Here is a 460,431-nt window from a genome sequence, read left to right on the forward strand (position 1 = left end):
ACGGAGTCTGCCCGGTCGATCTTGCGGACGAAGTCACCCAGAGACACGGCGTAATTCGAGAATTCGTTGCCCGTATTGAGCATTTGCATCATGACGTTCCGGATGATGCGAAGCAGGGTATTCTGCGCCTTGCTCATTTCCTTGATTGCGCCGTTGAGCAGGTGCGTATCGAAAATCTCCTGAGCACGATCGGCTGTGAGGCCACCCTCACTGTTTAGCGCATCGTCCAGATCCTTGTTGAGACTGGCATCGCGTTTGAGTGCACGTTCGTACAGCAGGGTGAAAAAAATGGGATTCGGGGGCAGATTCAGGCTATTAAGCTCGACAAGTACCAGACGAAGTATTTCTTGAGACTGAGCATGTTCATGCGTGTAGTCGAACATTCCTTAACATTTCCTTTACAAGCAATCTGCCTTTGCATGTGGGCGTCGGGTCACTCGTCGTGATAAAGCTCTAGCATTTCGCGCTCGATCAATCGTTCGTCGGCAAGATTGGCCGTGAGCAGTTCGCGAAGTGCGATCAAATCATCGAGGTCGATTTTTTGCCAGGTGGCTCCGATGCAGTTGCCGCCAACCCGAACAACGACAACGTCCAATTCTATCAAAGGAATTAATTCTGGATCAGATAAAATTTGTACATGAGCGAGACGATCGAGCCAGTCTTGATCGGGCTGGGGATCGTCGCATTCGATGAGTACGCCTTTCAGGGAAATATCTCGAATCCATACTTGACTGGCGGCCGGGCCGATATGCAGGCGGGCCGGCAGTGAGAGCCGTTGTCTGACATGATGACGCTGTTCTTGCATGGTTGTTCCCACCTTGCGAAATTTCCCTGCGATCCTTACAGATTGTAAAGGCAAAATGTGAAGGGTTTGTATCGATCTGTCAAACAATTGGAGCCGACTTCGGTATTTCGTTTAAGAATTCCGGTCATCATGAGGAGTATTTTTTGAATTCGCAGGGCGAACAGCCGCTATTGGCGCGTGCAGAATTGACGTGGACCGCCGACGGCGAGGCATTCAACGATCGTTATGGTGACATCTATTTTTCCTGCGCGGGGGGATTGGCGGAAAAGTTTCACGTGTTCGTCGCCGGAAACGGGTTGCCGGAACGGTTTGCGCAAGGTTTGACGACTCATGTGCTCGAATTCGGCTTCGGTTCCGGGCTCAGTTTCTTCGCGACGGCGCATTGTCTGATGCAAACGGCGCCTTCCGGCGTGGCACCGTCAGCGCCACAGCTTCATTTCTACTCGATCGAGAAGCATCCGTTGACACCGGATGAAATGCGCCGCCTGCTCGCACCCTGGCCCGAATTGATGCCCCTGGCCAATGAGTTGATCGATCAATGGCCGGATCGCGTGCCCGGTTTTCATCGGCGTTTTCTCGTAGGCGGGCGTATCGCCCTGACCCTGGTATTCGGGGACGTCGCCCAGGTTCTGCCGGAAATCGATGGTCGTTTCGACGCCTTCTTCCTTGATGGATTCAGCCCTCGTCGTAACGCGGATATGTGGACCGAGGCCGTCTTGCGTCATTTGCCGCGTCTGGGGGCGACCGGCGCGCGCGTCGCCACCTATTCCGCCGCACGTGCAGTGGTCGACGGACTGACCGCCGTCGGGTTTTCCGTGAATCGTGTGCCCGGTTTCGGGGCGAAGAAACATATGGTGTGCGGCCGGCTGGATGCGCCATCCGCCCGACCCATCCTTGCGGCCCGGCGCTCGCGGTTAGATGATCCCGTCGTCATTATCGGGGCCGGGGTGGCAGGTCTGACAGTGGCGCGGGCTCTGGCTCGGCGCGGCAGATCGGTTCGGGTATTCGATGCGGCTTCGACTTTGGGTGCAGGCGGGTCTGGGAATGCGGCGGGTATCGTCGCGCCCGTGATGAGCCGGGACTGGAATACCCGCTCGTCATTGACGGCCACGGGCCTGGGGTTCATGCGGGCGGACTGGCAAGCGCTGGCGCGGTTGGGCCGCTGTCCGCAGGGCGGTTTCTCCGGGGTGATTCAGCTTGCCCGCCACGACCGGTATGTCGTGCGTCAGTCCGACATTGCCGAGGACCTCGGATTTGATCCGACCTTCGCGGAGTGGTTGTCGGCCGATGCGCTCTCGGAACTGGCCGGCGTCCCCGTCCCGATGCCCGGCTGGTTTTTCCCCGGCGGCGGCTGGCTGGCACCGACCGACTACTTGCGTGCCCTGGCCGATGATCCGTTGGTCGAGCTTGTTTTCGATGGCGCGATTCATGCCATCGAGCCGGAGGGGGCGGTCTGGCAGGGGCGGGATGGGCATGGCCAGGTGATCTTCAGTGCGACGGATCTTGTTCTGGCCAATGCCGATGCGCTCGGCACCTTGCGGGCCGACCTGGGCGCGTTCGTCACGCCGTGCCGCGGCCAGGTGTCTACGGCGTTGCGGCGGACGGACGTCCCTGGCGCTACCCTGTTGCGTCCGCTGATGCGCGAAGGGTATGCCGTGGAACTTCCGGATGGGCGTCGCGTGTTCGGTGCCAGTTTCAAGGCGGGCGATGCGACACGCATGGTGCGGAATGAGGAGCAGCAGGAAAATGCCGCCCGGTTGGCGGCCCTCAGCCCGCTATTGAGTCAAGTCCTGCCATCGATCGATAGCTGGCAGGCGCGGGTGTCCCTGCGTGCGACGACACCGGATCGACTGCCGATGGTCGGACGTGTGGGGCTCGAGTCGGAGGATCAGGCAACCGGGGCGGTGCCGGCCCTCTATGTGACGGCGGGGCATGGTTCCCGAGGCTTTACCTGGTGTGCTTTGCTGGCGGAATCGCTGGTTGCGGAGATGCTGGGCGAGCCTGCGCCCTTGCCCGTATCGTTGCGAGCTGCATTGGCACCGCAGCGGTTCGCCCGTCGGGCGGCCCGCCGGGCCGGTGTGTCCGTCGTTTAACGCCGGGCTGAAGCCGGCAACGGCTCAGTGATGGTGGTGACCGTCCGGGCCATGGGCATGGCCATGGGCGACTTCATCCTCGGTCGCGGGGCGAATGTCGCGGACCGTGACGTCGAAGTGCAGGGTTTGGCCAGCCAGCTCATGGTTGGCGTCCAGATGCACCTGATCGCCCTCCACGGCCAGAACCGTGACCACGCTGAGGCCGTGCTCGGCCTGCGCATGGAATTTCATGCCCGGGACGATCTCGTCGACACCCTGGAACTGGTGGCGCGGCACGATCTGGGTCATGCTTTCGTCACGGACGCCATAGGCTTCTTCCGGCGGAATGCTGACGGTGAAACTGTCGCCGACACTTTTGCCGGTCAGCGCGTTTTCCAGACCGGAAATGATGTTGTGGTGGCCATGCAGATAGGCCAGCGGTTCGCCTTGCGCGGAGCTGTCCAGAACTTCGCCTTGATCGTTTTTCAGGGTGTAGTCGATGGAAACGACTTGGTTTTCAGATACCTGCATGCGCAATGTTCCTCGGGGTGATGCCGTGTTCAGCGACGGCTCAGATGATAGAAATGGTTGGTGGCTGCAACGAAACCCGAGGGGCTGCCGCAGTCGAATCGCTGTCCTTTGAAACGATAGGCTATGACTTTGCCTTGTTCTGCCTGGGTGCGCAAGGCATCCGTCAGCTGGATTTCCCCGCCGGCACCGGCTTCGGTGGTCTCGAGAATCTCGAAAATATCCGGGGTCAGAATATAGCGGCCGATGATGGCAAAGTTGCTGGGCGCCTCGTTGGCCGGTGGTTTTTCCACCATGGTTGATACCTGCATGAGATCGTCGTCGATCATGGTTCCGGCGACGACCCCGTATTTATGGACCTCCGTCATCGGGACTTCCTCGACGGCCACGATGCTGCATTGGTGCTGTTGGTATATTTCGACCATCTGCGCCAGAACGCCGCGATCATAGCCGACGCACAAGTCGTCAGCCAGTACGACGCCGAAAGGCTCATTGCCGATTAACGTCTCGCCGGTCAGGATCGCGTGGCCCAGGCCGCGCATGGCAATCTGCCGGGTGTAAGAGAAGGTGCAATTGTCGATCAGTCGATCGATGCTGCTCAAGAGGCTGGCTTTGGGGGTGCCGCGTATCTGGTGTTCCAGTTCGTAGTTGACGTCGAAGTGGTCTGCCAACGCTCGTTTTCCGCGACCTGTCACGATAGCGATGTTGTTCATGCCGGCATCGAGGGCTTCTTCCACCCCATATTGAATCAGTGGGCGGTCAAGAATCGGCAGCATTTCCTTGGGCATGACCTTGGTGGCCGGGAGAAAGCGGGTGCCGTAGCCGGCGGCGGGAAACAGACACTTGCGAATCATGGAGGGCACCTTTGTGGGTAGAGTGAAACGTCAGGGAGTCGGCGATTACTTATGTTTTGAATCGATTGGCTCTAGCTTATCACGAGGTTCGGTCAGGTTGCGGCTGCCCCGCCGCGAACGCTGCCGAAGGAGTATGCCTTGTGCCCAGGCGGCACAGAATCCCGTGATGGCCAGCACGACGATCATCAAGTTGAAGGTGCGATCCGCCGCCAGGCTCCAGGCATCGGTGCTGGCCACCAGGAGATAGAGCAGGTCGGCCAGTGCCGCCCAGACGAACGCGGCATAACGGTGTGCCAGCATCCCGGGCAGCACGGCCAGCGCAGGCAGGATCAGCAGCACCAGCCAAAGGCCTTGGGGCCGCGCCGGCGAGGCGCCCCAGACGGACATGAGGATGTAGATGAGTGCGATCAGGGGTTGTGCCCAGAAGATGATCCGGCGCAACCAGAGTATGTCCGAGGGGGGGCGGGGCGTTGTTGGACCGGACATGGTGTCGTCCCGTCAATCGGCTGCCGAGGTGGCGAGTCGCTTCGCCGTCTGTGCGACCCTTTGCCCCAGCGCTTGTGTGAGTTGACGTTCTTCCTGACTCAGGGGGCGGTTATGCCCGGCCGTGTGACTTGCGCCGTAGGGCGTTCCCCCCGTTTGCGTGTGCGCCAGGGCGGATTCCGCATAGGGTATGCCGACGATCAGCATGCCATGGTGCAGCAGGGGAACGATCATCGATAGCAGCACGGTTTCCTGACCGCCGTGCATCGAGCCCGTCGACGTGAACACAGCGGCCGGCTTGCCTGTCAGCGTCCCGTTGAACCATTGCTTGCTCGTGTCATCCAGGAGGTATTTGACGTCTGCGGCCATGCCGCCGAAGTAGGTCGGACTGCCGAGCAGCAGGCCGGCGCAGGCGGCAAAGTCTTCCGGGGTGACGTAGGGCGGTGCATCGGGAGCTTCCTCGATGCGGCTTTCGTCGATTGGCCGGATCCGGCGAATGCGGGCCTGCATCCCGGGGACCTGTTCCACGCCACGCGCGGCCTGATGCGCCAGACGGGCGGTAGCGCCGTAGCGGCTGTAATAGAGTACGAGTATTTCGCTCATGCGTTGAGAACGGTTCCGATAAATGTATGAATGATGCGCCGGATAAATTTGATGACCAAAATTCGGCCCCTGATTTAGGCTATAGCACGTCCGCGCGGGCAGATCGCTGTTCATGGCCGGTCATCCATGATAGCCAAAATGCCGATTCATTTTCGTTTCGTGGCAAAAAATCGCGCTGCAATCGCCAGCAGCCTGATGGCCACATGGCCTACGTCTGCATGGGCGCGGGTGGCTGATGCCACGGTTTTTGTGTTGCTGAGTTATTTTGAGGGGTTTATGCGTACAGGATCTGTAAACGGTTTTTTCGGGTGGCAACGGATTCTGGCTGGTGGTTTTTTCGGGCTCTTGCTGATCGGGGCGGGGATGGGCCCCTCGCTGGCTGCGCCCATCGAATTTTCCGCAACGGATGTCAATGGCAAGGTTCATCAGCTGAGCGAGGAACGCGGCAAGTGGGTGTTCATCAACATCTGGGCGACGTGGTGTCCACCCTGTCGCAAGGAATTGCCGGAACTGGCCGCGTTTGCTCGGGCGCATCGCAACGATCCGATCCGGATCTGGGGCCTGAGCGTGGATACCGAGCAGTCACCGGACGAGATTGCCCTGTTCGCGCAGTCCTTCGATTTGTCCTATCCGATTTTCAAGGTCGATCCGACATCCTTACGGATCTTCGGCAATATCCCCGGAATTCCGACGACCTTCCTGATCAATCCCTCCGGTGAAATTGTCGCCCGTCATGTCGGTGGCGTCACCGGCGCGGATCTGATGCGAATGATCCAGCGAAACCAGTCCAACAAATAAATGATCGGCACCATGTCGAGGAGAACCAGGAAATGACACGGATTCGAAGCTTAGACGTCGGTTCATGGTGGCGCTGGACACGTTTTGGCGTTCTGCTGCTGATGCTTTCTGCCGGATTGTGGGCGACGCAAGCCCGCGCGGACGGTTTTTGGGACGACTCGTTTTTCGATATGCCTGCCGATCTCAAGCAGGTCAAAGCAGAAGGGAAAACCGGTGTCTTTCTCTTCTTCCAGATGGCCGACTGTCCGTTCTGCCACCGGATGGAAACCACCGTATTCACGGACCCCAAGGTGGTGGCCTACATGAAACAGCATTTCATTACGGCATCCATCGATATCGAGGGTGACGTCATGATGACGGACTTCCAGGGAAAGCAGGTCAGTCAGAAGGATTTTGCGTTCAAGCAGTTTCGCGTACGGGCAACGCCGGTGATGGCGTTCATCCAGCCCGATGGTCAGGTTGCGACCGTATATACGGGGCCCACCCGTTCCAGCGAGGAGTTCCTGGCACTGGCTTCCTACGTGGTCAGTGGCGCCTACAAGGAACCCGGTATGAACTTCTTCAAATACCGCAAGGCGCACGGCGGTTGAACCTGTTCGTGTCCACACTGCCGCTTTGGTTTGGGGGCGATCGTTCGGATTGACGTCTTGCCCGTTCGGATCGGCGGGCGTAAAGAAGGAACACATGAATAAAGACAGATGCTTGGACCTAAGGGAGTACGGTGTTCGTCTCCTGGTGGTGGCCGGCCTGATTGCGTGCAGCGTATCGGTCGGCATGGCGGCGGAAGATGGCGGTACGCCGTTGACCCTCGATGCGGCGCTTTCCGTACCTTTGAGCGGCCAGTACGGTGTGATGGCTGCCGAAGCCGGGTTGGCTGCGGCGCGTGCCGATCAGGCCGAGGTGGCGAGTTGGTCGGATCCGATGATCTCCCTTCATGGACAGTTGCGCTACATTCGGCCCAGCAATGTCGCACCGGATCCTAATAACCGGCATGACAATGCCCTTGGCATCACTGCGCGACGTCAGCTCTTTGATTTCGGGCGGCAGGACCTGCGGTTCGATGCCGCGGAAGAGCAGGTGTCCGGGGCGAAGCTGTCGGTGCTCGGTCGCGAGCAGCAGCAACGGCTGGCGATTCTCCGGGCTTTTTTTTCCGTGCTGATGGCCGACCAGCAATACACGGTTCTGAATGAGCGGATGGCCGTCGTGTACGTGCGTTACGACAAGGCGAAGGATCGCAAGGAACTGGGCATGACTTCCGATTACGAACTGGCCCAACTGCGTCGGGATTACGAGGATGTGCTTCTCGCTCGTGCTAAGGCCGATGCCAATCGACGTATCAGCCGGCGTCATCTGGCGGAACTGATGGGAACGCCGGACCAGATTCCCGCCAAATTGGAAAAGCCGAAGTTTACGCATCTGTTCGATCGGAAACCGCCCGAACTCGACGACACCCTGAAGAAGATGATGCAGGGCGATCCCGAACTCCAGGCGCTGCGCGCCGAATATGCCGGTTCGGAGCATCTGCTCCAGGCGGCGCGCGATCACAATGCACCGACCATCTACGCGGAAGTGAACGGCGATTACTACCAGAGGGAATTGGGCTCCCGGGATCCGTTTCGCGCCGGCGTGTATATCGAATTTCCCTTGTATGACGGCGGATTGCGCGATGCCCGGATCGGTCGTGCCCAGGCGGCCCGGATGGGACTCCAGGCGCGCATCGCGGCCCGTGAGGCCGCACTTCGCGAGTATGCGACGACCCTGGTCGACATGATCGATGTCCAGCGTAAAGCCGCCCTGAGTCGGGTTCAGGCGCTGGAAAACTATTCCGATCTGAATTTTACGCGCAAGCAGACCCTGTATCAGATGGAGAAGGCGACGGATCTGGGCGATGCGATGGTCGAAGAGTCTGCGGCCCAGCTGGAGCGGATGCGAGCAACGTTTACCCTGGCCACTTATTGGGCCGAACTGGCCGTGCTCGAAGGGGCGCCGATCATGACGGCATTTTCGGCACCCGCTTCCTCGCCCCAGCCTGTCCCGGCAGGGGGTCCCACTGTCGTCAAATCAACCAAGGAGCCCAAGTCATGAGGTTCGTTCGTCCTGGTCAACTGCACGGAGTGCAGTCGTCGTCTCTTGTCGCGTTGCTCATCTGTGCCACTTTGACTGGCGGATTTGCAGCCGGTGGCGTCCATGCGGCGGAACCTGCCGAAACCCTCAGCTCGGGTCATACCGTTAACGGCTTTCTGACCTGGTCGGACGAGGTTCGCCTGTCAACGCCCGTGTCCGGGGTCCTGGTATCGATTCCCGTTCAGGCGGGTCAGACCGTCGATAAGGGGCAGACGCTCTTCAAGCTGGATCGCACGCCATTCAACGACCGCCTTGCTGCGGCGGTGGCCCGGCAGCGCGGTCTGGTGCGCGCCGCCAGCGAGGCGAAACGGGATGCGGAGCGTGCCCAACAGCTGTATGACCGGACGGTCGCTTCCGATTCCGAGCGTCAGGATGCTCTGATCAAGCAGGAGCAGGCCGAAGCCCGCCTCAAGGAGGCCCAGGCGACGGTCGATCTCCGACAGTGGCTAAAGGGTCATGCCGAAGTGGTTGCGCCATTTCCCGCACGTATTCTGAGTGTCGACGCGCAGGTTGGCGAAACGGTTTCCTCCGAATTGCAGCCTCCTGTGGTGATGCGCATTGCCCGGACCGATCGCATTCTGGCCCGTGCCATGCTCGACGTGGCGGCGGCAAGTCGGATCCGGTGGGGGCAATCGGTATCGGTGACGGTTCAGGGAACGACCCAGCAGGGCAAGGTGGTCGCGATTACCAGCGTGCCGGGGAGCGAACGCAGTGGTCAGGCCTACGAGATGGATGTGCTGTTGGCCGCGAAGCCAGAGTGGCTGGCCGGCTTGCCCGTGCGCATCGAACTGCCCGGCGGTAATTGAGCCGACCCTTCGTCGCGCATACCCGGCCTAAATCGTCGGGTTGGCGCTGAAATCCCCAAGAAGATAGCCGGGGCAGTGGGCATTGCAGGCCATCACGTGGGTGATGGCTTCGCGATCGTAGTGATCACCGGAACGGTAGGTGTCGAAGTAGGCATGGAGCCGTTCGACCCGTTCGGGCATGGCCCCGACGGCTTGCAATCCGATCGAGATGCCATAGTTGGTGAAGGCGAACCTGAGGTGATCCAGGCCGGGTTCCCGACAGAAATAACCGGATTCGACCCACAGGTGATCCAGCATCACGAGGCATCGCGCCTGCTGGCTTTGTGCCCACGCTTCATCGGGATGAAAATGACTCATCCAGAGCATCATGCCGACCCCCAGATCCTGGGTGATCATGAGGTTGGGTTCCATCTGGTCGATCAGTGACCGCATCTCCCCGATTTCCCGCGCGAGCTGCCGTTCATCCAGCATGCGATACGAGACGTATCCATCGAAGGCGTCCAGCGCGCCATAGCCACAGCCCGGGTAGGATTGGGCGAGATCCTCCGTCATCTTCCAGAGTACACCCTGGCCCGGCTGGACGAAGGCTTCATGAATTGCGTGCGCGCGGTCGATACCGGTCTGTCGATAATCGGGTATGTAACGGGCAAGCGTTGCCAGGGCATACAGCCACATCGCGATGTAGTGGAAATATTGGCCGTCGCGGTCGGGCGCTTCGCCGATGCGCCATCCTCTTGGTCGCCCCAGTACGCGGTCGACCTGTTCGACGACCCATTCCGCCTCGTCCAGAAAGCGGGTTTTCCCGGTCAGCGCGTGGAGGGAAACGAGCAGGACGACGCCCAGCGCGTCGGTCCAGAGATAGCGCAGGCCATTGGGCCAGATTCGTTCCCGCTTCATCCAGTGCAGCCGGTCTTCGACGAATGGTAGATTCATGTCTTGGGTCCTCCGTTTCGGGATGCTCCGTCAGATTCCGAAGGGATACGTATCCGGTAGACTCTTGAGCATTTCGGTCGCGAGTGGCTTGATCGCCGTCGTCCGGTCGAACCAGATGAATTCATCGAACTGTTGTGGCAGTTTGGCCGTGAAGTAATGGCTCTGCCGTTCGCTTTCCGGGCGATAGATGACACCGATGGCGCGCTGGAGGCGTGCCTGGTTGAGCCCCTGGATCAGGCCGGGATCCCGAGCCGTTCGCAGGGGCAGCAGGAAACGGTCGATCCCGGAATCGTGGCAAAGCCATTCATAGCTATTTTCCAGAGCAGGGCGGACCGTCATGATTTCCATCGGTGAATCCCAGTTCTCCGCAGCAGCCACCGTGCCCGTATCGGTTCCGAGCCCGATGGCATAGGCATTTTCTCCGAACTGCCGACGGCAGAGATGACCGATGTTGAATTCGCCCCGTTGGGACATCTCCGTGGCGGCCGAGTCGCCGACATGGGAATTGTGCGCCCAGATGACCGCCTTGCTCTCTGGTCCGTGATGGGCGAGGAGTGCTACCAGCGTGTCGAACATGTGGCTGTCGCGCAGATTCCAGGAACTGCGTGAGCCGTAGTACATGGTGCGGTAATACCGTTCGGCATTGGTGACCAGTCGGGCGTTTTGTACGGCATCCAAAAACCGTTCGCCATCATGCTCGGCGTAGGCCTGTCGTTTTGTCAGCAGCTCTTTGAGCATGGTGACGACTTCCTGTTCGCAATCCTGGTATTGGCGCGTCAGTGCGGCGTGTCCGTAAGCGGCCGGATCCGACTGCCAGGGCGTGAGGCATCCGTAGCGTTGGCGCGCGACTTCGGCAGTGGCGGGATCAACGGATTGCAGGTAATCCAGGATCGAGCGGATCGAGTTGTAGAGGCTGTACAGATCCAGACCATGGAAGGCGATCCGTTCGTTGCTCGACCGGTCGGCGTTATAGGCGCGTAACCAGTCAACGAAATGCCGGACTTCCTCGTTTCGCCACATCCAGGTCGGGAAGCGCGCGAACGCCGTCCACTCGGACGGCGGGTATTCGGCATGGCGCACGTAATGATCGATGCGGGCGGCGTCCGGCCAGTCGCCCTCGATGGCGACGAAACTGAAACCCTTGCTCTCGATCAGTTCCCGCGTGATGCGGGCGCGTAGGCGGTAGAACTCCGAGGTGCCGTGCGAGGACTCGCCCAGCAGCACGATCCGCGCGTCTCCGATTCGTTTCATCAAGGGAGCAAGATCGACGTATTCGATATCGGTGAAGGATTCGCAACGATCGGCGATGAGGGCGGCGAGCTTGATCTCGGCCACGGGAGGGGGCGCAGGCTGGCGCCGTTCGGTTGCCTCGAAGCGCTCTTGTTTCCAGCCTTCCTCGCCCAGCAGAGGGACGAAACGAACATCGGCCAGGTCCTCCGTCTTGAACTCGTGCTCGCCGATGCGCGTGACCCGAATCAGTTCTTGCGAAAGTTGATCGAAACCGACCGGGATGATCAGTCGGCCGCCGATCTTGAGTTGGTTCTTCAGCGATTCGGGAACCATGGGGCCGCCGGCGGCAACGATGATCGCGTCATAGGGGGCGTGTTCCGGCCAGCCGCGCGTGCCATCGCCCTGCAGGACATGAATATTGTTGAATCCATGGGCCTGGAATACGGCCTTGGCGTCTTCGGCCAGTTGGACGATCCGCTCGACGCTGTACACCCGGGCGGCAATGCATGATAGAACGGCTGCTGCGTAGCCCGATCCGGTGCCGATGTCGAGGACGGTTTCCCCGCCCTTGAGATCGAGGGCATCGATCATCATCGCCACGATATATGGCTGGGAGATGGTCTGGTTGCCGGCGATCGGCAGCGGTGCATCCTCATAGGCGAATTCATGCAGCGCCGCCGGGAGGAACAGTTCACGGGGAACCGTTCGCATCGCTTCGAGCACGCGGCGTGATTTGACGCCCCGCGCTTCGATTTGGTGTTTCACCATCCAGTCCCGTTGTTGTGATTGGTCGATTATCGCGTGCATGTTCGTCCCCTGTTTGCGCTGGCGTTGCATGGCTCGAATCCAGTCCACGGCAGCACGAGCAGTTATTCGATCATGCGCGCGGGGGCATCGGCGATCCGTGGCCAGCAACGGAATCGCCGTATGACCGCTCTGGATGCTACGCTCAAGCGGCTGTTTGTAAAGGGGTTGATCGTGTAACGAAACCGATACAGACGGTGTGGCAGCGGCTGGCCCCGGATGGCCCCAGATGTCCGGTGAGCGATGGGGGTGGAAGGTCGTGCCGACCGTGCCGGGTGTTCCGGTGGTCGGCGGGGCCAGTCTTATTTCGGTACGGTACCGGCGGGCGGCGTATTCGCCGGATTGCCCAGCTGCTTGCCGTCGATGGTTTGACCGTAATAGTCGTACTTCGTATTCGGGTGGAATTTGGCCCGGGTTTCTTCCACGGAGCCGGTGAAACGCGGATCCTGGGGCCTCGGACGACTGTTGATGTAGGCAGCCACGTCCCAGGCCTGTTGCTCGGTCAGGGTCTTGGGCATGCCGAATGGCATGTTGGCATGGATGAAGCTCGCGGCAGTACTGACAGAGTGCATGCCGGCGCCCCAGTTGTAGGAGTTCTTGCCCCAGAGCGGCGGGAAGACGACCTGACCATTCACCGTGCGTCCCTGTCCGTCACTACCGTGGCAAAGTGCGCAACTGGCCTCATAGACCTTCTGTCCGCGCGTCAGATCGGGAGACTCGGCGGGGGCTGCCAATTTGGGAAATCCACGACCCGCCATCTTCTCGTCGCCCACGGGCGCACCCTTGGCAAGGAAATAGCTATAGCTTTCCAGGGCGAGCAACACGTCGCTGTTCAAGGGGGGCGCCTTGCCGTTCATGGAGTACATGAAGCAGCCCTGCAGCCGTTCCTGATAGCTGTTTACCTTCTTGTTCTTGCTGCGATAGGCGGGGTAGGCCGGGTAGGCGGCCCAGAGCGGTGCGCTGTCCGCCAGACGACCGGCATCGAGGTGGCAGTTGGCACAGCTCAGACTGTTGCCGACGTATTTCGGTGCGTATTTCGGGGTATGGTTGAAGATCTTCTGACCGAGTTTGATCATGTCGCCGAAGGGGCCTTCGGGGATGGCGCTGTCCGGCGGGGGGACGAAGTGGGCCACAGCGGTATCCGGAGCCGCCTGCACCGACTGCCCGGCCAGGAGCAATACGAGGGACGCGATGAGTCGATATGTGATCATGGGAACCAGCTCCTGAATTATTGGACGGAGATTTTTGCCAGATAGCCGGCAACCGCCGTGATTTCCGCAGGGGTGAGTCGCTTGGCGACGGCGGCCATCAGTCCGCCGGCACCCGGGGCGCGGTGATCCTGTTGCCAGGCCTTCAGCTGTTCCTCCGTATAGGTGGCGGATTGACCGACCAGCGCCGGGAAACTTGGTTTGACGCCAACCCCCATGGGGCCGTGGCAGGCAAAACAGGCCGGAATGCCGCGTGACCAATCACCTTGGGTTAGCAGGTTCTGCGCCAGCTTGTCCTGATCGGAGCTTGCGGCGGGGAGTGCCGATACCTTCGGTGCAGGCAGACTGGCGTAGTAGGCCGCGACCGCCTTCATCTGCGCCGGCGTCAGCTGCTTGGCGAAGGGGGACATGATGGGATTGCTGCGTGTACCGTCCGCATAGTCCGTGAGTTGTTCGCTCAGGTAGGCGGCACCCATGCCGGCCAGACGGGGAAAGTTGGCGAGCGGATTCCCTTGGCCCTGGGTGCCGTGACAGGTGGCACAGGCCGGAACGCTCCCGATGCCATGGGCGGCGATCTGTGCGCCGGTCAGGTCTGCAGCCTGAACGTTCAATGCGGCCGACAGGCCGGCACCGAGCCCCAGAAGCACGCCGATCATTCGCGCCCGCGGGGTGCGGGCAGTCTTGGGTGATGTCACGTTCCAATCCTCCTCGAGGTTGTTAGACGAGGGGTGCGCGCCGAAGCACGGGCCCTCCGGTCGGGCATTAGCATGCATCGCCGCAAATTCGCGAACCGCCGGCCATTGCCGACAGGGGCGCCCGCAACACGCGGATGGACATGCGTGGTTTGAATGTAGTTGATGTTTTTTACTCTCGCGCTCATGGGCATCCGTGATTTTTTTTGGGCGAGTGAAAACGGGATTTATGGTCAGAGGTGCGCCATCATTCAGGTTCGCCGAACCGGTTCTCGATCAGTTCGCGTAGCGCCGTCATTGCTTCGTTTTCATCGGCACCTTCCGTGGCGATCCGAATCTCGGTGCCCCGGGCGGCGGCCAGCATCATGAGTCCCATGATGGATTTGCCGTTCACGACCTTGCCGTGACAGATCACGCTGATCTTGCAGCTGAACTGCGAGGCCGTCGTGGAGAATTTGGCGGCCGCGCGGGCATGGAGCCCCAGTCGGTTGATGATTTCGATATTTTGCTCGGGCATGCGCTATTCCCTTTCGGTCGTCCTGAGACGATGGATTCCCGCGGTGACGGACAGGGATTAAATCCCATCCCCTTCGATGATGCCTTCACGACCGCCCGTCGCGACCCGCTCGGTCATCTGGGGGAGGTTCAGCTGCGGGTAGTTCATGGCGCGGACCACCATGGGCAGATTGACCCCGGAGATGACCCGGACACGGTTCTTGTCTTTTAGTCGATGGGCGATGTTGGAGGGTGTGGAGCCGTACATGTCGGTGAGGACCAGTACGCCGTCCCCTTCGTCCAGATCCGCAATACGACGACGCGCGCGGTTGAGCAGGTCGATGGGGTCGTCATCCTGATGGACGGAGAGCTCGCCGGCGGGCATGGGAATCTTTTCCAGCATGTCGGTGGCGGTTTCGAGTAACTGCTCGCCAATTTTGTTATGACAAATCAATAGGATGCCAACAGTCATTATCGCTCCGTTTCTAAATCACGATGTCGGATGAGGATATTGGGAAAGGCGGTCTTCAGATCCGTATAGAGATGCTCGACCATGTAGACCGACCGATGCTTGCCGCCGGTGCAACCGACGGAACAGGTGACGTAACTTCGATCGGTCTGCGTGATGGCGGCAAGCGTGTCGCCCAGAAATCGTGCGAGATTCGCGCGCGTTTCGTGGGTGATGGGGTGCTGCTCGAGGTATTCGATGACCTGGGTCGTCTTGCCGCCATGGGGCCTGAGATCCGGTAGCCAGTGCGGGTTGGGCAGGTGGCGGATATCGAACAGGAAGTCGCTGTCCAGCGGAATGCCGTTCTTGAAGCCGAAGGATTGCAGCAGGATCAGCGGACCGCGCCGGGCGCCTTCGAGGATCCGGTTGCGGATATCCTCACGGAACTGGTGGATGCTCGTATGGCTCGTGTCGATGATCAGGTCGGCCTGATGGCGCATCGGGGCCAGCAGTTCGGCCTCCCGCTGAATGGCTTCGAGCAGATGTTCGACCTTCGGGGAAAGCGGGTGGCGTCGTCGCGTCTCGCTGAATCGGGCAACGAGGCGCGCTTCGCTGGCTTCTAGGAAGAGACTCTGTATCTTCAGGTTTTCATAGGTTTTCCGAAGACTCTGGATTCGTGCCGGCAGGGCATTCAGTGCGGCTTCAGGCGAGCGTGCATCGATACTGATGGCGATCCCGCGCGCATTGATCTCGCCCTGCCTGAAGAGCAACAGGAGATTGTCCAGCAGTTCGGGGGGCAAGTTGTCGATGCAGTAGAAACCTGCATCCTCCAGGGCTGCCAGGGCAATAGATTTCCCGGAGCCCGATTGTCCGGTGACAATCAGTACGGTTTCGGGGATGGCGAGCATGTGTTGCATTGGCGCTAGTGTATCTGTATCCGGACCCGGTGCCGACTATTACGTCGACATTGTGCCGGATAGCGGGATCTGACCACCAGCGCGCCGCTCATTTTTCCGGGTAGGGGTGCCACTGGGCGGCATACGGCTGGCCCAGCAGGCGCTCACCGGTCGTCGATCGTTCCAGATTATGTTGACGGACCACGGTTTCGACGAAGACGGCGATGTTTCGACCCGGAGCCACGGGTAATCGGAACAATGGGAGCTCTTCACCGCAAATGCTCACCTTGCTCCGTTCGCCATGAAGCCGGGACTCGGCGCGCATCGACCGATGGTCCGCCGCATACAACTCGATGATCAGGCGGAGGTTTTTTCGCTTTTTCAGGGCGTTGTCGCCAAACAGGGCGCGGACATCGATGATCCCGAGGCCGCGGACTTCCAGATGGTCGCGGATGGTTTCCGGGCAGCTTCCCTCGATGCCCTGATTGCCGCGCACGAAGCACGGCGCGTCGTCCGCGATCAGACGGTGGCCGCGGGAAAGCAGTTCCAGGGCCAATTCGCTCTTGCCGATACCCGATTCCCCCGTGATCAGTACACCTGATCCGGCAACCTCCATGAAGACGCCATGCTGCCAATGTTGCGTGGCGCTCTGCCGATGGGTCCTGAGCCATTCGGAGATTTCGTCCACGGTCATCGTGCAGTGGAGGATGTTGGCGGCCGTACGGGCTTGCGTGGCAACCCAGGTCGGAACCTCCTCGGGGGTGATGTCGCAGAGAATCCAGATTTCGGCATAGGTCGGAACCGGATCATTACGCTCGCTCAGGGCGCGCCGTAACGGTGCGTCGATCAGGGCGATCGGTTTCGGATCGAGGGGGTTCAGGCGATCGAAGGCGGACTCTGGGTCGAAGAGACGGCGATAGACCGGGTCCCGGGTATCCGTCGGGTGTTTGGCGTCCAGAGGCTGAATGACGGGGACGGCGCGGTGCATCGGGTGGCTCAATGCGGATATCGCGACAGGAACCGACGCTTATTCGGCATCGGCGGCTGGCGGATCGTGCAGCCATTCGATGAGCAGGTTGCGCACGCGCTCGGGGCTTTGCGCCTGCATGATGGCGTCACGGTCATCCGGGCTGGACAGGTGCTCTGCCAGGGAGCCCAATACCATCAGGTGTGCTTCGGGGCATTCTTCCGGGACGATGAACCCGATAATCAGATTGACCGGCTCGTTGTCCGACGCACCGAAATCGATCCCTTCGGTCAGGCGGATCAGCGCGCCGCGCGGACGCAGCGTTTCGCTATCCCGGCCATGGGGAATCGCGATGCCATGGCCGATTGCGGTACAACCCAGCCGTTCGCGTTCGATCAGGATTTCGTAGATGTGGGTCGCGCTTTGGCCGCCCAGTTGGTCATCGGCCAGCAGGCCGGCGAGAACTTCGAGAACCCGTTTGCGGCTTTGATAGACCTCATCGATCAGAATGTGCTGCAAGGGGAACAGTTCAGCGATGTTCATGAAGCACCTGTTCGCAGGTTGGAATGCTGTGGGTGAGCGGGACGGGACCGGTAAAAATCGAGCAAGAGGATACTCCAAAAAGTCAGTCGGGGCACGCAAGTGAATGCGATACCCCGATTAATTGGCTCATGGTTGTGCGTTTATCGAGCGTAAGATCGTGTCTCGATCAGCGGTGCTCGGTCATTTTTTCCTTGTGCTTGACGATCTGGCGGTCCAGCTTGTCGACCATGGCGTCCACGGAGGCGTACATGTCCTCGGAGGATGCGTCGGCGTGGACATCGTTGCCGCTCATGTGCAGTGTGGCTTCTGCTTTCTGGATCTTCTTTTCCACCGTCAGAATGACATGAACGTTGATCACCTTGTCGAAATGTCGCTTGAGCCGCTCGAACTTGTTTTCCACATGGTCCCTGAGCGCATCGGTGATGTCGACATGATGTCCGGTGATTTCAATTTGCATGGTGAGCTCCTTTAGGCCTTAGATCAGGCGCTTTCGGTCGGTGGACGAGGCGATGCCCATCGCCTCGCGGTACTTGGCAATCGTGCGCCGAGCGACATCGATGCCTTGTTCGGTAAGCAGGTCGGCGATCTTGGCGTCCGACAAGGGCTTGCGGGGGTTTTCCTCATTCACCAGCTTCTTGATCATGGCGCGAATGGCCGTGGCCGAACATTCGCCGCCGTCGCTGGTGCCGACATGACTGGAGAAGAAGTACTTGAATTCGAAGGTGCCGCGCGGGGTCAGCATGAACTTCTGGGTGGTGACCCGACTGACCGTCGACTCGTGGAGGGAGAGTTCGTCGGCGATTTCCCGGAGGACGAGGGGCTTCATCGCCACTTCGCCCTGTTCGAGAAATTCTGTCTGATGGGCGACGATGGCCCGGGCCACGTTGAGCAGGGTTTCATTCCGGCTGCGCAGACTCTTGATGAACCAGCGCGCTTCCTGCAGATGGCTGCGGATGTAGCTGGCGTCCTCACCGCGCGAGCTGCGGTTGATCATGCGGGCATAGGTCTGGTTGACCCGAAGTTTCGGCGCGATTTCCGGGTTCAGGTCCACATGCCAGGCATTGTTCCGGAAACTGACCAGCACGTCCGGAATCAGGTAATCCGCTGCGACGGAACCGACACTGGATCCCGGTCGGGGATCGAGGCCCTGCAGAATCATCAGGGCGCCTTCAAGCGCGGTCTGATCCACGCCGAGGGCCCGTTGTGCCTGTTGGTACTCGCGCTGGGCAATGGTTTCGATGAGGTTCTGTTCGCAGATCCGCATGGCGACGTCGCGATAGGGCAGATCTTTCGGTTTGTGCTGCAGCTGCAGGCAGAGGCATTCGTTGAGATCTCGGGCGCCTACGCCAATCGGGTCGAGAGACTGGATGAGATGTAGGACGGTCGTGATGTCCTCGATCTGGAGGTTCGGCCAATCTTCGATCAGCATGGCGTGAATTTCTTCCAGGCTGTCCGCGAGGTACCCCATGTTGTCGATCGACTCGATCAGGGCGGCGGCGATGGCCGTATCGCGCTGCGTCAGATGGGTCAGGTGGATCTGACTCAGCAGATGATCCCGGAGGCTTTCGACGCCGCTGGAGGTCGTCGCGTAGGGATCGAATTCGTCGTGATTGTTTTCCGGCGCGCTGAATGAGGTGCTGCCGTCGGATTCGTAGTAGTCCTCCCACTGCGAATCCACGGTGAACGGATCCTCCGGCGTGGTTTCGTCCGTGCCCGAGAGCAGGGCTTCGCCGGCAAGCGCATTGGGGTCTTCCTGATAGTCCGAATCGACCGTCTCGCTGCCCTCGGCCAGTTCGGACGAGGGACCCTCGCCTTCAGAGAAGTCGTCAGTGTCGGCAATTTCCAGCAGCGGGTTGGTTTCGACTGCCTGCTGAATCTCCAGTGCGAGTTCCAGTGTGGAGAGCTGCAGCAATCGAATCGACTGCTGCAATTGCGGCGTCATCGAGAGGCTTTGCCCCAGGCGAAGTTCCAGGCCGGCTTTCATGACTGGGCGAGCCCGGCGTGATCTTGGGGCAAATGAATCTTGTCTGATGTTCCGTCGGCATCAGAGGTGGCTGGGTAGGGGATTGTCGATCGCAGGATTATGAACATGTGAGTTAGTTTAACTGAAAAACACGGTCCGCCAATATGGGATTGCATCTGCGCCAACGCATCGAATTGTCCCCGAGTGAATCGCCGCGAGCGGGCGTGATCAGAGGGTGAAATGCTGTCCGAGATACACCGCACGGACTTGCTCGTTGGCGAGAATCGCCTGGGGCGTGCCTTCGGCCAGGATCTGCCCATCGGAAACGATATAGGCACGCTCGCAGACGCCGAGGGTCTCGCGGACGTTGTGATCCGTGATCAAAACGGCGATGCCGCGCTCGCTCAGATGCGTGACGATCCGCTGGATGTCGATGACGGATATCGGGTCGACGCCAGCGAACGGTTCGTCCAGCAGAATGACGCTGGGGTTAGCGGCCAGTGCCCGAGCAATTTCAACCCGCCGACGTTCGCCCCCGGAAAGGGCCTGCCCGAGATTGCGACGGATGGAGCGGATATGCAGTTCGCCCAGCAGGCTTTCCAGTGTCGTCTGTCGTTGAACTGGGCTGAGATCGCGCCTCAGCTCTAGCACGCCCATGATGTTCTGCTCGACGGTGAGCTTGCGGAACACCGATGCCTCCTGCGGGAGGTAGCCGAGTCCCAGGTGGGCTCTTTCGTCCACCGGCAGCAGGGTGATGTCCTGCCCGTTCAACCAGATCTGCCCCTGATCGGCGGCAACGAGGCCGACGATCATGTAGAAACTGGTCGTCTTGCCGGCGCCGTTCGGCCCGAGAAGGCCGACGACTTCCCCCGCCTGCACTTCCAGCGAGACGCCTTGGACGACGGCACGCGCGCCGTAGTGCTTGACGAGGGACTCCACGAACAATACGGGTGGCTGCTTCATGTTCTGGTCTTGCATTACGGTTTGACGGATTGCGTCGAGGTATTTCCGGATGGTGTGTCATCCGTGGATGACGGGTTTTCCTTCTTGTTCCGCGGCTGGATGGTGACATGCACGCGGCCACCGTTATCGGGGCCTCCGGCCTGAACGACTTCATCCTTCATGTTGTAGGTGATGCGCTGGGCGGCGAGACGATCGCCCTGACGGTTCAGTTGGGCATTTCCGGTCAGGACGATTTTCTGTTCGGTCGCCAGGTAGGTGGCGTGGGTGGCGGAACCCTTCACCAGCTGGTTTTTTTCATCCAGTTCCTGAAAGGTGGCGGGCTTCCCGTCCAGTTCGGCGCGAACCAGTTGACCGTTCTTGACGTACAGCGTGGCCTTGTCGCCGGTGGCATGCAGGCTACCCTGATCGATGACGACCTGACCGGTATAGACGCTGGTGCCATTCTTGTAGTCGGTGATTTTTTCGTTGGCCGACACCTCGATCGGCTTGCTCCGGTCGGCCTTGGCGGCAAACGCGTTCGGGCTTGCCAGTGCCAGGGCTGCCAGCGTCAGGGCGATCAGCGACGTCCCCGTTCGTGATGTCGGGTACTCCTGCAGTGCGGGCGTGTGGAATGGGTTCTGTATCATGGCTGCGCTCCGAGGGCGGTCTGGTCCTGGGAAGAAGGGGAATCGTCTGGTTGACGTGTCGCGGGGGTTGGTGTCTGTACTGTTGCGGCGGGACGATAGCTGTCCTGAACTTGGGACTGTTCGAGTCGCTGTTCCCGGTAGTTCAGACGGAAGCTTGTGGCGTCGCTGGACCAGACCGGGTTGCCCTGGTCATCGAGTTCCGCGAACCGGCTCTTGTCGTCACTGCGTGCGGTGTCCGTTCTGGGCGAGATGTCGAGCGTCTCGCTGCGGAAACGGAGTGGACCCTGCCGATTGTACGCGGCGCGTTGCCCGATTACCCCGCCGCTCAAGCGGATGTCGGTCAGCGCCTCGTCGGCCGTGCCGATCGGTGCGGCGAGTCGCCATGGCGGCCCGGCGTGCTGGCGGTCCGAGACGATGAGTTCGGGGGCTGACATCGCATACCCACGATCGCCCGTATCGTGCTGTACGGTTTTGCCATGGAGCGTCCACTGGAGCTGGCCGGATGCCCCGAACTGTCTGGCGACAAATCCGGTGAAACGCTGGTCGGTTTCTGCTGCATGTCCTGTTTGCGGGCCCGCATGTTCCAGATTGTTGCGCCAAAGCAGGAACCCGAGCACCACGAACAGCAGTGTCGCGAGCGTGATCTGACTGATGACGTTCTGGGGCACGGTTGACGTCGTTCCTACTGATGATCGGCGATGACGGTCGACCAGGCGTCGCGGGCATCGATAAGTAGATCGATGAACTCGCGGACGGCACCCTGTCCACCGCCCAGGGTCGTCACCCAGTCCACCCGGGCGCGGATGGCGGCGGGCGCATCGGCCACGGTTGCGGAAACACCGGCGCGGTTGAGCATGGGGAGATCAATCACGTCGTCGCCCATCACGGCAATGGCCTGGAGCTCGACGTCCAGGGTTCGAGCCAGCTCCTCCAGGGCCGGCCCCTTGTCCTTGATGCCGATCATGCAGTGCCGGATGCCGAGATTCTCGGCCCGATGGCGCAGCGCGGGGGACGCCCGGCCGGAAATGATCGACACCTCGATGCCGATCTTTTGTGCAAGTTTGATGCCGTGACCATCCCGGGAATGAAACACCTTGTGTTCCTCCCCCTGCTCCGTGAAATGGAGGCGTCCATCCGTCAGGACACCGTCCACGTCGAGCACCAGTGCCCGGATCTGTTTCAGGCGGGTCAACAAATCGGTTTGACTCATGTACGTATCCCTCAGGCAACGCCAGCGCGAAGCAGGTCGTGCATGTTCAATGCGCCGATGACGGTCCGGTTGTCGTCGAGCACGAGCAATCCATTGATCTTGTCGCGCTCCATGATGGCCATGGCTTCGGCCGCCAGGATGTCTTCGCTGCAGGTTCTGGGGTTGCGGGTCATCACTTTTTCGATTGGCAGATTGAGATCGAATTCGGTCTGGTCCAGGATGCGGCGCAAATCCCCGTCGGTGAACAAACCCAGCAATTTCTCGTCGTCATCGATGACGGCGGCCATCCCCAGTCCGCCGGAGGAGATGGTGATCAGGGTCTGCTTGATCGTCTGGTTGTACTGGACCTTGGGAATGCGTTCCCCGGTATGCATCACGTCGCGCACCCGCAGCAGCAGGCGACGGCCCAGTGCCCCACCAGGGTGCGACAGGGCGAAATCCTCGGGCTGGAAGGCACGCGCGTCGAGCAGCGCGACGGCCAGAGCGTCGCCCATCACGAGGGCGGCGGTTGTGCTGGCGGTCGGTGCCAGATTCAGCGGGCAGGCTTCCCGGGCTACGGATGTATTTAGATGTGCATCAGCAGCCTGTGCCAGAGTCGATTGCGGTTTGCCGGTCATCGCGATCAGGGGGCTCCCCAGGCGCTTGATCACCGGAAGGATGGCCAGTACTTCGGCGGTTTCTCCCGAGTTGGACAGGGCGAGCACGACATCCTTGCGGGTGATCATCCCGAGGTCGCCATGACTGGCCTCGCCGGGGTGGACAAAGAAGGCCGGTGTGCCGGTGCTGGCCAGCGTGGCGGCGATCTTGCCCCCGATGTGGCCTGATTTTCCCATGCCCGTCACGATCACCCGACCTTCGCAGCGGAGCATCAGTTCGCAGGCGTTGACGAAGGCCTCGTCGATTCGCTCGCTCAGGGCCAGACAGGCTTGGGTTTCGATATCAATGACTTGCTTAGCCATTGCCAGAAGGTTATTGGGATTCATAGATATTCGATATGATGATGCACACAAAAAAGGCAAGGCAGTATAGCAGCCGACGCCGTCCCGCCCTCAATCCGGTTGATTTCTATAGGCGGCATGGGCGGCGCAGCGGGCGATGCCCCCGGAATTTGCGAGGCAGGATTGTGCGGCAAGGCGTTACAAATTTGCACAGCAGGCGGGACAAATAAATGTTAGTCTCGCTATTATTTCGCATGCGAACAACCTGGTGTTTTATCGGGTCGTGGCCAGGGTTGCGATGCGGAGTCACAGACTTGCCGATGTGGTGTACAAGGGCGTTGTGTCGATTAGGGGGGAGGGGTTTCGGTGGGAGCAGTGTCCGTGAAACGGGAATCGGAATTTCTGGCTGATGCGACGGTTCGTCAACAGGCGGCCGCCCAGGCATTGGGCTGCGCGCCTCATTTTGCCGATACGTTGCGTGATGGCAGCCCCGCTCCGACGGTTGCCGTGATTCCTCCGGGGTCGTTCTGGATGGGCGCCCGGCAGGGTGAGTACCAGGTCCAGCCGGTTGAGATGCCGCGACACGAGGTGCACTTTCCCCGAGCATTCGCCTTGACGACGGGCGCCATTCGCCGTCGCGAGTACAACCAGTTCCTGATGGCGACGGGGCATCGTCGGCCGCGCGCCTACTCATGGCATGATCTGGACTTTCCGATCTACAACGTCTCGTTTCATGATGCAGTGGCCTACGCGGACTGGCTTTCCCGGGAAACCGGCCAGCGGTACCGTCTACCCACCGAGTCCGAATGGGAATATGCCGCGCGGGCGGGTACCGACACCATGTTCTATTTCGGAGACAAGATCCGGCGCGAAGAAGTCAATTGCGCCGGCGGCCTGCACTGCACCCGAGGGCTGTTCCTCTGCGGGATCGGACGGCCCGTGCCGGTCGGTAGCCTGCCGCCCAATGCCTGGGGGCTGCACGAGGTGCATGGCAATATGCAGGAACTGACCCTGGATCATTGGCGCAGCGGCTATCGACTGAATGCCCGGGTCGGTGATCAGCCCTTCCAGAGTCCGGACAAGCATGATCGTCGTTTCCGCGTCGTGCGCGGTGGCTCCTGGTTCGACGGGCCCGGCGCCTGCCGGAGCGCCTCACGTGCCCAGCGTTTCGAGCATGAATTCGATTTGAACCTGAGTTTCAGGCTGCTTCGGGAGTTGCCTGCGTGAATTCCTCGAGACGATCGATCTGGGTCGGGTTCCGACAGCGTCTGGCGACCTCGCTGATCCAGGACTTCTACCCGGAAGGCATGCCGGACGACTGGCGCAACAATTACCTTGTGATGATGACGAGTGCCGTATGGATCGCCGATACGGATGCCGATGCGGCCGACGCCCTGGCCGCCGTGGCCGATGCGCCGAAACCGGTGCTCGCCGTCCTTGAGCGGGGGGCAGGTGCCGCCCAGTCGCCGTTTACCGACTGGCTGGTCGACCATGCCGATCTCCCCGTGATTCGGCTTGCTCCAGACGAGGCACTCTGGCGCCCGGACGCGGCCGCCAGTGGGTGCCGGGTTGGCCTGATCCCGGCACAGGATCAGCCGAAACTGCTCCGTACATGGATCGAGTCGTTCATCGCGCAGGCGCCTGAAGTGCCCTGTGCCTTGTTTGTCGACGGCGATCAACCTTCCGTACCGACGATGGAGCGCTTGCAAACGCTCGTAGAGCTCATGGGGCTATGATGGAACCCTATATCCAATTCGAACGGGTTTCCTTTTCCCGCGGCCGGCGAGTGATTCTCGACTCGGTGGATCTGTCGATCCCCCGCGGCAAGATCACGGCGATCATGGGGCCATCCGGTACCGGAAAGACCACGCTGCTGCGGCTTATCGGCGGGCAGATCAAGGCGAGGTCCGGCAAGGTGATGGTCAATGGCCTGAATATGGGGCGGGCCGGTCGGAACGATCTGTTGGCCATGCGTCGCCGGCTCGGCATGCTGTTTCAGAACGGTGCACTGTTCACGGATCTGACGGCGCGGGAAAATGTAGCCTTCCCGTTGCGGGAGCATTCGCATCTGCCTGAAGCACTCATTCAGCGGATCGTCGCGTTGAAGCTACAGGCCGTCGGGCTGCTGGCTGCCGCCGATCAGATGCCAGCAGAGCTGTCCGGGGGCATGGCGCGACGTGTCGCACTGGCGCGGGCGCTTGCCCTGGACCCCGAGCTCATGCTTTACGATGAGCCCTTCACGGGACAGGATCCGATCAATCTCGGGGTGCTTCTGCGATTGATCGCTTCCTTGAATAGCGCGCTGGGGCTGACCAGCGTGCTGGTGTCGCATGACGTGTCCGAAGCCCTGTCCATTGCCGATCAGGTTTATGTGATCAATGAAGGGCGCGTGGTCGGGGCGGGAACGCCGGAAGATTTGATGGCTCAGAAGGCGCAGTCGCCGTTTCTGCGCCAGTTCCTGGATGCGGACCCCGATGCGGCCACGGGGCAATCCGACTCCGGGCAGCGGCTGCTTGCGGATGCGCTCGGTTTGTCGAGTCTCACCCATTTCGATCAGGAGTCCAGATAGTGCAGGCATGGGTCAACACGCTGGGTGACTTTCTGGCGCTATTGGGGCGCTGGGTGTTGTCGGCGGCGCAGCACACCGGTCGGATGGCCTTTTTTACCGGTGCTGTCTTCCTCCGATTGATTCCGGCCTGGACGCGGCCGCGCCTGATTGTCCAGGAGGTTTATGCCATCGGTGTCCTCTCGCTGGTGATTATCCTGATCTCCGGCGCGTTCGTCGGTCTGGTGCTGGGGCTGCAGGGGTACAATATCCTGTCTAAATTCAATGCAACCGAATCGCTCGGCGTGATGGTGGCGCTCTCCCTGGTCCGTGAGCTGGGGCCTGTCGTGACGGCCCTGTTGTTCGCGGGCCGTGCCGGCTCGGCAATCACGGCGGAAATTGCCCTGATGAAGACTACTGAGCAGTTGTCCGCCATGGAAATGATGGCGGTCGATCCGTTGCGCCGGGTTGTGGCGCCACGGTTCTGGGGCGCGCTGTTTGCCATGCCGCTGCTGGCGGCACTGTTCTCCCTGGTGGGCATTCTTGGTGGTTATCTGATCGGTGTCGTGGTGCTCGGTGTAGATGCCGCGTCCTACTGGGGACAGATCCAGCAGCAGATGGCACCGGTTGAAGATGTACTCAACGGCGTGATCAAAAGCTTGGCGTTCGGTTTCGTGATCGGCCTGATTGCCGTCTTCGAGGGGTATGATGCCGAGCCGACCTCCCTGGGGATTTCCCGGGCGACGACGCGTACCGTGGTGTTGAGTTCCCTGACCGTGCTGGGGCTGGATTTTGTTTTGACTGCCTGGATGTTTGGGGCTTAAGTAATGAATACACAACGTGGCATTGAAATCGTGGTGGGCGCCTTTGTTCTGGCGGGGATCGTCGCCATGCTGCTGCTGACCCTGAAGTGGAGCAACTTCGGCAGCACGTCCATCCATGGCTATACGCTGACGGCGGAGTTCGACAATGTCGGCGGTCTGACCGACCGTTCTCCGGTAAAGCTGGCCGGGATGACCATCGGCCGGGTCGAGCGGATTACCGTCGATCCCAAGACGTTCGAAGCGGTCGTCACGATGGTGATTGGCAACCAGTACAACAACCTGCCCAAGGATTCCTTTGCCAGCATCTACACCGCCGGCCTGCTCGGCGCCCAGTACATCGAGATTTCACCCGGTGGGGATACCAAGGTGTTGAAAAACGGAGATCGGATTGCCATGACGCAGTCGGCGGTCATTCTGGAAAAAGTGATATCCAAGTTTCTTTTCAATAAGGCAGCGGAAAAATGAGACACGTCCAGCATTTGCTATGGGCCTTGAGTCTGGTCAGTGCGGTTGCCCAGGCCCAGACCGTCAATCTGCAACAGGCCACGGAAATGGCGCTGAATGCCGATCCGCGGATCGAGGAGCAGCGCGCCAATGTGGCGGCGGCTCAGGCCCTGATTCATCGTGTTGAGGGGGAGGGCGGCATTCGGGCCAGCGTGAACTTGTATGCGGCCCTGGCGCCACGGGCCAAGGACGGCATCTTCACCAACGGAACGAATACCTGTCCGGCCGGGCAGAGCTGTACGCTTCGTGCGGGCGGCAACACGATTGACGACGGGATCACGGTCACATCCGGCATCATGGCCTCGATCATCAAGCCGCTGTACACCTTCGGCAAGCTCGAGAATTACAAGACGGCTGCCCAGTACAACAAGCAGGTCAAGGCGGATCAGGTCGCCCTGGCCAAGGGTGAGACCTGGCTGACCGTACGGCGTGCCTACTATGGTTACCTCACGGCACGCGACACCCGGCAATTCCTGACCGGGGTCCGCAATCAGCTGGCCGAGTCTGAAAAACCGCTGCAGAAGAAGGCCGATGCCGGACAGGGATCGCTGCGTGATGTCTATGCGCTGGAAAATGGCCTGGGGCAGCTCGATCGCTATATTGCCGAAGCGGAAGGCGTCGAAAAAATTGCGCTGGACGGGCTGAAAACCATCATTGGCGTGCCGATTCACGATTCCCTGACCGTGGCCGACGACCATGTCGAGCCGGTCACGGTTCCTGAAGGCAGTTTGGAAAAATTTGCCAACCAGGCGCTGCTTGATCGTCCGGAAATGCACATGGCCGAATCAGGTCTCAGCGCGATGCGCGCCTATGTGCAGGCGCGCAAATCCGAGCGCTATCCGAATATCTACGCCGGTGTCGTGGCGTCTGCGGAATTCACCCCGGGGCGCGATCAGATCAACAATCCCTATATTTATGACCCGTTGAATCAGGCGTTGGTCACGCCGGTGCTGGGCATCAAGTGGGATTTCAATCCCGGTGTGATTGCGGCCAATGTCAGTGATGCGGAGGCCGAGATGCGTGGCGTCGTTGCCAAGGCGCAGCTGGCGCAGGTTGGTATCCCGTACCAGGTGGCAGAGGCCTATCACTCGGTCCATGCGCTGAAGACCGAGATAGCGGCACTGGACAAGGCACGGGTCGCCGCCAAGCGCTGGATGATTTCGAGCTTCCTGGATTTCCAGGCTGGCCTGATCGATGGCGGCAAACTCGCCGAGGCCGTTAAGGCCAATACGGTGACGCAGGTGGATTATCTGCGCGCCGTGAACGACTTCAACATGCAAGTGGCCCAACTGAAAATCGCGACAGGAGACTATCCGCAATGATTCACCATGCTATGGCGCGAACGACCTTGAGTCGTCAATTTTTCTGGGGGCTGATTGGCTGGCTGATGGCCGGCATGCTGACGACCGCTGTCGCTGCCAAACCAACGCCGGAGATGGCTGTCAAGACGGCGCAGAGTACCGCGGATCAGATCATCAAGGAGATCGCGAGTCACCAGGATGAGGTCAACAAGGATCCCAAGGCATTGCTGACGATCGTCCGCCAGGTACTGCTGCCGCATATCGATTCGGAGCGCATGAGCCGATTGGTGCTGGGACGGTACTGGCGCACGGCGACGCCGGCGCAGAAAACCGCGTTTACGGATCAGTTCGAGCAGCTGCTGGTGCGTACCTATGCCGGGCCCTTGTCCAAACTGGGCAACCAGAAGATCGAGGTGACCGGTACGAAGCCGGGTGCCGAAGCGGACGAGATCGTGGTTCAGTCCATGTTGAGTGGCGGGGATCTGGGGCGGGTGCCCGTGGAGTATCGGATGGTCCAGGACGGCGATGCGTGGAAGGCCTACGACGTCATCATCGATGGCATCAGTCTCGTCAACAATTATCGGGGCAGCTTTGCTCAGGTCATCCAGCAGAAAGGGCTGGGCAGCCTGATCGATACGCTGAAAAGCCAGAACAATGGATGAGCAGTCGATGTCCGAGTCGATCACCCTGGTGACCGAACCGGGCAAGATCATGCTGCGCGGTGCGCTTGTCCGCTCGCAGATCGAGCGGCTTGCTTCTTTCGATCTACCCGAACTCGACGGTCAGGTGCCCGGTACGCGTATGGAGGTCGCCCTCGGTCAGGTGCGGGCCATCGACACGGCCGGTCTCGCCTTTTTGCTGTGCTGGCAGTCTCAAGCGGCAGCGCGTTCCGTCTCTGTGCGTTACACTCACCCCCCTAAGGCGCTTCAGCCGATGATGACGGTCTACGGTCTCAAGGATTTACTGGCGGTAGACGGTTTATAGCGTGCCCAGCCGTGGCCGCCCCCGGTGCCCTGCGCAGCGTCGCGGGGTTCACGATAACTAAGCGAAATCAATGAACAAGTTAATGATTCGGGGTGGAAAACCCCTGACGGGCGACGTGCGGATCTCCGGTGCCAAGAACGCCGTACTGCCCATCATGGCCGCGGGCCTCCTCTGCGAAACGCCCTGCGTGATCGAAAACGTACCCCACCTTCAGGACGTGACCACAATGATGGAACTCCTCGGCGGGATGGGTGCCACGCTGACGATTTCCGACAAGATGAGCGTCGAGATCGACGCCAGTACCGTGAACAAGCTGATCGCGCCCTATGATCTCGTCTGCACCATGCGGGCATCCATTCTCGTGCTGGGCCCCATGCTGGCGCGCTTCGGTCGTGCCCAGGTGTCCCTGCCCGGCGGCTGCGCGATCGGTTCCCGGCCCGTGGATATCCACCTGCACGGGCTCATGTCACTGGGCGCCGACGTCAAGGTCGAAAACGGCTACATCACGGCAGAGGCCAAGGAGTTGGTCGGCGCACGCATTGTCATGGAACAGGCCACGGTCACGGGCACCGAGAACCTGATGATGGCGGCGGTGCTCGCCCGGGGCGAAACCGTGCTCGAGAATGCGGCGCGGGAGCCCGAGGTGGTCGATCTGGCGCAGTTTCTCATCCAGATGGGCGCCGATATCCGGGGAGCCGGGACGGATGTCATTACCATTCGCGGCGTCAAATCCCTGCGCGGCGTGCAATATCGCGTGTTGCCCGACCGGATCGAGACCGGCACCTATCTGGTCGCTGCGGCCATGACTGGTGGCAAGATCCGCGTGCGGGATACGAATCCCCGGTTGCTCGATGCCGTTCTGGCCAAGCTGCGCGAGGCGGGGGCCAGTCTCACCCTCGGCGAGGACTGGATCGAACTGGACATGACCGGGCGGCGCCCGCTGGCCGTGAATATTCGTACTGCCCCCCACCCGGGTTTTCCGACGGACATGCAGGCCCAGTTCCTCGCGATGAATTGCATTGCCGAGGGCACGGCCACGGTGGTCGAGACCATTTTCGAAAATCGTTTCATGCATGTGCATGAACTGATGCGCATCGGTGCCGATATCCATGTCGAGGGTAATACTGCCGTCGTGCGCGGCTTGCCCGAACTCAAGGGTGCACAGATGATGGCGACGGACCTGCGGGCGTCTGCAAGCCTTGTGCTGGCAGGCCTGGTCGCCGATGGCGAGACCGTCATCAACCGGATTTACCATATCGACCGCGGTTATGAGTCCATCGAGGAAAAACTTTCCAAACTGGGTGCGAACATTCAGCGAATAACCCAATAAAATACCTGGAACACCCCTGTTTACCGGAATCGGCATGAGTCAGAAAAACATCATTATCGCCCTGTCCAAGGGACGCATCTTCAAAGATACCCTCCCCCTGCTGGCGCACGTGGGCATTCATCCGCAGGATGACCCCGAATCGACCCGAAAACTGATCCTCGATACCAACCATCCCCATATCAAGCTGTTGATTCTTCGTGCTTCCGACGTGCCGACCTATGTGCAGTACGGCGCAGCGGACCTCGGGGTCGCCGGCAAGGACGTCCTGATGGAGCAGGGCGGCGATGGCTTGTTCGAGCTGCTGGACCTGAATATCGCCTGCTGTCGGTTGATGGTCGCGGGGCGTCCGGGATGTCTGGACAAGCCGGGGCGCCTGCGGGTGGCGACCAAATACACCCATTCGGCAGAATGCTATTTTGCCGAGCAGGGTCGCCAGATCGAATTGATCAAGCTGTACGGCTCCATGGAGTTGGCGCCGCTCGTCGATCTGGCCGATTGCATCGTGGACGTGGTCGACACGGGCAATACGCTGCGTGCGAATGGACTGGAACCGCTGCTGCATATCGCGGACATCTCCTCCCGTCTGATCGTGAATCGGGCGGCGCAGAAGTTGAAACATGCGGAGATTTCCGAGTTGGTCTCCAGTCTTGAACAATATCTTCAGGGTGGTGCGCGATGAACATCATCAATCGATTGAACGCGGCAGATCCGGGGTTCCGGTCTGCCTTGAAGAAGCTGCTGGATTGGACGAGCGTCGCCGATACGGGTGTGCAAACTACGGTTGATACCGTCATTCAGGCCATCCGCGAGCGTGGCGATGAAGCATTGCTCGAATTTACGGCCAAGTTCGATCGCCTGGCTCTGCCCTCCGCCGAGGCGCTGGCATTCACGGAAGCGGAGATCGATGCGGCCGTTGCGCGCACGCCGGACAACCTCCTGGCGGCGCTCGAGGCGGCAGCAGTACGAATCAGTGCCTATGCCGAACGGCAGAAGATGCAGTCCTGGTCCTATACCGAGGCGGATGGCACGGTCCTCGGTCAGCAGATCACGCCGCTGGATCGGGTCGGCTTGTATGTGCCCGGCGGCAAGGCGGCCTATCCGTCATCGGTGCTGATGAACGCGATTCCCGCCCGAGTGGCTGGCGTGCGCGAGTTGGTGATGGTCGTGCCGACCCCCGATGGCGTGGCGAACGATACCGTGCTGGCGGCGGCCCGTGTCGCCGGCGTCGATCGCATATTCCGTATCGGCGGTGCGCAGGCGGTTGCCGCGCTGGCTTATGGCACCGCAACCGTGCCGGCGGTCGACAAGATCGTCGGGCCGGGCAATATCTACGTCGCGGCGGCCAAGCGCGCGGTGTTCGGCAAGGTCGGTATCGACATGATCGCCGGTCCCTCGGAAATCCTGATCGTCAGCGATGGTCTGACGGATCCGGACTGGATCGCCATGGATCTCTTCTCCCAGGCCGAACACGACCAGCAGGCGCAGGCCATCCTGATCTCTCCGGATGCGCAGTTCCTGGACCGCGTGGCCGAATCCGTCACCCGACTGGTCGAATCCCAGCCGCGCGCCGACATCATTCGCACCGCGCTGGCCGATCGGGGGGCCTTGATCGCCGTGAAGAATCTGGACGAGGCCATCGCCCTGGCCAACGAGATTGCGCCGGAGCACCTGGAGCTGTCCTTTGCGGGGGCCGAGAATCGGCTGTCCGAGATCCGCCATGCCGGTGCCATCTTCGTAGGCAAGTACACCGCGGAAGCCCTGGGCGATTACTGCGCTGGCCCGAACCACGTCCTGCCGACATCCGGTACGGCGCGTTTCTCTTCGCCCCTGGGTGTCTATGATTTCCAGAAGCGTTCCAGCATCATCCAGTGTTCCGCAGCGGGCAGTGTGGCGCTGGGCGAGCTGGCGGTGGTGCTTGCCGAGTCCGAAGGGCTGTATGCCCATGCCCAGTCAGCCCGCTATCGGGTGGAAGGGAATCGCTGAGGCGGTTTCGCGTCATTTGCAACCTTGAAGGCTGGATATGAGTCAATCGTTTTGGTCGCCGATCGTTCATGAACTGACCCCCTATGTGCCGGGCGAACAGCCCAAGGGCATGGGGCTGGTCAAGCTCAATACCAACGAGAACCCCTACGGTCCGTCGCCCAAGGTGTTGGCGGCCATCTCATCCGTCTTGAACGATACTTTGCGGCTCTATCCCGATCCGACGGCGTCGGAATTGCGACAGACCATTGCCGAATATTACGCACTGAGCCCGAATCAGGTCTTCGTCGGCAACGGTTCGGATGAGGTTCTGGCCTTTGTGTTCCAGTCGCTGCTGGCCCACGGTCGGCCGGTTCTGTTCCCGGACATCAGCTACAGCTTCTATCCCGTGTACTGTCAGCTCTACGGCATCGAATACCGCGCCATCCCGATCGACGACCAGATGGCGATCGTGCCCAAGGACTACTTCGGTGCCGAGGCGACCGGGATCGGGGGCATTGTGTTTCCGAACCCCAATGCGCCGACCGGTCGTCTGATGTCATTGCTGGATATCGAACGACTGGTGGCCGGACATCCGGGTGTCGTGGTCGTGGTCGATGAGGCCTACATCGATTTCGGTGGGCAGTCGGCGGTCACCCTGATCGACCGCTACCCGAATCTGCTGGTGACCCAGTCACTCTCCAAATCGCGTTCGTTGGCCGGTTTGCGGGTGGGGTTGGCGCTGGGGCATCCGGATCTGATCGAGGCCCTGGTGCGGGTCAAGGACAGCTTCAACTCCTATCCGCTCGATCGCCTTGCCTTGGTGGGTGCCCAGGCGGCTTTCCTGGATACGGCGTATTTCGAAGAAACCCGGCAGCGCATCATGGATGATCGGGACGGGCTGACGGCGGCCCTGAAGGCTCGGGGATTCGAGGTCATTCCCTCGGCCGCCAATTTCGTGTTTGCCCGCCATCCGCAATACAGCGGCGCGGAACTCTATCAGGGATTGCGGGCGCAATCGGTGATCGTCCGTCATTTCAACAAACCGCGGATTGCGGATTTTTTGCGGATTACCGTGGGCACGACGGCGCAGAATCAGGCACTGCTGACGGCGCTGGATCGGCTGGTGGCGCCCTGAGTGCCGGGTTTCGCGCCGGGAGGAGGGCAGGGGCGATCATGACGGAACCGTGGAATTTGTGTTATAGTCTACCTCCGTTTTCCGCAGGGAAAATGGTATCTATGGTGTCTCGTATTCGTCCCTTCGCGACAATGCGCCGTGAACCCCGCCAGGCCCGGAAGGGAGCAACGGTAACGGTTGCCTTGGGTGCCGGAGATCGGCGGGTGCGGGATACCACCCAAACTGGAATTCACTCGATGTTCCTGGCATTCCTACGATGAGCTATCTGGTCCTCGCGCGCAAATGGCGCCCCAAAAGCTTCGAGGAAATGGTTGGCCAGGGGCATGTCCTTCAGGCGCTGACCAATGCGCTGAACCAATCGCGTCTGCATCACGCCTATCTGTTTACCGGCACTCGGGGTGTCGGCAAGACGACGGTGGCTCGGATCTTCGCCAAGGCCCTGAACTGCGAGCAGGGTATATCCAGTAACCCGTGCGGGGTCTGCAGCGCCTGTACGGAGATCGATCAGGGACGCTTCGTCGATCTCATCGAGGTGGATGCCGCCTCGCGTACCGGTGTCGACGATACCCGCGAGTTGCTGGAAAACGTGGCCTATGCACCGGTGCGCGGGCGCTTCAAGATCTATCTGATCGACGAAGTGCACATGTTCTCCAAGTCCAGCTTCAATGCCCTGCTGAAAACGCTGGAAGAACCGCCGGAACATGTGAAGTTCCTGCTGGCGACCACGGATCCGCAGAAGCTGCCGGTCACCGTACTTTCCCGATGCCTGCAGTTCAACCTGCGGGCCTTGCCGCAGGCGCAGATTCAACGGCATCTGCTCGATATCGTCCAGCGGGAGTCCCTCTCGGCGGATGACGCAGCGATGGGGTTGATTGCCGAGGCTGCACAGGGTTCGATGCGCGATGCGCTGAGCCTGCTCGATCAGGCCATCGCTTATACCGGCGGCGAACTGTCCTCCGTGCATGTCAGTCAGATGCTGGGTCTCAGCGATCAGCAGATGATCGTCGACGTGCTTGTGGCGCTGGCCGAGAACGATGCCGCCCGTCTTTTCACGCTGCTTGACGAGGCGCTGGGTCGGGGAATCGAACCTGCCACGTTCCTGGATCAGATTCTGGAAAAGACCCACCAGTTGGCATTGGCCCAATGGGTGCCGGACGCGCGCGTGGCGCCGGATCCCGACGCGCTCGTTGCCGTGGACGCCGGCCGCCTCCAATTGTGGTACCAGATCGCCGGTACCGGGCGTCGTGATCTGGTGTGGGCGCCGAATGCCCGGATCGGTCTGGAAATGACTCTGTTGCGGATGCTGGCATTCAGTCTCGAGACGCCTCAGGGTACAGTCGGTGTCGTTCCGGGAACCGCGCCATCTGCCGTCACTGGTCCCGAGTCGGCGCCGGCTGCGCGGCCTTCCGTCCGTCCGTCCGGTTCCAAAACGCCCGCGCCCCGTTCTGAGCCTCCGGCGCAGGCCAGCAATCGGGTGGCAGAACCCCCACCGTCGTCGGCCCGTCCGGACACGACGAATAGCGTATCTCGTGAACTGCTCAGTACATTGACGGATGAACAGTGGCATGACCTCGTTGCCCAGGTCAATCAGCCTGCGCGTGCACTGGCCGAACGCTGTCATGTTCATATGCAGGGAGACCGGATCGTCTTGACGGTAGCCCCGGGCTTTGCTGCCATGGCCAGCCCCAAATCGCGGGAAAGCCTGCTGAGGCAGCTTTCTCAGTGGGTCGATGTCGATCGTGTGCGAATCGAGATGGCCGCGGACACGCCCTCCGCGAGTGCGCGCGTCTCATCCGACAGTCCACCGCAAACGCCGGCCGAGCGCCGGGCGCTTCAGGAGCGGCAGGCTCAGGCGGAACGCATTCAATCGATCGACGATCACCCGGCGGTTCGGGCGCTCAAGGAACGTGCCGGTGCGGAAATCATCCCGGAAACCATTCAGCCCTTGGCGCCGACGACCGGGCCGGCTGAATAATGTCCCCCATTGATCCGATAAAAAGAGGTATACCCAAATGATGAAAGGCGGAATCGGCAATATCATGAAGCAGGCGCAGCAGATGCAGGAAAAGATGCAGCGCATGCAGGAAGAGGTCGCCAAGCTCGAAGTGACTGGCGAGTCCGGCGGCGGGCTCGTGAAAATTACGATGACAGGCAAGCATGAGGTTCGTCGTGTGAGTATCGACGACAGCCTGATGTCCGATGACAAGGAAATGCTCGAGGATCTGATCGCGGCGGCCATGAACGATGCCGTCCGTCGGATCGAGGCCGACCAGCAGGCGAAAATGGCGGGCATCACCGCCGGCATGAATCTGCCCGCCGGGTTCAAGATGCCCTTCTGATCCGCATTGCGCCCATGATGCTCTCTCCGAAATTCAGTGAACTGGTGCGCGCCCTGCGCTGCCTTCCTTCCGTCGGGGCCAAGACGGCTCAGCGGATGGCGCTGCAATTGATCGAGCGGGATCGACAGGGTGCCGAATTGATCGTATCGACCCTCACTGCCGCCCTGAGCGATATCGGTCGATGCGAGCGCTGTCAGGCGCTTTCCGAAACCCCGGTTTGTCCGATCTGTGCAGACGAACAACGGGATCACGCCCAGCTATGCATCGTCGAGTCACTGACGGACTGGCTGGCCATCGAGCAGTCAGGGGCATTTCAGGGGTATTACTTTCTGCTGTCCGGGCGATTGTCCCCGCTGGATGGCATCGGGCCTCGGGAAATCGGTGTCGATCGACTCATGGTCCGGTTGGATGATCCGGCCATCGAGGAAGTTATCCTGGCAACGAGTGCGACGATCGAAGGTGAGGCCACGGCCAGTTATCTCCAGTCGATGATGGCTGGTAGCCGCTATCGGGTGTCCCGATTGGCCCAAGGTGTCCCGATGGGCGGCGAACTGGAATATTTGGACGGCCATACGCTGGCCTTGGCACTACGATCCAGACGTCCGATCACGGACGACTGAATCTTTCTTCAAGCGATGAACAATGCCCGCCAGTCATGGAAGTCGGGGTTGTTCTTCTCGTATCTGAGTTCCACGCCCAACTGAAATTTCTCACGCGCATCGCCATTTTGCATGGGACTGGTGCGCGCCACGATACCCGTGACGAAAAAATGCTCGTTGTGGTCTTGCAATTTGACTGCCAATTGAATTTCGGTACCGATGTCGATGGCCTCATCCAGGGTGATATTGACACCGCTGGCGCTCACGTCGACCAACTTGGCGTCGTGAATCGTCCCGGGGGGCGTTTTCACGCGCAGCAGCACATTGCCGGGCGTTCGCATCCGGTTGAAATCGCGCCGATCGTTCGGTTCTTGGGCTTGACCAGCCTGCGCTGGGGGGGCTTCTTCGGTGCGCTTGATGTTGTCCATGGTTTTATATTTCCATCTTATCGAGTTCATGGATCAGTTTTTCGCGTGCGCGGTTGAATTGCGCATTGTCGAATACCGGGTGGCTGCGGCTTTCGATGATATCTCTGAATACCTGTGCTAGCGGGAGGAAGAGGGTCAGTTCGCCATTGCGATTGGAGAAGTTGACGACGCCGAGTTCGTAGTTGATCGAGCTGACCTTGAGCCGTCGCAGGGCGGCCCCCTCGGTCGTGAATATCTGGAACCATTCGTCGCTGAGTACATGATGGTTGAAAAAGTCGATGACGGCCGGCCGTTTCACTGCCGAATGGTATTTGGCATCCAGCGAGTCGGTCGTTGATGCGTCCGGTTCGTTCTCGTCCTCTGCTTCGATGGCGTCGTGCCTCTCGTTTGATGACCGGGGTTCGACGGTCTCTTCCTGAATCGCCGAGGCTTTTTCCGGGGGTGCATCATGCGATTCGTCCCTGAGTTCGGTGGCTTCCTGACCGAGCTCGTTGCGCGCCGTGATCGTTGACGATGAATCTGCCTGGGGAGGTAGGCCGGCTTCGGGGATCGCTTTCCGGTCCGTTGCCTGTGCAGCGACTGCCTCCGGTTCGGGTTCGTCCGGAATGGCGTTGATCGCCGCCTCGAGATGCCGCCGGTAGTTCTCGATGGCGGGAATGCTGTTCCCTTTGCTTTCGAGCTGGAAACGCTTGTTCTGACTGTGTCGCAACAGTTCCTTGATATGACTGTCCAGTTCGATCAACGATTTGGGGCTATCCGGCAGGCACTTTTCCAGGCGGATGACCCGGTCCAGTACCGAGTTCGCTTCATGCCATTCGTCGCATTGACGTCCATGGGTCATCAGGATTTGAACCATGAACGGCGCCCATATTTCCTCGATAAACGCCTGAGCGGGCGGATTCATGACGGTGTCCTGAGCCTTTTCGCGGATGATGGCAGCGATCCGGTTGCGACAACGCGCCAATACTTCGGGGTGACGGTTTTGAATCGCATTGAGGGCGAGTTCGTCGTTTTTGGCGGCGCGTCCGTCGATACGATAGAGCGCGCGCAATGCTTGGGCGAACGAGAAATTCAGATTGGTGGCATCGGTAATGATCTCGCCGACGAGCTTTTCGATCTGGCTGATTTTGTCGATATCGAGACTGGGGTCAGATCCAATGACGGCCAACTCGTTGATGGTCGTGCGCGCGGGGTTGTTGATCTGACTGAAAAAATTGGGGTCGTCAAAGGCCGTATACAAAAGGACGGTCTGCAGCAGGTGGATCTGCTTCTTGATGACCGGGTTAATCTGGGGATCATTAATGATATCGGCGATGACCGCGCCCACCAGACGCAGTATCTCCTTGTCCTTGCTGGCAATGGCAGGTTTGACGGTCGCATTCTTATGCTGTTTGTCGATCTCGGCCGCAAGAGCGTCCGTGAAGTCGTCTGGCTGGATGTCCGATGCCTTGCGGAGAATGAGTTTCTTGCGCTTGAGCAGATCCTGAAGAATCTCGAGCGGTACGACGTGGTTTTCAACGGCAGTGCCTGTTTCCAAGCCCATGAGCGCGTGTTCACGGTCGAAGAGATCGTTGAACAGGCTGTCGATGGCACTGAGTTCGGTTTCGCGAACGGATTTGATCTGAGGAAGCACGCCGAGTTGGACGAGATGATCGTTCATCAGCATGTACATCGGTTCGAGCTTGATCAGTACCTGGTTGCCCAGTACCCGGATGATGTCCTTCTTGAGCGGTTTCTTGAAGTGCTTGAGATTGATCAGAAAGGCCGTGACGATACCGGGCAGCGTGAGGTACTGATCACCGATGATGGTTGGATAGGACTGGCTCAGCAGCTTGATTCGGGACTCGTATTGAGCATGCTCCATCCCGTAGCGGGCCTTGGCATGGGCGACCATGTCCTCGATAAGCAGACTGAGCGTCCGATCGTGGATCAGGTCCACCCAGGTCTTGGGAATGCGTTCACCGAGGTCATTGCGGGAGACCGTCGCGAAGAAATCGTCCTCAAAGGGCTGGAGGTGCGTTTTCAGGGATTCGATCAGCTCGAAGAACTCTGCCTTGTCTTCCTGGTGGATCGTGTGCTCCGCCCGGGAAAATAGCTTTTTCTCGATATCGTTGAACAGGCTTTTGAACGCACTCGACAACGCAGCATGGGCGAGATTGCCGAGGTCGTCTCGGATTTGTTCCGCGTTGACGTTTATCCGGTTCATCATCTGTTTATCCCTTCAAGATCTCCGCGTAGATATCCCCATAGGCCTGTGCGCTCACAATCCAATCGTGATTTTCCGACATGCCCTGTTTCTGGATTTCCGTGAAAATGTCCTTGTTTTCGTAGATCGAAATGAAGTAGTCGAGTGCCCACTTGATGGCGTTGATATCGAGATAATCGATCACGATGCCTGTTGCGGTATGGTCCTCGATGCTGTTGGGGTGTACGTGCTTGACCGTGTCCGCCAGGCCGCCGACCCGATGCACGATGGGCAGCGCGCCGTACCGCAGGCTGTAGAGCTGGTTCAGGCCGCAGGGCTCGAAGCGGCTGGGCATGGCAAAGGCATCCGCAGCCGCCTCGAGCCGGTGTGCCAGTCGTTCGTCGTATCCGATGTGGACGGCCACCTGCTCCGGGCGCTTGTGCGCAATGGATTGGAGCGCATTCTCGAAACGCTTTTCTCCGGTACCGAGGATGGCGAACTGTACCCGGCGGTCGCCCAGTTCCTTGATGGCCTGGATCAGGAGATCGATGCCTTTCTGTTCGACGAGTCGGCCGATATGGACGACCAGAGGGATCGTTCCATCCACGGGAAGCCCAAGTGCCGCCTGCAGTTCGGTCTTGTTGACGACCTTGTCCTGGAGGCTGTCCAGCGAGTAATTCTTGTGGATGAACGGGTCGGTCTCCGGGTTCCAGTCATCGCCGATGCCATTGAGAATGCCGCGGACCCGATCTTTCTTGTGGCTGAGCAGACCGTCCAGCCCATAACCGAAGGCCGGTGTCTGGATTTCTTCCGCATAAGTCGGGCTGACCGTGGTGATGAAGTCGGAAAACACGACGCCGCCCTTGAGGAACGACATGTTCCCCCAGTACTCGAGCGCTTCCGGCTTCCAGAGCGACCAGGGCAGGCCGAGGCGTTCGAACGTATTGCGGTCGTAGACCCCTTGATAAGCCAGATTGTGGATGGTGAACACGGTTTTCGGCGATGGGCTTTCGGAAAGCAACGCCGGGATGAGCCCCGTTTGCCAGTCGTTGCAGTGGATGACGTCCGGCACCCAGCCATCGTCCAGGGGGTTGGTTGCCAGGGAAACCACGGCCCGGCAAAAGAGGGCGAATCGCTCCGGGTTGTCGTGCCAGGGGTTGCCGTCCGGTCCCATATAGGGGTTGCCCTGACGGGCTGAAAATACCGGATGATCGATGAGGTACACGGGCACATCGCTATCCGGCAGGCAGGTCTGGGCAACGTCGATGGGCTGACCGAGGACTGTCAGTGCACCGACCTTCTCGGTGGGGTTGGCGTCAGCGATGTTCAGGCTGGCGTAACGTGGGGTGATCACCCGCACGTCGACCCCCAGTTGGGCGAGTGCCTTGGGCAAGGCTCCGGAGACGTCCGCCAATCCACCTGTCTTGATCAGGGGGTATATCTCGCTGGTCGCAAACAATATTTTCATGGACGTGTTCCTGATCGGCCTCACCTGATCTTGATGATAATCGCGCTGAGCGCGGGGAGATTGATATCGATGCTGCTTGCTTTCCCGTGCGAGGGTATCTGGTTGTTGTGCCTCAATGCAATGTCGTGACCGCTCCCGCCGAAAGTTTCGTCATCCGTGTTGACGATCAGTTCCATGCGGCTGGCCATGGGGATGCCGATCCGATAGTCCTGGCGGACGACGGGGGTGAAGTTGAGGATGGTGAGGAGGGTGCTTTCCTCGCTGTGCCTCAAGTAGCTGATGATCGAGTTCTGCCGGTCGTTGCAGTCGTTCCACTCGAAGCCGCTTCCCTCGAAGTCCCGCTCGTGGAGGGCGCTTTCGTTCCGGTAGCAATGGCTGAGGGTCGTGGTCAGACGATCAATGCCCTGATGGAAGGCATACTGACAGACCCACCAGTCCAGGGGGCGTTCGTGGCTCCATTCGTTGCCCTGACCGAATTCGTTCCCCATGAACAGGAGCTTCTTTCCGGGATAGGTGTACTGATAGGCGAGGAGGAGGCGAAGGTTGGCGAATCGCTGCCACTCGTCCCCCGGCATCTTGTTCAGCAGGGAGCCCTTGCCGTGCACGACCTCGTCATGCGACAAGGGCAGGATGAAGTTTTCCGTGAAGCAGTACAGCAGGCCGAACGTGAGATTGTTATGGTGGTACTGCCGGTTGATCGGGTCTTCCTGAAAGTACCGCAGCGTATCGTTCATCCAGCCCATGTTCCACTTCAGGGAGAACCCGAGTCCGCCCACTTCGGGGGGGCGGGATACCAGGGGCCATGCCGTCGATTCCTCTGCCATGACGAGGGCGCCGGGATTGCGCGACTGGGTGACGTGGTTGAGTTGACGCAGAAAGTCGATGGCCTCCAGGTTCTCGCGGCCGCCATAGGCGTTCGGTAGCCAGTCCCCGTGGTTGCGTGAATAGTCGAGGTAGAGCATGGAGGCGACGGCATCGACGCGAAGTCCATCCAGATGCATTTCCTCGATCCAGTACAGGGCAGAGGCGATCAGGAAGTTTCGGACCTCATTGCGCCCGTAGTTGAAGATCAGGGTGCCCCAGTCGCGGTGTTCCCCGCGGCGGGGATCCTCATGCTCGTACAGGGCCGTGCCATCGAATTTGGCCAGCGCGAATTCGTCGCGGGGAAAGTGGGCGGGAACCCAGTCCAGAATGATGCCGATCCCGGCTTCATGGGCACGATTCACGAAATAGCGGAATTCATCCGGGGTGCCGAAGCGGGATGTGGGGGCGAAATAGCCAGTCGTCTGGTAACCCCAGGAGCCGTCGAAGGGGTGTTCGGTGATCGGGAGCAGTTCGATATGGGTGAATCCCCGTTCCTGGACGTAGGGAATCAACTGGTCAGCGGCTTCGGTGTAGGAGAGAAAGCGGCCTTCCTGCATGCGCCAGGAGCCCAGATGAACTTCATAGATGTTCATGGGTGCCGTGAACCAGTTTCGATGGGTGCGTGCTGACAACCAGGCTTCGTCGGTCCACGGGAACGCGCTGGGCGGCGTGACTTTGGCCGCAGTTTTCGGACGGTGCTCGAAGTGGCGCCCCATCGGGTCGGTTCGTACGGAAATCGAGCCGTTGGCGCGGTTGCGGATCTCGAACTTGTATAGATCCTCGCCCTTCAGGCCCGGGATGAACAGTTCCCAGACGCCGCTGCTGCCCCGTACGCGCATGGGGTGGCGCCGGCCATCCCAGTTGTTGAAGTCGCCGACCACGCTCACGCGTTCGGCGTTGGGCGCCCAGACGGCAAAACGAACGCCATCGATCTGGTCGATCGTCGCCGGGTGCGCGCCCATCATTTTCCAGAGTTCGTAATGCTTGCCCTCGCCGAACAGGTAAAGATCCATGTCGCCCAGCGTTGGCGCGAAGCTATAGGGATCGACGATCTCGTAGGTGGCGCCGGACCGAGGTTCGATGCGCAGGGTGGGGTGATCCGGCAAGCCATCCAGCGGGAACTCGCCGTGAAACACCCCAGGGAACCGAACATCGGGGCTTAGCGGCGTCGCTTGGCCATCGGCCATCAGAAGCCAGACCTGCCGGGCTTGTGGCTGAAACGTGTGAAAACGTCCCTGTTTCTGGCTGATGGGATGTCGGCCCAGGAGGGCGAAGGGGTCGTGAAGTCTCGCTTCGAGAAGGGCTTGCAGGTCGAGGGTCATCAGCGGGCTTCCTAGAATTCAGAGACAAGTCGTCATTTTTCAATATATCGGATCATTATCACCCATCAAGCAGCTTTGCCGAACATGAGATTTCGGCCACATTCACAATCGACATGTTGGCGGTGTTTTCGACTTTTCGGGCTGGAATGTGTGCGTGGGGTCGATTTCACCAGATGACAGACCGCAAGCAGCTTTGCATGCTTCGTTGTGCCCCATTGCTGATCTATTCTGGGGGTATGGATATTCATTTTGTAAACGAATAGTTTAGACGGCTTTTCATAAAATAGAACCAAGGGCCTCATGCTTTTTTTATGATGATGAATCCTGACGCTTTACCCTGTCTTATGTCACGCCAAATTCATGAAAAATGGCGATCCTTGATGTGGTGAATATCCGGCCTAACATCTTTTCTTGACGCCGCCAAGGCTAGGGGACGATTATGCAAGTGGCGGGTGTTCCTTCTTGCCCGGTTGTGTAAAGCACGTACTGTTATTATGGGAAATAGATATGCGCATTGATAGCCCCAAGCGGTTGGTTAGTCGAATTACACGCGATACGTTGGCGCTCGTCCTTTCCGGAGGGCGGGGCTCTCGGTTGAAGCAACTGACCGACTGGCGCGCGAAGCCGGCCGTACCGTTTGGCGGTAAATTCCGCATCATCGACTTCCCCCTGTCGAATTGCGTGAATTCGGGTATCCGCCGCGTCGCCGTTCTGACCCAGTACAAGGCGCATTCGCTGATCAAGCATATCCAGTTGGCCTGGGGTGCCAACCACATGGCGCGGGACGAGTTTGTCGAGCTGCTGCCGGCGCAGCAGCGGATCAATGAGAAATCCTGGTATAGCGGTACTGCCGATGCCGTTTATCAAAATATCGATATTTTGCGGACGCATAATGCCGAATATATTCTGATATTAGCGGGCGATCATATTTATAAAATGGATTATGGTCCCATGATTGCCTACCATGTGGAAAATGATGCGGATTTAACCATTGGCTGTATAGAAGTCCCTGTCGAGGACGCCAGTGCATTCGGTGTCATGGGTATCGATTCCCGTGGTCGTGTAAATATGTTTGTCGAAAAGCCGGAAAATCCACCGCGAATGCCCAATTCGGAGAATTATTCTCTGGCCTCGATGGGGATTTATGTTTTCAACACGAAATTCCTGTTCGAACAACTGATTCGCGATGCGGATGATCCGACGTCGGATCACGATTTCGGTAAAAACATCATTCCGCGTGTGATCAAGAACTATCAGGTTTTTGCCTATCCGTTCCGGGAAATGCAGTCCGGAAATCAGGCGTATTGGCGCGATGTCGGTACGATCGACTCCTATTGGGCGGCAAACCTCGAGTTGATCGGCGTGACGCCCGATCTCAACCTCTACGATACGGAGTGGCCGATTTGGACGCATCAGCAACAGTTACCCCCTGCGAAGTTCGTTTTTGATGAAGAGGGCCGCCGAGGCATGGCCGTGGATTCCATGGTTTCCGGTGGCTGCATTATCTCCGGTGCCGTCGTTCGACATTCTCTCCTGTTTTCGAATGTGGTGGTCCGCGAACAGGCCTCGGTGACCGATTCGGTGATTTTGCCCAATGTCGTCATTGGCGAGCGTGCAAAAATACAGAAGGCAGTTATCGACAAAGGCTGCATCATCCCCGAAGATATGGAAATCGGGTTCGATCCGGTCGCAGACAAGGCGCGGTTCGAGGTCAGCCCGAATGGGGTCGTGCTCGTCACGCCGGACATGATTGGGCAACAATTGCACATGGTGCGGTGAATGAAGCGTAAAAAATTACCTGTCGTTCTATGCTGGCACATGCACCAGCCCGAATACCGCGACCCTCGGGACAAGGTCTATCAGCAGCCGTGGACCTACCTGCATGCCATCAAGGATTATGTGGACATGGTGGCACATCTCGAGCGTTATCCGGATGCCTGTGCGGTCGTGAATTTCGTGCCGATCCTGCTCGAACAGCTGGATGACTATGCCAAGCAGGTTGATGCGTACTCGGTCAGCAAGGATATCGATCAGGTTCGCGATCCGATTCTGCAATCCCTGGTCCAGCCCTCCGCCCTTGTCGACCCGGCATTGCGCATGCGTGTCGTGCGTGCGCTCATGCGCGCGAATGAGTCACGTCTGATCCGGCGCTTCGAGCCGTTCAACGATTTGGTCGATCTGGCCCGTTCGATTTCCGCCACGACGACGGATGGGCGCTATCTGAGTGATGCCTTCATCGGCGATCTCTCTGTCTGGTATCACCTGGCCTGGTTGGGTGAGACCGTGCGGCAGAACAATCAGCTGGTGCAACGGCTGATGACCAAGGCAACGAATTTCGACGAACAGGATCGCCTGCAGTTGTTTTTGCTGCTCGGTTCCCTGATTGCAAGCATTTTCCCGCGCTATCGAACCCTGGCCGAGCAGGGACGTGTCGAATTGTCCATGACGCCCTATGCCCATCCGATCATGCCGTTACTGCTCGACATGCAGGCCGGCAAGCAGGCGAATCCGCATGACCCGCAGCCCCAGCATGTCGTCTATCCGGATGGTCCTGAGCGGGTTCAGTGGCATCTGGTGCACGGGCTGGAGGTCTTTCAGCGCTATTTCGGACTCCACCCCAGTGGTTGCTGGCCTTCGGAAGGGGCCATTTCCGAGCCGACCGTGCAGGCGCTGGCCGAGGCGGGCTTCAGTTGGTTGGCCAGTGGCGATCAGGTTCTGGCGAATTCGCGTGCCCGCCATGGTCATGTGGATAACAGCTGTCGGCACCGGGTCTGGCAGTTCGATCATCTCTCACCGGCTATTTTCTTCCGTGACGACGGATTATCCGATCTGATCGGTTTCGATTACCAGAACTGGCATGCCGACGATGCGGTGACAAACTTCATCAATCATCTCGAGAGTATCCATGACGCCTGCGACAGCGAGGATGCGGTGGTCTCGATCATCCTGGATGGCGAAAACGCCTGGGAGTTCTATCCCGACAACGGGTTCTGGTTTCTTGATACGTTGTACAAGCGGCTCAGCAATCACCCGAAGCTGTCGCTGACGACCTTTTCCGGTGTCGTCGGGCAAAGCCTCAAGCGGCGAAGTCTCCAGCATGTGGTCGCGGGGAGTTGGGTGCATGGCAACCTGGCCACCTGGATTGGCAGTGCCGCCAAGAATCGCGCATGGGACATGTTGGTGGATGCACGCATGGCCTTCAAGAAGGCGCAAGCGTCCGGGAAATGGAATAGCGAAACGCTGGCGGCCAACCTGCAGCAACTGGCCATCTGCGAAGGATCGGACTGGTTCTGGTGGTTTGGCGACTATAACCCCGGGGATGCGGTGCGGGATTTCGATCAACTGTACCGGCTGCAATTGTCCCGCCTCTACGAGTTGATCGGCCAGCCGGCCCCACATAATCTTTCCGAACCGTTGTGTGTCGGCTCTCATGCACCCGATGCCAGTGTCGAGGCGGGTGGCGTGATGCGGCGAGGCCAATGAGTCTGTTTCACAGGGCGCAACGGCAGGTTCCGATCCGGGAAATGCCCTGCGCCCGGCGGCGAGCCGGGGTGTTGGCACCGATCTTCAGCCTACCTTCGGGAGATTTCGGCGAATCTGCGCTGGCCTTTATCGATTTCCTGGCGCGCAGCGGCATCACGGTCTGGCAGGTATTGCCCTTGGGGCCGCCGTTGTTGGATGGATCGCCGTATCAGTGCGCCTCTTCGTTCGCGATCAATCCAGGATTCCTTTCGCGGGCGCATCTGTTGGCCGATGCGGGTTTTAGCAAGCGGGCCGACCTTCAGGATCGTCTGAAGGGACGTCATCAGACCCGGGAGATGAAGTCCGCGTTCAAGCGCTTTGAGGAAAAGAACCGACACTGGTTGTCGGATTACGCCCTGTTCGTGGCGATCAAGCATCAGCTGGGCGGGGCTTCCTGGATGGCGTGGCCCCATTCCTTGCGGGATCGTGATTCCGCTGCGCTGGAAACGTTCGAAAAGATCCATGCCGATTTGATTCAGGATATCGCCTTCGAGCAATTTCTGCTGGATCGTCAATGGCAGGCAATCGTCGATGCCGCCCATGAGCGCGGCATTCTGATCTACGGCGATCTGCCGATTTTCGTGGCCGGTGATTCCGCGGATGTCTGGGCCAATCGCGACCAGTTTTTCCTTGATGAGCACGGGCAACCGACCGTCGTGGCCGGCGTGCCGCCGGATTATTTTTCCGAAACGGGACAGCGTTGGGGTAATCCCCTGTTCGATTGGGATCGGATGGCCGCCGATGGGTTTTCGTGGTGGCGCGCCCGGTTCCGGCGCCATGTCGCCCTGTTCGACTGGGTGCGCATCGATCATTTTCGCGGTCTGGCTGCCTACTGGTCGATTCCCGCTGCCTGCGACACGGCAATGGATGGCCAATGGGTGCCCGCGCCGGGGGATGCCTTGCTGTCAGCCTTGCGTGATGAGATGGATGGTCATTTGCCGGTGATCGCCGAGGATCTCGGGGTGATTACCGAAGATGTGGTTGCCCTGCGCAAGACTTTCGGCTTGCCGGGCATGAAGATCCTGCAGTTTGCCTTCGATAGTGACGAAGAAAATCCCTATCTGCCGGAAAACCATGAACTGGATTCGGTTGTCTGTACCGGGACGCACGACAACGACACCACGCTGGGCTGGTGGCAGAGTCTGGATACCCCGGCACGTGCGCGCGTATGGTCAGTGCTGAAGAAGCTGGGCGTGCCGGATACGGAGCCCATGCCGGATGCGCTGATTCATACCGCCTACATGTCGATTGCCCAGCTCGTGGTGGTACCGATTGCCGATTGGCTCGGCTGTGACACGTCGGGGCGGATCAATACCCCCGGCACGACGGTGGACAATTGGCGCTGGTCATTTTCCGAAAGCGATCTGACCGACGAGTTGGCGGCACGCATGACGGCATTGGCCAAGACCTATCGCCGCTAGGGCGTTGCAGGCTCGCTCCATAACGGTTTTCGATTTGAGCAGTAGCCCGGGTCAAGGAGCCGATCGGCCCCCCGCGGATTGCGTTTGGGTCAGCCTGTATTGCGCATGCCCGCGGCGATCGCATTGATCGATCGCAACAGGGCAGGCAGCCACTTCTGGCGATCCGCTTCCGGCTCGCTTTCGTCCCGATACCGGCGCAGCAACACGATCTGGATGTGGTTCAGCACATCCAGATAAGGATTGCGGCGCATCATGGACGTGCCGATGTATTCATCGATTTCGACCAGGGATTCTGCTTCGGCAACCTTCAGCACTTCTTCCAGCGTACGGAAATACTCCTCCCGAATCATGCCATACACCTGGCGTGCCTGTTCCTGATCGGTGACCAGGCTGGCGTACTCCCCGGCAATGGTCATCTCGCCCTTGGTCAGGGAAAGCTGGGTATTGCGGAGCATGCTGTGGAAGAACGGCCAGTGCTTGAACAGATGGGTGAGGAGTTCCTGCTGATCGCCGTGTTTTTCCCGCCAGGTCTGGAGGGCCGATCCGAAGCCATACCAGGCCGGCAGGGTATGCCGGGATTCCGACCAGCCGAACACCCAGGGAATGGCGCGTACGGAGGCCTTGGAGAGGTCACCTACCTTCCGTGAGGCCGGCCGTGAGCCGATGTTGAGCAGCCCCAGTTCCCGCACGGGGGTGGCCTCGAAGAAGTAGTTGAAGAAGAACGGGGTTTCATCGGTGAGTTTGCGGTAGGCGCGTTCGCCGTATTCGGCGAGTTCGGCCACCACCTGTTCGTGTGCCTCCGGAATCGGATCCCGGGGCAGAACCAGATGGGCGGATGCCTTCATCAGGCCCGTGGCGCCCATGGTGATTTCGTAGATGGCGGTTTCTGTATTGCTGTACTTGGAGGAAAGCACTTCGCCCTGTTCGGTGAATTTGATCTGGCCTTCCACCGTGCCATAGGGCAGGGACAGGATCGATTCGTGGGTCGGCCCGCCGCCCCGCGCCACCGTCCCGCCGCGACCGTGGAACAGGCGGCTTTCGATGCCATGCTTCTGGGTGATGTTCAGAACACGCTTCTGAGCGTTGTACAGACTCCAGGTCGACGCCAGGGATCCGCCATCTTTGCAGGAGTCCGAATAACCGAGCATCACTTCCTGCAGGTCGCCGGAGACACGCAGCAATTCGCGGTACACGGGGTTTTCGAACAGCGTGCCAAGCACGCTCTCGATCTGCTGAAGATCCTCGATGGTTTCGAACAGCGGGGACACTTGGATGTCACAGAACCACTGGTTCTTGCGCTTGCCGACCAGCCCGGCCAGCTGGGCCAGGAACATGACTTCCATCACATGGCTGGCCGCGTGCGTCATGGAAATGACGTAAGTGCCGAAACAGTCGCGGCTGATGGTGTCGATCAGTTCCCGCTTCGCCTTGAAGACCGTCAGCGTCTCCGCGGCTTCCTCGGATAGGGCCGTCATGTCGATGGCCTTGTGCTTGGTCTTGCCGAGTAGGGCGGTCAGTGTGGCCAGCCGCTCGGATTCGCCAAGCGCTTCGTAATCGGTTTTGGGCTGAAGCTGCTTGAGGATCTCGCCGACGGTGCGTGTGTGGCGGGTGGATTCCTGACGGATGTCGAGCTTGAGCAGATGCCAGCCGAAGGTTTCTGCGAGTCGGATCACATCCTTGATGTCGCCGTCGGCCAGCAGTTGGTCGCCGGTGGCGATCAACGTGTCGCGGATGCGGTAGAGATCGGCCAGGAAGAGGTCCTTGTTGGCGTAGGCCTCCGGTGCCAGCGGGATCGGTTGCTTGTTGAGCAAGCCACGAACATAGGCGAGATTATGCTGAAGGCGCTGCCCGATGACGCGAAGCTTGAGGCGATAGGGTTCTTCCGTGAAGAAGGTATCGCCCGTATTTTCCAACGGGCTGAGGTTGAGGTCCACGGCATCCTGGTCGAGGCCCAGCGCGGCCATGTTGATTTCCGGGCACAGGCGACTGGAATGCGTGAGCACGCGATCCATGGCGGAAAGGCGCTCCAGGTACTCTTCCAGAATCGTCTGGGTGGCCGAGCACACGGCGAAGGTCGTCACTTCGTGCGTCACGTAGGGATTGCCGTCGCGGTCCCCGCCGATCCAGGAACCGAAGCGGAACATGCTGGGTACGGTGACCGGGGTTTCCGGGTGCTTTTCGTTGAAGTTGACGTCCACGGCCCGCTCCAGATACCGATAGGCCAGCGGTACGGCATCGAAGATCGAGGTGCGGAAGTAATACAGGCCCAGGCGGATTTCGTCGTGCACTTCGGGGCGGGTGGTGCGGACTTCGTTCGTCTTCAGGAGCGACAGGATCACGGCCTTGACCTGGCGGTGGATCCGGTCGCGTTCGATGCCCATGACGTCCGGACGGTCCATTTCGGCACAGAGCAGGAAGATCCGGCGTTGCAGATCCATGACCGTGCGGCGCTTGGCTTCCGTGGGGTGTGCCGTGAACACCGGCATGTAGATGAGGCGATCGAGCAGGGTTTGCAGCTGTTCCGGCGTCATTTTCTGCTTGGAGAATTCGCGGATGGTGTCGTAGAAGGAGCCGGACCAGAGTCGCAGGCCGAGACGCACTTGGCGACGGCGGCACTGGTGCATGAAGTCCTCTTCGGCGATGTTCACCAGGCTGAAGTACAGACCATAGGCCCGGACGACGAAGTTCAGGGTATCCGGGTCGAGGGTGCGCACCAGAGTCATCAGGCGTGCGTGGAGTTTCGGATTGTGCTTCTGGCGCAAGCGGATGAAACCCCGGCGCAGGGTTTCCACTGTATCGAAGATATGTTCGCCGGTCTGTTCCTTGAGCACCTCGCCCAGCAGGTTGCCGAATAGCCGGACCCGGGCACGAAGAATTTTATCGTTATTTTTGGCTTGTTTTTTCATGACGGCACTCAAAATAAGAACAGGCGATGATTCGGGGCATTGGTTAACGCTGAACACCACACCGGCGGCGCTTCGATGACCTGGTTTGTCATCAAGCGGTCAGATTTTGTGCGTCAGTATACCGGTTCAGCCGTGCTTTCTGGCAGTGATTTGCCCTGTGACGCCGAGAATTGGCACCAGGCGCATAAATAATGCCGCACATTGCCGCGTTTCGTTTAATCTCGATGGTGTCGATACGTTTAATGTGCTATCCCCATGGCGTAGGGTGCAACCCGTCGACCGCGTCCGGCTTCGCTCGATGATCGAAGCAGGCGCCTCTGATCCCTCGGCCGGCCGGCGGATCGAGAATAGGCGGTCCCTGTGCCTCCGTGCCAGAAATCGTTGAGGAGAGACTTATGAAATTGGGTATCTATGGCTTGGGTCGCATGGGCGCCAACATGGCGCGTCGTCTGTCACGTGGCGGGATCGAGGTCGTGGCGCACAATCGCAGTGCGGGCCCCATCGACGAACTGGTCGCCGAAGAGGCGAACATCACCGCCGCCTACGATCTTGAGCAGTTCATTGCCGCGTTGCCCGCACCCCGGATCGTGTGGCTGATGTTGCCGGCCGGTGCGGTGACGGGGGAGGCCATCGAGCAGATTCTGCCGAAACTTTCTCCGGGCGATCTGCTGATCGACGGCGGCAACAGTTTCTACCAGGATACGCTGGCACGGGCAGTCCAGGTCCAGGAGGCCGAGGTTCACTATATGGACGTCGGCACCTCGGGGGGCGTCTGGGGGCTGAAAAACGGTTATAGCCTGATGGTCGGGGGCTCTAAGGAAGCGTTTGCCCTGATCGAACCGGCCATCCGCGTCTTGGCGCCCTCCGCCGATCACGGATGGGGGCACGTTGGGCCGGTCGGGTCCGGGCATTACGTCAAGATGGTCCACAACGGGATCGAGTACGGCATGATGCAGGCTTTGGCCGAGGGGTTGGCCGTGCTGCGCGCCAAGAAGGCGTTCGATCTCGATCTCGCCCAGATCACGGAATTGTGGCGAGACGGCTCCGTCGTGCAAAGCTGGCTGTTGGACCTCACTGCCGAGGCCCTGGCCGCCCAGGGGCAGGAGTTGCAGCATATCGCCCCCGTGGTAGCGGATTCGGGTGAAGGACGCTGGACGGCCAAGGAGGCGATCGATCTGGGCGTGTCCGCACCGGTCATGACGCTGGCCTTGCAGATGCGCTTTGCCAGTCAGGATGCGGAAGGGTATGGCAACCGGTTGTTGTCGCTGATGCGCAATGCCTTCGGTGGTCATGCCATCACCCGCAAGTAATCCGGTGCAATCCGGGCCGCATTGCGGCCGTGCCAGTCATCATGCCGTCCCCTTCGGGGAAGGCTTCGGACACAAGGAGTACGAGGATGTCTCAAGCAAAGACCGCGACGGGCCGCAACCCAGTTCGCCACGAGGCCGTGACCATCGTCATTTTCGGCGCGACCGGCAATCTGGCGCACAAGAAGCTGATTCCCGCCCTCTATCAGTTGGAGCAGGCCGGGGAGTTGGCACCGTCCACACGTATCATCGGGTTTGGCCGACGGGACTGGACGGATGATCACTGGCGCGACGAGGTGCGTGTCCTGCTCAGCGACGACGAGCAGGCGGAGAATGCCGTCCTCGATCACCTGCTCCAGCGGCTGTACTTCCAGAGCGGCGACTATGAAACGCCGGAATCGTTCACGTCCCTGTCCGATCGACTGGCAATGCCGGAGTTTCCGGCCTGCGTCCTCTTCTATTTTGCCGTCCCGCCCGAGGCGTTCGGGCCCATCTGTCACCATCTGGCGGCGGCCAAGCTGGTGGATGAATCGCGCGGGTGCCGCCGACTCGTCATCGAGAAACCCTTCGGGCACGATATCGAAAGTGCCCACGCCCTCGACTCATTGCTGCACAAGCATTTTTCCGAGCAGCAGATCTACCGGATCGATCACTATCTGGGGAAGGGAACGGTCCAGAACATCATGGTGATGCGATTCGCCAACCTGCTGCTCGAACCGCTCTGGAACCGCAACTATATCGACCATATCCAGATTTCCCATGCCGAGACGCTGGGTATCGGCTCCCGGGCGGGGTATTACGAGTCGGCCGGCGCTCTGCGGGACATGGTTCAGAGCCACCTGATGCAGATGCTGGCGCTGATTGCCATGGAGCCGCCGCCATCCATGGATGCCGAAGCGGTGCGCGACGAAAAGGTCAAGGTGTTGCGCAGTATCCGCCCGATCCCTCATCGCGCCGTTCATGCGCAGGCGTTTCGCGCCCAGTACCAGCGGGGTGTCGTCTGCGGTGAAAACGAGATCGGCTATCTGGACGAATCCGGCGTGGCGCCCGATTCGATCACCGAGACCTATGCCGCCGTCAAGCTGTATATCGACAACTGGCGCTGGCGGGGCGTGCCCTTCTATCTGCGCACCGGAAAGCGCATGGCGCAGACGCATTCCCAGATTTCCGTCCGTTTCCGCGATCCGCCTCAGCAGCTTTTTCGGGAAACGGCGCTCGTCAAGACGGATCCGAACTGGTTGCTCATCGGCATCCAGCCTCAGGAGAACGTTCGGTTCGAGTTGCAGATCAAGACCGATGGTCTTGAAATGCGGACGCGGACCGTGCAGATGGATGCCAGCTACACGGCGCCGGAACGCGTCAAGCTGGATGCCTACGCCGCGTTGCTGATCGATGTGATGCGCGGTGATCAAACCCTGTTTCTGCGATACGATGAAGTGGCCTGGGCGTGGCGTGTCGTCGATCCCATTCTCAAGACCTGGTCCATCGAGCGGGATTACATCCATAGTTATGCGGCAGGCACCTGGGGGCCACCCGAAGCCGACCGCCTGTTCGACGACGACAGTCACCATTGGCGTGACGATCTGAGCATTCCGTGATCGGGATGCCAATCGCAGTCTTCAACGTGTTTGAGCAAAGAATACCAGTCCGCAGGGAGTCGTTTTGATGAGCCGATTGATTGAATCCGAGGCCTGGCGCGCACTGATGGCGCATGCCGAATCTCTGAAGTCGTTGCGTCTGGAAAACCTGTTCGCGGATGATGCGCATCGAGCGGAAACCTTCAGTGCATCGGTGGCCGGCCTGCTGGTGGATTACAGCAAGCAGCGGGTCACGACGGAAACCCTGGATCTGTTGCGCGACCTGGCGGATACGCAAGGGGTTCTGGCCCGACGTGATGCCATGTTTGCCGGCGAACGGATCAACACGACCGAGAATCGGTCCGTGCTGCACGTGGCGCTGCGCAACCGCAGCAATCGCCCCATTCTGGTCGATGGTCAGGACGTGATGCCGGCGGTGAACGACGTGCTGCGCCGGATGCGTCGCTTTACCGACGCCGTCCACGAAGGCCGCTGGCTGGGTTACAGCGGGGAACGCATCACCGATGTGGTGAATATCGGCATCGGGGGGTCCGACCTGGGGCCACGGATGATCTGCGATGCCTTGGCCTCACAGGCGCAATATGGCATGCGGGCCCATTTCGTTGCCAATATCGCCCCCAGCGAGATCGCGAGCCTGCTCAAGACCCTCGATCCGGCCCGAACCCTGTTCGTGGTTGCATCCAAGACGTTCACGACCCAGGAGACCCTGGCGAACGCTCATACGGCACGTCGCTGGTTCGTCGAACATGCCGGATCGGCGGAAGCAGTGGCGAAGCATTTCGTGGCCGTCTCCACCAATCGCGACGAAGTGGCGGCGTTCGGGATCGATGTGGACAACATGTTCGGCTTCTGGGACTGGGTTGGCGGCCGTTATTCCCTGTGGTCGGCCATCGGCCTGCCGATTGCCCTGTATATCGGCATGGACGGGTTCGAGCGTCTGCTGGAGGGCGCCCATGCGATGGACGAGCATTTCCGGACAGCTCCGATGGTGGAGAACCTGCCGTTGACCCTTGGGTTGATCGACGTCTGGAACAGCAGCTTCCTGGGCGCCGAGACGCTGGCTGTTCTGCCGTACGGCACGCGTCTCGGGCGTCTGCCGGCTTATCTGCAGCAGGCCAGCATGGAATCCAATGGAAAATCCGTTGATCTCGATGGTCATCGCGTGGATTATGCGACCGGCCCGGTCGTCTGGGGCGGAGCGGGAACCAACGGCCAGCATGCGTTCTATCAGCTGCTGCACCAGGGCACACGGTTGATTCCCAGTGACTTCATTGCCGCAATCCGGACGCATACGCCGGTAGGCGAGCAGCAGGCCATGTTGCTGGCCAACCTGTTGGCGCAGACGCGCGCATTGATGCTCGGTCGTCCCCTGGAGACCGTGATGGCCGAAATGCGCGCGGCGGGGGTGGATGCGGAGACGGTGACGCGGATCGCACCCCATCGGGTCTGTCCGGGCAATCAGCCGAGCACCACGATTCTCTTTCCGCAGATGACCCCGGAAGCGGTGGGGGCCCTGGTTGCTCTCTATGAGCACCGGATCTTCGTCGCCGGTGCCATTTGGCATATCGATTCCTATGATCAGTGGGGCGTGGAACTCGGCAAGCAGATGGCGGGCGAGCTTCTTCCGGCAGTCGGACATGCGGCCCCGGGCAACTTCGATGCGTCGACCGAGTCCCTCCTGGGCATCATTCACCGCCATTGGGTGTAGCTTTTTCTAATCCAACGAAATTATCGAACGGTTCTGTGTTGAATATTCTGTACATCGATTCGGCCACCGAGGCCTGTACGGCGGCCGTGTGCAATCATGGCCGCGTGCTTTCCGCCTTCGAGATCTCCCCGCGCGGTCATGCGCGCGACTTGCTGCCCATGGCGGAGTCCCTGCTGGCCGAGGCCGGGCTTTCCTATGCACAATTGGATCTGATCGGTTTTGGCCGCGGGCCGGGTTCGTTTACCGGTGTTCGCATCGCAACGGCCTGCGCCCAGGGCATCGCTCTGGCCCAGGATTTGCCGATGGTCGGCGTATCCTCGCTGGCGACCTTGGCGCAAGGGCAGCTGGATCGCTGGCTGGCCCAGGGCAAGGCCGGCACCATTCATGCGGCGATCGATGCGCGCATGGGTGAGGTTTACTACGGCGCCTTCCTGCCCGGCGAGGGCGGTGTCGTTTTCGCCAGCGAACCCGAACGGGTTCTACCGCCGGCGCAGCTGCTTCAGCGGACGGATTGGGTGGGGGGTGTTGCGGCCGGCACAGGGTTCGGTCGTTATCCCGAACTGACGGAGCAGGGGGATTGGGCGCATGTCGCGCCGGATGCGTTGCCCCATGCCCGCGATGCCATCCCGCTCGTGGCGGCAGTGCCCCGGACCGATTGGCTGGATCCGGCGCAGGCCAGCCCGATCTACCTTCGGGATAATGTTGCCACCGTGCGCGCTTCGGCTTAATTCAGCCCGTTGGGGTTTCCAGCAGGTGAAGCTGCCAGTTGCGGCTTCTCGATTTTTTCTCGTTCTTGGCCCGGTAAAGCGCCCGATCGGCCATGCGCATGAGTTCGTCCGCCGTCTTGATTTCCGGGTAGGTGGCGATCCCGATACTGGCATGCACCTGAACATGGATACCGTCCTGAAGCACGAAGGGTCGCGCGATTTCGTCCGAAATTCGCTCCATGATCACGTTCAGGGTGCTGATATTCTCCACGCCTTCCAGTACGAGAACGAATTCGTCGCCGCCGAGTCGTGCGAGGAACTCTTCCATCCGCAGGGTGCCCGAAAGGCGTTTGGCAAGTGCGTTGAGTAGCTGATCGCCGACTTCATGACCGTACCGGTCGTTCACCGGTTTGAATTCGTCCAGGTCGATCACGCAGACCGCCAGGATACCCTTGTGCCGTTCGGCGCGTCCCAGAGCAAAGTTGAGATAGGCCTCAAGGGCGGCCCGATTGGGCAGGGTGGTCAAGGGGTCGCTCAGGGCCTTTCTGTTCAATCGGCGATTGGCGCGCATCAACCAGACCCGGTTTCTCAGCAGCTCGTGCTGGATTCGCACGTAATGGTAGAAGATTACGTAGAAGATCAGTGTCACGGCGATGAGGTTGTTGAGCTTGGAAATATACAGACCCACGCTGAACAGCTTGCCGCCGACGATGAACAGGATGATGTCGACGAACACTGCTGCGGCGACGACGGCCATCCAGATCGACAGGACGGTTTTCCGTCGGTTCCGGACCAGACAGATCCAGGCGACCGATATGAGAATCATCTGGATAACGTTGACCCAGATATCCGCCGGGGTGGCGTAGTTCGTATCCTGGAGGATGAGGGGCAGTTCGAAGGGCCTGAATACGATGTACCCGCCAAGCAGGGTGACGAACCCGATACCGATGGCGACGAAGGCTTTTACCCGTTGGCGGAATCGACGTCGTGCCAAAAGCGGCTCGGGGCAGGACTGAAGCAGAGCGTAGCCCAGGATTGCGAGCACGAATACGCTGTGCCAGATACGGAAAACCCACAGTTGCAACGCCGTGTCATGAACGAGGACGACGTTGCTGGCAACGACGAGCCCACCGGTCAGATAGCCGACGGAGAGAATGAGTACGGAATCGTTACGCAGAATGAGCGCCTGGGTCAAAAGCAGTACGCCCGTGGCTATCTGTGCAAATGCGGAAATGCCGGCCAGGGAATACAACAGGTTCGAGGCTGGCCACTGAATATGGGCGATGGGCAAGACCAGAACAAGAGCCGCCATCAGTCCGCCGATCAGCACCCAAGTGAGCCGCATTTCTGCACGGGTTGGCCGTGCGTCGAGCAGGTTGGTGTTTGGCGTCAGCAGATTCGATTCGGAATTCCGGGCCCTGACCGCTCCGTTCATACGCGCATCCACGGTGGGATAACCTCTGGCCTGTTCAGGCAATCGAATGCGGGATTCCAGTTGGCCTGCCCGACGTTCAGGTATTCGTCTTTGGCCGAGAAAGGTAGCAAATGCCGAAACACCTGGCGAGCAGTCGCCGAGGAAGGCGGACGGCTTTCATGTGAAAACCCTGTATTCTCAATGGGTTCGGATCGGCTCGGTCGGGGAGGCGTTGGATGTTGATCCATCAGGGCTCGCTAATTTATTAATATATAAGCGTTATTATTGTCAGGGAAACGTTATACGATCCCGTGAAAAAAGAAAAGGCGGTGCATTGGGGGGCTGCTTTCGTTCGAGGCGATCTAGCTGGGGGTGTGTCCAGAATCGATCTGAATTCACGGGCCGCCTGGGTTAGACTTTACCTCTTGACCCTTCTCCACAGTCCCCCGAGTTGAGCGATTGAATCCATGACCGACACAGCCCACCATCCCGCGTTTACCTTCCTCCGTTCACAGCCCATTGCGGCGCTGAACCTGACCGTGGATGAGTATCGGCACGATGCCACCGGCGCACGCCATTACCATCTGGCCAGCGAGGACGATCAGAACGTGTTCCTGGTCGGTCTGCGTACCGTTCCGGAAGATTCCACCGGCGTCGCGCACATTCTGGAGCACACGGTGCTCTGCGGTTCGGAGCGGTTCCCCGTGCGCGACCCGTTCTTCATGATGATCCGCCGTTCGTTGAATACCTTCATGAACGCGTTCACGGCCAGCGACTGGACGGCGTATCCGTTCGCATCGCGCAACGTGAAGGACTTCTACAACCTGCTCGACGTGTATCTGGACGCCGTGTTCTTTTCGCGGATCGACGAGCGGGATTTCCGGCAGGAAGGGCACCGGGTCGAATTCGAGACGATGGACGACCCGAGCACGCCACTGACGTTCAAGGGGGTCGTGTTCAACGAGATGAAAGGGGCGATGAGTAACCCGGCCTCCGTGTTGTGGCAGACACTCACCGCCGAACTCTTCCCGACGACGACTTATCACTTCAACTCCGGCGGCGAACCGGTCGATATCCCAAACCTTAGCTACGAACAGCTCAGGGCGTTCTACCAGCGCTTCTATCACCCGTCGAACGCGGTGTTCATGACCTATGGCAACCTGCCGGTGGCCGATCTTCAGGCCCAGTTCCAGGACAAGGCCCTGGCGCGTTTCTCGCGGATCGACCCCCGCTCAGCCGTGCCGCTGGAAAAGCCATTGTCCGCACCGCAGGCTATCGAGTCCGCCTATGCGCTGGATGAAGACGATGCCAGTGAAAAGACCCATGTGGTTCTTGGCTGGCTGTTGGGCGAAAGCACCGATCTGGATGCGGCCCTGGAAGCACAGGTGTTGGAGGGCGTGTTGCTGGAAAACAGTGCTTCACCTCTGATGCGTGCCCTGGAAACCACCGATCTCGGCGGATCGCCATCCCCGATCCTGGGATTGGAAGACTCCCAGCGACAGATGGTTTTCGTGGCCGGTGTCGAGGGCGCCGAGCCGGATCGCGCCGACGCGGTCGAGGCGCTGGTGCTGGATACCTTGCGCGCCGTCGCCGAGCAAGGCGTGCCGGCGGAAATGATCGAGTCGGTCTTGCATCAGATCGAACTTTCCCAGCGTGAGGTCACCGGCGATGGCTTCCCCTACGGTCTGCAGCTGATCCTTCATGGCCTGCCGGCGGCGATCCACGATGGCGATCCGATCGCCGTGCTGGATCTGGAACCGGCCCTGGCCCGTTTGCGCACCAAGGCGGCCGATCCTGAGTTCATTCCCGGACTCATCCGGAAGCTGCTGCTCGACAACCCGCATCGGGTACGGGTCGTGCTCAAGCCGGATACGGGACTCACGGCCGTCAAGCAAGCGGCGGAAGCTGCACGTCTCGCCGAGATGAAGGCGGCGTTGAGCGACGACGAGAAAGCCGCCATCGTCGCTCAGGCCAAGGCCCTGGCCGAACGTCAGGCGGAAGTGGACGACATCAGCATCCTGCCGACCGTGACGCGCGAGGATATTCCGGATCATATCGATCTGCCGACCCCGGAGCGCACCCTCGCGCAACCGGTGGCCCAGACCTGGTACAACCGCAGCACCAACGGCCTCGCGTATCTTCAGGTGGCGCTGGATCTCCCGCATCTGGGCCATGACGAGCTGGACCTGCTGCCGATCTACAGCGGTATCCTGACCGAGCTCGGCGCCGGGGATCGCGATTACTTGCAGATGGCCGAAGCCGTCGCCGCGCGGACAGGCGGGTTCAGTGCTCGTACGTCCATCCGTCCGGCCCTGGACGATGCCGAACACCTGACGTCCTATTTCATGCTCGGGGGCAAGGCACTGGTTCGTCATGCCGACGATCTGGTCGATCTCTTCCACACGGTGCTCGAAGCGGCCCGTTTCGACGAAACCGCACGCATTCGGGATCTCATCAGTCAGATCCGCTTCCGCAGCGAGCAGGGCATCGCCGGTTCCGGGCATGTGCATGCCATGAATCTCGCGTCCAGCGGCATGTCCGCTCGGGCAGCTTTGACCCACCGCTCTGGCGGCGTGGCCGGTGTCCGGCGGATCAAGGCGATGGACGACGCGCTGGATGAACCGAAGGCGCTGGCCGACATCGCCGAGCGACTGGGACGGCTGCATGCGAAGATCAAGGGCGGGCTGCGCCGCTACAACATCATTGCCGAACAGCGGCATTTCGATGCCATCGCCGAGCCCCTGGCGAAAAGGATGCATCATGGCGATCCGGTCAAGCCGTTTGCGCTCAATCCCGTCCATCAGACCGTTCGCGAGGCTTGGCTTGGCAATCTGGCCGTCAACTATTGCGCCAAGGCGCACACGGCGGTCCCGCCGCTCCATGAGGATGCGGCGGCGCTGGCCGTGTTGGGCGGGTTCCTGCGGAATGGGTTCCTGCACCGCACGATCCGCGAACAGGGCGGCGCCTACGGCGGTGGGGCGGGTTACGATGCCGAATCGGCGAGTTTCCGGTTCTATTCCTATCGCGATCCGCGTCTGACCGAGACGCTGAACGATTTCGACCGAGCCATCGACTGGATGCTCGACACCGCCCACGAGGGCCGAACCGTCGATGAGGCGATCTTCGGCGTGATCTCATCCATCGACAAGCCTGGTTCCCCGGCCGGCGAAGCGAAGAAAGCCTTCCTCGACCAGTTGCACGGACGCTCGCCCGAGCAGTTGCGTCTCATGCGGGCCCGAGTGCTGGGCGTGACCGAGGCGGATCTCAAGCGCGTGGCGGAACGCTATCTGAAGCCGGAAACCGCCTCGATCGGCGTGCTCGCCGGGCCCACGCGGGAAGAGGAGCTGCGCGGCCTTGGACTGCATATCGAGCGCATCTGATCCGCGGATCTCGGCGGCACGCCAAGCCGGCAGAAGTTCTTAGACACAAGCATGGCCCGGACCTGGCGCCTGTCCCTCACCGGGGCAGGCGTTTTTTATCGCGTCGCGTCGCGCGCCTTTGCTGGTAATATCGCCCGGCAAGAGGTCTTACGGATGTTTGAGAGGAGTACGGGATGCGTTGGATAGCCCTGGCTGCACTGGCCTTGACGGTCTACGTGGTATACCGGCTTGCGCCGATCCTGACGCCGTTTCTGGCCGGTGCGGTCCTGGCCTATCTGTTCGATCCGGTGGTGACCCGGCTTTCCGCCTGGAAAATCAACCGGAGCATCGGCACCACGCTGGTCTTCTTCGTTGTCATTCTGGTCATGTCGCTGGCCCTGCTGGCCTTGGTTCCGGTGGTCATCGACCAGTCGATCAAGCTCATCAATGTCGTTCCCAAGGTCATGGGCAACATCCAGACCGAGCTCGTGCCTTATCTGAATCAGCGATTCGGACTGAACATCAATATCTCGAACGTGAGTCAGTTGATGGTCAGTCATGCCCGGGAAATCAGTTCGGTGCTCGCCACCAGTGCCGGCGTGATTCTCGGCAATGGGTCCGCCGTGATTCTCTCCATGATGAATCTTGTGCTGATTCCGGTCGTGGGGTTCTATCTCCTGCGCGACTGGCCGAATATCATGGGTCGCATTCGCGATCTGCTGCCGCGTCGGCAGGAGCCCCACTGGGTCGATCTGGCCCAGGAGTCCAATGTCATGATGGGCGCGTTCCTGCGCGGTCAGCTCTCCGTCATGTTGGCCAACGGCATTACCTATTCGATCGGGCTGACGCTTGTGGGGCTGGAAACCGGGGTCGTCATCGGCATGGCGGCGGGCATGCTGAGTTTCGTGCCCTATCTTGGCAATATCATCGGTATTTCCATGGCCCTGATCGCCATGTACATCCAGACGGGCGAAATGACGCCGCTGATCTGGGTGTTGATCGTTTTCGGCGTGGGGCAGACGTTGGAGAGCATTTTGTGGCAACCACGATTCGTCGGTGGGCGGATCGGCATGCACCCGGTCGCCGTGATTTTCGCTGTGATGGCCGGAGGGGCCCTGTTCGGCTTCTTCGGCGTACTGCTGGCCTTGCCGGTATCGGCCATCGGTGTCGTGTTGGGGCGTCATGCCCTGCAGCGATACCGGCGTAGCCGCTTCTATCGGGATGCCGATCTGTCGGCGCTCAGGATTACCTCGGATCGTCCCGATCCCAATCAGTCTTGAGCGTATCGCGTGGGTAAGTCACAAACGTCCTTCAAGCAGCTGCCGCTGGCGCTGGACCTGAATCCGCCGCAATCCCTGGAAGGGTTCATCGGCAATGACAACCTGTTGTTGCGCGCCCTGATCATGCAACAGATCGAGGGGAACGGCGAACTGCAGTTGTTCGTGCATGGGCCGTTGGGCGTGGGCAAGACGCATCTGGCCCAGGCGGCCTGTTTCCATGCGGGCGGGCAGGGTCGGCGCGCGGCCTATCTCCCCTTGGCGCTCGATCATGGGCGGCGGGGCCTGAACCGGGTCAACCCCCAGGAAATCGATCTCCTGGTGCTGGATGACGTCGGGAGCGTGGCGGGCGACCGTGCGCTCGAATTCGCGGTGTTCGACGTATTGAACCGCCTGCGAGAACAGGAGGTACCCGTGCTGCTGACCGCCGCCCGCCCGCCGGCGGATCTGCCAATCATCCTGCCGGATCTGGCCTCCCGTCTTGGTTGGGGACTGACGATTTCGGTCGCGGAACCCAGCGATGCGGAGAAGATCGAGTTGTTGACCGTGAAGGCCCACGAGCGCGGGCTGGTGATGCCGTTCGAGACGGCGGCCTATCTGCTGCAGCGACTGCCGCGGGATACCGGAAAGTTGCTCGAGGTTCTCGACGAACTCGATCAGGCCTCACTGAGCGCCCAGCGCAAGCTGAGCGTTCCCTTCGTGCGTACCGTGCTGTTCGAGGGGGGGTGACTCAGTTGGTGCGCAGGATGCGCTGCTTGTCGCGTGCCCAATCCCGCTCTTTGAGCGTCGCACGCTTGTCGTGCTCCTTCTTGCCCTGGGCCAGGGCGATTTCCAGCTTGGCTCGACCGTTCTTCCAGTACAGCGCCGTGGGTACGACCGTGTACCCCTTGCGCTCCACGGCGCCCACCAGCTGATCGATTTCCCGGCGGTTGAGCAGGAGCTTGCGGATCCGGGTGTTGTCCGGGCGGATGTGGGTGGAGGCCTGGATCAGCGGACTGATCTGTCCGCCGATCATGAATGCCTCGCCGTTCTTCAGCAGGATGTGTGCGTCGGTCAGCTGTGCCTTGCCGGCCCGCAAGGCCTTGACTTCCCAGCCTTCCAGCACCAGGCCGGCCTCGTACCGGTCGGTGAGGAAGTAATCGAACTTGGCCTTCTTGTTGAGGGCGATCGTGCTTTGACCGCTGCTCTGGTTCTTCTTCGACATGTCTGTTCCAAATTGCGCGTATCGTCTGGGTCGTAAGTGTGGCAGTTTTTGCCGGTGGTCGCATGAGGGATTTTCGTACGCGCGGGTAGCCTGGCCCGGGTACCACGAGGTTTGACCGGGTATGACGGACGGCGTGAAATCCTGGCGGCAGATGAAGTACTATCATGAACTCTTCCCCGACCGCCGTTGTGGTCGGGTCGCGAACCGTATTTTATCCGCAAGCAGGTCATGACGAATATCAGTCGACAGGTCCAGGTATCCTACAGCGCGCTGCAGATGTATGCGCTGGTCAACGATGTGGCGGCGTATCCGGATTTTCTGCCCTGGTGCGATGCGGCGCGCGTCCTCAAGGTCAATGGCAACGAAATGGATGCCAGCATCACCCTGAAGGTCGGCGCTCTGCGCAAGACTTTTGCCACCCGCAATGTGAACGAGCCCGGCAATCGCATCCAGGTCAGCCTGCTGAGCGGACCGTTCAAGTCGCTGAACGGATACTGGTCGTTCCACGATCTGGAATCCGGGGGGGCCGTCGTTCGATTGGATATGTCCTTCGAGTTCGCCAATCGTCTGGTCGACATGGCGATCGGTCCGGTGTTCCGGGAGATCGTCCGCAATCTCGTTACGGCCTTTCAGCAGCGTGCAGTCAGCGTGTATGGACATTCGGCCGAGCCGCCACCGGGTCCGGACACCGATACGGATGGTCGGGCATCATGAGCAATTCGAAAATCAGCGTTGATGACCGTTCTCCGACCATGTTGGTCGAAGTCGCCTATGCCCGCCCCGATCAGCAGGTGATTCTGCCGGTTCAGGTGTCGGTCGAGGCGACGGCAGAGCAGGCCATCGTCGCCAGCGGCGTGCTGAACCAGTTCCCCGAAATCGACCTCCAGCAGCAGAAGATCGGGATCTTTTCGAAGGTGGTTCCCCTGAGCCAAATCCTGCAGCCCCGGGATCGCGTGGAAATCTACCGCCCCCTGATCGCCGACCCCAAGGCGGCGCGACGCGAGCGTGCCGCAAAGGCCGGTTAGGGCGCGTTCACGCGCGGCTCCTCGGGATCTCCTCGCGCCTAGTCGGCGATCGGAAGCCGAATCTCCAGACACAATCCCGGTCGATGGTCGGATAGGTCAATGTCTCCGTGATGCGCCTTGACGGTGGCCAGTACCTGAGCCAATCCCAGTCCGTTGCCGGGCTGGTTGCGTGCGGCATCCAGCCGGACGAATCGCTGGAAGATGTGGTCGTACTGATCGCTGGGGACGCCGATCCCGGTATCGCAGATCTGAATGCTGGCCTGTTTGCCCGCGCTTCGTGCCTGAATCGTGATCGACCCGCCAACCGGCGTGTACTTGATGGCGTTGTCGAGGATGTTGCTCAGCGCCTGTGCCAGCAGGTCGCGGTTGCCGCGTACGCACAATGATTCGTGGGCAGAGACCGCAAGCGTCAGGCCGGCTTCTTCGGCACTGGCTTCGTACAGTTCCCCCAGATCCCGGCAGAGCGCCCCGATGTCGAGCGGGGTGAAGGGGAGTCGCTGAATGCCGGCTTCGGCTTGCGAGATCGAGAGCAGGGTATTGAAGGTGGACAGGATCCCCTGCAAGTCCTCGATGCTTTCGAGCAGCAGTTGCTGGCAGGGCGCGGTGTGTTGCGATTCGATCAGGGCGACTTCCAGGCGGCTGCGCAGGCGGTTGAGCGGGCTGCGCAGGTCGTGCGCCACGTTGTCCGTGACCTCCCGCATTCCTTTCACGAGGGCGTTGATGCGATCGAGCGTGTTGTTGAGTTCGGTGGCGATTTCGTCGAATTCGTTACGGCGTCGCGGATGGACGGGCAGTCGTTCCGTCAGGTCGCCGCTGGCGATCCGTCGCGCGGCCCGGCTGATCTGATCGATCTGCTTCAGGGCGGCCCGGCCCATCATGACGCCACCGAAGACGGCGCCGAGACTGATGAGCGTGAGGGCGATCAGGAACAGGGTGCCGATATATTCGCTCAGATCTTCCTCATCGGCCAGCTGTTGGCCCACCAGGATCCTGTTACCATTCGGCAGGGCCTTGACCTGCACCAGCACGTCGAAATCGTCCTTGCGTTGGCGAAGGGGGGGAGGGATGGACATGTCGTGGATGTCGACTGTGAAAACGCCGGGCGCCAGGGGTACGGCTTTTGGCCATTGGAGCAGATTGCCCGCCAGTAGATGACCGTTCCGGTCGGCCAGCGCGATGATGCCGCCCCGGCTGTGATCGAAGTGCCGTAGATCATGGATGCGCTCCATCAGATCGGCGGTGTGCAGCGGCGGGTGGTCGTCGTCCGGTTCGAGCAGGGTGGCCAGGTCGGTCTGCAACGTGTCGATCACGCGCTGGTTCAGATAACTCTGGGTCGAGAAGAACACGCCCCCCAGCACGAGACCGGTCAGCAGGCTGAATCCCGCGGCGTATATCAACGAGAGCCGAAATACCGTGGTGCGCAGCAGTCGGGGAATCTGCAGGTGTCGCGACCGCATGCCTACTCCCCGGGCAGGATGCCCAGCCGATAGCCCGCGCCGCGGATCGTATGCAGCAGGGGGGGATTGAATTCCCGATCGATCTTGCGCCGCAGGCGCGAGATGTGCACCTCGATGACGTTGGTCTGAGGATCGAAATGGTAGTCCCAGACCTGTTCCAGGAGCATGGTTCGGGTCACGACTTGGTCTGCGTGGCGCATCAGGTATTCCAGCAGACGAAACTCGCGGGGCTGCAGCAGAATGCGCTGGCCGGCCCGCGTGACCCGGTGCTTGCTGCGGTCGATTTCGAGGTCTGCCACCTGCAGGATGTCCGTGCTGGCGGCGGGTTGCGCCCGGCGGGTGAGGGCCGTGATCCGGGCCAGCAATTCACCGAAGGCATAAGGTTTCACGAGGTAGTCGTCGCCGCCCGCCCGCAGGCCGTGGATCCGGTCGTCCACCTCGCCCAGGGCGGAAAGAATCATGACCGGGGCATGTTTTCCCGCGGCGCGGTAGGCGGCCACCAAGGCCAGACCGTCGAGTTTCGGCAGCATGCGGTCGACAATGAGCACGTCGTACTGACCGCTGATTGCCAGGTGCAGCCCGGTTTCCCCGTCCTCGGCCACGTCGCAGAGGTAACCGGATTCGGTCAGCCCCTTGCTCAGGTAGTGGGCGGCTTGGGTATCGTCTTCGACTATGAGGATTTTCATGCCTCTCATCATAGCGCGCGCGTCCACGGCAGCGGATGACCATCTGGTTAGATTTGCGGTTGCGCGGGGCGAATCATCGAAATGGTCGGGGTTGCGTGTATTCTGACGCCCTGAACTGGCTTCTGGACTGAATGAGCATGAACGAACATCCGGTGAGTATTTCCTGTGTGGTGCCGGCCTACAACGAGGCGGCGAACCTGCCGCGGCTGATCGCGCAGTTGACCGAGCAGCTGTCCGCGCTCAGTACGGCTTGGGAAATCATTCTGGTCGACGACGGCAGTTCGGACGATACCCGTGCGGTGCTGGCCGGCTATCAGACCCACCCCGGCCTCGTGGTGCTGCATTTTTCCCGGAATTTCGGCAAAGAGGCGGCCCTGAGTGCGGGGCTGGATCGCGCCCGGGGCGACGTCTGTTTTTTGCTGGATGCCGACCTGCAACATCCGGTCGCGCTGATGCCCCGGATGTTCCAGGCCTGGCAGGAAGGGGCGCAGATGGTCTATCTCGTGCGGGAGAACCGGGATGACGAACCCGTGTGGAAACGCTGGGGCTCGTTGCTGCTCTATCGTCTGATCAATTTCGGTTCGCCCGTGCAGGTGCCCGAGGATGCCAGCGATTTTCGTCTGCTGGACCGTCGGGTCGTCCGCGCCCTGCAGGCTCTGCCGGAGCGCAACCGCTTCATGAAGGGGCTGTATGCCTGGGTGGGCTTCCGGACGCTGGCCTTGCCCTATACCCCGGCTGCCCGGCTGCATGGCAAGAGCCATTTTTCCGGGCGACGGCTGATGAACCTGGCGCTGACCGGACTTACGGCCTTCTCGAACATGCCCTTGCGCCTCTGGAGCATTTTTGGCTTTCTATTGGCGGCCTTGGCCATTGGTTACGGCGCCTATGTGACGCTGGCCTATTTCATCGACCAGCGACCCGTGGCCGGCTGGACGACCATCGTGGCCGGCCTGATGCTCTTCAGCGGTATCCAGCTGATTTCCGTGGGCATCCTGGGAGAATATCTGGGCCGCGTCTACGACGAGGTCAAGCAACGTCCGCGCTACATCGTCGACGAGCAGATCGACAACAGCAGCGTGGCGCGACGGCCGGACCGCGACATCGACATCAACCATGGCGCCTGAACGCGTTCTGGGTCTCCTGCGTACCGGACAGTCGCTGTTTTTCTTCGGTCTGGTCGGCCTGACTGCGGCGGGGGTTCATTTGGCCGTCGTGTGGGTTCTGGTGAGTCAGACGGGCATGGCGGCGCTGCTGGCCAACCCCGCCGGGTTTTTCGTGGCGTTCTGGGTCAGCTTTTTCGGTCATCGGCACGCGAGCTTCGCCCGGGAAGAACCTCACCCGATCCGGCAGGCTCTGCCGCGCTTCGCGCTGGTGGCGGTGCTGGCCTTCCTGGCCAACGAATTCCTCTATGCGCTGCTGTTGGCGTTCACGCCGCTGCCCTATACCGTCGCCCTGTTCCTGGTGATTCTTGTGGTAGCCGTCGGTACCTATCTCGCCAGCCGCCTTTGGGCGTTTCCGCTGGATTGATGTGCCGACTTAGGGGTTGGGCGCCGCAGCTGGGGTGCAGCCGAAGCAATACACATTCACCCGCTTGTCCTGCGCGCGTGGCTGTACCTGGGCCAGTAGCGGCGCGTTGGCCGCGTCGTTGCGGTTGGCATAGACCCAGACCGGCGGGCGGGCGCCAGCCCTGGCCTGCGCGATCATCGTGGCCAGATCGTCGGTGGAAATCAGGATTTTTGCCGCAGCCTTGGGATCGAACTGCGCGGAGGTGTACAGCTCTGTATTGGAGCCGTCGGTCTTGAAGTTGGCCGGATCATGCCATTCGCCGGTGACGAGTGCCGGTTCCGGTCGATCCAGGTAGAACGGCACGCTGAAGAAATAGTAGTTGTAGAACACCACGCTGGCGTCCGGTGCGATCTCCGAGCGGATCGATTCGGTCACCGCCTTGTGGGATTTGTGATCGATCAGGCTGAAGGTGATCACCGAGACGAGGCCGAGACTCCCGCCGATCAGGGCCAGCAGGGCGATCCGCCGATACCAGGCGTGGATCTGCACGGGGTTCTGTGCATTGCGGGCCAGCACCTGATCGAAGAGCAGGGCCATGAGCAGGGCGAAACCGGGCACGGTGGGCAGGATGTAGCCGATCAGCTTCGAGGTGGGGATGGAGAAGAACATCAGGATCGCGGCCACCCAGATCACGCCGAGACTGACGATGGTGTGCTTGCCGGCCGGCAGCAGTGCCTGACGCCAGCCGGGGAGGATGCGCATCAGCAGGATGCCGACGATCCAGGGCAGCAGGCCGCCGAACAGCACCATGAAGTAGAAGTAGAAGGGCTGGGGATTGTTGAAGGTGCTGTCGAGATAGCGGTCGAACTGCTGGTAGATGAAGGTGTAGTAGAGAAAGCCCGGGAACTTCAGCTCCATCAGCAGGAACCAGGGCGCGGCGATCAGCAGGAACACCACGATGCCCGGCAGCGAGATCAACCGATAGAGGTGCGTGTAGCGGCGCAGCCAGAGCAGCCAGAAGGTGACCACCATGCCCGGCAGCACGAACCCGATCATCCCCTTCGTCAGCATGCCGAGCGCCGCCGTGGCATAGGCCAGGATCAGGATCTTCGGGGCCGTCGCGCCTGCCTTCATCCGTTCGCTGACATGCGCGAGCAGGAGGATCGTGATCGCGATCAGCGAGGCGACCAGCATGTCCATGCTGGCGAACTGCGAACCATCGAAGAACAGGGGAAACGTGCCCAGCAATAGCAGCGACAGCCCGGCGGCCCGGCGGCTCGCGTGGGTGTCCAGAAACCAGAACAGGGTAGCGCCGGTGAAAAACGCGCCGAGGAACGGTGCCAGTCGTGCGGCCCATTCGTGCACGCCGAACAGGGACATCGACGTGGCCGTGACCCAATAGAACAGTGGCGGCTTGTGGAAGAAGGGCAGCCCGTCGAGCCGGGGCACGAGCCAATCGTGGGATTGCAGCATGGCGAGCGCGACGCCGACGTAGCGACCCTCGTCGGGGACGAAGAGCGGACGCATCCATTGCGTGGCGGCCAGCCAGAAGGCGAAGGCGGCCAGCAGCCAGACGGGGTGGGCCAGCAGCCACTGGCCGATGCGGGCGGGGCGGGTGCCGATCGGGGAAGGCGTCACGGTCATGGTCAGCGTCACTCGGTAAATGGGGCATCAATTGAAGCGTCGAAGGTCGGCATGGTACCGGATATCCGACGGTTGTGGGTTTCATCCGCCATTGGGTTCACGACAACCGAATCCGTTGGCTGGCCATTCGGCGGAAAGAGGCGCTAGGATGAGCGCATGAGCGAACCACGAATCCAGCAGGTCCAGCAGATTCTCGATCACGCGGCGCGGTCGGTGTCGACGAGTCGTTCCTTTGGGCCTGTGACGGCAGTGCAGCCGGTGTCCGGCGGCTGCATCAACCGCACCGAACGGATCAGCACGGATCGGGGCCCGTTATTGTTTCTCAAAACGCTGGATGTCCGACGCGGCGATCCCGCTGCCGAACGGCGTTTCGCCGCGGAAGCGGCCGGTCTCGCTGCCCTCGCTGCGCATATCCGGGTGCCGGAACCGCTGGCCTGGGGCGAGGCTGCCGGGCAGGGGTATTTGCTGCTCGAATGGCTGGAGCTAGGCGGGCGGGGCGACGACGCCCGTCTGGGCGAACAGCTCGCGGCGCTGCACGGCGCGGCGCAGCCGCACTTCGGATTTGTCGCGGACAACTTCATCGGTACGACCCCGCAGCGGAATGCGCCGTCGTCGGACTGGATCGATTTCTACGGCCGTCATCGGTTGCAGCCGCAGCTCGAATGGGCCGGCGAACGCGGGTTGCCCCGGCGCGACGTCGAACGCGGATTCCGGCTGATTGCCGCATTGCCGGCATTTTTCACCAGCTACATGCCCACACCCTCGCTGATCCACGGCGATCTCTGGGGGGGCAACTATGGTTTTACCCGGGATGGCGCGCCGGTACTCTACGATCCGGCCGCCTACTGCGCCGACCGGGAGGCGGAGCTGGCAATGACCGAGCTGTTCGGCGGGTTCTCCCCGCGCTTCTACGACGCCTATCGGGCGAGTGCACCGCTTGATGCGGGCTATGGTCTGCGCAAGACCCTCTACAACCTGTATCACATCCTGAATCATTTCAATCTGTTCGGCGGTGGCTACGGGCATCAGGCGGCCGGGATGATCCAGCGATTGCTGGACGAAGTCGGGGAATGAGGTTTTGCTGATTCCGAGGGCGTCGACAGGCTACAATAGCGGATTGTCCGATAGAGTCGATGAGTAGATAGCCATGAAAGCGCCGGAGTTGTTGTCACCAGCGGGTACGCTGAAATCCATGCGGTATGCGTTTGCCTACGGCGCGGATGCGGTTTATGCCGGTCTGCCGCGCTACAGCCTGCGCGCGCGCAACAACGATTTTCTGGAGGACAACCTGCGCATCGGCATCGACGAGGCCCATGCCGCCGGCAAGCAGTTCTTCATGGCGGTGAACATCTCCCCGCACAACAGCAAGCTCCGAACCTTCATCAAGGACATGACGCCCCTGGTCGAGATGCAGCCCGATGCCTTCATCATGGCCGATCCGGGCCTGATCATGATGGTACGCGAACAGTGGCCGGACATGCCGATCCATCTCTCCGTGCAGGCCAACACCGTGAATTACGCCACGGTGCAGTTCTGGAAATCCGTCGGGGTGTCCCGCGTGATTCTCTCCCGTGAACTTTCCCTGGACGAAATCGCCGAGATCCGCGATCGCTGCCCGGACATGGAACTGGAAGTCTTCGTACATGGCGCGCTGTGCATTGCCTATTCCGGGCGCTGCCTGCTCTCGGGCTACTTCAATCACCGCGATCCCAATCAGGGGACCTGCACCAACGCCTGCCGCTGGGAATACAAGACCCATGGTGCCGAGGAGGATATTTCCGGCGTCGTCCACCCCGATCAGGCCGAAGTCATCTCGATGGCCGATCTGAATGCCAGCAACAAGATCGCCGGCGAGCGGATCGAGGGGCTGGATCTTTCCGGGGGGCTGGCCCACGAGACCTTCGGGCCGACCGGCGGTGCGCGACATCCCCTGGCCGACCGGGTCTATCTCCTCGAAGAGCTCAATCGACCGGGCGAACTGATGCCCATCGAGGAGGACGAACACGGCACCTACATCATGAACTCCCGCGATCTGCGTGCCGTGGAGCACGTGCAGGCCCTGACGCGCATCGGCGTGGACTGCCTGAAGATCGAGGGGCGGACCAAGAGCCACTACTACGTCGCGCGGACGGCTCAGGTCTACCGGCGGGCGATCGACGACGCCGTGGCCGGCAAGCCGTTCGACCCCGAACTGCTGGTCGAGCTCGACAATCTGGCGCACCGCGGCTACACGGACGGCTTCTTCGAGCGTCATCACACCAAGGAATACCAGAACTACATCGAGGGCGTCTCGAAGAATCGCGAACAGCAGTTCGTGGGCGAGATTTCCGGCATCAAGGGCGACTGGGCCGAGGTGGAAATCAAGAACAAGCTGCAGGTCGGCGATGCCGTGACCTTCCTGCTGCCGGACGGCAACCGGGTCGAGCAGGTCGCGGAAATGCAGGCCATGGACGGCTCGGCCATGATCGAGGCGCCCGGCGGCGGTCATCGGGTGCGTCTGCGTCTGCCCGCGGGTGCCGCGCAATATGGGGACCGGCTGAAGTACGGTCTGATCGCCAAGCACCTCAAGTCGTGAGCCGATGTCGATCCTGACGCGCTACTTCCTGCGCGAATCCGGTGTCGCCACGCTGGGCGTGGGTGCGACGGTTTTGCTGATCATGCTGGCCAATCTCCTGGCCAAGGCCCTGGGCATGACGGCGGAAGGCGCGCTGCCGGCCCACCTGATCCCGGCCATCATGGCGTTCAATGCCGTGAACCTGCTCATGTACGTCCTGCCGGTCGGCCTGTTCATCGGGTTGATGCTGGCGCTGGGGCGTCTGAATCGCGATTCCGAATTGTCCGTGATGCGCGCCTGCGGCTACGGCCCGAGTCATCTCACCCGTGCCGTGCTGTGGCTCGCCATTCCGGTCACGCTGTTGGCTGCTTTCATCACGCTCGTCGGCTGGCCCTACCTCGATCAGGTTCGGACACAGATGATCGATACGGCCCGAAGCCAGAAGTTGCTTGAACAACTGCCGGTCGGGCGCTTCATCGAGGATCCCAGTGGCAAGCTGGTGCTGTATGTCGGTGGCAAGGCCAAGGGCGGTTACACGGATATCTTCGCCTTCAATCAACCGTTGAACAGCGGCAGCGCCAATCGGAAATCCGGTATCGAAATGGCGCCGACCGGGCATCTGATCGCCGATGATGACGGCAATCGCTACATGGTTCTGGCCGATGGTCGGCGCATCCAGGGCGATCCGGGTCAGGCCGACTGGACCGTGGTCGACTATCGGACGCACGAAATCCTCATCCCGGGTGCATCGTCGGCCATCACGGGCCAGAGTACCCAGAAGAGTTCCTGGGCCCTGTTGTTTTCGAAGGTGCCGGACGATCAGGCCCAGATCTTCTACCGGATCTCGCAGGCGCTGAGTGCCCTGGTCCTGGCCTTGATCGCCGTGCCGCTCGCCCAGTCCCGCCCGCGTTCCGGTCGCTATGGGCGCTTGTTTTGGGCGTTCCTGCTCTATGCGCTCTACTTCAATCTGATTGCCCTGATCGACAACGCGATCAAGCATCAGGAACTGTCCCTGCTGGCGGGCATGGCGGTTACGCACGGCAGCTTCATCCTGCTCTGGCTGGGACTGCTGTGGTGGTCCGGCAACGGCGTGCGGCGTTTGCGGCAACGATGGCTCAGGTGGCGTCATGGGTACGCTTGATCGGTATCTGATCCGGACGGTGGTGCTGGGGGGGCTGGCTTCCACGGCGGCCTTCGCGCTCCTGATCGTGATTTTCGGCGCTATCGACGAACTGCCCAAGGTGTCGAGCCAGTACAGCATGTGGCAGGCGATCTCCTTCGTCCTGCTGACGACGCCGGGCTATCTTTACGATTTCTATCCGGCGGCCGTTCTGGTCGGCGGCCTGCTGGCGCTGGGCAATCTTGCGGTCCATTCTGAACTCACGGTGATGCGGGCATCGGGTATGTCCGTGTTGCGTCTGGCCAGACCGGTGTTGACCGCCGGGGTCATTCTGGCTGCCTTGGGCATGGCAATGGGCGAGACCATTGGCGCCTGGGGGCAGGAGCAGGCCAACCAGATGCGGGCCGAGGCGCGGGGTAGCGGCGTCAGCGTGAATCTCAAGTCCGGGTTGTGGCTCCGGGACGGGCAGCGGTTCATCAATGTGGGGCAGGCGCTGGTCGGCGGGCGACTGAACGGCGTGCGGGTGTTCGAGATCAATGCCCAGGGCCGACCTTATCGGGAGCTGGTGGCCGCCTATGCCCTGACGGAAGGCGGCGACCGCTGGAAACTGTTCGACGTGCATGAATCGACGATCGAGGAAGGTCCCTCGGGGCCGCATGTGGTCGTGCGTCAGGAACCGCAGCGGGAGCATGTCCGGCTGTTTTCCCAGAAGATCCTGAACATCGCCGTGCTGAATCCCCGGCACATGAATATCCTCCAGCTCAATGCCTACGTGCGTTACCTTGCGAAGAACCAGCTGGACGATTCCGCCTATGCCGGGGCGATGTGGGCGCGGGTCTTCGCGCCGATCTCGGTGCTGGTGATGCTGCTTGTGACCCTGCCGTTCGTGTTCACCCATCAGCGGAGTGGCGGGGCGGGGCGCTGGCTGTTCATCGCCATCGTGCTCGGCGTCGTCTATCTCACCCTCGTCCAGATCGTTTCGGCATTCGCCCCGGTCTACGGCAGTGGCTACCCCTTCGTGCCCTTCCTGAGCGCGGCATTACCACCGGCGCTCTTCGGTTTGCTAGGATTCTTCCGTTTGCGACGCATGAATCCGGCAGCCCGCAGGGCGCTCTCGTGATGTGTCACCTTCTTCGGAAGGCTACCCCTGTGGGGCGGGCCCATGATTTGCGCGGTGCCACTGTTGATCCTTTTGTGACCTGAACCAGGAAGTTCCCAGTACCATGAGTCTCGTTTCCGCCAACAGCACCGATGGTTTTGAACGGCAGTCGATTGCCGCCTTTTCCGAGCAGGCCTACCTCAATTACGCGATGTACGTCATCCTCGACCGGGCGCTGCCGAACGTCTGCGACGGGTTGAAGCCCGTCCAGCGGCGGATCATCTATGCGATGAGCGAGCTCGGTCTGAATGCCGGCGCGAAACACAAGAAATCCGCCCGTACCGTGGGGGACGTGATCGGCAAGTTCCATCCCCACGGCGATTCGGCTTGCTACGAGGCCATGGTGCTCATGGCTCAGCCGTTCTCATACCGCTATCCGCTGATCGATGGTCAGGGCAACTTCGGTTCGCCGGACGATCCGAAATCGTTCGCGGCCATGCGGTACACGGAATCGCGTCTCACCGCCTACGCGCAAAGCCTGCTGTCCGAGGCGGGGCAGGGCACGGTCGACTGGCAGCCGAACTTCGACGGCACGCTGGAAGAGCCGGTCCTGCTGCCGGCGCGCCTGCCGAACGTCCTGCTGAACGGCGGGATGGGGATCGCCGTGGGCCTGTCGACGGACATTCCGCCGCATAATCTGCGCGAAGTGGTCAATGCGACCATCGCCCTGATCGACAACCCGGAGTCGACCGTCGACGAGCTCTGCCAGCACGTGCGCGGTCCGGATTTCCCCACCGAAGGCGAGATCACCACGCCGCCGGACGAGATCCTGCAGATGTACCGCACGGGCACCGGCAACGTGCGCCAGCGCGCCCGCTACGAGGTGGAGCAGGGCGAGATCGTCATTTCCGCCCTGCCGTTCCAGGTCTCCGGCAGCAAGGTTCTGGAACAGATCGCCGCCCAGATGAATGCGAAGAAGCTGCCGCTGGTTACCGACCTGCGCGACGAGTCTGACCACGAGGCGCCGACCCGGCTCGTCATCGTGCCGCGCAGCCGCCAGGTGGATACCGAAGCGCTGATGGCGCACCTGTTTGCCACCACGGATCTCGAGAAAAGCTATCGCGTCAACATGAACGTGATCGCGCTGGACGGTCGGCCCCGGGTAATGAATCTCAGGGAGCTGCTGTCCGAGTGGCTGGTTTTCCGTCAGCAGACCCTGACGCGCCGATTGACCTGGCGGCTGGCGAAGGTGGATCTGCGTCTGGAGATCCTGGCCGGTCTGATGATCGCCTTCCTGAATATCGACGAGGTCATCGCCGTGATTCGCGAGGCCGACGAACCCAAGGCGGAATTGATCGCGCGCTTCGATCTCACCGAGCGCCAGGCCGAGGCGATTCTGGAAATCCGCTTGCGCCAGCTGGCCAAGCTCGAGGAAATCGCCCTGCGCAAGGAGCAGGATGCGCTGTCCGCCGAAGCGGCTCAGTTGCGTGCGCTCCTGGCCGACGAGTCCGCGCTGCGTGGTCTGATGCGCGACGAACTGAAGGCCGACGCCCAGACCTACGGCGATGCCCGTCGCTCCCGTCTGGTCACGCGGGGCGCCGCGCAGGCATTGGCCGAAACGGATCTGATGTCCGCCGAACCCGTCACGGTGGTGCTGAGCAAGAACGGCTGGATCCGGGCGGCGAAGGGGCATGACGTCGATGCCCATGCCTTGTCCTACAAGGCCGGCGACGAATGCCTGGCATTCGATCACGGCAAGTCGACCCAGTCCGTCGTGGTCTTCGACGACACCGGCCGCGCCTACAGCTTGTCGGCCCATAGCCTGCCGTCGGCACGTGGGCAGGGCGAGCCGCTCACCGGTCGTCTCAGTCCACCCACTGGTGCACAGTTCACCGCTCTGGTCCTGGCCGAGGAGTCGGATCATGTCCTGCTCTGGCAGAACACGAGCTATGGCTTCATCGCGCCCTACACCGAGCTGCTGGGCCGCCAGCGGGCGGGCAAGGTCGTGGTGAGCCTCGGGGACGGTGCGCGGCTGGGCACGCCGCTGAAACTGAGCGACAAGCATGTCCGCATCGCCGTGGCCGGCAGCAACGGTCATGTCCTGATTATCGACCGCAGCGAGATTCCCGTGCTTGGCAAGGGCAAGGGCAACAAACTGCTGAGCGGCAAGGCCGGCATCGAGATCGTCGCCGTGTGTGCCCTGAAGGACGGCGAGTGGCTGAAGGTGCAGTCCGGCGCCCGCTCGGTGACCCTGCGCGGTACGGACTTCGACAACTATCGCGGCGCACGGGCTTCCCGCGGCCGGCTACTGCCGCGCGGATTCCAGAGGGTCGACGGTCTGCTCGCCACCGAGGAATAAGGCCCGCCACTGATCCGTCCAGGTCTGCAACAGCGCTGCCGGATCGCCGCCGGCCCCGGTCGTGTCCAGGCCCAGTGCCTGCGCCGCAGCGACGAGATTATCCCGGGCGATTCGGGGGTCCAGTGGCGGGGCGAGGTTCGTCTTGCTGAGCTTGCGCCCTTCGGCGTCGTAGAGCACCGGCAGGTGCAGGTAGCGGGGCGGCGGTCGATCAGGATAGAGGCTGCGGTGAATGGCCACGTGAAGCGGGGTCAATGGGGCGAGATCCGCGCCGCGCACCACATCCGTGATGCCTTCCTCCGCATTGTCGACGACTTCGGCCAGATGGTAGGCGAACACGCCGTCCGAACGCTGGAGCAGGGGATCGCCCACGGTCTCGATCACTCGCTGTCGCAGATGGCCCAGGCGGCGATCCGGCACATCGATCTCCTCCTCGGGTACCGAAAATCGCCAACCGGCCTGGGTATCCGCACTCGGGGGATCCCGTCGGCAGGTTCCGGGATAGATTGGTCCGGCCAGTCCCTCGGCAATGCGCCCGGAATCCACGCCCGCCCGCAGCGTGTTCCGTCGGCAACAGCAGCGATAGATGGCGTCCTGTTGCTGCAATGCCCTCAGGGCTGTCCGATACTGTGTGCAGCGATCCGCCTGCCGGATGATCGGTCCGTCGTGATGCAATCCATGGGCGGCGAGTTGCTCGATGATGGTGGATTCCGTGTCGGTTCGGCAGCGCTGGGGGTCAAGATTGTCCATTCTCAGCCGCCATAGTCCGTCATGAGCCTTGGCGTCGAGATAACTCCCAAGTGCCGCGACCAGCGATCCCTGATGCAGGGGGCCGGAGGGCGTGGGGGCGAAGCGACCCACATACGGCCTGGCGTGCCGGGTTTCGGTGGAAAGATCAGAGGAGCATTTCACGGGCTGGGTCATCTGGGTATTATGACAGGGTGCTCAAACTCCGGGAATTCATGTGGTTATTGGTATGCGTGCAAGCGGATCATTTCTGAAACAGGTCATGGGTCGACGGCGGCTGTGGCCGGCGTCGTTGCTCATCGGTGCGATGCTGGCCGTGAGCGGATTGCCGGTTCGTGGCGATGAGCCTTCGGCCGGGTCGGCGCCAACCGGTTCCCAGTCGGTGTCGCCTGTCGTGCGCATTGACTGGTCGGTCCCGGATGCGTTTACACAAGGTCTGGCGGCCATCGCTCAGGGGGACAATGCGGCCGTGGCGGGCGCCGTGTCGACGCTGGGTGTTAACCCGCTGGCCACCTATCTGCAATTCCGCTGGTTGATGGACACCGTCAATCAGAATCCCGATCGGGTCGAGGACTTCCTGAAGGCCCATCCGTCCTATCCCTTCAGCAAGGATCTGAAGGCTGCCCTGTTGCGTAGCCTGGCCAGGCAGAACGCCTGGGCTTCGTACCTTGCGGCGGTTGACTTGCCGCCGACCCTCAAGCCTACCCGGGTCCGGACCTGTCAGATGCTGCAGGCGGCCATTGAAACCAACGCCATGGATGCGCAGCGCATCGAATTGGCTGAGCGTGTCTGGGCAGTCGGTCATAGCCAGCCCGACGAGTGTGATCCTGTCTTCACCTGGCTGCATGATCATGATCGGCTCACCCCCGCGCTTTATCATAAGCGCATCCGGGCGGCGGTGTTGGCCGGGAACATCAGTCTGGGCAAATACCTTGTCAAGACTGGCAGTGTCCAGAAGATCCGTGGTCTCGATGCCTATCTGGCCGGTTGGTCCAAGGTGGAACAGGCGCCGGAGCAGGTCGTCCGCGATGATCTTGCCCAGCGGGCAGATCATGTTTTGGGTGCAGAGGAGCGTGCGCAGCTGATACAGGCTTTGACAATCCTGTCCCGGCTCGATCCCGCCGCGACCCACGATTATTTGGGAAAACTCCCCACGATATGGGCCGTACCACAGGCGGATCGGGATGACATCGCACGGCGCGTCGCCCTGAAGGCCGCTTATACCCGCATGCCCGAGGCCTACGACTGGCTGAAAGCGTTACCAAGCAGCGTTCAGGACGAGGAAACCCGGACCTGGCTGGCGCGTGCCGCGTTAAGGGCTGAGGACTGGCCGCGATTGAAGGCGGCTATCTCGGCCATGCCCGAGGATCTCGCGCAGCAGTCGGAATGGCAGTACTGGCTGGCCCGCGCCGATGACGCGCTGGGCGACGAAGCGTCGGCCAAGGCACGATGGCGGGCGCTGCTCCCCGAACCCGATTACTACGGATTTCTGGCGGCAGACCGACTCGGCATGGCCTACCCCTGGCCCAAACTGCCGCCACTGCCCAGAGTCTCCGTCGAGCAGGTGGCCCGCCTGCCGGCCGTTCAACTCGCTTTCTATCTTCGGGCCGTGAATCTGACGGACGACGCGCGTCGTGCCTTCAGTTATGCGCTGGATGAAATTCCTGCCGATCAGCTGCCGGCGTTGACGCTTCTTGCCGAACAGAGCCAATGGTACGACCGGGTATCGATTGCCATTGCCCGGATGGGCAAGCAAAACGATCCCAGCTGGTTTGCCGCGCGTTTTCCCACACCCTGGCACGGCGAGGTGAATCAGCAGGCAGCCCAGCAGGGTGTCGATCCCAACTGGCTCTATGCGATGATTCGACGCGAGAGTCTGTTCATGAGCGATGTGGGTTCCGGTGTCGGGGCACAGGGGCTGATGCAGCTCATGCCGCGAACGGCTTCGTGGATCAATCGAAAGGCGGGGCTTGGTTTGAACGATCCGGATTTGCACGATCCCCAGACCAGCATCACGCTCGGCGCCGCCTATCTTTCCTATCTCAACCAGCGATTTTCCGGCCAATTACCGCTGGCGGTTGCCGCCTACAACGCCGGGCCTGGCCGCGTTCGGCAGTGGCTGCCCGAATCGCGAACGCTGCCCGGCGATGTGTGGGTGGACACCATCCTGTTTGATGAAACCCGGCATTACGTGCGCGCGGTTCTGGCCGCGACGGTGATCTATGCGTGGCGCGATCGAAAAGTAGACGGGCAGAAAGCTGGGCAGAAAGCCGACGACCGACCAGCGCCGGAAACCCTGATGGCCTTGCTGACGCCAATACAACCGCTGAATCCCCCGTCGGAGGATCAGGGAGATACGGCCGCTGTTTCGCCCGCAGCGGGCGCATCTTCACCGATTGCTGCCGTATCTTCGCATCAGACAGTACCGGGCCGGTGAGTTTCCTTTTTTACGATTTCGAAACCACGGGTGCCGATCCGCGATGCGATCGGCCTGTGCAGTTTGCGGCCATCCGGACCGATGAGGCGCTGAACGTGATCGACGATCCCGTCACGTTTTACGCGACGCTCTCCGCCGAGGTGCTGCCTCATCCCCAGGCGATCCTGGTCACCGGAATTCTCCCGGAGGATCTTGCGGCGGCCGGGGGAACCTGTGAAGCCGTCTTTGCGGCGCGAATCCACGAGCAGATGAGTCGCCCGGGCACCTGTGCCGTCGGGTTCAACAGCCTCCGTTTCGACGCCGAGATGCTGCGCTTCATGTTCTGGCGCAATCTGCGCGATCCCTACGCCCATGAATGGAAGAACGGCAACAGTCGCTGGGATGTCCTTGATGCCGCACGCGCCGTTCGCCTGTTGCGGCCCGAGGGGATTGAATGGCCCAGGGACGATGCCGGTCAACCCACCTTGCGGTTGGAGGCGCTGACGGCCGCCAACGGCATCGCCCATGCCCATGCCCACGATGCGCTCGGGGACGTCGAAGCGACGATCGATCTGGCCCGGTTGCTGAAGCGGAACGCGCCCAAGTTGTTCGATTACCTGCTGCGCCTGCGCAGCAAGCATGTCGCGGCGGATTTCGTCGATGATCCTGATCGTTCGGCCTTCGTCCATGTTTCCGGCCGGATTTCCGCCGAGCAGGGCAGCGCCTCGCTTTTTGCGAATCTCGGGCAGGCCGGTGGCGTCGGCACTCAGCGCCTGCTGTGGGATCTGCGTTTCGATCCGACCGAAGTGCTCGATTCGTCCGTCGACGAATTGACGGCGCGTCGTTTCCTGAGCCAGGCCGAGGTGACGGAGACGCAAACGCGCCTGCCGATCAAGCTGTTGCACCTGAATCGGGCACCCGTGGTCGTGAGTGCCGCCATTCTGCAGGAAGATGCCGTGGCCCAACGCATGCAGCTTGACCGCGACCGTGTTCGCGGGCACCTGGCGGTGATGGACCGCCACAAGCCGGCGATTGCCGAAAAGCTGCAATCGGTATTGGCAGCGCAGAGGGACTACGCGCCTCAGGATGTCGAGTGTGCCCTCTATGACGGTTTCATGCCCACGGGCGATCGGGCGGCCCTTGAGGCCTTTAATCGCAGGCTGGATCGGGCCTTGAGCCACGATAGTCCGCTGACGGACCCCGGGGTCGAAGCCGGCTTGATCGACCTGATTCGTCACGATTGGCAGGATGCGCGACTGCCGGAACTGTGCTTCCGGTTCGTCGCCCGAACCCGGCCGGATCTCCTGCCCGAGGTCGATCGGGTGAAGTGGCAAGACTGGCAGCGGGATCGGCTGGTCGGTACGCCATCAGGGGAGGTCAATAACGGCATGAGTTATGCATGTTTTTTCGCGACGATCGAGGCATTATTGACGCAAACGCCCGAGGTTACCCCGGAGGCGCAGCAGCTTCTGGTGCGCCTGCGCGCCTGGGGCCGACAGCATGAGATTGATCAGGGTGTGACAGGTTGGGCTGAAGCATGAGTTTTATCTTGTTCGGTGCGGGCATGAACGATCATCTGACCCTGGATCAGGCCTTGATTCGGCAGGTTCGGGGTGAACCGTCTGCCCTCGATCCCGTCCATCGGTCGCGTCGGGTGGAAGATACGGACGATCAGTCCCCCGAGCAGTCCCCGGGCCAGTACCGGCCACGGGGCCGATTCTCGCCGCAGAGCGGGGCGGCCCTGGGCACCTATGAAGCCGTCAAGAAGCAGACCTTGCGCGAGGTCGGGCCGGTTCAGTTCGCCGCCCAGATCATGACCGAGCCGGTTCGTACCCTGGCGCCGAATGCGCCAATCCGGGATCTCCGTGCGTTGTTCGAGAGGTATGGCATCGGCTCGGTGCCGCTGGTGGATGCGCAGAAGAACCTCGTCGGTATCGCCACGAAAGGCGATCTGACCAGCAAACGCATCCGCTATACCGATCTGGCGCCGCGGCCGGTGTCCAGCATTGCCACGGCGAACGTCCTGTCGGCGACCACCAACACCAATATCCGTGAGTTGGCGCGTGTGCTGCTTGCCCAGGATATCCGCGGCATTCCGATCGTGGACGACGAGCGTCACGTAGTCGGCATCGTCACGCGCGGCGATATCCTGAAATCCCTGGTGAATTACGCGCCGCTGGAACTGTGGTTGTAGCCTGGGCAGCCGGGGGATTGTCCTCGCTTCATCAGTCTCTTCTCAATAGATGCTTGATTTCCAGGCCCATGCGTTGCACGCAGTGCCCGCCTTCCTGTATGGCTTCGTCCGCCCGGTAAAATTCAAGGAGCCCGATATGGGCGATCTTCGGTGACAGGATCACGTCGGGCGGGTCGCCGGCCATGCGACTGCGCGTGATCCGATCTTGAGTGATGTTCACCGCGCCCGCGATGGCGTCGAACAGACTGGGAGGTTGCTCTTTTTCCGCTTTACTGTTGTTCGGGAAAAGCGCAGTCGTGTATTCCCGCACGACGTCGGAAATCCGACCCACGATCCCGCTGCTTTCGCTTCTGGCTTCGCCGATCACGTCGTCGGACGACCCCCCGTTCGTTTCGAAGGGCTTGCCGACGATATGGCTGTTCAGATTGACGGCAATGACGAGATCGGCGCCCAGCGCCCGGCAGACGGATACGGGCACGGGATTGACGACGCCGCCGTCGATCAGCCAGCGGTCCTGATTGCGGATAGCCGGGAACAGGCCGGGCAGCGAGATGGAGGCCCATACGGCTTCCAGCAACGACCCCTGGTTGAGCCAGATCTCCTTGCCTGTTTCCAGCTCCGTCGCCACGGCGGCATATCGATGTGCTTCGATGTGTTCGATGAGTACGTCTTCTTGCGCCACGTATTCATTCAGGAACCGATGCAACTTGTCGCGATTCACGAACCCGTTCAACGACATGTTGATGTTGAAGAATTTCGCGGTTTCGAGCTTGCCGAGCGAGCACACCCAGCTTTCCAGCCGGTCGAGATTGCCCGAGACATAGGCAGCACCGACGAGGGAGCCGATGGACGTGCCCGTGATGATGTCCGGTTCGATGCCCAATCGCGCCAGTTCGCGGATTACGCCGATGTGCGCCCAACCCCGCGCGGCGCCGCTGCCCAATGCCAAGCCGATTTTCATGCTGTGCTACCTATTGGCCGAATGAATCGCCTTAAACCCGATCAGCACGCCCGCGTGATCGGGTTTTCAGTCTGACATAGTTGGCTTGAATCATGACGACCTGATGGCAGAGGGCGTACCGTTGATCACACATGAGTCGAAGACGGTCTTCTAAAGGTGAACTTTTGGTTTATTCGTCCCAGAGGTTTTCCTGAGTGTAGGGGCTGCCTTCCGGTGACCAGAAATCGCCGCTGACGTATCGACGGTGGCGATCCAGTGCCGCAATGGCCGCCATGTCGTCGGCGCTCAGAGGCAGCGACGCGGCTGCCAGATTTTCCTTCATGCGTGCCGCATGGACGGATTTCGGAATCACGACCGTATCCCGATGGATGGCCCAGCTGAGCAGCACCTGGGCCGGGGTGGCCTTCAGTCGTGCTGCGATTTCCAGAATCACCGGATCTTCCAGCAGGATGGGTTCGTCCTTCGCCTTGAGCGTGTCGGGACGGTCCTTGGAGCCGAGTGGCGAGTAGGCAGTCACGGCAATACCCTGATCCCGGCAATAGGCCAGCAATGCCGGCTGCTGCAGATAGGGATGCAGTTCGACCTGATTCATTTCTGGCTTGATGCGCGCCGTCGTCAGCAATGATTCGAGTTTGGCGATACTGAAGTTGGATACGCCGATATGCCGCGTCAGCCCCTTGTCCACCAAGGGCTCCATCGCACCCCAGGTCTTGGCAATGGGCTGATCGTCCAGACTGACGAGCTCGCTGCCGGACTCGGGGAACACCACGCCTTTGGCAAGGGCGACGGGCCAGTGGATGAGATACAGGTCCAGATAGTCCAGCTGCAGGTCATCAAGGGTTTTTTCCAATGCAGGCTGTACGTCTTCCGGCGCGTGGGCGTTGTTCCACAGCTTCGAGGTGATCCAGAGTTCCTTGCGGCGGACCACCCCAGCCTCGATACTTTCGCTCAGGGCCTGACCGATTTCGGGTTCGTTGCCATAAATCGCGGCACAGTCGATATGCCGGTAGCCGAGTTCCAGTGCCGTCTTGACCGCTTCGTAGACTTCGCCGGGCTCGGATTTCCACGTCCCCAGGCCCAAAATCGGCATCTGATCGCCCTGACTGAGTTGCTGCATCTTCATCGTCAAACCTCCCGGGATTGAATCGTTCAAGGTGAATGGTTTCGGCTGAATGTGCGTGTGTTCATGGGTGCCCTGATTCGGCACCGACCTCCTAATATGTAGTTCTGAATCCTATGGCATGCAACTAATTAGCTATCAAATGAATGGATGAAGCCCGTCGGATCTTTCTGTTTGGACGGCGCCGTGCGGTACCTGCCAGCGGGCGCGGGCAGGCGGATAGGGGGGGCGCTCAGGGGCAGGGATCAGTCGAAGCCTTCGAGCACGATTTTCCCGCGCGTCGTGGCGCTTTCGATCTGGGCATGGGCCCGTCGCAGGTTGGCGGCGTTGATACGGCCGAAATGCGCATTGACCGTGGTGCGGATCAGGCCGGCATCGACGAGGTCGGCCACTTCGTTCAGGAGGTGATGTTGCGCGATCATGTCGGTGGTCTCGTACAGGGCGCGCGTGAACATCAGTTCCCAATGCAGGGAAAGGCTCTTGCGCTTGAGTTGCAGTACGTCGATCTCGCTGGGGTCTGGATCATCGATCAGGGCGAATTTACCCTGGGGCGCGAGCACCTCGACGAGTTCCGCAAAATGCTGTCCCGTATGCGTCAGGCTGGCCACATGGGTCACCTGCTTCAGGCCGGCCTTTTCCAGCTCCGCGCTCAAGGGCCTGGTGTGGTCGAGGACATGGTGCGCGCCGAGGTCCCGGATCCAGTCTGCCGTTTCGGGGCGCGATGCGGTGCCGATGACGGTGAGTCCCGTCAGTCGGCGAGCGAGCTGGATCAGGATCGAACCGACGCCGCCGGCACCGCCTACTACGAGCAGGCTCTGATCTGTCTGCGGCTTGCCGGGCACTATGCCCAGGCGATCGAACAGGAGTTCCCAGGCCGTGATGCTGGTCAGGGGGAGGGCAGCGGCCTGGGCAAAATCCAGCGATTCGGGTTTCCGGCCGACGATGCGCTCGTCGACGAGATGCAGTTCGGCATTGGTGCCGGTCCGGGCGATCGAGCCGGCGTACCAGACCGCGTCACCGGGCTTGAACAGGCTAACCTCCGGCCCGACGGCCTCGACTACGCCGCAGGCATCCCAGCCGAGAATCTTGGCTTCGCCCGCCGGGGGCGCCGTCTTGCGGCGGATCTTGGTGTCCACGGGGTTGACCGATACCGCCTTGACGCGGACCCGCAGATCCCGGCCTTCCGGCTGGGGGGCGGGCAGTTCCAGGTCGATGAGGGCGTGTTCGTCGGTGATCGGCAGGGGGGTGTAATAGCCAACGGCTTTCATGGGTGTCCTCGATGATTCGTTTGTGAGTGATCGTGCAGTCGATGCCGGGTGTTTCGGGCAAGCTTAGATCATCGCCGGCGTTTTTTAAGCGCCGGTGCGCAGGGCGTTCGGCCGGGCCGGTTCTGAAGGAGGGCGGGTCAGGAGCGACGGACTTTCTGATCCTCGCTCTTCACCTCCGCCATGGCTTCGGGCTCCAGTTCCTCGGCATAGCGGTTGAGCCGGATGAAGACGCCCCAGGCGGCCAGAAGCACGCCGACACCGGCGATCAGGGCTGCGGCGTAAGGGAGTTGGTCGGGGGCCTCGTGAATGGCCTTGAAGCTCGCGACCAACCCTTCGATGGCCAGGGCGACGATGATGACCACGAAAAACCGCGAAAGGAACCGCCGCACGCGGGTGGGGGCGCTGATGTCCGCATCGCGGATCACTTCCTCTTCGGTGATGGTCTCGGCGATTTGCAGCGCCACCACGGCGGAGGACAACAGGCCGATGGCTTCGATGATCTGCTGGGCGGCGGCGGTGTCGACCCCTGACGAGAGGGCGAGGAGTCCGGTTCGGGCGGCAATGAAGACAAGCATGATCGCCGCACAGGCGAAGAACAGCGCAATCAGGGCGTGCAACAGTTGAAAAATGCGTGAAACGGTTTTCATCGTTCAGCCTCCCTTGATCTTGTTTGAATGGTTTTGTTAGCCGGATTGCTTTGGCCCTTAGGCATGGGTAAAGGTGTGCCAGGGCGATCGTGCCGGGGCGATCGTGCCGGGGCGTTTGTGTCAGGGTTCGTCTGTGAAAGGTCGGGTGTTCGTTTGCAGATTGAACTAGGCTACCCACATCGGCTCTGACGAGTCTAGACCATCGAAACTCACCACTTCGGCAATACCCATCGGTTCCGACCCAGGGTTTGTCGCTGACTGCTCAGGAGAATCTCTCATGTCGGATCGACCGAACAAGGTGGCACTGATTACCGGCGGGTCTCGCGGTATTGGTGCTGCGATTGCGGAACGCCTCGCCCGGGACGGGTTCACCGTCGTCATCAATTACGCCCGTCGGGGAGACGCGGCCGAGGCCCTGCTGGAGAAGATCCGTGAGTCGGGCGGACAGGGCATGGCTCTGCAGGCCGACGTTGCGGACCCGGCGGCCTTTGCGCGTCTCTTCGATACCGTGGAGGCCGAGTATGGCGGTCTGGATGTACTGGTGAACAATGCGGGGATGATCCACTACGCCAATCTCGTGGATTTCGACGACGCCACCTTCGACCGTTTGATGGCCGTCAATCTGAAAGGCACCTTCAACGGCATGCGTGAGGCCGCCCGACGGTTGCGCGATGGTGGTCGGATCGTGAACCTCTCCACGAGCGTCTTGGGCATGAAACTGCCCACCTATTCGGTTTATGCCGCGAGCAAGGCGGCGGTCGAGGCCATGACCAGCGTGCTGTCCAAGGAATTGCGTGGCCGGAATATCACCGTGAACGCCGTTTCGCCCGGACCGACGGCCACCGATCTCTTTCTGGAGGGCAAGTCGCAGGAGGTCGTCGACCGGCTCGCGATGATGTCCCCCCTGGAGCGGCTTGGTGCGCCGGAGGACATTGCGCGGGTCGTGTCCTTCCTCGCGGGGCCGGAAGGCGGTTGGATCAATGGACAGGTGGTGCGAGCCAATGGTGGGATTGTGTAGCCGGGATCGTCTTGGCGGGATCGGAACGGTGGGATCGGCTAGGCGAGCCCGTCTCGATGTGGCAGTGACAGGATGGGTTCCAGGCCATGAATGCCATGGGTGGGGCGGAGGAAATGAGTGGGCGCGTCAGGCGCGAGGCGGGGGCGCTGGGCCGGGCACCGCCCCGGAGAATCGGCGCGGTGCTTTAAGGTCAGGATGTCAACCTGGAATCAGATTGCGCCGAGCGGGGCGACTTCGCGCTTGAACATTTCGTTCCAGATCTGGCCCATGGCGGCATACATGGCAGAAAGACCACAGACGATACCGACATAACCAGCATAGGTCGCGATGGCCGCATGGCCGGTCAGCTCGGCGGCGGCCAGCATGAAGAACAGGATGACCAGGGTGGCGAACACCACCTGCAATGCCCGGCTGATGCGCAGCGTCGGTACGAACAGGATGGCTGTGAACACGCCCCACAGAGCCAGATAGGCACCGAGTGCATGGCCGTCGGTAGGCGCCACGCCGACATTCATCTTCGGCATCACGATCAGGCCGACCAGGGTCAACCAGAAGAAGCCGTAGGAAATGAACGCCACGGTGCCGAAGGTGTTGTGCTTCTTCCACTCCATGATGCCGGCGATGATCTGGGCGATGCCGCCGTAGAAAATGCCCATGGCGAGAATCATGGTATCCATGGCGATGAAGCCGGCATTGTGCAGGTTCAGCAGTACCGTGGTCATGCCGAAGGCCATGAGGCCGAGGGGGGCAGGATTCGCCGTGGTGTCGGCGATCTTGATGGTGTCTTGCCGGATCGTGTCTTGAGTTTGCATCGTACGGTTTCCTCTCTGTTGTGTTGATGCTTCGGCTTTCTATGAGCCGAAGTCATGACTAGCAATGCTAACAGCCAGTTCGGAGCGGCATTGTCCAGCCTTTTCCGACAAAGTCTAGTTTTTGAAACACCGATTACCGGACGCTGTCCCATCCTCGGAATCCGGGTGGTGCGTTTGTCCTGCTCACCACAAGTTGGGTGGGTTTTGTCGTGTTTGTGACAGGGAGAATCTGCTGAATCAATGGCTTACGCGGGCTTGATTCTTGCTTTTCCTCAGTTCGGCAAAAAGAACCATGGTGCGGATCATGGGACTCGAAAGAATGACGAATGCGGGGGGAGGTACGAATGAGCGGGTTTTTCATGGATTGGGACGGCAATTTGCGGAGCGTGGAAGATCCGGGCGGGGGCTATGTGTGCGAGGTGGATGTACCGGCGCGTTACGTGGCCGTCATGAAGGGGCCGATCCTGGCCCACGAGGCCACGCTGTACAAGACGCGGGCGGATGTCGAGAAGGCCGGCATCAAGGCCGAGCTGGTGCCGGGTACCCATCCCTGGGGCAGCAAGCGCGACGGTTTCTGAGTCCGCGGCTGCCCTGGTCGCCAGCGGCGATCAGGGGTAGTCCTGGCGCGTGGGCCGGACCATGATTTCGCTGACATGCACGTGCGGCGGTTGGTCCACCACGAACTGCACGGCGTTGGCGATGTCCTCGCCGTAGAGCAGGGGCCCCCAGTTGTCCTCGAACTTGCCGACCATGTCGTCGGCATAACCGGCGACGGCCTGGAAACCACTGATGACGATGCCCGGTTCGACCAGCGTCACGCGCACGCCCTTGGGGCCGATCTCGCGGCGCAATCCCTCGGCCAGCGAATGCACCGCGAACTTGGTGGAGCCGTACACGGCGCTGAACGGGGAGATGTGCTTGCCCACCACCGAACCGATCACCACGATGTCCGCCGGTTTCTGGGGGTAGTCGGTCGCCTGCTTCTCCACCATCACACGGGCTGCCTGCTGCATCAGGTTCAGGGCGCCGGAGAGGTTGATGCGCAGCACGTCCTCGAACTGGCCCAGATCGGCGTCCTTCACGGAACCGCCGAGGCCCCGGCCGGCATTGACGACCACGATGTCGGCCGACCGTCCGAAGGCATCCGCCGCGGTTTCGAACAGACGCTCGATGAGGGCGGCATCCCCCGCATCTCCGGCCACCCCGCGGAAGGTGGCGCCCAGTTCCCGTTCCAGTTCGGTCAGCTTGTCGGCGCTTCGGCCATTGCCGACGACGGCAATACCCTGCGCAACGAAGCTGCGGGCGATGGCTTCGCCGATGCCGGACGTGGCGCCGGTGACGATGGCGACGCGGGGATACGAAGGGGCTTGGCTGGCAGTGGGATCAGACATGGTGGTGCTCCTGGCGCGGTGGGGTGCGAGGGGGAGGGACATCATCGAACAGACCGGTCGGTTCCCGCGAGTGTGCAGGCCGCACGAACGTCAGTGACCGGCAGGAAGCCGCCTGGGTAGATCCGCCGTGACATCGATTGTCCATGACAATAGTAACGATTAGCCAGCTAATCAAGTCTGGCCGGAAGGTAGCACCCGTCCTCCGGTGCGTGACGGCTTGCTGTTCCGGCAACTCGAGTGGTTGCTGGCTTGTCCCCAGCTGGTAGCCGGGGGCGAGGCTCGGATCAGATGGCGATCATGCGCCCCTGTTCCGTGTACTGCATCACGTGGGTCTCGTTTTCCGCGTTCAGGATTTCGGCCCGTTTCAGGTTGCCGTTGTCGTGGTAATGGTACCGATGTTCCAGTTCGATTTCGCCGTACACGACCTTCTGGCAGAGGGTGACCCGACCCGCGTCGTCGTATTCGGCCAGAAAATAGGTGTTGCGGTTGGAAATGGCCCCGGGTTCCAGTTCATTGACGAGCTTCAGGGGTAGCTGGATACCGGTGTAGGTCATGTAGTAACGGCAGTTTTCCGGTGTGATCGGGCGCGTGGCGGTCGGCGGATTGGTCATGGGCGCGGGTCTCGTTGTCATGATGGCAGGGAATGGAACGGGGTTTAGCAGCGCGCGGTCGCTTCGATATCGGGGGACGGCTGGATCCGGGCACGCAGGATCTGGTTGGCATTCAGGGCGAATTCCCGCCAGGCCGCGATCAGATCCCGGTTGATGACCGCGAGATAATCCGCGTCCGGATCGTGTTCATCGCCGAAATTCGACAGGGCGCAGGAGCCCCGGTTGAATTCGACGGCCTCGGAGATCAGGTGGCGATTGAATCCGTCGAAGGCGGCCAGAATCACGGGCGTCAGTGCGGTGCGTCCGCGTTCGATGGCGATGCCGTTCATGTCGAGCGGGAGCGCGCTCAAACGGTCGAGCGCGGCGCTATAGCACTGTTCCACCGTGTCCAGCAGGGCACGCTGGGTCAGTTGATCCCGCTGCTGTTCCGACAGGTACCGGTTCAGATGTTGTCGGTAGTGCACCAGCGCGCCATCGCGCTGGGCCGCCACCCATGCCGAAAACGCCGCCAGAGCGTTTGCGTTGGATGCCGTCAGCAATGGGGCGGCTGCCGGACGGGTTTTGGCCAGAGTCCGCTGCACGCGGGCGGCAGCGTCCAGGGCGCCTTCCAGGTAGCCACCCCCATAGGCTGCGGTTTCGGAGCCGCCGAAATGCAGCTTGCCTTGCCACAGCTGCTGGCGAAGTCGCTGGTCGCCATACGCCGGGTGACTGTCGATCGGTGTGCGATCGGCGGCACTGCAGGTGAACGGTTCGCTGGCCCAGTCCTGAATGCAGGGGGTGCCCGAAGGTGTCCTGTCGCCGAAGATCTGGGTCAGCTGGCTCGACACGAGCATGTTCAGGCTGCTGACCGGGACGGATCGGCGAAACTCGGGCGTCAGGGCGAAAAAGCCGCTCAGGGCGGCCTGCGCGCCTGTGGCGTCACAGGCATCGTGCACTTCCCGCAGCGTCACGTGATCGTGGCTCACGAACGCATTGCCGGAATGGCCATCTGCGCGCCAGAAGGCCGAATCGAAAGCGATCACCACCTTGGCCTGATCCGCCATCCAGGTCGGGGTGTGCTGCATACAGGCGACGAGGTCCGGGTCGAGCGTGGGCGTGAATTGCGTCCGCTCGGCGAGCAACCGGGGCGGAATGGTCAGTACGACGCGCCGGGCCTGAATCCGGATCACGTCGTTATCGTGGCGGAAATGCAGGGCAACGTGATCGTCGCAGTCCTGAACGGCGATGAGTTCGTGTCCGAGATGAAGCGCGTCGTTCGGCAGCGATGCGGCCAGTGCACCGACGAGTGCGCCCATCCCGCCGACGAGCCGTTGGGCCCCGCCGTGCAATCGGCCCATGACAACGGTTTCCGCCGGTTTGTCGACTTCCTTGAGATGAAGCACGGTGCCATCGTCGTGTTGGGGAAAACTGGCCAGTGTGAGGTCGGCCACGAGTCGCGTCATGCGCGGCTGGATGTCCGGCCAGAACCAGGTGGGCCCCAGGTCGACGGCATGGCCGCCCTCGACACCGGCTTCCGTGACATTGGCATCCCCGGGGCAGGGGACCGACAGAATGCGGCCACCCAGCCGATCCCGAGCTTCATAGAGCGCAACATCCACACCCTGTTCCCTCAGGCCCCGGGTGAGTACCAGTCCGGAGAGTCCGCCGCCAACGATGGCCGTATCCAGCATGTGCCGTTCCTCGCATCTCGATAAGCAAATCCTTGGAAACGAAGCAAACACCGTGCCGTTCGCCCCGATTACCGGTCAAATCGTGGTTGTTTGGCGCGAAATGGGGTCTGGTGGGTTTTGCGGCCGGGCAGCATGTCCGGAACCGCACGGAATTTGTTGTCATCTTTGCGACAAATGCGTCGACTTGCCGGTTGTTTTGCGTGGCAAATCGCGACATGGCTCGGTTTGCGAGCGTTTGGCATGCCGATTGCTTCATCGATCGTCAAGCGGGGTAATCCACCGTTATTGATCCTCGAATCGGGAATTCGAACATGCGCCATGCCGTATCGTCCACCTCAAACACCGTCGTGTCCGTATCCGGGCTGTTGGCCCAGATCGAGCAGTCCTGCGAAGGGGTGATGATTCTCAGCGAGGGGTTGGTACGGGATGATTTGCTCCGCTCCCGGCTGACCCGTGCTGAAGTGGTTCGACAGGTCCGGCTGGCGGCCGACAGTGCCGCGCGGTTGTCGCAACAGACCCGAAAGGATCTGGCCGAACCGGACTGGAGCGGCTGGGCGTTGACGGCGCGACGGCTGGACGACACCGCCGCGTTGGCCGACGACGCCCTGTGGTTTGCCGTCACGGCCCTCGCGCCGGCGACGCTGATGTGGTTTCGGGTGTACCGGCAGAGTCAGCCACGGCTGTTTCTGTGCGAACCGGGCGGTGCCGGCTAGCCTGGTGCCATTGAAGGTTCGCAACAAGGGTTTCGCGGAGAGAATCCGATTCATGTCATCAATCGAACATCAATCGAAATGGAGCGTAACATGCTGATTACACTGACGCTGATGGGTAAAGACGCGCACCTGGTGGATGAAGAGGAGTTCGAGGATGGCCTGAAGGCTGCCATGAACGTGTTTGCCCGCCATAACGCCGATGCCAAGGCCTGTGCCGACGCGAACGACAAGTTGTTGCGCGACGAATTGCTGACCCGGGAAGAGGCGATGATGTGCGTCATCTGGGACGAGGCGGACACGGCCGCCTTCCAGGCCTCGACGCTGGGCTGGCTGCGTCGTGACGTCGATATCTATCTCGGTATCGAAGACTGAGCACAACGTCGGGTCCGGCAGGCGCAATGGCATGCGCAATGGGCGGTCGCGCGAAATCCCACGAAATCCCGCGAAACCCCTTGCGCCCAGCCGTCAATGAACTAGGGTTGTGAGCATGAACGACTGCGAAACAGCCCCGATGGCCGACATGATGACCGACCCCATAATCGACCGCATGACGTTTTCGACGAATGCGGATGCCGAAGCGAGGGCGCGCCCCCCGGCGCAGCACCCCGCCGACGTGCCGCTGGCGCCTCGCTATGCTGCGCTGGGCGGTGCCTATCACGTGACGGTGGCGCCGACGCCGCTGCCGTCGCCGACCCTGGTACATTTCAATGCGGGCCTCGCTGACGAATTGGGCCTTTCCGCCACGCAGGCATCGGATCTGACGGATATCCTGTCCGGCAACGCGTCCTGGCCGAACTACGCGCCACTGGCTTCCGTGTATGCCGGGCATCAGTTCGGCAACTGGAATCCGCAGCTGGGCGATGGCCGTGCCCTGATGATCGCCGAAATCCGGCGGCCCGACGGTACTCGCGCGGAGCTTCAGCTCAAGGGGGCCGGCCCGACGCCCTTCTCGCGCGGGGCGGACGGACGTGCCGTATTGCGTTCGTCCATCCGCGAGTACCTGTGCTCCGAGGCCATGCATGCGCTTGGCGTGCCGACCACGCGTTGCCTGAGTCTCGTGACCTCGCCGCAACCGGTGTTCCGCGAAACCGTGGAGCCCGCGGCCATCGTCTGCCGGGTGGCACCGAGTTTCGTTCGCTTCGGTCATTTCGAATGGTTCTACTCGCGGGGGCAGCACGATGCCCTGGCGCCGCTGGCGGATCACGTCATCGAGACGCATTTTCCCCATCTGGTCGGTCTGCCGGATCGTCATGCCGCCTGGCTGGGGGAAGTGATCGAGCGCACCGCACGGCTGATCGCCCATTGGCAGACCGTCGGCTTCTGCCATGGCGTGATGAACACGGACAATTTCTCGGCCCTCGGACTGACGCTGGATTACGGCCCCTTCGGCTTCATGGATGCCTTCCGGCAGCACCACGTCTGCAACCAGTCCGATTTCGAGGGGCGATACGCCTACGGCGCGCAGCCGGAAATCGGCCAGTGGAACTGTTCGCGCCTGTTGCAGGCCACCTTGCCCCTGCTTGGCGAAACCGAGGAAGAGGTCGGTGCGCGGGCCACCGAGCTTTATGGGCGGTACAGCGAGACGTTCTCCGTCACGGTGATGCGGCGCTGGGCCGACAAGCTCGGCCTGCGGGAAATCCGTCCCGGCGATGCGGATCTCGTGATTCGTCTGCTCACCCTGATGCAGCGCGGCAAGAGCGACTTCACCCGCAGCTTCCGCCATCTGGCACGGGTGCAGACAGACACGGACGGGCCCGCCATCGGCGTGCGCGAGGAGATGGCCGACCTCGCGGCCTTCGACGCCTGGGTCGCCGATTACCGGTCGCGCTTGCGGGCAGAGGGCAACACGAACGATGCCGAACGGGCGGAGCGGATGAACCGGGTCAATCCCAAATACATCCTGCGCAACCACCTGGCCCAGATGGCGATCGAGCGGGCGGAAGAGGGCGACTTCAGCGAAGTCGAACGGTTGATGACCGTGCTGGCGCGGCCCTTCGACGCACAACCCGAATTCGAGGGCTATGCTGCCGAACCCCCGCCCGATCAGCGCCGGATCGAGGTCAGTTGCTCGTCCTGACAGTTAACCGATTCCGGCGTGTGCCTGCCGCCGGGGTGAAACGGATGGAGGTCCGTCTTTCATGGCAAACGATGTGATCACGAACGACGAGTCGCAGACTTTCGTCATCGCCGAGATGAATACGGCGCGCTTCATGTTCCGCGGGGCGGGGCGCGATCGGGCTGCGGCGCGAGCGGCCGTGCTCAGGGCCTGGCAAACCCATCGGAACGTGCTGCTGTCGCTGTACCCGGATCGGACCGACAGCATCCCCGACGAAACGCAGATGGAGCAACACTTCACGATTTACTATCAGGAGTACGCCCTGGATGGCGGGTATCGTGACGGCCAGCGCCTGATCTGACCGCCATCCCGCACCTCATTCATTCCGAGCCCATGCCATTGTCCATTTCTGAACTGGAGAGAACCCATCCATGGATTACGCGTTTGCGCCTGCCCCTGTCGTCACCCTCGAAGCCATGTCGACACGCCCGTTCCCGGTCCGCCGGATCTTCTGCATCGGCCTGAACTATGCCGAGCACGTCCGGGAAATGGGCGGCGATCCAGGCAAGCAGGAACCCGTGTTCTTCATGAAGCCGGCCAACGCCATCATGCAGAACCATTCGATCCTGCCGTATCCGCCGCATACCCGGGATTTCCAGCCCGAGGTGGAGATGGTGGTGGCCCTGCACAAGGGCGGGCGCAACATTCCGGCCGATCGCGTCGATTACGACTACGTGTTCGGCTATGCCGTGGGGCTCGACATGACCCGGCGCGATCTGCAGCGGGTGGCGCGAGACACGCGGGGCCCCTGGGAAATGGCCAAGGCCTTCGACCATTCCGCCCCGTGCACGGCCATTACGCCGGAGTGCTTCTGCGGCAACATCGCGCGCGGCAAGATCGAACTCAAGGTGAACGGCGAAGTGCGCCAGAGCGGTGACATCAGCGACATGATCATGAGCGTGCCCGAGATCGTCAGCCACCTCTCCACCTACGTCGAACTGTTCCCCGGCGACCTCATCTTCACGGGCACGCCGCCCGGTGTCGGCCCGGTCGAAATCGGCGACGTGCTGGAAGCGACCGTGGCCGGCCTAGAACCCCTGATCGTGACTATCGGTTCGCCGGCCTGATCCGCCCATCACGCCCTGGTTAATCACTTCCCGGTTCATCACGCTCTGACTCATCACACTTTGACTCATCACGCTATGGCCCATCTTCCAATGCCCCCGCAGCGTCGAGTGCCATCCACCATCACCATCCACCACCATCCACGATCACTCAGGAACCCGCCAACTCATGAACGACACCACCATCCTCGAACGCAACCGCGTGATCCTGAGCCATTTCGACAGCTACAGCGCCAATCTCGTCTTTGCGCGCATCGACAGCAGCATCCTCTTGCCGGAAGCGCTGCCGGACGGTGCCAGTCCGGCCGACGCGCCGGCAGCTATCGATGAGATCCACGAACCCGCTGCGGTCATGAATGCCCTCACGGCCCGGCTGGGGCTCGATCCCGCGTTGATTGCCGGTGGAAAGCTTGCCGTAGATAGCGAATTCGGTGCCTGGATGGCGGGGACGGATGGTCCCATCCGAATCCATCTGGCCCGTTTCAGCACGCCCGATGCGCCACGCGATCTGGTGGAATCCCTGGGCGGCGTATTCATGCCGATCAGTACCCTGCGCGGCCTGCCCATGACCGAACTCAATCTGCTGCGACAGGTGTTCAACCTCATGCTGGGCAGCTGAGGCGCCCGTTCATCGCTTATCCCCGGAGGAGACATCATGGCATTTGAAACCGTCTGCAAGGCATCGTTGCTGTATGAAGGGGAACTCGTTCCCTGCATGGTCGGCGACAAGGAAATCGTCATCATGTGGGCCGATGGCGGCAAGCCCAAGGCCTACGAGGCCCGCTGCCCGCACGAGGATGTCTCGCTTGGCCGGGGCGACTTCAACGGCCGCATCCTCTACTGCATCGCCCATGGCTGGGTATTCGACGGCCGAACCGGCCAGGGCCTTCAGCCGACCGGCTGCGCCATGAAGGAATACCCCATGCGCATCGAGAACGGCATGGTACTGGTGGACGTCGCGGCCTGAATCAACGCCAGTGCCCCCAATCCACGCAGGCGGCTAGGGCACCTGCACCGGGGCGGGAATCGTCCGGAGGAACACCAGTTCGAATCCGGCAATATCGTCCCGGCGCTTGGCCGGTTCGATCTTGTTCACGATGCCCGTGAGGGAGGTGTCGCTGAACGCGACCAGAATGTCGTCGCCGATTTCCAGGCCGGTGTGCCCCGCCGGCCCCATCAGCAGCAGGAACTGGTGTCGCACCAGGGTATTGCTGGCAAAAGTGCGCTTGGCATCGCGCCGGTAAATGTGGATCCATTGCTTCTCCAAGATCTCCTGGCGATTGTCCAGGCTCATGTCGGCCATGCCCATGGATTCCAGCGCATCGGCGGCCATTTTTCGCTGGGCAGTGCCGATACCGGCCCATCGCAGAATATCTTCGGATTTTTCGGCAAAAATAATCATCTCGCGCCTCCTGTGCTGCCTGTTTTCAGGTCTAGGTTGTCGTGACCGGCATTTCCCGTGGGGCCTGCGGATACCAGGTCCAAGTCAGGGGGTATGCCCGGGGGATGCCCAGGTGTAAGCCCAGGTGTATGTCAGGGGTCATGCCTGCGACCAAGGATAACGAAGCCGCATCTCGAGCTATCTACGGTCGAATACCTACGGGCAAACACGTACGCCGTCGCAATACGCCGGAACGGGACGATCGAACAGGAGGATCGAATGCGGGTTAGAGCAAGGGGGCCGTAGAAAACGGCGAGTCAGGCCGCGTTAAGCGGGATTCAATCGAATAGGACGTCCGGGTTGAGTTCCTCGGGCGTCTGCCAGTCGATACCGAATCGTTCCTTCAGAATCTGCTTCTTGGCGGACCAGAACGGATAGCAATAGCCCATTCCGAACGAGATGCCGATGCTCGAAAGTTCGGCTTCCGCCGCCTGTTCGGCCTCGGCAATGATCGCGGCATAGCGGGGGTCGTCGTCGATGGGGTCGGCACGCAGGTCCATGGCGTGAAACTTTATGGTTTTATTCAGGAAACAATAGCATGTAAGATTTGGTTGTGTTGATTCGATCAGCACTTTCACGGGAAGAAAGTGCTGCACTGCAATACCGCAAGTCCCCAATGAGGGGCAGCTATCGGTGTTTCGCTCGGACTGAATAAATGGAGTTATTTATGAGCCGATATCTATGGGCTTTGTTGAGCCTGTTCCTTTTTGCCCCCTTGGTTGTCGCGAAGCCAGTTGCTGATGTCGGCAAGTCCCCCCATGGCGATGTGGCCATCGCAGTGTCCCTGTCGGTACCGGAGTGCCGAATGTCTGGCGCGGATTTGCCAGTTGATCGGCCGCCAGTGGGTTATGAACGGGTTCGGACTGATCGGGTCGATTGGAATGGGGATGGCTGGTGCGATCTTGCCTATTTTTTCGCGCCGAAGGATCTTTCTGCCCGGCGACACCTGGGCGGATTCGCTGTCGATTTTTTCACGTTTACGCCTCCCGCCGCGTGGCAGCGCGTCACGCGAATGATTAACGCCAGTGGCTCCGTCGAAAATTACGATCCCCGCACGCCATTTCCCACGCCGGATTCCCTGTTTTCGCGTGCGGGCGGTGTGCCCTGGAGTCATTTTCTGATTGGCAGCGTCGAGTGGGTCGATAACCCTCTTCATGGGCTACTCATGGTGGCGGATGACAATATCTATCAGTGGCAAAAGGGGCAAAATGCGACGGAGGGAGCTTCCTTCTCCGAGTTGGCAGACGCAAGTGCCGACGTGATGCGTTTGAATCTGGTCGCTGCCCACCAATTACGGATTCTGGATGAGTTGCTGCGGACTCCAGATTACCGGACGCTCAATCAATTGGATTTTTCAGGTTTCGCTGATAGCCCGGATCTACGCATCATACGGGTGGCTCGGGTGCTTTGTTTGATGCGGGGGGATCTTGCTTGTCTGTCCGAAGCGGTGAAATCCGCCGCCTTGCACCCCGGCGTGCAGTGGCTGGATATTGGCGCATTGCAACAGGCCATGATTTTGCAGGCTGAATTCCACGAAGTCGTTGGTCAGGATTTGGCTCTGGCGGCGCTCAATAAGTATGAATCCCATTGGTCGGATAGTACTGCCACTTGGCGAAACTGGTATGAACAGGGGCGGCATCATGCGCTCGATGCGCCGTTGCCTCAAACTGCACTGGATTCGATTCGCAACCTGTTGGCGTTACCTGTTTTATGGCCGAAAGCGGACAAGTCGCTTTTTCAGGCATTGAATGACTATTTCGTATTGCAGCATTTTCTGCCTTGGAAGCATGGCCGTTTGGCGGATGGGCGAGATTGGCAAATAGGTTTCGCGGATGGCGCGCTCATGATGCAGCTTGATGGTCACTGGCGCCGATTAACCGAACTTCCCTGGGTCGGTTATCAGATGCCAATGCCCGAGCCGGGGGATCAGGACGATTGCATGCGGGCGTTCTGTGGTCCCAACTCGCCATATCCGGCGCGATTGCTGCCCAGCGACGCGCTTAAGGTCAAGGGGACGGGAGAAAGCCGCGACTTTACGGCGAGTACGCCCTGGACGGGATACGGCGGAAGCGATATCGAGGGCGAGTGTCATCTGGTTGAGCACCCTGCCTATTTTCAGATGGATTGCGGTATCGGTTACGACGGTGGGGCTCATCCCGATGAATGGTATGGATCGTATTTCTTTTCGAAAAATCCGGCGATTTTCGGTCTGGCGGTTCCAGATAGTCGGGATACCTGCATGGGGGCGAAATACGACGAGGCGGCTTTCGATCATGCCTGGAACGACCTGCTGGCCAGCTGTGCCTATGAAATGGATACCGAAAAGGAGGGTATGCCGGACAAGGCACACTACGCACACTGGTTGAAGGCTGGGCAGGAAATAGTAGGTGAGGGGCTACCCTCCTGTGCGCAGGTTGAGATGGATTCATCCACAAACAAGCTGAGCGTATTTGCCAACACTGGGATGATTGGCAGGGAAGCGCGCAGTACCGCCTGTGATCAGGCCTCGGTCGGCGTGCCGTTGGAAAATCCCGAGCAGTACATTCATTTGCATTTGACGAGCCCACTCGTGGTCAGCCTGTTGACACGACCCGAAGATACGGCTGCCCATTGGCCGCTGGGCAATACCCACGCCGAGCGGATGTTGCTGGATCGGGACTATGTGCAACTGGACCGGCAATTGAATCGTCAGTATCAGGCCCTGCTCAAGGCGACCCCACCGGAAAAACGTCCCACGCTCATCGAAGCGGAGCGGGCCTGGCTCAGGCAAAGGGATCGTTTGCTAGCTGGAAAATCGATCCAGATCAAGGACACCTGTGCGATGGATGGGTGTTCTGGCACTGTCCAGAGAGCGATTCCCGTACATGCGTTCCTGGATGAACGGATCGATCAGCTGAAACGGCAAAGGGAGCGGGTGAAAAAGCAGAAGGAATTGGCGCAGATCAATTTCTATGGCCGTTTCCCCAAGTGCGTTACGCCACTGGCCGAAAATCAGTGTGATGTACCGATTCTGGTTACGTGGTGCTGGGATACGGAAGGAAAACTCGCGCAGTGGCAGGATACTGAGATGGTCTGCGCACGTGTGGGGCGTGTCACCAGCATGATCGAACCGGGTCAGGTGCTCTATGCGCCGATGCCCCATTCGAACGATCCCTTGAGCGCTCAGATCAAGGTTTATCACAGCTGTGTGGCGGACGATCGCACCCGGAGCTGCGTGAAAAATTGAAATAACTGCTGGAACATGAGGCGCGTCGTCAGGGCATTCAGTGACCGCCTCGGCACTCGCTATGGTATGTCCGGCCATGCGTCCGTAAATACCCTCGAAGGTCATTGAATCCGAACGAAGCCCCTAGAGCACCGTGGATTCCACTGTATGCAGCGGGGCGGGGAGGGTCCGCAGCCAGACGATTTCGGAACCCGGTTCGTCGTCGCTTCGGTGTGTGGGCTCAATCTTTTCCACCGTGCCGATCAGCGTCGTATTTTCGAACGAGATCTCGATATCCTCGCCCAGCATCAGGCCCGTATGGCCGATGGGCCCGATCAGCAGTAGCTGATGATCTTCCAGAACGGTGTGCGTGCGGAGGGTGTGCTTTCCATCATGGCGGCGGATGGTCACGAGGTTGGGCTGCATGCTGTCCATGCGGTTATCGAGACTCATGCCGCCCAAACCCATCGATTCGAGGGCATCGGCCGCATGCTGGCGTTGTTCGTGGTTGAGTCCGGCCCAGCGCAGGACGGAATCGGTATCGTCGGGTTTTTCGGACATAACGTGCGCTCCTTCGGGAAATGTCTCGGGTACATATGTACAGGGCCCATCGGAATTTGCAAGGGGCCGGTGTCGAGATCCGGTACCCTTGCGTTACACAGATCGCATTTGATCGCATGGGGTGGTCGAAACATTTACCAACCGGGCGGGGTTTTTCGCTCTGTAAAAATATATTTTCATTGCGCCCCTTCAAACGTAAAACAAACGCCGAAATCCCTGCTCTAATAGCGGTTGGCGGAGCATTCGTTTCGTCGCGTTCCCCGTTCTTGGGGCATTTTCCCGTGTGTATTGTCAGGAGTCTGGTTATGTGTCGCGCCGCGCGTCTTGGTGTGTCCCTGTTGGTTCTGTTGTTTGCGTTCGTTGGCCAGGCCTCGGCCGGTTCGGTCAAGGTGGGTTATGTGAATTCCGTTGCCCTCATGGAGCAGGCGCCGCAGGCGGATATGGCCAAGCAGGCGCTGGAACAGGAATTCTCCCCGCGCGAGCAGGAAATCAACGACCTGCAACAGCAGGTACAGGGGCTGCAAAACAAGCTGGACAAGGACGGCGCGAGCATGAGCGATGCCGAGCGCACCAAGCTGCACCAGCAGATCGATCAGAAAATGCTCCGCATCCAGCAGAAGCAGAACGACTTTCAGGACGACCTGAATCTGAAAAAGAGCGAGGCCCTCGGCAAGCTGCAACAGACCGTATTGCAGGCCATCAAGGAAGTTGCCGCCAAGAACGGCTATGAACTCGTCGTATCCGACGGCGTCGTCTACGCCGCGCCGACGGTGAACATCACCAATCTGGTCGCCGAGCGGCTGAAGGAAATGGTCAAGGCCAAGAAGTAATTCGGCTCAGCTGCGTTTCTCAGATTGTTGGGGTGCGTTCCTTACCCCAACCTACCCGTATGCCGCGCATTGCCACCGTTGCGCCACGTTCTTGCCGCAACGGCAGGACACAAGCTGGATAACCGCAGCGCGTCAAGGCTACCGGGGATTCATGTCGCTCAAGGAACAGACTTCCACCCCGTTCTGCTCGGCGCGCACACCATGAATCGCCGGGTTCGCCCTCAGCGTATCGACCACCTTGTTGTAGGTGCTCGACGAGACGCTATCCGCAAACTTGATCACGACGGAGCCATCCGGGTGCACATGGTATGAGGCCGTTTGATCGAGATTATTCTCAAACAGGATACCGGCCACCGCCGCATCAGCCTTGTTTTGCGTTTGAATTTCCGCTTGCGTGAGGGACTGCTGCGCGGCGCAGCCTGCCAATTGCATGGCCAGCAAGGCGACAACCAGAACTAATAATTTCCGCATGGCATTGGGTCCTTCGGTGATGTGTACGGGTCGGGGATCGGGCAACAAGCAGGTTCAGAGCAGACAGGCCAAGATGATGACCCAAGATGATGATCAATAGCGCCCCGCGTTGATTGGCTGGGGCTACGCCGTCAATGAAGGCTAGCGGATGGCGGGGTAATGCCGCATACCCCGATTGGGTGATGGGACGAAAAATTCTCGGATCGAATCATCCGTCCGTTTATTGACCCGTCGAGACTACGCCGACCGTTGGCGCAGCCTCGCTATGATCGATTCGCGTACAGGCTTCCTGCGGTGAAAAATCCGGGTCGATGAATCGGTGGTGGCCAACTGTATGCTCGATGATCGGCAAACCGGGTTGGCGCTTAACAGTCAGCTGCACAATAAACAGTTAGCGCTTAACCGCCTCTCGCGCTGCTTCCAAAAAAGGCCTTACAAAAGCCTCGAGTTAATACGTACGTTCCGTAGTTTCTCCCTATGTTGTGGGGGCCGGACGAGGGCTTCGTCATCGTGAGGTCTAACACTGCCTTATTACCATTTACTTTGAACGTCCCTTTGCCATGATCATTCCAACCATCCACGAACTTGAAGGTCAATTCGCCATTGCGCTCATGCACAACAGGGAGCTGATCTCCGGCAAGCAACTGGTTGGCGTCCGTCATCAGGACGTAAAACGAAAGTTTTGGGTGGTGCTCATGACTTGAAATGACCACGCATGCGTATAAATACCCGGTCACACCGGGTGCGGCCAAAAAAGGCTCCGCAAGATAGTACTGCGCATCACTCGACGCTGACCACCCTACAGAAGGCTGTAGAAATGCCGCCGCAAGTACAGCAAAAGCTATTTGGATTTTGTATCGATGTCTGCGCATATGATTTCTAACGGCTAAGCTAACCCGTAGTCGGAGCGCGACGAGGGGAGTGAACCCACCGGTGAGGTAATTTTACTCTGACCCCAATTATCACCGTTGAATGAAGGGTTAGGCGACATTGTCTTGAGCTCTTTTGCGGCGCAACAGCCAAAGGACAACAGCTGGAAAAAACAAAGCCGAGAACGCGGCGAACGAACGCTCCCCTGAAAGTGCAAGAGCTGCATTCCCAGCCACACTTTCGGTTGGTGAGGCACTCAAGTATGTCACTGGGATGTTCCGACCAGGGGCAAGTTCATCGCACGATAGCCCCCCCTCTGAAGATTTTCCATACCCGACTTCGCGTCGGCCTTGGGCAATGTACTCATAAGTGAAGGAGCCGTGATTACCGCAAGTGGTGGATATGACTGTGCCACTAGTTTGTACGCCCGACGACAGTAGCAACTCGTACCGCCCAATATGATTTGTGAAGCGAATGGTAAACCAAATCGCAACGGCTAAAACAACGTAGGTGAGCACGTTTCGCACTTGTTGCCTAACGTTAAGGTTGTGGGGCGCTCGCGCGATAGCGCGAAGCGTCCCACACGAACCGCTTGTTAGAGCTGATGGAATTCACGCAAAAATTCCTTTTTGGTTTGGTTGAATTTCCTGTGCTCTGAATGATTTAAAGGCCGTTCAGGTTCCGCGAATGCTGGAGCGATTACTCCCCAATTAGAATTCCTTGCAAAGAAAATAACAACATCAATGTTACTTCCTTCCCAACGGTTTTGCACAACATGATTATCCCCGCATGCATCAACAGTTTTTACTTGGATTCGATAGTAATTTGGGCCATCTGAAATCAATAAATCAGTTTGGTGTCCATGATCTAGGATGGGGATGAATACCTGCCATCCATCCTGCATGAGCCAACTGACAACAATGCTTTCAAACGAAGTGTTCTTCATCGTTTGATGTGTTCCGGGCTTCGTTTGAGTGAGCCTTCTTGGCATGTTCTCTCCTGTTTTATAAGCTCTAACGACCAAGCTCACTTGCCGCAATGAAGCGAAGCGTAATTGCAGTCAAGTGAAGCGCCTTGTTGGGCATTGCTTTACTTCGATACCAGCGCATTAATTTTCGACGCCAGCGGATTGAGGTCAACGCCGTTAGTCGCTACTTGGAGCATAACGTGCTGAGGCTTTCGGTGCGGACGAGCGGCCGGTGCAATCCCAAGAAATCTCTCCAAGTCATCGGGAAACGTGTCAATGCCCCCGGTAAAGGGATTGGACGTTGCCTGGATCGACGCATCTACTGGAGCGTGCCTCGCATTGTCCGAGTCATAAAGGACATAGTGCTTAATCCCGAAAGCCTCAAAAAGCCGCATGAATCGGTGAATGTTGTACTTGCCAATGGTATCTAGGATAAATACGCCTTTGCAGTTTGGGAGTAGCCCCTGATCAAACATGTATGAGAGAAGTGCTGTTTCGGTAGGCCCCTCAACCAAAAGAACCTTTTCAGAAAAGAATGCTGCGCTTCGTTTCTCGTCTAGCCAGAGTGCGTACTTGACTGCTTCCATATCAATTTGCAGATCGTCGGGGTCAATCTGCATTCCGGCAGCGGCCCATACCTGAGCGTCATGCTGGTTAACAGTGAGAACAGCATCCAGATCTTGGCTCGATATTTGATAACTTTTTGTGCAACAGGCTTCTCGTTGCAACCGGCAAATTGCCGTAATTTTCCGAATGCTGTGAGTGGCAAACTGGGGATTGTGGGTAGAAAGAAGGACTTGAGAGTCGGGGGCTTCAGCAAGCAGCCGTAGATCAGAGTTTAAAGAACTTACTTGGGTTGGGTGTAGAAATGCCTCAGGTTCTTCAAATAATATCCAGGTCAGCTCAGGTGCGAACTCTTTCTTCTTTGGGGTCTTCTTATTAGCGCTGTATTTTGCTGCCACTCGAATCAAAGTATAAATAACACTTCTCTGAAATCCCTGACCATAAGCCGAGATTGGTTGTGTTTTACCCAACGATTCATCAACAATCTCATGATTAACGAGACCCTTTATGATGTCATCAACGCCAACTGGGTTAATATTTAGTTTGAATCCGGCACCCCAACCGGATAGTTCATTTGAAATATCGGTTTCTATGCTTTGAAGCGAATGCCCCTCAGTGGTCGTTTCAGTTTTAATCGCCCCTTCGAATTGTTCAAACGAGTCACTTAGTGCTTGATAGGCACCCGATTGCTCCATGACTTTGGAAAGAACAGAATTCACGAGGTCTCGAAGTGCTGAAGGGCCCGTAAGTTTAGTGTGTTCATCAATCTTGGAAACCGCGGGGATATAGATGATTTCGCCAAATTTCCCTTGCCCCACATTCTTAAAGCCGTAGAACCTCTCCTCAGACAGCACTCCACCTATATAGGCATAAGGCCCAGATTTTTCCTTACCTTCCTTATCTTTCTGGTCTGAATAGAGGTAATTCCTTACCCGAAAGGTATTGGTTTCTGACCGATACTCATCTTTTAATGTTTCAATTTCCTCTGCAGAGGGTTCAAACTCAATTTCAACCCAAGTCTCTGTGCCTTCTGCCCCCTTGTGTGGAAAATCCCTAGTCTTATCAAATTTCACTCCTTTGCCGTAGAAAGCCCTGATAGCGTCAATAACTGTCGTTTTTCCTGCATTATTGACGCCCACAAGGATTCCATATTCATCTAGTGATATCGTCGCGTCACATATTGAACGGAAGTTGTGGATGGTTATCTCGATGGCTTTCACTGTGACTCCTTTTTTGATGCCCAACGCCTAAGCTAACCCGCCGCCGGAGCGCGACGCGCGGAGGGTACCCAACGGCGCAGCCGGTGGGCGGTCGGGTTGAGCGTGATGTTAGGCGCGGGATGATGAAAAAACGATGAACCCATGACCTGCGGTACCTCCCTGTGGGCGACGCCCTGACTTACCACTATGCACCAAGCCCCAACGATGCGCGACCCGGAATTTGAAGCGTGTGCTTGCGGCCAGATTGGGCTACCGAACTGATGACAGAAAACACCAAGAACCACCCGAGTGCCTAACGCCACCAATGAGGGGCAAGCCGTAGTGGGGATTTTTTTGTGCTAGTTTTTTCAGCACAAAAAAAGCACCGCGGAGGTTTGTCCCTCTCAATTGGTTTTGTTAGGCCATTTTTCATAGTGTTTTTTTCATATGAACCACTTCAAACTTCGAACCACTAGAAAGAGTAACGCTCTCTCTATTTGACTCTTTAAAACCGTGTTTAATGTAAAACGGTTCGCCAGCTAATGTGGCAACCAGAAACAGTCTTTTAACTTTTTCTAGTTTTAGTTGAGCTACACATTTATTCAGTATTTCGCTGGCGACCCCTTGCCTCGCATGCCCAGGGTGAACAAAGAATGCCTTTAATTCCGCTTCATTACTTCCTTGCAAATGCTTATACCCTCCGATAGCAACAATGCTACCTGATACCTCCGCAATAAATAATTTTCTTTCAATAACCATTTTTTTGATTCCAGAAACAAGCTCTAATGCTTCCCCTATAATTTCAGAGCGATAAAATCCCGCTTGTAAATTACTGGTAGACAACTCAATTAGAACTCGTATTTCTTCTATTTCATTTATTCGAGCAAAACGAATATTCATATACTTGATGAGGGCCTAACGTTTGGCTAAGGGGCGGCCCGCCGCAGGCGGGACGTCCCAGTGAGCGAAGCGAACGTGTTTGAGCCACTGGTTAGGCATTGTTGCCACCAAACAACAACGAACGTGCCTCGGCTATAGATAGCCACCGTTTCTCAACGGAAATTGCCCGATGCAGCATGCGGTGGCAATTGGCACACAATAAAGCCATGTCCTTGAGCTTGGTTTGACGCTCTTGCGACGCTGCCAATGGAATCATGTGGTGTGCCTCGAACATGGCATCTTCAATAGCCTCGGACGTCGCGGGCGGCTTGCTCCCGCAGATTTCACAGGCCAAGGCATTCGACTTTTTCCGTTGCTCGATCAGGCGCGCTCGTAGCTTTGGACTGCGTTCCCTACGCAGATGAGTCTCAGTTACGACTTTGCCCTCTGGGAACACCTCATACTCGCCAGAGTCCTCCTTGATACCCTCGACCACCTCAATGCCGGAGCGAATGAGATTTGCGACCTGCTTGGTACGCACTGGGTCATGGCCGAACTCTTCCCACACCTGATGATCCATCTTCGACGTGTTGCCGAGACCTTTGCCTGTGGCAACTTGGTTCAGGTTTTGCAGCTTGAACGCGACACCATCTGCGTTTCTGAACGACGGCTTCCTAGCGGACATGCTGTGGTGGGGGAACGAACGGAGCAGTTCGGATAGCGCCTGGACTCGGTCATCTGTGCTGGACGGGATCTTGCCATCGCAATCGAAATAGAGATCGAGTGCGAGGATCGTTTCGTCGCGTGTCCAATGCGGGTTGCCGTGACCGTGAGTTACCGCCATTTTTTATGCCTAACGTAGAAGTGAGGGGCGGCCGGAGCGCGAAGCGCGGAGGGAACCAAACAGCGCAGCTGTTTGGCCGTCCCTCTCGACTGCCGGGTTGGGCGTTAATGTTCGGTTCATAGATCTTTGATGGCTCGCACTGCAGCGGAATGGATTTCCGAGCATATAGCTTCCTGTTTAGGTGGGCAGTTGTTCTTGGCCTGTGACTCAATACGTTTTAGGTCGTCGGGGTCTGCGCTAGCGTCAATGTGGTGGAGCACAAACTTACGAAAGCCAGGGTCGCGTTTGGCGATGGCTGAGAATTCCTGAACCGATGGCCAGTGGTTTGCCAGTAAAACCACCACTGATTCGGTGTAACCCTCGGCGATAAAACCATCATCGCACTGAGGTACATATTTTTTGAACGACTTATGAATCGCAGGCCATGACGATAAGCTGGGTAGTTCGTTCGATATCCATTGTTGGTCTTTAAGCGAGCAGACTCGGCTTTCAGCGACAGCGGGTGTGGCTAGAACTGCGAAGACCAAAGTGGCTAGCAGATGCAGTTTCATGACGCCCAACGTTTGAAGTAACCGGCGCCGGAGCGCGCCGCGCGGAGGGTACCCCAACAGCTACGCTGTTGGGGCGTCCGGTTGACTGATGGGTTAGCACGCATTGATAGCCCCCAGAACAAGTTGCTTTAGTTCCTCTGCAATTTCGAGATAGCCAAGAATGGCTTCTTCGGAGGGGCTAAAGTCGACCTCGTGTGCGGCCGTATTCCGGAGACGTCGCAGCGCCATGAACCCAGGAACATAGGCTCTTGGGAGAAGCTCTGCCCTCGCAAGCGCTCGGATTAGTGCCATGGAGTTGTATCTTGTTTGTGTAGTGAGGAGGCCATGCTTTTTAGCGAGCGATTTTAGGGCCACCTCAATCTCTATCCATGCACTAAGTAGTGTCTCGCGGGGGTTGGCCGTAGCCGACTGAACGGTTGCTGGCTCCAACAAAATGGCTTCACCTCCAGGAGCCTTTGTCACAATTTGTTCAGCTAGTTTCTCGACCTCATTCTCAAATTCAAACTCGGCAGAACCGACTTTCCCCTTCTTGATCCGGCTGAGGAGCCTACGTAACTCTCCGCGAAACATGACCGCTAGAGTGATCGTGGCTAGTGGCCATGCAGCAGCTTTCGTCAGTTCCACAATGAAGGGGAGTGCGTCCATAATTGTGCGTGCTAACGTTTGAGTTGAGGGGCGCGAAGCCGGCTTGCCGGCGTAGCGTCCCTCTCGAACGAAATGTTAGGCAGCTTAGGCTGATGGCCAAACATTCGAGAAGTCCATTTTGACCTTAACCTGGTTTTCGAAATCCATGATCCTTCTGGCGCACTCGACGTTTCCCCACCAGCGATCAACAACGTAGTGGTTAATTGGATCGCGATAGTGGTAAGAATTGTTCCCTATCCTTTGATCCGCATTTACAGGCGCGAGAACACACGGAAGTCCGAGGGCGTAGATTGCACTCTCTGGCAAAGTCATCGACTGATTTTCAATGTCGATCATGAACTGCTGAATACCATCTTGAACCTTAACCGTTACTCCATATCCATCTGGCAGTTCGTTGCCGTGGGCAAGATTGCAACGAAATTTTTCGTAGACGATGTCTTCGAACTTGACGCCAACCTTTCCTTTGCTGTCTTTGAATGGAAAGACAGTCTCTTGAAGATTTAAGCTGCCATGCATCAATTCGATGATGTCGAGATGCTCAACGATGAATTTCCTGAATCGCTCTCCCACCTTGTCGATCTGCGGATACATCTTTTTCGCAGTGCCGTCGACTGCCAAGCACGCGAATAGCATTCCTTTGTCAAGGTCTCTGCTGTCGCAAGCATCAAGGGAGTGCCTAATGTGGTCGGCGATCTTCATAGCTGCCTAACTTAACCGAATTGAGCACCTTGGCACCCGAAGGGTGACGAGTGTGCTCGAATGAGTGGTTGGGGGGGAAAATAAGCGGTCGGCCTGCACGTAAGTCAATCGATCCTTCATCACTTGACCCCATAGCATGAAGTAAACATCAAAAACCGAAGTGCTCGTTAGAGAGCGTGTGTATGAACTTGTTATGCACCGCGCTCAAACAGCACTTCGCTTTTAACATTTTCCTCTCATTACTTCTACCCTAACAATATGACAAAGCAGGAAATTTCGCCTAGGCACATCTACGCAGACTTATTTTCACGGCCAACGCCTAAGCTAACCCGCCGCCGGAGCGCGGCGCGCGGAGGGAACCCAGCGGCGCAGCCGGTGGGCGGTCGGGTTAAGCGTGTTGTTAGGCGCGGGATGATGAAATGACGATGAACCCATGACCTGCGGAACCTCCCTGTGGACGACGCCCTTCCCTGCCACTATGCACCAAGCCCCAACGATGCGCGAGCCGGAATTTGAGGGGCGTGTTTGCGGCCAAATTGAGCTACCGAACTGCTGACAGAAAACACCAAAAATCGCCCAAGTGCCTAACGTTAAAGCTAACCCGCCGCCGGAGCGCACGGCGCGGAGGGAACCCAGCGGCGCAGCCGGTGGGCGGTCGGGTTGAGCGTGATGTTAGGCGCGGAATGATGATAAGACTGCAAACGCATGATGTGCGGAACCTCCCTGTGGGCGACGCCCTTGCTAGCAACTATGCACCAAACACCGATGATGCGCGACCTGGAATTTGAAGGGCGTGTTTGCGGCCAGATTGGGCTACCAAACTGCTGACAGAAAACACCAAGAATCGCCCGAGTGCCTAACGCCTAAGCTAACCCGCCGCCGGAGCGCGACGCGCGGAGGGAACCCAACGGCGCAGCCGGTGGGCGGTCGGGTTAAGCGCCGAGTTAGGTATGCTCAACGTGTTTTGTAAATCCGCTTAAAACTGACACGGTTTGTAAACAGTTTGAAACAACCAATAAGCCCGCCCACCAATATGATAGCGAAGGCTATCCAGCCAACAGTTGAATTAACATTTGTTCCTATCCAGCCACCAAGAAGGGCGGCGGCAAGAAAGACTGCAATAAAAGCTGCATTGGGCGTCCCATATTCAATCTCTGCCTGACATCCAGTACAAACATTCGCACCTTGAGGTACCTCAGTGCGGCAATGTGGACACACGTGATTCTCCATATCTTCTCCTTGTGTTGACGATTTTCGAATAATACCTAACAAGCAATATACACCTTAAAAGGTGTATATTTCGGCAAGGGGTGGGTGTATAACATGGTCGTCACATCAGTATCCTTATGTTTTAATTGATCCTGTGAAAAATAGAGGGCGCCACGGGCGGAAGCAAACACACCTTCTGGTTGGCTTCTTTCCTTGGGATCAAGAATCACAGCAATCGCAACCAATCTCAATAGCTTGGCGAATAAATTTTCATCCCGCTTCGTGGTCGGGTTTTGCCAATGTTTCTGGCAGGACTGTTACGCCCCATTCAACAGCCATTTCTACCAGGTGAAGGTGGGTTTGAGCTACAACTTTCCCTTGAGTTCGGACGATTTGTAATTGCTGAAATGCCCTTCCTTGGCCGCCTGTTGGCGTCCCGCCGCAATGATCTTGCCGCTTTTCCCCTGCGGAGCGGGTAGGGAGATCTGCTTTTCCAGTTCGGTGCTGCCGCAGGTGGGGCAGGTGGGTATTTCGCCGGAGAACACCAGCAGTTCGAAGGTTTTGTCGCAGGCTGTGCAGTGGTAGTCGAAGAGGGGCATGAGTGTTCCTTGATTTTTCTTGGGCGGTTTACGACGACAGGCTTTCGCGCTGGGGTTGGATGGGCTGGATGCGGTGCCGCTTGCGTAGCAGGTTGAGGCAGGCGACGCTCGCGGCCATGTCCAGTGCGGTGTAGTCGTCGGGGGTGACGAGATCCGGGTTGGCGCCGTGGGCCAGCAGGCGTTCGACCACGGGGGCCTTGCCGGTGGACGAGGCGTACATGAGGCAGGTGGCGCCGTTGTCGTTCTGGTGGTCGATGGGGCAACCGGCGTCGATGAGTCGATCCACGATGTCCAGGTTCTCGCCGACGCAGGCGAGCCACAGGGCCTGATTGCCGTCCGCGTTGCATTTGCGGGGATCGACGCCCAGGGCCAGCAGTTCTTCCACCCGCTCGGGGGCGCCGGCGCGGGCGGCGCGCATGAGGGGTGTCATGCCGTTGGGCAGTGCGCTGTGGATATCGCCGTCGTTGAAGCCTTCTTCGAGCAGCCATGCCCGCAGATCGTCGCTTGACTGTGTCTGCGTGCCAGTCGGCTGGGCCTGCTGGGCGGCGCACCAGGCTTCGTAACCCCCATCGAGGCTGTAGACCTCGGTGAAGCCGAAGTCGATGAACATTTCGGCGCGGATCTGGCTGGCGTTGCCGTGATAGCAGTAGATGAGCACCGGCGTATGTTTCGGGCGGCCCATGATGAAATCGACGGCATTGGCATCGCTGAGGTGCTGGGCGCCGACGATGCCGCCGCGCAGGTAGTCCGGCGTGGCGCGGCAGTCCAGCAGCAGAATGCCCGGGCGCTTGAGAATGTCGCGGGCGGTGGCGACGTCGATGCGTTGGAATGGCTCGGCCAGGGGGGCGTCTTGGGTATCGGCCATGGTATCGACCAAGGAGTCGACCAAGGAGTCGACCAAGGAGTGGTCTTGGGTCGCCCCGTTGGAAATCGTTGTTGCCTGTTCGGTGCTCAGGGTGGCTTCGGTATTCATTGCTGGGCGGCTCCGGCCTGATCGGCAGGCTGTTCCGTGTTGGTTCGATGGGGGTAGGGCGGCAGGGTGCTGATTCGGCTGTCGAAAAGTGCCTGCCCGACGGTGAAGTGGTAAAGCGGCGTCAGGCGGTCGTCCTTGATGCCGAAGCCTTCGCGCGTCGCTGCGTCGAAGAAGCAGCCGATACCGGTGCCGTTGAACCCGGCGGCTTCGGCTTCCAGATACAGCACCTGACCGATCAGCCCGGCTTCCCAGTGCAGGTGGCGGTATCGCTCGGGGGCTTCTTCGATCAGCGGGGCGAATTCCGCGACCATGGACAGGGCGAAGCAGCTGTCGGAGGCGATGGATTGCTGGCAGGAGAACCCTTTGGCGACACGACGTAGATCGCCGGGTAGCAGCAGATACAGCGGCAACCTTTCCTGCCGGTGCCCTCCTGTTTGCCCAGGTTGCACCGATTCGCCTTCGTTTGCCGTTGCCTCGGCCAGTTTGCCGGCGATTTCCGAGCCCACTTCGGCGCTCTCATCAGTGACCACCTCAATGGGTTGCCAGGCGAAGCCCGCATGCAATTGGTCGCGCAGAATGGTTTCGCCCTCGGCACTGCGCGGCAGCGCGTACAGGCCGGGCTGCAGGCCGGCTACCCGATGCACGAAGATCAGCAGATGCAGATGGGGTTCGACGGGCAGGCTGTCCCAGGGGAGTCTCGGGGGATCACCTGTTTCCCCGGATGCGATTTCGGGTGGCAGCAGGCGCGCCAGGATGTCGAAGAACGTGTCGGCAGGCATGGCGACCTTCGGATTGAAGTGCTGGGCACTGCGCCGCCCGCGAATCACGGCGGTGGCCGTGCGCGGTGCGGACAACGGGGGCGGCACGACCGCCGCGGTCAGCGGCCCGGACTGTTTGCTTTCTGCCGCAGACGTATCCGTGCGGGGCGTCCGAGTGATTTCCGGCCAGGTCGCATGCCAATGTTCTGGCCAAAGTTCCGACCCGTTTTCTCCTTCCGCACCAACAAACTCGGCTTCTGCCGCCGGATGGGCGGCGGGATGCGGCGCTCGGCTGGCTTCGGCCACCTGATCGATGATCGGCCAGCGATAGAAGGGATGCGGGTCCAGCAAGTTGGCGCTGCCCGTCCAGCTACCTTCGGCGATTAGATTGGGAGCGACTGGGGCCGAGTCGGTCTTGCCGGGTACGGTGACGCCCAGCAGCAGTTCCGGTTCTTCCGGTTCGGCTTTGGCGAAATCGTCCCCGCGATCCAGGCCCATCAGCCCGGCCAGTTGATCGTGGTCGAGGTTCGGCACCATGCCCACGCCCCAGCCCAGCAGGGCGGCGGCATAGCGCAGGGCGCCGATGGCATGGCCCGTATCCAGCTGGCAGTACCGGAAGGCGCGCTCTCCGTACTTCCAGGCTTCGCGCCAGTTGATGGACGTGAGGCCGATATGGAGCGATGGCGTGATGGCGTTCTGATTATCGGCGGGTTGCCATCGCCGTTCGAGGGCGTGGTCTCGGCTTACATAGTGATAGAGCCCGTCGTGCAGCCCGGCAAGGCCGAAGACCAACACATAGCATTCCGTGGGGTGCAGGTTGCCGCTGGAGGGGTTACAGCGTAGTGCCCAGCGGTCGGGGCCGTATTCCTTCCAGGCGGCCAGACCCATCGAGAGTTCCAGCAGGTAGGCCAGTGAAGGCAGGTCGAAGGGATACGGTTGGGCGGCGGGCAGTTCGGCGAACGGCCGCGGGTCGTCCCGGCCATCGCGCGTCGTGCGAAGCGGCAAGGGGATGCGCGCGGCGCCTGCGAATTCGCGGAACGGGTTGGGTTGGGCGTCCCAGTCCAGTGTTTCCGGCCCGGCGGCGTAGCGGTCGACGTGATGCTCGGTGCGCCGATGGTAGTCGAGCACCGTCTGGGCATCCACCGCGCGGTTGCGCCGGCCGACGCGGTGGCGATCAGCCTTCGGCGGTGGCGCCGGGACGGCTGATCTTGTCGAGTCCGACATGGCTCACCCCCATGGCCTGATGGAAGACCTTGAAGACTTTTTCGGTGACGGCATCGGAGGTCACGAAATCGTTGTAGGCCTGGGTCAGCAGGGTGACGTACCGAATGCGTAGTTCCGCGTCGTCGAGGCTATCGAGGTCTGGGCTGCGCTTGAGGTAGTCGTGGAAGCGCTTGAGGATGTGCAGACGGTTCACCTGCACGACGTGCTCGTCGTAGGGGACGCCCAGCAGGTTCAGGAAGTCCTCTGCCGAGGAGAGTTTGGCCAGTTGGTCGCGCAGTTCGCTCATGGTGGTGTCCTCAGATGTTGCCAGTTGCTCGATTCGTTCGTTCGAATTGCTTGTTCAGTGGGTCGAGGCCGCCGGATCGCGCAGGCTGCTGCCGCAGACGGCGGGATCGATATCGGTGCAGTGTTCGCAGTCGGCCTCGGGAATGGGTTCGTCGGGCACCGGCTGCTGCAGCTGGCGTTCCAGCACGTGGATGCGGTCCATCAGACACTGGATGGCCTTGCCGACGGGGTCGGGCATCAGGTGGTGATCCAGGTCGATGCCCTGCGGGCTGATGCGGCGGCGCTCGATGGGCAGTACAACGCGACCCGGAATGCCGACCACCGTCATGCTGGGGGAGACGTCCGAGATCACCACGGCATTCGCGCCGACCTGGGTGTCGTGTCCGATGGTGACCGGGCCAAGGATCTTTGCCCCGGCGCCGACCATGACCCGATCGCGCAGGGTGGGATGCCGCTTGCCGGGGTTCCAGCTCGTGCCGCCGAGGGTCACGCCGTGATACAGCGTGCAGTCGTCGCCGATCTCCGCCGTTTCGCCGATCACCACGCCCATGCCGTGATCGATGAAGAAGCGTCTGCCGATCTGTGCGCCGGGATGGATGTCGATGCCCGTGAACAGGCGGGAGAGGGCGCTCATCAGCCGCGCGGGATAGCGCAGCCGCACGTGCCACAGCCGATGGGCCATGCGGTGCACGATGATGGCGTGTACGCCGGGATAGGTGGTGAGCACTTCCAGAACATGCCGCGCCGCCGGGTCGCGATCGAACACGCAACGCACGTCTTCCCGCATCATGGCGAACAGGCCGATGCGCTTGGGCGGATTCTTCTCGATGGGGATCGCGTTCATGGATGTCTCCCGTCAGAAATGGACCGGTCAGGAATGAGGCTGCTGCGGTTCCGCGCTTTCCAGCAGGAACGTGTGCAGATCCTCCGTGCGCGGCGAAACCTTGTACTGCTGCACGTAATGCCGCACGCGGCGAAGGATCTGCTGGGCCTGTTCCTCGTCGATGATGGTGCCGAGTTCGGCGTAGGCGCGGATCACGGCCTTGGTGCCGGAATGCTTGCCGAGCACGAGCAGATGCTCCCTGCCCAGCTCATGCGGATCGAAGCCCTGGTAGTTGAGCGGATCCTTCATGATGCCGTCGACGTGGATGCCAGCCTCGTGGCTGAAGATGGCCGCACCGACGATGCTCTTGCCCGGCGGCACCGGCCGGCTGGACGCCAGGGCTACCATCTGCGATATGGCGTTGAAGTGCCGCACGTCCACGCCGGTCTGGTAGCCGTACAGGTGGTGCAGGCACATCACCACTTCCTCCAGCGGCGCATTGCCCGCCCGTTCGCCGAGACCGTTCACCGTGGTGTTCACGTGGGTGGCGCCGAAACGCAGGGCGGCGATCGAGTTGGCCGTCGCGAGGCCGAGATCGTCGTGGGCGTGCATCTCGATTTCGAGATCCGTGGCGGCGCGCAGGCGCGGCATGATCTCGGATACGGTGAACGGATCGAGGATGCCCAGGGTGTCGGCGAAGCGGAAGCGCCGCGCGCCGGCCTTCTGGGCGGCTTCCATCACCTGCAGGATGAAGTCCAGCGAGGCGCGGGAGGAATCCTCGCCGCCGACGGCGACTTCCATGCCCATGTCGAGGATCTGCTTCACCCGGCGATCGATCTGCTGCAGCACCCAGCTGCGGCTCTTGCCGATCTTGCCGCGGATCTGAATGTCCGACACCGGGACCGAGGCGTTGACCATGGTGACGGGGCAACGGGCGACGGCGTCGAGATCGGCATCGTGCATGCGACACCAGACGACGAGCCGGGCGTTCAGGCCCAGCTGCGCGATGCTGCGGATCACGTCCTGTTCTTCCTCACCCATGGCCGGGATGCCGATTTCCAGTTCCGGCACGCCGGCGGCCACCAGGCCTTGGGCGATGGCGATTTTCTCGTCGGGCCGGAAGCAGACACCGGCCGTCTGTTCGCCGTCGCGCAGGGTGGTGTCGTGGATCACGGCCACGGCTTGCGGTAATGCGCTGACGTCAGGCATACACGGGCACAAACGCGTTGTCGGCGAGGATCGGGCCGTTCGGCCCCCAGTACGGCGACAGGGCGCGCAGCTGAGCGATGATCGGCGGGGTCTGGGCGATTACCCAGTCCACTTCGGCCTCGGTCGTCTCGCGGGAGAGCGAGAAGCGGATCGTGCCGTGGGCCGCCGTGTAGGGGATGTCCATGGCGCGCAGCACGTGCGAGGGTTCCAGGGAGCCCGAAGTGCAGGCGGAACCCGACGAGGCGGCGATGCCGACCCGGCTCAGGAGCAGGAGGATGGCCTCGCCCTCGATGTATTCGAAGGAGATGCTGGTCGTGTTCGGCAGACGCTTGTCCGGGTCCCCGTTCGGGAAGGAATAAGGCACGACCTCCAGAATGGCCGCTTCCAGCTTGTCGCGCAGCTTGCGCACTTCGGTGTTCTCGTAGGCCATGTGTTCGAGCGCCAGTTCCGCCGCCTTGCCCAGACCGATGATGCCGGTGGTGTTCTCCGTGCCCGCCCGACGGCTCCGCTCCTGATGGCCGCCGCGCAGGAAGGGGCGGAAGCGGGTGCCGCGGCGCACGTACAGCGCGCCGATGCCCTTGGGCGCATGCAGCTTGTGGCCGGAGAGGGAGAGCATGTCGATGGCCGACTCGGCCATGTTCAGCGGAATCTTGCCCACGGCCTGTACGGCGTCCGTGTGGAACAGCACGCCCTTTTCCTTCGCCATGCGGGCCATGGTTTCGACGGGGAAGATCGTGCCGGTCTCGTTGTTCGCGTACATGATCGACACGATGGCGACGCGGTCGCTCAGCACCTCGGCGTATTTCTCCATGTCGATGCGGCCGAGCCGGTCCACGGGCAGGTAGTGCACCGTGTAGCCCTCGGTGCGCGCCAGATGCTCGCAGAGGGTGAGGATGGCCGGGTGCTCGACGACGCTGGTGATGATTTCGCGCCGTTCCGGATAGGCGGCCAGCGCGGATAGGATGGCCGTGCTGTCCGATTCCGTGCCGCAGGAGGTGAAGATGATCTCGGTGTCGTGTGCAGCACCCAGCAGCTTCTGCACGGCGATGCGTGCCTCGTCCATCCGCTTGCCGACGTCGCCGCCGAAGCTGTGCATGGAGGAGGGGTTGCCGTAGCACTCGCTGAAGTAAGGCAGCATCGCCTCGACGACACGGGGATCGACGCGGGTGGTGGCATTGTTGTCCATGTACGCGGTGGTGGTCATGATCAAACCCCCATGGTCTCGGTGGACTGGGCCTGCGGCATCGGTGCGGGCACGACCCGGATCGGGCGGCCCAGCGTGAGCATCAGTCGCTCCTGGATGCCGGAGATGGTGATGCCCGACATCTGGCAGCCCATGCAGGCGCCGCTCATGGCGACACTGACAGTATCCCCATCGACGTCGACCAGCTGGATGTCACCCCCATCCATCTTGAATTGTGGACGCATTTCGTCGATGACGGCGGAAATTTTCTGAATTTTTTGTACCAGAGTCATGCCACCGGTAGCCGGTGCCGCCGCTGCGGGGGCAGCCGGCTTGGGCTTGAGGGGCTGGATGGACACGGGAGCCGAAATTGTCACCGTTTGGGTGACGGTCTGGGCGGGCGGCTTGGCCGCCACCGGTTCCAGGCCATGGACCTCGGCAAGCACACGCTCGATCTTCTCGTGGCAGCTTTCGCAGCCGCCGCCAGCCTTGGTGTAGAAGGTGACTTCCTGCAGCGTGTGCAGGTTGTTTTCCTTCGCGACCTTTTCGATCATCGCGGAATCGATGCCGAAGCACTTGCAGATCAGCTCGCCTTCCTCGTGGTCGTCCGCCCATTCCTCGCCGCGATAGTTGGCGATGGCGGCATGGAGGGCCTCGGCGCCCATGACCGAGCAGTGCATCTTCTCGGGCGGCAGGCCGCCGAGGAATTCGGCGATGTCCATGTTGGTGACCGCCAGGGCCTCATCGAGGGTCTTGCCCTTGATGATCTCCGTCAGGGCGGAGGAGGACGCGATGGCCGAGCCGCAGCCGAAGGTCTGGAAGCGCGCGTCGGTGATGACGTCGGTTTCCGGATCGACTTGCAGCATCAGTCGCAGGGCATCGCCGCAGCTGATGGAGCCGACTTCGCCGATGGCGTTGGCCTCTTCGAGCACCCCGGTGTTCTTGGGGTTGAAGAAGTACTCTTTCACCTTGTCCGTATAGTCCCACATGGCGCTTACCCTCGATGACCGCAGGTTGATTTGTCGGGCGTGGGCGAACCGTCGCCCGCCGTGAAGGAGGAACCGCAGCCGCAGGTGGCCGTGGCGTTCGGGTTCTCGAACCGGAAGCCGACGCCGGTGATGTCCTCGACGTAGTCGATCACCACGCCCGTCAGCAGCGGCGCGCTGTTCTCGTCCACATAGACCTGGAGGCCTTCGAGGGCGATGACGGTGTCGTCGGCCTGGGCTTGCGATTCGAGCCCCATGCCGTACTGGAATCCGGAACAACCGCCACCGGAGACCATGACGCGGAGGCCACTGGCTTCCGGGGTTTCCGTGATCAGACCCTTGACGGCGTGAATCGCCTTTTCTGTCAGTGTCAACATGGTGCGCTCCTTGGAAATGAGGTGGGTTCACAGGTATAAAAGCAAAAGGCGCGCCATGTTTTTCAAACTCGTTAACCGGATGAAAAGAAACGAATAATATGGATGTCGCGTGGGGGTGGTGCGGATTTTGTCGGGTTTCCTACATGGCTTCGGTGGATTTGCTGCGAAGGCGACAAAGCGGGCGTAAAAAAGCCCGCAAATGCGGGCAACAGGGATTGCTCCTGGCAGTGTTCGGTACGTGTTTTTACACGGGGCGGTTTTCGTTCGGGTTGCGGACGGGACCCATGGTGGCCAGACACTCGGCGAGGCTGATTTCCGGGAACTTGCCGTCAAAGGTCAGCGCGGTATCCATGATCCGATCGATCTTTGCAGCGGTATCCAGTTTCTTCAGGTCGCCGCGTTCCAGATACAGCAGTTCGAGCAGCTCGTTGTACACGGTGGCTTCGTCGATCGGCAGGATATGGAAGGGAATGCCGTCGACGACGACCTGGTAGCGCTTGCGCAGGTCGATGTTGTTGCAGAACAGGAAGTACTTGCCGGTAGGGCTGAGGTTTTCCTTCAGGACCGGGACGAGATCCTCGATATAGCCGAAGGAGAGCAGGTAGCAGGCGAAGAAGTCGATCTTGTCGCTGCCCGGTTCGGCGCCGCTGATGACCTGCTGGGCCATGGTTTCCGGCGGGCGGGCTTCATCGGCGATGCTGGCGGCGAACTTCAGGGCGACTTCGCCCCGGAAGCCGAAGCGGCCCTTGCTGTTGATTTCGCCCTTGTAGACCGGGTTCAGCAGGCGTTTTTCCTGCTCGAGCCGGGCAAAGGCGCTCTGTTCGATGGCGGTGAGTTCAGCGGTGGTCATGATGGATCTCCAATCGGTGGTCGTTCAGGTAATCGCGTGTTCCGGTCGTGTTTTTCGCTATGAGCGGGGTCATGGGGGCACATTCAGTGCATGGCGGCGGTGACGGTCGGCTGGGACCAGTCCGTCGCGTCCTCGGGGCCGAAGCAGGCCGCGTACTCGATGCAGACCGCGCAGCTCGGCGCCAGGCAGACCGACACCTCGCCCAGTTCGCACAGCTGCTTGTAGAGGAATTTCTTCCACTTCATGTTGCCCGTGTTCTTGTTGTACAGAATCGGGAAATAGCGCGAGAGAAGCTGGTTGAGTTCTTCGCGGCAGGCCAGACCCAGGTCCTGCCAGAGGTGGTTGTCGCGCAGGCAGGCGGCGGCGATCATCGAGGTGATCCAGTCGACGTGCTCGCCGTAGCTCGAGCTGTGATCAAGCAGCAGCAGCTTGAGATCGTTCATTTCCTCGTCGCGCACGCGGCTTGAGGGCGTGTCCGAAGCCAGGTTCTCGCACTGGCAGGAATAATCGAGGCCGGTGCACAGATTCAGATGCTCCTTGATGCACCGGTCGATGGGCTTGTCGTCGAGCACGCGGGCGAAATACCGGTTGATCAGCATGCGGAACTTCGTCTGGCTCAGGCCCATGGCGGCACTGAGCGACTCGTTGTCGCAACGTGCGTTGTGACTGATGCACTGGGCGAAGATATGCGCCTCGTACACGTCTTCCTGCGCGTCGCGGTGATCCATCAGGTATTGGTAGATTCCTGAGTCCATCGTGGCACCTCTCGTAGTCACCCGGCCATCAGGCGGCCGCCAGCGGCGTGTGGGTATAGCAGTCCTTGGGGCAGACCCGGGAGCAGGCCTCGCAGCCGATGCAGTTCTCCGGGTGCTCGATCACCATGACCTTGCGTTCGGCTTCATCGTCGTCCGCAGCGACCAGCCCACCATCCTCGTCGATGCCCTTGAGCATCAGCACGTCGCGACCGCAGGCACGGTAGCAGCGACCACAGCCGATGCATTTCTCGTCATCGATCTGGTCTACGAAATTCGGGGTCCAGGCGAGGCCCCCCTTGGTGATGCCGGTCATGCTGCTCATGGCGTCAGTCTCCGTTCAGGGCGGCCAGGCGCGCCTTGGCCGCGTTCAAATCGCGATAGGTCGTGTGTGTCTGCTCGGCGAGGTCGGGGATGCCCTCCCAGTTGATGGGCAGGTCCTCGGCCAGATCGTGCAGATCCATCTTCAGACGGTTCGCCTGGCTGTTCAGGCGCTTGATTTCGGCTTTGATGGCTTCGATTTCGTCCACGGTGTTTCTCCTCTGTCGGTACGATTCCGGTAGTACGTTGTTGGCGGTACTAGAAGCGGGCCACTTCGGGGAAGCGGTTGATCATGTCCACGGCGCTGTCCACCAGCTTTCCGCCTTCCTCGGCGAGTTTTTCCATGCTGAGGAAGCCGAAGCGATGCACGTCGCGCAGATGCTTGTTGATCACGATGAGACGGCCGGCGGTGAGGATCATCCGGCCGAAACCCTCGTGACTCATCTTCATCATCGGCGAGACCATGATGCCGGTCGCACGCTCGGTGGCGAGGCCGATGGCGTTGTAGAAGAGTTCCAGGCGCCACAGCACTTCCGGATCGGGGTCGCCGATGATCGGGATCGCCCGGCGGGCTTCCTTGTCGACGATGTACGGGGCGAGCAGCTCCTCGTCGTTCTTCTTCTCCCAGGTGCCGTAGCTGTCCTGGGCGCGCCATTGCTTGACCAGTTCCTGGATGAACGGGGTCTCCATCGGGGCGACGGTCGTGGCTTCGGGGGTTGCGGTCGTGGTATCAGACATTGCTGCTTTCCTCTTCGTCGAGTTCGAATTCGTATTCCTGTCCCTTGCGCAGTGCCTTGCGCAGCCAGGGCGGCGGTGCATCGCGCAGTACCTTCTGGAGCTTGGCGAGGATGTCCTCGATCGCTTCGGGCTCGTTGACCTTGATCGGGTGGATCTTCAGGGCGATCACGCGGGCCGCACCCGAACCGCCGATGGCGGAGACGTACAGGATGGCGCAGTCCTTGATGGCTTCGAGCTTGGGCGCGAGCTTGTCCTCGTTGCCGTCTTCGGCCAGTTCGCCGTCGAACTGCACGGCCTCGAGAAACTCGTGGCCGTCCTCGGTCACCTCGTAGATGGCGATCTGCTTGGCCCAGCCGAAGTGGGCATCGACGCGTTTCATGTCTTGTGTGGCAAATGCGACTTTCATGATCCCTCCCGGGCGCGAACGTGTGGATAAAGGCGCGACGACGTCCGCGTTCTTAACTAAGCGCAAGCGTCGGACGTGCTGCATGGTTTTCGGCTGGCAGCGGCCAGCTCTCCGGATGATTCTCGTGTTCGTTGGCCATCAGGACGTTGCCGATCTCGAACAGCAGATCCCGCGTACCCCGATAACCGATGGACAGCCGATGCGTGGCACCGAGCCGGTCGAAGATCGGCAGGCCCATGCGCACGAAGGGGATGTGCAGCCGTTCGGCCGCCTGGCGACCATGCGAGGTGGTGATCAGGATGTCGCAGTCCTTGGCGCGATCCTCCAGATCCTCCAGATCGCCGATCAGCACCTCGGCACAGGGCAGGCGTTCGAGCATCGGGGATTGGGTGGTCGTGACCGCCGCAGCGATCTCCGCACCCATCTCGGCGAACAGGGTGGCCAGCGACCACAGCAGGTCCGGTTCCGCGCCGATGGCGAAGCGCTTGCCGCCATAGAAGAAGTGGCTGTCGAGCATCGCGTCCATCAGCTGGCTGCGCTGCCGGCGATATTTCAGGGGCACCGGGCGGCCGCTGATCTGGCTCAGGCATTCGAGCAGCTGGTCGTTGGCCTCGATGCCGGTGAGCCGATCGAACAGCATGTAGGACTGCCCGGTGCGCGCCATCAGGGCTTCGGCCGCCGGGCGCATCTGCTCGCCCACGGCGATGGTGAATTCGGCACCGCCCATGGCACGGATTTCCGGCACGGTGGTGCCGCCGAGCGTGGTGGGCGAGAAGTTCTCCGGCACGTGGCCGTCCATCGAGCCGGACAGGTCGGGCAGGATGGTCGGCTTCAGGCCGAAGGCCTCGCTGATGTCGCGCAGTTCCTCGACATCGGCCACCGTCATGTGCGAACCGACCAGGAAGTTGATGGCACCGGGCACCTTCGGCGCCTGCGGATCGGGCAGGGTCCCCACGATCTGGGCGACGGTCTTGGCCCAGCCGTCCTGGAAGGCATCCTTGAAGTCCGGCGTCGAGACATAGACGACCACGAGATCGCCCAGTTCGGGATGCGCCGCCATGAAGGTCTTGAGGTAGCCATCCACGTCGTCGCCCTTGGTTTCGGTGACGCCGGTGGAGCAGATGCCGATCACGCTCGGTTTCGCGCGCTGGTAGATGCTGAGGATGGCCTTGCCGATGTTCTCTAGCCCGCCCATCACCGTGGCGACTTCGCTCATCGCCGTGGTCTGCAACGGCACGGTTTCGCGGAAATGGCGAACGAACAGCACCATGCCGAAGGCCGTGCAGCCCTGCGAGCCGTGCAGCAGCGGCATGGCGTTGTCGAGGCCCATGAAGGCCAGCGCGCCGCCGACGGGCTGGCTCAGCTTCAGCGGGTTGACGGTGCAGGCCTTGTTCACGGTGCGGACAGTGCTCATGCCGTCACCTCCTGCCCCATCTGGGCGTCGAGGCCGATGGGCTGGACCTGACCATTGGTTGTCTGCTCGGACGCATCGGCAACGACGGGATCTTCACCAAACAGCGGTGCCGAAGCGGGGCGGCTATCCCAGGGGGCCGGCTTGCGCAGCTGGCCCCAGATCGGGTTGTAGAGCGCCCGGTCGATCTGGCGAACGAGTTCCACCATGCCTTCATAACCGGCATAGGCGTGATGCCGCTCCTGGTTGATGTCCAGCCAGGGCACGTTGGCCTTAAGGGCGACGAACTGGGACCGCGCACCGGACAGCATGATGTCGGCCTGCGCTTCCTTGAGCATCTTGTACATCTCGCGGGGTGTCATGTCGTCGATCATGTGGGCATCGCCTCCCATCAGCTCGCTGATACGGTCCTTGTCCTCTTTCGTGGACTTCTTCACGCTGGTGCCCACCACGACCATGCCGACTTCCTGCAGGGCCGAAACCACCGACCAGGACTTCACGCCGCCGGTGATCAGCAGCACGCGCTTGCCGTTCAGGCGATTGCCGAAGGCGGTCATCTGTTCCCAGGCCCGCGCTTCCTCCTGGGCGATCAGCGCTTCGGTGCGATCCATCAGCTCCGCCGGGGCGCCTTTCTGGATCAGCAGTCGGGCGATCTGCCGCAGGGATTCGCTGGAATCGGAAATACCGTAGAACGAGCCCTCGAAGAAGGGGATGTCGTAGCGTTCTTCCATCTTGCGGGCGATGTTGATCATCGCCTTGGAGCACACCATCATCGCTGCCTTGGCACGGTGGGACTGCGCGACCTCATGGTACTTCGCGTCGCCGCTGATGCAGGACAGGATGCGGATGCCCAGGCGGTCGAGCAGGGGCTTGATCTGCCACAGCTCGCCCGCGAGGTTGTATTCGCCGATGATGTTGATGTCATACGGCGTGGTGGTTTCCGGTTCCTCGGTGCCGATCACGTAGTCGAGCAGCGCTTCCCCGGCGAGCTTGTTGCCGAGGTTCTTGCTGCCGACGAAGCCGGGCGAGTTGACGGGAATCACCGGTTTGTCGAACTTGGCGGCGGCCGCCTTGCAGACCGCCTCGATGTCGTCGCCGATCATCGCCGGTACGCAGGTCTGATAGACGAACACGGCCGGCGGATCGTACTTGTCGATGATTTCCTTGATGGACTTGAACAGGTGCTTCTCGCCGCCGTACACCACGTCGAGTTCGTTGATGTCGGTGGTGAAGCCGGTGCGATACAGTCGGGAACCGGAGGACTTGGCGCCCCGGTTGTCCCAGGAGTTGCCTTCGCAGGCGATCGGCCCATGCACGAGATGGGCGACGTCGGTGAGGGGCTGCAGGGCGATCTTCGCACCGTCGAAGGCACAGCCGCCGGCGGCAGCGCCGGGTTGCAACTGCTTGGTACAACCCTTCTTGCGATCCTTGTCGGACTTGGACTGGTTCAGTTCGCATCCCGGTTCGTTCAGGACGTCCTGGATCTTGTTCTGCAACATATCGCACCTCCGTTCGGCGACGCTCGACGCGCCTGCCCCTGTTCTGATCGGTCGCGGCGAAATGCCGCGCCCCCCGTATACCTAACCCTTATTCCTGGATATCCCCGATCTTTGAGTCGCCTCAGAATTTGACGAGGATGTCCTCATCGCGAACGATGTATTGGCAGGCCAGACGCCACGGCGGCGGCATGTCATTGACCTCCGCGTCGGTGATCTGGGCCTGGGTGATCTTGCCGGCCAATTTCAGCGCGGTCTTTTCTTTTTCGGTCAGGCTGATCGCCATGGGCGTCTTGTCGCTCAGGACGCTGACCTGTACGGCGCAGGAGCCGCATTCCCCGTTCTCGCATTCGAAATGCACCGGGACCTGGTTGGCCTGGGCAAGGGCGAGGAGGGTGCCGTTATCGCCGGCAATCGCATAGACCGTCAGGTCCTTTTTCATTGCCGGTGATGTGAATGTCACATTAGCCATGTGAAACCTCGTGTTCGGTGGAAGACAGGTTTCGTGCGGGCTCGTCCCGCACGGACCTGCTTCGGTTGCTTAACGAATGATGTCGTAGCTGTAGTCGGTCTTCGCGACGATGTTCGTGTTGCGATCCATCTCATCGAAGATGCGGTCGAGGATCTTGACGAGCACGTTCATGCCGCCCTGATAGCCCCAGATCGGGTAACGATGGTGATGGTGGCGATCGAAGATCGGGAAGCCCATGCGGATCAGCGGCGTGCCGGTGTCGCGCTCCAGGTACTTGCCGTAGGTGTTGCCGATCAGGAAGTCCACCGGCTCGGTGAACAGCAGGCTGCGCATGTGCCACAGATCCTTGCCGGCATACACGTGGCAGTCCTTGCCGAACGGCGAGGAATCGAACAGGGCCTGAACCTTGGCCGCCCATTCCTTGTTGCCGTTGGTGGCCAGGACGTGGGTGGGCTCGGCGCCGAGTTCCAGCAGGAAGCCGGCGAGGCCGAGGCACATGTCCGGATCGCCGTACAGCGCGAACTTCTTGCCGTGCAGGTGCGCGGTGGAGTCGGCGATGGCATCCACGAGGCGGCCGCGTTCCTTCTCCAGTTCAACCGGGATTTCCTTGCCGCTGATCTTGGACAGTGCCATCAGCAGCGCGTCGGTGCCGTTGACGCCGATCGGGCTGTTCAGCGCGACGACTTCCTGGCCGTGTTCGCCGATGAAGGGCAGGGTCTTCTCGGTGCAGTATTCCTGCAGGGAGATGGTGCCGGCGGCGTTCAGCGCATCGGCGGTGGCTTCCAGCGTGGTGCCGCCGTCGTACATGCGGAATTCGCCGTCCGTCGGGGTGTCGAACACGTCGCTGGTGTCGGCCAGGATGGTGTATTCGATGCCCATCGCGTCCATGATGCGCTTGATCTCGCGGGTGTTGCCGACGGTGTAGCCGTCGAAGCCGCCGATCACGTTGACCTTGCCGTTCGGGGTGCGCTTGAGCGCTTCGGTGGTGCCGGCCTTGCCGTCCCAGAAGTGCTGCAGTACGCCCTTGAGCGCATTGTCGTAGCCGGTGATGTGGCTGCCGACGAAGGCCGGGGTGTGGGCGAAGGGCACGTCGTATTCCGCCGGTACGCTGCCCTTTTCCTTCGCGGTCTTGATGAAGGCGTTCAGGTCGTCGCCGATCACTTCCGCCATGCAGGTCGTGGAGACCGCGATCATCTTCGGCTGGTACATGTTGTAGGTGTTGGCCAGGCCGTCGACCATGTTGTTCAGGCCGCCGAATACCGCCGCATCCTCGGTCATGGAGGAGGAGACGCAGGAGCTGGGCTCCTTGAAGTGGCGGGACAGGTGGCTGCGGTAGTAGGCCACGCAACCCTGTGATCCATGCACGAAGGGCATGGTGCTCTCGAAGCCAACAGCCGCGAACACAGCGCCCAGGGGCTGGCAGGCCTTGGCCGGATTCACCGTCAGGGCTTCGCGAGCGAAGTTCTTTTCACGGTATTCCCAGGTCTTGGTCCAGTCCTTGACCTGAACGAGACGCTCGTCGGACTCCGCGAATTCAAATTGTTCTTTCTTGTTCTTGAGCATCTCGACGTATTCCGGCTCCCGGAACAGTTCGAAGTGGTCAAGGACCTTTTCTGCATTCTGACTCATGGCTACATTCCTCTTTGATAAAGGGGCGGCAGCTTCCGCCCAAACCGTGGCGGGGCTGCCGCCGTTTACCTATTTCCAAGGTGTCTTGGTCAATTTCCAGACCGGGTTGTTGATGGCCATGTCCATGTCACGGGCGAAGATCGCGAAACCGTCGTAGCCGTGATAGGGGCCGGAATAGTCCCAGGAGTGCATCTGACGGAAGGGCACGCCCATCTTCTGGAACACGTACTTTTCCTTGATGCCGGAACCGACGAGGTCGGGCTGGACGGCTTCGACGAACTTCTCGAATTCGTATCCGTTCACGTCGTCGTAGATCAGCGTGCTGTCTTTGACGTAGTGCGTGGTGCGCTGATAGTCGTCGTTGTGGCCGAATTCGTAGCCGGTGCCGACCACTTCCATGCCGAGGTCCTCATACGCGCCGATGACGTGACGCGGGCGCAGGCCGCCGACGTACAGCATGACGGTCTTGCCTTCCAGGCGCGGGCGATAACGTGCGATCACGTCGTCCACGAGCTTGCGGTACTTGGCGATGACCCGCTCGGCGCCTTCCTTGATCTTGTCGTCGAAATGGCTGGCGATTTCGCGCAGGGACGCTTCGATCTTGCTCGGGCCGAAGAAGTTGTATTCCACCCAGGGAATCCCGAACTTCTCTTCCATGTGGCGGCTGATGTAGTTCATCGAGCGGTAGCAGTGCAGGATGTTCAGCTTGGCCTTGGGGGTGTTCTCCAGTTCCGCGATGCTGCCGTCGCCGGACCACTGGGCGATGACGCGCAGGCCCATTTCCTCGAGCAGGATGCGGGAAGACCAGGCATCGCCACCGATGTTGTAGTCACCGATGATGGCCACGTCGTAGGGCGTGGTCTCGAAATCCGGATGCTTGTCGTCGGACTTGTCGAAGACGTAGTCGCGGATGGTGTCGTTGGCGATGTGGTGACCCAGGGACTGGGAAACGCCACGGAAGCCTTCGCAACGCACCGGAACGATGGTCTTGCCGCCGAATTCCTTGGATTTCTTCTTGGAAACGGCTTCGATGTCGTCACCGATCAGGCCGATCGGGCACTCGGACTGGACCGTGATGCCATGGTTGAGCGGGAACAGTTCCTCGATCTCGTCCATGATCTTTTCCAGCTTCTTGTCGCCACCGAACACGATGTCCTTTTCCTGGAAATCGGAGGTGAACTGCATCGTGCCGAAGGTATCCACACCGGTGGTTCCGATGTAGTAGTTGCGGCGGGATGCCCAGGAGTACTGGCCACAGCCGACCGGGCCGTGACTGATGTGGATCATGTCCTTGATCGGACCCCAGACCACACCCTTGGAGCCGGCATAGGCACAGCCGCGGATGGTCATGACGCCCGGAATGGACTTGATGTTGGATTTGACGCCACAGTCCGGCTTACCTTCTTCGAAGGTGTTCAGATGCTTGGCGCGCCGTTTTGCCGTTTTTTCGGGATAAACCTTGAGGACTTCCTCGATCAGTTCCCGGTTGCGGACTTTTGCCTCTTCAGCGGTCAGACTCATGTTGACCTCCTCAAATTTTTCCTGAATTTCGTGGGGTGGACGCCCCTTCCGGAGAAGGCGCGTCCGGCCGGCATTACATGCCTGCGGCCTTGCCGATCAGACTTTCGTCTTCTTTCTTCATGATCCCGAACTCCATCAGCATGTCTTCGAGTTCGTCCATGGTGATCGGGGTGGGGATGGTGCCGCCGCCCGCGTTGGCGTGGATCTTGTTTGCCAGCGTGCGGTACTCTTCGGCCTGCTTGGACTCAGGTGCATATTCCAGAACGGTCATGCGACGCAGTTCAGCGTGCTGAACGATGTTGTCGCGCGGAACGAAGTGGATCAGTTTGGTGCTGAGCTTTGCAGCCAGCGCTTCGGCGAGTTCCAGTTCCTTGTCGGTCTGGCGCTCGTTGCACACCAGTCCGCCCAGACGCACGCCGCCGGAGTTGGCGTACTTCAGGATGCCCTTGGAGATGTTGTTGGCCGCGTACATGGCCATCATTTCGCCGGACATGACGATGTAGATTTCCTGAGCCTTGTTCTCACGGATCGGCATGGCGAAACCGCCGCAGACCACGTCGCCCAGTACGTCGTAGGACACGTAGTCCACGCCGTCGTAGGCGCCGTTTTCTTCCAGGAAGTTGATGGAGGTGATCACGCCGCGACCGGCACAGCCGACCCCCGGCTCCGGACCGCCGGACTCAACGCAACGGATGTCGCGATAGCCGATCTTCATGACATCTTCGATTTCCAGATCCTCGACGCTGCCGGCTTCAGCAGCCAGGGAGAGGACGGTGTCCTGAGCCTTGGAGTGCAGGATCAGGCGGGTGGAGTCGGCTTTCGGGTCGCAGCCGACGATGAGGATTTTCTGGCCCATTTCGGCCAGGGCTGCCAGGGTGTTCTGAGAAGTGGTGGACTTACCGATGCCACCCTTGCCGTAAAAGGCGATTTGACGCAAACCTTCAGTCATTTCCGTATCTCCTAAACAAGATATTGATGGTCCCAAGTGGGTGCCGCTCGTGCGGGCCGTTGCTTCCGCAGTTATCGTCAATGCAAAGGGTGTGCCATGCGCTCAAAACCGGTTTAACTAACTGTAAATAAAGAAATTAAATTGATTGTAGCGCTCGGGCGAGCACATGTTTGAAAGCTGACAAACCCCATCCGTTTGTCAGGAAAGGAACGGAGAAATCGACGCACCCCACCGGGGTTTTTCCGGCGGGTTCCGGTCATGAATGCCGAATCAGGGATGCGGCACTTCCGGTCGTCGCACCGGCTAATGGCTGATTTTTCAGGCGATTGTCGAACTTCATACACGCGGGTTGTAAACCGGACCGTTGCAGCCGTTTTCCGCCCGCGCATAACCTGAATCGGATGGCATAAAAGATGCTTCCCTACCTAATTGAACCGGGTGCGTGTGGCGGTCCATCGTGACCGGGCCGTTCGCGGTCGGGATGCCCGAACGATGCGTTCGGCAGATGGCCCTACTGATACAGGAGCTGGCGTATGCAAATCGGTGTTGATTGCAATCTTGCGGTGGGAAATCGGCGCATCTTCGTGGTGGCTGAGGATGAAATCGCGCGCATGGCCGTGCAGTTCATGCTGCACGACGAGTATGAAACGCATGAGTTCGGCTCGCTGGACGTCGCGGCGGAAAAAGCCCGCGACTGGCCGCCCGATCTGATGATCGTGGGTGCCGAGTTGCTGGCCGATGATGAGGCGCTGACGACCCGATTCCCGCAGGCGCGCCTGCTCAAGTTGATGGAAGGCGATGCAGCGGGTGATGCGGCGGGTGATGGGGGTGGTGAGATTGCCTGCCTGTACAAGCCGTTGCGTCTGGAATCGGTGCGGTCGGCTGTGGCGAACGAGTTCAAGGCGTGACGCGAGGCGTTCCCGGAAATACACCCCGAAGCAAAGCGGCCAAAAGGCCGCCAACAACGCCCTCGGCCGTGACAAAGCCGGCCGGAGGGCAGGTTGCGAATATGGGCAGCAATCTCGTCGGTTTGCCGACCGGATTGCTGATGGGCGCGGATTTCAATGCCTTTCCGCTGCCCCTGCATATCGCCGGGACGCGGGCGGCGCATGCGGCGCTGTTCGAGGAACTGGATTCCCCGCAGGGGCGCTCGATGGATGAAGCTGCGACGGGCATTCGTTTCCAGCAGTACATGGAGATGCAGTTTCCGGCGGCGACCCAGCGGCCGGGCGATGCGTCCCGGCGTTTCCGGGCGCAGTACCTGCGGTTGCTGCATGGCTGGGGCTACGACAGCAATTCGCCGGAGGGCGCGGTACTGAAGGCCTGGGTAGAGAGTCGCTTCGGCATCCCGGCGACCTTTCACCGCGCCGTGATCGGGCGCTTCGGCAGCCCGGCGTGGCTGCAATACATGGAGGACAAGAGCTCCTCCCGGTTCGACAACAATGCGATCCGTCTGCAACTGGACCTTTTGTTCGAATTCGCACAATGGTTCCTGCGACGGTTCGGTACGCCGGGGCAGCGTCATATCACGCTGTACCGGGGCACCAACGATTTTGCGGAGCATCCGGTGATCTCGCGTCAGGATGCGCGGCATGGGGTGATCCGCCTGAACAATCTCGTGTCGTTCACGCGGGAGCGGGACATCGCGGACGAGTTCGGCGACATCATTCTCGAGGTGCAGGTGCCGTTGGTGAAGGTGCTGTTTTTCAATGGCCTGATTCCCTGCCATCCCTTGAAGGGCGAGGCGGAATATCTGGTGATCGGAGGGGACTATGCGGTACGCATGGATTACTACTGATACGAATCGATCATTGGCCGATCCTTTATGGAGGCACGGTCATGGCCGGGCTGCTTCGGTCAGTCGTCCGTTTTGCACGGACGGAGGCGATCATGAACGCTAATGCGCCGGTGCGTACGTCGGCCGATGAGCTGAAATCCCGCGCCCTCGGCGCCTATTGGGGATTGGCCGTCGGCGATGCGCTCGGCGCGACCGTCGAGTTCATGCAACCCCGGGAAATCCAGGCCGAGTACGGGTTGCACCGCAATATGATCGGCGGCGGCTGGCTGCATCTGAAAGCGGGGCAGGTGACCGACGACACCGAGATGAGCCTCGTCCTCGGCGAAAGCATTCTTGCCGATACGTCCTGGTCGCTGCCCCAGTTCGCCGACGGCATGGCGGCCTGGTTGAAAAGCAATCCCGTGGATGTGGGCAATACCTGTCGGCGCGGCATTCGGCGCTATCTCGTGGACGGCAGTCTCTGCGGTCCCGAATCGGAATGGGATGCGGGTAACGGGGCTGCCGTGCGCAATCTCCCGGCCGTGCTCGCCACGCTGGACGACGAGGTCGCCTTCGAGCGGATCAGCCTGGATCAGGCCCATCTCACGCACCACAACCCGCTTTCCGATGCGGCCATCCTGACCCTTGGCCGGATGGTACGGGTGCTGGTTCACGGCGGCGATCTCGACGATGTGGCCCAGATGGCTGCCGCGCTGGCGGTTGGTCATCGTGCGTTCCGTTTTGCACCCTATAACGGACTGAGCACCGCCTATGTCGCGGATACGGTCAACACCGTGTTCCATCATCTGTTCCGAACGGACAACTTCCGGGATTGTTTGATCGCTACCGTGAATCAGGGGGGCGATGCCGACTCTACCGGAGCGTTGGCCGGCATGCTTGCGGGCGCCCATTACGGGGTCGCGGCGATTCCCCCGGAATGGCTCAAGCGCCTGGATCCGGTCGTCAAGCAGGCGATTGCCGATCAGGTGGACGGCTTGCTCGCCTGGCGGGGTGCATTGCCCGTGGCACGGGTCGATGCGGGTGGCGTGACCCGGGCCATACCCGGGCCGTGGTGGGTTGAGGTCAAGGGATGTCGATGAAGCGCATGAGCACAATCATTTTCTACGAGAAACCCGGCTGCCAGAATCAGGCCGGACAGAAGCAGGCATTGCGCGCCGCCGGTTTCGATCTGGATGTGCGGAACCTGCTCACGACATCCTGGCGTGCGGAGACCTTGCGACCGTTTTTCGGCGATCGACCCGTGGCGGACTGGTTCAACCGTGCCGCGCCGCGGGTGAAATCCGGCGAGGTTGTGCCGGAAGAGATGGCGCCAGAAGAGGCTCTGGCCGCGATGATGGCCGACCCGTTGCTGATTCGTCGCCCCTTGATGCAGATCGGTCAACTTCGTGTCTGCGGATATGACGAAATTTCCAAGCGAATATTATGGATTTCTACTGGTCAAGGGGATTACGCTATAGGCAACCCGGATCAGTTTCAGACGTGTACCCAGACGTTACCTTGTCCGAATCCGGATCAGGTGACCCAGCTGCACGACAGGGCGCATTCATCGTCGTCCCCCAGCGGCAGTTGCGCATCAGGAGGGAATGCCCACCATGAAGAATCTCGCCATGCATCATAATCCGCAAGAACTGACCGCGATGTACGAGGTCAGCAAGGTGCTGAGCTCGTCGCTGGATCTCGATCACATCCTCAACGATGTGCTCAAGACGCTGGACATTCATCTGCACATGTCGCCGGCCATGATCCTGCTGCGCATGGACGACAGCCATGTGGGCGTGATGGCAGCCACGGGGCTGACGGCGGCCGAGATGGAGCGGGGGCGCTATCGCCTCGGCGAAGGCATGATCGGCAAGATCATGCGCGCCGGGATGCCGGTGGTGATTCCCGATACCTCGCAGGAACCGGAGTTTCTCCATCGCACGGTGCAGAAGGATCACGCGCGGCAACAGCTGCATGCCTTCGTCGGCGTGCCGATCAAGGTCGGTTTCGAATGCATCGGCGTGCTGGCGATCTACCGCACCGAGCAGCAGAAGGGCGTGAGCTTCGGGTCGGATGTGCGCATGCTGCAGATGGTCGCCAATCTCGTGGGCCAGACCGTGAGCCTGCACCAGGGCATCACCGCCGAGCGCAACCGCCTGATCCAGGAAACCCACCGCCTGCAGAAGGAACAGACCAAGCGGTACAACATCGACAACGTCATCGGCAACAGCAAGGCCATGCAGGCCGTGTTCGCCGACGTGCACCAGGCGGCGCCGAGCAAGGCCACCGTGCTGCTGCGCGGTGAATCGGGCACCGGCAAGGAAGTGATCGCCCGCGCCATCCACGAATTGAGCCCGCGCCGGGACAAGCCCTTCGTCAAGCTCAACTGCGCAGCGCTGCCCGAAAGCCTGCTGGAATCGGAATTGTTCGGTCACGAGCGCGGTGCATTCACCGGGGCGACCCAGGAGCGCAAGGGCCGATTCGAACTGGCGGACGGCGGCACGCTGTTCCTCGATGAAATCGGCGAAATCTCCGCGTCCTTCCAGGCCAAGCTGCTGCGCGTGCTGCAGGAGCGGGAATTCGAGCGGGTCGGCGGTACCCAGACGCGTCGCGTGAACGTGCGCATCATCACCGCCACCAACCGCAATCTTGAGGAAGCCGTCAGCAAGGGCGAATTCCGTGCCGATCTGTACTACCGCATCAACGTGGTCTCCATCTTCCTGCCACCGCTGCGCGAACGCCGCGAAGACATTCCGGCGCTGGTGAACTACTTCGTGGAGCGGTTCAACGACGAAAACAACCGTCACATCCAGTACAACCCGGATGCGATGCAGACCATGCTTTCCTGCTTCTGGCCCGGCAACGTGCGGGAAATGGAAAACTGCATCGAACGCACCTGCACCATGCTGCGCGGCGACGAGGTGATCCGCCAGACGGATATTCCCTGCCAGCGCAATCAGTGCCTGTCCATGTCGTTGCGGCCGGCCGCAAACGGTCACCCGATCGTCACGCTCTCGGTGCCTGCGCAGAGCGTAACGCCGCCAACTTCCGAGCAGCCTGCCGGTACCCGGGGCACCAATGAAGACACGCCGGACCAGCCCCTCTCCGAACGCGATCGCCTGATCGATGCCATGGAACGCTGCGGCTGGGTTCAGGCCAAGGCTGCACGCATGCTCAATACCACCACGCGCAAGCTGGGTTATGCCCTGCAGAAGCATCGGATCGAAGTGAAGCGATTGTAACGATCCTGTCTGCGGCGATCCTGCCGCAGGATCCGGTTTTGCCCGCCCGTTGCGCGGGCTTTTTTGTGAGTGAGAGGGTGCTTGATTGGGTTTGGTGCGTGGGAAAATGACGCTAGGTAAGCCACCGGGACAAGTCAGGCTAGGGCAAACTTTGCACGGACTCGATATGACCGGAAATGATTTTGCGTGACTTTCCAGGATTCGATAATTCATTGGCAGCGCTGCTGCAGTTCTTGTTCGTGCAAAAACTCTCCGCACCGACTTCCTTTTGCATCTTCAGCGACACCCCCGTCTGGGTGGTCCTGACGATGTCGAAAAAATCCATGCGCAACCAGCTGGCACCCGTGTAGTCGACCGGGTCCATCCGGTCCGTAAAAGCCAGAATTCCGCTGTTGGCAGAGCGGCCCCAGACCCCGGCCAAGGCCACGTAATGTCTGCCTGGGAGATGAGCACCTTCAGTCGTGTACACGTCGATTTGATGAACGGTTTTCGTGGCCGTGTCGTACACGAAGGAACCGTAGGCCGAGCCGCCATCATCGAAGGTGACATTGACGAGATTCCAGGTGACCACGGCGGCCGAAGCCGTATTATTCGCGGCAAACAACAGACCGGCGAGAATCAGGGGCTTCATGCCTTGCATGTGCACCTCGTGTGTCGGAGGAAAACGACCCCGCGAAAGGGAAGCTGCGTGTCATTATGCCTGCCTTTTCCGTCTGTTGGGTCAGGGCTGTGCATCCTCGCCGTGAGTAATGAATATCAAGTGCAGCGATATATTGATTTGCCACTTCGGGGTAGCAATCACGACCAGAGTGCGAGGGCAGTTGAAGCTAGCCATCGCGGTTTCAGATCGGGCGTCACAGGGCAGGGCATCGGGTGCCGAATACCTTTGTCGGGCGAACATCAGACATCCAATTCAGGCGATCAAGAGAGGACCAGATCATGCGCGTGGCGATTCGACATAGTGTCTTGTTGGTCACCACCGCCGTTCTCGCAGGCTGCGCGGATAGCGATCGCTATTACAGCAACGTTTATCACGGGTTGCAGACGAGAGAGGCCATGGTTCACCCCTTGCTTCAACAAAATCCGCCCGAGAAACCGCTGTCGTACAAAGAGTACGAAGCGGAACGCAAAAAGCTGCAGGAAAGTAACGGCGATCAATGAACAGCGCGTTGGGTTGGGGTAAGCCTGCGCACGCCAACATCCCGGGAAAATGACGAACACCTTGTTGGGCTGCACTACGTTTACCCCAACCTACGTCAAATCGGCCACTCTTGTAGGTTGGGGTAAGCCTGCGCACCCCAACATCGAGGGATAGTGGCGAGCATCCTGTTGGGCTGCACTTCGTTTACCCCAACCTACGTCATACCGACCACTCTTGTAGGTTGGGGTAAACGCAGAGCACCCCAACGTCAATGCCAGGGAATCAATGCCAGGGAATCAATGCCAGGGAATCAATGCCAGGGAATCAATGCCAGGGAATCAATGCCAGGGAATCAATGCCAGGGAATCGATGCCAGGGAATCGATGCCAGGGAATCGATGCCAGGGAAACAATGCCAGCGATCAGCCGTTGATCATCCCCAGCGTCAGCACGACCACCACCAATGCGTGAATGAACACCGGTGCCAGGAGCCGACGCCGAGTGGCGTAGGCATAGCCATATCCGATACCGCCTATCGTCGCGCCGATCATCCAGGCGGGGCCGAGTTTGAAGTGCACCAGCCCGAACAGGATCGCCGCCACGAGTACCGCCGTCGCTTCCGCGTAGTGTGCGGGCATCCGGCGGGTCAACCACGCGCGGGCCAGGGGTTGTACCGCCCCGCGGAACAGCGATTCCTCGATCAGCGCGACCAGCAGGGCGTGGGCCGCGATTAGGGCGATGAAACGGGCCGTCAGCTCGGGTAGTGCCGCCAGTTTTTGCGGGTCGACCGTGATCCCGCCGGTGGCAAGGCCAAAACAGAAGGCCAGGACGACGGCGATGCCCGCGATTGAAAAGGCGAGGCCGGCACCGGGTGGCCGAGCTTGTCCTGTTGTCTTGGCGCAGGCCAGCTCGATACGCGGGTTCAGGAGGATCAGCTGAAGCGCGGCAAAGAACGCGATCGGTTTGAGGCTGAGGTGCACGAATGTCATGCCGTCCAGGGCGATGTCGATGGTGGTGCCCGGGGTGATCCGCTGGCCCAGAAAGGCGCCGGCAACGCCGGCCAGACCAAGCAGGAGTGCTGAGGTGCCGGGGTGTGTGCGTTCGAGACCGATCCGGGCCAGGGTCATGCCCGCCAGTATCAGGGCGACGGCAACGTGGTTTTCCGTGGCGATTAGCCCGGCCGTCAGGGCTAGGCCGGTGAACGAGATCAGTTCCCGGGTAATGAATTTCCCCCGTCCGGCCAGTACCGCGAACAGCAGGACGGCTGTCGCCAGAATCAGAGTCGTGTCGGAAATGCCCCAAACCATGGCGCGGCTGCCTGCTCAGTGAAAGCGGGGAGCATAGCACTCCACCGTATCGGGTCCGATCTGGAACCTATCGGGGGCACATAGATGGACCATATCCAGCCCGAACACAACCTGAGTCGATTTGACGCCCATCCCGTGTCCTGTCGCATGCTATAAACCCAAGCTGGTACGAACATACTGACAAGAACACGCTGAAATAAGACCAAGGAACACCCATGACTTTTCCCGACAAACCGGTTGCCCTGATCACGGGGGCGGGCAGTGCCGATGGCATTGGTTTCGCCATCGCCCGAGAACTGGGGCAACAAGGAATGGCTGTACTGATTACCGCCACGACCCAACGGATATTCGAGCGCGTGGCGGAATTGCGACAGGCAGGCATCACGGCCCATGGGTTTGTCGCAGACCTGACAATCGAGGCGGAAGCCCAACGGCTGTGCGCCGAAGCCGAGGCCCAGCATGGCCGGATCGACGTGCTGGTGAACAATGCCGGCATGTCGCAACTGGGCAGCCCGGAGCCCTTCGCGGAAATCGACGGAATGTCCCTCGATGACTGGATGCTGTCGCTCAACCGGAACCTGACCACCGCCTTCCTGATGACGCGCGGCGTACTGCCCGGCATGAAGCAGCGCGGCTATGGGCGGATCGTGAATATCTCGTCCACAACGGGCACAACGGGCGCCAATGCCGGGGAGGCATCCTATGCCGCCGCCAAGGCCGGGATGACGGGCATGACCCAAAGTCTGGCGCTGGAAACCGCCAAATTCGGCATTACCGCCAATTGCGTGGCCCCCGGCTGGATTCGCACCGCGTCGAGCACGGAAGAAGAAATCCTGGCGGGTAACTGCGCACCCGTGGGGCGATCCGGTTCCCCCACGGAAGTGGCGGCAGCCGTGGCATTTCTCGCATCGACCGGTGCCAGCTACATCACGGGCACGACGATTGTGGTCGATGGCGGCAATGCCATCGTGGAGAATCTGCACACGCGCTAGCCCTTTTAAAAATCGGCCCATGGATGGGCATTCGAGCTTGGGCATGACTGTGTAAGAGCAATAACCCGCTGGAATAGCACGGATGAAGAAAATCAATTATCGGACAGATGTTTAGCCGTCTAGGATTAACAGGCAGAAGCACTAACTGCTGCTTGCCTGAAAGACTTTCCTGCCGTGATTTTCTGAAAAGCCTTCAAGGAGACCGCCATGACCGCCAGCATGAACGCCAGAACGACCATTCAAACCTTTGCGCTCGCCTTCACCTTGGCGCTCGCGACCGTCGCCAGTGCGCAAGCCGCGCCTTTCAAGGTCGTCAGCCAGGATCTGAATCCGCATCAACCGATTCCGAAGAAATTCGTCTTCAAGGGGTTCGGCTGCACTGGCGAGAACATATCGCCCGAAATCGGCTGGAAGCACGCACCGGCCGGGACGAAAAGTTTCGCGGTGATGGTGCATGACCCGGATGCGCCGACCGGCGGGGCCGGATTCTGGCACTGGGTGGTCATCAATATCCCGGCCACCGCGACCTCACTGCCCGAAGGTGCCGGTGACGGCAAACCGGATTCAGGCCTCCCGGCCGGAGCCGTCCAGATCCCCGATGACTACAGCATTGCCGGCTGGGGTGGACCCTGTCCACCGACGGGCGACAAGCCGCACCGCTACGTCTTCACGGTGTATGCGCTCAAGGTGGCCCAGTTGACGCCCCCGACGAATGCCACGGCGTCCCTGGTCGGTTTCCTGATCAATCAGAATGCCCTGGCAAAGGCATCGCTGACTGCACGCTATGGTCGTTGATATAGATGGTAAATCACTGGGAGGCGGTGTCATCGAATGGTGGGAAACTTGGGATCAGTGAGCTTTACCTTAGATTCAATCAAATTACCCCCGAAAGGCGCCAGCTGTTTTGTGGCTGGCACTCTCGTACATACACGAGAAGGATTGGTTCCGATCGAGCGGATCAAGGTGGGGGATTGGGTGTTGTCCAAGCCGCAGAGCGGGGAAGGTGAGCCGAATTACAAGCAGGTAAAAAAGACGTTTAGGTCTGAAAACCAGGAAGTCATGTTCGTTGAGATCATTCCGATTGCGGAGCTTGAGAGAGCAAAGAAAATCCAGAAGGAGATTCAGGGTAAAGAGGGATTATCTACTCTTATTCGGAATGAAATGAAGCAGTACCTGGTTGCAACACCTAATCACCCATTTTGGGTTAATGAGGTCGGTTGGCTTGAGGCTAGTGAAATTGATCCCTCAGATAATTTAGAGGTGCAGTTGGTTACTGGTGAACCCGCTTATATGGGTGAAGGCCATAGAGGTTCATTATACCAAACGCAAATTACTGAAGGGGTGGTTTGGTTCGAGTTTTACGACATGCATGGCTATGGAATGATCCCGGTAGATCTCCGGCATGGTGAACCTCAGGCAGATATTAACTGGAGTGCTTTACAACCTCAGCCAGATTCCGAAATGGGGCAGGGTTATCCCGAAACTGAACTACGCCAAACAGTTTATAACCTCGAAGTGGTGGATTATGACACCTATTATGTTGGTAGGATGGGCGTATGGGTGCGAAACTGTGACCTTAGCGAGTATAAGGGGCAGTGACTCTGACCCCCATTGATTTGGGGTGGCCTCGACGGTACCCCATGTTGAGTAGCGGTTCGCTTTAGAGTCCAGGCTCAAATGTTACCGCCTTTGCAGCAAGCTGCTTGGCATATTGGGCGGGCGTCAGCCCGCCGAGTGCTCTCTTCGGTCTTTCCTCGTTGTACTCACGGGCCCATGTACGGATGATTACCCGGGCATGGTTGAGGCTGACGAACCAGTGCTCGTTGAGGCATTCGTCGCGTAGCCGTCCATTGAAGGATTCGATGTAGGCATTCTGGTTGGGCTTGCCCGGTTCGATAAGCCGTAGGGCAATGCCGTGGCGATGCGCCCAGGTCAGCATGGCCCGACCGGTAAATTCCTTGCCATTGTCCGTCCGGATGATCGATGGCCTGCCGCGGATCGAACAGACCTCGTCCAGCAGCCTCACCAGTTGGTCGCCACCGATCGCATGCGCCGGGATCACAGCCACCGCCTCATGCGTCGCATCATCCACAATCGCCAGGCACTTGAGCGCACGACCCGAGGCGATACGGTCGAAGACAAAGTCCATCGACCAGACCTCATTGGCCGCACCCGGTCGGATCAGCGGCTGCCGATCCGCCGGCGGGATCTTCTTGCGCCGGCGACGGCGCACCTGCAGATTCTCCTCGGTGTACAGACGCTCCACGCGTTTGTGATTGACTCGCTGTCCGGCCTGACGCAGCTTGAGGTAGATCATTGGCGCGCCATAGCGGCGGTACCGCTGCGCCATATCCACGATCTGCTGGCGCAGCGCGATGTTACCGTCCGGCCGGGGCACGTAGCGCAATGCCGAGGCGCTCATCCCGACCACCCGCAGTGCGTGCCGCTCGCTCATCCCGCGCTGTTTCATGAGCCGCACCACCTCCCGGCGCGCCGGCGCGGTCACCACTTTTTTCGAAGGACTTCCTTCGTCACTTCGTTCTCCAGCAGCGCCTCGGCCAGCAGCTTCTTCAGTCGGGCGTTTTCCGACTCCAGCGCCTTGAGGCGCTTGGCGTCCGACACGTCCATGCCGCCAAACTTGCTGCGCCAGAGGTAGTAGCTGGCCTCGGAGAAGCCGTGCCGTCGGCACAGCTCCTTGATCGGGACACCGGCGTCCGCCTCCTTCAAAAACCCAATGATCTGTTCTTCGCTGTAGCGTTTCTTCACATCCAATCTCCTTGCTTCATGGGATTGGACTCTAAATGCCTGTGCTACTCAAATCCGGGGTAACGTCGGTCCCTGTGCTCTCGAATACCGTTTCTCAACTTTCGTGCTTCAGCGATCAACGCTTCGCGTGACATAGCTTCAAGATCAGTGTCCATCATGACTCCTGCATTGCACATCCCTGATGACGCCAAACGTGCCAACCGAGGGCTGACCGTGTTTTTCAGAATAGATCAAACCTTAGCCGGAAGCGGTGATCTGTACGGCGGGAAAGCGAACTGATAACCAAGGGATCAGTGCCTGTGGGGGCACACCGCGCAATAGAACCTAACCCGTGGTCTGCCCTTTCTTGTCCTTGTTCAGGATGAACAGCAAAATTCCGCCCAACACTGAATCGCCACCAGTCCCCTAGACACATTCCAACCGTTCGTGGTGACGCCGTTCGTAGTCTACAGGCGACATCAATTCGTTAGAACCATGACGACGTCGGGTGTTATAGAACATCTCGATGTAATCGAAGATGTCAGCCCGGGCTTCGTCTCGTGTATTGTAGGTTTTTCGTTTTACCCGCTCACGTTTCAGTAGCTGAAAGAAGCTTTCCGCGACCGCATTGTCATGGCAATTGCCGTAAATTGGGGTCAGAGTAAAATCAATCATGCTAATTTTGCAGCTAGGCTTAGTTCGAAAGCGCGTAATTTTACTCTGACCCCAATTACTTATTTGTCGCCTGAACAGGAAACACGGTTATGGGAGCGGCCTGAACCACTCTTTAAACAATTTACGCATGTATCCGAGGGGGGAAGTGACATGTGGATATATGATACCGGCTTGTTAGTGGGTGCAGTAATAACTATGGCGGCATCGCCAGTGCAAGCCACGGATAATTACTTGCTTGGTCGGTGTCAGATATCAAGGCCGGATTCTGGCTCTGAAATAAGCCCGATAGTTGATGGCGACATCTACATGGTCAAATATCGCGGCGATGATCCCATCTACAAGAAAATGCTCAATAGTGTGGGAGGACTGTCTGGAGCGAAAGTAACTTTGATTAAAGCCCCGACACATGGCGAGGTTGTCTTGGAGAAGGATGCGGATGCGGCGGCAAATGGCTGGTATCACTACTGGCCGCAAACTGGCTACATCGGTCGGGATCGTTTCGTGATGCAGGTGGAGAAGGATGGTATCAAAGTCCAAATTCATTACCTGATTGAAGGGACTGACGAAGAAGAGTCGCCGTTGGGAATATGCAAATCCGAGCTATGGAAAATTTCCTCAACTGCTACACCCAAGCTCGATATCTTTCCATCACTGCTGACCTCTCTCGGCCTCTCCAACCTCGTCCATGTCAACACCGCTGACCTCACCGGTTCCGCCGTCGGCAGCACTTCAGGGGCCACCATCACCCTCGACACCGATGCCGCCGGGTATGGCTGGTATATCGACTACACGCCCTACCTGAATGAAGAATATCTGCCCACCAGCAACCCTTACGAGTGGGTCGCCAAGCCGGGGAGTGCGGCGGCGGGCAAGATGGATATGCTTTCCGTTCTGCTCCACGAGTACGGTCATGCGCTGGGGCTGGAACACAGTGCTGACCCCAATGACTTTATGGGCGCGACCCTGCAGCCGGGCGTACGGCGTTTGCCTTCTGCGCAGGAACTGGCCCTGTTAACTCAATTGTCCGAAGCGGCAGGTGGGGCGGCGAATTCCGTCGTCGATCTCACGGCACATTCCCCTTTGCAGGTACCAGCACCCGACGAACCGGGCAATCCCCTGAGGGTCCGAGCTGTTGCTGGGGGCGGCCTATATCCTGCAGTTGCACTCAACCGTTAAAGCGCCTTCGCGGGTAACAGGGGCGACGTCTCCACGATTTAGATCCGGCTCTAAAACCATCCCCTGTTTCCTTTCCGACAAAAGTCCCTTCCCCTCACGAAAATTTCGTCGCCTTCGTTACAAAACTACTTGGCGAATCACTCAAGCTACTGAATAAAAAGCACTAACCATCTTGGCATCCCTCTTGCTTTTCCTCGTTTGCGGTCAGCTTCGTTGGAGCAATCTGATACATCCATGGGGCGGCGCGTGTAACCCGATCGTTATTTGACAACCACGTGGAGGAATACGCCCATGTCATCCCCGACTACTGTGCAGATGCACAACCCGGAACATAGCGGGATTGTGCGACTGGAAGATATGTTGCAGCAAATGGCCGAGCACAAGGGCTGCGGCACGAGCAGCGAAGGCGGCAAGGCGAGCTGCGGCAGCAGCGCCGGTCCGGCGGACATGAGTCCGGAAACCTGGGAGAAGGTGAAGAACCATCCCTGCTATAGCGAAGAAGCGCATCACCATTATGCGCGCATGCATGTGGCCGTCGCGCCGGCGTGCAACATCCAGTGCAACTACTGCAACCGTAAATACGATTGCGCCAACGAGAGCCGTCCCGGCGTGGTGAGCGAGAAGCTGACCCCGGAGCAGGCGGCGAAGAAGGTGATCGCGGTGGCCTCGACCATCCCCCAGATGACGGTGCTGGGCATTGCGGGCCCCGGCGACCCCCTGGCCAACCCGGAAAAGACGTTCAAGACCTTCGAGCTGATCTCGAAGACGGCGCCGGACATCAAGCTGTGCCTGTCGACGAACGGTCTGACCCTGCCGGATCACGTGGATACCATCGAGAGTTTCAACGTGGATCACGTCACGATCACCATCAACATGGTCGATCCCGACGTGGGCGCGAAGATCTATCCGTGGATCTACTTCAACAACAAGCGTTACAAGGGCCGCGAAGCCGCGCAGATCTTGAGCGAACGGCAGTTGCAGGGGCTTGAGATGCTGACCTCGCGGGGGATTCTCACCAAGATCAACTCGGTGATGATTCCGGGCATCAACGACGAACACCTGCTGGAAGTGAACCGGGCGGTGAAGAGCCGGGGTGCGTTCCTGCATAACATCATGCCGCTGATCTCCGCGCCGGAGCACGGCACCGTGTTCGGTCTGAACGGCCAGCGTGGCCCGACGGCGCAGGAACTGAAGGCGCTGCAGGACAACTGCGAAGAAGGCCAGATGAACATGATGCGTCACTGCCGTCAGTGTCGTGCCGATGCCGTCGGTCTGCTGGGCGAGGATCGTTCCGCCGAGTTCACCACCGAAAGCGTCATGGCGATGGACGTGCAGTACGACCTCGAATCCCGTCAGGCCTATCAGGCGGTGGTGGAGCAGGAGCGTCAGGCCAAGGCCGATGCCAAGAAGGCCGAAATGGCGACCCTCGAAGGCGCGGAATCCGACATCAAGATCCTGGTGGCCGTGGCGACCAAGGGCAGCGGTCGGGTGAACGAGCACTTCGGTCACGCCACGGAGTTCCAGATCTACGAAGCGAGCACCAGCGGCGCGAAGTTCGTCGGTCACCGTCGTGTGGATCTGTACTGCCAGGGCGGCTATGGCGAGGACGAGGCGCTGGAGAATTCCGTCATCAAGGCCATCAACGATTGCACGGCGGTGTTCGTCGCCAAGATCGGCGGTTGCCCGAAGGCCGAGCTTGAGGCGGCGGGGATCGATGCGGTCGACAAATACGCCTTCGAGTACATCGATCAGTCCGTGATCGCCTACTTCCGGGAATATCTGGAGAAGGTGCGCGACGGTTCGGTGGTGTACGGCAAACGGGGTGATGCCCAGATTCGTCAGGGTGCCTTCGTGGCTGCCTGATGACCTTTCGGGGGCGGTGACAAACCTTATCCGCGCCGTCCCCTTTATTGACTACAGGAGATTAGTGTCATGGCTTACAAAATTGTTGCTTCCCAGTGCACCGGTTGCTCGGCTTGCGAACCGGAATGCCCCAACGAGGCCATTTTCGAGAAGAGCGGGATTTTCTACATCAAGCCCGAGAAATGCACCGAGTGCATCGGTTTCTTCGATGAAGCGCAGTGCGTGGCCGTTTGCCCGGTCGACGACACCTGCGTGATCGACAACAGCTATCCGCGCTACAGCGCCTGAGGAGGCCGCCATGGACCTGACCTTTACGCCCAAGGCGCAGCGCTTCATCCAGCGCATGATCATGTTCAACGGCGGCAGCAGCACCAGCGGCTTCCGTCTGGCGGTTTCGCCCGGCGGCTGCTCGGGACTCTCCTACGACTTCAGCGTGGAGGATGCGCCCAAGGCCGACGATATGTCGATCGAGAGCAACGGGATCAAGGTCTTCCTGGCGAAGGACAGCGTGCCCCTGCTCGACGGGGTGATCGTGGATTGCGAAGACAGCCTCATCAATACGGGGCTCGTGTTCAAGAACCCGAATGCGGCGGAAAGCTGCGGTTGCGGCACGTCGTTTACGCCGAAGTAACGAATTGAGCCTGAGTGGGCTTGGATTGGCTTGGTTGTGATTTCAGGACTTCGTGTTGCTGAAAGGAGCGAATCGTAATGAATCCGATGGAAGAAGATCTCTGGTTGTCGCGCAATTACTACGGTGGGCTTTTACCGGCCGCCGCCGAGCGCGAACTGCACTGCGCCGCCCGGGCCTACCTGGACGACGCGCGCGCCGAGTTTCATCTTCAGAAGGCATTGGCGATCGCACCGGACGAGATTCTCGTCCACCTCGGCCTGTACAAGTTCTACTTCTACAAGGGCCGGCTGGCCGAGGCGTTCGAGGTGGCCTCGCGCTGCCTGCGGATGACCGCCGAGGAGCTCGGGCTGGCGTCGGATTGGCGCCGGGTTTCGCCGGGCGATGCGCGATTCGACAATTTCGAAGACGCCCGGGCCCGCTTTTATCTCTTCGTGCTGAAGGCCTACGGCTATCTGCAATTGCGATTGGGGCAGTACGACGACGGACGTTCGGTGCTCACCAAGATCACCGAACTCGATCCGGGCGATCGGATTCAGGTGAAGCCGCTGCTCGATGTGTTCGACCGGCCCGACGACTACGCGGACGACGACGATGAATAGGGCAGAGCGAGAAAACCCGGCAGCGGTCGACTGGCTGGATCAGCCGATTAGCTGCGATGGCTGCCCGGACGACGTGAAGCCCGAGGGCCGCTGCGAGTTGATGAAGGCCTGCGTGCGGGATCGTTCGGTCCAGCGGATCGCCAAGTTCTTCAGCTGGAATCCGGACGTGGCGAACGACTACCTGAAGCATCCGTACTTCGAGGTGCGTGCCTGTGCCGCCAAGCACGCGGACGTGTTCCACCTGCGGACCCTGGTCAACGATCCGGACGAGACGGTGCGCTGGGCGGCGGTGATGCGTCTGCCGCGCAGCTACCTGCTGCGGCTGATCCACGATCCGCATCGTGAGGTGCGCATCCGGGTGGCAAGCCGGCTCAGCGAGCAGGATCTGGACGTGATGATCGACGATCCCGACTACTACGTGCGGTTGATGGTCGCGAAGCACCTGCCGGAGCACAAGCTGCCGCTGATGATCGACGACGAGGATCCGGAGGTGCGCCGGACGGTGGCGCGCCGCATCCCGCGCGAATGGCTGGGCCGGATGTTGCTCGACGCCGATGCCGTGGTGCGCATGGAGGTCGTGCGACGCCTGCCGGATTCGGCCCTGCTGTCGTTGGTGCGCGACCCCGACTGGCGGATTCGCTACGAGGCGGCGGTTCGGGGCAGCAAAGAGGTTCTGCAACTGCTGGTCGATGACCCGGATACGGAGGTGCGCGGTTACGCCCGCGAGCGCCTGGATACCTGGGGGCCGGTGGAACTCAATGATTATCGGGAGGAACGGTAATGGGCATGAGTCGAGACAGTTCGATCGTTGAAATCAACGATCAACCGGAATTCAACTATGGCGACAAGGTGCGTTCCCTGAAGCACGTACGCAATGACGGTACCTTCAACGGCAAGGAGATCGGCGACGTGCTGGTACGCAAGGGTGACGTCGGCTATGTGGCCAATATCGGTACTTTTCTACAGCAATTCTTCATCTACGGCGTGGACTTCTACGAGCACGGCTACATGGTCGGCATGAAGGCACGTGAGATAGAACTGGTGACTCCGGAGAATTCCTCTCCCGATGCCACCACCACAACGGAGGATGCAACATGATTGAACCAAGACAACCCCGCTTCGACTGGGGCCTGCGGGTCCTGGCCTGCGACGACCTGTTCAACGACGGTTCCTACCCGGAGTTGACGCAAGATGAACTGATCGTACCCAAGGACGCTTTCGGCGAAATCGTCCGTGTCGGGTATCTCGAGGAAAGCCACGCACCCCTGTACCTGGTCGAGTTCGACAATGGCCGGGTGGTGGGCTGCCTCGAGGAGGAAATCACGCCCGTACTCGAAGGTATGGCCACCGTGGTCGAAGGCCTGGCCCATGAGTGAGCCGCGCACAGTCTATCTCGACAACAACGCCACGACGCCGCTGGCGCCGGAAGCGTTGACGGCCATGCTGCCGTATCTGTCGACGGACTTTGCCAACCCTTCCAGCGCGTCCCGTGCCGGGACGGCCGTGAAGGAAGCGATCGCCGGCGCGCGCGCCGACGTGGCGGCCCTGCTGGGTTGCCGCACGAGCGAACTCGTGTTCACCAGCGGCGCCACCGAGAGCAACCACATGGCGATGCTCGGTGCGCTGGCCATGGCGCCGGAAAAGCGCCATCTCATTACCAGTACCGTGGAACATCCCTCGGTGCTGCTGCTGTGCCGCCATCTCGAGCAGACCGGGGTCGAAGTGACCTATCTGCCCGTGGATGCCAGCGGTCAGCTGAATCTTGCCGAATTGCGTGCGGCGATCCGGCCCGACACGGCGTTGATTTCGCTGATGTGGGCCAATAACGAAACGGGCGTGGTGTTTCCGATTCCGGACATTGCGGAAATGGCCCGGGCGGCCGGTGTGCCGCTGCACGTCGACGGCACCCAGGTGCTTGGCAAGATGCCGCTGGATCTGGCGTCCATCGGTGTGTTGCTCTTCTCCTGTTCGGCGCACAAGGTGCACGGCCCCAAGGGCATTGGTGCCCTGTATATCCAGAAGGGTTTGGGCTTGCCGCCGCTGATCTATGGCCATCAGGAGCGCGGGCGTCGGGGCGGAACCGAGAACGTGCCCGGCATCATCGGCTTCGCCGCTGCCGCGCGATTGATGGCCGACATCGAGGCGGAGTCCGTACATCTGCGCGTACTGCGCGACCGTTTGGAACAGGGTGTGCTCGACTGTTTCCCCACCGCGATGGTGCATGGTCAGGCGGCGGAGCGACTGCCCAATACGGTCAATATCGCCTTTCGGAGCATCGAGGCCGAGGAACTGCTGCATCGGCTGGATCAGCGCGGCATCGTCGCGGCCACCGGCGCCGCCTGTGCGGCCGGCGGTTCTCGACCCTCCCATGTGCTTTCGGCCATGGGCATTTCCCGGGACGACATTCTGACCTCGCTGCGCTTTTCCGTCGGGCGCTACAACAGCCGCGACGACGTCGAGCAGCTGATCCGGGCCTTGATCGAACTGGTCCCCACGGCCGAACCCGCCCATCAGGCGGCACCGGCCACGCCACACGCCATTCATCCCTAAGTGCATCCAGAAGGAACAGTCCATGAAGGTCATGATTCGTAAAGACAATGCCGGCAACCTTACCGCCTACGTGCCGAAGAAGGATCTGGAGGAAAAGATCACCCAGATGGACGATCCGGCCATGTGGGGTGCACCGGTCACCCTGAGCAACGGATGGCGGCTTTCCCTGCCGGAAATGCCGGCCGATACGCGTCTGCCCATCACGGTGGAAGCCCGGAAGTTGGAGGACTGAACCATGGCGATCGATGCCACGACCCTGAATGCGTTGCTTGTCGAGGGACAGGCCGCCTGCGAGGCGGGTGCCGGCAATATCCTGACGGCGATCCGCCCTCATTTCCCGGGGCTGACCATCACGCAGTGCCCATCGTCGGATGTCACGGAAACGCCGTTCCAGACCGGATCGCATTTCGACATTCATCTGGTGGATACGCGCAACCACTGCTGGGCGCTCACCGACTCAGCCGACGACGCGACGGCGGTGCTGCTCGCCATGCACGGGCGGCCATCATGAGCACCGTACCCGTTTCCATCGTCTTCTCGGATCCGGATATCGGCCGTGCCGAACTGGACGAGATCGAGGCCATCCTCCGTTCCGAGCAGATCAGCGCCGGCAGCGACGTGGTGGCCTTCGAGAACGCCTTCGCCAATTACGTGGGGCGGAAGTACGCCGTGGCGGTCGCGAGTCCGACCATCGCCCTGATGCTGTGCCTGCGCGCCTGGGATATCCAGCCGGGCGACGAGATCATCCTCTCGCCCTACAGCTGGTGGCAGATTGGCCATGCCCTGAGCTGGTACGGCGCCCAGCCCGTGTTCGGCGACATCGACTACTACTCGGGCACGCTCTCGGTGAAGAGTGCGGAAGCGCTCGTGACGGCAAAGACGCGCGCGATCATGGCGGGCAACACCAAGGGCCATCCGGCCGCCTGGGGGCCGCTGCGCGAGCTGGCGACACGAACGGGGCTGCGCCTGATCGAGGATTCCACCGAGGCCATCGGTTCGCGCTACGGCGAGCAGCTCGTTGGCTCGTTCGGCGATTGCACCATCTTCGGCTTCGGCCAGCCCAGCCCGATCCTCTGCGGCGAGGGGGCGATGATCCTGACCGACGATACGGATCTGGCCAGCAGCCTGCGCCAGTACCGGGGCCGAGCCATGGCGGATCGCGCCTCGGTGTCCGGTGCGGCGCGTCCGCCCATGCAGGCGGAGATGAGCAACATGCAGGCAGGTCTCGGCATGATGCAGCTGTCACGGCTGGACGGGATTCTCGAACGGCGTCGGCAGATTGAGGGTTTCTACTTCGAGCACATGAAGTCGTTCGAGGGCATCAAGGATCCGTACCGCAGCCCTGAAGCCAGCGAGGTGCACTGGTTCACCTACGAGGTTCACCTGGGGACGCGTTTCAGCCGCAGCAGTCGCGACGCGATCGTCAACGACTTGCGCACCCACGGCATCGAGGCGGGGGCGTACTGCTACCCAATGCACATGCAGTCGTACTACCGCGAGCGGGGCGCGCCGCGCTGCCCGACCACGGAACGGGTCTCGGATCGGACGCTGGTCTTGCCGTTCCATCCCCGGCTGACCGAGGAAGAGGTCGTGTTCATCATCGACACGCTCAAGGACGCCTCGGTGAATGTGGGCGCGGGCGCCGCGATTTACCTGTGATCCGTCCCGGTGGATCGGCCACTCGTCGAGAAACCGGCGAGTGGCACTTGGCTCCGTTCAGTGTCCGGCACGCGCGGACGGGCACTGACCCGAGTCAAACGACACGATCAACCTTAGGTAAAACAATGTAATAGAAGGAGCATGCAATGGCCGTCGTGACCATTCTACCCAGCAACAAGACCATCACCGTTGACGCAGGCACCCTGCTGAGTGCCGCCATCATCGCCGCCGGTGAACCCCTCAAGCTCAAGTGCGAAGGCAAGGGCGAGTGCGATACCTGCCACGTGTTCGTCCATGAAGGGCGCAAGTCTCTTTCCAAGCTACAACGCAAGGAAAACGAACAGCTCGACACGATCGTCGGCGTGGGCAGCAAATCCCGTCTGGCCTGCCAGGCGACAATCGGCGACGAAAACGTCACGGTCGAATTGCTCGGATTCTCATCCGGCCTGTAAGTACCGGCGACCGTGATCGGTCCGCATCCTGCGGACCGGTGAAACGACCACAGGAGACATGTCATGAACGATCCCATCACCGAAGTGCGGTCGGCCCTTGCCGCCGGTCGGGTCATCCCCTACATCGGGCCGGGCGTCCTCGCCGCCGCCGGTGCGGATCTGCCGAGCAATCTGCCGACCCTGGCGGAGATCCTGAGCAGCCGGGTTTCCGTGCCGCACAAGATACGCAAGAATTTCACCGCGGTCGCGCAGTACATCGAGAATTTCAAGCACCGCAAATCCCTGAAGGCGGTGCTCAACGATCTGTTCTCCGTCGCCACGCCGGTGCCCGAGCTGATGAAGACGCTGGCCGGAATGGATCTGCCGATGATCGTCAATCTCTGGTACGACAACACCTTGGCCCAGGCGCTCAAGGATCAAGCCAGCTGGGGCCGGATCCAGGGATTCAGCCAGTCCGAGCATTACGGCCAGTGGTACGGGTTCTACCAGCCCGACGGCACGGCCACGGATGCCGCGACGGCCGAAAGCTGGACCACGGTGCTCTACGAGCCCTGGGGCTCGATCGTGCCAGATCAGAACTATCTCGCCTCCGATGCGGACTTCGTGGAAGTGCTGACGGAAATCGACATCCAGACGCCCATCCCGCAGATCGTGCAGGATCGGCGCAAGGATCGCGGCTTCCTGTTCCTGGGCTGCCGCTTCGACGACCAACTGCAACGGACCTTCGCCCGCCAGATCATGAAGCGTTCCTCGAATCGGCACTGGGCCGTGATCGAAGGCGAGCTCACCAAGAAGGAAGCGCGGTTCCTGGAAGAGCAGGGGATCGAGCGACTGGATATCAGTCTCGCGGAAGTACTGAATGGGGCCTTGACCGACGAGGCTGTGCCTGCCTGATAACCTCCCCCATTCAAGAGGGCAGACACGCCAATAAGAGCGGCTGGTCGTCTTCGCTACCTGTCTGTCGCGTAAGTCGACTGCTCTTGATTTCGACCAGCTTTTAACGCCTGCCTGCAGAAGCGCCCGCCTTCAGCCAGATCGTCTGTGCGCTGACCGCCGAGAATTCGCGGTCTTCTCAGTCTCGATCGCGTATCAGGTATGTGCGTTCCGGCCCTTCCGCAGCTCACTTCAGCTCCAACGTCACGGTGTTACTGGAGTGATTGCAGGCTTTGGATATACCCCATTTATCGAGAGCGCCGCCCCATGCACGAATTACCGCGCCGTTGATCCAAACGGCGAATGGCGCTTCCGGCTCCGTATGGCTGCGTTTACCCAGGTTGTAGGCCGTGTCGATCACGGCAAGATCCGAGCACGCCCGGGCGGGCAGATTGTTGTCCATCAACTGGAACCGGGCGCCATCCTGTACAGGCTTAACCTCGATGTGCCCACCCCACTGGTTGACCCAAACGGGACTGCCGATTCCTTTGCCAATGCCCAGTTCAGCCCCCTTGGCTAGCGTCAGGCCGGCATATTTGCCCTGTTGACCACTCTGATCTGCTGCCTGAAATTCGCCCTGCGCCGCTGCGGCGCGTATGTCGTGCACGATGGCATAAACCCGCTTCACCTCGTGCTTGGCCGGCCAGTACCAGCAGAACGACCCCGCAATAGCGCCCCCGATGAACAGAATGAACAGTATTCTCGGGATAAAACGGGTTATGGGGCGTTTCGAAGGAGTGTTGCCTAGCGCAACAGGGCCAGCTTCGTCTGTTGTATGACTCATTGGATAGGGCTCACTCATGGGATGTTTAGGGACTTCGGCGGCGAAGCATACGTCAGAAAATGATTGATTCACCATCCTATGGGAATTTGTCTGTTGAATCACATGGGTCTATGGGGGTAATCCGAAGGGTTGGCAGCGTGTTGCCCACGCGGCAACCGACAAGCGTGTAGGTTGGGCTAAACGCAGTGCAGCCCAACACAACAACGGGTCATTTATCCATCCTTGTTGGGGTGCGCCGCTGGCTTACCCCAACCTACACCCGCTGAGGCAGTCGTCCCTAGGCAGATCACCGCATGAAAATATCAATGCGGATAAACAATTAACCCATTTGGGGTATGTCGTCCGCTTATGGATTCTGTAACGTTCGACGTGGGTCAATTCGTGCCATTTGATCCAGAAATTTTGGCGGGTTGTGTTTGCCTCCATCCATAAAGTCATTTAATTTTAAATTTTTAGTTAAAGAAAAGAGATGGCGATATGACGGCCAAGTTATACACCTGCCATACACGGAATATGCACCAGTTGAGGTCTTTGTATCTTATGAATTACTAACAGGTCTTAATCTAGTGAGGTTGGAATGAATATTGATTACCAAAAAGTCCAGGAAAAAATCCGAAATATGGAGGTGGATGTAAAAGAGTTACTTGGTGAAATAGTGAGGATGCTCGAAAAGGAGGGGGATTCTTCAGTTGATAAGGTCGAAATTAACGCTGTAATGACCGTAATTGGGAAGGATAAATTCAGAATATGTATTGGTAGGCCGGGGGCTCCAGGCACAGTGTGTATAGAGCTATAATGTTCAAAAGAGGGAATTTATATGAAAATTATTGACTTGGAAGAAATCGATCGGGTTGTTGTATTTGAAAAATTAGAAGAGGCGGAAAAGTTCTGTAAAAATCCAGAAAAATTTTTGAGAGAGAATGGTGCGCTACAGAAAAACGAACCATTCAATGGTATGGATTTCGACCCTGAGGAGTTGTTAAAAGTTGACTATAGTAAAGATAAGGCATGGAGATGCCATTTAAAGGAGTGTACTTGGACTTGGTGTGATATCGCATAATATCCTACAAGAAAAGGTAGCCATGTAGAGTGGGCAACCTGTTGCCCACTCTACATGGCTACGTTGCTGAGATCTCAGCCCAAGCTCGATCCATCCGCATAAGCCCGAATCACCGAGGCACCCACCAGATCCTCCGGGTCCAGCTCATCGAGTTTTTCCAGCAGCGACCGGCATTCCGCGAATTCGCCTTGCCGCAGTCGAATAAAGCTCAACGCCTTCAGGGTGAAGAGGTAGAAATGGGCCGGGCTTTGCGTGTCGGCCCAGTCGGCCGTGGGGCGGTCGAGTTTCTGCCAGGCGGCAGTGAAGCGGCCGAGTCGGGCGCTGACGGCCAGACCCAGTTGTGCGACGTTGGCGGCTTCTTCCAGGCGCGATTGCCGAAACAGCAGCTTGTAGAGCGCGTAATAGGCCGACAGCTGGTCGGGGTTTACCGCCAGCGTGTCGCGCAGCATCTGTTCGACGTGACCGAGGGTACCGCGTTCGATGGTCGCGTCTTCAATGATTGTGTCCTTGGGGGGCGTTCGTCGCTTGTTGGTTGAGGGCGATGCGGCCTGCAAGGCCTCCTGCAGGCTGAAGTCAAATATCGTTCGGCCACACGTCCGCTGCCGCGAACAGGCGCTCGACGGGTTTGCCGTTCAGCAGATGCTCTTCGATGATGACAGCGACGTCGCTTTCCTGAACCCCCGTGTACATGATGCCCTCCGGGTAGACGAGCACGCTCGGCCCCGCGTGACAGGGACCGATGCAGCCGCAGTTGGTGAGCAGGAATCGGCCCCAGAGTTTCTGGGCGTCGAAGGCCTGCTGGAATCCCTGCAGGATGGCGAGGGAGCCCTTGGCGCCGCAGGAACCGCGCGGATGGCCGGGCGGTCGGGATTGCACACAGACGAAGACATGCCGTTCGGGTTTGCTCACGGTGATTCGCTCCCCTTAGCCGAACTTGAACAGGATGCCGTGCCCGCCGCGCGGATAAGCCCAATCCACGTTATGGTGTTCCGAGCAGATGATGCGGCAGGTGCCACATTCCAGGCAGCCGTCGGTATTCAGTTCCACACCACCCGTTTCGGTGGCCGAATAGCAGGCGGCCGGGCAGGCGAAGGTGCAGGCCTGCACTTCACAGGTGCTGGAACAGACCGATGGATTGGCAATCTGGATATGCGGCCGGCCTTCGTCGACCTTGTAGCGATTCTGGAACAGTTTTTCTTCGATCTTGATCATCTCGTCGCTCTCCACATGCGGAAGGCGTCACCCATGAGTCCCCACAGGGAACGCCGTTGTACAAAACTCTTGCGAATCGCGCGTTCCTTGCTGTGCTTGTCCTCGCCGTCCACCGTGAGCATGGTGTGCGCCGCGCGGTTGAGCAGTTGGGGATACACCGAAAAGAACTGCGGGTTGTTGTGCAGGGTATCGGGCAGTTGCCGGTACTTGTGCAGATCCTTCATCACGAAGCTTTCGTCCATGGCCGTCTTGTAGCGGGCCAGGTGCGCCGCCGTGCAGGGCATGCCCTCGTTGTGCAGGGCGATGACGGTTTCCGCAGCGAGCCTGCCGCTAGTCATGGCGAGGTTGGAACCTTCGCGGTGGGCGGCGTTGACGAGCCCGGCGCTATCGCCGACCAGCATCCAGCCATCGCCGTACATCTGCGGAATCGCCTTGTAGCCGCCTTCGGGAATCAGGTGGGCCGCATATTCCTTCATCTCGCCGCCTTCGATGAGTGGGGCGATGGCCGGATGGGCCTTGAGTTCCTCGAGGAGGGTATAGGGTGCGATGCCGGCCTTCTTGAAGTCCGAGACCATGCAGCCGATGCCGAGGGTGATGGATTCGCGGTTGGTGTACAGGAAGGCGGTGCCGACCATGCCGTGGGTGACGGACCCGAAGATCTCGATGACGACACCTTCGTCGCCTTTCACGTTGAAGCGACTCTCGACGACTTCCTGGGGCAGGAAGTGGATTTCCTTTACCGCCAGCGCGACGTTCTTGGGGGCGATTTCGTCATGGAAACCAGCTCGGGTGGCGAGCAGAGAGTTGACGCCATCGGCCAGGATCACCACGTTCGCATAGATGTCGCCGCCTTCCCGGTCGGTGCGTACGCCGATGACCTTGCCGCTCTCGTCGCGCAGCAGTTCGGTGACGGTGGTCTCGCAGATCACGAGCCCGCCAGCTTCCTTGACCTTGCTGGAGAACCATTTGTCGAAGGGCGCGCGCAGGATCGTGTAGCGGTTGGGTTTCTCGCTGTTGAATTCGTCGGAGCGGTAGTTGCTGCCGATGAAGGACTTGTCGTCCAGCACCCACATGCGCTGTTCGATGATGTGGCGCTCCAGCGGCGCATCCTCGCGAAAATCCGGGATGATGCGTTCCAGCGCATCGGCGTAGAGAATGGCGCCCTGGACGTTCTTGGTGCCCGGCGTCTCGCCGCGTTCGAGTTGCAGGACGTTCAGCCCCGCCTTGGCGAGGGTATAGGCTGCCGCATTGCCGGCCGGGCCCGCACCCACGACGATCGCATCAAATTTTTCGGCCATTTCTAGAGACTCCTGAGGTTTAACCGGCCCGACGATTCACAGCCAGACGGCTGCGGAATGCCTCGGTCAGGGCGGGAAGGATTTTCAGCGCATCGCCGACGATGCCGTAGGTCGCAAAGTCGAAGATGGGGGCATTGGGGTCGTTGTTGATGGCGATGATCACGTCCGCCCCTTCCATGCCGACCCGATGCTGGATCGCGCCGGAAATGCCCGCTGCGATGTAGAGATTCGGGCGTACCGTCTTGCCGGACTGGCCGATCTGCCGATCCGCAGAAAGCCATCCGGCGTGGGTGACCGGACGCGAGCCGCCGACCTCGGCGCCGAGTACGGCGGCCAGATCCCAGATCAGCTTGAAGTTTTCGGCCTTGCCCATGCCGCGGCCGCCGGCCACGATCAGGTTGGCGTAGGCGAGTTGCGCCTTGTCCTGGTCTTCATCGGGGATGAAGGACAGCACCTTGGCGATGATGTCGTTTTCCACCATGCCGAGCTGTTCGGTGACGAAGCGTCCGGTCCGGCCCGGTTCGGCATCCGGCATGGACATCACGCGCGGGCGAACTGTGGCCATCTGCGGCCGGTAGTTGAGCGTCTGGATGGTGCAGAGCAGGCTGCCGCCGAAGGTGGGCCGGGTGGCCAGCAGGCCGCGGTTATCCGGATCGATCGCCAGTTCCGTGCAGTCGGCGGTCAGGCCGGTGAGCAGGGTGGTGGCGACGCTGCCCGCGAGATCGCGTCCCAGGGTGGTCGCGCCCAGCAGCAGGATTTCCGGCTCGTACTTGTTCACGAGGTCCGTCATCGCCTTGGTGTAGGGCTCGTTGCGGTAGTCCTTGAGTATGGGGTCGGACACCGTGTAGGCGACATCGGCACCGTAAGTGAATGCGGTTTCACCGGCGGCGGCCGTTTCGGCCGGATCGCCCCCCAGGACGACGGCACCCAGCTCGACGCCGAGGACGTCGGCGAGTTTGTGCCCTTCGCCCATCAGTTCCCACGAGACCGGATGAACCTGGCCGCGCTCCATTTCCACAAAGACCCAGATGCCCTTGTACGAAGCAAGGCGCGGGTCGAGTTCCAGGCGCTTCTTGCCTTTCGGGGCGGGTTTAGCTGCGTTATCGCTCATGATCCGACTCCTTAATAATTTTGGGTTAACCGGCGATCAAGCCGAGCTCGCTGGCCAGACGGGGATGCTGGCCTGTCAGTACGTCGAGCAGGGCGGCCGCCTTGGCTTGCGGGGTATCACCGTCCACGCCGATCATCTGTGCCTTCACGGCCTTGGGTTTCGGCGCGAACACCTTGCTGACCACGGTGGGCGAACCCTTCAGGCCGATCTTGGTGACATCCTCGATACCGGCGCGATCCTTGCTCCACTTGGGTACTTCGGCCCGGGCGGAGCGGAACATGTCGCTCATGGTGGCGAAGCGGATCTGGTTGGTGCCTTCCAGCATGGTGATCAGGGCGGGCAGTTGCGTCTTGATGACCTGGACGCCGCCTTCTGAGCGGCGCTGGATCGTGATGGTCTTCTGATCGAGATCGACGGCATCGACGGCCGATACATAGGTCAGGAGTTGCAGGCCGAGCCGCTTGGCGATCCCCGGGCCGACCTGGGCGGTATCGCCGTCGATCGTCTGCTTGCCGGTGAAGACGATGTCCACGGGGCTTTCCTCGCCGATCGTGCGGATCGCCTGGGCCAGGGCGAAGGAGGTGGCCAGGGTGTCGGCGCCGGCGAATGCGCGATCCGTCAGCAGCACCACGTCATCCACCCCGTAGGCGATGGCCTTGCGCAGGGCGTCTTCCGCCTGCGGCGGGCCCATGGTCAGTACGGTGACGCGTCCGCCCATCTTGTCTTTCAGCCGGAGCGCCTCTTCGATGGCGAACAGGTCGAAGGGGTTGATGATCGCCGGAACGCCCTGACGCATGATGGTGTTGGTGACCGGGTGGACCCGGATCTGCGCGCTGTCCGGAACCTGCTTGATGCAAACGACGATATGCATGGTTGACTCCTCGCCCCTGTCGGGTATGGGTTTGTTTACAGGGGTATGAGCAAACTTCGGGCCAACTGTTTTCCGTTTTTTAACTTGTGGAAAAAAAAGAAGAAAATGGCCTTTGTCATGAGGTTTCATTCTGTTCGTTTCGTGTCGCATTTCCGACAAATCGGCGGTTTTGTCGAGACTCCGACCCGCGGCAGGTTCAGGTGAGGTTCTTCTTTTCCTGTGTGATCTCGGCCGTCACTGCATCACTGCCATCACGTCTCATCGAACGGGTGTCGGCGTCTCCGATGTTCTATCCGGGACACGGACTGCTATTTCGTTCGATTGGCTGGGTGGGGCATCGCGTGCCTGCAGGATCGAATCGGTCGATTCAATACCTCTTTATACAGGGACCACTGTGTGGCACGGACAGGTCGGCGGTTCGCTTGAGGGCGGGGCGTCCCGTTTCTGACAAAACGATGAATCAAACCCTGCGTTTATGTCGGAAAGGCAACAGGAACCGCCACGGATGCTGCGTTCGCCCGCCTTTGTGAGGGAACGTTGAATTGCACCGATTTGGGGCTCATGCCGGAGATGGCGCGGATTGGTCGAAGTCCCATGCGCTAAGGGCGGGCAAATGAATTTTGCTGCGGCGGTATTACGGGATATCCCGGGATAAATAGGACTTGTTGCGTGCGGTATTCCGGTGCATCGGGTTTTTGTGGCACGGTTCCTGCTGCGTGCTAGTTAGGCGGCTTGGTTCGCACCCCGGACAACACGGGGGGCAACACCGGGGACAACATGGGTATTCCGAATGGTTTCCCTGGCATATTCGAATGGCGTCTTCGAATGGCGTCTTCGAAACGCGGGCCAACCGATGTGGGATATCCCGGAGATCTTGATCTCGAAATCCCATCCCGAGATCCCGATTTGTGATCACTGAAGCGAGGCATTCATCATGGCATTCTGGTTCGGCTCATCGACCCTGACGATGGAAGACTTCACGGCATCGCCGACACCGGCGAGCGACCGCTCTTCGGCTCGGGTAGCCACACCCGCAGCGCCCCGGATGCCGATGGGTCAGACTGACCCAGCGACGCGGCCGACAAGCGCCCGCAAGGACGGTTTTGCCCTGGGCCTCGCCACACCCGGGGCCCGTGTCGGCGTCACCGAGATCACCGGAAACAACCCTGCGCTGGAAAAGCGCCTGGAGGCCATGGGTATCCGCGTGGGTTCCGCGCTGGAAGTGTTGCAGCATGAAGGCGGCTCGGTGATCGTGCGCATCGGGACCACGCGGCTGGCGCTCGGGGTCTCGATGGCGCATCGCCTGCGCGTTGCGTCCCTCGATCTACATTGATGCGTTCCGTCATTCGAGGAGATCAGCCATGAGCGACGCCATCCACCTGACCATGCTGAAAGCCGCCGAGCGCGGCATCGTTCGGGGCTTCGCACCGGGAGATGCCCATTACCGACGCCGCCTGATGGCGATGGGCTTGACGCCGGGTACGGCTTTCACGGTCACCCGTCTGGCACCGCTGGGCGATCCGATTCAGATCGAGGTGCGCAATTCCGCCCTGACACTGCGCAAGGACGAGGCGATGATGCTGCGGATCGATCGTCTCGCCTGAGGGGCGACGGTTCGGACAAGGGCTCCCCAGACAGGTTCCAGACAACGAATACCGGAAATCGAATGCCGCCGGATGGGCTGGATAGCCTGGATGCAGGGGTGGGCCGGGGGCGTTCGCCGAGACATCTGACGAGTTAACTGAACGGGCAAGCGAGGAGCCGAAGATGGCAACGTTTACGGTCGGCATGATTGGCAATCCCAATTGCGGAAAAACGACGTTGTTCAACGCGCTGACCGGGTTGCGGCAGAAAGTCGGCAACTGGCCGGGCGTCACCGTGGAGCGCAAGACCGGCGCGTTCGAGATCGACGGCAATCCGATCGAACTTGTCGACCTGCCCGGTACCTATTCGCTGGATGCATCCTCCAGTGCTTCCCTCGACGAGATCGTGGCCCGGGAATTCGCCCTGTCCCATGAGGCGGATGTGATCGTCAACATCGTGGATGCCAGCAATCTCGAGCGGAACCTGTACCTTACGGCGCAATTGATGGAGATGCGCGTCCCCTTGATTCTGGCCGTCAACATGCTTGATCTCGCAGAGGAAGCGGGGATCAGCGTCGATTGTGACGAGATGGCCCGCCGGCTGGGCTGTCCGGTCGTTCCGGTTACGGCCACGCGCAAGACCGGGCTCGATGAGCTCAAGCGGCAATTGCTGGCGCGCGCCCGGCATTCGGACGAGCCCGGCATCCGCATCGAATATGCGCCGCTGCTCGAAACGGCGCTGCGGGATCTGATGTCGCGTCTGGAACCGATTGCGCAGCGTCATCGCGTCGACGCGCGCTGGCTGGGCGTAAAACTGCTGGAGCAGGATCGTCAGGCGGAAGCCCTGGCCGATGAGCCGTTGCTGGCGGCCGTCGCGCAGGCTCAGGAACAGATTCGCGCCCATCTCGACGAGGAGGCGGACGTCTTCGTCGCCGATGCCCGCTATACCTTCATTCACGGCGTCGTCCAGGCTTGCGTGAAACGGCGGGGGCAGCTGCGGCGTTCGCTCACCGATCGCATCGATGCGGTGGTGCTGAACCGGTTCCTCGGTATCCCCATCTTTCTGCTGGTGATGTACCTGCTCTTCGTGATGAGTTTCAACGGCGGGGGGATCTTCTCCGATTTCTTCGAGCAGTCGGCGCAGGCCATCTTCGTCGATGGCGTGGGGCATCTGTTACAGCTCATGCATGCGCCCGACTGGTTGATCACGCTGTTGTCGACCACCGTCGGTGGGGCCATCCAGCTCGTGGCAGCCTTCATCGCGCCGATCGGCATGACCTTCCTGTTCCTGTCCATCCTCGAGGATTCCGGCTACATGGCCCGGGCCGCCTTCGTGATGGATCGCTTCATGCGCCGAATCGGCCTGCCGGGCAAAGCCTTCGTGCCGATGATCGTGGGATTCGGCTGTAACGTGCCGGCGGTCATGGCGACCCGCACGCTGGAAGATCCCCGGGAACGGCTGATTTCCGCCCTGATGCAGCCGTTCATGTCCTGCAGCGCGCGGCTGGTCATCTACATGGCGTTCGTGGCCGTGTTTTTTAAGGCACATGGCGGTCAGGTGGTGTTCGGGCTCTATCTGCTCGGCATCGTGGTGGCGATCCTCACGGCACTGCTGCTCAAGCGCACCGCCCTGAAGGGCGAAGCCACGCCGTTCGTGATGGAACTCCCGACCTATCACATCCCCACACTCAAGGGATTGATGCTCGCCACCTGGGAGCGGCTGTCCGTCTTCATCCTGCGGGTGGGCAAGGTGATCATCGTCGCCTCGACGGTCGTGACCTTGCTGTCGAGTTTCAGCCTGAGCGGCCGACCGGTGGCTGCCGGGGATATCGAGAACTCGGTGCTGGGGCAGGTGGGCAAGGTGGTCACGCCGCTGTTCCATCCGATGGGTGTGACCGACGAAAATTGGCCGGCGGCCATCGGCCTGTTTTCCGGCGTCGTCGCCAAGGAGATCGTGATGGGGACGATGAATGGCGTCTACAGCCGGATGGATGCCGGCGATGCCGCCGCGGCGCGTCAGGCGAATCCTTCGGTCGAGCCGCCGGCTTTTGATCTCTGGCAGAGCCTGGGTGACGCCGTCGCCACGATTCCCGCCAATGCCGCGACATTCGCGCACGGGTTCTTCGATCCCCTGGGCTTCAGCAGTCTCGAACAGGCCAGGGACAGCAATCTCCAGCAGGTGGCCGCGCAGCAGAATCTCGATACCACGACGCTGTCGCGGATGGCATCGCTCTTCACCGTTCCCGCTGCGCTGGCGTACCTGATCTTCGTGCTGCTCTACATGCCCTGCATCAGCACCATGGCGGCGCTGTACCGGGAAACCCGTAGTCGCGCCTGGAGTCTGTTCTCCATGGCCTGGGGCATCGGTCTGGCCTATGGTCTGGCCGTCGCGTTCTACCAGTTGGCCACCTATGCCGAGCATCCGGTCGGCACGGTGGTCTGGCTCGTCGTTCTGGTCGGGCTGCTGGGGATCGTGATAGCCCTGTTGAAGCGCCAGGGGCGGCAGGGCTTTGGGGCTGTTGTTCGCTCGACGATGGCGACTTGAGTCGTGTTGGGCGGGTTATTCCTTACCGCAACAGAGTCAACAGATACCCGAAGACTGCCACGATGATGATCGACAGGATCAGGATTACCGGGCCGCGCGGCAACTCCGGCATCCCCGACAGGGTCTCGTGCAGTTTCTGATTGAACGGCCGATCGGTGCCCCAGAGGATACCGAACAGTCTGGCCAGTCGCGCTTCCCCCACCACGAAGCCGATGGCTCCGAAGATAATGGCCATGGGCAACGCCAGGGCGATCCCGGTTCCGAACAAGAACGGCATGCCCTTCACCACACTCGCTTTTGCGACGGGCGGACCGCCCTTGATAAGAATCACCAAGATCCAGATGACGAAGGTCAGCGCCCCGAAAAAGGCGCCGAACAGTAGGGCGAGTATTCGCTCCGAAAGCCGGATTTTATGGTCGCCGATCGGCTTGGCGCTCGGCAGGCCCGACGGAAGGATATAGAGGGACCCGCAGGATGGGCACCGGTTGGTTGGTCGTTCAGGACTGAAGGTATAAGTGCAGTCCCTGCACCGGTAGGTTTTCAGCGTCGTCCCTGCGGGTGACGATCAGGCGGATGTCGGCGGCACGGGAGCTTTCCCCATGCCGAAGCTTGCCCGACATTTCTGCTCGGCCTGGCTCAGCATGGCACTCCGCAGGAGCGCATTGAAGGCCGCGGTGAACAGTCCCTGCGTTTCCGAGAACTCCTTGAAGATGCTCTCGGGCGGTTTTCTGCCGAGAATACGGCTGGACATCAGGGTGCTGGCCGCTTCGTGCATCTGCTGATGCAATTCACGCACCGTATTGAATTCCTTGGTCTGCCCCGGGGGAATCGGGGTCTGGTCCATGAATTTGCCGAAACGACACTCGTGGTGACCCTGGATGATCTTGGTCTGATCGTAGAGCAGGGCGCCCATGATCTTGCTGTACCAGGCGTAGTGCCAGTAGGTGACTTCCTCGAAACCATTGATGAAGGTTTCGTAGTCGAAATCGTCGATGGGAATGGATGCATCAGTGTTCATGAAAGTCTGTCTCAAGCTATCTGTTGAATGTGTCGAGTGTACTGCAAATACGTACGAAATCGGTCAGGCCTTTCGGTCCCGATTGTTCGGATTTTGTTGGTTGTTCCCGAACGTCGTCCGGGCGCGTCGTCGATGTTGCCGATCAACGGGCCTGATGCGGTCGGGTCGATATCGGCAATGGACGTTGCCGATGAGTTTTCAGTCTCCTTCTGACTAGCTGGTGCGGGATCCGTTCCGCACGGGTTGCATTGTTCCGTCTTAGGCCGGCATAACGAGTCCTGCGAGGTAGTCGCAATTCACATAACCCGCGGTGGGCGCAGGACCGGCCCGTACCGCGATGGGTTGGCCCGGTTCGCCAAGGTCGCTGAGAATGGACACCGCGCCCGTAAAGTCGTCCTGTGCCGTGTAGGCATTGTCGGTCACGAGGACCGGAATCCCCGCAGCCAGGGCGGATTTGACGCCATTGGCGGAATCTTCGAGGGCGATGCATTCCTCCGGCGCCAGCTGCATGGCGTCCAGGGTATAGGTGTAGATGTCGCCGGCCGGTTTTTTCGCCGGGACGATGTCGCCAGCGGCAATCACTTCGAACCAGTCGATGGATGCCTTGCCGAGCGTGGCTTCCAGCAGACCGGTGACGTTTTCCGGCGTCGTCGTGGTCGCAATCGCCAGTCGCAGGCCCTGGTCGCGGGCTTCGTCCAGCAGTCGGCGCACACCGGGACGCAGGGGAATCTCACCGTCGGCCAGCAGGTTCAGATAATGGGCGGTCTTGGCCTTGTGCAGACCGGCGATCCAGGCGGCCTCGTCGGCCACGGCCGGATAGTCGGGATTGTGCCGGTCGATGTAGTGGCGGATGCGCTCCTTGCCGCCTGTGACGGCGAGCAGTTCGCCGTACAGTTCGACGTCCCAGTCCCAATCGAGGCCGGCGTCGCGAAAAGCGAGGTTGAAGGCGATCCGGTGACCGTCGCGTTCGGTTTCGGCCAGTGTGCCGTCTACATCAAACAAAATCGCTTTTAACATTGATCGAACCTGTTCTCATTTCATCTGCGATAAAGCCAGATAGGCTATCCTAGCGCCACGTAACTTGCCAGTATGGCTTGTGTGCCGCCGTGTCATGATTGGGACGAACGAGGAGATTTCAATATGCAACGCTTGGGAGTGGGTCAGGGGGCAAGCTGGATTGCCGAAGGTTGGCGATTGTTGCGCAGCCGGATGACGCTCGTCATCGGTGTGGTGATTCTGACCTATGTACTGCTGTTTCTGGCCAGCATGCTGCCGTTCGTGGGCAATGTCGTCGTGGCGCTCGCCAGTCCGTTCCTGATGGGCGGGATCTACGTCGTGCTGCATCGTCTGCGGGAAATCAACCGACGAGCCGAAGCGGAGCCTCTGGCGCGGGAGCAGCCCATTTCCTGGGATCTGCTGTTTTCCGTATTCCAGAATCCGGCGCCCCGCAAATCCCTGATCGGATATGCCCTGGTGTCCCTCGGCTTTCAATTGCTGGTACTGCTGATCCTGGCCGGTTTCGTCGCCGTGGCGCTGTCGGGCATCGATCACACCGTACTGACGGACCCGACGGCGACCGACAAGCAGCGTATCGAACAGTTGTGGCCGATCCTGACTTCCCCGTCGGCCGGTATTCTCTGGGTGACCGTGCTGGTGATGTCCGTGCTGTACGGGATGGCGGTGTTTTTCGTCGTGCCGCTGATCGTGCTGCGTGGGGCGAAGCTCTGGCCGGCGATGCGCGCGAGTTTCGCCGCCGTCACCGTGAACTGGCTGCCGTTTCTGGTGTATGCCCTGATCTGGGTGCTCCTGATCTTGACCGTGCCGTTCACGCTGGGCCTGAGCCTCATTCTCATCGGTCCTCTGATGATCACGAGTGTCTATGCGTCCTTCGAGGACATCTGGCCCGAGGCTGCGTCTTCGGATGACGAGACAAGCGGCAGCGACAAACCGCCATTCGAGCCGCAAGAGCACACATCGACCGTGATGTGATCGGGATGAATGATGCGATAGGCGGTCAGATCGCGCGCGGGTCCCGCCGGATCGTCCTGGTGGCGGACGATTACGGTCTGTCCCCCGAGGTGGATGCCGGTATTCTCGATCTCGTGGCAGCCGGGCGGCTCAGCGGTTTCGGCTGTTTGACGCAACTGCCGCGCTGGCAGGAAGCCGCACGGGCCATATCGACCGAGTCCGTTTCAGTGGACGTCGGTCTGCACCTGAACCTCACCCAGGGGTTCGGCGCGGCCTGGTACCGGCCGTTGCCCCGTCTGATTCTCAGCGCCTATCTCGGCGGTTTGTCCGCGACCACCGTGTCCCGAAGCTTTGCCGAACAGATCGACCGTTTCACGGACGCGCTGGGCCGGGCGCCGGATTACATCGACGGTCATCAGCATGTCCACCAGTTGCCTCGGGTCCGGGACGCGTTGCTGGACTTGCTCGAATCGCGCGGTCTGCGCCCCTGGCTGCGGGTCACTGCCCCCCTGATTGCACCGCCCGCCGATCTCAAGGCTTGGTTGATCGCCCATCTCGGCGCGCCGCGATTCCGGGATGGTTGCCGCCGCCTGGGACTGGCGATCAATCCTGCCTTTGGTGGGGTTTATGGTTTCGACACGGACGAAGCCGGTTACCGGACGTTACTGGAAGCCTGGCTGGCCAAGGCCCCGGACGGTAGCCTGCTGATGTGCCATCCCGGCAGGGCCGGTGCCCGCACGGCGCTTGATCCCATTTCCTTGGCACGTTCAGTCGAGCGCGCCGTGCTGCTGGGGCCAGATTGGGCAGATATGTTGGCGAGTTACCACTGTGAGCTCGTTAACGGAACAAGAGCCTATGCGGGCGGTGTCGGGCGTTTTCCCGTGCAGGGTGAGCGATGATTATCAACAGAACCGCTTGTGCTGAGATTGATTCTCGGAGTGCGTTACGACGGATTTATTTTCTCTCTTTGTGGGTAAATTCCTTTGCCAATAAATTCGGATATGAGATATAGGAAAAATGGACCGGGTAGATATACAGCCAATATCAGACCAGAATACCCGAGGTCGCCATGCCTGAATTTTAAGTAGAGCAGTAGTAAAGTCGCTAATGCCGTTGCTTGTATTAATACATAGACAGCCAGTCTCTTTCTGTTGATTTTTATATCATTGGGTGGGTATATCAGCATCCATAAAGCGAAAGCAAATCGGATCGGCATAACGACGGTCAATATCGGGAAGCTCACCGCTCCAATGCCGATCAATATTAGCGTCATATCCATATTCATTCTTCCTTGCGGCTTGTGTTGTTCACCTGAAATTGTTTTTTATCCAACTTGGAAATCCGGTTGAGGTTGTTTGCCTGCGCATGAAGAAGTTTGGGCGCCTCCATAGTATATGATTTTGCCGCAGAGAAATTTCGCTGTTGACGCACGGCGTTGATTGAGAGGATTTCTATATTTCGGCTCTTTGAACATCAACGCGTCAGTTTGAACCTATTCATTAAGATAACCAAATGGTCATCTTCCGGCCAGCCTCCTGTTGTCTTGGTTTCGTCATAATGCAAGCCAGTATTTTCGGAATTTGGCAGCATGATCTTTCTTCACCTTTCCGCCGCACATTCGTGTCTCCGCATGGCCCGGATCGGCGTCGTGGCCGGCATGGCAATCGGCGTCGCCCTGTTGTCCGGTTGCGCCCAGTACCAACCGATCCGGGTGCCGACGCAACCCGACTATGCCCAACGACCGAACAGCGATCAGGTATCCGGTAAACCCCTGACACTGGCCGAGATCCGGCAACGGGTGGTTCGGGATAACGCGGACCTCAAGGCAGCACGGCTCGCCCTGGCGGTTCAGGATGCCGACGTCGCCCAGGCGGCGGCGCCGCCCGATCCCGCGCTGAATCTGGCGCTGGACCATCCGCTGAACGGGGCAGGGCTGATCAATGCCCTGAATCAGTCGCTGAGCGTCGATCTGTCCGCGCTGGTCACGCGGGGTGCGCGACTGGACGAAGCGCGAGCGAACCGGCTGCGGACGCGTCTGGGCTTGTCCTGGCAGGTGCTGACGACCGAGGCGATGGCCGTCAATGCCGCCATCGAATTGGTTTCGGTGCGTCAGCAACTGGCGTTGCTGGATGCCGACGCCCAGGCCGTCGACGCGCGGCTTGCGCGGAGCCGTCAGGCCCTGGCCAAGGGCTTCATCACCCAGGATGTCGTCTCCGCCGAAGTCGTGCGCTCCGCGGATCTGGCGCGCCAACGGGACGATCTTCGCCTGCAGCGGGATACGCTCAGGCAGCAACTCAATGCGCTGATGGGGCTGGCGCCCGCGACCCGTTGGCCGTTCTCGGACCGTTTTCCGGCCTTTGCCACGCCATCCGATGCCTCGGTGCGGGAGGCGCTTTCGACGCTCTCCACGCATCGCGCGGATCTGCTGGCGCTGAGGGCCGGCATACAACGGGCCGATGCCGCCTACCGAGCGGCCATCCTGCGCCAGTTTCCCGGGCTCACCCTCGGATTGAGCCGGGCCAACGACACCAGCAACGTGCAGACGGCCGGCTTCAGTATCGGTCTGACCCTGCCGGTGTTCGGCGGCGCTCAGGCCGAGGTCGCCCGCACCAGGGCGACCCGCGCCCGGATGGTGGCCGAATTCCAGGCCCGAATCGATCGGGCCGATGCGGATGTCGCCCGGGTACGCGACAAGCTGGAGAACCTGCGTCGCCGGCTGACGCAGATCGATGCGCGTCTGCCCATCCTGATGCGCACGGCGGCCCATGCCCAGACCGCGTTGGACGCGGGGTACTTTTCCACCGGTTCCTATCTGGCGGTGCGCGCCAGTCTGACAGCGGAGCAGATGAATCGTATCCGCACCCGGCAGGCCATCGCGCAAACCGAGCTGTCCCTGGCAACCCTGCTCGGCCAGTCGCCATCCCTCATGGGCGCCGAGCCCGAATCGCCGTCATCCCAATCGTCAATTCAGAGGACGCAACCCTGATGCGCCAATTCCTTTCCGGGCAACCCGTACTGTCGACGTCCCTCACGCTCACGCTGATTGCCCCCCTGCTGATCGGTCTGATGTTCGTTCGTTCGGCCTGCGCCGACGACGATGAGCAGCCACCCACGCCTGCGGGGCTGACGGCCCTCGTCCAGGTTCAGCCGCTGGCCCGGGAAACCCTGGTCCCGACCATCCGTGCCTATGGTCAGGCCATTGCCGACCCCACGCGGACCCTGAGCGTGACGACCCAGACCGGCGGTCAGGTGACCCAGCTGATGGTCGAGGCCGGCCAATGGGTGCACAAGGGGCAGAAGCTGCTGGTGTTGACGCTCGATCCCAAGGCGCGTCTTGCCTACCAGAAGGCGCAGACACAGTTGAACGTGGCCGAGCAGGATCTGCATCAGAAGCAGTATCTGTTCGCCCGGCAGATGGCGACGAAACAGGAGGTCGTGCTTGCCAGACAGGCAGTGACCGATGCCCGCAAAACGCTGATGGCCCAGCGGAAACTCGGTGCGGGCGAAGCGGTACACGTGATTCGGGCCAGCGAGGATGCGCTGATCCTCACCATGCCGGTTTCCGTGGGCGCCCTGGTGCCGCCTGGGGGCGTGCTCGCGACGATGTCTGCCCGACACGCGCTCCTGTTGCGTCTGGGCATCGAGCCGGAAGACGCCCCGCGGGTCGCCGCCGGGATGACGGTGACCTTTGCGCCGGTCTTTACCCGCGTGGTGGATCACCATCCCCAACGCACGGCAAAAGTCGTCCGGGTCGACGGCCGGATCAATCCGGCTACGCGGTTGCTGGATGTGGTGGCACGTCCCGATGGTTCGTCGGGAACGGAGGTGGCCTCGGGCGACCTGATCGCCGGGATGACCGTAATGGCGCGGATCGGGCTGCCGTCCCGCACGGGGCTGGTCGTTCCGACCGATGCGGTGCTCGCGATCGGCAAGGCGCAGCCGCATGTGTTCGTCATCCGGGCGGGGCATGCCGCATCCGTATCCGTTCGACCCGAGCTTCGTGTCGGGGATCGAACGCTCGTCGCGCCCGTCACGCCCGGCAGTCTCAGGGTGGGGGACGCCATCGTAGTGGCCGGACAGTACGCGCTGAAATCGGACATGGCCGTGCGTATCGCCTCCGATGCGTCATCGAACGGTATCCCGCAATGACGTTACATCGAGTCAGTTCCTTTGCCGAATGGCTGCTGTCGCATCGCCGTTCGCTGCTGTTCCTGCTGGTGTTGCTGGTGATCGCGGGTCTCTACGCCGGAACGCGCATGCCGGTTTCTCTGTTCCCCTCCGTCTCCTTCCCGCGCATCGTCGTGGCGCTGGATGCGGGCGATCGCTCGGCCGAGCAGATGCAGATGGAAATCACGGTGCCCATCGAACGAGCCCTGCGCGGCGTACCCGGTGTCGTGGCCATCAACTCGACCACCAGTCGCGGCTCTGCGGACGTCGACCTGCGTTTTGCCTGGGGGACGGACATCCTGCAGAAGGTTCAGCAGGTACAGGGCGCGCTGACCCAGGCCGTGTCGCAATTGCCGGCCGGGGTGCAATTCCGCGTGCGGCGCATGAATCCGACCCGATTCCCCGTGGTGGCCTACAGCCTGACTTCGGACCGAATCAGTCCGACCGATCTGCGCCGGATTGCCCGACTACAGATCCTGCCGGTACTGTCCAGCGTATCCGGCGTTCGCCAGGTGTCGCTGCAGGGTGGGCAGGTCGCAGAATATCGGGTGTCGGTGAATCCGAGCCGTCTGGCGGCCCTGAACCTCTCGATGCAGGACGTGGTGCAGGCGCTCTCGGCGGAAAATACCGTGCAGGCGGTCGGCAAGCTCCAGGCCCGTGGGCGGCTCGATCTGCTCTTGGCCGATTCCCGCTTCAAAACGGTGGATGAGGTGCGTCAGACCGTGCTGCGCACCGGGACCAACGGCATCATCCGCCTCGACGAAGTGGCCGACGTGCGCACGGCGACGGTGCCGAACTACCGGATCGTCACTGCCGACGGCAAGCCGGCCGTGCTCGTGCAGATCTACCAGAACCTCGGCGGCAATACGATCGCCATCGATCATCGGGTTCAGGCCAAGCTGGCGGCCCTGGAGCCGAGTCTGCCGAAGGGCATCACGTTCAAGCGGTGGTACGACCAGAGTACGGTGATTCTGGATTCCGCCAACTCGGTGCGCGATGCGATTCTTCTCGGAATCGTGTTCGCGACCCTGGTGCTGCTTCTGTTCCTGCGCAGCGTGAAACTTGCCGCGATCACCCTCGTGATGGTGCCCGCCGTGCTGGCGGCGACGACGGTGCTGCTTTCCGTGCTCGGCATGAGCTTCGACATCATGACGCTGGGCGGGATGGCGGCCGCCGTGGGCCTGATCGTCGACGACATCATCGTGATGCTCGAACAGATCACCCGCAAGCTCCGTGCGCAGGGCCACGGGCCGAGAACCGTCATGCAGGCCGCCCACGACTTCACACACCCGCTGGCCGGTTCCAGTACGGCGACGATCATCATCTTCCTGCCGCTGGCTTTCCTGAGCGGCGTCACGGGGGCCTTTTTCAAGGCCTTGTCCCTGACGATGGCCACCGCGCTGATCATCTCGTTCCTGTTCGTCTGGCTGGCGCTGCCGCTGATCGCCGACAAGCTGCTGGGCGAGCGGGATGCCCATGCGGAAAACACGGGACCGATCGTCCGTCGGGTACATCAGGGCTACGCATGGCTGATGCAACGCCTGCTCCATCGTCCGCTCTGGACGCTGCCACTGATTGGCATGGTGATCGGGGTGGGCGTTCTGGCGCTGGGCCGGGTGCCGTCCGGCTTCATGCCGGCCATGAACGAGGGGGGCTTCGTGCTGGATTATCAGACGGCGCCGGGTACCTCGCTGGTCGAGACCGATCGGCTGGTGCGTCAGGTCGAGCATATCTTCGCGACCACCCCCGAGGTGGCGACCTGGACGCGCCGGACGGGCACCCAGCTTGGGGGCGGGCTCACCGAAGCGAATCAGGGGGACATGTTCATCCTGCTGAAGAGCCCCCAGGGCCAGCAGGCGGTCATGGACAAGATTGCGGAGCGCATCCAGACCGAGGTACCGGGATTCGAGCTGCTGGACATGAACCAGCCCATGCAGGATCTGATCGGCGATCTCAGCGGCTCGCCCCGGCCGGTGGTGGTCCGCTTGAGCGGGGCCGGCTGGCAGACGCTTCAGGCGCTTGCGCCGAAGGTGGCCGATGCCCTGGGCAAGGTGCAGGGGCTCAAGGAAATCAACGACGGGCTGGTGGTTGCGGGCGGCGCGGTAGATATCCGGATCGACCACGTCCGGGCCGCGCTGGAAGGGATGACACCGGCGGGCATTACGCAACAGCTTGATACCCTGCTGGCCGGTTCCGTGCCCACGCGTATCCGGGTTGGCCAGGAAATGATCGGCGTGCGTGTCTGGGTGCCCCAGCAGGATCGCCGGTCGTTGGCGGACATCCGCCAGATGATGCTTCGGGCACCCGATGGTCATCTCGTCCCGGTGGCGCGCGTGGCGACTTTGACCCGGGTCAACGGCATCGCCGAGATTACGCGGCACGACCTGCAGCCGGCCGTATCGGTATCCGCCCGGATCGAGGGGCGCGGGTTCGGTGCGACCATCGGCGATGTAAAGCGGGTGCTCGCGGCACCGGGCCTGCTCCCGCCCGGCGTGCACTATGAATTCGGCGGGCTGTACCTGCAGCAGCAAAAAGCCTTCGGCGGCCTCATGCTGGTGTTCGTGGCAGCCGCACTGTTGGTGTTTCTCGCCTTGCTGTTCCTTTACGAACAGTTCACGGCGGCCCTGGCGATCATGACGGCGCCGCTGCTGGCGGTGGGTGGCGTGTTCACCGGGTTGTGGCTGGCGGGGCAGACCCTGAACATCTCTGCCCTGATGGGCATGATCATGATCATCGGGATCGTGACCGAAGTCGCCGTGTTCTACTTTTCCGAGCTTTCCGTCCTGCGCGCTGCGGATGCGCCGGTTACCCCGGCGCTGCTGATCGAGGCAGGCATCAATCGGATCCGTCCCATTGCCATGACCACCATCGCCGCCATTCTGGCACTGCTCCCCCTGGGGCTCGGTATCGGGCAGGGGTCCGCGATGCAGCAGCCGCTGGCGATCGCGATCATTTCCGGCCTGGCCATCCAGATGCCGCTGGTGCTGGTGATCATGCCGGTGATCTACCGGGTACTGCTGAACGTGGGGCGGCGTGCGGCAGCGCAGTGATCTCGCCGTTGATCCAGGCATAGGGTCCGGTCGTAGGGGAACGAACCGTGGGCGCCCATTGCCCGATCGCAATTTGCTATCATGCACGCATCTTTCGCTTGTCCATCTAAGGAGACGCCCCTATGGCGATCGCTAACCGTCGTTCGGTCATGACCCTGTTCACCAACCCTGAAAGCCCGGATTGCCACCGAACTCGGATCGTCCTTGCCGAAAAGGAACTCACCGCCGATGTGATCGATATCTCCGTGGGGGAGATTCCCGAAGATTTTCACGACCTGAGCCCGGAAGGCACGGTGCCGGTGCTGGCCGATCGCGATCTCGTGATCACCAATGCCCGCGTGATCATGGAATACCTGGACGAGCGCTTCCCGCATCCGCCGCTGATGCCGGTCGATCCGGTCAGCCGTGCCAAGGTGCGCACCGCCTTGTACACCATCGAACGGGACTGGTACGGTTTGCTGCCCGAGTTCGAACGGGGCGAGAAGACCGTTTCCCGTGCACGCAAGCAGCTGCGCGAAGGGCTGCTGGCCCTGGCCCCGGCCTTCGGTCACCAGCCGTTCTTCATGAGCGAGGAGTTCAGCCTGACGGACGTGACGCTGTCTGCGCTGCTGTGGCGTCTGCCCGTATACGGTATCGAGCTGTCCGGCGCCGGTTCCAAGCCCGTGCTCGATTACATGAAGCGCATGTTCGACCGCCCGACCTTCCAGTTGAGCCTCACCGAAGTCGAGCGCGAGATGCGCGACCGCTACTGATCGCGCCCAGTCATTGCCATTAGGGATATCCCATGCTTTCCAAACGCCCCTACCTCATCCAGGCCCTGTACGAATGGACCGTCGATCAGGGTCACGTGCCGATCATCGTCGTCGATGCCACGGTATCGCGGGTGGTGGTTCCGCCGGCGCATGTCGAGGAAGGGCAGATCCATTTGAACATCAGCCCGAATGCAGTTCGGGATTTCTCGATGGATCGGGCGGCCATCGCCTTCGAAGCGCGTTTTGGCGGCAAGGCCGAGTCCGTGTTCGTGCCCATGCGCGCGGTCATCGGCATTTATGATCGCGATTCCGGCAGCGGCGCGCAGTTCCCACCGGAACCGGACGAGGAATTCATGGACGATGACGATCAACCGGCCGTACCCACCCTGAGCCTGGCGGGCGCGAAATCGCCGGAGCCCCCTACGCCCCTGCGGCCCGTCACCGATGACACGGCAGCGGCCGCCGATGAGGCATCCCCGACGTCCGAACCGGACGACGAACCGCCAACGCCGCCCGACGGTCCAAAAGGTCCTCGCCTGCGCATCGTCAAGTAGGCCCGCGCAGATTCGGATCTTCGTGCCGCAGTTGCCCATTGTCGGACAAACGTGCACGGTACGGATCCGAGGGCGACGTTTTTCCAACCTGAGCCCCGTTCCGGAGGTTTGGTCCCGTCACGGGTTTGGTTATACTGCGATCAAGACGTGAAAAACTGCGTGAACTGTTGTGTTTAAGACAATGATTTTTTGTGTATTTGAATGAGCCAAGCCAAGCAAACCATGCTGTTTCAACCCCAGCGGATGGTGGCCGATCTTTTCCTGGTCGGCCTGATTCTGCTCATGGGGTATTACAGTATTTCACTGTTCACCTATTCGCCCGCTGATCCCGGCTTCAGCACCACGGGGCAGGGCGGTCACCTGCATAACGCTGGTGGACTGATTGGTGCCTGGTTGGCGGACTTCTCCCGATTCCTTCTGGGGTATGGGGCATTTGCGCTACCGCCGATGGTGCTGGTGTTCGCCTTGCGTCAGTTCGTGCGGCTGCGTGCCGGCAACGGTTTGCTGGACGTGTTCATGGCGATCCAGATCGGCGGGGTGATCCTCACGGTGTTTGCGGTCACCGTTCTGGCGGCAATTCACCAGCCACCGAATACCGGCATGGGCGTCTCGGCCGGCGGGGTGATCGGCAACGTCCTCGCCAATGGGGTGATTCATTACCTGGGCGCATTGGGCGGCACCGTGCTGATGCTCGGATTCCTCATGCTGGCGTTCTCGACGGTCTCGGGCCTCTCCTGGTTTGCCGTGTTCGAACTGATCGGCCGCTTTCTCGAAGGCGTGTTCGTACTGCTGGCACGGCTCGGTGGCTTACTGACCCAACGCGTTCCGCGCGTGACCGTCGCGACGTCCTCTGGGGTCGACGACACCGCTGCGGGCGCCACGGATTTCAGCCTGACACCGGCACCGCGCCGTCGCAGGAAAGCGGTCGATACGAGCGAACGGGTCGAACCCAGCCTGGCAGAGACGGCGTCCGAACCGATCGAGGCCCCCAAACCCCTGCTGCCCAGCCTGAGCAAGAAATCGCGCACAGCCGCCGCGCCCAAGCCGCCACGGCCGATCCAGCCGGTACTCGGCACAGAGAATGGTCTGCCGATTGTGGATCTGCTCGATTTCGCGCCAAAAGCCGAGACCGGTTACAGCCCGGAAACCCTGCAGGCCATGTCCCAGTTGATCGAGGATCGTCTGGAAGAGTTCGGCGTGCGCGTCGATGTGGTCGCGGCCACGCCGGGCCCCGTGATCACGCGGTTCGAACTGCAGCCGGCCGCCGGGGTGAAGGTCAGCCAGATTTCCAACCTGGCCAAGGATCTGGCCCGCGCGCTGTCGATCGTCTCCGTGCGGGTCGTCGAGGTGATTCCCGGTAAGTCCACCGTGGGGCTCGAAATTCCCAACCAGGTGCGCGAAATCATATCCCTGCGCGAACTGATCGAATCGAAGCATTACCGGGACAGCAAGTCCTCGCTCACCATGGCCCTCGGCAAGGACATTGCCGGTGGCGCCGTGACGGCGGATCTGGCCCGCATGCCGCACCTGCTGGTGGCGGGGACGACCGGTTCGGGCAAGTCCGTGGGCGTGAATGCCATGATTCTCAGCCTGCTGTACAAGTCGCGCCCGGAAGATGTCCGTCTGATCCTGATCGATCCGAAGATGCTGGAACTCTCCGTGTACGAAGGCATTCCTCATCTGCTCGCGCCCGTCGTGACGGACATGAAGGAGGCGGCCAACGCCCTGCGCTGGGCCGTGGGCGAGATGGAGCGACGCTACAAGCTCATGTCGGCGCTGGGCGTGCGGAATCTCGCCGGTTGCAACGAGAAGATCCGCACGGCCGCTGCCCGTGGCGAGCCCCTGCGCGATCCCTTCCACAATCCGGCGGAGGCCTTCGATCCGGACTTGCCGGCGCCGGAACTGGAGGCCTTGCCCTTCATCGTGATCGTGGTGGACGAATTCGCCGACATGATGATGGTGGTCGGCAAAAAGGTGGAAGAACTGATTGCCCGACTGGCCCAGAAAGCCCGTGCGGCGGGGATTCATCTGATCCTGGCCACCCAGCGGCCTTCCGTGGATGTGATCACCGGTCTGATCAAGGCGAACATTCCGACCCGGATATCCTTCCAGGTATCCTCCAAGATCGACTCGCGCACGATTCTCGACCAGATGGGTGCGGAGAATCTGCTGGGCCACGGCGACATGCTCTATCTGCCGCCCGGCACCGGTCTGCCCAAACGTGTTCATGGCGCTTTCGTGAGCGATGACGAGGTGCATCGCGTGGTCGAGGCGCTCAAGGCCCTGGGCGAACCGAACTATATCGAGGCGGTGCTGTCTGACGAATCCGCCGCTGCGGTGACCCTGCCGGGCGAGAAGCCTGTTTCGTCGTCGGGCGAAGCCGTCGACGAATATTACGATCAGGCGGTTGCGATCGTGACCGAAACGCGCAAGGCGTCCATCTCCTATGTCCAGCGACGGTTGAAGATCGGTTACAACCGCGCCGCGCGCCTGATCGAGGAAATGGAGAACGATGGGATCGTCGGTCAGCTACAGGCCAACGGGTCCCGCGAGGTATTGGCGCCGCCCCCACCCAAATGATCGATGAGGGCTGAGTCCGCAAGAATCGCCCTGCGCCGCCCTGGGGGTGCCAGTCAGTGATCGCGGCTGATCTTTATGCCGCGGATCGTTGTTCCAACGATGGGTCATTTCCTTTCGCTACGGGCGAATTTTCCTTTTGTACGCTATTTTCCCGAGAGTGTCGGGTGTTCAGGTGAGTATCATGATGCGTCGTCGCGGTTTGTCGGGTTTGGTCCTCGGGCTGATGGGTTGGGTGATGCTGGGCGCGGGCTCCTGGACGGTCGCTTATGCGCAGAACGAGGGCGGCGCGGACGTCCAGGCATTTCCGCTGGGTTCCGACACAAATCCCGCCGATACGCGGCCGCTGACCGAGTTCGTCCAGAAACTCAAGAGCTTTTCCGCCAATTTCGTCCAGCAGCAGGTCAATGCGCGGGGCCTGAAGCAGGCGCCGTCCTACGGTCATTTCGTGCTTTCCCGACCCGGACGGTTCTTCTGGGTGTACGAAAAACCCTATGTGCAGAAGCTGATCGCCAACGACGGGACTCTGTGGGTTTACGATCCCGATCTGGCACAGGTCACCCGCAGTTCGCTCACCAAGGATCGCGGTGCGCCGATTGCCATCTTCCTCGGCACCAAGCCGCTGGATTCGGTGTTCACCATCAGCGCTCAGGGCAAGAATGACGGGCTGTCCTGGTTCGGGCTCGTCGATCGGGCCGGTCAGAGCGATTTCAGCCAGCTGCAGGTCGGCATGGACGACCAGGGCATCAAGGCGATGGTGTTTACCGACAAGCTGGGTAATCGCACTACCGTGCAGTTCAGCGACCGCAAGGTGAATCAGCCCGTGGATCAGAAGCTGTTCGCCTTCACGCCGCCGCCGGGCGTTGATGTGGTTGAAAATCGCTGATTCGCCTTCGATCACGCCAACACGCACAACAACATTCGCGCCACGCCTCATGCACGATCTGTTTCATCAGGAACCCACGCCGCCGCTGGCCGAGGCCTTGCGTCCCAAGACCCTGGACGAGGTGATCGGCCAGAGCCATCTGCTGGGTGCGGGCAAGCCATTGCGGCTGGCCTTCGATGCCGGCAAGCCGCATTCGATGATCTTGTGGGGGCCGCCGGGGGTGGGCAAGACCACACTGGCGCGCTTGACGGCTCAGGCCTTCGATGGCGAATTCATCGCATTGTCTGCTGTGTTTTCCGGCGTCAAGGACATCCGCGCCGCCATGGATCAGGCGGAACGGAATCTGGCGCTGGACAAGCGCACGATCCTCTTCATTGATGAGATCCATCGGTTCAACAAGGCGCAGCAGGATGCGTTGCTGCCCTATGCCGAGTCCGGTCTCGTGACGCTGATCGGCGCCACCACGGAAAACCCGTCCTTCGAGGTGAATTCGGCCCTGTTGTCCCGGGCACAGGTCTATGTCCTGAAATCCCTGACGGAAGCCGAACTGCGTCAACTGATCGATCGCGCGCGGCATACGGTACTGACCCGGATCGAATTCTCGTCCGACGCGCTGGATGCCCTGATCGGTCTGGCCGACGGCGATGCGCGGCGTCTGCTGAACATGCTCGAACAGCTGGATACGGCGGCGACCGCCTCGGGGCAGGGTGTGATCGATACGGATTTCCTGCAGAATGCCCTGACCCAGGGGGCCCGGCGATTCGACAAGGGCGGCGAGCATTTCTACGATCAGATTTCCGCCCTGCACAAGTCCGTGCGCGGATCGAATCCGGACGCCGCCCTGTACTGGCTGTGCCGCATGCTCGACGGCGGAGCGGATCCGAAATATCTTTCACGCCGAATCGTGCGCATGGCCTGGGAGGATATCGGCCTGGCTGATCCGCGGGCAATGCAGATTGCCAACGACGCCGCGACGACCTACGAACGGCTGGGTTCACCCGAGGGCGAATTGGCGCTGGGACAGGCCGTGATCTATCTCGCCGTTGCCGCCAAGAGCAATGCAGGGTACATGGCCTTCAACCGGGCAATGTCTTTCGTCAAGCAGGATCAATCCCGCGAGGTACCCATCCACTTGCGCAACGCACCGACGAAGCTGATGAAGGAACTCGGCTACGGTCATGCCTACCGCTATGCCCATGACGAACCCCATGCGTATGCGGCGGGCGAAAGCTACTTGCCCGAAGGCATGGCCGATCCGGGCTGGTATCAGCCGGTGCCCCGCGGGCTCGAGGAGCAGATTGCACAGAAGATGGCCTTTCTCCGAAAGCTGGACGACGAAGCCGAGTCGTGACCCGCTAACAGCGGGAAAGCGATCGACTCAGATGCGTTATCTGTTCAGGAGTCGCGATCCTGATCAGCGAGCGGCTCGTAAAAGCGGTAGGCGCTGCAACCTGCATTCTTCGCCAGATACATGGCCTGGTCGCTGTGCTTGAGCAGGCTGTCCACATCGTCGCCGTCCTGAGGGTAGACAGCGATACCGATGCTCGCGCTGGGGCAGATGATCTGTCCGTGGATCTCGATGGGCGCCGCAAGTGCGTCGATAATCTTCTGGGCGACGACAGCCGAATCTACGGGGGAACTCAGGTTGGCCAACAGGACGATGAATTCGTCGCCGCCCTGTCGACCCACCGTATCCTCGGCGCGGAGTGTGGCGGTGAGTCGCTCGGCAACGGTCTGCAGCAGCAAATCGCCGGCATCGTGGCCGAGCGTATCGTTGATTTCCTTGAACTTGTTCAGGTCGATGAACATCACGGCGAACGGCGTCTGGGTCCGGCGGACGCGGGCAATGGTGTGCTGGATCCGATCCTGAACCAGACGCCGGTTGGGTAGATCGGTCAATGAGTCGAAATTCGCCAGATGCTCGATACGTGCCTCTGCGGCCTTGCGGTCGGTAATGTCGTGCATCACCCCGATGAATTTGCGCAATCCGTTCAGGGTGAATTCAGAGACACGAAGTTCGATGGGAAAAATCTCGCCATTGCTCCGTCGGGCATCGAGCGCGCGTACGGTACCAACGACGTGAGGCGTTCCACCCTCTAGATAGCGCTTCAGATGATGGTCGTGCTCCACGGCGTCGCGTTCTGGCATCAGCATGGACACGTTCCTGCCCAGAACCTGCTCGCTGGGGTAGCCGAAAATCCGTTCCGCCGCCGGATTATAGAGTTCAACCAGACCCTCCGCCGAGATACTGATCATGCCTTCGTCGGCGCTATTCAGCAGCAGGCGGACATAATTCTCGCTTTCCTTCAGCTTGTCGTTCGCTTCTCGCGTGGCGCGTTCGGAGCGAACCAGTTCCGCGACGAGTGGCGCCAGTAGCCAGCGCAGCGAGAGCAGTCCGCCGATCAGCAGCAGGGCAAGCGCGGGCAGGAGATAGCGCAACTGGTGCCAGATCGGCGCGTACAGGGCTTGGCTATCGACTTTGAGGACCATGCCGAGGCCCCAGTTTGCGACGGGCGAATAGGCAGCAACCACTTCCTGATGGCGGTAATCGCGTGCGATGACGAAACCGGTTTTTCCAGCAAGCGCATAGCTCATCGGCAATGGCGTTCCCGCAGAGGACAGCGATTGCAGTGTCATGATGTCCGGATTCAGTATGGTCGGGAAACACTGCATTTCGTCCGGCCCTGAGGTGGCGCACAAGGCGAGATCCGAGGTGCTTTTCACGTGGCTGGGATGAGGAGCGAACATGTTTGTCAGGGACGGAAGGGGACTCTCGGTGATCACCTTGCCAATGACCGTACCGTCTTCCTCGACATTGATGATGCTGCGCAGAAAATACGCGTCTTCGTAGGTTAGGAGGGTGTTATCGGCAATATTGATCGGCACGGAGAGGATGGGGTGCTGCGCGAAACGTCCGGCTTGAGCCACTTTGTCGCCATGGGCATCGAACAGGGCGATGGCATTCAGACCTGTCTGCAGAAAGGAATCGGCACCCAGCTGGAGGGCCTTCTGGGCCTTGATATTCTGGGGGTTCTGGTTGATGGCGTCGAGCTGACGAATCAGAAACGGCCGGGTGGCTACCGTCTCGCTTTTATCGAAGCTTTGTCGGATTTCGGTCTGGGCCAGCACCACATGATTTTGCAGGTCGGTGCTGAGACTGGTGCGAAGCAGATTTTCCGCATGGTTCTTCATGACGTAGAACACCGTCGTACCGACGGTTGCCATGGCCGTAACGAGGATCAGACCGGAAACGATCGTAATCCTTTTCTGAGCGATTCTGGAACGGGGCATGCGTTACATGGGTGAGGCAATCGATTGGCCTGCTATTGTCGCACGGTTTTCGAATCCTGCTTTAAACACTTTTTCCGGGGATTCGCCGTATCGATCCGCTGGTCATCACCACTTTCGAATACTGGCCCGTTGAGGGACGACTGGCTCGGACGTAGACTAGACTTCCAGCAGACCGATCAAGTGGAGGGATGAGGTATGAAAAGGCATGTTGCAGCGGCTTCGGTTTCGGGTGCCGTACTCAGCGCCCTCCTGTTCGGTCAGGCGCTGGCTGCCAGTTCGACAACGGAAGATCCGAGCGTCAAGATCACTCGGGATATTTCCTCGATCACGGTGATCGATCATGGTCGCAAGGTCGTGATCGAGCGAAACCAGAATCCGAACAACACGATCGATCCCGAATATGCGAAAACCAGCCGCGATTGCCCGCCGTTCTGCGTTCAACCCATGCAGCTTCTCCCGGGGGTACATACCATCGGCGAACTCGAACTGCTGAAGCTCCTCAAGCAGCATGCAGACGGGGACGACTCGATCATGATCATCGATTCCCGTACGCCGGACTGGTATGCGAAGGGCACGATTCCCAGTGCCGTGAACATCCCCTGGACGACGATCTACCGTGGGACAGATAACTACGATCCCTTCATCGTGGAAAATCTCCTGACCGACACCTTCCATGCGAAGGTCAAGGATGGCATATGGGACTTTCGCGGGGCCAAGAAGCTCGTGCTGTTCTGCAACGGCCCCTGGTGCGGTCAGTCGCCGACCAATATCAAGGAACTCGTGAGCATGGGGTATCCGGCGGACAAGCTCTATTGGTACCGCGGCGGCATGCAGTCCTGGCATAGTCTCGGCTTCACGGTGGTCAAGCCGCACGAGTAACCCGTCCGAGGGGGTATCGATAGGGGCGGCGCCCGCCAAAGCTGACGGGTGTCAGTCCTGTCCGTGGGATGGTGCGAAGCGTTCCGGTTCCACCCCTGCCAATGCCTGAAAAGCGGGCCTGGCGAAGTAGTAGCCCTGGAACAGCTCGATCCCCAGGGCTTGGAGCACGGCGAATTCTTCGTAGGTTTCCACGCCTTCGGCGATTACCGTGATACCGAGTTCCAGGCATACCTGCATGACCCCACGCACGATGGCGTGATTCACCTTGCGTTGATCGATATGGCGGATGAGGGCCATATCCAGCTTGAGGATGTCCGTCTGGATTTCGGCCAGAAGATTCAGCCCTGCGTACCCGGCGCCGAAGTCGTCGATGGCTGTCTTGAAGCCGCGCTGTCGGTAATACGCGACGATCTCGCGCATGTGGCCGATGTCGTCGACCTTTTCGGCTTCGTTGATCTCGAAGATGATTCGTTCGATCGGAAAGCCGTAGGTTTCCGCAGCGGCGAGGGTCGTACGAATGCACAGTTCCGGCCGGTACACCGCGTTGGGCATGAAGTTGATGCTCAACATCGAGGGCATGCCCAGTTCGGCGGCGAGTTTGATGGCCTTGGTCCGGCAGGACTGGTCGAATCGATACAGATTCGTGTCATTCACATGGGTGAAAACCTGGCCGGCCGGCTCGTTGCCGAGTCCTCGGACCAATGCCTCGTGCGCAAAGATCTCTCGGGTCGTGGTGTTCACGATGGGCTGGAAGGCCATGGTGAAGTCGAAGCCCAGGTCCGTGGCATGGGCGCACTCCGCACATCCGAGCGGGCGAAAGTCGGGTTGTAACTTCATCGTGTCGGCACATCCCTCCGGCCGTTGGTCGCGTGATCGGGGCAACAAGTCCCGATCTGGCCCTGTCTCCCGGTATTCTCGCGCGAAGCCATGCGGGAAACCAGCCATTCCTTGTCTTGTTTCGGACATTAGGCAGGCGATCGCTGTCATCCCGTCGACAGATGGACGCGGCCCCTGATGCCCAAGTCATTGGTTTGAAGCCGATGAACGTGTCGATAGTCATGTTTTTCCCTGGGGCACCGGGGGTGGCATTGTACTTGCTGTGTTGCCTGTATTTGATTGCACAGGTTGTATTTCCGACAACGGGATCTGACTTTCAGCCGCGAACGGGTTTCGGAAATGCGCCCAAGACCAGAGGATAAGAACATGGCAACACTTGAAGAAGGCAGGATATCCATCGCGTTGCGCACGGGTAAACCGACAGGACTGGGCGATCTGGGCATTCCCCCGGGCGAAGAAACCCGGATCATGAAGGGTCAGGGGCATGAATTCGTGCAGACGCTTGCGGGCGGCGGCGTAGGCCGGATGTTTCAGAATATCCGCGTGATTGCCGTCTGGGCCCCATTGGGGGACGCGCCGGTCGTCAAACTATTCGTTATTCTGGAAGTATTCGGTGACAACACCCTGTCTCAGGGCCCGGAATGCGGCCTTACGCTCCGTTTGTATGCGGGCGCGCAACATCTCATGGATCTTCCCACGACCTCGCTGTTTCTGCCGTATCCGAATTGCTGGTACGACAACCGATTCGCCTTCGATCTGCCGGTTGACGTGTTCGAGGCTCTGGATCATGTGGCATTGATCGTCGGCGCGGACACCGTGGTGGTTCTGTGACTGGCGTGATCCTTCGCTTCGGGAATCGGGATCATGTCCGCGGCTAGTCCGACGGCGACAGACTATCTGCAGCTGTTCGAGCGTTACGGCACGGATTTCGGTCCGGCGTATCTGGCGCCGGAGGATGAGCGTTACCGCCTCCTGTTCGACCAGATCTGCCGGCTCCTGGTCGCGCCCTCCAGCTTCAATCAAGCGATGCCCCAGGAGTTCCGGCAAGCTGCAAAGCGCTATCTGGCCGGTGAGGCGTCGACCCTGGCACATCTGCGCGATCCACAGAATCGGCATTTCATGCTGAGCGATCTCCACGACTATGTCCATCTGACGGCGCACATGGGCGGTTCTGGCTGGTAGCGATCCGTTGCGATGCCCGAACCGATCGGAAACGGGCTGTGCAGAACGTGGCACGTGTCGGTGGCCTGCCTGAAAATTTCGATGACATCTTCTACCATCGGATCGTCCATTCAAAAAATGTGACGGGAGGTTTATGTCATGACACAGCCACTGAACAACAAGAAAGTCGCCATTCTGGTCGCAGATGGCTTCGAACAGGTTGAATTGCTCGAACCGCGGAAGGCATTGGCAGAAGCCGGTGCGGAGACGGACGTGGTCTCGCCGTCCGAAGGATCGGTAAAAGGGTGGAATCATACCGACTGGGGACAGGGTGTTCCCGTCGACAAGGCGCTCGATAAAGCCGACGCGGCTGATTACGATGCCCTGGTCCTGCCTGGTGGGGTGATGAATCCGGACCAATTGCGTCGCAATCCCAAGGCGCTGGCTTTCGTCAAAGCGTTTTTCGCGCAACACAAACCGGTCGGTGCCATCTGTCACGGCGGCTGGACGATGATCGACGCCGGCGTCGTCGATGGACGGCGCATGACGTCCTACTGGAGCATCCAGTCCGATCTCAAGAATGCCGGCGCCCATTGGGTCGATGAGGAAGTGGTGGTCGACGATGGCCTGGTCACGAGTCGCAACCCCGATGACCTGCCGGCATTCAACCGCAAGCTCGTCGAGACGTTCGCCATGGGCGGTCACGCATGATTCGTCACGCCTGATTCGTCATTGGTCTCGGCCTGTCCAATGATCGGACCCCGGCTCCGGCCGGGTTTTTTATGTGCGTATCAGATGGCAGATGGTCATCAGACCTTGTCTGCCCATTGCGCGACGGTATCGTCGGCGGTCCGAATCATATCGGGGGCGCTGTGCCAAATGAAAGCAATACCACCGCAGTGCTTTCCCTTAGCGCTTAGGGTTTCAAAGCTTCGACGGGCAGGTTGATCGTGATGTCATCGGAAACGCCCGGGGCGTATTTGCCCATGTGGAAGTCCGAACGTTTCAAGCGCGTGTAGGCATTGGCACCGATTTCGTCCTTCTTCACGATCGGGTTTTCTTTGTGTTGAAAGGATGTCACTGTCAGCACCACGGGTTTCGTGATGCCCTTGATGGTCAGATTGCCATAAACCTTCACCGGCTTGCTGCCGACAAACTTGACCATCGTGGATTTGAAAGTGATCTCGGGATAGCGGGCCGAATCGAAGAAATCCTTGTCCTGCAGCTTGTCGTTTAGTACCGAATAGCCCGTGTTGATCGATTTCGGGTCAATACGAATCGCTACGGAGGCGGTTTTGGCCTGGGGGTCGTAGATGATCGTGCCTTCGGTCTTGTCGAAACTGTGCACCTGCATCGAGAAACCGAAATGATTGTATTCGAAGCGGGGTTGGGTATGCGTCGGGTCGATGACATAGGTCGTCGGCGCGGCCTGGGCATGGGGTGCCAGGGCCATGAGCAGAAACAGGTACATGATTCTGGTGACTGTATGGTCATGGCGGTGGCGTGGAAGAATGCGCATGGTGATGTTCCTCCGATCAGTTTGATTCGGGGTCAGGAAGACGGTGACGGCCCGAGCGGGTCTGAGCGCGCAGTCTCGCCCATCGCATGGGTCGGTCCGGAAACCGTTGCGACTACAGATTCTGGGCCAGCGCCGCAACACCGGCCCGGGGAATGAACTGCCGGAAACTCTCGAAGTCCATCGGCCGGGCGATGTAGTAACCCTGAGCCGTATCGCAGCCGAGGCTGGCCAGCATCTCCCAGTCCGCCTGGGTTTCGACGCCCTCGGCCACGCTTTTCACCCCCAAGCGGCGGGCCATGTCGATACTGGACTGCACGACGATCCGTAGCGACTCGTGGTGGACGAGGTCCTTCACGAAGAACTGATCGATCTTGAGTTCGCTGAATGCGATACGCGTGAGTTGCTGCAGGCTCGAATAGCCGGTGCCGTAATCGTCGATCGACAGGGCAAACCCCTTCATGCATAGGCGGGCAAGGTTTTCCAACGCATGTGCCACATCGGTCATGGCTGCCGTTTCCGTGATTTCCAGAATGATGTACTTGGGATCCAGCCCCGTCTTCAGAACAACTTTCGCGATCTTGTCGGCGAGGGTGGCATCGTGCAGAGAGACGCGCGAGAGATTGATCGAGATGGAGATCGGGTACCCGCTTTCATGGAGTTCCTTGCAGGCCATGGCGGATCGCTCAAGCATCAGGAACGTCAGGTCGTCGATGTTGCCACGCTCTTCGAGCAGGGGAATGAATGCCTGGGGGGCGATAATGCCGTGATCGGGGTGGCGCCAACGGGCGAGGGCCTCGGCGCCGATCACGGCCCCGGACTTGAAGTCCACCTTGGGTTGGAAGAAGGGTTCGAACTGTGCCTCGCTGATTCCCTGACGTATCTCATCCAGGGAAAAGGGCGCAGGTTTTTCCTCGGCTATCTGAATGGCACTTTTCGGACGGTAGCTGTTCAATAGGTTTTTCAGGCGCTCCAGGGAAATGGGTTTTTCGATGGAACCGAGCAGATGGATATCGTACATGGCCGCCATGCGCTGCACGAGCTCCAGCAGGCGGCTGTCCATGGCGCTGATGATGATGACGGCTACGTCGTGATGCAGCTGGCTCAGATGGCGCAGAAACTCGAGACCGTCCATTTCCGGCATGTTCAGGTCGCAGAGGGCCACATGGATGGGCTCGCCGCTTTCGTGGTGGATTTGCTCGAGCGCCTGCCTTCCATTGCTGGCGACCGCGACGGATGTGGCGCCCAGGGCATTTAGCATGGTCACCAACATCCGTCGCTGGAAGTCGTCGTCCTCGATGACCAGCAGGTTGAGCGTATCGATCATGGTCAACTTCCCTGATTTCGGGTGCGTTCGGCGAGCATCCGACCGAAGCGATCGAGAGCCGCCGTCAAATCCGATTCCGCGGCACATGCTGCTGTATGGTCGTTCGCACGCGCCGTTTCCTCGATGCGCTGACAGGCCTCGGCGAGCTCTTGGGCGCCGACCATCCGGGAGGACCCCTTCATGCGATGGGCGGCATCTGCCACCGATATCAAACTTGTCTCGGCCTGCGCGCCCGTCTTCAACTCGTCAGCGAGTCGGGTGGCGTCCGCCAGGATATGACGATGAAATTCCTGAAGAAGTCGCACACGTTCCGCATCGGTTTGAACGATATTAGCCAAAACACTGCTATCGAGAATGCGTTCCTGGTCTGATTCGTCAGTGGCCTCGCCTAAGGGTGTTGTTTTTTTATCATTTTCCGCATCCGACACAGGGAGCCAGCGGGCAATCGCCTGTTTGAGCTGGGTGAGGTCTGCCGGCTTGACCAGCAGATCGTCGATGCCTGAAGCCTGGCAGCGTTCCAGTTCCTCGGAACTGGCATTTGCCGTCCAGGCGATGATCGGCAGTCTTGGCCGCTTTTCTTCCGTTTCGATCTTGCGAACCGCGCGCGCAAAGGCATAGCCGTCCAACTCCGGCATGTGGCAATCGGTGATGATCAGTGCGCAGTCATCCTTGGGCCAGGCGGCGAGGGCCGATATGCCGTTGTCTGCCGAAACGACGCGTAGCCCGAGCAGACGAATTTGTCGTGCAAGCAGGTCGCGATTGATCGGATGATCGTCGACCGCAAGTACCTGGGGGGCATTGTCGGTATTCTCGCGGAAGGGCGTCACCTTCCGCTGTTCGACCACGGGCAATAGGGCGGGGAGTCGATCTGCGGGCGCTGCGGAAACGGGCAGTGTCAGGATCAGACTGAAAGTCGCGCCCTCATTCGGCGCGCTGACGAGCTGGATCTGGCCGTCGAGAAGATCGGCCAGCCGACGGCAGATGGACAGACCGAGCCCCGTGCCGCCGTACAGGCGCGCCGTATCCGCACTGGCCTGGCGGTAGTGCTGGAACAGTTGGGCCTGGACCTCCTCGGCGATGCCGACGCCCGTATCGCGGACGGAGAATCGGATGCGTTCCCCACTTTCCTTCAATTCGAGCAACTCGGCGCTGACCACGATCTCGCCTTCTTCGGTGAACTTGATCGCATTGCTGACGAAATTGTTGAGAATTTGGGACAGGCGAAGCGGATCGACAATATGTGCCGCACTGAGCTTGGGGTCGATTTCATGCTTGAGTAGCAGATTCTTGGCGCTGGCCACGCGGGAATACGTGTTCACGACCTCCTGAATCAGCTGAGGAATCGAGGTCGCCTGGGGCGAGAGCACCAGCTTTCCTTCCTGGATCTTCGACCAGTCGAGAATGTCGTTGACGATGCGCAGCAGCCCCCGGGCGGATTCCCAGGCGGCTTGGAGCGTGGTGATCTGATCCGGCTCCAGATCGGTCATCGACAGGACTTCCAGCATGCCGAGAATCCCGGTGAGCGGGGTGCGGATTTCATGGCTCATGGTGGCGAGGAAGGAGTCCTTCAGATGGTTCGCCTTTTCCGCATCGTCCCGGGCGGCGATCAGTTGCTGTTCGTGCAGCTTGGTTTCGGTGATGTCGCGAATGACGCCCGTAAAGTGCACGGCATCGCTGAGTTGCAACGTATTTACGGCGAGATTGATCGGGAAGCGACTGCCGTTTTTCCGCTGGGCCTCCATCTCCCGACGCTGGCCGACCACACGGGCTTCCCCGGTCTCGAGATAGCGTGCGAGGTAATCGTCGTGCTGACTACGATGGGGTTCGGGCATCAGCATTTTCACGTTTTGCCCCATGACCTCCGCTTCGGTGTAACCGAACAACTGCTCGGCTGCGGGGTTGAAGCTTTCGATCGCCCCGTGCTGGTCGATGGTGACCACCCCATCGGCCACGGCATTGAGGATCTCCTGAATTCGTTTGCGGCTGTCGATCAGGGCACGCTTGGCGGCATATTCCTGCGTGACGTCGCGGAACACGAGAATGGCGCCGATAATCGCGCCCTGTCGGTCGCGGATCGGCGCGCAGCTGTCCGCGATCGGGCGCTCCGTGCCGTCGCGCGCGATGAGCACCGTGTCGTTGGCGAGGCCCTGAATGCTACCCATGTTCAGGGTGTTCCACACCGGCACCGGCGCAGGGGCGCGCGTCTGCTGGTTGATGATGTTGAACACCTCGCCGATCGGTCGTCCGTAGGCGTCGGCCTGGGACCAGCCCGTCAGTTTCTCGGCGACGGGATTCAGCCGATTCACGTTGCCCTCCTTGTCGGTGGACAGCACCGCGTCGCCGATGGCGTTCAGCGTCACCGAAAGGCGTTCCTCTCCGGCCGCGTGGGCAATCACGCGTTTTTCCAGTTCCTTGTTGAGCCGCCTGATGGATTGCCGGGCCAGTTGACGACTCAGGGTCACGCGGGCGATGTAGAGCGTGAGTAAGGCAAGCATGAGGAAGGTGAGTGCGAGGATCGCCCAACTGAAGGTATGGGTGTAGAACGCCGAGGCGTACAGGGCGGAATCGGGTATGAATGAGACGATTTTCCATTGGTAGGGTGGCGATGAGGCCTGACTGGCCGTGGCTCTGGCTTCCTCGATCGGGCCCAACGTACTGAGCGGTCGTACCGTGTCGTAAACGAATAGTCCCCGATCCGTTCGGAGAAAGCCCTGTTCCGAGGCACGGATGACCGGCCAGATGTCGGGATATTCATGGGCGAAAGTGCGCGACTTGTCGCCAAACATGAATCCCCATTCTTTCGTGGGGTTCGGGCCGCTCAACCAGTATCCCTCCTGGTTAAGCAGCATGCCCTCGTGCGGCAGGCCGCCCTGCATCGTTGTATGAAAGTTCTTCAGCAGCCGGTCACCGAAGTAGTTGAGGATGACCACGCCCTTCTTGTCGCCGTTTCGATCGTATACCGGCGTGCCGAATCGGATCATGGGTTTGTAGGGTGTTTCGATTCTCCGGTGTTCCATATTCAGGTCGAGCGGAGACACGAATATCTGGTTTCGGTTGAGCGCAAGGCTATCCTCGAAATAGTAGCGGCCGCGTTTGTTCTGCAATTTCGCTGCAGTCACCACTGCGGGCATACCGTCGTTGTCGTTGATCCGTATTCGTTCCTCGCCCGTGGCATCGAGGTAGCGAATCTGGTCATAACGTCGGGATTTTTTCGCCAGTAGCAGAAAGATTTTTTCGAGATCCGCACGCTGGGCCGGTTGACCATCGCTGAGATAGGACTGCAGGAGTGGCAAGTTGGACAATACCTGCAAATCGGTGATGACCGAGGCAAAATCCGACTGGATACTCTGTTTGGCCACCAGAATGCGACTGTGTTCGCGTACTTCGGCCCGCTGCAGGCGGATATGCTGGTCGAAACGAATGACCGAATACAGAATCCCGGACAGGATGAGCACGACGGGTACGAAGATCTGCGTAAAACGTACCAGTAATGCCTGGACTTCAATCCTCTCGTTCGGTTGCGACATTCTGGATACTGACTCCATGATATTCCGTGTCGTCCCTAATATTAGACCAACGAAATCCTGACCGTAACTATTTGCTATTAAATATAAAGAGCGAGTCCAGGTGACCGTTTATAGGCGCTAGGGTGCTCGTCCGGGAGGTGTCGATACACCATTGGCAGGTTTGTCATGATGCCCCCATGAACAAGGGTCATACTTTGAGTTTTTTCCAGAGTCGGGTTCCGATTCGGAAATCTGTGCGCTCAAACCAGCAGCGCCCATCGATCACTTAGGCTTTGCGCCTATTGCGCGTATCATGCGCGGATACCCCGGACGGAGGACAGATCCATGCTCCTGATGCACCCATCCAAACTGCTTGGCGCCCTGATCCTGACGGCAGTGCCCCTGGCCAGCCCCGCGGTCCATGCCGACATCATCAACTGGAATCTGCTCTACGGGGATGCGCCGGGCGTTGGGGGGAGCCTCGGCACCATCTTTGCGCCACCGCTCTATACCATCGTGCCGGCGCAGATCGATGGGGCGGATCATGTCGTCATCAGAAAGCGCCACCGTGTGTACCGTCACGAGGCCCATTGGCTGATCCACGAGTCTCATCCTCATCGCCACCCGCACGCGCAGAGCGACGACGTGCATCGTGAAATCTACCGGCAGCCACGCGAAGCGCACGAACGCGGCGAAGATTGACCGGCCCAGGTTACCTGCGACAACCCCACACGGCTGGTCCGGCACGCCATCCCCTACGTTGAGTCGGTCGGACCAGGCTCCCGATCCGTCAACCGGATTAACCAATCGTCATGAACTCGCCACTTATTGGCAATGCCCCACTGGTTATGGTGAGCCTGCATCAACGATCCCGTTGATCGTCATATGGCGCGTTGCGCCCCATTGGAGGATCTCATCATGAAATCACGTTATGTCCTTGCAGGTCTTGCCGGTATCGGCCTGAGTCTGACGGGTATCGTCGGCGCCCAGGCCTACGACGGCGAATCGCTTGCCACAGGGGCCAAGATCGGCATGCCGGAAGCGCGAACCCTGGCGCTCAAGGCCCGACCGGGCACCATCACCGACGAAGAACTGGAAAAGGAGGGCGGTGGTAGTGGTCTGCGCTATTCGTTCGACATCCAGGGGACCGATCAAGTGGCCTATGAAGTCGGTATCGATGCCCGGTCGGGTACCGTACTAGAAAACGATCGGGAAAGCGCCCGTCCCGACTGACTCGCAACAGCATAACTCGGCGGCGCGTCCGGAACGCGTTCGCCCTACGTCGAAAACCCGAGCCTCGTCATTTCCACGAGTCTCGGGTTTTTCGTTATCGGTTTTGGGTGTCGGATTCGGAGAGCGGATCGCTTTGGGTGGTCTGTCGACCATGACCAGCCCGGCGCGACCCTCTTGAGTGAACCTTGGCGATGAACCTTAGGCGCGGACTTCGACCGGCGTGCCCTTATAGGCCGGTGTGAGCGAGTTCTTCTCGTGATAGGACAAGGGTACGAGGGGATTGAGTTCCGGATAGTATCCGGCGACCGTCCCGTCCGGCAGGTCGTAGGGCGTCACTTTCAGGCCGCCGATCTGCCGTTCTATCCCATCGTCGATCTGACTGCGCAGCGTCACGGTCTGTCCTTCCGTCAGTCCCAGTCGATCCATCTCCTTGCGGTTCATCAACACGATTTCCCGGCTGCCTTCCAAGCCGCGCAGGCGGTCCGAAAACCCGTAGATCGTCGTGTTGAACTGATCGTTGGAGCGCAGGGTGATCAGGGTCATGGCGTTTTGTCCGCTGGGGGATTGTCCCAGGGCCGACAGGGTGGTCGGCGGGGTGAACTGGGCCTTTCCGCTTTCCGTCTTCCAGTTCCGGTCGCGGGCCGGATTCCCGCGATAGAAGCCGCCGGGTTGCATCATCCGCTTGTTGAAATCGCTGAAATCGTCGGGGAAGGTCTCGGCGATCAGGTCGCGGATCAGGTCGTAGTTGGCGACCCACTCGTCCCAGCGCAGGCGCGGGTTCGGCGGCAGCGTGGCCTTGGCGATGCCGGCGACGATTGCCGTTTCCGAGCGGACTTTGTCGCTGGGCGGTTCGGCCGTGCCGAGGGAGCCGTAGATATGGCTGAACGTATCCTCCATCGACACGGCCTGCGGGCCGCTTGCCTGACGGTCGATATCGGTGCGGCCGAGACAGGGCAGGATATAGCTCACCTTGCCCGGTGCCAGATGCGAGCGGTTCGGCTTGGTGGAAATGTGTACCGTTAGATCCAGGTTCGGCCAGGCCGCCTCCAGGCGCTCGCGGTCGGGCAGGGCACGCAGCAGATTGCCGCCCAGCGACAGCATCGCCTTGACGCTGCCGTCCAGCACGCCCTCACTGGCTTTCACGATATTGAGCCCTTCTTCGCTGGGCGCGTCGATACCGAACTGCGCCTTCAGCTTCTCGGCCGGCATGTGGGCGGATTTCTCGCCGATGCCGACCGTTCGCTGACCTTGCACGTTGGAGTGGCCGCGTACCGGCGACATGCCGGCGCCGAGGCGGCCGATGTTGCCGCGCATCAGCAGCAGATTGCAGTACATGCCGAGGTTGAGCCAGCCGTTCACATGTTGCGTCAGGCCCATGCCGTAGATGCCGATGACGTTCTTGGCCGCGATGTAGATGTCTGCCGCTTCCACGATCAGGGCGCGGCTCAACCCAGACTGCGCCTCGATTTCCGACCAATCGAACGCGCGGATCAGGGCGGCGGTCTCGGCAAAACCGGTCGTTTCCGACGCAATGAAGTCATGATCCAGAATGGTGCCCGGGGCAGCATCTTCACGGGCGAGCACATGCTTCATCATGCCGGCCAGCACGGCGATGTCGCCGCCCGGTTTCACCTGATAGTACTTGTTGGAGATCCGGGTGGGGTGATTCGTGATCATTTGCATGATGTTCTGCGGATCGACGAACTCCAGCAGCCCGCGTTCACGTACGGGATTGAAGGTTACGATCTTGCAGCCCCGTTCGACGGCCGCCTTCAACGTATGCAGGAAACGCGGCGAGTTGGTGCCGGTGTTCTGGCCGAAGAAGAAGATGGCGTCGCAGTGGTCGAAGTCCTCCAGCGTGCAGGTGCCCACCGGCGTGCCGATGAAGGTCTTGAGGTTCACGCTCGTCGTCTCGTGACACATGTTGGAGGACTGCGGCAGATTCTGATGGCCCATGGCACGGGCGAACAGGGCATACAGATACGACGCCTCCAGCCCCGCATGGCCGCTGGCGTAGAACACGGCCTCCTTCGGGGCGATGCGCTGGAGAATCTGGCCGATCTCCTGCAGGGCCGTATCCCAGCTGACCGGAACGTAGCGGTCGCGGGCGGCATCGTAGCGCAGCGGCTCGGACAGGCGCCCAGCCCGCTCCAGATCGTGGTCGTGCCAGGATTTCAGCTCGCTGACGCTGTGTTCCTCGAAGAAGGCGGCGTCGGCTCGTTTTTCATCCAGTTCCCAGAGGGTTGCCTTGGCGCCGTTTTCGCAGAATTCGAACTTGGCCGGTTTGGCCGGTTTGGCCCAGGCGCAGGAACTGCACATGACCCCGCCGGGTTTGTTGAGATTGGCGAGAATCTTTGCCGCAACGGTGGACCCGCCCACGTCGCCGAAAATCCGCGAGATGCCGCGCAATGAACCCCAGCCACCGGCCGGACCCCGGTCGTACGGGGTATTGGGGTCCTGTGCAATCGGGGAATGCGCGTTCTTGTTTTCCGAAGTCGTCATGATGTTCCTCCTCAGGATCTACAGAAACGGCGGCGTGCCAAAGGCCAGGTCGGCAGACACCCGTTGTCGCGATGAATCCCGATCGGTCCGGGGCGGGGTGGCAGGAAGCGGATCGCCAGTCCGGCAACCGCACCGCTACTCGATGAGGTCACCCCGATTCCGATCGGTCGGCAAATAATTCGTATAGAGTCGATTCATCGACGTACTCAACAAGGTTAGGCGATAAATCGGGTTTCATCCTGACGACACGGCATATTCCGGTCGAAGGTGCCGAACGCGATCGATGGCGATCCGGCCCGAGGCGATTGTTGAATCCGTGACGCATACCGCGTGCGAATGCCTTCCCGCGGCACATCCAGTCACGCCCGGTGCGCCGCGATAAACGTGAGGATCGCCTGCCGGGCTTCCGCCGCAGCCGTCGGCGAGTAGACCAGCCGAGCGGTCGGGTCCGTACCCGCTTCCGGGTTGTCGAACGCGTGGTGGGTCTGGCCATAGAGCGACAGACGGAAATCATTGCCGGCATCGTCCATTTCCTCGCTCAGGGCGAGTATCACGTTCATGGGCGACACCATGTCCTGGGTGCCTTGCAGCAGCAGAACCGGCGCCTTGATCCGCGTGGACATGTCCGGGGCGGCAGTCTTGATCAGGCCGGAACAGACGATGATGCCTGCCACGTCCGCCCCGGTCCGGCCGTAATCCAGGGCGATCATGCCACCCGCGCTGTAGCCCAGGCAGAAGATAGGTCGATCCGGGCCGAACTGGCGCCGGACGGCCTCCACGCAGGCGCGCAGCGCCGCTGCGCCCTCATGGCGGTGATCCAATAGCCGTTTGATCATCGGGCCAACCTGAGCCGGATCGCTTGGGCTGAACCCCTCGCCGTAGAGATCCGCGATCACCACCGCGCAGCCCTGTTCCAGCAACGGGGCCGCATGATCCCGCGCCAGGGTGCTCTGGCCCCGCCAATCCGGCAGCAGCACGACCAGTGCCGTCGGTGCCCGTGTCTCGTCCCGCATCAGCAGGCCAATGTATTGCGTTTCGCCATCCGTGTACGGCAGCGGCATTTCGGAAAACTGAGCCATCGGATTCCTCCCGTTGTTCAGGTGAAGTAGGTCGGGGCGTTTTGCCCGGTCAGGGAAAGTCCGTTGCGGCAGAGGTTACGATGCGTGACGCGGCCGGTATATCGCGGATCAGGTGCCCAACCGGTTGCGTGACACGGTACGGGTTGGCTGGATCGCTGCTCAGGGCCGGTCAGGCAATGGGCCGGTTTGAGGCGTCGTACCCTGTTTTCGCCGATGTTCGTTCAGGCTACGGATACAGTTTGAAACAATTGTGACAGGCAGACGGTACATCCCAATCTCGATGGACGGACATAGGCGGCGGTGCGTAGGGCGTTGGTGGTGTGCTCAAGTCGATCGCATCGCCGGCATGGCGTAGGTTGGGGTAAGCCCTGGCGCACCCCAACTGGGATGGTCCAATGATCCCCGGCTTTGTTTGGCTGCACGGCGTTTAACCCTAGCTACGGTGCTGGCTTGGGGTGATTTGGGCGATCACCGTTGGGCTGGGCGTTTCTTTGTCTCAACCTTCGCATCGAACTTTTGTCGGTTGATCACAAAGCGCTCGTGCCGGCCTGTTGAAATGCAATCGACGCCATCGTGTGCCATTACCGCGAACACCAACTTTCGCCCCACCACCTCGATCAATTCCACCGTAACGGTGACTTCCAGACCCGGCGGGGTCGCGGCCTCATGACTCACGTCGATATGGGTGCCGACCGTCTGTTCTTCCGGCCAGTCCAGGTGCGGGTTGATGGCCTTGATGCACGCCCACTCGAGCAGGCCTACCAGAAATCCAGTGGCGAACACTTCGGGCATGGCGGTGAATTCCGCCGATTCCGGATAGAGGGCGGGTACGGTTTTGCTGGTTGGCACCGTGAATCGGTGTTCGTAGGCGATGCCGGGTTTGAGGGTTTTTTTCATGGTTTTTTACTTCTCGTTATGCATGAGTTCGCCAATATAACCCGGTTGTCGCGCAGACTCCTGTTGAGAACTGCTGGCACGGATAGTGGTGAAATATCGGATCTGGCTTGGCATATCGATAAGCGGGTGGGAGAAGGGGAATCTTCGAGGAGTCGAGAATCATCGGCTCCGAGCCTTTTGTGCCGATGCGCTCAATCATCTTGATGTGCAGAAGCCGTGGTCTTTATCCCCCCCTGCGTGACGTAGGTTGGGGTAAGCCATGGCGCACCCCAACAGGGCGGGTGAAATGTTCCGCGGCTGTGTTGGGCTGCACTTGCGTTTAGCCCAACCTACGGGTGAGGGGGAGATTTAACGTTGACCCCGATTATTCAGGCCTCATCGCCCCGGAGTAGGTTGGGGTAAGCCCGTGGCGCACCCCAACAGGCGGTCGGTCAGGCGTAGGTTGGGGTAAGCCTGTGGCGCACCCCAACAGAGATGGTTGATTGCGCTGTCGCCGTGCTGGGCCGCACAGCGTGTGTTCATGCGTCCGTCCGGTTACGGAAACGCCTTGGCCTTGGTCGTGAGCTGTTCACGATACTCGGCCAGGGCCTTTTTCATCACGGCCACCCAGGCACCATCCGTTGCGGCCATATTGGCATCCTCGGCATGGATGCTGATGGTTTCCGGCTTGTCCTTGGTGGATACATCGATATCCGTGGCGATATTCGTGCTCAGGGTCACGGCCCAGAAGCCCGGCCGGAACCACGACCAGAATTTCTTGATGTGGATATCCAGCAGGATCGGAGCGGTGGTGGAGGAGGGAGCCGTCGCTTCCTTGACCTGGTAGCCGGCTGCTTCGAGCGCCTCGGTGGCGTTGAGGCGGACGACGCTTTCGACGGTCTGGCCCGGTTCCAGCAGAATATCCCCCATCGCCTTACCGAAGGAATTGCGCTTGCGGCCGATGGCCCGTGCCTTGATGGCGGCCGTGGCCTTGTCCGCCCCTTCGAATCCCAGGGACGGGGTGCTCGGTTCGCCGGGATCCTCCTCGAAATGCCGTTCGTCGGTGACCGAGCGGATCACCACCACCCGACCGTTCGACGGCGCGGCCGTGGCCGCCGATGCTGTCGCCATGCCGGCCGCCGACATACCGGGTTGATCGAGACTGATCTCGCTGCGGCTGGTCGCGCAACCGGCCAGAACCAGACAGGCGACCACGGCGGTCGCACCCGTACCAAACTTGGCAAATGCTTTTATGAACATCGCGTTATCCTTCCCTGGTTGTTATTGATCGATGGTTTTTCTGATTGTTGTGCCCTGGCACTATGCCACAGAAAAATTGGGGTTAGAAAGGGCGGATGCGTCGTTAGCGGGCAGGACCATGGCGGTGTGCTGGATCAGCCTTTCAGTGTTGGGCGGGATGTGAAAGCCAAGGCTCAGGCCTCAAAAGCCTGAAACTATTTGGTGTAAGCCAGCGGCGCACCCCAACAGGGAGGGTGAAATGTTCCGCAGCGATGTTGGGCTGCACTGCGTTTAGCCCAACCTACGGGAGGGGGAAATTTAACGCTGCCCCCGATTATTCAGGCCTCAACGCCCGGTGTAGGTTGGGGTAAGCCCGTGGCGCACCCCAACAGGGCGGGTTGAATGTTCCGCAGCTGTGTTGGGCTGCACTGCGTTTAGCCCAATCTACGGGAGAGGGGGAGATTTAATGCTGACCCCGATTATTCAGGTCTCAACGCCCCGGAGTAGGTTGGGGTAAGCCCGTGGCGCACCCCAACAGGCGGTCGCTCAGCAGAGGAAGTTGGCTGGGCAGGATACCTGGCCCGCTTCCGGTGTTCAGCCGCTTCAGCAGTTATAGCGACAGACGTTCATGCTCAAATAGAGCGCATACGCCTCGCCACTGCGCAACCAGTGCTGCACATGCGTTTCCAGCGCTTCCCCGGTCAACGGATCGTCCAGTTCGCAAAACGCTCCATACCGATGGCGCGGGCTGGATGCCGACTCGGCCACCACCGTGTCCTCTTCGACAAACAAGGTAAATGGCGGAACGCTGCCGTAGGGTGCAGCAAATGCGGCAATACCGTGCTGGGCAAACAACTGCTCAACCTGTTGATTAAACTCGGATTCGGATAAAGCTTGTGACATGGCAAAGCGTAAAATCGGTTATTCAGTGGGAGATGCGGGCAGGGATGATTTTACTCTGATCCTAATTATCATGTCCTCTATTGTCTAACCCACAGCCCCGTACTACCCACAAAGTATGTATGCCAGTCTTCGACCTCGATTTTGTATACCGTTGTCGTAAATACAACAGGTTCGCCCGTTTCCTCGTCGACCCAGTTTTCCATATCGAAAGCTACTTTATTGCTGATTAACTTTGGTGGAGACTCGTTGAAATCCCATGAGTGGCCACTTTCCAAGAATTCGTATGATTCTTCTGTATAAACCACTTGAGGTTGATCGGTGCGGAAGCAATCGCTGACACCAGTGATGTGGCATGCACTGCCGTCCGCCAGCCTGAGCAATGGCCGGTACCATTCTTCGGGGTGAAGCAAGTGGGGTCGGCGACGTCGGCCTGATGGCTCAAACAATCGCTCTGCGGCCATCCAACCATGCCCATCCACCCAGACAGGGTGATTGGGAGTTGCGAAGACCCAATCAAACATAGATGTTCGATCACCCTTCTTCTCGCCGGTCGAGTCATCCACCGGTCTCTGCACCCAACTAAGGCTCACCACCGGCTTGTTTTCAAAGCGGAAGGTGTTTGCCACGCGCTTGTACGCTGTCTCAGTCCCCATTTCCGGGTTCTCAGGCCGGGACAATACCCAATCCCCCACCTTGATTTCTTCGATGGGCTTCAGGCCATCTTTAGTATGGACCAGTGTTCCCGCGATAAAGCAGTCAACCAGGGGTTTGAGCATCTCAGTATGTAACTCTCTAGTTCTACGGCTTGTAAGAAGGTGAATCGCCGGACTTGCCAACTTTGGCCTTGGACTATTACCGTGAATTGTTTCACCGACCCCAATACGGATGGATAGATGATTCAGTTCTATGTTGGGCTGCACTGCGTTTAGCCCAACCTACAGGAGCGGGGTGAAACCGATACTGTCAGGCGGAATTACGCATCGAAACGACGGACATCAGGCGTTTGGGAATTCGGAATCCCCGTTCAAGGAAAAATTCTTCCGTATCCTGAAACGGCGTGGCATAGACCGGTACGCCTCGGCATTGATCCACCACATGGGCCAGCAAGGCCGAGCCGATGCCGCGTCGTTGGAAGTCCGGTCGCACAATCAGTTCGCCGATGAAGGTAGAGAATGCGCCATCCGTAAAGGCGCTGACGTAACCAATCAGCAGTCCGTCCGCATTCCGGCAATAGGCGATGATCGGGTATGCCGCCATCGATCGTTCAATGGTTGCTGCGTCGTAGTCCGATTCCTTGCCCCAGCCCACCGAAGCCAGCAGATTGGCGACCTCATCGGCTGCGATGTTCTTGTCGGTCTTGATGGTGATGTCAGTCATACAGTCTCCTCCGTTTCGTGCATTGCCTGTCAGAAAAAATGTCACTTGTCGTGACGCGGTGCATGGCCTCAAATGATTATTTGTGCCGTCGAATTTATGATTTAGCTCACCATTTATTAGAAGAACCGTGGTCTGCCCCTATTGTCCTAATTTGGTATAAGTACTGCTGGTGGAATTTTACTCTGACCCCAATTATCCCTGGCCCCAATTATCCCAAGTTATTATTTTTTGTTCCCGTTGTTTGATGGTGATGAGTTTTTGGCTCCAGAGCTCTGTTGCAATTTCGGAATGTTTGCGCTCTTAATTAATTGTTCTCCGCTAGGTCTGCGCTGCATGGTTGGGATGTTAGCGCTATCTTGGCAAATTCTGGTGCTGGAGTTTTTTTCTTCGCTCATCATTTTTCCCTATTTACGTGTTATAAATAATAAAATAAACAATGCTGATCATTCCTGTGATAAATATTAATCCGGTTGATATATTTAGAGCGTGGTTTATTTTGATGTAAACATTCGGTTTGTCGAAGTATTCCTCATCTCCGTCTAAATAATACTTCTCTGCGTAGCCAATCTGTTTGGAAATTCCTTTGTTGCTGATTAGGTAGGCGGCTAAGGAACTAATGGTGCTTGTAAGTAATAATGCCCACCCTAATTTCAATAGCCAAATTTCCCTTGATGTGTCTAATGGAATAATTGAATTTATAGATGCTATGGATACACCTAGCGCAGCTGAAGAAAGCGTTAGTATTGATTTGTCGTAGTTTTCGGTGTTTGATAGATCTCTCCTGAGAAGTTCGTTTCTAAGGTTTTCGTAAATCTCCTTATCTTTTGCCACTTCCTCTTTTGTTCTATCCATATTTTGTATCAACGAATGGTTTAAAAATCGAATATCCTGTTAGCTAAAAACCCGCCATTCGGCGGGTTTGTTGTTTCTCTTACCAGTTCAGCGCACCGCCGGTCTGGTAGTCGGTGACGCGGGTCTCGAAGAAGTTCTTTTCCTTCTTGAGGTCGACCACCTCGCTCATCCAGGGGAAGGGGTTGCCGGCCCCCGGGTACTGTTCCGGCAGGCCGATCTGGTTGCAGCGCCGGTTGGTGATGAAGTGCATGTACTCTTCGCACATTTCGGCGGAGAGGCCGAGCAGGCCGTGGGGCATGGTGTCGCGGGCGTAGGCGATTTCAAGTTCGCAGGCCTCGCGGACCATGGTGATGACTTCCTGCTTGAAGGCGTCGGTCCACAGGTGCGGGTTTTCGATCTTGATCTGGTTGATCACGTCGATGCCGAAGTTCAGGTGGATGGATTCGTCGCGCATGATGTACTGGTACTGCTCGGCGATGCCGGTCATCTTGTTGCGGCGTCCCAGGGACAGGATCTGCGCGAAGCCGGTGTAGAACCACATGCCTTCGAACACGACGTAGAAGGCGACGAGGTCACGCAGGAAGTCCTGCGCGCCTTCGGTGGTGCTGGTGTCGAACTCGCCGGTGGAGAGGTTCTTGGTGTACTTGAGTGCCCAGGCGTCCTTCGCGGTGATGGACGGGACTTCGCGATACATGTTGAACAGCTCGCCTTCGGAGAGACCGAGGGAATCGACGATGTACTGGAAGGTGTGGGTGTGGATCGCCTCTTCGAAGGCCTGGCGCAGCAGGTACTGGCGGCATTCGGGGTTGGTGATCTGGCGGTAGATGGCCAGCACGATGTTGTTGGCGACCAGGGATTCCGCGGTGGCGAAGAAGCCGAGGTTGCGCATGATCATGTGGCGCTCGTCGAGGGTGAGGCCGTCGCGGGCCTTCCAGATGGCGAGGTCGGCCTGCATGGAGACTTCGGTCGGCATCCAGTGGTTGTTGCAACCGGCGAGGTACTTTTCCCAGGCCCAGGTGTATTTCATGGGCAGGAGCTGGTTGACGTCGGCGGTGGCGTTGATGATGCGCTTGGCGGAGACGTCGACGCGGCCTGCACCCTGTTCGATGCCTTCCAGGCCGGTCTGGCTGTGGGCGTGCTCTTCGCCGGTGGCATGGGCGGTGGTCTGGCCTGCCGGTTGGCGGACTTCATGATAGGCCGGTTGGGCGTTCAGCTGTTCGGCGGCAACGGATTCGGCGGCCACAGCGTCGTTAGCTTGGTCAGCGGCCGGGTTGCGGCGGGGGGTGGGTTCCATGGTGTCCCAGTTCAGCATTGGTTTGTTCCTCTTCTTGTCGCTCATGGCCGTAGCGTCTCTATCGATGGGCGACTACGGCGGATTCAAGTTCTGATTCGTGTGCGGCTCGCCCGGTGATTCCCCGGTCGGTTCCCCGGATGGTTCCGGTGGGGTGGAGCCGTGGGGTCACCTGACGAGGTTGTCGGCTTATTGGCAGGCTTCGCATCCCGGATCGTCGATCAGGCAGGCCTTGGGCTCGGCGGAGGCAGGCATCACGTCGGCGGAGACACCGCGCAGCTTGCCGTCCAGCTTGGTCATGGTGGTCTTCTCGACGCGCGTCTTGGAGGCGGCGCGCAGGTAGTAGGTGGTCTTCAGACCGACCAGCCACGCGTTCTTGTACATCTGGTCCAGTTTCGGACCGGAGGGGTCGGCCAGGTACAGGTTGAGGGACTGGGCCTGGTCGAGCCACTTCTGGCGACGGGAAGCGGCTTCGATCAGCCAGCGCGGCTCCACTTCGAAGGCGGTGGCGTACAGGGCCTTGATGTCGGCCGGAATGCGGTCGATTTCCTGCACGCTGCCGTCGAAGTACTTGAGGTCGTTGACCATGACTTCGTCCCACAGGCCCTTGGCCTTGAGATCGCGCACCAGATACGGGTTGACCACGGTGAACTCGCCGGAGAGGTTGGACTTCACGAACAGGTTCTCGAAGGTCGGCTCGATGGACTGGGCCACGCCGCAGATGTTGGAGATGGTCGCGGTCGGGGCGATGGCCATGGTGTTGGAGTTGCGCATGCCCTGGGTGCGAACCTTCTCGCGCAGGCTATCCCAGTCGAGGCTGGTGTCGCGGTTCATCACGAGGTACTTGCCACGGGCCTGGGCCAACAGTTCGATGGAGTCGATCGGCAGGATGCCGCGGCTCCACAGGGAACCTTCGTAGCTGGCGTAGCGGCCGCGCTCGCGGGCCAGATCGCTGGAGGCGGAAATGGCGTGGTAGCTCACCGCTTCCATGGAGCGGTCGGCGAATTCGACGGCGGCATCGGAAGAGTAGGGGATCTTCTGGATGTGCAGAGCATCCTGGAAGCCCATGATGCCGAGGCCGACCGGGCGATGACGCAGGTTGGAATTGCGGGCCTGCGGCACGGAGTAGTAGTTGTACTCGATCACGTTGTCCAGCATGCGCATGGCGGTCTGGATGGTGCGCGCCAGCTTTTCCTGATCCAGGCCGTCGGCGGTGACGTGCTGGGCGAGGTTCACCGAACCCAGGTTGCACACGGCGATCTCGTTGTCGTTGGTGTGCAGGGTGATCTCGGTGCAGAGGTTGGAGCTGTGCACGACGCCCGCATGCTGGTTGGTGTAGCGGATGTTGCAGGGATCCTTGAAGGTGATCCACGGGTGGCCGGTTTCGAACAGCATGCCGAGCATCTTGCGCCACAGGGTGACGGCCTTGACGCGACGGAAGTGCTTGAGGTCGCCGCGGTCGGCCATTTCTTCGTAGCGGGTGTAGGCCTTGGTGAAGGCTTCGCCGGTGAGGTCGTGCAGGTCCGGCACGTCGGAGGGCGAGAACAGGGTCCAGTCACCTTCCTCGATGACGCGCTGCATGAACAGGTCGGGCACCCAGTTGGCGGTGTTCATGTCGTGGGTACGACGGCGGTCGTCCCCGGTGTTCTTGCGCAGGTCGAGGAATTCCTCGATGTCCATGTGCCAGGTTTCGAGGTAGGCACAGACGGCGCCCTTGCGCTTGCCGCCCTGGTTCACGGCCACGGCGGTGTCGTTGGCCACTTTCAGGAAGGGCACGACGCCCTGGGACTGGCCGTTGGTGCCCTTGATGTGGGCGCCGAGGGCGCGGACGCGGGTCCAGTCGTTGCCGAGGCCGCCGGCGAACTTGGAGAGCAGGGCGTTGTCCTTCACGGCAGCGAAGATGCCGTCGAGGTCGTCCGGCACGGTGGTGAGGTAGCAGGAGGACAGCTGCGGACGCAGGGTGCCGGCGTTGAACAGGGTCGGGGTACTGCTCATGAAGTCGAAGGAAGAGAGCAGGCGGTAGAACTCGATGGCGCGGGCTTCGCGGTCGATTTCGTTGATGGCCAGGCCCATGGCGACGCGCATGAAGAAGGCCTGCGGCAGCTCAAAGCGCACGCCGCGGCTGTGCAGGAAGTAGCGGTCGTACAGGGTCTGCAGGCCGAGGTAGGTGAACTGCAGGTCGCGGGTGGGCTCGAAGGCGGCTGCCAGTCGCTTGAGGTCGTACTGCTTCAGGGTCGGGTCGAGCAGTTCGTGCTCGATACCGGCGGAGATGTAGGCGGTGAAGTAGTCCGCGTACAGGTTGCCCATCTCGGCCTGGGTGCATTCGGTGACCGGCTGCTTGAGGAAGCGCAGGGCTTCGGTGCGCAGGCCGTCGAGCAGCAGGCGGGCCGCGACGTAGCTGTAGTTCGGGTCTTTCTCGATCAGGGTGCGCGCGCTCATCACGAGGGCGGTGTTCACTTCCTTCTCGGGGACGCCGTCGAACAGGTTGCGGAGGGTTTCGCGGGCGACGGCACCGGCGTCGACGTCGCTCAGGCCGGCGCAGGCTTCATCGACCAGGGCGCGCAGACGGGCCTGATCCAGCGGCACGAGAGTACCGTCGGCACGCTTCATGTGCAGTTGCGGGGCCGCTTCGGCTTCTTCCTTCACTTCGGCGGCGCGCTTCTGCGCCTGCTGTTCGCGATAGAGCACGTAGGCGCGGGCGACCTTGTGGTGACCTTCGCGCATCAGGGCCAGTTCGACCTGATCCTGGATGTCTTCGATATGCACCGTGCCGCCGCCCGGCATGCGACGCATCAGGGCCTGGGTGATGCCGTCGCCGAGGTTGGCGACGAGATCGTGCACGCGCATGGACACCGCGGCGCCACCCCCTTCGACTGCCAGGAAGGCCTTGGTCATGGCGACCCGGATCTTGCTGGCGTCGTAGGCCGTGACCTTGCCGTTACGTCGGATGACGCGCAGGGAACCGGGCGTGGTGGCGGCGGTTTCGACTTCGGCGTTCAGGGCGTTGGCGGCGGGGGAGACGGGGGTTTGGGTGGCGGTGGCAGCGGTGGTTTGGGGCATGGTTCTCTATCCTTGTTTGTTGGGCAGGGTTCGTTGTCTGGACAGGAGCAGCACGGTCGGCGGGCCATGCTGCGGCCGGGGGCGCGGGTCGGTGTGCGGTGGGTCGGGTTTTGCCGAAAACGACGTTTCCCCGGCCGGGCGCATCCGCCTGAACCGTTCAGCGATTCTTGGACAATGCTCCGGCCTTGTCAACCGGATAAAGCACAAAAAGATGTGGCATGAATTTTTACGAACCACTATATATGGGTGTTACTGTTTTCGCACAAGGGGGTGCTTCGGTGGAATTTCTGTGGACAACTGGTGGGGGAAACGGCGCGGAACAAGCAGTATCAGGCGTTTAGCGAGATGACATTCCCGTGACTGAATTGGCCGCGATGCCGTTGCTATCTTGTAGTGAAAAAAGGTTAGGATGCGACCGCTCAACGCAGTGCGTCGGGCGATTTGTCCGTACAATCGGACCGATGGCCGGTCAGGGTGATCCGACCGGGTGGCGAGGTGGATAAGGGAGTGGGTTATGCATGTTTTGGTGACGGGCGCGGCCGGGTTCATCGGTTCGTCCACGTCGATGCGTCTGCTGGCGCGCGGCGATACGGTGATCGGGATCGACAATCTCAACGACTACTACGACGTGGGCCTGAAGAAGGCCCGCCTGGCCCGTCTGCAGGATCACCCCAATTTCTCGTTCCGGACGCTCGATGTGGCGGATCGCGCGGGGGTCGCCGATCTGTTCGCCAACGCGCGTATCGACCGGGTGGTGCATCTGGCCGCGCAGGCGGGCGTGCGCTACTCCATCGAGAATCCCCATGCCTATGTCGACAGCAATCTCGTGGGGTTCGTGAACATTCTGGAGGGCTGCCGACACGCCGAGGTCGAGCACCTGGCCTATGCCTCGTCCAGCTCCGTGTACGGGGCGAACGAAACCTTGCCGTTCTCGGTGCACGACAATGTGGATCATCCGCTCTCGCTGTATGCGGCGACGAAGAAGGCCAACGAGCTGATGGCCCATACCTATTCGTCGCTCTACAACCTGCCGACCACCGGTCTGCGGTTCTTTACGGTGTATGGCCCCTGGGGCCGGCCGGACATGGCGCTGTTCAAGTTCACGAAGAACATTCTCGCGGGCGAGCCGATCGACGTATACAACTACGGCAAGCACCGACGGGATTTCACCTATATCGACGATATCGTCGAGGGCGTGATCCGGGTGCTCGACCGGCCGGCGAGCGCGAATCCCGACTGGAATGGCACCACGCCGGATTCGGGCAGTTCCCGCGCGCCCTGGCGGGTGTACAACATCGGCAACAGCGATCCCGTGGAGCTACTCACCTATATCGAATGCATCGAGCAGGCGCTGGGCATGAAGGCGCAGGTGAATCTGCTGCCCTTGCAGCCGGGAGATGTGCCCGATACCTATGCGGACGTCGCGGACCTCGTGCGTGACGTGGATTACCGGCCGGCGACGCCCGTTGCCGAGGGCGTTCGGCAGTTCATCGCGTGGTACCGGTCGTACTATTCCGTCTAGTGGGTGTCTTTCCCGTCCCGGGGCTCATCCTTCGGTGCGCGACGGGGCAGGAACAGCACGATGAGCACGCCGATGCCGGCCAGGGTATAGGCCAGTGCCGCGATGTAGACCGAGGCGACCGCGGCCTTGCCGCTGCCCGCGTGGTTCAGCCCGGATACGATGACCGTAAATACGAGAAAGATGCTGAATGCCCCCCAGGCAAGCAGTCCGCCGAAGAGTACCAGCGACTGTCGCAGCGCACCCTGCATCAGCCGGTTCAGGGATTTGACCAGCAACACCAGCCCGACGCCGAAGAAGACGATGAGTGCCCAGTTGGTAAGCAGGGAGAGAATCGTCTGGCTCATGATGAGGGATTCGAGTCGGTCGGGTCAGTCGGCGGGGTCGGGTAGGCGATGAGGAAACTGAAATCTGCCCGGGGACGGTTTCTGGGCATTGTAGTCATAGATGAAGGCACGCCCCCGGCCTTGTTCCTTGGCCTGATACATGGCCATGTCGGCCTCGTTGATGATGATGTCGGAAACGAGGTCGTGTTGCCCGAGCATTCGGATGCCGATACTGGCGCCAACGTGTAGTGCATGCTCCTGATGGAAGATGGGCGCACTGATTTCGGCAATGATCTTGTTGGCGATGATCAGGGCGCGCTCCCGGGCCAAGGGCAGTTCCGGGCCGAGTCGGTGCAGGAGCACCACGAACTCGTCTCCGCCCAGCCGCCCCACCGAATCTTCCGTCCGCGATAGTCGACGCAGTCGATCCGCCACGACGATCAACACGGTGTCACCGGTTTCATGCCCATAGCTGTCGTTGACGGCTTTGAATCCGTCCAGGTCAAGCAGCAGGAAAGCGCCGTATTCCTTGTGCCGGGCGTTGCCGGCGATGGCTTTCGCCAGATCGCGCATGATGAGCCGACGGTTCGCCAGTTCCGTGAGCGGGTCCGTCAAGGCGAGATGGTTCAGACGCTTAAGTGCCGAGTCGCGAGCGGTCGCGAATGGGCGAATGACCCAGAAATAGATCAGTACGGCGGAAACGAGGCCCAGCAGTACGGCGTCTAGGATGGCCGCAAGGTAGGTGCCCTTCATGAACGGGGGGAGAGGTGCCATGCCGAACATCAGCATGATGCAGAACTCCGCGGTGGCAATGATGGCGACGATACGAAAGGTCACCTGCCAAGTGTTCAGGCTCCTCACGGCAGGTGCAGTACCTGGCGTCGGGAATCAATGGGCTGGGTCATGTTGGTTACTCGAGGGCAGTGTTCTCATTCGGTCCTCGTTGGTAAAACGATCGCCGTAGTTCAGTCTTGTCAGGCGACTGAAATAATGGGGTTTCTTTAATTTACAGTACACATCGGGTGAGAATTAGGCAAGTCTAATTGGCTGATTCGGATTATCCTCGATTGTGCGTTGACCGGCAATCGAGCCGTTGAGTTCCCGATTCGATTAATAACCCTTTTGATTATAGGTTATTGTCCCGGTAGCGGTAGCTAGAGGGGATCGGCGTGCACAGCGCAGGATCAGGAGTCGATACGGCAACAGGCCGCCGGCCGCTCCTATCCGGTAGACAATGGGAAGGATGGGCTGAGGCCAGTGAGTTTTCTTGCATCGTGCACTGCCAGTGGTCATTGTGTGAAGGGATATAATCGGATTCAGCTACGAAATCGATTTCGTTCGGGTATTAGGTTGTTAATTAATTAATAATAAATAATTAGCCGAGGTTCGTATGTAATCGACATAAAGATAATGGATTCTAATCCGGCACCATCACTTGGCGGACCGGATATGATCTCCGGATCGGTTTATGGACCGATTATCAGCGCCATGATCCGAGTTATATCATTCAGGTTCGCTTTGACGGCGGTTTGTCGAATGGGTCGGCAGGTTAGGAATCAAACCGCCTGGCCGGCCACCCAGCCCGAGGACCAGGCCCATTGGAAGTTGTAACCGCCGAGCCAGCCGGTGACATCCACGATTTCCCCCACGAAGTACAGACCGGACACGGCCTTGCTCTCCATGGTCTTGGAGGAAAGCGCGGCCGTATCGACCCCGCCCAGGGTCACTTCGGCCTTGGCATAGCCCAGTGTGCCCGCAGGCATCAGCGTCCACTCGGTGAGGGCCTGCTGCATGGCGGCAATGTCCTTGTTGCCGTGTTCGGCCAGCGGTTTGGTCCAGCCCCGCGCGGCAGTCCATTCCTGGGCAAAGCGTTTGGGCCAGTAGCTAGCGAGCAGTGTGGCCAGGGTCGCCTTGCCGTGGCGATGTTCCTGAAGCCACGCAGGGACGTCGAGGTCCGGGAGCAGATCGAGACGGATCGGCTGTTTGCGATGGCCCGGTCGTTCGCTCTCGTAGTTCTGATTCTGCCAGTAGCTCGAAATCTGCAGGATGGCCGGACCGGACAGACCGCGATGGGTGATGAGCAGGGATTCCCGGAAGCGGGCCTTTTGCCCGGGACACTGGCTGACGACGTCGATGGCCGTGCCGGCAAGTCCCTGAAGGGCGGTCAGCGTGTCGGGCGGCAAGGCAAGCGGCACCAGCGCCGGCTGAGGCGGGACGACGGGCAGGCCGAATTGCTCGGCGATGCGATAGCCGAACGGCGTAGCGCCCAGTTGCGGGATGGCCAGCCCGCCGGTGGCGATCACGAGGGATTGGCAGGTGAAGTGTCCCTGATCCGTGTGGACGGAAAAGCCGGATTCCGCCTGGTCTCGACCCTCAGCAATGCGCTGCACGGCGCGGGGCTGTGCCCAGCGTACCTGACCCAGATCGCACTCGGCCCGCAGCATGTCGATGATCTGTTTTGCTGAGTCGTCGCAGAACAGCTGACCGAGCGTCTTCTCGTGGTAGGCAATGCCGTAACGCGCCACGAGCTTGATGAAGTCGTGCTGGCTGAACCGGGCCAGGGCGGAGCGGACGAAGTGGGGATTGCGCGAGAGAAAGTTCTCGGGGCGGACGTCCCGATTGGTGAAGTTGCAACGACCGCCGCCGGAGATACGGATGCGCTCGCCGATCTTGGCGGCATGGTCGATCAGCAGGACGCGCCGACCGCGCTGACCGGCTTGGGCCGCACACATCATGCCGGCGGCACCGGCACCGATCACGATGACATCGAATTCGGCTTGAGCCATGGACATCGCTCAGCTTTTGCCGAGCATCGCCCGGATGCTTTCCAGGTGTGCCCGGCCCTGGGCCTGGGTGACCGCCTTGGGCTGCTCGATGCCGACCCCCTGCCAGTTCAGCAGGTCGGCGGGGATTTCGTCGAGGAAGCGGCTGGGCACGGTGTTCAGCCATTCGCCATACCGCCGGCGGCGCTGGGTGAGGGTGAAGGTGAGGCTGATCTGGGCCCGGGTGATGCCCACGAAGCAGAGCCGGCGCTCCTCATGAAGGCGGTCGTCGTCCACGCAGTCGCGATGCGGCAGGATTTCCTCCTCCATGCCGGCCATGAAGACGTGCTTGTATTCCAGCCCTTTCGCGGCGTGCAGGGTGAGCAGGGAGACGGCATTGCTGTCCTTCTCGCGGGTCTGCTGATCGAGGATGCCGAGCAGGGTCATGCGCTGGGCGAGGGCCGGCAGATCCATGACTTCGCCGTTCTCGGCGCTGTCGGTGGCGATGCGTGTCAGCCAGTCCAGCCACTCGCTGAGGTTCTGCCAGCGCCGTTCGGCCGCCTTGGCGCTGGTTTCCTGTTCGTGCAGATAACCGAGATAGTCGATGTCGGCGAAGAGTTGCTGCAGCACGTTGACCGCATCGGTGCCCGGCTGTTCGCGGGTGGCGTCGAGCCAACCGCAGAAGCGGTTGAGGCGGTGATAGGCCCGATCGTCCAACATCGTCTGCAGCCCGGCCGAACGCGCGGCCTGATAGAGGGAGCAACGGCGTTCGCGGGCATAGCGACCGAGCTTCTCCACCGTGGTCGGGCCGATTTCCCGCCGGGGCGTGTTGATGACGCGGAGCAGGGCGGCATCGTCGTCCGGATTCACCAGAAGCTTCAGGTAGGCCATGGCGTCCTTGATCTCTGCCCGCTCGAAGAACGACTGCCCGCCGGTGAGGTTGTAGGGAATGCTGAGTTTGCGCAGGGCCTGCTCGATGAGCCGGGCCTGATGGTTGCCGCGGAACAGCACGGCGAAATCGCGGTACTCGGTCTGGTTGCGGAAGTGCTGGTGCAGGATCTCGGTAGCGATGCGCTCGGCCTCGTCCTCGGCGGTGGCACAGACGATCACACGATGAGGTTCGCCGATGCCGATCTCGCTCCAGAGCCGTTTGGGCTGGGTGGTGGCGTCGTTGGCGATGAGGTGGTTCGCCGCCTTGAGGATGCTGTTGACCGAGCGGTAGTTCTGTTCGAGCTTGAGGGTGGTCAGGTTCGGGAAGTCGGTCGCCAGGCGGGTGAGGTTTTCCGGCCGCGCGCCGCGCCAGGCATAGATGGACTGGTGATCGTCGCCCACCGCCGTGAAGGCGCCGAGCGATCCCGTGAGCAGGCGGACCAGTTCGTACTGGGTGGTGTTGGTGTCCTGGTATTCGTCGACCAGCAGGTAGCGGACGCGCTGCTGCCAGCGGTCGCGGACCTCGGGGTTCTCGCGCAGCAATTCGACCGGGCGGCCGATCAGGTCGTCGAAATCAAGCGCATTGCAGGCCTGCAGCTGGTTCCGGTACTGATCGTAGAGCCGGGCCATGGCCTGCTGTTCCTCGTCGACGGCGCTGTTGAGCGCCGTACTCGGTGCCAACAGGTCGTTCTTCCACAAGGAGATCTGCCACTGGGCGGCCTTCGGATCGATGACGTCCTTGTACTCGCTGTGGTTGATGAGCGACTTGATGACGGCCAGGCTGTCCTCGGCATCGAGCACGGTGAAACCCGCCCGCAGCCCCATGGCCGCGAACTCGCGACGGATGAAGTTCAGGCCCAGGGTATGGAACGTGGAGATGTTCAGGCCGCGCCGCCGGTCAGCGGGCAGGAGCGCATCGGTGCGCTCGCGCATCTCCTTCGCTGCCTTGTTGGTGAAGGTGACGGCGAAGATGCCGCGCGCCGGGATACCCTGCCGTTCGATCAGGTAGACGATCTTCTCGGTGATGACGCGGGTTTTCCCCGAACCGGCGCCGGCAAGCACGAGCAGCGGACCGTCCAGATGGCGGACGGCGCGCGACTGTTCGGGATTCAGGCCATGAACACCGGTGAGTGCGCTCATGTCGCGGCCTGCGTGGTCCACATCGGCTGGCTCCGCGCTTCCAGCAGGGCAGCACTGAGAATCAGCAGACCGCCGATCCAGACATTCGCGGCGGGGTCCTCGTGGCCGATCAGGATGGCCGAACCGCTGGCCACCAGCAGTTCGAGGGTCATCAGGATGGCGGATCGCCCCGCCGGGAGACGCTGGACGGCGTATTGGGTGGCCAGCATCGCGCCGAGCAGCAGCGTGCCGCCATACAGCGCGCTCTGGACGATGCCGGCCAAGGAAACATGGGCACCGGGTTCGGGGAGGACGAGGAGGAAGATCGCGCCGAACACCACCCCGCCGATCTGCATGACCGAGAGCTTGACCAGCATGGGTTCGTTCTGCAGATAGCGGAACAGCACGTTGGAGCCCGCGAGGGCCAGACCGGCGATCAGGGCGGCCAGATCAGCGAACGAGAAGCCCCATTGGATGTCGGGACCCAGGATCATGGCCGCGCCGGCCAGGGCCAGGGCGACGGCGGCGATCCGGATGCCGGTCAACGCTTCACCCAGGAACCAGTGACCGAACAGGACGCCCCAGGCGGGAATCAGGAAGAACAGCAGCATGGAACGCACGACGTCGCCATAGACCATGGAAATCGCGAAGCCGATGCCGGCCACGCCGCTGAGAAAGGCCAGCGGGACCAGCCAGCGCCAGGACAGGGGATGCTTGTCGGGATTCGGTCGCCAGGTGTTGAGTAGCCAGTCCAGCACCCAGGGCAGCACCATCAGGAACTGGGTGCCGTAGGCGATCACGGACAGCAGAATCGGCCCCATGCCCAATTGGTCGATCGCCTTGAGCCAGATCCAGGTCAGGCCCCAGAGCGTCGACCCGGTCATCAGGACGAGCGTGGGCGGGACACGGCCGAGCAGGCCGGCCGAAGCAGGGGCCGTCATGGGCGATCAGCCGATCCAGCGGCGGGCATTGCGGAACAATCGCAGCCACGGACCCTCGGATGCTAGACGATCGCCGACCGCGTCGGACCAGGTTTCCGGTGCCCAGGAGAACTGACTGCGGCGCCAGACGCGTTCCGGGTGCGGCATCATGATGTTGAATCGGCCATCGGGCGTGGTGAAGCCGGTCTGACCCCAGAGGGAGCCATTCGGATTGTCCGGGTACTGCTCGGTGGCGATGCCATTGCCGTCGACGTAGCGCAGGGTCGCGAAGGCCTGTTCGGCATGAATCGGGTTGCGATAGTCCACCTTGCCCTCGCCGTGCGCCACGGTGATCGGGAGCAGGCTGCCTTCCATGCCCTGCAGGAAGATGGAGGGCGTGGGCAGGATCTCGACCAGCGACAGACGTGCCTCGAACTGCTCGGAGGTATTGCGGCCGAAGCGGGGCCAGAATTCCGCACCGGGAATCAGATCGTGCAATTGCGACAGCATCTGGCAGCCGTTGCAGACGCCGAGCGCGAAGGTGTCTTCGCGATGGAAGAAGGCGCTGAAGGCATCGAGGGTGCGCGGGTTGTAGCGGATCGCGTGGGCCCAGCCCGATCCGGCGCCCAGCACGTCGCCGTAGGAGAAACCGCCGCAGGCCGCCAGTCCCTGCATGGTCGACAGGTCGACCCGGCCGGCGAGCAGGTCGCTCATGTGGACGTCGACGGCCTGGAATCCCGCACGGTCGAAGGCGGCGGCCATCTCGACCTCACCGTTGACGCCCTGTTCGCGGAGGATGGCGATACGCGGTCGCTTGCCCGTGGCGATCATGGGGGCGGCCACGTCCGCGCGGACGTCGAAGGTGGCGCGCGCGGCGCTCAGGCCGCGGTTTTCGTCATCGGCCACGCGTTCGAAGGCGGACTGGGCGCAGTCGGGATTGTCGCGCAGGCTGGCCATGAGGTAGCTGGTTTTCGACCAGGTGGCGTGCAGGTCGCTGCGTCGGGCATTCAGTACCGACTTGCCCGCCCAGCGGATATCGACGGTATTGCCGGGCGTTGCCGTACCCAGGTCGTGGACGGCCTCGGCGAGTCCCGCCTGCGCGAACTGGTCGCGGACGAAGGCCAGATCTTCCTGTCGGACCTGAATGACGGCGCCCACTTCCTCGGCAAACAGGCTGCCGATGATGTCGCTGCCCAACGGATCGAGATGGATGTCCAGGCCGCAATGGCCGGCGAAGGCCATTTCGAGCAGCGTGGCGATCAGGCCGCCGTCGCTCCGGTCGTGGTAGGCCAGAATGTGTCCGAGGGCGCTCAGGGTCTGGATGGTGTCGAAGAATGCCTTCAGCGGCTGCGGGGCGATATCCGGTACCGTCTGGCCGATATGGCCGTACACCTGGGCGAGCGCGGAACCGCCGAGACGGTTCTTGCCGTGGCCGAGGTCGATCAGGAGGAGACGGGCATCCGGGGTCGGCTGCAGTTGCGGCGTCAGCACACGGTTGATGTCGGAGACCGGTGCGAAGCCCGTGACGACGAGAGAGACCGGCGACACTACTTCCTTGGCGGCGCCGTGCTCGCTCCAGCGGGTCTTCATCGACAGGGAGTCCTTGCCGACGGGAATCGCGATATCCAGTGCCGGGCAGAATTCCATCCCCACGGTGTGAACCGTGGCGTACAGTGCGGCATCCTCGCCGGGATGACCGCACGCCGCCATCCAGTTGGCCGACAGCTTGATGGCGGAAGTACCGTCGATCGGCGCGGCTGCGAGGTTGGTCAGCACCTCGGCGATGGCCATTCGGGCGGAGGCCGGGGCGTCCAGCACGGCGATGGGGGCACGTTCGCCCAGGGCCATGGCTTCGCCGGTGTCGTGGGTGAAATCCGTTGCGGTGACGGCACAGTCAGCAACCGGCACCTGCCAGGGACCGACCATCTGATCCCGCGCCACGAGACCGCCGACGCTTCGGTCGCCGATGGTGATCAGGAAGCTCTTGTCGGCCACGGTAGGCAGGCTGAGCACGCGGGCGACGGCGTCGGTCACGTCGAGTTGTTCCGTGAGGAAGGCTTCGTACTTCGGTGCCCGTGTGCGGGCATCGCGATGCATCTTCGGCGGATGTCCGAACAGCGTCGTCATCGGCAGATCGATGGGCCGATTGGTGAAATGCGGGTCGTCCACCACGAGCTGCTGCTTGCGCGTGGCCCGGCCCACCACGGAAAAGGGTGCGCGTTCGCGCTCGCAGAGGGCCGTGAATCGCGGCAGATCCTGCGGGCGGATCGCCAAGACATAGCGTTCCTGGGATTCGTTGCACCAGATGGCCAGGGGCGTCATGCCCGGCTCGTCGTTGGGGACGGCGCGCAAGTCGAATTCGCCGCCGAGTCCGGCATCGTTGATCAGCTCGGGGAACGCGTTGGACAGGCCGCCCGCACCCACGTCATGGATCGAGACGATCGGATTCTGATCGCCCAAGGCGATGCAGCGATCGATGACTTCCTGGGCACGCCGTTGCATTTCCGGGTTGGCGCGCTGGACCGAGGCGAAGTCCAGGGCTGCGGAACCGGTTCCGCTGGTCTGGGACGATGCCGCCCCGCCGCCTAGGCCAATCTGCATGGCGGGGCCGCCAAGGACGATCAGCAGGTCCCCGTCACTGATTGGGCGCTTTTCCACGAGATCAGGCCGAATCGCGCCCAGGCCGCCGGCGATCATGATCGGCTTGTGGTAGCCGTGGACTTGGCTCGGTTCGCCGTCGGTGCGGTTGGCGCCCAGCTCGAAGCTGCGGAAATAGCCCGCCAGTGCCGGCCGACCGAATTCGTTGTTGTAGGCCGCGGAGCCGATGGGACCGTCGAGCATGATGTCCAGTGCGGAGACGATCCGGTCGGGCTTGCCGATGTTCGACAGCTGTTCCCAGGGCTGCTCGTGGCCGGGAATACGCAGGTTCGAGACCGAGAAGCCGCACAGGCCGGCCTTGGGCTTGCCGCCCCGACCGGTCGCGCCCTCGTCACGGATTTCGCCGCCGGAGCCGGTGGCCGCGCCGGGATCGGGGGAAATGGCCGTGGGGTGGTTGTGGGTTTCGACCTTGATCAGGAAGTGGATGTCTTCGTCCTTGTGGGTGTAGGTACCCACGTCGGGGTCTGCGGAAAACCGGCGTCCTGGCCAGCCGGAGATGACAGCGGCATTGTCCTTGTAGGCGCTGAGCGTGCCCTTGGGATTGTGACGATGCGTGTTGCGGATCATTGCGAAGAGGCTGAGATCGTGGTCTTCGCCATCGATGGTCCAATCCGCATTGAAGATCTTGTGTCGGCAGTGCTCGGAATTTGCCTGCGCGAACATCATCAACTCGATGTCGTTCGGATTGCGACCCAGATCCCGATAGGCCTGAGCGAGGTAGGTGATTTCATCGGTGGAGAGCGCTAGTCCCAGTTCATGGTTGGCTTCATGAAGGGCAGTTTCACCCTGTTCCAGCAGGGGAACGGAGGCAAGTGGCGCCGGCGTGCTGTGTGCAAAGATGGCTTCGGCCTCGAGCCAGCTGGTGAATACCGCATCGGTCATCCGGTCATGCAGCAAAGCCGCCGTGGCTTCACGGGCTTCCGATTCCAGCAGGTGCAGGCCGGTGAGGGCATATTCGATACCCCGTTCGACGCGGACCACCTGTTCGATACCGCAGATACGGAGAATTTCGGTGGCCTTGCTCGACCACGGCGAACGGGTGCCCGGACGGGGCGTGACCAGCAGGCAGGCCGCCTCGTCGGGCCATTCCGCCAGGGGGCGGCCGTAGTTGAAGAGGTCGTGCAGCTGATGGGTCTCATGCTCGGTCAGCGTAGTGTCCGGCGCCAGATCGATGAAGTGGACGAATCGCGCCGATAGGGCAGTGATCTGCGGTGCAACCGCCTGAATGGCCTCAAGTTTTTTGGCCAGTCGGAATTCGGATAGGGCGGCGTTACCGAAAAAAATCTGCATGGTGAGATGACTCATTGTTCATGGGGATACGCGAAATCATGCCGTGACGGATCGCGCAGCGATCGTCGGGCGGCACATGTTGGGCCGTGATTGTACCACCGAGGCTGGAGACTGAGGGCTCTCGTCGCCACCCGGGCCGACTGTGCTGTCGGGAACGCAGTCGATCCGGATCGCCGGGGTGGCGCGCAGGGGGCGGGCCGCGGCGTTTGCGGTTACGGTCAGGCGGTTGTGTTCGTATACATGGGCCGATTTTCGGTCAGGCGGAGCCAGCCCTTCACGATGCGGTAGATGACCCAGATAGTGGTGGCGAGCAGGATGAAGTACCCCACGATAATCAGCAGAGTGAGTACACCGAGCACCGTCCAGAGCACACTGAACCAGAAGGTGCGGATCTGCCAGCGGAAGTGGGATTCGAGCCAGGTGCCCTGGACGTCCTCTTTCTTCACGTAATTGACGATGATCGCCACGAGATAGGTGATGCCGAACAGAAACGAGGCGGCCTGCAGGGCATAGACCGCCGTGGTGATCGTTCGTGCCGATTTGAGTTGGTCGTCTTCGGATTCGATGATGATTCGGGTCATGTCGGGCGCTTCCCTGTTTATTGGCTTTGTGTGTTGTATTGAGGATCGAGTCCATTCTATCCCGGACACGTCATTTGCGGATGAACAGGCAGATCGTGCGCGGTGTTCGGACACCAGCAAGATCGGCCAAATGGCGGGTTTTCAGGACGTTTTCGTGCAGGCGTTAAAAAGTGTTCTATAAGACATTCGATGGTTTAATCAAGACGCTTGGCGTCGCATGCGAGGAAAAAGGGAATGCTGGTTCGACTGTTGTATGTCTCAAAGGTCTCGGGTCACGTCGGCCATGATGACGTGCGGATGATTCTGGCCGCCTCCCAGCGGAACAATGGTGCGCGGGGGGTATCTGGCCTGCTGATGTTCAATTCGGGACATTTCCTGCAATGGCTGGAGGGCGAGCGCCGCGCCGTCAGCGAGCGGTTTGCACGGATTCTGCAGGATGAGCGTCATACGGATGTCGTGATTGTCGACTTTGCCGAAGTCGAAGCGCGGCAATTCACGGATTGGCAGATGGGCTATCTGGGGGAGGGGAGTCTGAATCGGGATCTGTTCTACCGATTCAGTGCGACCGAGGTCTTCAATCCCTATGCCCTGTCCGGGGCGTCGGCCGTCGCCTTGATGCTGGCGGCGCGGGAGCGCGCCCGACTACTGAAATCTGCCTGAGGCTCGGGACTGCCCGGGGTCAGGACAGGGTTGACGGATTCAGTGCCCCGATTCCGCGGCGATGCTGCGAATCTTCTGGATCATGCCGACCAGCCCCGTCGCCCGATTGGCCGATAGGTGCGCCTTCAAGCCCAGGGTATCGAGCAATTCGGGGTCGGTGGCGAGAATGTCCTCGGCGGTCTGGCCGTTGTAGACGCGGAACAGCAGGGCGATGAGGCCCTTGACGATGGTGGCGTCGCTGGTGCCCTGCAGCATCAATCGGTCGCCATCCCAGGCATAGTCGAACCAGACCTGGGACTGGCAGCCGTGGAACTTGTGGGCGTCGTCCTGCTTGTCTGCAGGAAATGCCGGCAACTGCTTGCCCATGTCGATGATGTACTGGTACCGGTCGGTCCAGTCGTCGAAGAAGGCGAACTCCTCGTTGAGTTCGGCGATGGCGGCTTTGGGATCAGACATGGGCGGGGCTCGTTTCCTTGACGGTGAAGCTCTCGCCACAGCCGCAGCTGTCGACGACGTTGGGGTTCTTGAATTGCAGCAGACGGGACAGGCCGTTGACGACATAGTCGAGGGTCGAACCCTTGAGCATCGGGAAGCTTTCCGCGTCGCAGATCAGGAACAGGCCATCGCAATCGAAGGCGTAATCGTCCTGCTCGATGTCCCTGGCGAAATCCATGACGTATCCGAATCCGGAGCAGCCGGATTTCTTGACACCGACACGTAGGCCCAGCGCAGAGGGTTCGTTCTTCATCAGGCCGCCGATGTGCGTGGCGGCGGCTTCCGTGAGGCTGAGCCGGTCGGCTTCGGGCAATGCCCGGGCGCGTTCGGCAGCTTGGTCGCGTGTTTCGTTACTCATCATCTCTATCCCCCTGTATAGACAGGAATGCTGATCAGGAATGTTGTTCGTCGCGCGGTTGGGCAGATACGTAGATCTGGTCGCCTTCGATGCGGATGTCGTGGCAGCCGATGGGCTCGTAGGCCGGTGCGGAAAGCGCCTCGCCCGTGCGCAGGCAGAACTCGGCGTTGTGCCAGGGACAGGCGATCACGTCACCATCCAGTCGCGCCTCGCTGAGCGGTAATGCCTGGTGGCTGCATTCGTTGGTGACGGCCAGAATCACCCCATCGGCATTGATCACGAGGATATCGCAATCGGGGCCGGATACGATGCGCCGTTCATCGGGGCCGAGTTCCCGTTGCGGGCATACCGGCAGCCAGTCGGTCGTGTTCAGTGTGTCTGTGTCAGTCATGTCGTTCTAATCAGGTCCAATTCGGTCGGTACGTGTGACGATGGGGTAGCGATGAGAGCATCCGGTCTCAGTACATCCCCGTGGCGAGTTTGGCTTCGTCGCTCATCATGTCCCGGTGCCAGGGCGGATCGAAGACGAGTTCGACGGCCGCTTCCTCGACGGTGGGAATCTGCATGATCTGCAGATGGGCATCCGATGCGATGACGCCACCCATGCCGCAACCAGGCGCCGTAAGGGTCATGTGCACCGTTACGCGCCGCCCCGAAACCGGTAGGTGTTCGACCTTGACGTCGTAGACGAGGCCCAGTTCGACAATGTTGATCGGGATTTCCGGATCGAACACGCCGCGCAGTTGCTCCCAGACCATCTTTTCGACATCGGCGTCCGAGGCGTCGGCCGGCAGCTCCGGTTTCGGCGGGGGCTCCTTGCCGAGGGCATCGGCATCCTTGCCTTCCACGCGCAGCAGATGGCCGCGCGCCTTGATGGTGAAGCTGCCCCCCAGGGCCTGCATGATTTCGACCGGCGTGTCCTTCGACGCCAGGACCTTCTGGCCGGAGGGCACCATCATGGCGACACAGTCGCGGGTGAGATGAACGCGTTCAAGCGGTTCCATGGGGGTTCCTTAAGTGAGCATGGTTTGGGCGCGACGAACGGCGCGGGCCAGGGCCTCGACCTCGTCGAACGTATTGTAGAAACTGAAAGAGGCGCGCACCGTACCCGTAGAAACACCCAGCTGCTTCAGGATCGGCATGGCGCAGTGATGACCCGTGCGGACGGCGATGCCCTGGGCATCGAGCAGGGTGCCGATGTCGTGGGGATGGACGCCATCCACCACGAAGGACACCACCGGAGCCTTGTCCCTGGCCTGACCGACAAAACGCAGGCCCGGGATCTCGCCCAACTGCTGCGTGGCCGCTGCCAACAGGGCCGACTCGTGCTCCGCCAGGGCCACATGATCGAGATCCGCCAGCCAGGAAAGTGCGGTGCCCAGAGCGATGGCGCCTTCGATATTGGGCGTGCCCGCTTCGAACTTGGCTGGCGGCGGTGCGAAAGTGACGGCATCGAAAGTGACGGTCTCGATCATGTCGCCGCCGCCATGGTAGGGCGGCAGTTCGTCCAGCCAGGGACGACGGGCGTAGAGCGCACCGACGCCGCTGGGACCGAAGGCCTTGTGGCCGGAGATCGCATAGAAGTCGCAGCCGATGGCCTGCACGTCCACCGGGCCGTGGGGCAGTCCCTGCGCACCGTCGATCAGCGTGGGGATACCGTGTTCCCGGGCAATCCGGCAGATCTTCTTGATCGGATTGATGGTGCCAAGGGCATTGGAGACGTGATTGACCGCAATCAGGCGCGTGCGTGCGGTGATCATCCGGGGCAGGACATCGAGATCGATTTCACCCGCCGGGGTGACCGGTATGACCTTGAGTACGGTACCGATGCGCGTACCGAGCAGGTGCCAGGGGACGATGTTGGCATGATGTTCCAGCGCGGAGATGAGGATCTCGTCGCCGGCAACCAGCCGCTGGCCGAAGCTCGATGCGATGAGGTTGATGGCCTCGGTCACGCCGCGCACGAATACGATTTCATCGGAATGCGCCGCATTCAGGCTGGATTGGATCTGGGCGCGTGACGCTTCGTACAGATCGGTTGCCCGACCGGAGAGCGTGTGCACGCCCCGATGGATATTGGCATTGTCGTGCCGGTAGAACCGGTTGACCGCCTCGATCACGATCTCGGGCTTCTGCGTGGTGGCCGCATTGTCGAGATAGACGAGCGGCTTGCCGTTGATCGTCTGGTGCAGCGCCGGAAACTGGGCGCGCAGGGCCGCAACATCGAAATCGTGTCGCGTGACGGGATCAGATGGCAGGGCGGTCGTGGACATCAGGCGTCTTCCTTACAGGTATCTTCTTTCAGGCTTGCTCTCAGGCGGGCAGCCGTTCGGTGCCGAGGCGACGGCTGACCTGTTCGGTCAGCCATTCCACCAGGGCTGGGACGGGGGCCGCGTCGATGAGTTCCTGGGCGAAACCGACGATCAGCAGGTTGCGGGCCTGAGCGAAGGGAATGCCGCGACTCTGCAGATAGTACAGGGCCTCGGAGTCCAGGCGACCGACGGTGGCGCCGTGGCTGCATTTCACGTCGTCCGCGTAGATTTCCAGCTCCGGCTTGGTGTCGATTTCGGCCTGATCGGAGAGCAGCAGGTTGCGGCTGTCCTGGAAGGCGGCGATTTGCTGGGCGTCCTGTGCGACCAGGATCCGGCCTTTGAAGATGCCGCGGCCGGATTCATCGGCGATGGTGCGGTAATGTTCGCTGCTGGTGGTCTGCGGTGCGCCGTGGACGATGCGGGTGTGCGTGTCGAGCACCTGCTTGCCGCGCGGCATCATCAGGCCCAGCAGTTCGCAGTGGGCGCCGGTGTCGGTGATATCCACGTCGATTTCCCGGCGAACCAGCTGTCCGGCGAGTTGCAGGCTGAGGGCGTGATAGCGGGCATCGCGGGCCAGACGGACGAAATCCCGCGTGGTCAGCAGATGATGGTCGCCGTCCAGACCGAGGTTCAGGTGATGCAGCTGGCTGTTGGCGGCCTGATCGATCACGGTGATGCCATTGCGCCAGCAGAGTTGCGCGTTGATGCCCGAGACGGATTCGATCACCGTGGCTTGGGCGCTCACACCCAGGCGGACGAACACGCGGGTCTGGCTGTAAGCTTCCGCCTGGGTGCCTTCCAGCCAGCGGATGACGACCGGTCGGTCGATCACCGCGTTGGCCGCGACGTCGATCACCACGCCCTGGGTGGCGCTGGCGGTGTTCAGGGCGAGCAGCGCATCGTTGGGGTTGCGGGCTTCGGGCGCGAAGGCGGCGGCACGCAGGGCTTCATCGCAGTTGGCCAGGGCGACCAGCTTGAGGCCGGCGGGCAGGTCGGTCGGCAAGCCCTGCAACTGGCCGTCGACGAAGGTGACGACGAGAGCATCAGGCAGGATGGCGGCCAGGGGATTATCCGGCAGTGTCGCCACGGCGACAGCCGGTGTCGAGAAAGCCTGGCGGCCGAGGCTGCGCAGGTTGGTCCAGCGCCATTCCTCGTCACGCAGGGTCGGCAGGCCCCATTGGACGACTTGCTGGCGCGCGGCGTCCTGGGTGACTCCGGGGGCGGCGGCGCTGTCCGGTAGGGTTTGCGCCAGCCACTCGGGCAGCGGGGTGCGTGCTTGAGGTTCCCGGTTCATGATGCAGCCTCGAGGAAATCCTGATATCCCTCGGCTTCCAGTTGCAGCGCGAGGCTCTTGTCGCCGGACTTGATGATCCGGCCCTTGTACAGGATGTGGACGAAATCGGGCTCCACGTAGCTGAGCAGACGCTGGTAGTGGGTGACGAGCACGATGCCGCGATCGGCGCCGCGCAGCAGGTTGATGCCTTCGGAAACGACCTTGAGCGCATCGATGTCGAGGCCCGAGTCGGTCTCGTCGAGCAGTGCCAGCTTGGGTTGCAGCAACAGCATCTGCAGAATTTCGTTGCGCTTCTTCTCGCCACCGGAAAAGCCGGCGTTCACGCCGCGATGCAGGAAGGCATCGTCCATGCCCATGGTCTTAACGAGTTCCTTGATACGCTTCATGAAGGCGAAGGTGTCCATCTCCTCCAGGCCCTGGGCGGCACGCTGGGCGTTGATGGCTTCCTTCAGCAGGTAGATATTCTTCACGCCAGGGATTTCGACGGGATGCTGGAAGCCGAGCAGCAGACCGGCGACGGCGCGCTCCTCGGTGGACAGTTCCAGCAGATCCTTGCCGTCGAATTCAACGGAGCCTTCGGTGATCTCGTAGCCTTCGCGGCCGCCGAGGACCTGGCAGAGCGTGCTCTTGCCCGAGCCGTTCGGCCCCATGATCGCGTGGACCTCGCCGGGGTTCACGGTGAAGTTGATGCCGCGCAGGATGGGCTTGTCGCCGATCTTGGCGTGCAGGTTGTTGATGTTGAGCAGTGTCATGAATTCAGCCTCCGATGAAAATCAGCCCACGGACCCTTCGAGCGAGACGGCAAGCAGGGCCTGCGCCTCGACGGCGAATTCCATCGGCAGTTCGTTGAATACGTCCTTGCAGAACCCGTTGACGATCATGTTGGTGGCGTTCTCCTCGGAGATGCCGCGGGACTGCAGGTAGAAAATCTGGTCGTCGCTGATCTTCGAGGTGGTGGCCTCGTGCTCGACCTGGGCGCTTGAGTTCTTCACCTCGATATAGGGGAAGGTGTGCGCCCCGTTGCGATCGCCGATCAGCAGGGCGTCGCACTGGGTGAAGTTGCGGGCATCATCGGCGGATTTGGCGATGTGCACGAGACCGCGGTAGGCGTTCTGAGAACGACCGGCGGAAATGCTCTTGGAAACGATGGTGCTGCGCGTCCGTTTGCCCAGATGGATCATCTTCGTGCCGGAGTCCACCTGCTGGAAGTTGTTGCTCACCGCGACCGAATAGAATTCGCCGACCGAATCGTCGCCGCGCAGGATGCAGCTGGGGTACTTCCAGGTGATCGCCGAGCCGGCCTCGACCTGTGTCCAGGTGATTTTGGAACGGGCACCGCGCGCGTCACCGCGCTTGGTCACGAAGTTGTAGATGCCCCCTTTGCCTTCCTCGTCGCCCGGGTACCAGTTCTGGACGGTGGAGTACTTGATGGTGGCATCGTCCAGCGCCACGAGTTCTACCACGGCGGCATGGAGTTGGTTTTCGTCGCGCTGGGGCGCGGTGCAGCCTTCCAGATAGCTGACGTGCGCGCCTTCCTCGGCGACGATCAGGGTGCGTTCGAACTGTCCGGTGTTCATCGCGTTGATGCGGAAGTAGGTGGAAAGCTCCATGGGGCAGCGCACGCCCTTGGGAATGAACACGAACGAACCGTCGGAGAAGACCGCGGAATTCAGGGCCGCATAGTAGTTGTCGCCCGGCGGCACGACCGACCCGAGGTATTTCTGGATCAGCTCGGGGTGCGTATGCACGGCTTCGGAGAAGGAGCAGAAGATCACGCCGACCTCGGCCAGCTTCTCGCGGAAGGTCGTGGTGACGGACACGCTGTCGAACACCGCATCGACGGCCACGCCGGCCAGCGCCGCGCGCTCGTGCAGGGGGATGCCGAGCTTCTCGTACATCTCCAGCAGTTTGGGGTCTACCTCGTCGAGGCTCTTCGGCCGGGCCGCGTCGATCTCTTCCTTGCTTTTGGGCGCGGCGTAGTAGGAGAGGGCCTGATAGTCGATGGGCGGGTAGTGGACATGCGCCCATTGCGGCTCGGCCATGGTCAGCCACTGCCGATAGGCCTTCAGGCGCCATTCCAGCAGGAACTCGGGTTCGTTCTTCTTGGCGGAAATCAGCCGGATGACGTCCTCGTTCAGACCGGGCGGGATGATCTCCTGCTCGATATCCGTCACGAAGCCGTATTTGTAGTCGCGCTGGACCAGTTGTTCGAGTTCTTGCTGTTCGCTCATGGTCGATTCACCTCGCGGGCGGCCGTGCCGCCAATGTCAATGCTGTAAGTGGTCCGTCAGGGCTTGCCCGAGGTTGTACGGGCGACGGGGGCCGATTTGGCGACGCCCGTCGAATCTCTCTTGAACCAGATCGGTACCTGATGAACCGGTTCGGACAGGGTGGCCAGCGTGGTGCCGGTCAGCAGTTCGCGCACGCCCCGGTTGATGGTGTTCCAGTGGGGGCGGACGCTGCAATTCGCCTCGCGCTCGCAATCATGATCGGCGGTATAGCACTCGGTCATGGCAATCGGGCCGTCGATGGCCTCGACGATGTCGGCAATACTGATTTCATCGGCGGCACGCGCCAGCCGATAGCCGCCGTGTCGCCCCTGTTGCGACGTCAACAGGCCGGACGCCGTCAGGGTCTTCAACAGCTTGCCGACCGTGGGCTGACTCAGGCCGGTCCGCTCGGCCAAGGCCCGCGCATTGCTCTGCGGGGTTTCTCCCCGGGCGAGTGTGGTCAGCAACACGATGGCGTAATCACTCATGCGACTAATCTTGAGCATAGTGTCCCCTGCTAATCATGTTTTAAATTGTACTAATCAAGTACGATATTGCAAGACAAAAAATCCCCGAGGTGACGTCGAGGATTTTTAGGGCCGAAGTGGCGAGGTAATCAGCTTTTCAGGTGAATCCGATGAGCGGCGAATTCGTTTCCCTTCATGGGTCAGCTGAAGAATTTGCCCAGTGTCACCGTGATGGATTGCGTTCCGTTGATCTGAATGGATGGATTCTGATTGCAGACATCGTCGTAAGGGAAGCCGTAGGCGAGTCCATTGGTGCTGTACGCATGGAACATCTGCGCCCAGGTATTCGAGACATCGCTTCCGGTCGCGGTCGGATAGTAGGTGCTGGGGGATGTGCAGACATTGTCATTGAGCAGATAACTCATCACGCCGCGGTTGAAGGCGGCAGCAATCATTTTCTGCACGTTCTTCTGAGCGGCGGTGCCGGTGGCCAGGGAGTTTGCGCACTGCCAGACATCGAGCGTGGGGATTTGCGGCGTGGTGCCGCTGCCCAATGTGAAATCGGGCGCTGTCGTCGGGAAATCGGCCAGTGTCGGGAAATTCCCTTGATAGAAGGCGAGCATGCCGGCGTAAGCGCCGGTGAGGGGGACATAGCCACTGTAATATCCTGTCGACGTGTCGTTGGTGACAAGCGGCGTGACTTCCCAGTTGCTGTACCACTTGTTCACGGCGCCATTGAAGTAGTTCTGGAGCGTCCCGGTGTAGCCGGTTTGCGCCGTCACCGTCTTGGGGGATACCGCGCGCAGATAGGTGATGCCGGCAGGGTAGGCTGCCGGTACGGACACTGGTTTGGCCAAGCCGGCAAAATTGCCGGTCAGACCATTGAACGTCGAGAGAATGTTCGCCCGAGACTGGTTCAGGGCGCCTTGTAATGTGCCGCCCGGTGTGCCATTGAGCGTCAGAGGGAAACCGAACTGGTCCACTTGCGTGGTGTTGCCATTGAAATTGCCCAGGCTATCGAAGGAAAACTCGATCCAGTCGAACACCGTCAACTGCCCGGGGTAGGCGTCCGGAACGGGGGCTGTGTATTTGGTGCTGTCGATGACCGTGAACGGCAGTTTCGGTATCCCGACAGAGATGTAAATACGCCCGCTGAATGCGGCCGTACCCGTGCCAAGTCCCGGTAGGTTGGTCGTGCTCAGGTTGGCCAGATCGATGACCGTCGGTGTCGTTCGGGAAAGCGGGATGCTGTAGTCCGCCCAGGCCAGAGGGTAATTCGCCGCTATGGCGGTGGCATCGGTGGTGGATAGCAGGTTGGAATCAGGGAATGTGCCAGCTGGCTGGGTATTATCCGCAGTTGTCATCAGATGCGGGACCCCTTGGGCATCCAGCCGGTACTGACTGCTGACCCCGCTCACTTTCACCTCGCCGACGATATAGGCATAGACCTGCGCGCCAGCGGGTAAGTCGGTCGTGGACGCATCGATCGTCAACGGGATTTTGGCGGTTGGGTTCGTGCCGCCACCGGTACTCCCGCCGCCAGTGCCCGCTCCACCACTACTGCTTCCGCCGGTACTACTGCCGCTACCACCACAGGCCGCAACCGCAACGGATGAGGCGACAACGGTTATGAATGCGCGGCGTTTCTTGTCGAGTTCGTCCATGCTGTCTCCTTGCTGCTTTGGTTGGTGTTGTTCTTATGTTCGTTTTGTGTGCTTGTCGTTGGACGCACTCGGACATCCTAATCGAATTCATATCGAATTAGCCCGTGTACAACCAAAATAAGTAGCGAGCAGAAATTCGTCCTTGTATGTCGTTTCCAGATGCGCGGTATGCGCTTTTCGAACGTATCGGATGTCCGTTGGGGAAGGCCATGAATTTTCGATGATTTGTATTGCTGGACATTGTCGTGCCAGCCTTTTGTCGATTTTTTTATTGACAGTCGCGCGGATGATCTATAAATTGCGCGCCTCATCGAATGGCTATATAGCTCAGTTGGTTAGAGCACAGCACTCATAATGCTGGGGTCGGTGGTTCGAGTCCACCTATAGCCACCACAAATTCCCTGAAACCCGTAACGCGTGTCGTTGCGGGTTTTTTCTTGCCGCAAAGGGTTGTCGTGATCTGTCCCTGAACCGGAGTTGATACCTTGCGTCGCGTGTTGATCAGTGCTTGGTCCGGGACTTGATGGCCAGGACTGCCTGATTCCGGAGCGTTCTCAGGCTGTTCACATTGCCGCCATGCAGCAGATTGTTCCTTCCTTCGAGATAGAAGAGACCGAATGGTGCCCGGTTGATGTAGAGCGGAAGGACCTGGGCCATATCGGCGCTTCCGCCGAATTGCCATTCCAGAATGTCATCCGTGGGCATGGCTGGCCGGGCGATGACACGATCTTCCGCGGCAAGAAATGCCTGGGCTACCCGGCTGTTCTCTTTTAGCGGAATGGTCATCCGCGCGCGTGCCCGGCCAAACCCCGGACCCTCGCCGATTTTCGGGGTGAGTTGCCAGTTATTGCGGTCAAGCATGTAGAGGGCGGCCATGTTGAGGTCCAGGCCGGTCGTCATTGACTTGAGGATGGTGGTGAAAATATCCCCCAATTCATAGTCACTCATCAGTTTGGCCGTGACTTCTTCGATACACAGCGTCAGAACTTCCGAGCGTTGATCGGCCGCATCATTCGTTCCCATCGTATCGATGGGTAACGGATCGTCCTTCTCCATGCTCATGCGTTGCAGAAAAGCCGGTTTACCTTGTGTCAGCGTAAGCATGGACTCGTATTCGAGAATATGGGCCCGGGCATCGTTGGCCGCCTCCTGATACATTTTCAGGTCGATGCTGGCAGCCTGCGCCAGTCGATCCGTTTCCTGCTGCATCTGGGTGAACGAGGTGGCATTGGCCATGATGGCCGCCGTCTCGTTGGCCAGCCGGCCGATGGCCTGGGCCTTGGCCGTGGGGTTGAGGTTGGTGAGTCGGCCTGACGTCGGGGTCGTCGAGAGAAAACGTCGAGCGGACTCGGGGAGCCCCCATTTCTGACAGACTTCCCGGGCCAGTGCTGCGGGTAGTATGCCGGTGACGGATTGTATGGCGGTAGATTCGTCCATCCCGTTCACGTTTCGCGCGTTCTCGATGTCGGGCAGAGCTTCCGGGGCATGGCGATAAATCAGCAGAACGCCAAAATCCTGAAAAAGTGCGCTTAGGAAAATCTCTTCGATGGAAAAACCGCCGAGGTGTCGCGCGAGGTTCTTGGCGAGAAATGCCTGATACAGGGCCTGAAGAAACCGGCTCTGAAGCAGTTTGCCATGTTGCTTGCATTCGATCTGTTCGAAGAGGGACATGGCGAGCGCGGCCATTCGCACCTCTTCGAAGCCCAGTAGTGATACGGCACGCGATACGGTCGTGACCTGGCCACCCAGATGGCGGTATTCGACGGCATTGGCCAGCCGCAGTATTCGATGAGTCAGTGCGGGATCCCGCAGGATGAGTTCGACCAGGTCGGCAGCCGATGCGAGATCGTTCTCGATGACCCGATAGGCCTCCTGAACGGTTTTAGCGAAGGCAGGGAAGTCGGGACTCGCGGCGATACGCTTGAGGATTGTCTGATGGAAGTCGTCTTTCAATGTTTTGCTAGCTGAAGTGATGTATCTGACGGCTAATCTAGCATGAATCCCATGGGCTGCTTCCTGTTCGCGGCGATACCGGCGTTATGGGGTGAGCGTGCCGAGACACAGACCGCCAGGGGCTTGTTGTTTATCGTCAAGGTCGAAGGGATCGTAGAAATACATTATATTTAGTATGGTATTTCCGTGTTCTCTTTCATCGGGGGATTTGAAAATGAGAAGTTGGATGATCGTCGCTGATGCTGCACGTGCGCGCATTTTTCGTATCGAGCGACAGCCGGAAATCGACCGATCGGTAGTTCAGAAACCCATGCATCCAGGGATGCGGGAAGTTCTGGTGGAACTCGAGGAGTTCTGGCATCCCGTCGCTCGTCAACATGCCAGCGAATTCGCGTCTGACGCACCGGGTTTTTCGAGCGTGGCCGGCATGCAGAGTAAATTTGGCATGGACGAAAAGACATCGCCAAAGGAGCAGGAAGAAATCCGCTTTGCGCATCAGTTGAATCAGGTGCTTCTGGCTCATGTTGGCAACTATGATGAACTGTATCTCGTCGCGCCACCGCATTTTCTGGGGCTGCTGCGTGATCAATTGGATGAACAGGTGCAGCAAAAGGTGACGCAGCAAATCGACAAGGATCTGTCCCGCCTCGATAAGGAAGAGATACAGGCCCATTTATTGAAATCGAATGAATAAATTGCCCTCGTATGGTGGGCTTAAGATCTTCCTTAATTAGAGTTTTCTTAATTTCCATCAAATTTGTTAGCACGCTAACTGCATGGTTTATAACTTTTATTTATCATCCGCTCTGATTCCGTATTTCCTTGACGAGCGTCTTAACTTTAAGTAACTCTATAGGCGTTCGTCTGTTTTAACTTGTGTTTCAATTAACGCTGAAACTCGGGGTGCTTACGAACCTGCCGCGTTTTTTGTCGGCTATATTCAGGTTTCTGTCCATTAGGTCGCTCATTTCGGCCGAAATCTCCACGAAGGGGATGACGAAATATGACAAAAGAAAGTAATTCCCCGACTAATCGTAAGCCATTGGCGATACCTCGGCGAACCGATATTCTCCTGCGCGCTACTATTATTATTCCTATTGTTTTGGGTGCTATGGGCATCGTTCTGGTCGGTAATGCCTCAGCCTTTTCACTGTCTGTCGCGGGGGTTGTTTCTTTAGTGGCGGGTGGTTTCGGTTATTTCTCCTATCGTCGGATCTTGGGCGACGGGTCTCGGGAGAGCGCCAAAGGGGCTGCTGCGGATGCAGACACGCTGCCGATGCCGTCGGCGGTGCCCCGAACGGATAACCTGAGTACGTTTTGTGTGGCGGTTCTCCCTGTTTGGTCCAGCCAGATCCTGATGGCGCGCGATCACACCGAGCACGCTATTACCGCTTTGACCAACCGTTTCTCGGATCTCTCCCGACGTATTGCCAACGCGACTTCCGATGATGCGTCCGGTGGGAAGAGCGACATGGTCTCCCTGCTCGTCAACAGCGAGGAGGAACTCAGCAGCACGATTGCTTCCATGCGTTCCGCGCTCAGTGAAAAGGCGCGCTTGCTCGATGAGATGAGTGCGCTGTCGAACGTCACCGAAGAGCTCAAGACCATGGCCGAAAACGTCGGAGGAATAGCCCGTCAGACCAACTTGCTGGCGTTGAACGCCGCAATTGAAGCCGCACGCGCCGGCGAACACGGTCGCGGTTTCGCCGTTGTGGCTATGGAGGTTCGAAAACTGTCCAGTCTCTCCGGTGAGACGGGGGAGCAGATCGCCGAGACGATTTCCTCGGTCAATGCCGCGATCGCCACCACGCTGGATGTTTCGAGCAAGCTCGCCGATCGGGATGCCCAGATGCTGCAGGAATTCGAGCAGCTGATTGGCAGCATCATGACGCGCTTGCACACGGCCTCCGAGGAGGTTTCGGCGTCCGCCGAAGCGATGCGTCACGAAAGCCAGATCGTCGGTGCCGAGATCGGTGATGTGTTGGTGGCGCTCCAGTTCCAGGACCGGGTAAGCCAGGTGATGAATCACGTCTGCAACGACATGAGTCGCCTGGTAGCGCGCCTGGAGGAGCGGATCGACATCATGAAAAGTGCTAACCAACGGCTCGAGCCGATCGATGTTTCCGTCTGGCTCGAGGAATTGGCTCAGACCTACACCATGCCCGAACAACATGCGATTCATGGCGATACGGATCCGAAGAAAACATCCGGAACCCCGTCCGGATCGGAAATCACCTTTTTCTAGAAACCGACAGCTAAGGAAATCTCATGGCAAAGACGATTTTGATTGTTGATGACTCAACTTCACTGCGCCAGGTGGTCAGCATCGCCCTCAAGGGGGCGGGATACGACACCATTGAAGCGTGTGACGGCAAGGACGCACTCGGCAAGCTCGATGGCCGGAAAATCCATCTCGTCATCAGCGATGTGAACATGCCCAACATGGATGGGATCACTTTCGTGAAGGAGATGAAGAATATCCCCAGTTACAAGTTTACTCCCGTGATCATGCTGACCACGGAAGCAGGGGCTGACAAGAAGGCTGAGGGACAGGCCGCCGGCGCCAAGGCTTGGGTTGTGAAGCCATTCCAGCCGGAACAGATGATCGCGGCGGTCTCCAAGCTCGTCCTGCCTTGAGGCGGAGACCTGGGCCATGAACATCCGGCATGACCAGCATGAGGACCTCGGCAATGTCTGGCTGGAGGGCGAGTTGACCATTTATCACGTCGACGTGGTCAAACAGTCCCTGCTTGATTTTCTCGATTCGAGCTCGACGTTGAACGTGTATTTGGATCAGGTCTCGGAAATCGATACGGCAGGCATGCAGGTGCTGATCGCGGTGAAACAGGAGGCGGCGCGGCTCGACAAGCGGTTGATTCTCATGGAACACAGTGCTTGCGTGCTTGAGATGATCGAATTATTTGGCCTGACAGGCTTTTTTGGCGATCCGGTTCTGCTTAAGTCGTAACAACACGGTCTGGGAACGCGCTATGAATCTGGATGACGCACTGAAGACCTTCATCATCGAGAGCTACGAACTACTCGACCAGATGGAAGAAACCTTGCTCGACATGGAGCAAAGCGGGGCCGACGTTGAATCGATCCATGCACTTTTTCGCGCGGCGCATACGATCAAGGGTTCTGCGGGACTATTCGGGCTGAATGACATCGTTCAATTCACTCATGTGGCGGAAAGCGTCCTTGATCGGGTGAGAAATGCCGAAATACCGCTGACCCCCGAGCTGGCGGCGCTCCTGCTTGAAGCAGGGGATCATATTCGTGCGATGGTGGACTTCACTGCCGAGGGTGAGGCTATTCCGGCGGCAACACTGAGCACCGGCCAAGCGATCGTCGTTCGGCTTAACGGTTACCTTCAGGCGCAAAGCAAGGATTTGTCCGTGTCCGAGCCACCGGTGCAGAAATCCGGCCATACGCTTCACAAGCTGAATGATGGGCCCAGACTGGACACGGAACACTGGCATATCTCGTTACGGTTCGGACCCGATGTCTATCGCAACGGCTTGGATCCCGCGGCATTCATCCGCTACCTCGGCACCCTGGGTACGGTGCAGGGTATTTTTCCCATTCTGGACAAGATTCCCGAGGCGTCGACAATGGACCCGGAGACCTGTTACCTCGGGTTTGAAATCGCTTATCGGAGCGAAGCCGACAAGGAAGCCATCGAGGGGGTTTTCGAGTTCGTTCGTGAAGACTGCGCGCTGCGCATCCTGCCGCCGCATAGCAAGATCGCCGAGTATCTGGCTCTGATCCATGATCTGCCGGAAGAAGATATGCGCTTGGGTGAAATCCTCATCGAATGCGGCACCCTGACGGCGAATGAGCTCGAACAGGTATTGACCCGTCAGGGTGAGATTGAAGCCGTTCCCAAAAAGCCGATTGGCGAGGTACTTGTCGAAGAGCAGATCGTACAGCCGGCCGTCGTTGATGCCGCCTTGGAAAAACAGCGACAGGTCAAGGACAGCAAGTCCGGCGATACCGGCATGGTTCGTGTGGATGCCGGCAAGCTCGATCAGCTGATCAATCTTGTCGGAGAACTGATCATTGCAGGGGCGGGGGCCAATCTCATTGCTCAGCGATCCGGCGTCGACACCCTGTACGAAGCAACCACCACCATGTCCCGACTGGTCGAGGAAATTCGCAATTCCGCACTGAATCTGCGCATGGTCCAGATCGGGGCGACATTCAGCCGTTTTCAGCGCGTTGTCCGCGACGTGTCGCACGAGCTGGGCAAGGACATCCGGCTCGATATCACCGGCGGTGAGACCGAACTGGACAAGACGGTGGTGGAGAAAATCGGTGATCCTCTGACCCATCTGGTCCGAAACTCGATGGATCACGGCATCGAGCCTGCCGAAATCCGCGTTGCGCGCGGTAAACCGGCCCACGGCACCTTGCGACTGAACGCCCATCATGACTCAGGGGGCATTGTCATCGAGGTTTCCGATGATGGCGGTGGCCTCAATCGCGACAAGATTCTGGCCAAGGCGATTGACCGGGGGCTCGTCAAGCCGGATAACAACCTGACCGACAAGGAAATATTCAACCTCATTTTCGAGCCTGGATTCTCGACGGCAGACAAGGTCAACAATCTTTCCGGTCGCGGGGTCGGCATGGACGTGGTACGGAAGAATATTACGGCTTTAAGAGGCACCATCGAGCTCGACAGTTCGCCCGGGCAGGGAATGATTGTCAGTATCCGATTACCGCTGACGCTCGCCATCATCGATGGGTTTTTGATCGAGGTCGGTGAATATTCCTACGTCATTCCCCTGGAGATGGTCGTCGAGTGCGTGGAATTGTCGGAGCGCGATCGAATGGCGCTTGACGAGCGTAGCTACCTCAATCTACGGGGTGAGGTATTGCCCCTCATCAACCTGCGCGAACATTTCTCGGTCCGGCATGCGATCAGTCGGCGTTCCAACATCGTGGTCGTGCAGCATGCGGACCATAAGGCCGGCTTGGTCGTGGACGCTTTGCTTGGCGAGTTCCAGACGGTCATCAAGCCGCTTGGCAAGATATTCAGCGGTTTCAGAGGCGTGAGTGGTTCGACGATCCTGGGATCGGGCGAAGTGGCGCTGATACTCGACGTGGCTGAGCTGATCCAGCGAGAAATCGGTAAGGAGCAGCGACGTCGATTGACGAGCGAAGTGCAGTGAACGGGTGGGTGAGGTTTGCGGCCAGTGGGACGCGTCCCGGTCGAAAGCCCCATTATGGTTGAGCGAAGCCAGTCTGGTTGGATAACGAAATTCAAGGAGTTATCGATGTTTAAGCATATGAAAATAGGCGTTCGCCTGGGACTGGGGTTTAGTCTGATGGTCATTTTGCTGCTGGCGATGATCGGTATCGGTCTCAACGGTATGAATACCGTCAAGCAGAATCAGGACGAAATCGTCAATGTGAACGATGCAAAACTGGTTGAGGCGGAGAAAATGACAGCCTCCGTACGCACCATTGCGACGGCGGTTCGCAATATCGTTCTGTTGACCAATCCGGCTGAGATGCAGGATGAGGTGCGGCGTATTCAGACCCAGCGTGCAGCGTACGATGAGGCGCTGGCCAAACTGACGGAAATGACCACGTCACATGCCGGCAAGGAGCGTCTGTCGAAGATCGTCGAGTACCGCGCGGCCACCACGCCGTGGGTCGACAAGGTGATCCAGTTCGGCTTGGTGAACAATATCGCCGATGCGACCAAAACCTTGATGGAGCAGGTGCGACCGGCACAGACCAAATGGTTGAACGCCCTGCATGAAACCATCGAAGAACAACAGCGACTCAATGATGCCGCGGTGGTCGCCTCGACGCATTCCTACGATCGCGCCCGTCTTCTGATGCTGATCGTGGGGGGGCTTGCCCTGCTGGTGGCATTCATCGTGGCGTTCTGGATTACGCTGAGCATCACCCGGCCGCTCCATGTTGCGGTTTCCGTTGCTAACGCCTTGGCCGAGGGCGATCTGACTGGACGGATCGACGTCGTGACGCATGACGAAACGGGTGCCTTGCTTCAGTCCATGCAAAACATGGTCGAGAAACTCTCCCGGATCATCAGCGAGGTACGTGGGGGCGCCAATGCCTTGTCTTCTGCCGCGGAGGAAGTGAGTGCCACGGCGCAGAGTCTTTCCCAGGCATCCAGCGAGCAGGCGGCTTCGGTTGAGCAAACCAGTGCCTCCATGGAGCAGATGTCCGCCAGTATCGACCAGAACACCGAGAATGCTCGGGTTACCGAGGGCATCGCTGCCAAGGCGGCCAGCGATGCCGTCGATGGTGGCAAGGCGGTTGGTGATACGGTGTCTGCCATGAAGACCATCGCCGAAAAGATCGGCATCATCGACGACATCGCTTATCAGACGAACATGCTCGCGCTGAACGCGGCGATCGAGGCGGCCCGTGCCGGCGAGCATGGCAAGGGATTCGCCGTGGTTGCAGCGGAAGTGCGCAAGTTGGCGGAACGCAGTCAGGTGGCTGCACAGGAGATCGGCGAGGTGGCCAAGGGCAGCGTCAGCGTGGCCGAACGGGCGGGGCGTCTGCTGGATGAAATGGTGCCGAACATCAACAAGACTTCCGATCTGGTTCAGGAAATCGCGGCGGCATCAGCCGAGCAGTCCAGTGCTGCAGGTCAGGTCAATACGGCCATGATCCAACTCAGCCAGACGACGCAGCAGAATGCGAGTGCCTCAGAGGAACTTGCCGCAACGGCTGAGGAGATGAGCGGTCAGGCGGAACAGTTGCAATCATTGGTTGCCTTTTTCTCCGTGAACGAAGCAGGTGGCTCCCCGCGTGCCAAGCCCGCCGCCTCGTCCGTCAGCAAGACGAAGCGAGAAACGCCGACAACTCAGTCGGGGGGCGGCGGCAGTCGGGCGCCACGTTCACAGGATTCTTCGGTCTCTAGAGAAGATTTCGTGAGTTTTTAGGGAGGCATGTCATGGGGGCGTTGACTACAACCGGCGCGGCATCGGCTAAGACGCTTGTCGTTTCCACGGGGGACAGGCCAGAAACCCAGCAGTACCTGACCTTCATGCTCTCTGGTGAGGTGTATGCCATAGGCATTCTGGCCGTGCGGGAAATCATCGAGTTCGGACAGTTGACCGAAGTGCCCAACATGCCGGACTTCATCCGGGGGGTAATCAACCTCCGGGGTGCCGTGGTACCCGTGGTCGACCTTTCCGTTCGTTTCGGCAAGGGGGAAACGGCCGTTTCCCGACGTACCTGCATCGTGATCAACGAGATCGAGAATGACGGTGAGACACAGACCATCGGCGTGATGGTCGATGCCGTCAATGAGGTGCTGGAAATTCCTGCCAGCGAGATCGAAATGCCGCCGACATTCGGTGCGAAGATTCGCTCTGATTTCATCGAGGGCATGGGGAAGGTCGAAGGCAAGTTCGTCATTCTACTGAATGTGGACCGGGTACTCTCCGTTGATGAAATGAGCGAACTCGTGGCGGCCAGGTCCCAACGATGAATGGATGGGCCGTCAAGACGACGCGCGGGGTTTTCATTGGTCTTCCGGATGATCTGCGCCGAAAGAATCCGCGGATTGAATTGGCTGGCGATGCAAAAAATGCGACAGGGCGCGACCGTGTCCCTCGTCGCAGGCTTTAGTGCGGCGGTAAGGGATCATGGACGGCAGAACGCCGGTGCTCTCGGACAAGGAGTTCCATCAGTTTCAGGCGCTGATTTACAGGATTGCCGGAATCACCCTGTCGGACGCGAAGAAGTCCCTGGTGAGCGGTCGGTTGATGAAACATGTGGTACATCGGGAGCTGGACAGCTTTGGCGCCTATTTTCAGCTGCTGATGCAGGACAAATCGGAATTGCAGGTTGCCGTCGACGCGCTGACCACCAATGAAACCTTCTTTTTCCGCGAACCGAAGCATCTGGAGTTTTTACGGGATAGCATTTTGCCCAATGTGGTCAGCACGCGACCCTTTCGGGTCTGGAGTGCTGCGAGCTCCTCGGGGGAGGAGGCCTTTTCGATCGCCATGATCCTTGCTGATGGTCTGGGCGATCGTCCCTGGGAGGTCATGGGTTCGGACATCAGTCAACGCATGCTGGAGAAGGCGCGTCAGGGGCATTATTCCTTTGAGCGGGTGGAGGGGATTCCAAAGACCTACCTGAAACGCTTCTGCCTGAAGGGTGTCCGGTCACAGGAGGGTACGTTCATGATGGGCGATACCTTGCGCTCACGTGTCAGCTTTCGATACATCAATCTGAAGGATACCTTGCCGCAAATTGGCATCTTCGACGTGATTTTCATTCGGAATGTCATGATCTATTTTGATCTTGAGGTCAAGAAGGCGGTCCTTCAGCGCCTGTTGCCGTTGCTCCGCCCCGGTGGCTATCTGTTTGTCAGTCATTCCGAAAGCCTGACCGGTTTTCATGGCCCGCTGAAAGCGGTTCGTCCTTCAATATACCGTTTACCCGATGACTGATTCACACGAGTACCTGGAGGTGTTTCTGAAGCCGGGCGACGTGTATTTCGCCACCCGCAAGACCCGGATCCGCACGGTTCTGGGTTCTTGCGTCTCCCTGACCGTCTGGCATCCCCTGCTGAAGATGGGCGGGATGTGCCACTTCATGCTTCCGGAGCGGATTCATGAAGAAACGTCGCCGCAGGCCGATGGTCGCTATGCAGGGGAGGCCATGGCGCTGTTGCTTGCGGACATGCGGCAACTCAAGCGAGATCCCGGAGAATTTCAGGTACGCTTGTTCGGTGGTGCCAATATGTTTCCGGCAATTTATTATGAGACGGAATTCGACACCATCGGTGCCCGAAACGTCCGTGCTGGACGCCTTTTGATCGCACAATACGGTATGAGCGCGGTTTCGGAAGACGTCGCGGGTACGGCGTATCGACATCTGGTGTTCGATGTGTGGAGTGGGGAGGTCTTGCTGTGTGCCAAGCCTCAAAAATGACGCCGGGCAATGCCTGCCTGTTCGTGCCGCGCAGTGCGATATCACGGCGTGCGTCCGACGGCCGAGCGGGTTGCGCCCACCGCCGGCATGTCTATCTCGACCATGGCCAGTGGTTCGTCGGCAGTAATCGTCAAGGAGTGTGTCTTGACCCGAATTAAGGTGTTGATCGTGGATGATTCCGCGGTTGTCCGGCAGGTGCTTTCGACGACCTTGGCGCAGGATGCGGCCATCGAGGTCATCGATGTTGCGGCCGATCCGCTCTTCGCCATGCAGAAGATGGCGAAGCAATGGCCCGATGTCATCGTGCTGGATATCGAGATGCCCCGTATGGACGGCATCACTTTCCTCAGAAAAATCATGACGGAAAGACCGACACCCGTCGTGATTTGCTCCACCTTGACGGAAAAGGGTGCCGAAACCACGATGCAGGCACTGTCCGCGGGCGCGGTCGGTATCGTCGCCAAACCCAAGGTCGGTCTTAAGCAATACCTTCAGGATGCTTCCGACGATCTTGCCAGTGCGGTGAAGGCGGCGGCGCGCGCCAATCCGAAACGATTGAAACCGGTGCATTCGCCCATCGTGTCGGCGCCAAAGCTCACGGCCGACGCTGTGTTGGCACCGGGACCGGCCATGATGCAAACCACCGATTTTGTGGTGGCGATCGGCACCTCGACAGGGGGAACTCAGGCATTGGAAGTTGTTCTGACGGCGTTGCCGCGCACCTGTCCCGGCATCGTCGTCGTTCAGCATATGCCCGAGAAATTCACCGAAGCGTTCGCAAAGCGACTGAATGGCTTGTGCCAAATGGACGTCGCCGAGGCGCGCCACGGCGATCGGGTTTTGCCGGGCCGCGTCCTGATCGCGCCGGGAGGGCGCCACATGCTGCTCAAGCGCAGTGGTGCGCAATATCATGTCGAAATCGTCGATGGTCCGCCGGTCAGTCGGCATCGACCCTCCGTGGATGTCCTCTTCCGTTCCGTCGCAAAATTCGCGGGCAAGAATGCGCTGGGTATCATCATGACGGGCATGGGCGATGACGGTGCGCGCGGTCTCAAGGAGATGCACGACGCCCAAGCGCGGACACTGGCGCAGGACGAAGACAGCTGCGTGGTTTATGGCATGCCCAAGGAGGCTGTGAAGCTGGGCGCTGTGGATCGGGTTCTTCCGTTGAACGACATTCCGGGGGCGATCATGACCAGTCGCTGATGGGGTTGATTCATTCCATGTGTCGCAAGCTCAGGCGTTGTCCGCGTATCGAGACGACCCGAATCCCAAGCCCGGAAGCACTTTTCTGTACGATGATTTTCGAATCGACGGGTTCTTGACCTGCCGATAAGGCGAAGCTAGAATGCGCACCTCGTTTAGTCGCGTAGCTCAGTGGTAGAGCATCACCTTGACATGGTGGTGGTCGGTGGTTCGATCCCACTCGCGACTACCAGAACAACATTTCATGGCTAACCCGCCCTGGATAAAACAGAAACCCCGCCGGTTGCGATGACACCTGCGGGGTTTTTGTTTTTTCGGCTCTATTTCTCGGGTTCGCCGCCCTTGGCGTTATTTCAATGACGCCACAGGGATGACGCCACAGGGATGACACCACAGGGATGACACCACAGGGCTACCCGGTAGTCTCCCCGACCGCGGTCAGTGGAATATTTCCTCGAAGGCGACCAGCGCGCCCGACTGGCTGCCATCGTAACCGGGGAGGGTGTTGACCGCGGTCCGGAACGCTTCCTCCTGCATGATTTCCCGGGCGAGCTTGATGATCGCGTGCGGCAGGTTCGACGTCTTGCAGGCGAAAAAATAATTTTCCTTCGCGAGAGGAATGAAATCGAGATCGAAACGCCGGGCTGCGGTTTCGACGCCGAAGCCGATGTCCGCCATCTTGCTGGCGACAAAGGCGGCTATGGCCGCATGCGTAAATTCTGCGTGGTCGTAATCGGGAATGTCCCGAGGATCGATGTTCGCCTTGGCGAGCAGTAACTCCAGCAGCATTTTCGTTCCCGACCCTTCTTGTCGATTGATGAAGCGCACGTCATTGCGGGTCAGGTCCGCAAGACCTTCGATCTGCTTCGGGTTGCCCTTCGCAATGAACAACCCCTGGGTTCGGTAGGCCAGGTGGATCAGGCTGTGCTCTTTCGGATCCAGCCATTTCAGACAGGATTTCGTGGCCATCTCGAATTCTCCCACCGGTACGTGAAATCCGGCGAGATCGCATTCCCCGCGTGCCAGGGCCGTCACCGCTTCAAGCCGGTTTCGGTAGTTGATCTCAACGGGCACGTCGTCCGTATTCAGTCGTTTGATCAACTGTTCCACAGCGAATCCGTGGGAAGCCGTGATGCGTAATGCAGCCGGGGCACTGCTCAGGATCGACTCCAGCTCGGATGCAAAACTTTCCAGAATCGGGGTGAGTCGCGCCGTGATGCGCTTATCCGCCCAGATCAGTTTTTCCGCGAGGGGTGTCAGTGTCGTGCCCTTGCCGCGCGATTTTTCGAGCAGGGGCGCGGAGAACACCTGTTCAAAGCTACGCAGCAGTCCCCAGGCATGCCGGTAGGACAGATTTGCCTGCGCTGCCGCGCTGCCGATATTGCCGAGATCACGGATGGACGAGAGCAGCTGCAGCAGAAGGGCCAGCGATACTTCCTCCCCATCTCGTCTTTTGAGACGCCATTGGGGCTGTATTTCAATGCTCATATATGCAAAAAGCAACCTATTGAGGGGGTGTAAACGCTGTGATAGTTTGCCACCGAACCTGTAATCAAGCAGTAATAAAACTGCATTGAGCCATGATAAAGCGAATGCATATGCAAAGAATTACATATTATGCGCTGATGCGGTCACGGGATCGGCAAGCGAGCGTTGGAGAGAAACATGAGTCCTGAAACCATCCATCGGCAGGTCGCCGACATCATCGATCAGCATCGCCAGAAGCCGGGTGCACTCTTGCCGATCCTTCATGCCATACAGGACACATTGGGTTTCGTACCTCCTGAGTCTGTCTTTCAGATTGCCCTTGCCCTGAATCGATCACGCGCCGAAGTCCATGGCGTGATCACCTTCTATCATCACTTCCGCACCACACCGCCTGCCGATCACGTCATCCAGGTCTGCCGAGCAGAAGCCTGCCAGAGCATGGGGAGCGATCAGCTTGTCGATCATGTGTCCCGCCGGGTTGCGACCTGTCGTGCCGGACAATTCGACGTGCATCCCGTTTATTGCCTTGGTCTATGTGCTTCGGCGCCTGCAATGATGATCGACGATACATTGCATGCTCGGGTCTCACCGCAAAAGTTCGATCAGTTGGTCGATCGACTGGAGGCACATTCATGAGTCGCCAGCCGAATTATCGGGTATTCGTGCCCAGGGATTCAGCCGCACTGGCGTTGGGCGCGGATGCCGTCGCCCAAGCGGTGCGCAGCGAAGCGCTGCAACGCGGTATCGACGTGACGCTGGTGCGCAATGGTTCACGCGGACTGTTCTGGCTGGAGCCCCTCGTCGAGGTGCAAACGCCCCAGGGGCGTATTGCCTATGGTCCCGTGGAGGCCAAGGATGTGCCGGGACTATTCGATGCCGGATTTCTGCAGGGTGGGATGCACCCCCGCTCCTTGGGGCTGACGGAAGAGATCGCGTATCTCAAACGACAGGAACGCCTGACCTTTGCCCGTGTCGGGATCATCGATCCGCTTTCTCTGAGTGATTATGTTGCCCACGAAGGTTACGAGGGTTTACGCCAGGCACTGACCCTGCCGGCTGACGAGATCGTGCATGCGGTCACCGAGTCGGGTCTTCGCGGTCGTGGCGGGGCGGCATTTCCGACCGGCATCAAGTGGAAGACAGTGCTCGATACCCCCGCTGCGCAGAAGTACATCGCCTGCAATGCAGACGAGGGAGATTCAGGCACGTTCGCTGACCGCATGATCATGGAAGGCGATCCCTTCGTCCTCATCGAGGGCATGACCATAGCCGGACTGGCCGTCGGCGCCACGCAGGGGTATATCTATGTGCGTTCGGAGTATCCGCTGGCGATTGAAATCCTGAATGCGGCCATCGATCGCGCCCGCGCTGCCGGGTATCTCGGTTCGGATATCCTGGGTTCCGGCAAGGTGTTCGAACTGGAAGTGCGTAAGGCGGCTGGGGCTTATGTGTGCGGTGAGGAAACCGCGATGCTGGAAAGTATCGAAGGCAAGCGGGGCATCGTACGTTCCAAGCCGCCTTTGCCGGCCATCACCGGCCTGTTCGGTAAGCCCACCGTCATCAACAACGTGATTTCCCTGGCGAGCGTGCCGATCATCCTGGCCAAGGGTTCTGGCTTCTACCGGGATTTCGGCATGGGACGTTCCCGCGGGACCCTGCCATTCCAGCTTGCCGGCAATATCCGCCGGGGCGGTCTGATCGAGAAGGCGTTCGGGGTCACCTTGCGCGAACTGATGTTCGATTTCGGCGGCGGTTCGATCACAGGCCGCCCGATCAAGGCAGCGCAAGTGGGCGGCCCCCTCGGCACATATCTTCCCGAATCCCAATGGGATACGCCGCTGGATTACGAGGCCTACTCGGCCATGGGGGCCGTGGTCGGTCACGGCGGCATCGTGGTGCACGACGACACGGCGGATCTGGCGAAATTGGCCCGTTACGCCATGCAGTTCTGCGCCATCGAATCCTGCGGCAAGTGTACGCCGTGCCGGATCGGCGCCACCCGGGGCGTCGAGGTGATGGACAAGATCATCGCCGATGAGGACCGACCCGCGCAGATCGCCCTGCTGCGCGATCTCTGCGACACCATGCTGCACGGCTCCATGTGCGCGATGGGCGGCATGACCCCGTTCCCTGTGCTCTCCGCACTGGATCATTTCCCCGAGGATTTTTCGCAGTCGCTCGCCGAAGAAACGGCTGCAGGAGTACATCATGTTTGACCAGTCCAGCGAATACCCCGTCATGGAAAGTGGCTTCACGGAGCGTGATTTCGGTACGCCCGCCCGCCAATCCGACCAGATGGTCACCCTGGAGATCGATGGCCGGGAAGTCACCGTTCCGGCGGGGACGTCCGTCATGCGCGCGGCGGCAGAAGGCGGGGTGAACGTGCCCAAGCTCTGCGCGACCGATAGCCTCGAACCCTTCGGTTCCTGTCGCTTGTGTCTCGTCGAGATCGAGGGGCGTCGCGGTTATCCCGCTTCCTGCACGACGCCCGTCGCGGCCGGCATGAAGGTCCGGACCCAGAGCCCCAAGCTGCAGGAACTGCGCAAGGGCGTGATGGAGCTGTATATCTCCGACCATCCCCTGGACTGCCTGACCTGCCCGGCCAATGGCGATTGCGAATTGCAGGACATGGCTGGCGTGACCGGTCTGCGCGTGGTTCGTTACGGCTATGACGGCCAGAACCATTTGAATAGCGCGAAGGACGAGTCCAATCCCTATTTCACCTACGACGCGAGCAAGTGCATCGTCTGCAACCGCTGCGTTCGCGCCTGCGAGGAAACCCAGGGGACGTTTGCGCTGACGATTTCCGGTCGGGGCTTCGATTCGCGGGTTTCTCCGGGGCAGGATGAACCCTTCATGGATTCCGAATGCGTTTCCTGCGGCGCCTGCGTTCAGGCCTGTCCGACGGCCACCTTACAGGAAAAGTCCGTAATCGAACTTGGCCAGCCGGAACACAGCGTCGTGACCACCTGCGCCTACTGCGGGGTGGGCTGCGCCTTCAAGGCGGAGATGAAGGGCAGCGAAGTGGTGCGCATGGTGCCTTACAAGAACGGGCAGGCCAACGAGGGCCATTCCTGCGTCAAGGGGCGCTTCGCCTGGGGCTATGCCACGCACAAGGATCGCATCCTGAAGCCCATGATCCGTAGCAAGATCACGGATCCCTGGAAAGAAGTAAGCTGGGACGAGGCGCTGGATTACGCCGCATCCGAGTTCAAGCGCATCCAGAAGAAATATGGCCGCGATTCCATCGGCGGGATCGTTTCCTCGCGGTGTACGAACGAGGAGGGCTATCTCGTGCAGAAACTCGTCCGCGCGGGCTTCGGCAACAACAATGTCGATACCTGCGCCCGGGTTTGTCATTCCCCGACGGGGTACGGGCTCAAGCAGACGCTGGGCGAGTCGGCCGGTACCCAGACCTTCAAATCCGTCGAGCAGAGCGACGTCATCCTGGTGATCGGTGCGAATCCGACGGATGCCCATCCCGTGTTTGCCTCGCGGATGAAAAAGCGGTTGCGTGCAGGCGCCCGGCTGATCGTGATCGATCCGCGGGTGACGGAGCTCGTCCGTTCACCGCATATCCAGGCCGATTATCACCTGCCGCTCAAGCCCGGTACCAACGTGGCGATGTTGTCCGCGCTGGCACACGTCATCGTGACCGAAGGGCTGTTGAACGAAGATTTCATCGCCGAGCGCTGCGAAGGCAAGGCCTTCGAGCAATGGCGCGATTTCGTGGCAAAGCCCGAGAATTCGCCGGAGGCCATGGCCGAGGTGACCGGCGTCGCACCCGAACTGGTGCGCGGCGCTGCCCGCCTGTATGCGACCGGCGGCAATGCGGCGATCTATTACGGGCTCGGTGTCACCGAGCACGCTCAGGGTTCGACGGCCGTCATGGCCATCGCCAACCTGGCCATGGCCACCGGCAACATCGGGCGGGAAGGCGTGGGTGTGAATCCCTTGCGCGGGCAGAACAACGTCCAGGGTTCCTGCGACATCGGTTCCTTCCCCCACGAGTTGCCGGGCTATCGCCATGTGTCCGACTCGACCACCCGACATCTGTTCGAATCCGCCTGGGGCGTATCGATCAATCCCGAGCCGGGCCTGCGCATTCCGAACATGTTCGATGCCGCCCTGGACGGCAGTTTCATGGGGCTGTACTGCCAGGGCGAGGATATCGTCCAGTCCGATCCGAATACGCAGCACGTCGCCGCGGCGCTGTCCGCGATGGAATGCATCGTGGTGCAGGATATTTTCATGAACGAAACGGCCATGTATGCGCACGTGCTGTTGCCGGGTTCCTCGTTCCTGGAAAAGGACGGCACCTTCACCAATGCCGAGCGGCGCATTTCCCGCGTGCGCAAGGTCATGGCTCCGCGCGCGGGTTATGCCGATTGGGAAGTCACGATCGAACTGGCCAAGCGTTTGGGCTACGAGATGAATTACAGCCATCCCTCAGAGATCATGGATGAGATCGCGCGCCTGACGCCGACCTTCCAGGGCGTGACCTATGCCAAGCTCGACAAGCTGGGCAGCATTCAATGGCCCTGCAACACGGAAGCCCCGGCCGGTACGCCGATCATGCATGTGGATGAATTCGTGCGTGGCAAGGGCAAATTCATCATCACGCAATACGTGGCCACCGACGAGAAGGTTACCCGCAAGTTCCCGCTGATCCTGACGACGGGGCGCATCCTGTCCCAGTACAACGTTGGCGCGCAGACCCGCCGCACCGAGAACGTGCACTGGCATGAGGCCGACGTGCTGGAAATCCATCCGCATGACGCGCAGGAGCGCGGCATCCGCGACGGCGGTTGGGTCAATATCCAGAGCCGTGCCGGCGACACGGTACTGCGCGCCCAGATTTCCGAGCGCATGCAGCCGGGTGTGGTGTACACCACCTTCCACTTCCCCGAATCCGGGGCGAACGTGATCACCACGGACAACTCCGACTGGGCAACCAACTGCCCGGAGTACAAGGTTACTGCCGTCCAGGTCATGCCGGTGAACGAACCCTCGGAATGGCAGAAGAACTACAGTCGATTTACCGAGCTGCAGCATGCCTTGCTGGCGCAGGCTGCCGATTCGCCGGCTCACGAAAACGTCCCACAAGCCACCAAGTCTCTTGCCTGAGGTACGGGACATGACCGAAATCCAAGCCAGCTGCACGCATACGGCGGCGATCGCGCGCTGGCGAGACGGTCACTGGGAACACGAAACGGATGAATTGGCTGTCGAGACGCCGGTCGCCCTGGTATTCAACGGGGTTTCCCATGCCGTCATGCTGGCGACACCCAATCACCTGATCGATTTCGCCCGGGGATTTGCCTTGAGCGAAGGCATTGTGCCCACGGCGGCCGAGTTTTATTCGGCCATGGTGGCGTCTTCGCCGCAGGGACATGCCGTACATTGCACGATCAGTGATTCCGCCTTCGCTCAGTTGGGCGATCGTCGGCGGAATATGGCGGGCCGGACAGGGTGTGGCCTGTGCGGGGTGGAAACCCTGGATCAGGTGCTGCGTCCCTTGTCGAATACGCTTCAGGCGGGGGCGGATACTCCCTGGTTGGCAGTTTCGGCAATCCGTTCAGCCTTGTCGCAGCTAGCGCATCATCAACCTCTGAACGGAATCACCGGCGGCATGCATGCCGCCGCGTGGTGTGATCCCCGAGGTGATCTGGCGCTGGTCTGTGAGGATGTGGGCAGACATAATGCGCTGGACAAATTGATTGGTCGTATGGCTGCGTGCCGCAATACCTTCGATGATGGCTTTCTGCTCATCTCCAGCCGCGCCAGTGTCGAGATGATCCAGAAGGCCGCTACCGTGGGGATCCGAAATCTCGTTGCCATTTCGGCGCCGACGGCACTGGCGGTTGCCACGGCTGAAAAGGCGGGCATGACCCTGATCGCGTTCGCGCGCGGCGATCGCTTCGTGGGGTATACGCATCTTGAACGCATATTGACTGACGACTGATTCAATCGGAGCAGACCTTCCAGCATGGACAAACACAATCTCGTTCACATGGCCAACAAGATCGGCATATTTTTTGAGGCCATGCCCGATCCCATGGAGGCTCAGCAGGGCATCGCCGATCACCTGCGAAAGTTCTGGGAACCGCGCATGCGTCGTGAACTTCTGGCTTATCTTGATACGCAGTCAGGCGGTGAGCTGCGCTGCATCGTGATTTCGGCCATCGAGGCCCACCGTAGCGAGCTTTTGCCCCGTCAATAATCGTAATTAAAGGTTTATGCCGATACAGGCGGGGTCTGATCGGCATGGCGACGCTGTATTAAAACAACCCCACCACCACCGAGAAATTAACAAGAGGAAGACGTATGGCTGGAGTGCTGGACAAAGAAAGAACGATCGCCGGCGAGGGATTCAATCGCTGGCTCGTACCACCCGCCGCATTGGCAATTCATCTCTGTATCGGGATGGCCTATGGCTTTTCCGTCTTCTGGTTGCCCATGACCAAACTCGTCGACGCCGCGTCGACGCAATGTACGGGCGGATCCTGGATGACCGCACTGTTCTCGACCCAATGCAATTGGACGGTTCCTCAGGTCAGCATGACTTTCACGCTGTTCATCTTCATGTTGGGCGTTGCGGCTGCGTTTTGGGGCGGTTGGCTCGAGCATGCGGGGCCCCGTAAATCCGGTTTCATCGCCGCTGCCTGCTGGGGCGGCGGGATGGCCCTCGGTGGTGTGGGCGTGATGACTCATCAACTCTGGCTGGTTTGGCTGGGTTGCGGGATCCTTGGGGGTATCGGTCAGGGGCTTGGTTATATCACGCCGGTTTCCACCCTCATCAAGTGGTTTCCGGACCGACGCGGCATGGCGACCGGATTCGCCATCATGGGGTATGGGGGTGGCGCCATGATCGGAGCGCCCATCGCCGTGGCTCTGATGAATCACTATGGGGCGGGCAATGCCAGTGCCGGTGTCGCGTACACCCTGATGACCATGGGTCTGATCTATTTCGTGGTGATGTCTGCGGGTGCCTTCGGCTTCCGTACGGCACCGGCCGGCTGGACGCCGACCGGTTGGTCCCCGAGCGAGAAGCAAAGCAAGGCCATGATCACGGATAATCACGTGCATCTCGACAAGGCCTGGCGGACTCCGCAGTTCTGGCTGATCTGGGGTGTATTGTGCTTGAACGTGAGCGCGGGTATCGGCGTAATCGGGATGGCCTCGCCGATGCTGCAGGACATTTTCGGACCGTTGCTGGTCGGTGCCACAAGCCATGAGACCGTGACTGCCGTCCAGAAGGCGGCCATCGTGGCAGCTGCTGCCGGTCTGGTGGGTCTGATCAGTCTCTTCAACAGCTTGGGCCGCCTGTTCTGGGCTTCCGTGTCCGACTGGATCGGACGCAAGAACACGTACTTCACGTTCTTCGTCCTCGGGATTGCCTTGTATTGCCTCATGCCGACGCTGGGCCACATGGGGGCCGCCGGTCTGTTCGTGATCGTGGTCTGCGTGATTCTCACCATGTATGGCGGTGGGTTTGCGACGGTGCCGGCCTATCTGGCGGATATCTTCGGTACGCAAATGGTCGGTGCCATCCACGGGCGCCTTCTGACCGCCTGGTCCGCAGCCGGCATCATCGGCCCCATGCTGATCGCCAACATCCGTCAGGCTCAGCTGGATGCGGGCGTGCCGAAGAATCTGGTGTACGACAACACCCTGTACATTCTGGCGGGCCTGCTGGTGCTGGGGTTCATCCTGAACCTGCTGATCAAGCCCGTGGATCCCAAGCATTTCATGACGCCCGATGAGTTGGCTGCCGAACAGGCCCTGACCGAGAAGGCAAGTCATAAGTCCGCGACGGCGGAAACTGCGGCGCGTGGGCCGTTTGGCATGACTGGCGTCCTTGCCTGGCTTGCCGTGGGTGTCCCATTCCTGATCGGTGTATGGTTTGCGCTGGTCAAGGCCAGCGTCCTCTTCTTCCATTGAGCCGATCCCGCCCGTTCGAGTGCTAACCAAGATGGCGTGAAGGCAACCTGGGTTGTCCGCCAATGAAAAAGCCCGCCGGATGGCGGGCTTTCTGCTTGTGTCAGGAAAATTCGCGGTTCAGGTTCAATGATGTCGGACTTCGGACCTGAACTTCCCGAAATTTAACGGATCATTGATGATCACCGCCCAGGGCCTTGGCGTGGTAGGCGAGGTGATCGCCGATAAAGCTGGCAATGAAGTGGTAGCTGTGATCGTAGCCGTCCTGCATACGCAGGGTCAGGTCGCCACCGCGTGCCGCGTAGGCGGCCTGCAGATCCTGCGGATAAAGTTGTTCTGCGAGGAACTCGTCATCCGTCCCCTGATCGATCAACAGGGGGATCAAGTCACAGCCGGCCTTGACCAGTTCGGTCGCATCGTAGGTGTGCCAGGCTTGTCGATCATCGCCAAGATAGGTGCCGAAGCAGCCTTCGCCCCAGGGCGAGATGCTGGGATGGCTAATCGGTGCAAACGCCGATGCCGAGCGATAGGCACCAGATTCCTTCAAGGCGCAGATCAGGGCGCCGTGTCCACCCATCGAGTGGCCGGTAATGGACTTGACGCCGGGCAATACCGGCAAGTTGGCCTCGATCAGGGCGGGCAATTCCGAAACCACGTAGTCGTACATGTGGTAGTGGGTCGACCAGGGGGCCTGGGTCGCGTTGACGTAGAAGCCTGCCCCCTTGCCCAGATCGTAGCGATCCGGTACGTCGGGTATGTCGTCCCCGCGGGGACTCGTGTCCGGCATGATCAGCGCCAGTCCCAGCTCGGCGGCATAACGTTGCGCACCGGCCTTGGTGCGCACGTTGTCGTCGGTACAGGTCAGGCCCGACAGCCAGTAGACGGCCGGCACCTTTTCCGTGGCGGCCTTCGGCGGCAGATAGACGGAAAAGGTCATGGTGCATTGGCAGGACGTTGACTCGTGCTGATACCGATTCAGCCAGCCGCCGAATTCCTTGATGCTTTCGATCTGTTTCATGGGGATACGCTCCTTAGAAAATGATGACGGAGCGGATGCTTTCGCCGCTGTGCATCAGATCGAAGGCGCGATTGATGTCTTCCAGACCCATGGTATGCGTGACCATTTTGTCGAGCTCGATTTCTCCGCTCATGTAGCGATCGACGTAACCGGGCAGTTCCGTACGACCCTTGACGCCGCCGAAGGCGCTGCCTTTCCAGGTTCGGCCCGTCACCAGCTGGAAGGGGCGGGTAGAGATTTCCTGGCCCGCGCCGGCCACGCCGATGACCGTGGAGACGCCCCAGCCCATGTGGGTGCATTCCAGGGCCTCGCGCATCACGTGTACGTTGCCGATGCACTCGAAGGAGTAATCGACGCCACCCTTGGTCATCTCGACAATGGCTTCGGTCACCGAGCCGGTCAGCTTCTTCGGATTGATGAAGTCCGTCGCGCCCAGGGCCTTGGCCATTTCCCATTTTGTGGGGTTGATATCCACGGCGATGATGCGGCCGGCCTTGGCCATGACCGCGCCCTGGATGCACGACAGCCCGATGCCGCCCAGGCCGAATACGGCAACCGTCGAGCCGGGCTCGACCTTGGCGGTGTTCATCACGGCACCGATGCCGGTGGTCACGCCGCAACCGAGCAGGCAGACCTTGTCCAGCGGCGCGGCCTTGTTGATTTTCGCCAGGGCGATTTCCGGCACTACAGTGTATTCGGAGAAAGTGGAGCAGCCCATGTAATGGTAGATGGGCTTTCCGTTCAGGGAAAAGCGCCGCGTCTTGTCCGGCATGAGTCCGGTCCAGACGGTGCCGGCGATGGACTGGCACAGGTTGGTCTTGGTGGAATGGCAGTATTCGCATTCACCGCATTCGGGAATATACAGCGGAATGACATGATCACCGGGCTTCAGATTCTTCACGCCGGGACCGCATTCGACGACCTCACAGCCACCCTCGTGCCCCAGCACCACCGGGAAAACGCCTTCGGGATCGTTGCCGGAAAGCGTGAAGGCGTCGGTGTGGCATACGCCGGAGGCAATGACCTTGAGCAGGACTTCCCCGTGTTTGGGGCCTTCGACATCAATGAGTTCGATGGACAGCGGCTTGTTGGCTTCCCACGCGACGGCGGCTTTGGATTTCATGTTACGTAACCTGTATATGTCATGAGGTGATTTGATTTTCAGAAGCTATTTATTCGCATGCGAATAAATGCCTGTTGGAGCCTAGATGCTTAATCGGGATTATTCAATGCGGAAGATGCGGAACGAGAAATACAGCTGGGTGCGCATACTTAATCGATTCGTCTTCGTTCACCAAAGAGTGACAATTCGCTGACCCGGATTCGTAAGCGTTCCCGTATGCTATGTATGGAGGTGTTGTTGTGATCCAGCACAAACCCAAACGACACATTCCGATCTAATCGCACGAATTTGATTGTTTTCGACCATTGTCAGGTACTGCCCAATATGATGATTACCGACGGCATCCGTCCCGCTTCGCCGTCCAAGCGCCTGGTTTTTCTCGATGTGCTCCGGGGATTCATGCTTGTCGGAATCACGCTGGGGCATTTCGGTGATACGTTCGTCTGGCTCGTCTGGCAACCCCTGGGTTACTTCAGCAACGCCGAGGGTTTCATTTTGCTGTCCGGAACCGTGTTCGGGCTGGTGTACGCGCGGATCTACCACAGGTCGCCTCATGAGATGACCGAGAAGGCCGTAAGACGGGCCGGGCTCATCTACCTGAATCACCTCGGACTTCTGGTGTTCGTGGCTGCGTTCACCTGGCTGACCTACGGGTGGTCCACCCAGTGGCACAGTCATGCCCTCTATCTCGACCTAGCGCCCGTGAAGGGTTTTCTGCTGGGTATTTTGATGCTGTACCAGCCGCCACTACTCGATATTCTGCCCATGTATGCCCTGTTCGTACTGGTCGGTCCGCTTATCATCCGTCAGTTGATGGCCGGTCGATGGCGAGTGGTTCTGGCCGTCAGTTTTGTGGTCTGGGTTATTTTTGCCCACTTGCTCCTGGGGGGGACCTGGCGTGAAACCTTGGCACAGCGCGTTGGCCTGGGTTTTCCCTATCAAACGGGTGAGTTCGATCCGCTTGTCTGGCAATTGCTCTTCTTTTCGGGATTGATTCTCGGGCATCGGATGTTTGCCCACCCGGGTGCGTTGCGCCCCAAGCCCGTTTTGGTCGTGCTATCCCTGATGCTTGCGCTCTATTTCTTTGCCCTACGGCACGATTATCTGCCGTTTCCGGGGTTCTGGCATGCGTCCTGGGTGGATCGGCACGATCTTGGCTTGATCCGTATGCTCAATATTGCCGCCCTGGTATACCTCTTCTGGACCCTGGTGGTCGTCAGTCGGAATGTGGTTTGGTCCCGAGGCATGATCATGGTGCGGGACTTCTTCGCGGTGCTTGGTCGACACAGCCTGCCTGTATTCACGGCACACGTTGTATTGATCTACCTGACGATACCCGTGCAGCAGGCGGGATCCGACCCAATCCGCTATGCCGTGGGTATCAGTCTGATCGTCTTCCTGTACCTCATGGCCCGGGTTTTTGACGGGCGGGCGGCGCGGTTGCGCCGAGAGAAGGCAGGGCTGTCGCGCCCGCTGGGGCACTGATGCGTAGTTTCTACGGCGCGTCTGGATTACTGGGGTTGGAGTAGGGTGGACGGGATCAGCGTGACGACGCTTGTCCCATCCGAAATCGAGACGTCGCCATCCTGTATCGTGCAGCTGATCCGCATGGTGCGTTGTATCATGCCGGCAAGTGCGATTGTCGCATCCTCATCCACGGCCCGGATGGTCAGGTTGGACAGTCGACGGAGGTCGCGCATCGATTTTTCCCACCAGATGTCCATCGTTCGTCCGCCATAGGCATAGACCAGTACATGCCGGGCGCGGCCCAGCGCCTTGCGTAGTCGGCGTTCATCGGGCAGACCCAGTTCGACCCAGAGCTCAATCGCCCCCGTGAGGTCCTTTTTCCACAAGTCGGGTTCATCGTCCACGGAGAGGCCTCGGGTAAAACTCAGTTCGGGGTCCGCATTCAACGCGAAGGCGAGGATGCGGAGCATGAGGCGTTCATCCGTTTCGGACGGGTGACAGGCCAGCGTCAGGGCATGGCTGGCGTAGTAATGCCGATCCATGTCGGCGATGTCGATGTCTGCTTTGTAGATGGTGGCTTTCAATGCCATGGGTGGGTACTCAAACGCGGTTGCTGAACAAAGAATCGCGCGAGCGTATCAGTTATGAGCCTCGAAAGGGATGACCTATCGCGATCCGTGCGATCCGATGGCTGTCGGGTCGAATTCGGCAAGAAAGGCCGTGAAGTCGGACAGGTTCATGGGTTTTGCGATGAGGTAACCTTGGGCAATGTCGCAACCGACTCGCTTGAGCATGTCCCAGTCCTCTAAGGTTTCAACACCTTCCGCGACAATGGAGACACTCAACTTGTGGGCCATGTCGATGCAGGATTCGACCACGATCCGCGAAGATTCGTTTTCCGAAAGATCTTTGACAAAGGATTGATCGATCTTCAATTCGCTGAACGCCACGCGAGTCAATTGCTGCAGACTTGAGTACCCGGTCCCGTAATCGTCGATCGACAGGGCAAAGCCGTTCATGCAAAGGCGTGCCAGATTCTCCAACGCATGCAGCACGTCGGTGATGGCTGCCGACTCGGTGATTTCCAGAACGACGTGTTTGGGGTCAATCACTTGATCTCTGACGATCTGGGTAATCCGGTCGGCCAATTCAGGGGCGTCCAGCGAAACCAGAGACAAATTGACCGAGATCGTAAACTCATGGCCCTGTCGCTGGAGGGATCGCCACGCAATAGCTGATTTCCTGAGAATCTGAAAAGTCAGATCGTTGATCCCTCGATTGGCTTCAAGATGCGGTATGAATGCGTAGGGGGGGATGATGCCGTCCTGGGGGTGGTGCCACCGGGCGAGGACTGCGGCACCGACGATCTCACCGGAGGATAGTGACACTTTGGGCTGGAAATACGGCTCGAATTGATTCAGCGTTATTCCAGTCTGTATTTCGGCCAGACTGTATGATTTCGCATTCTGGGGGGGCAACCACTTCGTTTCCGTATGCTCATGTTTGGCGAGCAGCTCATGAAGTTTGCTGGGGAGAATGGGCTTTTCAATCGAGCCAAGCAACTTGATGCCATACATTTTGGTCATTCTGCCGACCGATGCGAGCAGTTTGCCATCCAGGGCACTGGTGATGATGATGGCGATATCGTGACTTTCGATACTGAGATGGCGCAGGAACTCCATGCCGTCCATTTCCGGCATGTTGAGATCGCACAGAGCGATATCGAAAGGGCGCGCCTCGCCGCAACGGATGATGTCCAGCGCCATCCGGCCATTGGCCGTCTCCGTGATGGATTCCACGCCCAGTCCACGCACCATGGTCATCACCATCTGTCGCTGAAAGTCGTCGTCTTCCACGATCAGCAGATTGAGATCATGGACATTCACTGCTGATACCCCGTGGTTCCGCGTTTTGCTGAAGATACGCATCGAACTGTTCGAGTGCCTGATGCAGGACCGGAATTTCCCTCCAGATAGCGCCCATGTTGGCGGATTTGGCCGTTGTTTCGATTGAGGCGCAGGCTGCGGCAAGCTCCGTGGCACCAACCATCCTGCTCGATCCTTTCATCCGATGGGCGATCTGGACGATTTCCCTCGAGTCTCCCAGTTCAGCGTAATCGAGTAAAGAACGCATATCCGCATGAATATGCAGATGAAAGTTATCTAGAACGGCGCGCTGATCGGCCGCCCCAGGCACAATCAGATTCAGAACGGCGTGGTCGATGGGCTCGGGTGTCTCCGTTTTATCTGGGATCATTAGATGGGGTGCCGCCGCCGCCCCCGTCGTGGGGACCTCGTCGATCAGCCATTTTTTCAGATGTTTCCGTAGTTGAGCGAGATCGACCGGTTTGACCAGCAAGTCATCCATGCCGGCGGCCTGGCAGCACTCAATTTCATCGCTCAGGGCATTGGCTGTCCAGGCCAGAACTGGTGTTCGCATCAATCCGCCTTTTTGCTCGAATTGGCGAAGGCGTCGGGTGAAGGCGTAGCCATCCATTTCTGGCATGTGACAATCAGTGATGATCAGGTTAAATCGGCCGGTCTGCCACATATCCAGCGCAGTTGCCCCATTTTCGGCCGTATCGACGTGCACGCCGAGAAGCTTGAGTTGACTCGCCAACAATTCACGATTGATCGGATGGTCGTCGACTGCGAGGATGCGCGGTGCGGCTATGCCATCCGTGTACAGCGGTTCGATGGCACTGCGCGCCACTTCCGGGTGCAGGGTTTCGAGCGTTGAAGGTGGCTCATTTGCGATGGGCAGCGTCAGGGTGACCCGGAAGGTGGATCCCTTACCCGGTTCACTGATCAGATCCACCGTCCCGCCCATCAGTTCAGCCAATCGGCGGCTGATCGACAATCCAAGACCGGTACCGCCGTACATGCGAGCAGTGTCGGCAGTAGCCTGACGATAACGCTGGAACAGGTGTGCCTGATTCTCCTTGCGGATACCGATACCCGTATCCTTCACGGAAAATCGGATGGTCTCCTGTTTATCCGCGTGTTCGATCCGTTCGGCAAACAGTTCGATTTCCCCATGCGGGGTGAACTTGATGGCGTTGCTGACAAAGTTGTTCAGCACCTGAGACAGTCGCAGGGGGTCCACGATATGTGCCGGCGCGATGTGTTCGTCCAGATGCTGCCACAGTATCAGGTTCTTCGTACTGGCCACTCGTGAGTATGTGTTGACGACGTCCAGCAACAGTTGGGCGAGAGATACCGGTTGCGGGACCAGTTGTAGTTTTCCTGCCTGAATTTTCGACCAGTCGAGGATGTCGCTGACGATGCGCAGCAGATTGCGACCGGATTCCCAGGCGATGTTGAGGGTGGATTTCTGTTGGTTGTCCAGCCTACTCAGCGACAGCAGCTCCAGCATGCCGAGCATCCCCGTAAGTGGTGTACGGATTTCGTGGCTCATGGTGGCCATAAATGAATCCTTTGCCTGGTTGGCCAGTTCCGCGCGCTCCTTGGCCTCGATCAGAACTTGCTCGGCACGCTTGCGCGTCGTGATGTCCTGAATAATGCCTGTAAAGTAGCGATCCGTGCCAATGACCATTTCGCTGATGGAAAACGTCATGGGAAATTCGGTCGAGTCCTTGCGTCGGCCTACGTATTCCTGCTCGTTGTTACCGATCCGCACATCGTCCGGGGTGATCAGGTCGTTGGGTTTCATGTCGGGGTTGTCACCAACACGTCGTGCAATGAATTGCGACAGATTCTGTCCGATCGCTTCCCGACTTGAATAGCCGAATATCCGTTCGGCTGCCGGATTGAAGGTTTCGATGATGCCTGCGCTATTCACCGTGATGATCCCATCGACAACCGTGTCCAGAATAGTGCTGATCCGAGTGGCGCTATGCTGGGCTTTCGTTTCCGCATTCGCGCGGGCAAGGATTTCACGGCGAATCCCCACGAACAAGAGTCCCAATATGAGTGTGGCTACGGCAAGTGTTGCCAGCAGTGCGATCAGCGTGATCTGGCGCTTCTGCGTCATGGCCGCCTCCCGTTCGGACAGGAGATTCAACTCAACCCGATCCATATGGTTGGTGAGCTGGCGAATCCGACGCATCGTTTCATTGCCATCTTCATCGGCAATCGCCTTAGAAGCCGTGGGTAGTCCCTCGGACTCGAAAATGGTCCGATGTCGTTCCAGAAGCCCGATCCTGTGATCGATCAGTGGCCAAAGTTCGGCAAGGTTGTGGGTTTGTTCTGAATGATCTGCAACCAGTTCTTCCAGTTTTTGCCGATCAACGTAGAGTTGGGTAATGTCAGACTGATACTGTGCCTTGTATTTCTGTTTGCCTGTCAGCAGATAGCTTCTTTGCCCCGATTCGATATCGGAAATGGCACCATATAGCTCGCCGAGTCTGGAACGGATGATTTGCGTGTAGCCGACCAGTTTGGCGGACTGTTCATAGGCGACGCCGGTGCGATACGTGAAGCCCCCCATCAGGACAAGCACAATGAAGGTGCCCAGAAAACTCGCGATAATCTTGAGCTCCATCGAGGTGCGCTGAATTCGATGACTGGTCCATCCGGCCCGGATTATCCCCAGTCCGATCAGGATGAATGCAATTGCGGTATTTACGGCGACAGGCGGCAATACCCGGTCGGTGACCAGTTCGCTGGCGTTCCACAGATATCCGAGGAAGGAAATCATGCCGATGGCGATGACGGTGACGGCCGTGGTCCACATCAGGGGGCGCTGCGATCGCACTGGGAGCGTCAGGAGCGCAATTCCGGTCAGTGTGAACACGACAGTGCTATAGGGCGACATCCGTCCCGGGATACGGTTGAAAGCACTAGCAGTATCGCGAAACAGCAGTTCGTCGATCCCGAGCTGCCAGCCGAACAGGTACTCTCCGAGGGTTGCGAGCCCCAGGATCGTGACGCAGAGGGCGAGCGTTTGGCCGAGTCGGATGTGTCTGCGTGAAGGGGAATCATTGAGTAACCAGAGAGCCAGGGCAGATAGGATCAGACCGATGGCGGTATTCGCCTTCATTTCCACGGCGCCGGGCAGCACGCTTTTGAGGAGCGGGATGTCGAATGCCCATCCGTATAGAACGATGATTCCCAGCACAAGGGTGGTCATCGCGGCATAATTTGGGAAATTTTTGGGGCCAGCCTCGGATTTCATTAGCGCCGGTACCATCGTGGGTGGGTTGACGTTTTCCACGGTGCTTCTTGTCTCTCCCTTGGCTGGTTTTTTGCCAATGTAATTCTTTTTATTTCAGCCGAGTGGGTGTAATTAGCAGTGAAATGGATAGCGTTGCTTTATTTGAGCGAGTTCAATCGGAATAACTTACGTCAGTTACTCAATTATCTTATTCTGGTTTCATGAAACAGATTAAGCAATGATATTCGTTGTGCTTATATAATAATATTCTTATGCTTGATCGCGGATTTCAGTGATTGACTCGGTCAGTCGTACGCTCAAAGTAGCGAGGAAATGAGGTCAGGTATTTACTGTAGATTATCTTAGACAACGGTAATACTGCCTTTGGTATATGCATGTACCATAGGCCGCAGCAGTCAAATGTCCTGTCTAAACCACAGGCAAGGTGACATTTTGCCAATTCATCCTAGCGGGATGTGTCATCATTCTGGGCTATGAACGTCTTGGCTTTTTTGCCAAGTGCAGGCATTCTTTCCGTACGTTCTCAAGTATGGATGTGAGATAGGGTTGCTCAAGATCATGCATCAAATGGACGATTTTCAATAAGATGCCAGGCCTTGCTGCTCGCGGGTTGCTCGTTCTGGCCGCGCTGGCGTTGCTCGCAGGTTCATCATACCTCGGCTACCGCTTTGTATCTGACGTTTCTCAGGATGAAATTCGTATCTCCTCGAATCCCTGGGTTGGATTCACACCGTTTATCTATGCCCAGGAGAAAGGCTGGCTGGACGACACACCGTTTCATTTCGTCTGGCAGGTGGATCTGACCGAGAACGTACGACTATTCGAACGGGGCTTTACTCAGGGGTTCACTGCCACGCAGTACGAGATGTTGCATGCCCAGGATCATGCCAAACTGAAGCCGGTATTTTTGATTGATCGTTCCGACGGTGCTGACGTCATCCTCTCGAACAGGACACTACCCGAGCTCAAGGTGATCAAACTGCCAATCACCGTGTATCTGGAGCGGGGGTCTCTGCAATCCGATATCTTTCACGCCTTCACCCGTGAAAACCATTTGGATGGCGTTGATTTCGAATTGTTGAATGCGGCTCAGAAGTCCATGACCGAAATCCAGCCGGGTGACGCCCCCCTCATCCTGATTTCTTATGCGCCTTATGCGTCTCAAATCATGGAAAATGGTTTCAAAATCATTGCTTCAACGCATACCCTGACGTCGTTCAATGTCATAGACGCACTTTTTGTCGACAAAGACATCATTTCGGCGGAACTGGACCAATTCCTGAAGCTGAAACAAATTTACATCCGTGCCGTGCATGCGTTGCAACAGGATCCCGAAGCATACTATGAAACGATTCATGGATACCTAGAGGGGCAAACCTATGCGCAATTCATGCAAAGTACGCGTGAGATCGAGTGGTTCGTTCAACCGCCCGGTAAGCTGATTTTGCAACAATTACGCGCCCAGGGGGTCGAGACGGATCAGTTATTGCCATGAAGGTCCATCGACTTGCGTTGTTTGGTATTGGTTTCATCGGGGTGGTCATTATCGCTCTGTCCATGGCCTTCTATTACATAGAACGTATGGTAACGCTTAACGCGGTTGCCGATGGATTGAACCAGAACCTGTATTACGTAGAAAACGATCTCAAACGTGTTCTGCAGACCAATCGGTTTTCGGATATCCAGGAAACGCTGGATCAGGCGGTTGGTGTAAACAAGTCACTCGCCGAGCTGTCTCTTTCCCTGGATGGACGCCATCTGACGTATTCCTCGTCCCGAGCCCGAATAGGTCAAGAGCTTCATGGTAATTACGTCTCTGTTGCACAGTTGTACAAGGGCATAGTCGAGTACAAGGATGCGTTGTTCAGGACATCATTGACCTATTACGATGGCGAGCACAAAAAGCAGGCTTGGCTGTTCGCCGGCATCGATAAGGATTACGTATTCGGTCGCATGAATCAGGTTGCCATCATGTATGGCATCGGTTTGTTCATCGCATTGGCATTGATGAGCGGTCTTGTTTTCGAGCTTGTCCGTCGAGCCATTGTGATTCCCCTGGAGCACATGGCACATAAGGTCCGATCCGCATCGGTGAAGACCAAAGATTTTTTTATTCAAGAGTTCGCCGATCTCGATAGAACGTTGAGCGAAACATTCCTATCCCTGCATCAGCAACACAGCGACTTGAAGACTGCCTACGAGAACGCGCGCTACCTTGATGGCATTTTGCGGACGATTGCGGACGTCAACCAGGTATTGATCACTGCCAAGACTGTGGATGAGTTGATGGTCAAGAGCACCGAGCGCTTGGCAAGCCACCCGGGTAATGCATTCTGCTGGATCGGACTTGCCCGACAAGGTGTCATTGAACTGAGTGCCTGTTCTAACGCAGATGCGACGATCGACCTCCAACCCCATCAGATTCTTGCCGTTCTTGATGCCGATGAGTCCCTTGATCCGGTGGTGAATGCGTTCCGTCTTGGTAAGGCAAAATTTGCCGAGCAACTTTCCGTTCCTGACGGGGAAGAAGAAATGCGGGCTATCTGGCGAACAATAGCCCAGCAAGCAGGCTACGGTGCGTTCGTCGCCTTGCCCCTTCGGCCCAGCGTGCATGAGGATCCGATCGGGGTCCTCGGACTGTATACGCATCGTGAGGCGGGTTTTGATCTCAAGGAAATCTCCATGCTGGAAGATCTTTCCGGCGATATCGCCTTCGCTATCCAGGCCTTTGAACGTCGGGTTCAGTTGGAACACCATCTGACGACGGACTCCAACACGGGTTTGCCCAATCGTGTTGCCTTGATCGAGTATCTGAACCGCTCCTCCAGCGGACTGCTGGCCATCATCAATATCGACCGTTTCAGTGACATCAATGCCGTGTACGGCATCACGATCGGTGACGCCTTGCTGGTTGCTTATGCCCAGTGGTTATTGCGGATGATTGCTCCGTTGAAAAACGTCACTCTGTACAAGTTGGGCGGAGACGAATTCGCACTCCTCCAGACCGATGCTCATCAGATCGAACCATTCCGAAAATTTCTGGATCACCTGGTCGTCGAAACGGCCCGGTCTTCGTTCACTCTCGCAGATATTGACGTCATCATGACGGTAAGTATCGGCATGGCGTATGTATCTGATCAGGGGTTGCCTCATGCGACCGCGGCATTGAAGCAGGCGAAAATGTCCCATCAGAGCGTTCGGATCTATGAAGGCGCATCATCGACTCAGGAGCAGGAGAACAACATTGCCTGGTACAAGCGCATCAAGCAGGCTATCGAGCAGTCGCGCATTGTTCCTTATTACCAGCCCATCGTTGATAACAAGACGCGCAGGATCGTCAAATATGAGGCCCTGATGAGGTTGATCGAGACAGACGGACAGATCGTCAGTCCGTACGTTTTCCTGGAAATTGCCAAGAAAACCAAGTTGTACACGCATCTGACCCGCATGATGATCGATCAGGTCTTTAATGAACTGCAACGCTGCGCCTTACCGATCAGCGTCAATCTGTCCGCCGAGGATTTGTCGGATGACAAATTGGCCGATTATCTGGAACATCAGATTTCTCTGCGACAAATCGGGAGTCGACTGATTTTCGAAATTCTGGAGAGCGAGGGGATTCACAACTATGAATCCGTGCGGGCGTTCATCCTGCGCTTCAAGTCCTTGGGCTGTCAGTTCGCCATCGACGATTTCGGGGCGGGATATTCCAACTTCGATCACCTGATCAAGTTGAATATGGACGTTTTGAAAATCGACGGCAGTCTCATACGCAATCTCCCGCATGATCGTAATACCCAGATTATCGTCAAGCATATCTGCGATTTCGCGCATGAAATGGGCGTGACCACCGTCGCTGAGTTCGTGACCAATGAGGCGATTTACAAGTGGGTCGTTCGTTTCGGTATCGATACCTCGCAGGGGTATTATTTCTATGAGCCGGCGGCTGACTTGCCTGTCCGCGATGAGATCGAGTCGTCGGCGCTTTAGGTCTTCTCGATCTTCCCGATCTTGCATCTGTGCGCCCGCCCTGCCGGCCCGTTCGAGGATGGCGCGCGTAGACAATCGATTGGTACCTGTATTGCGGACTCAGGAGTGGATTCCTGGTTGAGGCGCCTCCATTGGGATCAACGAGTTGCTCGGATTTCTCACGAAGATCAGCTATTGTCCGATATAGGCGCTATTCGCAGAAAAATCAGTTTTGCGAACGTTCAAGTGTATTTCTGACGATTGGTCAGCGTCTTGCCGCTGTTCGGTATCCGGCGGCAATCCGAATACGTTTTGAGCGATTGGACCAGGAGAGAGGGTGATGGACAATACTCGATCGCGATTTGGCAACATCGTTCTGCAATCGGTGCTGGATGCGAGCCTCGATGCTGCAGTGATTATTGCAGAGGACGGCCGCATCCTTGAAGCGAATCGGACGGCGATCGCGCGCTACGGATACTCGCGGGATGAACTGCTCGGCATGAATGTGTCTCAGTTGAGTGCCGACGATCATCGCGATTTCGTGCGTCCCAAATTGCGTGAGCTGATGGCGCGTGGCGAGATATTCGAGTGGCAGCATCGCACCAAGAATGGTATCGAGATACCTGTCGAGATTTACGCACAACCGCTCGACCTGGAAGGGGAGACGGTCATCTTCTCGAATGTTCGAGATATTCGTCGTCGCAAGAAAATTCAGAATGAGTTGGCCGAGCAGAAGCATTTTCTGGAGCGCATACTCGATACGGAGCCCGGTACCGTCTATATTTTCGACCTGGAACGACAGCAAAACGTTTATGTCAATCGCCACTGGTTCGCCTTGTTCGGCTACACGCCCGAGGAAACACAGGATCTTGGTTCCTGGTTTCTCGCTCTGTTTCACCCAGACGATTTACCGAGAATCCGGCAGCATCACGAGGCTTGGCCGTATGCGACTAGCGATGAGGTGCGTCGCATTGAGTTTCGAGTGCGCAACAAATCCGGCGAATGGCTCTGGTTAAACGCCCGCGAAACGCCGTTTACCCGGAATGAAGACGGAGTCGTGACGCAGATCCTGGGTATCGCCCATGACATCACACCCCGCATACTCCTCGAGAATGAGCGCGAACTGTTCGTATCCCTGGCGAATAACAGCCAGGAGTTCATCGGTATCGCAGATCTGGAACTTCGCCCGGTTTATGCCAATCCCGCCGGTTTGAGCCTGATCGGTTTACCCGATCTCGATGCGCTGAAAATGATTCGTATGCAGGACTTTTTCTTTACGGAAGATCAGCGATTCATTACCGAAGATTTTCTCCCTGCCGTGATCCGAGAAGGCGGGCGGGAGGTCGAGATCCGGATGCGGCATTTCCAGACCGGGGCAGCGATCTGGGTACTCTACAACGTCTTCATGATTTACGACATGCACGGTCAACCGGCGGGTCTTGCCATCCTGAGTCGCAATATCCACGAACGGAAACGCTGGGAGACGCTGCTTAAGGGGCAAACACAAATTTTGGAAATGATCGCGAGTGGATTACCGCTCGCGGAAACGCTCGATCGATTGGTTCGACTGATCGAATCCCAGTCGCCCGGCATGTTGGGATCGATCCTGTTGCTTGATCCGGATGGGATCCATGTGCGTCATGGTGCGGCGCCGAGTTTGCCTGCGGCATTCACCAACGCGGTGGATGGCCAGCCGATTGGACCGGAGGCGGGTTCTTGCGGTACTGCGGCTTATCGCAAGGTGGCTGTCTATGTCGAGGACATCGCCACGGATCCCCTATGGGCGCAATATCGGGATGCGGCATTGCCTCATGGTTTGCATGCCTGCTGGTCAACGCCGATCATCGACGGGCGCGATCGTGTACTCGGAACGTTCGCCATGTACTACCGGCAACCGGGTTTGCCGACGCCGGAGCATCTGGCCCTGATCGCCACCACGACGCACATTGCCCAGATCGCAATTAGCCGATACAACAGCGAATCCGAACTCCGATTGAATGAGGAGCGGCTCCGCTTGGCACTCACGGTCGCCAATCAGGCCTGGTTCGATATCAACGTGCAGACCGGCGCTGCGATCGTCAGCGAAGACTATGCCGGGATGATCGGGTTCAGCAATGAAGAATTCAAACCGTCTGTACCTGACTGGCTAGCCAATGTGCACCCTTCGGATCGGGCTCAGGTTGCCGAAGCTTTTCAACGTTGTATCGACACCGGCGGCCCCGTCTCCGTGGAGTATCGAAGACGTACCAAGATGGGCGATTGGCTTTGGATGCGGTCGATCGGAAAGATTGTGGCCCGAGATTCGTCAGGCAATGCCCTGAGAATGATTGGCATTTTCATGGATATTTCTCAGCAGAAACGTGCCGACGAAAAGATTCGACGGATGACGCAACTGTATGCAGCCTTGAGTCAATGCAATCAGGCCATTGTTCGATGTAACTCCGAAGAAGAGCTGTTCCCACAGATTTGTCGCGATGCGGTCGATTACGGTGGAATGACGTTGGCATGGATCGGGAAGCTCGATCCCATGGAGGCACGGGTGATTCCGGTGGCTGCTTACGGCAGTGGCCAGGCTTTTCTGCAAGGACTCGACGTGACAACCGATGGTCAGCTGGCGACGGGCAGAGGGCCGACCGGGATCGCGGTTCGGGAAAAGCGGCCTTACTGGTGTCAGGATTTTCGTAACGATCCCGCGCTGGCGCCCTGGCGGGATCGGGCGGCTGAATACGGGTGGCAATCCATGGCCTCCTTGCCGCTCTATCGGCGTGGGAATATCGTTGGCGCCTTGATCGTCTATTCCGATGCCTTGGCAACCTTCGACGAACCGGCCCAGCGTCTGCTTGAAGAAATGGCCATGGATATCAGCTTTGCCCTGGATCGATTCGTTGGCGAACAGGAGCGCCGCCTTGCCGAGGAGGCATTGCGCGTCAGTGAGCAGCATTTGCGAACGATTGTCGAAACCGAACCGGAATGCGTGAAGGTCGTTGGTCGGGATGGGGCGCTTATCGAGATGAACCAGGCCGGGCTCAGAATGCTGGAAGTCGATTCCATCGACGATGTCCGCGAACGCGGGCTGCTCGAATTCGTCGCGCCAGAGTATCGGGACGATTTCCTGGGATTGCATCAACGCGTGCTCGAGGGTGATTCCGGCACACTGGAGTTCGAAATCATCGGTGCCAAAGGGACGCGGCGCTGGTTGGGCACGCATGCCGCACCCATGCGCGATGCACAGGGTGGGGTGTCTGCGCTGCTGGGCATTACGCGAGACATCACCGAGCACAAGTCCGCCCGTGAGCAGATTCAGTATATGGCGAACTACGATGCGCTGACCGGCTTGCCAAATCGGGTCAAGCTCTCGGAGCAGCTATCGTTCCTGATTTCCCTGATGCGCCGATCCCAGAGCAGTCTCGCTGTGCTGTTTCTCGATATTGATCGGTTCAAGGATATCAACGACACCCTGGGTCACAGCATCGGCGATGCGCTTCTGCTCGAAATAGCCACGCGACTGAGAAAAGTGCTTCGCGATGAAGACACGCCGTCGCGCATGGGGGGCGACGAGTTCATCCTGGTGCTGCCCGATTGCGACGCAGCGTGCGCGGCACGCGTGGCTCAGAAGCTCTTGCAGGTGATTGCGGTGCCCTTTCAGATCGAGCCCTATGATCTCGTCGTTTCCGCTTCCATTGGGATCGCAATATATCCCGAAGACGGAGAGGATCTCGAATCGCTCTCCAAGAGCGCGGACACCGCGATGTATCGTGCCAAGCTCGAGGGGCGAAACTGTTACCGATTCTTCACCCCCGAATTGCAGTCTCAACTGTCCAGGAACATGCAACTGGCGACGGCGTTGCGTCACGCCGTGAACTATGGCGAGCTGTCCGTCTTCTATCAGCCTCAGATGTCCGTACAGACCAACTCGATCATCGGCATGGAGGCACTGTTGCGTTGGCAGCACCCTGAATTCGGTGCCGTTTCGCCGGGAGAGTTCATTCCGATTGCCGAAAGCAGCGGCCTGATCATCCCGATTGGGGAATGGGCATTGCGCACTGCGGCAAAACAGGCACGTGCATGGATGAACGCCGGTGTGTTCGATGGTGTGCTTGCGGTGAATCTATCCGCAGTCCAATTCCGCCATCCTGATCTACCGGATACGATTTCGCGAATTCTTCAGGAGTCAGGGTTGCCGCCGGATCGTCTGGAACTGGAACTGACCGAAGGGGCGACCTTGCAGGACCCGGTGGGTGCCATCACTGTCATGGACCGGTTGCATGCGCAAGGCGTACGCATGTCGATCGACGATTTCGGGACGGGATATTCGTCGCTCAGCTATTTAAAGAAATTCAAACTGCACAAGTTGAAGATTGATCAATCGTTTGTTCGCGATATCACGACGGATCCGGAAGACCGCGCCATCGTCACAGCGATTATCAATCTCGGTAAGAACCTGGGTCTGAAAATAATCGCAGAGGGCGTGGAAACGGAAGGGCAGCTCGGTTTCCTGCAGGGGCAGCATTGTGATGAAGTACAGGGGTATTATTTCAGTAAGCCCCTTTCCGCGGCGGATTTCGAGCGCTATTCAAAAGCGTGTCATCGTGAAGGTCGATAATATCCCTTCGTGGATTTCTATTTTCCTTCTTTCCCGTTTTATAGGTATTGCCGAGAGACAGATCACCGAAAAAAATACCCGTGCTATTAAATTTATGGTCTAGGCTTTTAAGCGTGGTTCATCAATTCTGCTCAGGGGGCATTTATGAAAAACAATGGTCCGGTAACGCAACGGAATGTGACCTTTTCCGACGATGTTTTTTTGGTGTCTACGACCGATCTAAAGGGTGTTATTACCTACGTCAATGATGACTTCATTGCCGTGAGCGGTTTTACCCGCGATGAGCTCGTTGGTAAAAGTCATAATGTCGTGCGTCATCCGGATATGCCTGCTGCGGCCTTTGCTGATCTATGGCAAACACTGAAGAAAGGCGAATCCTGGCGTAATCTCGTCAAGAATCGCTGCAAGAATGGTGATCATTATTGGGTCGACGCTTATGTCAGTCCCATATTCAAGGAACGGGAAATTATCGGCTACCAGTCGGTGAGAACGCGCCCGACGGATACGCAAATCCGCGATGCGGAGAAACTGTTCAAGCAGTTGAATGCCGACCCATCGGCGACCATGCCAAAAAAGCGCGGCTTCCATGATTACTCGGCTTTGCTGCTGATCAATTTCGGAATGCTCTTTCTCATGGCGTTCCAGACCTTCAATCTGTATCTATTGTTCACCAGTCAAAGTCCGCTCGATGCCGAGCATCTCATTATGGGCGTCCTGGGCCTGTTCTGGCCGATACCCATGTATCTGATCGTCCGATCCTTGTTCAGACCCATCAAACATACCGCCGCGGAATTGAAGCGCATTGCCGCTGGGTATCTTCGCGATCGCATTGACGTTAAGGGTCGGAACGAAGTCGGCAGTATTGCGGAATCCACCAAATCCTTGCAGGCGCGTTTGATTACGGTGATCGGCGAATTCACGGAGTCTTCAGTCACACTGTCCTCGGTGGCCGAGCAGCTGTCGAGCAGTAGCGAGCAGTCGGTCAGAGGGCTCGAACGCCAGACAAGCCAGACCGAGATGGTCGCCGCAGCCATGAATCAGATGACCGCCACTGTCCAGGATGTGGCGCGGAATGCATCGCAAACGGCCGAGGCGGTGCACCAGGCTCAGAAGCAGACAGCCGAGGGGCAGCAGGAATTGCAGCGCACGCATGCTGCGATCAACCAGCTGTCTGCGCGCCTGGATGGCACCGCCAAGGTGATCGACACCCTCCGAACCAAGGGCGATGCCATCGAGAACGTGGTGAAGCTGATCAGCGGCATTGCCGACCAGACCAATCTGCTGGCGTTGAACGCGGCGATCGAGGCGGCGCGTGCCGGCGAACATGGTCGCGGATTTGCCGTGGTAGCCGACGAGGTGCGCTCCCTGGCCGCCAAGACCCAATCCTCGACGATTGAAATCCGCGACATGATCGAACAGTTGCGCAGCGGGATCGTCGAGGCCGTGGACGTGGTCCAGCAGGGGCATAGCCAGATGGAGAACGTCAAGGAACGGGCGACGGCGACCGAGCAGGCGCTGGGGCAAATCAATACGGCGGTCCAGCATATCGGGGACATGAGCACGCAAATCGCCACAGCCACGGAAGAACAGAGCTTGGTGGCCGAGGAAATGAATCGCAACATCACCGAGATCAGTAACCAGACGGAGACGGCCACGCGCCTGAGTCGGGACAATGCGGCGCTGGGAGATCAAATCGCCAAGCTATCCGAAGAGCTGCAATATATCGTTGCCGCGTACAACTTGGGCATTGACGGCTCCAAGATATCGTCTCGACAGAACGCTCGTGGTCGGGGCAGTAAGGCGAACAATTGAGCGTTTTGATAGAGGCAGGTCGGATGGGCACACGGTTGCCTAAATGCTTTTGTCCCTGATGCGCTCGATCAGGTAGCCGGTCAGCAAGGCGCTGGTTCCTGCATCCCCGGGGTTGTCGTGGATCAGCTTGTGCCACCGGGCTACCTCGCTATCCTGCAGGTCCTGATCGATCAGGAATTGGGTGAGTGGACATTCTGCCTCATCCACGGGATGAACGTGGTGCTCGTGGTGAATGAACCACCAGTGATAGGTCAGCGCACCCAGAAAGGTATCGATCTTCTCGGGACGGATCGGTAGCTCGAATCCGCGGTACCAGGGTTCCAGATGTTTCGCGGTCATCGGGCGGGCAAGTGCGTATCCCTGCCCCTGTTGTGCGCCGAGGATGGCGGCCATTTCGAGCATCCCTTTGTCTTCCAGTCCCTCCACGACGACCACAAAATTGAGATCGCGCCCCATCTGTACGATGGACGAGATCAGTCCGATCGTCTGGATCGGCTTGTCCCGAACCTGAATCAGCAGCCCCTGATCGATTTTGATTGTTTCGAAGGGAATGGACGACAACCGTTGCAGACTGCTGTATCCGGAGCCGAGATCGTCGATTGCCAGCTTGACACCTAAGTTCAGCAGTCGTTCGATGACCTCGTTTCTTTGCACGATATCCATGGACTGGGTTTCCAACAGCTCGAGTGTTAGCCGTTGCGGCGCGATTCCGTATTTTTCCAGTGCCGTTCGGACCCAGTCCGGACTCTGGTTGTCCAATAGCGCGCAGGGCGGCAGATTGATGGACACATCGACGCTCATCCCTTGCTCGTCCCAGGATACGAGATGTGCGAGTGATGCTTCCAGACCGATGCAAAATAGCCGGTTCAATTCGGCTTCGCTCAGCAATGCCAGGAAGAAACTGGGCGGTACCGTTTGCGCTTCCTTCAGATTGAGCCGGGCAAGAGCTTCGACCTTGATCATCTGGCCGGTCCGAAGATCCACGATCGGTTGAACCAACATTTGCAGGCCGTTGTTGAAGAGGCGTTGACGTATTTTTTTTGCTTCCGCCTCCGGCACGATGGGGGGCCTGGTGCCAGAGCGCGCCCAAATCTGCTCCCATCGCTGCTTCATCCCGAAGGCGAATTGCTGCATCACCTGCGATTCGAACTGACTGGGGTAGGCACCCATCATCACGATCACCGCTTCGCATTGTCCCTGTTCGTTGATGATGGGCACGCTGAGGGCTGAGCGTGCGCGCTCGATGAGCGGTGATTCCCGCCACACCTGATAATGCGGATCCTGCGACAGCGAGGGGATCGAGTAGATCTGTCTGCTTCGCCATGCCTGCGCGCAAATTGTCATGCCGCGTGGCGACGAGGGATCGACCACGGGCTCATGCCCCGGTCGGGCGTACAGTTCGGCAACGGTTGATGCCAGAGGGCCTGCATGGGTCACGATGGTGAATGTGCCATCTGGTGCGAGTTGAACGAGCAAAGCGGCCTGAATGCCGGCTAGTGCCCCGATCTGATTGATTTCCGCCGTGCTGCTTTCCTGCCACGATATCCCCTGGGGGGGCAGCGGGGCCGAGTTGAGACGAAAATAGGCGGTGAGAATCTGGTCCTCGATGGCCAGTTCGACATGCAGATCGTCCTGGATACGGGTTTCGGCGGTGATGAGTAGCCGGTACCGCTCGCGAGCGGGTAGTAAAGCATGACTCAGGTGCTCGTTGAGTAGTCGACGGTATAGACTGATACCCTGCGTTAATAAGATTGGCCTGACCCCAACCAGGACATGGACCGTGCCGACGTGCCGCGCGTGTTCGATGAGTCCCGCCTGGGACGTTTCGGGGTTCAGCAGGAATTGCAGATGATGGCGCTGACTCTGCATAAGTCCGGCCATTTCCTGATTGCTGAGTGTTTTGAGGATCGCATTGGCTTGAGGATCCCGGGCAAGTTCCGAGTAGAAGGAATTGACGAATTGGCCGAGTACGCGCTCCAGATACGGTCGCGTTTTATGGAGCAGGGCAACCGCTTCCTCGCTGTAGGCGTCAAACTGTTTCTCAGATTCCGGCGGACCGGCGCGGTCGACGCCATGGCGCCACCACTGCTGCCGATCGTGTTTGTGCTCCTTGGCCTGGTACATGGCTGCATCGGCATGCCGTATCAGGCTGTCGCCATCCTTTGCATCGAAGGGAAAGAGGGCCACGCCGAGCGTCATGCCGACTTCGGCACGGGTGGTCTCGGAAAGGACGAACGGGTATTCAACGGCTTGGTGCAAGCGGTCCAGCGCCGCCTGCAACTGAGCCATGGTATTGCCCGATTCGAGGTTTTCGAGCACAACAATGAATTCGTCCCCGCCCAGCCGGACAAGGAAGTCCGTTTCGCGAATCAGGGACTGCATCCTTGCGGCCAACTGATTCAGGAGCTTGTCACCTGCCTCGTGCCCCCAGTTGTCATTGATGGGCTTGAAATCGTCGAGATCCAGCATGCCGACCGCCAGGATGGTATTTTGGCGATCGGCCCGGGCAATGGCTTTTGGTAGATATTCATCCAATGCCCGACGGTTGGGGAGGCGGGTCAGTGCGTCGTGCAAAGACTCGAAGAGAATCTGATCCTGAGCCTGCTGCTGCAGGGTGACGTCGACGATACTCCAAAGTATCCCCGGGTCTCCACTTGCCAGGGAAACCGGTGAACCCAGGATCTGCACGATGATGATGGTGCCGTCTTTCCTGCGGATATTTGCCGTTTCATGAATCCATGGCTGACCATGAAGCAAAGCTGCGTGCTGTGTCGCAAAACGTTCAAAAGCGTCATGATCGACGTGAAGCAGTGCCGTGCTTTTTCCGACGAGTTCATCGATGGGATAGCCGGTAATTTCGCTCAGTGAGGCATTAGCATCTTGAATGATCCTGTGTTCGTCGACCAGAAACAGTCCCGCGGCATTTTTTTCGAATAGCGCGCGTTGATAGTTCTGGGACTGCAGTAGCCTCCGTTCGAGTTGTCGCTCCCGGTTACGGGCGTCAATCTGATCCAGACCGCGGGAAATGATGTGCGCCAATTCCCCGAGCAATTGTTGAACATCTTCGTCCCACACGTTTTCCTGTGCGTGATAGACACTGAATATCGCCCATATCTGTCCATTTCGGAAAATGGGGTGTGCCGCACAGGCGTGAAGACCGAAACGACAAGCACGTGCCTGCCAGGGTTTGGCGTAATTCGAGTCCTTGCAGGACTGGTAAAAGCGGGGTTTCTGATCGCGCCAGGCGAGTCCGACCGGATCTCCCTGCTGGTTGTGTTGCGGGTGGAGCGACACGGCGAGATCCTGGAGGTAGTCGACCGCGCCGAATGCAGCGATACATCGCAATAGTTCCCGTTTGTCCGGTGTGCCGACCCAGGCAAGTTTCAGGTGACCATATTGAATGGAAAGCCTGCATATCTCCTGGAGCAATACCCCGTCATCGTCTGTAGTGGCGATGATCTGGCTGACCTGCGCCGACATCGTGTTGAATTCGTTAAGTCGTTTGAGCCGCTGTGCGTCCCGTATGCGGTGCTGAAAAAGGACGACGATGCCTGCAGCGGCCAGGCCAAGCAGAAAAAGCGTGCCGATTTCCCAGGCCCAGCGGAGGGGCGCCTGAGCCATGTACAGCTCCATTGCTCTGTTTGCTGCCCAGTTGATTTGTATCTGTAGTGGGTAACCCGGTACATCGATCGGATCGGTCTGAACTTTTCCCGGGGTACCGTTGAACAACACGCGACCATCCTGCCACTCACCGAGGACGCTACGGTCCCGAAGGTCGATAACCGTGAATCGGAAGATCCGCGATAGTAATGGTTGTTCATCATGAAGCAGTCGATCCAGGTGATAGGGGGAACCGACAAAGAAGCGGGTCTTCCCATCCGAATCGGTCACCCTGAATCGCATGGGGAGTACATGCGCGTCCACTCTCTGGGCAAACGTGGCGCGCCCCAGTAGGAAATTCCTGTTTAGCCCGAGCGCCGTGAATTCGTCGCCGTTATTGATTGGTATGTGGGATTGGTTGGTGGTCGACCAGACAATGGTGTTGCCATCCGCCGATTGAATATTGAATGCGTAGATATTCGGGTGCAGCTCGATGAAATGACGCATGACCCGATCGGCTTCACGGGAAGGATGGAGCGGGTCTGTGCCTGTGCTGATGAGCGTCGATGCCAGGAAATCCAGGGTCGTGAATTGGACATTAAGTCGACTGGCAATTTGGCTGGCATAGGCGGCGGCCAGATGTTGCCCGTGATCTTTGGTTTCGTTTTCAGCCAGTCGGTATTGACTATGCTCGATCCAGAGACTGCCGGCAGCGACCGGCAGGAGTAATAATGCGAAGAAGGCAAAAAGCAGGGTCTGATGTCGTTTCCTGTTTCTGGTGCGAGGGGGCCTGCATGAACCGGTGGCCGCAGACGGGTTTTCCGCAGGCTGACTGTCCTGTTTCAGGTTGTCCCTTGCTTCTATGGTCATTGCGCTCCATTCCCCGGTGTCCGCCGGCCGGTGACGTGATCCTTGCCACTTTGATAATCAGATTATGGGGATTGTCTGAGTGTTTTCCTAGATTTCTTGCCTATCATTTTGTTTTGTATAGGCATGTTAAAATTGATGAATCAATGACACTCACTTTCCCTCATGCGTGGCCAGGGTTGGCCGGAACACCGGAAGGGAGTCGATTTACCAACAATCTCCCGAATGATGGGCTGAGGTGTACGCAGTGATTATTTATACCAATGAAGTGACGGGCAGCGTAATTTCGATGACCGATGAAGAACTCTTCGAACGGATCATCCAGAGGCACCCGGCCAAGAGAAGCATACGTCTGATTCAGCAACGACTGGATCAGCTTTATGCGGCGGAATCGCAATCGGCGCATGAAGACGATCCCTCAGACGAGAGCAGGGTGCTTCTGGCGGAGTCACTTGATCTGGATGAACAGTACTGGGCCTTCGTGAATGACCTGCGTTGCATTTTCTTTCCGTCGGAAACGGATCCGGTGGCCCCGATCTGGAAAGACGAAATCGATTAGAAACCTTGATCGACCTGTTGCCCGATCGTCGACATAGACATCGGTCGCCATGAAAAACCCCCCGATCCTTGCGGACGGGGGGGTTATCTTGTTTGGTGGAGGTGGGGGGAATTGAACCCCCGTCCGCAAACCCTACGCTTTCGGTACTACATGTTTTTCCTGTTAACTGTTTTAGACGCCAGCTACCCAACAGGCAGGGAAAACCGACGGCGAGCCCAGTGAGTTTTTAGTCAATCCACGCTGGGCGCGCTTCATGACGATCTTGTGAGAGTCGACGCCTGGAACCTGAACGCACAAGCACGGCTTCAGTCAGACGGCACCCTACTGGTTATTAAGCAGCGAGTGCGTAGTTGTCGTCGTTGGCAACTAAATTTTTTGCAGATTTTTACGAGGCTCTACCCCTCGACATGCACCTAGAGTTTCGTGACTCGCGTCGAAGCCATGTCACCCCCTGGTTCCGTATTCATGGGGGCGCGCCGTGGGTTTTCAAGATCCAGCAGTTCCGTATGGCACTGGTTGGGACTTTCCCGGGCGCGTTTCCCGTGAATACGGCGTCAATTCTACGCGCTTAACCCGGTGGGGGAAAGCGGACGCCAGCCCTGCCGGGTGATCCCGCGCTCGTAGCGGTAGTGTGTGATGAACGAGGATCAGCCCTGAAAGCAGGTTGCTTCCCGTTTAGGATCTGCGTTTCTGCTGCCTGGGACAGTGCCGTGACCCAGGGGGCCAACACATTGTTAGGAAGGGAAGATGTGTCCGTCTGGGGGGCATGGGGCGATTCGATTGCGACGATATGGACCGTGGGGCCTTTGATCCGAACGGACGGGTCATCGCCAATGACCGCATCCAGTAACTGGAGTGTGGCATGCAGGTCGATGCCGTGCGAGGAAGGCGAGGCGGTCCGATTCGGCAAATCCTTTGGCGTCATTACCCGTACCGAACCGGGTGCTCCCGTTCCCAGCATGATATCGAGGAAGATCAGGGTGTCGCTTGGGCTCAGGGGATGCATGAAGAGGCCGGTGGGTTGATTCAGTTGATCGACGACGATCGACGGGTCGTCGGCGAATCGGGCGCGCAGGCGATCCGCCGCCAGCCAGCCGATCTGATCCCAGCCAAGGGGGGATCCCAGACCGAAGACATATAGCCTGCTCATGATCGCTCCGCGCGAAAATCCAGAAAGTGCGTGGCGCAGGAGATGCAGGGGTCGTAATTCCGGACGACCATTTCGCCGTGGAGCCGCAGCGCGTCATCCGTCTGGTTCAGTCCGAAGCGCGTCAGGGTGGTCTTGAGGTCTTCCTCCATGCGCGCCTGATTCTGGCTGGTGGGCGGAACAATTCGTGCCGATTTGACCCACCCCTGTTCATCCAGTTCATAGCGGTGCCAGAGGATGCCCCTGGGCGCCTCCGTACAGCCGAATCCGATACCGGGCAGGGGTGATGGTTCGATGAAGGGCGTGCTACCGGCGTCGTAGTCTTCCGTGAGCCTCAAGGCTTCACTCAAGGCGTAATGGATCTCGATGGCGCGCGCCAGAATGCTGTGAAACATGTTCCGACTCGGAAATGCGATGCCCGTGGTCGCGATTATGGCGCGCAGATCGGCAGGCAGCTGATCAAGATTGTTGTTGATGCGCGCGAGCGGACCGACCAGATAGGGACGATCATCCAGCAGGGCATGCAATGCGGTGGAATGCGGCACCTGGAATTCCCGGAAGTGTCGTTCGTAGTCGTCGATGCCGATGTCCAGCCCCTGATCCGAGATGATACGGCCACGCTCGATGGCGTAGTCGTCATGATGACGTAGGCTGACACACACAAACTCCTGGTCGTCTACGGGTATCGGTAGTGTCGCCACCCACTCGATCAACCCCGATGCGGCCTGTAGTCCGTCCTGCAGCTTTTCGCGCAGCTCGCTGATCGCGGTGGCGGTGGGGGCACGGAAGAATCCCCCTGGCCGGACGCCCACCGGATGGACGGAGCGGCCACCAAAGGTGCGGATGATCTCGTTGCCGATGCCCTGAAGATGAAGCCCTCGACGCACTTCGGCCGGGAAGCGCTTTGCCATCTCGGGCGCGCTGTCGAAACCGAGAAAATCCGGTGCGGCCAGCAGATGGATGTGCAGGCTGTGGCTTTGAATCCATTCGCCGCAATACATGACGCGCCGCATCGCCTGAACCCAGGGACTGGGCGTCAATTGGAAAATGGACTCGATGGCGGCGACGGCGCTCATCTGGTAGGCCACGGGACAGATACCGCAGATCCGTGCCACGGTATCGATGACATCCTGAGCCGGGCGACCTTCGAGGAGCTTTTCGAACAGCCGCGGCGGTTCGAAGATCCGCAATTTCAGATCGTCGATCTGCCCGTTCCGAATCCGGATATCCAGGGCGCCTTCCCCCTCGACACGTGCCAGAACGGGCACATGAATGTCTCCGGTTCTCAAGTTATTCCCGGTTCTTGAATCGCTCATTGACCTGCTCCTGACACCGGTTGCGTTTCCGATGCCGCCGCGTCGAACCACGCTTTTCCCGCATCAGCGAATGGCGACGCCTGACTATTGATGAAGAGAAAACGCTGACCAATTTCCCGGGGTGTCATGCCGGTTGCCGCGAGATGCTGGCTGAAGGCGGAGACATTGGCTTGGGCAGCGGGGCCATAGCAGGCGTAGCAGTCCCGTTGCATGCTGGGGCAGAGTGCACCGCAGCCGGTTTGGGTGACAGGACCCATGCAGGGTTTGCCCTGAGTCACCATGACGCACACGAGATTCTGGCGTTTGCAGGACATGCAGACGGCACTGTGGTCGATTCGTGGCAAGTGGCCGGCCAGAAGCGACTTGGTGACGCCGAGCACCTGTGCGCCGTTGACGGGGCAGCCCCAGAGCTCCAGATCGACCTTGATTACGGCCGCGATGGGCTTCGATTCAGGCAGGAGATCGAGAAACTCGGGCTGGGCATAGATGCCAGCCATCCATTCGCCGGCATCGTGGAGATTGCGTAGTGCCTGAATGCCGCCTGCCGTCGCGCAGGCGCCGATGGTGACGACGTAACGGCTGTTTTCCCGAATCTTCGCCAGGCGCTCCGCATCCTTCGAGGTGGCGATGCTGCCCTCGACGAAGGCGATGTCCACGACGGCGTCCTCGTCGATAGGCCCTGCTTCGGCAAAATGCAGGATGTCCACGGTTTCCGCGAGGACCAGGAGGGGCTCGCCGAGATTCAGGAACGCCAGCTGGCAACCGTCACAGGAGCTGAACTTGTGTACGGCCACGCGGGGGCGGGATGATGCACCGTGCATATGGGGTCCTCCGAGTCAGGCGGTGTTGCCAGTGTGGATGAGGTTGTTCATACGCCTTTGTGACCCCAGTACGGCGCCAACTCCGCGAAGTTGAACACGGGTCCGTCGCGACAGACGAATTTTGCACCCAGTTGGCAGCGGCCGCAGGAGCCGATGGCACAGTGCATGTTCCGTTCCATGCTCAACCAGATCTGCGTGTCGGGGACGTTGCGCTGACGCATATCGCGAACGACGGCATTCATCATGCCCTCCGGCCCGCACATGATGACCGAGGTGCGTTGGGGGGCGATGCTCAGTTGATCGAAGAATTGCGTGACCGGGCCGACCTTGCCCGGCCACAGCGTATCGCCCGTATCCGCCGTCAACCAGACATCAACATCGGGATAGGTACGCCAGAGTTCGTAGCGTTCGCGCCAGATGAAATCGTGGGCGTGCTTGACGCCCTGGATGATATGAATATGGCCATACCGCGACTGACGTCGCAGGGCATATTCGATGAAGGAAACCGAGGGTGCACAGCCCAGGCCGCCGGTCACGACCACGAGATCGGTCCCTTCCGCCGCGTCGATCGGCCAGCCCCGTCCGTAAGGCCCGCGGAGTCCCAGCCGGTCACCCACCTGCAGCTTGCCCAGATTGTCGGTTACCGATCCGACCTTGCGGATGGTGTGATTGATGACGTGTCGATCTTCGGGATCGGACACGATGGAAATCGGCACCTCCCCCATGCCGGGCAGATAGAGCATGTTGAATTGACCCGGAACGAAACGGTATTGGGCCTGGCGTGTCGCGTCGGTGAGACGCAATTGAAGACTGAAGAGATCGGGCGTTTCGTCATGACGCTCGATGACTTCCGCCTCGAAGGGGGTTAGGGCGTAACTCATGACGGAGATCCTCCGGAGTCAGCGGTGAGGGTGGGCGGGGAACAGACGGCGGCCAGTTCCTCCGTGACATCGATGCCGACCGGGCACCAGGCGATGCAGCGGCCGCATCCCGTGCAACCGCCACGGCCGAATTGTTCTTCCCAGGTGCCGAACTTGTGGGTCAACCACTGTCGGTAGCGTTGCGGCCGTTCGGCTCGGATCACGATGCCATGGATGTAGCTGTGATCGGGGTTGAAGCAGCTCTCCCATTGTCGATCATGGCGGGTTTCCTGGCCGTTCAGGGAGATCTCCTCGACATGGCTCTGGCAGAAGCAGGTCGGACATACCGCTGTACAATTGCCGCAGGTCAGGCAGCGGTCATTGAGGGTTTGCCAGTGCGGATGGTCGACTGCTCCGACGAGTTTCTCCTGAAGCGGTCCCGCGGGGAGGCTTCGTCGTTGGTTGTCTGCCGCCTGCTTGATTCCGGTTTCGGCTCTGTCGAGCTGTTCATCATCGGCCGGTCCGATCGATAGCGACGCCAGGATCTCACGAGCCTGCCCGGTATGGGCTTCCAGGATAAATCCTTCATCCAGCTCCGAGAGCGAGAGGTCCTGTCCGGTATGCACTTTGGGGCCATCGCCGGTGGCCGCGCAGAAGCAGGTATCTGACGAACGCATGCAGTTCACGGCAACCAGAAACAGGCGTTCGCGACGCTGGACATAGTAGGGATCGCTCTGTGGACCATGCATGAAATGCCGGTCCTGGATGGCGAGTGCCGCGAGGTCACAGGCCCGAATGCCGATGACGGCGGTCTGTGGCATGTCGGCATGCTCCGCCGAGAATTCGAGCTGTCCGTCAGGCTGGCGGACGCTGCGCCAGAGGGTTTCCCGAGGGACGAAGGTCATGGGCTTGAGCGCCTGAGGGCCGGTGGTCCAATCGAAATAGCGATTCGTATCCGATGCATGCAGGCGGTAGCGTCCGGGCGATTGCTCGTCGACGATGCCGATCGGTAATTGCGCGGCGTGGTTCAACGCGTCGAAGACAATAGCCTGATCGTGGACCTGTGGCCCGACAATGGGATAACCCGCGGCACGGAGTGCCTCGATCAGGTCGTCGAAGCGTTCCCTGGGTAAAAACCTGCTTATATACATCGTGTTGCGACCTTTTCCTTTGTTTTGGGTTGTCAACAGATCCTGGGAAGGGGGTCGTTCTCAAGGGGTTGAAGCACGCGTTTACCACCCCAGGCGTTGCGGACGACGATCTGATCGTGATCCGGGACGACGACGCCGATACGGCTGGCTTCCTGCCCCTGAGGCAAGGCGCGCCAGCGGCGCAAGACGTCGTCCACGTCATGAATCGAAACCACCGCAACGACGCGCCCCTCGCAGGCCATGAACAGGGGGTCGTACCCCAGCATGTCACAGGCGCTGCGCACGGCGGGCCGGATCGGGATTTGCCCCTCGTCAAGCTGAATACCCTGTCCAGTCGCTTCGGCGATTTCATGAAGCACGGTGGCCAGGCCCCCGCGGGTGGGATCGCGCATCAGGCGCAAGCCGGGCAGGTCGAGTATGGATTGGGTCAGGGGCAGGACGCTGGCGCTGTCCGAGGCCAGCGAGCCACTCAGTCCGAAGGCCTCGCGGGCCAGTAGGACGGCGATGCCATGATCCCCAACCGGTCCACTGACCAGAATGGCGTCACCGGCATGAATCCGTTCCGCGCCCAAGAGGAGGCCCCGGGGTCGGACACCGATGCCGGATACGCCCAGATAGACGCCATCGCATAAGCCCTGGGGCAGCACCTTGGTGTCTCCGGCAACGATGTGCACGTTGTTTGCCCGCGCGGCTGTGGCCAGACTGCCTACAATGCGGTCCAGCTGCTCGATGGGTAGTCCTTCCTCGAGAAAGGCGTTGATGCTGAGATAGAGCGGGGTCGCGCCGGACACCGCAAGATCGTTGACCGTGCCATGTACGGCCAGGCTGCCGATATCGCCACCTGGGAAGAACAGAGGTTGTACGGTCACGCCATCACTGGCAAAGGCCAGGTCGTGATCCGGAGGGAGTCGATGAGGGAGAATGGCCGCATCGGTGAGTGGCGTGAGCCAGGGATTGCCCAGGTGACGCAGGAAGAGGGATTGGATCAGCTCGCGCATCCGACGGCCGCCGTTCCCATGCGCCATGGTGATCCGGGCGACTTCGCCATTTTTCTCGTTCGGATCGGTCATAGGATACGCCTGCCGGGATTCGTTTCAGGAACGAGTCCTTCGATGATCTGGCCGAAGCTGATGGCTGCATCGTTAGCGGGGAGTCGCTCGGGGAGCAGGACCTCGATACCGTCTGCCGCCAGGAGCGTGACTGCTGTTTCGGTGAGCAGACGATTCTGGAACACGCCGCCGCACAGCCCGACGGCCTCGATTGGGCGCGTTTGACGGAGCAGCCTGACTTGCTTGTGAATCAGATGGGCAAGTGCGTGGTGGAAATCGGCAGCCCGCTCGGCCACCGTTCGTGTTTCGTCCGTCATCATCCGGATCAGCGGGCGCCAATCGACCCGCAACAGGTCGTCCGAATCCTGTTCTATGGGCAGGTCCACCGGCAGCATCTCTCCGGCGTTGCGCGCCTCGCTACGGTACAACTTCGAGTCGGTCGTCGCTTCGGTGGCCACCGATTCCAGACGGCTGGGTGCCTGGCTTTCGTGGGTGCTGTTTTCGACCAGTCGCAACAGGGCAGCCGCTGCGTCGAAGAGCCGGCCTACTGACGAGGTCGGTGGCGAATTCAGCCCCCTTTCGAGCATGGTCTGCAGCAACTGGCGCTCCTCATTCGTCGCCGTTGTCGCACGCCAGGGCAGTCCGCATGCCCAGGCCAGCGACTGGGCCAGTCGCCAGGGGGACCGGATTGCCGCGTCGCCGCCCGGCATGAGGAACGGCGCAAACGAGGCAACGCGTCGCCAGGCGCCCGGTCGGCCATAAAACGTTTCGCCGCCCCAGAGCGTGTCATCGGAGCCCAGGCCCGTGCCATCCCAGGTAAATATCAGGGTATCGGTGTCCACCAGTCCCTTTTCGGCACATAGGGCCGAGGCATGGGCGTGGTGATGCGCGACCGCACGGCATTTGAGTCCAGAGGCCTTGGCCCAGCGGGTGCTGGCGTAGTCCGGATGACGATCGTGGCAGACCCGACGGGCAGAAATCGCGACCGACGCCGGTAATTCCGTCGTCTGCTGGATAAAGCGTTGTTGCGCGGCAAATCCGGAGAGATCGCCCAGCTGCGGCGAGAGAAGAAGTTGATCGCGCCAGGCTAGGCTTGTGGTGTTTCGCTGCTCCGCGCCGACAGCCAGCAGGGGTGTTTCAATAGTCTGAGGCAGGTCGAAGATGAGGGGCGTAGCACCCCGACCGAGGCGAATGGGGCGCATTCTCCCCGCAATCCGGCGGTAAATGCCGTCCTCGAGCGGATGCACGATCCGGCGATCATGGTGCAGAAAGCCATCCGCGATCTCGGCAAGTTGGGCTTCGGCGTCCTCGGGGTTGATGATGATCGGTTCGCCGCTGATGTTGCCGGAGGTCGCGATCAGGGGCCGATCGAGTGCCGACAGCATCAGATGATGGATCGGGGCATAGGGCAGGATCAGTCCGACTTCATGAAGTCCCGGTGCAATCTGCGCGCTAAGCCGATGGGATGCCTGTTGCTTCGCCTTGCTGCGTAGTAGCACGATGGGCCGCTCTGGCCGGCACAAGGCTTCTGCCTCGCATTCTGTGAGTTCGGCAAGCTCGTGGACGGCATCCAGTCCGTCCTTGCCATGCCAGGGGACCATGACTGCCAGGGGTTTGTCCGGACGGCGCTTGCGAGCCCGCAGTGTTGCCACGGCCTGATCCTGGGTGGCGTCGGCCATCAGGTGGTAGCCACCGACACCGCGTACCGCGACGATGCCGCCGTCCCGTAGGCAGTCGAGCGCCGCAATCAGAGCAGCCTGCGGATTGCGGATGGTGTCACCGGATGTGGAACGGTAATGGATTTGCGGTCCACAGCTTGGGCAGCCAATTCCCTGGGCATGAAATCGCCGATTGGCCGGATCGCCATATTCGGCGGCACATTCGGCACACATGGGAAAGGCCGCAAGGGTCGTACGTTCTCGATCGTAGGGCAGACCCGTCATGATGCTGTATCGCGGCCCGCACGCATTGCAGTGGGTGAAGGCGTACCCGTGACGCCGGTTTTCAGGATTGTTCATCTCGTTGAGACAGGCATCGCACATGGCCTGATCCAGAGGAAATCGGTGGGCTGCGCTTAAGCGTGCGTTCGTGGGACTGGGCTGGATCGTGAAGTTCGGGGCATGGGTTGGCGGAATTGCTTGGATGGCGGCAATGGTCGGTTGCGTCGGGGTCGGTGCTTCAGCGGTCAGTCGATGCGCGAATGCCTGCAGTGCGTCAATTGACCCCTCGACTTCGATGAAGACGCGTCCATCGGCATTCCAAACGTGGCCCCAGAGGTTGAGCGTGTTGGCCAAGCGGTACACGAAGGGGCGGAAACCGACGCCCTGGACCGGGCCATGAAGCTCATAACGTCGTGCCATCTTTCGGGCGGCTGGCGCTTCAGGGTGTTGCAGCGATTCGGTACAGATCGCCATGGTCAGACGGCCAATTTTTGTCGGTTCGTCGTCGGCGCACCGCTCTGCCACCAGATTCGGCAGGCGCCCTCATCGGATACCATGCAGGGGCCGACCGGATTGTCCGGGTGGCAGCCCGTGCCGAACAGACGACACGCTGACGGCGTGATGCGTCCAAGCACGACCGCTGCACAGTCGCATCCGGCGGGCATCCCCATTCGCAGGGTGGAATCATCCGAAAACGCTTCGGGAAACCGTTCGCGCGCGTCGTGTGCTGCCAGCGCGGGACGCAATGCATAGCCGGAGCTGGTGAAAGTGCCGATACCGCGCCAGGGAGCGTCGATCGTATCGAATACCCGATCCATCAGGTGTCGGGCGCGGGCGTTTCCCTCGTCCGTGACGCATTGGGGATAGGCGTTCACGAGTCGGGATTCCCGTGCGATGACTTGAGCCAGCGCCGCATGAATCGCCTGCAAGAGCAGCGCCGGCGTGAATCCGGCCACGACCGTGGGCAAGTCATAGTTCTCGGCGATGAAGGCCCATTGCCGTGCACCCATCACGGTGGCGACGTGACCGGGTGCGATCAGGGCGTCAAAGCCGGGATCCTCATCCTGAAGCAAATGGTCGATGGCTGGCCAGGTTTGACGTGCGCTGAGCAGGATCGTGAGATTGCCGGGAAGGTCGGCGCGGGTCAGGAGTGCGGCAAGCGGTGCTGCCGTGGTCTCGAACCCGGCCGCAAAGAAAACGATCTGCTTGTCCGGATATTGCCTGGCAAGTGCCAGGACATCGGCAGGAGCAGCGATGGGGGCGACATGACCGCCAACGACACGGGCATCCTGAAGCGAGCGGGGCTTGCCCTTCATGGCGTTGCCCGGAACCCGAACCATGTCGCCGAATGTGGCGAGGATCACGTCCGGTCTCAGGCTGAGCGCTACGGCGGCTTGAATGTCCGTTTCGGGACAGACGCAGACTGGACAACCGGGGCCGGGAATGAGTTGGAGATAATCCGGCAGTATCTGGCGCAATCCCGCATGGGTAATGGTGCGTTCGTGCCCGCCGCAGACATTCATGATGCGTAGGCGCGATGTTTTCGGATGAGGGAGTTCCGCGATGCGCGCCAGCCAATAGGCGGGATCGTGTGGATGATCGGGTTGGGGCATGTGCTGTGACATCGGCTCAGGTATGGCTCGCAGCGAGTGGGTTGGCCATGTTTTGGTGCGGCGCGAGTCGAGGTCGCGCACCATCCGCCATGGGCTTGAAACCCGGGGTGCGCTGTTTCTTATGTTGGGTATCCAGCCAGTCCAGCCAGGGGGCGATGTCGTTTCGTCGGCTGCTCAAGGTGAACACGGGTGCCGGATTTGCCAGTTGTCGAATGTGCTCGGATACTGCCGTGCAGCTGAAATCGTCCAGGACGGCGAGCAGATCGGTCTTGGTGACCAGGATGAGATCGCAGGCACGAAACATCACAGGGTACTTCAACGGTTTGTCGTCACCTTCCGGGGTCGACAGCAAGGCGATGTTCAGATGCTGACCGAGATCGAAACTCGCCGGGCACACGAGGTTGCCCACGTTTTCAATGAACAGGATGTCGATATCCGCCAGCGACAGTTCGTGAACGGCCCGGTGCACCATATCGGCATCGAGATGGCAGGCGCTGCCCGTACTGATCTGCACGGCAGGTACGCCCTTGGCTCGAATGCGCGCGGCATCGTTCTCCGTTTCCAGGTCGCCTTCGATCACGGCAATCCGGTAGTTGGACTTGAGCGCGTCGATGGTGGCCTCGAGCAGACTGGTCTTGCCCGCCCCTGGTGAGGACATCAGATTGATGACGAGAACGCCGGCCGTATCGAAATGATGGCGATTGTGGCTTGCCGCGCGATCATTGTGTGCCTTGAGTCCTTCCAGCACTTCCACAGTCTGCAGTTGCTGGGTATCTACCGCGTGGTGGAGGTGATCGGGAATGGCACAGCCGCAGGTTTCGCACATGGTGATTCTCCCAAGGATTTCCTTTACTTAATGGGGGGATGATGTCGGGCTTTGGGCGGCTTTATGGGCGGGTTTCGGGGCATCGAGATCGATACTGGCCAGCAGCAGTTCCTCGCCGCCACTGAGCAGGGTTTGCCAATGGCCGCAGTGAGGGCAGTTGAGTCGATTGGCTGCTACCTCCGAATCGCGATTGCATTGAGGGCAATAGACGCGAACGGGACAGAGGGTCATCTCCAGGTGCGCACCTTCAGCCGGCGTGCCGCGACTGGCGAAAGGAAAGGCATGCTGCATGAGGTCGGGTTCGACACCGGAGAGCTGGCCGATATGCACTGTGATGCGACGTATGTGTCGCGCACCGTGCTCGGTGGCCACGCGACTTGCCTGTCGGACGAGGGATTGGCAGAGACTCAGTTCATGCATGATCGTCACCGCCCTGCGTATCCACGCTGTCCAGCAGTTGCCATGTGGCCAGGGCCTCGTCGGTCGACAGGCGATGCAGCGCATAGCCGACATGAACGATCACGAAATCCCCGATCCCGATCTCCTGATCCTGCACCAGCATCAGATCGATATCGCGTTCGATGCCCTGGGCGGTCGCACGTGCAGTGCTGCCGTCGATGCGGGTGATCTGCATGGGCATGGCAAGACACATCGACAAGCTCCTCCCTGATGAGCGGCAACGCGCGGGTGATGCGGGTTGTTGTCGCGTTCGTTTCACGGCCCATGACCCTGTCTTGAGCGGTGGAATCGAACGTGCAGTGACCGGTCCAGAATTACACGATTGTCCCGGGATGACAAGGCACCGAAACTGTCTTAAATCCGATACGGTTCTGCCATCCGTCGTAACGAATTATTTGGGGAAGGGCATGATTCGACGATGATCGGGCCGTCACGCGCAGAACTACCCGACCGATAACCCCTGGCTGGCGTCCGTGGAATTTCGGTCCGGTGTGGTGCGTGGCGCAGCCTTCGTACGTGACATTCACAAAATACCCAGGGTGGCGCGATGGTTGCTGTGTCAACATGCTCTTTGTTCTTTTAACAACCTGCTGAAACATGTTGATTAAAAAACGGATTAATCTTTCGGAAATCTTGTGCGTTCGCCTAAGATGTTCATTACAGCCCCAGGGCGAAATGATATGATGACCCGCGGTGATTCGTTCGATTGCACCTTACCTACCGTGATGTCTATCCATGAAATTTCCGGTTTCCGCTCCGATTGTCTCCGCTGCATTATTGGCCTGTCTGCTGCCGATCCTGTCCGCGTGTTCCACGCCGTCGCGTCCGTTCTATGCCAAGGATAGTTTCGGTGGAAACAGTCCCTACCAGAAACGCGTGCCGGATGATCCGCAACTGGCCTGTGCGGCTGCCAAGCGGACGCTGCTGGGCGACGGGTATATCATCGAGGATCCCTCGGCGAAGACTTCCATCAAGGGGCGAAAGGCCTATCGGATCAATGGGGACCGCAGTACCTTTCTAGAAATGAGCGTGGTCTGTCTCTCGGACCCCGAGGGCAGTTCGATTTTCGCCAACGGACTGATTTCGACATATGACCTGAAAAAGGCCGCGAGCTCTGCCAGTATCGGGGTGGCGGTCCTGGGTTCGGTGTCGCTACCCATAGGACAAAGCGTCGATTCACGCGTGAAGGTAGCGGATGAGACGATAACCGACCCTGAATTCTATCGGCGATTTTTCGCTTCCGTGGAGCATCGTCTGGACTGGATGCGTTCGCCGAATCAGGTGGCGGTCCCTAAGCTGGAAATGGCTCCGCCGGCAACGACGGAATCGGTCGCGCATGCCCCGACGCTACTGAATGCGCCGGTTTCTGAGCCGGCGTCGCCCACGCCAGAACACGCCGCCCTCACGGGTAAGGATCTCACCGGCCAGAACGGAACCTATGGCGCTGAAAGTCAACGGCCAAGAGCCGAAGCCGATACGCCGTCTGTCCCGTCGAAGGCATCGGAGACGCAGCCGGCGACTACGGGAGTATCTTCATCCGAGACGACGACCTCGGGGCATCAGGCGGATGGCCCGGCACCGACCGTGTCTCCCTCCGACAATCCACCTGTCACACCAACCTCAACGAAGACGCCGTAATTTGTCTGATCACCGGGTGGAATCCAACGACAATCAACAAAACTTGTTCGTAACATCCTGTTATCGACGCTTGCGCGTCGTATTAGGCTGCTAATCGAAGCAGTTACACCCGCATCGAATGACGTTTTTCCCCGTCAGCCGAGATAAGTCATGATCAATTGAGTTATCTGAAACAAGTTCAGGCGCATGCCGGACATTTCTAATTTCCGGGAAACTGTCGATCTCTGAAGAGAAGGACAGGATCGCCCGTGTTGACAGGAATCTTGAGGATAGCGAGCAGCTGAATGCGCTCGTGATTTGGGCGCTGGGCGCCGTTTAGGGTTCTTGGCCTGAATTGAAGACCGAAAAAGGGTCATGACGCAACTCGAGTGCCTCAATAAGGTCGCTTTCTTCGCTGACCCGACGAGCTGGCACAGGATTGTCGGTATCGACAACGTGTTCGCGAAACCCGTTTGCATCCTGGAAAAATACTTTGAAATAGATTGTTTTGAGGATGCATGGCTTTGGGTTTGCGAATAACATCTCCATTAATGGGGTAATTGTCCGCCATATCCAGCTCCACGATCCCAACCCGCTGTGCATCCCATGCAGCCCATTCAGAGAGGAATCCGTCATGGAAAAGTACGCCAATCTTTCCGGCGAGTCCCACGTTGATGCCTATGAGATCGGAAGCGACCGGATCACGGTGCAGTTCAACGACGGAGACGCCTATCTCTATACCTACGAAAGCGCCGATGCGGCGAACGTCGAGCAGATGAAACGCCTGGCAACCGGCGGGCGGGGCTTGAATACGTTTATCAACGATCATGTTCGCAAGCGCTACGCCGGCAAGTTGCGCTAGTCACGATAGCGATTCCTACCGACCGTTGCCCGGCCGATCATCGCCCTCCGGGGATGTCGCATGATCCCGCCCGAAAAAAATGTCGCGCAGCGGTCCGGGAAAAACTGGTCCGGGAAAAACTGGTCCGGGAAAAACTGGTCCGGGAAAAACTGGTCCGGGAAAAACTGGTCCGGGAAAAACTGGTCCGGGCATGTGACCCGAACGAGTAATGCGCTTGATCTGGAGCCGGGCGTATTCACCTGGCAGGATCCGGTGCGGATTGCCGCTTCCCTGAAACGCTCGGCGGAGCGGAGCAAACGGCGAAAGGCGGACCCTTATCGATCCGCGATGTCCATGCTCTGTTTCTACATCAATCGTGCCGGCAGACAATTACCCACCGCACAGAAAGCACGTCTCGAGCGCGCCAAAATCGAACTGCGTCGGTTGTTCGATCGCCCCGCCGGGACAATGGATCGCCGATCGCCCGATCACATCAGGCAGTAATGCTCCGGCAATGGCGGGGCCGGGAGATTCCTTTCGCCCTGCGCGGTACGCAGGTTGTACTCGATCGTACGGCTCAGGGCATCGAGGGGCAGGTCGTTGTCCTTGAGGCCAAAGGGTTCCTCGATCTCGTCACCGAGCGCGTCCAGGCCGAAGAAGGTGTAGGCCACCACGGCCACGACGAACGGTGTCATGAATCCGATGCTGTCCACCAGTCCGAACGGCAGCAGGAAACAGTACAGATAGGCCGTGCGGTGCAGGAGCAGCGTGTAGGAAAACGGAATCGGCGTGTTCTTGATGCGCTCGCAACCTGCCGCCACGGAAACCATGCCTGACAGCGTGGTATCGATATTTGCCGCCAGACAGGGATCGATGCGTTTTTCTCGAATGCACTGGCCGAGATCGGCACCCAGCTCGTCGAGGAGGAATACCGTTGGTGTCGGGTGGTCGGCGAAACGGGTCCTTTCCGAAGCGCTGAGCAGGCCATCCAGATCCGTGTCCGCCTGCGTGCCCCGCAGCTGGTGTTTCAGCGCATGGGCAAAGGCAATCGTCTTCAGGATCATGCGTTTCGGGCGGTCGGTCGGGTCGTCGTTCGATCCCGAGGGTGTCGCTGGCGGATTCGGGGCCTGGATAAGATGCGCGCACTGACGCGCCATCGTCCGCGCATCGGCCAATAGCTGGCCCCACAGTTTTCGGGCCTCCCAGTAGCGGTCGTAGGCCGCGTTGTTACGGAACCCCAGAAAGATCGCCAGCGGCAATCCCAGCAGGGTGAAGGGGATTGCGGTGAGCGTGATCTTGATCGAGAACAGGTCCCCATGGAAGATCGTGACCAGGATCGCCAGGACGATATTCACCAGGAGAACGATCCAGATGCGCGAGAGTATCGACCCCTTGAGCACGAAAAAAAGGCGGAGACCGGAAGGGCGATCCCGGACGATCATGGGTGACCTCGAAAGAAAACGATTGGTGGGCGAGTATACAAATCGGGCGGCGGGGAGGGCGTCACCGCGTTCCCGTTCAATACTAGCATAACGATCGGTATGCTCCGGTCGCGCGGGGCGTTCCGGTGCGCGCGACTGAGCTATGATGGTCCGATTTCCAGTAAAGGGGCACATGCCATGACAACCGGCTTGACCTACGACCATGATGGCCTGCCACGGTGTGGGTGGTGTGCCGGTGTGGCCGCATATCCGGCTTACCACGATCAAGAATGGGGATTCCCGGTTGACGACGATACCCGTCTGTTCGAGAAGCTCTGTCTCGAAGGTTTCCAATCCGGATTGAGCTGGCGCACGATCCTGACCAAACGACCCGCCTTCCGCGCGGCTTTTGCCCATTTCGATATTGAACGCGTGGCCGCATTCACGGAATCGGATGTCCTTCGTTTGCTTGCTGATGCCGGTATCGTTCGTCACCGTGGCAAAATCGAGGCCGTCATCAACAATGCGCGGCGTGCTCTGGAGATGCGTGCCCGGCATGGATCGTTGGGGGCATTTTTTTGGCAGTACGAGCCGGATCCAGTCCATTCGCCACCGCCGCAAACCGTCTCGACCTGTGCGGAATCGGTCGCTCTGTCGAAGGCCCTCAAGAAGCTTGGCTGGAAATTCGTGGGGCCGACGACCGTCTACGCATTCATGCAGGCGATGGGGATGATCAACGATCATGTGCCGGGTTGTATCGCCAGGGAACCGGTTGACTCGGCGCGTGCGCAGTTTGTCCGGCCGCAGGGATCGGGTGCACATGATTGTTGAGTCCGATGATTGGCTTGCCGAAGCGTTCGATCGCGGGGAAGATTCGACTGCCAACGTGCGCAATTCGGCGCAGGCAATGTGCTTCGATACCGCACTTGGTCCCTGCGGGATTGCCTGGCGCTGCGTCAGTCTTGGGGGCGCCCCATTCGGAATCGAACGTCTGCAGTTACCCGAGGCCTCGGCGGATCTGACCAAACAGCGCCTGATATCGGGTTGGTCGGGGCGCTGGGTAGACTGTCCACCCCATGAAATCGCTTGTCTGATCCGACGAATCCAGCAGCATCTGCTCGGCGTGGTTCTGGATGACTTTCAGGATGTGGTCTTGTCGCTGCCTGGCGCCTCGATGTTTGCCCGCCAGGTGTACGCCGCAGCCCGCACGATTCCGCCAGGGGAATCGCTCAGTTATGGTTCCCTCGCCAGGCGCATTGCTCGACCCGGTGCGGCGCGTGCCGTCGGGCAGGTTCTTGGCAAAAACCCCGTTGGCCTGATCATTCCCTGTCATCGCGTGCTGGCGGCAGGGCAACGTATCGGTGGGTTTTCGGCGCATGGCGGCGTTGAGACGAAAATGCGTCTGCTGGCGATCGAAGGGGGTGGGTTCTCATCCGCGAGGCATTGCTGATGCGTCAAATGCCCGCTTTACCTCGCTTGGGGGCAGAAGCTGCGGTACAGTTGCGGGCCTTCCATTCATACCCCTTCATGTAGCACATCATGGCCGGTTCCCTATTCGATCAACTCAAGAACGTCGGACTGATCGACGAGCAGAAAGCCAGAAAGGCCAAGAAGGACAAGCATCAGCAGGCCAAGCAAAACAAGAGTCAGAAGGGCGGTAAGCATGCCGATCCCGCGCTGAGTGATACGGCGCGTCAGGCCGCTGAAGTAGCGCGTCAAAAAGCCGATCGGGATCGTCAGTTGAACCTCGAGCGCCAGCAGCAACAGGAAAAAAAGGCGGCCCAGGCAGAGATCCGGCAGATCATTGCCGCCAATAGGCTTCAAGATATTACGGGTAATCGCATCTTCTGGTTTGCGGATGGTCAGTGGCTGAAATCCCTGAGTGTCAGGCCGGAAATTCAGCAGCGCCTGGCAACAGGCAGTCTGCGCATTGCTTCGTTCGAACGGGGTTATGTCGTCATACCGCAAGTTGCGGCAGAAAAGATTCTGCAACGTGATCCGTCTGCCCTGATCCCGCCGGGTTGTGATGATGCGTCGAAGATCCCGGAAGGGGATCGAGATTATTATGCCGGGTTTCCCGTACCGGACGATCTTGGCTGGTAGTGCTGTCCTGCCGTTTTAGCGTGGGACCTCGGGACTGAGTGCCACAACCGGACGAGCGCCAAGCGATCGAAACAACCGGTGGTTTTCGACCGATTGCGCGTCTCGTTGTTTAGCGAAGTCGGATCTCCGTTTCTCCCGTGTGACGATCAATCAGCAGTTCGGTCTCGCAGTATTCCGGAAGAATGTTGAGCGGGGACGGATCATCCGTGCAACTGCAGCCGGTCACGATGCTGGTGTACTGGATGCCGAGCGTTACCTGGAGTTGCTCTTCCGATTCCGCCACAGTCAGTACCCGTACTAGCATATCGTCGTCGAGGGCGACATTGCCCTGACTCAAGCCTTTCTGCAGCGGCAGCCCACGTGCGCCCAGCTGTTTGACCGCGGCACAAAGGCGTGGCGCGAATTCATCTGAGGGCCACAAGTTCAGGATGATTGAGAAATTGGGCATGTCGGTGCTCCCGTGCGAATGGCTGACTTGATGAATACGACTTCATGCAGGAAACGGTTTCATGACTTCAGCCATCCTTGTCGCGCCGGGGTGCTCATCCTTTTCCCTTCAAGCTACCGCACCGTACACGAGGCCATGAAAAAAAGGCCGCGAGTGCTGCTCCGACGGCCTTTCAATCGTTTTTCTTGCCTTTGTCCACCAATGGCAATGTTGTGAGATGGTGCCGGCAAGAGGAGTCGAACCCCCGACCTTCGCATTACGAATGCGCTGCTCTACCAACTGAGCTATGCCGGCATCGAGCGGCGAATTTTCCTGATCTCGCGGCGAATGTCAACGGACGCGCCGCCTGCCATGCTTATGACGACATCAGTTGAACGTGTCCGACGTGTTGGAAATACGAATGGTGTAGTTCTGGTTGTTGCTGCCGTCCTGGATCAGATCTTTCTCGCAGGTGAAGGTTGAGGACATGTCGTCAAAGGGGTAGGTGTAACAGGTCGGGCAGGCCTGTTTGAGCCAGGTGATGGTCGGCAGGACATCTTTAACCCAAGCGGGGCCTTGGGTCGTGTAAGTCACGGCGGGGGTTGTGATGCCGGCCCAGTTCGTACCGCCGCAGGCCATGACGGCCGGCTGGCCCGTCGGGGCCGGATCGGTATAGGCACTGAAGCTGTTGTTGATGCAGAGCTGAAGATCGCTGACGGCAATACTGGATTGGCCGTTGAATGGCGGGCTGATGGCATTCTGTGTCGTGAAATCGAACGGCGCCTGATTCAGATATTGCGTGTTCTGATTGCCGTTCCAGCCCCAGATTTGATCTGCCGTGGCCCAGGAAACGAAGTTGCCACAGACACGTTCGGCAGCGGCAAAGGTGAATTGGCCGCTTAGGACCTTGCTCTTGTTCCAGCCACAGACCGGGCCACTGCTTCCCGTTGTGGACGTACAGATCGACTGCGTGGTGCAAGGGGTCGGTGTTGGCGCGGTGCCCGGGTCCACGATGGCGAAATAGGAGCTGGGGCTGTCTGACACCGCGGTTGTCTGGCCCGGTGGGAAACTGGCCGTGGTCGGTGCGAAGGCCCAACTGCTGTTCGGCAGCGTCGCCGAAACACCCATGGGTGGAACGCGTTCGCCCGGTGTACCGCAAGCATAGTTCTTGGCAGTCGAAACGGGATCCGTCGGACCGAACGCGAGGCCATAGTTCGCGCCATTGATGATCGAGACGTCGTAATAGTCGACGGTATTGTGCTGATAGGTCACTTCTGCCAACGAATTGGCCGCATAGGCCGGGCCGGTGCCGGGTGTCTCGATGCTAGCCGGGCAGTTGCCGCCGGGGCATTGCTGTACGTAGTAGTTGCCGGACCACTGGATCTGTTGCGGTCCCGTGGTGATTCCCGACCATTGCGGGATGAACAGGGTGGTCGATGCGCCGGGCTGACCGGCGGGCGGGAGGATGCCCGTGCCGTTGGCGAAGGCGGGTTTGTCCCAGAAGCACATATAGGGCGTCTTGCCTTTCGCGACGCCGGCACCGCCCTGTACGCAGGTCGAACCGATTGGGCAGGCGTTCTTGCCGTTCGAGGTCGGTCCGCAATACGACTGTGCGCCTGCCTTGGTTCGTGCCGGGTTGGTCGGGTCCACGCCCGGGGCCACGGCATTGGGGGCGGTATAGGCATTGGCGGAGCCTGCATTGACGCCAATGGCGACCGTATCCGTCGAATCGTTGGCGAATGTGATGGTTCTACCCGTGGTCAATGCACTGTTGTCCATCAACTTCAGGTTGACCGTCTTTGGAAAGTTGGGCATCGCCAGAAGCAGTCCCACCTGATTGTTGGATTGGGACGGAGGAACCAGGGTGACGGCCACGGAAAGCGAGGCATCCAGACCAGCCGCTGTGCCTTTAAGTGGCAGCAGACCATAGCCGCAGGATGTGACGGAACTTGCGTAGGAAGCGGGGCTGGTATTGTCCAGCGCCAAGGCACAGGTCACCGATGGCATTGTCTGCATGGATGACGGACTGTTTGAACCGTCGGGATAGGCGTAGAAGACCAGCGCGGATGGATCCTGACTGGTAACGGTCACCCAGTACGCGGATTGCGCCAGGGTGTCGTCTTTCAGGTACACGAACAGCGGGGCCTTCATGCCCAGATAGATCTGGCCGGAACCGTTTTGCGAGGCAACGTGGATCGTGCCGGGCGATTGGTCGGGATTGCCATTCCAGGTGATGGTGACGTTATCCTGCGGACCGAAGGGGGCGTTGACACCGGCGACCCAGCTGCCGGTTGGCTGGATGGTCGTGGTGAAGCTTTTCTTCGAGGTGACCAGCGTTGCATCAATGGTTCCGCTGAGCGTGCAGGTCGGTGCATCGGTGGTCAGGGCGCACTGCTGAACACCGCCGTTGGCGTAGGAGATGCCCGGGACCGGATTCATCAGAACGGTCAGCGGGTTGTCGTTGGGGATCTTCTTGCTGGTTGTACCGGTGGCCGGGGTCAGCTGGACCGTGATGGAGAAGGGATAGCCGATGCTGGCGCCGGAATAGAAGGACTGCGTTGCCGACGTGACGGAAATCGTGCCATAGGGGTTCGTGGGCGGGGTGACCGACGTGGCTACCTGACTGCGGGCATACCCGTCGGCCTCGGCCAGCAGCACGGTCGATCCGGCCTGTTTGCCGAAGACGGTCACCGTGCACGGGTCCGCGCCCGACGACAGCACGCAGCTGTTCGGGGCGACGTATGCGATCGTGGGATCCGCCACGCTCAGGGTGATTTTTCGATTGATCCCCCCATTGTTGCCGGACAGTGTGACCGGAACGGTTCGTGCTTCGCCGGCGCGTACTTCAACGCTATCTGAGCCGATCTGAATCGTACCCGTGGAATTCGACGTACCGCTACCCTGGCAGCCGGTGAGGAAGATTACTGCCGTCACCAGCAGTGCGCGCGTCATTGCTCCAGTCATGGCCTGTCCCTGTTTTTACGTTATGTGTGTGGGGTTATTTTGGCGGCTCGCTTCACTCATGCTAGCAGTGCCCTAATTGCCGGGCAATCAAGGGTTTTCATGGGCAGGCTATGCAATCGTGCGGGCTGCTACGGCCCGGGGCGGGTGGATGGGGGCCGGGTGTCAGGTCAGTCGTGCCAGGGTTTCCGCTTCCATCGCTTTCAGATCCGCCATTTCCTCGGGTGAAAAGCCGGCGGCCAGACGCCCCGGCTCGTCGTAGGGACCGCGAATGCGCCCCTGCATGTATTCGTTCAGAAGATCGCGGAACGTGGTACGCGGGTCCACGCCGCGGGCCTCGGCACAATGCCGGAACCATCGGGTACCGATTTCCACGTGTCCGATTTCATCGCGGTAAATGACGTCGAGGATGGCAACGAGCGCCGTGTCGCCGGCGGCTTGCAACTTTTCAGATATGGCCGGCGTGACGTCCAATCCTCGGGCCTCGAGGACACGCGGGACGAGGGCCATGCGCACCATGACGTCGTGATCCGTGGCACATACGGTCTCCCACAGGCTGTTGTGGGCGGGGAAATCGCCATAGGCGCAGCCGTGGACAGCGAGGTAGTCGGCCAGAAGCAGAAAGTGACGACCTTCCTCCGCAGCCACCTGCAGCCAGTCCCGGTAGTAGCCCGGTGGCATGTCGTCGAAGCGATAGACGGCATCCAGCGCAATATTGATCGCGTTGAACTCAATATGGGCAAAGGCATGCGCCATGGCATTTCGGCCAGCCTGGGTGTGCGTGATGCGTCGGGGGAGGTCTCGGGGCGGGACGAGTTCCGGGCGAGCCGGACGGCCGGGATCGGGAATGTGTTGCACCGGTTCGGTTCGAAGCGCGATTTGACCCTGGTGAAAGTCTGCCAATCCACATTCCCGATACAACAGCCCGGCTTCCGTCGCCTTGGCGAACGGATCGGTCATCATGAGCAGATCGCGGGCACGATCGCGAACATAACGAGGTATGGCGTCTTCCATCATCGGATGCGGTTTGTTCGTTTCAGAGAGTGATGGCCTGCGTGCGTTGCGCGACGAAAGCCTGCAGATCACGCTCGAAGGCGCGGTACTGTTCAATGGCGGCCCGGCCGGCTTCCGTCAGCGTGGCATGCCCGCCGCCAGCGCCGCCGACTTCCTTGGTGACATAGGGCAGGGGGCCGAGCTGATTCACTTCCTCAATGAGGGTCCAGGCACGCTTATAGGACATGTTCAGGGTTTTGGCCGCCTGGCTGATGGAGCCGAGTTCGTCGATCAATTCCATCAGGCGCACCTTGCCGATCCCGAGATAATTCTGCTGATCGTCGGCGATCAGCCAGAATCGGGCATGCACTTGGGGGCTGTAGGCGTCGCCCGGCAGGCGGTCTCGGCGGGATTTTTTCGGCATGGTGTGATCCTTGGACGCAGAGCGGCATCATAACCGACTCGAAGGCCTTCCATGAACCATGCCGGTCGTCGCGCTGGGCTGGTACACTGCGCCCTGATTTTCATTTCCAGCAACGGCGGGACAGGTCAAATGGCACAGATTCTGGGTAAATTTTCGCCGGAAGACTTCTTGCGACACTACTGGCAGAAGAAGCCGCTTCTGATCCGGCAGGCGATTCCGGATTTCGTCTCGCCGCTGAGCCCCGAGGAACTCGCGGGTTTGGCCTGCGAAGAGGACGTTCCGGCGCGCCTGATTCTCGAATCGGCCGGAGAGCGTCCCTGGATGCTGCGCCATGGTCCGTTCGTCGAATCCGATTTCACCAGCCTCCCGGAATCCGGATACTCCCTGCTGGTCACCGATTGTGAAAAACTGATTCCCGACCTGATGAACCTGGTCGAGCGATTCCGGTTCATTCCCGACTGGCGCATCGACGACCTGATGATTTCGTACGCACCGGCCGGCGGCTCGGTGGGCGCCCATATCGACGAATATGATGTGTTCCTGCTTCAGGCTCATGGTACACGCCGCTGGATGATCGAATATCCGCCCAGGAATACGGATTTCGTCCCCGATCTCGATATTCGTCTCCTTGAATGTTTCGAACCGACCGAGGAGTGGATCCTGGAGCCAGGAGACATGTTGTATCTGCCGCCAGGCGTGCCGCACCATGGTGTGGCTGTCGATGACTGCATGACGTTTTCCATCGGTTTCCGTGCGCCGCTGCTTCAGGAACTCGCCAGTGGCGTCACGGATCGGCTCATTACCCGTATGGATGCAACCGCCCGCTTTTCCGATCCCGACTTGAAGGTTGCCGCCAATCCCGGTGCGCTGGCCGCCCCGACACGGACGAAGCTGCGTGCATTGCTGCATGAGGTGCTCAACCAGGAGGATGCGGTGCTGGATCAACTGATTGCCGAAACCTTGAGCGAGCGGCCCATCGATCATGCGGGTTTCTATCCAGAAAATGAGGCTCTTACCGCATCCGAATTGCGGGCCATCCTCGAGGACGGTGAAGAAACGCTGATGCGTACGCCGGCCGCACGTATGATTCTTCTGGATGGTCCGGCCGGCGCCGGTGTGCTGGCCTATGATGGGCAGAGCCTGTCCCTGCACGCCGATGCATTGCCGTTGGCACAGATTCTGACGCGCAAGGTGTTTTATGATTCGGCAGAGATTCTTGCCGCGACAGAATCGGAATCCGCCGCGATCCTGCTTTCACGCCTGTTTGAGGCCGGTATCGTGCAATGGCATCCGCATCTGCTCGAAGACTGAACGTGTTGTGCCCGTATGCGCCATCACGTGATCTGGCACCGATTATTGACCTGATATCGAACTATTTCGGGAGGTAGCTTCGCCATGGAACAGCCATCTAGACTCAGCGCGCCTGTCGTGATCGTCGGCCTGGGAGAAATCGGTCTGGTGTTTGCGCAGGGATTGTTGAAAAACGGTCATCCGGTGCTGCCGGTCACCCGGGAGCAGTCCTTGCCGAAAATCCTGGCGAGTGTGCCCGATGCGCTGGCGCTGCTCGTATCGGTTGCGGAAAAGGATCTGGATGCGGTGCTCGCGCAGGTGCCGGCAGACTGGCACGAGCGGCTGATTCTCATTCAGAACGAGTTGTTGCCCAAGGATTGGAAGCGTTTCGGCATCGAGCATCCTACCGTGGCCTCCATCTGGTTCGAGAAGAAACCCGGGAAGCTCGTAAAGCAACTCATGCCCAGTCCGGTCTGGGGACCGAAGGCGGGACTCGTCGAGATGGCGTTGAGCGGGGTCGGTCTCGAGGCACGGATCGTCGATACCTCCGAAGAGATGCTGGAAGAGCTGGTGATCAAGAACGTGTACATACTCACCACCAATATCGCCGGACTTCAGGTTGGCGGCGATGTATCCGGCCTCTGGCAGGATCATGAAGATCTTGCCCGGGGCATTGCCGATGAAGTTATCGATATCCAGGAGCGACTGGTCGGAATGGCGCTCACGCCGGAACCGCTGATCGAGGGCATGTTGGCCGGTTTTGAGGGGGATCCCGAACACCCCTGCAAGGGACGCACGGCCGAAGCGCGTCTGCGTCGGGCCCTGGAACAGGCACGTTCGCTGAACGTACCCACGCCTCGGATGGATGCGATTGCCGCCTCCTGTCTGTCGGGATGAGTGCCTACCTCCTGGATTGCCGACACGGCGATTGTCTCCCCACGAAAGCGGGTTCAACCAGCGCCGAAACGGGTCTACTGGGTGTGATCCGTTTTTCGGATCGCCCTTCGGTAACCGATCCGGCGCACACGGCCACGGCGGGTAACCCCGGGACGGGGATCCCGGAAATGGTGGTTCCCATGCCGGTCATAGGCCTATCCCAAGCTCAGGAGCTCGCGATCGCGTCGTCGGAGGCAAGCTGTTGCGAGATATTACGTACCAATGGGGCGATCACCCACGGCCAGCTCGGCGCTATTCGGTATGCGCACACCCAGGACCTGTTGTTTGGCGTGGTCACCCTGACTGAACGGGAGGCGGCGGGATTACACGCCCTTCAGGCGGCTACCGACGCGGCCTATCGACAGATCTTCACGTTACAGCACCATTTGGGCTTTCCTCACGTCTGGCGATTCTGGAACTACATGGCAGCCATCAACGATGTCGTGGATGAGCTGGAACGCTATCGCCAATTCAATCTGGGCCGTCAGGCCGCTTTCGAATCCACGAATCGATACCGTGCCGAATTCGCCACGGCTGCCTGTGCCCTGGGTTTCGGCTCCGCAGCGCCATCTACCGGTTTGTGTATCGCCTTCATCGCCGGCAAGACAGCCCCGATCCCGATCGAGAACCCGAGACAGGTGCGCGCCATCGACTATCCCGAGAAATACGGTCCTCGGAGTCCGATCTTTTCCCGGGCGGCGCTGGCGCCACTGGGCGATCGGTTCGTGCTGTTCATTTCCGGTACGGCCAGCATCGTCGGGCACGAGACGCTTCATGCGGGTGACGTGCTGGCGCAGACCCGCGAGACATTGACGAATATCGAAACCATCGTTGGCGAGGCCAACCGCTATCTGCGTACGCGCGGTCGCTCTGTGGAATTTTCCTGTGCGGAACTGGCTTATCGGGTCTACCTCCGACATCCGGTGGACGCACCCCGGGTTCATGCTGAAATGGTGCGCTGGTTGGGACAGCCCATCGACGCCTTATTCCTGAAGGCGGATGTCTGCCGTCAGGATCTACTGGTCGAAATCGAGTCCTGTCCAATGATCCTCTGATCGCTCGATCCGGTGATCGGGTTCGCCCCTTTCCCGTTCAGGAAATTCGCTGTCATCGGCTGAAAATGACGTGGGCATATGCTAGACCTATTCACGGCATTGCGATGGCGGCAGTCATCGCGTTCCGCTTCCGCCCATCCACAGTCATTCTCCGGAGATCGCCCCATGACCGATTCACAGGCAACCATTCAGACTCGCACCATTCCGTACACCATCGATGGCGTCACCATGGAAGGGGTATTTGCGGCCGATACGGCACAAACCGGCAAACGTCCCGCCGTGCTCGTGGTGCACGAGTGGTGGGGACGTACGCCGTTTGTCATTGATCGTGCCCAGGCACTGGCGAAACTGGGCTATGCGGCATTCGCGCTGGATCTGTATGGCAATGCGAAACAGGTGGACAATCCTGCCGATGCGGGGGCCATGGCGCAGAGCGTGGGCGGCAATCTTCAACTGCTGACCCAGCGATTCGTCGCGGCACTTCATGCGCTCAAGGATCAACCCGAAGTCGATTCCGAAAAGATCGCCTTCATCGGCTATTGCTTCGGGGGAACGGTTGCGCTGAGCATGGTTCGGCAGGGCATCAATGCCTCGGCACTGGCGACTTTCCACGCGGGCGTTTCCGGTCTGGCACCTATCGGCCACGAGCCGATCACCACCCCCATCCACATGTTCACCGGCGGCGACGATCCGTTCGTGCCGACCGATGCCGTTCAGGCCGTCAAGGATGAAATGAAGCAGGCCGGTGCCGATATCGAGGTCACGATCTATCCGGCGGGCCGGCATGGATTCACCAACCCGGTAGCAACGGAGAACGGCAAGAAGTTCGATATCCCGCTGGCTTACGATGATGTGTTGGCCAAGGATTCCTGGAATCAGATGCACGAATTCTTTCGGGAGAAATTCGGCGTCTGATCGGGTGGTTTCGATGAGTTGAAATGAAACGAGGCGCAGAATCTGCGCCTCGTTTGTTTTTGGACGTCCACCTTGGGCCGTCTCATGCGGAAGGTGGGTACCCGGCCTCCGTGAGGATCGCGATCACGTCCGACAGCGACAGCGCCGTTTCGATGCGCACGATATGCTTCGGCAGATCGAAGGTCAGCCGGGCAGCGGGATCGGCCTGTTTCACTGCCTGTTCGACGCGCTTTTCGCAATGCCCGCAGGTCATGTCTTTCAATACCAGCTCAATCATTTTGTTGCTCCTGATGTCATGGCTTGCCGGCATCCATGCGTCACTTCCACGCCCAGGGATTCGATCAAACCGGGTTTCGGGTTCATGAGTCGGCTGACTGGTGAATCCGGTATTCGATGGCGATGATTTCGGCCTGAACGTGCCGCGTGCCGCCGTCTTCTGCGGGCAGGCGCAGCAGGATTTCGGCATCCAGCGGCTTGCCGAGCACGGCGCGGGCGAGCGGGGAATCGATGCTGATCAGTCCTTGTGCAGGTTCGATTTCGTCGGGACCGACGAGACAGACGGTCTGCTCGCGGTCATCCGTGTAGAGCAGGGTGACGTGCGCCCCGAAAAATACCCGGTTGGTATCGCTGGGCGGTTCACGAACCACCTTGAGATCTGGCAGACGCTTGGTGAGATAGCGAATTCGCCGATCGATCTCGCGCAGACGCTTCTTGCCATAAATGTATTCGGCATTTTCAGAACGATCGCCCAGTGCCGCGGCGTCGGCCACGGCCTGCACGACCGTTCGTCGCTCGACGCGCCACAGATGGTCGAGTTCGGCCTGAAGGCGTGCGTAACCGGCGGCGGTAATGACAGCGGTACTCATCGCTCGAATTCGACCCGTCCTACCATGGATTCGATTTTCACGAATGGGCGCCCCGGATCATTGCGGTGCCTGGTTTTTCTTCTTCTGCGCCCCGGCGCGCGGCGGCTGGATGGTGATCATGCTGCCGAGCTTGGCCGTGGCGACGGGCGGGGCCGGATTGATCGTCTGCTTGATGCAGCTCACGGCATGATCGAGGTCGCGCAACCGATTGTCCTTCAGTTCGCCGCCGGCGGCACCGGGATGTCCCCCGCCCCGGAAGTACTTGGCGGATATCGCGCCGACGTCCACACCGGGATTGGCGCGCAGCGACAGCTTGCCGTTGCCGCGCACGCTGATGGCAATGTCCATCTTCTGGCGGGTTTCCATCATGTCCATGATCACGCCGCGCCAGACATCGTGGGGCCAGTTGAAGAAGATGCCGGCACGGAAGCCGTCGATGTCCACCATCGGCACGGTGTCTTCATCTAGGACAGCGGCGGAAAGCAGATGAAACTTGTCGTTGAGGGGCAGCTCGGGATCGTTGAAGTCCTTCTTGTCGATCCTGCCGGCCAGGAATTGCTTGCGAAGGTCGTACAGTCCACGCTCGATGGTCTCCAGATTGTCGCCACGTTCGTGGGCGAGGAAGAACTGCTCGATGAGATGGAAACGGTAGGTCCGCTTGAGGTCGCGCAGGGGCGGGGCGAGGTGGTCGTCCTGCATCACGAGGCCAAGGAGATACAGGGCCTTGCGGAATTGCGGTTCGTCCTTGAGCCAGCGGTCGGCCCGGTCCACGAAATCGGCGCGTTCTGCATACAGGGCGCGTTGGTCGTCCGGCAGGAGATGGGCAACGGCCTCGAAGGCGAGCTTGGTCGCGCAACGCTCCGTATCCAGATGGTACCAGTCGAATTTCGCGGCGCAGTCGGCCCCGGTCGCATGGTGATCCAGCAGTTGAAGGGTGGTCGGCACCTTGAGCTTGCGCAGGCGCTTGTCGATCTGTTCCGCCTGATCCAGGGACAGATTGAGGTCGGTGATCAGCAGGGCGGCCGGTTCGCCTTTTTCGAGTATCTGTTCGACGATCTGGTCGACCGCCAGCGGGATGTCCCGATAGTCGGCATTGAAGAAAAACGCCTTCTGCCCGGATGCCTTGAGCATGAACTGGGCGCCATAGCCGTCCAGATCGGTGTGGGACAGATGGTAGATCCAGCCTTCGGGTTGGATGAGTTGCGGTGTCGTCATGGTGTGATGCCAGAAATAATGAAATCGGTGTATAGGTCAGGATATGGGATCGCGCGTGCCCAGGCCATGATTTGGGCCTCGTCGGCGCTAGCCGCGACGCCAGGTGGTGACGCCGGCACTGTCCTCGAGAATGACGCCAGCGGCCTGCAGTTCGTCGCGAATGCGGTCCGATGTTGCGAAATCCTTGTTCTTGCGGGCAGCCGTGCGCTCGGCGATCTTCTGTTCGATGGCCGCGTCGTCCAACCCATTCCCGGCAGCTGACTCCGGGGCCCAGCGCAGGAACGCTTCGGCATCCCCCTGACCGAGATTCAGGATCCGGCCCATGGCCTGCAGGGTCGCGGCATGATCGGCTGCGCGGGCGCGCTCGTCGGCCTGTTCACTCGTCTTGAGCCGGTTGAGCTCGGTGATCTGTTCGAACACCAGCGCCAAGGCTTCGGGCGTGTTGAAGTCGTCGCACATCACTTCATGGAAGTTCGACAGTACAGCTTCGATCGGCTGCCCCCCGACAGGCGCATCCTTGAGGGCCGTGTACCAGCGTGTCAGGCTCGTCCGTGCTGCGTCCAGGTTCTGTTCGGAATAGTTCAGCGGACTGCGGTAGTGACTGTTCAGAATGAAGAAGCGGATGACTTCGGGATGATAGCGGGCCATCACCTCGGCGACGGTGAAGAAGTTGCCCAGGGATTTGGACATCTTCTCCTCGTTGATGCGCACGAAACCGTTGTGCATCCAGTAATTCACGTAGTGGCATCCGGTCGCGCATTCGCTCTGGGCGATCTCGTTCTCGTGATGCGGGAATTGCAGATCCTGCCCGCCGCCGTGGATGTCGAAGTGATTGCCAAGGGCACGCGTCGACATGGCCGAGCACTCGATGTGCCAGCCCGGTCGGCCTGAACCGAATGGGGCGGGCCAACTCGGATCGCCGGGTTTGGCCGCTTTCCAGAGTACGAAATCCAGGGGGTCGCTCTTGGCTTCGTCCACTTCGACGCGCGCTCCGGCGCGCAGATCCTCGAGATGACGGCCGGACAGTTCACCGTACCGATCGAAGGTGGATACGTCGAAATACACGTCGCCGTTATCGGCGCGGTAGGCATGCCCGCGGTCGATGAGGGTCTGGATCATGGTCACCATGTCGTCCACCGATTCGGTGGCGCGTGGTTCGAGATCGGGTGGCTGGCAGCCCAGCGCCGCCGCATCGTCGTGCATGGCTGTGATGAAACGCTCGGTCAGCGCCTGGATGGATTCCTTGTTCTGGGCGGCTCGAGCGATGATCTTGTCGTCGATGTCGGTGATGTTGCGTACGTAGGTCACCTGATAACCCCGTTCGCGCAGATAGCGTGTCACCATGTCGAACACCACCATGACCCGGGCATGACCGATGTGACAGCGGTCGTAGACCGTCATGCCGCAGACGTACATGCGGACTTCGTTGGGGTTCAGCGGGACAAATTCACGCTTCTGGCGGGCGTGGGTGTCATAAATAACCAGCATAATGGTTCGATTCCGAGCGATAAGGCCGTTATGATTGCGGCTTTATGGCCGAATCTCAACCGGCGCGTCGTCGAAAATTTTCTGCCGGGTCAACCGACCCGCTGGCGGCATGATTCCGGTTGAGATCATTACCCGTTATAAACCATCGACTTGAAGAGTGTTTGCAATGACTGACAACAATCAGACGAATCCGCGTGTCGCCCTGACAACCCGTTTGGGTACCATCGAAATCGAACTGGATGCGGCTAAGGCTCCGGAAACCGTGGCGAACTTTCTAGCCTATGTGGATAACGGGCATTACGTGGGCACGCTCTTCCATCGCGTCATTCCAGGCTTCATGGCTCAGGGTGGCGGTCTGACCCCAGACATGGAGCCAAAGAAGACGATGCCGCCGATCCGCAATGAAGCGGACAACGGCTTGAAGAACGCGCGCGGAACCATCGCCATGGCGCGTACCGGCGATCCGCATTCCGCCACTAGCCAGTTCTTCATCAACTTCAAGGACAACAGCTTCCTGAATTTCACGGCGCCCAACCCGCAAGGTTACGGTTATGCCGTATTCGGCCATGTCGTGAAGGGCATGGACGTCGTCGATGCCATGGCGACGTTGCCCACCGGCCGCCGCAGCGGTCACAGTGACGTACCTGCCGAAGACATCGTCATCACCCAAGCTGCCCGTGTGACCGAATAAATCGTGATGCGCGAGTCTCTGATCATTGCGGACCTGCATCTGTCGCCAACCAATGTGGCCGCGCTAGGTCCGTTCAAGGCCTTCCTGGCACGTGCCGAACAGGCCGATGCGGTGTACATCCTGGGTGATTTGTTCGATTACTGGGTCGGTGACGACCAGCCGGTCGACCCGGGGACTTCGGCGGCGCTTGACGGTCTGGCGGCGTTGCCGTGCCGTAAGTATCTTCAGACCGGCAACCGGGATTTCCTGATCGGTCAGGCTTTGCTGGACCGCATCGGGGCCGAGCTGCTGCCTGAGGTGCAAGAGTTGGAAAGCGGTGGTCAGCGGATGGTGCTGTGCCATGGCGACAGCCTCTGTACCGATGACGTCGCCTATCAGGCGATGCGCCAGCAACTGCGCTCGACAGCATTTCAGTGCGATTTTCTGGCTCGCCCGCTGGAAGAGCGCATCGCGACGGCCCAGGCGCTGCGTGCACGGAGTCGCTCCGAATCCAGTTCGAAGCCGGAAGATATCATGGACGTCAATGCCGACGCCGTCGATGTGCTGATGGCCGAACACCTGGCCACCTTCCTCATCCACGGCCACACCCATCGTCCGGCGATCCACCGCTTGCCAAAGGGCCGCGGTCGTATCGTAACGGGCGACTGGGGCGCATACGGCTGGCTCGTCGCGATCGGATCGGAGTCCATCACCCTCGAGCGGTTCGACGAGTCCACTTGCGACATCGTCGACCGAGTGGCTCTGGATGCTTCGAGGGCCAAGGACATGCCGGCATGAATCTTCCGCTGTTCCTGACCTGGCTGCGGATTGCCGCCATCCCGTTGTTGGTCCTGGTGTTTCTCTTTGCGCCAGAAAGCGCCGCCCGGCCTTTGTCTGCCTGGATTTTCGGTCTGGCTGCCGCCACGGACTTCCTCGACGGGTATCTGGCCCGTCGCTGGAATCAGCAGAGTTCGTTCGGCGCCTTCCTCGATCCGGTAGCGGACAAGCTGATCGTGGCCGCCGCCCTGATCCTGCTCGTGTATGCGAATGGTGACATCTGGATCGTGCTTGCGGCGATCATCATCATCGGGCGGGAGATCCTGATCTCCGCCTTGCGCGAATGGATGGCAGAAACCGGTAATCGGGCGGCCGTCGCGGTTTCCCAGCTCGGCAAATGGAAAACCATCGCGCAGATGTTCGCCATCATGTTCATGCTGAACTGGTTCCCGCTGTGGGACGTGATTCCTGTCTACCAGATCGGCTACTGGCTGCTGATGGTGTCTGCCGTGCTGACGCTCGCCTCCGGCGCCTTGTATGGCATGGCTGCCTGGCGGGCCGTGCGTGCGCAACGCGCCGCCGGGGACTGATTGTTCATGTGGCGGGTTCCCGTACGTATCGTTCGTCTGGGTTATCACCTGCTGCGCGGCATCACGCTGAGTCACTTGCCGCACCCCCCCATGCAACGGCGGCGCATCGCCCAACAGTGGCTGGCCGATCTCAATCGCGTGCTGGCCGTGGATATCTCTATCCACGGTTCGCCGCCCGATCCCGACGCTGCGGCCCTGTGGTTGCCCAATCATGTCAGCTGGCTGGATATTCCGCTACTGGGCGGCATGCGTCCGGCGCCCGTATTTCTGTCCAAAAGCGAGGTAGGGGACTGGCCGGTCGTCGGCAGGCTGGCGCGTGCCGCGGGTACCCTGTTCATGAGACGGGGCAGTGGTGCGGATTCTGCCCGAGATGCGCTGGCCGAAGGGCTGACTTCCGGTCGACACGTCGTGATCTTTGCCGAGGGGACCACCAGCGATGGTGCGGATGTACGTCGGTTGCACCCCCGCCTGATCCAGCCCGCGATCGACGCTGACGTGCCAATCCAGCCGGTTGCCCTGCGTTTCACGACCGAGACGGGCGCACTGGATCGGCGGGCCGCCTTTATCGATGACGACCATTTGGTTGGGTCGCTCTGGCGGGTTCTGCGTGCCCGGCGGCTGCAGGTGGCGGTGCATTTTCTCGATCCGATTTTGCCCGGCGAAGCGGCCGTCACCCGCGACCAGATCGCGCGCCTCGCGGAACAGCGCATCCGCCATGTCCTGAAAAACGCGGCATCGGACACATCGTTCCCCGCAAATCCCGTTTCCTCGTCTATCCTACGTTCATAAAAATTTCCGGGATCCGTCCCGGGACCTGAAGAACAACCGGAGAGAGGGCGCCTTTTGAGCCAGTTCATGCCCATGCCCGCGCTGTCAGGGTCGGACCCTGAAGCCAAGCGGGCTGAGATACGCACTTACTATCACCAGACCTCGGACCTGTTCGAACGCCTGTTTGACCTGCTCGCCACGGACGAAGCCTTTTATCTCCGGCCTGAGTCCTTGCGCCATCCGCATATCTTCTACTTCGGTCATACGGCCGTGTTTTTCGTGAACAAGCTGGTGCTGGCCAAACTCCTGCCCGAGCGGATCGATTCCAAGCTGGAGTCGATATTCGCGGTGGGCGTGGATGAAATGAGCTGGGACGACCTGAACGATGCCCATTACGACTGGCCAACGGTCGAAGCCACGCGCGCCTATCGGCGGAAGGTTCGCGCGGCCGTCGATACGCTGATTCAGAGCCTGCCCCTGCAACTACCGATCACCTGGGAATCGCCATTCTGGCCCATCCTGATGGGGATCGAGCACGAGCGCATCCATCTGGAAACCTCTTCGGTGCTGATCCGTCAGACGCCGCTTCACTACCTGGACGCCGAACAGCGCCACCACTGGCCCATCTACCCCGAATCGGGTTCCGCGCCGATCAACGCGTTGCTGCCCGTCCCCGGCGGCCCGGTGAACCTGGGCAAGCGCGACGATTTCTACGGTTGGGACAACGAGTATGGTCGCCATGAGGTCATCATCCCCGATTTCACCGCCAGCCGGTATCTCGTGAGCAATGGCGAGTATCTTGCCTTCGTCGATGATCGCGGCTACGAAACCGACAGCTGGTGGGACGAGGAGGGGCTTGCCTGGCGGAACTATCGGCGCGCGATGCATCCCGTATTCTGGATCGCGGACAACAACCAGCCGCACGGATTCCGATATCGCGCGCTGGCCGAGGAAATTCCGTTGCCGCTGGATTGGCCGGTGGACGTGAATCAGTTGGAGGCGGCAGCTTTCTGTCGCTGGCTTTCCGCGAAGAGCGGGATGCCGGTGCGATTACCCTACGAGGACGAGTGGTATCGTCTGGCCGATGTCGCTGCCGTACCGGATCACGACCAATGGCCGCTTTCTGCGTCTGAGGGATTGCCCGGTGCCAATATTGCGCTGGCGCATTTTGCTTCGGCCTGTCCCGTCGATCGGTTCGCCCATGGCCCGTTCCATGACGTGGTCGGTAACGTCTGGCAATGGACCGGCACCCCGATCTATCCCTTCGACGGATTCAAGGTGCATCCCTTGTACGACGACTTCACCACGCCAACCTACGACGGTCGCCACAACCTGATCAAGGGCGGCTCGTTCATCAGCACGGGTGACGAAGCGCAGTTGTCTGCACGCTACGCATTCCGGCGGCATTTCTTCCAGCATGCCGGTTTCCGCTATGTGCAGAGCGATTACAGCGAGCATCTGCCCACGGGCGTGTACGAGACGGACAGTCTCGTCAGCCAGTATGCGGAATTCGGTTGGGGGGACCGGTATTTCGGCATCGAGAATTACCCGGCGGTTTGCGCGCGCAAATGCATTGAAGCCATGGGTGACCGACCCAGGGGGCGCGCGCTTGACGTGGGTTGCGCGACAGGGCGCAGTACCTTCGAGTTGGCGACGGCTTTCGAAACCGTCACCGGTCTGGACTTCTCCGCCCGATTCATCCGCGTGGCCGAGCAGATGCGTGGAGAAGGGCGAATTCGCTATGTCGTGCCGACCGAAGGGGCGCTTGTCGACTTCCGTGAGGTGCCCATCCCGGAAGCGCTGGCGGCTTATGCGGACAGGATCGGTTTCTGGCAGGCCGACGCCTGCAACCTCAAGCCGCAGTTCACGGGCTACGATCTGATCTTTGCGGGCAATCTGATCGACCGTCTGTACGATCCCGCCAAATTTCTTCGCGAAGCCGTGGCACGGCTCAACCCCGGCGGCTTGCTGGTGTTGAGTTCCCCCTATACCTGGCTGGAGGAACATACCCCGAAGGGGCAGTGGCTCGGCGGCTACAAGGAGGATGGCGAACCCGTCACCACGATGGCCGGCCTCACCGCGTGCCTAACGCCTACCCTGCGGCTCGTCTCGCGTGAGGACGTGCCGTTTGTCATCCGTGAAACGGCGCGCAAGTTCCAGCACAGCATCGCCGAACTCAGCATCTGGGAAAAGACGCCATGACAGGCCCCAGCGAATCGGGCAGCGCGCCAATCGATTTCGATCATCCGATCGATCGGGCGGGAAGCGACTGCGTCAAATTCGACGCGCGCGCCGCCGTGTTCGGCAAGTCGGACGTCCAGCCATTGTGGGTGGCGGACATGGATTTTCCGGCACCCGCCTGCGTTCAAGACGCGCTTCGGGCCCGCGCGGCCCATCCGATCTACGGCTACACGGTCTATCCCCCGGCCTTCTACGCCGCGATCGCCGGATGGTTGGCCCGTCGTCATGACTGGGTGGTTGATGTGGCATCGATCGTGGCGCTGCCCGGCGTCGTGCCGGCCATGAACCTGATCGTGGGGGCGTTGAGCGAGCCCGACGACGCCATCCTCGTCCAAACGCCCGTTTATCCACCGATTCATCAATTGGCCGGGAATCAGAACCGCCTTGCCCTGGAAAGCGCGCTGGTGTGGACCGATCAGGGCTACGAGATCGACTGGTCGGACTTAGAGACCAAGCTGGCGCAAGCACGGCTCTTCGTGCTGTGTGCGCCGCACAATCCGGTCGGCCGAGTCTGGCGACGGGACGAACTGGCACGCATGGCCGAATTGTGCGTCCGATATGACGTCTGGATTCTGGCCGACGAGATTCATGCGGACCTCGTGCATGCACCCCATCGTCATGTCCCCATTGCCAGTCTGTCGCCGGAGATCGCCGAACGGTGCATCACCTTGCATGCCCCGTCCAAGACCTTCAACGTGGCCGGCCTCAATACCTCGTTTGCCATCGTCGAGAACACCGATCTGCGTGCGCGTTTGACGTCGGCCCTGAATCGAAGCGGCCTCACCTCGGGCAATGTGTTCGGAATCACCGCGTTGATCGCCGCCTATTCGAACGGCGAACCGTGGCTTGAGCAATTGCTGAGGCAATTGCAGCGCAATATCGACTTCGTGGTCGACTTCATCGAACGGCACATCCCTGCCATTCGCGTCCAGCGCCCGGAGGCCACCTTTCTGCTCTGGTTGGATTGCCGCGAATTGTGCCGGACATTTCGACTGGACGATCGGGCCTTGAACCGATTCTTTATCGAGCAGGCGGGTTTGGGACTGAATGCGGGAATCAGTTTTGGCGCACCGGGCAGCGGGTTCATGCGGTTGAACATCGCTTGCCCGCAACCGCAACTGGCAACCGCCATGCGTGCCTTGCAGGCTGCCGTCGCCAACCTGTCCTTCCGATCGCATTCAACCTGCTGATATTTCAGAAACTATGGAGGATATCCGTGTCAGAGCGAATTTCCGAGATCACGGGATTCCTACTTCAACTGGATGCTTTGAAGTCGGTCAATCGACGCACCTACATCAACGGCGGTGAGCGGGTCGAGAATTCCGCGGAGCACTCCTGGCATCTGGCGATGGCCTGCTGGGCCTTCGCGGAACTGCTTCAGGAAGACTATGACGTCGCCAGGTTGATCAAACTCGCCTTGATCCACGATCTCGGGGAAATCGAAGCGGGGGATACGTTTTTGTACAGCGCGAATAGGCGCGATGCCCCTATCGAAGAACGCAAAGGCGTGGAAAAAATCGCTGCCCACCCCGGCAATCCCATCAAGAATATTCTTCCGCTATGGGACGAACAGGAACTGGGACAATCGCGGGAAGCGAATCTACTGAAGGTGATCGACCGACTGCTGCCGTTCCTGCACAACATCACCAGCGAAGGGCGTGCCTGGCGAGACAATGGCATCCGCAAGGAGCAGGTACTCAAGATGCATCAGTTCATAGAGACGGAAAATCCAGAAATTTATGAGTGGTTTCTGTCGAAGCTTGACGATGCCGTCGAGCAGGGTTGGTTGGCCGACACCTGACATCAGGTGTTACGGGAATTTGGTGGAATATTATTTATATTCAGTTGGATATTGCATGCACCCAAAGTGATTTCAGGTCTGTAATCCAGTCCTCAAAAAAGCCTTGAATTCCTTCATTATTGGCTTTGGAATGGATTTCTCAGCATGTACCCGCAACAGGTGGATGGAGTGGCACACTGTCGCATCCGGGCCTGTCCGTGCCGCTTCGATGATTCGGTGGACCGAGGCATCAAACAACTCCTCGGGCCGATGGCGCACCGCATCGTAGACTATCATCAGGGCTGCCTGCTCGCTGGCCGTCATCTTGCATTTCTGATCAAGGATTTTCAGGGCGACTGCTGTGGTGCAATCGACTTGTTGCGGGGTAAACGCCGCCGCTGTTGCCCAGCGAGCTGCAGGATGTATGGCGCTTTCGTCGATCTCGGTTGATGCTTCCATCGCGTTACCGTTCCGTTACCCAGCTTGCCAGCATGTTTCACCCAGAGCCATTCCGAAGGCGCATTCGTCGGGCGTATAGGCATTGATCGACAGGGTGCCGATACGGCCGGAGAAAAGGTCGCCGCTGAACATGGCCTTGATCGGTCGTTGCCGCTCCTGAGTCGATTTCCCCGCGAATCGCGCACTGACAACATGCATGTCGATAGCATTGCCCAGAGCCAGAATATTGATCTGGGCATCGGGCATCAGGATCTGCATTCGTTCTCGGATCTCGTTTTCGTTCATCTTGGCCGGGGAGTGAAATTGTTCTGGTGGCGTACCGGGTTCGTTTTCCCAAATGTCTGGTTTCAATCTTTCTGACGCCGGTGCGTGATTCTGTCCTCGGGTCGATGCAGGACCATTGCCATTGAAAAAGCAATCTTGATGCCAATGTCTATCCTTATGATTTTTCGTGCGGTTCTGTGATGCTGGCGTTTCATCAATGTCAGACTGGCGACATTTTGTTCGTTTTGAACAGGGCTTGTGCGCATTCGACAAAACGCAAGCGCACATAGAGATTCGCTTTTTGCTTCAAATGATCAGGATCAAGAACCCGGAATGATGGTCGTCGAAGCGGATAGGTCGCTCAATTCGTGAGGGGCGTGGCGGGTGCATCGCAGCGAATGGTGCGGCTGCCTTGTGTGTGATTGAAATATTTTGGTTCGGGTGTTTTGATCCGACAGACTGCCTGAGAAATTGGCCCTGTCGATCGAGGTGCTTCGTTGGAACCTGCTATGGCTTCCAGGTAATCGCCAGGCCGAACGATCAGATTTGGCGGGAGCCGAACCTTCCAATGCATCCAGGAATCCGTGCCGGGCGAGCATTCGCCGATGGCTATTCTGCCTTGGCGCAATTCGTTGTCGGTTATGAAGCTGTTGCGATTTTCCTCCGCCTTGGCTGCATCGTAATCCCAGGTGTGTAGCAGGGAAAAGGCTTCTACCCGCATATCACCGTTCGCGGTAATCGGCCCGCATCGGAAGAGATGTTTCCAGCTCCCGTGATCAAAGTATTCGTCTGCATTGCTAGGGCTGATACGACGTGCCAGTCCGAAAAATCGACGGTAGGACATAGATCCGCCCACTGCCTGCCTGGCATTAATCTCGAGCACTGTGTCCGGTTTTATGCGCATGCCGATGGGGAGGAGGATAAAACCGAACCGTCGGTCCGATAGGGGGTGGGGACCAGCCGAGTAACAATGGGCGAACCATACGCGTTCGTCCTCGACGGCCGTACGGGTTACCCCTTGCAGCAGTCCCAGTGAGAGACCTGGACGGTATTGCAGCTGGGTACGTTCCGTGGGAATTGATGTGACGTGCATCACGAAGCGTCCGCCGGTTGCCGGATAGGTTTCGCAGGCGGATAGAAGCGTTGAGAAACTGCTGATAATGAGCAGTTTCACAATATACGTGTTCAGATTTGTGGGGAGAGACAGAATACGCCCCATATTACTCGGTAGCGTTGTCTGTTTACTCATGCTCATTTGGGGTTTATTAGAATGCGCCGTAGCCAGCAGGTGGCTTCATCACAAAGGGTTGGGCACCGAAATTGACCTCCCATGAGGTATACGAAGGTGGTGCGCCTTTACGGGATGAGCCGCTGGCGAACACACAGGCCCTGTAAAGTTTGCCCGCGGCCAGAGGAATGCCGTTCCCGCTGTCTGGTTGGCCAGTCAGCCAAGCCCCATTGATATGTGCATACATCTGATGCTGGTCGAGGTCGGCAGCGATGCCGAAGACGTCTCCATCCTTGACCTGATAGGTTCGACCGTAACCCATGGCCAGCACCGCGCCTGGCAATCCTGCTGATTTCCCATCTCGAGACAGACACAGGCCGATGTTTGAGAAGGCATGCCGAGTCGCGGCGCCATGGATGTCGATGGTGCCTTCGAAATAGAGCTTGCCGGCGGTGTAGGCATGGTTTGACCAGCCGTCATTCATGGCGCCGTAGTTTTGACGGATCAATCGATTGCCGGCGTTGCCCCGGTTCAGACTCTGCAGGATGGCGAGGGGTGCATCGTTCGACGGTTTCTGTGGTCCGGGCGGAATGAACCGACTGGTTTGGTTGTCGATTCGGAACCCGGCCGAAGGCGCCTCGTATGATGTCTGGAAGCCGTCTGGTTTCGCCCCGGTCAACTTTTCGCTGAGCTGGGCGATGTCGATTCGGGCTTCCTCGGTAGGTTTTGTCGGCGTTTTCGGCACGGAGATCTTCCATTTCAGCGGCAGTTCGCTCGTGCGCGCGATGGTGGTCGGCACCTTTCTCGATCCGGAGAACGTGACGCGGGAATCGTAATACCCGAAGACCAGGACCTGCTTGGGTTGCGCATTGTTCGCGGCATGTATCTGCCAGTCCACAGGTTCATAGGAAAGCAGGATGAGGAGGGTGTTTGGCTTGCTGACAGTAATCCGCACCGGATACATCGCGTGCTGATTGGCGCGGTGGGTTGCGCCATAGGTTGCTCCCTGATAAACCGAGATTACATGGACTGCAGCTCCCTGGGCGGGAAAGGGTGGCTGATCGGGCGTAACGACTGTGACAACCTGATTGGAATTTCGCGGGAATCCGGCAATGGAAACCTGTGGGTCGAGGGTGACGACTTTGGGCGGAATCACTTTCGGTGTGCCGCTGATTGGGGCGCGAATGGCGGGATTTGGCGCGGCGGCCGTTGATTTGGGCAAGAACGGCCGTAGTTGGTCGGGAATGTCGCTATAGGCGATTTCTGGATAGAGCGGTGAAAATTGCACGACGCGCCAGGCTTTGTCGGCATCACTGCCGCGTTTCAGGTACATCATGCCGATATTTACCGGGACACCTTCTTCACGCAGCGCCTGCATGGCCGGAAGGTGCGTTGCAATCTGTTCCGTCCAGGGCGGTGCTTCCGACAAGGTGGCTTTTTCGTACACCATGACGCGGCCGGATTCCTGATCAACGCCCATGAACTGCAGTTTCATGCGACCGGCGGGGATACAACCGCCGCCATATTGCTGCAATTTGAGCATATCCATGAAAGCGGCCGGAATCCGATAGCGTATACCGGCCGGGTTCTGTGTGTTTTCAAGCGGTGAGGTGGGAATATCGACGGGCGTTGTGTCCGATGTGCTGACGGATTTTGGCTGTTCGGTGACCAGTATCTCCCTGCTTGCCAATCCCGCCTGTTCCAAGGCAAAGAGGATGTGGAGGTTTCTGGCCATTCGCGTGTATTCATAGCCTTTCCGCCCATCCCGATCCATGTAGGTAACGACAAACTCCTTCGTTGTCGTCGTGGCGCTTCCCGCCAGGGTACGGTCATCGCTTGACCGTTCCAGACGAAGGGGCAAGCAGGCAATCTGATCGTTTCGACGCACACGATTGTCGTTCATCCACGCCTCAAGCAACTGGTCTGTCTCCGCCCCGGTCGGGAGGGGGGGATTTTCCCGATCGGACGCCCCTGACGTCGATGACCGTGCTTTCATGGTGTTTGCGGCCGTTGCCAGTTCCTGTTGGAGTTCCCATGGGGCGCGCCATCCTTCCTGGGTGCGGAGCACCAGTACGGTATCCAGTTTGTCCTCGGTCAGTTCAGCCAATTTTGGGAAGAGTTGTTTCGCTTCGGCGGTAGCGGTCCAGGCGGGTCTGTCCAGCACACGATTGCGATAGGTGACAGCAAAAACTTCGTGGTCGAGCATGCGCTCTTCCCGTGGTTCAATCCGTTCGATGCCGGCATATTCCCGTTTGCCGGTGCTCAGGCAGAGTGAACTTGCATTTTTCTGCTGACTGGCCGCATAGCCTGCCCAGGTCATTCGATAGTTTCGGGCGGATCGTGGCCCTTCGTCGGTATCGATTGTGACATCAGATGCAGCAAGAAGCCCCTGTTTCGCAAGATAATTCAGCTGTGTGATCTGCTCGTCGCGTTGGGTCTGATATGGGTAATCAGTCTTGAGTAGCAGGGTAATATCAAAACTGTTCGGTGTGGTACGCAGCGCGATGCCCGGACGGCCATTGATTTCCGGTTTGGGCAGGCGGAGGTTGATGGGCAGACACTGTGTCCGGTTCAGACGATTTCGCGCCGTCCGTTTAGCCTGAATCAGGACGGCCGGCTCCATGGCCTCGGCAACGGGGGCGCGCGGATTATGGCCGACGAGGCCCTGATTCCATGCGTACCATAGTCCATAAGTGGCGATTGCCAGTAGGGTGACGGCCAAGAGAATGCCGGCGGATTTGGCATTGGACGTGTTCATGGAGCCTCCTGCAGTTACCGAATGCCGTGCCCTTTACTTTCCATCTAAGGGGTTCGCGCCTGTTGCGGGCTATCAACTCGGCGATGGCGCTGGCCGCATCAATGCGTTGAGATCGTTTACTTATCAGGCAGGTTAGCCGCTCATAGGCTTGTTGAACAAGTATTTGTGCTGTTTTCGACTTCAATTCACCTGTTCGTTGGATGACTCGTGGTCGACCTGGGCCAGGGCATCATGCATCGAGAGATAGAGGTTCTCGGCACCGATGACGGCAGTGATGCCATGGCGGTCCATGTCGCCGCGAAGCCCCGGTGTGACACGTGCAAACATCATCTGGACGCCGCCTTGTCGAAGTTCCGCGAAGAGCTCGAGCACGGAACGTGCTGCCGAGTAATCGATATCCGTGATGGCGCTTGCATCGAAGATGAGCCAACGGACGGGATGGGGCGCCTTATCAACCAGTTTTCGAACTTCGTCCGTGAAGTGGTAGTCGTTGGCATAGAACAGATCCGCTCCGAATCGGTATACCAGCAGCCCCGGTTGGGTTTCCGCCCCCGGCCTGGCGGGGATGGGCAGCCAGTGGCCAGCGGCATCGGGCAACAGGATGGCGGTATGCGGTCGGTAGCTGTGATAGACGTGACGGAGGAGGGAAAGCACGGCGGCGAGGAGGATGCCTTCCATGACGCCTGCCGCGACGACCGTCGTGGCCGTAACGAGTGCGAGCAGGAATTCCCCGGTACTTTCGTGGCGCATGCTCCGCAGACTAGGAATGTCGATCATGCTTACAGCCACCAGCAGGACAATGGCGCCGAGCACGGCATTGGGCAGGTAGGCGATCGGCGCGGTCAGGAACAGAAGAACGACGGCCACTACGGCCGCAAATACGAGTTGAGTCCATTGGCTGCGTCCGCCCAGGGCGTCTGCGAGGGCTGTTTGCGTGGGACTCCCATTGACGACGAAGGTCCCGCTCAACCCCGCGACGGCCTTGGCTGCGGACAGCCCCAGGATATCGGCATTTTCGTCGAGACGATCCTGGTGCTTTACCGCGAATCCCCGGGCCGAGGCGGCACTCTGGGCAATGATGATGACCACGCAGGACAGGGCGATCGGCAGGACTTCCATGAACTCATGAATCGAGACCTGCGGTAACCCCAACGTGGGCAACCCGCCGGGAATGGGCCCGACGGTCGCGATGCCATATTTCGTGAAGTTCAGAAAATAGCTTGCGCCGATACTGCCCAGCACGACGATGAGCGGCACGGGTAGCGCGGGAAGACGGGCTCGTCCCCAACCGATGCCGATGAGGACGAAAAGGGAGACGAGGACGGTGGGCAGATTGATCTGGCCCAGGTGATGGAAGACCTGGATGATTTGCTGAATGCTGTCCTGTGCCGTGACCTTGATGCCCAGAAGATCCCCAAGCATGGCGATGGCGACCTGAATGCCGACCCCGGCGAGAAAGCCGATCAGGACCGTACGGGACAGAAAATCCGCCAGAAAGCCCAGTTTGAAGAGACGGGCGAGCAGCAGGATTCCGGCAGAAAGCAAGGCGACCGTGCCGACGAGGGCCACGTATTTCGCGCTCTCCGGCGTGGCGAGGGGACTGATTCCGCTGGCGAGAATGGCGGCGGTGGCCGAGTCGGCCGCGACGACCAGCTGTCGGGACGAACCGAAGATGGCAAAGGCGAGGAGGGGCAGGAAGATCGTGTACAGGCCGGTCACGATGGGCATGGCGGCAATGTGGGTGTAACCCAGGACCTTGGGGATGTCCATCGCGGCCAGGGAGAGTCCGGCGGCCGTGTCCCGCCGGATGGATTGCCGAGACAGCGGCAGCAGGCCGGAAAAGAAGCGGATCGTCATCGTCCGCGCCCTTGATCCTCAATGCAGACAGGCATCCGCCTAATCTTTTTTGTTCTTCTTACCGTTGCCGTTTTTGCCACGTTTGCCGTCCTTTCCATTGTTTTCGCCGTTTCCGTTGAGTTCGTCGGCGGCCTTGACTGCGGCGTGATACCGAAGTCGGATGTCTTTGATGTCCACGCGCGTCGGCGGCAGATTGAGATTCATTTCATTCAGCGTGTTGGAGATGATCTGGGAAATGGCGAGATTCCGGAACCATTTCCGATTCGCCGGGATGACGTACCACGGCGCGTGGGATGTGCTGGTTCTGACGAGCGCCTCTTCGTAGGCCTGGGTATATTGAGGCCAGAACTCCCGCTCGCTGTAATCCGATTCGCTGATTTTCCAGTGTCGTGTGGGATCGTCCAGCCGATCCTTGAAGCGTTCCAGTTGTTCATCCGGGCTGATGTGCAGAAAGAATTTCAGGATCTTGGTGCCGTTCTGCGTCAGTAGGCGCTCGAACTCGTTGATCATGTCATAGCGCTCGGACCAGACCGATTCCGGAACAAGGTTGTGGACGCGAACGACCAGTACGTCCTCGTAATGGGAGCGATTGAAGATCACGACTTCGCCTTTTGCCGGTACATGCTGGTGCACCCGCCAGAGAAAGTCATGGGCAGCCTCCTGCGGTGTCGGCTGCTTGAAGCCATGAACCCGGGTTCCCTGGGGGTTCATAGCCTTGAAGACATGGCGAATCACGCCATCCTTGCCGGCTGCATCGAGTGCCTGCAACACGACCAGCAGGGATTGACGGCCATCGGCAAACAGGAGGAACTGCCGTTGTTCCATCTCGTTGCGGTAGGCTTCGGTTTCCGCTTCCGCCTTGTCCCGCTTGTCGTGATCACCCGTGCTGCCCGGGTCGATGTCCGCCAGAATCAGGGGTTTTTCGGGATCGACAAGGAATTGTTCGCGGTAATCCATCGGTGCGCTCCGGAAGGTGGGTACGAACCTTGAATATACGGTCTGGATGCACCGCTGTCGCGCCAAATTTCAGTTTGATGACAAACCCTGCACGTGGACATGCCTCTGAAACGGACCGTTCAGATCGGGATCGTGCGGGGCCTGAGGTGACGCATCAGTCGTTGCAGACCGACATAGCCGATATAGGTGGTACAAGCCACGGCGATGATGCTCGCCCCGGAACTGAGATCGAACAGGTAGGCGAAGATCAGCCCGCCGAGACAGAACAGAAAGCTCCACAACCCGGCGGCAAGCATCAGGCCGGCAAGCGTGCGCGTATGGCGTTCCGCCAGGGAGGGCGGCAGTGTCAGCAGGGCGATGACCAGGATGAGACCGACGACCTGGATCATCATGACCACGGCTTCCGCCACCATGATCAGCAGCAGGTAGTAGAGCCAGCGAACGGGAATCCCGCGGGACTGGGCGAAATCCGGGTCGAAGGAGAAGGACAGGATATCCCGGTAGTAGTACAGGACGAGGCCGAGGATCACGGCGTCCATGCCGAACATGATCCACAGATCGTAGACGGGCACGGTGAGAATACTGCCGAACAGGTAACTCATGAGGCCCACGTTGTAGCCGGGCGTCAGGTTGATCATGATGATCCCGAATGCCATGCCGGCGGCCCAGATCACGCCGATCAGGGTGTCGGTTCGTTCCCGACGCTTTTGCGTCAGCGCGCCCAGCAGGGTGGCGGCGCCTGCTGTGAACAGTCCCGCAGTCGGCAGAACCGGTGCACCGAGGAAAACGGCGAGACCGACCCCGCCGTAGGCCGTATGGGCAATGCCGCCAGCCATGAACGTCAGTCGATTCACCACGACGAGTGCACCGATGATGCCGCAGGCCAGGCTGACGAGCAGGGCGGCCAGCAGGGCATGTTGCATGAAGGTCTGCTGCAGGAGATCAGTGATGTGCATGCTGGCACGCCTGAGTGGTGTTTTGGGTGGTGTTCTGAGTGGCGGTCTGCGCTTCCATCAGTTGCTGGAGCTGGGAATGGACAGGACATCCGGCTTCGTGGACGCCGTACATCAATGCCAGCATGTCGGGTGTGAGTTGGGGGGAATCGCTGGCCAGCGCGTAACGGTTCACGGCAATGATGTCGGTGACCGCGTTGGCGGTGATGCCCAGATCGTGGCTCACCATCACCACGGTGGTGCCTGTGTCGAGACCTATCAGGGTTTCGAGGATGCATTGCCGTCCGTAGGGATCGATATTGGATAGTGGCTCATCGAGGATCAGCAGGTCCGGGGCCGTGATGAGGGCACGGGCGATGAGCGTTCGCTGGCGCTGGCCCCCGGATAGTTCGTTCATGCGTCGATGCGCGAGTGCATGCACCCCGGCGCGCTCCATGGCACGCGCTGCTCGTGCCCGTTCTTCGGCCGTGTAGCGGAAACCCCGTCGCTTGCCTTGGGCAAGCCCCATGAGCACGACCTGTTCGACCGTGGCGGGAAACCCCGAGGCAATGTTGGTATGTTGCGGCACGTAGCCGATCCGGTCCGGTTGTTGTCCCGGCAATTGGCCGAAAACGTGGATCGTTCCTTGCTGGGGTGACAGTAAACCCAGGATCAGGCGCATGAGCGTTGTCTTGCCGCCGCCGTTGGGACCGACCACCGCGACGAAATCGCCGGGTTGGACATCGAAATTGATCTCCGCGAGAACGGGTTCGTCGTCATAGCGGAATCCGAGATTCCGAACCTGGATGATGGGCGGGTTCCTGGTATTCGGGTTCTTGGCGTTCGGGCTTATGGGGTTCGGGTTCATGGGGTAGATGACCCGGGCGCACGTAGCACCTTGCCCAATGCCTGTGCAATGGCTTCCATGCCGCGCGGCCAATCGGCGTCCAGCGGGTCGATCGGGACAACCTGCCCGCCGATTTCCGTCGCAATGGTACGCGCCGCCTTCTGTGCGAATTGCGGTTCTACGAAGACGACCTTGATTCCATGGGTACGGGCGTAATTGATGACATCGTTCATCTGTCGGGGGCCTGCTTCCTTGCCTTCCGCCTCGATGGGAATCTGGGTCAGGCCGTAGGCGTCCGCGAAATAGCCGAAGGCCGGATGGAACACGATGAAAGCCGACTGGGCGAGATGTGCCCCTGTCAGTGCCTTGAGAATGTCGGTATCGACCTGATTGATCTTCAACGCCAGCCTTTCGTAGCCCTGACGGTAGTCCTGCGCATGAGCGGGGTCGATCCGTATGAGGGCATCCCGGATATTCATGGCCTGGATACGCACGAGGACCGGTGACAGCCAGATATGGGGATCCAGTCCGGTTTCGTGGGTGGGGGCGCCGACGTGGTCGGCCATGGGTACGCGTTGAATGCCGCGTGCCGTATCTACGATGGTCAGCCCGGGATTCACGCTGCGAAATCGTGAGATCCAGCTCTGCTCGATGGGAATGCCGAGGCCAAAGTAGAGAGATGCCTTGGCGAGGCCCATCAACTGACGGGGCGTCGGTTCGTAGGTTTCGGGTTCGGCCGTGGGCGGCACGAGCACGTCCACATGGACATGATCCCCTCCGATGGTGTCCACGAAGTATTTCTGGGGCGGAATGCTGACCGCGACGGTCAGCGGGGCACCGGCTTGACCAAGCAGCGGCAGGGTCAGACCACAGAACAGAATAAGCACGGTCAAAAAACGCATCGGGCGAACACCTCGTGGGCAGTTTAGATCGGAGCCGGATGAAATACGGAACGGTTGAACCGTTTGTCGGGCACGGTACATGGGATAAAACAGCCGGCATACGGCGTCGAAACGCAACTGTTACAGTATAACGTTTTGCGTGAAATCCGTACCAGTTTTGCGTGTGATGCACGGTTGCGATTGTGCCGAATGGTCCGTGGCTACCTAGGGATGCTCATCCGGGTTCGACGTGCCGGGCAAAGCCAACCAGGCGGTCACCCCACCATTGGCGCGTGGGGTTAGCCCGGCACGCCAACCCTGGGTATTGGCCAGATCGCGGACAATGGCCAACCCCAGACCGGCACCGGATTGATGCGGACTGCGGGCGGAATCTAGTCTGATGAAGGGATCGAAGGCCTGTTGACAGGCTTCTTCGGTCAAAATCGGTCCGCCGTTGTCGATCTCGATGCGCAGTTCGTTGTATCCCATCTTATTGGTCGAGCGTCGTTGTCGAACGGCAAAGGGTGGCGTGCCATGCTTGGTGGCGTTGTCCAGAAAGTTGGTCAGGATGCGGGTCAGAGCGAGTCGATTGAGGTGGAGTTCGGGGTCCGCCTGGATTTCCTGGGTGAGCGTTGCCGCCAGATTCGGCCTTTGCTGGATCAACGATTGCAGAATCTCTGCGGGATGACAGGGCTCGTTCCCCCCGCGCACGTTGATCTGGGCGTAGGAAATGAAGCTGTCGATCAGCTGCCGCATGTCCTCGAGATACCCCGACATCCGCTCGAAGCGAACCGTCTGAGGATTCTCCCGGGCCAATTCCAGTGCCAGCCCCATCCGCGTCAATGGGGTGCGTAGATCATGGGATACGCCGGCAAGGAGCAGACTGCGCTGTTCATGCAGGCGAAGGATCTGTTGCTGCATGGTATTCAGGGTTTCGGCCAGTTCGTCCAGCTCACGTACACCCGTATTCGTCGCCACGCGGGACTTGGGATCCCGACCGAGTTCGCTCGCGCCCCGTCGCAGGGTTTCGATGGGGCGGGCGAGTCGGCGCGCCAGGAGCAGTGCCCCCAGTGTCGCGAGAAATAGGGTGATGGCAGCCATCGCAGCGAGGGTCAGGACGGGTGCCGTTCCGATGCGTTCATGGCTGAAACCGAGGTGAATCGGTCCTGATTCCGTGTGCAGGGTGAAGGCATAACCCGCCACGGGTTGGTTGATGGCCGTGATGGCGGATGTCTGGGGAAAACGGTTATCCAGTGCGACCTGAAGGTAGAACAGATAGGGCAGAAAATTCATGTGACGCGGCGAATCGGGCAGGGTTTGCAGCACGTACAGTCCATGCTCGCTCGCCATCAGAGCCCGATAGGCGTCCCGATCCTCCGCGGGCAGTGATTGCAGATTCTCGACGTCGTCGTGGATCAGGGTGGCGAAATCGCTGGTTGCCGAATGAAGAATCGGGATCCAGACCAGCCAGGCACCCAAGATGAGGAGCGCCGGTACCAGCGCCAGGGTCATCCCCAGATGCGAGCGAAGCAGCCGGCTGCGCAGACTGCGTGCCGGTGTTCTGCTCATGGCGTTTCGCTGCCGCTGGGATCGAACAGGTACCCCTGACCGCGAACCGTGCGCACGAAGCGAGGCTCGGCAGGGTTTGATTCAATCTTGCGGCGTAGGCGCGCTATCCGCGCGTCGATGGAGCGATCGAACGGCAATGCCTCATCAAGATCCTGCGCGAGATCGAGCAGGCGATCACGACTCAGTACGCGGTAGGGATGACTCGCAAGGACGCGCAGCAGGGAGAACTCCGCGGCGGTCAGCGCGACGGGCCGACCGTCGTGAAACAGAACCCGGCGTTGGGGATCCAGGAGATAGGCGCCAAATCGGTAGTCGGAGAGTGAATCGGCGCCCGGTCTGCCTCTGCGCAGGACGACGCGAATTCGTGCGAGCAGTTCGCGCGGGTTGAAGGGCTTGACGACGAAATCCTCGGCGCCCAGTTCGAGACCGGCTATCCGATCGGCATCCTCGGCGCGGGCGGACATCATCACGATCGGGATCCGTGTGCCGAGGCGTCGTGCGATGGACAGGCCATCCTCGCCGGGCAGCATCATGTCCAGAAGAATCAGATCCGGTACTCGGGTTGTGAGCAGGCTATCCAACGCCTTCCCATGGCGCGCATGGATCACATCAAACCCATGATGGGCAAGGTATTCCGTGAGCATTTCCGCCTGCTCGGCATCGTCCTCAACCAGGCAGAGCAACGGGGATGTCATCGTGTCGGTCATCAATTGTCACACAAAGTCATCAGAGATCACGGTGCGGGCATCAGCGGCAAGCTGGGGACGACGAAGATGGCCTCGTCAGCCCGCGACGGCTGACGAACCGTCAACACCCAGAGGAGCGTGTCATGAAATCCAAATCCATCCATACCGTTGCTGCCGTCGTCCTGTCATCTGCCATGGCATTGCCTGTACTGGCTGCCGATTCGACGGAGACTACGCGGTCTTTCGAACAGGCGCAATCCAGGGCGAAGGCATTCAAGGCCATGACCCCTGAAGAACGGAAACTCAAGATGCAGGCTGCGCGCGAACGCATGAAGAAATTCCGCTCGGAACATCAAGCTGGCCAGATGAACGGTCAGATTATTGGCCAGATGCAGCGTCGGATGTCGGCTACGCAGGCTGATCAATAACCCATTTACCTGTCGTATAGGGAGGAAAGAATCATGGGAATTCTAAAATGGGTCATGCGTGCGGCTATCAATGCTTCTTCATCAAGTAGGACTGGACGATTGATAGGTCTCTCCGGCGTCGGTTTGTGCCTGCTCGCGCTGGCTGGCTGTGGGGGCGGTACCGCTGCGGCCGTTACACAAGCGGTCGTTCAGCCGATACGCGTCACTTCAACCCCCAATCCCTCGGTGCTGCCGTTGCTCCTGGCCATGGCCCAGGATCCGAGTCTCCCGGTAACCCTGTTGCCCGTGTCCAATGGTTCGGAAATCGACCAGGCATTCGCCAATCAGGATGCGGAAGCCTTGCTGGCGATGACCTGGGTTGAAGCGGGCAAGGTGCTGAGCGGTGCCGAACCGGATCTGAGATTGGTCTCCGTGAATTTCTGGCGCGGATTTTTCGAATTGGCGGCCCAAAGCCTGGGTGTAACGAATTTCACCGACCTGACCGGCCGCAACATTCTGCTGAGTGGTCCGGTCGGTGGCGGGCGCAATGGCGGTCCCGATACGCTATTCCAGGGGGCACTGAAACGCGCGGGATTCGATCCGACGACCTATGAGGAGAATACGGTCACCGTCGACGTGAATGGCACCCCCTTATCCGTGGTGAGACGTCATTACGATAGCGGCGATTTTCGGGTGTACTACCTGCCCGTCACGGCAGCGGTATCGGTACTGAACAGCGGGCAACTGCTGGATGACGGCGATGGCAATTCGCAGAACGATATGCCGGCGAGCGCCTCGTTCATGGTGGATCCGGCGGCTACCGGTATCGTGATGCAGGGGATGATGTCCAATATCACCTACGGCAAGGCGATCGATATCCAAACGCTCTTCACGGGATACCTGAGTTGGCCGCCCAGCGAGCTGCCCTTGGGTGGTTTGAGCATTCGTGCCAGCGTACTTGATGATCCGAGCCGTGCAGCCGCCGTCGCGCGTCTTCGTGCGGCCTATGAAAAGGCAGCCAACGATCTCATGGCCGCTCGGGGTTATCCCATGCAGATGCGCGATCTGACCACCCAGATTGCCGACCAGGTGAACCGATACTACGGCCAGTATGGACTCAGTCTGCCTGCACCAGTCATTGCTGCCGCCCTGACCAATGGCTCTCTGGTGTATCGCACCGACTTGAGCGTGAACGCTATTCTGCCGGACCTGGTTGCCTTCCATACGGAACTGCTGGGCAAGGCGCCACCCACTTCCTTCTACGGGCCCTGACGGTCCCGGCGGCGCTTCCGACTACGCGGATTCAACCGTATCCGGCCCAGGTGGCCGGATTTTTCAGTGTGAACGCCGTGAAGGGAAGCGGGTGGTATCAGCGCAGTCGGCCCGCGCCGAACCATCCCCGCAAGCGCCGAAGGAAATAGAGCAGGGTGAGTTGCCTTATGGCATGACGGGCGGTTACTTCGGCAAGTTTCTGACTGCGTTGACTGAAATTGGCGGAAAAGAGCCAGGCACTGAACAGCTTGTGCAGCTGGTCGATGAGGGCCGATTGCGATGGGAGGGCGCGACTGGCGCGTTGACAGTAGGTTTGAAGCGTTTCCTCGGGCGTGCGCGGGATGCCGAGCCGAGTCAGCGCGCGTTCCACAGGATACCAGGCCCGTTGGGCGGCTCCGAGATGGGCGAGGTTGGGGCGTGAAAGAAGTCGCCAGAACATCAGAACGATCAGCCATACGACGCCCGCGACAATGGCGGCGACGAGGAATCGACCACCCAGTCCCTGGGCAGCCAGTCCCAGTCTTGCCAGCAGATCGCTTTGCGTGTCACCACCATAGCCGAGCACATACTGATTCCAGCCGTTCTGCAGGCGGTCTCCGATGAGCGCGAACTGTCGGTCCAGCCCGGCTTCACGCCGCAGGGTAGCCGGGAGGGCGGCATCATCACGGGCCGCGTTGGCCACGCCCGAGGCGATTCGTTCGGGCGCGACGACCGCCGTCGGGTCAACGCGAACCCAACCGCGATTCTTGACCCAGATTTCACTCCAGGCATGGGCATCCGCCTGACGGACGAGGAGATAGTCGCCGACCACTTCGCCCCCCTGATACCCGGTGACAATCCGTGCGGGCACACCGGCTGCGCGCATCAGCAGGGTGAATGCGCTCGCATAGTGCTCGCAGTAACCCCGTTTCGTGGTGAACAGGAAGTCGTCCATGCGATTGTGCTCGGGCAATTTGCCCGGGGTCAGCGTGTACCGAAACCCCTGCGCACGGAAGTAATCCAGTGCCTTGTCTCGTGCGTCGAGTGGCGAGAGATGGCGCCAGGACCGACCCAGCGCCTTCAGGCGGGGATCATCCTGCGGGAGTTCGAGATCCCGGGCACGCGTGGCGGGGTCGAGGTGGTTCGGATCGAGTCGGTAGTCGATATTCGAGGTGACCGTATATCGGTAGCGATCGACCAGTGCATGCAAGGCGAACAGGGTGGCCGTGGGGCTGATGATGCTCCGGGATGGCCGTTCGATGGCCAGTGCCAGCGCGGGCAACCAGCGATGTTCGGCCGGTTCGAGGGTGATGGTGTAGGTGACCGCGCTTTGAGCCGTCCAATCCGCAGAGAGTTTGGCGGAGGTCGGACCGAAGCCTGGACCGTCCGCTTGCCAGATGCCGTCGTCCTCGCTGCTCATCACCAGAACCCGCCAATAACGCTCGGCCGGTGGAATCATCGGTCCGGCAAACGATACGCGAAAAGCGGGGGCGGGATCGCTCGCCAATTGCTCGAAGGATCCGGGGTTCAGCGTATCGGATAATCCTGTTCGTGCCTGCTGGATCGTCGGTTGCTGCGCGCCCCAGGGCGCGCCCGGGGGGCGGGGAAAGAGCACGAACAGGGCAAAGGTGACCGGCAGTCCGGCGATCATCAAAACCCCGGCCGGTTTGAGTCTGGGCTTGATGGCCGTCATGCCCGGGTTGCTGATGCCGATCCACGCAACGACAAGTCCCCAGAAAAGACTCAGCGCGATCAGTGCGAACAGGACACCCTGATCGTAAAGCAGAAGCGCCACGATCAGGAAAAATCCCAGCAGCAGCAGGACATACTGGTCTCGCTGCTGTCGACTTTCCAGCAGCTTGAGCATTGCAGCCAACGTCAGTAGCGTCACACCGGCATCGCGACCCCAAAGACTGTGATAGGTGAACAGGACCAGAAAACCGCTGATGAAGCCCAGAAGGATTACCAGCAGGGCCGGGGGTAAGGGCCATTTGCGCCACTCATGAAGCAGGCGCCAGCCGATACCGGCCGCGAGCAAGGGCCAGGCGAACAGGGGCAGGTGCGGCAGATGGCAGAGCAGGGCGATTAGGGTGACGGCGATGAGCGGTCGATCGAGCGTCACGACGACTGGCCCGGCGTGTGTGTCGGATCGGTTGGGCTGGGTCCGGGCGGCGCGGCTCATGATCCCTCACCCTGGGTATATGGGTGCTGCGCCAGCCGAAATCGGGTCAGTACCTCAAGGGTGCGCCGCTGATGTTCAGCCCCAAGTCCGGGGTGGTCCGGTTGCCCCGGCAATCGCAGGATATAGGGTGCCTGATGCACGCTTAGCTCTACGATCCAGGCGGCGAGCTGTTCCAGTCGTTGCTCCGTTTGACCGGGTATCTGATTGAAATCCAGCACATATTCCCGGCCGATGCCCGATTCGGCCGCATGCTGCCGGGTCACGAGGTTGCCTGTTTTGGCCCATTGCTTGAAGGCCACGTGGGCCAGGGGGTCTCCCGGTACATACGCTCTGAGATGATCGAACTCCGTCTGAGTGAGCGGCGCAGGGTTGGGGTGCTCGGGCGATTTGTTTTCTCCGGCAGTTCCCGGCAATGGCAGTGAGCCGTGTAGTCTCGGGTAGACCCACTGCATCACGCCGGATGGAGAGAAACGGCAACGTGCCGTCCACAGCCCGATCGGGTAGTTTGTGGCTATCTCGACATCCGGGGCGGAATGGTAGCCCCGTGAACGACTCGCCAGGGTCAATGAACAGGGACAGGGTACCCCGGCTTGGACATTCCGGATCAGCGTCGGTGCCGGCGTATCATCGAGCGGGCGAATCGTCAGCGCGGGATTCGTCATCGATGATTCGATTCTGATGGACCAGGAGCCACTGTCCCCGGCATGGCGCGGCGGGATATCACCGAGATGCAGGGTACATGCGCGAAGCTGGCGGCGAGTCTGCCAGGCACTGTTGCCCATAAGGGCGATCAGCAGGAAGCTGATGAAGAACACAAGATTATTGCCGTAATTGATGGCAGCCAGCAGCATCACGATGGCGAGCGCGATGAAGGCCAGGCCAATGCGATTGGGTTTCAGCGTACAGACACGCCCTGACGCTTGCATGCCTGCTTACGGCGCCTTGACGGCCTGCAACAGTCGTTGTGCGGTTGCCTGACCGGTGGCGGGTGAACCACCAGCGCCGCCAGACAGGCGATGCGCTACCACACCGGGCAGGACGGCCTGGACATCATCGGGCAAAACGTGACTGCGTTGATCGACATAGGCCCAGGCGCGCGCCAGACGCAACAGCAGCAAGCCGGCCCGGGGAGACAGGCCATCCCCGTAACTTGCCTCGTTGCGACTCGTTTGCAGCAGCTGTTGCACGTAATCAATCACTGCTTCACCGGCATGAATTCGGGTAACGGCCTGACGCATGGCGACGAGTTGTCGGGCATCGATGACGGGTTTCAGTTCGCCCAGATGCTGACGGCCGCCCACGCCCTGTAACATCGCCCGTTCGACTGCGGGGTCGGGATAGCCCATCCCGATCACGAGCGCAAATCGATCCAGTTGGGATTCGGGGAGCGGGTAGGTGCCCTGCTGATGGGTCGGATTCTGGGTGGCAATCACGAAAAACGCTTCCGGCAACGGATAGCGTTTGCCGTCGATGGTCACCTGCCGCTCCTCCATGGCTTCGAGCAAGGCGCTCTGTACCTTGGGTGGCGCACGGTTGATCTCGTCGGCAAGCAGCACTTCCGTAAAGATCGGGCCGGGATGAAAGCGGAATGCCTTCGAATTCGGCTCGAATACCGAAATGCCCAGGATATCGGACGGCAGCATGTCCGCCGTGAACTGCAATCGGCGAAAGCGCAGGCCAAGGCTAATCGCCAGCGCATGCGCGAGCGTGGTCTTGCCCAACCCGGGCAGATCTTCCAGCAGGAGATGTCCACCGGCCAGCACGCTGCAAAGTGCCTGACGGACCACGTCGGCTTTTCCGAGCACGATCCCGGACGTATTTTCTATGATTTCCAGTGATTTGAGTTGCAATCCTGTGACACTGTCGAGCACGGAATCCGGATTGGTGGCTAGAGATTCCGATAGTGGCTGCGGTGCGGTCATGGTGACAATCCATTCAGTGATGACACAGAAAAACCCGTCATTGACGTCATCACAGCGTAGCACGCGGTTCTCGCTTTTCGTCCTTAGGGATGCGAGAGGACGCTACACGTCGTCATCAGGGTGGGCGCCGAACATCGCATCGCACTGAAGAATGCGCAACCCGTGTTGGCATTGCGCTACAGGCGCATTCAATGTGGCCGAACGGGGTGGGGCGTCTGTTCTGGGTTCCCCTTGCCGGAGCCGGTAGCATGGCCATTGGGTTTCGGCCGGTTCATGTAGGCGGGCAGCACGGACAGCATGCGCAGCCCTTTTTGAACCTGCTTGTCGCGCAGCAGATGCATCAATCCGCCGATGCCGCCGAGATGCGCTTCGTCCTTTTCCGCATCCTGCATGGCTTCCTCGGCACTGTGCACGAGATGCATCATCTGATCGATTCGAGGATGCGATGACTGCTGAAGCAGACGTTCGGCAAATGAATCCAGTGTCATGCCTTCGTCGAGCCCGGCCAGATAGTCGGTCAGATCACCGACGCGGTCCAGGGTGCCGTTTCGGTGCAGTCTGCCCAGCAGTTCCAGCAAACCGATCAACGCCTTGTCGGTGTCATTCCGGGTGACGAATGCGCTGCCCTGTGCAACGCCGCTCGTCAACGTACCGGCCAGCTGGTGCTCGACGAAATCGCCAATCAATCGGAGTCGATGCAACGTCTTCAGCAGGCTTTCCGCATCGGCCCTCAGTTCATCGATCGGCATCTGCCGGAGCGTGACGATCCATTGTCCGAGGGTCGGACCGAGCGACTCGAGGGTCGTCACCGTCCACTCGGCATTTTCCGCCAAAAGTCGTAAGACGCCGGCGCGGTCCAGAACATGGAAGGTCCGCAGCAGATGACTCGCCAGCGCCGGCACATCGTATTCCGCCGTTGCGTTTCCCATCCGGTTGAGTGTATCCGTGACGACGCAAGCCATCGGGCCATCCAGGAACTGGGACAACTGATTGCCCAGGTCCCCGAGACGGGCCAGACCTTGCCACTGTTCAGCGGTTAGCGACATGGATTCGTTATCGGTTCGTGGATTCATGACGAACTCCTTTGAAACTTGCCATGGGGTGGCCGGGGCGCATTCCCCTTGAAGGAAATGCACCTCCGTCGTTCGACGGGTACTCTGCCCAGACGTGCGGCTTCAAGCCGAGAGCTTTTCCGCCATCAGCTTGGAGAAATCCAGCCCCCAATCCGGCACCTTCCCCTGCGTTCGGAAGAACAGGTTCTTGTATTGCATCTTCAGCAGGAACGGGATGTGCCCCATCTTGAGTACCTGCTCGGATCCGCCGTACCAGCTGTTGGAGCGGATATAGAAGGCCTGGTTATCCCCCATGTCCCCGATGCAGTTGACGACCGGCTGCAGGGGCGTGTTGGCCGCTTTCTCGCTCATGCGGCCGACGGCGAGCGCGATCTGGCGACCGACGATTTCGCATTCCTGATGCCCGATGGCGCCCAACTTGGGCACCGTGACCGCTGCGGCATCGCCCGCGGCGAAGATTTCCGGGTACTTGGGGTTCTTCATCAAGAGATCGGTCACGACGAAGCCCTCGCTATCCGTGATCGGCAGATCGCGCATGAAATCGTGCGCGACCCAATCCGGAAAGATGATCTTGAGTTCGGCCTCAATCGTCTGTCCATTCGCCAGTTCGACCCCTTCGGCCGTGATGCGGCGAATGTCCTCGGCATTATTGACGTAGTTGAATCCCATCCCGGAAGCGATGTCGAGCAACTGGCCCACGACCTGCTCGCCGGCATCCTCCGCAATCAGTTCACCAGGCGTGAACACGGTGATCTTTTCCGGACCGCCCTGACCGGTCTTCTTGAGATAGGTGGCGGCCGAGAGCATCACTTCCACCGGCGGTCCCTCGCAGGCGGCGACGGCATTGGGAATGCTGCCGCCCGGATAGGGTTCCAGGCCTTCGGCACCGTCCCCCTGGTGGAATCGGGCGGAGCCGATGGCGATGGGACCGCCCTGATAGCCGCCGTTCCAGAGTTTCTCGCGCAGACGGTTGCCAAGATAGAGATCGCTGACGCTGTCGCCGTACTCGGCAAACCCTTCGATTTTCTCGAAGGCCAGTCGATTGCCCAGGGCAATCACGAGATAATCGTAATCGAGCTTGCCCGGAGCGCCGCCGGGGCGCTCGCTGGGCGTGAAGTGTACGCTGCGGTTGTCGACGTCGATGCCGGTGACGTCACCTTGAACGAATTGAATATGATCCTTGGCCAGTACCGGAATCAGGTCCATTCGCTGGCTGGAGGCCGGGTCGCTGTTCTCGAAGACATCCGCGGGGATGTTCGGAATGAACAGCAGATAGTTTTTCCGGTCGACCACCGTGATATCGACGCTGTCGCCGGCGAACTGACGGATTTTCTGAGCAGTGCCCAGACCGGCAAAATTGCCGCCGAGCACGAGAACCTTGGGTTTGCTGGACATGATGCTGTCCTCCTCTGCGTTGCAACAGGGTTGTGATTGCCTTGACGACGCGAACGGTCGTCAGCATGACGATCGCGCGAATGCGGGTGTCAGTGCTTGAGGTGCTTGCGCCACACGCCTTGCTCCATCATCGGTGCAAAGATCATGTAGTACGGGCCCTTGTCGAGATGGGCGAGGACGCCGTTGTTGTGGATCTGGCGGAGCTCGTAGTCGACCATGGCGTGCCCCAGACCCATGTGCGCATGATCGGGGGATTCCCATTCGATGTGCACGAGATACTGCACGGGGGTCTGTCCGGGAATCGGCGGCTTGTCGTGGATTTCGTTGCCGTAGTTGGTGTTGTATTCGGGTGGGTTGGCGCCCAGGGTGGACACGGCCTTCATGGCGCCTTCCGGATCGAGCTGGAATGAGCCGATGGCGGATACGCCGAATTGCTTCATCACCATCCAGCCGATCATGCCGGGTACGTTTTCCTTCATCCATTGGAGGGTTTCCACGGCGCCCTTTTCAAAGTCCTCTTCATGGCCGTGCATCACCCAGTGATCGCCAATCACGACCGCCCGCTGACTCGCCAGCGCGACCTTGGGCACCTGCTTCTGTTGTGCGAACGAATCCCCGAGAACCTGGGGGACATCCGTGATGCTCATGATTTGCGGCAAATCGGATTGAATGACCTCGAAATAGGGCTCCCAGGGGCCTTCAATTACCATGTCGAGGCAACTACCGCACAATTCGAAAATTTCCTTGAAGTTGTCATGGTGCATTTCTTCGTGCGCACGCACATCCTTCCAGACCGTGTACTGGAACATGCCCATCGGATTCAGGGTTTCCCGCATGTCGATGGCACCGCCACCGTAGCGACCGGCCATGGGGTGGATACCCGTCTGAAGCATTTGCTCGAAACCGAGAAAACCGGGATGGGAGGCGGTGGTGATACAGACTTTCGGACCAACCTTCATCATGGTTTCGTAGCTGTCCGGCCGATTGGCAATTTTCGTCATGTTGATGGCGATAATGGGATTTTCATTTGACATGATCGCTTCTCCTGCAAGTGAATTGAGGTTGGCTGTCAATGTTTGATTTTTTTTATATCTCAAAGACTAGACGCCTTTTTTCCGACTTCAAATAGCCTTTGTTTATCGCAAGATAGCGATGATTGATTTAATTGGACTATTGAATTGGATTTTGTTCTCCTCGATGGCGGCCCGATAGGAATCAGAGCAATATGATGCGAAATGGGTGTATCGGGCTATTATTCTGTTTTATTAAATATTTTTATTGATTGATTTTGATAAATGACGATTTATTTATAATGAAGAATTTCGATCGCCGTAGCCGCTCACTGGTGTTCGACGCTTATTTGGGTGCGAATACCGCTATTTATTCCCCGCATGATTCCAGTCAGGCAAGCGGGGACGGAATGTACGGCTTTGGTCGATCAGGACTCGGATCGTGGATTCTTGGCGGCGAAGGCGCGTTCGTAGGCGGCGATGAGTGCCTGATGGCGCTGACTGTTCGAATAGTTCGTGCCCAGTGAGGGAATGTCGAGGAATCCGGCCTGTCCGGCCAGCAGGCGTTCGGCGCTGTTCAGTGTCTCCGCCGTGAACATCACGGTGAGCGTGGACTGCAGCGTTTGCCGTGTTCTTGCGATACCGAAGGCATCATGAAGCTGGTTGAGGGCAACCGCTGCCCGATAAACAGATTTTCGATCTTCCGGGAGGGGCGGAACGGTCGCCAGCCAATCAAGAATGGCTTCACGTTCGTCTTCATCCTTGCGTGCATCCGTCTGCATGAGCGTCAGCGCGCGCAGTTCGCCGAGCCGAAGGCTGGACCAGGCAGAACCGGGATCCGCCGCTAACCCGATCACGTCCGTGACCGGCATCAGCCAGTCGAGATCCAGGCCGTCGATTTCGTCCAGTAGTGCCGCGCAATCGGTTTCATCAAGCGCTCCAAGACGTTCAACGAAAGGAACCAGGGCCAGTCCGATATTGTTATTGCGGTCGTACAATTCGTCGACAGGGTAGATTTCCGACATGCCGGGCACGAGGATCCGGCAGGCATACAGGCCGATATGGGTGTAGTCGGCCACATAGACGTCATAACCTTCGTCCGTGACGATCGCACAGAGTCGGGCGAAGCACGCGTGATTGTCCTCGGCGGTAAAATCCCAGTCCACGAAGGGATAGTCCGGTGTATCGCGGAAGAAGCGCCAGTCGATCCATCCGGATGAATCGATGAAATGCAGTTCGAGGTTCTGCGGGTCGGACACCAGTTCGCGGTCGGTCGTCGGTGGGTGGAAGCCGTGCAGATCGTCCAGTGCTCGGCCCTGAAGCAGTTCGGTGACGGTGCGCTCGAAGGCGACTTCGAAATTCGGGTGCGCACCGAAGGACGCGAACACGCCGCCGGATTGCGGATCGATCAGGGTCACGCAGATCACGGGGTAGCGGCCGCCCAGAGAGGCATCCATGAGGCGAAGACCGAAACCATGTTCCCGCAGGGCATGCACGGCTGTGGCGATGGTCGGAAAGCGGTTGAGGACGGCATCGGGGATCTGAGGCAGGGCGATGCCTTCGGCGATGATACGGTTCTTCACATAACGCTCGAACACCTCGGACAGTCCCTGGGTTCGCGCCTCATACGGGGTGTTGCCGGCGGTCAGACCGTTGCTGACATAGAGGTTGCCGACGATGTTGGCGGGGAAATACACCGTCTCATCGTCGCTGATGCGGGTGTAGGGCAGGGCACAGACGGCATCCGATACGGCGCTGTTGAAATCGATCCAGTCCTCCGTCGTGACGCGCATTTCGTCGGCAAGATAATGCCGCCACAGGGCATCGTCGAGCAGCCCTTCGGGGCGAATACCCGGCTGCTCGATCGTGAACCAGCGTTCGCGCGGGTCATGGACACCGGCTTCCGTTCTTTCGCGGTGCCAGTGGAAGTCGCCGAAGAAATATTGCGAACCGAGTCGCTCCACGAACTCCCCCAGCGCAGAGGCCAGTGCCGCCTTGCGGCTGGCGCCCTTGCCGTTGGTGAACAGGATCGGGCAGTTGCGGTCCCGAATGTGTACCGACCAGCAGTTGGGCACCGGATTCAACCAGCGGGTTTCCTCGATATCGAATCCCAATTGCGCCAATTGCTTCTGCACCTGCGCGATGGTTTCTTCCAATGCGGCGTCCTTGCCGGTGATGTAGGTCTGTTCGGTCATGGGGAGATCCTGAAGATCGGATGGATAGGGGGTGTCAGTGCTGCGCCGGCAGGAAAACCAGCAGGGAAACACGGCGCAGTTCGCTGGCCAGTACGGTGAAGGTGCGGCAGGCCGCGCCGGTATCCATGAATTCCAGACCGATGCCTCGGCGCAGGATCTGTGCCTGGAATTCCGCGCTGCCGCGCAGTGTACGGGTGCCGGTACCAATGATCAGTACTTCCGGATCGTCGATACAGAGTTCATCCACATGATCGGGCGTAAGATCGCTGACCGAGGTCAGGGCGATGTCGCCCTGAATCTGCTCGGGTGTCATCAGAAAGCTCCGGGTGAGTTCCTCATTGTTGATTCGCACGAGGGTGTCGGTAAATCCGCGGATGACAAAGCGTTGTCCGGAATCATCGAGTGAAAGTCGCATCAGGGCTCCTGACTGTCTGGAATGGGGCGGTAGCTTCGAGAACGATGATGGAATCGAGGGGATCGAAACGATCGTCGTCGTCCGGCAACCGATTTTTTCGTTAAGTTTAGCGTGGAATCGGGGTGGTGGGGATCGACAGGCAGTTCAGCGCTGACCGCTTGCGAACTGTCCGACGGCCTTGCGGATCGGTGGGATATGCGCGACGGCGCTCAAGCCGAGATTGCGTAGATGGACAAGAATCGGGTTCTGCAGCCGGAAGCCGTAATGGAACACGTCCATGCCGCTCTGGGTGATCAGATTGTCGGCGCGGCGTAGACGCTCATACCGCTTCAAGGCACGCCGACTGCCCAGGTCGTCCGCATCTTTCAGACAGTCGAGCAGGGCCATGACATCGTAAAAGCCGAGGTTTACGCCCTGACCGGCCAAAGGATGGATGGTGTGCGCTGCATCGCCGACCAGGACGACGCGCTCGGCCTGATAGCGATCCGCGTGCATCCGGCGAATCGGAAAATGCCCGTGTCGTTCAATGGCAACGATGCGCCCCAGTTCGGCGGGGAATTCGGCATGGAGTCGGGCGAGCAACTGATCGTCCGTCCAACTCTGACGTGTCCTGACGGCATCCAGATCGTCGTACCAGACGAGCGAGCCGCGATTGCCGGCCAGGGGCAGAAAGGCCTGAGGGCCGTGGGCGGTGAATCGCTGCCAGGTGATGTCCTGCTGCGGGTATTCGGTGATGACTGAGAACACCTGTGCGCCGGTTCGATAATCGAGCAGCTGAATATCGATCGCTGCTGCCTGCCGCACCCAGGACTGAGCACCATCGGCCCCTATGACCAGATCGGCCGTCAGCGTCTCGCCCGAACTCAGGGCGAGACTGGCGCGATCCGTTGCCACGTTCATGGCGACGGGGCTTGTTTCGCGCAGACAGGTGATCGTGTCGACATCGGCGATTTTCCGCCAAAGCGCCGCCTGGATCAGACCGTTTTCGACAATATGTCCCAGGGCGGGTAGGCCGATATCCGCGCAATCGAAGGTCACGTCACCGGATCCGGCCTGATCCCAGACGCGCATGCGGCGGTAGGGGGCGGTTCGTTGATGCCGAATCAAGGGCCAGACGCCGAGGGCGTCCAGAAAGGCGATGCTCGTCGGTGACAGGGCCGAAACACGGAGATCGAAGGGGGTATCGGCACTTGGCATTTCCGGAACAGGTTTGTCCTCGATCAGTGCGACCTGCCAACCCGACTGCCCCAAAGCGAGCGCGACACTGGCGCCGACCATGCCGCCGCCAACCACGAGGACATCGAAAGTCGTCTGATTCATCAAATCTCCCTGTCGCAGGTCATTTGGTCCTGCTGATCAAGTTCGAGACCTGTAGCGGAAAGTCGCATCACAAGCCCCGCGTCAGTCGGACCAATCGATTCTTGGCCGGCACCAGTCCGTCGAAGGCGGACAGAATTGCACCACGCACCATGCCGAGGCCGGGTAGATCCAGGCTGAAGCCGCGCACCAGGCGATCGGTCAGGCCGATGGTCCGTCGGTAGTCGCTCCGTCGCTGTTCGGCATAGGCCGCCAGACGTGCCGGATCGCCCGGATCGACGAATTCGCCGCGATCCGCCCGCAAATGGACGGCGAGATCGCGCACGTCGCGCAAGCACAGGTTGAAGCCTTGTCCGGCAACCGGGTGCAATGCATGAGCGGCGTTGCCGAGAATGACCAGTCGATCCTCGATCAGATCCTGAGCCGTGACCAGATTCAAGGGATAGGCATGGCGCGGCGTCAATTGGGAGAAACCGCCGAGGCGATGTCGGAACAGATGATCCAGACGCCGGGCAAAATCCTCATCGCTCAAGTGTGTCAATTCGGAAACCTGTTCGTCGCGATTGACCCAGACCACGGACACTCGACCGTCCGGTGCCGGCAGGATCGCCAGTGGGCCACCCCGGGTAAAGCACTCGAAGGCAACCCCATGATGCGCCCGGGCGGGCAGGGCGGTGCAGACGATGGCCGTCTGGCCATAGGCCTGTGTTGCAACCGGTACTTCCGTGGCTGCTCGCACGGTTGATCCCGCGCCATCCGCGGCGATCAGCAGGCGTGCCGTCAAGGTATGACTTGAACCCTGATAGTCGATATCCACGCGGATACGCCCCGCCGTGCCGGTGCCTTCAAGCTGATGCCCGAGATACCCTGCGGGCTGGAGCATGTGGATGGCGCCCGACGTCCCGGATCGTTCACGCGCCCGTTCGATGGCTTCGCCCAGAGCGCGATTGCCCATGACCCGGCCTAAAGCCACGCCGCCATTGTTGGCTGTCGTGATTCGGGTCATGCCAAAGTGGCCATGATCCGTCACGCGCACCTCGCAGATGGGTTGGGCTCGGCGGTCTGCAGCGGAGTCGATGAGGCCGATATCGTCGAGATAGCGCCAGGAAGCATCGGAAAGGGCCGTGAGTCGATGGTCGAAGCTGGGCGAGTGTCCTTTGGTGGCGCGTTCCAGTACGGTCACCCGCCACCCATCCCGGCTGAGCGCGTGGGCCAGTACGCTGCCCACCATGCCGCCGCCGACGATGACGATGTCCTGTTCCATCGCGGCCAAGTCCAAGTCGCTCATTACAGATCCAAAGCCTTGCCGGCAGTGGAACGGTTCATGAAAGACTCGATGTCCGCGACGGTCTTGGGTACGCCATGGGTCAGGACTTCCGCACCAGTTTCGGTGACCAGCACGTCGTCCTCGATGCGGATGCCGATGCCGCGATAAGCCTCTGGTATGTCGACATCCTGGTCGATGTAGATGCCCGGTTCGACCGTCAGCACCATGCCGGGCGCCAGTTCGCGCCATTCGCCATCCACCTTGTAGCGGCCGACATCATGTACGTCGAGCCCCAGCCAGTGGCCGGTATTGTGCATGAAGAACCGCTTATAGGTGGCTGATTCAATGACAGATTCGATGCTTCCCTCAAGCAACCCCAAATCGAGCAGACCCTGCGCAATCACGCGTACCGCAGCCAGATGCGGTGCGTTGTACGGCACACCGGGTTGGATGGCGTCTATGGCGGCCAATTGTGCGTTCAGTACGATCTCGTAGACGGCGCGCTGGGCGGCGGTGAAGATGCCATCGACGGGCCATACGCGCGTGATGTCACCGGCGTAATGTTCGATTTCCGCACCGGCATCCACCAGGACCAGCTGCCCGGATTCCAGGCGTGCGGCATTGGCCCGGTAGTGCAGGATGCAGGCATTGGCGCCCGTGGCGACGATCGGCGCAAAGGAGGCTTCACCATGATGCTGGTAGAACACCCGTTGCAGGTGTGCGGCGACCTCGAATTCGTACATGTCTTCGGCAATGGCACTGGCTGCAAAACGGTGCGCCTCTGCGGAGATGGCGGCCGCCCGCCGCATGCGGGAGATTTCTATCGGTGACTTGATCAACCGGAGTTCGTGCAGCGGCTCGGCCAGATCCTTCAGGGTCTGGGGCGGCACGATTCCGGAGCGTCCACGCTGGCGAAGCACATCCAACCAACTCAGGGCGCGAAGCATCCATTCGTGGTTGGCGAAGGGGAGGGTCAGTCGCTCGTATCCGGCCAGCAGTTCCGGCAGGTGATCGTCGATTTCGTCGATGGGAAAGGCCTGATCCGCACCGTATACACGGCAGGCATCCTCAAGGCCGGTGAGGGGGCCGTCCCAACGAACCTTTTCGGGGGTGTTCGGCTGCACGAACAGTACAATTTCGCCTTCGGACCGCTTGGGGCAGAGCACCAGCAGTGCGTCCGGTTCGTTCAAACCAGTCAGATAATGGAAATCGCTGGACTGTCGAAACGGGTAATGATTGTCATTGTTGCGGATCAGCTCTTCGGCCGCGGGGACGACGACCGCGGAGCGTTTGCCGATGGCCTTCATTAATCGCTTGCGACGCCGTGCGTATTCGGCTTGATCCTGTTGGGTCAGGGATGACTCGCTCATGGGGACTCTTTGAAAGTTCAATGTTGGCGGAGCGTGGACTCGGTGGTCGGCACGGGCGGATGCATACCAATGTACATGACGATCAAAGCCGCACTGAGATAGTCGATGATCTCCTGCAGATTGATTTCGTCATCAGCCTCATCGTCGCCGCTTCCGTCGGCCTGATCATCCAGGCTGGCTATTGCCTGCAGATCGTCAAAAACCTCGCGAACGTCTTCGGCCAGATGTTGCGGTGCGGGTCCCTTGGCCACGGCGTAGCCGTACAGAACGCTTTGGGCGAATTCGATCAGGGCGGTCAAACGTGTCTGAAAGGGCGCGTCGTCATCCGGAAGCAACAAGTCGAGACCGAAACTGTCTGCGGTGGTCATCTGATTCACGAGAACGCTATAAAGCGCGCGCAAGCTGGCCGGGATTGCCAGGGAGGCAGGTTCGTCGACGAGTTCCTGCAGCCATTGCGACTCCGATGTCCGTCCGGCGCCCAGCCACATGCCGATCAGGACGCCCTGGGCTTCACTCGGCATGAGGGTGGAACCGAGTTCCTGTAGATCAGACATCGTGTTCTGGTATCGGTTATTCATACCTGCTCGCTTGTTTCCGGGGAATTCATCGTTGCCGTTGTTGGGGACAAGAGGCTCTTCATGAAAGCGACGGCGAGGCACTCAGTCTTGGATATGAGCGCGGTGCAGCCATCACTTTTTGGAACCTTCTATTCCGGGTGGGATATTGTCAATGCAACGGCCACAAAATGATAGACTGGTCCCTGCGATTCGTTACGCGAGCCGTCCGGGCTCCGAGCACGCCTCACAAACCCAGCATCAGGTAACCGTTCATGTCTGCCGCGCCAGCCGATCCCTCAGCTCCTTCGGTATTCGATTCCGTGAACCCGGCTCACCCCCATAACAACGATGCCGCGTTGAGTGGGGATCCAGCCGCAGGTCTCGAAATCAGGATCAATGCCCTGATCGAACTCTGTCGTGCATTGGATCGCAAGCAACGGGATCAGTCGGCCGTGGCAGAAAGACTTGCCGAGGATAACGCGAAATTGCGGCGGATATTGCAGCACACGCATCAGCAGATTCAGGAATTGACCGATCAGATTCGGATGATGGAGCAGTAATGTCATGAACAACACACTCAAACCCATCACCGTTCGTATTCTCGAAAAGGATTATAAGATCGTCTGCCCGCCGGAAGAGCAGGCGATCCTTTTTCGCACGGCGGATTACGTCAATCAGGCGATGATCCAGGTCAAGAAAAGCGGACAGATTCTCAGTACGGAACGTGTCGCCGTGCTGGCCGCGCTGAACATCGCGCGCGAACTGATCGAAAGCGGGAATGCTCCTGGGTGTGCGTCGGATCATACGCCCGAGCTGATTGAACTCATCGACAGCGTTTTGCGGGATATTCCGCATCCCTGACTCTCCGGAGAACACCACCATTAGAGAGACGCATCGCGTTTCAGCCAGTTATCCGCGGGACTGAAGGCTCTCGGCTGCACGGCGCAGGGCAGCGTCGTCCTCTGTTTAAAAAAACGCCCGCCGGCCGCTTGACACCAAAATTTAACACGGTAAGATGCGCCCCACCTGTGAACAACGGGGCTATAGCTCAGCTGGGAGAGCGCCTGCATGGCATGCAGGAGGTCTGCGGTTCGATCCCGCATAGCTCCACCAAATTACGCTGTCACTCGTCTTCAAATCGCGAATCTCAGCGTCAAGAAACCCGCAAGGATCTTCGAATCCTGCGGGTTTCTTGTTTTGTGCATTCGCGACGCCTCATCGGCATCAGACCAAATGGTCTCGCTGCATCATATACTCGGTGCTTGTACACAGTGCTTGAGTCATTACCCCGCCGCAGGAGCGTGCATCATGATTGAAATTCGCCGCAGCAATGAGCGTGGTCAGGCTAACCATGGCTGGTTGCAGAGCCGTCACACGTTCTCGTTCGCCAATTATTACGATCCCGAGCATATGGGCGTTTCCGCGCTCCGTGTGATCAATGATGACAAGGTGATCCCCGGTCGTGGTTTTGGCACGCACGGCCATCAGGATATGGAAATCATCAGTTACGTGAAGCGGGGTACCATTGCACACAAGGACAGCATGGGTCATGTCGAGCATTTGCCGGCGGGCGAATTCCAACTGATGACGGCGGGAACCGGTATCACCCATAGCGAATTCAACCCTTCAACCGAAGAGCCCTTGGAGTTCCTGCAAATTTGGATTTTGCCTGATCGACGGGGACTTGAACCCGGTTATCAGCAAAAGCGTTTCGATCCACGAAACGGGCTGCAGCTGATCGCTTCACCTGATGCGCGGGATGGATCGCTGCGGCTTCATCAGGATGCCTTGCTTCTTCAATTGCGACTGTCGGCCGGCGAGGAGGCCACCCATGTGATCTCCGCTGATCGCTGTGCCTACGTGCATGTGGTTTCCGGGGGTATTTCAGTCAACGGTACCGTCTTGTCCGCTGGCGATGGCGCTACGATCAGGGCGGACGATGTCCTCGAGTTCGTTGGCCTGGCGTCGGAAGATGTGATCAACGAAGCGCTGTTGTTCGATCTGCCCTAGATCCCCGATCATATCGCGCTCCTGCATGTCCCTGCGCAATCAGAAAGGCATATTCGTCTAGTCGAATTGTCTCGTCGTCATGGGGTGACCGGCTCCCCAGGCGTGTGCAACTCGGACAACCAAACAGATATCCCTACTACTATTTCGCCTGGCTTGGAATAAGTCCGGGGTGAATCTCGTCATGGTTCATGTACGCCATCTTCGTCTCGCCATCATGAGACTTGGCCCGAGATGGGTTCACGACGCGCCTCGGCTCATTCTTTGACCGGGAGTGCCCGCCAACCGTAACAAAACAGGATAGATTTCTGATGAAAAAGACACTGCTGCTCGCACTGGGTTGCCTGATAAGTTTTTCCGCACATGCGGCCACGACAACGGTTTACGAGAAATCGGCCAAAATGTCGCTCCCGGATGCGGTGGCCCATATGGAAAGTGCATTGAAATCGCACAAGTTCCATGTGGTAACCGAGATTCCGATCAGCAAGATGCTGGCCAAGCACAAGGCGGAAATGGGCGCGAAATACAATCTGAATCACCTTGATGGCATCACGGGTATCGTCTTCTGCAACGGTGGTATTGCCAATGGCGTCAGCAACAAGGATCCGGAACTCCTGGCTGCGTGTCCGCTTCATCTGACGATTATTGAAAAGGATGGCATGGCCACGGCGCTGTTCGTCCGTCCGACTGTAACGGCTAAGGGCAGTGCGGCGGAACCGGTGCTGGCCAAGCTGGAACATATGGTGACAGCGGCGATTGACGCCGGCATGCACTGAGTTCTACGGGCGTTTGTACCGCCCCCTGTTGGGGCGGGATTGTTTCTTCTGTGCTTGGGCAGACGCGTCGTCTGCCTTTTTTCTTGTCTGGGCGCCGGTTTTCCACCTGACGCACAGGCGAGCGTCCCTTTGGGCTGCTACTATATACCAGCCTAACTATCGGTGATTTCGTTGACCTATTTCTGGAGGCCCGGGTGACCACGCAACACATGATGATTCAGAACCCCGATATTCATACGGTGGTGGATGAGACGCAGATTTATCGTGAATTGCTGCCCCTGGAGGGCGCTGACATCATCGAGCTGGGTTGCGGCGCCGCCAAGCATACGCGCACGATTGCCGAAACGGGGCATCCGGCCTCCATTCTGGCCTGCGAAGTCGATACCCGACAGCATGAGAAAAATCTGGCCATTACCGATCTTCCGACGGTCAAGTTTGTCCTGGCTGGGGCTCAGGCCATTCCTGCACCGGATGCCAGTGCCGATATCGTCATGATGTTCAAGTCCCTGCATCACGTACCGATGGATCTCATGGATACGGCATTCAGCGAAATTGCCCGTGTTCTGCGCCCCGGCGGATTGGCGTACATTTCCGAGCCGGTCTATGCCGGTGATTTCAACGAGGTGCTGAGATTATTCAATGACGAGGCCATCGTGCGCCAGGCCGCTTTCGATGCAGTGCGTAGAGCCGTGGACAGAGGCGTCATGGAGCTTGTCGAACAGCGTTTCTTCAATACACCAAACCGGTTTGAGAACTTTGCGGACTTCGAACAGCGCATCATGCAGGTGACCCATTCCGAATTTCGCATTTCACCGGAACTTCATGAGCAAATCCGTCAGCGTTTCGCGGATTTTGTGGGCGCGGACGGCGCCAATTTCGTGATGCCCATTCGCGTCGATCTATTGCGGCGTCCTGCCGTTTAGCGGGCGGGGATCCTGATAATGCGCGCCGATCGTGTGCGCTACCAGTGCGTCCTTTTATCAAGCCTGAAGCTGATGGCAAAGCGCCTCAAGTCCGCTTTCGAGCGCCAGCATCAATGAATCGCGTTCTCGTTGCCAGGCCTTGATGGTTTCCTGGTATCGATCGGATTGCCAGCGGATGACGTCAACGACTTCATCCCGCTGCCCGGCAAAAATGCGTTTGAGCTCCACCGAACAGCGGCCGGAGGTGGATGTCAGCGTCGATTCGAGCGCAGCTACCAGCGGTTCTGCCACGAATCCGGGAATGGACATGCGCAAAACCGCCAGGTCATGCAACGTGCCCAGTCTATTCTGCATCTGTTTCAGCAAGTTAATGAGTTCGGTGGTCCCCGTAAACTTGTTCAGTGGTTCGATCAGGTAACGCAGATGCTTGACATGAATGCGCGCCTGATGGAGTTCGGCATCACTTTGTTGACTCATGTAGCGGATCATCTGGTGCTGAGCTCCGATCTGCATACTGAGCCATACGCCGAAGGCAGGATGTTTTCCCTTACGTGACCGGGGCGCAAGGCCGGTCAACGTCAGGGATTCGGTCTTTGCCTCCATTTGATTGATGCGACGGAGCACCGGTTCGATCAACGGAGAAGGATGCTCAGGCCGTGGTTCACGGTCAGCATGCCAGGACTCCAGCAGGCCTAAAATCACTTCGAGATCACGTGATGGGTTGGTTCCTTGCGCAAAACATCGAAGGTCCATGCGCGCCTGTCTCCGGGTGCGCACCAGTGTCCGGGTCTGATGCACCCAGACGCGCAATCGCCGCAGTTCGACCCGAAAGTCGTGCAGTAAATCTTCTTGTTGGCAGTCATCGGGCGATTGTTCCAGCACATCGGGCTGTTGCCACAGTCGATATGCCTGACGCATGCTGGACTGGGCAAGTTTGAGAATCTGTTCAGCTACGACACCGGCCGGACGGATTACGTCGGCAGGTTCAATCAACGGCAGGCTCATGTTCTGTCCTCAGTTTTGCGCTCTGGTGACGGGGGTGATCACCGATATCGGCTTTCATCCTCCGCCTTCCCTGAACATCATCCGATTCGTGGTTCGTTATCCCTTGTGGCAGCAAGGATAATCCTGCCACAGAAATGTGCGCCATTTGTTAAGATTGCCGGACTTTGGTGGATTGCCGGCAGCAATTTCCCGAACCATGCCCCGTACTTGCTCTATCTCGCCACACTGGATGTTCAATGATCGAAGCCAAATTTCCGCTGCCACTGCTTCTGGCCGCAGAACGTATCGTCAATCAAGCGATCGGTGAGGATGTGTCGGCACGTGACCGAATGGCGACTCTGTCCGGTCTTGTATTCGAAATTCATCTTACGTCCCCGACGCTCAGGCTTTATCTCACACCGACGAGTCTGGGCACCATTCTGATTCGTCGCGATTTCGACGCCATGCCCGATGCACAGATCACCACAAGCGCCATTGGATTGGCACGGCTCGCGACTACCGGCAGCGAGGGGATGGACGCCCTGTTTTCCGGAGACATCCGGATCGATGGGAATCCGCGTGCGGCCGAATCATTTCTGCGCGTGTTGAATGAACTGGACATCGATTTTTTCGGGATCCTGGCTGAGCGTATTGGCGTAGGCCCGGCCGGGTTGCTCGAACGGCGCGCGATGCGCTTCCGAGAAAACTTTACGGATTGGCGTCGGACTCGGCAGATCGAACAGGCTGATTTTCTTGTCTACGAGCGGCAGTTGCTCGTGCCGGCCGACGCGGTGCAGTCCTGGATGGATGAGGTGGATGGCGCGCGGGATCATGTGGATCGCCTCGAGGCGCGGATTCGTTGTCTGACGCAACGCATGACGGAAAGCGCGGAGAATCGGACATGAAGCTTTCCATTCTCTGGCGACTGGTGGTCATTCAATACATTCTGTACCGGCATGGCCTGGACGAGATCGTACTCGGGTTGCCCATTCTGCGTTCCTTCCGGTTCATCAAGTACCTGTCGCCCTGGTACTGGTTATCCAATAATCGCCGACGTTCCCATGGAGAACGACTGGTCCATGCGCTCGAGGATCTGGGGCCCATATTCGTCAAGTTCGGCCAGATGTTGTCGACGCGTCGGGATTTGCTGTCACCGGAATACGCCAACGCCCTGTCTGCGCTTCAGGATCGGGTTCGCCCGTTTCCGGCGGACGAGGCGCGGGCCCGCATCGAACGAGCCCTGGGCATGTCGACGGATACGGCTTTTGCTGCGTTCACGGCCGAACCGTTGGCATCTGCGTCGATTGCTCAAGTCCATGCCGCTACGCTGAAGGACGGCACCGCCGTCATCGTAAAAATCGTACGTCCCGGCGTCGAGGCCAGAATCCGCCAGGATCTCGAAATTCTCTATGCGGTCGCTCGTCTGGCTGAACGCTACTGGGCCGAGGGTCCGCGGCTGCATCCTGTTGAGGTCGTTGGCGAGTTCGAAAAGACCCTGTACGACGAACTTGACCTTGTACGCGAGGCGGCCAATGCCGCCGAATTGAAACGGCACTTCAAGGGATCGCCGCTCCTCTACGTGCCCGAAGTCTATTGGGACCTCTGTCGTCGTGATGTCCTTGTCCAGGAGCGTGTTTTCGGAATACCGATCGCGCAGACAGATCAGCTGCGTGCTGCGCACGTCAACATGAAGGTGTTGGCCGAGCGCGGTGTCGAGGTCTTTTTCACGCAGGTCTTCGACAACAATTTCTTCCATGCGGATATGCATCCCGGGAACATTTTTGTCGATGCCAGTGATCCCGAGCAGCCAAGGTACATGGCCATCGACTTCGGCATCGTCGGTAGTCTGATGCCTGAAGATCAGCGATATCTCGCGGAAAATTTCCATGCGTTCTTCAACCGAGACTACCGTCGTGTTGCTGAATTACATGTCGAATCGGGCTGGGTACCACGCAGTACACGCGTTGAAGAGTTCGAGTCGGCGATCCGGACGGTCTGCGAACCGATTTTCCAGAAGCCGCTACGAGATATCTCGTTCGGGCATTTCCTCCTGCGGCTGTTTCAGGTTGCCCGCCGTTTCGACATGGAGGTTCAGCCCCAGCTTGTTCTCCTTCAGAAAACCCTACTGGCGATCGAGGGCCTGGGTCGTGAACTCTATCCGGACCTCGATCTGTGGGAAACCGCCAAGCCGTTCATCGAGCGTTGGATGCGCGAACGCATCGGCCCCAAAGCCTTTTTGAAGCGATTCAAAAACGAGTTGCCCTTTGCGGTCGAACATTTTGCCGAATTGCCTCGTCTAGCCATTACGGCGCTCAAGCACACCGAGCGACAAACCGAACAAATGGCTGCACAGCAACGCGAATTGCAGGCATTGCGTCTTGAAATGCGCGCACAATCCCGACGCAACCAATTCACCTGGTTGGGCAGCCTGCTGTTGTTGGCTTTCGTGATTTCCGAAGGGGCTGACTTGCTGCATTGGTCCGGCTGGCGTCAATTGTCCCTGCTCGGCTGGGCAACATTCATCAGCGGCCTGGTGTTTACCTATTTCGGCTTCCGGCGGCTTTGACCTTCACGAGTGCCGAATCATGAAACTGTCATCCTGACTCTCTAGGATGCGCCTCGATCTATCGTCAGGATGCGTCTTTCGTATAACCGTAGGGAATTCAGGTCGATCAAATTCATAATTCGACAGGTGAACCATCGTGTCTATACGAAACAAGGTATTGTTTCTTCTCGGAATATCGCTCGCTCTGGCACTGTTCATCAGTGTGCTCTCGCTGACCGGCTCCGATGAGGTGCTGGATCGGGCCATCAAGTTCAACCAATCCACGCAAATCGACATCGATCTCGCCCGTACGTTGGCCAAGGCCACGACAACGATCAAATCGGATCCGATCAATCCCGATACGGGTCCTTTGCTCAAGCAAGTCAATGAGGTCGTGCATGCGAATTTCAAGACAGCCCGCGAGGGACTCACCCCCGGCGAAGCGCCCAAGTTCGCCGCAGCGCTCGATGAAACCGAAAAGCGCTGGGATAGTTACTTCAAGAAAAGCATGAGCTTGTATGATATGGCCTCGACGGACCCGGCGTCGGCCATCGGCATGATCGAAAGTGTCTACGACGCCCAGTTCAAACCGTTTCAGAGCAGTTTCAAACAGACCCTCGATCTGGGGTTGAAGCATGCCGAATCCCTGCAGGCGGATATCAATAGCAGCATTCATCGCCAGCGTCTGATGATTCTATTGCCCCTGGTGATCGTCATGGCAGTACTAATGGTGTTGGCTCTGGCATTCATTCTCTCGCTTAATCGCGCAGTTCAAGGGTTTCAGCTGCACTCCGACCGGCTGAGTGACGGGGATCTCACCACACGGTTTCAGGATGCACGTCGGGATGAGGTCAGCCTGATCGGGCGGGCCGTCAACCGATTCCTCAATCTTTTTGTCGAAACGCTGAACGCTGTGCGTCATGCCGTGACCAAGAGTGATGGTGTTGTTGCGCAGCTACGTGAAATTGTCGACAAGACCGAGCGGAATATCGTCGTTCAAAATCAGGAGACGACGCAGATGGTCACGGCCGTGGAGCAATTGACGGCCAGCTTCCGGCGCGTTGCCGACATGTCGGGGCAAGCCAGTGAAACGGCAGCGCATGGAGAAGGAATCGTCCGGGAGGGCACTTGTAAGGGGCAGGAAACCATATCCGCGCTGCGCTCCATTGACGAAACCGTGGGGCAAACCGGCCAGCTGATGACGCAACTGGATGCCACGATCCACGAGGTCGCTCAGGTGACGCAAGCGATTCAGAGCATCTCCGAGCAGACGACGCTTCTGGCCCTGAATGCGGCCATTGAGGCAGCACGCGCTGGCGAGCAGGGGCGGGGTTTTGCCGTCGTAGCGAGTGAGGTCAAGCAGCTCTCGAATCGCACGAAATCACTCACGATCTCGATCACCGAGACCATAGGCTCTGTCCAGGTCAATACCCGCAATGTCCTCGAGACGCTGGAAACCGTTCGCCTTGCCGTTACCCGTGGTGTGGCGTCGGGGGAAGCGACCGGTGAGTTGCTAGCCGATATCGACCAGGCCATGCATTCCGTTGCCGGTATGCTGCGCGATATCGCGGTTTCCACGGACGAGCAGTCGGCCGTGACCTTGGACATGACCGATCGAATTGAGCGCGTATCGCGTGGTAGCGAGTTGATGCGCACGCAAATGAGTTCCGTTATGTCCGTCATGTCACAGTTGGAGGTTGCCAGTAGCACGCTCCATCAACATTTGGGCGCTTTCACACTCGGACATGAAGACAGGTCAACCGGCGATGGCGCTCACCGGTCCTCGTCGCGCGAATCGATGACCACAGGCTTCATCGCTTCAGGCCAGTGAGGCGATGGTCCGGCGGAATCGAAACAAAGCGAGGGCAAAGAAAATGACTGCAAGGACAGTCATTGTGAGCAACTGTGGCCAGACGGTCGTCAATCCCGCACCGCGATAGAGAACGGCCTGAGTAAACATCACGTAGTGGGTGTCCGGCGCTGCCAGCATGAGATATTGCACGAGTATCGGCATGTTCTCCCGAGGGGTCGATGCACCGGAAAGAACCTGCAGGGGCAACAGCACAAGCATCAGTAGCAGTCCGAACTGCGGCATGGATCGCGCGATGGTTGCCATGAAGATGCCCAAAGAGGCTGTTGCCAGCAACTGCAGGAACGTGCCGAACAGAAACAAAGCCACCGATCCCTCGACCGGTACGGCCAGGAGCCCCTGAATCACGAAGGTCATCGAGAAGGCCACGGCGACAAGAACGACCAACACCATTGACCAGATTTTGGCACTCATGATTTCGAAGGGAGTGACCGGCATCACGAGCAAATGCTCGATGGTGCCGTGCTCACGCTCGCGGATCAGGGCGGCACCGGTCAGCACGATGGCCAGCATCGTGATGTCGCCCACCATCTCCATCACGCCACCAAACAACGATTGGCTCAGCGTCGGATTGAATCGAGCACGAACCGCAAGATCGACGCTCGGAATGGCCGTCTTTCCGTGTCGCGCCATGAATGCGGTCACTTCTTCGTTAATGATGGCCTGTACGTAGCCGCTCCCGGTATACGCCTGATTCATGCGCGTGGCGTCAACGTTAAGCTGGATGCCGGGATTCTTTCCTGCCAGTACGTCTCGTTCGAAACCAGGGGGTATTGTGAGGGCGAAGGTGTATCGCCCCTCATCGAGTCCATGATCCATTTCTGTCGGCGTAGTCAGTACGGGCGGCATGAAATAGGGCGGATAGAGCGCGTCGACGAGCCGGTGGGACAATGGCGACCGATCCTCGTCGACGACGGCAATCGTCGCCCGGCTCAGGGTTTCCGGCATGGCGGTGCCGGCGGCATACACGGCAAGGGTCATCGTGTATACGATCAGGAACATCAGCATGGGGTCACGCCAAAGGCTGCGAAGCTCCTTGATGCCGAGGTTGTAGATGTGTGAGAAGCGCATCTCAACGGGCCTGTTTCTTCAAAAGAAGGACGCACCCCGCGAGCAGAATCGGCGTTGCCAGCATGAGGGGGACGAAGGAGGACCATAAATCACCGAAATCCAGCGCCTTCGAGAATGTGCCGCGCGCCACGATCAGAAAATGAGTCGTCGGATAGATCTCACCGATTATTCTCCCGATGCCCGCCAGGGACGATACCGGATCGATCATGCCCGAGAATTGTACGGCCGGCAGGATGGTCAGCAGGGCCGTCGCGAAAATTGCCGCAATTTGACTCCGCATGAAGGTTGAAAACAGCAATCCCATGCTAGTCGCCGACATCACATACCAGAATGCGCCGAAGCACAGGGCTGCAAAGCTGCCGGTGAAGGGAATACCGAAGAGGCTGATCGCCAGCCAGGTCAACAGCAGGAAATTCAACATGGCCAACACGACATAGGGCAATTGTTTACCTAACAGGAATTCGAGCCGTGTTGTCGGCGTGACATAGAAATTGATGATCGAACCCAATTCCTTTTCACGCACTACGCTCAAGGCGGTCAGCATGGACGGCACCAGCAGAAGTAGTAGGGGAATGACGGCAGGAACCATGGCGATCAAGCTGCGATTGTCGGGGTTGTAGCGAAAGCGTGTTTCGATGTGCATGAGCGGCGTCTCGCTGCCTGCCTGTTTGCTCTGCACGTAGGCGGACAGCCAACTTGCCTGCAAGGCCTGGAGATAGCCCACGACCGTCTCCGCCCTGGGCGGGATTGCCCCATCGACCCAAACGCCTATGGAAACCGGGGTCCCGCGCTTGATGTTCCGCGCAAAATTTGGCGGTATTTCGATGGCAAAACTGATTCTGCCGCTACGCATCCGACGATCGAGATCTTGATAGCTCGTGAGCGGTGGCCGTTCGATGAAGTAGCGGGAACCGGCCAGATTGTTGACGTAACTCTGACTGGTAGTTGTCTGATCGCGATCGAGGACGGCAAAGGTCAGATCACGGACGTCCATGCTGATCCCGTAGCCCATTACGAAAAGCAGGATGACGCTGCCCACCAGTGCCATGACCAGACGAATCGGATCGCGCTGCAATTCGAGCGATTCTCGGCGGGCGTAACTCAGCATACGTTGCCAGACGAACGTTTCTCTTTTTTGGGCGGATTCGGACGGTTCCGGCTGATTCATGAGGGGCGTGAGCATTTCGGCCGCCTCTGAAGTTTGTGATGATTGGGGGGCCAACTCGGATACTTCGGCCTGAAGATGGGCGATGAATGCCTCCTCGAGATTCGGCGCGCCACATGCGGCCACGAGCGCACCCGGCGTATCACTGATCAATACCTTCCCGTCGTGCATCAGCGATATGCGATCGCAGCGGGCCGCTTCGTTCATGAAGTGGGTTGATATAAATATTGTCACGTCATCCTTTCTGGACAGATCGATCATGATCCGCCAGAAGGCGTCACGGGCGAGTGGATCCACCCCGGATGTCGGTTCGTCGAGGATCAGGACATCGGGTTCGTGAATCATCGCGACAGCCAGTGACAGGCGCTGACGCTGGCCGAGTGGTAACGCGTCAGGCAGGCTGTTCACGACATCGTTGAGATCGAAACGGTCCAGCATTCGTTGAACGCGTGCGTCGATCTGCTCCGGGGGTATCTCGAAGAGGCGCGCATGCAAACTGAGATTCTGGCGAACACTCAATTCTGAGTACAAAGAAAATCCCTGAGACATGTATCCGACGCGGCGGCGTGTAGCGAGATCATGGGGATCAACGGGCTTGCCGAAAAGGGCTGCCGACCCGGATGTTGCGGGCAACAACCCCGTAAGCATTTTCATCGTGGTGGTCTTGCCACAACCATTCGATCCGATGAAGCCGAATATCTCGCCGCGTGCAATCCGAAAGCTCACATGATCGACCGCGATGAAATCACCGAAGCGCATAGTCAGATCCTCGGCTTCAATGACGATATCGCTTGCGCCATCGATGGGGCGGGGTGGAATCTCGATTGGACAGTATGCCGCGCCGCGTGCGGACGGTAGCAGCGCAATGAACGCCGCTTCAAGGCTATCCGTACCAGTTTGCTTCATCAGTTCAGCCGGTGAGTCCGCGGCCAGTACTCGGCCGGCATCCATTGCGACCAGCCGATCGAAGTGCGCCGCTTCGTCCATATATGCCGAGGAAACGAGGACGCTGAGGTTGGGGCGGGCAGTCCGGATGCGGGCGATCAGTGTCCAGAATTGCCGACGAGAGAGGGGATCGACTCCGGTGGTCGGTTCGTCGAGGATCAGGAGATCGGGGTCGTGAATCAAGGCACAGCACAGACCCAGTTTCTGCTTCATGCCACCGGATAGCTGTTCGACCGGGCGACGCACAAAGGGACTGAGCCCGGTCCATTGCAGGAGTTCGTCGATTCGGTGCAGACGCTCAACACGCTTCTGGCCGAACAGACGTGCGAAGAAGTCCAGGTTTTCGAATACGGAAAGGGTCGGGTAAAGGTTCTTGCCCAGACCCTGGGGCATATAGGCGATTCGCTGGCAAATCCGGTTGCGGTGGCCAGCGATGTTCATGTCGCCGCCCAATACGGTGACCGTCCCATGCTGGATTTCGCGAACACCGGCTATCAGGGCCATCAGGCTGGATTTGCCCACACCATCCGGTCCAATGAGCCCCACCAGCATTCCGGCAGGGATCTCGAGATCAACGTCGCGAAGCGCGGAAACATCCCCGTACTGAAGGCTGATGCCCTTGGCATCGACCACGATTGCGTGCTGTTCTGTCAGGGCAGTCTGATCGTCAACCATGTGGGCCAAACTGCCTTGGGATCGAGCTGTACATAAGCCATGCCCGGTAGACCGGTCTTGACGTTACGGATGTATTTCTTCAGAAGCGCCGGCGGGATCCGAGCCTTGATCCGAAACATGAGTTTGACGCGCTCTTCCGGGGTTTCTACCGTTTTGGGCGTGAACTGAGCCACGCTGGCGACATAGGAAATGGTCGCCGGAAACACATATTCCGGGGCGGCATCGAGCACGATTCGTGCGTTTGCGCCGATGGCGACGCGACCGGCCTCGGCAGTCGGGAGAAAAAAGGTCATGTAGACGTCGCCGAGATTAACCAGGTTCAGCACCCGACCACCGGCAGGCAGGACTTCACCCGGTTCCGCGACCCGGTACTGGATACGTCCGTCGCATGGCGCCTTGAGCTGACTATCGTCGATGGCAGCCTGTATCCGATCAATCGTCGCCTGTGCCGCTTCGCGCGAGGCCTGTACGCTGATGACCTGCGAGCGCGCGGTTGCGATGGCCGCATTTGCTGCCGCCACTTGGGCCTGTGCGGCAGCCAGAGCCGCTTGCGCCGCCTGATATTGGGCACGATCATCATCCAGGGTCTGTTGCGCGACCATATGTTTCTGCACGAGGGATTCGGTGCGTGCGAGTCGTTTCCGTGTCGCAACGACCGCTGCCGCCTGCTGGGCGACAACGGCGACGGCGGCACGCTGCTCACTTTCACGCTGCGACACCTGATGTTCGGCCGTTTCACGATCGGCCTGGATGCGCGCCAAAGCGGATTCCGCTTCGCGACGTTGCGCCAACAGGGCACGGGTATCCATCGTCGCGAGCAGTTCGCCCTGATGAACGAATTGACCTTCCTGGACGGCAATGCTGTCGATTCGCCCGCCTGCTGTGGTGGCCACGTCCACCTCAACAGCCTCTATCCGGCCATTGCCGCTGGCGAAGCCATGGGGCAGGGTTTCTACCGAGGTTTTTTGCCAGACCCACCACCCGACAATGAGCACCAGGGCGGCAACGACACCGCTACGAACCCACCAGATACTGCGCGATTTGCTATCCACACCACTTTCCTATGTTCCTATGGATCGAGCGCGAAGGCCCTTGAGATGCCCCACGGCATGAGAGCACAGACCGGGTACGGTGTAAATTCGGGCAACTACACAGTGAATGGCATTTAACAGGCAGATCAGGGTATGGCAGTGTCCGTCTGAGATGATCCCGTTTTTCTGGTCCTGTTCTGCTCAGGAACCGACAATGTGTCTTTAGCTGCGTGGAAAACATCGAGAGCGACTGATTATGGTGTACCCGACGCCATTCACGAGCGAACTGCCGCTGAAGTCTGATAAAATTGGAGTGCGTACAACGTCAAATAGGCGTTCTTCTATGGGCATCGTTAGATGCACTTCTGCTTCCTACCCCTGATGCTCAATTCACCCGATACATCCCCGTTGACGATCGCTTCATTCAGCCCCTGGCGGTTCTGCATAGCGCCGATGCTGGATTGGACGGATCGTCATTACCGGTACCTCGCGCGACTGATGACCCGTCATGCCCGCTTGTACACCGAAATGGTGACGACAGGGGCGCTACTGCATGGCGATGTCGAGCGACATCTGCGGTTTTCGGCCATCGAACATCCGGTTGCGCTTCAGTTGGGCGGGAGTGATCCCCGGGCATTGGCCGAAGCCGCACGGATGGGCGAGGAATACGGTTACGACGAAATCAATCTCAATGTGGGCTGCCCGAGCGACCGCGTGCAGAACGGTTCTTTTGGAGCCTGTCTGATGGCCACCCCGGAAGTCGTTGCCGAGGGCATCCTCGCCATGCGGGAAGCCGTGACAATCCCGGTGACCGTAAAGGCACGCATCGGTATCGACCGGAACGACAGCTATGAGGCCTTCCTGCGTTTCGTCGAAATCGTCGCCGAGCAGGGTGGGGCGGACGTCTTCATCATTCATGCGCGCAAGGCGTGGCTGGACGGGCTGTCGCCCAAGGAAAACCGGGAAATTCCGCCGTTGCGCCGGGATTTCGTTCACCGGATTCATCAGGAGCATCCCGAGTTGACCTTCATCGTCAACGGCAAGCTGGAAACCCTGCCCGAGATGCAGCGGGAGCTCGATACACTGCCCGGCGTGATGGTGGGGCGGGCGGCCTACCAGCATATCGACTGGTTGCGTTTCGTTGACCAGGTGTTGTTCGACGATCCCCATCCGATCGTTTCGCGACGTGAAGTCGTCACGTCCTATGCCGCGTATGTCGCGGAAGAAATCGAACGCGGTGTCCCTTTGCATCTCATGACACGGCCCTTGATGACGCTGTTCAACGGTCTGCCTGGCGCCCGACAATTCCGCCGCCATCTCTCCGAGCAGACGCCCCGGCGCCCCGGCGATCCGGCGCTGATCCGGGAAGCGCTGACCTTCCTGCCCGAAGAACCGGAGGGGGAAAGCGCCGAACTCGCCAGTCGCTTGCATGCCGATTCCCTGGACGTGCCTCTGGCTGCCACACAAACGGGTTCCCAGGCCAGAAAAGCAGCCAGATAGGATTCAGGCTTGAAATGCCTGAAAAGCCCCCCATTTTCTGGTATCTTTCACCCCATTTTCGAGGATTCCGGAGTGTTCAGTGGCTACTGATCCATACGACGTTTTGGCCGCTCAATCGTCTGAGCCGGCACCTGCAGCGCCCGTTGAAATCGTGGCACCTGCGGTGCTGCGTAAATTGCATATCAAGACCTGGGGTTGCCAGATGAACGAGTACGATTCGGCCAAGATGGCCGACGTGCTTGGCGCCAACTCGGGTTTCGTGGTGACGGAAGACCCGAGCGAGGCCGATGTTCTGCTGCTCAATACCTGTTCGATTCGGGAAAAGGCTCAGGAAAAAGTGTTTTCCCAACTGGGGTATTGGCGTCCGCTGAAGGAAAAGAACCCCAATCTCATCATCGGCGTCGGCGGCTGCGTGGCCAGTCAGGAAGGGGCGGCAATCCGCACCCGGGCACCGTTCGTCGACATCGTGTTCGGGCCTCAGACCCTGCACCGTCTCCCCGAGATGGTGGCCGAGGTCGAGGCGCAGCGCCAACCGGTCGTCGACATTTCCTTTCCGGAAATCGAGAAGTTCGACAATCTGCCGGCCCCGCGCGCCGAGGGCGTCACGGCGTTCGTCTCCATCATGGAAGGCTGCTCGAAATATTGCAGCTTCTGCGTGGTGCCCTATACACGCGGTGAGGAAATCTCCCGTCCCTTCGACGACGTCATTGCCGAAGTCGCCGAATTGGCGGAGCAGGGTGTGCGCGAGGTCAATCTGCTGGGCCAGAACGTGAATGCCTACCAGGGGTTGATGCACGACGGGCAAATCGCCGATCTGGCCTTGCTGATCGAATTCATCGCTCGGATCGACGGCATCGGGCGCATTCGCTTCACGACGTCGCACCCCGTTGAATTCACCGATCGTCTGATCGAGGCCTACCGCAACGAGCCGAAACTGGCCGCCTTCCTGCACCTGCCGGTACAGGCCGGATCAGACCGGATTCTCGCTCAGATGAAACGCGGTCATACCGCACTGGAATACAAGGCGAAGATGCGCAAGCTGATGGCGGCCCGGCCCGGTATTTCCCTTTCCTCGGACTTCATCGTCGGTTTTCCGGGCGAGACCGAGGCCGATTTCGAAGCCACCATGAAGCTCGTGACGGACATCGGCTTCGACCACTCCTTCAGCTTCATCTACAGCCCGCGCCCCGGCACGCCGGCAGCCAGCCTGCCCAACGATCAGCCTGAATCCGTCAAGAAGGCGCGGCTGCACCGCCTTCAGGCGCAGATTACCGAGCAGGAACAGGCGATCTCCCGCGCCATGGTGGGGACGATCCAGACCATTCTCGTGTCCGGCCCCTCCAAGAAGGATCCGAACGAGCTCGTGGGCAAGACCGAGAACAACCGCAGCGTGATCTTCAAGGCGCGTCCCGAAGTGGTCGGCCTGTTCGTCGACGTGCGTATCACCGAAGTGATGCCCAACTCGCTGCGTGCGGAATTCGTCGGGATCAATCCTCAGGATCTGGCTCGTGCGCAGGCACGGAACCTGGTGGCTGCCTGATGTCGGGAGATGCCACGCGCCTGTCCTTCGAAATGAGCCCGATCGACAACGAACGTCTCTCGAACCTGATCGGTTCTTTCGATGCGCACCTTCGCGTCATCGAGCGACGACTCGGTGTCGAAATCAATCATCGGGGCGGGCAGTTCACCCTCATCGGTTCCGAACTGGCGACCCGGCAGGCTCAAACCGTGCTGACGGACCTCTATCTGCTGAGCGAGAAGGAGTCCATCGACGCCGAGCGGGTCAACCTGTACCTTCAGGCGGCCGGTCTGGACCAGGATGCGCCGGCCGGCGGCGACGAAATCCATATCATCACCTTGCGGGGCGTCGTGCGCGGACGCGGTGCCCGACAGATTCGCTATCTTCAATCGATTGCCCGCCATGACCTCAATTTCGGCATCGGCCCGGCCGGAACCGGCAAGACCTATCTCGCCGTCGCCAGCGCCATCGATGCCCTGGAGCGCGGTGCGGTTCAAAGGATCGTATTGGTCCGCCCAGCCGTCGAGGCCGGGGAGAAACTCGGCTTCCTGCCCGGCGATCTCGCCCAGAAGATCGATCCCTACCTGCGCCCCATGTATGACGCGCTGTACGAGATGCTGGGCTTCGACAAGGTCACAAAGCTCATCGAACGGCAGGTGATCGAGGTAGCGCCGTTGGCATTCATGCGCGGTCGCACCCTGAACGAATCCTTCGTGATCCTCGATGAGGCGCAGAACACCACCATCGAACAGATGAAGATGTTCCTGACCCGCATCGGATTCGGCAGCAAGGCCGTCGTCACCGGCGACGTGACCCAGATCGATCTGCCGCGCGGCGTGACCTCCGGGCTGCGCGACGCCATCGACGTATTGAGCGAGATCGACAATATTGCCTTTACGTTCTTCCAGGCCCGCGACGTCGTTCGCCATCCCCTGGTCATGCGAATCGTCGATGCCTATGACCGTCGGACGACCGGTCAAAGCGAGTCGTCATCCCGATGAACGGAAATTTTCCGCTCGAGGTGCTGGTCGACCGCCAGAAGGCGACCGCATTGCGCTGTCCGTCCCGAGAACGCCTGACAACCTGGGTGGAATCGGCTCTGTTGGGGTTGCCCCTGAAAGGATGCGTCTCGTTGACCATCCGATTTGTCGATGCGGAAGAGGGGCAGGCACTCAACGCGCAGTACCGTCACAAAAACTATGCGACGAATGTGCTTTCATTTCCCTATGACTCCAGCGATCTACCCGAAGAGTTGCTGGCACAGGAACGCTATCTGGGCGATCTCGTCATCTGCGCGCCGGTACTGGTGCGGGAGGCCAAGGCGCAGAAAAAATCCTCGATGGAGCATGCCGCACATCTGGTCATTCATGGCGTCCTGCATCTGTTGGGGCACGATCACGAAACCGAATTGGAAGCCGAAGCGATGGAAGCCCTTGAAATCGTCGCGCTTCGTCGTTTGAATATACGAAATCCCTATGAACCCCCTGAGTGAATCCCTTAGCCAATGGAGATTAAACTGACCATGGACGATGATCCGAGTAGTCCGTCGCGCAGCACTGAACCCGGTTGGTTCAGCCGCCTGCGCAAACAATGGTGCATCAACCAAATACAGACCCGCGACGACATCCTGACCGTCGTCGACAGCGCCGCACGGAACAACGTGATTCCGCACTCCGCCTACGGTCTGATCGATTCCGTACTCCAGTTTCACGAATCGCGTGTGCGGGACATCATGATTCCCCGCGGCCAGATGGACGTGATCGACGCGACGGTCTCCCTGTCCGACATCCTGGCCAAAATCGCGGAAACCGGCCACTCCCGTTATCCCGTCATCCGCGAAAACCGCGATGAGATTGTCGGCGTGCTGCTCGTCAAGGAACTCCTGCACTTCTATTCGGAGCAGCCGGACAAGCCGGAACAGGCGGATTTCGATCTCAGCAAACACATTCGGGCGGCGATGTTCGTCCCGGAAAGCAAGCGCCTCGATGCGTTGCTCGCCGAATTCCGGCTCACGCGCACACACATGGCGATCGTGCTGGATGAGTTCGGTGGCGTAGCCGGTCTGGTGACCATCGAGGATGTGCTGGAGGAAATCGTCGGGGATATCGATGACGAATACGACACGGAGGAGCGGATCAATATCCGGGAACAGGCCTCCCATCGTTTCACCGTGCGCGCACTGACAACCATCGACGAGTTCAACGAACGCTTCAATACGGAATTCCCGGACGACGAGTACGACACGATCGGTGGACTGATTACCCATGAGCTGGGTCATTTGCCTCGTCGGGGCGAAGTCGTCCGTCTGGGCGGATTTGAATTCAAGATTCTCGGTGCGGACAAGCGGCGCCTGCATCTGTTGCTGGTTACCCCCCTGGCCCAATCGGCACCCAGTGGTATCGAAACACCGGAACACGCCGGATGAGGTTGGCGTCCGACGTCCCGAGTCTGCTTCGGTTCCGCTGGCGTCTTTTCTGGGCTTTTCTTGCCGGTGCCGTGCTGCCGGTGGGATTTGCGCCCTTGGATTTTTGGCCCGTCACCATCCTGAGCCCGGCCATTCTGCTGCTCCTGCTGATCGGACAAAGTGCCAAAAGGGGATTCTGGATCGGTTATGCCTTTGCGCTGGGCCAGTTTGGTATCGGTGTGAGTTGGGTCTATCTGAGTCTGACCTTGTTCGGGGGCGCCATTGCCCCGATCGCTGCCTTGATCACCCTGTTGTTCGTGGGCGCCCTTGCTTTGTACGGCGGCCTCACCACCTGGCTCGCTGTACGGGCGGGTGGTATTGATTCACACCAACCTGTCTCAGGACGCGCCTTCCTTTGGCTATCGATGGCTTTCATCGGTAGCTGGGCGTTTGTTGAATGGCTGCGTGGGTGGATACTGAGTGGCTTTCCGTGGCTCGATCTGGGCGTGGCACAGGTTGCCAGCCCGCTGGGTGGCTACTTGCCGCTGTTTGGGGAATACGGTGTCACGCTGATCGTGCTGTCCCTGTCCGTGCTGTTGGCCTGGATAGGGCTTGAACTGAGGCGACGTTCGGGGCTAGGTCCCCAGATCGGCGTCTGGGTTTCTGTGGCCGGGGTGGTCGCGATCCTGCTCGCGGGGATGGGGCTGGGACGAATTCAGTGGACGCAACCGGTTGGACAGCCGCTTCTCGTGGGCGTCGCCCAGGCCAATGTCCCTCAGATGCAGAAGTTCGATCCGGCCTTCCTCAACCAGACCTTGCATACGTATCTCGCACTGTCCGACGGAATTGGTGCGGCAGATCTCGTCATCTGGCCCGAAACGGCAATTCCCGACGTACTCTCGGATCTCGACTGGTTCCGTCAGATATTGGATCAGCGCGCCCGTGATACAGGGGTCGATTATCTGGTCGGAACCTTTACACAGGATCGTGACGGCCATTACTTCAACAGTCTGGTCGGCATTCCCGGGCGAATCGGCAGCCACAGCAAGGCACACCTCGTGCCGTTCAGCGAATACATGCCGCTGCGTCCCCTGATGGATTTGTTCTCGGGCCTGATCGACATACCGATGTCCGACCTCACACCCGGCGCTGTCGATCAGCCGCTCCCCGTGGTGAAGGGCGTTCGGATCGGCCCATCGATCTGCTACGAAGCCGACTTCGCCCGCGATATCCGCCATGATTTGCCCGATGCCGGCATTCTGGTGAATGTCTCCAACGATTCCTGGTTCGGCGACAGCCTGGCTCCGCATCAGAACCTGCAAATGGCCGCCGTACGTGCCCGCGAATTCGGCCGCCCTCTGGTTCGAGCGACCAACACCGGCATCTCCGCCTTTATCGATGCGCGTGGACGCCCCTACGAGACGCTGGGCGTCGATCGACAGGGGTTTCTCAAAGCCGATGTTCAGCCCTACCAGGGCACCACCCCCTTCTATCATCTACAGTCCTGGCCGATTATTCTGCTGTCAGTCCTTCTGTGGGGCGGTGCGGGGTTGCTGCGGCGACGCAACCCGTACCGGGATTGAACCTGGCGGCTGCCCGGGCCTCAAAGATGAGATTGTGTCGTCCCACTGAATTGAGTGAAAAGAACTAAGACTGAAACCATGCAATCCATCGACCCCAAAGACCATACACCTGGCATCGTGGCCCTGGCGAACCAGCCGAGGAAATTCAATCGAGCATTCTTTGCCACGGTTTGGGCCCTGGCCAAACCCTACTTTTCGGAATCCGATGAACGTTGGAAGGCCCGTGGTTTCCTCGCGGCCATCATCGTGCTTACCCTGATGCTCGTGTTCATCAATCTGCAGATCACGGATTGGTACAACCGCTTCTACAATGCGTTGCAGAACTACGATCAGGCGGGATTCTGGAAACTGCTGGGTGAGTTTGCAATTCTCGCGTTTTCAGCGATCGCCCTCAGCGTCTACCAGACTTATCTGACCCAATTGCTGGATCTCCGCTGGCGGCGCTGGTTGACGGGGGATTACCTCGATCGCTATCTGAGTGCCCAAACCTACTACCACATGGAGGTTTTCAAGCGCGGGCAGGATAACCCCGACCAGCGAATCGCCGACGATCTGAATCTGTTCTCCCAATACACCACGAGCCTGTTCACCGGGCTTCTCAGCGCCATTGCCAACCTGGTTGCGTTCGTTGGTTTGCTCTGGGTCCTGTCCGCCAAGGTCGTCATTCCCTGGGGGGGGGCGGAGCATCATATTCCCGGGTTCCTCGTGTGGGTCGCGCTCCTCTATGCGGTTGCCTGGACCTGGGTGGCCGCAAAGGTCGGCAACCCGCTGATCTGGCTGAATTTCAATCAACAGCGTCTTCAGGCGGATTTCCGCTTCAGTCTGGTGCGCCTACGGGAAAACAGCGAAGCGGTCGCTTTGTACGGTGGAGAACCTAAGGAAGAAGCTCAGTTCAAACACCGGTTCGACCGCGTATTCGACAACTACAAGCGGCTGATTCTTCGTCAGAAGCGTTTCAACTGGTTCAGCAGCTATTTCAGTCAGGTCGCCGTGATATTGCCCTTTCTGGCGGCGGCTTCCGCCTACTTTGCCAAGGCCGTCCCTCTGGGCTTCCTGATGCAGATCAGTTCGGCCTTCGGCAACGTACAAGGGGCATTTGCCTATATCGCACAGAGCTATGACAGTTTCGCTCAATGGCATGCGGTCACGGATCGACTTCAGGGATTCCGGGCGCTGGTCGAAGAGGTCAAAACCCTGAGGGAGGGTGCGCCGGAAATCAGCCAGACGAAACGCGAGATCGGCGCGACCGGTTTTGCCGTGCAGGGGCTTTCCGTGAATCTGCCGGATGGCCGCAGTCTGCTTCGCGATTTCGATCTGACGCTCGCTCCCGGTGATCGCGCCCTGATCATGGGCGCATCAGGGGCAGGGAAGAGTACTTTGCTTCGCGCGCTGGCCGGCATCTGGCCCTTCGGTCAGGGGCAGATCAATCTTCCCGAAGGGGATGCCAAACTGTTTCTGCCACAACGGCCCTATCTGCCGCTCGGCACGCTTCGCGATGCATTACTGTACCCGGCGATGGTTGCCAATACGCCGGATGATCGAATCGTGGCCGTTCTAAATGCAGTGGGACTCTCCGAACTTGCCCAGTACCTGAATGCCATGGAGCCCTGGTCTCAGATCCTGTCCCTCGGTGAACAGCAGCGCATCGCCATTGCCCGGATTCTGTTGCAGCAACCGGTCCTGATTTTCATGGATGAGGCCACCTCCGCACTGGATGAAACCAGTGAAACGACCCTTTATCAGTTAATATTCAGTGAGCTGCCGAACGCCGCCATCGTCAGCGTGGGGCATCGCACCTCACTGGTGCCGCTCCACAATCGACTCATGACCCTGTCGAACAGTAAACTTGTCGAAAGCCATTGATCGCGATTGCAGGCACGCCCATCTGGTCGGATGGCTTCGATACTGTTTCACCCAACGCATCTTGAGTAGGCATCCATGAGATTGTACGCACTGCTTGCACTGGCCGGAGCCCTCGGCGCCATGGCGCGATACGGCGTCACGGTGTTCATGGCCCACCATTTTGGCCGTCAATATCCCTGGGGCACCTTGACAGTCAACATCCTCGGTTCCGCGCTTATGGGCTTTCTCGGCATCTATCTGTTGACCAAGCTGCAGATGCCGACGGAGTACCGCGTGGCCATACTCACCGGTTTTCTCGGTGCCTTCACCACCATGTCGACCTTCTCGATCGATTCGCTGACCCTGTTCGAACGACATCAGTGGTGGGTTTCCGGTCTGTATATTACCGTGACCATCACGGCGTGCCTTGCTGCGGCGCGTGGCGGCATGCTCCTTGCGGAGCGCATTTGATCGAGGATCCGGTTGCCTTTAAGCGTCAGCTGCACGCCTGGGCGCTCGAACTGGGCTTTGACGATCTGCGTGTCTGCGACACCGATCTATCCCGCTACGAATCGGGCTATACGAACTGGATGGCGCAGGGTTACGCCGGTGACATGGCCTATCTGCAAGCACATGGTCTGAAGCGATTTCGTCCGCAGGAACTCCATCCAGGAACCCAACGGGTTCTGACCGTCCGCAAGAACTATTTCCCCCCCGATGTGGCTGGCCCAGAGCACGTCTTGGGCAATCCGCATCTGGGTTACGTTTCCCGGTATGCCCTGGGACGCGACTACCACAAGGTACTGCGCAATCAGCTGCAGAAACTTGCGGATCGCATACAGGCTGACATCGGTCCATTCGGCTACCGGGCATTCGTCGATTCCGCGCCGGTCTATGAAACCGGTCTTGCGGAAAAGTCGGGCATGGGCTGGAAAGGGAAGCATTCACTGATCCTGAATCGGGAAAGCGGCTCCTGGTTCTTTCTGGGTGAGTTGTTCATCGATTTCGAGCTGCCGGTCGATCCGCCAATGTCCGGCCATTGCGGTTCCTGCACGGCCTGCATCGACGTATGTCCTACCCGAGCGATCGTGGCCGATGGGGTCGTGGACGCCCGGCGGTGCATTTCCTATCTCACCATCGAATCGGATGCGGATATTCCCGTCGCTTATCGTGCGGCCATGGGTAACCGGATCTACGGCTGCGATGATTGTCAGCTGACTTGCCCGTGGAATCGGTTTTCGCGTGTGACCGTCGATTCGGATTTCCGTGCACGACATGGCTTGGATGCGCCGGATCTCTGTGCGCTGTTCGCCTGGGACGAGGCGACATTCCTGCAGCGCACCGAAGGCATGGCGATCCGCCGAATCGGATGGCAGCGCTGGTTGCGGAACATTGCCGTGGCACTGGGTAACCGATTGCGGTCGAATCCGGGTGAAGCGGCTCAAGTGACTGCAGTGCTTCTCACGCGGTTAGGACAGGTCAGCGCGCAGCTGGATCGGCATATCAACTGGGCACTCGATCAGGCTTCAGTAGGGCGGACCGTCCAGTCAACAGAAAAAATCCGCTGGCAGCGTCCCGGTGACGGTCGATCAGGCGGACCAGAACTGTAGAAAATGGTCGAAAACGGGGGCCATGTCGCGAACGCCCAGACCCGAATGCACATCGACGATCAGCAGGACGAACGGCTTGCCTTGCCAACTCAAGGTTTGCAGGTAGCAATCCGTTCCGATCAGTTGTTGACCCTGATCATCCACCAGACGGATGAGCTTAGATCGATTCTCCTCCTGGACGAGGATGGCCTTGTTTCCCGCGAACAGGCGTTGGAAAAGGGGATTGGTTCCCAAAGTCAGGTGTTGCGGCACCGGTTCTTCCGCTGGTCGCTTGTTGATGCTCAGCGAGAGCATCTGTCCGCCCCGGCCGACACCATAGACCACGACACTTCGGCAATGCAGTCCTTCGATCAGGCTGGCCAGCAATCCTTTGAGCATGAGCAGCGGATCATGGCGATGGCGCGTGACGCGCTCGGAAATGCCGAGCAGGGCGCGCTGCTGGTTGGTCGGGGGTATGCCATAGTCACTGGGCAATGGCCAGATCCCACGCTGAACGGGTGAGGCTTCGACCAGCATCTTCGCACTGCAGTAGAAACCCATCGGGTCGAACTCGTGCGCCGTCTGGATCGCCGTCTTGTGGATCAGCTGATCCGTCGAAGATTGATCGCGATTGAGCATCAGAGCCACTTGCTGCTTGATGCTCATGATCCCCTCGTGATACCAGCCTTCTTCACTGTAAAAGCACAAGCGTCGGGCCAAGAGGACGATCGTCTGATGCTGCCGCGCAAGCATCGGGGAGGCGGACTCATCGAGATACAGTTGCGTCGGCAGGTAGTAATACGCCCCCAGTTCCTGCTCCAGCTGGGACAGATCAACCCCGTGTTCCTTGAGAACGTGGAAGAGGGCTTGTCCAAACGTCTTGTCGAGGCCGTCCCGCACGCGGGCGAGAGATGCTTGTGCCAGCTCCGGGGCATCGCGCCATAACGCCAGTTCGATGAAATTGTGCAGCAGTGTCGCCAACACGACGATTTCGTAATTCGTGTCACGAAATTCGATCAACCAGCTCTCAGCATGCCGCGCAGCATGAAGACTGCGGCTCAGGGCCATGAAATAACCGCCCAGACGAAGCGCGTCGGTCAGGACGTCCTCCAGGACCGGCAACTTCGGAATTTCGCTTTTGGCCCAGGTGATGCCCAGTAGCGAGAGCGCGTGGTCAAGACTGTGCGGAGCGGTACGCTCCCTGGCTCGCTGCGCGCGCGCGGCCGTCCCCATGATGAAGGCGCACGCCCCAGGATCACGTCGCAACCAGCCAACCAGAACGCCCTGATCGACCTCATCGCTCCAGAGGGCGCGACAGACCTGCTGATGCACCTCGCGACGCACCGGCAGTGGCGTCTCCTTCAGGTATGCGATCCAGTCGTTCGGTAAGGGCATGACGGCACCACCTGGGATTTGGTTTTGGCTCTAGATCCTGTTGGCCATCTCGATCGCATTGCCGGTGTAGTCCGCCGGGGTCAGAGCCAGCAATTGCTGGCGGGCCTCCTCAGGCACTTCGCTCAACTGTTCGATGAACGCGCGCATGGTCGTGGCATCGACGGTTTGCCCGCGGGTCAGCGCTTTAAGCTGCTCATACGGGTTTTCGATTCCGTAGCGGCGCATGACCGTCTGAATTGCCTCACCCAGAATGACCCAATTCTGATCCAACTCCGCCCGCAAGCGCATTTCGTCGACTTCGAGCTTGCCGAGCCCCTTGAGTAACGAACGATAGGCGATCAGACCATGGGCAAGTCCGACGCCCAGTGTACGCAAGACAGTGGAATCCGTCAGGTCGCGTTGCCAACGACTGATCGGCAGTTTTTGCGCCAAATGCGTGAGCAGGGCATTGGCAACCCCCAGGTTTCCTTCCGCGTTTTCGAAGTCGATGGGATTGACCTTGTGCGGCATCGTCGATGAACCGATTTCCCCGGCGACGACGCGTTGCTTGAAATGGCCCAGGGCAATGGAGCCCCAGATATCGCGCGCAAAATCGATCAGGATGGTATTGAAACGGACGAAGGCATCGAACAGTTCCGCGATGTAATCGTGCGGTTCGATTTGAATCGTGTACGGGTTATACGTCAAGCCCAGGCCCTGAACGAATGTCTCGGAAAACGCCGGCCAATCGAGTTCCGGATACGCTGCCAGGTGAGCATTGAAATTGCCGACAGCGCCGTTGATCTTGCCGAGGATGGCCGTGTTTTCGATGGCAGTCCGTTGACGCAGCAGGCGCGCGACCACGTTGGCCATTTCCTTTCCGATGGTACTGGGCGAGGCGGGTTGACCATGCGTGCGCGACAGCAAGGGAACGGCAGCCCACTGATGCGCCTTGGTGCGCAGGTCGGCGATGATTTCATCCAGTACCGGGAGGAGTACTGCATCGCGCGCGCCTTTCAGCATCAGTCCGTACGCCAGGTTGTTGATGTCTTCCGAGGTACAGGCGAAATGGAAGAATTCGCTCAGATCGTTCAGTTCCGCGAAATCCGCTACAGATTCCTTCAGGAAATACTCCACGGCCTTGACATCATGGTTGGTGGTACGTTCGATTTCCTTGACCCGTTGGGCTTGGGGGACATCGAAATTTTCCACGATTTCGTCAAGGAAGAGCTTGGCGGCATGGGACAGGGTAGGGACTTCGCCAATACCGGGATGCGCGCTCAGGGCCTTCAGCCATTCAATCTCAACCAGAACGCGATACTTGATCAGCGCAAATTCACTGAAATAGGGTTGGAGAGAGGTGGTATGGCGGGTGTAGCGACCATCGACGGGGCTGATGGCGGTCAGGGAAAAATCAATATCTGTCTGCATCTGATGGGTACCTGGGTATTTTGGTCAAGCTGGACCGATGCGCGCGGTTAGCGGGCCGGGTTCTCAGCGGTTTGCAGCACGTGCTGCAGATCATTGATCAAGCGACGGAAGGCTTCAACCATGAGGCGTTGATCCGCATCCAACTGCTGGTCGGCGTCATCGATGGACTCGTTGGGATCGGTTTCGAGCAAGTCCGTAGGTTTGATTCGAGTGAGTCCGCCATCCGCGCGCAGGGTAAAACGAATCTGTTCACGCCAGATCAGTTCGAGTTGGTCGACCTTCATGCCTTCGTGAAGATGCGCGATGACGTGCGGATCGGGCAGGGCAAGCTTCGAAACCGTCACTGTGCCGCCTTCGCGCAAATCGACGAGCTTGGCCGCTTCGCCGATTTCAAATCCTTCGGGGGGGGTGCCGAGCAGCCAGGCGGAAAGATGGGCCGATATGTCCTGACCGGCGAGCAGGGGCACCATCCGCCATTGGCCCAGCGACTCCCGAAGCTGGTTGCTCAGCCGCTCGATCTTGTTGGCCGTGACCGTATCAAACCAGACCTGCTCGTGCTTCCGGTCAATGATGGCCTGAGTCACGGCCTGACGGGGAAAGGCTTGCGGCAACAGTTCCAGGAATACGGCATCGCGCATGGCAACCCGTTCTGCACGCGTGGGTTCACCACTGTCCCCATTGCGGGCGCGCAGACGATTTTCCGCTTCATCGCGAACCACGCCGGCAGGCACGGATCGTTCTTCGCGACGCAGGGCGATGCGCGCGGCTTCGTCCGTATCGTGCACGAAATTCTCGCCAATTGCGGTCTCCCAGCCGACGGACTCGACCTGTTGGGCCCGGGTCGGCATGAAGGGTTTTTCACTCAGCTTCTCGGCGAGTGCGTCGAAATCGGAGACGGCCGTTTCCAGCCGATACACCGACAATTGGCGAAAAAACATGAATACCTCCTTCTGAATTCCCGCCATTATGCCGCATCAGACGACGGCCTGCCTACGCACGCGGCGGGCACCGCCCCAATGAATGTGCTGAAGGGTATACTCTTGGGCGAATACCGTCGCACGACCCCATACGAGTTTGAGTCTATGTCAACCAACGAACGTACTTCGGCCCGCGAAATCCGCCTCGCGGATTACCAGGCACCGGATTACCTGATCGATACGATCGATTTGACCTTCAATTTGGATCCGATCGCCACACGGGTGAGCGCGACCATGCATGTACGCCGAAATGGCAGTCATTCCCGTCCGCTGATCCTAAACGGCGAGTCACTCAAACTGATCTCCATCGATTACGACGGCGAGAAGTTGTCCGAGCACAAGTTCGCGCTGACGGATCGGCTTTTGACCTTGCCTGATGTTCGTGAAGACTTCGTGCTGACCATCGTCACCGAAATCAACCCGGCGGCCAATACGGCTCTAGAGGGCCTGTATCAATCAGCGGGCAATTTCTGCACGCAATGCGAACCGGAAGGTTTCCGTCGGATCACGTACTTCGTGGATCGTCCGGATATCCTCGCGCGCTATTCCGTTGCCATCATCGCCGACGAACTGGACTATCCCGTGTTGCTGGCCAATGGCAATCCGGTGAGTCTTGAGTCGGCCGGGGAGGGTCGGCAAATCGCACGCTGGGTGGATCCGCATCCGAAGCCGTCCTATCTGTTTGCCCTGGTCGCCGGAAAGCTGACGGCGCTTAAGGACACTTTCATCACGCAATCCGGCAGAAAGATCGACCTGGCCATCTATGTCGAACCGCATAATGCCGATCGCTGTGCACATGCAATGGATTCGCTGAAGAAGTCGATGCGCTGGGACGAGGAGACCTACGGCCGCGAATACGATCTCGATGTATTCAATATCGTGGCCGTGGACGATTTCAATATGGGGGCCATGGAGAACAAGGGGCTGAACATCTTCAACTCCCGATACATTCTCGCCAAGCCCGATACGGCGACGGATGCCGATTACGCCGGCATCGAGTCCGTGGTCGCCCATGAATACTTTCATAACTGGTCCGGAAATCGCGTCACCTGTCGTGACTGGTTCCAGTTGTCGCTGAAAGAAGGGTTTACCGTCTTCAGGGATCAGGAATTTTCAGCGGATATGGGATCCCGGGCTGTCAATCGGATCCAGGACGTCAACATGCTGCGCCAGATTCAGTTCGCCGAAGACGCCGGACCTCAGGCACACCCCGTACAACCGAAGTCCTATCGGGAAATCAATAATTTCTATACATCCACGGTCTACAACAAGGGCGCCGAAGTCGTTCGAATGCAGCGCAATCTCCTTGGTTGGGAGACCTTCCGACGCGGTACCGATCTGTACTTCGATCGATTCGATGGTCAGGCAGTGACGATCGAGGATTTTCTCCAGTGCATGAGTGAGGCATCCGGCAAGGATCTGTCCCAATTCCGGCGCTGGTATGACGTTGCCGGAACGCCCAAGCTCCGGGTCTCCGACGCCCGATTGCCGGGTCAGTACATTCTCAAGATTCAACAGGAAATTTCAGGCAGCGAACCCTACATGATGCCGCTGGACGTGGCACTGTTTACCGCTGAAGGAGATCCGATCGCTCTGGACGGCACGGGTGTCCTGGTACAGACGCTGACCGTGTGTGAAATGCATCAGTCCTGGAGTTTTTCGGTAGACGTTCCGCCGAACATCCGCATTATTCCCTCGCTGAATCGCGGATTCACCGCGCCGGTGGAAATCCATTATCCCTATGATCAGGAAGCACTTGCCATCCTCAGTCATGCGGATTCGGATCCTTTCAACCGATGGGATGCCATGCAGAAACTCTGGCTGCTCACGCTTCTTGAGCGGATCAAATCCGGGCAGAACGGGCCATCGGAGTCGGAACCACCGCTGCCAGAGGGGCTTTCACACGCATTCGGTCAAATTCTGCTCGAGTCAGACCAGGACCCCATGTTCGTCGCCGAATGCATCAGCCTTCCCAGCGAGAAATACCTCGCCGACCAGTTCGACGAAAACATTCCATTCGAAGCGATCCATCGTGAGAGAAACCTGCTGCGACGACAGTTGGCCGAGGTTTGGGAATCTACATTATTGCTTGTGTACGAAAAGAATCAGCCCGCTGATCATTATCGATATGAACCGCGTGCCGTCGGTCAAAGGCAGGTACGGCGACTGGTCCTTTCCTATCTCACGACCCTTGATCGGCCTGCCTGGCTACAGTTGGCAGTCACCCAATTCGATCGAGCGGACAACATGACCGAGTCCTTCAATGCCCTGTTTGCTTTGAGCGTGCGTCCGACGGACGTCTTCGAGCGCCTCATGGCGCGTTTTGAGGAACGCTGGCGTCATGACCCACTGATCATGGACAAATGGTTTGCGTTGCAGGCCCAGCGAACGGATGGGGATGCCTTGGAACGCGTGCGTCAACTGATGGGGCATCCCGCATTTTCCCTGAAGAACCCCAACCGCGTGCATGCCCTGATCGGCAGTTACGCCCGTGGAAATCTTATGGATTTTCATGCCCCTGATGGCCATGGGTACCAATGGCTTGCCGACCGGATCATCGAAATCGACGGATTCAATCCGCAACTGGCCGCGCGGCTTGCAACGGCGTTCAACATATGGAAAAGGCTAGATCCAGCCCGGGCAATTCTCATGAAGGAAGCTCTGGTGCGCATGAACGAAAGACCGGCCTGTTCCCCGGATCTGTCGGAGATTACGGGAAAATCTTTGGGCTACTGATTCCCGCCTCCACAGCTTTGGTATAAGGTTAAAGAAAACGTGAAATGTGACGATCTATCGTTAGGGATCGGATGACCGGGTAACCGCTTCCCGACAGGCGATTACCTGTTCATCGACACCTGAGAACTACGGAAGAAATATGACCCTCATTATCGGTTGGATATTATTGTTTGCATCGGTCATCGGTGGTTTCATACTTGCTGGTGGCCACTTGATCATTTTATTCCAACCCATTGAATATCTAATGATTCTAGGGGCCGGGATTGCGGCCTTTGTCGGAGGCAACTCGGGCAAGACGATGAAAGCCACCCTTGGCGGCTTTGGGACCGCCATCAAGGGATCGAAGTACAAAAAAACCCTCTACATGGAAACCCTGGCGCTGCTATTCAATATCTTTACTCGGGCGCGCAAGGAGGGCCTGATGGCCATCGAGGAAGATATCGAAGATCCGCACAACAGTGCGCTATTCCAGCAGGCGCCCACCGTCTTGGCCGATCATCATGCGGTAGATTTTATTACTGATTATCTGCGTTTGATGGTATCGAGCACGTTGGATGTCCATCAGATCGATAATCTCATGGATATCGATATTGAAACCCACCATCAGGAAGCCTCATTGCCCGGTACAGGGATTGCGAAGATGGCAGATGGGTTGCCAGCATTTGGTATTGTCGCGGCAGTACTCGGTGTGATCCACACCATGGAGTCAGTAGATCAGCCCCCGTCCGTGCTCGGCGGTTTGATCGCTGCCGCGCTTGTTGGGACTTTTCTGGGTATTCTGATTTCTTACGGTGTCGTCGCGCCTGTCGCAACCAACCTAGAGCACAAGGTCAACGATTCGACCAAGTACTATCAAAGCATCAAGGCGGCCATGATTGCATTCATGAATGGCTATCCGCCGCAGGTTTCCGCGGAATTTGGCCGCAAGGTCCTCTTCTCGTCCGATCGTCCCGGGTTCCAGGAACTCGAGGAATATCTCAAAGAGAAGAAATAATGCGCGCCGCCGCGGCGTCAGCGCGCGAAAGAGAGTAGAGCGATGGCCGAACAGCCGGATCAAGCCAAACCGATCATCATCAAGAAGGTCAACAAGGGGCACCATGGTCACCATGGCGGCGCCTGGAAAATTGCCTACGCCGACTTCGTGACGGCCATGATGGCGTTTTTCCTGCTCATGTGGCTGCTTGGCTCCGTAGGGGAGGTAAAGCTCAAGGGTATCGCTGATTATTTCACCAACCCCCTCAAAGTGACCCTGGAAGGCGGGCCCAGTGCCGGTGCATCGGTTAGCCTCATCAATGCCGGGGGTGAAGATCTGACCCGGCAGCAGGGGCAGGTGCACAATGGAACGAATCCCACCCCAAAACCGAATCTCGACGAGCATAAACTGACGGAGGAAGAAGCCCGCAAGAAAATCGAGGAAGCCGACAAGAAGCGCATCGAAGACCTCAAGAAGGAGCTTGAGTCGCTGATCAACATCGATCCGGCACTGAAGAACTACAAGGACCAGATTCGCCTGGACATGACGCGCGATGGTCTCAGAATCCAGATTCTCGATCAGGCCAAACGACCGATGTTCAAGGTCGGATCAACGCACCTCGAGCCCTATGCGGCCGAAATCCTCAACAAGCTTGCCCCGGTGATCAACAAGCTACCCAATCGGCTCAGTATCATTGGTCATACCGATGCGTTGCCCTATAACGGTATCGATCGGAGCAACTGGGAACTTTCAGCTGATCGGGCCAATGCGGCACGTCGGGAATTGGTCAAGGATGGGTACGACGAGAAAAAACTGCTTCGTGTCATTGGCATGGCAGATGCCTTGCCATTCATCCCGGAGGATCCTGCGGATCCGAGAAACCGGCGCATTTCCATCATCGTCATGAACGACACGGCGACGGAACGCGTGCTCAATCCGACGGACTTCAAAGCCGTCGGCGGATCGTCCGATACCAACGGACAAATTCAGTTGATCACACCCAATCTGGGTATCGATACGCAATTGACCCCACCCATGAATGCACCGACGGCACCTGTCGGCGCGACGGGCAGTAACGCTGCGCCAACGGGTCATGATGGCAGCGCAACTCACTAAGCGCGCGACGATGAACCCCCGATTTGTGCGTGCACAGCCAGAGATCAACCGTGCCGGCATACTGGCCAAGTCCGAATCATGAGACGTTCGTTCACTTTCGCCATCGCGCTCGTTGCGCTTTCTGCCGGCATAGTGATGACAACCGCGTTGCTTTATCTCGGTAATCAGCAACATCTGCCGCACGTCTCTCTCCCTGTTGCGGCGGCCATCACCGGCTTCTTTGCCATGCTTATCGGATGGAGACTGTTGCCCGCATGGTGGCGTCCCGTCCTCCTGATCGCTCCCCTGGCGACGGTATTGTCATTCACCATCAATCCCTGGTGGTTCTTTGGACTATCCGTGGTGTTGATTGCCTTGCAATGGAACGCAATCTTCACGCGGATTCCTCTGTACCGATCGGACAGGATCGTCGGCGAGTCTTTGTCCCGCTACATGACCCTTCATCAATACCAAAGCCTGCTGGATATCGGATGTGGCGACGGACGGCTGGTGATGCACCTTGCCAAATTGCATCCTGAGCGACAATTTGTGGGTATCGAGAGTGCCCCGGTACTCTATCTGCTTGCCCGATGGCGATGTCGAAACCTATCCAATTGTGAAATCCGCTTCGGGGACTTCTGGAAGATTTCATGGACACCGTTCGATGTGGTATTTGCGTTTCTCTCTCCAGAACCCATGTTGTGGGTGTGGCGAAAGGCCGAACGGGATATGCGTCGGGAATCTGCGCTGCTGAGCCTGGCTTTCAGCGTGCCCGGTATCGAGGAAGATGAGATTCTTCCCGCCCATCAGTTTGACTTGTTTGTCTATGCACATCGTACGCATCGAAGTGCCGAGGCCGAAAATGCAAAGCAGGACGCAAAAGTATCTGCGTTAAGCAGTATTTGAATCCCCAAAAAAGCTCGGCCACCAAAAAGGTGGCCGGTGGTCAGCTAAAAAGCGAACGCTTTATTAGCGACGTGCGCGGAACTCACCGCGGTCACCGCCACGGTCGTTGCTGCGCTCGCGGGGACGAGCTTCGTTGACGCGGATATTGCGTCCGTTCAGATCGGTGTTGTCCAGCTGCTCGATGGCGTTCATGCCTGCAGCTTTGTCGGTCATTTCAACAAAGGCGAAACCCTTGGAGCGACCTGTGGCCATGTCTTGAATCACTTTGGCGGATTTGACTTCACCAAATACTTCGAATGCAGCGCGAACGTCCGCATCGTCAGACTGATAGGACAGGTTGCCAACATAGATATTAATCATCGGGAAAAATACTCTCGTACACGTGCTAACGTTTCAACCGTGTGGAGCGCCTAGCACTGAAAACCCTGCACACAGGTATTTACTGTTCGGCAGCGACCGCCCCCGCAATAAATACCCTGCCGACAATAAACCAAAAGGGATGAAATACAAGTAGTTTCGCCCTGAGGCTATCAAAAGCGTCAACAACTGTTGTGTAAATACAAATCACGCGCGGACATATTTTTGTCACTTTATTCGCAAGCGGGTTAACTGCATAAGCAATTCAAGTTGAAACAAGCTAGCATCAACATAAAATAGGCCGCTCAACTTCTTTATTTTATTGGGTAAAACAAAAATCGCCCCGCATTTTTCGGTGGGAGATTGTCCCATTTTAAGTCGATCCAATTCGATTGGAGGCTCATTAATTACCACCTACACATTCAGGCTCTGCCAATACTGAACGAACTGCATGGCAACCCGCCCGCTGCGCGAACCGCGAAGGCGGGCAAACCGTAACGCCTCTTCATGCCAGTTCGTGTCGGATGCACTGCTCCCGGCCTGAGCTAAATGAGCCGAGACGATATCGAGATACTGTTCCTGCGTGAACGGGTGAAACGCCAGCCAAAGACCGAATCGCTCGGATAAGGATATCTTCTCGTCAATGGCATCGCCTTCATGCAGCTCACCGTCAACAATTCGGCCGTTCAGATTGTCCGCCATGGACTCCGGCAACAGATGGCGACGGTTGGATGTGGCATACACCACGACGTTATGCGTCGAGCTAAGAAGCGAACCATCCAACAGCGCTTTCAGTCCCTTATACCGGGCATCATGGGCATCAAACGACAAATCATCGATGAACAGCATGTAGCGTCGATCGACACGGGAAAGAATCTGCATGAGGTCGGCAAGTTCACTCAGACTCGAATGCGCTATTTCGATCATGCCAAGATCCGGACCGCCATAGCGTTTGAGCATGGCACGGACCATCGCGCTCTTTCCCGTTCCCCGCGCGCCCCAAAGCAGCGCATGATTGGCAGGCTTCCCATCGCGGAATAACCGGGTATTTCGATCGATTAAATCCAGCTGTCGGTTGCGATGCAGGAGATCCTCAGGCTCAGACAGTGCAGGATTCGGGATCAGGACAAATCCCCGCTCAGGAATCCAACGCTGAGCAAGGGCCCGAGAGTGCGGCGTCGCTCGAACGGAGTCGTCCCGAATAAAATCCGGCCAGCGGGTCGGACGCCCCTGTTTCAGTTTGCGTGCATTGAGTTTGGAACGAAATGGAACTGGCATACTATTGGACTCGATGAAGTGCTGCTGGAAAGGATCTTTCTCCAAACGTAGCATGGCGCAATTGAACTGCCGAGTGTACCCGAGCGACAAGGATTCCCATGCCCGATATGACTGTTCCCGCCGTCCTTCTTGCCCTCGTTCTGCTGATTTTGCTTGGACAGTGGATCATGGTGCGCCACGCGAAAAGCATGCGTGGCAATCCGGCACCCCAAGAACTGATTGAACTGCTTGCCACAGATGAGCCAGGCAGGAGTGATGGCCTTTTCTTCTTTGAATCGCCCAACTGTGGCGCCTGTCACCGCATGGCGCCCATCGTTGACAATCTGGCCCAGCTGCATTCTCTGCCGCTATACCATCTGAATGTCCAGACACAACAGGGATTGGCGCGAATCCTCCGTATCATGGGTACCCCGACCACGCTTCTTGTTCACGACGGCCTGATCGTCGACGTGATTGTCGGCACCATCTCCGAATCCAGCCTGCGCGGAAAATTGAGCCGTTATTGGCCCCAATGAACCCCAATCGCCAAGGCACTGATACCAGCAGGGTAGGGTGCGATGGCGTTTTTGGCTTACACTTTCCGACGCAATTGCGCCCTCGCGCTTAAATAAGGACCTTAACGGGTCCTTAAATCCGCAAGAATTTCGCCCCAATTCGCCCCAAGGAGCATGTATGACCTCAATGAATGCGGCACCGCTGTCGCTGGTCATTCCCGTTTTCAACGAACAAGACAATATTGCGCCCTTGCTGGCCAGAGTCCATCAGGCCCTGTCGGAATATCCTGCCCCCTGGGAAATCCTCTTGATCGATGACGGCTCCGCAGATGCCACCGTTCAACGTATCACCGAAGGACAGGCAGCGTACGGCAACCATGTTCGACTCGTCCCCCTCGCACGAAATTTTGGTCAGACCGCAGCCATGCAGGCCGGGATCGATCTGGCTCGCGGCGATGTCATCGCCACGCTGGATGGCGATCTGCAAAACGACCCCATCGATATCCCGCGGATGGTGAACCGTTTGATTGCCGAGGATCTCGACCTTGTCGCCGGCTGGCGAAAGAATCGTCAGGACAATCTTTGGCTCAGGAAGGTGCCGTCGAAAATAGCCAATCGACTCATCCGAAAGATAACCGGCGTGACGCTTCATGATTACGGCTGCAGCCTGAAGGTATTCCGTGCCTCCGTGATCAAGGGCGTTCGTTTGTACGGTGAAATGCACCGGTTCATTCCAGCCTGGCTTGCGACTCAGACGGCCCCAAGCCGGATCAAGGAAGAGGTCGTGGCCCACCACGCACGGACGGCTGGTGTATCCAAATATGGGCTGTCGCGAACTTTTCGTGTCATCATCGATCTGATCTCCGTCTATTTCTTCATGCGCTTTGCCGCACGTCCGGCCCACTTTTTCGGGATGCTCGGACTGGGCTTCGGCGCACTGGGTGGCCTGACTTTGTTCTACCTCTTGATTTTGAAGTTGCTGGGGGAAAATATCGGTGATCGACCGCTGTTCATGGTCGGCATCATGCTGGTGCTTATTTCGGTTCAAATACTGACGACCGGCGTCCTCTCTGAAATGTTGTCGCGGACATACCATGAAGCCCAGGACGTTCGTTCCTATCACCTCAGACCTAGCGCAGGGGAGGCGCTTGATGCGCCCGACTGGAAGCAGCCCCTTGAATCATCCCCCCCTACCGAACAGACGGTTTCATGAACAAACTTGCGACACAGTTTCCGCATTGGGCACAGGATCCGATGGATGATCCCAGTGCCGGGATGAAACTGGCCTACGGATTCATCCTGACGGCCGCGATCAGTCTGATTGTGGTTGCTGCCACACCAGGTCTGCGTCTCACCCTGTTCCACGACTTCAACAACCTCGGGCCGCTGGCACCGGCGATATGGTCCGGTTTCAGCTCGTTGGCTGACACCTATCTCGCCTTGGGGTTGTTGCTGCCCGTACTGCTCTGGCGTCCGAAACTTGCCGCGTTACTGCTCCTGTCGGCAATTCTGGCGACGGTGATGACGCATACCCTGAAACCGATCCTGGACATACCTCGACCCCCTGCGGTGCTCCCGCTCGATACCTTTCACCTGATCGGCCACCGACTCGACCACGGCAGCTTTCCCTCCGGGCATTCGGTTACGGCATTTACGCTGGCCGGTCTTCTGATCATCGGACTTCGGCTTTCCTTCGGTACGGCGTTACTCACGCTTGCCGGGGCGACGCTGCTTGCGATTTCTCGAATGGCCGTCGGGGTGCACTGGCCGACGGACGTTCTGGCAGGCGCCGTGATCGGTCTCGTTTCCGTATTGCTTGGCCAACGTCTCCTGAATCGATGGAAGTCCTTGCATAACGCCAGATGGACCACACCGGCAGGGCTGTTCATTACCGGCCTTTGTGGCTTGACAGCGCCCTGGTACAACACGGGCTATCCGGAAGGCATCTGGGCGAATTGGACCGTAGCCATCCTGTCACTCGCCGTTCTCCTGCTTGCTTCCCGTTGGTACTGGCCTTCGTATCGCAACCGCAAAAGGCTGCCCTTGCGCGATTTGGGTCGCTCATGATGACCAAAACGCAGGTTATTTCAGTTTTTGCTAATATTCTCGCTGAGAATCCACGCGCTTGGGTGGGCGTGGACAGGATGGCGAGGTATAATTGTCGGCTATGTCACTAATCGCCTTCGGTTTGAATCATAAAACGGCACCGGTCGATGTGCGGGAGCGCATCGCGTTCGGCGTGGATCGGCTGCCGTCGGCACTGAAGGATCTGATTCACGGCTGTGGCGCCAAGGAAGCGGCAATTGTATCGACCTGCAATCGCACCGAAATCTACGCACACTCGGAATGCGTTCGCGAAAATCTGATCGAGTGGCTGGCCACATTCCATCAATTACCGATCGATGCCATTGCGCCCTATGTCTATGCACATCAGGACGAGCTGGCAATCCGTCATCTGATGCGCGTTGCCTGCGGCTTGGACTCCATGGTCCTGGGCGAGCCCCAGATTCTGGGCCAGATCAAGGATGCCTTTACGGTCGCTCAGGATGCACAGGCGCTTGGCCCCGTCCTAGGTCGTCTGTTCCAACATACCTTCTCCGTGGCCAAGCAGGTCCGAACCGATACACAGATCGGCGCCAGCCCCGTATCCGTAGCATTTGCAGCCGTCAATCTTGCCAAACAGATATTTGGCGATTTCTCCCAAAAAACCGCCTTGCTGATTGGTGCCGGTGAAACCATCGAACTTTGTGCCCGACACCTCCAGGGGAGTGGTTTGCGCCAGGTCATCGTCGCGAACCGATCCATTGAGCGGGCGCATCATCTCGCCGAACAGTTTGGCGGGCTGGCTATCGGATTGACGGAAATCCCGACGCATCTGCACAAGGCGGACATCGTCATTTCCTCAACCGCCAGTCCCTTGCCCGTCTTGGGCAAGGGGGCCGTCGAGCAGGCGCTCAAGCAGCGCAAACGTCGCCCCATCTTCATGGTGGATATTGCGGTACCGCGTGATATTGAACCCCAGGTGGCAGACCTGCAGGATATCTATCTTTATACCGTCGACGATCTGAAGTCTGTCATAGACGAGGGACAGAAATCCCGCGCGGCGGCGGCCGAACAAGCCGAAGAGATCATCAACCTGCAGGTCGGCCACTTCCTCGAGTGGGTGCAGCTACAGACCGGAGCGGAACTCATCAAATCCTATCGCCATCAGGCCGAAGTGACCCGCGATGACGTGCTTTTCCGGGCCAAGGCGTTGATGGCGGCCGGCAAGTCGCCCGAAGAGGCTATGGAGTTTCTGGCCCATACCTTGACCAACCGACTGATCCATCGGCCAACCATCGTATTGCGCGAAGCCTGTGCCAGTGGCGATCTGACATTGGTACATTCCGTCCAGAATGTCCTTGGGCTTTCGGAAAAACCGGAAAGTTAGCGCCCTCCGCACACAGCTACGCCTCCGTCCTTTTCGCCCTACCCAGGGTCCAAACGCCACCGACATCCCTTATGTTATCCGACGCCTTATTCAACCGTCTGCTCGCCCTTTCCGAGCGATACGAAGAAATTACCGCTTTACTTGCAGAGCCTGAGATCATCAGTGATCAGGAGCGGTTTCGGTCTCTTTCCCGCGAACACGCCCGCCTGTCCGATCTGGTACGCGCATTGGATGACTACAAGAAAGCCAAGATCGATCTTGCTTCCGCCTCCGCGATGAGCAACGAATCAGACCCCGATCTCGCGGCCATGGCCGAAGAGGAAATCCCGCTGATCAAGGAGCGATTGGCGTCCCTGGACGAAACACTCAAGCTCCACCTGCTGCCGCATGATCCGGCGGATGACGGCGACGTCTTTCTTGAGGTACGAGCGGGAACCGGCGGTGATGAGGCCGCCATTTTTGCCGGTGATCTGATGCGCATGTATCTCCGCTACGCCGATCAGCGCGGCTGGCGTTCGGAATTGCTCTCCGAACAACCCGGCGAGCATGGCGGGTATCGCGAGGCAGTCGCTCAGATCAGTGGGGACGGCGTCTATGCCGCACTCAAATTCGAATCCGGCGCCCATCGCGTACAACGCGTGCCGACCACGGAAACACAGGGGCGGGTGCATACATCGGCCGCGACAGTGGCCGTCATGCCTGTTGTACCGGAGGCCGAGGCCGTCACGCTCGATCCTTCGACGCTGAGAATCGATACCTTCCGGGCCTCGGGTGCGGGTGGTCAGCACATCAACAAGACGGACTCAGCCATCCGCATTACCCATTTGCCGACCGGTATGGTCGTCGAGTGTCAGGACGAGCGATCCCAGCACAAGAACCGTGCCCGCGCATTGAGCGTCCTCGCTGCCCGACTCGCCGATCAGGAACGTCAGCGTGTTCACGCGGAACAGGCCGCCACCCGCAAGGCGCTGGTCGGCTCAGGGGATCGTTCCGAGCGCATCCGGACCTATAATTTTCCGCAGGGCAGGGTCACGGATCATCGGATCAACCTGACGCTCTACCAACTCGATCGCGTACTGGCCGGCGACCTGGATCCGGTCATCGTACCCCTTCGCCAGACCGATCAGGCCGACCAATTGATGGCTCTGGCCAATGGCAGTCACTGATCCTCGGAAAGACCCAGCCCGGAATGTTCCAGCGACCCTCGCGTCGTTGCTCGACGAGGGTAGGGCACTGCTGGGCACCGATGCGGATGCCATGATCGATCTTCGTCAGCTGGTGACGGGTATATCCGGCATCGATCGTGCACGTCAGATCATTGATCCCGAGCAGTCACTTTCAGAAGCCGCGGCCACTCGCCTACGCCGGGCCTTCTACGATCGGGCCAAGGGAATCCCAGTTGCCTACATTCTCGGCGCGCGCGGGTTTTGGCGGCATGATTTTCGGGTCACGCCTGACACCCTCATACCCCGCCCGGAAACGGAAATACTGCTCGAATGGGCGTTGGAGTTACTGTCCGTAGACGATCAGGTGACCGTCGCAGACCTGGGAACCGGCTCGGGGATCCTCGCGGTGTGCCTTGCCGTGGAACGCCCCAGGGCGATGATTCTGGCCAGTGATTTGAGTGCAGGGGCCCTGAAAGTCGCTCGGGAAAATCAGCAGACCATCGTACCAAGTCACCCCATTCACTGGTTCCAAGGCAACTGGGCCGACTGCCTGGCAGACGAGTGCCTGGACATGATTGTCAGCAACCCCCCGTACATTCCCGATGACGACCCTCATCTAAGCACCGGCGATCTGAGGTACGAACCCCGCACTGCTCTGGCTGCCGGCCTCGATGGCCTTGACGACTACCGCGTTCTATTCGCGGAAGCCGTACGCGTACTCAAACCCGGGGGCCACATCCTGGTCGAGCATGGTTTCGATCAGTCCGCGGCAATTATGGCGCTGTTGACGCAGGTCGGCTTCACCTCGCTGATCACCCGAAGCGACTACGCCGGGCTGCCAAGGACGACAGGCGGACATAAGCCGGGCAGGTAACAAATCGTACAAACACGACCAATTGAGTTACTCTAGACGGCAAGCTTCAGAGCGGCGAGGAGCGACATGGATCAATCGACGTTAATCAAACAACGGGAAATTCGATTTCGTGGCCCGCATCATCACGGCGACCAGTCCACAGGCGCAGCCGTGTTCCTGGGCAATCTTCCCGGCGTGTTGAAGGCCGAACGGCAGGATGCCTGGTGTCTCGTAGTTCACTATGACGTGCAACACATCTGTCTACGGGTCATTCGCCGCCACCTACAGCTTGCGGGCTTTCATCTCGACGCCTCGCTATTGGTCAAAATGAAGCTGGCACTCATCGAATATGCCGAACAAAATCAGCGCGAACTGCTTGGACTGGAAAACTGCCCCCTGCCGACGCGGCCCTATCAGGTATCCGTAGATCAGGTGACGACACAGTCTCATAAACTGCGCCCTCCAGCGATCCCCGAGCGTTCCGACGACCCTTGGCGCCACTATCACTGAAAGGTGCTTATCTTCAAACGATACGCCACCGCAACAATCCATGAACGACGAACAACTCCTCCGCTACAGCCGGCATATCATGCTTCCCGAAATCGATTACGAAGGGCAGCAGCAACTCACCGAATCACGCGTATTGATTGTGGGTCTGGGGGGACTCGGGTCGCCCGTGGCCCTGTACCTTGCCGCCGCAGGCGTAGGAGAACTTGTCCTGGCCGATTTCGATCAGGTCGATCTGAGCAACCTGCAACGTCAAATTTCGCACGATACCGATAGTTTGGGCATGGACAAGGTGATCTCAGCCGCGAAACGTATCCAGGCGATCAATCCCGATGTCCGCACGCGTCTGATCACCGAACGTCTGTCATCCACCAACCTGGACGCGATACTGGACGATGTCGATCTCGTTTGCGATTGCTCCGATAACTTCGAATTGCGATTCGCCTTGAATGCAGCCTGCATGCGATCGGGAAAGCCGCTCGTTTCTGGTGCCGCCATTCGTATGGAAGGACAGGTGACCGTGTTTGACCCCCGACGCGCTGAATCGCCCTGTTATCGCTGTCTCTACCGCGAGGAAGGTCATGAGGCGCTTCGTTGCAGCGACGCCGGCGTATTGTCGCCGTTGGTCGGGATGATCGGCAGTCTGCAGGCTGCCGAGGCCATCAAGGTGCTCGTCGGTTTCGGGGAACCGCTGGTCGGTCGACTGGCCCTGTTCGATCTGAAGCGAACCGAATTCCGGACCATTCGTTTCCGACGGGATTCGGCTTGCCCGATCTGTCATATGCGCCCGGATTAACGCGATGTGTCTGCTAGTGCACGACTGATTTCAGCAATCAATGCCGGCCCCCGGTAGATGAATCCGGTATAGACCTGTACGAGATCGGCGCCGGCCTGAATCTTTTCAAGCGCCGCCGTCCCGCTATCGATCCCGCCCACGCCAATGATCGGAAAGCCTTTCGGCAACTCTGCACGCAACTGTCGAATCACACGTGTTGACGCTTCTCGGACAGGACGGCCACTGAGCCCCCCCGTCTCGTCGGCAAACGGCAGACCCTCAACCCCAGCGCGGGATATCGTCGTGTTTGTGGCGATCACGCCATCCATCCCTTCCTCAACCAGTACACGGGAAATGTCCGAGACAGACTCCTCGGTGAGATCGGGGGCAATCTTGACCACCAGCGGAACCTTGCGTGCGTGACGATCATCCAGAACATCCTTTTCACGGCGCAAGGCAGAGAGTAGCGGACCGAATTGATCTGCCGCCTGCAGGGCGCGCAGGTTCTTGGTGTTTGGTGAGGAAATGTTGATGGTCACGTAATCAGCAAACGGATGAACTCCGCGCAACCCGATCAGATAATCATCGACCGCACGCTCGATGGGCGTATCGAAATTCTTCCCGATATTCAGGCCAACCACGCCCTGAGAGCGTCTCGCCTGAACATGGGCGACAAAGCTGTCCAGTCCGTCGTTGTTGAAACCCATTCGATTGATCAGCGCTTCTGCGTCGGGCAACCGGAAGAGCCGAGGGCGAGGATTGCCAGGCTGCGGACGCGGCGTGACCGTACCGACTTCGACAAATCCGAACCCGAGGCAGTTCAGGGCATCAATATGCGCCCCCGTCTTGTCCAGCCCGGCGGCAAGTCCCACACGATTCGGAAATCGTATTCCCATGATCTCGACAGGATCTTCGGTCACTTGTCGGCGGGCGTACGAACACCACGATGTCTTGGCGGCCAGATCCAGCAACTGGAAGGTGACTCGGTGTGCCGTTTCCGGCTCAAACCGGAAGAGAAGAGCACGGAGATAGGGATAGAGATTCATGAGTAGCTTGAATGACTGAACGTTGGGTCAGCCAGTGTACCCAGTTCAAGACGGGGCGCAATGAGCAAGCAGGTCGCCTCCGATTTCATGAAAAATTCATCAATGTGTCAAGCATCGGCCACAAAACCTTAACAAGAGCGAAATGCACATGATCTAACCTGCAAAATCACACAAATCCAATCGGTTAACTTGCCTATGCCCTATACAGTCGATCAATCAGAGTTGATCCACGCCGATCAGACGAAACGCGTGGACGGAATCGACGCCGGCCATCGTTTACAGGTCGGGCTAGCCGTTACGCCTGATGAGATCCGGGCGACCTTTGCGCTTCGTCACCGCGTCTTTGTCGAGGAACTGGGCGCTAAAATCCCGCCCCATGCCCCCAAGGGAATTGAATCCGATGATCTGGATGCCTACTGTCATCATCTGGTCGTACACGACCTGGATACGGGTGACGTTGTGGCATGCACCCGGATTTTGACGGATACGCAGGCAAAAGTCGCTGGCGGATTCTATTCCGCCAATGAGTTCGATCTCAGTGCCATCGAACACATCCATGGGCGCGTCATGGAGATCGGAAGAACCTGCGTCCATCCCGATTATCGAAACGGCGCAACCATCGGCACGCTCTGGACGGGGCTGGCCCAGTTCATGGAAATCAACCGTTTTGCGTATCTGATGGGCTGCGCCAGCATTTCGATGAACGATGGCGGCTTACTTGCCCGTCAGATCCTTTCTCAAATGAGCCACAAATTCGCACTGCCCACAGGGTTGGAAATCACGACCAAGCGCGGTCTCCCCCCCCTGGCTTCGAATCGGTTAGCACAAGGCGATCTCAAGATCCCACCTTTGCTCAAGGCCTACTTGAGGCTGGGTGCGTGCATGGGTAGCGAAGCCTATTGGGACGAGGATTTCAATACGGCAGACGTCTTCATCTGGCTCGACCGGGCGAAGCTGCAGCAACGATATCTGAGACATTTCGTCCAACGTAAGGACACCCCCCGTTCCGATCGGTATCTTGGCCGGTTTGCGGCCTGAGCAACGAGCCACGAGCCACGCATGAAGGCAGCAACATCCCGAGAATCCTCTAGAGCCAGTGGGTTGCGCGGTCGACGTAGTTGGTCGCCATGGGCTAGAGTAGGGGGCCTTATGCGCGAAGAACTTACCCCGGACACGCTGCACGAAACGCCCATGCTTCTGCAGACTCTCTCGGAACCGGAAACCGGCTTCCTGCGTCATGTCGAACGATTCATTTTGGATGGGTGGCAAGAATGCCCGTCCCGCGCTGAAGCAAACATCCTCCTTGCCGCTGCCGGCAACAGCGTAGCTCAGCAATGTATGGCCCGATACGCGGTCGGTATGGTCTGGCTTTCCTGGTATTACGCGCCCGCGTGGTCGTGGTTGAGCCCGGTCATCGAACAATGCGCAAGATATGTCCACAGCACGACCTTTCTGCATGTTCAGCAGCTGACCCAGCTGCTCAAACACATTCCCCTGCATGACCGACCGCGCCAGCAACCTCAACACATCGAGCATATGGTCCGAGAAGCGGAAATGATCATCTACCTGAAGACGGGACGATGGACGCCCCCCGTTCCTATGCCCTGATCGGCCGGGAAATGCCGTAATCATGCTCATACGCGGCACAGCTCTGGTCATCAATGATGGTCGCTTTCTTCTGGTTCGGGATATCGGCGACAATAAGTTTTCGCTACCCGGAGGAGGCGCCAATCCCCAAGAACCCCCCATTGCAGCAGCCGTGCGGGAGCTGTACGAGGAATTGGGCATGGAAGCACAGACGGCTGAACGCCTGACGAGCTGTGACTATCGCGGGAGTGTCAATCATCATCACGTGGTACTGATCCACTCCCTGGACACGCCCAGCTGTAATCCGCGCGAAATCGCAGAATTTCATTGGTGGGATGGAACATCCCAGCTACCACGGCAGTCTCATGTGGATGCCATTCTGGGGCACTGGTATCGACATCGGCCAACATATAAATGATATGCAAGGCTACTTGAAATTTTCCTATGACGCCCCCACTTTAGGCTAAAGTAATTGTCGCCTAGGGTTGAATGTTCACCGGGCTTGGCACTGTTTCTCAGGAGCGTTAGAAAACACCATGAAGCGAATCCTCTTATTCCTTGCAACCAACTTGGCAGTCATGCTCATCCTGACCGTCGCCTGGTTCGTCATTTCCTCCGTCTTCGGACTTGGATCGACCATGGATTACCGGGGCGGTGGCATCAACTACACCTCCACGCTCGTACTGGCAGCCGTTTTTGGTTTTGGCGGTTCCCTCATTTCTCTGATGATGTCCAAATGGATGGCCAAGCGGAGTGTCGGCGCCCAGGTGATCGTTCAGCCGGGCAACGAAGCTGAACGCTGGCTGCTTCAGACCGTCGAGCGCCAGGCGAAGCAAGCCGGCATTGGCATGCCCGAAGTGGCCATCTATGACTCGCCGGAGATCAACGCCTTCGCGACCGGTGCCAGCCGCAACAACGCCCTGGTTGCCGTCTCGACCGGGCTTCTGGCCAACATGACCCGCGATGAAGCCGAAGCCGTTCTCGGTCACGAAATCGGCCACGTCGCCAATGGCGACATGATCACGCTCACGCTGATTCAGGGCGTCGTGAACACCTTCGTAATTTTCTTCGCACGAATCGTCGGCTACTTCGTCGACCGCGTTCTCCTCAAGAACGAGAATGGTCCCGGTATCGGCTTCTTCCTGGCCACATTCATCGCGGAAATGGTCTTTGGCGTGCTCGCCAGCATCATCGTGATGTGGTTTTCCCGCCAGCGGGAATTCCGCGCCGATGAAGCTGGTGCACGATTTGCCGGTCGTCAGAAGATGATTGCCGCCCTTGAGCGGCTCAAACTCAATTACGAGACACCGGCACAATTGCCCTCGCAAATGACGGCATTCGGCATTTCCGGCCACGGCAGCACCTTGGGTCGACTGTTCATGTCCCACCCGCCACTCGACGAACGCATTGCCGCCCTCCGCGCAGGTACCGGATCCGGACAGGCGGTGACATCCACCTTCGGTTGATTATCCGCACCCTTCGCCCGAAGTCGGCGAAACAATCCCGAAAACCCGCTCTTGTAGCGGGTTTTTTGAACCTGTACGCGAAAAGGGTATCTTAGGCGTAAGGCTTGGCGGTGTTGTCGTATTCCCGGCTCAGCGCACAACGCCATCATCGAACCACGAGAAGAGGCAACCCCATGGGCGTTCTGTATTTATTCGTTCCTCTGAGCATGATCATTGCCGGGATTCTTGTCTGGGCCGCGTTCTGGGCGATACGCAACAATCAGTACGAGGACATGGACGGCCCGGCGCATCGTATCCTGCTCGATGACGACGATCCACGGATTCCCACACAAAGCAATGCAGGCGACGCCGAGGACAAAACCACGACAACGAACAACCGAAAGTAACCTGACGATTGCGTCTGCACACTCGTCCGAGCGGAATGATCGACGACGATCAACCGGCTTCGAGCCGACAGCGGTGGATATCAAAAAGCCCGGTCGATGACCGGGCTTCTAGGCGCAAACCAATCGGGTTTATTTCACCCGCATACCCGGTTGGGCACCTTCATCCGGATTGAGAATAAAGAGATCCTTGCCGCCTGGACCGGCAGCCAGCACCATCCCTTCTGACATCCCGAACTTCATCTTGCGCGGCTTGAGATTCGCCACCATGACCGTATGCCGACCCACGAGATCTTCCGGTGCATAGGCGGATTTGATGCCGGCAAATACCTGGCGGGTCTGACCGCCGCCGATGTCCAATTGCAGCCGCAGCAGTTTATCGGCACCCTCGACATGCTCTGCGCTGACAATCCGGGCAATGCGCAGATCGACGGCAGCAAACTGCTCGATGCCGATTTCTTCAGCGATTGGATCGATCGTCGTTGCGGGTTTCGCCGCATCCCCAGCAGCGGCATCCGGCGCCCCCTTGGCTTGACCTCCGGAAGCACTCGCCAGAGCCGCGGCTTCCGCTTTCGTCGCGGCCAGGAGGGCATCAGTCGCGGTCTGCTCGACGCGCGTCATCAACGCTTCATACGGATGGATTGGGCGAGCCACCAACGGGACATCCAAAGCGGACCAATTCAGAGCCCGCAGGTTGAGGAATCGGGCCGCCTGGGCCGACATTGCCGGCAGTACCGGCGTCAGATAGGTCATCAGGATCCGGAAGGCATTCAACCCATCCGTACAGACGCCCTGTACAGCTGGCTGCGTCTCCGGCGACTTGGCCATGGCCCAGGGTTTTTTCTCGTCGATGTACTGATTGACGAAATCAGCCAGTGCCATGATCTCGCGCATGGCCTGTCCCGTCTCACGACGCTCATACCGCTGTCGAATGGAATCCGAAGCGGCCACGAGATAATCCTGAAGGGTGGGATCCGCAAGCTGGGGTGCCAGTTGGCCATCGAACTGCTTGTGAATGAACCCGGCGCAGCGACTGGCGATATTGACCACCTTGCCGACCAGGTCTGCATTCACCCGCAATCGGAAATCATCCAGGCTCAGATCGATATCGTCGATACCGGCACTCAGTTTTGCGGCGAAATAATAGCGAAGCGCCTGAGGGTCCAAGTGGTTCAGGAAGGTTCGAGCCTGGATGAACGTTCCCCGGGATTTGCTCATTTTCTCCCCGTTCAGCGTGAGGAATCCATGCGCGTTCACCGCAGTAGGAGTACGCAGACCGGCGCCCATCAGCATGGCCGGCCAGAACAGGGTGTGGAAATAGGCAATGTCCTTGCCGATGAAATGGTACAACTCGACTTCGGATTCCGGCCCCCAGTAATCGACGAAGTCCAGATTGGCGGATTCGGCCATTTTGAGAAAGGCGCCAATATAACCAATCGGCGCATCCAGCCAGACATAGAAGAATTTCCCGGGGGCGCCCGGAATTTCAAACCCGAAATAGGGGGCATCACGAGAAATATCCCAGGGCTGCAATCCACAATCGAACCATTCCTGCAATTTTGCTCGGATCGCGGGTTGCACCCGGTCCTCGGAAAGCCATTGCTTGATCTGCGTTTCCATCTGCGGGAGATCGAAGAAGTAATGCTCCGAATCCCGCTCGACCGGCGTGGCTCCGGAAAGGACCGAGCGCGGGTCCTTCAATTCGGTCGGACTGTAGGTGGCGCCGCAATGTTCGCAATTGTCGCCGTACTGGTCTGCGGCACCACATTTGGGGCAGGTGCCCTTGATGAACCGATCGGGCAGAAACATGTTCTTTTCCGGATCGTAGGCCTGCTTGATCGTGCGCCGGGTGATCAGACCCCGAGCTTCCAGTCGCTGGAAGATGTCGCTGGACATCCGCCGGTTTTCCTCGGAATGCGTGCTGTGGAATATGTCGAATCCAATCTGGAAATCGGCAAAATCGGCCTGATGGCTGGCACTGATGCGGGCAATCAGTTCTTCGGGCGTAATGCCTTCCTGCTGTGCCTTTAGCATGATGGGCGTGCCATGGGCATCGTCGGCACACACGTATCGGCATTCATTACCAAACAGTTTTTGTGCCCGAACCCAGATATCCGTCTGGATGGTTTCGATGATATGGCCAAGGTGCAAGGGGCCATTGGCATAGGGCAGGGCGGAGGTAACGAGGATTCGACGCGTCATGTATAGCTAAACTTCTAGGAAAACCAGGCTGCGAAGTTTAGCATGAGGTCATGCTTGAGCGCGGTTCAGGGTCGCAGATCAAGCTTTTTTGTTGCCATCAGTGCACCAACCCCCGAACAACCGCACAATGGATTGTTGAGTCACGCATGCAGATATTAGTCAGCCTGGTCCCTAATCCCGCAGAAGTCATTCCCTTATGGGCCGCATTCACGGATGCCAAGAAGGCGGTACCCGGCCTCGAAATCACCCTGATTGGTTCCAAGGGAATCAATGCGTGCATGCGTAGGCATCCGGCCGTCGCCCGACATATCGACATCGACGAAGACGCCTGGCTCAAACCGTTCTGGTCGCCAAAGTATTGGCGCGTACGCGCCGAGCTCCAACATCAGCTTGGAGACGCCTTGAAGGATGAGTCGACATCCTGGATCGATCCGTATGGTAGCCCGGTCAGCCGGGCAACCATCCGCAATCGGCCCGGGCGACGCGTTGGCGTATCGCGCCTGGATCGCCCCCGATTGAATCGGGACTATGCTTCGGTTTTTCCGATCCCCCCCGAACTCCATCCCGTGCAGGCACTGCGCGTGTTGTTCGCCGCCGAACTTGGCTATTCCCTCCATGATCTCGAACCCGACTATGGCTTCCTGCCGAAATCCGACGATGCGCCGACGGAGACGGATATCGTTGTCGATATGCGCAACCTGCCATGGACAGAAGATGAAAAACTTCAATTTCGGAACCGGCTGGCCGATGCGCCGCTATCCATTGCCTGTCTGGACTACGCCAATCCGGATCTGGATGAAGCGACCCAATTGCTGGGTCACTGGCCCTTGATTGAAGATGCGCGCTATCTGCTCACCGGAATCAACAGTACGGCGTGGCTGGCTGCTGCCCTGGGCCGCCCCGGGCTTTGCCTGTGTCCAACCGATCAAGCCAGCAGCCAGGGCGTGATCTCCACCCACTGGGCCAGGCAGAAAATCATCAACATCGACCGGCCGCCTTTCAACGAGCCCCATATCGTGGCCGAATCCATCGTCCAGGTGCTGAACCGACATCGTCAGGATCCATGAACGCCCATTCCGTCTCTCGTTCCGGCGTCGACCGACTTATCAATGCGCCGATTCCCAATACGCTGAATCTGCCCGTACGAGCACGGGAATTGCTCAGAATCGTCGATGCACCCAGCGCTTTCTCTCAGCGCTGGGTTCGCGACGAATGGCTTGCCGACCCCGAGGCACTGGTATTGGGCGGGGCCAGCAACATACTCTTCGTTCGAACGGAAGTCGGCAAGGCCATGTCCTTGGGCACGAGCACATACGGTGCCATCGACCTCGGAGATCGCGTGCGGGTTTTCGCGGATGGCGGTGTCGGACTGGATGAATGGGTCCGTTGGACAGCCGCACAAGGCTGGTACGGCCTGGAGCGTCTGGCTGAAATCCCGGGCACCGTGGGTGCCGCCCCGATCCAGAATGTCGGCGCTTATGGCGTTCAGATTTCGGATGTGCTCGACGCTGTCGCCCTGTGGGATCGTCACAAACAGGAATATGTCGTATGGCGTGCAGAAGAGTGCGGACTCTCTTACCGACACAGCCGGTTCAAGGAAGAACCCGGTCGCTGGCTGGTTCTGCGTATCTGGGTAACCTTGAGCAAGCACGCGCCGAGGGATTGGCCCCATTTGGGTTATCCGGGCCTGGAATCGGCGGCAGCGCGTTATCTCGAGTCGGTTGAGCGTGCGGCACATGGCCTCACACCAGCGGAACTCGCGACCATCGTGACGGATGTTCGTCGTCAGAAACTCCCGGATTGGCGTAGTGACACCATCGGCAGTGTGGGCAGTTTTTTCCAGAACCCGATCGTGGCCCGTGAACTGGCAGCCAATCTGGCTGAACGCTGGCCGGATATGCCCCAGTACCCTCAAGACACTCAGGAACGCGTGAAGCTATCAGCCGGCTGGCTCATTGAGCGGGCGGGCTGGAAAGGCAAGACGGTGGACGCCGCCGGGATGTCGGAAATTCACGCACTGGTGCTCGTCAATCACGGTGGGGCAACCGGCCAGGCTCTGTGGGACGTGGCCCAACAGGTACAGGCGGATGTGTACAGTCAATTTGGCGTCCGGCTGGAACCGGAGCCCTTGATCTGGCAGTAGTCCGAGTCGATTACGGACAACCCGGATAGCGCCCGCCACAGCCTGGTTTGGTCAGATCCGGCCGGCTTGATCAGGATTGCGGCTCGATCGCCTTGCCGCCACCATAGGATCCGTGGGCCACGTGCTTCAGTATCCCCCGCAGTTGTGCTTCCGGCCGCGCGCCCGAAAAGTAAAAGGGCAACCCATCGTCCGCCTGGAAGACAATGATCGGGATCGCGTAGAGATTGTCGCCCTGAAGAATGGACAAGTTTTCCAGCAACATCGATTCCGATTTCTTAGATACATGCTTTGCCGGCTCGATACCGCCGCCACTGCCGCTATCCAGGAATCCGTAGTTGTTCTCGCTTTCCTGAAACGCCTTCAAGGGATCCTTGGCCTGCAGAATCGCAGCGGCCTTAGTGGTTGACGACGGTGTCAGCATGCCGACCGGCACCCAGCGGAACTGCAAGTTCGGCATATCCTTGCGAATCTTTTCAAACGAATCGTAAACACGGTGACAATAGGGACAGTTCGGATCGAAGAACATGTAGACGATCTGGTCACCCGTACCATCCTTGATCCATGAAGCATCCGCGAGATCAGCCATGAGACGAACAGCCACCTGACGGCTCTTGGGCACGGAGATCGTATCGGTTTGTGTCGCGGAAATAGCAACCTGCGTCTGAAGAAGCAGGGCAGCAAGCATCAAGAAAAGGACGGATAGGCGCATTGACAGAAGACGCCGGCTAAACAACGAAAGGGACAAAACACGCATCAATCAAAAACCCTGAATGGAATGAGTAGGCAAGGGCCGATCGCTGAAGATCGGCGGGCGTGTTCCCTCACGCGATCCCCTGAGCGTCAGTCGATCACACGGGCGGCTTTTTACTGAGATCCAGATCGTCATCCGAAAGCGGCGGCGCATCATCAGGCGCCTCAATACTGGATTGCTGCTTGGCGATTTCCGCATCAAGCAAGGCATCAATATCGTCGAGATTCAGCTCGAAGGGCAATTCTCCATCGGCTGAAGCCGGTGGATCCGGAAGTTCGATCTCGTCCAGGTCGATTTGGGCTACCGGTTTGGCAGGTGTATCGGCCTCAGCGGTTTCGTCCTCGGCAAGAAGGGCCTCCGTTTCCTGTTCGTCCGCAATGACTTCACCCAGATCATCGGAAAATAGCACCGCCTCATTTGCGGAAAACTCCGGGGCGGGAGAGGATTCCGACGCTGCAATCGACTCACCTGAGACCACATCGCCCTGCGTGGGTTCCATTTCGGCCTTCGGTTGTGCGGGCGCCGGTACGTTTGCGGCCGCAATCAGCGCATCGATATCATCGACATCGGCGTTTTGGGCTGGCTGCTGGTTGTCCGGCTGAGGCTGGGTTTTTTCGGAGATCGGATTCTCTGGTTGAGCGGGTGGCTGGGGCGTCGGCGCTGGCGCAGCCTGCGCAATGTCCTCTTCACCGAGAGTGATCCCGTCGACCAGCGCGGCATCTGCCTGCTCCATGGCCGCATCGTGATCCATCCCGTTATCAATCGCCTGGAGATAGATGAGGGTGCGCAGGATCTGCGGCACCCGGTAATCCGCTTCAACCCCAAACTTACGACCATATTCGCTGACAATGATGCTGACCGATTTCAGGGCCTCGGCCAGTTGTGCGGAACGTTCAGCTTCAGCCTTTTGCAAGGCGACAAAGTCGGTTTTCAACTGAGCCAGCTTTTCCTCGGCTTGCTCATTGCTGGTTGCCACGACGGGTTCCGGCTGATTGGCGCGAAAGAGGGCTGCGATCTGGTGCAAATCCGTATGACGAATGCCCATGACGGCACGAACCGCACTTTGCAGCCCCTTCGGGGAAGGCTCCAGCCAAGGGGCCACCAGTTCGTTGATCAACTCCTCGCTACGCATTTGGTAGTCATCCAGCAGCTCATCCCCGATCGAGGCTTCCGGCAACAGGGCCGCCATGTGCTGACTAAAAGTGTCAGTCGCCGACTCGGCCAGATTATCTCGCTCGTCGATGAGCGCGCGCGCCGCCTGGATTCTCCGCCTGCGGCCTCGCCAGGCAAGAATGCCGACCACCAGTGCGAAGAGGAGGAACAAACCCGCCAGCTCGGAGGCAAGCACGGCCCAGTCCGCACTCAGAAACCAGGAGAAACCGGAAGCCGCAGAATGGGTATCGGGCGTAGTCATGCTGTTTTAGCCTCGGCAAGCAATTGATTGATTGTGATTTTCGTGGATCGGCGCCAGAGAAGCAGACCAATGATGATCACCAAAGCCAGACCGATGTTGACGGCACCGATCAACAGCCAATTGGGACCTTTACGCGGCAACCGTGCTGTCTCATGCACCTGGTGGGCGTCAGGGTGTTCGGATTTCGGGGCAGTGGAAACCAAGGCAGGAACCGACACCGGCAATAACTGCAACCTCATGGATCGCTCGGTTGTCAGCTCAGCCGTCAGCGTTCCGCTGAACTGGCAGTTACGATTCACCGGCGTAGGAACAGGCACGGTCATTGTGGTCTTGTCGAGCACCCAATGGACCTTTTCGATCCTCGGTCCGGCAGGTGAGGGAACAACATGCCCTTCTGCGCTGCCATGACTATCCACAGCAGAACCCGTTGGGGATGCTTCACAAGTCCACTGACCATCGACCACGCTTCGCTCCGGCATGACGACCGTAGGGTCCTGGGTAATTTCCAGCACCCGAACCGGCTGATTTTTAGCCGGAACCCTGGCCGGCTTCTGACCATGCCCGTCAACATGAGCCGGGGTGACATGGGCGGGCGTCTCAAGCGCGGTCGAGCCTGAAGGGGCGTTTGCGACTGCCGGGCCTGTAGCTGCCGCAGAAACGGGTTCGGTAACGGTTCGTGATTTAAACGAGATCGGCGCCTGGGGGGCCATGGCAAAGTTCTGTCGCCAGGTTCGCTGGAAGGTGGGGCTCTCGGCCGTCGCCACCAGGCTGTATACCCCAGCAGGATCGATCAGATTCAACTGATAATCGAACTTTCCATCGCCGCCGACAATGTCTGGATCGGCGCCGCGGTCATTCAGGGGAATTGACTGGATGACCTCATCACCCCGTCGCTCCTGAACCACGGCCTTGATGACCTGCGTCAGATCGGGTTGCGTGACCGGCACATCATGATTGGTGAGTTGCAAGGTGCTGTTTATCTGCTCGCCCGGATAAACGCGCGTCGGAATCGAAGTCACGTTCAGTTTCAAGTCTGTGATGATGAGTGCCCGATTGTCCGGATCCTTGGCGCCAATGATCTGCCATTCCCCCGGCTGTGGTTGGTCGATGGTAATGAGGTCACGCCCCCCACTGGCATCCCAGCGCCAGTTCGGCAAACTGCGGCTGGTTTGTTCCGTCACCAGCGTCCCATCCGGCGTTTTGAGACTGTTCGGCGTATCCGCCTTGTCCCGGAAAGCCAGAATGGTCAGCTCCTTGACGGACTTGTCGACGATGAACTTATTGTCCTTGAGGGGCAGGCCGTCACGCGGCGCTGCCGCCTCGAAGATCTTGAGAAAGGCACGCTGGAGGGCCTCGGCCGAATCGGCGGCAACGAATATGCCGCCGGTTCGATCGGCGATCTCCCGCAATAGCTTGCTGTCTGCATCTTTCGACAAGGCGATGGTATGAACACGAATATGGGCGCTCTGTAAACGCGGAATGATCTTATCGAGCAGTCGTTGCTGGGCCTGTTCATTGACCGCTTTGTCCTTGGAAATATCGACCATACCGTCCGAGAGCAGGAGCATGTTCCGATCGGTCCCCGTATCCCAGGAGGCCGCCGCCGCAGTCAGGGCATCCGGGATATCGGTAAACGGCTCGTTGGATCGGATTTTTCCGGCCGTGTTGTGTACTCGGGTCTTGGTCAGATCGGAGGCGGGCTGCGTACTCAAGACGGATGTGACCCGATCACCGAAAAACCAGATGCCGATGCGCGCGGATGGGGGGAGCAGATCGCCGAGTAACCGTAATGCAGGACGACGCAGATTCGTGGGGTCGGTCTGCTTCATGCTGCCGGACACGTCGATCAGGACATGGAGTTCCGGGGGCGTTTGCGCTTGAACCGACAACACGGGGAGCACAAGTAGGAACAGCAGTCCGGTAAGACGTTTACGGCTCAAGTATTTCGTCCTCATCTCATGCGATACTGGCATCTGTCCCTCGATCTGAACGATAATGTCAGAACATTTTACTCAGAAAACACAGGTTGTATGGCGCAGTACATATTTACAATGAACGGGGTCGGCAAACTCGTCCCCCCCAAAAAATTCCTTCTCAAGGACATATACCTCAATTTCTTCCCGGGCGCCAAGATCGGCGTTCTGGGCTACAACGGGGCGGGCAAGTCCACGTTGCTGCGCATCATGGCCGGTGTCGACAAGGACATCGTCGGCGAGGCCAGGCCCCAACCGGGCATCAATATCGGCTACCTTCCTCAGGAGCCGGATCTCGACCCAGCCAAGGATGTGCGCGGCAACATCATGGATGGTGTCGGCGAGATGGCCCAACTTCTTGAGCGTTTCAATGAAATAAGTAACGAATTCGCCAATCCCGATGCCGATTTCGATACGCTGCTGGCCGAACAGGCCGAGTTGCAGGACAAGATCGACGCCGGTGGCGGCTGGGATCTGGACCGCAAGCTCGAAGTTGCCGCGGATGCATTGCGGCTGCCGCCCTGGGATGCCGACGTCACCCGGCTTTCCGGGGGGGAACGCCGTCGCGTCGCCCTGTGTCGTCTGCTGCTGTCCAATCCGGACATGCTCATCCTCGATGAACCGACCAACCACCTGGACGCCGAATCCGTCGCCTGGCTGGAGCGCTTCCTGCAGGAATTCAACGGCACGGTTGTAGCGGTCACCCACGATCGTTACTTCCTGGACAACGTCGCCGGCTGGATCCTCGAACTCGACCGCGGTCAAGGCATTCCCTTCGAGGGCAATTACTCGCAGTGGCTTGAAAGCAAGGAAAAGCGCCTGGCCCTCGAGGAAAAGACCGAGTCGGCCAAACGCAAGGCCATGGAACAGGAACTGGAGTGGGTCCGACAGAACCCGAAGGGCCGTCAGGCCAAGTCCAAGGCACGTCTCGCACGATTCGAGGAAATGCAATCCGAAGAATTCCAGAAGCGCTCCGAAACCAACGAAATCTACATTCCGCCGGGACCGCGTCTGGGCGACAAGGTCATCGAGGTCACGGATCTGACCAAGAAATTCGGTGATCGCGTCCTGTACCAGGGCCTGTCGTTCTCCGTACCCAAGGGGGGCATCGTCGGCATCATCGGCCCGAATGGCGTCGGTAAATCCACACTGTTCAAGATGCTGATCGGCGAGGAAAAGCCGGACGGTGGCGAGATTTCCCTGGGTGAATCGGTACAGATTTCCTATGTCGCACAGGGGCGGGACGATCTCGTGAGTACGAAAACCGTCTGGGAAGAGGTATCCGGCGGTTACGACAACATCACGGTCGGCAAGTACGAAATGCCGTCGCGCGCCTATCTGGGCCGTTTCAACTTCAAGGGCCAGGACCAGCAGAAATTCATGAAGGACCTGTCCGGTGGGGAACGGAATCGTGTGCATCTCGCCAAGCTGCTGAAAGCCGGTGGCAACGTATTGCTGCTCGATGAGCCGACCAACGACCTGGATATCGAAACCCTGCGTGCCCTGGAACAGGCGATTCTGGACTTCCCGGGCTCCGCCCTGGTGATTTCGCACGATCGCTGGTTCCTCGACCGGATCGCCACGCATATCCTGGCTTTCGAGGACGATGGATCCGTCGTGTTCTTTGAAGGCAACTTCCAGGACTATGAGGTGGACCGACACAAGCGACTCGGTTCCGATGCCGATCAACCCAAGCGTATCAAGTACACGCGGCTGGCTTGATCAAAGGTGTGTTCAATGGCAGCGCAACCCGCACGAGACAGGGAAGATGCATCCGGATATCGGACTCATGAAGCAGGATTTTAAGCTATGACGAACCCCGCCCTCGAACAGGCCATCATCAACAGAATTATGGAAAAGGGCATTGCACTGCCGGTATTGCCTGACATCGCCATGCGGGCACGTCGCATCGCCGAGTCACCCGACAGCACGGTGCACGAACTTGTCGACATCGTATCCCAGGATCCGGCCATTGCCGCCCGACTCATCCAGGTGGCGAACAGCGCCATGTATCGCGGCGCAGAGAAAATGGACAACCTCAATCAGGTGGTGGCGCGTCTTGGCATGCGCACCGTCAGTCAGTTGATCATATCCCTGTCGACCCAGCAGCTGTTCACGGCACATCACCCGAGCATCAAGAAGGCCATGCAGGACCTGTGGTCTTTTTCGGCTCAGATTGCCGCACTCTCGCAACTGATCGCCCGCCGCCACAGCAAGCTCGACGCCGACCAGGCACTATTGGCCGGTCTGCTGCATGGGGTTGGCGGCATTCCCGTCATTGCCGTTGCAGAAGACATTCCGAAACTCCAGGAAGCTCCCGCAGTCCTGGACGAACTCGTACGCAGCCTGCAGCCCCGGCTCGGCGCCAAAATCATGCAGGCATGGGACTTCCCGCCGCTGTTTGAGATGGTGATTCGCGAATGCGGTAATCTGGCCTACACCCACGAGGGCGGACCCGACTTCGCCGATGTGGTGATCGTCGCGATTGCCCAGGCGCGGGGTCTGAGTGAAGCACCGGACGGACGCCCCATCGCGGCGGCAGAAAAATTGGGCGTCGATCTGGGCGTGAGCATGATCGACCAGGAACTGGATGATGCCATTCGTGCCTTGACTGAAGGTCTATGACCGTCGCCGGATCACGATGGCGCCTCTATCAATCCGCCAACAGCCGATTCAAAGCCGTAGCCAGTTCGGGCTCAAGCTGACGTTGCAAATCGGGGTGAAGCACGTTCCCCGATTCGCCATACAGACTAAGCGTCCAGTTGGGTGTGCTCGCGGCTTGAGGTCGCCCCAGATAATCCAGGCGGACCTCGGTCGTTTCCGTGATATCCCGCAGGACCAGGGCGGGCGGATCGACCAGCACATCGATCAGAACCCCCGTTTTGCCGTCGATCTGAAAGATTTGGCCGATCAGTGGCTCGAGCAGGGAAATCAATGATTGGGGCATTTCTGGACTCAGCTGTGGACATGAATTTGACAATACGGATACCCGCTAAGCGTAGCGCATTCGAGCAGGGAAGACGTGGTGAGGTCGTGAATGCAGTATGAACTTTTCGGAATAGACCCGTTGTATCGGGGCTTTTTTGCCCTCAATCGCTACCGTCTGCGTTTCGAGCGCTATGACGGAACATGGTCCGGAGCGGTTGATCGCGAAATTTTCGAACGCGGTCATGCGGTTGCTGTCCTGCCCTATGATCCGAAGCGCGATCGCGTCGTCCTGCTCGAGCAGTTCCGCCCAGGTGCGCTGGAGGCCACTGGCGGCCCCTGGATGACGGAAATCGTTGCGGGAATGATCGAGATCGATGAATCGGTGGAAGGCGTTGCCCATCGAGAGATGCAGGAAGAGGCCGGCCTGACCACGGACCGATTGTTTCCGATCACCCGTTACTGGGTCAGCCCGGGCGGCACGACGGAAAGCATCTATCTATTTCTCGGACTGGTCGACAGTGAGGAAGCTTCCGGGTTTCATGGATTGCCGCATGAAAACGAAGATATCCGAGTGCTGACTATGTCCCTGGATGAGGCCCTGAACCGGGTCGACCAGGGGACGATCTGTTCAGCCGCACCAATCATTGCGCTTCAGTGGTTGTCGCGGCACCGGGCTCGATTTGTCGACTAATGAACCCGCTACGTCGGCGATCGCGTTCGGCCATTGCCTGAAAACAACGTCCCCACTGGATTAATCGATCTAGATTAATCATGATTAATATTCGTGCGACGGTCGTGGCTTCATGCGCTACGTCGACGCACCTGTAATTCTTGTACCGCTGTATTTTTTTGAGGACATCGACATGCTCCAAGCCTACCAAAGCCACCTACGCGAACGTGAAGCGCAGAACATTCCGCCCAAGGCTTTGACGGCAGAGCAAACGGCCGAATTGATCGAGCTCATCAAGAACCCGCCCAAGGATGTTTCCGCGCCTGAGCTGCTGCATCTCCTGAGCGAATGCGTACCGCCGGGCGTGGATCAGGCTGCCTATGTCAAGGCTGCCTTCCTGGCCGACGTAGCCGCGGGTGCAGCCAGTTCGCCGCTGATCGACCGTGTCGAGGCCGTGCGCCTGCTCGGCACGATGATGGGCGGTTACAACATCGACCCGCTGATCGGACTTCTGGACGATGACGTGGTCGGTGATGCCGCCGTAGCGGCATTGTCCAACCTCATCCTCATTTACGACGCCTTCCGTGACGTCGAGGACAAGATGCGTGCCGGTAGCGCCCGAGCCAAAACGGTCATCGAATCCTGGGCCAAGGCCGACTGGTTCACCAACAAGCCCGAATTGCCCGAAGAAATCACCGTCACCGTGTTCAAGGTGCCGGGCGAAACCAATACCGACGATCTGTCGCCCGCTCAGGATGCCTGGAGCCGGCCGGATATTCCGCTGCACGCGCTGGCCATGCTGGGCAGCAAAATGCCCGATGGCCTGAAGACCATCGAAACCCTCAAGGAAAAGGGTTACCCGATCGCCTATGTAGGCGATGTGGTCGGCACGGGCTCCTCGCGCAAGTCCGCAATCAACTCCGTCCAGTGGTACATCGGCCGGGATATTCCCCATGTGCCGAACAAGCGGACCGGCGGCGTGATCCTCGGCAGCAAGATTGCACCGATCTTCTTCAACACCGCCGAGGATTCCGGTGCGCTGCCGATCGAGGTCAGCGTCGATCAGCTCGAAACGGGCGATGTGATCACGATTCGTCCCTATGCCGGAGAAATCGTCAAGAATGGCACCGTCATCGAGAAATTCGAGCTCAAGCCCACCACGTTGCCGGATGAAGTCCGTGCCGGCGGCCGGATTCCCCTCATCATCGGTCGGGCGCTGACCGATCGCGCTCGTGAATCATTGGGCCTCCCCACCTCAGACATCTTCCGTCGTCCCGTCCAGCCGAACGATACCGGCAAGGGCTACACGCTGGCCCAGAAGATGGTCGGCAAGGCCTGCGGCGTGACGGGCGTACGACCCGGCACCTACTGCGAGCCGCGCATGGCGACCGTCGGCAGCCAGGACACCACCGGTGCCATGACCCGCGACGAACTGAAGGAGCTTGCCTGCCTGGGCTTCTCCGCCGATCTCGTCATGCAGTCCTTCTGTCATACCGCCGCCTACCCGAAACCGGTCGACATCGCCCTGCAGCATGAACTGCCGGAATTCATCAGCACCCGTGGTGGGGTTTCCCTGCGTCCGGGCGACGGCGTCATCCACAGCTGGCTGAACCGGATGATTCTGCCCGACACCGTCGGCACCGGCGGCGATTCGCACACCCGTTTCCCCATCGGCATTTCCTTCCCCGCCGGCTCGGGCCTCGTCGCCTTCGCCGCCGCGCTGGGCGTGATGCCGCTCGACATGCCCGAATCCGTACTGGTGCGTTTCAAGGGCGAGATGCAGCCGGGCATCACCTTGCGCGACCTCGTCAACGCGATCCCCTATGTCGCCATCCAGCGCGGGCTACTCACCGTCGAGAAGAAGGGCAAGAAGAACGTATTCAATGGCCGTGTATTGGAAATCGAAGGCTTGCCGAACCTCAAGGTCGAACAGGCCTTCGAATTCGCCGATGCCTCCGCCGAGCGTTCCGCCAACGGCTGCACCGTGCGTCTGGGGAAGGAACCGATCATCGAATTCCTGAAGAGCAACATCACCCTGCTGCAATGGATGATCGCCAACGGCTATGAAGACAAGCGCACGCTGGCGCGCCGCATCGAAGCCATGGAGAAGTGGCTTGCGAATCCCGAGTTGCTGGAACCGGATGCCGACGCGGAATATGCCGAAATCATCGAAATCGACCTCGCGACCATCACCGAGCCGCTGCTGGCCTGCCCGAACGATCCGGACGACATCAAGCCGCTGTCTGAAGTACAGGGCGCCAAGATCGACGAAGTGTTCATCGGCTCGTGCATGACCAACATCGGCCACTATCGTGCGGCGGGCAAGGTGCTCGAAGCTCATGGGGGCGCCGTACCCACCCGCATGTGGATCGCCCCGCCAACCCGCATGGACGAGCACCAACTCACCGAGGAAGGCTATTACAGCATCTTCGGTAAGGCAGGCGCCCGGACAGAGATGCCCGGCTGCTCGCTATGCATGGGTAACCAGGCACGTGTTGCGGATGGCGCGACGGTGGTCTCCACGTCCACCCGCAACTTCCCGAACCGCATGGGCAAGGATACGTTCGTCTATCTCGCCTCGGCCGAACTCTCCGCCGTGGCCGCCTTGCTGGGCCGCCTGCCGACCAACGCGGAATATCAGGCACAGGTTGCCGGTCTCAAGCCGCTGGCCGACGACATCTACCGCTACCTCAACTTCAATGAAATTGCGGAATACCAGAAGGAAGCCACGAAAGGATTGCAGATGATCAAGGAGATTCCCGTCGTCATTGCATAAATAAAGCCCACCTGCTCACAAGCCAAACGCCCGGTCGATCATGATCGGGCGTTTGTTTTTGGGCCGAACACTACCTACTATCCAAGACGCACTGATGATCAGAATCATTGATGCTGGACGCGACAACCGACAAACCTAAACTCAGAGGCTAAAAACGCATGTATATCGCCATGAACCGATTCCGTGTGGCCAAAGGCCGCGAACAGGAATTCATCGACATCTGGAAAAATCGGAATTCGCACCTGGAAGCGGTGCCAGGCTTCAAGGAGTTCAATCTTCTCCAGGGCGCCACGGACGAAACTGCGACCCTGTTCGCCTCGCACTCGCTGTGGCAGTCCGCCGAGGATTTCGGCAATTGGACCCGTTCTGAAGCATTTCGCGCTGCCCACGCCAATGCGGGCGGAAGTCGGGATCTTTATCTCGGTCCGCCGCAGTTTGAAGGGTTCGAGATGGTGCTCTAAGAGAGCGGAACGGGTGAGGCCGTTCCGGCCTCGCTAGTCAAAACGTATTGACGCGGACCTCGATCAGCCCGCAAAAAGCTCAATACACGGCATCGTGATAGACGTTTTGCACGTCTTCGACGTCGTTCAGCATATCCAACAGCTTGTCCATCGTCGCGACGTCGTCGCCGCTGATGGGCGTCGAAGTTTTCGGCACGAACTGAATCTCATCCACATCGAAATCGAGCTCGCCGAAGGCAGCGATCAAGGCCTGACGGGCATTGTTGTACTCCGTGTTGGGCACGAATACCGTGACCTTGTCGCCGTCGCTCTCGATGTCGGTCACGTCGACATCGGCCATGAGCAGGGCCTCGAGGACTTCGTCTTCCTTGCCCGTGAACACGAAGATGGCGGCATGGTCGAACTGATGCATGACGGTGCCCGGCGTGCCCAGCTTCGTCTTGGTTTTGGTGAAGCAGTTGCGTACGTCGCCGATGGTCCGGTTCGGATTGTCCGTCAGGCAATCGACCAGCACGACGACGCCACCGGGACCGAAGCCTTCGTAGCGGGCCGGCACGTAGTCCTCGCCGAAACCGCCCTTGGCTTTCTCGATGGCTTTCTCGATCACGTGCGCCGGGACCTGATCCTTCTTGGCGCGATCGATCATGCTGCGCAGAGCCAGGTTGCCATTGGGGTCGGTACCCCCGGATTTGGCCACCATATAAAGTTCGCGACCATATTTGCTGTAGACCTTGGCCTTGGCGTCTGCCGTTTTGGCCATGGATTCTTTACGGTTCTGATAGGCTCTGCCCATGACGGTTCTTGCTCCGGAAAATCGTGTGCGCGAATGGTACCGCAAAGCCAAACGCTCGGGCGAGTCGAAATGTCCGATAAAGCAACGACGACAAAGCGCTGATGTGCCTTTTCTTCTGGTAATTCCCAACCTAATCGGAATGACGTAATGAACGTCCGGCGCGTTATGCGAGAATGGCCGTTCGATTCAAGTAAGGAAGTGAACGATCGATGAAAATCTCAATTTACGCACTTTCAGCCCTCGCGCTGTCGCTTTTGCTCTCCGCTTGCGGCGCAGGGGGAACGGCAACCACGGCCACGGCCGAAGTGCAGGCGGCCAAAGCCGCGAAACAGGATATGGATAAAGCTCAACAAGAGTTGGATGCCGCGCAGAAACTTCAGGAACAGCGCCTCAAACAGGCCGAACAGCAATAACCTCCTTCAAGAAACATGACCGACGACGATCGCCCATTCTGGCGCCGAAAACGCCTTTCCGAGATGACGCCCGACGAGTGGGAGTCGCTCTGCGACGGCTGCGCGAAGTGCTGCCTGCAAAAGCTGAGCGACGAGGACGATCCCGATGACATGGTGTACTACACCGATCTGGCCTGCGATCTGCTGGACATGGGTACCTGTCGTTGTGGGAACTACACACAACGTCATGAACTGGTGCCGACCTGCGTCTGGCTCAAGCCTGAAGACCTGGAGGAATTCCACTGGTTGCCGGCCACCTGCGCCTACCGGCGTCTCGCCGAGGGCCGGGACCTTCCGGCATGGCACCCGCTGGTGACGGGTGATCCCGATTCGGCCAGAAAATCCGGCTACTCGGTGCAGGGCAGGGCGCGTCATGTGGCCAATCTGGCCGAGGAACAGTGGCCGGAGCATATCGTCGATTGGCCGATGGAAGAAAGCGACTAAACCGAGTCGCCATCGGACCCGGCATGGCAGACTACTGACCGGTGTTCTAGGCTTTCAGTGAAGGTGTTGCGAATCACCCGCTAATCGCAAGGGAGTCGCAGCGCATCCCCACTGGACGACCAAGAGTACACCGCATGAACCTTATCCCTTCATTGCGGGCGTATTCCGGCATGGACGGGCTCAAGCGAGCCATCATTCCGGTTGCCGCCCTGTTCATCACATTCGTCTGCGTGCTGCTGGCTCTCTTCGAGCCCTGGTGGCTACTGGGCCTGATGGTCACGCTGCCCCTATTGGCGCTGGGCGCATACGACGCCACCCAGCGGCAATGGACAATTACCCGCAATTACCCGGTGGCCGCCCGTATCCGCTGGCTGTTCTTCGATTTGCGCCCGTATTTGCGCGCCTACATCGTCGAAGGCGACGAAGAGGGCAAACCTTACAGCTACGAGGCCCGTCGGCTGATTCACGCCCGGGCCGATGGCACCTCGGACGTGCATCCGTTCGGCACCCAGCGGGATGTTCACGCCGATGAATATTATTGGTTGTCGCACTCCATTTCGCCGGCCAAAGACACGGAACAGGATCCTCGAGTCCGGATCGGCACGGACCAGTGCCGGCACCCGTACGCCGCCTCTGTCTTGAATATTTCCGCCATGAGCTTCGGCGCCCTGTCAGCAGCGGCCGTCGAGGCGCTCAACAAGGGCGCGGCCATCGGAGGGTTCTATCAGGATACGGGGGAGGGCGGAATCAGCCCTTATCACCGCAAACATGGCGGCGATCTTGTCTGGGAGATTGGCTCGGGCTATTTCGGGTGCCGTGATGAATCCGGGAATTTCGATCCGGAACTGTTCCGCGAGCAGGCCCGAATCGATCAGGTCAAAATGACCGAAATCAAATTGAGCCAGGGGGCAAAACCCGGTCATGGGGGGCTACTGCCGGCAGCCAAGGTGACCAAGGAAATCGCAGAAACTCGCCGGGTACCGGTGGGAGAGGACTGCCTGTCGCCACGCGGCCATTCGGCGTTCTCGACTCCGATCGAACTCGTCGAATTCGCCGCGTCCATGCGTGAGCTGTCCGGTGGTAAACCGGTCGGCATCAAACTCTGCGTCGGTCAGATCCATGAAGTCATGGCCATCATGAAGGCGATGCTCAAGACCGGCATCCTGCTCGATTTCATCGTCGTGGACGGGGCGGAAGGCGGGACGGGTGCCGCCCCGCTCGAACTTTCGAACCACATGGGGATGCCCCTGCAGGATGGACTCGTGGTCGTGCGTAATGCGCTGGTTGGGACCGGTCTTCACGACAAGATCCGGCTCGGCGCCAGCGGCAAGATCTATTCGGCCGTCGGATTGGCTGAGTGCCTGGCGATTGGTGCGGACTGGTGCAATGCGGCCCGTGCCTTCATGTTCTCCATAGGGTGCATTCAGGCACAACGATGCCACACGGGGACCTGTCCCACCGGCATCACCACACAGGACCCACGACGGCAGCATGGCCTGGTGGTCGACGTGCAATCGCAACGGGCCGCCAACTTTCACGCCAAGACCCTCGAAGCCCTCGCCGAAATGACGGCAGCCGCCGGGTTGCGCCATCCTGGCGATCTTCAGCCTCATCACGTTTTTCACCGCATCAACGCGCAGCAGTCCCGTCCAGTGGACCGGGTCTGGCAATTCGTCCCGGAAAACGCCCTCATCGATGCGCCGGAGGACACGCCCTATGCCCACTGGTGGGCCGCTGCCGACCCGGGCAGTTTCGCGCCGGCAATAGACCTGGATCTCGTTCGCAACCGCGCACCCCGCCACTGATTCCCTTCCCGAAATCCCTATTGACGCATGAGGAGGTATGGCCCATGAGTACGGTCTCGGAAGTCATCGTCGACACGCTCGTCCAGGCCGGCGCCCAACGCTGCTACGGCATCGTCGGCGATACGATCAACCACTTCACCGACGCCGTTCGTCGATCAGAACTGACCTGGGTGCATGTCCGTCACGAAGAGGTCGGCGCGCTGGCCGCCGGCGGTGAATCCTATCTGACCGGTGAACTCAGTCTCTGTGCGGGCACCACCGGACCCGGCAGCCTGCATTTTCTGAACGGCATCTTCGAAAGCCACCGCAATGGCGCGCCGGTCGTGCTCATTGCGTCGAATATCGATCGTAGTGAGCAGGGACTCGGTTTTCCTCAGGAAGTCGACCAGAAGAAGCTCTACGAGCAGTGTTCGGTCTTCTGCGAATACATTTCCCACCCGGAACAGGCCCGACGAATCACCGCCCAGGCCGCTCAGGCGGCACTGAACCGACGCGGGGTGGCCGTGGTGATCGTCAACGGCGACATGTTCAAGGAAAAGACGAAGGACGAACTGCCCTGGCGCGTGCACCGACCCACGCCGTGTCAGCTGCCGGCGGAAAGCGAGCTACGTGCACTGGTCGACCTGATCACCTCGGCATCCCGAATCACGATCTACGGCGGCATCGGTTGTCGGGGCGCGCACGACCAGGTGGTCGCACTGGCCGAGAAACTCAAGGCGCCGGTCGTCCACACGACCCGAGCCAAGGAGTTCCTGAGTTACGACAACCCCTACGATGCCGGCATGAACGGCATTCTCGGCAATCGTGCCGGCTATCACGCCATCCAGGAGGCGGACCTGCTGCTGTGCCTGGGTACCGATTTCGCCTACACGCAGTTCTATCCCGACCAGGCGAAGATCGTGCAACTGGATATCGATGCCACCCATCTAGGCCGCCGCGCACCGGTCGATCTCGGCCTGGTGGGCGATGTGGCCGCTACCATAGATGCCTTGCTGCCCATGATCGATCCGCGCGACGACGATGCTCATCTGAACGCTGCGCAGAGCCGCTATGTCGAGGATCAGCGCAAGGCGCAATCCCGTGGTGACGAACCGGACCCCACTCTGATCCATCCGCAGTATGTGGCGCAAACGCTGGATCGCCTGGCCGCCGACGATGCCGCCTTCACGGCGGATGGCGGATCACCCATGGTCTGGCTACTGCGTCACCTCCGCGCCAACGGCAAACGAGCCTTTCTGACGAGCCTGCTGCACGGCACGATGGCCAATGCCTTTCCTCAGGCACTGGGGATTGCCGAGGCCTATCCGGATCGACAGGTCATCGCCCTGAGTGGCGATGGCGGCCTGACCATGCTGATGGGCGATCTCCTGACCCTCGTTCAGGAATCCGTACCAGTCAAGGTGCTGGTCTTCAACAATGGATCGCTGGGATTCGTGGAGATGGAGCAGCGCATCGAAGGTCAACTCGATTGCTATACAGACCTCGTAAACCCGGATTTCGGCGCCATGGCGCGCGCCTGTGGGCTGTTTGGTGAGCGGGTCGAGCGTGCCGATGCCCTGGAGGCGGCCATGGGCCGTTGGCTGGCCCACGAGGGACCTGCCTTGCTGGATGTTCGCGTGAGTCGCATGGAACTCGTCATGCCGCCCTCCGTGACGGCACAGCAGGTGACTTCGACCGCGCTCTTCGGCCTGAAGGCCCTGCTGACGGGACGGGCGGACGAGGTCGAGGATTTGCTGAAGGACAATTTTCTGCGTTGAACGCATCGCGTTCATCGATGCGCAAGGTCGCCGTGACGCAGAATGGCACCCGACAACGAACGGGTCATAGCAACCGACTATTTACCGCGCACTAAGCCCTGAATGCACGTCAGTAGCGCCGCCCCGTCCGGCGGCAGGTTGTCTCGCTGGGCGCGCCAGATCGCCTCGCTCAGACAATCCATCATGGCATGCTCGGCCGCCAATGGATCGCCATACTGGAGGCATAGACGCTCATACAGCGGACGAATGCCACCGGGCTGATCGATGCCGACCATTTCCCGTATCGACAGATGGAACCCCATATGCAGGAACGGATTCACCTCCCCCTGTTCCGGCAGCCAATCGCGCTCCAGGGCCTGATCGGGATGATCGAGCAGGTCGTGGTATTCGGGATGCTGGACGATCACCTCGGAGATTTTCAGTTCGATTCCGGTCATCGGCAGGCGATCACGGGTCTTTCGCCAGGCATCCAGAAACGGTTGGCGCATCTGTCGGCGATCGTTGCTATACATCGGCGGTAAACTCCGTCTTGGCGTATTTGCCGGTAAATTCGGGATTGCAGGGCTCGGACTTTTCTCGATAATCGCACAGATCGCACACGATGCAGGCGCCGCAATCGGGTTTTCGGGCCTTGCAGGTATAACGGCCATGCAGGATCAGCCAGTGATGGGCATCGATGAGGTAGGCCTTGGGAACGAATTTCATCAGCTGATGCTCGACTGCCAGCACGTTTTTACCCGGCGCCAAGCCAGTTCGATTCGCCACGCGGAAGATGTGGGTATCCACCGCCATCACGGGATGCCTGAAGAGGGTATTGAGCACCACGTTGGCAGTTTTTCGTCCGACGCCCGGCAAGGACTCGAGGGCGTCACGGTCTTCGGGCACTTCCCCCGCATGACTTTCAAGCAGAATCCGGCACGTGGCCAGTACATTCTTGGTTTTTGCCCGATATAATCCCAAGGTACGCAAATACGACGCAAGGGCGTCCTCTCCGAGCGCAAGGATTCCCGCGGGCGTATTGGCGACCGGGTAGAGATTTCGGGTCACCTTGTTGACGGCCACATCCGTGGATTGTGCGGAGAGCATGACTGCGACCAGCAATTCGAAGCCGCTGTCGTACAGCAGTTCGGTCTTCGGTTCGGGCCGTTGGGCGGAGAGCCGCCGGAAAAACTCGAGACGGGTATTTTTGTTCATTGAGGGTTCATCGTGGATTCTTAGCGGAACTAATCGGTTCCCAAGCAATCCCTAGGAAAGTCAGGGTTGAATTCGGTGGGTCCGCCGAGCAGTGCTGAACGGCTGGTACATGTTAGCCTTAATTCCAGCGCACCCGGGCATACCGTATCGATCCGATTTTACGTTTTGAACTGATTAGCGTGGTAAGAGCATGGAAAAGATGATGGGAAGAGTGGGCGCACTTTGGGGTGTGCTCGGGATTACGGCACTACTCGCCTGGGCAGTGTACCGGGTCTATCCGTTTGCCATGGGTGCAACCGTTGAGCCTTGGCATTGGTACGAAACCGTCTTTTTCGTTTTCTGGATGATCTTCATGCTGTACGGCGAGGGGTTCAAGGGCTTCCAGAAAGGCTTTTCTCCCCGGGTTGTGGCGCGTGCAGCCCACCTCGCGAACAATCCCGTCTGGTGGCATGTGCTGCTGGCTCCCCTGTATTGCATGGGTTTCATTCATGCCACCAAGAAGCGCCGAATCGTCGCCATGTCCGTGACGAGCGGCATCATCGTGCTGATCGTGGCCGTTCACTGGCTGCCGCAGCCTTGGCGCGGCATCGTCGACATGGGTGTGGTTGCGGGCCTGTTCTACGGCGTGGTTGCCATGTGGGTCTATGCGATCCATGCACTGCGTGGCCGGCAGATCAATCACCCGACCGACGTGCCGACCTCCCACGACGCGCCCCTGGCCTCCTGATCGGGCAGCCTGAAGTTGTCCGAGCCTGACGATAAGCACCCGCACACCGGGAAGAACCGCCTGTCACGGATCGTCACCCGGACGGGCGATGCCGGTACCAGCGGTCTCGCCGATGGCTCGCGCCTCAGCAAGACGCATCCACGCATGCAGGCACTCGGTGACATCGACGAGTGCAATGCGCAGATCGGACTGTTGCGTGCGGTCATTGACCAGCATCCGGTAGCCAACGAAGGTTTTACGAAACTCGACCCGTTCCTGGCCGATCAACAACATGCGCTCTTCGACCTGGGGGGCTACCTCGCCATGGGCAGCATGGCCACGCCCATGCAATTGCCGTCCCTGGAGCAGCTTGAGGAATGGATTCGGCAGGCTAACACCGACTTGCCCCCCCTGAAGGAATTCATATTGCCGGGTGGTTCACCCAGCCTCGCGCAGGCCCACGTCGTTCGGGTCACGATCCGGCGCGCTGAACGTACTGTCTGGCACCTCGTCGAATCCTCGGCGGATTCGGAGGCCGACCTCATCGTACCCGTCGCCGTGTATCTGAATCGCCTGTCGGATGCGCTTTTCGTACTGGCACGGCTATTGGGTCTCTGGGAGAACAGCGTGGTGTACTGGCGAAAGAAGGTCAGTCCGACAGCGTAATGCCGGTTTTACCGGAAGCGCCGATCGGTGCATCCGCATCCGCTTCTGAATCGGGATGCGAGACGGTTGACGAGGCCACATCCGCGTTATCCATATTGACGTCAAAAGAAGTGCTCGCCAGACGCTCTTCGATGTACGCGTTTTCCAGGCGCAGCCAAGCCCGCGTGATGGGCTGATAAGCGGGATGCCAGCCATCCGGATGTCCGAACAAGGCGATGCGCACCGAAGCTAGACTGAGCTGATTCGCTGGTCGGGCAGGCAGCCAGCAGGCGCCGTCTTCCTGCACAGACCGGATCAGGGAAGCCGTTGCCAACCGATTCAGTGCCAAATCCGTGATTTCCGGATCCAGCGACAATCGGTTCAACAATTCGAGCTTGATGTCATCGTTGGATGGCGGCTCTCGACCCTGTACAAACCGATGGACGATCACCGACAGGCTTTCCAGCGCGGCGACGGCCAACCGATCTGCCTGTCCCAACCGACTGATGCGGTGCGCGGAGAGGTGATCCGCATTTTGCCAAGCATGGGATACGCTGGCGCCCAGCAACACGATCATCCAGGCCACCTGCAGCCAGACCATGAACAGGACCAGCGAGGCAAATGCCGAGTAGATGGCCGTATATTGGGTCGATGAGGCAATAAGACTGCCGAAGGCCAGACCGATGCCGTTCCAGGTGATCGCTGCGACGACACCACCCGCCAAAGCCGCTGTCGGTCGAACGCGCGTATTCGGAATGAAGGTGTAGATGAATGTGAACACGCCGATCCACATCAGTACCGGGACAAACCAGGTCACGACGGAGAACACGCCGCGTATCGGCGTGATGTGCAGCAATTCGTGGGTCAGGCTGTTGGAAAGGAGGGTGGCCGTCAGCCCCATTGCCGCCAGCACGAAGACGGGCCCGACCATCAGCACGGACAGGTACATGAATAAGCGGGTCGACAGGTCCCTGAGCTGATGAACCCGCCAGATGCCATTGAATACACGCTCGATTTTCTGCATCAGCGCGATCACGATATAAAACAGCATTGCGATACCGACCGCACCCAGTACGCCGACCTTGATATTACTCACGAACTCGAGAATTCGTGCGGTGAGTTCCGGGGCGGAATTGCCCAGTGGCTCCAGAATGGCATGTAGGAAGGGTTCGATGACCCGATCGGAGCCGAACGCCTTGAGCACCGAAAAACTGACCGCGAGCAGGGGCACGAGCGAAAGTAGCGTCGTGTACGATAAACTCATGGCATTGAGTTGCAGATCCCCCTTGACCACGTCTCGGGTAACATAGAGAACGACGCGGCAGAGTCGTTGCAACCAGCGCAGGCCGATTCGATCCGGCTTGCCCTGCCAAATCCATTGTTGCAAATCTGCCCAAAGCGCCAGGATTCGTGTTCTTTGCATGAATGTTCCCTATGTCCGCGATCTTCCCGATGAGATAGAGTCTACGACCTATTGAATCGGCCACGATCTACTTTTACGAATGAATCAAACGAAATCAACCGATGGTGCGCTATGAGTAATCCCGAAATAACTGTCCCTGTCGTACTGGTGTTTTCAGGCCACGACCCAAGCGGCGGTGCCGGCGTTCAGGCGGATATCGAAGCCATCATCAGTCAGGGCGTCCACCCCGCCACGGTCATCACGGCATTGACCGTGCAGGATACGACCAACGTGAAACGCTTCGTACCGACCGATCCCAGTCTCGTCATCGAGCAGGCCCGCGCCATCCTTGAGGACATGCCCGTTGCCTGCATCAAGATCGGCATGATCGGTAGCGTCGCGCTGGTGGAGGTCATCCACAGCATCCTCGTGGACTACCCGGAAATCCCTGTCGTACTGGATCCCGTTTTGGTCGCCGGCGGGGGCGGACTGCTCGGCAACGAATCCGTCGCCAAGGCCATCGTGAATCTTCTCCTGCCACTGACGACCGTTCTGACGCCAAACGCACTGGAATCCCGCGCACTGACCACCCTGGCGGGGCAACCTGCGGAAACCAGCGAAGAACGGGGACAGGCCCTCCTGAACCTGGGGCCGGAGTTCGTGTTGCTCAAGGGTGGCGACGAACCCGGCGTCGAGGTGGAAAACTGGCTGTTTTTCGGCAATCTGCCGCCCCGGCGTTACGTCTACGAACGGCTGCCGGGAGAATTCCACGGATCCGGCTGCACGCTGGCCTCGGCTATCGCCGGCCTGATCGCCCAGGCCAGCAACGCGGATTACGTCAATGCCATCCACGAAGCCCAGGAATACACCAATCAAGCCCTGTATCACGCGGCACAGATTGGTCGCGGGCAATGGATACCGCATCGTCTGTTCTGGGCGGATTCAGAAGAGGAGGGCACCGGGGAGCCCGTGCCGACACCCCGTATCCATTGAACCGAACGGAACGAGGAATACCCATGCATCCCGAGGCTGAGAAACCATCTACGGCAGAATTGCTGGAACGATTGCGGGCGATCGAACACGGCCTGATTACGGCGGGTCTGGACACGCCGCAGCCCGCGATCAGCGCCTTCAGGAGCACTGCCCCCTTCTGTTTCGACACCATGACCTTCCATGAATGGTTACGTTGGGTTTTCCTGCCGCGCATGACTCAGGCCGTTCATGATCGCGTCACCCTGCCGGCGGCCTGCGCCATCGCCCCATTGGCGGAGTATCGATTCGCCGAAATGCAGGAACACGACACCGACGCGCTGCTGGCGCTGCTGGTGGAATTCGACGTCGTCGCCAATCGCTATTTTCAGATCCAGGAGACAGGTATCCCATGAACCGACCCTACGACCCCGAGTGGCAACCCAAGACGCGGACGATTCGCGTGGGCCATCAACCCACCAACGAACACGAGCATGGCGAGCCGATCTTCACGACCTCAAGTTTCGTGTTCGACTCTGCCGAGCAGGCCGCTGCACGTTTTTCCGGGGCGGAGCCCGGCAACATCTATGCGCGATTCACCAATCCGACCACCCGGGTTTTCGAAGAGCGCCTGGCTGCTCTCGAGGGCGGAGAATCCTGCGTGGCAACCGGTTCCGGCATGGCGGCGATCCTGAGCACCTTCATGGCGCTGTGCGCTGCCGGCGACGAGGTCGTGGTGGCACGCCAGGTTTTCGGCACCACGTCCGTGCTGTTCAACAAGTACCTGGCGAAATTCGGTCTCAAGGTGCGCTGGGTCGATCTGACGGACTGGGCGCAGTGGGAAGCTGCCATCACGGACGAAACCCGGTGGGTCTTCGTCGAAAGCCCGTCCAATCCACTGACCGAGGTCGTGGATATCGCCCGTCTATCCGACCTAGCCCACCGACACGGCGCGGGCCTGATTGTCGACAACTGCTTCTGCACGCCCATCCTGCAGCAACCGCTGGCACTGGGTGCGGATATCGTCATCCATTCGGCCACGAAATTCCTGGATGGCCAGGGCAGGGCGATCGGGGGTGCCGTGGTGGGCAACAAGGCTCAGGTCGGCGAGGAAGTGCGCGGATTCCTGCGGACCTGCGGTCCCACCATGTCGCCCTTCAATGCCTGGATTTTCGCCAAGGGGCTGGAAACGCTCGATCTGCGCATGCAGGCCCATTGCGCCCATGCCCAGGCGGTCGCCGAATTCCTGGTTAACCACCCCAAAGTGACCAAGGTGTACTTCCCCGGTCTGTCCACCCACCCGCAGGCAGAAATCATCGCAAAGCAACAATCCGGTCCCGGGGCCATCGTCTCCTTTGAACTCGAAGGCGGCAAACCGGCCGCCTGGTCATTGATCAATGCCACGCAAATGCTGTCGATTACGGCTAACCTTGGTGATGCCAAAACGACCATCACCCATCCGGCCAGCACGACGCACGGACGTCTCACACCGGAACAACGGGCCGAGGCCGGAATCAGTGAGGGTTTGGTCCGCCTTGCCATCGGGCTTGAGGATCCCATCGACATCATCCGCGATTTGCGTCGCGGCCTGGATGGCTAGGCCCCAACAAAACCCAACAAGACCCATGGCGTTGCGGCGAATGACGGTGATGAACCCAATCCCTCACCGTGTTGACAACCCCATACAACAACCCAATTCAATCAGGAGCACGTGAATGCGATTTCTTCATACCATGCTGCGGGTCGGCGATCTGCAGGCTTCGATCAAGTTCTACACGGAAATTCTGGGCATGAAGTTGCTTCGCCAGAACGACTATCCGGCGGGTGAGTTCACACTGGCATTTCTGGGTTATGGCGACGAATCCGAAAACACCGTTCTGGAACTGACCTACAACTGGGGTGTTTCGTCGTACGACCTGGGCACAGCTTACGGTCACATCGCTCTGGAAGTGGACGATGTTTATGCCGCAACGGATCGAATCAAGGCTCAAGGCGGCAAAATTCTGCGCGAGGCCGGTCCGATGAATGCGGGAAGCACCATCATTGCCTTCATCGCCGATCCGGATGGCTACGCCATCGAACTGATCGGGAAGAAATCCGTCGGAAATCCTGACTAAAATCCCTTGACAGACGGCAATTGTCCACACAGTGCCGTCTCATTCGGATTTGGGGCCTTGACTACAAAACAAAGATCACCTCAAATCCAAAAACCAACGCCATCGTATTGTTTTAAATAGCATTCCAGTGACGAACGTCCATTGGTTAAAAAATGCACAGCCCCGATAAACGCTTGATTGCGCAAGCTGCGCAGCAGGTTATACCCGCACTTATCCACAGATTCTGTTGATAAGTAAACTTCCTGTTACATTTGGCCGGTCACACACGGCAAACCCGCTCGGTCTCCGTTGGTCTTACGGCTCATCCACGCCTCAGACAGGCGCATTTCCACGGAAATTCACACCGTCGTCATCATTTTCGGATAAAGTTGCCGCCTTATATCCGGTTTGGCGAATGTAATGATGATGAATATTCCCGAATTGCATGCGAACCCCGAGCACCTTTTTTCCGCACTCTCGGATGAAACCCGCCTGCGGATTCTGATGCTGCTCGATTCCGAACCCCGCCTCTGCGTGTGCCATCTGCAGGAATTGCTGAATCGGCCACAGTCGACCATCTCGCGACATCTCGCCGTCTTGTTGCAGGATGAATGGTTGCGCATCACACGTCAGGGCACATGGAACATCTACGACATCAATCCGGATCTACCTCTGTGGGTAAGGCAGGTGATCCGACTGTCACGCATGAGCTGGTCATTGAGCGCGGAAGGACGGAGCACGCTCCAACGTGCAGACCAGATATACCGAACGAACGCAGCACTACTCTGTGGCACCACGGCTCAGGACCTGCCGCCGGAAATCCAAAAATCGGAATCCGGCAAGATCGTCAATGTGCTGTTTCTCTGCGTGGCCAACAGTGCGCGATCGATTCTGGCTGAAGCCCTGCTGAATCGCTGGGGGGCAGGGCGATTCAGGGCGTTTTCTGCGGGCCAGAAAACCGAGGGTAGTGAAATTCACCCCCTGACGCTGGTTGCCCTCGAAAAGCTCGGATTGCCAAGCGAAGGGTTGTATTCCAAGCACTGGTCGACCTTTCTGGCACCCGAAGCCCCCAAAATGGATATGGTCATCACCGTGTGCGACACCCTGCTCAACGAGGCATGCCCGGCGTGGCCCGGTCGTCCCATTACGGCACATTGGGGGGTCACCGATCCGGCCCGGCTGGCGGCCGAACACCCCGATCAGAACGGTACGGATTTTTTCATCGCCGCAGCCCGTGCGCTCGAACCGCGGATTCGACTCCTGACGCAGCTACCGGACTATGCCATCGAGAAATTGCATTGGCGCGACGAGGTCACCGCGATCGGCCTGATGAATCAGTAATCACCACAAAACCAATTTCCAATCAGCAGGTTAAATAATAGTCATGACAACACGCATCGGTATCAATGGCTTCGGCCGAATGGGACGTCTGGCACTCCGCGCCATCTTCGACCGCCCCGAACTGGACCTTCAGATCGTCCACATCAACGAAATCGCGGCCGATGCCGCCTGCATGGCGCACCTGACCGAGTTCGACTCCGTGCATGGACGCTGGTCGCAGGACATTTCCGCCACCGAAGACTGCATCACGATCAACGGTCAGGAGATCGGTTTCACCCGCCACAAGGCCATCAGCGATCTGGATTGGGCCGCCTGGGGCGTGGAGCTTGTGATCGAAGCGACCGGCGTCTGGCGCAGCTTCGATCAGATCACCCCGCACCTGGTTCAGGGCGCCCAGCGCGTCGTGGTCGCGGCACCGGTCAAGCATGCCGATGTGCTGAATGTCGTGATGGGCGTCAACGACCATCGTTTCGATCCGAACGTGCACAAGGTGGTCACGGCCGCATCCTGTACGACCAATTGCCTGGCGCCCGTTGTTAAGGCCATGCATGAAGGTCTTGGCATCGTACGCGGTACCATGACGACCCTGCACGATCTCACCAATACCCAGCAGGTCGTCGACAAGGGCGACAAGGACTGGCGGCGCGCGCGGGCTTCCTCCATGTCCCTCTCGCCGACGACGACCGGTTCCGCCAAGGCCATCGGCGAAATCTTCCCCGAAATGAACGGCAAGCTGAATGGCCTGGCGGTGCGCGTGCCGTTGCTGAATGCTTCGCTGACGGATTTCGTCTTCGTACCGGCACGATCCACCTCGGCCGAGGAGGTCAACGTCCTGCTTCGCGCAGCCTCGGAACGCATGCCGACCATCCTCGGGTACGAAACCCGGCCGCTGGTCTCGATCGATTTCGTCAACGATGCGCGCTCGTCCATCGTCGATGCGCTATCCACCATGATCATCGACGACAACCTCGTGAAAGTCCTCGCCTGGTACGACAACGAATGGGGATATGCGAACCGCCTCGTCGAACTTGCCAGCAAGGTCGCCCACGCGAACTAAACCTGCGAATAGGGTAGGGATCAGTATGACCGCCGCACTGCGCAATTACCTCATCATCACCGGGAACTACTGGGCCTTCACCATCACGGACGGCGCCATCCGCATGCTGGTGGTCCTGCATTTCTACCAGTTGGGGTATTCGCCGTTCGCCATCGCCATGCTGTTCATCTTCTACGAGGTTTTCGGCATCGTGACGAACTTCGTGGGTGGTTGGCTGGGTGCCCGAATCGGTCTCAATCGCACCATGCAGGTAGGCACGGCCTTGCAGATCTTCGCTCTGCTGATGCTGACGGCCCCGGGCGACTGGTTGACCGTGTTCTATGTCATGAGCGCCCAGGCGCTTTCCGGTATCGCGAAGGACCTGAACAAGATGTCCGCCAAGGCGGGTGTGAAACTCGTGGCAGGCGCCGCAGACGACCAGCTCTTCAAATGGGTGGCCTGGATCACGGGCTCCAAGAACGCCCTGAAGGGCCTGGGGTTCTTCGTCGGCGCCGCACTGCTGGCCTGGATCGGATTTCGCTGGGCCAATGTGACACTGGCCGCACTGCTGATCGTGGGCTTGCTGGCCACCCTGCGCCTGCCGGAAGGGTTGGGCGCCATGAAAAAGAAGCCGGGGTTTTCGGCCATGCTGTCCCAGCAAGCGGCCATCAACTGGCTCTCTGCGGCAAGGTTGTTCCTGTTCGGTGCACGCGATGTCTGGTTCGTGGTGGCCTTGCCCGTGTATCTCGTGTCGATCGGCTGGGATTTCGAATGGGTCGGCGGCTACCTCGCGGTCTGGGTCATCGGTTACGGCATCGTCCAGGCCAGTGCGCCAGGACTGCTGCGGAATTCGCGCCGCCCCGTCGGACCCGGAGCCGCCATGCTCTGGATCAGCCTGCTGGCCAGCACGCCCGTGCTGATCTGGCTGGGTCTGAGGTTCCATGTCGAGCCTGGCTGGGTGCTGACCCTGGGCCTTGCGGTTTTCGGTGCGGTGTTTGCGGTGAATTCCGCCATGCACTCATACCTCATCCTGAAATTCTCGCCGGCGGACAAGGCGTCCATGAACGTCGGGTTTTACTATGCCGCCAATGCAGGCGGCCGACTGCTGGGCACCGTGCTTTCCGGCTACGCCTACCAGACCATCGGAATCGAGGGCTGCCTGCTGATCTCGGCGGCATTCATCCTGACGGCAGCCGGATTCACCTGGGGCATGAAACGGAACCTGGCGGCCCATCCGCTCTGATCGGCAGGCAGGCTCAGGCATTCTGGACGCAGTCCATGAATGCCCGTGCCGCCCGACTCACCGTGCGATCCCGGTGGACGATCAGACCAAGCCGCCGCTCCGGGAACGCCGGCCCCTGCCCACGGGCAATTCGGGTCAGTCCCGGCAGCATGAGGGTTTCCGGCAGCACGCTCCAACCGATACCGGTCTCGACGAGCAGCGCAATGGAATCCAGCTGATTGACCTCGATCACGGCCAAGGGCGCGATCCCGGCCTGATGTAGCCAGTGTTCCACCGTCTGGCGTGTCGTCGTATGTGCCGCGGGCAGTATGGCTGGCAAACGGGCGGCCAATCGCCTGAGTACCGTCAGATCCGGTTGCTGACCCAGAATGTGCCGGTGGGCGACCATCGGCTGCAGACGCTCCTCCCACAGGGGGCTCTGAACCACCGGATGAGCCGTATCGCCCAAGGTGCCGTAGGCCAGCATCACCGTACCTTGCACCACAGCCATCAGGGCTTCCTCAGAATTGAGAAACTTCAGGTCCATCAGAACATTGGGATAGCTTTGATTGAAACGGGACAAGGTTTCCGGAAGGACATGCAGCCCGGCATAGTGGCTCAGGGCTATACGCAGCCGCCCCGTCAGGTCCACGCCCGTACCCAGCGTCGTGCTTGCGATTTCCTCAAGGGCTTGACGATATTGCAGGGCGGCCGGCATGAGCCGCTCGCCCCATTCGGAGAGATCCACCCGCCGAGCAAGTCGATCGAACAACGGCGCGCCCACCTGTTCCTCGAGCTGGGCGATCCGTTTGCTGACTGCCGGCTGCGTGATATGCAGAACCCGGGCCGCCTGTGAAAACGAACCCTGCTCGGCCACGGCCAGAAACGCCAATATCTGCGCACTATCCACGTGTGTGGGATCGATCATTCTCTCTGCCTCTTGAATCGGACATTTTTCCAGAGCGTCCGCCAAATTTGACCCAGCGTTTCTTGCACAACGCGCAGACCGAAACACATTCCCCAAAGGAATAGGAAATATGAAAACATTCTATTTTTGGTTTTAGATAAATGTCGCTATGGTGTCAATCGACAAATTCAGACTGCGAAGAAACTCAGGAGATACCCATGGCCGGTAAATCGCTCTACGAAAAGATCTGGGATGCGCATGTGGTGCGCCGCCAGGACGATGGGACGGTGCTGCTCTATATCGATCGCCACCTTGTCCACGAAGTGACCAGCCCGCAGGCGTTCGAAGGACTGCGGATGGCTGGTCGCAAACCCTGGCGCACCGGGGCGATGCTGGCCGTCCCCGATCATAATGTCCCGACAACCAATCGCTTGCGTGGCATTGATGATCTCGTTTCTCGCGAACAGGTCGAGACCCTGGACAACAACTGCCGTGAATTCGGCATCCAGGAATTCACGATGAACGACAAGCGCCAGGGCATCGTGCACGTCATCGGTCCGGAGGAGGGCTTCACCCTGCCGGGCACCACGATCGTCTGCGGGGATTCCCACACGTCGACCCACGGCGCATTCGGCGCGCTGGCCTTCGGCATCGGCACTTCCGAAGTCGAACACGTCATGGCCACCCAGACCCTGCTGCAGAAACCAGCCAAGACCATGCAGATCCGCGTGGAAGGCGAACTCGGCAAGGGCGTGACCGCCAAGGACGTCGTACTCGCGATCATCGGCCATATCGGCACGGCCGGCGGCACCGGCTACGCGATCGAATTCGCCGGTAGCGCCATCGAAAGTCTCTCCATCGAAGGCCGGATGACCGTCTGCAATATGACCATCGAAGGCGGTGCCCGGGCCGGCATGGTCGCCGTGGACGAGAAGACCATCGAGTACTTCCGCGGCCGTCCGTTCGCGCCGCAGGGCGAACTCTTCGAACAGGCGGCGGCCTACTGGCGCACGCTCAAATCCGATCCCGATGCGCGTTTCGATCGCGTGATCACGCTGGACGCCGCCGAGATCCAGCCGCAGGTCAGTTGGGGCACGTCGCCGGAAATGGTCGTTCCCGTCACCGACAAGGTGCCGAACCCCGATCAGGAATCCGACCCGGTCAAGGCGGACGGCATGCGCAAGGCGCTCGCCTACATGGGCCTCAAGGCCGACACCCCCATCGCGGACATTGCCATCGACAAGGTGTTCATCGGTTCCTGCACCAATGCCCGGATCGAGGATCTGCGCGCGGCAGCTGCAGTCATCGAAGGCCGCAAGGTGGCCGACAATGTCCGACTCGCCATGATCGTGCCCGGCTCGGGCCTGGTCCGCGAGCAGGCGGAAGCGGAAGGTCTGGACAAGATTTTCCTGGATGCCGGCTTCGAATGGCGCGAACCCGGCTGTTCCATGTGCCTGGCGATGAATGCCGACCGCCTGGAACCCGGCGAGCGCTGCGCCTCGACCAGCAACCGGAATTTCGAAGGGCGCCAGGGGCAGGGCAGTCGTACGCACCTGGTCAGCCCCGCCATGGCAGCGGCGGCGGCCATCGCCGGTCATTTCGTCGACGTCCGTCATTTCTAACTCGGGAGCCAGAACATGCAAGCATTTACCCAGCACACCGGCATCGTCGCGCCCCTCGATCGGGCCAACGTCGACACCGATGCCATCATCCCCAAGCAGTATCTCAAATCCATCAAGCGCAGCGGCTTCGGTCCGAACGCATTCGACGACTGGCGCTATCTGGAACCGGGCGAACCCGGCATGGATCATTCGAAGCGACGGAAGAATCCCGATTTCGTGCTGAATCAGCCGCCTTTCGACCAGGCGACCATCCTGCTTGCGCGCCAGAATTTCGGCTGCGGCTCCTCCCGGGAACACGCCGTCTGGGCGTTGACCGATTTCGGGTTCCGCGCCGTCATCGCACCGTCCTTTGCCGACATTTTCTTTAACAATAGCTTCAAGACAGGTCTTTTACCTATTGTTTTGCCAGAGAAAACAGTCGACGATCTTTTCAAGGCAATCGCCAAGGAACCCGGTTACCGTCTGACCATCGATCTGGAAAATCAGCAGATTCTGCGCCCGGACGGCGATCCGATTCCCTTTGACGTCGACGCGTTCCGCAAGCAGTGCCTCATCGAGGGTGCCGACGACATCGATCTGACGCTGAAGCATGCAGACGCCATTCGCGCCTACGAAACCCAACGTCGCCAGGTCACGCCCTGGTTGTTTCTCGACCGCTGAATCGCGGACTGAGGCACACAAGCATGGACGTCCCCGCCTGGATCCCGGTCACCTTGGCTGCGGCCGTCTTCCAGGCGTGGCGCACCGCATTGCAGGCTAAACTGCGCCACGAACTCTCAGCCGGTGGCGCCGCCTTCGTGCGGTATCTTTATGCACTGCCCCTGGATCTGGCCATGCTTGCGCTGGCCTGGTTGTGGTTCCGCCCCGAGGGCGTCACGCTGACGACGAGTTTCTGGCTGTTCAGCCTGGCGGGTGGCATCAGCCAGATATTCGGAACGTTTTTTCTGATTTCCGCCTTTCATCACCGTAACTTCGTCGTGGGAACGGCGTACGCCAAGACCGAGGCGGTTCAGCTGGTTCTGATCTCCGTCCTCATCGTCGGCGTGACCTTACCGCCACTCGCGATCGTCGGCGCATTCGTCGCCGTCACGGGCGCGATCTGGTTGTCGATTCCGATTGGGCAGTTCACGCTGCGCGGCTGGCTCCATGCCTCCCTCCAGCCGGCTGCGCTTTTTGGACTCGCGGCTGGGCTTGGGTTTGCGCTGACGGCTCTTGCCTTGCGGGAGGCCAGTCTGACCCTGAATGCCGACTTGCCGGTACTGCTCAAGGCACTTTTGGTGCTTCTGGCCACCAATGTGCTGCAAACCGTGATTCAGGGCGGATATATGGCACGTTTCGAACGGCCGCAACTGCGCCGCTGCCTGACTCATTGGCGTGCCGCCTATCCGGTCGGCGTCCTGTCCGCCCTGGGATCGGCAGCCTGGTTCACGGGATTTTCCCTGACCCAGGTCGCACTCGTCCGCGGTCTGGGTCAGATCGAAATCGTTTTCACCTTGCTGTTCGGTCATTTTTTCCTCAAGGAACGCTATCGCCGGGGCGAAGCGCTGGGCTTGATCCTGGTCGCCACCGGCGTACTGACCATTGCGCTGGCGGAACTGCACTAGCGCACCCTCAAAATCATTGACATCAACTTTTACGAATAACCCCTTGATAGAGGAGCACATCACGATGCAAAAGAACATACTGGTATTGCCCGGCGACGGTATCGGCCCAGAAATCACCGAACAGGCCGTTCGCATCCTGGAAGCCGTTACCGAAGGCACGGGTCTGAGCCTGAATTTCATTCCCGGTCTGATCGGCGGTGCCGCCTACGATGCCGCCGGCCACCCGTTCCCCGACGCCACGCGCGACGCCGCGCTGAAGGCCGATGCCGTGCTGCTCGGCGCCGTAGGTGGCCCGCAGTACGACAATCTGGACCGCCCCTTGCGTCCGGAACGCGGTTTGCTCGGCATCCGATCCGCGATGGGCCTGTTCGCCAACCTGCGCCCGGCCATTCTCTACCCGCAACTGGCCGACAGCTCCTCGCTCAAATCAGAAGTGGTCGCCGGCCTCGACATCCTCATCGTTCGCGAGTTGACCGGTGGCGCCTATTTCGGCCAGCCGCGCGGTATCCGTGTGGTGGATGGCCAACGCGAAGGCTTCAACACGATGCATTACAACGAGATGGAGATCGAGCGGATCGGGCGCGTCGCCTTCGAAGCAGCCATGCAGCGGGGCCGCAAGGTCTGCTCCGTGGACAAGGCCAACGTGCTGGAGACCTCCGAGCTCTGGCGCGAGGTGATGATCCGCGTCAGCAAGGATTACCCGGAAGTCGAACTGAGTCACATGTACGTCGACAATGCCGCCATGCAGCTCGTGCGCTGGCCAAAGCAGTTCGACGTCATCGTGACCGAGAACCTGTTCGGCGACATTCTCTCCGACCAGGCCTCCATGCTGACCGGTTCCATCGGCATGCTGCCGTCCGCCTCCCTCAACGACAAGGGGCAAGGGCTCTACGAACCGAGTCACGGTTCGGCACCGGACATCGCGGGGCAGGGGATCGCCAACCCGCTCGCCACCATTCTCTCGGCCGCCATGCTGCTGCGCTACAGCTTTGGCCGCGCTGATCTGGCTCAGCGCATCGAATCCGCCGTGAACGATGTGCTGGAGCAAGGATTGCGTACCCGGGATATCTGCACGAAAAATGACCAAGAGGTCTCCACTCAAGCGATGGGCGATGCTATGGTAGCCATTTTGCGTCGTTAAACATGAGGTAGCTCGTGCGGGACCTGCTGACCATTTCAATCTCGACCGTTCACGAAACGCGTCATTTCAGCTTGAAATTCAGCACCCTCAAGGTCGTGCTGTATGCCATAGCCCTACTGGGATTTCTCCTGATCGGCCTCGGCAGCACAACCGTCTGGTTATGGGATCACTGGACGAACAGCGAGTCCTATTTCGCCCGCAAGATCGAGGACATCACCGAAGAATTCGGCGCTGCCCGGCAACATGATCAGAAACTGATCCATACCTACGAGAAGGTCATGAATCAGCAGGGCCGCAGTCTGCTCGCCAAGGAGCAGGATCATGCCGACCTCGTCGGTCAGCTCGATCAGCTTCAGGAGACTTCCGATGCCTGGCAGGGGGCCTACCAGACCCTGCTCAACAAACTGGACATCTCCAACCTGAACGAACCCAAAATCACCGACCCCATCAGCTTCAAGTCGGTCAAGCTTGATTCGGACATGAAGGCGATCATGCGCAACATGATTCCGAGCGGATTCCCGGTTCAGGATTTTCGCTGGAGCGACAGTTTCGGCTGGCGCATCCATCCCATCACCCACAAGCGTGAATTCCACAAGGGGCAGGATCTTGCAGCGCCAACCGGCACCCCCGTGTACGCCCCGGCAGACGGCGTCGTTGCGTACAGTGGGTATGAAAAGGGGTACGGCAACCTGATCGAGATTGATCACGGTTTCGGTTTCACTACCCGCTATGGCCACCTGTCCAAAATGCTGGTATCGAAAGGGCAGGTGGTGACTAAAGGGACGAAGATTGCGACAATCGGTGATACCGGTTTGAGTACGGGACCGCATTTGCATTTCGAGGTTCGTTTTCTCGGTGAGCCGCTGAATCCGACGCCGTTCATGCGGTGGACGCGCCACGATTTCAATTACGTCATGACCAGGGAGAAGCAGGTACCATGGGGATCTTTAGCCGAAATGTTGCGCCTGAGAACACTCATGGCGCGAAAACAATTATTGCGGTCGGTTGTGAAATCCGTGGCGAGCTCGGATGCCTCGGTAACATCCACATCGACGGGCTTATCGACGGACATCTCCACGTCGCTCAAACCATAACCATCGGCAAGGAGGGGCGGCTCTACGGCAATGCCAACACTGAGCATCTGTTCGTGGCTGGCGAGTTCGTCGGCTTGGCGAACTGTCGACAGTTAACCATTCTTCCCGGTGGGCGATTCAACGGTGAACTCAGCTGCGAGTCCCTGACAATCGAAGATGGGGGACGCTTTGAAGGGAACTGTACGCACAAGTCTTTTCTGCCCACGCCAGTGGCAGAACCCGGGGCGCCGGAAGACGCCTCGGCCCTTGATCGGGCCCGAGACAATTCACACCTGTTACAAAATCAATCATAAAGAGAGAAATTCATGAGTCGAGTCGTAGATGTTGCCGTCGTTGGTGCCACAGGCGCCGTTGGCGAAACCATGCTGTCCATTCTTGCGGAACGCAATTTCCCAGTCGGGAAAGTGTATGCATTGGCCTCAGAGCGGTCTGCAGGAAAGCGCGTGGCATTCGGCGACAAGATGCTGCTCGTCGAGGACTTGGCCGCCTTCGATTTCAGCAAGGTACAGATCGGACTCTTCTCGCCCGGGGCCTCGGTATCCGCCGAGTATGCGCCGAAGGCCGCAGCGGCCGGATGCGTGGTCATCGACAATACCTCGCAGTTCCGATACGACCCGGAAATTCCCTTGGTCGTCCCGGAAGTCAACCCGCAGGCCATCGCCGACTACAAGAACCGGGGCATCATTGCCAATCCAAACTGCTCAACGATCCAGATGCTGGTCGCCCTTAAACCCATCCATGATGCCGTCGGCATCGATCGCATCAACGTCTGCACCTACCAGGCCGTTTCGGGCACCGGCAAGGAGGCGATTGAGGAACTCGCCGGTCAGACAGCCGCGCTCCTCAATGGCAACCCCAAGGCCCCGGAGGTCTATCCGAAGCCGATCGCGTTCAACGTGCTACCCCAGATCGACGTATTCATGGAAAACGGCTACACCAAAGAAGAAATGAAAATGGTTTGGGAAACTCGCAAGATCATGGGGGACGAAACCATCCGCGTAAATCCCACGGCCGTTCGCGTACCCGTTTTCTATGGCCATTCCGAAGCCGTGCATATCGAAACCCGAGCGAAGATCACGGCACAACAAGTCCGAGCCTTGCTAGAGAAAGCCCCCGGCATCCAGGTATTCGATGAGCGCAAGGATGGTGGCTGGCCGACCGCTCAAACGGAAGCTGCTGGAAACGACCCCGTATTCGTGGGCCGCATCCGCGAGGATATTTCCACGGAGCGGGGCATCAATCTCTGGGTCGTCGCCGATAATGTGCGAAAGGGCGCAGCCCTGAACAGCGTGCAGATCGCGGAAGTTTTGGTACGCGATTATCTCTAAGCTATGGCACAATCCCAGCAATGCGGTGTTGGAATAAGGAATTGAATCTGGCGTAGTCGATAATGCGCTATCTTAGCGACACGCCGGTTCACTCGGGAGCGGTTTAAAGGAGTTGATAGACATGCGGAAGTTGAGTTGGATTATTGCCGGTATTCTTTGCACCACCCCAGCTGTCTTGCTGGCTGCGGAACTGGGTGCGCCGAAACTGGAATCTCACCTCACCGAAAAACTGAAAGTGACTATTCCGATTACCGGATTGAACGGAACGCCACTCGATGAAATTAAGGTCAGGCTTGCACCTGAATCGTATTATCAGCAAGCCGGTATTTCCATGGATCCGCTGGCCGGAAACCTAATGTTTCAGGTTAAATCCGGTGCGAAAGGGCCCTATCTCCTGGTCAGTTCGAAGCGCAGCATATCCGACCCCATTCTCAGCATGCTGCTCGAAGTTCAGACGAGCCACGGTACCTTCATCAAAGAATACGACCTGCTGCTGAACCCGCCGGTGCACGGTGACAGTCACCGCACCCTGTCCACTCAATATCCGCAAATCTCGCCTCAGTCACCGGCAGCGCAGAGCACCGCCACCCCAATCAGCGCCACAACGAACGCCTCAACGCAAAAAACACCTGTCTGGCACACGGTCGCGGATGTACCAGATATCAAGCTCGATGGCGAGTACAAAGTGAAACGCGGCGACACCCTGTACGATATTGCCAAGAAATCCGCTGATGGGACCCAGGTACCGGTGCGTCCGCTGATGCAGGCGATCATCAATGCCAATCCCCAGGCCTTTGTGGATGGCAATGGAAATACTTTGATGGCAGGCGCAACGCTCAAGGTGCCAATGAGTAAGACGGTCAAGACGGCCGCCCCGGAAAAGACCGCATCGACAGCGGAAAACCAACCGAAATTGCAGCTGCTGTCTCCGGGCAACGACAACACCGGCATGCCCTCCGTCCCGCAGCCTCAATCGACAAATACGTCGGAAAGCACACCGACCAGCGCGCAACCGACAGAGACGGCAGGAACAACGGCCAATCAGCCGCCTGCCAAGCTGCCGGCCATCGACTCCTCTGACACAACGAACAGTGAATCCGCCACGGCTTCATCCATGGCGCAGCAAACGAATGAAGCGATCGCATCGATTGATGCGAAAAGCGAGGCAATGAGCCATCAAATCGAGTTACTTAACTCACAACTGAAACAGGTTCAGGATCAAATCGTCGTACGCAATCAAAGCATCGACCAGCTTCAGAAAAAGATTCACGAATCTCAAAGCCAGACCCAATCATTGCAGAAGCAACTCGAAGAACAGAAAAACAGCTTCTGGATTCAATGGGGGCCGTATCTGGCGGGCGGCTCTGGATTGCTCCTCATCGCCTTGCTGCTGCTTCTCTTCCTCGGCAGGGGCAGAAAAATTGATCATGAGCGCGTAGAACCGATTACCACAAAACGCGAGGAAGAACTCAGCCCGTTGCCCACTGCGAATTATTCGACCCTGACAGCGGATAACGAGAAATCCCTGGACGATAAGGATCAAGCCGCCCCCGTCGTTGCCACTGCTGCTGCGGCAGGACTGGCCGCGACGTCAAGCATGACATCGATTCCGCCGTTCAATGCCCAGACCCTGATCGAGGAATCTCGACTACTTGTTTCGTACAACCTGCACGCACAAGCCATCGACATGCTTCAGGATGCCATCAGTGATCATCCTGAAGAACTATCCCTATACCAGGAATTGGCGCGGATTCATGCAGAGTCCAAGAATGAGACGGCACTCAACGATGTACTCACCGAAATCGATCATCGGTTTGGCGAGGATCACCGTCCCGATCTGTCGGATCTACAGGAACAGATGGCGATGCAGTCTGCACCGATCCCCATTTTCGAAAGTACCAACGATTCAATGGATTTTCCGGGCACGGAAACGACGACGAGTAGCTACGATCAACCGCTGGACCTGGATTCTGGCGTGCAGGAGCCGCTGGATATCGAGCGTAACGAGCCGGAAGCAGACACGACATCGAGTGATGATGCGAACGTACTCGAGTTTTCACTCGATGATTCATATCCGGCAGCACCTGCCAAGGAAACTGGCATCCAGTCGCTGAATTTCGATGAAGAACCGAAATCGGGCGACCTTGATCTGGATATGGTTGAGGCACCTGTCATGCCAAGTTCCACAGACGAAACCTCACTCGAGCTGCATGAACCGGAGGCTACCGATATCGACCTGGCTCCAGATACTGGATGGCCCTCTGAAGGCTCTGCGCCCGAGCAGGCGGTTTCCAACGAACAAAATGATACCCGCCTGGGGCTGGTTGAGGCATTTCTCGGCGTCGGTGATCTTGAAAGTTACAAGATGATTGCCGAAGAGATTGAAGGGGAGGGTGATCCCAAGGTGATTGCAGCCCTGCGCGAAATCGAAAAAGCCCACGGCATCTGATTTGATGTCATTCTAGATAGACAGAAAAAGGTTGGCTTTAGCCAACCTTTTTTACATGAGCCGCAAAGGTTATATAAATAAGACGGCAGATTCATCTGCCGATACCCGGATGACAAGTGTGGAATGAAATTTTGGATGAGCGAAGCCCGAAGCAAAAACCCCCGATCGTAGAAACGATCAGGGGCCTGCTGATGTTTGGTGCCCAGGAGAGGACTCGAACCTCCACGATTTTACTCGCTAATACCTGAAACTAGTGCGTCTACCAATTCCGCCACCTGGGCTAGGTGTGGCGGGCATAATAGGGGGCTCGAAGGAGGTTGTCAATAGTGTCCGAACATCAAACAATCACTTTATTGAACGCAACGCCCGAGGAGATAAAAACCCTCGCCAGTCTGGCCGCTGCGCTCGATTTCCCAACGGACGTCGTGACGGATTCGGGCGCCCCCATGACGGAGAAATTCGCACTGGGAAGAATTACCGAATCGCGAATTTCCGGGGCTCAGGTGAACCCAATCCCGGTTGTAGACGAAACCCTGTCCTCAGAACAAACGGAGATACTGAACCCTGCGGTACGTATCCTGGGGCTGCAAATTGACGTATCTGAGGCGCTTTCTACCGATGTCTATCAGTGGGTCGCGCGGATCCGCAATCAGGGCGCCATACGCGTTGTGGTCATTCCAGCAACGACCTCAAATGACAATCTCCTCCTTGGACACATGAATCCTGCCTGGACAGCACAACTGATCGCACTCGGGTTTCTCAGAAAGCATTTGGGGCGCGGAAATCCGGTCAACGCAGCTGACCATCCATCATGGGTTCTGTACTTCGATATTCACCAATACAAGGAAACCCCGGACTGGTTGAATGCGCGTCATTGGGCGAATCCGCAGAATTGGAATAAATTTCGCTGGTGAAGCGATAAATCACAAAGGATGCCGTGCTGATCCAACCCCAAGCAATACGGAAATACAATTCAGCGGAACCGCAAGTATATTTAACATAATATATATTATGCGAAGTATGTAATGCGGCAGCCGAAGGGCAGCCCGATGATCTATCGACTGTTTCCCCTCAATCACCCGCAACCGCTTCATACACGGGCTGCATAAGTGTCACTCCTGGCTTCAAGGATGCCAGCACGGTCTACGGATTGCGGTTCTGTGATGCCCGTTTATCGCTCGCTGAGGCTGCACAAGCCTGTGGCGTCTCGGAACGCACATTCCGCCGATGGGAAACCGACAACCGTGCACCGCTTGCCGTGCTCAAACTCCTGCGGCTGCTGTCCGGTCGACTCGATGCACTCGATTCAGCGTTTAGTCGGTTCTGGATTCGTCAGGGCCGCCTGTTCAACGATCAATTCCCCGAAGGACTCGCCGCCGGTGATCTGCTGGCCGCAAATTACACCCGACAGGAACGCGACATCCTGCGTACCGAGATCGACCAGGTTCGAGCGCAACTTTCTGCCATGACTCAACCGACAGCATCCAAAATTTCTAATGGGCGGGGTCTAGTAGTACCCGCCTATTTTCCGGCTACCCGGAATTTCCCGCCCAAAATCACCCAAAATAATACCCCGCAGGTTTCCGTGCGGCTGTCCAGAATTTCCCCTCGCTGGCTCGGATTTTCGGCCCGTGCCGGTCCGAAAATTCCCGCAACGCAAAACCAAGACATACGACCCGCCGGGGTGATCGACACAAACACCGGAGCACTGCTGCATGCGTACAAAATTGCACAAATGCACATGGCTTCAGCTGTGGATCCACGTCCGCGCGCGGATGCTGAAGTGCGCGTGAGCGCCCTCAGCACCGCGCGGATCGGCGGCTATTGGTTTATTGAAAATCAGAAGGATAGCGGTCACGGTAACCGGAATTCACCTTCAGGTGTTTGTGAACGTGAGCGGCAAGCGTGCCGCCATTTGCCCAGGTTGACGCTTCCCGTCACGCATGGATGCGTGACCCCGGAGTCTATGGACGGACGAGCCAGCCTGCACCCTGCCCCGATTACGTCCCCGAACGTCCCGCTGGCGTCACAAGACGTGGCCAAACATAGCGCTTCGCGTCCGGTTTCCGGTCCATCGCCTTGTACCAAAGTACAAGACGATTCCCGGAAATCCGGTGATATATCAACGGCAAAATATATATTATGCGAAGCAGGATTGTAATCAGGGAAGATTATTCCTTCACCTATGGAAGCCACGGAAATCGCACCCGATCCCACCCCTGCCGCTGCAAGATTCGAGAAAACCGCTTCCAGGGAGCCCCAAAAAAAACGGACTCATCATCGAGTCCGTTCTTTCCGTATCTATCATTCAAGGAGGCACTGCCGTTAACGAATACCCAATTGCGTCAGGTCACGGACGGCACCACGGTCCGCCGATGTCGTCATTGCCGCATAGGCCTTCAACGCCGTGCTCACGACACGATCGCGCGCCAGCGGATGCCAAGCGTCTACGCCGCGCGCCTCCATCTGGGTGCGACGCGCCGCAAGGGTTTCATCACTGACATCCAGATGAATGGTTCGATTGGGAATATCGATCACGATCGTATCGCCTTCCTCGACAAGACCGATAGCGCCACCGGACGCGGCCTCGGGCGACGCATGCCCGATGGAGAGACCGGATGTGCCGCCCGAGAAACGACCATCCGTGAGCAAGGCGCAGGCCTTGCCCAGACCCTTGGATTTCAGATAACTCGTCGGATACAGCATTTCCTGCATGCCAGGCCCACCCTTGGGGCCTTCATAGCGAATAACGACCACATCGCCGGCGACGATCCGATCAGACAAGATCGCCTCGACGGCGCTGTCCTGTGATTCGAACACGCGCGCCCTACCCGTGAAATGCCAGATGGACGGGTCAACACCGGCCGTCTTCACGATACAGCCATCTCGGGCAATGTTGCCGAACAAAACGGCCAAACCACCTTCCTTGCTGTAGGCATGCGCCACATCACGGATGCATCCGCTGGCGCGATCCCGGTCGGTATCCGGCCAGCGCGTCTCCTGGGAAAAAGCCGTCTGCGTCGGAATCCCTGCGGGGCCGGCGCGATAGAACTGTTCCGCTTCATCGCAGACGGTCGGGCGCATGAGGTCCCAACGATCAAGGGCAGCGCCCATCGTCGCACTATGCACCGTAGGCAGATCCCGATGCAGCATGCCGCCGCGATCGAGCTCGCCCAGAATCCCCATGACCCCGCCGGCACGGTGGACGTCTTCCATGTGGTACAACGCGGTGCTGGGTGCCACCTTGCACAGGTTAGGCACCTTCCGACTCATCCGGTCGATGTCGGTCATGGTGAAATTCACGCCGGCTTCATGGGCCGCCGCCAACAGATGCAACACGGTATTCGTCGAACCGCCCATGGCGATGTCCAGCGCCATGGCGTTCTCGAAAGCCCCGAACGTCGCGATGGAACGCGGCAGGACGGAATAGTCGTCTTCTTCGTAGTAACGCTTGGCCAGGGAAACGATCAGGCGCCCTGCTTCCAGAAACAGCTTCTCGCGATCGGCATGCGTTGCCAGCAACGAACCGTTGCCGGGCAGGGACAAACCCAACGCCTCGGTGAGACAGTTCATGGAGTTCGCGGTAAACATGCCCGAACAAGAGCCGCACGTCGGACAGGCGGAACGCTCGATTTGGGCCACGGCCTCGTCACTGACGGAGTCGTCGGCAGCCTGAACCATGGCATCGACCAGATCCAGCTTGATGATTTCGTCGGAGTTCGCAAGACGCGTCTTGCCGGCTTCCATGGGGCCACCGGAAACGAACACCACGGGGATATTCAGGCGCAGTGCGGCATTGAGCATGCCGGGTGTAATCTTGTCGCAGTTGGAGATGCACACCAGGGCATCGGCACAATGCGCGTTGACCATGTATTCGACGGAGTCGGCAATCAGTTCGCGCGATGGCAGGCTGTACAGCATGCCGCCATGCCCCATGGCGATACCGTCGTCCACAGCGATCGTGTTGAACTCCTTGGCGATGCCGCCGGCCTTTTCGATCTCGCGCGCGACCAACTGGCCCAGATCCTTGAGATGGACGTGCCCGGGAACAAACTGCGTGAACGAGTTGGCGACGGCAATGATCGGCTTGCCGAAATCGCCATCCTTCATGCCCGTGGCGCGCCATAAGGCACGAGCCCCCGCCATATTCCGACCATGGGTGGTGGTTCGCGAACGGTATTCAGGCATCTCTTTCTCCTACCATTATCAGTGCAGTGCGCTTCAACGACCTTCACGTCGATCCTGAAGCGCCATTAAATCAATCAATTATATCAACCAGCGTCCCGACCGGCACCTGATTGAACAGGGCGATCACCTGCTGATTCTTCATGCGAATGCAACCATGCGACTCCGGGGTGCCGATCAACCCCTCTTCCGGCGTGCCGTGGATATAGATGTACCGGGCATGAGAATCGATGCCCGGCCCCTCGTTCACACCTGGCTCAAGGCCCTGCAGCCACATGATGCGGGTGGTGACGTCATCGCCCTCCCCCTTCACGGGTTGCGTCAGAATCTTGGCCAGATCGCCAGTCGGTCGGCGCGACTTGAAAATCATGCCGATCGGCTCATTGTTACCGAATTTCTCGGCGATCTTGTGCAAACCGAGCGGCGTTCGATTGCTGCCCGCCGCATTGCCGACGCCGAAGGCAGAACTGGATATGGGATAGCTGGTGGACAGCTTGCCGTTCATGAACAGATAAAGGCGCTGCGCCTTGACGGACACCACGATAAACGGTGCATCGGCAGCCTGCGATTCAGACAGAATATGCATGACATGGGCCCGCGCGGCCGCGACTCCGGCCGGGATACCTGCAGCAGTCGCATCTGTCTGAGTGGCAGCATTAGTCGCCATGGAGGGTGTTACACCGCAGACCAGGGTGGTGATCGTCAGGAGGATTGCCGGCACCCATACCCGATGCCGCTTACTGAACATTGTACAAACCGACCGCGACGATATCCCGTGAGCGACCGCTGTCCGACTTCGCTTTGTCATTGCGCTTGTCTGCAACGCCGTCCAGATACGCCTGGTCGACATCACCCGTGACATACTCGCCTGTAAAGCAGGAACAGTCGAAGGCCTTGAGCGATGGATTTCCGACACGGACGGACTCGATCAGATCGTCGAGATCCTGATAGATCAGATAATCCGCACCGATGGCAGCACGAATTTCCTCGACATTGCGATCATGCGCGACGAACTCGGTGGCGGCCGGCATATCGATGCCGTACACGTTCGGATACCGTACCGGCGGTGCCGCCGAGGCGAGATAAACCTTGTTTGCACCCGCTTCACGCGCCATGCGAATGATCTCGCTCGATGTGGTTCCCCGCACGATCGAATCGTCCACCAACAGGACATTCTTGCCGCGAAATTCCAGATCGATGGCATTGAGTTTCTGACGCACGGAGCGTTTGCGCTGCGCCTGCCCCGGCATGATGAAGGTGCGGGCGATATAACGGTTCTTGACGAAGCCTTCCCGGTACTTGAGGTTCATGCTGACCGCAATTTCGAGCGCCGCAGTACGACTGGTATCCGGAATCGGAATGACCACGTCGATATCGTGATCCGGCCATTCGCGCATAATCTTGGCCGCCAGGCGCTCGCCCATGCGCATCCGAGCCCGATATACGGACACGTCATCGATGATCGAATCCGGGCGCGCCAGATAGACGTACTCGAAAATGCACGGTGTGTACTGGGCATGCTCCGCACACTGCTTGAGCGAGACCTGACCGTCGGTGGTAATGAAAATCGCCTCGCCCGGCGCCAGATCGCGAATCAGTTCGAAATCGCTAGCCTCGATCGCCACGGATTCCGAGGCGATCATGTATTCGGTGAAGCCGGACTCCGTCTGGCGCTGCCCGAAGCAGACCGGCCGGATGCCTGAAGGATCGCGAAACGCAAAAATCCCGCGGCCCGCGATCAGGCCGATGACCGCGTAGGCGCCCTTGACCCGGCGATGGACCCCGCTGATCGCCGCAAAGACGTCCTCGACGGCCGGCTCATCCCCCGCGGTCGCAGCCAGCTCATGGGCAAAAACGTTCAGGAGTACTTCGGAATCGGAATTGGTGTTGATATGCCGGTGATCGGTCTGCTTGACGGAGGCACGCAGTTCGTCGACGTTGGTGAGGTTGCCGTTATGGCCAAGGGCAATCCCGAACGGCGCATTCACGTAAAAGGGTTGCGCTTCCGCCGAGGAATCGCAGCCTGCCGTGGGATAGCGTACGTGTCCGATACCCATGTTGCCAAACAGTTGGCGCATGTGCCGGGTATGAAACACGTCCTTCACGAGTCCGTTTTCCTTGCGCAGGAACAGTCGCTGATCTTCGCACGTCAGAATGCCGGCGGCGTCCTGGCCGCGGTGCTGCAACAGAGTCAATCCATCGAACAACAATTGATTGACCGGGCTATTGGCCACAATACCGATAATGCCGCACATGAAATTTTGAACCCCGAATAATTGAATCTTAAGAGAATGGCGTCGACGAGGCTGTCAACGCTCAAGAATGGAAATAGGCCGCCAAATTGGGCGGCAGCAGCGCATGAATCCAGTCTGCGACAATCATGAACTGCGGAATGAACACCGAGGACTGCCACCAGGACTCCTTTGGCATGGCGGTCAGTTCGGCAAGCAATACCAGCACGGAAACGATGAATACGCCGCGCGCAAGCCCGAATACCATGCCGACCGACCGATCCGTACCGCTCAGGCCCGTCTTATTGACCAGGGTAGATACGATCCAGTTGATGATCCCCCCGACAATCAAAACCAGAACGAACAACACCAGGAAGGCCAGCGCAACCCGGGCCGAGGGGATGTCGACAGCCTGAGGCACGAACGCCGCTGCCTGCCGCGAGAAACCCATGGCGATCACGAAGGCAGCAATCCAGGTCAGCAGGGACACCACTTCCTTGACGAATCCACGTACGAGCGAAATCAGCGTGGAAACCAGTACGACACCGATGATGGCGTAATCAACAATACTCATAGAATGTCACTTGACGAACGTAGGAAGTTGCAGGGTGACACGATCATTTCGGCATCACCAGACCATCCCGACCCAGTCGCTCCCGCAACTGTATGGTCGATTTAACGGCCTGTTCTCGCGTCGCAAACGGACCAACCCGCACACGCCAGACCGTTCCCTTCTTGGCGAACAAAGGATAAATGTCGACCTTGAAACCGGCATCCGTAACAGATTTAGCCAGCCCACGCGCATTCAACTCGTCCGAGAAGCTACCTAATTGAACAACCCATTCTTGGCCGCCATTGGATGCCGACTTCGCGGGTGCCCCAGAATCCGCAGGCGTACTTGCCGAATCGTTATGTGACTTGACCGGGTTAGCCGATGGCGCCGTTGGCACGGGCGCGGTAATCGGCTTTTCGGCCTCAGGGGCAGGAGACGTGGGTGATAAAGCGGGTACGCTCGAACCCGATGACGAGGACGAGGACGGGGACGGGGACTGCGGCTGCGGCGCGTTGGAGGCGGCAGATGGCGGATTGACTGGGCTCGTGTCGGAAGCGGGCGCCGCGGCAGAGGCAATCGGGGCGGGTGATTGCGGAGATTTCGGCTCATCGGCCGGCAGGAACGGTGCCGGCGGATGCGACAGGGCAGCCTGTTGCTCGGGCGTGGGTGCCGGAACGCTAATCTTTGGCGGTTGATCGACGGCAGGTGTGGCGGGCACCGGCAAAACGGCCGGCGTTTTCAGGCCACCGCCGTCCATCCAGGGCGGGAGAATAAGCACTGCCAGCGCGACCACCACCAACGCGCCCAGGAGGCGTTGACGCAAACGATTGGGGACGGGATTCTGCTGCATTTCCTGCTCAGACAAGATGGGCACCTGCACGGATCAACTCGGGGCGAATCGCACTCACCGTGAGAAAGGATCCGAAAATCACGATCTGATCACCAGGAGCACTGTCGGCCAAAGCTTGATTATACGCGGGAACGATTCCCATTTCATTGACCACACCCGCACCGCCCACGGTGGCAAGGGCGTCCCGAAGTCGGCGGGCGGATGCCGCCCGCATACCGGTCAATGGCGCGAAATACCACGTGTCAAAGTAGGATCCAGCGATTGAAACCATGGCTTCAATCGGCTTGTCCTCAAGGGCCGAAAAGATAGCAACACGGCGAACGGTGTCATTTTTATCTTGAATAGTCATCAGGTTATCAATAAGTGCCCGCACGGATTCCTGATTGTGAGCCACGTCAAGAATGATGAGGCGATCCTGATAGGACCATATTTCAAATCGCCCGATATTTACCGTAGTCTCCAGTCCAAGACGAATCGAGGCGTCGCTTACCGACAGCGGATTACGAGGATGTCGCATGAGCGCAACAACACCTGCGGCGTTGTGAATCTGGTGGCGCCCCTTGAGCGCAGGATTGGGCCAGACCTGTCCATCCGGTTGCATCGGCAATTTCAGTACCCAGCCTTCGGATCCAGGAAGGAGAGAAAAATCACGATCCGATACCCACAGGTCAGCACCAACCGCCTCGGCTACTTCAGGGATCATCGGTTCAGGAGACAAGTCGGTGTACACGGCAGGTTGCCCGGTTCGCAGAATTCCGGCTTTCTCGCGCGCGATCGATGGGCGGTCGGGACCCAAAATTGCCTGATGATCCAGACCGATCCCGGTAATCAACGCGAGATCCGCATCGAGAATATTGACGGCATCCAGACGACCACCCAAACCGACCTCCAGTATCCAGACATCCAGCACGGCGTTGGAAAAGGCGATGAACGCCGCCAGGGTCGCCCACTCGAAATAAGTCAGCGATTCCGAGCCGGGCTGCGCATGGAGCACGGTAAAAGCAGCGACCAGCCCATCGGGATCGATGTCCACGCCCTCGATGCGCATGCGCTCGGTGAAGTCGATCAGGTGGGGTGAGGTATAGGCGCCGACACGATAGCCTTCTGCACGCAGGATGGCCTCAAGTAGGGCAACGGAAGAGCCTTTACCGTTGGTACCGGCGACGGTCACCACCGTTGGCACGTCAAAGCCCTGCCCTTTCAAGCCATCCCACACGGCGCGAACGCGACCCAAGCCAAGCTCGATCCGATGCGGGTTGCGTGCTTCTAGCCAGACAAGCCAGCTATCCAGTCGGGTGGGATCCGTCGGTCCGCCTCGGACATCGACGTCGGTCAGAGTCGTCACGATGAGCGGGTTACTCAGGCCTTCTGGGTTGGAATATCGCGTTGCTGCATCATGGCTATGAGATTGGCAATTTTTTCGCGCAACTCATGCCGCGGGACGATCAGATCAATCGCACCGTGCGCCAGAAGAAATTCACTGCGCTGGAAGCCTTCCGGCAGGGTTTCCCGCACCGTCTGCTCGATAACGCGGGGTCCCGCGAACCCGATCAGGGCATTCGGCTCGGCGATCTGCACGTCACCCAGCATGGCAAGAGAGGCAGAAACGCCCCCCATGGTCGGATCCGTCAGAACGACAATGAACGGCAGGCCGGCCTTGCTCAGGTGCGTGAGCGCCGCAGAGGTCTTGGCCATTTGCATCAGGGAGAACAGCGCCTCCTGCATGCGCGCCCCGCCCGAAGCGGTGAAGCAGATCAGTGCGGTTTTCCGCTCGATGGCTTCGTGAACGGCGCGCACGAATTTCTCACCAACAACGGACCCCATCGATCCGCCCATGAAAGAAAAATTAAACGCGGCGACAGTCACAGGAATATTCTGCAGACGCCCTCGGAACACGATGAGTGCGTCCGTTTCGTCCGTGGCACGCTGGCTGGCTGTCAGGCGATCGCGGTATTTCTTCTGATCACGGAACTTGAGCATGTCCACAGGCGCCACGTCGGTGAACAACTCCTCGCGCGCGGAGTCATCCAGGAAGTATTCCAACCGTTCCCGCACCCCGATGCGCATATGGTGTCCGCACTTGGGGCAAACCTGCTGATTACGCTTGAGTTCATCCCGATAAAGCACGGCATCGCAACCACCACATTTGATCCATAGCCCTTCCGGCACACCGCGTTTTTCCGTGTTCTGAATCCGAATTCGCGACGGTAGTAATTTTTCCAACCAGCTCATAGCAATACCCTCAGACGATTCCCTTTTATGCCTTGGCCGGGACAGACTCATCCAGAGCCGTCCGAATACCTGCGATGAAATTCTTCACCTCACTCAACACATCGACCGGGGGCAAGGGTTGCACCGGATGATCGGCGATCATCTGAACCAGCGCACTACCCATGATGACCGCATCGGCCATCTGGCTCACGGCCCGTGCCGTTTCGGCATTCCGGATGCCAAAGCCGACGCCCACGGGTAAGACGCAGTCTTTGCGAATCGCATCCAGACGTTCACCCAGTGCAGCGACATCCAGATTCTTGGCACCGGTCACGCCTTTGAGCGAAACGTAGTAGACGAATCCAGAAGCCATCTTGGCGATCAGGCGAACGCGCTCGGTCGAGGTGGTGGGCGCCAGCAGGAAAATCGGATCAATCTGAGCGGCACGATAGGCCTCGGCCGTCGGCGCCGCTTCTTCCGGCGGCATATCGACAGTGAGGACGCCATCGACGCCGGATGACGCCGCCTGATCTGCGAATTTGTTCACACCCATCGCCTCGATCGGGTTCTGGTACCCCATCAGCACGACCGGTGTTTCGAGATTGGTTTCCCGGAATTGCCGAACCATCGCCAGGACATCCTTCAATCCGACGCCGTGAGCCAGGGCCCGCTCATGAGCCAACGCGATCACCGGTCCGTCTGCCATGGGATCGGAGAACGGCACACCCAGCTCGATGACGTCCGCCCCACCCGCGACGAGGGCATGCATCAATTCAACCGTGTAGGAAGGCGACGGATCGCCCGCGGTGATGTAGGGAATCAACGCGGTGCGCTGCTCGGTCTTCAACCGGGCGAACAGGGGGGATAAACGACTCACAGGGTAATTCCTTCCATCTTGGCCACGGTATTGATGTCCTTGTCGCCCCGGCCGGACAGATTCACCAGAATGATTTTGTCCTTGCCGTATTGCGCCGCGAGCTTGCGGGCATAGGCAACCGCATGGGAGGACTCCAGCGCGGGGATGATCCCCTCGTAACGCATCACGTCATGAAAAGCGCTCATGGCCTCGGCATCGGTGATCGCATCGTAGGTGGCGCGGCCAATATCCTTGAGCCAGCTGTGCTCGGGGCCGACGCCCGGATAATCCAGACCGGCGGAGATCGAGTGCGTCGCCATGATCTGGCCGTTCTCGTCCTCCATAAGGTAAGTACGATTGCCGTGCAGCACGCCGGGACGCCCTGCGGTCAGCGGGGCGGCATGACGCCCCGTCGCCACGCCATCCCCGCCCGCTTCTGCGCCGTACAGCGCAACGCTGTCATCATCGAGAAAGGCATGGAAAATACCGATGGCGTTGGAACCGCCCCCGACACAGGCGACGACGGCGTCGGGCAGACGGCCGGTCTTCTCGAGAATCTGGGCACGGGCCTCGCGGCCGATGATCGACTGGAAGTCGCGGACCATCTGGGGGTATGGATGCGGACCGGCCACGGTGCCGATGATGTAGAAGGTGTTGTCGACATTCGTGACCCAGTCCCGCATGGCTTCGTTCAGCGCATCCTTCAGCGTGCGCGTGCCGGATTCGACCGGAACGACCGTCGCGCCAAGCAGTTTCATGCGGTAGACATTGGGCTGCTGACGCTCGACGTCTTCGGCACCCATGTAGACCACGCATTCCAGCCCCAGTCGTGCCGCGACGGTTGCCGTCGCCACACCGTGCTGCCCTGCCCCGGTTTCGGCGATGATCCGGGTCTTGCCCAGACGCTTGGCCAGCAAGGCCTGACCAATCGCATTATTGATCTTGTGCGCGCCGGTATGGTTGAGATCCTCTCGCTTGAACCAGATTTCCGCACCATAGGCCTCGCTCATGCGGGCCGCACGATACATGGCGGAGGGGCGGCCGACATAATCCCTGAGATCCGTCTCGAACTCGCGGATGAAGTCAGGATCGTTGCGGTAATGGGCATAGGCATCCTGCAATTCCTGGATGGCGCCCATCAGGGTTTCCGCCACGTACTTGCCGCCATATTCGCCAAAACGTCCCTGGGCATCCGGGAACTGGGCGTAATCGATCGGGCCTGCGTCGGCAGGCGTCTTCAGTGCGGTGTTATTACTCTGCATGGTTCACTCTACTCATAAATTCCTGGATTTTTTCGGCGCTCTTGATGCCGGGCGATACTTCCACGCCACTCGACACATCGACGCCATAAGGATGGACGGCGGAGATGGCAGATGCCACATTGGCCGCCGTCAATCCGCCCGCCAGAATCAGCGGTTGTCGATCGTTATCGTGGCCCTTGGGCCAATGCGACCAATCGAACGTCGCCCCTGAACCGCCGAGTGCACCGGTTTCATGACTGTCCAGCAAAAAGCCCCGGGCTGTGGGATGATCATCGATCAGATCAGACCAGCGCCGCTCCGTCCCACCAGAGAGCCAGTCCGTGCCGGCCGCCTTGATGTAGGGGCGCGGGAACTGACGGCAGAACGCGCCCGATTCATTCCCGTGGAACTGCAGCAAATCAGGCGCCAGTTCCTCGATGACCGACTGAACCCAGGCCGCATCCGGATCAAGAAACAGCGCCACGGACTGGACGAACGGGGGCATGGCGTCAAACAGATCGCGGGCGGCATCGATCGTCAGGGCACGCTTGCTTTTCGGCACGAAGACGAATCCCAGCGCATCCGCACCCGCAGCCGCCGAAGCCCGGACATCCTCGACACGGGTCATGCCGCAAATCTTCACCCGGGTACGTCCCCGAGCCAGGCTGTCGTTGGTTGGGCTCACCGCTGAGAGGGTTCCTGTTGTCGGTCGATGTCGTCGGGTTGTATTCAAGAAAATGCGGATTCTAGCAGCTTGTCGGAGGAAATTCGCCCGTCTCGGCCCAAAACACCGGGGGGCCGGGCGGTGCTTCCAGGCCGAAATGGCCCGGGTACCGGACATTGACAAGATACAACCCATCGGCAGGCGCCGTGATGCCTGCCGCCGTACGCTGTCTTGCTGCCAGAACGGCCTGCAAGGTGTCCGGGGGGACGCGCCCCTCGCCGACGGGCAACAGCGTACCCACGATATTACGCACCATATGATGGAGAAACGCATTGGCGGTAATGTCGAGATACACGTAATCCCCCTGCCTGCGAACCGTCAAGGATTCAAGATGGCGGACGGGACTGATCGACTGACAATCGCGGGCGCGGAAACTGCTGAAATCGTGCTCGCCAAGCAGGTGCTGTCCTGCCACATGCATCGCATCGGCATCCAGGGAACCGCGGTGCCAGGTCACCCTGCCCCGATGCAGCGCCGGGCGCGTTTCTCGATTGAGAATCACATAGCGATAGCTTCGGGCGGTTGCGCTGAATCGCGCATGAAAGTCGTCGGGCACGGCTTTCGCCCAAAGCAAGGTGATGTCCGCGGGCAGAAAGAACGTCCCGCCCAACAGCCAGGCACGCTCGGGACGCGCCACCGGAGATTCGAAATGAACGACCTGATAGGTCGCATGCACCCCCCGATCGGTACGTCCGGCACAGACAGTTTCGATCGACGCATCAGCAACGCGGGACAGTGCGTGCTCCAGGCGGGCCTGGATCGAATCGACCGTCGGCTGACGCTGCCAGCCATGGTAGTTCGAGCCATCATATTCAACAGCCAGCGCGATTCGAGACATGAGTGAAGCGGAATCCTTGACGAGTAAGCAGGCGCGTCATATTAACCAAAACGCACGCAAAACCGCAGTTTGCCCGGCCGCATTAATATTAGAATTTACTTATAAACTTCTTGTATGTATGGTTAAAATAAATACAATCATTCACGCCAAACGACGTGATACCGGGTTATAAATAGATCCGGACAAGCGTCACACACCATTCGGACAGGCAGGGCATTCATGACTATCGACGGAAGTACAGCCGTTACGAATCCGACCCGCGCAGGCATTGCATTCATGAGTGCCTGGACGCTGACCGCACTCCTCCTTGGCGCTCCGGCCGCCCTGGCGGACAATCCGGACCTCAAACCAATGGCGATTTCAGCGAGTGCCACCCAAGGTGCACCGCTTACAGTCCAGGACGCCATCAAGCGCGCACTGGGACAGAACCCCATCATGCAGCAATCCCAGGCGGCGATTTCCCAGGCACAAGGCGCCATTCGCGAGGCGAATGGCAATCTGCTGCCCAAGCTGGACCTGTCCGTCGGCGCCATGGCCTCGAACAATGCCCTGAATGTCTTTGGTATGAAACTCAACCAGGGACGCGCCAACTTCAACGATTTTGGCGTACAGCAATTCTTCGCGAATGCCGGTCCCACCTTCGCGAATCTCGATGGCGCCGCCGCTACACCACCCGATGCCCTCAACCACCCGGGCTGGTATCGCAATTTCCAGACCACACTGAAACTCTCCATCCCCATCTACAACGGCGGAAAGATCCGGGACATGCGACGTCAGGCCGAAGCGTACCTGCGTGCCGCGCAATCAGGCGATGTGGCCGCCCGTCAGCAACTGATCCTGCACGTCGTTCAGGCCTATGCGGGAATCGACGCAGCCAAGGCCTTCGTCGACGTGACCCGCAGGGCCGTGGATGCGGCGCAATCCTACCTCGATCTCAGCGACCGGCTTTATAAACAAGGGGTCGTTTCCAAAAGTGACTATCTCCACGCACAGGTCAATCTCGGCGACGTGCAGTTGCGTCACCAGCAGGCCATCGACCAGCTGTCCAATGCCAAGGATGGACTCCGGATTTTGATCGGCATGGATGCGGATGAATCATTCACCGTCGACGAGATGATTCACATTCCCGCCCCCGCAGGGACGCTGTCCGAGGCACGATCGCGCGCCCTCGATCATAATCCGCAGGTCCAGGCACTCACCCAGCAGATCGATGCGGCACGCTCCGGGGTCTCAGCCGCCCGATCCGTCTACAAACCCCAATTCAATCTGGTGGCCCAGCAGGATTGGAACAGCTACAACCCCGGGTTCAAGAACGACTCCTATACGGTCGGCGGCGTCATGAGTTGGAATATTCTCGATTTCGGCGCCCGTTCGGGTCAGGTCGATCGGGCCGTGGCCGGACTGTCGGCAGCCCAGGCGCAGCAGCAGGTTGCCCAGAACCAGCTAATGAGTCAGGTGGGTGAGGTCTGGCGAGCCGCGCAACTGGCCGATCAACGCCTCCGTGTGAAACAGCTGGCCATAGGCCAGAGCGAGGAAGCCGCCCGACTGGAAAAGCTTCGATATTCGCAAGGGTTGTCCACCATGACCAACCTGCTTCAGGCCCAGGCTGAACTCGACAAGTCGCGGGCCGAATTCGTACAGGCCCAGTACGAACTTGTCCTGCAGCGAGCGAAATTGCTGCTGACCACGGGCGAACTGGAATCCGACGCCATCGGCGCGAGTCCGCTTCAGGTTTCAACCGGATCAAATCCCTCAAACAAGGTAGTCAACAGTCATGCCCGCCAATAAGCACAACGTGCCGAAGTCGCTGCAAATCGCCCCTCTTCTGTTGCTCGCGGCCAGCCTGGTTGGTTGCGGACACGATGACAGCTCGCCTCAAAAGATCTCCGAACAATCGGCACCCACCACTCTGGGCCAGACGCTGGCGGTCGAGCAGCAGACGTTGCCCGTCACGGCCATCTTTCCCGGTTCGGTGATTACCGCGGATCAAGTGTCGATTTCCTCAAGGGTCATGGGCTACGTGCATAGCGTCGACGCCCATGAAGGTCAAACCGTCAAGGCCGGGCAAACCTTGCTCACGATCGACTCCGCCGACGTCACCGGCGCCATCGATCAGGCACGCGCCAATGTCGAGAAGGCACAGGCAGGACTGAACAATGCCAAGCTCAACTACGAACGCTACCGTGCCCTCTTCCAGCAGAATGCCGTCCCCAAGCAGGTGTACGAACAGATGCAGACGGCGTACAAGGTGGCACAGAGCAATTACACCGCCGCGCAATCCGGGCTAGCCCAGGCCAAGGCGCAACTGAGCTACGTGAAGATCACGGCCCCCTTCGACGGCACGATTACCAGCCGGATGGTCGACCCCGGCCAAATGGCCTATCCCAGTGCCCCGCTGATGGTGTTGCAAGGTGGTGGGCACAAGCAGGTCGAGGTTCAGGTAAACAACCAGGCGTTTGCCACATTGAAGCTCGGCGAACCACTCACGGTTCGTTACACGGATTTCAACGGCGAACGTCATGAGTTCGCGGGTAAAGTCGAGCGCATGGTCGAGGCGAGCGACCCCATCAGCCACACCCACACCGTCAAGATCGGCGTTCCCGACAACGTCGACGTGCGCAGTGGAAACTATGTGGAGGTCACCGTCATCGTCGCCCGGGAACCCGGCCTCACCGTACCGGTGTCCGCCCTGCACAACCGAGGGGGTCTGGCGGGTGTCTTCGTGGTCGATGCCCAGAATCGCGCCTGGTTCCGGATGGTCCGCCCCGGACAGGTGATTGGCGATCGACAGGTCATTCTGGCGGGACTTCACGCCGGCGAACGCGTCGTCACCCAGTCGGATGATCGTTTGCAGAACGGCATGAAGATCAATGACCGACCCTCGACGCAGTCGCAAGAAAAAGCCGCATCATGAGTGATCATCACATGCCGCACCAAAACCCGAAGGCCGGACTGAACCTTGCCGGGAAACTCGCCTTCGGATTCCTGCATTCCAAGATCACCGCCCTGATCATGATCGCCCTCACCCTGTTCGGGTTGATGGCGTTCTTCATCACGCCCCGACTGTACAATCCCGAGATTGTCGTTCCGGGTGCCCAGATTCTGGTACAGCGCGTTGGCAACAGTGCCGCCCAGATCCAGGAGCAGGTCGTCAAGCCGCTGGAAGCCATCATGGCCGGCATCAAGGGGGTGGATCACACCTACGGCTATGCCGTCAACGACATGGGTATCGTCACCGTGGCGTTCAAGGTCGGCAGTAACGAGGAACGCAGCCTGCTGCTGCTCTACAACCAGCTCTCCCGCAACATGGACCGTCTGCCGCAGGGCACGAGCCAACCGCTGGTCAAGAGCATCGGCATCACGGATGTCCCGGTGATGACGGTGACGCTGAGTTCAGCACAGCTCGATGGCATCGCCCTGCGTGAACTGGGGGACCGTATTCTCGACCAGTTGCAGAGCGTACCCGATGTCGGTAACAGTCAGGTGATTGGCGGTCACCGCCAGATTCTCTCCGTCGCCATCGACCCGCAACGCTTGAGCAGCACGGGGATTTCCCTCGACAACGTGCTAAAACTTCTGCGTGCATCGAACGTGGTTCTGCCTGCAGGCGATCTCGTGAACAACGACACGCGGACGGCTCTACGTGTGGATGCCGCGTTCCAGAACGCCAAAGAACTTGGCGAGATCATTATCGGCGCCCATGATCAACACCCGGTCTTCCTGCGCGACGTGGCCACGATCACGCTCGCGCCGGAAGAGAACGACCAATTCTCCTACTTTGCCTACGGTCCGGGAAACGCTGAGGGTCATCGGGCGGGTGATCCTGTGCCTGCCGTCACCCTCGCCATCGGCAAACGGGCCGGCGCGAATGCCGTGACCGTCACGCAGTCCGTGCTGAAGAAACTCAAGACCATCGAGCAGCAGATGGTCCCGCAGGATGTGCATGTCACGGTCACCCGCGACTATGGCAAGCGTGCCAACGATGCCGTCAACCTGCTGATGGAACACTTGGTGATTGCCGTCCTGGTCGTGCTGATCATCCTGTTCTTCTTCCTCGGCTGGCGCGAAGCGCTGATCGTCACCTTGACCGTTCCCCTGACACTGTTCGTCGTGCTGGGCATCGGTTTCGTGATCGGCCAGACGATCAACCGGATTTCCCTTTTTGCGCTGATTCTCTCCCTGGGCCTGCTGGTGGACGCGGCGATCGTCGTGATCGAGAACATCCACAGACACATTCACGAAGGGACCGAACGATCCTTCAGCGATCTCCTGGTCCGTGCCACCAACGAAATCGGCAATCCGACGAATATCGCCACGATCGCAGTCATCCTGGCCTTCGTTCCCATGGCATTCGTCACGGGCATGATGGGTCCGTTCATGCTGCCCATTCCGATCAACGTCCCCGTGGCAATGATCGCCTCCCTGATTCTCGGCTACATCGTCGTCCCATGGACGGCCTATCGCTGGCTGGCAGGGAAAGCCAAGAAACAGATGGCCGAGCGCGAGGCGCACAAGGACGAGGTACACAAGCCGGACTGGATGCAACGCATGTACGTCACGATCGTCCGCCCCCTCTTAGGTAGCCGCGGACTGGCGCTGTTCTTCCTGTTGTTCGTCGTTGGGCTCATGGTTGCCTCCATGCTCATGCCGGCATGGCAATTCCTGCGAGCATCCGGCATGAATGGCCCGCTGAGCCCGGCTGGCGTCAGTCTCAAGATGCTGCCGGAGGGCAATGTCAGCACATTCGCGATCGAGATCGATACCCCGGCGGGTACGGCGCTTGAGGCGACTCGGCAGGTTGCCGACGACGTCGGCAAGGTCTTGGGCCAGAGCCGATACGTCACGAACTACCAGACATTCGTGGGCCGCACGGCACCCCTGACCTTCGCGGGCATGGTGCGCGGCGACATGATGCGCGTGGGCAGTAATATCGCCCAGATCCGCGTCAACCTGGTCCCCCTGCACGATCGCCCGGACACCGAGGTCGTGGCCAACCAGATCTGGCATCAACTGGACGACGTGCGCAAGCAGGTGGCACCGGCCATCGTGAAACTCTATCTCACGCCGCCGGGCCCGCCGGTCCGCGCCCAGATCCTTGCCCGGATTCATGGCCCGAACTATGACGAACTGAGAACCATTGCGGCGCAGGTCAAGACCAAGTTCAACGACATCTACGGCATGATCAACGTGGATGACAGCATTACGGCCACGGCCCCCGAATATCTCATCGAGGTCAATCGTCAGAAGGCCATGCAATCCGGGGTTGTACCCGCGCAGCTTGCCCAGCTGATCCACGAATACGTTCAGGGCACGACTGTCGGTTCGCTCCACGAGTCCCGTTCGGCGGAACCGATCGACATCGTGCTGAGGCTTCGCCCCGAAGATCGTTCCTCCATTCAGCAGATCCGCGATCTGACGATTACCGGAGCCCAGGGCAAGCAGATCCCGGTCGGCAGCCTGGTCGACATCGTCAAGTCCAGCGTGGAGAAGCCGATCATGGATCGCGATCAGCACCCGGTCGTCTACGTACAGGGTGACCTCCTCGGCAGCTCCCCCGTCTATGCCACCCTGACGCTCAACAAGTGGCTGGATGACATGCACCTGGGCGATCAGGTGACGCTGACCACCGGCAACCTTGGCTTCGTGGATACGCAACCGGACGACATCGAGAAATACCAGTTGCTCTGGGGAGGCGACATGCGGCTCACGCTGGACGTGTTCCGCGACCTGGGCGCGGCCTTCATCGTCGCACTGGTGTTCATCTACCTGCTGCTCGTGGCCTACTACCAGTCCTTCATGCTGCCGGTCATCGTCATGGGCGCGATTCCGCTGACCCTGGTCGGCATCTTCCCGGGGCACTGGATCTTCGACATGCCGTTCAACGCGACATCAATGATCGGTTTCATTGCCTTGGCGGGCGTCGTGGTGCGCAACTCGCTGCTTCTGATCGACTTCATTCTCGATTACCGCAAGCAGGGCTTCGATCTGATGGAGTCCGTGATCACGGCGGGTGCCGTGCGTTTCCGCCCCATCCTGCTGACCGCGCTGGCGATCATCTTCGGCTCCGCCGTCATGATCAGCGATCCGGTATTCGGCGGCCTGGCGGTTTCGCTGATCTTCGGCACCCTGGCCTCGACCCTGCTGACCCTGGTCGTGATTCCCATCCTGTATTACTTCTGGCAGCTGGACATGCAGATTCGCGCAGAAAGGCGATCCAGGAAGCAGGTAGCTCAGTCGTCGCACTAAGTGAAGATGCCTGCTCCGTCGCCCCGGCACCCGACTCAGGAATGCCGGGCAATCCCGTGCGGGGATGATCGGAGGCGCTGAACGCAAGCGAATCCCGCGACAAAACGCTACACTTCACAGGAATTGTCCAAGAGCCCCGAGTTAATCCCTTGAAGAGTTCCTACATGCGCGCAATCCCGGTATTCCTGGTCGTTGGTATGGTGCTTTCCGCCTGCAGCACCCTATCCCAGCCCCGATCCGATACCGCTCCACAGGCCAAGACCGGAGACGCATCACGGATGCCGCCCACGGTAGAGCAGCAAAAGGCCACCCCGATCGCGCAACTGGAAAAGGATCCGATTTATCTGATCATGGCGGCAGAACTGTCCGGCCAATCAGGACACTTGGATCAGGCCGCCGAATATTATGCTAAGGCAGCAAGCGAAACGGATGAAATCGCCATTCTCAAGCGCGCGACACAAATCGCCCTGGCTGCAAAACGATTCGATCTGGCCGCAGAAAGCGCTGCCCGCTGGTCGCGTCTTGAGCCGGACTCGGTCAAGGCCGCCGCCAGCCTGACGATTGCCGAGATTCAACTGGGACATATGGACGCAGCCGACGCAGCCCTGAGCCAATGGCTGAAGAACGACCACACCGATACCCTTTCGGCCGCCTTAAACGAACTGGGCAGCTATCTGGAAAACAACGTTCCCCATGACGTGGCGATCGCCTATACCGACCACCTCGCCACCCGCTTCCCCGATCAGGCCGACGCGCAACTTGTCGTCGCCAAGCTCAATCTGAAGTTTCAACGCAACCAAAGTGCTGTGGTTGCCGCCCGACGGGCCGTGGCATTGGACCCCCGTCGCCAATCGGCGCATGACGTGCTGATCGTCGCCCTGGGCCAAGCCAAGGATCTGGATGGGATGATCGCGGCCCTGAAGAGTGCCCTGAAGCGTTACCCGAAGACAGAGCGCTATCTCAACGGACTCATTGAAGCAGAAATCAATGCCGGCAATACACATCAAGCAGGCCGCTTGATCGAACAGGCATTGTCCCGCCACACGAAGGACCCGGTACAACTGCGGAATCTGGCATTGCTATCGCTACAGATCAACCGGCCCGCGCTGGCACGCCGAGCGCTTCAGGGGCTGATGCGGATTCCTGGACAACGCGATATTGCCAACATGCTCTTGGGTCGACTGGCTGCGCAATCCAATGAGCTGCACGGGGCCATCAAATATTTCAACAAGATCCCGCCGAACAGTGATCATTATGCCGAGGCACGGGTTCTGATGTCTGCAGCCTATGCTGAATCCGGCGACCTCACGGCTGCGTTGCAGAGTCTGGATATTGCCCTGAATCAACCCATCGACGTCGCGGACAAGCAGCGGCTGACGCTCGCCAAGGCCGGCCTGCTCGTCTCCCAGGGGCTCGATCAAGAGGCGCTGTCGATCCTGACCGATGGTTTGACGCTGTGGCCCGATGCCAGTGATCTTCAGTTGCAGCGCGCGATGCTGCTGATCAAACTCGGCCAGAGTGACAAGGCCATCGAGGACCTTCGCCATATCATCAAGAACGATCCCAACAACGCCGCGGCCTTGAATGCTCTGGGCTACACGTTGGCCGATGAAAATCGGGATCTCAAGGAAGCCTATGCGCTGATCCAGAAAGCCCTCACCTTCGATCCGGACAATAGTGCCTATCTGGACAGCCTTGGTTGGGTTCAGTACCGAATGGGGATGCTCAGCGATGCCAAGGACAACCTCGAAAAGGCATTCAAGGCCCTGCCGGATGCTGAGGTGGGCACGCATCTCGGCATCGTTCTCTGGCACCTGAACGATACGGAGGCTGCCCGGAAAATCTGGACACGCGCGATCGACCTGAACCCCAGCCTGCCCAGCCTCATCAAGACGCTTCGCCGATACGCACCTGATCTTGTACCAGCTGCCGGCGCGCATCCCTGATCCCCACCAGATAACCCAGATACCATTGATCCATGGGTACCCATACACACCAACGGCCTGGCCGGATACGGGCATACCGAACGTGGTTGCTCCCGTTCATCGCCCTCTTGTTTTTATCCGGCTGCGCCACCCTCCCGACATCGACCACGCCCCGCAGCCAAGCCGAGCAGACTCGTCTCGAATCTGCTTGGCATCGTCATGAGGCACAGATCAGGAACATAGCCAATTGGCAATGTATCGGTCGCGCCGCAGTACGAACCGGCATAAAAGGAGGATCAGTCTCACTGGACTGGCGACAAACCGGCGATGTCACCGATGTTCGCCTGAGCGCGCCGCTGAACCAGGGTTCCGTCGAACTCCTGGGCAACGCGGCACTCATGGTCATCAAGGACGCCGAAGGCAACCAGCGCTACACGAACGACCCTACCCGGACTCTGGAAGAACTGACGGGCTGGCAAATCCCCGTGCTCGCCATTCCGGACTGGATCCGAGGCCTGCCCCACGGCAGCAATGCCCGGTATACCCTCGACGACCATGGTCGGCTTGCCAGCCTGACTGATGCAGGCTGGACGATCAGTTATGAACACTATGAATTGATCGATGGCCGGGCATATCTCCCCATGCGCCTGACCCTGGAGCGCGGCGATATTCGACTGAGGCTCGCCCTGGAACAATGGTCGCTCTCTGCCGCAACCGGCACAGCTCACCCCTGAGTGATTCAACGGATGCCCCAAACCCCGCCAACCACCGGAAAACACACCCTCCCCTGGCTAGCACCTACCAAGCTGAATCTATTTCTGCACATCATCGGCCGGATCGAAACCCCGCCCTTTGCCGGATATCACGAACTACAGACCTATTTTCAACTGATCAATTACGGCGATCGGCTGATGTTTACCCCCACGGACACGCCCGGTACGCAAATCATCTGGACACCCGGGGAGGAATCCATCGCACACAAGCCCGCTCGGATGGAAGATGATCTGATCCATCGGGCTGCGGCCCTGCTGCAAGCCAGACGCCCCTCGCGTGGCCGGGCGAATAAGGGTATGCAGATCACCCTGCAGAAGAATGCCCCGGTCGGCGGCGGGATGGGCGGCGGATCCTCGGCCGCGGCAACCACCCTCATTGCGTTGAACCACTACTGGGAACTGGATATCGAGCGGGAAGAGCTCCAGGAAATTGGCCTCACGCTCGGCGCGGACGTCCCCGTATTCATCGAGGGAAGGAGCGCCTGGGCTGAGGGCATCGGCGAGCGGTTGACGCCCCTGCCCAGCCCCGTGGCCGATCAGTGGTTCGTTATTGTCGTCCCCGACGCATCGAGTTGGACCCAGAAACTCTTCGCCCACCCCGAGCTGCCACGATCGACCCCCAGACAACGCCCGGAAACGCTGCTGCCCGACTGGCAGAAGAACGGATTCAACGCATTCGAACGGATCCTGTTGGAAGACGCCCCCACCATCCGTCGTTGTTTCGACGCGTTGCAGCGCGAAGCAGGTTTTGCGCGGATCACGGGCAGTGGTGCCTGTCTCTTCGCGCCGGTGCCGGATCGGGCGGAAGGAAAACGCATCGCCGAACGAATTCGGCAAAACACGCCGGAAATCAAACGGGTGATTATCGCCCCCGCATTGAGGAACCCAATTTCAGCGGACTCGGGGGTAAAAAATATATGAAAAAAATGCCGCAAAACCCTTGGCAAAGCCCGATCCCTTGGTTAAGATGCGCACCTCTTTCGTTTGGGCCGTCGCCAAGTTGGTTAAGGCACTGGATTTTGATTCCAGCATACCAAGGTTCGAATCCTTGCGGCCCAGCCAAACAATCGGCAGAACGATGACACTCCAAAGAACACTGATGGTATTTTCGGGAAACGCGAACCGGGCACTGGCCGAACGTGTTGTCGAAAGCCTTGATATCCAGCTCGGCCAAGCCACAGTTTCCCGCTTCAGCGATGGCGAAAGCTTCGTCGAAATCCTGGAAAATGTTCGCGGACGTGACGTCTTCATCGTTCAGCCAACCTGCGATCCAACCAACGACAACATCATGGAACTCATGGTGATGGTCGATGCGTTGCGCCGCGCCTCCGCCTACCGTATCACGGCGGTTATCCCCTACTACGGCTACTCCCGTCAGGATCGCCGCGTACGGTCGGCCCGTGTGCCGATCAGCGCCAAGGTCGTGGCCAACATGCTGCAAAGCGTTGGCGTCGACCGCATCCTGACCGTCGACCTCCATGCCGATCAGATCCAGGGCTTCTTCGACATCCCCGTCGACAACGTCTATGCCTCCCCCATCCTGCTGGGCGACATCTGGCGCCAGAAGCATTCCGACCTGATCGTCGTCTCGCCGGATGTGGGCGGTGTCGTCCGGGCGCGCGCCGTCGCCAAGCGACTGGACGACTCCGATCTGGCCATCATCGACAAACGTCGTCCGCGCCCGAACGTCTCCCAAGTGATGCATATCATCGGTGAAGTACGCGACAAGACCTGCATCATCGTCGACGACATGGTCGACACCGCCGGCACCCTCTGCAAGGCGGCGAATGCGCTGAAAAAGCATGGTGCCAAGAAAGTCGTCGCCTATGCGACCCACGCCATTCTCTCCGGCGCCGCGATCGACAACATCGAAGGCTCCGACCTCGATGAACTGGTCGTGACCGATACCATCCCGCTCAAACCGGAAGCCGAGCAATGCAGCCGCATTCGCGTGCTCTCCGTGGCCGGGATGCTGGCCGAGACGATTCGCCGTATCCATACGGACGAATCCGTCAGTTCGCTCTACAACGACTGACCCCACCTGCCGCCCAAATACTGGATTTGGGCACCATGATCCTTTATAATTCCGCGCCTTGGTTTTTCGCCTCGAAATAACGCGAGCCAAGGTTGGGCCTGCTTGGTCGCGAGCGGCCCTCAACGTCCGCGGGTTGATTCCCCGAGGGACGAATCATCATTATTTGGAGTTATCTCATGTCTCAAGAAACTTTTGCACTCGACGCCGTGCGTCGTGACGATCAGGGGAAAGGTGCGAGCCGCCGCCTGCGTCGCGCTGGCAGCATCCCGGCCATCGTATACGGTGGTGAAGAAGCCCCCGTAGCGGTCACCATCAGCCACAACGAAATCCTCAAGCACCTCGAGCACGAAGCCTTCTATTCGCACGTGCTCGATCTGTCGATCGATGGTGCCGTGACCAAGGTCATCCTGCGCGACCTGCACCGCCACCCGTACAAGCCGACGATCCTGCATGCCGATTTCCAGCGCGTTTCCGCCACGCAATCACTGCGCGTCAGCGTCCCGCTGCACTTCGTGAACAAGGACACCTCTGTCGGCGCGAAATCCGGTGGCGTGGTCAACGTGATCCTGACGGAAGTTGAAGTCGATTGCACCGCTGCCAACCTGCCGGAATTCATCGAAGTCGACATGAAGAACCTTGACGTCAACGAATCCATTCACCTGAGTCAGATCGTTCTGCCGGCCGGTGTGAAGATTCATGCACTGGCCCTGGGCGCCGACCACGACGTACCCGTGGTTGCCATTCATCCGTCCAAGCTGGACAAGTCCATCGAACCGGAACCGGAAGCCTAATCATACCGGTCAACCGTAGAGCCCGGTGCTATTGCCCGGGCCCTGCAACACCGACATCAACCCCGTCCGCCCTACATTCAACTACATGAATGATGCGCGGCGGGGTTTTTTGCATTCATTGCCGGGCGGCGATACACGCACCGACATACCTAAATACCGTCCACAGACGTATCCGACATGCAGGATAAACGCATATAGCGGATAATTCCCGGAGTATCAGTCTTACTCAGGCGGTACCTGTCATCACGGAGAACCCGCCACGGCGGAACCTTTATAATTACTGACTCACACCACGTTATGCATATTCAACTCGTTGTCGGCCTGGGCAACCCGGGCAGCAAATACGAAGACACGCGACACAATGCGGGCTTCTGGTTCGTGGACGAACTCTGTCGCCAAATGAACGGCCATTTTGCCCACGAAAGCAAATTCCATGGCGATCTGGCACGGGTAAGCTACCGATCCGCCGACCGTCGGATGCTCAAACCGCAGACCTTCATGAATCTTTCCGGCAAGTCGGTGGCCGCACTGGCCAATTTCTACAAGATACCCCCCGAGGAAATACTTGTCGTCCATGACGAACTGGATCTCCCCCCCGGCAAGATGAAACTCAAGCAAGGCGGTGGCCATGGTGGACACAATGGCCTCAAGGACATTCAGGCGCAGTTGGGTAGTGCCAATTTCTGGCGCCTGCGTCTGGGCATCGGTCATCCGGGACATCGGGATCTGGTCGTCGGATTCGTTCTGACCAAACCACCGGCCAGCGAGCGTAAACTGATCGATGCGACCATCGATCACGCCCTACGGGAATATCCCAGTCTTCTGGAAGGGGGAGATCAACTGGCCATGCAGGCAGTCAACAGTTTTACAGCCCCCTGAAGGAACGCATTCGCCCCTTGGCGCAACCAGCCATGCGGATAACCCGTACTTCGCGTACCATACGCCCCCAAATTGCTCAATTCATGTCTTTAGGAGACACAGTCCATGGGTTTCAACTGCGGTATCGTCGGCCTGCCCAACGTCGGTAAATCCACCTTGTTCAATGCGCTGACCAAGGCCAATATTCAGGCCGAGAACTATCCGTTCTGCACCATCGAACCCAATGTCGGCATCGTGGGCATGCCCGATCCCCGGCTCGATCAACTGGCAGAAATCGTGAAACCCGAGCGTGTCGTACCGACCACCATGGAGTTCGTGGACATCGCCGGTCTCGTCAAGGGCGCCTCCAAGGGCGAAGGACTTGGAAACCAATTCCTGACCAACATCCGCGAAACCGACGCGATTGCCCAGGTGGTGCGCTGCTTCGAGAACGACGACATCATTCACGTGGCCGGCAAGGTCGACCCGCTGGCGGACATCGAAATCATCAACACGGAACTGGTCCTGTCCGATCTCGATTCCGTCACCCGGAACCTGGAACGCGCCGTCAAGGCCAGCAAATCCGGCGTCAACAAGGAAGCCATCGCGCGCAAGGAAGTGCTCGAGAAAATCCAGGTCGGTCTGAACGACGTCAAGCCGATCCGGGCATTAGGCCTTTCCGCCGACGAACTGGCCGTCGTACGCGATCTTCAGCTCCTGACCGCCAAACCGATCATGTATATCGCCAACGTCAATGAAGACGGCTTCACCAACAATCCCTATCTCGAAGCGGTGCAGAAGCATGCGGCTGCCGAAGGCGCCCCCGTCGTGCCCGTGTGTGCGACGATTGAAGCGGAAATCATGCAGTTGGACGACAGCGAGCGGGATGAGTTTCTGTCAGAGATGGGCCTGGAAGAGCCCGGTCTGAACCGGGTGATTCGCGCAGGCTACCAGTTGCTCGGCCTGCAGACCTATTTCACGGCAGGCGTGAAGGAAGTCCGTGCCTGGACCATCCATAAAGGCGACACCGCCCCCCAGGCGGCCGGCGTCATCCACACGGACTTCGAACGCGGATTCATCCGGGCGCAGACGATCGCCTTCGACGACTTCATCCAGTACAAAGGGGAAGCCGGCGCCAAGGAAGCGGGCAAGATGCGTGCGGAAGGCAAGGAATATGTCGTCAAGGATGGGGACGTCCTGAACTTCCTCTTCAACGTCTAAGCCGACAGGGCAACGCTCGAAGGACCGTCCTGGCGTGCCCCGCTCCCACAGCGGGGCATGCCGCCCCTAAACCACCTCCTTAACCCGTCTGGGTCACCTGGAACTGCCCCACGAGCTGATGCAGCTTGTTCGCGGTATGCCGCACCTGTTCCGTGCTGGACTGTAGCCCGCTGATCGACGCGTTCATCTCGGTCGTAATCACGGATACGTCGCGAATCGTCGTACTGTACTGCTTGCTGCCGGAATCGATACGCTTGATGCTGTCGAACATACTCTGCACGATGTCGTGCAATTCGGAATTGCCGGATGAAGCCTCCTCTGCCAGACGCAGACTCTGATCGACCCCGCCGACGCCCTTCTGCATGAAGGCGACGGCCTGTTGCGTTTCCTTCTGGATGCGCTCGATCATCTCGCGAATATCATGCGTTGCCGTTGCCGTTCGGGATGCGAGATCCCGCACCTCCGCCGCAACCACGGAGAAGCCACGGCCATGCTCTCCGGCCCGTGCCGCTTCGATGGCCGCATTGAGCGCCAGCAGATTGGTCTGATCGGCGATCTCTGCGATCACCTGCACGATGTTGCCAATCTCGGCGGTCCGATTATCCAGCGAATGAACCGTACGCGCCGAGGTATCCACCACATCCCGGATGGCCTGCGTCCCTGCCCGAACGGACTCGAACTGAATCTTTGCATCGGAAACCACCTGATCGAGTGCCTGTTTCATCTGCTCGGCCGTCATGGCGGATTGCTCGATTTCCTTGAGCTGCGTCTCGACAAGCACCAGCATTTCCCGGGCGGCATCCGATACGGCATTGGAAATCTTCAATACATCGCCATTCCGCGACAGCATTTGCTCGTTGGTCTGCTTGACCTCACCCGCCGCAAAGATGACCTGACCGACAATACCATCAAGATTGTCGATGAAACTGTTGATCCAGCGGCCCATATCCCCGCTTTCGTCGGCCGACATCCGCTGCGTATCCAGACGTTGTCTCAGGTTCCCCTCCCCTTCGGCAATGGTTCGGATGACTTCGGTCATTTCGTTCATGCGTTTGGACAACATGGCAGGCCCCATCGCATAAAAGGCCCAGGAACCCATCAACATCACGAAAACGCTCAGAATGTCGTCCACGAAACGCGGGAGAAAAGCGATATTTTGTACGCCAACCACACCACCGATCATCGCCGCGGTTACACCGATAAAGAGCTTCATCTGACGGACACTGATCGAGCGGCGACGGTAGACCTCGGCCAGGTCGGCCTCACACATCATGCCCCAGCGATCGATGGAACCCGGCATCTGAAAGGTCACCCCCTTGCCGATAACGGGTATATGCCGATAGTCGGAATACCCCGGATAGGTGACAAAGAGGTTTTCCCCATTCCGAATCGTCTCCCGAACGCCGGGATGCAACTGACCGGTTGCCGGATCGGTAAATCGAAGCTCCAATTCCGTATGATTCTGAATACGTACCGTGCCCCATGCCGTATGCACGCCGCTTTTCAGATTTTCACCATGGGCAAAGGTATTGTCCTCGAATCGCGAACGGGACAGGGCCGTGCCGGCATGAATCGTCGGATTGAACCGGGATTCCACCATGAAAAGATAGTTGTCGCCCGACTCCGGATAGATATGACCGGCTTCGCGCTGAATCAGATCGCCGATCACATCGTTGGGAACCCGCGCACAGAGCATGCCGACCACCTTGCCATCCTGGTAAATCGGCTGGTAGAACATCAGGGTCACCGCGTCGTGAAATCGTGAAGAAGAGGGTCCGATATCCAGCGTCGCAGGATCGACGTAAGGACCATGAAGAAATGGCCCCTTCATACCCAACTCTAAGGCTTTCAGATCCGTCATCTTCGTACCCTGACGTCGGGTCGTGCTCGACACCAGCACCACACCGGTACGATCTATCACGAACAACTCGGAAATATCGGGCAGGGACGCCCGCTTTTCCTGAAAGGTATTCGGTAACACATCGGGAAACTGGCTAGACAATTCAGCTGCAATGTGACTGAGTTGCAACCAATGGTTTTCCGCCCAGAATTGCAGGATTTTCACACGTGTCGAGGCAATGCTCTCGAAAGTCTTCTCGATGACCGGATACATCTGACGATTCAAGTAGCAAGACCATTTCAGGGAAAACTTCCCGTTCGCCCCAAACCAGGGCAACCAACCGCGCTCGGCACGCGACAGATTCATGGATTCGCTTTTAAGGGGCATCGTCATTCGCTCTCACTGGTCAAAATAAATAAGCATATAAGCAAATTCTAAGCCAGCCGAGGTCAAAAAAACCAACACCGGAATATTATTCACAAAACCAATTGGATAGACGATTGTACAAGTGGGTCTTGACCACAACAAAGTTGGCAGAGCTTGAGTTCGACCCGTGTAAAAGACAACCAGCGCACTCCTGTGGTGCGCCTAAAAATTTAGCGCACCAATATGGTCGCCTACCCGGAGGTTTCGATAAGAGGAACATTTAGACAGGCGTATCCGATCTGGCTCGCACGGCATCAATGACCATCTTGCCAATGTTCCGATCGATCAATGGTGCGGACTCGGGAACGGTCCGGCATAAGCGCATGGCCTGGTGCCCGATTCGAAGGGAATAGAGCGCGACGCCAACGCCCTGCCCGGCCCGAACGCCAACCTGCAGGAGGACATTGGAAAGCCAGGTCTGGCTGACGGAATCGAGCATCGTTTCCGTCACGGTCGTAAAGGCGATATTACGGAGGATCAATTGGTACAGATGCCATCGCGCGGGCGCTGACAACCGTAGTCCGTACATGGCGGCCACCCGCTCGACCATGGCGATGTTTCGCCAGGCGACAAGCAACAGATCAAGGGCGGGATAGGGACTGGCGGCGATGAACACCCCGGTTCGGACTGACTCGCGCCGGATCAATTGGGCGGCCTCCCGATCCATCGGTAGATACCAGGTGTTCATGTGCTGGGCCAACTCATCCACATGCCAACTGGCATCAACTTCAGCCAAATGTGCCGACAAGTTAGTCCGCAGCCGGCTACGTCGGTAGATTTCGTCCATTTCGACAACGATCGGGGATACCGAATCCCCCGATTCCGCCGAGGTTTCGAGCATTTGACGGATACGGTGCTGCATCGCGCCGATTCGATCCAGTTTGCCGCGGGCCCGTCTGGCGCGCACGAACAACAGCAACAGGCCCACCATCACGCCAACGCCGATCAGCGCAAAACCGCCACCCAGCCAGGGGCTGATCGACCAGCTCCACAGCGTTCCCTGCAACCATTGCAGCATCAACCAGGCAACGATCGCCACTGTCACCAAGCTGAAAAGCCACGAAGAACGATGTTGCGGCAACAACGGTTCGGGCGCCGCATCCCATTCCTCATCCATCCGCATCTGGGCGACATCGACTTCCGGAACATCATCCCCTGACTGGTGGACCGTGGTTTTCAAACGAATGGGCTGATCGTGCGCGTTGTTAGCCATACATCTATTCCTTCAGCAGAAAAGCCAACAACTGATCGATTCGACGGCTGGGGAAGACCTGAACGCGATCGAGTCCGCCGGGCGGCGCAAGCTGCGGGAGTTCATCAATTTTCAGATTGAGGTTGTGGGGCATCGTATTCGGCAGGGTTGGCGGCGTGAAACGGATTTTCTCGCCACTGCGCTTATCCCGACCAATCAAACTGGCCGTGTTGCCGGATTCGACAAGCTGGGCCGACTGCACCGCTGCAACGGCCATGACCTTGAGCTCGATTGATTCCGCGGCCAGACGCTGGACGGTTTCATAGAGATAGGACTCCATCAGCGATTGCAGCCGTTTCTGATCTTCGGGCAGCAAATGATCGATCTTGGTGGCGCATACCGCCACACGGCGGATCCGCTTACGAAACAGCTGCGCGAGCCAGTTGCCCCGCTGATAACGGAATGGCCGCAGGACCCCTTCGAGTGCAGCACGCATGTCCTTCAATGCATCGGGACCTGCAGACATGGCACCAAGCAGATCGATCAGGATCACCTGAGCATCAAGATCCCGAAAATGCCGGTCGAAAAACGGTTTGGCCTGGTGTAGCCGATAATGATTGAAATTCACCTGGCAAACGGCGCCCCAGGAACCTTCGGGAAACCGCCCCTCCCCGCCTCCGCCCTCAGTCACTGTCTGGGCGAACAAGGGTACGAATGGGTGATCCCCCCCATCGAAATCCCGGCCATGGATCAGGAATCGCCCAGGTAGATTCTGACTCAACTGATGTGGAGCGATCCGACAGGTGCCCAGAAAGTCGGCCCAGCGCGCCTGAAGCTCGTTGAGCGCATCCATATCGACCGGGGAATACGGATCGATCGCCGTTAACGCAGCGATCAATTCACTGCCGAGCGTCCGACGCGGATCCAGTGCCGACCACGTCCACAGCGCGCGACAGAAATCGGAATAGGACCAATCGATCAACATCAGATCAAGCAACCACTCACCGGGATAATCGAACAGCTCGATGATACGTTTGGTCGGCTTCAGAGAATACCAGGGGCGCGCCATCGTGATCTCGATACGCGCGATGGACCAGTCGGTTGTCGATGCCGGCCAATGCGGTGGCTGATTCGTCAGGGCAAGGAGCCCCGCGTCGTAGTCGAAGGCACGCTCACCGCCCCGTAACCAATGCCCATGGACCATGAGCCCCAGTTCTGCGCGTGCCGCCAGGGAACCTCGCCGGAGATTTTCGAGATGATTAATCAGGCTCGTGATCAGGGTGGACTTGCCTGCCTGGGAAAGACCGGTTACGCCGATCCGGGTCACAGGTGTTTGACGAGCGAGGAAAGAGTCGGTCAAAGCGTACCAGCCTCGAGTGTGAAGACGGATCGCCCATCTTACGCGTCGAAGCCAGGTTTCCCTAATGACGGATATCTCGAAGCGACGCCGTTGCCCGGATCAAAATCCGCACTATCCGGGCTACAAATCCGTCCAGTTGATATCGCAGCAAACCACCTTGATCCCGTGATGGGGCACGTGAGGACGTGCGTAGGAAATCGTTCGACACAAGTTGCCGCCGGCCACCGAAAGATAGGGTCGACTGATTTGAACGATTCCAGGCTCGATCATGGCCCGACGGAAATAAGGCCGTTTCGCCCAACTGGCACCCTTGGCCTTGGCCAGGGGCCGGAAACGGTTCTTGATGGAGGAAGGCGCGAAGATGCCGTTAACGGTATCCCCCTGCTGACGGCCGTCACCATCCAGAACGAAAACGCGCGCAACCATCTTCATGGACAGGATGGCCTGAGCAGCCACTTCCAACGGGACGTTGCGTTCCAGCGCCACCAACATGTCCTCGAATCGCTCCGTCACAGACATGATCTGTTGGTGAAGCAGATTGTCGACCCGATCGGCTTCCAATGTTGAGGCCGCCAGCCCGGCCGACAGGAAATCCCGATTGAAGGGTTCGTCCTGAGCGATCAGCGCCGGACGCGCCAGACCAAACCCTTGCAACAGATCAACACCCGCACTCAATGCCAGTTCGAGCTGCCTCGAGGTTTCGATGCCTTCCTGCAGCACCAGGCTGCCCGCTTCGTGAATCATGGCCACCAGGGAGGGCAACGTCCGTTGAGCACGTACGGACTGCTCGGCCTCGAGAATCAGACTACGATCCAGTTTGACGATGTCGGCATCGATACGCCACAGACGCGTGAACTGGGAACCGCCAACGCCGAAATCATCCAGTGCAACCAGGCAGCCGAGCGATCGATACAAGGCAATGGCGTCGTTTAGCAGCAGCTCGTCGGGCAATTCGGCCTCGACAATTTCAATCACGACCTGCCAGCCATCGATCTTAAGCTGCTGAAGAATCTGAGCAAAAAAGGCACCGAACTGATGGCCGTGCATGGCCACCATGGGATGGACATTGAGAAACAGCCACCGTGGACTCAGGTCGGCGTGGGCGAAATTTCCCAGGTGTATTTCCCGGCACACCCGGTCGACGGCGACCAACGACTCGATGTCGAATACCGAATTGAACAGATCGGCCGGCGACACCACTTCACCCGCGTTATTGGTGACGCGCGCCAAACCTTCGTACCCCACCACGCGCTGGTGTGCCACGCTGATGACCGGCTGGAATGCTGAACGCACGACAAAATGATCGCAGTGCGCGATACGCTGCCCATCCGGTTCAATCTTGATGCGGGGATTCATCGAATAACACGACCTCTAAAATTGCGTTGGGAAAAGCAAGACTCAAGCCAAGTATGCTCTTTTCCAACGCTGTCCAGCGCACTGCTCTGGACAGGGGTTAATAATTCAACAGGTTAAGCGTAATACCGGCCAAATCAATCATGATTCCCTGATGCATCTATAACTTAAGTACACATTTACCCGAGGGGAAAATGATCACAATGCCTGATGATCGCACAGTTAACGAACACGATTGGACCCTAGGCGCAAAGTAATGCACCAATATTGCTCATCGAAGCGACGCAACCATTGAATTTGCTACCCGTTCCGGAATGCTATAATAAATCAGTAGGTTACTTGCGGTTTATTAGTCATGACTAAAACCGGACCAGCCCGACACGAATTCTTGGAATACTTGCCACATGACCACGCCCGAAGCGCGCCTTCTCCGTCGAGTTACCACCGCCTCAGTCACCGTTGCCGTCGTTCTGATTGCCCTGAAACTGGCCGCCACACTCAGTACCAATGCGATCAGTCTGATGGCATCACTGATCGACTCCACCATGGATCTGTTTGCTTCGCTCGTGACACTGATCGCCGTCCGCATTGCCCTTCAACCGCCCGATGAGGATCATCGATTCGGTCACGGAAAGGCGGAACCGCTGGCTGCGCTCGCTCAGGCCACATTCATCGCCGGATCCGGCGCATTTCTGTTTCTCGAAGCCATACAGCGTTTGATCCGCCCCCAACCCATCGACGCCGCGGATCTCGGCATTATGGTGATGCTCGTGTCGATGCTCACCACTGCCGGTCTGGTGTTATTCCAGCGCTATGTCATCCGCAAGACACGCTCACCGGCCATCAAGGCCGATGCCGCGCACTATACTGCTGACTTTCTCATCAATGCCGCCACGATCGCGGCGCTTTGGATCGCCCATCAGGGTATCGAATGGATCGATCCCATCTTCGGCGCCATTGTTGGTGGATTCGTCCTGTTCAGCGCCTGGCAGGTCGGTCGCGCGGCTTTGGATCAACTCATGGATCGCGAAGTGCTCGATGGCAGTGAATCGCGGATTCACGATCTGGCCACCGCTCACCCGAGCGTGCATGCCGCCGACCATATCCGTACCCGGATGGCGGGCCGCACGATGATCATTCAACTCTACATCTATCTCGACAACCACCTCGATCTCGCCAATGCGCATGTCATTGGCGACGAAGTCGCAGCGAATATTCAGAAAGGCTTTCCCGGAGCTGATGTCCTGATCCACGAGGAACCCTATCATCCTGAAACGGCACCGCATATTTGACCTGTCCCGTCAGAGGTCTACAATACTCAGAAACACCTCAGCGGAGGAAAGCATCAATGTCAGATTCATCCTTGGGTATCGGCGCCCTCTCCCAGTACGCCACGCTGAACAGTCAGGCTCAGGCGCTCCAGGCCGCACAGATGGCCATGCTGAAAAAATCGATGGACGTTCAGGCTCAATCCGTCCTGCCCCTGATCAACTCTTTCGGTACGACGTCATCGAGCGCAGCCAACCCGCCCCATCTCGGCAATCGAATCGATACCCACGCCTGAATCCTCCCGCGTTCACCGTTTCATCTGTCTGAACCATCCAGCAAACGGATCCCGCACCGCCGCGTTCCGAAACCTGCAGGGCAGGCACCTTCTCCCCGTCACGCGATGCGACTGAATAGAGCCGCGCATTCACAATGCCCTGGGTGACCAGGCTCTCTCAATAATTCCCGATACGCGCTGGTGCAGCAGTCATACCGCACGCTACCGGCAACATGCGCACTGAAGGCGTAATGCCCGCGCAATGCGCAGTCCCTTTCGCTCCTTAACGGCACAGTCACGACCAGTGATTGCCAATTAAGTTAGTCACCTCTAAAATACAAATTTAGACAAACCTAAAAAGCATTGAATCATGTTCCAGCACGACTTGCCCAAGGCGCGCTCATCGAAGCGTTATCGCGCCCTGTTCCTCGGTCCCGCCTTCGTGGCGGCAATCGGCTATATCGATCCGGGGAACTACGCGACCAATATCCAGGCCGGTGCCGACTATGGCTACATGCTGCTTTGGGT

General features: G+C 59.3%; 426 protein-coding genes, 6 tRNA genes, 2 other RNA genes and 1 pseudogene (2 of these 435 only partly in view). 225 read left to right on the forward strand and 210 right to left on the reverse strand.

What is annotated here, in order from left to right:
* Both A9404_RS01005 and A9404_RS01010 read right to left on the reverse strand, forming a co-directional pair.
* A protein-coding gene (locus A9404_RS01005) for a GGDEF domain-containing protein (protein ID WP_066097849.1) crosses the window boundary here: on the reverse strand, positions 1–383 show its 5' end (the start). 679 nt of this gene lie to the left of the window's left edge; the window shows 383 of its 1,062 coding nt (coding positions 1–383); its start codon is at positions 381–383; the stop codon falls past the left edge of the window.
* Between the two features lie 50 nt (positions 384–433).
* Positions 434–805 (reverse strand): PilZ domain-containing protein, encoded by a 372-nt coding sequence (locus tag A9404_RS01010; RefSeq protein ID WP_066097851.1) that lies wholly within the window; start codon positions 803–805, stop codon positions 434–436.
* Between the two features lie 143 nt (positions 806–948).
* Between A9404_RS01010 and mnmC the strand changes: the two genes are divergently transcribed.
* The gene (gene mnmC, locus A9404_RS01015; protein ID WP_066097853.1) at positions 949–2,898 is read left to right on the forward strand and encodes an FAD-dependent 5-carboxymethylaminomethyl-2-thiouridine(34) oxidoreductase MnmC; all 1,950 of its coding nucleotides are present in this window, start codon (positions 949–951) and stop codon (positions 2,896–2,898) included.
* 24 nt (positions 2,899–2,922) lie between these two features.
* Here mnmC and A9404_RS01020 read toward each other — a convergent pair whose 3' ends face one another.
* The 4 genes from A9404_RS01020 to wrbA are packed head-to-tail and all read right to left on the reverse strand — an operon-like array spanning position 2,923 to position 5,345.
* On the reverse strand, positions 2,923–3,408 hold the full coding sequence (locus A9404_RS01020) for an FKBP-type peptidyl-prolyl cis-trans isomerase (protein ID WP_066097856.1): 486 nt from the start codon (positions 3,406–3,408) through the stop codon (positions 2,923–2,925).
* 29 nt (positions 3,409–3,437) lie between these two features.
* On the reverse strand, positions 3,438–4,259 hold the full coding sequence (gene galU / locus A9404_RS01025) for a UTP--glucose-1-phosphate uridylyltransferase GalU (RefSeq protein WP_066097858.1): 822 nt from the start codon (positions 4,257–4,259) through the stop codon (positions 3,438–3,440).
* 45 nt (positions 4,260–4,304) lie between these two features.
* Positions 4,305–4,745, reverse strand: a complete 441-nt coding sequence (locus tag A9404_RS01030) for a DUF2069 domain-containing protein (RefSeq protein ID WP_082922635.1) — start codon at positions 4,743–4,745, stop codon at positions 4,305–4,307.
* A gap of 12 nt (positions 4,746–4,757) precedes the next feature.
* Entirely contained in the window at positions 4,758–5,345 is a 588-nt protein-coding gene (wrbA, locus tag A9404_RS01035; RefSeq protein WP_066102554.1) for an NAD(P)H:quinone oxidoreductase, read from the reverse strand.
* A gap of 26 nt (positions 5,346–5,371) precedes the next feature.
* Here wrbA and A9404_RS13495 point away from each other — a divergent pair, with 26 nt between their 5' ends.
* The 5 genes from A9404_RS13495 (at position 5,372) to A9404_RS01055 (ending at position 9,073) form a co-directional block, all read left to right on the forward strand.
* The gene (locus A9404_RS13495; RefSeq protein ID WP_197490382.1) at positions 5,372–5,581 is read left to right on the forward strand and encodes a hypothetical protein; all 210 of its coding nucleotides are present in this window, start codon (positions 5,372–5,374) and stop codon (positions 5,579–5,581) included.
* A gap of 40 nt (positions 5,582–5,621) precedes the next feature.
* Complete coding sequence (locus A9404_RS13045) at positions 5,622–6,143, forward strand: TlpA family protein disulfide reductase (protein WP_197490383.1); 522 nt, start codon at positions 5,622–5,624, stop codon at positions 6,141–6,143.
* Between the two features lie 32 nt (positions 6,144–6,175).
* Entirely contained in the window at positions 6,176–6,733 is a 558-nt protein-coding gene (locus A9404_RS01045) for a thioredoxin family protein (protein WP_066097862.1), read from the forward strand.
* 94 nt (positions 6,734–6,827) lie between these two features.
* Complete coding sequence (locus tag A9404_RS01050; protein ID WP_082922637.1) at positions 6,828–8,228, forward strand: TolC family protein; 1,401 nt, start codon at positions 6,828–6,830, stop codon at positions 8,226–8,228.
* Positions 8,225–9,073 (forward strand): efflux RND transporter periplasmic adaptor subunit, encoded by an 849-nt coding sequence (locus tag A9404_RS01055; RefSeq protein WP_082922638.1) that lies wholly within the window; start codon positions 8,225–8,227, stop codon positions 9,071–9,073. Before A9404_RS01050 ends, A9404_RS01055 begins: the two co-directional genes overlap by 4 nt.
* A 27-nt stretch (positions 9,074–9,100) precedes the next feature.
* Here A9404_RS01055 and A9404_RS01060 read toward each other — a convergent pair whose 3' ends face one another.
* The 16 genes from A9404_RS01060 to A9404_RS01135 form a co-directional block, all read right to left on the reverse strand.
* Positions 9,101–10,006, reverse strand: a complete 906-nt coding sequence (locus A9404_RS01060) for a hypothetical protein (RefSeq protein ID WP_066097868.1) — start codon at positions 10,004–10,006, stop codon at positions 9,101–9,103.
* A 30-nt stretch (positions 10,007–10,036) separates the two neighbouring features.
* On the reverse strand, positions 10,037–12,043 hold the full coding sequence (locus tag A9404_RS01065; RefSeq protein ID WP_066102560.1) for a protein-L-isoaspartate(D-aspartate) O-methyltransferase: 2,007 nt from the start codon (positions 12,041–12,043) through the stop codon (positions 10,037–10,039).
* A gap of 299 nt (positions 12,044–12,342) precedes the next feature.
* Positions 12,343–13,251: a c-type cytochrome gene (locus tag A9404_RS01070; RefSeq protein ID WP_082922639.1), complete on the reverse strand. Its 909-nt coding sequence runs from the start codon at positions 13,249–13,251 to the stop codon at positions 12,343–12,345.
* Positions 13,252–13,268: 17 nt separating this feature from the next.
* On the reverse strand, positions 13,269–13,943 hold the full coding sequence (locus A9404_RS01075; RefSeq protein ID WP_197490384.1) for a c-type cytochrome: 675 nt from the start codon (positions 13,941–13,943) through the stop codon (positions 13,269–13,271).
* Between the two features lie 244 nt (positions 13,944–14,187).
* Entirely contained in the window at positions 14,188–14,457 is a 270-nt protein-coding gene (locus tag A9404_RS01080) for an HPr family phosphocarrier protein (protein WP_066097872.1), read from the reverse strand.
* Positions 14,458–14,514: 57 nt separating this feature from the next.
* Complete coding sequence (locus A9404_RS01085) at positions 14,515–14,907, reverse strand: PTS sugar transporter subunit IIA (protein WP_066097874.1); 393 nt, start codon at positions 14,905–14,907, stop codon at positions 14,515–14,517.
* Complete coding sequence (rapZ, locus tag A9404_RS01090; protein ID WP_066097876.1) at positions 14,907–15,800, reverse strand: RNase adapter RapZ; 894 nt, start codon at positions 15,798–15,800, stop codon at positions 14,907–14,909. The genes A9404_RS01085 and rapZ overlap by 1 nt, the downstream gene beginning before the upstream one ends.
* Before the next feature lie 88 nt (positions 15,801–15,888).
* Complete coding sequence (locus tag A9404_RS01095; protein WP_066097878.1) at positions 15,889–16,767, reverse strand: hypothetical protein; 879 nt, start codon at positions 16,765–16,767, stop codon at positions 15,889–15,891.
* Between the two features lie 39 nt (positions 16,768–16,806).
* A complete protein-coding gene (locus A9404_RS01100; protein WP_066097881.1) occupies positions 16,807–17,289 on the reverse strand; it encodes a PTS sugar transporter subunit IIA in 483 nt (160 codons plus the stop codon).
* 166 nt (positions 17,290–17,455) lie between these two features.
* Entirely contained in the window at positions 17,456–17,746 is a 291-nt protein-coding gene (hpf, locus tag A9404_RS01105) for a ribosome hibernation-promoting factor, HPF/YfiA family (protein WP_066097883.1), read from the reverse strand.
* Between the two features lie 18 nt (positions 17,747–17,764).
* Positions 17,765–19,273 carry an RNA polymerase factor sigma-54 gene (locus A9404_RS01110; RefSeq protein ID WP_066097885.1) on the reverse strand — a complete coding sequence of 503 codons (1,509 nt, stop codon included), beginning with the start codon at positions 19,271–19,273 and terminating at the stop codon, positions 17,765–17,767.
* Between the two features lie 207 nt (positions 19,274–19,480).
* On the reverse strand, positions 19,481–20,215 hold the full coding sequence (gene lptB / locus A9404_RS01115) for an LPS export ABC transporter ATP-binding protein (RefSeq protein ID WP_066102566.1): 735 nt from the start codon (positions 20,213–20,215) through the stop codon (positions 19,481–19,483).
* Positions 20,216–20,229: 14 nt separating this feature from the next.
* Complete coding sequence (gene lptA / locus A9404_RS01120) at positions 20,230–20,841, reverse strand: lipopolysaccharide transport periplasmic protein LptA (RefSeq protein ID WP_066097887.1); 612 nt, start codon at positions 20,839–20,841, stop codon at positions 20,230–20,232.
* Positions 20,838–21,509: an LPS export ABC transporter periplasmic protein LptC gene (gene lptC / locus A9404_RS01125; RefSeq protein ID WP_066097889.1), complete on the reverse strand. Its 672-nt coding sequence runs from the start codon at positions 21,507–21,509 to the stop codon at positions 20,838–20,840. The genes lptA and lptC overlap by 4 nt, the downstream gene beginning before the upstream one ends.
* 14 nt (positions 21,510–21,523) lie before the next feature.
* The gene (locus A9404_RS01130) at positions 21,524–22,051 is read right to left on the reverse strand and encodes a KdsC family phosphatase (protein ID WP_066097891.1); all 528 of its coding nucleotides are present in this window, start codon (positions 22,049–22,051) and stop codon (positions 21,524–21,526) included.
* Between the two features lie 11 nt (positions 22,052–22,062).
* Positions 22,063–23,034, reverse strand: a complete 972-nt coding sequence (locus tag A9404_RS01135) for a KpsF/GutQ family sugar-phosphate isomerase (protein WP_066097893.1) — start codon at positions 23,032–23,034, stop codon at positions 22,063–22,065.
* A 336-nt stretch (positions 23,035–23,370) separates the two neighbouring features.
* Here A9404_RS01135 and A9404_RS01145 point away from each other — a divergent pair, with 336 nt between their 5' ends.
* From A9404_RS01145 to recR, 16 genes are all read left to right on the forward strand, one after another.
* The gene (locus A9404_RS01145; protein WP_082922641.1) at positions 23,371–24,216 is read left to right on the forward strand and encodes a formylglycine-generating enzyme family protein; all 846 of its coding nucleotides are present in this window, start codon (positions 23,371–23,373) and stop codon (positions 24,214–24,216) included.
* The gene (locus A9404_RS01150; protein WP_066097899.1) at positions 24,213–24,725 is read left to right on the forward strand and encodes a hypothetical protein; all 513 of its coding nucleotides are present in this window, start codon (positions 24,213–24,215) and stop codon (positions 24,723–24,725) included. Before A9404_RS01145 ends, A9404_RS01150 begins: the two co-directional genes overlap by 4 nt.
* Positions 24,722–25,558 (forward strand): ABC transporter ATP-binding protein, encoded by an 837-nt coding sequence (locus A9404_RS01155; protein WP_066097901.1) that lies wholly within the window; start codon positions 24,722–24,724, stop codon positions 25,556–25,558. The genes A9404_RS01150 and A9404_RS01155 overlap by 4 nt, the downstream gene beginning before the upstream one ends.
* The gene (mlaE, locus tag A9404_RS01160) at positions 25,558–26,358 is read left to right on the forward strand and encodes a lipid asymmetry maintenance ABC transporter permease subunit MlaE (protein ID WP_231880929.1); all 801 of its coding nucleotides are present in this window, start codon (positions 25,558–25,560) and stop codon (positions 26,356–26,358) included. The genes A9404_RS01155 and mlaE overlap by 1 nt, the downstream gene beginning before the upstream one ends.
* A gap of 3 nt (positions 26,359–26,361) precedes the next feature.
* On the forward strand, positions 26,362–26,823 hold the full coding sequence (gene mlaD, locus A9404_RS01165) for an outer membrane lipid asymmetry maintenance protein MlaD (RefSeq protein ID WP_066097904.1): 462 nt from the start codon (positions 26,362–26,364) through the stop codon (positions 26,821–26,823).
* Entirely contained in the window at positions 26,820–28,184 is a 1,365-nt protein-coding gene (locus A9404_RS01170; protein ID WP_066097907.1) for a TolC family protein, read from the forward strand. Before mlaD ends, A9404_RS01170 begins: the two co-directional genes overlap by 4 nt.
* The gene (locus A9404_RS01175) at positions 28,181–28,825 is read left to right on the forward strand and encodes an MlaC/ttg2D family ABC transporter substrate-binding protein (RefSeq protein ID WP_082922642.1); all 645 of its coding nucleotides are present in this window, start codon (positions 28,181–28,183) and stop codon (positions 28,823–28,825) included. The genes A9404_RS01170 and A9404_RS01175 overlap by 4 nt, the downstream gene beginning before the upstream one ends.
* 7 nt (positions 28,826–28,832) lie before the next feature.
* On the forward strand, positions 28,833–29,147 hold the full coding sequence (locus tag A9404_RS01180) for an STAS domain-containing protein (protein WP_197490385.1): 315 nt from the start codon (positions 28,833–28,835) through the stop codon (positions 29,145–29,147).
* 70 nt (positions 29,148–29,217) lie between these two features.
* Positions 29,218–30,477: a UDP-N-acetylglucosamine 1-carboxyvinyltransferase gene (gene murA / locus A9404_RS01185; protein ID WP_066097912.1), complete on the forward strand. Its 1,260-nt coding sequence runs from the start codon at positions 29,218–29,220 to the stop codon at positions 30,475–30,477.
* Positions 30,478–30,511: 34 nt separating this feature from the next.
* Positions 30,512–31,156, forward strand: a complete 645-nt coding sequence (gene hisG / locus A9404_RS01190; RefSeq protein WP_066097914.1) for an ATP phosphoribosyltransferase — start codon at positions 30,512–30,514, stop codon at positions 31,154–31,156.
* The gene (gene hisD, locus A9404_RS01195) at positions 31,153–32,460 is read left to right on the forward strand and encodes a histidinol dehydrogenase (RefSeq protein WP_066097916.1); all 1,308 of its coding nucleotides are present in this window, start codon (positions 31,153–31,155) and stop codon (positions 32,458–32,460) included. Before hisG ends, hisD begins: the two co-directional genes overlap by 4 nt.
* A 37-nt stretch (positions 32,461–32,497) precedes the next feature.
* Complete coding sequence (gene hisC / locus A9404_RS01200; RefSeq protein ID WP_066097918.1) at positions 32,498–33,574, forward strand: histidinol-phosphate transaminase; 1,077 nt, start codon at positions 32,498–32,500, stop codon at positions 33,572–33,574.
* A gap of 112 nt (positions 33,575–33,686) precedes the next feature.
* Positions 33,687–33,783, forward strand: an RNA gene (gene ffs, locus A9404_RS01205) — signal recognition particle sRNA small type.
* 47 nt (positions 33,784–33,830) lie between these two features.
* Positions 33,831–35,549, forward strand: coding sequence for a DNA polymerase III subunit gamma/tau (dnaX, locus tag A9404_RS01210; protein ID WP_066097920.1), 1,719 nt, complete (start codon positions 33,831–33,833; stop codon positions 35,547–35,549).
* Positions 35,550–35,586: 37 nt separating this feature from the next.
* Positions 35,587–35,913 (forward strand): YbaB/EbfC family nucleoid-associated protein, encoded by a 327-nt coding sequence (locus A9404_RS01215; RefSeq protein WP_066097923.1) that lies wholly within the window; start codon positions 35,587–35,589, stop codon positions 35,911–35,913.
* Positions 35,914–35,930: 17 nt separating this feature from the next.
* Positions 35,931–36,533, forward strand: coding sequence for a recombination mediator RecR (gene recR, locus A9404_RS01220; RefSeq protein ID WP_066102575.1), 603 nt, complete (start codon positions 35,931–35,933; stop codon positions 36,531–36,533).
* Positions 36,534–36,541: 8 nt separating this feature from the next.
* On the opposite strand, the gene A9404_RS01225 is transcribed toward recR, so the two are convergent.
* From A9404_RS01225 to glgB, 4 genes are read right to left on the reverse strand one after another with little or no spacing between them, the layout of a single operon-like run.
* Positions 36,542–36,940: a PilZ domain-containing protein gene (locus tag A9404_RS01225; RefSeq protein ID WP_066097925.1), complete on the reverse strand. Its 399-nt coding sequence runs from the start codon at positions 36,938–36,940 to the stop codon at positions 36,542–36,544.
* 4 nt (positions 36,941–36,944) lie between these two features.
* Entirely contained in the window at positions 36,945–39,149 is a 2,205-nt protein-coding gene (locus A9404_RS01230) for a DUF1631 family protein (protein ID WP_066097928.1), read from the reverse strand.
* Positions 39,150–39,153: 4 nt separating this feature from the next.
* Positions 39,154–40,593 carry a glycogen synthase GlgA gene (glgA, locus tag A9404_RS01235; RefSeq protein ID WP_066097930.1) on the reverse strand — a complete coding sequence of 480 codons (1,440 nt, stop codon included), beginning with the start codon at positions 40,591–40,593 and terminating at the stop codon, positions 39,154–39,156.
* Positions 40,594–40,613: 20 nt separating this feature from the next.
* Complete coding sequence (gene glgB / locus A9404_RS01240) at positions 40,614–42,779, reverse strand: 1,4-alpha-glucan branching protein GlgB (protein WP_066097932.1); 2,166 nt, start codon at positions 42,777–42,779, stop codon at positions 40,614–40,616.
* Between the two features lie 507 nt (positions 42,780–43,286).
* Between glgB and glgC the strand changes: the two genes are divergently transcribed.
* From glgC to malQ, 3 genes are read left to right on the forward strand one after another with little or no spacing between them, the layout of a single operon-like run.
* The gene (glgC, locus tag A9404_RS01245) at positions 43,287–44,558 is read left to right on the forward strand and encodes a glucose-1-phosphate adenylyltransferase (protein WP_066097934.1); all 1,272 of its coding nucleotides are present in this window, start codon (positions 43,287–43,289) and stop codon (positions 44,556–44,558) included.
* Positions 44,559–46,262: a glycoside hydrolase family 57 protein gene (locus A9404_RS01250; protein WP_066097936.1), complete on the forward strand. Its 1,704-nt coding sequence runs from the start codon at positions 44,559–44,561 to the stop codon at positions 46,260–46,262.
* Positions 46,259–47,722 carry a 4-alpha-glucanotransferase gene (gene malQ, locus A9404_RS01255; RefSeq protein WP_231880930.1) on the forward strand — a complete coding sequence of 488 codons (1,464 nt, stop codon included), beginning with the start codon at positions 46,259–46,261 and terminating at the stop codon, positions 47,720–47,722. The genes A9404_RS01250 and malQ overlap by 4 nt, the downstream gene beginning before the upstream one ends.
* 89 nt (positions 47,723–47,811) lie before the next feature.
* On the opposite strand, the gene ppc is transcribed toward malQ, so the two are convergent.
* Entirely contained in the window at positions 47,812–50,628 is a 2,817-nt protein-coding gene (gene ppc, locus A9404_RS01260; RefSeq protein ID WP_066097938.1) for a phosphoenolpyruvate carboxylase, read from the reverse strand.
* Between the two features lie 395 nt (positions 50,629–51,023).
* Between ppc and gnd the strand changes: the two genes are divergently transcribed.
* The 4 genes from gnd to tsaB all read left to right on the forward strand — a co-directional run bounded on the left by gnd (position 51,024) and on the right by tsaB (position 55,969).
* Positions 51,024–51,938, forward strand: a complete 915-nt coding sequence (gnd, locus tag A9404_RS01265; RefSeq protein ID WP_066097940.1) for a phosphogluconate dehydrogenase (NAD(+)-dependent, decarboxylating) — start codon at positions 51,024–51,026, stop codon at positions 51,936–51,938.
* Between the two features lie 86 nt (positions 51,939–52,024).
* A complete protein-coding gene (gene zwf / locus A9404_RS01270; protein ID WP_066097943.1) occupies positions 52,025–53,533 on the forward strand; it encodes a glucose-6-phosphate dehydrogenase in 1,509 nt (502 codons plus the stop codon).
* A gap of 67 nt (positions 53,534–53,600) precedes the next feature.
* Entirely contained in the window at positions 53,601–55,241 is a 1,641-nt protein-coding gene (gene pgi / locus A9404_RS01275; RefSeq protein ID WP_066097945.1) for a glucose-6-phosphate isomerase, read from the forward strand.
* 35 nt (positions 55,242–55,276) lie between these two features.
* Positions 55,277–55,969 (forward strand): tRNA (adenosine(37)-N6)-threonylcarbamoyltransferase complex dimerization subunit type 1 TsaB, encoded by a 693-nt coding sequence (tsaB, locus tag A9404_RS01280; protein WP_066097947.1) that lies wholly within the window; start codon positions 55,277–55,279, stop codon positions 55,967–55,969.
* A 1-nt stretch (position 55,970) separates the two neighbouring features.
* On the opposite strand, the gene A9404_RS01285 is transcribed toward tsaB, so the two are convergent.
* Positions 55,971–57,383 carry a sensor domain-containing diguanylate cyclase gene (locus A9404_RS01285; protein ID WP_066097949.1) on the reverse strand — a complete coding sequence of 471 codons (1,413 nt, stop codon included), beginning with the start codon at positions 57,381–57,383 and terminating at the stop codon, positions 55,971–55,973.
* A 446-nt stretch (positions 57,384–57,829) separates the two neighbouring features.
* Between A9404_RS01285 and A9404_RS01290 the strand changes: the two genes are divergently transcribed.
* The 3 genes from A9404_RS01290 (at position 57,830) to hda (ending at position 62,727) form a co-directional block, all read left to right on the forward strand.
* Complete coding sequence (locus tag A9404_RS01290; protein ID WP_082922644.1) at positions 57,830–60,742, forward strand: insulinase family protein; 2,913 nt, start codon at positions 57,830–57,832, stop codon at positions 60,740–60,742.
* 173 nt (positions 60,743–60,915) lie between these two features.
* Positions 60,916–62,001: an AI-2E family transporter gene (locus A9404_RS01295; RefSeq protein WP_066097953.1), complete on the forward strand. Its 1,086-nt coding sequence runs from the start codon at positions 60,916–60,918 to the stop codon at positions 61,999–62,001.
* A 9-nt stretch (positions 62,002–62,010) separates the two neighbouring features.
* Positions 62,011–62,727: a DnaA regulatory inactivator Hda gene (hda, locus tag A9404_RS01300; protein ID WP_066097955.1), complete on the forward strand. Its 717-nt coding sequence runs from the start codon at positions 62,011–62,013 to the stop codon at positions 62,725–62,727.
* Position 62,728: 1 nt separating this feature from the next.
* Here the strand turns inward: hda and smpB are convergent, their stop codons facing one another.
* Positions 62,729–63,202 (reverse strand): SsrA-binding protein SmpB, encoded by a 474-nt coding sequence (gene smpB, locus A9404_RS01305; protein ID WP_066097956.1) that lies wholly within the window; start codon positions 63,200–63,202, stop codon positions 62,729–62,731.
* A 228-nt stretch (positions 63,203–63,430) separates the two neighbouring features.
* Between smpB and A9404_RS01310 the strand changes: the two genes are divergently transcribed.
* On the forward strand, positions 63,431–63,916 hold the full coding sequence (locus A9404_RS01310; protein WP_066102582.1) for a type II toxin-antitoxin system RatA family toxin: 486 nt from the start codon (positions 63,431–63,433) through the stop codon (positions 63,914–63,916).
* Entirely contained in the window at positions 63,913–64,227 is a 315-nt protein-coding gene (locus tag A9404_RS01315) for an RnfH family protein (protein ID WP_066097959.1), read from the forward strand. Before A9404_RS01310 ends, A9404_RS01315 begins: the two co-directional genes overlap by 4 nt.
* A 38-nt stretch (positions 64,228–64,265) precedes the next feature.
* Here the strand turns inward: A9404_RS01315 and A9404_RS01320 are convergent, their stop codons facing one another.
* Positions 64,266–65,684 (reverse strand): sensor histidine kinase, encoded by a 1,419-nt coding sequence (locus A9404_RS01320; RefSeq protein WP_066097961.1) that lies wholly within the window; start codon positions 65,682–65,684, stop codon positions 64,266–64,268.
* A 2-nt stretch (positions 65,685–65,686) separates the two neighbouring features.
* A complete protein-coding gene (locus tag A9404_RS01325; RefSeq protein WP_066097963.1) occupies positions 65,687–66,370 on the reverse strand; it encodes a response regulator transcription factor in 684 nt (227 codons plus the stop codon).
* A gap of 137 nt (positions 66,371–66,507) precedes the next feature.
* On the opposite strand from A9404_RS01325, the gene A9404_RS01330 reads away from it, so the two are divergent.
* Both A9404_RS01330 and A9404_RS01335 read left to right on the forward strand, forming a co-directional pair.
* Positions 66,508–67,494, forward strand: a complete 987-nt coding sequence (locus A9404_RS01330) for a glycosyltransferase family 2 protein (RefSeq protein ID WP_066097965.1) — start codon at positions 66,508–66,510, stop codon at positions 67,492–67,494.
* Positions 67,484–67,897, forward strand: coding sequence for a GtrA family protein (locus A9404_RS01335; protein WP_066097967.1), 414 nt, complete (start codon positions 67,484–67,486; stop codon positions 67,895–67,897). Before A9404_RS01330 ends, A9404_RS01335 begins: the two co-directional genes overlap by 11 nt.
* Before the next feature lie 9 nt (positions 67,898–67,906).
* Here the strand turns inward: A9404_RS01335 and A9404_RS01340 are convergent, their stop codons facing one another.
* Positions 67,907–69,520: an ArnT family glycosyltransferase gene (locus tag A9404_RS01340; RefSeq protein ID WP_156521187.1), complete on the reverse strand. Its 1,614-nt coding sequence runs from the start codon at positions 69,518–69,520 to the stop codon at positions 67,907–67,909.
* A gap of 156 nt (positions 69,521–69,676) precedes the next feature.
* On the opposite strand from A9404_RS01340, the gene A9404_RS01345 reads away from it, so the two are divergent.
* The 5 genes from A9404_RS01345 (at position 69,677) to parC (ending at position 76,652) form a co-directional block, all read left to right on the forward strand.
* Positions 69,677–70,594 (forward strand): fructosamine kinase family protein, encoded by a 918-nt coding sequence (locus tag A9404_RS01345; RefSeq protein WP_066097970.1) that lies wholly within the window; start codon positions 69,677–69,679, stop codon positions 70,592–70,594.
* 73 nt (positions 70,595–70,667) lie between these two features.
* A complete protein-coding gene (gene trhP, locus A9404_RS01350; protein ID WP_066097972.1) occupies positions 70,668–72,095 on the forward strand; it encodes a prephenate-dependent tRNA uridine(34) hydroxylase TrhP in 1,428 nt (475 codons plus the stop codon).
* Between the two features lie 4 nt (positions 72,096–72,099).
* On the forward strand, positions 72,100–73,215 hold the full coding sequence (gene lptF / locus A9404_RS01355; protein WP_066097974.1) for an LPS export ABC transporter permease LptF: 1,116 nt from the start codon (positions 72,100–72,102) through the stop codon (positions 73,213–73,215).
* Positions 73,202–74,314: an LPS export ABC transporter permease LptG gene (gene lptG, locus A9404_RS01360; protein WP_066097976.1), complete on the forward strand. Its 1,113-nt coding sequence runs from the start codon at positions 73,202–73,204 to the stop codon at positions 74,312–74,314. Before lptF ends, lptG begins: the two co-directional genes overlap by 14 nt.
* Before the next feature lie 103 nt (positions 74,315–74,417).
* On the forward strand, positions 74,418–76,652 hold the full coding sequence (gene parC / locus A9404_RS01365) for a DNA topoisomerase IV subunit A (protein ID WP_066097978.1): 2,235 nt from the start codon (positions 74,418–74,420) through the stop codon (positions 76,650–76,652).
* Here the strand turns inward: parC and gluQRS are convergent.
* On the reverse strand, positions 76,599–77,573 hold the full coding sequence (gene gluQRS, locus A9404_RS01370) for a tRNA glutamyl-Q(34) synthetase GluQRS (protein WP_066097980.1): 975 nt from the start codon (positions 77,571–77,573) through the stop codon (positions 76,599–76,601). The genes parC and gluQRS overlap by 54 nt on opposite strands.
* Positions 77,574–77,658: 85 nt before the next feature.
* On the opposite strand from gluQRS, the gene A9404_RS01375 reads away from it, so the two are divergent.
* The 3 genes from A9404_RS01375 to A9404_RS01385 are packed head-to-tail and all read left to right on the forward strand — an operon-like array spanning position 77,659 to position 82,006.
* Complete coding sequence (locus tag A9404_RS01375; protein WP_197490387.1) at positions 77,659–79,833, forward strand: lytic transglycosylase domain-containing protein; 2,175 nt, start codon at positions 77,659–77,661, stop codon at positions 79,831–79,833.
* A complete protein-coding gene (sbcB, locus tag A9404_RS01380; RefSeq protein ID WP_197490388.1) occupies positions 79,830–81,353 on the forward strand; it encodes an exodeoxyribonuclease I in 1,524 nt (507 codons plus the stop codon). Before A9404_RS01375 ends, sbcB begins: the two co-directional genes overlap by 4 nt.
* The gene (locus A9404_RS01385) at positions 81,350–82,006 is read left to right on the forward strand and encodes a CBS domain-containing protein (RefSeq protein ID WP_066097984.1); all 657 of its coding nucleotides are present in this window, start codon (positions 81,350–81,352) and stop codon (positions 82,004–82,006) included. Before sbcB ends, A9404_RS01385 begins: the two co-directional genes overlap by 4 nt.
* A gap of 31 nt (positions 82,007–82,037) precedes the next feature.
* Here the strand turns inward: A9404_RS01385 and A9404_RS01390 are convergent, their stop codons facing one another.
* From A9404_RS01390 to A9404_RS01405, 4 genes are all read right to left on the reverse strand, one after another.
* Entirely contained in the window at positions 82,038–82,967 is a 930-nt protein-coding gene (locus tag A9404_RS01390) for a patatin-like phospholipase family protein (RefSeq protein WP_066097986.1), read from the reverse strand.
* Between the two features lie 169 nt (positions 82,968–83,136).
* On the reverse strand, positions 83,137–84,090 hold the full coding sequence (locus A9404_RS01395) for an aldo/keto reductase (RefSeq protein ID WP_066102586.1): 954 nt from the start codon (positions 84,088–84,090) through the stop codon (positions 83,137–83,139).
* A 242-nt stretch (positions 84,091–84,332) separates the two neighbouring features.
* Entirely contained in the window at positions 84,333–85,355 is a 1,023-nt protein-coding gene (locus A9404_RS01400) for a zinc-binding alcohol dehydrogenase family protein (RefSeq protein WP_066097988.1), read from the reverse strand.
* A 137-nt stretch (positions 85,356–85,492) separates the two neighbouring features.
* Positions 85,493–86,002, reverse strand: a complete 510-nt coding sequence (locus A9404_RS01405; RefSeq protein WP_066097990.1) for a hypothetical protein — start codon at positions 86,000–86,002, stop codon at positions 85,493–85,495.
* 277 nt (positions 86,003–86,279) lie between these two features.
* Between A9404_RS01405 and A9404_RS01410 the strand changes: the two genes are divergently transcribed.
* Positions 86,280–87,020: an SDR family oxidoreductase gene (locus A9404_RS01410; RefSeq protein ID WP_066097992.1), complete on the forward strand. Its 741-nt coding sequence runs from the start codon at positions 86,280–86,282 to the stop codon at positions 87,018–87,020.
* Between the two features lie 209 nt (positions 87,021–87,229).
* Here the strand turns inward: A9404_RS01410 and A9404_RS01415 are convergent, their stop codons facing one another.
* Positions 87,230–87,832 carry an acetate uptake transporter gene (locus A9404_RS01415; RefSeq protein WP_066097994.1) on the reverse strand — a complete coding sequence of 201 codons (603 nt, stop codon included), beginning with the start codon at positions 87,830–87,832 and terminating at the stop codon, positions 87,230–87,232.
* Between the two features lie 344 nt (positions 87,833–88,176).
* Between A9404_RS01415 and A9404_RS01420 the strand changes: the two genes are divergently transcribed.
* A complete protein-coding gene (locus A9404_RS01420; protein WP_197490389.1) occupies positions 88,177–88,410 on the forward strand; it encodes a hypothetical protein in 234 nt (77 codons plus the stop codon).
* Positions 88,411–88,440: 30 nt separating this feature from the next.
* Here the strand turns inward: A9404_RS01420 and A9404_RS01425 are convergent, their stop codons facing one another.
* The 3 genes from A9404_RS01425 to A9404_RS01435 all read right to left on the reverse strand — a co-directional run bounded on the left by A9404_RS01425 (position 88,441) and on the right by A9404_RS01435 (position 91,504).
* Positions 88,441–89,223 carry an SDR family oxidoreductase gene (locus A9404_RS01425; protein WP_066097998.1) on the reverse strand — a complete coding sequence of 261 codons (783 nt, stop codon included), beginning with the start codon at positions 89,221–89,223 and terminating at the stop codon, positions 88,441–88,443.
* A gap of 284 nt (positions 89,224–89,507) precedes the next feature.
* Positions 89,508–89,834: a DUF6156 family protein gene (locus A9404_RS01430; protein WP_066098000.1), complete on the reverse strand. Its 327-nt coding sequence runs from the start codon at positions 89,832–89,834 to the stop codon at positions 89,508–89,510.
* Between the two features lie 44 nt (positions 89,835–89,878).
* Positions 89,879–91,504, reverse strand: coding sequence for a flavin monoamine oxidase family protein (locus A9404_RS01435; RefSeq protein ID WP_066098002.1), 1,626 nt, complete (start codon positions 91,502–91,504; stop codon positions 89,879–89,881).
* Positions 91,505–91,815: 311 nt separating this feature from the next.
* On the opposite strand from A9404_RS01435, the gene A9404_RS01440 reads away from it, so the two are divergent.
* From A9404_RS01440 to A9404_RS01470, 7 genes are all read left to right on the forward strand, one after another.
* Positions 91,816–92,217, forward strand: a complete 402-nt coding sequence (locus A9404_RS01440) for a hypothetical protein (protein ID WP_066098004.1) — start codon at positions 91,816–91,818, stop codon at positions 92,215–92,217.
* A 90-nt stretch (positions 92,218–92,307) separates the two neighbouring features.
* Positions 92,308–92,589, forward strand: a complete 282-nt coding sequence (locus tag A9404_RS01445) for a hypothetical protein (RefSeq protein ID WP_066098006.1) — start codon at positions 92,308–92,310, stop codon at positions 92,587–92,589.
* 115 nt (positions 92,590–92,704) lie between these two features.
* Entirely contained in the window at positions 92,705–94,294 is a 1,590-nt protein-coding gene (locus A9404_RS01450) for a protein adenylyltransferase SelO (RefSeq protein ID WP_231880931.1), read from the forward strand.
* A 61-nt stretch (positions 94,295–94,355) separates the two neighbouring features.
* Entirely contained in the window at positions 94,356–94,634 is a 279-nt protein-coding gene (locus A9404_RS01455; RefSeq protein WP_197490390.1) for a hypothetical protein, read from the forward strand.
* Between the two features lie 70 nt (positions 94,635–94,704).
* The gene (locus tag A9404_RS01460; protein ID WP_066098008.1) at positions 94,705–95,400 is read left to right on the forward strand and encodes a fumarylacetoacetate hydrolase family protein; all 696 of its coding nucleotides are present in this window, start codon (positions 94,705–94,707) and stop codon (positions 95,398–95,400) included.
* 166 nt (positions 95,401–95,566) lie between these two features.
* Positions 95,567–96,016 (forward strand): hypothetical protein, encoded by a 450-nt coding sequence (locus A9404_RS01465; RefSeq protein ID WP_066098009.1) that lies wholly within the window; start codon positions 95,567–95,569, stop codon positions 96,014–96,016.
* Positions 96,017–96,052: 36 nt separating this feature from the next.
* Positions 96,053–96,364 carry a Rieske 2Fe-2S domain-containing protein gene (locus tag A9404_RS01470; RefSeq protein WP_066098011.1) on the forward strand — a complete coding sequence of 104 codons (312 nt, stop codon included), beginning with the start codon at positions 96,053–96,055 and terminating at the stop codon, positions 96,362–96,364.
* Between the two features lie 33 nt (positions 96,365–96,397).
* Here A9404_RS01470 and A9404_RS01475 read toward each other — a convergent pair whose 3' ends face one another.
* Positions 96,398–96,799 carry a hypothetical protein gene (locus A9404_RS01475; RefSeq protein WP_066098012.1) on the reverse strand — a complete coding sequence of 134 codons (402 nt, stop codon included), beginning with the start codon at positions 96,797–96,799 and terminating at the stop codon, positions 96,398–96,400.
* Positions 96,800–97,116: 317 nt separating this feature from the next.
* Positions 97,117–97,338, reverse strand: a complete 222-nt coding sequence (locus tag A9404_RS01480; protein WP_066098014.1) for a hypothetical protein — start codon at positions 97,336–97,338, stop codon at positions 97,117–97,119.
* Between the two features lie 155 nt (positions 97,339–97,493).
* Here A9404_RS01480 and A9404_RS01485 point away from each other — a divergent pair, with 155 nt between their 5' ends.
* Positions 97,494–100,064: a lysozyme inhibitor LprI family protein gene (locus A9404_RS01485; protein WP_082922646.1), complete on the forward strand. Its 2,571-nt coding sequence runs from the start codon at positions 97,494–97,496 to the stop codon at positions 100,062–100,064.
* Between the two features lie 123 nt (positions 100,065–100,187).
* Here the strand turns inward: A9404_RS01485 and A9404_RS01490 are convergent, their stop codons facing one another.
* On the reverse strand, positions 100,188–100,604 hold the full coding sequence (locus tag A9404_RS01490; RefSeq protein ID WP_066098018.1) for a hypothetical protein: 417 nt from the start codon (positions 100,602–100,604) through the stop codon (positions 100,188–100,190).
* Between the two features lie 305 nt (positions 100,605–100,909).
* Between A9404_RS01490 and A9404_RS01495 the strand changes: the two genes are divergently transcribed.
* On the forward strand, positions 100,910–101,434 hold the full coding sequence (locus A9404_RS01495) for an OmpH family outer membrane protein (protein WP_082922647.1): 525 nt from the start codon (positions 100,910–100,912) through the stop codon (positions 101,432–101,434).
* Positions 101,435–101,572: 138 nt separating this feature from the next.
* Here A9404_RS01495 and A9404_RS01500 read toward each other — a convergent pair whose 3' ends face one another.
* Positions 101,573–101,905: a hypothetical protein gene (locus tag A9404_RS01500; RefSeq protein ID WP_156521188.1), complete on the reverse strand. Its 333-nt coding sequence runs from the start codon at positions 101,903–101,905 to the stop codon at positions 101,573–101,575.
* Positions 101,906–102,465: 560 nt separating this feature from the next.
* Between A9404_RS01500 and A9404_RS13270 the strand changes: the two genes are divergently transcribed.
* Positions 102,466–102,609, forward strand: coding sequence for a hypothetical protein (locus tag A9404_RS13270; protein ID WP_156521189.1), 144 nt, complete (start codon positions 102,466–102,468; stop codon positions 102,607–102,609).
* 761 nt (positions 102,610–103,370) lie between these two features.
* Here the strand turns inward: A9404_RS13270 and A9404_RS13050 are convergent.
* The 29 genes from A9404_RS13050 to nifH all read right to left on the reverse strand — a co-directional run bounded on the left by A9404_RS13050 (position 103,371) and on the right by nifH (position 129,294).
* A complete protein-coding gene (locus tag A9404_RS13050; RefSeq protein ID WP_197490391.1) occupies positions 103,371–103,721 on the reverse strand; it encodes a PDDEXK-like family protein in 351 nt (116 codons plus the stop codon).
* A gap of 143 nt (positions 103,722–103,864) precedes the next feature.
* Positions 103,865–105,526: an ATP-dependent nuclease gene (locus A9404_RS01505; protein ID WP_066098022.1), complete on the reverse strand. Its 1,662-nt coding sequence runs from the start codon at positions 105,524–105,526 to the stop codon at positions 103,865–103,867.
* Between the two features lie 408 nt (positions 105,527–105,934).
* The gene (locus A9404_RS13055) at positions 105,935–106,405 is read right to left on the reverse strand and encodes a GNAT family N-acetyltransferase (RefSeq protein WP_082922650.1); all 471 of its coding nucleotides are present in this window, start codon (positions 106,403–106,405) and stop codon (positions 105,935–105,937) included.
* Positions 106,406–106,496: 91 nt separating this feature from the next.
* Positions 106,497–107,228, reverse strand: coding sequence for an HNH endonuclease (locus A9404_RS01510; protein WP_066098024.1), 732 nt, complete (start codon positions 107,226–107,228; stop codon positions 106,497–106,499).
* A 116-nt stretch (positions 107,229–107,344) separates the two neighbouring features.
* Positions 107,345–107,779: a hypothetical protein gene (locus A9404_RS13275; protein ID WP_156521190.1), complete on the reverse strand. Its 435-nt coding sequence runs from the start codon at positions 107,777–107,779 to the stop codon at positions 107,345–107,347.
* Between the two features lie 93 nt (positions 107,780–107,872).
* The gene (locus tag A9404_RS01515) at positions 107,873–108,424 is read right to left on the reverse strand and encodes a hypothetical protein (protein WP_066098025.1); all 552 of its coding nucleotides are present in this window, start codon (positions 108,422–108,424) and stop codon (positions 107,873–107,875) included.
* 84 nt (positions 108,425–108,508) lie between these two features.
* Positions 108,509–109,123, reverse strand: coding sequence for a hypothetical protein (locus A9404_RS01520; protein ID WP_066098026.1), 615 nt, complete (start codon positions 109,121–109,123; stop codon positions 108,509–108,511).
* A 954-nt stretch (positions 109,124–110,077) separates the two neighbouring features.
* Positions 110,078–110,353, reverse strand: coding sequence for a hypothetical protein (locus A9404_RS13280; RefSeq protein ID WP_156521191.1), 276 nt, complete (start codon positions 110,351–110,353; stop codon positions 110,078–110,080).
* 344 nt (positions 110,354–110,697) lie between these two features.
* A complete protein-coding gene (locus A9404_RS01525) occupies positions 110,698–110,931 on the reverse strand; it encodes an FmdB family zinc ribbon protein (protein ID WP_066098028.1) in 234 nt (77 codons plus the stop codon).
* Between the two features lie 28 nt (positions 110,932–110,959).
* Complete coding sequence (locus tag A9404_RS01530; protein WP_197490392.1) at positions 110,960–111,904, reverse strand: ankyrin repeat domain-containing protein; 945 nt, start codon at positions 111,902–111,904, stop codon at positions 110,960–110,962.
* Complete coding sequence (locus A9404_RS13500) at positions 111,901–113,886, reverse strand: SagB family peptide dehydrogenase (RefSeq protein ID WP_197490393.1); 1,986 nt, start codon at positions 113,884–113,886, stop codon at positions 111,901–111,903. Before A9404_RS13500 ends, A9404_RS01530 begins: the two co-directional genes overlap by 4 nt.
* On the reverse strand, positions 113,837–114,172 hold the full coding sequence (nifW, locus tag A9404_RS01540) for a nitrogenase-stabilizing/protective protein NifW (protein WP_066098031.1): 336 nt from the start codon (positions 114,170–114,172) through the stop codon (positions 113,837–113,839). The genes A9404_RS13500 and nifW overlap by 50 nt, the downstream gene beginning before the upstream one ends.
* 54 nt (positions 114,173–114,226) lie before the next feature.
* On the reverse strand, positions 114,227–114,970 hold the full coding sequence (gene cysE / locus A9404_RS01545) for a serine O-acetyltransferase (protein WP_197490465.1): 744 nt from the start codon (positions 114,968–114,970) through the stop codon (positions 114,227–114,229).
* Positions 114,971–115,042: 72 nt separating this feature from the next.
* Positions 115,043–116,203, reverse strand: coding sequence for a homocitrate synthase (nifV, locus tag A9404_RS01550; protein ID WP_066098034.1), 1,161 nt, complete (start codon positions 116,201–116,203; stop codon positions 115,043–115,045).
* Entirely contained in the window at positions 116,196–117,407 is a 1,212-nt protein-coding gene (gene nifS, locus A9404_RS01555; protein ID WP_066098036.1) for a cysteine desulfurase NifS, read from the reverse strand. The genes nifV and nifS overlap by 8 nt, the downstream gene beginning before the upstream one ends.
* A gap of 2 nt (positions 117,408–117,409) precedes the next feature.
* A complete protein-coding gene (gene nifU, locus A9404_RS01560; RefSeq protein WP_066098038.1) occupies positions 117,410–118,375 on the reverse strand; it encodes a Fe-S cluster assembly protein NifU in 966 nt (321 codons plus the stop codon).
* A 5-nt stretch (positions 118,376–118,380) separates the two neighbouring features.
* Positions 118,381–118,749: a HesB/IscA family protein gene (locus A9404_RS01565; RefSeq protein ID WP_066098040.1), complete on the reverse strand. Its 369-nt coding sequence runs from the start codon at positions 118,747–118,749 to the stop codon at positions 118,381–118,383.
* 244 nt (positions 118,750–118,993) lie between these two features.
* On the reverse strand, positions 118,994–119,599 hold the full coding sequence (locus A9404_RS01570; RefSeq protein ID WP_066098042.1) for a hypothetical protein: 606 nt from the start codon (positions 119,597–119,599) through the stop codon (positions 118,994–118,996).
* 83 nt (positions 119,600–119,682) lie between these two features.
* The gene (locus tag A9404_RS01575; RefSeq protein ID WP_066098044.1) at positions 119,683–120,354 is read right to left on the reverse strand and encodes a nitrogen fixation protein NifQ; all 672 of its coding nucleotides are present in this window, start codon (positions 120,352–120,354) and stop codon (positions 119,683–119,685) included.
* Between the two features lie 28 nt (positions 120,355–120,382).
* Entirely contained in the window at positions 120,383–120,676 is a 294-nt protein-coding gene (gene fdxB, locus A9404_RS01580) for a ferredoxin III, nif-specific (protein WP_066098046.1), read from the reverse strand.
* A 4-nt stretch (positions 120,677–120,680) separates the two neighbouring features.
* Entirely contained in the window at positions 120,681–120,881 is a 201-nt protein-coding gene (locus A9404_RS01585) for a CCE_0567 family metalloprotein (RefSeq protein WP_066098048.1), read from the reverse strand.
* Between the two features lie 49 nt (positions 120,882–120,930).
* Complete coding sequence (locus A9404_RS01590) at positions 120,931–121,410, reverse strand: NifX-associated nitrogen fixation protein (RefSeq protein ID WP_066098050.1); 480 nt, start codon at positions 121,408–121,410, stop codon at positions 120,931–120,933.
* Positions 121,403–121,816, reverse strand: a complete 414-nt coding sequence (nifX, locus tag A9404_RS01595) for a nitrogen fixation protein NifX (RefSeq protein ID WP_066098053.1) — start codon at positions 121,814–121,816, stop codon at positions 121,403–121,405. Before nifX ends, A9404_RS01590 begins: the two co-directional genes overlap by 8 nt.
* Before the next feature lie 52 nt (positions 121,817–121,868).
* On the reverse strand, positions 121,869–123,230 hold the full coding sequence (gene nifN, locus A9404_RS01600) for a nitrogenase iron-molybdenum cofactor biosynthesis protein NifN (RefSeq protein WP_066098055.1): 1,362 nt from the start codon (positions 123,228–123,230) through the stop codon (positions 121,869–121,871).
* On the reverse strand, positions 123,227–124,726 hold the full coding sequence (gene nifE / locus A9404_RS01605; RefSeq protein WP_082922652.1) for a nitrogenase iron-molybdenum cofactor biosynthesis protein NifE: 1,500 nt from the start codon (positions 124,724–124,726) through the stop codon (positions 123,227–123,229). Before nifE ends, nifN begins: the two co-directional genes overlap by 4 nt.
* Positions 124,727–124,847: 121 nt before the next feature.
* The gene (locus A9404_RS01610) at positions 124,848–125,195 is read right to left on the reverse strand and encodes a 2Fe-2S iron-sulfur cluster-binding protein (protein WP_066098057.1); all 348 of its coding nucleotides are present in this window, start codon (positions 125,193–125,195) and stop codon (positions 124,848–124,850) included.
* A gap of 69 nt (positions 125,196–125,264) precedes the next feature.
* Positions 125,265–126,824 carry a nitrogenase molybdenum-iron protein subunit beta gene (gene nifK / locus A9404_RS01615; RefSeq protein WP_066098060.1) on the reverse strand — a complete coding sequence of 520 codons (1,560 nt, stop codon included), beginning with the start codon at positions 126,822–126,824 and terminating at the stop codon, positions 125,265–125,267.
* Between the two features lie 69 nt (positions 126,825–126,893).
* Complete coding sequence (nifD, locus tag A9404_RS01620; RefSeq protein WP_066098061.1) at positions 126,894–128,345, reverse strand: nitrogenase molybdenum-iron protein alpha chain; 1,452 nt, start codon at positions 128,343–128,345, stop codon at positions 126,894–126,896.
* 73 nt (positions 128,346–128,418) lie between these two features.
* A complete protein-coding gene (gene nifH, locus A9404_RS01625) occupies positions 128,419–129,294 on the reverse strand; it encodes a nitrogenase iron protein (protein ID WP_066098062.1) in 876 nt (291 codons plus the stop codon).
* 533 nt (positions 129,295–129,827) lie between these two features.
* Between nifH and A9404_RS01630 the strand changes: the two genes are divergently transcribed.
* The 5 genes from A9404_RS01630 (at position 129,828) to nifA (ending at position 134,313) form a co-directional block, all read left to right on the forward strand.
* A complete protein-coding gene (locus tag A9404_RS01630) occupies positions 129,828–130,202 on the forward strand; it encodes a response regulator (protein WP_066098064.1) in 375 nt (124 codons plus the stop codon).
* A gap of 101 nt (positions 130,203–130,303) precedes the next feature.
* A complete protein-coding gene (locus A9404_RS01635; protein ID WP_066098066.1) occupies positions 130,304–131,092 on the forward strand; it encodes an NAD(+)--dinitrogen-reductase ADP-D-ribosyltransferase in 789 nt (262 codons plus the stop codon).
* A gap of 92 nt (positions 131,093–131,184) precedes the next feature.
* Complete coding sequence (gene draG, locus A9404_RS01640; RefSeq protein ID WP_082922994.1) at positions 131,185–132,171, forward strand: ADP-ribosyl-[dinitrogen reductase] hydrolase; 987 nt, start codon at positions 131,185–131,187, stop codon at positions 132,169–132,171.
* A 5-nt stretch (positions 132,172–132,176) separates the two neighbouring features.
* Positions 132,177–132,710, forward strand: coding sequence for a thioredoxin domain-containing protein (locus A9404_RS01645; protein ID WP_082922995.1), 534 nt, complete (start codon positions 132,177–132,179; stop codon positions 132,708–132,710).
* The gene (gene nifA / locus A9404_RS01650; protein WP_066098072.1) at positions 132,685–134,313 is read left to right on the forward strand and encodes a nif-specific transcriptional activator NifA; all 1,629 of its coding nucleotides are present in this window, start codon (positions 132,685–132,687) and stop codon (positions 134,311–134,313) included. The genes A9404_RS01645 and nifA overlap by 26 nt, the downstream gene beginning before the upstream one ends.
* Positions 134,314–134,452: 139 nt before the next feature.
* Here the strand turns inward: nifA and A9404_RS01655 are convergent, their stop codons facing one another.
* Positions 134,453–134,953, reverse strand: a complete 501-nt coding sequence (locus A9404_RS01655; RefSeq protein ID WP_066098074.1) for a hypothetical protein — start codon at positions 134,951–134,953, stop codon at positions 134,453–134,455.
* 299 nt (positions 134,954–135,252) lie between these two features.
* Between A9404_RS01655 and A9404_RS01660 the strand changes: the two genes are divergently transcribed.
* The gene (locus tag A9404_RS01660; protein WP_066098076.1) at positions 135,253–135,474 is read left to right on the forward strand and encodes a hypothetical protein; all 222 of its coding nucleotides are present in this window, start codon (positions 135,253–135,255) and stop codon (positions 135,472–135,474) included.
* A gap of 401 nt (positions 135,475–135,875) precedes the next feature.
* Here the strand turns inward: A9404_RS01660 and A9404_RS01665 are convergent, their stop codons facing one another.
* Positions 135,876–136,760 (reverse strand): CPBP family intramembrane glutamic endopeptidase, encoded by an 885-nt coding sequence (locus A9404_RS01665; RefSeq protein WP_066098079.1) that lies wholly within the window; start codon positions 136,758–136,760, stop codon positions 135,876–135,878.
* Positions 136,761–136,975: 215 nt separating this feature from the next.
* Here A9404_RS01665 and A9404_RS01670 point away from each other — a divergent pair, with 215 nt between their 5' ends.
* The 3 genes from A9404_RS01670 to A9404_RS01680 all read left to right on the forward strand — a co-directional run bounded on the left by A9404_RS01670 (position 136,976) and on the right by A9404_RS01680 (position 139,351).
* Positions 136,976–137,752 carry an SDR family NAD(P)-dependent oxidoreductase gene (locus A9404_RS01670; protein WP_082922653.1) on the forward strand — a complete coding sequence of 259 codons (777 nt, stop codon included), beginning with the start codon at positions 136,976–136,978 and terminating at the stop codon, positions 137,750–137,752.
* A gap of 207 nt (positions 137,753–137,959) precedes the next feature.
* The gene (locus A9404_RS01675) at positions 137,960–138,547 is read left to right on the forward strand and encodes a YbhB/YbcL family Raf kinase inhibitor-like protein (RefSeq protein ID WP_231880932.1); all 588 of its coding nucleotides are present in this window, start codon (positions 137,960–137,962) and stop codon (positions 138,545–138,547) included.
* 57 nt (positions 138,548–138,604) lie between these two features.
* Positions 138,605–139,351 (forward strand): Hint domain-containing protein, encoded by a 747-nt coding sequence (locus tag A9404_RS01680; protein ID WP_197490394.1) that lies wholly within the window; start codon positions 138,605–138,607, stop codon positions 139,349–139,351.
* A 61-nt stretch (positions 139,352–139,412) separates the two neighbouring features.
* Here A9404_RS01680 and A9404_RS01685 read toward each other — a convergent pair.
* Positions 139,413–140,518, reverse strand: a protein-coding gene (locus A9404_RS01685; RefSeq protein WP_156521193.1) for an IS3 family transposase whose coding sequence is annotated in 2 segments (ribosomal slippage) — positions 139,413–140,260 and positions 140,260–140,518 — 1,107 coding nt in all. Because the reading frame shifts where the segments join, the coding sequence is not laid out codon by codon here.
* 405 nt (positions 140,519–140,923) lie between these two features.
* Positions 140,924–141,142: pseudogene (locus tag A9404_RS13060) on the reverse strand (IS3 family transposase); the annotation flags it as partial.
* Positions 141,143–141,676: 534 nt separating this feature from the next.
* Between A9404_RS13060 and A9404_RS13670 the strand changes: the two are divergent.
* From A9404_RS13670 to A9404_RS01760, 14 genes are all read left to right on the forward strand, one after another.
* Complete coding sequence (locus A9404_RS13670) at positions 141,677–142,348, forward strand: matrixin family metalloprotease (RefSeq protein WP_257736858.1); 672 nt, start codon at positions 141,677–141,679, stop codon at positions 142,346–142,348.
* Between the two features lie 291 nt (positions 142,349–142,639).
* Complete coding sequence (gene nifB, locus A9404_RS01700; protein WP_066098086.1) at positions 142,640–144,211, forward strand: nitrogenase cofactor biosynthesis protein NifB; 1,572 nt, start codon at positions 142,640–142,642, stop codon at positions 144,209–144,211.
* A gap of 69 nt (positions 144,212–144,280) precedes the next feature.
* Positions 144,281–144,499: a 4Fe-4S binding protein gene (locus A9404_RS01705; protein WP_066098088.1), complete on the forward strand. Its 219-nt coding sequence runs from the start codon at positions 144,281–144,283 to the stop codon at positions 144,497–144,499.
* A 10-nt stretch (positions 144,500–144,509) separates the two neighbouring features.
* Positions 144,510–144,842 carry a HesB/IscA family protein gene (locus A9404_RS01710; protein WP_066098090.1) on the forward strand — a complete coding sequence of 111 codons (333 nt, stop codon included), beginning with the start codon at positions 144,510–144,512 and terminating at the stop codon, positions 144,840–144,842.
* Positions 144,843–144,919: 77 nt separating this feature from the next.
* A complete protein-coding gene (locus tag A9404_RS01715; RefSeq protein WP_066098091.1) occupies positions 144,920–145,441 on the forward strand; it encodes a tetratricopeptide repeat protein in 522 nt (173 codons plus the stop codon).
* Complete coding sequence (locus A9404_RS01720) at positions 145,434–146,222, forward strand: 4Fe4S-binding leucine-rich repeat protein (RefSeq protein WP_066098093.1); 789 nt, start codon at positions 145,434–145,436, stop codon at positions 146,220–146,222. Before A9404_RS01715 ends, A9404_RS01720 begins: the two co-directional genes overlap by 8 nt.
* Before the next feature lie 5 nt (positions 146,223–146,227).
* Positions 146,228–146,539 (forward strand): nitrogen fixation protein NifZ, encoded by a 312-nt coding sequence (locus A9404_RS01725; protein WP_197490395.1) that lies wholly within the window; start codon positions 146,228–146,230, stop codon positions 146,537–146,539.
* A complete protein-coding gene (locus A9404_RS01730; RefSeq protein ID WP_066098097.1) occupies positions 146,536–146,817 on the forward strand; it encodes a nitrogen fixation protein NifZ in 282 nt (93 codons plus the stop codon). The genes A9404_RS01725 and A9404_RS01730 overlap by 4 nt, the downstream gene beginning before the upstream one ends.
* Positions 146,810–147,991 carry a cysteine desulfurase family protein gene (locus A9404_RS01735; RefSeq protein WP_066098099.1) on the forward strand — a complete coding sequence of 394 codons (1,182 nt, stop codon included), beginning with the start codon at positions 146,810–146,812 and terminating at the stop codon, positions 147,989–147,991. The genes A9404_RS01730 and A9404_RS01735 overlap by 8 nt, the downstream gene beginning before the upstream one ends.
* Before the next feature lie 22 nt (positions 147,992–148,013).
* Positions 148,014–148,223 carry a putative nitrogen fixation protein NifT gene (nifT, locus tag A9404_RS01740; protein ID WP_066098101.1) on the forward strand — a complete coding sequence of 70 codons (210 nt, stop codon included), beginning with the start codon at positions 148,014–148,016 and terminating at the stop codon, positions 148,221–148,223.
* A gap of 3 nt (positions 148,224–148,226) precedes the next feature.
* Positions 148,227–148,502 (forward strand): hypothetical protein, encoded by a 276-nt coding sequence (locus A9404_RS01745; protein ID WP_066098103.1) that lies wholly within the window; start codon positions 148,227–148,229, stop codon positions 148,500–148,502.
* A complete protein-coding gene (locus tag A9404_RS01750; protein ID WP_066098105.1) occupies positions 148,499–149,650 on the forward strand; it encodes a DegT/DnrJ/EryC1/StrS family aminotransferase in 1,152 nt (383 codons plus the stop codon). Before A9404_RS01745 ends, A9404_RS01750 begins: the two co-directional genes overlap by 4 nt.
* A 146-nt stretch (positions 149,651–149,796) precedes the next feature.
* Complete coding sequence (locus A9404_RS01755; protein WP_066098106.1) at positions 149,797–150,102, forward strand: 2Fe-2S iron-sulfur cluster-binding protein; 306 nt, start codon at positions 149,797–149,799, stop codon at positions 150,100–150,102.
* A 63-nt stretch (positions 150,103–150,165) separates the two neighbouring features.
* Positions 150,166–150,996, forward strand: coding sequence for an SIR2 family NAD-dependent protein deacylase (locus A9404_RS01760; RefSeq protein WP_066098108.1), 831 nt, complete (start codon positions 150,166–150,168; stop codon positions 150,994–150,996).
* A 226-nt stretch (positions 150,997–151,222) separates the two neighbouring features.
* Here the strand turns inward: A9404_RS01760 and A9404_RS01765 are convergent, their stop codons facing one another.
* Positions 151,223–151,837 (reverse strand): hypothetical protein, encoded by a 615-nt coding sequence (locus A9404_RS01765; RefSeq protein WP_197490396.1) that lies wholly within the window; start codon positions 151,835–151,837, stop codon positions 151,223–151,225.
* A gap of 559 nt (positions 151,838–152,396) precedes the next feature.
* Here A9404_RS01765 and A9404_RS01770 point away from each other — a divergent pair.
* Positions 152,397–152,615 (forward strand): hypothetical protein, encoded by a 219-nt coding sequence (locus A9404_RS01770; RefSeq protein WP_066098112.1) that lies wholly within the window; start codon positions 152,397–152,399, stop codon positions 152,613–152,615.
* 21 nt (positions 152,616–152,636) lie between these two features.
* Positions 152,637–152,879 carry a hypothetical protein gene (locus A9404_RS01775; protein ID WP_066098114.1) on the forward strand — a complete coding sequence of 81 codons (243 nt, stop codon included), beginning with the start codon at positions 152,637–152,639 and terminating at the stop codon, positions 152,877–152,879.
* A gap of 74 nt (positions 152,880–152,953) precedes the next feature.
* On the opposite strand, the gene A9404_RS01780 is transcribed toward A9404_RS01775, so the two are convergent.
* The 6 genes from A9404_RS01780 to A9404_RS01805 are packed head-to-tail and all read right to left on the reverse strand — an operon-like array spanning position 152,954 to position 157,371.
* Positions 152,954–153,433 (reverse strand): hypothetical protein, encoded by a 480-nt coding sequence (locus tag A9404_RS01780; RefSeq protein ID WP_066098115.1) that lies wholly within the window; start codon positions 153,431–153,433, stop codon positions 152,954–152,956.
* 19 nt (positions 153,434–153,452) lie between these two features.
* Positions 153,453–153,788 carry a (2Fe-2S) ferredoxin domain-containing protein gene (locus A9404_RS01785; RefSeq protein WP_066098117.1) on the reverse strand — a complete coding sequence of 112 codons (336 nt, stop codon included), beginning with the start codon at positions 153,786–153,788 and terminating at the stop codon, positions 153,453–153,455.
* Positions 153,789–153,803: 15 nt separating this feature from the next.
* Positions 153,804–154,091: a ferredoxin family protein gene (locus A9404_RS01790; protein ID WP_066098119.1), complete on the reverse strand. Its 288-nt coding sequence runs from the start codon at positions 154,089–154,091 to the stop codon at positions 153,804–153,806.
* Positions 154,088–155,389, reverse strand: a complete 1,302-nt coding sequence (locus A9404_RS01795) for an FAD-dependent monooxygenase (protein WP_066098121.1) — start codon at positions 155,387–155,389, stop codon at positions 154,088–154,090. The genes A9404_RS01790 and A9404_RS01795 overlap by 4 nt, the downstream gene beginning before the upstream one ends.
* Positions 155,390–155,408: 19 nt before the next feature.
* On the reverse strand, positions 155,409–156,500 hold the full coding sequence (locus A9404_RS01800; protein ID WP_066098123.1) for an electron transfer flavoprotein subunit alpha/FixB family protein: 1,092 nt from the start codon (positions 156,498–156,500) through the stop codon (positions 155,409–155,411).
* Between the two features lie 25 nt (positions 156,501–156,525).
* Positions 156,526–157,371, reverse strand: a complete 846-nt coding sequence (locus A9404_RS01805; RefSeq protein WP_066098124.1) for an electron transfer flavoprotein subunit beta/FixA family protein — start codon at positions 157,369–157,371, stop codon at positions 156,526–156,528.
* Between the two features lie 934 nt (positions 157,372–158,305).
* Between A9404_RS01805 and A9404_RS01810 the strand changes: the two genes are divergently transcribed.
* The 3 genes from A9404_RS01810 to feoB all read left to right on the forward strand — a co-directional run bounded on the left by A9404_RS01810 (position 158,306) and on the right by feoB (position 161,499).
* Positions 158,306–158,704 carry a FeoA family protein gene (locus A9404_RS01810; RefSeq protein WP_082922655.1) on the forward strand — a complete coding sequence of 133 codons (399 nt, stop codon included), beginning with the start codon at positions 158,306–158,308 and terminating at the stop codon, positions 158,702–158,704.
* Between the two features lie 28 nt (positions 158,705–158,732).
* Positions 158,733–158,975, forward strand: a complete 243-nt coding sequence (locus A9404_RS01815; protein ID WP_156521195.1) for a FeoA family protein — start codon at positions 158,733–158,735, stop codon at positions 158,973–158,975.
* Positions 158,976–159,138: 163 nt separating this feature from the next.
* A complete protein-coding gene (feoB, locus tag A9404_RS01820; RefSeq protein ID WP_066098126.1) occupies positions 159,139–161,499 on the forward strand; it encodes a Fe(2+) transporter permease subunit FeoB in 2,361 nt (786 codons plus the stop codon).
* A 22-nt stretch (positions 161,500–161,521) separates the two neighbouring features.
* Here the strand turns inward: feoB and A9404_RS01825 are convergent, their stop codons facing one another.
* The 3 genes from A9404_RS01825 to A9404_RS01835 all read right to left on the reverse strand — a co-directional run bounded on the left by A9404_RS01825 (position 161,522) and on the right by A9404_RS01835 (position 163,534).
* The gene (locus tag A9404_RS01825; RefSeq protein ID WP_156521196.1) at positions 161,522–161,776 is read right to left on the reverse strand and encodes a hypothetical protein; all 255 of its coding nucleotides are present in this window, start codon (positions 161,774–161,776) and stop codon (positions 161,522–161,524) included.
* Positions 161,777–162,064: 288 nt separating this feature from the next.
* On the reverse strand, positions 162,065–162,517 hold the full coding sequence (locus A9404_RS01830; RefSeq protein WP_066098130.1) for a CZB domain-containing protein: 453 nt from the start codon (positions 162,515–162,517) through the stop codon (positions 162,065–162,067).
* Positions 162,518–162,775: 258 nt separating this feature from the next.
* Positions 162,776–163,534 (reverse strand): HAD family hydrolase, encoded by a 759-nt coding sequence (locus A9404_RS01835; RefSeq protein WP_066098132.1) that lies wholly within the window; start codon positions 163,532–163,534, stop codon positions 162,776–162,778.
* Positions 163,535–163,657: 123 nt separating this feature from the next.
* On the opposite strand from A9404_RS01835, the gene A9404_RS01840 reads away from it, so the two are divergent.
* The 10 genes from A9404_RS01840 (at position 163,658) to A9404_RS01890 (ending at position 177,822) form a co-directional block, all read left to right on the forward strand.
* A complete protein-coding gene (locus A9404_RS01840) occupies positions 163,658–164,506 on the forward strand; it encodes a BPSS1780 family membrane protein (protein WP_066098134.1) in 849 nt (282 codons plus the stop codon).
* A 5-nt stretch (positions 164,507–164,511) separates the two neighbouring features.
* Entirely contained in the window at positions 164,512–165,384 is an 873-nt protein-coding gene (locus A9404_RS01845; RefSeq protein WP_066098136.1) for a ChbG/HpnK family deacetylase, read from the forward strand.
* 689 nt (positions 165,385–166,073) lie between these two features.
* Positions 166,074–167,471 (forward strand): TolC family protein, encoded by a 1,398-nt coding sequence (locus A9404_RS01855; protein WP_066098140.1) that lies wholly within the window; start codon positions 166,074–166,076, stop codon positions 167,469–167,471.
* Complete coding sequence (locus A9404_RS01860) at positions 167,471–168,634, forward strand: efflux RND transporter periplasmic adaptor subunit (RefSeq protein ID WP_066098142.1); 1,164 nt, start codon at positions 167,471–167,473, stop codon at positions 168,632–168,634. The genes A9404_RS01855 and A9404_RS01860 overlap by 1 nt, the downstream gene beginning before the upstream one ends.
* The gene (locus tag A9404_RS01865) at positions 168,631–171,702 is read left to right on the forward strand and encodes an efflux RND transporter permease subunit (protein ID WP_066098144.1); all 3,072 of its coding nucleotides are present in this window, start codon (positions 168,631–168,633) and stop codon (positions 171,700–171,702) included. The genes A9404_RS01860 and A9404_RS01865 overlap by 4 nt, the downstream gene beginning before the upstream one ends.
* Positions 171,703–171,824: 122 nt before the next feature.
* On the forward strand, positions 171,825–172,454 hold the full coding sequence (locus A9404_RS01870) for a glutathione S-transferase N-terminal domain-containing protein (protein WP_066098145.1): 630 nt from the start codon (positions 171,825–171,827) through the stop codon (positions 172,452–172,454).
* A gap of 32 nt (positions 172,455–172,486) precedes the next feature.
* A complete protein-coding gene (locus A9404_RS01875) occupies positions 172,487–173,008 on the forward strand; it encodes a stringent starvation protein B (RefSeq protein WP_066098147.1) in 522 nt (173 codons plus the stop codon).
* Between the two features lie 201 nt (positions 173,009–173,209).
* A complete protein-coding gene (locus tag A9404_RS13690; protein WP_066098149.1) occupies positions 173,210–175,588 on the forward strand; it encodes a DNA translocase FtsK in 2,379 nt (792 codons plus the stop codon).
* Between the two features lie 181 nt (positions 175,589–175,769).
* On the forward strand, positions 175,770–176,471 hold the full coding sequence (gene lolA / locus A9404_RS01885) for an outer membrane lipoprotein chaperone LolA (RefSeq protein ID WP_082922656.1): 702 nt from the start codon (positions 175,770–175,772) through the stop codon (positions 176,469–176,471).
* A 49-nt stretch (positions 176,472–176,520) separates the two neighbouring features.
* Positions 176,521–177,822 (forward strand): replication-associated recombination protein A, encoded by a 1,302-nt coding sequence (locus tag A9404_RS01890; protein ID WP_066098153.1) that lies wholly within the window; start codon positions 176,521–176,523, stop codon positions 177,820–177,822.
* A gap of 44 nt (positions 177,823–177,866) precedes the next feature.
* Here the strand turns inward: A9404_RS01890 and A9404_RS01895 are convergent, their stop codons facing one another.
* Entirely contained in the window at positions 177,867–179,762 is a 1,896-nt protein-coding gene (locus A9404_RS01895) for a diguanylate cyclase domain-containing protein (RefSeq protein WP_082922657.1), read from the reverse strand.
* A gap of 195 nt (positions 179,763–179,957) precedes the next feature.
* Between A9404_RS01895 and A9404_RS01900 the strand changes: the two genes are divergently transcribed.
* On the forward strand, positions 179,958–180,641 hold the full coding sequence (locus A9404_RS01900) for a rhodanese-like domain-containing protein (RefSeq protein WP_066098157.1): 684 nt from the start codon (positions 179,958–179,960) through the stop codon (positions 180,639–180,641).
* A gap of 51 nt (positions 180,642–180,692) precedes the next feature.
* Here the strand turns inward: A9404_RS01900 and A9404_RS01905 are convergent, their stop codons facing one another.
* Complete coding sequence (locus A9404_RS01905) at positions 180,693–181,478, reverse strand: EAL domain-containing protein (protein WP_066098159.1); 786 nt, start codon at positions 181,476–181,478, stop codon at positions 180,693–180,695.
* Between the two features lie 366 nt (positions 181,479–181,844).
* Between A9404_RS01905 and A9404_RS01910 the strand changes: the two genes are divergently transcribed.
* The 3 genes from A9404_RS01910 (at position 181,845) to A9404_RS01920 (ending at position 183,350) form a co-directional block, all read left to right on the forward strand.
* The gene (locus A9404_RS01910; RefSeq protein ID WP_066098161.1) at positions 181,845–182,309 is read left to right on the forward strand and encodes a hypothetical protein; all 465 of its coding nucleotides are present in this window, start codon (positions 181,845–181,847) and stop codon (positions 182,307–182,309) included.
* Between the two features lie 33 nt (positions 182,310–182,342).
* Positions 182,343–182,660: a hypothetical protein gene (locus A9404_RS01915; RefSeq protein WP_066098163.1), complete on the forward strand. Its 318-nt coding sequence runs from the start codon at positions 182,343–182,345 to the stop codon at positions 182,658–182,660.
* 138 nt (positions 182,661–182,798) lie between these two features.
* Entirely contained in the window at positions 182,799–183,350 is a 552-nt protein-coding gene (locus A9404_RS01920) for a type 1 glutamine amidotransferase domain-containing protein (RefSeq protein WP_066098165.1), read from the forward strand.
* Positions 183,351–183,555: 205 nt separating this feature from the next.
* On the opposite strand, the gene A9404_RS01925 is transcribed toward A9404_RS01920, so the two are convergent.
* The 3 genes from A9404_RS01925 to A9404_RS01935 form a co-directional block, all read right to left on the reverse strand.
* A complete protein-coding gene (locus A9404_RS01925; RefSeq protein ID WP_197490397.1) occupies positions 183,556–184,158 on the reverse strand; it encodes a YceI family protein in 603 nt (200 codons plus the stop codon).
* Between the two features lie 112 nt (positions 184,159–184,270).
* Complete coding sequence (locus A9404_RS01930) at positions 184,271–185,482, reverse strand: EAL domain-containing response regulator (protein WP_066098168.1); 1,212 nt, start codon at positions 185,480–185,482, stop codon at positions 184,271–184,273.
* A gap of 2 nt (positions 185,483–185,484) precedes the next feature.
* On the reverse strand, positions 185,485–189,009 hold the full coding sequence (locus A9404_RS01935; protein ID WP_066098171.1) for a PAS domain S-box protein: 3,525 nt from the start codon (positions 189,007–189,009) through the stop codon (positions 185,485–185,487).
* A gap of 324 nt (positions 189,010–189,333) precedes the next feature.
* Here A9404_RS01935 and A9404_RS01940 point away from each other — a divergent pair, with 324 nt between their 5' ends.
* Positions 189,334–189,690 (forward strand): hypothetical protein, encoded by a 357-nt coding sequence (locus tag A9404_RS01940; protein WP_066098173.1) that lies wholly within the window; start codon positions 189,334–189,336, stop codon positions 189,688–189,690.
* Between the two features lie 216 nt (positions 189,691–189,906).
* Entirely contained in the window at positions 189,907–190,221 is a 315-nt protein-coding gene (locus tag A9404_RS01945; protein WP_066102614.1) for a PepSY domain-containing protein, read from the forward strand.
* Positions 190,222–190,419: 198 nt separating this feature from the next.
* Here the strand turns inward: A9404_RS01945 and A9404_RS01950 are convergent, their stop codons facing one another.
* The 10 genes from A9404_RS01950 to A9404_RS01995 all read right to left on the reverse strand — a co-directional run bounded on the left by A9404_RS01950 (position 190,420) and on the right by A9404_RS01995 (position 203,400).
* Positions 190,420–192,723, reverse strand: a complete 2,304-nt coding sequence (locus A9404_RS01950; protein WP_066098175.1) for an FdhF/YdeP family oxidoreductase — start codon at positions 192,721–192,723, stop codon at positions 190,420–190,422.
* A gap of 359 nt (positions 192,724–193,082) precedes the next feature.
* Positions 193,083–193,802, reverse strand: coding sequence for a dienelactone hydrolase family protein (locus A9404_RS01955; protein WP_066098177.1), 720 nt, complete (start codon positions 193,800–193,802; stop codon positions 193,083–193,085).
* Positions 193,803–194,270: 468 nt separating this feature from the next.
* Complete coding sequence (locus A9404_RS01960; RefSeq protein ID WP_066098179.1) at positions 194,271–194,699, reverse strand: thioesterase family protein; 429 nt, start codon at positions 194,697–194,699, stop codon at positions 194,271–194,273.
* 534 nt (positions 194,700–195,233) lie between these two features.
* On the reverse strand, positions 195,234–195,938 hold the full coding sequence (locus A9404_RS01965; protein WP_066098182.1) for a hypothetical protein: 705 nt from the start codon (positions 195,936–195,938) through the stop codon (positions 195,234–195,236).
* Between the two features lie 582 nt (positions 195,939–196,520).
* Complete coding sequence (locus A9404_RS01970; protein ID WP_066098184.1) at positions 196,521–196,820, reverse strand: hypothetical protein; 300 nt, start codon at positions 196,818–196,820, stop codon at positions 196,521–196,523.
* Positions 196,821–196,897: 77 nt separating this feature from the next.
* On the reverse strand, positions 196,898–197,596 hold the full coding sequence (locus A9404_RS01975; protein ID WP_066098186.1) for a Hint domain-containing protein: 699 nt from the start codon (positions 197,594–197,596) through the stop codon (positions 196,898–196,900).
* A gap of 187 nt (positions 197,597–197,783) precedes the next feature.
* A complete protein-coding gene (locus tag A9404_RS01980) occupies positions 197,784–198,197 on the reverse strand; it encodes a GNAT family N-acetyltransferase (protein WP_066098188.1) in 414 nt (137 codons plus the stop codon).
* Between the two features lie 408 nt (positions 198,198–198,605).
* The gene (locus A9404_RS01985; RefSeq protein WP_066098190.1) at positions 198,606–199,049 is read right to left on the reverse strand and encodes a hypothetical protein; all 444 of its coding nucleotides are present in this window, start codon (positions 199,047–199,049) and stop codon (positions 198,606–198,608) included.
* A 79-nt stretch (positions 199,050–199,128) separates the two neighbouring features.
* Positions 199,129–200,361 (reverse strand): ribonucleotide-diphosphate reductase subunit beta, encoded by a 1,233-nt coding sequence (locus tag A9404_RS01990; RefSeq protein WP_066098192.1) that lies wholly within the window; start codon positions 200,359–200,361, stop codon positions 199,129–199,131.
* Positions 200,362–200,529: 168 nt separating this feature from the next.
* Positions 200,530–203,400, reverse strand: coding sequence for a ribonucleoside-diphosphate reductase subunit alpha (locus A9404_RS01995; RefSeq protein WP_082922660.1), 2,871 nt, complete (start codon positions 203,398–203,400; stop codon positions 200,530–200,532).
* 514 nt (positions 203,401–203,914) lie between these two features.
* Here A9404_RS01995 and A9404_RS02000 point away from each other — a divergent pair.
* A complete protein-coding gene (locus A9404_RS02000; RefSeq protein WP_066098194.1) occupies positions 203,915–204,922 on the forward strand; it encodes an NAD-dependent epimerase in 1,008 nt (335 codons plus the stop codon).
* On the opposite strand, the gene A9404_RS02005 is transcribed toward A9404_RS02000, so the two are convergent.
* From A9404_RS02005 to A9404_RS02035, 7 genes are all read right to left on the reverse strand, one after another.
* Positions 204,919–205,266 carry a hypothetical protein gene (locus A9404_RS02005; protein ID WP_066098196.1) on the reverse strand — a complete coding sequence of 116 codons (348 nt, stop codon included), beginning with the start codon at positions 205,264–205,266 and terminating at the stop codon, positions 204,919–204,921. The genes A9404_RS02000 and A9404_RS02005 overlap by 4 nt on opposite strands.
* Positions 205,267–205,290: 24 nt before the next feature.
* On the reverse strand, positions 205,291–206,082 hold the full coding sequence (locus A9404_RS02010; protein ID WP_066098197.1) for a GGDEF domain-containing protein: 792 nt from the start codon (positions 206,080–206,082) through the stop codon (positions 205,291–205,293).
* 719 nt (positions 206,083–206,801) lie between these two features.
* Positions 206,802–208,037 (reverse strand): BaiN/RdsA family NAD(P)/FAD-dependent oxidoreductase, encoded by a 1,236-nt coding sequence (locus tag A9404_RS02015; RefSeq protein WP_066098199.1) that lies wholly within the window; start codon positions 208,035–208,037, stop codon positions 206,802–206,804.
* A gap of 3 nt (positions 208,038–208,040) precedes the next feature.
* Positions 208,041–210,077, reverse strand: coding sequence for a UvrD-helicase domain-containing protein (locus A9404_RS02020; protein ID WP_066098200.1), 2,037 nt, complete (start codon positions 210,075–210,077; stop codon positions 208,041–208,043).
* Entirely contained in the window at positions 210,074–210,997 is a 924-nt protein-coding gene (locus A9404_RS02025; RefSeq protein WP_066098202.1) for a DMT family transporter, read from the reverse strand. Before A9404_RS02025 ends, A9404_RS02020 begins: the two co-directional genes overlap by 4 nt.
* Before the next feature lie 6 nt (positions 210,998–211,003).
* On the reverse strand, positions 211,004–214,924 hold the full coding sequence (gene purL, locus A9404_RS02030; RefSeq protein ID WP_066102620.1) for a phosphoribosylformylglycinamidine synthase: 3,921 nt from the start codon (positions 214,922–214,924) through the stop codon (positions 211,004–211,006).
* Positions 214,925–215,142: 218 nt separating this feature from the next.
* Entirely contained in the window at positions 215,143–215,505 is a 363-nt protein-coding gene (locus A9404_RS02035; RefSeq protein ID WP_066098203.1) for a DUF4870 family protein, read from the reverse strand.
* 234 nt (positions 215,506–215,739) lie between these two features.
* Between A9404_RS02035 and A9404_RS02045 the strand changes: the two genes are divergently transcribed.
* Positions 215,740–216,165 (forward strand): BLUF domain-containing protein, encoded by a 426-nt coding sequence (locus A9404_RS02045; RefSeq protein WP_066098207.1) that lies wholly within the window; start codon positions 215,740–215,742, stop codon positions 216,163–216,165.
* Between the two features lie 39 nt (positions 216,166–216,204).
* Here A9404_RS02045 and A9404_RS02050 read toward each other — a convergent pair whose 3' ends face one another.
* From A9404_RS02050 to A9404_RS02095, 10 genes are all read right to left on the reverse strand, one after another.
* A complete protein-coding gene (locus A9404_RS02050) occupies positions 216,205–216,621 on the reverse strand; it encodes a SufE family protein (protein ID WP_066098209.1) in 417 nt (138 codons plus the stop codon).
* The gene (locus tag A9404_RS02055) at positions 216,614–217,021 is read right to left on the reverse strand and encodes a HesB/IscA family protein (protein ID WP_156521197.1); all 408 of its coding nucleotides are present in this window, start codon (positions 217,019–217,021) and stop codon (positions 216,614–216,616) included. The genes A9404_RS02050 and A9404_RS02055 overlap by 8 nt, the downstream gene beginning before the upstream one ends.
* 31 nt (positions 217,022–217,052) lie before the next feature.
* Positions 217,053–217,409, reverse strand: a complete 357-nt coding sequence (locus A9404_RS02060; RefSeq protein WP_066098213.1) for a Rieske (2Fe-2S) protein — start codon at positions 217,407–217,409, stop codon at positions 217,053–217,055.
* A gap of 67 nt (positions 217,410–217,476) precedes the next feature.
* Positions 217,477–218,022, reverse strand: coding sequence for a putative Fe-S cluster assembly protein SufT (gene sufT, locus A9404_RS02065; RefSeq protein ID WP_066098216.1), 546 nt, complete (start codon positions 218,020–218,022; stop codon positions 217,477–217,479).
* A 9-nt stretch (positions 218,023–218,031) separates the two neighbouring features.
* Complete coding sequence (locus tag A9404_RS02070) at positions 218,032–219,291, reverse strand: aminotransferase class V-fold PLP-dependent enzyme (RefSeq protein WP_066098218.1); 1,260 nt, start codon at positions 219,289–219,291, stop codon at positions 218,032–218,034.
* Between the two features lie 40 nt (positions 219,292–219,331).
* A complete protein-coding gene (sufD, locus tag A9404_RS02075) occupies positions 219,332–220,624 on the reverse strand; it encodes a Fe-S cluster assembly protein SufD (RefSeq protein ID WP_066098221.1) in 1,293 nt (430 codons plus the stop codon).
* Positions 220,621–221,370, reverse strand: a complete 750-nt coding sequence (gene sufC / locus A9404_RS02080; RefSeq protein WP_066102623.1) for a Fe-S cluster assembly ATPase SufC — start codon at positions 221,368–221,370, stop codon at positions 220,621–220,623. Before sufC ends, sufD begins: the two co-directional genes overlap by 4 nt.
* Before the next feature lie 27 nt (positions 221,371–221,397).
* Positions 221,398–222,855: a Fe-S cluster assembly protein SufB gene (gene sufB / locus A9404_RS02085; RefSeq protein ID WP_066098223.1), complete on the reverse strand. Its 1,458-nt coding sequence runs from the start codon at positions 222,853–222,855 to the stop codon at positions 221,398–221,400.
* Positions 222,856–222,911: 56 nt separating this feature from the next.
* Entirely contained in the window at positions 222,912–223,400 is a 489-nt protein-coding gene (locus tag A9404_RS02090) for an SUF system Fe-S cluster assembly regulator (RefSeq protein ID WP_066098226.1), read from the reverse strand.
* Between the two features lie 161 nt (positions 223,401–223,561).
* Positions 223,562–225,025 carry a beta-1,3-glucanase family protein gene (locus tag A9404_RS02095; protein ID WP_066098228.1) on the reverse strand — a complete coding sequence of 488 codons (1,464 nt, stop codon included), beginning with the start codon at positions 225,023–225,025 and terminating at the stop codon, positions 223,562–223,564.
* A gap of 316 nt (positions 225,026–225,341) precedes the next feature.
* Here A9404_RS02095 and A9404_RS02100 point away from each other — a divergent pair.
* Positions 225,342–225,418 (forward strand) — tRNA-Met (locus A9404_RS02100).
* Positions 225,419–225,526: 108 nt separating this feature from the next.
* Here the strand turns inward: A9404_RS02100 and A9404_RS02105 are convergent.
* Positions 225,527–226,978: an HDOD domain-containing protein gene (locus A9404_RS02105; protein ID WP_066098231.1), complete on the reverse strand. Its 1,452-nt coding sequence runs from the start codon at positions 226,976–226,978 to the stop codon at positions 225,527–225,529.
* Positions 226,979–227,204: 226 nt separating this feature from the next.
* Here A9404_RS02105 and A9404_RS02110 point away from each other — a divergent pair, with 226 nt between their 5' ends.
* The 11 genes from A9404_RS02110 to A9404_RS02160 all read left to right on the forward strand — a co-directional run bounded on the left by A9404_RS02110 (position 227,205) and on the right by A9404_RS02160 (position 237,353).
* Positions 227,205–227,672, forward strand: a complete 468-nt coding sequence (locus tag A9404_RS02110; RefSeq protein ID WP_066098233.1) for a host attachment protein — start codon at positions 227,205–227,207, stop codon at positions 227,670–227,672.
* Positions 227,673–227,981: 309 nt separating this feature from the next.
* The gene (locus tag A9404_RS02115; RefSeq protein ID WP_156521198.1) at positions 227,982–229,223 is read left to right on the forward strand and encodes a methyl-accepting chemotaxis protein; all 1,242 of its coding nucleotides are present in this window, start codon (positions 227,982–227,984) and stop codon (positions 229,221–229,223) included.
* A 23-nt stretch (positions 229,224–229,246) separates the two neighbouring features.
* Entirely contained in the window at positions 229,247–229,615 is a 369-nt protein-coding gene (locus A9404_RS02120) for a response regulator (protein WP_066098237.1), read from the forward strand.
* Between the two features lie 16 nt (positions 229,616–229,631).
* Positions 229,632–229,946 (forward strand): STAS domain-containing protein, encoded by a 315-nt coding sequence (locus A9404_RS02125; RefSeq protein ID WP_066098239.1) that lies wholly within the window; start codon positions 229,632–229,634, stop codon positions 229,944–229,946.
* A gap of 22 nt (positions 229,947–229,968) precedes the next feature.
* Positions 229,969–232,155, forward strand: coding sequence for a chemotaxis protein CheA (locus tag A9404_RS02130; protein ID WP_066098241.1), 2,187 nt, complete (start codon positions 229,969–229,971; stop codon positions 232,153–232,155).
* Between the two features lie 117 nt (positions 232,156–232,272).
* Entirely contained in the window at positions 232,273–233,910 is a 1,638-nt protein-coding gene (locus tag A9404_RS02135; RefSeq protein ID WP_456064524.1) for a methyl-accepting chemotaxis protein, read from the forward strand.
* A gap of 11 nt (positions 233,911–233,921) precedes the next feature.
* Positions 233,922–234,461, forward strand: a complete 540-nt coding sequence (locus A9404_RS02140) for a chemotaxis protein CheW (RefSeq protein ID WP_066098244.1) — start codon at positions 233,922–233,924, stop codon at positions 234,459–234,461.
* Between the two features lie 157 nt (positions 234,462–234,618).
* Entirely contained in the window at positions 234,619–235,431 is an 813-nt protein-coding gene (locus tag A9404_RS02145) for a CheR family methyltransferase (RefSeq protein ID WP_066098246.1), read from the forward strand.
* Positions 235,424–235,915 (forward strand): chemotaxis protein CheD, encoded by a 492-nt coding sequence (locus A9404_RS02150; protein ID WP_066098248.1) that lies wholly within the window; start codon positions 235,424–235,426, stop codon positions 235,913–235,915. Before A9404_RS02145 ends, A9404_RS02150 begins: the two co-directional genes overlap by 8 nt.
* Positions 235,916–236,059: 144 nt before the next feature.
* Entirely contained in the window at positions 236,060–237,121 is a 1,062-nt protein-coding gene (locus A9404_RS02155; RefSeq protein ID WP_156521199.1) for a protein-glutamate methylesterase/protein-glutamine glutaminase, read from the forward strand.
* Positions 237,122–237,278: 157 nt separating this feature from the next.
* Positions 237,279–237,353: transfer RNA gene (locus A9404_RS02160), tRNA-Val, on the forward strand.
* Positions 237,354–237,559: 206 nt separating this feature from the next.
* Here A9404_RS02160 and A9404_RS02165 read toward each other — a convergent pair.
* Complete coding sequence (locus tag A9404_RS02165) at positions 237,560–238,609, reverse strand: substrate-binding domain-containing protein (RefSeq protein WP_066098250.1); 1,050 nt, start codon at positions 238,607–238,609, stop codon at positions 237,560–237,562.
* Positions 238,610–238,786: 177 nt separating this feature from the next.
* Between A9404_RS02165 and A9404_RS02170 the strand changes: the two genes are divergently transcribed.
* From A9404_RS02170 to A9404_RS02195, 6 genes are all read left to right on the forward strand, one after another.
* Positions 238,787–239,245, forward strand: coding sequence for a formate dehydrogenase subunit gamma (locus A9404_RS02170; RefSeq protein ID WP_066098252.1), 459 nt, complete (start codon positions 238,787–238,789; stop codon positions 239,243–239,245).
* On the forward strand, positions 239,242–240,825 hold the full coding sequence (locus A9404_RS02175) for a formate dehydrogenase beta subunit (RefSeq protein ID WP_066098254.1): 1,584 nt from the start codon (positions 239,242–239,244) through the stop codon (positions 240,823–240,825). Before A9404_RS02170 ends, A9404_RS02175 begins: the two co-directional genes overlap by 4 nt.
* Positions 240,818–243,736, forward strand: coding sequence for a formate dehydrogenase subunit alpha (fdhF, locus tag A9404_RS02180; protein WP_231880933.1), 2,919 nt, complete (start codon positions 240,818–240,820; stop codon positions 243,734–243,736). The genes A9404_RS02175 and fdhF overlap by 8 nt, the downstream gene beginning before the upstream one ends.
* 10 nt (positions 243,737–243,746) lie before the next feature.
* On the forward strand, positions 243,747–244,574 hold the full coding sequence (fdhD, locus tag A9404_RS02185) for a formate dehydrogenase accessory sulfurtransferase FdhD (protein ID WP_066098256.1): 828 nt from the start codon (positions 243,747–243,749) through the stop codon (positions 244,572–244,574).
* Between the two features lie 24 nt (positions 244,575–244,598).
* On the forward strand, positions 244,599–244,832 hold the full coding sequence (locus A9404_RS02190; RefSeq protein WP_066098258.1) for a formate dehydrogenase subunit delta: 234 nt from the start codon (positions 244,599–244,601) through the stop codon (positions 244,830–244,832).
* 104 nt (positions 244,833–244,936) lie between these two features.
* Positions 244,937–246,553, forward strand: coding sequence for an OFA family MFS transporter (locus tag A9404_RS02195; RefSeq protein ID WP_066098260.1), 1,617 nt, complete (start codon positions 244,937–244,939; stop codon positions 246,551–246,553).
* Positions 246,554–246,722: 169 nt separating this feature from the next.
* On the opposite strand, the gene fghA is transcribed toward A9404_RS02195, so the two are convergent.
* Positions 246,723–247,568 carry an S-formylglutathione hydrolase gene (gene fghA, locus A9404_RS02200; protein WP_066098262.1) on the reverse strand — a complete coding sequence of 282 codons (846 nt, stop codon included), beginning with the start codon at positions 247,566–247,568 and terminating at the stop codon, positions 246,723–246,725.
* A gap of 13 nt (positions 247,569–247,581) precedes the next feature.
* The gene (locus tag A9404_RS02205) at positions 247,582–248,691 is read right to left on the reverse strand and encodes an S-(hydroxymethyl)glutathione dehydrogenase/class III alcohol dehydrogenase (RefSeq protein WP_066098264.1); all 1,110 of its coding nucleotides are present in this window, start codon (positions 248,689–248,691) and stop codon (positions 247,582–247,584) included.
* A 324-nt stretch (positions 248,692–249,015) separates the two neighbouring features.
* Here A9404_RS02205 and opgC point away from each other — a divergent pair, with 324 nt between their 5' ends.
* Positions 249,016–250,176, forward strand: coding sequence for an OpgC domain-containing protein (gene opgC / locus A9404_RS02210; protein WP_156521200.1), 1,161 nt, complete (start codon positions 249,016–249,018; stop codon positions 250,174–250,176).
* A gap of 26 nt (positions 250,177–250,202) precedes the next feature.
* On the opposite strand, the gene A9404_RS02215 is transcribed toward opgC, so the two are convergent.
* From A9404_RS02215 to A9404_RS02225, 3 genes are all read right to left on the reverse strand, one after another.
* Complete coding sequence (locus tag A9404_RS02215) at positions 250,203–250,748, reverse strand: YaeQ family protein (RefSeq protein ID WP_066098268.1); 546 nt, start codon at positions 250,746–250,748, stop codon at positions 250,203–250,205.
* Positions 250,749–250,823: 75 nt separating this feature from the next.
* Positions 250,824–252,044, reverse strand: a complete 1,221-nt coding sequence (locus A9404_RS02220; protein ID WP_156521201.1) for an EAL domain-containing response regulator — start codon at positions 252,042–252,044, stop codon at positions 250,824–250,826.
* Positions 252,031–255,249 carry a hybrid sensor histidine kinase/response regulator gene (locus tag A9404_RS02225; RefSeq protein WP_197490399.1) on the reverse strand — a complete coding sequence of 1,073 codons (3,219 nt, stop codon included), beginning with the start codon at positions 255,247–255,249 and terminating at the stop codon, positions 252,031–252,033. The genes A9404_RS02220 and A9404_RS02225 overlap by 14 nt, the downstream gene beginning before the upstream one ends.
* Positions 255,250–255,880: 631 nt before the next feature.
* Between A9404_RS02225 and A9404_RS02230 the strand changes: the two genes are divergently transcribed.
* The 4 genes from A9404_RS02230 to A9404_RS02245 all read left to right on the forward strand — a co-directional run bounded on the left by A9404_RS02230 (position 255,881) and on the right by A9404_RS02245 (position 265,678).
* Complete coding sequence (locus A9404_RS02230) at positions 255,881–256,789, forward strand: type 2 periplasmic-binding domain-containing protein (RefSeq protein ID WP_066098273.1); 909 nt, start codon at positions 255,881–255,883, stop codon at positions 256,787–256,789.
* Positions 256,786–259,284: an EAL domain-containing protein gene (locus A9404_RS02235; protein ID WP_066098275.1), complete on the forward strand. Its 2,499-nt coding sequence runs from the start codon at positions 256,786–256,788 to the stop codon at positions 259,282–259,284. Before A9404_RS02230 ends, A9404_RS02235 begins: the two co-directional genes overlap by 4 nt.
* 319 nt (positions 259,285–259,603) lie before the next feature.
* On the forward strand, positions 259,604–263,866 hold the full coding sequence (locus A9404_RS02240; protein WP_066098277.1) for a PAS domain S-box protein: 4,263 nt from the start codon (positions 259,604–259,606) through the stop codon (positions 263,864–263,866).
* A gap of 204 nt (positions 263,867–264,070) precedes the next feature.
* Complete coding sequence (locus tag A9404_RS02245; RefSeq protein ID WP_197490400.1) at positions 264,071–265,678, forward strand: methyl-accepting chemotaxis protein; 1,608 nt, start codon at positions 264,071–264,073, stop codon at positions 265,676–265,678.
* A 39-nt stretch (positions 265,679–265,717) separates the two neighbouring features.
* On the opposite strand, the gene A9404_RS02250 is transcribed toward A9404_RS02245, so the two are convergent.
* Positions 265,718–270,148 (reverse strand): EAL domain-containing protein, encoded by a 4,431-nt coding sequence (locus A9404_RS02250; RefSeq protein ID WP_082922666.1) that lies wholly within the window; start codon positions 270,146–270,148, stop codon positions 265,718–265,720.
* 244 nt (positions 270,149–270,392) lie between these two features.
* Here A9404_RS02250 and A9404_RS02260 point away from each other — a divergent pair, with 244 nt between their 5' ends.
* The gene (locus A9404_RS02260) at positions 270,393–270,704 is read left to right on the forward strand and encodes a hypothetical protein (protein ID WP_156521203.1); all 312 of its coding nucleotides are present in this window, start codon (positions 270,393–270,395) and stop codon (positions 270,702–270,704) included.
* A gap of 93 nt (positions 270,705–270,797) precedes the next feature.
* Here A9404_RS02260 and ssrA read toward each other — a convergent pair.
* The 12 genes from ssrA to A9404_RS02315 all read right to left on the reverse strand — a co-directional run bounded on the left by ssrA (position 270,798) and on the right by A9404_RS02315 (position 282,079).
* Positions 270,798–271,156, reverse strand: a transfer-messenger RNA (tmRNA) gene (gene ssrA, locus A9404_RS02265).
* A 116-nt stretch (positions 271,157–271,272) separates the two neighbouring features.
* On the reverse strand, positions 271,273–271,854 hold the full coding sequence (locus tag A9404_RS13065; RefSeq protein ID WP_082922667.1) for a hypothetical protein: 582 nt from the start codon (positions 271,852–271,854) through the stop codon (positions 271,273–271,275).
* A complete protein-coding gene (locus A9404_RS02270; protein WP_066098287.1) occupies positions 271,851–273,167 on the reverse strand; it encodes a Ni/Fe hydrogenase subunit alpha in 1,317 nt (438 codons plus the stop codon). Before A9404_RS02270 ends, A9404_RS13065 begins: the two co-directional genes overlap by 4 nt.
* Complete coding sequence (locus tag A9404_RS02275; RefSeq protein WP_066098289.1) at positions 273,164–273,988, reverse strand: NADH-quinone oxidoreductase subunit B family protein; 825 nt, start codon at positions 273,986–273,988, stop codon at positions 273,164–273,166. The genes A9404_RS02270 and A9404_RS02275 overlap by 4 nt, the downstream gene beginning before the upstream one ends.
* A gap of 47 nt (positions 273,989–274,035) precedes the next feature.
* Positions 274,036–274,869, reverse strand: coding sequence for an FAD/NAD(P)-binding protein (locus A9404_RS02280; RefSeq protein ID WP_066098291.1), 834 nt, complete (start codon positions 274,867–274,869; stop codon positions 274,036–274,038).
* On the reverse strand, positions 274,866–275,999 hold the full coding sequence (locus A9404_RS02285) for a 4Fe-4S dicluster domain-containing protein (RefSeq protein ID WP_066098293.1): 1,134 nt from the start codon (positions 275,997–275,999) through the stop codon (positions 274,866–274,868). The genes A9404_RS02280 and A9404_RS02285 overlap by 4 nt, the downstream gene beginning before the upstream one ends.
* A 32-nt stretch (positions 276,000–276,031) precedes the next feature.
* Positions 276,032–277,069 carry a hydrogenase expression/formation protein HypE gene (gene hypE / locus A9404_RS02290; protein ID WP_066098295.1) on the reverse strand — a complete coding sequence of 346 codons (1,038 nt, stop codon included), beginning with the start codon at positions 277,067–277,069 and terminating at the stop codon, positions 276,032–276,034.
* Complete coding sequence (gene hypF / locus A9404_RS02295) at positions 277,066–279,408, reverse strand: carbamoyltransferase HypF (protein ID WP_082922999.1); 2,343 nt, start codon at positions 279,406–279,408, stop codon at positions 277,066–277,068. Before hypF ends, hypE begins: the two co-directional genes overlap by 4 nt.
* Before the next feature lie 56 nt (positions 279,409–279,464).
* Positions 279,465–280,601, reverse strand: coding sequence for a hydrogenase formation protein HypD (gene hypD, locus A9404_RS02300; RefSeq protein ID WP_066098298.1), 1,137 nt, complete (start codon positions 280,599–280,601; stop codon positions 279,465–279,467).
* Positions 280,602–280,617: 16 nt separating this feature from the next.
* The gene (gene hypB, locus A9404_RS02305; protein ID WP_066098300.1) at positions 280,618–281,427 is read right to left on the reverse strand and encodes a hydrogenase nickel incorporation protein HypB; all 810 of its coding nucleotides are present in this window, start codon (positions 281,425–281,427) and stop codon (positions 280,618–280,620) included.
* Positions 281,428–281,454: 27 nt separating this feature from the next.
* A complete protein-coding gene (gene hypA / locus A9404_RS02310) occupies positions 281,455–281,847 on the reverse strand; it encodes a hydrogenase maturation nickel metallochaperone HypA (RefSeq protein ID WP_066098302.1) in 393 nt (130 codons plus the stop codon).
* Positions 281,840–282,079, reverse strand: a complete 240-nt coding sequence (locus tag A9404_RS02315; protein WP_066098304.1) for a HypC/HybG/HupF family hydrogenase formation chaperone — start codon at positions 282,077–282,079, stop codon at positions 281,840–281,842. Before A9404_RS02315 ends, hypA begins: the two co-directional genes overlap by 8 nt.
* Before the next feature lie 542 nt (positions 282,080–282,621).
* Between A9404_RS02315 and A9404_RS02320 the strand changes: the two genes are divergently transcribed.
* Both A9404_RS02320 and A9404_RS02325 read left to right on the forward strand, forming a co-directional pair.
* Complete coding sequence (locus A9404_RS02320; protein ID WP_066098306.1) at positions 282,622–283,524, forward strand: DUF2242 domain-containing protein; 903 nt, start codon at positions 282,622–282,624, stop codon at positions 283,522–283,524.
* Between the two features lie 613 nt (positions 283,525–284,137).
* Positions 284,138–284,365: a hypothetical protein gene (locus A9404_RS02325; protein ID WP_066098308.1), complete on the forward strand. Its 228-nt coding sequence runs from the start codon at positions 284,138–284,140 to the stop codon at positions 284,363–284,365.
* A gap of 37 nt (positions 284,366–284,402) precedes the next feature.
* On the opposite strand, the gene A9404_RS13705 is transcribed toward A9404_RS02325, so the two are convergent.
* Positions 284,403–284,600, reverse strand: a complete 198-nt coding sequence (locus tag A9404_RS13705) for a pentapeptide repeat-containing protein (RefSeq protein WP_407645329.1) — start codon at positions 284,598–284,600, stop codon at positions 284,403–284,405.
* On the opposite strand from A9404_RS13705, the gene A9404_RS02330 reads away from it, so the two are divergent.
* Positions 284,558–284,848 (forward strand): DUF3175 domain-containing protein, encoded by a 291-nt coding sequence (locus A9404_RS02330; RefSeq protein WP_066102634.1) that lies wholly within the window; start codon positions 284,558–284,560, stop codon positions 284,846–284,848. The genes A9404_RS13705 and A9404_RS02330 overlap by 43 nt on opposite strands.
* Here A9404_RS02330 and A9404_RS02335 read toward each other — a convergent pair.
* Positions 284,833–285,786, reverse strand: a complete 954-nt coding sequence (locus tag A9404_RS02335) for a bestrophin family protein (protein WP_066098310.1) — start codon at positions 285,784–285,786, stop codon at positions 284,833–284,835. The two genes, A9404_RS02330 and A9404_RS02335, sit on opposite strands and share 16 nt — an antisense overlap.
* A gap of 177 nt (positions 285,787–285,963) precedes the next feature.
* On the opposite strand from A9404_RS02335, the gene A9404_RS02340 reads away from it, so the two are divergent.
* The 3 genes from A9404_RS02340 (at position 285,964) to A9404_RS02350 (ending at position 287,868) form a co-directional block, all read left to right on the forward strand.
* Positions 285,964–286,596, forward strand: a complete 633-nt coding sequence (locus A9404_RS02340) for a DNA-3-methyladenine glycosylase I (RefSeq protein WP_066102637.1) — start codon at positions 285,964–285,966, stop codon at positions 286,594–286,596.
* Complete coding sequence (locus tag A9404_RS02345) at positions 286,586–287,215, forward strand: methylated-DNA--[protein]-cysteine S-methyltransferase (RefSeq protein WP_197490401.1); 630 nt, start codon at positions 286,586–286,588, stop codon at positions 287,213–287,215. Before A9404_RS02340 ends, A9404_RS02345 begins: the two co-directional genes overlap by 11 nt.
* An 89-nt stretch (positions 287,216–287,304) precedes the next feature.
* Positions 287,305–287,868 (forward strand): DUF2058 domain-containing protein, encoded by a 564-nt coding sequence (locus tag A9404_RS02350; RefSeq protein ID WP_066098312.1) that lies wholly within the window; start codon positions 287,305–287,307, stop codon positions 287,866–287,868.
* Positions 287,869–287,977: 109 nt separating this feature from the next.
* Here the strand turns inward: A9404_RS02350 and A9404_RS02355 are convergent, their stop codons facing one another.
* From A9404_RS02355 to A9404_RS02375, 5 genes are all read right to left on the reverse strand, one after another.
* On the reverse strand, positions 287,978–288,316 hold the full coding sequence (locus A9404_RS02355) for a hypothetical protein (RefSeq protein ID WP_066098314.1): 339 nt from the start codon (positions 288,314–288,316) through the stop codon (positions 287,978–287,980).
* A gap of 218 nt (positions 288,317–288,534) precedes the next feature.
* Positions 288,535–288,610 (reverse strand) — tRNA-Thr (locus A9404_RS02360).
* Between the two features lie 72 nt (positions 288,611–288,682).
* Positions 288,683–291,259: a glycoside hydrolase 64/thaumatin family protein gene (locus tag A9404_RS02365; RefSeq protein ID WP_082922669.1), complete on the reverse strand. Its 2,577-nt coding sequence runs from the start codon at positions 291,257–291,259 to the stop codon at positions 288,683–288,685.
* A gap of 162 nt (positions 291,260–291,421) precedes the next feature.
* Positions 291,422–292,273, reverse strand: a complete 852-nt coding sequence (locus tag A9404_RS02370; protein ID WP_066098317.1) for a ferritin-like domain-containing protein — start codon at positions 292,271–292,273, stop codon at positions 291,422–291,424.
* 19 nt (positions 292,274–292,292) lie between these two features.
* A complete protein-coding gene (locus tag A9404_RS02375) occupies positions 292,293–292,673 on the reverse strand; it encodes a winged helix-turn-helix domain-containing protein (protein WP_066098319.1) in 381 nt (126 codons plus the stop codon).
* A gap of 129 nt (positions 292,674–292,802) precedes the next feature.
* Between A9404_RS02375 and A9404_RS02380 the strand changes: the two genes are divergently transcribed.
* From A9404_RS02380 to A9404_RS02395, 4 genes are all read left to right on the forward strand, one after another.
* Positions 292,803–293,984, forward strand: coding sequence for a cupin domain-containing protein (locus A9404_RS02380; protein ID WP_066102642.1), 1,182 nt, complete (start codon positions 292,803–292,805; stop codon positions 293,982–293,984).
* Positions 293,985–294,068: 84 nt separating this feature from the next.
* A complete protein-coding gene (locus A9404_RS02385) occupies positions 294,069–294,860 on the forward strand; it encodes a ketopantoate reductase family protein (protein ID WP_066098321.1) in 792 nt (263 codons plus the stop codon).
* Positions 294,861–295,039: 179 nt separating this feature from the next.
* Positions 295,040–295,954, forward strand: coding sequence for a chorismate transformation enzyme, FkbO/Hyg5 family (locus A9404_RS02390; protein WP_197490402.1), 915 nt, complete (start codon positions 295,040–295,042; stop codon positions 295,952–295,954).
* A 165-nt stretch (positions 295,955–296,119) separates the two neighbouring features.
* On the forward strand, positions 296,120–296,869 hold the full coding sequence (locus A9404_RS02395; protein ID WP_066098323.1) for a dienelactone hydrolase family protein: 750 nt from the start codon (positions 296,120–296,122) through the stop codon (positions 296,867–296,869).
* A gap of 82 nt (positions 296,870–296,951) precedes the next feature.
* Here A9404_RS02395 and A9404_RS02400 read toward each other — a convergent pair whose 3' ends face one another.
* The 4 genes from A9404_RS02400 to cysS form a co-directional block, all read right to left on the reverse strand.
* Positions 296,952–297,146 (reverse strand): heavy-metal-associated domain-containing protein, encoded by a 195-nt coding sequence (locus A9404_RS02400; RefSeq protein ID WP_066098325.1) that lies wholly within the window; start codon positions 297,144–297,146, stop codon positions 296,952–296,954.
* Positions 297,147–297,228: 82 nt separating this feature from the next.
* Positions 297,229–297,735 carry a transcription elongation factor GreB gene (greB, locus tag A9404_RS02405; RefSeq protein WP_066098327.1) on the reverse strand — a complete coding sequence of 169 codons (507 nt, stop codon included), beginning with the start codon at positions 297,733–297,735 and terminating at the stop codon, positions 297,229–297,231.
* A gap of 57 nt (positions 297,736–297,792) precedes the next feature.
* Positions 297,793–298,950 carry a DHHA1 domain-containing protein gene (locus tag A9404_RS02410; RefSeq protein ID WP_066098328.1) on the reverse strand — a complete coding sequence of 386 codons (1,158 nt, stop codon included), beginning with the start codon at positions 298,948–298,950 and terminating at the stop codon, positions 297,793–297,795.
* Between the two features lie 87 nt (positions 298,951–299,037).
* Positions 299,038–300,438 (reverse strand): cysteine--tRNA ligase, encoded by a 1,401-nt coding sequence (gene cysS / locus A9404_RS02415; protein WP_066098330.1) that lies wholly within the window; start codon positions 300,436–300,438, stop codon positions 299,038–299,040.
* A 166-nt stretch (positions 300,439–300,604) separates the two neighbouring features.
* Here cysS and A9404_RS02420 point away from each other — a divergent pair, with 166 nt between their 5' ends.
* From A9404_RS02420 to A9404_RS02450, 7 genes are all read left to right on the forward strand, one after another.
* Entirely contained in the window at positions 300,605–301,129 is a 525-nt protein-coding gene (locus A9404_RS02420) for a peptidylprolyl isomerase (RefSeq protein WP_066098332.1), read from the forward strand.
* Between the two features lie 6 nt (positions 301,130–301,135).
* Positions 301,136–301,906, forward strand: coding sequence for a UDP-2,3-diacylglucosamine diphosphatase (locus tag A9404_RS02425; RefSeq protein ID WP_066098336.1), 771 nt, complete (start codon positions 301,136–301,138; stop codon positions 301,904–301,906).
* Entirely contained in the window at positions 301,903–302,475 is a 573-nt protein-coding gene (gene pgsA / locus A9404_RS02430) for a CDP-diacylglycerol--glycerol-3-phosphate 3-phosphatidyltransferase (protein WP_066098338.1), read from the forward strand. The genes A9404_RS02425 and pgsA overlap by 4 nt, the downstream gene beginning before the upstream one ends.
* 6 nt (positions 302,476–302,481) lie before the next feature.
* Entirely contained in the window at positions 302,482–303,264 is a 783-nt protein-coding gene (locus tag A9404_RS02435; RefSeq protein WP_066098340.1) for a lysophospholipid acyltransferase family protein, read from the forward strand.
* A gap of 66 nt (positions 303,265–303,330) precedes the next feature.
* Entirely contained in the window at positions 303,331–305,445 is a 2,115-nt protein-coding gene (gene ovoA / locus A9404_RS02440) for a 5-histidylcysteine sulfoxide synthase (protein WP_066098343.1), read from the forward strand.
* The gene (locus A9404_RS02445) at positions 305,442–306,674 is read left to right on the forward strand and encodes a MalY/PatB family protein (protein ID WP_066098344.1); all 1,233 of its coding nucleotides are present in this window, start codon (positions 305,442–305,444) and stop codon (positions 306,672–306,674) included. The genes ovoA and A9404_RS02445 overlap by 4 nt, the downstream gene beginning before the upstream one ends.
* Positions 306,675–306,700: 26 nt before the next feature.
* On the forward strand, positions 306,701–307,285 hold the full coding sequence (locus A9404_RS02450) for an HD domain-containing protein (RefSeq protein WP_082922672.1): 585 nt from the start codon (positions 306,701–306,703) through the stop codon (positions 307,283–307,285).
* A 72-nt stretch (positions 307,286–307,357) separates the two neighbouring features.
* Here A9404_RS02450 and A9404_RS02455 read toward each other — a convergent pair whose 3' ends face one another.
* The 4 genes from A9404_RS02455 to A9404_RS02470 all read right to left on the reverse strand — a co-directional run bounded on the left by A9404_RS02455 (position 307,358) and on the right by A9404_RS02470 (position 310,950).
* Entirely contained in the window at positions 307,358–307,723 is a 366-nt protein-coding gene (locus A9404_RS02455) for a hypothetical protein (RefSeq protein WP_066098346.1), read from the reverse strand.
* A gap of 15 nt (positions 307,724–307,738) precedes the next feature.
* On the reverse strand, positions 307,739–307,981 hold the full coding sequence (locus A9404_RS13505) for a BolA/IbaG family iron-sulfur metabolism protein (protein WP_066098347.1): 243 nt from the start codon (positions 307,979–307,981) through the stop codon (positions 307,739–307,741).
* 367 nt (positions 307,982–308,348) lie between these two features.
* On the reverse strand, positions 308,349–309,242 hold the full coding sequence (locus A9404_RS13295; protein WP_156521206.1) for a hypothetical protein: 894 nt from the start codon (positions 309,240–309,242) through the stop codon (positions 308,349–308,351).
* A 10-nt stretch (positions 309,243–309,252) separates the two neighbouring features.
* The gene (locus A9404_RS02470; protein WP_197490403.1) at positions 309,253–310,950 is read right to left on the reverse strand and encodes an SPRY domain-containing protein; all 1,698 of its coding nucleotides are present in this window, start codon (positions 310,948–310,950) and stop codon (positions 309,253–309,255) included.
* Positions 310,951–311,238: 288 nt separating this feature from the next.
* Between A9404_RS02470 and A9404_RS13510 the strand changes: the two genes are divergently transcribed.
* Complete coding sequence (locus tag A9404_RS13510) at positions 311,239–311,490, forward strand: hypothetical protein (RefSeq protein ID WP_197490404.1); 252 nt, start codon at positions 311,239–311,241, stop codon at positions 311,488–311,490.
* A gap of 663 nt (positions 311,491–312,153) precedes the next feature.
* Here the strand turns inward: A9404_RS13510 and A9404_RS02475 are convergent.
* The 7 genes from A9404_RS02475 to A9404_RS02505 all read right to left on the reverse strand — a co-directional run bounded on the left by A9404_RS02475 (position 312,154) and on the right by A9404_RS02505 (position 319,723).
* The gene (locus A9404_RS02475; protein WP_066098353.1) at positions 312,154–313,830 is read right to left on the reverse strand and encodes a SulP family inorganic anion transporter; all 1,677 of its coding nucleotides are present in this window, start codon (positions 313,828–313,830) and stop codon (positions 312,154–312,156) included.
* A 39-nt stretch (positions 313,831–313,869) separates the two neighbouring features.
* The gene (locus A9404_RS02480) at positions 313,870–314,787 is read right to left on the reverse strand and encodes a polyphosphate kinase 2 family protein (protein ID WP_066098356.1); all 918 of its coding nucleotides are present in this window, start codon (positions 314,785–314,787) and stop codon (positions 313,870–313,872) included.
* Between the two features lie 119 nt (positions 314,788–314,906).
* On the reverse strand, positions 314,907–315,743 hold the full coding sequence (locus A9404_RS02485; protein WP_066098358.1) for a metal ABC transporter permease: 837 nt from the start codon (positions 315,741–315,743) through the stop codon (positions 314,907–314,909).
* Positions 315,730–316,587, reverse strand: a complete 858-nt coding sequence (locus tag A9404_RS02490) for a metal ABC transporter ATP-binding protein (protein WP_066098360.1) — start codon at positions 316,585–316,587, stop codon at positions 315,730–315,732. The genes A9404_RS02485 and A9404_RS02490 overlap by 14 nt, the downstream gene beginning before the upstream one ends.
* Positions 316,584–317,468 carry a metal ABC transporter solute-binding protein, Zn/Mn family gene (locus tag A9404_RS02495; RefSeq protein WP_066098362.1) on the reverse strand — a complete coding sequence of 295 codons (885 nt, stop codon included), beginning with the start codon at positions 317,466–317,468 and terminating at the stop codon, positions 316,584–316,586. Before A9404_RS02495 ends, A9404_RS02490 begins: the two co-directional genes overlap by 4 nt.
* Before the next feature lie 204 nt (positions 317,469–317,672).
* The gene (locus tag A9404_RS02500; RefSeq protein ID WP_066098364.1) at positions 317,673–319,016 is read right to left on the reverse strand and encodes a sensor histidine kinase; all 1,344 of its coding nucleotides are present in this window, start codon (positions 319,014–319,016) and stop codon (positions 317,673–317,675) included.
* The gene (locus A9404_RS02505) at positions 319,013–319,723 is read right to left on the reverse strand and encodes a response regulator (RefSeq protein ID WP_066098366.1); all 711 of its coding nucleotides are present in this window, start codon (positions 319,721–319,723) and stop codon (positions 319,013–319,015) included. Before A9404_RS02505 ends, A9404_RS02500 begins: the two co-directional genes overlap by 4 nt.
* Positions 319,724–319,845: 122 nt before the next feature.
* Between A9404_RS02505 and A9404_RS02510 the strand changes: the two genes are divergently transcribed.
* Positions 319,846–320,130, forward strand: a complete 285-nt coding sequence (locus A9404_RS02510) for a hypothetical protein (RefSeq protein ID WP_066098368.1) — start codon at positions 319,846–319,848, stop codon at positions 320,128–320,130.
* 33 nt (positions 320,131–320,163) lie between these two features.
* Positions 320,164–321,381: a substrate-binding domain-containing protein gene (locus A9404_RS02515; RefSeq protein ID WP_156521208.1), complete on the forward strand. Its 1,218-nt coding sequence runs from the start codon at positions 320,164–320,166 to the stop codon at positions 321,379–321,381.
* 97 nt (positions 321,382–321,478) lie between these two features.
* Here the strand turns inward: A9404_RS02515 and A9404_RS02520 are convergent, their stop codons facing one another.
* From A9404_RS02520 to A9404_RS02575, 12 genes are all read right to left on the reverse strand, one after another.
* Positions 321,479–323,542, reverse strand: coding sequence for a transglutaminase TgpA family protein (locus A9404_RS02520; RefSeq protein WP_066098372.1), 2,064 nt, complete (start codon positions 323,540–323,542; stop codon positions 321,479–321,481).
* Entirely contained in the window at positions 323,539–324,468 is a 930-nt protein-coding gene (locus A9404_RS02525; RefSeq protein WP_066098374.1) for a DUF58 domain-containing protein, read from the reverse strand. The genes A9404_RS02520 and A9404_RS02525 overlap by 4 nt, the downstream gene beginning before the upstream one ends.
* 6 nt (positions 324,469–324,474) lie before the next feature.
* Positions 324,475–325,464 carry an AAA family ATPase gene (locus tag A9404_RS02530; RefSeq protein WP_082922673.1) on the reverse strand — a complete coding sequence of 330 codons (990 nt, stop codon included), beginning with the start codon at positions 325,462–325,464 and terminating at the stop codon, positions 324,475–324,477.
* A 188-nt stretch (positions 325,465–325,652) separates the two neighbouring features.
* The gene (locus A9404_RS02535; RefSeq protein WP_066098376.1) at positions 325,653–326,537 is read right to left on the reverse strand and encodes a DUF1641 domain-containing protein; all 885 of its coding nucleotides are present in this window, start codon (positions 326,535–326,537) and stop codon (positions 325,653–325,655) included.
* Between the two features lie 102 nt (positions 326,538–326,639).
* Entirely contained in the window at positions 326,640–327,932 is a 1,293-nt protein-coding gene (locus A9404_RS02540; protein ID WP_066098378.1) for an NAD(P)/FAD-dependent oxidoreductase, read from the reverse strand.
* A gap of 89 nt (positions 327,933–328,021) precedes the next feature.
* On the reverse strand, positions 328,022–328,966 hold the full coding sequence (locus tag A9404_RS02545; RefSeq protein WP_066098380.1) for a sulfur oxygenase reductase family protein: 945 nt from the start codon (positions 328,964–328,966) through the stop codon (positions 328,022–328,024).
* Positions 328,967–329,370: 404 nt separating this feature from the next.
* Positions 329,371–331,137, reverse strand: coding sequence for a 30S ribosomal protein S12 methylthiotransferase accessory factor YcaO (ycaO, locus tag A9404_RS02550; RefSeq protein WP_066098382.1), 1,767 nt, complete (start codon positions 331,135–331,137; stop codon positions 329,371–329,373).
* A 34-nt stretch (positions 331,138–331,171) separates the two neighbouring features.
* The gene (locus A9404_RS02555; RefSeq protein ID WP_066098384.1) at positions 331,172–331,552 is read right to left on the reverse strand and encodes an Mth938-like domain-containing protein; all 381 of its coding nucleotides are present in this window, start codon (positions 331,550–331,552) and stop codon (positions 331,172–331,174) included.
* A gap of 144 nt (positions 331,553–331,696) precedes the next feature.
* Positions 331,697–332,872, reverse strand: coding sequence for a UbiH/UbiF/VisC/COQ6 family ubiquinone biosynthesis hydroxylase (locus tag A9404_RS02560; RefSeq protein WP_066098387.1), 1,176 nt, complete (start codon positions 332,870–332,872; stop codon positions 331,697–331,699).
* A gap of 67 nt (positions 332,873–332,939) precedes the next feature.
* Entirely contained in the window at positions 332,940–334,157 is a 1,218-nt protein-coding gene (locus A9404_RS02565) for an FAD-dependent oxidoreductase (protein WP_082922674.1), read from the reverse strand.
* A complete protein-coding gene (locus tag A9404_RS02570; protein ID WP_066098389.1) occupies positions 334,157–335,506 on the reverse strand; it encodes an aminopeptidase P N-terminal domain-containing protein in 1,350 nt (449 codons plus the stop codon). The genes A9404_RS02565 and A9404_RS02570 overlap by 1 nt, the downstream gene beginning before the upstream one ends.
* Positions 335,507–335,523: 17 nt before the next feature.
* Positions 335,524–336,060 (reverse strand): YecA/YgfB family protein, encoded by a 537-nt coding sequence (locus A9404_RS02575; RefSeq protein WP_197490405.1) that lies wholly within the window; start codon positions 336,058–336,060, stop codon positions 335,524–335,526.
* Positions 336,061–336,335: 275 nt separating this feature from the next.
* Here A9404_RS02575 and A9404_RS02580 point away from each other — a divergent pair, with 275 nt between their 5' ends.
* The 6 genes from A9404_RS02580 (at position 336,336) to A9404_RS02605 (ending at position 339,769) form a co-directional block, all read left to right on the forward strand.
* A complete protein-coding gene (locus A9404_RS02580) occupies positions 336,336–336,623 on the forward strand; it encodes a hypothetical protein (RefSeq protein WP_156521209.1) in 288 nt (95 codons plus the stop codon).
* A 4-nt stretch (positions 336,624–336,627) separates the two neighbouring features.
* Complete coding sequence (locus tag A9404_RS02585) at positions 336,628–336,924, forward strand: cell division protein ZapA (RefSeq protein ID WP_066098395.1); 297 nt, start codon at positions 336,628–336,630, stop codon at positions 336,922–336,924.
* Positions 336,925–337,100: 176 nt separating this feature from the next.
* Positions 337,101–337,176 (forward strand) — tRNA-Ala (locus tag A9404_RS02590).
* 120 nt (positions 337,177–337,296) lie between these two features.
* Positions 337,297–338,073 (forward strand): pirin family protein, encoded by a 777-nt coding sequence (locus A9404_RS02595; protein ID WP_407645317.1) that lies wholly within the window; start codon positions 337,297–337,299, stop codon positions 338,071–338,073.
* 308 nt (positions 338,074–338,381) lie between these two features.
* Entirely contained in the window at positions 338,382–338,846 is a 465-nt protein-coding gene (locus A9404_RS02600; RefSeq protein WP_066098399.1) for a DUF302 domain-containing protein, read from the forward strand.
* 194 nt (positions 338,847–339,040) lie between these two features.
* Positions 339,041–339,769, forward strand: a complete 729-nt coding sequence (locus tag A9404_RS02605) for a class I SAM-dependent methyltransferase (RefSeq protein WP_066098401.1) — start codon at positions 339,041–339,043, stop codon at positions 339,767–339,769.
* 57 nt (positions 339,770–339,826) lie between these two features.
* Here the strand turns inward: A9404_RS02605 and A9404_RS02610 are convergent, their stop codons facing one another.
* Complete coding sequence (locus tag A9404_RS02610) at positions 339,827–340,774, reverse strand: CHAD domain-containing protein (protein WP_066098403.1); 948 nt, start codon at positions 340,772–340,774, stop codon at positions 339,827–339,829.
* Positions 340,775–341,010: 236 nt separating this feature from the next.
* Between A9404_RS02610 and A9404_RS02615 the strand changes: the two genes are divergently transcribed.
* The 3 genes from A9404_RS02615 (at position 341,011) to A9404_RS02625 (ending at position 345,129) form a co-directional block, all read left to right on the forward strand.
* A complete protein-coding gene (locus A9404_RS02615; RefSeq protein WP_066098405.1) occupies positions 341,011–341,658 on the forward strand; it encodes a ubiquinone biosynthesis accessory factor UbiJ in 648 nt (215 codons plus the stop codon).
* Positions 341,655–343,319 (forward strand): ubiquinone biosynthesis regulatory protein kinase UbiB, encoded by a 1,665-nt coding sequence (gene ubiB, locus A9404_RS02620; RefSeq protein ID WP_066098407.1) that lies wholly within the window; start codon positions 341,655–341,657, stop codon positions 343,317–343,319. The genes A9404_RS02615 and ubiB overlap by 4 nt, the downstream gene beginning before the upstream one ends.
* A gap of 136 nt (positions 343,320–343,455) precedes the next feature.
* On the forward strand, positions 343,456–345,129 hold the full coding sequence (locus tag A9404_RS02625; protein ID WP_156521210.1) for a methyl-accepting chemotaxis protein: 1,674 nt from the start codon (positions 343,456–343,458) through the stop codon (positions 345,127–345,129).
* Here the strand turns inward: A9404_RS02625 and A9404_RS02630 are convergent.
* The 3 genes from A9404_RS02630 to A9404_RS02640 are packed head-to-tail and all read right to left on the reverse strand — an operon-like array spanning position 345,118 to position 350,076.
* Complete coding sequence (locus A9404_RS02630; protein WP_066098412.1) at positions 345,118–346,239, reverse strand: ABC transporter permease; 1,122 nt, start codon at positions 346,237–346,239, stop codon at positions 345,118–345,120. The genes A9404_RS02625 and A9404_RS02630 overlap by 12 nt on opposite strands.
* 1 nt (position 346,240) lies before the next feature.
* Positions 346,241–349,024: a ribosome-associated ATPase/putative transporter RbbA gene (rbbA, locus tag A9404_RS02635; RefSeq protein WP_066098414.1), complete on the reverse strand. Its 2,784-nt coding sequence runs from the start codon at positions 349,022–349,024 to the stop codon at positions 346,241–346,243.
* On the reverse strand, positions 349,000–350,076 hold the full coding sequence (locus A9404_RS02640; protein ID WP_066098415.1) for an HlyD family secretion protein: 1,077 nt from the start codon (positions 350,074–350,076) through the stop codon (positions 349,000–349,002). Before A9404_RS02640 ends, rbbA begins: the two co-directional genes overlap by 25 nt.
* 360 nt (positions 350,077–350,436) lie before the next feature.
* Between A9404_RS02640 and dusA the strand changes: the two genes are divergently transcribed.
* The 9 genes from dusA to queG all read left to right on the forward strand — a co-directional run bounded on the left by dusA (position 350,437) and on the right by queG (position 360,513).
* Positions 350,437–351,555: a tRNA dihydrouridine(20/20a) synthase DusA gene (gene dusA, locus A9404_RS02645; protein ID WP_082923000.1), complete on the forward strand. Its 1,119-nt coding sequence runs from the start codon at positions 350,437–350,439 to the stop codon at positions 351,553–351,555.
* 163 nt (positions 351,556–351,718) lie between these two features.
* Positions 351,719–353,095, forward strand: coding sequence for a tRNA (N6-isopentenyl adenosine(37)-C2)-methylthiotransferase MiaB (gene miaB, locus A9404_RS02650; RefSeq protein WP_066098417.1), 1,377 nt, complete (start codon positions 351,719–351,721; stop codon positions 353,093–353,095).
* A complete protein-coding gene (locus tag A9404_RS02655; RefSeq protein ID WP_066098419.1) occupies positions 353,095–354,075 on the forward strand; it encodes a PhoH family protein in 981 nt (326 codons plus the stop codon). Before miaB ends, A9404_RS02655 begins: the two co-directional genes overlap by 1 nt.
* Positions 354,072–354,566 (forward strand): rRNA maturation RNase YbeY, encoded by a 495-nt coding sequence (gene ybeY, locus A9404_RS02660; protein ID WP_066098421.1) that lies wholly within the window; start codon positions 354,072–354,074, stop codon positions 354,564–354,566. Before A9404_RS02655 ends, ybeY begins: the two co-directional genes overlap by 4 nt.
* 30 nt (positions 354,567–354,596) lie before the next feature.
* Positions 354,597–355,499, forward strand: coding sequence for an HlyC/CorC family transporter (locus tag A9404_RS02665; RefSeq protein ID WP_066102656.1), 903 nt, complete (start codon positions 354,597–354,599; stop codon positions 355,497–355,499).
* Entirely contained in the window at positions 355,496–357,061 is a 1,566-nt protein-coding gene (gene lnt, locus A9404_RS02670; protein WP_066098423.1) for an apolipoprotein N-acyltransferase, read from the forward strand. Before A9404_RS02665 ends, lnt begins: the two co-directional genes overlap by 4 nt.
* A 78-nt stretch (positions 357,062–357,139) precedes the next feature.
* Positions 357,140–358,924, forward strand: a complete 1,785-nt coding sequence (locus tag A9404_RS02675) for an ABC transporter ATP-binding protein/permease (protein ID WP_082922675.1) — start codon at positions 357,140–357,142, stop codon at positions 358,922–358,924.
* Positions 358,925–358,999: 75 nt separating this feature from the next.
* Positions 359,000–359,374, forward strand: coding sequence for a fluoride efflux transporter CrcB (crcB, locus tag A9404_RS02680; RefSeq protein WP_066098424.1), 375 nt, complete (start codon positions 359,000–359,002; stop codon positions 359,372–359,374).
* Positions 359,371–360,513 carry a tRNA epoxyqueuosine(34) reductase QueG gene (gene queG, locus A9404_RS02685; protein WP_231880935.1) on the forward strand — a complete coding sequence of 381 codons (1,143 nt, stop codon included), beginning with the start codon at positions 359,371–359,373 and terminating at the stop codon, positions 360,511–360,513. Before crcB ends, queG begins: the two co-directional genes overlap by 4 nt.
* Here the strand turns inward: queG and A9404_RS02690 are convergent.
* From A9404_RS02690 to rdgC, 3 genes are read right to left on the reverse strand one after another with little or no spacing between them, the layout of a single operon-like run.
* Positions 360,493–361,887, reverse strand: a complete 1,395-nt coding sequence (locus A9404_RS02690; RefSeq protein ID WP_066098426.1) for a hypothetical protein — start codon at positions 361,885–361,887, stop codon at positions 360,493–360,495. The genes queG and A9404_RS02690 overlap by 21 nt on opposite strands.
* A gap of 30 nt (positions 361,888–361,917) precedes the next feature.
* Positions 361,918–363,297: an adenylosuccinate lyase gene (purB, locus tag A9404_RS02695; RefSeq protein WP_082922676.1), complete on the reverse strand. Its 1,380-nt coding sequence runs from the start codon at positions 363,295–363,297 to the stop codon at positions 361,918–361,920.
* A gap of 47 nt (positions 363,298–363,344) precedes the next feature.
* Complete coding sequence (gene rdgC / locus A9404_RS02700; RefSeq protein WP_197490406.1) at positions 363,345–364,235, reverse strand: recombination-associated protein RdgC; 891 nt, start codon at positions 364,233–364,235, stop codon at positions 363,345–363,347.
* A gap of 144 nt (positions 364,236–364,379) precedes the next feature.
* Here rdgC and pepN point away from each other — a divergent pair, with 144 nt between their 5' ends.
* The 4 genes from pepN to A9404_RS02720 all read left to right on the forward strand — a co-directional run bounded on the left by pepN (position 364,380) and on the right by A9404_RS02720 (position 369,984).
* Entirely contained in the window at positions 364,380–367,010 is a 2,631-nt protein-coding gene (pepN, locus tag A9404_RS02705) for an aminopeptidase N (RefSeq protein ID WP_066098430.1), read from the forward strand.
* 139 nt (positions 367,011–367,149) lie between these two features.
* Positions 367,150–368,004: a flagellar motor stator protein MotA gene (motA, locus tag A9404_RS02710; protein WP_066098432.1), complete on the forward strand. Its 855-nt coding sequence runs from the start codon at positions 367,150–367,152 to the stop codon at positions 368,002–368,004.
* A gap of 42 nt (positions 368,005–368,046) precedes the next feature.
* Positions 368,047–369,099 (forward strand): flagellar motor protein MotB, encoded by a 1,053-nt coding sequence (motB, locus tag A9404_RS02715; protein ID WP_082922677.1) that lies wholly within the window; start codon positions 368,047–368,049, stop codon positions 369,097–369,099.
* 78 nt (positions 369,100–369,177) lie between these two features.
* A complete protein-coding gene (locus A9404_RS02720) occupies positions 369,178–369,984 on the forward strand; it encodes a class I SAM-dependent methyltransferase (protein WP_066098434.1) in 807 nt (268 codons plus the stop codon).
* 63 nt (positions 369,985–370,047) lie between these two features.
* Here A9404_RS02720 and A9404_RS02725 read toward each other — a convergent pair whose 3' ends face one another.
* The gene (locus A9404_RS02725; RefSeq protein WP_066098436.1) at positions 370,048–370,344 is read right to left on the reverse strand and encodes an RNA recognition motif domain-containing protein; all 297 of its coding nucleotides are present in this window, start codon (positions 370,342–370,344) and stop codon (positions 370,048–370,050) included.
* A 411-nt stretch (positions 370,345–370,755) separates the two neighbouring features.
* The gene (locus A9404_RS02730; RefSeq protein WP_231880936.1) at positions 370,756–371,673 is read right to left on the reverse strand and encodes an ATP-binding protein; all 918 of its coding nucleotides are present in this window, start codon (positions 371,671–371,673) and stop codon (positions 370,756–370,758) included.
* A 44-nt stretch (positions 371,674–371,717) separates the two neighbouring features.
* Here A9404_RS02730 and A9404_RS02735 point away from each other — a divergent pair, with 44 nt between their 5' ends.
* From A9404_RS02735 to A9404_RS02770, 8 genes are all read left to right on the forward strand, one after another.
* Complete coding sequence (locus tag A9404_RS02735; protein WP_066098440.1) at positions 371,718–372,134, forward strand: thioredoxin family protein; 417 nt, start codon at positions 371,718–371,720, stop codon at positions 372,132–372,134.
* Between the two features lie 157 nt (positions 372,135–372,291).
* On the forward strand, positions 372,292–373,326 hold the full coding sequence (locus A9404_RS02740) for a glycosyltransferase family 2 protein (RefSeq protein WP_066098442.1): 1,035 nt from the start codon (positions 372,292–372,294) through the stop codon (positions 373,324–373,326).
* Complete coding sequence (locus A9404_RS02745) at positions 373,323–374,180, forward strand: phosphatase PAP2 family protein (protein WP_066098444.1); 858 nt, start codon at positions 373,323–373,325, stop codon at positions 374,178–374,180. Before A9404_RS02740 ends, A9404_RS02745 begins: the two co-directional genes overlap by 4 nt.
* Before the next feature lie 100 nt (positions 374,181–374,280).
* Positions 374,281–375,543 carry a glutamyl-tRNA reductase gene (gene hemA / locus A9404_RS02750; protein WP_066098446.1) on the forward strand — a complete coding sequence of 421 codons (1,263 nt, stop codon included), beginning with the start codon at positions 374,281–374,283 and terminating at the stop codon, positions 375,541–375,543.
* A gap of 71 nt (positions 375,544–375,614) precedes the next feature.
* Positions 375,615–376,709, forward strand: a complete 1,095-nt coding sequence (gene prfA / locus A9404_RS02755) for a peptide chain release factor 1 (protein WP_066098448.1) — start codon at positions 375,615–375,617, stop codon at positions 376,707–376,709.
* A complete protein-coding gene (prmC, locus tag A9404_RS02760) occupies positions 376,696–377,583 on the forward strand; it encodes a peptide chain release factor N(5)-glutamine methyltransferase (RefSeq protein ID WP_066098450.1) in 888 nt (295 codons plus the stop codon). The genes prfA and prmC overlap by 14 nt, the downstream gene beginning before the upstream one ends.
* A gap of 66 nt (positions 377,584–377,649) precedes the next feature.
* On the forward strand, positions 377,650–378,072 hold the full coding sequence (locus A9404_RS02765) for a hypothetical protein (protein ID WP_066098452.1): 423 nt from the start codon (positions 377,650–377,652) through the stop codon (positions 378,070–378,072).
* Between the two features lie 40 nt (positions 378,073–378,112).
* Positions 378,113–378,865: a HesA/MoeB/ThiF family protein gene (locus A9404_RS02770; RefSeq protein ID WP_066098455.1), complete on the forward strand. Its 753-nt coding sequence runs from the start codon at positions 378,113–378,115 to the stop codon at positions 378,863–378,865.
* On the opposite strand, the gene A9404_RS02775 is transcribed toward A9404_RS02770, so the two are convergent.
* The gene (locus tag A9404_RS02775) at positions 378,862–379,890 is read right to left on the reverse strand and encodes a quinone-dependent dihydroorotate dehydrogenase (protein WP_066098457.1); all 1,029 of its coding nucleotides are present in this window, start codon (positions 379,888–379,890) and stop codon (positions 378,862–378,864) included. The two genes, A9404_RS02770 and A9404_RS02775, sit on opposite strands and share 4 nt — an antisense overlap.
* A gap of 195 nt (positions 379,891–380,085) precedes the next feature.
* Here A9404_RS02775 and A9404_RS02780 point away from each other — a divergent pair, with 195 nt between their 5' ends.
* The 5 genes from A9404_RS02780 to ccoS all read left to right on the forward strand — a co-directional run bounded on the left by A9404_RS02780 (position 380,086) and on the right by ccoS (position 383,329).
* Positions 380,086–380,928 carry a GNAT family N-acetyltransferase gene (locus tag A9404_RS02780; RefSeq protein ID WP_082922678.1) on the forward strand — a complete coding sequence of 281 codons (843 nt, stop codon included), beginning with the start codon at positions 380,086–380,088 and terminating at the stop codon, positions 380,926–380,928.
* Between the two features lie 111 nt (positions 380,929–381,039).
* Positions 381,040–381,498 (forward strand): hypothetical protein, encoded by a 459-nt coding sequence (locus A9404_RS02785; protein ID WP_156521211.1) that lies wholly within the window; start codon positions 381,040–381,042, stop codon positions 381,496–381,498.
* A 22-nt stretch (positions 381,499–381,520) separates the two neighbouring features.
* The gene (locus A9404_RS13070) at positions 381,521–381,895 is read left to right on the forward strand and encodes an NUDIX domain-containing protein (protein ID WP_082922679.1); all 375 of its coding nucleotides are present in this window, start codon (positions 381,521–381,523) and stop codon (positions 381,893–381,895) included.
* A gap of 118 nt (positions 381,896–382,013) precedes the next feature.
* Positions 382,014–382,943 carry a protease HtpX gene (htpX, locus tag A9404_RS02795; protein WP_066098464.1) on the forward strand — a complete coding sequence of 310 codons (930 nt, stop codon included), beginning with the start codon at positions 382,014–382,016 and terminating at the stop codon, positions 382,941–382,943.
* 173 nt (positions 382,944–383,116) lie between these two features.
* Positions 383,117–383,329 carry a cbb3-type cytochrome oxidase assembly protein CcoS gene (ccoS, locus tag A9404_RS02800; RefSeq protein ID WP_066098466.1) on the forward strand — a complete coding sequence of 71 codons (213 nt, stop codon included), beginning with the start codon at positions 383,117–383,119 and terminating at the stop codon, positions 383,327–383,329.
* A 129-nt stretch (positions 383,330–383,458) separates the two neighbouring features.
* Here ccoS and metG read toward each other — a convergent pair whose 3' ends face one another.
* On the reverse strand, positions 383,459–385,528 hold the full coding sequence (metG, locus tag A9404_RS02805; RefSeq protein WP_066098467.1) for a methionine--tRNA ligase: 2,070 nt from the start codon (positions 385,526–385,528) through the stop codon (positions 383,459–383,461).
* 146 nt (positions 385,529–385,674) lie between these two features.
* On the opposite strand from metG, the gene A9404_RS02810 reads away from it, so the two are divergent.
* Together A9404_RS02810 and murB are read left to right on the forward strand one after the other, a co-directional pair.
* Complete coding sequence (locus tag A9404_RS02810; RefSeq protein ID WP_066098468.1) at positions 385,675–386,595, forward strand: glycosyltransferase family protein; 921 nt, start codon at positions 385,675–385,677, stop codon at positions 386,593–386,595.
* Positions 386,592–387,671 carry a UDP-N-acetylmuramate dehydrogenase gene (gene murB, locus A9404_RS02815; protein WP_066098470.1) on the forward strand — a complete coding sequence of 360 codons (1,080 nt, stop codon included), beginning with the start codon at positions 386,592–386,594 and terminating at the stop codon, positions 387,669–387,671. Before A9404_RS02810 ends, murB begins: the two co-directional genes overlap by 4 nt.
* Before the next feature lie 70 nt (positions 387,672–387,741).
* Here murB and A9404_RS02820 read toward each other — a convergent pair whose 3' ends face one another.
* From A9404_RS02820 to A9404_RS02830, 3 genes are all read right to left on the reverse strand, one after another.
* Entirely contained in the window at positions 387,742–388,425 is a 684-nt protein-coding gene (locus A9404_RS02820; protein WP_082922680.1) for a thioredoxin fold domain-containing protein, read from the reverse strand.
* Between the two features lie 94 nt (positions 388,426–388,519).
* Positions 388,520–389,725, reverse strand: a complete 1,206-nt coding sequence (locus A9404_RS02825) for a hypothetical protein (RefSeq protein ID WP_231880937.1) — start codon at positions 389,723–389,725, stop codon at positions 388,520–388,522.
* A 107-nt stretch (positions 389,726–389,832) separates the two neighbouring features.
* On the reverse strand, positions 389,833–391,809 hold the full coding sequence (locus A9404_RS02830; protein ID WP_082922681.1) for a VWA domain-containing protein: 1,977 nt from the start codon (positions 391,807–391,809) through the stop codon (positions 389,833–389,835).
* Between the two features lie 57 nt (positions 391,810–391,866).
* Here A9404_RS02830 and ettA point away from each other — a divergent pair, with 57 nt between their 5' ends.
* Together ettA and A9404_RS02840 are read left to right on the forward strand one after the other, a co-directional pair.
* Positions 391,867–393,531 carry an energy-dependent translational throttle protein EttA gene (ettA, locus tag A9404_RS02835; RefSeq protein ID WP_066098478.1) on the forward strand — a complete coding sequence of 555 codons (1,665 nt, stop codon included), beginning with the start codon at positions 391,867–391,869 and terminating at the stop codon, positions 393,529–393,531.
* 87 nt (positions 393,532–393,618) lie between these two features.
* Positions 393,619–394,434, forward strand: coding sequence for an HDOD domain-containing protein (locus A9404_RS02840; RefSeq protein ID WP_066098480.1), 816 nt, complete (start codon positions 393,619–393,621; stop codon positions 394,432–394,434).
* A gap of 28 nt (positions 394,435–394,462) precedes the next feature.
* Here the strand turns inward: A9404_RS02840 and A9404_RS02845 are convergent, their stop codons facing one another.
* Positions 394,463–394,756 (reverse strand): hypothetical protein, encoded by a 294-nt coding sequence (locus A9404_RS02845; protein WP_066098482.1) that lies wholly within the window; start codon positions 394,754–394,756, stop codon positions 394,463–394,465.
* A gap of 90 nt (positions 394,757–394,846) precedes the next feature.
* Here A9404_RS02845 and A9404_RS02850 point away from each other — a divergent pair, with 90 nt between their 5' ends.
* The 3 genes from A9404_RS02850 (at position 394,847) to A9404_RS02860 (ending at position 398,644) form a co-directional block, all read left to right on the forward strand.
* Entirely contained in the window at positions 394,847–395,428 is a 582-nt protein-coding gene (locus tag A9404_RS02850) for an NUDIX domain-containing protein (protein ID WP_066098484.1), read from the forward strand.
* Positions 395,429–395,600: 172 nt separating this feature from the next.
* Positions 395,601–398,183, forward strand: coding sequence for a bifunctional aconitate hydratase 2/2-methylisocitrate dehydratase (gene acnB, locus A9404_RS02855; protein WP_066102669.1), 2,583 nt, complete (start codon positions 395,601–395,603; stop codon positions 398,181–398,183).
* A gap of 158 nt (positions 398,184–398,341) precedes the next feature.
* Positions 398,342–398,644, forward strand: a complete 303-nt coding sequence (locus A9404_RS02860; protein ID WP_066098485.1) for an antibiotic biosynthesis monooxygenase family protein — start codon at positions 398,342–398,344, stop codon at positions 398,642–398,644.
* Positions 398,645–398,723: 79 nt separating this feature from the next.
* Here the strand turns inward: A9404_RS02860 and A9404_RS02865 are convergent, their stop codons facing one another.
* Positions 398,724–399,437 (reverse strand): YebC/PmpR family DNA-binding transcriptional regulator, encoded by a 714-nt coding sequence (locus A9404_RS02865; protein WP_066098487.1) that lies wholly within the window; start codon positions 399,435–399,437, stop codon positions 398,724–398,726.
* Positions 399,438–399,646: 209 nt separating this feature from the next.
* On the opposite strand from A9404_RS02865, the gene A9404_RS02870 reads away from it, so the two are divergent.
* From A9404_RS02870 to A9404_RS02885, 4 genes are all read left to right on the forward strand, one after another.
* A complete protein-coding gene (locus tag A9404_RS02870) occupies positions 399,647–399,850 on the forward strand; it encodes a hypothetical protein (RefSeq protein WP_066098489.1) in 204 nt (67 codons plus the stop codon).
* Positions 399,851–399,865: 15 nt separating this feature from the next.
* The gene (locus A9404_RS02875; protein WP_066098491.1) at positions 399,866–400,333 is read left to right on the forward strand and encodes a YcgN family cysteine cluster protein; all 468 of its coding nucleotides are present in this window, start codon (positions 399,866–399,868) and stop codon (positions 400,331–400,333) included.
* Between the two features lie 134 nt (positions 400,334–400,467).
* Positions 400,468–402,138, forward strand: a complete 1,671-nt coding sequence (locus A9404_RS02880; protein ID WP_066098493.1) for an FMN-binding glutamate synthase family protein — start codon at positions 400,468–400,470, stop codon at positions 402,136–402,138.
* A 44-nt stretch (positions 402,139–402,182) separates the two neighbouring features.
* Positions 402,183–403,895 (forward strand): thiamine pyrophosphate-dependent enzyme, encoded by a 1,713-nt coding sequence (locus tag A9404_RS02885; RefSeq protein WP_066098494.1) that lies wholly within the window; start codon positions 402,183–402,185, stop codon positions 403,893–403,895.
* A 77-nt stretch (positions 403,896–403,972) separates the two neighbouring features.
* Here A9404_RS02885 and A9404_RS02890 read toward each other — a convergent pair whose 3' ends face one another.
* Entirely contained in the window at positions 403,973–404,407 is a 435-nt protein-coding gene (locus A9404_RS02890) for a DUF1841 family protein (protein WP_066098496.1), read from the reverse strand.
* Positions 404,400–405,089, reverse strand: a complete 690-nt coding sequence (gene nth / locus A9404_RS02895; RefSeq protein WP_066098498.1) for an endonuclease III — start codon at positions 405,087–405,089, stop codon at positions 404,400–404,402. Before nth ends, A9404_RS02890 begins: the two co-directional genes overlap by 8 nt.
* Positions 405,090–405,279: 190 nt before the next feature.
* Here nth and A9404_RS02900 point away from each other — a divergent pair, with 190 nt between their 5' ends.
* Together A9404_RS02900 and A9404_RS02905 are read left to right on the forward strand one after the other, a co-directional pair.
* On the forward strand, positions 405,280–405,816 hold the full coding sequence (locus A9404_RS02900; RefSeq protein WP_156521213.1) for a hypothetical protein: 537 nt from the start codon (positions 405,280–405,282) through the stop codon (positions 405,814–405,816).
* A 15-nt stretch (positions 405,817–405,831) separates the two neighbouring features.
* Positions 405,832–406,461, forward strand: a complete 630-nt coding sequence (locus A9404_RS02905; RefSeq protein WP_066098500.1) for a cob(I)yrinic acid a,c-diamide adenosyltransferase — start codon at positions 405,832–405,834, stop codon at positions 406,459–406,461.
* Here the strand turns inward: A9404_RS02905 and A9404_RS02910 are convergent.
* Entirely contained in the window at positions 406,445–407,863 is a 1,419-nt protein-coding gene (locus A9404_RS02910; protein WP_066098502.1) for a YihY/virulence factor BrkB family protein, read from the reverse strand. The two genes, A9404_RS02905 and A9404_RS02910, sit on opposite strands and share 17 nt — an antisense overlap.
* Positions 407,864–407,974: 111 nt before the next feature.
* On the opposite strand from A9404_RS02910, the gene thiD reads away from it, so the two are divergent.
* The 7 genes from thiD (at position 407,975) to arsJ (ending at position 414,527) form a co-directional block, all read left to right on the forward strand.
* Complete coding sequence (gene thiD / locus A9404_RS02915; RefSeq protein WP_066098505.1) at positions 407,975–408,835, forward strand: bifunctional hydroxymethylpyrimidine kinase/phosphomethylpyrimidine kinase; 861 nt, start codon at positions 407,975–407,977, stop codon at positions 408,833–408,835.
* 23 nt (positions 408,836–408,858) lie between these two features.
* A complete protein-coding gene (locus tag A9404_RS02920) occupies positions 408,859–409,227 on the forward strand; it encodes a YqcC family protein (RefSeq protein ID WP_066098508.1) in 369 nt (122 codons plus the stop codon).
* Entirely contained in the window at positions 409,224–410,411 is a 1,188-nt protein-coding gene (locus A9404_RS02925; RefSeq protein ID WP_066098511.1) for an O-succinylhomoserine sulfhydrylase, read from the forward strand. Before A9404_RS02920 ends, A9404_RS02925 begins: the two co-directional genes overlap by 4 nt.
* A 115-nt stretch (positions 410,412–410,526) precedes the next feature.
* Positions 410,527–410,928, forward strand: coding sequence for a lactoylglutathione lyase (gene gloA / locus A9404_RS02930; RefSeq protein WP_066098515.1), 402 nt, complete (start codon positions 410,527–410,529; stop codon positions 410,926–410,928).
* Between the two features lie 399 nt (positions 410,929–411,327).
* On the forward strand, positions 411,328–412,248 hold the full coding sequence (locus A9404_RS13075) for a metalloregulator ArsR/SmtB family transcription factor (protein WP_082922684.1): 921 nt from the start codon (positions 411,328–411,330) through the stop codon (positions 412,246–412,248).
* Positions 412,249–412,291: 43 nt separating this feature from the next.
* Positions 412,292–413,305 carry an ArsJ-associated glyceraldehyde-3-phosphate dehydrogenase gene (locus A9404_RS02940; protein ID WP_066098518.1) on the forward strand — a complete coding sequence of 338 codons (1,014 nt, stop codon included), beginning with the start codon at positions 412,292–412,294 and terminating at the stop codon, positions 413,303–413,305.
* Positions 413,306–413,330: 25 nt separating this feature from the next.
* Positions 413,331–414,527, forward strand: coding sequence for an organoarsenical effux MFS transporter ArsJ (gene arsJ, locus A9404_RS02945; RefSeq protein WP_066098520.1), 1,197 nt, complete (start codon positions 413,331–413,333; stop codon positions 414,525–414,527).
* 13 nt (positions 414,528–414,540) lie between these two features.
* Here arsJ and A9404_RS02950 read toward each other — a convergent pair whose 3' ends face one another.
* Positions 414,541–415,434 carry a LysR family transcriptional regulator gene (locus A9404_RS02950; RefSeq protein WP_082922685.1) on the reverse strand — a complete coding sequence of 298 codons (894 nt, stop codon included), beginning with the start codon at positions 415,432–415,434 and terminating at the stop codon, positions 414,541–414,543.
* A gap of 197 nt (positions 415,435–415,631) precedes the next feature.
* On the opposite strand from A9404_RS02950, the gene leuC reads away from it, so the two are divergent.
* The 8 genes from leuC to A9404_RS02985 all read left to right on the forward strand — a co-directional run bounded on the left by leuC (position 415,632) and on the right by A9404_RS02985 (position 424,651).
* Positions 415,632–417,035, forward strand: coding sequence for a 3-isopropylmalate dehydratase large subunit (gene leuC, locus A9404_RS02955; protein WP_066098521.1), 1,404 nt, complete (start codon positions 415,632–415,634; stop codon positions 417,033–417,035).
* Between the two features lie 15 nt (positions 417,036–417,050).
* The gene (gene leuD / locus A9404_RS02960; protein ID WP_066098524.1) at positions 417,051–417,695 is read left to right on the forward strand and encodes a 3-isopropylmalate dehydratase small subunit; all 645 of its coding nucleotides are present in this window, start codon (positions 417,051–417,053) and stop codon (positions 417,693–417,695) included.
* Positions 417,696–417,718: 23 nt separating this feature from the next.
* Positions 417,719–418,639, forward strand: coding sequence for a DMT family transporter (locus tag A9404_RS02965; protein WP_066098526.1), 921 nt, complete (start codon positions 417,719–417,721; stop codon positions 418,637–418,639).
* Between the two features lie 64 nt (positions 418,640–418,703).
* Positions 418,704–419,780 carry a 3-isopropylmalate dehydrogenase gene (gene leuB / locus A9404_RS02970; RefSeq protein ID WP_197490409.1) on the forward strand — a complete coding sequence of 359 codons (1,077 nt, stop codon included), beginning with the start codon at positions 418,704–418,706 and terminating at the stop codon, positions 419,778–419,780.
* 14 nt (positions 419,781–419,794) lie between these two features.
* Entirely contained in the window at positions 419,795–420,874 is a 1,080-nt protein-coding gene (locus tag A9404_RS02975; protein WP_066098528.1) for a M23 family metallopeptidase, read from the forward strand.
* Entirely contained in the window at positions 420,829–421,167 is a 339-nt protein-coding gene (locus A9404_RS13710; protein ID WP_407645330.1) for a bactofilin family protein, read from the forward strand. Before A9404_RS02975 ends, A9404_RS13710 begins: the two co-directional genes overlap by 46 nt.
* Before the next feature lie 12 nt (positions 421,168–421,179).
* Complete coding sequence (locus tag A9404_RS02980; RefSeq protein WP_066098530.1) at positions 421,180–422,202, forward strand: aspartate-semialdehyde dehydrogenase; 1,023 nt, start codon at positions 421,180–421,182, stop codon at positions 422,200–422,202.
* Between the two features lie 121 nt (positions 422,203–422,323).
* Positions 422,324–424,651, forward strand: coding sequence for a type IV pilus assembly protein FimV (locus A9404_RS02985; RefSeq protein ID WP_066098532.1), 2,328 nt, complete (start codon positions 422,324–422,326; stop codon positions 424,649–424,651).
* A gap of 196 nt (positions 424,652–424,847) precedes the next feature.
* Here A9404_RS02985 and A9404_RS02990 read toward each other — a convergent pair.
* Positions 424,848–424,932, reverse strand: a tRNA-Leu gene (locus tag A9404_RS02990).
* 45 nt (positions 424,933–424,977) lie between these two features.
* Between A9404_RS02990 and A9404_RS02995 the strand changes: the two genes are divergently transcribed.
* Both A9404_RS02995 and A9404_RS13300 read left to right on the forward strand, forming a co-directional pair.
* Positions 424,978–425,565, forward strand: coding sequence for a DUF6231 family protein (locus A9404_RS02995; RefSeq protein WP_066098534.1), 588 nt, complete (start codon positions 424,978–424,980; stop codon positions 425,563–425,565).
* Positions 425,566–425,909: 344 nt separating this feature from the next.
* Complete coding sequence (locus A9404_RS13300; protein WP_156521214.1) at positions 425,910–426,812, forward strand: hypothetical protein; 903 nt, start codon at positions 425,910–425,912, stop codon at positions 426,810–426,812.
* A 164-nt stretch (positions 426,813–426,976) separates the two neighbouring features.
* Here A9404_RS13300 and ilvD read toward each other — a convergent pair whose 3' ends face one another.
* From ilvD to truA, 11 genes are all read right to left on the reverse strand, one after another.
* Positions 426,977–428,839, reverse strand: a complete 1,863-nt coding sequence (gene ilvD / locus A9404_RS03000; protein WP_066098536.1) for a dihydroxy-acid dehydratase — start codon at positions 428,837–428,839, stop codon at positions 426,977–426,979.
* Between the two features lie 70 nt (positions 428,840–428,909).
* Entirely contained in the window at positions 428,910–429,422 is a 513-nt protein-coding gene (locus A9404_RS03005; RefSeq protein ID WP_066098538.1) for a L,D-transpeptidase, read from the reverse strand.
* A gap of 151 nt (positions 429,423–429,573) precedes the next feature.
* Positions 429,574–431,091 (reverse strand): amidophosphoribosyltransferase, encoded by a 1,518-nt coding sequence (purF, locus tag A9404_RS03010; RefSeq protein WP_066098542.1) that lies wholly within the window; start codon positions 431,089–431,091, stop codon positions 429,574–429,576.
* A gap of 61 nt (positions 431,092–431,152) precedes the next feature.
* Complete coding sequence (locus tag A9404_RS03015; protein ID WP_066098544.1) at positions 431,153–431,641, reverse strand: CvpA family protein; 489 nt, start codon at positions 431,639–431,641, stop codon at positions 431,153–431,155.
* A gap of 43 nt (positions 431,642–431,684) precedes the next feature.
* A complete protein-coding gene (locus tag A9404_RS13085; RefSeq protein WP_156521215.1) occupies positions 431,685–432,485 on the reverse strand; it encodes an SPOR domain-containing protein in 801 nt (266 codons plus the stop codon).
* On the reverse strand, positions 432,478–433,815 hold the full coding sequence (locus tag A9404_RS03025; RefSeq protein WP_197490410.1) for a bifunctional folylpolyglutamate synthase/dihydrofolate synthase: 1,338 nt from the start codon (positions 433,813–433,815) through the stop codon (positions 432,478–432,480). Before A9404_RS03025 ends, A9404_RS13085 begins: the two co-directional genes overlap by 8 nt.
* Positions 433,816–433,829: 14 nt before the next feature.
* Positions 433,830–434,702 (reverse strand): acetyl-CoA carboxylase, carboxyltransferase subunit beta, encoded by an 873-nt coding sequence (gene accD, locus A9404_RS03030; RefSeq protein WP_066098549.1) that lies wholly within the window; start codon positions 434,700–434,702, stop codon positions 433,830–433,832.
* Between the two features lie 25 nt (positions 434,703–434,727).
* On the reverse strand, positions 434,728–435,558 hold the full coding sequence (gene trpA / locus A9404_RS03035; protein WP_066098551.1) for a tryptophan synthase subunit alpha: 831 nt from the start codon (positions 435,556–435,558) through the stop codon (positions 434,728–434,730).
* A complete protein-coding gene (trpB, locus tag A9404_RS03040; RefSeq protein WP_082922689.1) occupies positions 435,555–436,799 on the reverse strand; it encodes a tryptophan synthase subunit beta in 1,245 nt (414 codons plus the stop codon). The genes trpA and trpB overlap by 4 nt, the downstream gene beginning before the upstream one ends.
* Positions 436,789–437,463 carry a phosphoribosylanthranilate isomerase gene (locus tag A9404_RS03045; RefSeq protein WP_257736836.1) on the reverse strand — a complete coding sequence of 225 codons (675 nt, stop codon included), beginning with the start codon at positions 437,461–437,463 and terminating at the stop codon, positions 436,789–436,791. The genes trpB and A9404_RS03045 overlap by 11 nt, the downstream gene beginning before the upstream one ends.
* 61 nt (positions 437,464–437,524) lie before the next feature.
* Positions 437,525–438,340 carry a tRNA pseudouridine(38-40) synthase TruA gene (gene truA, locus A9404_RS03050; RefSeq protein WP_066098557.1) on the reverse strand — a complete coding sequence of 272 codons (816 nt, stop codon included), beginning with the start codon at positions 438,338–438,340 and terminating at the stop codon, positions 437,525–437,527.
* 276 nt (positions 438,341–438,616) lie between these two features.
* On the opposite strand from truA, the gene A9404_RS03055 reads away from it, so the two are divergent.
* From A9404_RS03055 to ychF, 11 genes are all read left to right on the forward strand, one after another.
* Positions 438,617–440,128, forward strand: a complete 1,512-nt coding sequence (locus tag A9404_RS03055; RefSeq protein WP_066098559.1) for a TolC family protein — start codon at positions 438,617–438,619, stop codon at positions 440,126–440,128.
* On the forward strand, positions 440,115–441,254 hold the full coding sequence (locus tag A9404_RS03060; RefSeq protein WP_066098561.1) for an efflux RND transporter periplasmic adaptor subunit: 1,140 nt from the start codon (positions 440,115–440,117) through the stop codon (positions 441,252–441,254). Before A9404_RS03055 ends, A9404_RS03060 begins: the two co-directional genes overlap by 14 nt.
* Positions 441,251–444,586 (forward strand): efflux RND transporter permease subunit, encoded by a 3,336-nt coding sequence (locus A9404_RS03065; RefSeq protein ID WP_082922692.1) that lies wholly within the window; start codon positions 441,251–441,253, stop codon positions 444,584–444,586. The genes A9404_RS03060 and A9404_RS03065 overlap by 4 nt, the downstream gene beginning before the upstream one ends.
* Before the next feature lie 164 nt (positions 444,587–444,750).
* On the forward strand, positions 444,751–446,532 hold the full coding sequence (locus A9404_RS03070) for a tetratricopeptide repeat protein (RefSeq protein WP_066098564.1): 1,782 nt from the start codon (positions 444,751–444,753) through the stop codon (positions 446,530–446,532).
* Between the two features lie 86 nt (positions 446,533–446,618).
* Positions 446,619–447,245, forward strand: coding sequence for a lipoprotein insertase outer membrane protein LolB (gene lolB, locus A9404_RS03075; RefSeq protein WP_066098566.1), 627 nt, complete (start codon positions 446,619–446,621; stop codon positions 447,243–447,245).
* A gap of 12 nt (positions 447,246–447,257) precedes the next feature.
* Positions 447,258–448,205 carry a 4-(cytidine 5'-diphospho)-2-C-methyl-D-erythritol kinase gene (gene ispE, locus A9404_RS03080; RefSeq protein WP_066098568.1) on the forward strand — a complete coding sequence of 316 codons (948 nt, stop codon included), beginning with the start codon at positions 447,258–447,260 and terminating at the stop codon, positions 448,203–448,205.
* 64 nt (positions 448,206–448,269) lie between these two features.
* Positions 448,270–448,346, forward strand: a tRNA-Gln gene (locus A9404_RS03085).
* A gap of 16 nt (positions 448,347–448,362) precedes the next feature.
* Positions 448,363–449,319: a ribose-phosphate diphosphokinase gene (locus tag A9404_RS03090; RefSeq protein ID WP_066098570.1), complete on the forward strand. Its 957-nt coding sequence runs from the start codon at positions 448,363–448,365 to the stop codon at positions 449,317–449,319.
* Between the two features lie 176 nt (positions 449,320–449,495).
* The gene (locus A9404_RS03095) at positions 449,496–450,110 is read left to right on the forward strand and encodes a 50S ribosomal protein L25/general stress protein Ctc (protein WP_066098572.1); all 615 of its coding nucleotides are present in this window, start codon (positions 449,496–449,498) and stop codon (positions 450,108–450,110) included.
* Positions 450,111–450,407: 297 nt separating this feature from the next.
* Positions 450,408–450,989, forward strand: coding sequence for an aminoacyl-tRNA hydrolase (pth, locus tag A9404_RS03100; RefSeq protein WP_066098574.1), 582 nt, complete (start codon positions 450,408–450,410; stop codon positions 450,987–450,989).
* 105 nt (positions 450,990–451,094) lie between these two features.
* Positions 451,095–452,189, forward strand: a complete 1,095-nt coding sequence (gene ychF / locus A9404_RS03105) for a redox-regulated ATPase YchF (protein ID WP_066098576.1) — start codon at positions 451,095–451,097, stop codon at positions 452,187–452,189.
* 79 nt (positions 452,190–452,268) lie between these two features.
* Here ychF and A9404_RS03110 read toward each other — a convergent pair whose 3' ends face one another.
* From A9404_RS03110 to A9404_RS03125, 4 genes are all read right to left on the reverse strand, one after another.
* Complete coding sequence (locus tag A9404_RS03110) at positions 452,269–454,422, reverse strand: methyl-accepting chemotaxis protein (protein ID WP_082922694.1); 2,154 nt, start codon at positions 454,420–454,422, stop codon at positions 452,269–452,271.
* A gap of 253 nt (positions 454,423–454,675) precedes the next feature.
* On the reverse strand, positions 454,676–455,668 hold the full coding sequence (locus tag A9404_RS03115; protein WP_066098578.1) for a DUF697 domain-containing protein: 993 nt from the start codon (positions 455,666–455,668) through the stop codon (positions 454,676–454,678).
* A 4-nt stretch (positions 455,669–455,672) separates the two neighbouring features.
* A complete protein-coding gene (locus tag A9404_RS03120; protein WP_197490411.1) occupies positions 455,673–457,007 on the reverse strand; it encodes a YcjX family protein in 1,335 nt (444 codons plus the stop codon).
* 120 nt (positions 457,008–457,127) lie between these two features.
* Positions 457,128–458,363, reverse strand: a complete 1,236-nt coding sequence (locus A9404_RS03125) for a sensor domain-containing phosphodiesterase (protein ID WP_066098582.1) — start codon at positions 458,361–458,363, stop codon at positions 457,128–457,130.
* Positions 458,364–458,764: 401 nt separating this feature from the next.
* Between A9404_RS03125 and A9404_RS03130 the strand changes: the two genes are divergently transcribed.
* The 3 genes from A9404_RS03130 to A9404_RS03140 all read left to right on the forward strand — a co-directional run.
* The gene (locus A9404_RS03130; RefSeq protein WP_066098585.1) at positions 458,765–459,652 is read left to right on the forward strand and encodes a cation diffusion facilitator family transporter; all 888 of its coding nucleotides are present in this window, start codon (positions 458,765–458,767) and stop codon (positions 459,650–459,652) included.
* 56 nt (positions 459,653–459,708) lie between these two features.
* Positions 459,709–459,924, forward strand: coding sequence for a putative motility protein (locus A9404_RS03135; RefSeq protein ID WP_082922696.1), 216 nt, complete (start codon positions 459,709–459,711; stop codon positions 459,922–459,924).
* 349 nt (positions 459,925–460,273) lie between these two features.
* Positions 460,274–460,431, forward strand: partial view of an Nramp family divalent metal transporter gene (locus A9404_RS03140; RefSeq protein ID WP_066098586.1) — the beginning only. 1,075 nt of this gene lie beyond the right edge of the window; the window shows 158 of its 1,233 coding nt (coding positions 1–158); it begins with the start codon at positions 460,274–460,276; the stop codon falls past the right edge of the window.

This window comes from Halothiobacillus diazotrophicus, from assembly GCF_001663815.1.
GTDB classification, from domain to species: domain Bacteria; phylum Pseudomonadota; class Gammaproteobacteria; order Halothiobacillales; family Halothiobacillaceae; genus Halothiobacillus; species Halothiobacillus diazotrophicus.

Excerpts from the sequence above, each read along its gene's own strand:
- A9404_RS01010 (WP_066097851.1), bottom strand. The coding sequence starts at position 805 with ATGCAAGAACAGCGTCATCATGTCAGACAACGGCTCTCACTGCCGGCC.
- A9404_RS01020 (WP_066097856.1), bottom strand. The coding sequence starts at position 3,408 with ATGCAGGTATCTGAAAACCAAGTCGTTTCCATCGACTACACCCTGAAA.
- galU (WP_066097858.1), bottom strand. The coding sequence starts at position 4,259 with ATGATTCGCAAGTGTCTGTTTCCCGCCGCCGGCTACGGCACCCGCTTT.
- A9404_RS01030 (WP_082922635.1), bottom strand. The coding sequence starts at position 4,745 with ATGTCCGGTCCAACAACGCCCCGCCCCCCCTCGGACATACTCTGGTTG.
- wrbA (WP_066102554.1), bottom strand. The coding sequence starts at position 5,345 with ATGAGCGAAATACTCGTACTCTATTACAGCCGCTACGGCGCTACCGCC.
- A9404_RS13495 (WP_197490382.1), top strand. The coding sequence starts at position 5,372 with ATGAATGATGCGCCGGATAAATTTGATGACCAAAATTCGGCCCCTGAT.
- A9404_RS13045 (WP_197490383.1), top strand. The coding sequence starts at position 5,622 with ATGCGTACAGGATCTGTAAACGGTTTTTTCGGGTGGCAACGGATTCTG.
- A9404_RS01045 (WP_066097862.1), top strand. The coding sequence starts at position 6,176 with ATGACACGGATTCGAAGCTTAGACGTCGGTTCATGGTGGCGCTGGACA.
- A9404_RS01050 (WP_082922637.1), top strand. The coding sequence starts at position 6,828 with ATGAATAAAGACAGATGCTTGGACCTAAGGGAGTACGGTGTTCGTCTC.
- A9404_RS01055 (WP_082922638.1), top strand. The coding sequence starts at position 8,225 with ATGAGGTTCGTTCGTCCTGGTCAACTGCACGGAGTGCAGTCGTCGTCT.
- A9404_RS01060 (WP_066097868.1), bottom strand. The coding sequence starts at position 10,006 with ATGAATCTACCATTCGTCGAAGACCGGCTGCACTGGATGAAGCGGGAA.
- A9404_RS01065 (WP_066102560.1), bottom strand. The coding sequence starts at position 12,043 with ATGCACGCGATAATCGACCAATCACAACAACGGGACTGGATGGTGAAA.
- A9404_RS01070 (WP_082922639.1), bottom strand. The coding sequence starts at position 13,251 with ATGATCACATATCGACTCATCGCGTCCCTCGTATTGCTCCTGGCCGGG.
- A9404_RS01080 (WP_066097872.1), bottom strand. The coding sequence starts at position 14,457 with ATGCCCGAGCAAAATATCGAAATCATCAACCGACTGGGGCTCCATGCC.
- A9404_RS01085 (WP_066097874.1), bottom strand. The coding sequence starts at position 14,907 with ATGACTGTTGGCATCCTATTGATTTGTCATAACAAAATTGGCGAGCAG.
- rapZ (WP_066097876.1), bottom strand. The coding sequence starts at position 15,800 with ATGCAACACATGCTCGCCATCCCCGAAACCGTACTGATTGTCACCGGA.
- A9404_RS01095 (WP_066097878.1), bottom strand. The coding sequence starts at position 16,767 with ATGCACCGCGCCGTCCCCGTCATTCAGCCTCTGGACGCCAAACACCCG.
- A9404_RS01100 (WP_066097881.1), bottom strand. The coding sequence starts at position 17,289 with ATGAACATCGCTGAACTGTTCCCCTTGCAGCACATTCTGATCGATGAG.
- hpf (WP_066097883.1), bottom strand. The coding sequence starts at position 17,746 with ATGCAAATTGAAATCACCGGACATCATGTCGACATCACCGATGCGCTC.
- A9404_RS01110 (WP_066097885.1), bottom strand. The coding sequence starts at position 19,273 with ATGAAAGCCGGCCTGGAACTTCGCCTGGGGCAAAGCCTCTCGATGACG.
- lptB (WP_066102566.1), bottom strand. The coding sequence starts at position 20,215 with ATGAAGCAGCCACCCGTATTGTTCGTGGAGTCCCTCGTCAAGCACTAC.
- lptA (WP_066097887.1), bottom strand. The coding sequence starts at position 20,841 with ATGATACAGAACCCATTCCACACGCCCGCACTGCAGGAGTACCCGACA.
- A9404_RS01130 (WP_066097891.1), bottom strand. The coding sequence starts at position 22,051 with ATGAGTCAAACCGATTTGTTGACCCGCCTGAAACAGATCCGGGCACTG.
- A9404_RS01135 (WP_066097893.1), bottom strand. The coding sequence starts at position 23,034 with ATGAATCCCAATAACCTTCTGGCAATGGCTAAGCAAGTCATTGATATC.
- A9404_RS01155 (WP_066097901.1), top strand. The coding sequence starts at position 24,722 with ATGATGGAACCCTATATCCAATTCGAACGGGTTTCCTTTTCCCGCGGC.
- mlaD (WP_066097904.1), top strand. The coding sequence starts at position 26,362 with ATGAATACACAACGTGGCATTGAAATCGTGGTGGGCGCCTTTGTTCTG.
- A9404_RS01170 (WP_066097907.1), top strand. The coding sequence starts at position 26,820 with ATGAGACACGTCCAGCATTTGCTATGGGCCTTGAGTCTGGTCAGTGCG.
- A9404_RS01175 (WP_082922642.1), top strand. The coding sequence starts at position 28,181 with ATGATTCACCATGCTATGGCGCGAACGACCTTGAGTCGTCAATTTTTC.
- A9404_RS01180 (WP_197490385.1), top strand. The coding sequence starts at position 28,833 with ATGTCCGAGTCGATCACCCTGGTGACCGAACCGGGCAAGATCATGCTG.
- murA (WP_066097912.1), top strand. The coding sequence starts at position 29,218 with ATGAACAAGTTAATGATTCGGGGTGGAAAACCCCTGACGGGCGACGTG.
- hisG (WP_066097914.1), top strand. The coding sequence starts at position 30,512 with ATGAGTCAGAAAAACATCATTATCGCCCTGTCCAAGGGACGCATCTTC.
- hisD (WP_066097916.1), top strand. The coding sequence starts at position 31,153 with ATGAACATCATCAATCGATTGAACGCGGCAGATCCGGGGTTCCGGTCT.
- hisC (WP_066097918.1), top strand. The coding sequence starts at position 32,498 with ATGAGTCAATCGTTTTGGTCGCCGATCGTTCATGAACTGACCCCCTAT.
- dnaX (WP_066097920.1), top strand. The coding sequence starts at position 33,831 with ATGAGCTATCTGGTCCTCGCGCGCAAATGGCGCCCCAAAAGCTTCGAG.
- A9404_RS01215 (WP_066097923.1), top strand. The coding sequence starts at position 35,587 with ATGATGAAAGGCGGAATCGGCAATATCATGAAGCAGGCGCAGCAGATG.
- recR (WP_066102575.1), top strand. The coding sequence starts at position 35,931 with ATGCTCTCTCCGAAATTCAGTGAACTGGTGCGCGCCCTGCGCTGCCTT.
- A9404_RS01225 (WP_066097925.1), bottom strand. The coding sequence starts at position 36,940 with ATGGACAACATCAAGCGCACCGAAGAAGCCCCCCCAGCGCAGGCTGGT.
- A9404_RS01230 (WP_066097928.1), bottom strand. The coding sequence starts at position 39,149 with ATGATGAACCGGATAAACGTCAACGCGGAACAAATCCGAGACGACCTC.
- glgA (WP_066097930.1), bottom strand. The coding sequence starts at position 40,593 with ATGAAAATATTGTTTGCGACCAGCGAGATATACCCCCTGATCAAGACA.
- glgB (WP_066097932.1), bottom strand. The coding sequence starts at position 42,779 with ATGACCCTCGACCTGCAAGCCCTTCTCGAAGCGAGACTTCACGACCCC.
- glgC (WP_066097934.1), top strand. The coding sequence starts at position 43,287 with ATGCGCATTGATAGCCCCAAGCGGTTGGTTAGTCGAATTACACGCGAT.
- A9404_RS01250 (WP_066097936.1), top strand. The coding sequence starts at position 44,559 with ATGAAGCGTAAAAAATTACCTGTCGTTCTATGCTGGCACATGCACCAG.
- malQ (WP_231880930.1), top strand. The coding sequence starts at position 46,259 with ATGAGTCTGTTTCACAGGGCGCAACGGCAGGTTCCGATCCGGGAAATG.
- ppc (WP_066097938.1), bottom strand. The coding sequence starts at position 50,628 with ATGAAAAAACAAGCCAAAAATAACGATAAAATTCTTCGTGCCCGGGTC.
- gnd (WP_066097940.1), top strand. The coding sequence starts at position 51,024 with ATGAAATTGGGTATCTATGGCTTGGGTCGCATGGGCGCCAACATGGCG.
- zwf (WP_066097943.1), top strand. The coding sequence starts at position 52,025 with ATGTCTCAAGCAAAGACCGCGACGGGCCGCAACCCAGTTCGCCACGAG.
- pgi (WP_066097945.1), top strand. The coding sequence starts at position 53,601 with ATGAGCCGATTGATTGAATCCGAGGCCTGGCGCGCACTGATGGCGCAT.
- A9404_RS01285 (WP_066097949.1), bottom strand. The coding sequence starts at position 57,383 with ATGAACGGAGCGGTCAGGGCCCGGAATTCCGAATCGAATCTGCTGACG.
- A9404_RS01290 (WP_082922644.1), top strand. The coding sequence starts at position 57,830 with ATGACCGACACAGCCCACCATCCCGCGTTTACCTTCCTCCGTTCACAG.
- A9404_RS01295 (WP_066097953.1), top strand. The coding sequence starts at position 60,916 with ATGCGTTGGATAGCCCTGGCTGCACTGGCCTTGACGGTCTACGTGGTA.
- smpB (WP_066097956.1), bottom strand. The coding sequence starts at position 63,202 with ATGTCGAAGAAGAACCAGAGCAGCGGTCAAAGCACGATCGCCCTCAAC.
- A9404_RS01310 (WP_066102582.1), top strand. The coding sequence starts at position 63,431 with ATGACGAATATCAGTCGACAGGTCCAGGTATCCTACAGCGCGCTGCAG.
- A9404_RS01315 (WP_066097959.1), top strand. The coding sequence starts at position 63,913 with ATGAGCAATTCGAAAATCAGCGTTGATGACCGTTCTCCGACCATGTTG.
- A9404_RS01320 (WP_066097961.1), bottom strand. The coding sequence starts at position 65,684 with ATGCGGTCGCGACACCTGCAGATTCCCCGACTGCTGCGCACCACGGTA.
- A9404_RS01325 (WP_066097963.1), bottom strand. The coding sequence starts at position 66,370 with ATGAAAATCCTCATAGTCGAAGACGATACCCAAGCCGCCCACTACCTG.
- A9404_RS01330 (WP_066097965.1), top strand. The coding sequence starts at position 66,508 with ATGAACGAACATCCGGTGAGTATTTCCTGTGTGGTGCCGGCCTACAAC.
- A9404_RS01335 (WP_066097967.1), top strand. The coding sequence starts at position 67,484 with ATGGCGCCTGAACGCGTTCTGGGTCTCCTGCGTACCGGACAGTCGCTG.
- A9404_RS01340 (WP_156521187.1), bottom strand. The coding sequence starts at position 69,520 with ATGACCGTGACGCCTTCCCCGATCGGCACCCGCCCCGCCCGCATCGGC.
- A9404_RS01345 (WP_066097970.1), top strand. The coding sequence starts at position 69,677 with ATGAGCGAACCACGAATCCAGCAGGTCCAGCAGATTCTCGATCACGCG.
- trhP (WP_066097972.1), top strand. The coding sequence starts at position 70,668 with ATGAAAGCGCCGGAGTTGTTGTCACCAGCGGGTACGCTGAAATCCATG.
- lptF (WP_066097974.1), top strand. The coding sequence starts at position 72,100 with ATGTCGATCCTGACGCGCTACTTCCTGCGCGAATCCGGTGTCGCCACG.
- lptG (WP_066097976.1), top strand. The coding sequence starts at position 73,202 with ATGGGTACGCTTGATCGGTATCTGATCCGGACGGTGGTGCTGGGGGGG.
- parC (WP_066097978.1), top strand. The coding sequence starts at position 74,418 with ATGAGTCTCGTTTCCGCCAACAGCACCGATGGTTTTGAACGGCAGTCG.
- gluQRS (WP_066097980.1), bottom strand. The coding sequence starts at position 77,573 with ATGACCCAGCCCGTGAAATGCTCCTCTGATCTTTCCACCGAAACCCGG.
- A9404_RS01375 (WP_197490387.1), top strand. The coding sequence starts at position 77,659 with ATGGGTCGACGGCGGCTGTGGCCGGCGTCGTTGCTCATCGGTGCGATG.
- A9404_RS01385 (WP_066097984.1), top strand. The coding sequence starts at position 81,350 with ATGAGTTTTATCTTGTTCGGTGCGGGCATGAACGATCATCTGACCCTG.
- A9404_RS01390 (WP_066097986.1), bottom strand. The coding sequence starts at position 82,967 with ATGAAAATCGGCTTGGCATTGGGCAGCGGCGCCGCGCGGGGTTGGGCG.
- A9404_RS01395 (WP_066102586.1), bottom strand. The coding sequence starts at position 84,090 with ATGAAGATGCAGCAACTCAGTCAGGGCGATCAGATGCCGATTTTGGGC.
- A9404_RS01400 (WP_066097988.1), bottom strand. The coding sequence starts at position 85,355 with ATGAAAGCCGTTGGCTATTACACCCCCCTGCCGATCACCGACGAACAC.
- A9404_RS01405 (WP_066097990.1), bottom strand. The coding sequence starts at position 86,002 with ATGAAAACCGTTTCACGCATTTTTCAACTGTTGCACGCCCTGATTGCG.
- A9404_RS01410 (WP_066097992.1), top strand. The coding sequence starts at position 86,280 with ATGTCGGATCGACCGAACAAGGTGGCACTGATTACCGGCGGGTCTCGC.
- A9404_RS01415 (WP_066097994.1), bottom strand. The coding sequence starts at position 87,832 with ATGCAAACTCAAGACACGATCCGGCAAGACACCATCAAGATCGCCGAC.
- A9404_RS01420 (WP_197490389.1), top strand. The coding sequence starts at position 88,177 with ATGAGCGGGTTTTTCATGGATTGGGACGGCAATTTGCGGAGCGTGGAA.
- A9404_RS01425 (WP_066097998.1), bottom strand. The coding sequence starts at position 89,223 with ATGTCTGATCCCACTGCCAGCCAAGCCCCTTCGTATCCCCGCGTCGCC.
- A9404_RS01430 (WP_066098000.1), bottom strand. The coding sequence starts at position 89,834 with ATGACCAATCCGCCGACCGCCACGCGCCCGATCACACCGGAAAACTGC.
- A9404_RS01435 (WP_066098002.1), bottom strand. The coding sequence starts at position 91,504 with ATGCTGGATACGGCCATCGTTGGCGGCGGACTCTCCGGACTGGTACTC.
- A9404_RS01440 (WP_066098004.1), top strand. The coding sequence starts at position 91,816 with ATGCGCCATGCCGTATCGTCCACCTCAAACACCGTCGTGTCCGTATCC.
- A9404_RS01445 (WP_066098006.1), top strand. The coding sequence starts at position 92,308 with ATGCTGATTACACTGACGCTGATGGGTAAAGACGCGCACCTGGTGGAT.
- A9404_RS01450 (WP_231880931.1), top strand. The coding sequence starts at position 92,705 with ATGAACGACTGCGAAACAGCCCCGATGGCCGACATGATGACCGACCCC.
- A9404_RS01455 (WP_197490390.1), top strand. The coding sequence starts at position 94,356 with ATGGCAAACGATGTGATCACGAACGACGAGTCGCAGACTTTCGTCATC.
- A9404_RS01460 (WP_066098008.1), top strand. The coding sequence starts at position 94,705 with ATGGATTACGCGTTTGCGCCTGCCCCTGTCGTCACCCTCGAAGCCATG.
- A9404_RS01465 (WP_066098009.1), top strand. The coding sequence starts at position 95,567 with ATGAACGACACCACCATCCTCGAACGCAACCGCGTGATCCTGAGCCAT.
- A9404_RS01470 (WP_066098011.1), top strand. The coding sequence starts at position 96,053 with ATGGCATTTGAAACCGTCTGCAAGGCATCGTTGCTGTATGAAGGGGAA.
- A9404_RS01475 (WP_066098012.1), bottom strand. The coding sequence starts at position 96,799 with ATGATTATTTTTGCCGAAAAATCCGAAGATATTCTGCGATGGGCCGGT.
- A9404_RS01480 (WP_066098014.1), bottom strand. The coding sequence starts at position 97,338 with ATGGACCTGCGTGCCGACCCCATCGACGACGACCCCCGCTATGCCGCG.
- A9404_RS01485 (WP_082922646.1), top strand. The coding sequence starts at position 97,494 with ATGGAGTTATTTATGAGCCGATATCTATGGGCTTTGTTGAGCCTGTTC.
- A9404_RS01490 (WP_066098018.1), bottom strand. The coding sequence starts at position 100,604 with ATGTCCGAAAAACCCGACGATACCGATTCCGTCCTGCGCTGGGCCGGA.
- A9404_RS01495 (WP_082922647.1), top strand. The coding sequence starts at position 100,910 with ATGTGTCGCGCCGCGCGTCTTGGTGTGTCCCTGTTGGTTCTGTTGTTT.
- A9404_RS01500 (WP_156521188.1), bottom strand. The coding sequence starts at position 101,905 with ATGCGGAAATTATTAGTTCTGGTTGTCGCCTTGCTGGCCATGCAATTG.
- A9404_RS13270 (WP_156521189.1), top strand. The coding sequence starts at position 102,466 with ATGATCATTCCAACCATCCACGAACTTGAAGGTCAATTCGCCATTGCG.
- A9404_RS13050 (WP_197490391.1), bottom strand. The coding sequence starts at position 103,721 with ATGAAGAACACTTCGTTTGAAAGCATTGTTGTCAGTTGGCTCATGCAG.
- A9404_RS13055 (WP_082922650.1), bottom strand. The coding sequence starts at position 106,405 with ATGAATATTCGTTTTGCTCGAATAAATGAAATAGAAGAAATACGAGTT.
- A9404_RS01510 (WP_066098024.1), bottom strand. The coding sequence starts at position 107,228 with ATGGCGGTAACTCACGGTCACGGCAACCCGCATTGGACACGCGACGAA.
- A9404_RS13275 (WP_156521190.1), bottom strand. The coding sequence starts at position 107,779 with ATGAAACTGCATCTGCTAGCCACTTTGGTCTTCGCAGTTCTAGCCACA.
- A9404_RS01515 (WP_066098025.1), bottom strand. The coding sequence starts at position 108,424 with ATGGACGCACTCCCCTTCATTGTGGAACTGACGAAAGCTGCTGCATGG.
- A9404_RS01520 (WP_066098026.1), bottom strand. The coding sequence starts at position 109,123 with ATGAAGATCGCCGACCACATTAGGCACTCCCTTGATGCTTGCGACAGC.
- A9404_RS13280 (WP_156521191.1), bottom strand. The coding sequence starts at position 110,353 with ATGGAGAATCACGTGTGTCCACATTGCCGCACTGAGGTACCTCAAGGT.
- A9404_RS01525 (WP_066098028.1), bottom strand. The coding sequence starts at position 110,931 with ATGCCCCTCTTCGACTACCACTGCACAGCCTGCGACAAAACCTTCGAA.
- A9404_RS01530 (WP_197490392.1), bottom strand. The coding sequence starts at position 111,904 with ATGAATACCGAAGCCACCCTGAGCACCGAACAGGCAACAACGATTTCC.
- A9404_RS13500 (WP_197490393.1), bottom strand. The coding sequence starts at position 113,886 with ATGTCGGACTCGACAAGATCAGCCGTCCCGGCGCCACCGCCGAAGGCT.
- nifW (WP_066098031.1), bottom strand. The coding sequence starts at position 114,172 with ATGAGCGAACTGCGCGACCAACTGGCCAAACTCTCCTCGGCAGAGGAC.
- nifV (WP_066098034.1), bottom strand. The coding sequence starts at position 116,203 with ATGCCTGACGTCAGCGCATTACCGCAAGCCGTGGCCGTGATCCACGAC.
- nifS (WP_066098036.1), bottom strand. The coding sequence starts at position 117,407 with ATGACCACCACCGCGTACATGGACAACAATGCCACCACCCGCGTCGAT.
- nifU (WP_066098038.1), bottom strand. The coding sequence starts at position 118,375 with ATGTGGGACTATACGGACAAGGTGAAAGAGTACTTCTTCAACCCCAAG.
- A9404_RS01565 (WP_066098040.1), bottom strand. The coding sequence starts at position 118,749 with ATGTTGACACTGACAGAAAAGGCGATTCACGCCGTCAAGGGTCTGATC.
- A9404_RS01570 (WP_066098042.1), bottom strand. The coding sequence starts at position 119,599 with ATGACCACCGCTGAACTCACCGCCATCGAACAGAGCGCCTTTGCCCGG.
- A9404_RS01575 (WP_066098044.1), bottom strand. The coding sequence starts at position 120,354 with ATGGACTCAGGAATCTACCAATACCTGATGGATCACCGCGACGCGCAG.
- fdxB (WP_066098046.1), bottom strand. The coding sequence starts at position 120,676 with ATGAGCAGCATGACCGGCATCACCAAGGGGGGCCTCGCCTGGACCCCG.
- A9404_RS01590 (WP_066098050.1), bottom strand. The coding sequence starts at position 121,410 with ATGTCTGATACCACGACCGCAACCCCCGAAGCCACGACCGTCGCCCCG.
- nifX (WP_066098053.1), bottom strand. The coding sequence starts at position 121,816 with ATGAAAGTCGCATTTGCCACACAAGACATGAAACGCGTCGATGCCCAC.
- nifN (WP_066098055.1), bottom strand. The coding sequence starts at position 123,230 with ATGAGCACTGTCCGCACCGTGAACAAGGCCTGCACCGTCAACCCGCTG.
- nifE (WP_082922652.1), bottom strand. The coding sequence starts at position 124,726 with ATGTTGCAGAACAAGATCCAGGACGTCCTGAACGAACCGGGATGCGAA.
- A9404_RS01610 (WP_066098057.1), bottom strand. The coding sequence starts at position 125,195 with ATGGCTAATGTGACATTCACATCACCGGCAATGAAAAAGGACCTGACG.
- nifK (WP_066098060.1), bottom strand. The coding sequence starts at position 126,824 with ATGAGTCAGAATGCAGAAAAGGTCCTTGACCACTTCGAACTGTTCCGG.
- nifD (WP_066098061.1), bottom strand. The coding sequence starts at position 128,345 with ATGAGTCTGACCGCTGAAGAGGCAAAAGTCCGCAACCGGGAACTGATC.
- nifH (WP_066098062.1), bottom strand. The coding sequence starts at position 129,294 with ATGACTGAAGGTTTGCGTCAAATCGCCTTTTACGGCAAGGGTGGCATC.
- A9404_RS01630 (WP_066098064.1), top strand. The coding sequence starts at position 129,828 with ATGCAAATCGGTGTTGATTGCAATCTTGCGGTGGGAAATCGGCGCATC.
- A9404_RS01635 (WP_066098066.1), top strand. The coding sequence starts at position 130,304 with ATGGGCAGCAATCTCGTCGGTTTGCCGACCGGATTGCTGATGGGCGCG.
- draG (WP_082922994.1), top strand. The coding sequence starts at position 131,185 with ATGAACGCTAATGCGCCGGTGCGTACGTCGGCCGATGAGCTGAAATCC.
- A9404_RS01645 (WP_082922995.1), top strand. The coding sequence starts at position 132,177 with ATGAGCACAATCATTTTCTACGAGAAACCCGGCTGCCAGAATCAGGCC.
- nifA (WP_066098072.1), top strand. The coding sequence starts at position 132,685 with ATGAAGAATCTCGCCATGCATCATAATCCGCAAGAACTGACCGCGATG.
- A9404_RS01655 (WP_066098074.1), bottom strand. The coding sequence starts at position 134,953 with ATGCAAGGCATGAAGCCCCTGATTCTCGCCGGTCTGTTGTTTGCCGCG.
- A9404_RS01660 (WP_066098076.1), top strand. The coding sequence starts at position 135,253 with ATGCGCGTGGCGATTCGACATAGTGTCTTGTTGGTCACCACCGCCGTT.
- A9404_RS01665 (WP_066098079.1), bottom strand. The coding sequence starts at position 136,760 with ATGGTTTGGGGCATTTCCGACACGACTCTGATTCTGGCGACAGCCGTC.
- A9404_RS01670 (WP_082922653.1), top strand. The coding sequence starts at position 136,976 with ATGACTTTTCCCGACAAACCGGTTGCCCTGATCACGGGGGCGGGCAGT.
- A9404_RS01675 (WP_231880932.1), top strand. The coding sequence starts at position 137,960 with ATGACCGCCAGCATGAACGCCAGAACGACCATTCAAACCTTTGCGCTC.
- A9404_RS13670 (WP_257736858.1), top strand. The coding sequence starts at position 141,677 with ATGCAGGTGGAGAAGGATGGTATCAAAGTCCAAATTCATTACCTGATT.
- nifB (WP_066098086.1), top strand. The coding sequence starts at position 142,640 with ATGTCATCCCCGACTACTGTGCAGATGCACAACCCGGAACATAGCGGG.
- A9404_RS01705 (WP_066098088.1), top strand. The coding sequence starts at position 144,281 with ATGGCTTACAAAATTGTTGCTTCCCAGTGCACCGGTTGCTCGGCTTGC.
- A9404_RS01710 (WP_066098090.1), top strand. The coding sequence starts at position 144,510 with ATGGACCTGACCTTTACGCCCAAGGCGCAGCGCTTCATCCAGCGCATG.
- A9404_RS01715 (WP_066098091.1), top strand. The coding sequence starts at position 144,920 with ATGAATCCGATGGAAGAAGATCTCTGGTTGTCGCGCAATTACTACGGT.
- A9404_RS01720 (WP_066098093.1), top strand. The coding sequence starts at position 145,434 with ATGAATAGGGCAGAGCGAGAAAACCCGGCAGCGGTCGACTGGCTGGAT.
- A9404_RS01725 (WP_197490395.1), top strand. The coding sequence starts at position 146,228 with ATGAGTCGAGACAGTTCGATCGTTGAAATCAACGATCAACCGGAATTC.
- A9404_RS01730 (WP_066098097.1), top strand. The coding sequence starts at position 146,536 with ATGATTGAACCAAGACAACCCCGCTTCGACTGGGGCCTGCGGGTCCTG.
- A9404_RS01735 (WP_066098099.1), top strand. The coding sequence starts at position 146,810 with ATGAGTGAGCCGCGCACAGTCTATCTCGACAACAACGCCACGACGCCG.
- nifT (WP_066098101.1), top strand. The coding sequence starts at position 148,014 with ATGAAGGTCATGATTCGTAAAGACAATGCCGGCAACCTTACCGCCTAC.
- A9404_RS01745 (WP_066098103.1), top strand. The coding sequence starts at position 148,227 with ATGGCGATCGATGCCACGACCCTGAATGCGTTGCTTGTCGAGGGACAG.
- A9404_RS01750 (WP_066098105.1), top strand. The coding sequence starts at position 148,499 with ATGAGCACCGTACCCGTTTCCATCGTCTTCTCGGATCCGGATATCGGC.
- A9404_RS01755 (WP_066098106.1), top strand. The coding sequence starts at position 149,797 with ATGGCCGTCGTGACCATTCTACCCAGCAACAAGACCATCACCGTTGAC.
- A9404_RS01760 (WP_066098108.1), top strand. The coding sequence starts at position 150,166 with ATGAACGATCCCATCACCGAAGTGCGGTCGGCCCTTGCCGCCGGTCGG.
- A9404_RS01765 (WP_197490396.1), bottom strand. The coding sequence starts at position 151,837 with ATGAGTGAGCCCTATCCAATGAGTCATACAACAGACGAAGCTGGCCCT.
- A9404_RS01770 (WP_066098112.1), top strand. The coding sequence starts at position 152,397 with ATGAATATTGATTACCAAAAAGTCCAGGAAAAAATCCGAAATATGGAG.
- A9404_RS01775 (WP_066098114.1), top strand. The coding sequence starts at position 152,637 with ATGAAAATTATTGACTTGGAAGAAATCGATCGGGTTGTTGTATTTGAA.
- A9404_RS01790 (WP_066098119.1), bottom strand. The coding sequence starts at position 154,091 with ATGATCAAGATCGAAGAAAAACTGTTCCAGAATCGCTACAAGGTCGAC.
- A9404_RS01795 (WP_066098121.1), bottom strand. The coding sequence starts at position 155,389 with ATGGCCGAAAAATTTGATGCGATCGTCGTGGGTGCGGGCCCGGCCGGC.
- A9404_RS01800 (WP_066098123.1), bottom strand. The coding sequence starts at position 156,500 with ATGAGCGATAACGCAGCTAAACCCGCCCCGAAAGGCAAGAAGCGCCTG.
- A9404_RS01805 (WP_066098124.1), bottom strand. The coding sequence starts at position 157,371 with ATGCATATCGTCGTTTGCATCAAGCAGGTTCCGGACAGCGCGCAGATC.
- A9404_RS01810 (WP_082922655.1), top strand. The coding sequence starts at position 158,306 with ATGGCATTCTGGTTCGGCTCATCGACCCTGACGATGGAAGACTTCACG.
- A9404_RS01815 (WP_156521195.1), top strand. The coding sequence starts at position 158,733 with ATGAGCGACGCCATCCACCTGACCATGCTGAAAGCCGCCGAGCGCGGC.
- feoB (WP_066098126.1), top strand. The coding sequence starts at position 159,139 with ATGGCAACGTTTACGGTCGGCATGATTGGCAATCCCAATTGCGGAAAA.
- A9404_RS01825 (WP_156521196.1), bottom strand. The coding sequence starts at position 161,776 with ATGCCGTTCTTGTTCGGAACCGGGATCGCCCTGGCGTTGCCCATGGCC.
- A9404_RS01830 (WP_066098130.1), bottom strand. The coding sequence starts at position 162,517 with ATGAACACTGATGCATCCATTCCCATCGACGATTTCGACTACGAAACC.
- A9404_RS01835 (WP_066098132.1), bottom strand. The coding sequence starts at position 163,534 with ATGTTAAAAGCGATTTTGTTTGATGTAGACGGCACACTGGCCGAAACC.
- A9404_RS01840 (WP_066098134.1), top strand. The coding sequence starts at position 163,658 with ATGCAACGCTTGGGAGTGGGTCAGGGGGCAAGCTGGATTGCCGAAGGT.
- A9404_RS01845 (WP_066098136.1), top strand. The coding sequence starts at position 164,512 with ATGAATGATGCGATAGGCGGTCAGATCGCGCGCGGGTCCCGCCGGATC.
- A9404_RS01855 (WP_066098140.1), top strand. The coding sequence starts at position 166,074 with ATGATCTTTCTTCACCTTTCCGCCGCACATTCGTGTCTCCGCATGGCC.
- A9404_RS01860 (WP_066098142.1), top strand. The coding sequence starts at position 167,471 with ATGCGCCAATTCCTTTCCGGGCAACCCGTACTGTCGACGTCCCTCACG.
- A9404_RS01865 (WP_066098144.1), top strand. The coding sequence starts at position 168,631 with ATGACGTTACATCGAGTCAGTTCCTTTGCCGAATGGCTGCTGTCGCAT.
- A9404_RS01870 (WP_066098145.1), top strand. The coding sequence starts at position 171,825 with ATGGCGATCGCTAACCGTCGTTCGGTCATGACCCTGTTCACCAACCCT.
- A9404_RS01875 (WP_066098147.1), top strand. The coding sequence starts at position 172,487 with ATGCTTTCCAAACGCCCCTACCTCATCCAGGCCCTGTACGAATGGACC.
- A9404_RS13690 (WP_066098149.1), top strand. The coding sequence starts at position 173,210 with ATGAGCCAAGCCAAGCAAACCATGCTGTTTCAACCCCAGCGGATGGTG.
- lolA (WP_082922656.1), top strand. The coding sequence starts at position 175,770 with ATGATGCGTCGTCGCGGTTTGTCGGGTTTGGTCCTCGGGCTGATGGGT.
- A9404_RS01890 (WP_066098153.1), top strand. The coding sequence starts at position 176,521 with ATGCACGATCTGTTTCATCAGGAACCCACGCCGCCGCTGGCCGAGGCC.
- A9404_RS01895 (WP_082922657.1), bottom strand. The coding sequence starts at position 179,762 with ATGCCCCGTTCCAGAATCGCTCAGAAAAGGATTACGATCGTTTCCGGT.
- A9404_RS01900 (WP_066098157.1), top strand. The coding sequence starts at position 179,958 with ATGAAAAGGCATGTTGCAGCGGCTTCGGTTTCGGGTGCCGTACTCAGC.
- A9404_RS01905 (WP_066098159.1), bottom strand. The coding sequence starts at position 181,478 with ATGAAGTTACAACCCGACTTTCGCCCGCTCGGATGTGCGGAGTGCGCC.
- A9404_RS01910 (WP_066098161.1), top strand. The coding sequence starts at position 181,845 with ATGGCAACACTTGAAGAAGGCAGGATATCCATCGCGTTGCGCACGGGT.
- A9404_RS01915 (WP_066098163.1), top strand. The coding sequence starts at position 182,343 with ATGTCCGCGGCTAGTCCGACGGCGACAGACTATCTGCAGCTGTTCGAG.
- A9404_RS01920 (WP_066098165.1), top strand. The coding sequence starts at position 182,799 with ATGACACAGCCACTGAACAACAAGAAAGTCGCCATTCTGGTCGCAGAT.
- A9404_RS01925 (WP_197490397.1), bottom strand. The coding sequence starts at position 184,158 with ATGCGCATTCTTCCACGCCACCGCCATGACCATACAGTCACCAGAATC.
- A9404_RS01930 (WP_066098168.1), bottom strand. The coding sequence starts at position 185,482 with ATGATCGATACGCTCAACCTGCTGGTCATCGAGGACGACGACTTCCAG.
- A9404_RS01935 (WP_066098171.1), bottom strand. The coding sequence starts at position 189,009 with ATGTCGCAACCGAACGAGAGGATTGAAGTCCAGGCATTACTGGTACGT.
- A9404_RS01940 (WP_066098173.1), top strand. The coding sequence starts at position 189,334 with ATGCTCCTGATGCACCCATCCAAACTGCTTGGCGCCCTGATCCTGACG.
- A9404_RS01945 (WP_066102614.1), top strand. The coding sequence starts at position 189,907 with ATGAAATCACGTTATGTCCTTGCAGGTCTTGCCGGTATCGGCCTGAGT.
- A9404_RS01950 (WP_066098175.1), bottom strand. The coding sequence starts at position 192,723 with ATGACGACTTCGGAAAACAAGAACGCGCATTCCCCGATTGCACAGGAC.
- A9404_RS01955 (WP_066098177.1), bottom strand. The coding sequence starts at position 193,802 with ATGGCTCAGTTTTCCGAAATGCCGCTGCCGTACACGGATGGCGAAACG.
- A9404_RS01960 (WP_066098179.1), bottom strand. The coding sequence starts at position 194,699 with ATGAAAAAAACCCTCAAACCCGGCATCGCCTACGAACACCGATTCACG.
- A9404_RS01965 (WP_066098182.1), bottom strand. The coding sequence starts at position 195,938 with ATGTTCATAAAAGCATTTGCCAAGTTTGGTACGGGTGCGACCGCCGTG.
- A9404_RS01970 (WP_066098184.1), bottom strand. The coding sequence starts at position 196,820 with ATGTCACAAGCTTTATCCGAATCCGAGTTTAATCAACAGGTTGAGCAG.
- A9404_RS01975 (WP_066098186.1), bottom strand. The coding sequence starts at position 197,596 with ATGCTCAAACCCCTGGTTGACTGCTTTATCGCGGGAACACTGGTCCAT.
- A9404_RS01980 (WP_066098188.1), bottom strand. The coding sequence starts at position 198,197 with ATGACTGACATCACCATCAAGACCGACAAGAACATCGCAGCCGATGAG.
- A9404_RS01985 (WP_066098190.1), bottom strand. The coding sequence starts at position 199,049 with ATGGATAGAACAAAAGAGGAAGTGGCAAAAGATAAGGAGATTTACGAA.
- A9404_RS01990 (WP_066098192.1), bottom strand. The coding sequence starts at position 200,361 with ATGCTGAACTGGGACACCATGGAACCCACCCCCCGCCGCAACCCGGCC.
- A9404_RS01995 (WP_082922660.1), bottom strand. The coding sequence starts at position 203,400 with ATGCCCCAAACCACCGCTGCCACCGCCACCCAAACCCCCGTCTCCCCC.
- A9404_RS02000 (WP_066098194.1), top strand. The coding sequence starts at position 203,915 with ATGCATGTTTTGGTGACGGGCGCGGCCGGGTTCATCGGTTCGTCCACG.
- A9404_RS02005 (WP_066098196.1), bottom strand. The coding sequence starts at position 205,266 with ATGAGCCAGACGATTCTCTCCCTGCTTACCAACTGGGCACTCATCGTC.
- A9404_RS02015 (WP_066098199.1), bottom strand. The coding sequence starts at position 208,037 with ATGTCCATGGCTCAAGCCGAATTCGATGTCATCGTGATCGGTGCCGGT.
- A9404_RS02020 (WP_066098200.1), bottom strand. The coding sequence starts at position 210,077 with ATGAGCGCACTCACCGGTGTTCATGGCCTGAATCCCGAACAGTCGCGC.
- A9404_RS02025 (WP_066098202.1), bottom strand. The coding sequence starts at position 210,997 with ATGACGGCCCCTGCTTCGGCCGGCCTGCTCGGCCGTGTCCCGCCCACG.
- purL (WP_066102620.1), bottom strand. The coding sequence starts at position 214,924 with ATGCAGATTTTTTTCGGTAACGCCGCCCTATCCGAATTCCGACTGGCC.
- A9404_RS02035 (WP_066098203.1), bottom strand. The coding sequence starts at position 215,505 with ATGACCCGAATCATCATCGAATCCGAAGACGACCAACTCAAATCGGCA.
- A9404_RS02045 (WP_066098207.1), top strand. The coding sequence starts at position 215,740 with ATGCTGGTTCGACTGTTGTATGTCTCAAAGGTCTCGGGTCACGTCGGC.
- A9404_RS02050 (WP_066098209.1), bottom strand. The coding sequence starts at position 216,621 with ATGTCTGATCCCAAAGCCGCCATCGCCGAACTCAACGAGGAGTTCGCC.
- A9404_RS02055 (WP_156521197.1), bottom strand. The coding sequence starts at position 217,021 with ATGATGAGTAACGAAACACGCGACCAAGCTGCCGAACGCGCCCGGGCA.
- A9404_RS02060 (WP_066098213.1), bottom strand. The coding sequence starts at position 217,409 with ATGACTGACACAGACACACTGAACACGACCGACTGGCTGCCGGTATGC.
- sufT (WP_066098216.1), bottom strand. The coding sequence starts at position 218,022 with ATGGAACCGCTTGAACGCGTTCATCTCACCCGCGACTGTGTCGCCATG.
- A9404_RS02070 (WP_066098218.1), bottom strand. The coding sequence starts at position 219,291 with ATGTCCACGACCGCCCTGCCATCTGATCCCGTCACGCGACACGATTTC.
- sufD (WP_066098221.1), bottom strand. The coding sequence starts at position 220,624 with ATGAACCGGGAACCTCAAGCACGCACCCCGCTGCCCGAGTGGCTGGCG.
- sufB (WP_066098223.1), bottom strand. The coding sequence starts at position 222,855 with ATGAGCGAACAGCAAGAACTCGAACAACTGGTCCAGCGCGACTACAAA.
- A9404_RS02090 (WP_066098226.1), bottom strand. The coding sequence starts at position 223,400 with ATGCTCAAGATTAGTCGCATGAGTGATTACGCCATCGTGTTGCTGACC.
- A9404_RS02095 (WP_066098228.1), bottom strand. The coding sequence starts at position 225,025 with ATGGACGAACTCGACAAGAAACGCCGCGCATTCATAACCGTTGTCGCC.
- A9404_RS02110 (WP_066098233.1), top strand. The coding sequence starts at position 227,205 with ATGATCGTCGCTGATGCTGCACGTGCGCGCATTTTTCGTATCGAGCGA.
- A9404_RS02115 (WP_156521198.1), top strand. The coding sequence starts at position 227,982 with ATGACAAAAGAAAGTAATTCCCCGACTAATCGTAAGCCATTGGCGATA.
- A9404_RS02120 (WP_066098237.1), top strand. The coding sequence starts at position 229,247 with ATGGCAAAGACGATTTTGATTGTTGATGACTCAACTTCACTGCGCCAG.
- A9404_RS02125 (WP_066098239.1), top strand. The coding sequence starts at position 229,632 with ATGAACATCCGGCATGACCAGCATGAGGACCTCGGCAATGTCTGGCTG.
- A9404_RS02130 (WP_066098241.1), top strand. The coding sequence starts at position 229,969 with ATGAATCTGGATGACGCACTGAAGACCTTCATCATCGAGAGCTACGAA.
- A9404_RS02135 (WP_456064524.1), top strand. The coding sequence starts at position 232,273 with ATGAAAATAGGCGTTCGCCTGGGACTGGGGTTTAGTCTGATGGTCATT.
- A9404_RS02140 (WP_066098244.1), top strand. The coding sequence starts at position 233,922 with ATGGGGGCGTTGACTACAACCGGCGCGGCATCGGCTAAGACGCTTGTC.
- A9404_RS02145 (WP_066098246.1), top strand. The coding sequence starts at position 234,619 with ATGGACGGCAGAACGCCGGTGCTCTCGGACAAGGAGTTCCATCAGTTT.
- A9404_RS02150 (WP_066098248.1), top strand. The coding sequence starts at position 235,424 with ATGACTGATTCACACGAGTACCTGGAGGTGTTTCTGAAGCCGGGCGAC.
- A9404_RS02165 (WP_066098250.1), bottom strand. The coding sequence starts at position 238,609 with ATGAGCATTGAAATACAGCCCCAATGGCGTCTCAAAAGACGAGATGGG.
- A9404_RS02170 (WP_066098252.1), top strand. The coding sequence starts at position 238,787 with ATGAGTCCTGAAACCATCCATCGGCAGGTCGCCGACATCATCGATCAG.
- A9404_RS02175 (WP_066098254.1), top strand. The coding sequence starts at position 239,242 with ATGAGTCGCCAGCCGAATTATCGGGTATTCGTGCCCAGGGATTCAGCC.
- fdhF (WP_231880933.1), top strand. The coding sequence starts at position 240,818 with ATGTTTGACCAGTCCAGCGAATACCCCGTCATGGAAAGTGGCTTCACG.
- fdhD (WP_066098256.1), top strand. The coding sequence starts at position 243,747 with ATGACCGAAATCCAAGCCAGCTGCACGCATACGGCGGCGATCGCGCGC.
- A9404_RS02190 (WP_066098258.1), top strand. The coding sequence starts at position 244,599 with ATGGACAAACACAATCTCGTTCACATGGCCAACAAGATCGGCATATTT.
- A9404_RS02195 (WP_066098260.1), top strand. The coding sequence starts at position 244,937 with ATGGCTGGAGTGCTGGACAAAGAAAGAACGATCGCCGGCGAGGGATTC.
- fghA (WP_066098262.1), bottom strand. The coding sequence starts at position 247,568 with ATGAAACAGATCGAAAGCATCAAGGAATTCGGCGGCTGGCTGAATCGG.
- A9404_RS02205 (WP_066098264.1), bottom strand. The coding sequence starts at position 248,691 with ATGAAATCCAAAGCCGCCGTCGCGTGGGAAGCCAACAAGCCGCTGTCC.
- opgC (WP_156521200.1), top strand. The coding sequence starts at position 249,016 with ATGATGATTACCGACGGCATCCGTCCCGCTTCGCCGTCCAAGCGCCTG.
- A9404_RS02215 (WP_066098268.1), bottom strand. The coding sequence starts at position 250,748 with ATGGCATTGAAAGCCACCATCTACAAAGCAGACATCGACATCGCCGAC.
- A9404_RS02225 (WP_197490399.1), bottom strand. The coding sequence starts at position 255,249 with ATGACCACCCTTGTGCTGGGAATCATCGTTCTATACGGATGGGCATTC.
- A9404_RS02230 (WP_066098273.1), top strand. The coding sequence starts at position 255,881 with ATGCCAGGCCTTGCTGCTCGCGGGTTGCTCGTTCTGGCCGCGCTGGCG.
- A9404_RS02235 (WP_066098275.1), top strand. The coding sequence starts at position 256,786 with ATGAAGGTCCATCGACTTGCGTTGTTTGGTATTGGTTTCATCGGGGTG.
- A9404_RS02240 (WP_066098277.1), top strand. The coding sequence starts at position 259,604 with ATGGACAATACTCGATCGCGATTTGGCAACATCGTTCTGCAATCGGTG.
- A9404_RS02250 (WP_082922666.1), bottom strand. The coding sequence starts at position 270,148 with ATGACCATAGAAGCAAGGGACAACCTGAAACAGGACAGTCAGCCTGCG.
- A9404_RS13065 (WP_082922667.1), bottom strand. The coding sequence starts at position 271,854 with ATGAGCAGGCTATATGTCTTCGGTCTGGGATCCCCCCTTGGCTGGGAT.
- A9404_RS02270 (WP_066098287.1), bottom strand. The coding sequence starts at position 273,167 with ATGAGCGATTCAAGAACCGGGAATAACTTGAGAACCGGAGACATTCAT.
- A9404_RS02275 (WP_066098289.1), bottom strand. The coding sequence starts at position 273,988 with ATGCACGGTGCATCATCCCGCCCCCGCGTGGCCGTACACAAGTTCAGC.
- A9404_RS02280 (WP_066098291.1), bottom strand. The coding sequence starts at position 274,869 with ATGAGTTACGCCCTAACCCCCTTCGAGGCGGAAGTCATCGAGCGTCAT.
- A9404_RS02285 (WP_066098293.1), bottom strand. The coding sequence starts at position 275,999 with ATGTATATAAGCAGGTTTTTACCCAGGGAACGCTTCGACGACCTGATC.
- hypE (WP_066098295.1), bottom strand. The coding sequence starts at position 277,069 with ATGACCGATCCGAACGAGAAAAATGGCGAAGTCGCCCGGATCACCATG.
- hypF (WP_082922999.1), bottom strand. The coding sequence starts at position 279,408 with ATGGCACGACGTTATGAGCTTCATGGCCCGGTCCAGGGCGTCGGTTTC.
- hypD (WP_066098298.1), bottom strand. The coding sequence starts at position 280,601 with ATGCCCCAACCCGATCATCCACACGATCCCGCCTATTGGCTGGCGCGC.
- hypB (WP_066098300.1), bottom strand. The coding sequence starts at position 281,427 with ATGTGCGAAACCTGCGGCTGTGCCATTCCCGATCACCTCCACCACGCG.
- hypA (WP_066098302.1), bottom strand. The coding sequence starts at position 281,847 with ATGCATGAACTGAGTCTCTGCCAATCCCTCGTCCGACAGGCAAGTCGC.
- A9404_RS02315 (WP_066098304.1), bottom strand. The coding sequence starts at position 282,079 with ATGTGTCTTGCCATGCCCATGCAGATCACCCGCATCGACGGCAGCACT.
- A9404_RS02320 (WP_066098306.1), top strand. The coding sequence starts at position 282,622 with ATGAAATTTCCGGTTTCCGCTCCGATTGTCTCCGCTGCATTATTGGCC.
- A9404_RS02325 (WP_066098308.1), top strand. The coding sequence starts at position 284,138 with ATGGAAAAGTACGCCAATCTTTCCGGCGAGTCCCACGTTGATGCCTAT.
- A9404_RS02335 (WP_066098310.1), bottom strand. The coding sequence starts at position 285,786 with ATGATCGTCCGGGATCGCCCTTCCGGTCTCCGCCTTTTTTTCGTGCTC.
- A9404_RS02340 (WP_066102637.1), top strand. The coding sequence starts at position 285,964 with ATGACAACCGGCTTGACCTACGACCATGATGGCCTGCCACGGTGTGGG.
- A9404_RS02345 (WP_197490401.1), top strand. The coding sequence starts at position 286,586 with ATGATTGTTGAGTCCGATGATTGGCTTGCCGAAGCGTTCGATCGCGGG.
- A9404_RS02350 (WP_066098312.1), top strand. The coding sequence starts at position 287,305 with ATGGCCGGTTCCCTATTCGATCAACTCAAGAACGTCGGACTGATCGAC.
- A9404_RS02355 (WP_066098314.1), bottom strand. The coding sequence starts at position 288,316 with ATGCCCAATTTCTCAATCATCCTGAACTTGTGGCCCTCAGATGAATTC.
- A9404_RS02365 (WP_082922669.1), bottom strand. The coding sequence starts at position 291,259 with ATGACTGGAGCAATGACGCGCGCACTGCTGGTGACGGCAGTAATCTTC.
- A9404_RS02370 (WP_066098317.1), bottom strand. The coding sequence starts at position 292,273 with ATGATGGAAGACGCCATACCTCGTTATGTTCGCGATCGTGCCCGCGAT.
- A9404_RS02375 (WP_066098319.1), bottom strand. The coding sequence starts at position 292,673 with ATGCCGAAAAAATCCCGCCGAGACCGCCTGCCGGGCGACGCCTACAGC.
- A9404_RS02380 (WP_066102642.1), top strand. The coding sequence starts at position 292,803 with ATGGCACAGATTCTGGGTAAATTTTCGCCGGAAGACTTCTTGCGACAC.
- A9404_RS02385 (WP_066098321.1), top strand. The coding sequence starts at position 294,069 with ATGGAACAGCCATCTAGACTCAGCGCGCCTGTCGTGATCGTCGGCCTG.
- A9404_RS02390 (WP_197490402.1), top strand. The coding sequence starts at position 295,040 with ATGCCGGTCATAGGCCTATCCCAAGCTCAGGAGCTCGCGATCGCGTCG.
- A9404_RS02395 (WP_066098323.1), top strand. The coding sequence starts at position 296,120 with ATGACCGATTCACAGGCAACCATTCAGACTCGCACCATTCCGTACACC.
- A9404_RS02400 (WP_066098325.1), bottom strand. The coding sequence starts at position 297,146 with ATGATTGAGCTGGTATTGAAAGACATGACCTGCGGGCATTGCGAAAAG.
- greB (WP_066098327.1), bottom strand. The coding sequence starts at position 297,735 with ATGAGTACCGCTGTCATTACCGCCGCCGGTTACGCACGCCTTCAGGCC.
- A9404_RS02410 (WP_066098328.1), bottom strand. The coding sequence starts at position 298,950 with ATGACGACACCGCAACTCATCCAACCCGAAGGCTGGATCTACCATCTG.
- cysS (WP_066098330.1), bottom strand. The coding sequence starts at position 300,438 with ATGCTGGTTATTTATGACACCCACGCCCGCCAGAAGCGTGAATTTGTC.
- A9404_RS02420 (WP_066098332.1), top strand. The coding sequence starts at position 300,605 with ATGACTGACAACAATCAGACGAATCCGCGTGTCGCCCTGACAACCCGT.
- A9404_RS02425 (WP_066098336.1), top strand. The coding sequence starts at position 301,136 with ATGCGCGAGTCTCTGATCATTGCGGACCTGCATCTGTCGCCAACCAAT.
- pgsA (WP_066098338.1), top strand. The coding sequence starts at position 301,903 with ATGAATCTTCCGCTGTTCCTGACCTGGCTGCGGATTGCCGCCATCCCG.
- A9404_RS02435 (WP_066098340.1), top strand. The coding sequence starts at position 302,482 with ATGTGGCGGGTTCCCGTACGTATCGTTCGTCTGGGTTATCACCTGCTG.
- ovoA (WP_066098343.1), top strand. The coding sequence starts at position 303,331 with ATGCCCATGCCCGCGCTGTCAGGGTCGGACCCTGAAGCCAAGCGGGCT.
- A9404_RS02445 (WP_066098344.1), top strand. The coding sequence starts at position 305,442 with ATGACAGGCCCCAGCGAATCGGGCAGCGCGCCAATCGATTTCGATCAT.
- A9404_RS02455 (WP_066098346.1), bottom strand. The coding sequence starts at position 307,723 with ATGGAAGCATCAACCGAGATCGACGAAAGCGCCATACATCCTGCAGCT.
- A9404_RS13505 (WP_066098347.1), bottom strand. The coding sequence starts at position 307,981 with ATGCAGATCCTGATGCCCGATGCCCAGATCAATATTCTGGCTCTGGGC.
- A9404_RS13295 (WP_156521206.1), bottom strand. The coding sequence starts at position 309,242 with ATGAGCATGAGTAAACAGACAACGCTACCGAGTAATATGGGGCGTATT.
- A9404_RS02470 (WP_197490403.1), bottom strand. The coding sequence starts at position 310,950 with ATGGCCAGAAACCTCCACATCCTCTTTGCCTTGGAACAGGCGGGATTG.
- A9404_RS02475 (WP_066098353.1), bottom strand. The coding sequence starts at position 313,830 with ATGACGATCCGCTTCTTTTCCGGCCTGCTGCCGCTGTCTCGGCAATCC.
- A9404_RS02480 (WP_066098356.1), bottom strand. The coding sequence starts at position 314,787 with ATGGATTACCGCGAACAATTCCTTGTCGATCCCGAAAAACCCCTGATT.
- A9404_RS02485 (WP_066098358.1), bottom strand. The coding sequence starts at position 315,743 with ATGCACATCACTGATCTCCTGCAGCAGACCTTCATGCAACATGCCCTG.
- A9404_RS02490 (WP_066098360.1), bottom strand. The coding sequence starts at position 316,587 with ATGAACCCGAACCCCATAAGCCCGAACGCCAAGAACCCGAATACCAGG.
- A9404_RS02495 (WP_066098362.1), bottom strand. The coding sequence starts at position 317,468 with ATGCGTTTTTTGACCGTGCTTATTCTGTTCTGTGGTCTGACCCTGCCG.
- A9404_RS02500 (WP_066098364.1), bottom strand. The coding sequence starts at position 319,016 with ATGAGCAGAACACCGGCACGCAGTCTGCGCAGCCGGCTGCTTCGCTCG.
- A9404_RS02505 (WP_066098366.1), bottom strand. The coding sequence starts at position 319,723 with ATGACCGACACGATGACATCCCCGTTGCTCTGCCTGGTTGAGGACGAT.
- A9404_RS02510 (WP_066098368.1), top strand. The coding sequence starts at position 319,846 with ATGAAATCCAAATCCATCCATACCGTTGCTGCCGTCGTCCTGTCATCT.
- A9404_RS02515 (WP_156521208.1), top strand. The coding sequence starts at position 320,164 with ATGGGAATTCTAAAATGGGTCATGCGTGCGGCTATCAATGCTTCTTCA.
- A9404_RS02520 (WP_066098372.1), bottom strand. The coding sequence starts at position 323,542 with ATGAGCCGCGCCGCCCGGACCCAGCCCAACCGATCCGACACACACGCC.
- A9404_RS02525 (WP_066098374.1), bottom strand. The coding sequence starts at position 324,468 with ATGCAAGCGTCAGGGCGTGTCTGTACGCTGAAACCCAATCGCATTGGC.
- A9404_RS02530 (WP_082922673.1), bottom strand. The coding sequence starts at position 325,464 with ATGACCGCACCGCAGCCACTATCGGAATCTCTAGCCACCAATCCGGAT.
- A9404_RS02535 (WP_066098376.1), bottom strand. The coding sequence starts at position 326,537 with ATGAATCCACGAACCGATAACGAATCCATGTCGCTAACCGCTGAACAG.
- A9404_RS02540 (WP_066098378.1), bottom strand. The coding sequence starts at position 327,932 with ATGTCCAGCAAACCCAAGGTTCTCGTGCTCGGCGGCAATTTTGCCGGT.
- A9404_RS02545 (WP_066098380.1), bottom strand. The coding sequence starts at position 328,966 with ATGTCAAATGAAAATCCCATTATCGCCATCAACATGACGAAAATTGCC.
- ycaO (WP_066098382.1), bottom strand. The coding sequence starts at position 331,137 with ATGACCGAACAGACCTACATCACCGGCAAGGACGCCGCATTGGAAGAA.
- A9404_RS02555 (WP_066098384.1), bottom strand. The coding sequence starts at position 331,552 with ATGCGACTTTCACTCGATGATTCCGGACAACGCTTTGTCATCCGCGGA.
- A9404_RS02560 (WP_066098387.1), bottom strand. The coding sequence starts at position 332,872 with ATGAATCAGACGACTTTCGATGTCCTCGTGGTTGGCGGCGGCATGGTC.
- A9404_RS02565 (WP_082922674.1), bottom strand. The coding sequence starts at position 334,157 with ATGAGCGACTTGGACTTGGCCGCGATGGAACAGGACATCGTCATCGTC.
- A9404_RS02570 (WP_066098389.1), bottom strand. The coding sequence starts at position 335,506 with ATGAGCGAGTCATCCCTGACCCAACAGGATCAAGCCGAATACGCACGG.
- A9404_RS02575 (WP_197490405.1), bottom strand. The coding sequence starts at position 336,060 with ATGTCTGATCTACAGGAACTCGGTTCCACCCTCATGCCGAGTGAAGCC.
- A9404_RS02580 (WP_156521209.1), top strand. The coding sequence starts at position 336,336 with ATGTCTGCCGCGCCAGCCGATCCCTCAGCTCCTTCGGTATTCGATTCC.
- A9404_RS02585 (WP_066098395.1), top strand. The coding sequence starts at position 336,628 with ATGAACAACACACTCAAACCCATCACCGTTCGTATTCTCGAAAAGGAT.
- A9404_RS02595 (WP_407645317.1), top strand. The coding sequence starts at position 337,297 with ATGGTCTCGCTGCATCATATACTCGGTGCTTGTACACAGTGCTTGAGT.
- A9404_RS02600 (WP_066098399.1), top strand. The coding sequence starts at position 338,382 with ATGAAAAAGACACTGCTGCTCGCACTGGGTTGCCTGATAAGTTTTTCC.
- A9404_RS02610 (WP_066098403.1), bottom strand. The coding sequence starts at position 340,774 with ATGAGCCTGCCGTTGATTGAACCTGCCGACGTAATCCGTCCGGCCGGT.
- A9404_RS02615 (WP_066098405.1), top strand. The coding sequence starts at position 341,011 with ATGATCGAAGCCAAATTTCCGCTGCCACTGCTTCTGGCCGCAGAACGT.
- ubiB (WP_066098407.1), top strand. The coding sequence starts at position 341,655 with ATGAAGCTTTCCATTCTCTGGCGACTGGTGGTCATTCAATACATTCTG.
- A9404_RS02630 (WP_066098412.1), bottom strand. The coding sequence starts at position 346,239 with ATGCGCTTCTCACACATCTACAACCTCGGCATCAAGGAGCTTCGCAGC.
- rbbA (WP_066098414.1), bottom strand. The coding sequence starts at position 349,024 with ATGGTTGACGATCAGACTGCCCTGACAGAACAGCACGCAATCGTGGTC.
- dusA (WP_082923000.1), top strand. The coding sequence starts at position 350,437 with ATGCTCAATTCACCCGATACATCCCCGTTGACGATCGCTTCATTCAGC.
- A9404_RS02655 (WP_066098419.1), top strand. The coding sequence starts at position 353,095 with ATGTCGGGAGATGCCACGCGCCTGTCCTTCGAAATGAGCCCGATCGAC.
- ybeY (WP_066098421.1), top strand. The coding sequence starts at position 354,072 with ATGAACGGAAATTTTCCGCTCGAGGTGCTGGTCGACCGCCAGAAGGCG.
- A9404_RS02665 (WP_066102656.1), top strand. The coding sequence starts at position 354,597 with ATGGACGATGATCCGAGTAGTCCGTCGCGCAGCACTGAACCCGGTTGG.
- lnt (WP_066098423.1), top strand. The coding sequence starts at position 355,496 with ATGAGGTTGGCGTCCGACGTCCCGAGTCTGCTTCGGTTCCGCTGGCGT.
- A9404_RS02675 (WP_082922675.1), top strand. The coding sequence starts at position 357,140 with ATGCAATCCATCGACCCCAAAGACCATACACCTGGCATCGTGGCCCTG.
- crcB (WP_066098424.1), top strand. The coding sequence starts at position 359,000 with ATGAGATTGTACGCACTGCTTGCACTGGCCGGAGCCCTCGGCGCCATG.
- A9404_RS02690 (WP_066098426.1), bottom strand. The coding sequence starts at position 361,887 with ATGCCCTTACCGAACGACTGGATCGCATACCTGAAGGAGACGCCACTG.
- purB (WP_082922676.1), bottom strand. The coding sequence starts at position 363,297 with ATGCAGACAGATATTGATTTTTCCCTGACCGCCATCAGCCCCGTCGAT.
- rdgC (WP_197490406.1), bottom strand. The coding sequence starts at position 364,235 with ATGTTTTTTCGCCAATTGTCGGTGTATCGGCTGGAAACGGCCGTCTCC.
- pepN (WP_066098430.1), top strand. The coding sequence starts at position 364,380 with ATGTCAACCAACGAACGTACTTCGGCCCGCGAAATCCGCCTCGCGGAT.
- motA (WP_066098432.1), top strand. The coding sequence starts at position 367,150 with ATGACCCTCATTATCGGTTGGATATTATTGTTTGCATCGGTCATCGGT.
- motB (WP_082922677.1), top strand. The coding sequence starts at position 368,047 with ATGGCCGAACAGCCGGATCAAGCCAAACCGATCATCATCAAGAAGGTC.
- A9404_RS02720 (WP_066098434.1), top strand. The coding sequence starts at position 369,178 with ATGAGACGTTCGTTCACTTTCGCCATCGCGCTCGTTGCGCTTTCTGCC.
- A9404_RS02725 (WP_066098436.1), bottom strand. The coding sequence starts at position 370,344 with ATGATTAATATCTATGTTGGCAACCTGTCCTATCAGTCTGACGATGCG.
- A9404_RS02730 (WP_231880936.1), bottom strand. The coding sequence starts at position 371,673 with ATGCTACGTTTGGAGAAAGATCCTTTCCAGCAGCACTTCATCGAGTCC.
- A9404_RS02735 (WP_066098440.1), top strand. The coding sequence starts at position 371,718 with ATGCCCGATATGACTGTTCCCGCCGTCCTTCTTGCCCTCGTTCTGCTG.
- A9404_RS02740 (WP_066098442.1), top strand. The coding sequence starts at position 372,292 with ATGACCTCAATGAATGCGGCACCGCTGTCGCTGGTCATTCCCGTTTTC.
- A9404_RS02745 (WP_066098444.1), top strand. The coding sequence starts at position 373,323 with ATGAACAAACTTGCGACACAGTTTCCGCATTGGGCACAGGATCCGATG.
- hemA (WP_066098446.1), top strand. The coding sequence starts at position 374,281 with ATGTCACTAATCGCCTTCGGTTTGAATCATAAAACGGCACCGGTCGAT.
- prfA (WP_066098448.1), top strand. The coding sequence starts at position 375,615 with ATGTTATCCGACGCCTTATTCAACCGTCTGCTCGCCCTTTCCGAGCGA.
- prmC (WP_066098450.1), top strand. The coding sequence starts at position 376,696 with ATGGCAGTCACTGATCCTCGGAAAGACCCAGCCCGGAATGTTCCAGCG.
- A9404_RS02765 (WP_066098452.1), top strand. The coding sequence starts at position 377,650 with ATGGATCAATCGACGTTAATCAAACAACGGGAAATTCGATTTCGTGGC.
- A9404_RS02770 (WP_066098455.1), top strand. The coding sequence starts at position 378,113 with ATGAACGACGAACAACTCCTCCGCTACAGCCGGCATATCATGCTTCCC.
- A9404_RS02775 (WP_066098457.1), bottom strand. The coding sequence starts at position 379,890 with ATGAATCTCTATCCCTATCTCCGTGCTCTTCTCTTCCGGTTTGAGCCG.
- A9404_RS02780 (WP_082922678.1), top strand. The coding sequence starts at position 380,086 with ATGCCCTATACAGTCGATCAATCAGAGTTGATCCACGCCGATCAGACG.
- A9404_RS02785 (WP_156521211.1), top strand. The coding sequence starts at position 381,040 with ATGCGCGAAGAACTTACCCCGGACACGCTGCACGAAACGCCCATGCTT.
- A9404_RS13070 (WP_082922679.1), top strand. The coding sequence starts at position 381,521 with ATGCTCATACGCGGCACAGCTCTGGTCATCAATGATGGTCGCTTTCTT.
- htpX (WP_066098464.1), top strand. The coding sequence starts at position 382,014 with ATGAAGCGAATCCTCTTATTCCTTGCAACCAACTTGGCAGTCATGCTC.
- ccoS (WP_066098466.1), top strand. The coding sequence starts at position 383,117 with ATGGGCGTTCTGTATTTATTCGTTCCTCTGAGCATGATCATTGCCGGG.
- metG (WP_066098467.1), bottom strand. The coding sequence starts at position 385,528 with ATGACGCGTCGAATCCTCGTTACCTCCGCCCTGCCCTATGCCAATGGC.
- A9404_RS02810 (WP_066098468.1), top strand. The coding sequence starts at position 385,675 with ATGCAGATATTAGTCAGCCTGGTCCCTAATCCCGCAGAAGTCATTCCC.
- murB (WP_066098470.1), top strand. The coding sequence starts at position 386,592 with ATGAACGCCCATTCCGTCTCTCGTTCCGGCGTCGACCGACTTATCAAT.
- A9404_RS02820 (WP_082922680.1), bottom strand. The coding sequence starts at position 388,425 with ATGCGTGTTTTGTCCCTTTCGTTGTTTAGCCGGCGTCTTCTGTCAATG.
- A9404_RS02830 (WP_082922681.1), bottom strand. The coding sequence starts at position 391,809 with ATGCCAGTATCGCATGAGATGAGGACGAAATACTTGAGCCGTAAACGT.
- ettA (WP_066098478.1), top strand. The coding sequence starts at position 391,867 with ATGGCGCAGTACATATTTACAATGAACGGGGTCGGCAAACTCGTCCCC.
- A9404_RS02840 (WP_066098480.1), top strand. The coding sequence starts at position 393,619 with ATGACGAACCCCGCCCTCGAACAGGCCATCATCAACAGAATTATGGAA.
- A9404_RS02845 (WP_066098482.1), bottom strand. The coding sequence starts at position 394,756 with ATGCCCCAATCATTGATTTCCCTGCTCGAGCCACTGATCGGCCAAATC.
- A9404_RS02850 (WP_066098484.1), top strand. The coding sequence starts at position 394,847 with ATGCAGTATGAACTTTTCGGAATAGACCCGTTGTATCGGGGCTTTTTT.
- acnB (WP_066102669.1), top strand. The coding sequence starts at position 395,601 with ATGCTCCAAGCCTACCAAAGCCACCTACGCGAACGTGAAGCGCAGAAC.
- A9404_RS02860 (WP_066098485.1), top strand. The coding sequence starts at position 398,342 with ATGTATATCGCCATGAACCGATTCCGTGTGGCCAAAGGCCGCGAACAG.
- A9404_RS02865 (WP_066098487.1), bottom strand. The coding sequence starts at position 399,437 with ATGGGCAGAGCCTATCAGAACCGTAAAGAATCCATGGCCAAAACGGCA.
- A9404_RS02870 (WP_066098489.1), top strand. The coding sequence starts at position 399,647 with ATGAAAATCTCAATTTACGCACTTTCAGCCCTCGCGCTGTCGCTTTTG.
- A9404_RS02875 (WP_066098491.1), top strand. The coding sequence starts at position 399,866 with ATGACCGACGACGATCGCCCATTCTGGCGCCGAAAACGCCTTTCCGAG.
- A9404_RS02880 (WP_066098493.1), top strand. The coding sequence starts at position 400,468 with ATGAACCTTATCCCTTCATTGCGGGCGTATTCCGGCATGGACGGGCTC.
- A9404_RS02885 (WP_066098494.1), top strand. The coding sequence starts at position 402,183 with ATGAGTACGGTCTCGGAAGTCATCGTCGACACGCTCGTCCAGGCCGGC.
- A9404_RS02890 (WP_066098496.1), bottom strand. The coding sequence starts at position 404,407 with ATGTATAGCAACGATCGCCGACAGATGCGCCAACCGTTTCTGGATGCC.
- nth (WP_066098498.1), bottom strand. The coding sequence starts at position 405,089 with ATGAACAAAAATACCCGTCTCGAGTTTTTCCGGCGGCTCTCCGCCCAA.
- A9404_RS02900 (WP_156521213.1), top strand. The coding sequence starts at position 405,280 with ATGGAAAAGATGATGGGAAGAGTGGGCGCACTTTGGGGTGTGCTCGGG.
- A9404_RS02910 (WP_066098502.1), bottom strand. The coding sequence starts at position 407,863 with ATGCAAAGAACACGAATCCTGGCGCTTTGGGCAGATTTGCAACAATGG.
- thiD (WP_066098505.1), top strand. The coding sequence starts at position 407,975 with ATGAGTAATCCCGAAATAACTGTCCCTGTCGTACTGGTGTTTTCAGGC.
- A9404_RS02920 (WP_066098508.1), top strand. The coding sequence starts at position 408,859 with ATGCATCCCGAGGCTGAGAAACCATCTACGGCAGAATTGCTGGAACGA.
- A9404_RS02925 (WP_066098511.1), top strand. The coding sequence starts at position 409,224 with ATGAACCGACCCTACGACCCCGAGTGGCAACCCAAGACGCGGACGATT.
- gloA (WP_066098515.1), top strand. The coding sequence starts at position 410,527 with ATGCGATTTCTTCATACCATGCTGCGGGTCGGCGATCTGCAGGCTTCG.
- A9404_RS13075 (WP_082922684.1), top strand. The coding sequence starts at position 411,328 with ATGATGATGAATATTCCCGAATTGCATGCGAACCCCGAGCACCTTTTT.
- A9404_RS02940 (WP_066098518.1), top strand. The coding sequence starts at position 412,292 with ATGACAACACGCATCGGTATCAATGGCTTCGGCCGAATGGGACGTCTG.
- arsJ (WP_066098520.1), top strand. The coding sequence starts at position 413,331 with ATGACCGCCGCACTGCGCAATTACCTCATCATCACCGGGAACTACTGG.
- A9404_RS02950 (WP_082922685.1), bottom strand. The coding sequence starts at position 415,434 with ATGATCGATCCCACACACGTGGATAGTGCGCAGATATTGGCGTTTCTG.
- leuC (WP_066098521.1), top strand. The coding sequence starts at position 415,632 with ATGGCCGGTAAATCGCTCTACGAAAAGATCTGGGATGCGCATGTGGTG.
- leuD (WP_066098524.1), top strand. The coding sequence starts at position 417,051 with ATGCAAGCATTTACCCAGCACACCGGCATCGTCGCGCCCCTCGATCGG.
- A9404_RS02965 (WP_066098526.1), top strand. The coding sequence starts at position 417,719 with ATGGACGTCCCCGCCTGGATCCCGGTCACCTTGGCTGCGGCCGTCTTC.
- leuB (WP_197490409.1), top strand. The coding sequence starts at position 418,704 with ATGCAAAAGAACATACTGGTATTGCCCGGCGACGGTATCGGCCCAGAA.
- A9404_RS02980 (WP_066098530.1), top strand. The coding sequence starts at position 421,180 with ATGAGTCGAGTCGTAGATGTTGCCGTCGTTGGTGCCACAGGCGCCGTT.
- A9404_RS02985 (WP_066098532.1), top strand. The coding sequence starts at position 422,324 with ATGCGGAAGTTGAGTTGGATTATTGCCGGTATTCTTTGCACCACCCCA.
- ilvD (WP_066098536.1), bottom strand. The coding sequence starts at position 428,839 with ATGCCTGAATACCGTTCGCGAACCACCACCCATGGTCGGAATATGGCG.
- A9404_RS03005 (WP_066098538.1), bottom strand. The coding sequence starts at position 429,422 with ATGCATATTCTGTCTGAATCGCAGGCTGCCGATGCACCGTTTATCGTG.
- purF (WP_066098542.1), bottom strand. The coding sequence starts at position 431,091 with ATGTGCGGCATTATCGGTATTGTGGCCAATAGCCCGGTCAATCAATTG.
- A9404_RS03015 (WP_066098544.1), bottom strand. The coding sequence starts at position 431,641 with ATGAGTATTGTTGATTACGCCATCATCGGTGTCGTACTGGTTTCCACG.
- accD (WP_066098549.1), bottom strand. The coding sequence starts at position 434,702 with ATGAGCTGGTTGGAAAAATTACTACCGTCGCGAATTCGGATTCAGAAC.
- trpB (WP_082922689.1), bottom strand. The coding sequence starts at position 436,799 with ATGCAGAGTAATAACACCGCACTGAAGACGCCTGCCGACGCAGGCCCG.
- truA (WP_066098557.1), bottom strand. The coding sequence starts at position 438,340 with ATGTCTCGAATCGCGCTGGCTGTTGAATATGATGGCTCGAACTACCAT.
- A9404_RS03055 (WP_066098559.1), top strand. The coding sequence starts at position 438,617 with ATGAGTGCCTGGACGCTGACCGCACTCCTCCTTGGCGCTCCGGCCGCC.
- A9404_RS03060 (WP_066098561.1), top strand. The coding sequence starts at position 440,115 with ATGCCCGCCAATAAGCACAACGTGCCGAAGTCGCTGCAAATCGCCCCT.
- A9404_RS03065 (WP_082922692.1), top strand. The coding sequence starts at position 441,251 with ATGAGTGATCATCACATGCCGCACCAAAACCCGAAGGCCGGACTGAAC.
- A9404_RS03070 (WP_066098564.1), top strand. The coding sequence starts at position 444,751 with ATGCGCGCAATCCCGGTATTCCTGGTCGTTGGTATGGTGCTTTCCGCC.
- ispE (WP_066098568.1), top strand. The coding sequence starts at position 447,258 with ATGCCCCAAACCCCGCCAACCACCGGAAAACACACCCTCCCCTGGCTA.
- A9404_RS03090 (WP_066098570.1), top strand. The coding sequence starts at position 448,363 with ATGACACTCCAAAGAACACTGATGGTATTTTCGGGAAACGCGAACCGG.
- A9404_RS03095 (WP_066098572.1), top strand. The coding sequence starts at position 449,496 with ATGTCTCAAGAAACTTTTGCACTCGACGCCGTGCGTCGTGACGATCAG.
- pth (WP_066098574.1), top strand. The coding sequence starts at position 450,408 with ATGCATATTCAACTCGTTGTCGGCCTGGGCAACCCGGGCAGCAAATAC.
- ychF (WP_066098576.1), top strand. The coding sequence starts at position 451,095 with ATGGGTTTCAACTGCGGTATCGTCGGCCTGCCCAACGTCGGTAAATCC.
- A9404_RS03110 (WP_082922694.1), bottom strand. The coding sequence starts at position 454,422 with ATGACGATGCCCCTTAAAAGCGAATCCATGAATCTGTCGCGTGCCGAG.
- A9404_RS03115 (WP_066098578.1), bottom strand. The coding sequence starts at position 455,668 with ATGGCTAACAACGCGCACGATCAGCCCATTCGTTTGAAAACCACGGTC.
- A9404_RS03125 (WP_066098582.1), bottom strand. The coding sequence starts at position 458,363 with ATGAATCCCCGCATCAAGATTGAACCGGATGGGCAGCGTATCGCGCAC.
- A9404_RS03130 (WP_066098585.1), top strand. The coding sequence starts at position 458,765 with ATGACCACGCCCGAAGCGCGCCTTCTCCGTCGAGTTACCACCGCCTCA.
- A9404_RS03135 (WP_082922696.1), top strand. The coding sequence starts at position 459,709 with ATGTCAGATTCATCCTTGGGTATCGGCGCCCTCTCCCAGTACGCCACG.